The sequence below is a fragment of the Lysinibacillus sp. JNUCC 51 genome (genome assembly GCF_015999525.1).
In the GTDB taxonomy this organism is placed as follows: Bacteria; Bacillota; Bacilli; order Bacillales_A; family Planococcaceae; genus Lysinibacillus; species Lysinibacillus xylanilyticus.
The window spans coordinates 3,584,494-4,045,866 of record NZ_CP065545.1 but is presented as its reverse complement, the minus strand read 5'-3'; the positions used below and the strand labels follow the sequence as shown (position 1 = coordinate 4,045,866).

The 461,373-nt window shown below is 37.0% G+C and carries 414 protein-coding genes, 1 tRNA gene, 1 other RNA gene, 5 pseudogenes, 3 riboswitches and 7 other annotated features (2 of these 431 cut by a window edge); of the genes and pseudogenes, 96 read left to right on the top strand and 325 right to left on the bottom strand.

All coding sequences use genetic code 11. The features are described 5' to 3' along the window. The 11 genes from mtaB to hemW all read right to left on the bottom strand — a co-directional run. Positions 1-678 carry the 5' portion of a tRNA (N(6)-L-threonylcarbamoyladenosine(37)-C(2))-methylthiotransferase MtaB gene (mtaB, locus tag JNUCC51_RS19445; protein ID WP_337989356.1) on the bottom strand. Its footprint begins 672 nt before the window's first position, so the window shows 678 of its 1,350 coding nt (coding positions 1-678); its start codon is at positions 676-678; the stop codon falls past the left edge of the window. A 664-nt stretch (positions 679-1,342) separates the two neighbouring features. Then, complete coding sequence (locus tag JNUCC51_RS19440; RefSeq protein ID WP_337992264.1) at positions 1,343-2,053, bottom strand: CsxC family protein; 711 nt, start codon at positions 2,051-2,053, stop codon at positions 1,343-1,345. 217 nt (positions 2,054-2,270) lie between these two features. Continuing rightward, positions 2,271-4,388 (bottom strand): BC_2427 family protein, encoded by a 2,118-nt coding sequence (locus tag JNUCC51_RS19435; protein WP_337989355.1) that lies wholly within the window; start codon positions 4,386-4,388, stop codon positions 2,271-2,273. Positions 4,389-5,607: 1,219 nt separating this feature from the next. Continuing rightward, positions 5,608-6,405, bottom strand: a complete 798-nt coding sequence (locus JNUCC51_RS19430) for a CsxC family protein (RefSeq protein WP_337989354.1) — start codon at positions 6,403-6,405, stop codon at positions 5,608-5,610. An 878-nt stretch (positions 6,406-7,283) separates the two neighbouring features. Next, entirely contained in the window at positions 7,284-8,021 is a 738-nt protein-coding gene (locus JNUCC51_RS19425; protein ID WP_337989353.1) for a 16S rRNA (uracil(1498)-N(3))-methyltransferase, read from the bottom strand. A gap of 83 nt (positions 8,022-8,104) precedes the next feature. Next, positions 8,105-9,046, bottom strand: a complete 942-nt coding sequence (gene prmA, locus JNUCC51_RS19420; protein ID WP_337989352.1) for a 50S ribosomal protein L11 methyltransferase — start codon at positions 9,044-9,046, stop codon at positions 8,105-8,107. Positions 9,047-9,067: 21 nt separating this feature from the next. Continuing rightward, on the bottom strand, positions 9,068-10,186 hold the full coding sequence (gene dnaJ, locus JNUCC51_RS19415; protein WP_337989351.1) for a molecular chaperone DnaJ: 1,119 nt from the start codon (positions 10,184-10,186) through the stop codon (positions 9,068-9,070). A gap of 235 nt (positions 10,187-10,421) precedes the next feature. Then, positions 10,422-12,260, bottom strand: a complete 1,839-nt coding sequence (gene dnaK / locus JNUCC51_RS19410) for a molecular chaperone DnaK (RefSeq protein WP_337989350.1) — start codon at positions 12,258-12,260, stop codon at positions 10,422-10,424. Positions 12,261-12,333: 73 nt separating this feature from the next. Further along, positions 12,334-12,909 (bottom strand): nucleotide exchange factor GrpE, encoded by a 576-nt coding sequence (gene grpE, locus JNUCC51_RS19405; protein ID WP_337989349.1) that lies wholly within the window; start codon positions 12,907-12,909, stop codon positions 12,334-12,336. A gap of 17 nt (positions 12,910-12,926) precedes the next feature. Continuing rightward, the gene (gene hrcA, locus JNUCC51_RS19400) at positions 12,927-13,955 is read right to left on the bottom strand and encodes a heat-inducible transcriptional repressor HrcA (RefSeq protein WP_337989348.1); all 1,029 of its coding nucleotides are present in this window, start codon (positions 13,953-13,955) and stop codon (positions 12,927-12,929) included. An 89-nt stretch (positions 13,956-14,044) separates the two neighbouring features. Next, entirely contained in the window at positions 14,045-15,190 is a 1,146-nt protein-coding gene (hemW, locus tag JNUCC51_RS19395; protein ID WP_337989347.1) for a radical SAM family heme chaperone HemW, read from the bottom strand. Between the two features lie 322 nt (positions 15,191-15,512). Between hemW and JNUCC51_RS24850 the strand changes: the two genes are divergently transcribed. Further along, entirely contained in the window at positions 15,513-15,623 is a 111-nt protein-coding gene (locus JNUCC51_RS24850; protein WP_443137011.1) for a helix-turn-helix domain-containing protein, read from the top strand. Positions 15,624-15,690: 67 nt separating this feature from the next. Here JNUCC51_RS24850 and chrA read toward each other — a convergent pair whose 3' ends face one another. The 3 genes from chrA to JNUCC51_RS19380 all read right to left on the bottom strand — a co-directional run bounded on the left by chrA (position 15,691) and on the right by JNUCC51_RS19380 (position 19,389). Continuing rightward, entirely contained in the window at positions 15,691-16,851 is a 1,161-nt protein-coding gene (gene chrA, locus JNUCC51_RS19390; protein WP_337989346.1) for a chromate efflux transporter, read from the bottom strand. A 109-nt stretch (positions 16,852-16,960) separates the two neighbouring features. Continuing rightward, the gene (locus JNUCC51_RS19385) at positions 16,961-17,803 is read right to left on the bottom strand and encodes a DUF4179 domain-containing protein (protein ID WP_337989345.1); all 843 of its coding nucleotides are present in this window, start codon (positions 17,801-17,803) and stop codon (positions 16,961-16,963) included. Between the two features lie 395 nt (positions 17,804-18,198). After that, entirely contained in the window at positions 18,199-19,389 is a 1,191-nt protein-coding gene (locus JNUCC51_RS19380; RefSeq protein WP_337989344.1) for a DHH family phosphoesterase, read from the bottom strand. 715 nt (positions 19,390-20,104) lie between these two features. Between JNUCC51_RS19380 and JNUCC51_RS19375 the strand changes: the two genes are divergently transcribed. Then, positions 20,105-21,754 (top strand): pyridoxal phosphate-dependent decarboxylase family protein, encoded by a 1,650-nt coding sequence (locus tag JNUCC51_RS19375; RefSeq protein WP_337989343.1) that lies wholly within the window; start codon positions 20,105-20,107, stop codon positions 21,752-21,754. Beyond that, positions 21,732-23,429 carry a methyl-accepting chemotaxis protein gene (locus tag JNUCC51_RS19370; protein WP_337989342.1) on the top strand — a complete coding sequence of 566 codons (1,698 nt, stop codon included), beginning with the start codon at positions 21,732-21,734 and terminating at the stop codon, positions 23,427-23,429. The genes JNUCC51_RS19375 and JNUCC51_RS19370 overlap by 23 nt, the downstream gene beginning before the upstream one ends. Before the next feature lie 82 nt (positions 23,430-23,511). On the opposite strand, the gene JNUCC51_RS19365 is transcribed toward JNUCC51_RS19370, so the two are convergent. The 5 genes from JNUCC51_RS19365 to JNUCC51_RS19345 all read right to left on the bottom strand — a co-directional run bounded on the left by JNUCC51_RS19365 (position 23,512) and on the right by JNUCC51_RS19345 (position 27,460). Then, positions 23,512-24,459 carry an SDR family NAD(P)-dependent oxidoreductase gene (locus JNUCC51_RS19365; RefSeq protein ID WP_337989341.1) on the bottom strand — a complete coding sequence of 316 codons (948 nt, stop codon included), beginning with the start codon at positions 24,457-24,459 and terminating at the stop codon, positions 23,512-23,514. Between the two features lie 74 nt (positions 24,460-24,533). After that, complete coding sequence (locus JNUCC51_RS19360) at positions 24,534-25,112, bottom strand: TetR/AcrR family transcriptional regulator (protein ID WP_337989340.1); 579 nt, start codon at positions 25,110-25,112, stop codon at positions 24,534-24,536. 444 nt (positions 25,113-25,556) lie between these two features. Further along, the gene (locus JNUCC51_RS19355; protein WP_337989339.1) at positions 25,557-25,982 is read right to left on the bottom strand and encodes a GatB/YqeY domain-containing protein; all 426 of its coding nucleotides are present in this window, start codon (positions 25,980-25,982) and stop codon (positions 25,557-25,559) included. A 67-nt stretch (positions 25,983-26,049) separates the two neighbouring features. After that, complete coding sequence (locus tag JNUCC51_RS19350) at positions 26,050-26,418, bottom strand: hypothetical protein (RefSeq protein WP_337989338.1); 369 nt, start codon at positions 26,416-26,418, stop codon at positions 26,050-26,052. A gap of 283 nt (positions 26,419-26,701) precedes the next feature. After that, positions 26,702-27,460, bottom strand: coding sequence for a formate/nitrite transporter family protein (locus JNUCC51_RS19345; protein WP_337989337.1), 759 nt, complete (start codon positions 27,458-27,460; stop codon positions 26,702-26,704). 450 nt (positions 27,461-27,910) lie between these two features. Between JNUCC51_RS19345 and JNUCC51_RS19340 the strand changes: the two genes are divergently transcribed. Further along, positions 27,911-28,906, top strand: a complete 996-nt coding sequence (locus tag JNUCC51_RS19340; protein ID WP_337989336.1) for a PLP-dependent cysteine synthase family protein — start codon at positions 27,911-27,913, stop codon at positions 28,904-28,906. 56 nt (positions 28,907-28,962) lie between these two features. Here the strand turns inward: JNUCC51_RS19340 and JNUCC51_RS19335 are convergent, their stop codons facing one another. Then, complete coding sequence (locus JNUCC51_RS19335; RefSeq protein WP_337992263.1) at positions 28,963-29,955, bottom strand: zinc-dependent alcohol dehydrogenase family protein; 993 nt, start codon at positions 29,953-29,955, stop codon at positions 28,963-28,965. A 351-nt stretch (positions 29,956-30,306) separates the two neighbouring features. Continuing rightward, entirely contained in the window at positions 30,307-30,435 is a 129-nt protein-coding gene (locus tag JNUCC51_RS19330) for a YoaP domain-containing protein (protein ID WP_337992262.1), read from the bottom strand. Between the two features lie 891 nt (positions 30,436-31,326). Between JNUCC51_RS19330 and JNUCC51_RS19325 the strand changes: the two genes are divergently transcribed. The 3 genes and pseudogenes from JNUCC51_RS19325 (at position 31,327) to JNUCC51_RS19315 (ending at position 33,273) form a co-directional block, all read left to right on the top strand. Next, positions 31,327-32,196 carry a cation diffusion facilitator family transporter gene (locus JNUCC51_RS19325; protein ID WP_337989335.1) on the top strand — a complete coding sequence of 290 codons (870 nt, stop codon included), beginning with the start codon at positions 31,327-31,329 and terminating at the stop codon, positions 32,194-32,196. A 122-nt stretch (positions 32,197-32,318) separates the two neighbouring features. Further along, positions 32,319-32,830, top strand: a pseudogene (locus JNUCC51_RS19320) (GNAT family N-acetyltransferase). A gap of 17 nt (positions 32,831-32,847) precedes the next feature. Further along, positions 32,848-33,273 (top strand): GNAT family N-acetyltransferase, encoded by a 426-nt coding sequence (locus tag JNUCC51_RS19315; protein ID WP_337989334.1) that lies wholly within the window; start codon positions 32,848-32,850, stop codon positions 33,271-33,273. A gap of 155 nt (positions 33,274-33,428) precedes the next feature. Here the strand turns inward: JNUCC51_RS19315 and JNUCC51_RS19310 are convergent, their stop codons facing one another. Beyond that, the gene (locus JNUCC51_RS19310; RefSeq protein ID WP_337989333.1) at positions 33,429-33,938 is read right to left on the bottom strand and encodes a GNAT family N-acetyltransferase; all 510 of its coding nucleotides are present in this window, start codon (positions 33,936-33,938) and stop codon (positions 33,429-33,431) included. A 280-nt stretch (positions 33,939-34,218) separates the two neighbouring features. Here JNUCC51_RS19310 and JNUCC51_RS19305 point away from each other — a divergent pair, with 280 nt between their 5' ends. The 3 genes from JNUCC51_RS19305 (at position 34,219) to JNUCC51_RS19295 (ending at position 36,811) form a co-directional block, all read left to right on the top strand. After that, a complete protein-coding gene (locus JNUCC51_RS19305; RefSeq protein ID WP_337989332.1) occupies positions 34,219-35,253 on the top strand; it encodes a YdcF family protein in 1,035 nt (344 codons plus the stop codon). Between the two features lie 485 nt (positions 35,254-35,738). Continuing rightward, positions 35,739-36,266 carry a SpoIIIAH-like family protein gene (locus JNUCC51_RS19300; protein ID WP_337989331.1) on the top strand — a complete coding sequence of 176 codons (528 nt, stop codon included), beginning with the start codon at positions 35,739-35,741 and terminating at the stop codon, positions 36,264-36,266. Positions 36,267-36,499: 233 nt separating this feature from the next. Next, on the top strand, positions 36,500-36,811 hold the full coding sequence (locus JNUCC51_RS19295; protein WP_337989330.1) for a hypothetical protein: 312 nt from the start codon (positions 36,500-36,502) through the stop codon (positions 36,809-36,811). An 838-nt stretch (positions 36,812-37,649) separates the two neighbouring features. Here JNUCC51_RS19295 and JNUCC51_RS19290 read toward each other — a convergent pair. The 16 genes from JNUCC51_RS19290 to hpaI form a co-directional block, all read right to left on the bottom strand. Continuing rightward, the gene (locus JNUCC51_RS19290) at positions 37,650-39,029 is read right to left on the bottom strand and encodes an aminotransferase family protein (RefSeq protein WP_068983654.1); all 1,380 of its coding nucleotides are present in this window, start codon (positions 39,027-39,029) and stop codon (positions 37,650-37,652) included. A gap of 50 nt (positions 39,030-39,079) precedes the next feature. Next, positions 39,080-40,384, bottom strand: a complete 1,305-nt coding sequence (locus tag JNUCC51_RS19285) for an APC family permease (protein ID WP_337989329.1) — start codon at positions 40,382-40,384, stop codon at positions 39,080-39,082. Positions 40,385-40,891: 507 nt separating this feature from the next. Continuing rightward, positions 40,892-41,704, bottom strand: coding sequence for a response regulator transcription factor (locus tag JNUCC51_RS19280; protein ID WP_337989328.1), 813 nt, complete (start codon positions 41,702-41,704; stop codon positions 40,892-40,894). Positions 41,705-41,934: 230 nt separating this feature from the next. After that, the gene (locus tag JNUCC51_RS19275) at positions 41,935-43,428 is read right to left on the bottom strand and encodes an aldehyde dehydrogenase family protein (protein ID WP_337989327.1); all 1,494 of its coding nucleotides are present in this window, start codon (positions 43,426-43,428) and stop codon (positions 41,935-41,937) included. Positions 43,429-43,676: 248 nt separating this feature from the next. Further along, positions 43,677-44,063, bottom strand: coding sequence for a 5-carboxymethyl-2-hydroxymuconate Delta-isomerase (locus tag JNUCC51_RS19270; RefSeq protein ID WP_337989326.1), 387 nt, complete (start codon positions 44,061-44,063; stop codon positions 43,677-43,679). Positions 44,064-44,076: 13 nt separating this feature from the next. Beyond that, entirely contained in the window at positions 44,077-44,865 is a 789-nt protein-coding gene (locus JNUCC51_RS19265) for a fumarylacetoacetate hydrolase family protein (protein WP_337989325.1), read from the bottom strand. Positions 44,866-44,899: 34 nt separating this feature from the next. After that, the gene (locus tag JNUCC51_RS19260; protein ID WP_337989324.1) at positions 44,900-45,658 is read right to left on the bottom strand and encodes a fumarylacetoacetate hydrolase family protein; all 759 of its coding nucleotides are present in this window, start codon (positions 45,656-45,658) and stop codon (positions 44,900-44,902) included. A gap of 53 nt (positions 45,659-45,711) precedes the next feature. Beyond that, complete coding sequence (locus tag JNUCC51_RS19255; protein WP_337989323.1) at positions 45,712-47,268, bottom strand: solute symporter family protein; 1,557 nt, start codon at positions 47,266-47,268, stop codon at positions 45,712-45,714. Between the two features lie 4 nt (positions 47,269-47,272). Then, entirely contained in the window at positions 47,273-47,626 is a 354-nt protein-coding gene (locus JNUCC51_RS19250) for a DUF485 domain-containing protein (protein WP_337989322.1), read from the bottom strand. A gap of 63 nt (positions 47,627-47,689) precedes the next feature. After that, positions 47,690-49,132, bottom strand: coding sequence for an aldehyde dehydrogenase family protein (locus JNUCC51_RS19245; RefSeq protein ID WP_337989321.1), 1,443 nt, complete (start codon positions 49,130-49,132; stop codon positions 47,690-47,692). Between the two features lie 33 nt (positions 49,133-49,165). Then, positions 49,166-50,062 (bottom strand): cytidyltransferase, encoded by an 897-nt coding sequence (locus tag JNUCC51_RS19240; RefSeq protein WP_337989320.1) that lies wholly within the window; start codon positions 50,060-50,062, stop codon positions 49,166-49,168. A 21-nt stretch (positions 50,063-50,083) separates the two neighbouring features. Next, the gene (locus JNUCC51_RS19235; RefSeq protein ID WP_337989319.1) at positions 50,084-50,557 is read right to left on the bottom strand and encodes a flavin reductase family protein; all 474 of its coding nucleotides are present in this window, start codon (positions 50,555-50,557) and stop codon (positions 50,084-50,086) included. Between the two features lie 23 nt (positions 50,558-50,580). After that, positions 50,581-51,564, bottom strand: coding sequence for a 3,4-dihydroxyphenylacetate 2,3-dioxygenase (gene hpaD, locus JNUCC51_RS19230; RefSeq protein ID WP_337989318.1), 984 nt, complete (start codon positions 51,562-51,564; stop codon positions 50,581-50,583). A 26-nt stretch (positions 51,565-51,590) separates the two neighbouring features. Beyond that, positions 51,591-53,063, bottom strand: coding sequence for a 4-hydroxyphenylacetate 3-monooxygenase, oxygenase component (hpaB, locus tag JNUCC51_RS19225; protein ID WP_337989317.1), 1,473 nt, complete (start codon positions 53,061-53,063; stop codon positions 51,591-51,593). A gap of 27 nt (positions 53,064-53,090) precedes the next feature. After that, on the bottom strand, positions 53,091-54,608 hold the full coding sequence (hpaE, locus tag JNUCC51_RS19220; protein ID WP_337989316.1) for a 5-carboxymethyl-2-hydroxymuconate semialdehyde dehydrogenase: 1,518 nt from the start codon (positions 54,606-54,608) through the stop codon (positions 53,091-53,093). 70 nt (positions 54,609-54,678) lie between these two features. Then, entirely contained in the window at positions 54,679-55,605 is a 927-nt protein-coding gene (hpaI, locus tag JNUCC51_RS19215) for a 2,4-dihydroxyhept-2-ene-1,7-dioic acid aldolase (RefSeq protein ID WP_337989315.1), read from the bottom strand. A gap of 132 nt (positions 55,606-55,737) precedes the next feature. Here hpaI and JNUCC51_RS19210 point away from each other — a divergent pair, with 132 nt between their 5' ends. From JNUCC51_RS19210 to JNUCC51_RS19195, 4 genes are all read left to right on the top strand, one after another. Beyond that, entirely contained in the window at positions 55,738-56,634 is an 897-nt protein-coding gene (locus JNUCC51_RS19210) for a LysR family transcriptional regulator (protein WP_337989314.1), read from the top strand. 541 nt (positions 56,635-57,175) lie between these two features. Beyond that, positions 57,176-57,367, top strand: coding sequence for a hypothetical protein (locus JNUCC51_RS19205; RefSeq protein WP_337989313.1), 192 nt, complete (start codon positions 57,176-57,178; stop codon positions 57,365-57,367). Between the two features lie 176 nt (positions 57,368-57,543). Next, complete coding sequence (locus JNUCC51_RS19200) at positions 57,544-58,149, top strand: stalk domain-containing protein (protein WP_337989312.1); 606 nt, start codon at positions 57,544-57,546, stop codon at positions 58,147-58,149. 102 nt (positions 58,150-58,251) lie between these two features. Beyond that, positions 58,252-58,971, top strand: a complete 720-nt coding sequence (locus JNUCC51_RS19195) for a cell envelope integrity TolA family protein (RefSeq protein ID WP_337989311.1) — start codon at positions 58,252-58,254, stop codon at positions 58,969-58,971. Positions 58,972-59,423: 452 nt separating this feature from the next. On the opposite strand, the gene lepA is transcribed toward JNUCC51_RS19195, so the two are convergent. Then, positions 59,424-61,250 (bottom strand): translation elongation factor 4, encoded by a 1,827-nt coding sequence (lepA, locus tag JNUCC51_RS19190; RefSeq protein ID WP_337989310.1) that lies wholly within the window; start codon positions 61,248-61,250, stop codon positions 59,424-59,426. Between the two features lie 205 nt (positions 61,251-61,455). Here lepA and JNUCC51_RS19185 point away from each other — a divergent pair. Then, positions 61,456-61,603 (top strand): annotated as a pseudogene (locus JNUCC51_RS19185) (GNAT family N-acetyltransferase); the annotation flags it as partial. A gap of 348 nt (positions 61,604-61,951) precedes the next feature. Here JNUCC51_RS19185 and JNUCC51_RS19180 read toward each other — a convergent pair. From JNUCC51_RS19180 to gpr, 5 genes are all read right to left on the bottom strand, one after another. Further along, entirely contained in the window at positions 61,952-62,221 is a 270-nt protein-coding gene (locus JNUCC51_RS19180) for an FmdB family zinc ribbon protein (RefSeq protein ID WP_337989309.1), read from the bottom strand. A gap of 20 nt (positions 62,222-62,241) precedes the next feature. Continuing rightward, on the bottom strand, positions 62,242-63,420 hold the full coding sequence (gene fmdA / locus JNUCC51_RS19175; protein WP_337989308.1) for a formamidase: 1,179 nt from the start codon (positions 63,418-63,420) through the stop codon (positions 62,242-62,244). A 330-nt stretch (positions 63,421-63,750) separates the two neighbouring features. Further along, positions 63,751-65,655: an acyltransferase family protein gene (locus JNUCC51_RS19170; protein WP_337989307.1), complete on the bottom strand. Its 1,905-nt coding sequence runs from the start codon at positions 65,653-65,655 to the stop codon at positions 63,751-63,753. Positions 65,656-66,214: 559 nt separating this feature from the next. Beyond that, positions 66,215-67,111 (bottom strand): stage II sporulation protein P, encoded by an 897-nt coding sequence (spoIIP, locus tag JNUCC51_RS19165; RefSeq protein WP_337989306.1) that lies wholly within the window; start codon positions 67,109-67,111, stop codon positions 66,215-66,217. Positions 67,112-67,163: 52 nt separating this feature from the next. Beyond that, complete coding sequence (gene gpr, locus JNUCC51_RS19160) at positions 67,164-68,180, bottom strand: GPR endopeptidase (RefSeq protein WP_134018543.1); 1,017 nt, start codon at positions 68,178-68,180, stop codon at positions 67,164-67,166. 162 nt (positions 68,181-68,342) lie between these two features. Here gpr and rpsT point away from each other — a divergent pair, with 162 nt between their 5' ends. Then, positions 68,343-68,591 (top strand): 30S ribosomal protein S20, encoded by a 249-nt coding sequence (gene rpsT, locus JNUCC51_RS19155; RefSeq protein ID WP_079562884.1) that lies wholly within the window; start codon positions 68,343-68,345, stop codon positions 68,589-68,591. Positions 68,592-68,762: 171 nt separating this feature from the next. On the opposite strand, the gene holA is transcribed toward rpsT, so the two are convergent. Further along, positions 68,763-69,773, bottom strand: a complete 1,011-nt coding sequence (gene holA, locus JNUCC51_RS19150; RefSeq protein WP_268637652.1) for a DNA polymerase III subunit delta — start codon at positions 69,771-69,773, stop codon at positions 68,763-68,765. A 164-nt stretch (positions 69,774-69,937) separates the two neighbouring features. Here holA and JNUCC51_RS19145 point away from each other — a divergent pair, with 164 nt between their 5' ends. After that, positions 69,938-70,075 (top strand): YqzM family protein, encoded by a 138-nt coding sequence (locus tag JNUCC51_RS19145; RefSeq protein ID WP_337989305.1) that lies wholly within the window; start codon positions 69,938-69,940, stop codon positions 70,073-70,075. Between the two features lie 32 nt (positions 70,076-70,107). Here JNUCC51_RS19145 and JNUCC51_RS19140 read toward each other — a convergent pair whose 3' ends face one another. The 12 genes from JNUCC51_RS19140 to JNUCC51_RS19085 form a co-directional block, all read right to left on the bottom strand. Then, positions 70,108-72,288: a DNA internalization-related competence protein ComEC/Rec2 gene (locus JNUCC51_RS19140; protein ID WP_337989304.1), complete on the bottom strand. Its 2,181-nt coding sequence runs from the start codon at positions 72,286-72,288 to the stop codon at positions 70,108-70,110. Between the two features lie 107 nt (positions 72,289-72,395). Further along, on the bottom strand, positions 72,396-72,965 hold the full coding sequence (locus JNUCC51_RS19135) for a ComE operon protein 2 (protein ID WP_337989303.1): 570 nt from the start codon (positions 72,963-72,965) through the stop codon (positions 72,396-72,398). A 402-nt stretch (positions 72,966-73,367) separates the two neighbouring features. Next, a complete protein-coding gene (locus tag JNUCC51_RS19130) occupies positions 73,368-73,859 on the bottom strand; it encodes a helix-hairpin-helix domain-containing protein (protein ID WP_337989302.1) in 492 nt (163 codons plus the stop codon). A gap of 580 nt (positions 73,860-74,439) precedes the next feature. Next, positions 74,440-75,180: a class I SAM-dependent DNA methyltransferase gene (locus JNUCC51_RS19125; RefSeq protein WP_337989301.1), complete on the bottom strand. Its 741-nt coding sequence runs from the start codon at positions 75,178-75,180 to the stop codon at positions 74,440-74,442. Between the two features lie 2 nt (positions 75,181-75,182). Further along, entirely contained in the window at positions 75,183-75,527 is a 345-nt protein-coding gene (rsfS, locus tag JNUCC51_RS19120) for a ribosome silencing factor (RefSeq protein WP_049667753.1), read from the bottom strand. Then, positions 75,524-76,096: a bis(5'-nucleosyl)-tetraphosphatase (symmetrical) YqeK gene (gene yqeK, locus JNUCC51_RS19115; RefSeq protein WP_337989300.1), complete on the bottom strand. Its 573-nt coding sequence runs from the start codon at positions 76,094-76,096 to the stop codon at positions 75,524-75,526. Before yqeK ends, rsfS begins: the two co-directional genes overlap by 4 nt. After that, complete coding sequence (locus JNUCC51_RS19110; protein ID WP_337989299.1) at positions 76,065-76,655, bottom strand: nicotinate-nucleotide adenylyltransferase; 591 nt, start codon at positions 76,653-76,655, stop codon at positions 76,065-76,067. The genes yqeK and JNUCC51_RS19110 overlap by 32 nt, the downstream gene beginning before the upstream one ends. 9 nt (positions 76,656-76,664) lie before the next feature. After that, the gene (gene yhbY / locus JNUCC51_RS19105; protein ID WP_100546039.1) at positions 76,665-76,967 is read right to left on the bottom strand and encodes a ribosome assembly RNA-binding protein YhbY; all 303 of its coding nucleotides are present in this window, start codon (positions 76,965-76,967) and stop codon (positions 76,665-76,667) included. A 5-nt stretch (positions 76,968-76,972) separates the two neighbouring features. Beyond that, positions 76,973-77,803 carry a shikimate dehydrogenase gene (aroE, locus tag JNUCC51_RS19100; RefSeq protein WP_337989298.1) on the bottom strand — a complete coding sequence of 277 codons (831 nt, stop codon included), beginning with the start codon at positions 77,801-77,803 and terminating at the stop codon, positions 76,973-76,975. Positions 77,804-77,833: 30 nt separating this feature from the next. Then, positions 77,834-78,937 (bottom strand): ribosome biogenesis GTPase YqeH, encoded by a 1,104-nt coding sequence (gene yqeH / locus JNUCC51_RS19095; protein ID WP_337989297.1) that lies wholly within the window; start codon positions 78,935-78,937, stop codon positions 77,834-77,836. Beyond that, positions 78,934-79,455: a YqeG family HAD IIIA-type phosphatase gene (locus JNUCC51_RS19090; protein ID WP_049667747.1), complete on the bottom strand. Its 522-nt coding sequence runs from the start codon at positions 79,453-79,455 to the stop codon at positions 78,934-78,936. The genes yqeH and JNUCC51_RS19090 overlap by 4 nt, the downstream gene beginning before the upstream one ends. 36 nt (positions 79,456-79,491) lie before the next feature. Continuing rightward, on the bottom strand, positions 79,492-80,274 hold the full coding sequence (locus tag JNUCC51_RS19085) for a phosphatidylserine decarboxylase (RefSeq protein WP_337989296.1): 783 nt from the start codon (positions 80,272-80,274) through the stop codon (positions 79,492-79,494). 136 nt (positions 80,275-80,410) lie between these two features. Between JNUCC51_RS19085 and pssA the strand changes: the two genes are divergently transcribed. After that, a complete protein-coding gene (gene pssA, locus JNUCC51_RS19080; protein WP_100546109.1) occupies positions 80,411-80,911 on the top strand; it encodes a CDP-diacylglycerol--serine O-phosphatidyltransferase in 501 nt (166 codons plus the stop codon). A gap of 87 nt (positions 80,912-80,998) precedes the next feature. Then, positions 80,999-81,706: an RNA polymerase sporulation sigma factor SigK gene (gene sigK, locus JNUCC51_RS19075; protein ID WP_049667745.1), complete on the top strand. Its 708-nt coding sequence runs from the start codon at positions 80,999-81,001 to the stop codon at positions 81,704-81,706. Between the two features lie 583 nt (positions 81,707-82,289). On the opposite strand, the gene mtnN is transcribed toward sigK, so the two are convergent. From mtnN to hpaB (JNUCC51_RS18965), 22 genes are all read right to left on the bottom strand, one after another. Continuing rightward, positions 82,290-82,982 (bottom strand): 5'-methylthioadenosine/S-adenosylhomocysteine nucleosidase, encoded by a 693-nt coding sequence (gene mtnN, locus JNUCC51_RS19070; RefSeq protein ID WP_337989295.1) that lies wholly within the window; start codon positions 82,980-82,982, stop codon positions 82,290-82,292. Between the two features lie 61 nt (positions 82,983-83,043). Next, positions 83,044-83,697 (bottom strand): YrrS family protein, encoded by a 654-nt coding sequence (locus tag JNUCC51_RS19065; RefSeq protein ID WP_337989294.1) that lies wholly within the window; start codon positions 83,695-83,697, stop codon positions 83,044-83,046. 556 nt (positions 83,698-84,253) lie between these two features. Continuing rightward, positions 84,254-84,742 (bottom strand): transcription elongation factor GreA, encoded by a 489-nt coding sequence (greA, locus tag JNUCC51_RS19060; RefSeq protein WP_049667741.1) that lies wholly within the window; start codon positions 84,740-84,742, stop codon positions 84,254-84,256. Positions 84,743-84,929: 187 nt separating this feature from the next. Beyond that, positions 84,930-85,568, bottom strand: a complete 639-nt coding sequence (gene udk / locus JNUCC51_RS19055) for a uridine kinase (protein WP_049667740.1) — start codon at positions 85,566-85,568, stop codon at positions 84,930-84,932. After that, positions 85,568-86,848, bottom strand: a complete 1,281-nt coding sequence (locus JNUCC51_RS19050) for a peptidase U32 family protein (protein WP_337989293.1) — start codon at positions 86,846-86,848, stop codon at positions 85,568-85,570. Before JNUCC51_RS19050 ends, udk begins: the two co-directional genes overlap by 1 nt. A gap of 14 nt (positions 86,849-86,862) precedes the next feature. Then, the gene (locus tag JNUCC51_RS19045; RefSeq protein ID WP_337989292.1) at positions 86,863-87,795 is read right to left on the bottom strand and encodes a peptidase U32 family protein; all 933 of its coding nucleotides are present in this window, start codon (positions 87,793-87,795) and stop codon (positions 86,863-86,865) included. Positions 87,796-87,800: 5 nt separating this feature from the next. Continuing rightward, a complete protein-coding gene (locus JNUCC51_RS19040) occupies positions 87,801-88,433 on the bottom strand; it encodes an O-methyltransferase (protein ID WP_337989291.1) in 633 nt (210 codons plus the stop codon). Positions 88,434-89,099: 666 nt separating this feature from the next. Continuing rightward, positions 89,100-90,227 carry an endolytic transglycosylase MltG gene (gene mltG / locus JNUCC51_RS19035; RefSeq protein WP_100546050.1) on the bottom strand — a complete coding sequence of 376 codons (1,128 nt, stop codon included), beginning with the start codon at positions 90,225-90,227 and terminating at the stop codon, positions 89,100-89,102. A 462-nt stretch (positions 90,228-90,689) separates the two neighbouring features. Then, the gene (locus JNUCC51_RS19030; RefSeq protein WP_337989290.1) at positions 90,690-91,136 is read right to left on the bottom strand and encodes an acyl-CoA dehydrogenase family protein; all 447 of its coding nucleotides are present in this window, start codon (positions 91,134-91,136) and stop codon (positions 90,690-90,692) included. Continuing rightward, positions 91,120-91,743, bottom strand: a complete 624-nt coding sequence (locus JNUCC51_RS19025) for an acyl-CoA dehydrogenase family protein (protein ID WP_337989289.1) — start codon at positions 91,741-91,743, stop codon at positions 91,120-91,122. The genes JNUCC51_RS19030 and JNUCC51_RS19025 overlap by 17 nt, the downstream gene beginning before the upstream one ends. Next, complete coding sequence (locus JNUCC51_RS19020; RefSeq protein ID WP_337989288.1) at positions 91,743-93,086, bottom strand: LLM class flavin-dependent oxidoreductase; 1,344 nt, start codon at positions 93,084-93,086, stop codon at positions 91,743-91,745. Before JNUCC51_RS19020 ends, JNUCC51_RS19025 begins: the two co-directional genes overlap by 1 nt. Before the next feature lie 91 nt (positions 93,087-93,177). Beyond that, positions 93,178-94,014 carry a MetQ/NlpA family ABC transporter substrate-binding protein gene (locus tag JNUCC51_RS19015; protein WP_337989287.1) on the bottom strand — a complete coding sequence of 279 codons (837 nt, stop codon included), beginning with the start codon at positions 94,012-94,014 and terminating at the stop codon, positions 93,178-93,180. Between the two features lie 14 nt (positions 94,015-94,028). Beyond that, on the bottom strand, positions 94,029-94,682 hold the full coding sequence (locus tag JNUCC51_RS19010; protein ID WP_337989286.1) for a methionine ABC transporter permease: 654 nt from the start codon (positions 94,680-94,682) through the stop codon (positions 94,029-94,031). After that, entirely contained in the window at positions 94,624-95,703 is a 1,080-nt protein-coding gene (locus JNUCC51_RS19005) for a methionine ABC transporter ATP-binding protein (RefSeq protein ID WP_337989285.1), read from the bottom strand. The genes JNUCC51_RS19010 and JNUCC51_RS19005 overlap by 59 nt, the downstream gene beginning before the upstream one ends. Positions 95,704-96,149: 446 nt before the next feature. Next, the gene (locus JNUCC51_RS19000; RefSeq protein ID WP_337989284.1) at positions 96,150-96,959 is read right to left on the bottom strand and encodes a MetQ/NlpA family ABC transporter substrate-binding protein; all 810 of its coding nucleotides are present in this window, start codon (positions 96,957-96,959) and stop codon (positions 96,150-96,152) included. A 300-nt stretch (positions 96,960-97,259) separates the two neighbouring features. Further along, a complete protein-coding gene (locus JNUCC51_RS18995) occupies positions 97,260-97,787 on the bottom strand; it encodes a DUF1292 domain-containing protein (RefSeq protein ID WP_100546054.1) in 528 nt (175 codons plus the stop codon). 182 nt (positions 97,788-97,969) lie between these two features. Further along, positions 97,970-98,278, bottom strand: coding sequence for a DUF1292 domain-containing protein (locus JNUCC51_RS18990; protein ID WP_132356923.1), 309 nt, complete (start codon positions 98,276-98,278; stop codon positions 97,970-97,972). A gap of 18 nt (positions 98,279-98,296) precedes the next feature. Continuing rightward, positions 98,297-98,713, bottom strand: coding sequence for a Holliday junction resolvase RuvX (ruvX, locus tag JNUCC51_RS18985; RefSeq protein WP_337989283.1), 417 nt, complete (start codon positions 98,711-98,713; stop codon positions 98,297-98,299). A gap of 2 nt (positions 98,714-98,715) precedes the next feature. Continuing rightward, on the bottom strand, positions 98,716-98,982 hold the full coding sequence (locus JNUCC51_RS18980; RefSeq protein WP_024363117.1) for an IreB family regulatory phosphoprotein: 267 nt from the start codon (positions 98,980-98,982) through the stop codon (positions 98,716-98,718). A 263-nt stretch (positions 98,983-99,245) separates the two neighbouring features. Next, the gene (alaS, locus tag JNUCC51_RS18975) at positions 99,246-101,906 is read right to left on the bottom strand and encodes an alanine--tRNA ligase (protein ID WP_337989282.1); all 2,661 of its coding nucleotides are present in this window, start codon (positions 101,904-101,906) and stop codon (positions 99,246-99,248) included. Between the two features lie 110 nt (positions 101,907-102,016). Continuing rightward, positions 102,017-102,231 (bottom strand) — a binding site (T-box leader). 70 nt (positions 102,232-102,301) lie between these two features. Continuing rightward, positions 102,302-103,267 (bottom strand): magnesium transporter CorA family protein, encoded by a 966-nt coding sequence (locus tag JNUCC51_RS18970; protein WP_337989281.1) that lies wholly within the window; start codon positions 103,265-103,267, stop codon positions 102,302-102,304. Positions 103,268-103,553: 286 nt separating this feature from the next. Continuing rightward, positions 103,554-103,719, bottom strand: a riboswitch (M-box (ykoK) riboswitch). 99 nt (positions 103,720-103,818) lie between these two features. Continuing rightward, positions 103,819-105,255: a 4-hydroxyphenylacetate 3-monooxygenase, oxygenase component gene (gene hpaB / locus JNUCC51_RS18965; protein ID WP_337989280.1), complete on the bottom strand. Its 1,437-nt coding sequence runs from the start codon at positions 105,253-105,255 to the stop codon at positions 103,819-103,821. Positions 105,256-105,599: 344 nt separating this feature from the next. Between hpaB (JNUCC51_RS18965) and JNUCC51_RS18960 the strand changes: the two genes are divergently transcribed. After that, a complete protein-coding gene (locus JNUCC51_RS18960; protein WP_337989279.1) occupies positions 105,600-105,788 on the top strand; it encodes a hypothetical protein in 189 nt (62 codons plus the stop codon). A 342-nt stretch (positions 105,789-106,130) separates the two neighbouring features. Here the strand turns inward: JNUCC51_RS18960 and recD2 are convergent, their stop codons facing one another. Continuing rightward, the gene (gene recD2 / locus JNUCC51_RS18955) at positions 106,131-108,569 is read right to left on the bottom strand and encodes an SF1B family DNA helicase RecD2 (protein ID WP_337989278.1); all 2,439 of its coding nucleotides are present in this window, start codon (positions 108,567-108,569) and stop codon (positions 106,131-106,133) included. A gap of 244 nt (positions 108,570-108,813) precedes the next feature. Here recD2 and hisA point away from each other — a divergent pair, with 244 nt between their 5' ends. Then, positions 108,814-109,581 carry a phosphoribosylformimino-5-aminoimidazole carboxamide ribotide isomerase gene (hisA, locus tag JNUCC51_RS18950; RefSeq protein ID WP_337989277.1) on the top strand — a complete coding sequence of 256 codons (768 nt, stop codon included), beginning with the start codon at positions 108,814-108,816 and terminating at the stop codon, positions 109,579-109,581. Positions 109,582-109,997: 416 nt separating this feature from the next. After that, complete coding sequence (locus tag JNUCC51_RS18945) at positions 109,998-110,738, top strand: GTP pyrophosphokinase (RefSeq protein WP_337989276.1); 741 nt, start codon at positions 109,998-110,000, stop codon at positions 110,736-110,738. A gap of 60 nt (positions 110,739-110,798) precedes the next feature. Here JNUCC51_RS18945 and JNUCC51_RS18940 read toward each other — a convergent pair whose 3' ends face one another. The 4 genes from JNUCC51_RS18940 to cymR form a co-directional block, all read right to left on the bottom strand. After that, positions 110,799-111,458 carry a tetratricopeptide repeat protein gene (locus tag JNUCC51_RS18940; RefSeq protein ID WP_337989275.1) on the bottom strand — a complete coding sequence of 220 codons (660 nt, stop codon included), beginning with the start codon at positions 111,456-111,458 and terminating at the stop codon, positions 110,799-110,801. Between the two features lie 82 nt (positions 111,459-111,540). Beyond that, positions 111,541-112,665 carry a tRNA 2-thiouridine(34) synthase MnmA gene (gene mnmA / locus JNUCC51_RS18935; RefSeq protein ID WP_049667718.1) on the bottom strand — a complete coding sequence of 375 codons (1,125 nt, stop codon included), beginning with the start codon at positions 112,663-112,665 and terminating at the stop codon, positions 111,541-111,543. A 54-nt stretch (positions 112,666-112,719) separates the two neighbouring features. Continuing rightward, entirely contained in the window at positions 112,720-113,868 is a 1,149-nt protein-coding gene (locus JNUCC51_RS18930) for a cysteine desulfurase family protein (protein WP_337989274.1), read from the bottom strand. 78 nt (positions 113,869-113,946) lie between these two features. Further along, positions 113,947-114,366 (bottom strand): cysteine metabolism transcriptional regulator CymR, encoded by a 420-nt coding sequence (gene cymR / locus JNUCC51_RS18925; protein ID WP_132356936.1) that lies wholly within the window; start codon positions 114,364-114,366, stop codon positions 113,947-113,949. 306 nt (positions 114,367-114,672) lie between these two features. Between cymR and JNUCC51_RS18920 the strand changes: the two genes are divergently transcribed. Then, on the top strand, positions 114,673-115,962 hold the full coding sequence (locus JNUCC51_RS18920; protein WP_337989273.1) for a replication-associated recombination protein A: 1,290 nt from the start codon (positions 114,673-114,675) through the stop codon (positions 115,960-115,962). Between the two features lie 114 nt (positions 115,963-116,076). Here the strand turns inward: JNUCC51_RS18920 and JNUCC51_RS18915 are convergent, their stop codons facing one another. The 18 genes from JNUCC51_RS18915 to hisS all read right to left on the bottom strand — a co-directional run bounded on the left by JNUCC51_RS18915 (position 116,077) and on the right by hisS (position 134,469). After that, on the bottom strand, positions 116,077-116,784 hold the full coding sequence (locus JNUCC51_RS18915) for a hypothetical protein (RefSeq protein ID WP_337989272.1): 708 nt from the start codon (positions 116,782-116,784) through the stop codon (positions 116,077-116,079). 415 nt (positions 116,785-117,199) lie between these two features. Then, a complete protein-coding gene (locus JNUCC51_RS18910) occupies positions 117,200-117,718 on the bottom strand; it encodes a hypothetical protein (protein ID WP_337989271.1) in 519 nt (172 codons plus the stop codon). Positions 117,719-117,930: 212 nt separating this feature from the next. Next, positions 117,931-118,314, bottom strand: a complete 384-nt coding sequence (locus JNUCC51_RS18905) for a hypothetical protein (protein ID WP_337989270.1) — start codon at positions 118,312-118,314, stop codon at positions 117,931-117,933. Between the two features lie 273 nt (positions 118,315-118,587). Next, the gene (locus JNUCC51_RS18900) at positions 118,588-119,349 is read right to left on the bottom strand and encodes a tRNA threonylcarbamoyladenosine dehydratase (RefSeq protein WP_049667712.1); all 762 of its coding nucleotides are present in this window, start codon (positions 119,347-119,349) and stop codon (positions 118,588-118,590) included. Positions 119,350-119,748: 399 nt separating this feature from the next. Then, positions 119,749-120,723, bottom strand: coding sequence for an N-acetylglucosamine kinase (locus JNUCC51_RS18895; RefSeq protein ID WP_337989269.1), 975 nt, complete (start codon positions 120,721-120,723; stop codon positions 119,749-119,751). Positions 120,724-121,065: 342 nt separating this feature from the next. Continuing rightward, positions 121,066-122,148: a DUF871 domain-containing protein gene (locus JNUCC51_RS18890; protein WP_337989268.1), complete on the bottom strand. Its 1,083-nt coding sequence runs from the start codon at positions 122,146-122,148 to the stop codon at positions 121,066-121,068. A 25-nt stretch (positions 122,149-122,173) separates the two neighbouring features. Next, entirely contained in the window at positions 122,174-123,502 is a 1,329-nt protein-coding gene (locus tag JNUCC51_RS18885; RefSeq protein ID WP_337989267.1) for a PTS sugar transporter subunit IIC, read from the bottom strand. A 45-nt stretch (positions 123,503-123,547) separates the two neighbouring features. Continuing rightward, positions 123,548-123,868: a PTS lactose/cellobiose transporter subunit IIA gene (locus JNUCC51_RS18880; RefSeq protein WP_337989266.1), complete on the bottom strand. Its 321-nt coding sequence runs from the start codon at positions 123,866-123,868 to the stop codon at positions 123,548-123,550. Between the two features lie 12 nt (positions 123,869-123,880). After that, complete coding sequence (locus JNUCC51_RS18875) at positions 123,881-124,192, bottom strand: PTS sugar transporter subunit IIB (RefSeq protein WP_337989265.1); 312 nt, start codon at positions 124,190-124,192, stop codon at positions 123,881-123,883. Positions 124,193-124,552: 360 nt separating this feature from the next. Beyond that, positions 124,553-125,728: a GNAT family N-acetyltransferase gene (locus JNUCC51_RS18870; RefSeq protein ID WP_337989264.1), complete on the bottom strand. Its 1,176-nt coding sequence runs from the start codon at positions 125,726-125,728 to the stop codon at positions 124,553-124,555. A gap of 41 nt (positions 125,729-125,769) precedes the next feature. Beyond that, positions 125,770-127,488: a phosphoenolpyruvate--protein phosphotransferase gene (gene ptsP, locus JNUCC51_RS18865; protein WP_337989263.1), complete on the bottom strand. Its 1,719-nt coding sequence runs from the start codon at positions 127,486-127,488 to the stop codon at positions 125,770-125,772. Continuing rightward, positions 127,482-127,751: an HPr family phosphocarrier protein gene (locus tag JNUCC51_RS18860; protein ID WP_049667704.1), complete on the bottom strand. Its 270-nt coding sequence runs from the start codon at positions 127,749-127,751 to the stop codon at positions 127,482-127,484. The genes ptsP and JNUCC51_RS18860 overlap by 7 nt, the downstream gene beginning before the upstream one ends. A 17-nt stretch (positions 127,752-127,768) precedes the next feature. Then, positions 127,769-128,488, bottom strand: coding sequence for a sugar isomerase domain-containing protein (locus tag JNUCC51_RS18855; protein ID WP_337989262.1), 720 nt, complete (start codon positions 128,486-128,488; stop codon positions 127,769-127,771). 4 nt (positions 128,489-128,492) lie between these two features. Then, a complete protein-coding gene (locus JNUCC51_RS18850) occupies positions 128,493-129,215 on the bottom strand; it encodes a GntR family transcriptional regulator (RefSeq protein ID WP_443137010.1) in 723 nt (240 codons plus the stop codon). Positions 129,216-129,248: 33 nt separating this feature from the next. Then, positions 129,249-130,406 carry an N-acetylglucosamine-6-phosphate deacetylase gene (gene nagA / locus JNUCC51_RS18845; RefSeq protein ID WP_337989260.1) on the bottom strand — a complete coding sequence of 386 codons (1,158 nt, stop codon included), beginning with the start codon at positions 130,404-130,406 and terminating at the stop codon, positions 129,249-129,251. Positions 130,407-130,832: 426 nt separating this feature from the next. Continuing rightward, a non-coding RNA gene (ssrS, locus tag JNUCC51_RS18840) (6S RNA) lies at positions 130,833-131,032 on the bottom strand. Between the two features lie 139 nt (positions 131,033-131,171). Then, positions 131,172-132,941 carry an aspartate--tRNA ligase gene (gene aspS, locus JNUCC51_RS18835; protein WP_337989259.1) on the bottom strand — a complete coding sequence of 590 codons (1,770 nt, stop codon included), beginning with the start codon at positions 132,939-132,941 and terminating at the stop codon, positions 131,172-131,174. Between the two features lie 262 nt (positions 132,942-133,203). After that, complete coding sequence (hisS, locus tag JNUCC51_RS18830) at positions 133,204-134,469, bottom strand: histidine--tRNA ligase (RefSeq protein WP_337989258.1); 1,266 nt, start codon at positions 134,467-134,469, stop codon at positions 133,204-133,206. A gap of 96 nt (positions 134,470-134,565) precedes the next feature. Beyond that, positions 134,566-134,807, bottom strand: a binding site (T-box leader). 162 nt (positions 134,808-134,969) lie between these two features. On the opposite strand from hisS, the gene JNUCC51_RS18825 reads away from it, so the two are divergent. Beyond that, on the top strand, positions 134,970-136,556 hold the full coding sequence (locus tag JNUCC51_RS18825; protein ID WP_337989257.1) for an N-acetylmuramoyl-L-alanine amidase family protein: 1,587 nt from the start codon (positions 134,970-134,972) through the stop codon (positions 136,554-136,556). Positions 136,557-136,867: 311 nt separating this feature from the next. Here JNUCC51_RS18825 and JNUCC51_RS18820 read toward each other — a convergent pair whose 3' ends face one another. From JNUCC51_RS18820 to JNUCC51_RS18795, 6 genes are all read right to left on the bottom strand, one after another. Then, the gene (locus JNUCC51_RS18820; RefSeq protein ID WP_337989256.1) at positions 136,868-137,083 is read right to left on the bottom strand and encodes a DUF2642 domain-containing protein; all 216 of its coding nucleotides are present in this window, start codon (positions 137,081-137,083) and stop codon (positions 136,868-136,870) included. A gap of 72 nt (positions 137,084-137,155) precedes the next feature. Continuing rightward, the gene (dtd, locus tag JNUCC51_RS18815; RefSeq protein ID WP_337989255.1) at positions 137,156-137,596 is read right to left on the bottom strand and encodes a D-aminoacyl-tRNA deacylase; all 441 of its coding nucleotides are present in this window, start codon (positions 137,594-137,596) and stop codon (positions 137,156-137,158) included. A gap of 85 nt (positions 137,597-137,681) precedes the next feature. Beyond that, positions 137,682-139,877, bottom strand: coding sequence for a RelA/SpoT family protein (locus tag JNUCC51_RS18810; RefSeq protein ID WP_337989254.1), 2,196 nt, complete (start codon positions 139,875-139,877; stop codon positions 137,682-137,684). 210 nt (positions 139,878-140,087) lie between these two features. Further along, entirely contained in the window at positions 140,088-141,002 is a 915-nt protein-coding gene (locus tag JNUCC51_RS18805; RefSeq protein WP_337989253.1) for a pseudouridine-5'-phosphate glycosidase, read from the bottom strand. Positions 141,003-141,006: 4 nt separating this feature from the next. Further along, the gene (locus JNUCC51_RS18800) at positions 141,007-142,098 is read right to left on the bottom strand and encodes a carbohydrate kinase (RefSeq protein ID WP_100546084.1); all 1,092 of its coding nucleotides are present in this window, start codon (positions 142,096-142,098) and stop codon (positions 141,007-141,009) included. Positions 142,099-142,418: 320 nt separating this feature from the next. Continuing rightward, entirely contained in the window at positions 142,419-143,675 is a 1,257-nt protein-coding gene (locus JNUCC51_RS18795) for an MFS transporter (RefSeq protein ID WP_337989252.1), read from the bottom strand. Positions 143,676-143,908: 233 nt separating this feature from the next. Between JNUCC51_RS18795 and JNUCC51_RS18790 the strand changes: the two genes are divergently transcribed. After that, positions 143,909-144,355 (top strand): MarR family winged helix-turn-helix transcriptional regulator, encoded by a 447-nt coding sequence (locus tag JNUCC51_RS18790; protein WP_337989251.1) that lies wholly within the window; start codon positions 143,909-143,911, stop codon positions 144,353-144,355. Positions 144,356-144,567: 212 nt separating this feature from the next. On the opposite strand, the gene JNUCC51_RS18785 is transcribed toward JNUCC51_RS18790, so the two are convergent. The 11 genes from JNUCC51_RS18785 to JNUCC51_RS18740 all read right to left on the bottom strand — a co-directional run bounded on the left by JNUCC51_RS18785 (position 144,568) and on the right by JNUCC51_RS18740 (position 156,407). Next, entirely contained in the window at positions 144,568-145,080 is a 513-nt protein-coding gene (locus JNUCC51_RS18785; protein WP_100546089.1) for an adenine phosphoribosyltransferase, read from the bottom strand. A gap of 33 nt (positions 145,081-145,113) precedes the next feature. After that, on the bottom strand, positions 145,114-147,135 hold the full coding sequence (gene recJ / locus JNUCC51_RS18780; protein WP_337992261.1) for a single-stranded-DNA-specific exonuclease RecJ: 2,022 nt from the start codon (positions 147,133-147,135) through the stop codon (positions 145,114-145,116). Between the two features lie 185 nt (positions 147,136-147,320). After that, on the bottom strand, positions 147,321-148,469 hold the full coding sequence (locus tag JNUCC51_RS24845; RefSeq protein ID WP_443137009.1) for a group II intron reverse transcriptase: 1,149 nt from the start codon (positions 148,467-148,469) through the stop codon (positions 147,321-147,323). Positions 148,470-148,515: 46 nt separating this feature from the next. Next, positions 148,516-148,815 (bottom strand): reverse transcriptase domain-containing protein, encoded by a 300-nt coding sequence (locus tag JNUCC51_RS24840; protein ID WP_443137008.1) that lies wholly within the window; start codon positions 148,813-148,815, stop codon positions 148,516-148,518. A gap of 1,091 nt (positions 148,816-149,906) precedes the next feature. Beyond that, on the bottom strand, positions 149,907-150,197 hold the full coding sequence (locus tag JNUCC51_RS18770; RefSeq protein WP_337989250.1) for a single-stranded DNA-binding protein: 291 nt from the start codon (positions 150,195-150,197) through the stop codon (positions 149,907-149,909). Positions 150,198-150,604: 407 nt separating this feature from the next. Continuing rightward, a complete protein-coding gene (gene trpA, locus JNUCC51_RS18765; RefSeq protein ID WP_337989249.1) occupies positions 150,605-151,396 on the bottom strand; it encodes a tryptophan synthase subunit alpha in 792 nt (263 codons plus the stop codon). Further along, positions 151,393-152,604 (bottom strand): tryptophan synthase subunit beta, encoded by a 1,212-nt coding sequence (gene trpB, locus JNUCC51_RS18760; protein ID WP_337989248.1) that lies wholly within the window; start codon positions 152,602-152,604, stop codon positions 151,393-151,395. The genes trpA and trpB overlap by 4 nt, the downstream gene beginning before the upstream one ends. Beyond that, complete coding sequence (locus JNUCC51_RS18755; RefSeq protein WP_337989247.1) at positions 152,604-153,218, bottom strand: phosphoribosylanthranilate isomerase; 615 nt, start codon at positions 153,216-153,218, stop codon at positions 152,604-152,606. The genes trpB and JNUCC51_RS18755 overlap by 1 nt, the downstream gene beginning before the upstream one ends. Next, positions 153,215-154,006: an indole-3-glycerol phosphate synthase TrpC gene (gene trpC, locus JNUCC51_RS18750; RefSeq protein ID WP_337989246.1), complete on the bottom strand. Its 792-nt coding sequence runs from the start codon at positions 154,004-154,006 to the stop codon at positions 153,215-153,217. The genes JNUCC51_RS18755 and trpC overlap by 4 nt, the downstream gene beginning before the upstream one ends. Next, positions 154,003-155,034 carry an anthranilate phosphoribosyltransferase gene (trpD, locus tag JNUCC51_RS18745; protein ID WP_337989245.1) on the bottom strand — a complete coding sequence of 344 codons (1,032 nt, stop codon included), beginning with the start codon at positions 155,032-155,034 and terminating at the stop codon, positions 154,003-154,005. The genes trpC and trpD overlap by 4 nt, the downstream gene beginning before the upstream one ends. Next, a complete protein-coding gene (locus JNUCC51_RS18740; RefSeq protein ID WP_337989244.1) occupies positions 155,034-156,407 on the bottom strand; it encodes a chorismate-binding protein in 1,374 nt (457 codons plus the stop codon). The genes trpD and JNUCC51_RS18740 overlap by 1 nt, the downstream gene beginning before the upstream one ends. 396 nt (positions 156,408-156,803) lie before the next feature. Then, positions 156,804-157,163: a binding site (T-box leader), on the bottom strand. Between the two features lie 316 nt (positions 157,164-157,479). Here JNUCC51_RS18740 and JNUCC51_RS18735 point away from each other — a divergent pair. Continuing rightward, positions 157,480-159,168 carry a methyl-accepting chemotaxis protein gene (locus JNUCC51_RS18735; protein ID WP_337989243.1) on the top strand — a complete coding sequence of 563 codons (1,689 nt, stop codon included), beginning with the start codon at positions 157,480-157,482 and terminating at the stop codon, positions 159,166-159,168. A 106-nt stretch (positions 159,169-159,274) separates the two neighbouring features. Here JNUCC51_RS18735 and secDF read toward each other — a convergent pair whose 3' ends face one another. Beyond that, positions 159,275-161,542 carry a protein translocase subunit SecDF gene (gene secDF, locus JNUCC51_RS18730; protein ID WP_337989242.1) on the bottom strand — a complete coding sequence of 756 codons (2,268 nt, stop codon included), beginning with the start codon at positions 161,540-161,542 and terminating at the stop codon, positions 159,275-159,277. 346 nt (positions 161,543-161,888) lie between these two features. Further along, a complete protein-coding gene (locus JNUCC51_RS18725) occupies positions 161,889-162,197 on the bottom strand; it encodes a post-transcriptional regulator (protein WP_337989241.1) in 309 nt (102 codons plus the stop codon). Between the two features lie 93 nt (positions 162,198-162,290). On the opposite strand from JNUCC51_RS18725, the gene JNUCC51_RS18720 reads away from it, so the two are divergent. Then, positions 162,291-163,808 (top strand): putative polysaccharide biosynthesis protein, encoded by a 1,518-nt coding sequence (locus JNUCC51_RS18720; RefSeq protein WP_337989240.1) that lies wholly within the window; start codon positions 162,291-162,293, stop codon positions 163,806-163,808. Here the strand turns inward: JNUCC51_RS18720 and JNUCC51_RS18715 are convergent. Beyond that, on the bottom strand, positions 163,805-164,440 hold the full coding sequence (locus JNUCC51_RS18715) for a DUF421 domain-containing protein (protein ID WP_049667678.1): 636 nt from the start codon (positions 164,438-164,440) through the stop codon (positions 163,805-163,807). The genes JNUCC51_RS18720 and JNUCC51_RS18715 overlap by 4 nt on opposite strands. A 756-nt stretch (positions 164,441-165,196) precedes the next feature. Here JNUCC51_RS18715 and JNUCC51_RS18710 point away from each other — a divergent pair. Next, positions 165,197-166,039, top strand: a complete 843-nt coding sequence (locus JNUCC51_RS18710) for a polysaccharide deacetylase family protein (protein WP_337989239.1) — start codon at positions 165,197-165,199, stop codon at positions 166,037-166,039. Between the two features lie 171 nt (positions 166,040-166,210). Here the strand turns inward: JNUCC51_RS18710 and yajC are convergent, their stop codons facing one another. The 7 genes from yajC to JNUCC51_RS18675 all read right to left on the bottom strand — a co-directional run bounded on the left by yajC (position 166,211) and on the right by JNUCC51_RS18675 (position 172,485). After that, positions 166,211-166,483, bottom strand: coding sequence for a preprotein translocase subunit YajC (yajC, locus tag JNUCC51_RS18705; protein ID WP_337989238.1), 273 nt, complete (start codon positions 166,481-166,483; stop codon positions 166,211-166,213). A 168-nt stretch (positions 166,484-166,651) separates the two neighbouring features. Continuing rightward, the gene (gene tgt, locus JNUCC51_RS18700; RefSeq protein WP_337989237.1) at positions 166,652-167,797 is read right to left on the bottom strand and encodes a tRNA guanosine(34) transglycosylase Tgt; all 1,146 of its coding nucleotides are present in this window, start codon (positions 167,795-167,797) and stop codon (positions 166,652-166,654) included. 53 nt (positions 167,798-167,850) lie between these two features. Beyond that, the gene (queA, locus tag JNUCC51_RS18695; protein ID WP_337989236.1) at positions 167,851-168,894 is read right to left on the bottom strand and encodes a tRNA preQ1(34) S-adenosylmethionine ribosyltransferase-isomerase QueA; all 1,044 of its coding nucleotides are present in this window, start codon (positions 168,892-168,894) and stop codon (positions 167,851-167,853) included. Positions 168,895-168,911: 17 nt separating this feature from the next. Then, on the bottom strand, positions 168,912-169,916 hold the full coding sequence (ruvB, locus tag JNUCC51_RS18690; RefSeq protein ID WP_100546104.1) for a Holliday junction branch migration DNA helicase RuvB: 1,005 nt from the start codon (positions 169,914-169,916) through the stop codon (positions 168,912-168,914). Between the two features lie 18 nt (positions 169,917-169,934). Beyond that, positions 169,935-170,555, bottom strand: a complete 621-nt coding sequence (gene ruvA / locus JNUCC51_RS18685; RefSeq protein WP_134018684.1) for a Holliday junction branch migration protein RuvA — start codon at positions 170,553-170,555, stop codon at positions 169,935-169,937. Positions 170,556-170,669: 114 nt separating this feature from the next. Further along, a complete protein-coding gene (locus tag JNUCC51_RS18680; RefSeq protein ID WP_337989235.1) occupies positions 170,670-171,467 on the bottom strand; it encodes a phosphotransferase in 798 nt (265 codons plus the stop codon). A 70-nt stretch (positions 171,468-171,537) separates the two neighbouring features. Next, a complete protein-coding gene (locus tag JNUCC51_RS18675) occupies positions 171,538-172,485 on the bottom strand; it encodes a LysM peptidoglycan-binding domain-containing protein (RefSeq protein WP_337989234.1) in 948 nt (315 codons plus the stop codon). Positions 172,486-172,626: 141 nt separating this feature from the next. On the opposite strand from JNUCC51_RS18675, the gene JNUCC51_RS18670 reads away from it, so the two are divergent. Continuing rightward, positions 172,627-173,160, top strand: coding sequence for a transcription repressor NadR (locus tag JNUCC51_RS18670; RefSeq protein WP_337989233.1), 534 nt, complete (start codon positions 172,627-172,629; stop codon positions 173,158-173,160). A gap of 354 nt (positions 173,161-173,514) precedes the next feature. On the opposite strand, the gene JNUCC51_RS18665 is transcribed toward JNUCC51_RS18670, so the two are convergent. The 18 genes from JNUCC51_RS18665 to JNUCC51_RS18580 form a co-directional block, all read right to left on the bottom strand. Further along, on the bottom strand, positions 173,515-173,904 hold the full coding sequence (locus JNUCC51_RS18665; RefSeq protein WP_337989232.1) for a thiol-disulfide oxidoreductase DCC family protein: 390 nt from the start codon (positions 173,902-173,904) through the stop codon (positions 173,515-173,517). Between the two features lie 24 nt (positions 173,905-173,928). Beyond that, positions 173,929-174,804, bottom strand: coding sequence for a prephenate dehydratase (gene pheA, locus JNUCC51_RS18660; protein ID WP_337989231.1), 876 nt, complete (start codon positions 174,802-174,804; stop codon positions 173,929-173,931). A 571-nt stretch (positions 174,805-175,375) separates the two neighbouring features. Then, complete coding sequence (locus tag JNUCC51_RS18655) at positions 175,376-175,831, bottom strand: ACT domain-containing protein (protein ID WP_049667666.1); 456 nt, start codon at positions 175,829-175,831, stop codon at positions 175,376-175,378. A 24-nt stretch (positions 175,832-175,855) separates the two neighbouring features. After that, positions 175,856-177,145: a GTPase ObgE gene (gene obgE, locus JNUCC51_RS18650; RefSeq protein WP_337989230.1), complete on the bottom strand. Its 1,290-nt coding sequence runs from the start codon at positions 177,143-177,145 to the stop codon at positions 175,856-175,858. A 5-nt stretch (positions 177,146-177,150) separates the two neighbouring features. Then, complete coding sequence (locus JNUCC51_RS18645) at positions 177,151-177,678, bottom strand: Spo0B domain-containing protein (RefSeq protein ID WP_337989229.1); 528 nt, start codon at positions 177,676-177,678, stop codon at positions 177,151-177,153. A gap of 510 nt (positions 177,679-178,188) precedes the next feature. Beyond that, entirely contained in the window at positions 178,189-178,488 is a 300-nt protein-coding gene (gene rpmA / locus JNUCC51_RS18640) for a 50S ribosomal protein L27 (protein WP_024363181.1), read from the bottom strand. Then, positions 178,485-178,841: a ribosomal-processing cysteine protease Prp gene (locus JNUCC51_RS18635; RefSeq protein WP_068983764.1), complete on the bottom strand. Its 357-nt coding sequence runs from the start codon at positions 178,839-178,841 to the stop codon at positions 178,485-178,487. The genes rpmA and JNUCC51_RS18635 overlap by 4 nt, the downstream gene beginning before the upstream one ends. A gap of 16 nt (positions 178,842-178,857) precedes the next feature. Continuing rightward, the gene (gene rplU / locus JNUCC51_RS18630; protein ID WP_036124117.1) at positions 178,858-179,166 is read right to left on the bottom strand and encodes a 50S ribosomal protein L21; all 309 of its coding nucleotides are present in this window, start codon (positions 179,164-179,166) and stop codon (positions 178,858-178,860) included. Positions 179,167-179,180: 14 nt separating this feature from the next. Then, positions 179,181-179,256, bottom strand: a sequence feature (ribosomal protein L21 leader region). A gap of 45 nt (positions 179,257-179,301) precedes the next feature. Beyond that, positions 179,302-179,913 (bottom strand): zinc metalloprotease, encoded by a 612-nt coding sequence (locus tag JNUCC51_RS18625; protein WP_337989228.1) that lies wholly within the window; start codon positions 179,911-179,913, stop codon positions 179,302-179,304. Further along, positions 179,903-180,457 (bottom strand): M23 family metallopeptidase, encoded by a 555-nt coding sequence (locus JNUCC51_RS18620; RefSeq protein WP_337989227.1) that lies wholly within the window; start codon positions 180,455-180,457, stop codon positions 179,903-179,905. Before JNUCC51_RS18620 ends, JNUCC51_RS18625 begins: the two co-directional genes overlap by 11 nt. A 93-nt stretch (positions 180,458-180,550) precedes the next feature. Beyond that, positions 180,551-181,348 carry a septum site-determining protein MinD gene (minD, locus tag JNUCC51_RS18615; protein WP_337989226.1) on the bottom strand — a complete coding sequence of 266 codons (798 nt, stop codon included), beginning with the start codon at positions 181,346-181,348 and terminating at the stop codon, positions 180,551-180,553. 1 nt (position 181,349) lies between these two features. Next, positions 181,350-182,018, bottom strand: a complete 669-nt coding sequence (minC, locus tag JNUCC51_RS18610; protein ID WP_337989225.1) for a septum site-determining protein MinC — start codon at positions 182,016-182,018, stop codon at positions 181,350-181,352. Between the two features lie 27 nt (positions 182,019-182,045). After that, the gene (gene mreD, locus JNUCC51_RS18605) at positions 182,046-182,570 is read right to left on the bottom strand and encodes a rod shape-determining protein MreD (protein ID WP_337989224.1); all 525 of its coding nucleotides are present in this window, start codon (positions 182,568-182,570) and stop codon (positions 182,046-182,048) included. Further along, entirely contained in the window at positions 182,570-183,481 is a 912-nt protein-coding gene (gene mreC / locus JNUCC51_RS18600) for a rod shape-determining protein MreC (protein WP_337989223.1), read from the bottom strand. Before mreC ends, mreD begins: the two co-directional genes overlap by 1 nt. A gap of 13 nt (positions 183,482-183,494) precedes the next feature. After that, positions 183,495-184,514 carry a rod shape-determining protein gene (locus tag JNUCC51_RS18595; RefSeq protein ID WP_337989222.1) on the bottom strand — a complete coding sequence of 340 codons (1,020 nt, stop codon included), beginning with the start codon at positions 184,512-184,514 and terminating at the stop codon, positions 183,495-183,497. Positions 184,515-185,217: 703 nt separating this feature from the next. Beyond that, the gene (gene radC / locus JNUCC51_RS18590) at positions 185,218-185,889 is read right to left on the bottom strand and encodes a RadC family protein (RefSeq protein ID WP_337992260.1); all 672 of its coding nucleotides are present in this window, start codon (positions 185,887-185,889) and stop codon (positions 185,218-185,220) included. 34 nt (positions 185,890-185,923) lie between these two features. Further along, positions 185,924-186,517, bottom strand: a complete 594-nt coding sequence (locus tag JNUCC51_RS18585; RefSeq protein WP_337989221.1) for a Maf family protein — start codon at positions 186,515-186,517, stop codon at positions 185,924-185,926. 99 nt (positions 186,518-186,616) lie between these two features. Further along, entirely contained in the window at positions 186,617-187,264 is a 648-nt protein-coding gene (locus tag JNUCC51_RS18580) for a hypothetical protein (protein WP_337989220.1), read from the bottom strand. 507 nt (positions 187,265-187,771) lie between these two features. Between JNUCC51_RS18580 and JNUCC51_RS18575 the strand changes: the two genes are divergently transcribed. Further along, positions 187,772-188,191: an SRPBCC domain-containing protein gene (locus tag JNUCC51_RS18575; RefSeq protein ID WP_337989219.1), complete on the top strand. Its 420-nt coding sequence runs from the start codon at positions 187,772-187,774 to the stop codon at positions 188,189-188,191. A 201-nt stretch (positions 188,192-188,392) separates the two neighbouring features. Here JNUCC51_RS18575 and JNUCC51_RS18570 read toward each other — a convergent pair whose 3' ends face one another. The 3 genes from JNUCC51_RS18570 to JNUCC51_RS18560 all read right to left on the bottom strand — a co-directional run bounded on the left by JNUCC51_RS18570 (position 188,393) and on the right by JNUCC51_RS18560 (position 193,877). After that, on the bottom strand, positions 188,393-189,646 hold the full coding sequence (locus tag JNUCC51_RS18570) for a bifunctional folylpolyglutamate synthase/dihydrofolate synthase (RefSeq protein WP_337989218.1): 1,254 nt from the start codon (positions 189,644-189,646) through the stop codon (positions 188,393-188,395). Continuing rightward, positions 189,643-190,935 (bottom strand): bifunctional folylpolyglutamate synthase/dihydrofolate synthase, encoded by a 1,293-nt coding sequence (locus JNUCC51_RS18565; RefSeq protein ID WP_443136957.1) that lies wholly within the window; start codon positions 190,933-190,935, stop codon positions 189,643-189,645. The genes JNUCC51_RS18570 and JNUCC51_RS18565 overlap by 4 nt, the downstream gene beginning before the upstream one ends. Positions 190,936-191,231: 296 nt before the next feature. Further along, positions 191,232-193,877, bottom strand: coding sequence for a valine--tRNA ligase (locus JNUCC51_RS18560; protein WP_337989216.1), 2,646 nt, complete (start codon positions 193,875-193,877; stop codon positions 191,232-191,234). A 126-nt stretch (positions 193,878-194,003) separates the two neighbouring features. Beyond that, positions 194,004-194,281: a binding site (T-box leader), on the bottom strand. A 98-nt stretch (positions 194,282-194,379) separates the two neighbouring features. Between JNUCC51_RS18560 and JNUCC51_RS18555 the strand changes: the two genes are divergently transcribed. After that, the gene (locus tag JNUCC51_RS18555; protein ID WP_337989215.1) at positions 194,380-194,574 is read left to right on the top strand and encodes a YszA family small membrane protein; all 195 of its coding nucleotides are present in this window, start codon (positions 194,380-194,382) and stop codon (positions 194,572-194,574) included. Here the strand turns inward: JNUCC51_RS18555 and JNUCC51_RS18550 are convergent. Together JNUCC51_RS18550 and JNUCC51_RS18545 are read right to left on the bottom strand one after the other, a co-directional pair. Further along, a complete protein-coding gene (locus JNUCC51_RS18550) occupies positions 194,551-195,369 on the bottom strand; it encodes a valyl-tRNA synthetase (RefSeq protein ID WP_337989214.1) in 819 nt (272 codons plus the stop codon). The genes JNUCC51_RS18555 and JNUCC51_RS18550 overlap by 24 nt on opposite strands. Before the next feature lie 363 nt (positions 195,370-195,732). After that, entirely contained in the window at positions 195,733-196,179 is a 447-nt protein-coding gene (locus JNUCC51_RS18545) for an SRPBCC family protein (protein ID WP_100544236.1), read from the bottom strand. A gap of 703 nt (positions 196,180-196,882) precedes the next feature. On the opposite strand from JNUCC51_RS18545, the gene JNUCC51_RS18540 reads away from it, so the two are divergent. Beyond that, positions 196,883-197,188 carry a hypothetical protein gene (locus JNUCC51_RS18540; RefSeq protein WP_337989213.1) on the top strand — a complete coding sequence of 102 codons (306 nt, stop codon included), beginning with the start codon at positions 196,883-196,885 and terminating at the stop codon, positions 197,186-197,188. 127 nt (positions 197,189-197,315) lie between these two features. Here JNUCC51_RS18540 and JNUCC51_RS18535 read toward each other — a convergent pair whose 3' ends face one another. From JNUCC51_RS18535 to JNUCC51_RS18450, 18 genes are all read right to left on the bottom strand, one after another. After that, on the bottom strand, positions 197,316-197,501 hold the full coding sequence (locus JNUCC51_RS18535) for a hypothetical protein (RefSeq protein WP_337989212.1): 186 nt from the start codon (positions 197,499-197,501) through the stop codon (positions 197,316-197,318). A 115-nt stretch (positions 197,502-197,616) separates the two neighbouring features. Next, positions 197,617-198,909 (bottom strand): glutamate-1-semialdehyde 2,1-aminomutase, encoded by a 1,293-nt coding sequence (gene hemL, locus JNUCC51_RS18530; RefSeq protein ID WP_337989211.1) that lies wholly within the window; start codon positions 198,907-198,909, stop codon positions 197,617-197,619. Beyond that, complete coding sequence (gene hemB, locus JNUCC51_RS18525; protein ID WP_068983782.1) at positions 198,910-199,890, bottom strand: porphobilinogen synthase; 981 nt, start codon at positions 199,888-199,890, stop codon at positions 198,910-198,912. It abuts the gene before it with no gap. Continuing rightward, the gene (locus JNUCC51_RS18520; protein WP_337989210.1) at positions 199,887-200,648 is read right to left on the bottom strand and encodes a uroporphyrinogen-III synthase; all 762 of its coding nucleotides are present in this window, start codon (positions 200,646-200,648) and stop codon (positions 199,887-199,889) included. The genes hemB and JNUCC51_RS18520 overlap by 4 nt, the downstream gene beginning before the upstream one ends. Beyond that, positions 200,638-201,570: a hydroxymethylbilane synthase gene (gene hemC, locus JNUCC51_RS18515; protein ID WP_049667642.1), complete on the bottom strand. Its 933-nt coding sequence runs from the start codon at positions 201,568-201,570 to the stop codon at positions 200,638-200,640. The genes JNUCC51_RS18520 and hemC overlap by 11 nt, the downstream gene beginning before the upstream one ends. An 18-nt stretch (positions 201,571-201,588) precedes the next feature. Then, complete coding sequence (gene ccsA, locus JNUCC51_RS18510) at positions 201,589-202,416, bottom strand: cytochrome c biogenesis protein CcsA (RefSeq protein ID WP_337989209.1); 828 nt, start codon at positions 202,414-202,416, stop codon at positions 201,589-201,591. A 588-nt stretch (positions 202,417-203,004) separates the two neighbouring features. Then, positions 203,005-204,369 (bottom strand): glutamyl-tRNA reductase, encoded by a 1,365-nt coding sequence (gene hemA / locus JNUCC51_RS18505; protein WP_337989208.1) that lies wholly within the window; start codon positions 204,367-204,369, stop codon positions 203,005-203,007. Positions 204,370-205,173: 804 nt separating this feature from the next. Then, on the bottom strand, positions 205,174-205,707 hold the full coding sequence (locus JNUCC51_RS18500) for a hypothetical protein (protein ID WP_337989207.1): 534 nt from the start codon (positions 205,705-205,707) through the stop codon (positions 205,174-205,176). Positions 205,708-205,846: 139 nt separating this feature from the next. Further along, entirely contained in the window at positions 205,847-206,629 is a 783-nt protein-coding gene (locus JNUCC51_RS18495) for an MBL fold metallo-hydrolase (protein ID WP_337989206.1), read from the bottom strand. A 243-nt stretch (positions 206,630-206,872) separates the two neighbouring features. Then, on the bottom strand, positions 206,873-209,776 hold the full coding sequence (locus tag JNUCC51_RS18490; protein WP_337989205.1) for a VWA domain-containing protein: 2,904 nt from the start codon (positions 209,774-209,776) through the stop codon (positions 206,873-206,875). A gap of 19 nt (positions 209,777-209,795) precedes the next feature. Continuing rightward, a complete protein-coding gene (locus JNUCC51_RS18485) occupies positions 209,796-211,250 on the bottom strand; it encodes an S-layer homology domain-containing protein (RefSeq protein ID WP_337989204.1) in 1,455 nt (484 codons plus the stop codon). A gap of 542 nt (positions 211,251-211,792) precedes the next feature. Then, the gene (locus JNUCC51_RS18480; protein WP_337989203.1) at positions 211,793-213,451 is read right to left on the bottom strand and encodes a hypothetical protein; all 1,659 of its coding nucleotides are present in this window, start codon (positions 213,449-213,451) and stop codon (positions 211,793-211,795) included. 211 nt (positions 213,452-213,662) lie between these two features. Then, positions 213,663-213,836 carry a YjfB family protein gene (locus JNUCC51_RS18475; RefSeq protein WP_337989202.1) on the bottom strand — a complete coding sequence of 58 codons (174 nt, stop codon included), beginning with the start codon at positions 213,834-213,836 and terminating at the stop codon, positions 213,663-213,665. Positions 213,837-213,954: 118 nt separating this feature from the next. Further along, positions 213,955-214,536 (bottom strand): ribosome biogenesis GTP-binding protein YihA/YsxC, encoded by a 582-nt coding sequence (gene yihA, locus JNUCC51_RS18470; protein WP_337989201.1) that lies wholly within the window; start codon positions 214,534-214,536, stop codon positions 213,955-213,957. 4 nt (positions 214,537-214,540) lie between these two features. Further along, positions 214,541-216,865, bottom strand: a complete 2,325-nt coding sequence (gene lon, locus JNUCC51_RS18465; protein WP_337989200.1) for an endopeptidase La — start codon at positions 216,863-216,865, stop codon at positions 214,541-214,543. A 230-nt stretch (positions 216,866-217,095) separates the two neighbouring features. After that, on the bottom strand, positions 217,096-218,367 hold the full coding sequence (clpX, locus tag JNUCC51_RS18460; RefSeq protein ID WP_337989199.1) for an ATP-dependent protease ATP-binding subunit ClpX: 1,272 nt from the start codon (positions 218,365-218,367) through the stop codon (positions 217,096-217,098). 1,111 nt (positions 218,368-219,478) lie between these two features. After that, positions 219,479-220,768 (bottom strand): trigger factor, encoded by a 1,290-nt coding sequence (tig, locus tag JNUCC51_RS18455; RefSeq protein WP_337989198.1) that lies wholly within the window; start codon positions 220,766-220,768, stop codon positions 219,479-219,481. Between the two features lie 111 nt (positions 220,769-220,879). Beyond that, on the bottom strand, positions 220,880-221,869 hold the full coding sequence (locus JNUCC51_RS18450; protein WP_337989197.1) for a DUF3196 family protein: 990 nt from the start codon (positions 221,867-221,869) through the stop codon (positions 220,880-220,882). Between the two features lie 279 nt (positions 221,870-222,148). Here JNUCC51_RS18450 and JNUCC51_RS18445 point away from each other — a divergent pair, with 279 nt between their 5' ends. The 7 genes from JNUCC51_RS18445 to JNUCC51_RS18415 all read left to right on the top strand — a co-directional run bounded on the left by JNUCC51_RS18445 (position 222,149) and on the right by JNUCC51_RS18415 (position 230,397). Further along, positions 222,149-222,616, top strand: a complete 468-nt coding sequence (locus JNUCC51_RS18445; protein WP_100545011.1) for a hypothetical protein — start codon at positions 222,149-222,151, stop codon at positions 222,614-222,616. A gap of 665 nt (positions 222,617-223,281) precedes the next feature. Further along, positions 223,282-224,124: a DUF2785 domain-containing protein gene (locus JNUCC51_RS18440; protein ID WP_337989196.1), complete on the top strand. Its 843-nt coding sequence runs from the start codon at positions 223,282-223,284 to the stop codon at positions 224,122-224,124. 840 nt (positions 224,125-224,964) lie between these two features. Next, positions 224,965-225,888 carry a cytochrome aa3 quinol oxidase subunit II gene (gene qoxA / locus JNUCC51_RS18435; RefSeq protein ID WP_337989195.1) on the top strand — a complete coding sequence of 308 codons (924 nt, stop codon included), beginning with the start codon at positions 224,965-224,967 and terminating at the stop codon, positions 225,886-225,888. Between the two features lie 27 nt (positions 225,889-225,915). Further along, positions 225,916-227,859 carry a cytochrome aa3 quinol oxidase subunit I gene (qoxB, locus tag JNUCC51_RS18430; RefSeq protein WP_337989194.1) on the top strand — a complete coding sequence of 648 codons (1,944 nt, stop codon included), beginning with the start codon at positions 225,916-225,918 and terminating at the stop codon, positions 227,857-227,859. Position 227,860: 1 nt separating this feature from the next. Further along, a complete protein-coding gene (gene qoxC, locus JNUCC51_RS18425; protein ID WP_337989193.1) occupies positions 227,861-228,460 on the top strand; it encodes a cytochrome aa3 quinol oxidase subunit III in 600 nt (199 codons plus the stop codon). Continuing rightward, positions 228,460-228,744 carry a cytochrome aa3 quinol oxidase subunit IV gene (gene qoxD, locus JNUCC51_RS18420; protein ID WP_100545016.1) on the top strand — a complete coding sequence of 95 codons (285 nt, stop codon included), beginning with the start codon at positions 228,460-228,462 and terminating at the stop codon, positions 228,742-228,744. The genes qoxC and qoxD overlap by 1 nt, the downstream gene beginning before the upstream one ends. A 792-nt stretch (positions 228,745-229,536) precedes the next feature. Next, complete coding sequence (locus tag JNUCC51_RS18415) at positions 229,537-230,397, top strand: DUF6612 family protein (protein ID WP_337989192.1); 861 nt, start codon at positions 229,537-229,539, stop codon at positions 230,395-230,397. 75 nt (positions 230,398-230,472) lie between these two features. Here JNUCC51_RS18415 and JNUCC51_RS18410 read toward each other — a convergent pair. Then, positions 230,473-231,360: pseudogene (locus tag JNUCC51_RS18410) on the bottom strand (alpha/beta hydrolase). On the opposite strand from JNUCC51_RS18410, the gene JNUCC51_RS18405 reads away from it, so the two are divergent. Continuing rightward, positions 231,356-231,505, top strand: a complete 150-nt coding sequence (locus JNUCC51_RS18405; RefSeq protein ID WP_337989191.1) for a helix-turn-helix transcriptional regulator — start codon at positions 231,356-231,358, stop codon at positions 231,503-231,505. The pseudogene JNUCC51_RS18410 and the gene JNUCC51_RS18405 overlap by 5 nt on opposite strands. Before the next feature lie 54 nt (positions 231,506-231,559). Here the strand turns inward: JNUCC51_RS18405 and JNUCC51_RS18400 are convergent, their stop codons facing one another. The 3 genes from JNUCC51_RS18400 to tsaA all read right to left on the bottom strand — a co-directional run bounded on the left by JNUCC51_RS18400 (position 231,560) and on the right by tsaA (position 234,251). After that, complete coding sequence (locus tag JNUCC51_RS18400; RefSeq protein ID WP_337989190.1) at positions 231,560-232,708, bottom strand: DUF418 domain-containing protein; 1,149 nt, start codon at positions 232,706-232,708, stop codon at positions 231,560-231,562. A gap of 488 nt (positions 232,709-233,196) precedes the next feature. Continuing rightward, positions 233,197-233,751: a GNAT family N-acetyltransferase gene (locus tag JNUCC51_RS18395; protein WP_337989189.1), complete on the bottom strand. Its 555-nt coding sequence runs from the start codon at positions 233,749-233,751 to the stop codon at positions 233,197-233,199. A 38-nt stretch (positions 233,752-233,789) separates the two neighbouring features. After that, complete coding sequence (gene tsaA / locus JNUCC51_RS18390) at positions 233,790-234,251, bottom strand: tRNA (N6-threonylcarbamoyladenosine(37)-N6)-methyltransferase TrmO (RefSeq protein WP_337989188.1); 462 nt, start codon at positions 234,249-234,251, stop codon at positions 233,790-233,792. A gap of 298 nt (positions 234,252-234,549) precedes the next feature. On the opposite strand from tsaA, the gene JNUCC51_RS18385 reads away from it, so the two are divergent. Continuing rightward, positions 234,550-235,554 (top strand): nucleoid-associated protein, encoded by a 1,005-nt coding sequence (locus JNUCC51_RS18385; RefSeq protein ID WP_337989187.1) that lies wholly within the window; start codon positions 234,550-234,552, stop codon positions 235,552-235,554. A gap of 139 nt (positions 235,555-235,693) precedes the next feature. On the opposite strand, the gene JNUCC51_RS18380 is transcribed toward JNUCC51_RS18385, so the two are convergent. After that, entirely contained in the window at positions 235,694-237,724 is a 2,031-nt protein-coding gene (locus JNUCC51_RS18380; protein ID WP_337989186.1) for a helix-turn-helix domain-containing protein, read from the bottom strand. Between the two features lie 136 nt (positions 237,725-237,860). Between JNUCC51_RS18380 and JNUCC51_RS18375 the strand changes: the two genes are divergently transcribed. The 3 genes from JNUCC51_RS18375 to JNUCC51_RS18365 all read left to right on the top strand — a co-directional run bounded on the left by JNUCC51_RS18375 (position 237,861) and on the right by JNUCC51_RS18365 (position 241,116). Then, on the top strand, positions 237,861-239,102 hold the full coding sequence (locus tag JNUCC51_RS18375; protein ID WP_337989185.1) for an MFS transporter: 1,242 nt from the start codon (positions 237,861-237,863) through the stop codon (positions 239,100-239,102). Between the two features lie 12 nt (positions 239,103-239,114). After that, positions 239,115-240,557, top strand: coding sequence for a M20 family metallopeptidase (locus tag JNUCC51_RS18370; protein ID WP_337989184.1), 1,443 nt, complete (start codon positions 239,115-239,117; stop codon positions 240,555-240,557). Positions 240,558-240,813: 256 nt separating this feature from the next. Next, complete coding sequence (locus JNUCC51_RS18365) at positions 240,814-241,116, top strand: hypothetical protein (RefSeq protein WP_337989183.1); 303 nt, start codon at positions 240,814-240,816, stop codon at positions 241,114-241,116. Positions 241,117-241,191: 75 nt separating this feature from the next. Here JNUCC51_RS18365 and JNUCC51_RS18360 read toward each other — a convergent pair whose 3' ends face one another. The 3 genes from JNUCC51_RS18360 to JNUCC51_RS18350 form a co-directional block, all read right to left on the bottom strand. Continuing rightward, positions 241,192-241,917 (bottom strand): metallophosphoesterase family protein, encoded by a 726-nt coding sequence (locus tag JNUCC51_RS18360; RefSeq protein ID WP_337989182.1) that lies wholly within the window; start codon positions 241,915-241,917, stop codon positions 241,192-241,194. Between the two features lie 22 nt (positions 241,918-241,939). After that, positions 241,940-242,443 (bottom strand): DinB family protein, encoded by a 504-nt coding sequence (locus tag JNUCC51_RS18355; protein WP_337989181.1) that lies wholly within the window; start codon positions 242,441-242,443, stop codon positions 241,940-241,942. A gap of 79 nt (positions 242,444-242,522) precedes the next feature. After that, entirely contained in the window at positions 242,523-243,065 is a 543-nt protein-coding gene (locus JNUCC51_RS18350) for a TlpA family protein disulfide reductase (protein WP_337989180.1), read from the bottom strand. Positions 243,066-243,573: 508 nt separating this feature from the next. Between JNUCC51_RS18350 and JNUCC51_RS18345 the strand changes: the two genes are divergently transcribed. Further along, positions 243,574-244,053 (top strand): DUF6530 family protein, encoded by a 480-nt coding sequence (locus JNUCC51_RS18345; protein WP_337989179.1) that lies wholly within the window; start codon positions 243,574-243,576, stop codon positions 244,051-244,053. A gap of 20 nt (positions 244,054-244,073) precedes the next feature. After that, the gene (locus tag JNUCC51_RS18340) at positions 244,074-245,450 is read left to right on the top strand and encodes an MATE family efflux transporter (RefSeq protein ID WP_337989178.1); all 1,377 of its coding nucleotides are present in this window, start codon (positions 244,074-244,076) and stop codon (positions 245,448-245,450) included. Positions 245,451-245,547: 97 nt separating this feature from the next. Here JNUCC51_RS18340 and JNUCC51_RS18335 read toward each other — a convergent pair whose 3' ends face one another. Then, complete coding sequence (locus tag JNUCC51_RS18335; RefSeq protein WP_337989177.1) at positions 245,548-245,886, bottom strand: hypothetical protein; 339 nt, start codon at positions 245,884-245,886, stop codon at positions 245,548-245,550. A gap of 656 nt (positions 245,887-246,542) precedes the next feature. On the opposite strand from JNUCC51_RS18335, the gene JNUCC51_RS18330 reads away from it, so the two are divergent. Further along, positions 246,543-246,959 (top strand): YjdF family protein, encoded by a 417-nt coding sequence (locus JNUCC51_RS18330; protein ID WP_337989176.1) that lies wholly within the window; start codon positions 246,543-246,545, stop codon positions 246,957-246,959. Positions 246,960-247,233: 274 nt separating this feature from the next. On the opposite strand, the gene JNUCC51_RS18325 is transcribed toward JNUCC51_RS18330, so the two are convergent. Together JNUCC51_RS18325 and JNUCC51_RS18320 are read right to left on the bottom strand one after the other, a co-directional pair. Then, positions 247,234-248,796, bottom strand: a complete 1,563-nt coding sequence (locus JNUCC51_RS18325) for a glycoside hydrolase family 10-like protein (protein WP_337989175.1) — start codon at positions 248,794-248,796, stop codon at positions 247,234-247,236. Between the two features lie 1,219 nt (positions 248,797-250,015). Continuing rightward, positions 250,016-250,516 carry a GbsR/MarR family transcriptional regulator gene (locus tag JNUCC51_RS18320; protein WP_337989174.1) on the bottom strand — a complete coding sequence of 167 codons (501 nt, stop codon included), beginning with the start codon at positions 250,514-250,516 and terminating at the stop codon, positions 250,016-250,018. Between the two features lie 206 nt (positions 250,517-250,722). On the opposite strand from JNUCC51_RS18320, the gene JNUCC51_RS18315 reads away from it, so the two are divergent. Beyond that, a complete protein-coding gene (locus tag JNUCC51_RS18315; RefSeq protein ID WP_337989173.1) occupies positions 250,723-253,032 on the top strand; it encodes a S9 family peptidase in 2,310 nt (769 codons plus the stop codon). 621 nt (positions 253,033-253,653) lie between these two features. On the opposite strand, the gene JNUCC51_RS18310 is transcribed toward JNUCC51_RS18315, so the two are convergent. Further along, the gene (locus JNUCC51_RS18310) at positions 253,654-254,673 is read right to left on the bottom strand and encodes a Gfo/Idh/MocA family protein (protein ID WP_337989172.1); all 1,020 of its coding nucleotides are present in this window, start codon (positions 254,671-254,673) and stop codon (positions 253,654-253,656) included. A 1,178-nt stretch (positions 254,674-255,851) separates the two neighbouring features. Between JNUCC51_RS18310 and JNUCC51_RS18305 the strand changes: the two genes are divergently transcribed. Continuing rightward, the gene (locus JNUCC51_RS18305) at positions 255,852-257,183 is read left to right on the top strand and encodes a radical SAM/SPASM domain-containing protein (RefSeq protein WP_337989171.1); all 1,332 of its coding nucleotides are present in this window, start codon (positions 255,852-255,854) and stop codon (positions 257,181-257,183) included. Beyond that, positions 257,176-257,733 (top strand): flavoprotein, encoded by a 558-nt coding sequence (locus JNUCC51_RS18300; RefSeq protein ID WP_337989170.1) that lies wholly within the window; start codon positions 257,176-257,178, stop codon positions 257,731-257,733. Before JNUCC51_RS18305 ends, JNUCC51_RS18300 begins: the two co-directional genes overlap by 8 nt. Before the next feature lie 97 nt (positions 257,734-257,830). On the opposite strand, the gene JNUCC51_RS18295 is transcribed toward JNUCC51_RS18300, so the two are convergent. Next, the gene (locus tag JNUCC51_RS18295; RefSeq protein ID WP_337989169.1) at positions 257,831-258,364 is read right to left on the bottom strand and encodes a winged helix-turn-helix domain-containing protein; all 534 of its coding nucleotides are present in this window, start codon (positions 258,362-258,364) and stop codon (positions 257,831-257,833) included. A gap of 122 nt (positions 258,365-258,486) precedes the next feature. Between JNUCC51_RS18295 and JNUCC51_RS18290 the strand changes: the two genes are divergently transcribed. Continuing rightward, positions 258,487-259,758, top strand: a complete 1,272-nt coding sequence (locus tag JNUCC51_RS18290; protein WP_337989168.1) for an MFS transporter — start codon at positions 258,487-258,489, stop codon at positions 259,756-259,758. 229 nt (positions 259,759-259,987) lie between these two features. Continuing rightward, positions 259,988-260,242: an ArsR/SmtB family transcription factor gene (locus JNUCC51_RS18285; RefSeq protein ID WP_337992259.1), complete on the top strand. Its 255-nt coding sequence runs from the start codon at positions 259,988-259,990 to the stop codon at positions 260,240-260,242. A 371-nt stretch (positions 260,243-260,613) separates the two neighbouring features. On the opposite strand, the gene JNUCC51_RS18280 is transcribed toward JNUCC51_RS18285, so the two are convergent. The 4 genes from JNUCC51_RS18280 to JNUCC51_RS18265 all read right to left on the bottom strand — a co-directional run bounded on the left by JNUCC51_RS18280 (position 260,614) and on the right by JNUCC51_RS18265 (position 263,357). Next, positions 260,614-260,919 carry a hypothetical protein gene (locus JNUCC51_RS18280; RefSeq protein WP_337989167.1) on the bottom strand — a complete coding sequence of 102 codons (306 nt, stop codon included), beginning with the start codon at positions 260,917-260,919 and terminating at the stop codon, positions 260,614-260,616. A gap of 118 nt (positions 260,920-261,037) precedes the next feature. After that, complete coding sequence (locus JNUCC51_RS18275; protein WP_337989166.1) at positions 261,038-261,349, bottom strand: NUDIX domain-containing protein; 312 nt, start codon at positions 261,347-261,349, stop codon at positions 261,038-261,040. A gap of 482 nt (positions 261,350-261,831) precedes the next feature. Continuing rightward, positions 261,832-262,032 (bottom strand): cold-shock protein, encoded by a 201-nt coding sequence (locus JNUCC51_RS18270; protein ID WP_248716720.1) that lies wholly within the window; start codon positions 262,030-262,032, stop codon positions 261,832-261,834. A 401-nt stretch (positions 262,033-262,433) separates the two neighbouring features. Continuing rightward, the gene (locus JNUCC51_RS18265) at positions 262,434-263,357 is read right to left on the bottom strand and encodes a substrate-binding domain-containing protein (protein WP_337989165.1); all 924 of its coding nucleotides are present in this window, start codon (positions 263,355-263,357) and stop codon (positions 262,434-262,436) included. Between the two features lie 579 nt (positions 263,358-263,936). On the opposite strand from JNUCC51_RS18265, the gene modA reads away from it, so the two are divergent. Continuing rightward, positions 263,937-264,722, top strand: coding sequence for a molybdate ABC transporter substrate-binding protein (modA, locus tag JNUCC51_RS18260; RefSeq protein WP_337989164.1), 786 nt, complete (start codon positions 263,937-263,939; stop codon positions 264,720-264,722). 3 nt (positions 264,723-264,725) lie between these two features. Then, a complete protein-coding gene (modB, locus tag JNUCC51_RS18255) occupies positions 264,726-265,382 on the top strand; it encodes a molybdate ABC transporter permease subunit (protein WP_337989163.1) in 657 nt (218 codons plus the stop codon). 123 nt (positions 265,383-265,505) lie between these two features. Here the strand turns inward: modB and moaD are convergent, their stop codons facing one another. Genes moaD through JNUCC51_RS18230 form a run of 5 tightly spaced genes read right to left on the bottom strand, consistent with a single transcriptional unit; the run spans position 265,506 to position 269,016 of the window. Next, complete coding sequence (moaD, locus tag JNUCC51_RS18250; RefSeq protein ID WP_100542984.1) at positions 265,506-265,739, bottom strand: molybdopterin converting factor subunit 1; 234 nt, start codon at positions 265,737-265,739, stop codon at positions 265,506-265,508. Beyond that, complete coding sequence (locus tag JNUCC51_RS18245; RefSeq protein ID WP_337989162.1) at positions 265,732-266,211, bottom strand: molybdenum cofactor biosynthesis protein MoaE; 480 nt, start codon at positions 266,209-266,211, stop codon at positions 265,732-265,734. Before JNUCC51_RS18245 ends, moaD begins: the two co-directional genes overlap by 8 nt. Next, positions 266,208-266,732 carry a molybdopterin-guanine dinucleotide biosynthesis protein B gene (gene mobB, locus JNUCC51_RS18240; protein WP_337989161.1) on the bottom strand — a complete coding sequence of 175 codons (525 nt, stop codon included), beginning with the start codon at positions 266,730-266,732 and terminating at the stop codon, positions 266,208-266,210. Before mobB ends, JNUCC51_RS18245 begins: the two co-directional genes overlap by 4 nt. Further along, positions 266,693-267,985: a molybdopterin molybdotransferase MoeA gene (locus tag JNUCC51_RS18235; RefSeq protein ID WP_337989160.1), complete on the bottom strand. Its 1,293-nt coding sequence runs from the start codon at positions 267,983-267,985 to the stop codon at positions 266,693-266,695. The genes mobB and JNUCC51_RS18235 overlap by 40 nt, the downstream gene beginning before the upstream one ends. Before the next feature lie 14 nt (positions 267,986-267,999). Continuing rightward, positions 268,000-269,016, bottom strand: coding sequence for a thiazole biosynthesis adenylyltransferase ThiF (locus tag JNUCC51_RS18230; RefSeq protein ID WP_337989159.1), 1,017 nt, complete (start codon positions 269,014-269,016; stop codon positions 268,000-268,002). A gap of 120 nt (positions 269,017-269,136) precedes the next feature. On the opposite strand from JNUCC51_RS18230, the gene JNUCC51_RS18225 reads away from it, so the two are divergent. Genes JNUCC51_RS18225 through moaC form a run of 3 tightly spaced genes read left to right on the top strand, consistent with a single transcriptional unit; the run spans position 269,137 to position 270,693 of the window. Continuing rightward, complete coding sequence (locus JNUCC51_RS18225; protein WP_337989158.1) at positions 269,137-269,631, top strand: MogA/MoaB family molybdenum cofactor biosynthesis protein; 495 nt, start codon at positions 269,137-269,139, stop codon at positions 269,629-269,631. After that, positions 269,628-270,218 carry a molybdenum cofactor guanylyltransferase gene (gene mobA, locus JNUCC51_RS18220; RefSeq protein WP_337989157.1) on the top strand — a complete coding sequence of 197 codons (591 nt, stop codon included), beginning with the start codon at positions 269,628-269,630 and terminating at the stop codon, positions 270,216-270,218. The genes JNUCC51_RS18225 and mobA overlap by 4 nt, the downstream gene beginning before the upstream one ends. Continuing rightward, positions 270,211-270,693, top strand: coding sequence for a cyclic pyranopterin monophosphate synthase MoaC (moaC, locus tag JNUCC51_RS18215; protein WP_049667593.1), 483 nt, complete (start codon positions 270,211-270,213; stop codon positions 270,691-270,693). The genes mobA and moaC overlap by 8 nt, the downstream gene beginning before the upstream one ends. 101 nt (positions 270,694-270,794) lie before the next feature. Here moaC and moaA read toward each other — a convergent pair whose 3' ends face one another. From moaA to JNUCC51_RS18200, 3 genes are read right to left on the bottom strand one after another with little or no spacing between them, the layout of a single operon-like run. Further along, positions 270,795-271,811 carry a GTP 3',8-cyclase MoaA gene (moaA, locus tag JNUCC51_RS18210; RefSeq protein WP_337992258.1) on the bottom strand — a complete coding sequence of 339 codons (1,017 nt, stop codon included), beginning with the start codon at positions 271,809-271,811 and terminating at the stop codon, positions 270,795-270,797. A gap of 1 nt (position 271,812) precedes the next feature. Beyond that, positions 271,813-272,628, bottom strand: coding sequence for a formate dehydrogenase accessory sulfurtransferase FdhD (gene fdhD / locus JNUCC51_RS18205; RefSeq protein WP_337989156.1), 816 nt, complete (start codon positions 272,626-272,628; stop codon positions 271,813-271,815). A gap of 12 nt (positions 272,629-272,640) precedes the next feature. Continuing rightward, positions 272,641-272,988: a Na-translocating system protein MpsC family protein gene (locus JNUCC51_RS18200; protein WP_049667590.1), complete on the bottom strand. Its 348-nt coding sequence runs from the start codon at positions 272,986-272,988 to the stop codon at positions 272,641-272,643. 595 nt (positions 272,989-273,583) lie between these two features. Between JNUCC51_RS18200 and fdhF the strand changes: the two genes are divergently transcribed. Genes fdhF through JNUCC51_RS18185 form a run of 3 tightly spaced genes read left to right on the top strand, consistent with a single transcriptional unit; the run spans position 273,584 to position 278,061 of the window. Continuing rightward, positions 273,584-276,517 carry a formate dehydrogenase subunit alpha gene (gene fdhF / locus JNUCC51_RS18195; protein WP_337989155.1) on the top strand — a complete coding sequence of 978 codons (2,934 nt, stop codon included), beginning with the start codon at positions 273,584-273,586 and terminating at the stop codon, positions 276,515-276,517. A gap of 4 nt (positions 276,518-276,521) precedes the next feature. Further along, a complete protein-coding gene (locus JNUCC51_RS18190) occupies positions 276,522-276,998 on the top strand; it encodes a helical membrane plugin domain-containing protein (protein WP_337989154.1) in 477 nt (158 codons plus the stop codon). Positions 276,999-277,014: 16 nt separating this feature from the next. Then, on the top strand, positions 277,015-278,061 hold the full coding sequence (locus JNUCC51_RS18185) for an Mrp/NBP35 family ATP-binding protein (protein ID WP_337989153.1): 1,047 nt from the start codon (positions 277,015-277,017) through the stop codon (positions 278,059-278,061). 141 nt (positions 278,062-278,202) lie between these two features. Here JNUCC51_RS18185 and JNUCC51_RS18180 read toward each other — a convergent pair whose 3' ends face one another. The 5 genes from JNUCC51_RS18180 to JNUCC51_RS18160 form a co-directional block, all read right to left on the bottom strand. Continuing rightward, entirely contained in the window at positions 278,203-278,490 is a 288-nt protein-coding gene (locus JNUCC51_RS18180) for a hypothetical protein (RefSeq protein WP_049667586.1), read from the bottom strand. A 391-nt stretch (positions 278,491-278,881) separates the two neighbouring features. Then, entirely contained in the window at positions 278,882-280,117 is a 1,236-nt protein-coding gene (locus JNUCC51_RS18175; protein WP_337989152.1) for a chloride channel protein, read from the bottom strand. 875 nt (positions 280,118-280,992) lie between these two features. Further along, the gene (locus JNUCC51_RS18170) at positions 280,993-281,193 is read right to left on the bottom strand and encodes a hypothetical protein (protein WP_337989151.1); all 201 of its coding nucleotides are present in this window, start codon (positions 281,191-281,193) and stop codon (positions 280,993-280,995) included. Between the two features lie 358 nt (positions 281,194-281,551). Continuing rightward, complete coding sequence (locus tag JNUCC51_RS18165) at positions 281,552-282,418, bottom strand: alpha/beta fold hydrolase (protein WP_337989150.1); 867 nt, start codon at positions 282,416-282,418, stop codon at positions 281,552-281,554. A 498-nt stretch (positions 282,419-282,916) separates the two neighbouring features. Then, positions 282,917-283,099 carry an AraC family transcriptional regulator gene (locus tag JNUCC51_RS18160; RefSeq protein ID WP_337992257.1) on the bottom strand — a complete coding sequence of 61 codons (183 nt, stop codon included), beginning with the start codon at positions 283,097-283,099 and terminating at the stop codon, positions 282,917-282,919. 167 nt (positions 283,100-283,266) lie between these two features. On the opposite strand from JNUCC51_RS18160, the gene JNUCC51_RS18155 reads away from it, so the two are divergent. Next, positions 283,267-284,427, top strand: a complete 1,161-nt coding sequence (locus JNUCC51_RS18155) for a hypothetical protein (RefSeq protein ID WP_337989149.1) — start codon at positions 283,267-283,269, stop codon at positions 284,425-284,427. Positions 284,428-284,728: 301 nt separating this feature from the next. On the opposite strand, the gene JNUCC51_RS18150 is transcribed toward JNUCC51_RS18155, so the two are convergent. Next, positions 284,729-285,556 carry a M23 family metallopeptidase gene (locus tag JNUCC51_RS18150; protein ID WP_337989148.1) on the bottom strand — a complete coding sequence of 276 codons (828 nt, stop codon included), beginning with the start codon at positions 285,554-285,556 and terminating at the stop codon, positions 284,729-284,731. A gap of 211 nt (positions 285,557-285,767) precedes the next feature. Beyond that, positions 285,768-287,162 carry a calcium-binding protein gene (locus JNUCC51_RS18145; RefSeq protein WP_337989147.1) on the bottom strand — a complete coding sequence of 465 codons (1,395 nt, stop codon included), beginning with the start codon at positions 287,160-287,162 and terminating at the stop codon, positions 285,768-285,770. A 179-nt stretch (positions 287,163-287,341) separates the two neighbouring features. On the opposite strand from JNUCC51_RS18145, the gene JNUCC51_RS18140 reads away from it, so the two are divergent. After that, positions 287,342-287,947 (top strand): site-specific integrase, encoded by a 606-nt coding sequence (locus JNUCC51_RS18140; protein WP_337989146.1) that lies wholly within the window; start codon positions 287,342-287,344, stop codon positions 287,945-287,947. 94 nt (positions 287,948-288,041) lie between these two features. On the opposite strand, the gene JNUCC51_RS18135 is transcribed toward JNUCC51_RS18140, so the two are convergent. Beyond that, positions 288,042-288,115, bottom strand: a tRNA-Arg gene (locus JNUCC51_RS18135). A 243-nt stretch (positions 288,116-288,358) separates the two neighbouring features. Here JNUCC51_RS18135 and JNUCC51_RS18130 point away from each other — a divergent pair. Beyond that, positions 288,359-288,915, top strand: a pseudogene (locus JNUCC51_RS18130) (SDR family NAD(P)-dependent oxidoreductase); the annotation flags it as partial. Positions 288,916-289,019: 104 nt separating this feature from the next. Here JNUCC51_RS18130 and JNUCC51_RS18120 read toward each other — a convergent pair. The 13 genes from JNUCC51_RS18120 to JNUCC51_RS18060 form a co-directional block, all read right to left on the bottom strand. Then, a complete protein-coding gene (locus JNUCC51_RS18120) occupies positions 289,020-289,718 on the bottom strand; it encodes a YqjF family protein (protein WP_337989144.1) in 699 nt (232 codons plus the stop codon). Between the two features lie 61 nt (positions 289,719-289,779). Beyond that, positions 289,780-289,953 (bottom strand): DUF2639 domain-containing protein, encoded by a 174-nt coding sequence (locus tag JNUCC51_RS18115; protein WP_337989143.1) that lies wholly within the window; start codon positions 289,951-289,953, stop codon positions 289,780-289,782. 681 nt (positions 289,954-290,634) lie between these two features. After that, positions 290,635-292,095, bottom strand: a complete 1,461-nt coding sequence (locus JNUCC51_RS18110; RefSeq protein ID WP_337989142.1) for a protein adenylyltransferase SelO — start codon at positions 292,093-292,095, stop codon at positions 290,635-290,637. A gap of 146 nt (positions 292,096-292,241) precedes the next feature. After that, complete coding sequence (locus JNUCC51_RS18105) at positions 292,242-292,745, bottom strand: metallophosphoesterase (protein ID WP_337989141.1); 504 nt, start codon at positions 292,743-292,745, stop codon at positions 292,242-292,244. Positions 292,746-292,757: 12 nt separating this feature from the next. Then, a complete protein-coding gene (locus JNUCC51_RS18100; protein WP_337989140.1) occupies positions 292,758-293,351 on the bottom strand; it encodes an XTP/dITP diphosphatase in 594 nt (197 codons plus the stop codon). 1 nt (position 293,352) lies between these two features. Next, entirely contained in the window at positions 293,353-294,102 is a 750-nt protein-coding gene (gene rph / locus JNUCC51_RS18095; RefSeq protein WP_337989139.1) for a ribonuclease PH, read from the bottom strand. A gap of 132 nt (positions 294,103-294,234) precedes the next feature. Further along, complete coding sequence (gene racE / locus JNUCC51_RS18090; RefSeq protein ID WP_337989138.1) at positions 294,235-295,032, bottom strand: glutamate racemase; 798 nt, start codon at positions 295,030-295,032, stop codon at positions 294,235-294,237. A gap of 10 nt (positions 295,033-295,042) precedes the next feature. Next, a complete protein-coding gene (locus tag JNUCC51_RS18085; RefSeq protein WP_337989137.1) occupies positions 295,043-295,495 on the bottom strand; it encodes a MarR family winged helix-turn-helix transcriptional regulator in 453 nt (150 codons plus the stop codon). 75 nt (positions 295,496-295,570) lie between these two features. Continuing rightward, the gene (locus JNUCC51_RS18080) at positions 295,571-295,792 is read right to left on the bottom strand and encodes a helix-turn-helix domain-containing protein (protein ID WP_004226437.1); all 222 of its coding nucleotides are present in this window, start codon (positions 295,790-295,792) and stop codon (positions 295,571-295,573) included. Positions 295,793-296,347: 555 nt separating this feature from the next. Beyond that, positions 296,348-296,806: an acyl-CoA thioesterase gene (locus JNUCC51_RS18075; RefSeq protein ID WP_337989136.1), complete on the bottom strand. Its 459-nt coding sequence runs from the start codon at positions 296,804-296,806 to the stop codon at positions 296,348-296,350. Positions 296,807-297,199: 393 nt separating this feature from the next. Next, positions 297,200-297,979 carry a succinate dehydrogenase iron-sulfur subunit gene (gene sdhB, locus JNUCC51_RS18070; RefSeq protein ID WP_337989135.1) on the bottom strand — a complete coding sequence of 260 codons (780 nt, stop codon included), beginning with the start codon at positions 297,977-297,979 and terminating at the stop codon, positions 297,200-297,202. 5 nt (positions 297,980-297,984) lie between these two features. Then, positions 297,985-299,739: a succinate dehydrogenase flavoprotein subunit gene (gene sdhA, locus JNUCC51_RS18065; protein WP_337989134.1), complete on the bottom strand. Its 1,755-nt coding sequence runs from the start codon at positions 299,737-299,739 to the stop codon at positions 297,985-297,987. A gap of 67 nt (positions 299,740-299,806) precedes the next feature. Beyond that, entirely contained in the window at positions 299,807-300,421 is a 615-nt protein-coding gene (locus tag JNUCC51_RS18060; RefSeq protein ID WP_337989133.1) for a succinate dehydrogenase cytochrome b558 subunit, read from the bottom strand. Between the two features lie 272 nt (positions 300,422-300,693). On the opposite strand from JNUCC51_RS18060, the gene JNUCC51_RS18055 reads away from it, so the two are divergent. Then, a complete protein-coding gene (locus JNUCC51_RS18055) occupies positions 300,694-301,128 on the top strand; it encodes a YslB family protein (RefSeq protein ID WP_337989132.1) in 435 nt (144 codons plus the stop codon). 269 nt (positions 301,129-301,397) lie between these two features. Here the strand turns inward: JNUCC51_RS18055 and JNUCC51_RS18050 are convergent, their stop codons facing one another. The 16 genes from JNUCC51_RS18050 to zapA form a co-directional block, all read right to left on the bottom strand. Next, complete coding sequence (locus tag JNUCC51_RS18050; protein ID WP_337989131.1) at positions 301,398-302,657, bottom strand: methyl-accepting chemotaxis protein; 1,260 nt, start codon at positions 302,655-302,657, stop codon at positions 301,398-301,400. A gap of 127 nt (positions 302,658-302,784) precedes the next feature. Beyond that, positions 302,785-304,011: an aspartate kinase gene (locus tag JNUCC51_RS18045; RefSeq protein WP_337989130.1), complete on the bottom strand. Its 1,227-nt coding sequence runs from the start codon at positions 304,009-304,011 to the stop codon at positions 302,785-302,787. Positions 304,012-304,234: 223 nt separating this feature from the next. Beyond that, positions 304,235-304,413: riboswitch (Lysine riboswitch) on the bottom strand. A gap of 308 nt (positions 304,414-304,721) precedes the next feature. Further along, positions 304,722-306,512: an excinuclease ABC subunit UvrC gene (gene uvrC / locus JNUCC51_RS18040; RefSeq protein ID WP_337989129.1), complete on the bottom strand. Its 1,791-nt coding sequence runs from the start codon at positions 306,510-306,512 to the stop codon at positions 304,722-304,724. 361 nt (positions 306,513-306,873) lie between these two features. Then, positions 306,874-307,185, bottom strand: coding sequence for a thioredoxin (gene trxA / locus JNUCC51_RS18035; protein WP_134026666.1), 312 nt, complete (start codon positions 307,183-307,185; stop codon positions 306,874-306,876). Positions 307,186-307,318: 133 nt separating this feature from the next. Next, a complete protein-coding gene (locus JNUCC51_RS18030; protein ID WP_337989128.1) occupies positions 307,319-308,668 on the bottom strand; it encodes an amino acid permease in 1,350 nt (449 codons plus the stop codon). Between the two features lie 58 nt (positions 308,669-308,726). Further along, positions 308,727-308,960, bottom strand: a binding site (T-box leader). A 627-nt stretch (positions 308,961-309,587) separates the two neighbouring features. Continuing rightward, positions 309,588-310,565: an electron transfer flavoprotein subunit alpha/FixB family protein gene (locus JNUCC51_RS18025; RefSeq protein ID WP_337989127.1), complete on the bottom strand. Its 978-nt coding sequence runs from the start codon at positions 310,563-310,565 to the stop codon at positions 309,588-309,590. A 51-nt stretch (positions 310,566-310,616) separates the two neighbouring features. After that, positions 310,617-311,390, bottom strand: a complete 774-nt coding sequence (locus JNUCC51_RS18020) for an electron transfer flavoprotein subunit beta/FixA family protein (RefSeq protein ID WP_049667561.1) — start codon at positions 311,388-311,390, stop codon at positions 310,617-310,619. A 117-nt stretch (positions 311,391-311,507) separates the two neighbouring features. Next, positions 311,508-312,281, bottom strand: coding sequence for an enoyl-CoA hydratase (locus tag JNUCC51_RS18015; protein ID WP_337989126.1), 774 nt, complete (start codon positions 312,279-312,281; stop codon positions 311,508-311,510). A 14-nt stretch (positions 312,282-312,295) separates the two neighbouring features. Further along, positions 312,296-312,877 (bottom strand): fatty acid metabolism transcriptional regulator FadR, encoded by a 582-nt coding sequence (gene fadR, locus JNUCC51_RS18010; RefSeq protein WP_049667778.1) that lies wholly within the window; start codon positions 312,875-312,877, stop codon positions 312,296-312,298. Between the two features lie 206 nt (positions 312,878-313,083). Continuing rightward, positions 313,084-314,775: an AMP-binding protein gene (locus JNUCC51_RS18005; RefSeq protein ID WP_337989125.1), complete on the bottom strand. Its 1,692-nt coding sequence runs from the start codon at positions 314,773-314,775 to the stop codon at positions 313,084-313,086. A 433-nt stretch (positions 314,776-315,208) separates the two neighbouring features. Next, entirely contained in the window at positions 315,209-316,042 is an 834-nt protein-coding gene (locus JNUCC51_RS18000; RefSeq protein WP_337989124.1) for a hypothetical protein, read from the bottom strand. Between the two features lie 118 nt (positions 316,043-316,160). After that, positions 316,161-316,574, bottom strand: coding sequence for a DUF350 domain-containing protein (locus tag JNUCC51_RS17995; protein WP_337989123.1), 414 nt, complete (start codon positions 316,572-316,574; stop codon positions 316,161-316,163). A gap of 21 nt (positions 316,575-316,595) precedes the next feature. After that, entirely contained in the window at positions 316,596-318,962 is a 2,367-nt protein-coding gene (locus JNUCC51_RS17990; protein WP_337989122.1) for an endonuclease MutS2, read from the bottom strand. An 18-nt stretch (positions 318,963-318,980) separates the two neighbouring features. Next, complete coding sequence (gene polX / locus JNUCC51_RS17985; protein WP_337989121.1) at positions 318,981-320,690, bottom strand: DNA polymerase/3'-5' exonuclease PolX; 1,710 nt, start codon at positions 320,688-320,690, stop codon at positions 318,981-318,983. Between the two features lie 59 nt (positions 320,691-320,749). After that, positions 320,750-321,289 carry a CvpA family protein gene (locus JNUCC51_RS17980; RefSeq protein WP_337989120.1) on the bottom strand — a complete coding sequence of 180 codons (540 nt, stop codon included), beginning with the start codon at positions 321,287-321,289 and terminating at the stop codon, positions 320,750-320,752. Between the two features lie 5 nt (positions 321,290-321,294). Beyond that, positions 321,295-321,555, bottom strand: coding sequence for a cell division protein ZapA (zapA, locus tag JNUCC51_RS17975; RefSeq protein WP_337989119.1), 261 nt, complete (start codon positions 321,553-321,555; stop codon positions 321,295-321,297). A gap of 133 nt (positions 321,556-321,688) precedes the next feature. On the opposite strand from zapA, the gene rnhC reads away from it, so the two are divergent. After that, a complete protein-coding gene (rnhC, locus tag JNUCC51_RS17970) occupies positions 321,689-322,615 on the top strand; it encodes a ribonuclease HIII (protein ID WP_337989118.1) in 927 nt (308 codons plus the stop codon). A gap of 129 nt (positions 322,616-322,744) precedes the next feature. On the opposite strand, the gene JNUCC51_RS17965 is transcribed toward rnhC, so the two are convergent. From JNUCC51_RS17965 to JNUCC51_RS17950, 4 genes are all read right to left on the bottom strand, one after another. Then, positions 322,745-324,712, bottom strand: coding sequence for a methyl-accepting chemotaxis protein (locus tag JNUCC51_RS17965; RefSeq protein ID WP_337989117.1), 1,968 nt, complete (start codon positions 324,710-324,712; stop codon positions 322,745-322,747). 218 nt (positions 324,713-324,930) lie between these two features. Next, the gene (gene pheT / locus JNUCC51_RS17960) at positions 324,931-327,348 is read right to left on the bottom strand and encodes a phenylalanine--tRNA ligase subunit beta (protein WP_337989116.1); all 2,418 of its coding nucleotides are present in this window, start codon (positions 327,346-327,348) and stop codon (positions 324,931-324,933) included. A 12-nt stretch (positions 327,349-327,360) separates the two neighbouring features. Beyond that, positions 327,361-328,398, bottom strand: coding sequence for a phenylalanine--tRNA ligase subunit alpha (pheS, locus tag JNUCC51_RS17955; protein WP_337989115.1), 1,038 nt, complete (start codon positions 328,396-328,398; stop codon positions 327,361-327,363). 728 nt (positions 328,399-329,126) lie between these two features. Continuing rightward, on the bottom strand, positions 329,127-329,891 hold the full coding sequence (locus tag JNUCC51_RS17950) for a TrmH family RNA methyltransferase (RefSeq protein WP_337989114.1): 765 nt from the start codon (positions 329,889-329,891) through the stop codon (positions 329,127-329,129). 259 nt (positions 329,892-330,150) lie between these two features. On the opposite strand from JNUCC51_RS17950, the gene JNUCC51_RS17945 reads away from it, so the two are divergent. Next, positions 330,151-330,549 (top strand): (deoxy)nucleoside triphosphate pyrophosphohydrolase, encoded by a 399-nt coding sequence (locus JNUCC51_RS17945; RefSeq protein WP_337989113.1) that lies wholly within the window; start codon positions 330,151-330,153, stop codon positions 330,547-330,549. A gap of 153 nt (positions 330,550-330,702) precedes the next feature. On the opposite strand, the gene JNUCC51_RS17940 is transcribed toward JNUCC51_RS17945, so the two are convergent. After that, entirely contained in the window at positions 330,703-330,789 is an 87-nt protein-coding gene (locus JNUCC51_RS17940; protein WP_337992256.1) for a BBE domain-containing protein, read from the bottom strand. Between the two features lie 48 nt (positions 330,790-330,837). Next, a pseudogene (locus JNUCC51_RS17935) lies at positions 330,838-331,073 on the bottom strand (FAD-binding oxidoreductase); the annotation flags it as partial. Between the two features lie 168 nt (positions 331,074-331,241). On the opposite strand from JNUCC51_RS17935, the gene JNUCC51_RS17930 reads away from it, so the two are divergent. The 3 genes from JNUCC51_RS17930 (at position 331,242) to JNUCC51_RS17920 (ending at position 333,259) form a co-directional block, all read left to right on the top strand. Then, on the top strand, positions 331,242-332,657 hold the full coding sequence (locus JNUCC51_RS17930) for a LysM peptidoglycan-binding domain-containing protein (RefSeq protein WP_337989112.1): 1,416 nt from the start codon (positions 331,242-331,244) through the stop codon (positions 332,655-332,657). A 224-nt stretch (positions 332,658-332,881) separates the two neighbouring features. After that, positions 332,882-333,055 carry a hypothetical protein gene (locus tag JNUCC51_RS17925; protein ID WP_166672114.1) on the top strand — a complete coding sequence of 58 codons (174 nt, stop codon included), beginning with the start codon at positions 332,882-332,884 and terminating at the stop codon, positions 333,053-333,055. Positions 333,056-333,067: 12 nt separating this feature from the next. Next, on the top strand, positions 333,068-333,259 hold the full coding sequence (locus tag JNUCC51_RS17920; RefSeq protein WP_337989111.1) for an H-type small acid-soluble spore protein: 192 nt from the start codon (positions 333,068-333,070) through the stop codon (positions 333,257-333,259). Positions 333,260-333,801: 542 nt separating this feature from the next. Here the strand turns inward: JNUCC51_RS17920 and JNUCC51_RS17915 are convergent. Both JNUCC51_RS17915 and JNUCC51_RS17910 read right to left on the bottom strand, forming a co-directional pair. Beyond that, positions 333,802-335,913: a bifunctional diguanylate cyclase/phosphodiesterase gene (locus tag JNUCC51_RS17915; RefSeq protein ID WP_443137007.1), complete on the bottom strand. Its 2,112-nt coding sequence runs from the start codon at positions 335,911-335,913 to the stop codon at positions 333,802-333,804. Between the two features lie 240 nt (positions 335,914-336,153). Then, complete coding sequence (locus JNUCC51_RS17910) at positions 336,154-336,699, bottom strand: sigma-70 family RNA polymerase sigma factor (protein ID WP_337989109.1); 546 nt, start codon at positions 336,697-336,699, stop codon at positions 336,154-336,156. A gap of 551 nt (positions 336,700-337,250) precedes the next feature. Between JNUCC51_RS17910 and sspI the strand changes: the two genes are divergently transcribed. Together sspI and JNUCC51_RS17900 are read left to right on the top strand one after the other, a co-directional pair. Further along, the gene (gene sspI / locus JNUCC51_RS17905; RefSeq protein WP_049667541.1) at positions 337,251-337,460 is read left to right on the top strand and encodes a small acid-soluble spore protein SspI; all 210 of its coding nucleotides are present in this window, start codon (positions 337,251-337,253) and stop codon (positions 337,458-337,460) included. Positions 337,461-337,538: 78 nt separating this feature from the next. Further along, the gene (locus tag JNUCC51_RS17900; RefSeq protein ID WP_337989108.1) at positions 337,539-338,918 is read left to right on the top strand and encodes an FAD-binding oxidoreductase; all 1,380 of its coding nucleotides are present in this window, start codon (positions 337,539-337,541) and stop codon (positions 338,916-338,918) included. A gap of 59 nt (positions 338,919-338,977) precedes the next feature. Here the strand turns inward: JNUCC51_RS17900 and JNUCC51_RS17895 are convergent, their stop codons facing one another. The 9 genes from JNUCC51_RS17895 to argF form a co-directional block, all read right to left on the bottom strand. Continuing rightward, positions 338,978-339,490 (bottom strand): GNAT family N-acetyltransferase, encoded by a 513-nt coding sequence (locus JNUCC51_RS17895; RefSeq protein ID WP_337989107.1) that lies wholly within the window; start codon positions 339,488-339,490, stop codon positions 338,978-338,980. A 19-nt stretch (positions 339,491-339,509) separates the two neighbouring features. Beyond that, on the bottom strand, positions 339,510-340,217 hold the full coding sequence (locus JNUCC51_RS17890) for an amino acid ABC transporter permease (RefSeq protein WP_337989106.1): 708 nt from the start codon (positions 340,215-340,217) through the stop codon (positions 339,510-339,512). A gap of 11 nt (positions 340,218-340,228) precedes the next feature. Then, the gene (locus tag JNUCC51_RS17885) at positions 340,229-340,933 is read right to left on the bottom strand and encodes an amino acid ABC transporter permease (protein WP_337989105.1); all 705 of its coding nucleotides are present in this window, start codon (positions 340,931-340,933) and stop codon (positions 340,229-340,231) included. 26 nt (positions 340,934-340,959) lie between these two features. Continuing rightward, entirely contained in the window at positions 340,960-341,784 is an 825-nt protein-coding gene (locus tag JNUCC51_RS17880; RefSeq protein WP_337989104.1) for a transporter substrate-binding domain-containing protein, read from the bottom strand. A 15-nt stretch (positions 341,785-341,799) separates the two neighbouring features. Continuing rightward, the gene (locus JNUCC51_RS17875; protein WP_100544868.1) at positions 341,800-342,072 is read right to left on the bottom strand and encodes a glutaredoxin family protein; all 273 of its coding nucleotides are present in this window, start codon (positions 342,070-342,072) and stop codon (positions 341,800-341,802) included. An 18-nt stretch (positions 342,073-342,090) separates the two neighbouring features. Next, positions 342,091-343,098: an LLM class flavin-dependent oxidoreductase gene (locus JNUCC51_RS17870; protein WP_337989103.1), complete on the bottom strand. Its 1,008-nt coding sequence runs from the start codon at positions 343,096-343,098 to the stop codon at positions 342,091-342,093. Between the two features lie 46 nt (positions 343,099-343,144). Beyond that, entirely contained in the window at positions 343,145-344,473 is a 1,329-nt protein-coding gene (locus JNUCC51_RS17865; RefSeq protein WP_337989102.1) for an LLM class flavin-dependent oxidoreductase, read from the bottom strand. Positions 344,474-344,671: 198 nt separating this feature from the next. Further along, on the bottom strand, positions 344,672-345,559 hold the full coding sequence (locus JNUCC51_RS17860; RefSeq protein ID WP_337989101.1) for a LysR family transcriptional regulator: 888 nt from the start codon (positions 345,557-345,559) through the stop codon (positions 344,672-344,674). Between the two features lie 463 nt (positions 345,560-346,022). Next, positions 346,023-346,988 (bottom strand): ornithine carbamoyltransferase, encoded by a 966-nt coding sequence (argF, locus tag JNUCC51_RS17855; RefSeq protein ID WP_100544872.1) that lies wholly within the window; start codon positions 346,986-346,988, stop codon positions 346,023-346,025. 592 nt (positions 346,989-347,580) lie between these two features. On the opposite strand from argF, the gene JNUCC51_RS17850 reads away from it, so the two are divergent. The 3 genes from JNUCC51_RS17850 to JNUCC51_RS17840 all read left to right on the top strand — a co-directional run bounded on the left by JNUCC51_RS17850 (position 347,581) and on the right by JNUCC51_RS17840 (position 349,946). Beyond that, complete coding sequence (locus tag JNUCC51_RS17850) at positions 347,581-348,585, top strand: serine hydrolase domain-containing protein (protein WP_337989100.1); 1,005 nt, start codon at positions 347,581-347,583, stop codon at positions 348,583-348,585. A gap of 323 nt (positions 348,586-348,908) precedes the next feature. Beyond that, positions 348,909-349,433 (top strand): P-loop nucleotide/nucleoside kinase family protein, encoded by a 525-nt coding sequence (locus JNUCC51_RS17845; protein ID WP_337989099.1) that lies wholly within the window; start codon positions 348,909-348,911, stop codon positions 349,431-349,433. Between the two features lie 138 nt (positions 349,434-349,571). After that, entirely contained in the window at positions 349,572-349,946 is a 375-nt protein-coding gene (locus JNUCC51_RS17840) for a peptidylprolyl isomerase (RefSeq protein ID WP_337989098.1), read from the top strand. A gap of 331 nt (positions 349,947-350,277) precedes the next feature. Here JNUCC51_RS17840 and JNUCC51_RS17835 read toward each other — a convergent pair whose 3' ends face one another. Both JNUCC51_RS17835 and JNUCC51_RS17830 read right to left on the bottom strand, forming a co-directional pair. After that, positions 350,278-351,366, bottom strand: coding sequence for a M42 family metallopeptidase (locus JNUCC51_RS17835; RefSeq protein ID WP_100544875.1), 1,089 nt, complete (start codon positions 351,364-351,366; stop codon positions 350,278-350,280). A gap of 320 nt (positions 351,367-351,686) precedes the next feature. Then, positions 351,687-352,172 carry a dUTP diphosphatase gene (locus tag JNUCC51_RS17830; RefSeq protein WP_337989097.1) on the bottom strand — a complete coding sequence of 162 codons (486 nt, stop codon included), beginning with the start codon at positions 352,170-352,172 and terminating at the stop codon, positions 351,687-351,689. A 102-nt stretch (positions 352,173-352,274) separates the two neighbouring features. On the opposite strand from JNUCC51_RS17830, the gene JNUCC51_RS17825 reads away from it, so the two are divergent. Continuing rightward, positions 352,275-352,670: a sigma-w pathway protein ysdB gene (locus JNUCC51_RS17825; RefSeq protein WP_100544877.1), complete on the top strand. Its 396-nt coding sequence runs from the start codon at positions 352,275-352,277 to the stop codon at positions 352,668-352,670. Between the two features lie 104 nt (positions 352,671-352,774). On the opposite strand, the gene JNUCC51_RS17820 is transcribed toward JNUCC51_RS17825, so the two are convergent. The 10 genes from JNUCC51_RS17820 to JNUCC51_RS17775 form a co-directional block, all read right to left on the bottom strand. Further along, positions 352,775-353,035 carry a DUF1294 domain-containing protein gene (locus JNUCC51_RS17820; RefSeq protein ID WP_049667525.1) on the bottom strand — a complete coding sequence of 87 codons (261 nt, stop codon included), beginning with the start codon at positions 353,033-353,035 and terminating at the stop codon, positions 352,775-352,777. 96 nt (positions 353,036-353,131) lie between these two features. Continuing rightward, positions 353,132-353,491 (bottom strand): 50S ribosomal protein L20, encoded by a 360-nt coding sequence (gene rplT, locus JNUCC51_RS17815; RefSeq protein ID WP_049667524.1) that lies wholly within the window; start codon positions 353,489-353,491, stop codon positions 353,132-353,134. A 61-nt stretch (positions 353,492-353,552) separates the two neighbouring features. Next, positions 353,553-353,753, bottom strand: coding sequence for a 50S ribosomal protein L35 (gene rpmI, locus JNUCC51_RS17810; protein ID WP_004226312.1), 201 nt, complete (start codon positions 353,751-353,753; stop codon positions 353,553-353,555). A 31-nt stretch (positions 353,754-353,784) separates the two neighbouring features. Next, the gene (gene infC / locus JNUCC51_RS17805) at positions 353,785-354,288 is read right to left on the bottom strand and encodes a translation initiation factor IF-3 (RefSeq protein WP_024363824.1); all 504 of its coding nucleotides are present in this window, start codon (positions 354,286-354,288) and stop codon (positions 353,785-353,787) included. A gap of 295 nt (positions 354,289-354,583) precedes the next feature. After that, the gene (locus JNUCC51_RS17800) at positions 354,584-354,826 is read right to left on the bottom strand and encodes a hypothetical protein (protein ID WP_337989096.1); all 243 of its coding nucleotides are present in this window, start codon (positions 354,824-354,826) and stop codon (positions 354,584-354,586) included. Between the two features lie 110 nt (positions 354,827-354,936). Next, entirely contained in the window at positions 354,937-356,868 is a 1,932-nt protein-coding gene (gene thrS / locus JNUCC51_RS17795; RefSeq protein ID WP_337989095.1) for a threonine--tRNA ligase, read from the bottom strand. Between the two features lie 578 nt (positions 356,869-357,446). Further along, the gene (gene dnaI / locus JNUCC51_RS17790) at positions 357,447-358,376 is read right to left on the bottom strand and encodes a primosomal protein DnaI (protein WP_232733271.1); all 930 of its coding nucleotides are present in this window, start codon (positions 358,374-358,376) and stop codon (positions 357,447-357,449) included. Positions 358,377-358,400: 24 nt separating this feature from the next. Next, on the bottom strand, positions 358,401-359,768 hold the full coding sequence (locus tag JNUCC51_RS17785) for a replication initiation and membrane attachment family protein (protein ID WP_337989094.1): 1,368 nt from the start codon (positions 359,766-359,768) through the stop codon (positions 358,401-358,403). Between the two features lie 18 nt (positions 359,769-359,786). Continuing rightward, the gene (gene nrdR, locus JNUCC51_RS17780; RefSeq protein ID WP_049667519.1) at positions 359,787-360,257 is read right to left on the bottom strand and encodes a transcriptional regulator NrdR; all 471 of its coding nucleotides are present in this window, start codon (positions 360,255-360,257) and stop codon (positions 359,787-359,789) included. Positions 360,258-360,468: 211 nt separating this feature from the next. Beyond that, a complete protein-coding gene (locus JNUCC51_RS17775) occupies positions 360,469-361,491 on the bottom strand; it encodes a glyceraldehyde-3-phosphate dehydrogenase (protein WP_049667518.1) in 1,023 nt (340 codons plus the stop codon). A gap of 620 nt (positions 361,492-362,111) precedes the next feature. Here JNUCC51_RS17775 and JNUCC51_RS17770 point away from each other — a divergent pair. Then, a complete protein-coding gene (locus JNUCC51_RS17770) occupies positions 362,112-362,309 on the top strand; it encodes a hypothetical protein (protein WP_337989093.1) in 198 nt (65 codons plus the stop codon). A 103-nt stretch (positions 362,310-362,412) separates the two neighbouring features. Here the strand turns inward: JNUCC51_RS17770 and coaE are convergent, their stop codons facing one another. The 16 genes from coaE to citZ form a co-directional block, all read right to left on the bottom strand. Next, positions 362,413-363,006, bottom strand: a complete 594-nt coding sequence (coaE, locus tag JNUCC51_RS17765) for a dephospho-CoA kinase (RefSeq protein WP_337989092.1) — start codon at positions 363,004-363,006, stop codon at positions 362,413-362,415. 13 nt (positions 363,007-363,019) lie between these two features. Next, positions 363,020-363,892, bottom strand: coding sequence for a bifunctional DNA-formamidopyrimidine glycosylase/DNA-(apurinic or apyrimidinic site) lyase (gene mutM / locus JNUCC51_RS17760; protein ID WP_337989091.1), 873 nt, complete (start codon positions 363,890-363,892; stop codon positions 363,020-363,022). Between the two features lie 12 nt (positions 363,893-363,904). Further along, the gene (gene polA / locus JNUCC51_RS17755; RefSeq protein WP_337989090.1) at positions 363,905-366,532 is read right to left on the bottom strand and encodes a DNA polymerase I; all 2,628 of its coding nucleotides are present in this window, start codon (positions 366,530-366,532) and stop codon (positions 363,905-363,907) included. Positions 366,533-366,740: 208 nt separating this feature from the next. Beyond that, positions 366,741-367,172 (bottom strand): DNA polymerase I, encoded by a 432-nt coding sequence (locus JNUCC51_RS17750; RefSeq protein WP_337989089.1) that lies wholly within the window; start codon positions 367,170-367,172, stop codon positions 366,741-366,743. Between the two features lie 684 nt (positions 367,173-367,856). Further along, positions 367,857-368,867, bottom strand: a complete 1,011-nt coding sequence (gene hflC / locus JNUCC51_RS17745; RefSeq protein WP_337989088.1) for a protease modulator HflC — start codon at positions 368,865-368,867, stop codon at positions 367,857-367,859. Next, positions 368,867-369,856, bottom strand: a complete 990-nt coding sequence (gene hflK, locus JNUCC51_RS17740) for an FtsH protease activity modulator HflK (protein ID WP_337989087.1) — start codon at positions 369,854-369,856, stop codon at positions 368,867-368,869. Before hflK ends, hflC begins: the two co-directional genes overlap by 1 nt. A 187-nt stretch (positions 369,857-370,043) precedes the next feature. Then, positions 370,044-370,757 carry an LrgB family protein gene (locus JNUCC51_RS17735; RefSeq protein WP_337989086.1) on the bottom strand — a complete coding sequence of 238 codons (714 nt, stop codon included), beginning with the start codon at positions 370,755-370,757 and terminating at the stop codon, positions 370,044-370,046. Next, positions 370,754-371,122: a CidA/LrgA family holin-like protein gene (locus JNUCC51_RS17730; RefSeq protein WP_100544892.1), complete on the bottom strand. Its 369-nt coding sequence runs from the start codon at positions 371,120-371,122 to the stop codon at positions 370,754-370,756. Before JNUCC51_RS17730 ends, JNUCC51_RS17735 begins: the two co-directional genes overlap by 4 nt. A gap of 375 nt (positions 371,123-371,497) precedes the next feature. Continuing rightward, positions 371,498-373,033, bottom strand: a complete 1,536-nt coding sequence (pnpS, locus tag JNUCC51_RS17725) for a two-component system histidine kinase PnpS (protein ID WP_337989085.1) — start codon at positions 373,031-373,033, stop codon at positions 371,498-371,500. Further along, on the bottom strand, positions 373,030-373,746 hold the full coding sequence (locus tag JNUCC51_RS17720) for a response regulator transcription factor (protein WP_100544894.1): 717 nt from the start codon (positions 373,744-373,746) through the stop codon (positions 373,030-373,032). The genes pnpS and JNUCC51_RS17720 overlap by 4 nt, the downstream gene beginning before the upstream one ends. 52 nt (positions 373,747-373,798) lie before the next feature. Further along, a complete protein-coding gene (locus JNUCC51_RS17715) occupies positions 373,799-374,239 on the bottom strand; it encodes a MaoC/PaaZ C-terminal domain-containing protein (protein ID WP_337989084.1) in 441 nt (146 codons plus the stop codon). A gap of 148 nt (positions 374,240-374,387) precedes the next feature. After that, positions 374,388-375,182 (bottom strand): phosphotransferase family protein, encoded by a 795-nt coding sequence (locus JNUCC51_RS17710; protein ID WP_337989083.1) that lies wholly within the window; start codon positions 375,180-375,182, stop codon positions 374,388-374,390. A gap of 107 nt (positions 375,183-375,289) precedes the next feature. Continuing rightward, positions 375,290-375,856 (bottom strand): hypothetical protein, encoded by a 567-nt coding sequence (locus JNUCC51_RS17705; RefSeq protein ID WP_337989082.1) that lies wholly within the window; start codon positions 375,854-375,856, stop codon positions 375,290-375,292. 98 nt (positions 375,857-375,954) lie between these two features. Beyond that, positions 375,955-376,893, bottom strand: coding sequence for a malate dehydrogenase (mdh, locus tag JNUCC51_RS17700; protein WP_337989081.1), 939 nt, complete (start codon positions 376,891-376,893; stop codon positions 375,955-375,957). 307 nt (positions 376,894-377,200) lie between these two features. Next, a complete protein-coding gene (gene icd / locus JNUCC51_RS17695; RefSeq protein ID WP_337989080.1) occupies positions 377,201-378,463 on the bottom strand; it encodes an NADP-dependent isocitrate dehydrogenase in 1,263 nt (420 codons plus the stop codon). 80 nt (positions 378,464-378,543) lie between these two features. Next, the gene (citZ, locus tag JNUCC51_RS17690; RefSeq protein WP_100544899.1) at positions 378,544-379,659 is read right to left on the bottom strand and encodes a citrate synthase; all 1,116 of its coding nucleotides are present in this window, start codon (positions 379,657-379,659) and stop codon (positions 378,544-378,546) included. A gap of 179 nt (positions 379,660-379,838) precedes the next feature. On the opposite strand from citZ, the gene JNUCC51_RS17685 reads away from it, so the two are divergent. Beyond that, the gene (locus JNUCC51_RS17685; protein ID WP_337989079.1) at positions 379,839-380,876 is read left to right on the top strand and encodes an AI-2E family transporter; all 1,038 of its coding nucleotides are present in this window, start codon (positions 379,839-379,841) and stop codon (positions 380,874-380,876) included. Here the strand turns inward: JNUCC51_RS17685 and JNUCC51_RS17680 are convergent. The 9 genes from JNUCC51_RS17680 to JNUCC51_RS17640 form a co-directional block, all read right to left on the bottom strand. Then, complete coding sequence (locus JNUCC51_RS17680) at positions 380,860-381,249, bottom strand: FxsA family protein (RefSeq protein WP_337989078.1); 390 nt, start codon at positions 381,247-381,249, stop codon at positions 380,860-380,862. The two genes, JNUCC51_RS17685 and JNUCC51_RS17680, sit on opposite strands and share 17 nt — an antisense overlap. Before the next feature lie 613 nt (positions 381,250-381,862). After that, positions 381,863-383,623: a pyruvate kinase gene (pyk, locus tag JNUCC51_RS17675; protein WP_337989077.1), complete on the bottom strand. Its 1,761-nt coding sequence runs from the start codon at positions 383,621-383,623 to the stop codon at positions 381,863-381,865. Between the two features lie 27 nt (positions 383,624-383,650). Then, on the bottom strand, positions 383,651-384,610 hold the full coding sequence (pfkA, locus tag JNUCC51_RS17670) for a 6-phosphofructokinase (protein ID WP_337989076.1): 960 nt from the start codon (positions 384,608-384,610) through the stop codon (positions 383,651-383,653). Between the two features lie 278 nt (positions 384,611-384,888). Beyond that, on the bottom strand, positions 384,889-385,845 hold the full coding sequence (locus JNUCC51_RS17665; RefSeq protein WP_337989075.1) for an acetyl-CoA carboxylase carboxyltransferase subunit alpha: 957 nt from the start codon (positions 385,843-385,845) through the stop codon (positions 384,889-384,891). Continuing rightward, a complete protein-coding gene (gene accD, locus JNUCC51_RS17660) occupies positions 385,838-386,686 on the bottom strand; it encodes an acetyl-CoA carboxylase, carboxyltransferase subunit beta (RefSeq protein ID WP_049667497.1) in 849 nt (282 codons plus the stop codon). The genes JNUCC51_RS17665 and accD overlap by 8 nt, the downstream gene beginning before the upstream one ends. A 21-nt stretch (positions 386,687-386,707) precedes the next feature. After that, the gene (locus JNUCC51_RS17655) at positions 386,708-387,349 is read right to left on the bottom strand and encodes a FadR/GntR family transcriptional regulator (RefSeq protein WP_337989074.1); all 642 of its coding nucleotides are present in this window, start codon (positions 387,347-387,349) and stop codon (positions 386,708-386,710) included. 4 nt (positions 387,350-387,353) lie between these two features. Then, the gene (locus tag JNUCC51_RS17650; protein WP_337989073.1) at positions 387,354-387,494 is read right to left on the bottom strand and encodes a hypothetical protein; all 141 of its coding nucleotides are present in this window, start codon (positions 387,492-387,494) and stop codon (positions 387,354-387,356) included. Positions 387,495-387,691: 197 nt separating this feature from the next. Further along, on the bottom strand, positions 387,692-390,775 hold the full coding sequence (dnaE, locus tag JNUCC51_RS17645; RefSeq protein WP_337989072.1) for a DNA polymerase III subunit alpha: 3,084 nt from the start codon (positions 390,773-390,775) through the stop codon (positions 387,692-387,694). A 324-nt stretch (positions 390,776-391,099) separates the two neighbouring features. After that, positions 391,100-392,044, bottom strand: coding sequence for a DHH family phosphoesterase (locus JNUCC51_RS17640; RefSeq protein ID WP_337989071.1), 945 nt, complete (start codon positions 392,042-392,044; stop codon positions 391,100-391,102). Between the two features lie 90 nt (positions 392,045-392,134). Between JNUCC51_RS17640 and JNUCC51_RS17635 the strand changes: the two genes are divergently transcribed. Further along, on the top strand, positions 392,135-392,440 hold the full coding sequence (locus tag JNUCC51_RS17635; RefSeq protein ID WP_049667492.1) for a YtpI family protein: 306 nt from the start codon (positions 392,135-392,137) through the stop codon (positions 392,438-392,440). 142 nt (positions 392,441-392,582) lie between these two features. On the opposite strand, the gene JNUCC51_RS17630 is transcribed toward JNUCC51_RS17635, so the two are convergent. Beyond that, on the bottom strand, positions 392,583-393,890 hold the full coding sequence (locus JNUCC51_RS17630; RefSeq protein WP_337989070.1) for a DRTGG domain-containing protein: 1,308 nt from the start codon (positions 393,888-393,890) through the stop codon (positions 392,583-392,585). 153 nt (positions 393,891-394,043) lie between these two features. Next, positions 394,044-394,727 (bottom strand): metal-dependent hydrolase, encoded by a 684-nt coding sequence (locus JNUCC51_RS17625; RefSeq protein WP_337989069.1) that lies wholly within the window; start codon positions 394,725-394,727, stop codon positions 394,044-394,046. A gap of 215 nt (positions 394,728-394,942) precedes the next feature. Between JNUCC51_RS17625 and JNUCC51_RS17620 the strand changes: the two genes are divergently transcribed. Continuing rightward, positions 394,943-396,031: a M24 family metallopeptidase gene (locus tag JNUCC51_RS17620; protein ID WP_337989068.1), complete on the top strand. Its 1,089-nt coding sequence runs from the start codon at positions 394,943-394,945 to the stop codon at positions 396,029-396,031. Positions 396,032-396,865: 834 nt separating this feature from the next. Here JNUCC51_RS17620 and ald read toward each other — a convergent pair. Further along, entirely contained in the window at positions 396,866-397,981 is a 1,116-nt protein-coding gene (gene ald, locus JNUCC51_RS17615) for an alanine dehydrogenase (protein WP_337989067.1), read from the bottom strand. 383 nt (positions 397,982-398,364) lie between these two features. Here ald and JNUCC51_RS17610 point away from each other — a divergent pair, with 383 nt between their 5' ends. Next, complete coding sequence (locus JNUCC51_RS17610) at positions 398,365-398,814, top strand: universal stress protein (RefSeq protein WP_049667487.1); 450 nt, start codon at positions 398,365-398,367, stop codon at positions 398,812-398,814. A gap of 575 nt (positions 398,815-399,389) precedes the next feature. Here JNUCC51_RS17610 and JNUCC51_RS17605 read toward each other — a convergent pair. The 5 genes from JNUCC51_RS17605 to mbcS form a co-directional block, all read right to left on the bottom strand. After that, positions 399,390-400,319 carry a class I SAM-dependent methyltransferase gene (locus tag JNUCC51_RS17605; RefSeq protein WP_337989066.1) on the bottom strand — a complete coding sequence of 310 codons (930 nt, stop codon included), beginning with the start codon at positions 400,317-400,319 and terminating at the stop codon, positions 399,390-399,392. Between the two features lie 88 nt (positions 400,320-400,407). Continuing rightward, entirely contained in the window at positions 400,408-400,911 is a 504-nt protein-coding gene (gene tpx / locus JNUCC51_RS17600; protein WP_337989065.1) for a thiol peroxidase, read from the bottom strand. Positions 400,912-401,229: 318 nt separating this feature from the next. Continuing rightward, the gene (locus tag JNUCC51_RS17595; protein WP_337989064.1) at positions 401,230-401,847 is read right to left on the bottom strand and encodes an RDD family protein; all 618 of its coding nucleotides are present in this window, start codon (positions 401,845-401,847) and stop codon (positions 401,230-401,232) included. 12 nt (positions 401,848-401,859) lie between these two features. Continuing rightward, positions 401,860-402,873, bottom strand: coding sequence for a signal peptide peptidase SppA (sppA, locus tag JNUCC51_RS17590; protein WP_337989063.1), 1,014 nt, complete (start codon positions 402,871-402,873; stop codon positions 401,860-401,862). 207 nt (positions 402,874-403,080) lie between these two features. Further along, positions 403,081-404,670 (bottom strand): acyl-CoA synthetase MbcS, encoded by a 1,590-nt coding sequence (gene mbcS, locus JNUCC51_RS17585; RefSeq protein ID WP_337989062.1) that lies wholly within the window; start codon positions 404,668-404,670, stop codon positions 403,081-403,083. A gap of 229 nt (positions 404,671-404,899) precedes the next feature. Next, a riboswitch (TPP riboswitch) is annotated at positions 404,900-404,998 on the top strand. Between the two features lie 89 nt (positions 404,999-405,087). Here mbcS and thiM point away from each other — a divergent pair. From thiM to thiE, 3 genes are read left to right on the top strand one after another with little or no spacing between them, the layout of a single operon-like run. Then, the gene (thiM, locus tag JNUCC51_RS17580) at positions 405,088-405,843 is read left to right on the top strand and encodes a hydroxyethylthiazole kinase (RefSeq protein ID WP_337989061.1); all 756 of its coding nucleotides are present in this window, start codon (positions 405,088-405,090) and stop codon (positions 405,841-405,843) included. Next, a complete protein-coding gene (thiD, locus tag JNUCC51_RS17575) occupies positions 405,843-406,661 on the top strand; it encodes a bifunctional hydroxymethylpyrimidine kinase/phosphomethylpyrimidine kinase (protein WP_337992255.1) in 819 nt (272 codons plus the stop codon). The genes thiM and thiD overlap by 1 nt, the downstream gene beginning before the upstream one ends. After that, the gene (thiE, locus tag JNUCC51_RS17570; protein ID WP_337989060.1) at positions 406,658-407,290 is read left to right on the top strand and encodes a thiamine phosphate synthase; all 633 of its coding nucleotides are present in this window, start codon (positions 406,658-406,660) and stop codon (positions 407,288-407,290) included. Before thiD ends, thiE begins: the two co-directional genes overlap by 4 nt. Positions 407,291-408,047: 757 nt before the next feature. On the opposite strand, the gene JNUCC51_RS17565 is transcribed toward thiE, so the two are convergent. From JNUCC51_RS17565 to ezrA, 5 genes are all read right to left on the bottom strand, one after another. Beyond that, a complete protein-coding gene (locus JNUCC51_RS17565) occupies positions 408,048-408,263 on the bottom strand; it encodes an alpha/beta-type small acid-soluble spore protein (RefSeq protein ID WP_100543208.1) in 216 nt (71 codons plus the stop codon). A 152-nt stretch (positions 408,264-408,415) separates the two neighbouring features. Further along, entirely contained in the window at positions 408,416-409,624 is a 1,209-nt protein-coding gene (thiI, locus tag JNUCC51_RS17560) for a tRNA uracil 4-sulfurtransferase ThiI (protein WP_100543209.1), read from the bottom strand. 2 nt (positions 409,625-409,626) lie between these two features. Beyond that, complete coding sequence (locus JNUCC51_RS17555; protein ID WP_337989059.1) at positions 409,627-410,781, bottom strand: cysteine desulfurase family protein; 1,155 nt, start codon at positions 410,779-410,781, stop codon at positions 409,627-409,629. A gap of 259 nt (positions 410,782-411,040) precedes the next feature. Beyond that, complete coding sequence (locus JNUCC51_RS17550; RefSeq protein ID WP_337989058.1) at positions 411,041-411,505, bottom strand: GNAT family N-acetyltransferase; 465 nt, start codon at positions 411,503-411,505, stop codon at positions 411,041-411,043. A 195-nt stretch (positions 411,506-411,700) separates the two neighbouring features. Next, the gene (ezrA, locus tag JNUCC51_RS17545) at positions 411,701-413,404 is read right to left on the bottom strand and encodes a septation ring formation regulator EzrA (RefSeq protein WP_337989057.1); all 1,704 of its coding nucleotides are present in this window, start codon (positions 413,402-413,404) and stop codon (positions 411,701-411,703) included. Between the two features lie 191 nt (positions 413,405-413,595). On the opposite strand from ezrA, the gene hisJ reads away from it, so the two are divergent. Then, on the top strand, positions 413,596-414,390 hold the full coding sequence (hisJ, locus tag JNUCC51_RS17540) for a histidinol-phosphatase HisJ (protein WP_337989056.1): 795 nt from the start codon (positions 413,596-413,598) through the stop codon (positions 414,388-414,390). Between the two features lie 24 nt (positions 414,391-414,414). Beyond that, positions 414,415-414,894, top strand: a complete 480-nt coding sequence (locus JNUCC51_RS17535; RefSeq protein WP_337989055.1) for a GAF domain-containing protein — start codon at positions 414,415-414,417, stop codon at positions 414,892-414,894. Positions 414,895-415,129: 235 nt separating this feature from the next. Here JNUCC51_RS17535 and JNUCC51_RS17530 read toward each other — a convergent pair whose 3' ends face one another. Beyond that, positions 415,130-417,037, bottom strand: coding sequence for a sensor domain-containing diguanylate cyclase (locus JNUCC51_RS17530; protein ID WP_337989054.1), 1,908 nt, complete (start codon positions 417,035-417,037; stop codon positions 415,130-415,132). 459 nt (positions 417,038-417,496) lie between these two features. On the opposite strand from JNUCC51_RS17530, the gene rpsD reads away from it, so the two are divergent. After that, positions 417,497-418,099 (top strand): 30S ribosomal protein S4, encoded by a 603-nt coding sequence (gene rpsD, locus JNUCC51_RS17525; RefSeq protein ID WP_337989053.1) that lies wholly within the window; start codon positions 417,497-417,499, stop codon positions 418,097-418,099. A gap of 51 nt (positions 418,100-418,150) precedes the next feature. Here rpsD and JNUCC51_RS17520 read toward each other — a convergent pair whose 3' ends face one another. From JNUCC51_RS17520 to JNUCC51_RS17510, 3 genes are all read right to left on the bottom strand, one after another. Then, entirely contained in the window at positions 418,151-419,044 is an 894-nt protein-coding gene (locus JNUCC51_RS17520) for an alpha/beta fold hydrolase (RefSeq protein WP_337989052.1), read from the bottom strand. Between the two features lie 180 nt (positions 419,045-419,224). Continuing rightward, positions 419,225-420,088, bottom strand: coding sequence for a CPBP family intramembrane glutamic endopeptidase (locus JNUCC51_RS17515; RefSeq protein WP_337989051.1), 864 nt, complete (start codon positions 420,086-420,088; stop codon positions 419,225-419,227). A gap of 2 nt (positions 420,089-420,090) precedes the next feature. Continuing rightward, the gene (locus JNUCC51_RS17510; protein ID WP_337989050.1) at positions 420,091-420,678 is read right to left on the bottom strand and encodes a TetR/AcrR family transcriptional regulator; all 588 of its coding nucleotides are present in this window, start codon (positions 420,676-420,678) and stop codon (positions 420,091-420,093) included. A gap of 189 nt (positions 420,679-420,867) precedes the next feature. On the opposite strand from JNUCC51_RS17510, the gene JNUCC51_RS17505 reads away from it, so the two are divergent. The 3 genes from JNUCC51_RS17505 (at position 420,868) to JNUCC51_RS17495 (ending at position 423,770) form a co-directional block, all read left to right on the top strand. Beyond that, the gene (locus tag JNUCC51_RS17505) at positions 420,868-421,257 is read left to right on the top strand and encodes a hypothetical protein (protein ID WP_337989049.1); all 390 of its coding nucleotides are present in this window, start codon (positions 420,868-420,870) and stop codon (positions 421,255-421,257) included. Between the two features lie 379 nt (positions 421,258-421,636). Beyond that, complete coding sequence (locus tag JNUCC51_RS17500) at positions 421,637-422,842, top strand: iron-containing alcohol dehydrogenase (RefSeq protein ID WP_100541811.1); 1,206 nt, start codon at positions 421,637-421,639, stop codon at positions 422,840-422,842. 118 nt (positions 422,843-422,960) lie between these two features. After that, positions 422,961-423,770 (top strand): cobalamin-binding protein, encoded by an 810-nt coding sequence (locus JNUCC51_RS17495; RefSeq protein WP_337989048.1) that lies wholly within the window; start codon positions 422,961-422,963, stop codon positions 423,768-423,770. A gap of 918 nt (positions 423,771-424,688) precedes the next feature. Here JNUCC51_RS17495 and tyrS read toward each other — a convergent pair. Next, a complete protein-coding gene (tyrS, locus tag JNUCC51_RS17490) occupies positions 424,689-425,957 on the bottom strand; it encodes a tyrosine--tRNA ligase (protein WP_337989047.1) in 1,269 nt (422 codons plus the stop codon). 84 nt (positions 425,958-426,041) lie between these two features. Further along, positions 426,042-426,245: a binding site (T-box leader), on the bottom strand. A 102-nt stretch (positions 426,246-426,347) separates the two neighbouring features. On the opposite strand from tyrS, the gene JNUCC51_RS17485 reads away from it, so the two are divergent. Both JNUCC51_RS17485 and JNUCC51_RS17480 read left to right on the top strand, forming a co-directional pair. Continuing rightward, a complete protein-coding gene (locus JNUCC51_RS17485) occupies positions 426,348-429,467 on the top strand; it encodes a transglycosylase domain-containing protein (protein ID WP_337989046.1) in 3,120 nt (1,039 codons plus the stop codon). 92 nt (positions 429,468-429,559) lie between these two features. Next, positions 429,560-430,456, top strand: a complete 897-nt coding sequence (locus tag JNUCC51_RS17480; RefSeq protein ID WP_337989045.1) for an NAD-dependent epimerase/dehydratase family protein — start codon at positions 429,560-429,562, stop codon at positions 430,454-430,456. A gap of 460 nt (positions 430,457-430,916) precedes the next feature. Here the strand turns inward: JNUCC51_RS17480 and argD are convergent, their stop codons facing one another. The 5 genes from argD to acsA all read right to left on the bottom strand — a co-directional run bounded on the left by argD (position 430,917) and on the right by acsA (position 437,591). Beyond that, positions 430,917-432,047 (bottom strand): acetylornithine transaminase, encoded by a 1,131-nt coding sequence (gene argD / locus JNUCC51_RS17475; RefSeq protein ID WP_337989044.1) that lies wholly within the window; start codon positions 432,045-432,047, stop codon positions 430,917-430,919. A 147-nt stretch (positions 432,048-432,194) separates the two neighbouring features. Further along, the gene (argB, locus tag JNUCC51_RS17470) at positions 432,195-432,965 is read right to left on the bottom strand and encodes an acetylglutamate kinase (RefSeq protein WP_337989043.1); all 771 of its coding nucleotides are present in this window, start codon (positions 432,963-432,965) and stop codon (positions 432,195-432,197) included. Then, complete coding sequence (gene argJ / locus JNUCC51_RS17465; protein ID WP_337989042.1) at positions 432,928-434,160, bottom strand: bifunctional glutamate N-acetyltransferase/amino-acid acetyltransferase ArgJ; 1,233 nt, start codon at positions 434,158-434,160, stop codon at positions 432,928-432,930. The genes argB and argJ overlap by 38 nt, the downstream gene beginning before the upstream one ends. 61 nt (positions 434,161-434,221) lie before the next feature. Further along, a complete protein-coding gene (argC, locus tag JNUCC51_RS17460; RefSeq protein ID WP_337989041.1) occupies positions 434,222-435,256 on the bottom strand; it encodes an N-acetyl-gamma-glutamyl-phosphate reductase in 1,035 nt (344 codons plus the stop codon). A 607-nt stretch (positions 435,257-435,863) separates the two neighbouring features. Continuing rightward, positions 435,864-437,591 (bottom strand): acetate--CoA ligase, encoded by a 1,728-nt coding sequence (acsA, locus tag JNUCC51_RS17455; protein WP_443136956.1) that lies wholly within the window; start codon positions 437,589-437,591, stop codon positions 435,864-435,866. A gap of 349 nt (positions 437,592-437,940) precedes the next feature. On the opposite strand from acsA, the gene JNUCC51_RS17450 reads away from it, so the two are divergent. The 3 genes from JNUCC51_RS17450 to JNUCC51_RS17440 are packed head-to-tail and all read left to right on the top strand — an operon-like array spanning position 437,941 to position 440,405. After that, positions 437,941-438,573 (top strand): GNAT family N-acetyltransferase, encoded by a 633-nt coding sequence (locus JNUCC51_RS17450; RefSeq protein ID WP_100542416.1) that lies wholly within the window; start codon positions 437,941-437,943, stop codon positions 438,571-438,573. Positions 438,574-438,597: 24 nt separating this feature from the next. After that, the gene (locus tag JNUCC51_RS17445) at positions 438,598-439,248 is read left to right on the top strand and encodes an acetoin utilization AcuB family protein (RefSeq protein ID WP_337989040.1); all 651 of its coding nucleotides are present in this window, start codon (positions 438,598-438,600) and stop codon (positions 439,246-439,248) included. Then, on the top strand, positions 439,245-440,405 hold the full coding sequence (locus JNUCC51_RS17440; protein WP_337989039.1) for an acetoin utilization protein AcuC: 1,161 nt from the start codon (positions 439,245-439,247) through the stop codon (positions 440,403-440,405). The genes JNUCC51_RS17445 and JNUCC51_RS17440 overlap by 4 nt, the downstream gene beginning before the upstream one ends. A 150-nt stretch (positions 440,406-440,555) precedes the next feature. On the opposite strand, the gene ccpA is transcribed toward JNUCC51_RS17440, so the two are convergent. Beyond that, positions 440,556-441,560: a catabolite control protein A gene (ccpA, locus tag JNUCC51_RS17435; protein WP_337989038.1), complete on the bottom strand. Its 1,005-nt coding sequence runs from the start codon at positions 441,558-441,560 to the stop codon at positions 440,556-440,558. A gap of 519 nt (positions 441,561-442,079) precedes the next feature. Then, positions 442,080-443,165 (bottom strand): bifunctional 3-deoxy-7-phosphoheptulonate synthase/chorismate mutase, encoded by a 1,086-nt coding sequence (locus JNUCC51_RS17430; protein WP_337989037.1) that lies wholly within the window; start codon positions 443,163-443,165, stop codon positions 442,080-442,082. Between the two features lie 172 nt (positions 443,166-443,337). On the opposite strand from JNUCC51_RS17430, the gene JNUCC51_RS17425 reads away from it, so the two are divergent. Then, positions 443,338-445,491, top strand: coding sequence for a cell division FtsA domain-containing protein (locus JNUCC51_RS17425; RefSeq protein WP_337989036.1), 2,154 nt, complete (start codon positions 443,338-443,340; stop codon positions 445,489-445,491). A 52-nt stretch (positions 445,492-445,543) separates the two neighbouring features. Here the strand turns inward: JNUCC51_RS17425 and JNUCC51_RS17420 are convergent, their stop codons facing one another. From JNUCC51_RS17420 to JNUCC51_RS17380, 9 genes are all read right to left on the bottom strand, one after another. Further along, complete coding sequence (locus tag JNUCC51_RS17420; RefSeq protein ID WP_100542402.1) at positions 445,544-446,044, bottom strand: YtxH domain-containing protein; 501 nt, start codon at positions 446,042-446,044, stop codon at positions 445,544-445,546. 134 nt (positions 446,045-446,178) lie between these two features. Beyond that, entirely contained in the window at positions 446,179-446,685 is a 507-nt protein-coding gene (locus JNUCC51_RS17415; protein ID WP_337989035.1) for a DUF948 domain-containing protein, read from the bottom strand. 105 nt (positions 446,686-446,790) lie between these two features. Further along, positions 446,791-448,104 carry a UDP-N-acetylmuramate--L-alanine ligase gene (gene murC / locus JNUCC51_RS17410; protein WP_100544923.1) on the bottom strand — a complete coding sequence of 438 codons (1,314 nt, stop codon included), beginning with the start codon at positions 448,102-448,104 and terminating at the stop codon, positions 446,791-446,793. A gap of 229 nt (positions 448,105-448,333) precedes the next feature. After that, complete coding sequence (locus JNUCC51_RS17405) at positions 448,334-451,573, bottom strand: DNA translocase FtsK (protein ID WP_337989034.1); 3,240 nt, start codon at positions 451,571-451,573, stop codon at positions 448,334-448,336. Between the two features lie 211 nt (positions 451,574-451,784). After that, positions 451,785-451,943 carry a hypothetical protein gene (locus JNUCC51_RS17400; protein WP_337989033.1) on the bottom strand — a complete coding sequence of 53 codons (159 nt, stop codon included), beginning with the start codon at positions 451,941-451,943 and terminating at the stop codon, positions 451,785-451,787. A 37-nt stretch (positions 451,944-451,980) separates the two neighbouring features. Further along, positions 451,981-452,595: a YtpR family tRNA-binding protein gene (gene ytpR / locus JNUCC51_RS17395; protein ID WP_337989032.1), complete on the bottom strand. Its 615-nt coding sequence runs from the start codon at positions 452,593-452,595 to the stop codon at positions 451,981-451,983. Then, the gene (locus tag JNUCC51_RS17390) at positions 452,592-453,416 is read right to left on the bottom strand and encodes a DUF1444 domain-containing protein (protein WP_337989031.1); all 825 of its coding nucleotides are present in this window, start codon (positions 453,414-453,416) and stop codon (positions 452,592-452,594) included. The genes ytpR and JNUCC51_RS17390 overlap by 4 nt, the downstream gene beginning before the upstream one ends. Positions 453,417-454,107: 691 nt before the next feature. Further along, positions 454,108-454,629 (bottom strand): DUF84 family protein, encoded by a 522-nt coding sequence (locus tag JNUCC51_RS17385; RefSeq protein WP_337989030.1) that lies wholly within the window; start codon positions 454,627-454,629, stop codon positions 454,108-454,110. A gap of 75 nt (positions 454,630-454,704) precedes the next feature. Further along, on the bottom strand, positions 454,705-455,781 hold the full coding sequence (locus JNUCC51_RS17380; RefSeq protein WP_337989029.1) for a M42 family metallopeptidase: 1,077 nt from the start codon (positions 455,779-455,781) through the stop codon (positions 454,705-454,707). Between the two features lie 280 nt (positions 455,782-456,061). Here JNUCC51_RS17380 and JNUCC51_RS17375 point away from each other — a divergent pair, with 280 nt between their 5' ends. Next, positions 456,062-456,376, top strand: coding sequence for a hypothetical protein (locus JNUCC51_RS17375; protein ID WP_132357247.1), 315 nt, complete (start codon positions 456,062-456,064; stop codon positions 456,374-456,376). Positions 456,377-456,456: 80 nt separating this feature from the next. On the opposite strand, the gene JNUCC51_RS17370 is transcribed toward JNUCC51_RS17375, so the two are convergent. The 5 genes from JNUCC51_RS17370 to JNUCC51_RS17350 form a co-directional block, all read right to left on the bottom strand. Next, on the bottom strand, positions 456,457-457,683 hold the full coding sequence (locus JNUCC51_RS17370) for a carboxylate--amine ligase (RefSeq protein WP_337989028.1): 1,227 nt from the start codon (positions 457,681-457,683) through the stop codon (positions 456,457-456,459). A gap of 308 nt (positions 457,684-457,991) precedes the next feature. Beyond that, on the bottom strand, positions 457,992-458,855 hold the full coding sequence (locus JNUCC51_RS17365; RefSeq protein WP_337989027.1) for a YtnP family quorum-quenching lactonase: 864 nt from the start codon (positions 458,853-458,855) through the stop codon (positions 457,992-457,994). A gap of 11 nt (positions 458,856-458,866) precedes the next feature. After that, positions 458,867-459,514: a tRNA (guanosine(46)-N7)-methyltransferase TrmB gene (gene trmB, locus JNUCC51_RS17360; protein WP_337989026.1), complete on the bottom strand. Its 648-nt coding sequence runs from the start codon at positions 459,512-459,514 to the stop codon at positions 458,867-458,869. 95 nt (positions 459,515-459,609) lie between these two features. After that, on the bottom strand, positions 459,610-460,542 hold the full coding sequence (locus tag JNUCC51_RS17355; protein ID WP_337989025.1) for a diacylglycerol/lipid kinase family protein: 933 nt from the start codon (positions 460,540-460,542) through the stop codon (positions 459,610-459,612). A gap of 3 nt (positions 460,543-460,545) precedes the next feature. Beyond that, a protein-coding gene (locus tag JNUCC51_RS17350) for a nuclease-related domain-containing protein (RefSeq protein WP_049667442.1) crosses the window boundary here: on the bottom strand, positions 460,546-461,373 show its 3' portion. It continues 177 nt past the right edge of the window; only the last 828 of its 1,005 coding nucleotides appear in the window; its start codon lies beyond the right edge, outside the window; the stop codon is at positions 460,546-460,548.

Sequence of the window (461,373 nt, the reverse complement as noted above, 5' to 3'; positions counted from 1 at the left end):
ATTTGCCTCTAAATCACGTAGTAGCTGAGCTAAATTGTAATCTTTTAAGTCTTGTCCATAACCACCTGTATGAATACCAGTTAAAACAATTTCAAGATACCCAGCATCCACTAGTTGTTGGGCTTGGTTCAATACTTCTTGAGGATCTCGAGAACGCATTAACCCACGTGCCCATGGAATAATACAAAACGTACAGAAGTTATTACAGCCTTCTTGTATTTTTAACGATGCGCGTGTTCGGTCTGTAAATGCAGGCACATCTAATTCCTCATAAACACGATTTTTCATAATGTTGCGTACAGCATTAATTGGTTGGCGTTCAGTAAGATATTGGTCTATGTAGCCAAGTAATTTTGTACGATCCTGTGTTCCTACAACAATGTCAACTCCAGGAATCGCCATAATTTCAGCTGGAGATGTTTGAGCGTAACATCCAGTTACACAAATAACAGCGTCTGGGTTTTGACGAATAGCTCGACGGATAACTTGACGTGATTTTTTATCTCCTGTATTTGTTACTGTACATGTATTAATGACATAAACGTCTGCTTGACGATCAAACTCCGTACGTTCATAGCCATCTTCTTTAAATAGCTGCCAAATTGCTTCTGTTTCATAATGATTTACTTTACAACCTAGAGTATGGAAACTCACGATTTTCGATCGCTCGTTACTCATAATATATATCATCCTTTCAAGAGTGCACTACAATAAATAAAATTATTAACGTGTCTTATAATAGCACAAATAAATATAATGAGCCTAGCTTTTTGGCTAAGCTAATTTTTTTTGTATAAAAATACAGGTACCATAATTGGGTACCTGCTTTACAGTCGGGTGTTCGAACCAAAAACCCATTTTTTCATTATTGTTCAAAATGAGACACCTGATATTTCCTTTTTAATACCCTAAATCACTCTCAATTATGCCTCGGTAAAATTACGTCCGGAATCGGTAGAGGCTTTAGGGCAACAAATGTTTCTTGCGCGAAAGCGTAGCGACTGCAGCAGGATGTTGGTCATTCAGTCGTGAGTTGTTTGTTGTTGCTGTTGTTGTTGCTGTCGCTTCGCTTTCGCACAGATAAAGCACAGGACGTGGCGTTCTTAGATTGAGTTCTTTTATTTAGAAATTTAAAACCTATGGGTAAATAATAAAATATTGAGAATAAGTTTTTAATTTGGTAATAGCAAAAAGGCAGTTAAAAATTAGATTCAAGCTAACTTTCAACTACCTACTTAGATTGGATTTTTTCCAGTGACCATTAGACATTAAATATTACATTTTTTCAATTTCATTTTTTTCAGTAAACTGCCTTTTTTACTTCTCTAAAAACTGGAGTTTTTTAAGGACTCACAGGAGGAGTAAGTCCTAAAAGATTAGGAGTTATTACACTAGTGCCAGCTCCAAGGCGTACTTGTTGAACTTGCAGTACTTTTACAGTAAGCTCCAGCACAATTTTTTCACGTAATGTGCTGAAAGTAGCTTCTGGTGCTGCCATAATTGGTGAGAAATCAAGTTCAAAGAAGTTTGCAGCTACTAACTCTCCAAATGGTTGTTCATTGTACTTAACGAGATTTTGGAAGAAAGCCTTATCCAAACGAGCATCCATTTGCGTTTTTTCATTAAGGAAGTTCGCTTCGGCAAACTCGGAAATTCCTAAAATCGGAGTAGTACCTCCAGCCATTTGTGGGAAAATAAGGTCTGTAAAACCTGAAAACTGAACATCGGCAATTCTATCACGAAGTGCCCCATTACAAGCTGATGAAGCATATTCTATATTTTTACGAATATGACCTGCAATAAATAATTTAGCTCTTGTTACTCTAAAAAAGTCAGTGTTGTCAATACGAGCAAAGCTAACCGGTACTAATTTAACTTGATTTAAGAATACATTTTTTTTCACTCTTTTGATTTCAGTTGCTGCAGGAGTGAGCGTAATATCCGACTCCACAACGATTTGAAGTGTTGGTTCTGCAAGTACAACTGGAACTTTAATAGTTGGAGCCGAAACCGGCGTAGCTACTAATGGAGTAATTTCATTAGTTAATGGCATTTGTTCAGTTGATGCTACTGGACAAGGTTCAGATGGACGAACTTGGCTATCTAATTGATTATCTAATTGATCACTCAAAGTATTTCCCTCTTTTCATTTTTTTGTGAGAAAGCTCTCATATCGCTAGAATATGTTGGGATTTAATCCATATATGGACGATACACCAGTTTTTTATAAAAAGAGTTTTTGAGCAGATTAGATATGTTTCAATTATCCTCTAGATTCTTGGCACTCGAATTTTCTGTACTTGTAGCATATGAATGATTAATTCTAATACTATGTTTAGACACATTTGATTTGAATGAATTAATGACTCCTTTTGTGTAGGTACTGCATTCTTAGTGCAATGCGTAATATATTCAATATTCTGATAAATATAACCTTCAATAAATAAATTCCCCTTCAAAGCTGAACATGTCCCATTACCTAATGATTGAGAAAACTGATTTGGTACGAATCTACAATTCGTTAATACTACTTCACTCGAGATATCTTTAACTCCCACAATTCCTTTTTCAAATACGATATTTTCTTCAAGGCATGTTTCTATTTTATATTCCCCTAATACAACTGGAACTCTAATATTCATAAAATCATCGGAACTGTAAGAGTGATTATTTGTTTCTCCTTTTTTAATTAATTGTGTGTTATGTAAAGGAACTACAACTGATTTAGACGGATTCCTCTTCTGATTATTTTTATCATAAGTATCATTTCTCATAAAAAATATAATTTCATTCATTTTTGAGTTAACCAAACGACAATCAGGCAGTTCAGGATAATCAGTTGTAATATTAAATAGTTTGGTTTCAAATTGAGGAGTTAGATGATTGTTTAAATCGAGAAAATCAAATGTATTTTTAACAATATCACCACAGATAGGAGCATGAAGAAAATCATCAATTTCCACGTAAGTAGAAATTGGGGTTTCTTGGGTTCTGAAATATATTTCTCCTTGAACTGATTCAGTAGATGCACTATCATGACCTGCAGGAGTGTTTTTCTCCATCTCTTCTGTATCAATAGTACTCCTAATTTTAACTTCCTTGTCGGATTCAAAAGGACTTAAAAAGTCACGATTAGAGTCTAGTTGAGATGCAAAAACTTGTTCTTCCCCATGATTGGTTTTGTCTGCCTCTTCTATATCAAGCGGATCATTCATTTCATCCTTATCATCAATTTCAGAAGGAGTAAGTAATTCACGATTGGAATCTAGGTGCGCTGCAAGTTCCTGTTCCTCTATAGGTTTGATTTTATCCGACTCTTCTATATCTAAGAGATCATTTATTTCATCCTCAACATCAATTTCTGGAGGAATGAGTAACTCATGGTCGGAATCTAAATGCTCTTCAAGTTCCTGCTCCTCTTCAGGTTTGATTTTATCTGCCTCTTCTATATCTAGAAGATCATTTATTTCATCCTCAACATCAATTTCTGGAGGAATGAGTAACTCATAGTCGGAATCTAAATGCTCTTCAAGTTCCTGTTCCTCTATAGGTTTGATTTTATCCGCCTCTTCTATATCTAGAAGATCATTTATTTCATCCTCAACATTAATTTCAGAAGGGGTGAGTAACTCAAGGTCGGAAACTAAATGCTCTTCAAGTTCCTGTTCTTCTATAGGTTTGATTTTATCCGCCGCTTCTATATCTAGGACATCATTCATTTCTTCCTCAACATCAATTTCATGAGGGATGAATAACTCAAGATCGGAATCTAAATGCTCTTCAAGTTCCTGTTCTTCTATAGGTTTGATTTTATCCGCCGCTTCTATATCTAGGACATCATTCAGTTCTTCCTCAACATCAATTTCAGGAGGGGTGAATAACTCAAGATCGGAATCTAAATGCTCTTCAAGTTCCTGTTCTTCTATAGGTTTGATTTTATCCGCCGCTTCTATATCTAGGACATCATTCATTTCTTCCTCTACATCGATATCAAGGGGAATGAGTAACTCATGATTAGAATCTAGATTTGTTGCAAGTTCATGTTCCTCTATAGGATTGGTTTTATCCGCATCTTCTATATCTAGGACATCATTCATTTCATCCTCAACTACAATTTCAGAAGGAATGAGTAACTCGTGATTAGAATCTAAATGTGTTGCAAGTTCATGTTCCTCTTCAAGGCTGTTTTTTTCATCCTCTTTTTCTATATCTAGGGGATGATTTCCCAAATCAGAATATGGAGAATTTAAAATTTCAAATGTAGAATTTTTTTGAGATTCATGATCTATTTTTTTTCTCGGTTTAGTTAGATAATTAAAATTGATGAAAACTTTTTGCTTGGCACTTATTTCCTTCATTTCACTATAGTTAATCCATGGAGTTTTCATTAGTTCACCCCCCAAATAATGTTTTAACAAATAAAGTGCAACAGTTAATCCGCAAAACTTCTACGCATTTTTCCACCCAAAACGTCATTTTGGTCGATTTATTAATATTCAAAATCTGTTTTCTTCAGGAAAAGCTCATGAAGTAACCCATTTTTCATTTATATTACTTCCACATATTTTGAAGAATAGATTGATTAAAAAAACAACGATTTTCATTTTCTAATATCTGATAACAGCTAAAATCTTTTTCTTTTATTTTTTCTCAAAGAAATGATAGATATATAACTTATAATGAATTTCCTTTTTCCAATGTGTTAAATACAATATCAATTATGCCTCGGCATAATTGCTTCCGGAATAGGCTTTGTGCTTAGGCCTGCAGATGTTTATTGCGCGAAAGCTTAGCGACAGCGACAGATGTTTATTATGCGAAAGCGCAGTGCTAACGTAGGGGCAACAACATGTTTTTTTCTGTGCGAAAGCGAAGCGTCGGCAAAAAGGTTTTATCCACGCGAAAGCGTAGCGTCAGTGGAAACAATATGATGAAGATCAGTTAGCCTTTATCGTATGGATGAGATGATTTTAGGCTAACATTCTTTGTTAACTCCTTTCCGATTCCGTGATGTCTGCCAGAGGCTTTAGGTCAACAAATGTTTTTTGCGCGAAAGCGTAGTGCTAACGTAGCGTCAGCGACACGATGCGGGTCACTCAGTCGTTGCCACAAGACGCGGTGTTCTTAGACAGAGTTCCTCTATTTGCAGCAGGTGTTTAGATACCTGTACCTGTCGCTACGCTTTCGGACAAAAAACATTTGTAGCTGAAGCTTCGCTTTCGCTACAGAAAATAATTGCTGAAAGAAGTTAAACGACATCATTACGAGCTACAGTTATATTGACCTAAGTGTTGCACTTACAATTATAATTACAATCCATTTTATGCTTGACTTTTACTTTTGTCACCGAGTACTTTCAAAAATCTCAGTAGCAATTGAGAACTATTGTGTTTGAGAGACGATTGTTTAGTAGTAAAATCTAAAGTTTTTCTTTACATTATTTTTTCAACTCGAATATTTTGATAGCACCTATTATTGCATTCAACGATCGATATTTTATAACAAGAAGGCAGTTGAAAAATCAATTTAATCGAATTTTCAACTACCAACTCAAATATTGGATTTTTTTCAGTACCCTCTAATATCCTTTTACATCAAAATTAGAGATTAACATTCAGAAGAATTAGTAGAAGGAGGTTCTATACTAACTGGTGGAGTCAATCCTGAAAGAACTGGAGTTACTACAGTAGTACCAGTTCCAAGGCGGACTTGTTGAACTTGAACTACTTTCACAGTAAGTTCCAGTACAATTTTTTCACGCAATGTTCTGAAAGCAGCTTCTGGTGCTACCATCATTGGTGAAAAATCAAGTTCAAAGAAGTTGGCTGCCACTAACTCGCCAAATGGTTGCTCATTGTATTTAACGAGATTTTGGAAGAATGCCTTATCCAATCGAGCATCCGTTTGCGTTTTTTCATTAAGGAAGTTCGCTTCGGCAAACTCGGAAATTCCTAAGATTGGAGTAGGGCCTCCTGGTGTTTGTGGGAAAGTTAAATCTGTAAAACCTGAAAACGGAATATCAGCAATTCTATCTTGAAGTGCCGCATTACATGCTGCTGAAGCATATTCGATATTTTTACGAATATGTCCTGCTACAAATAATTTTGCCCTTGTTACCCTAAAAAAGTCAGTGTTGGCAATACGTGCAAAGCTAACCGGTACTAGTTTAACTTGATTTAGGAATACATTTTTCTTCACTCTTTTGATTTCAGTTGCTGCAGGAGCAAGTGTAATATCTGACTCCACAACTATTTGAAGTGTTGGTTCTGCAACTACAACTGGAACTTTAATAGTTGGAGCCGTAACTGGTGTAGTTACTAGTGGAGTAGCTTCACTAGTAAATGGTATTTGTTCAGTTGATGTTACTGGACAAGGTATGTTTTCATTATTTGATTGATTACTCAAAAAAAATCTCCTCATTTCATTTTGTATTATTTGAGAGCTCTCCATATCAGAATATGTAGCAATTAAATCTATGAATAGACGTGTATACTAGTTTTTTACTTATTTTAAAAATGAAATTTACGAGCTGAAGAATGAACAAAAAAACTGTAAAATACCGAATCCAAACTCAATACATAAAGCTAATATTGCAATTGTAATTGGTGTTTTACCTATTTCTAGTATACGAATAATCAATTATGCCTCGGCATAAATGCGCTCGGAGGCTTTAGGCCAACAGATGTTTTTTGTACCGAAAGCGTAGCGACAGGTACAGATGTTTTTTGCGCGAAAGCGTAGCGGCAGCGGCAACAGCACGATGTTGTTCACTCAGACGTGTGTTGTTGCTGACGCTTTGCTTTCGCTACATATAAATAATTGCTGAAAGAAGTTAAATAATTCAGGAAATGAGATGGTATATAAACCTGTAACAATTAAAGTAGTAGAATAGATCATAGCAGCTATTACAAAAAAGTTAATGAGATAATTAATTTATTCACTTGCTTATCCCCCTCCGAAGTTGAGATCCCCTATAAAAAGAGGTCACTATGTAAAACATGGTATATAACAACATATTTTTGCTGTCATTTAGAATGGAAATTCATCATAAGTTATTTAGTTATGTTGATACTACACGGACGCTATTTTGAAATATAATAGAGCCGATTCAAAGTTTTTTGAATCGGCTCTTATTGTTAGGATTATTAATATAAGCAGTCATTAAGGTGTGTCTCTATCTCTTTAAACCTTGTCACGACTGCACTTATACTCAATCAAAATGCAATTTACTCATGCACAGCAAGGTGATGAAAAACTTTTTTTAACTAGGCTGAACGTCTATTTCATTCAAATTCATAAGATATTGCAGACAGTGCATAGAGAGGCGCTGTTTCTGCTCGTAAAATTCGGGGTCCTAAAGACATCGTTTGGGCACCGGCTTGTAGCAGAGCATCTGCTTCTTTTCTAGCAATACCACCTTCTGGACCAAAGATAATAAGAATTGATTTCGACTTCTTGTCATTTAAGTTTTTTAGCTTCTCTGCAAATCTTGTGCGTTTATCTGCTTTTGCATCCTCTTCATCTGCTATAAAAACGGCATCAAAATTGCCAACTTGTTCTAGTAGCTGTTTAAAAGAGATTGGTTCATAGATTTCAGGGATATGTGTACGATGGGATTGCTCAGCTGCTTCTTTTGCAATTTTTTGTAGACGCTCTTGCTTTTTAGCACCTTTCTTTTTATCCCATTTAACGATGGAACGCTCTGCTTCAAAAGGCAATAAAGCAAACATTCCAAGCTCTGTTGCTTTTTGTGTAATAAGTTCTAGTTTATCGCCCTTCGGCAAACCACATGCCACTGTTACATGAACAGGTAACTCTGGAGAAGGAATAATTTCACCTGTAGTTTGAATGTGTACCTCATCTGCTTCAAAGGCTACAATTTCACAAATATGGGCTGTATTTTGTGCAACTACAACGATTTTGTCGCCCTCTTTCATACGCATTACTCGTTCAATATGTCGTGCATCCTCTCCGCTAATACGTGCTTCCTCAATGGTCGTCTCAATAAAATAACGTTGCATGTTACCATACTCCTTTATAACAAGAAGAGAAAAACGCCAAATCGCCAGCACTCGGCTCACGATTTGGCGCTTTCTCAATCAATTTATTGTGGTCGACGGGCAATAATAGCAACCCAATCTTCCATTAGTAATACTTCTTCGATTACAAACCCTGAAGCTTCTAGTGCTGCTTTTACATCATCACGTTTCGCGCCAATGATGCCTGAAGTGACATATAATCCACCCGGTTTAACAACTGAAAATGCATCGTCAGTAAAGGACATAATAATTTCTGCTAAAATATTAGCCACAACAACATCAGCTGGTTCCTTAACTGTATCCAATAGATTTCCATGGAATACTGATACTTTATCATCTACTTTGTTTAGAGCAATATTTTCTTGTGCTGAACGTACAGCTACTTCGTCTAAATCAAGCGCATGTACGCTCTTAGCCCCTAGTAAGGCTGCACCAATTGAAAGAACGCCTGAACCCGTTCCAATATCGATAACCGTATCGCCCTCTTTTACAACCTTCTCAAGCCCTTGTAAGCACATAACAGTTGTAGGGTGCGTTCCTGTACCGAAAGCCATACCAGGATCTAATTCAATAATTAATTCATCTGTTGATACTGGTACATATTCTTCCCATGTTGGTACAATTGTAAAGCGTTCAGAAATTTTTACAGGATGATAGTATTGCTTCCATGCTGTCGCCCAATCTTCCTCGTTAACTTCCACAATCGATACAACATTCTCACCAATATCGATGTTGAAAGTCGTTAGATTTGTTATAGCCGCCTTAATTTCTTCGACTGTTTCATTTAAAAAACTAGACTCCGATAAGTAAGCCTTAACAATAACACCATCTTTCGGAAAATCCGCTTCATTTAACGCATAAATTTCACCATACTGATCTTCTCGTGGCTTAGCAAATTCTGCAGAATCCTCAATAACCACACCACTTGCCCCTGCTTCATGCAAAATATTCGAAATTGCTTCTACCGCTTCATTTTTTGTATGAATGGATAATTCTGACCACTTCACGTAGCTCTTCAGCTCCTCTAATTATTCACCTTGGAATTTTTTCTTAATTTTATCGAATAGTGAGCTTCCTTGCTCTTCAGGAATATCACCACTGATTTCTGCAAATTCACGTAGTAATTGTTTTTGTTTTTCTGTTAATTTTTCTGGCGTTACAACTTTTACTGTTACATATTGATTCCCTGTGCCATAGCCATGTACATTTTTGACACCTTTGTCTTTTAGACGGAATTGCGCACCTGACTGTGTTCCCGCTGGTATACGTAGTTTTACTTTCCCATGAACAGTCGGTACTTCGATTTCATCACCAAGAGCTGCTTGAGGGAATGTCAATTTAAGTTCGAAATAAATATCGTCGCCATCACGTTCAAACTCTTTGTGTCCTTGAACGCGGAACATAATATATAAATCCCCCGCTGGTCCTCCATTTATACCTGGCTCACCTTGACCAGACACACGAATTTGCTGACCATCATCTACGCCTGCTGGAATGTTAACTTTGATCTTCTTACGTTTTTGAACGTTTCCTTCGCCACGACAAGTTGAACATTTTTCTTTAATGATTTTACCTGTACCATGACATGTAGAACAAGTACGACGATTCATCATACGGCCGAAAGGTGTATCTACAGCTTGATTTACTTGACCTGCACCTTGACATGTTGAACATGTTTCAGGATTAGTACCTGGTTTTGCACCTGAACCGTGACAAGTATCGCATAATTCATCTTTAGGAATTTCGATTTCTGTTTCTTTCCCGAAGATCGCTTCCTCAAATGTAATATTCATACGATATTGAAGGTCATCACCTTTACGCGGTGCATTCGGGTCCTGACGGCGACCGCCACCACCAAAGAATGAGCTGAAAATATCCTCGAAGCCGCCAAAGCCGCCGCCTCCGAAGCCACCACCAAAGCCTGCATTTGGATCCTCATGGCCAAATTGATCATAGCGTGCTTTTTTCTGATCATCACTTAATACTTCATAAGCTTCAGCGATTTCTTTGAATTTTTCATCTGCACCCGGCTCTTTATTAAGGTCAGGATGGTATTGCTTTGATAATTTACGGTATGCTTTTTTAATTTCATCTTTAGAAGCCGATTTTGTTAAACCAAGCACCTCGTAGTAATCGCGTTTATCCATGATTCACACTCCGCTCTTTTTGCATAAAATCTATTGTATCACGCAGTTAAAAAAACTGCCTCTATTTTAATATTAAATATTCATTAAAAATGTTGCATATATGTTTTTTCACTTTTCACGCAGTTAACCTATGCAACTAAACGATTAAATTTGTGTTGGTTATACCTAATAATACAGAGAAAAGCCAAAGCCGCAAGCGGTCTTTGGCTTCTTCACTTAACTGTGTTACTTACTATTATTTATCGTCTTTTACTTCTTCAAAGTCAGCGTCAACGATATCGTCTTTTTTACCAGCGCCAGCATCTGCACCTGCATCGCCACCTTGAGCTGCTTGAGCAGCTGCTGCAGCTTGTTCATATACTTTCATAACTAATGGCTGTAATACGCCTTCTAGTTTTTCTTTAGCAGATTTAATGCCTTCTAATTCGCCAGCTTCAAGAGCTTTTTTCAGTTCATCACGAGCATCTTCTACAGATTTTTTCTCGTCTTCTGTAATTTGTTCGCCTAAGTCAGCAATTGTTTTATCAACTTGGAACACTAATTGGTCAGCTTCGTTGCGAAGATCTGCTTCCTCTTTACGTTTAGTATCAGCCTCAGCATTTGCCTCAGCATCTTTTACCATACGTTCAATTTCTTCCTCAGATAAACCTGAATCAGATTGGATAACAATTGTTTGTTCTTTGTTTGTACCAAGGTCTTTTGCTTTAACAGATACGATACCATTTTTATCAATATCGAATGTTACTTCGATTTGTGGTACACCACGTGGTGCTGGTGGGATATCCGATAATTGGAAGCGGCCTAATGTTTTGTTGTCTGCTGCCATTGAACGTTCACCTTGTAGTACGTGAATATCTACTGCTGGTTGGTTGTCAGCTGCAGTTGAGAACACTTGTGATTTAGATGTTGGGATCGTAGTGTTACGGTCAATTAATTTTGTGAATACGCCACCCATAGTTTCGATACCTAAAGAAAGTGGAGTTACGTCAAGTAAAACTACGTCTTTTACATCACCAGTTAATACGCCACCTTGAACAGCAGCACCCATCGCTACAACTTCGTCAGGGTTTACACCGCGGTGTGGCTCTTTATTAGTTTCTTTACGTACAGCTTCTTGTACAGCTGGAATTCGAGTAGAACCACCAACTAAGATTACTTGGTCAATTTCAGAAGTTGAAAGACCTGCATCAGATAATGCTTGACGTACTGGACCTACTGTACGATTTACTAATGGTAATGTAATTTCGTCAAATTTTGCACGAGTTAAAGAAATTTCTAAGTGTAATGGACCCGCTTCACCAGCAGTGATGAATGGTAAAGAAATTTGAGTAGATGTTACACCTGATAAGTCTTTTTTCGCTTTTTCAGCTGCATCTTTTAGACGTTGCATAGCCATTTTGTCTTTAGAAAGGTCAATGCCGTTTTCTTTTTTGAATTCTGCTACAAGGTACTCGATGATAGCGTCATCGAAATCGTCCCCACCTAGTTTGTTATCACCAGCTGTTGCTAATACTTCAAATACACCGTCACCTAATTCAAGAATTGATACGTCAAATGTACCGCCACCAAGGTCAAATACTAATACTTTTTGATCTGTATCTTGTTTATCTAAACCATAAGCAAGTGCAGCTGCTGTTGGTTCGTTGATAATACGCTCTACTTCTAATCCTGCGATTTTACCAGCATCTTTAGTAGCTTGACGTTGAGCGTCGTTGAAGTAAGCAGGTACAGTAATAACTGCTTTTGTTACTTTTTCACCTAAGTAGTCTTCAGCATAACCTTTTAAGTATTGAAGAATCATTGCAGAAACTTCTTGTGGAGTATATTCTTTATCTTCTACTTTAACTTTTTCAGATGTACCCATTTTAGATTTAATAGAAATAATTGTGTTAGGGTTTGTTACTGATTGACGTTTTGCTACTTCACCAACTTGACGTTCGCCATTTTTAAACGCAACAACAGATGGTGTTGTACGGTTTCCTTCTGGATTTGGAATTACTTTTGGTTCTCCACCTTCAAGTACAGAGACACAAGAGTTTGTTGTTCCTAAGTCAATACCGATAATTTTGCTCATAAATATTTCCTCCTATTATTTAAACGCAAATAATGCGTTTCTAACTAATGTAATTAACTAAATAGTACTAAGTCTATTCGTTCACAGATACCATTGTTGGGCGCAATACGCGATCCTTTAACATATAGCCTTTTTGAAGCTCGCGTAAGACAACACCCGTCTCTTTTTCACTATCTTGCTCTTGCATGACAGCTTGGTGAACATTCGGATCAAATTGCTCACCTTCAGCTTTAATAACCTGTAAGCCTTCCTTCTCAGTAGCTTCTATCAGTGAACGGTACACCATTTCAATACCTTTTACGATAGAAGCAGTTTCTTCTGAAGACGCTTCAACTTGTAAGGCACGCTCAAAATTATCGATTACTGGCAGTAAATCAGACAGCAAGCTCTGAGAGCGAAACTTTTCAGCAGCCTCACGATCAAGTTGATTGCGACGGCGCATATTATCGAAGTCAGCGCGTAAGCGTAGATGACGACTTTCCTCGTCGTCTAACTTAGCTTGTAACTCAGCTAACTTTGCTTCGTACTGTTCTTCGATTGTTAATTCAGTCTTTTGTTCTTCTACTACTTCTGTTTCTTCTACTACATTTTCAGCTTGTACGTCCTTTTCTTCTTGTACAAGGTCTTTGTTTTCAGTTGTTTCCGTCACTTGAATCCTCCTCATTATCAATCACTACGATTCTTCGTAAAGGCTTGTGTTAAATCCATGCGCATTACGTCTAGTAAAGCAACAACACGCTTATAATCCATTCGTGTAGGACCAATAATTGCTATAGCTCCTTGTTGATCTTCACCAATAGAATAAGTGGTCGTAATGACACTACAGTTTTCCATTTCTAGTTGTTTATTTTCCGAACCAATACGAATTTGAATGCCCGATTCATTAGGATGAAAGAGCGACTGCACTTGGCTAGTCGTTTCCATTAAGTCCAAAATCATACGGACTTTATTTAAATCATGGAATTCCGGTTGGTTGAACATATTTGTTTTACCACCATAGAAAATTTTACTTTCTGAATTATGCATCGTTGCTGTCACGAGAGCGTGAATAAAATCATCCGCTGATCGAACATGCTGTTGTAATACTGTTAGCACTTCAGCTTCGAGTTTTTTATGAATATCCTCTAATGACACACCAACTAGACGCTCATTTAAGATATTAACCATTTTCTCTAAATCAGAAGCGGTAAAATTAGGAGGTAGACTAAACATGCGATTTTCAACATGCCCGTTATTGGTTACGATTATCGCTACAGCTGAATCACTCGAGAGTGGCACAATTGAAAATCGTTTTACTCGATGTCTTTGGACATCTGGTCCTAAAAGAATCGATGTATACGATGTCAGCTCTGATAAAATATTGGCTGACTTTCGGATAATATGCTCTACTTCTACTAAGCGATCGTTAAAAATTGATTGGATTTGTCGAATATCCTGCGAATTAATGCCTTGTGGGTTCAACAAATGATCTACATAAAATCTATAACCCTTTTCCGAGGGCACTCGACCAGAGGAAGTGTGCGTTTTTTCTAAGAAGCCTAATTCCTCTAAATCTGCCATTTCATTTCGAATTGTAGCTGGACTAAATGTAATCTCTTGCTTTTTGGAGATTTGGCGAGAACCTACCGGCTGTGCAAACATAATAAAGTCGTCTACAATAGCTTGCAATATTTGTAATTGCCGATTTGTTAGCATGATCATCACCTCTGTTAGCACTCAACTAAGAGGAGTGCTAATACTATTATTAAGTTATCAAATCCTACATTTTATGTCAACGATATCGCTCAATCTTCTAGTAAAAATTGTTGAAATACTTCATTACCTACAAAGCGACCTTTTCGCGTAAGACGAATTCCTATAGGATCATGTTCCAAAAGACCTTCTGATACTAACTTTTCTATGACATGTGGATAATCCCTATGCATTGAGTCTTTAAATTTTTCTTCATATATAATGTGTGTAATTCCTTCTGTTTTACGCAAACCTAAAAACATTTGCTCTTCGCGTTTTTCATTCTCAGTTACAATATGTTCATATACAATTGGTAGTTCCCCTGCATTTACTGAATCCATATACTTTTTCAATGGGCCATGATTTGAATAACGCACACCAGCTAAATACCCATGAGCACCAGCACCAAAGCCTGCATATTCATCGTTTTCCCAGTATATTTTATTATGATTAGAACTGAAGCCAGATTGAGCAAAGTTGCTAATTTCGTATTGTTGAAGTCCATGCGCCTCCATCTGGTTCATTAGCACATCATACATATCCGCTTCAAGATCTTCAGTTGGTAAATGGAGCTTACCTTTTGTGTATTGATTGTAAAAAATAGTTTTTGGCTCCACTATTAGTGAATATGCAGAATAATGTGGTATATCAAGAGCGAACGCTTTTTCTAAGGTGTCCTTCCATTGTGCCATCGTCTGACCCGGCAAACCGTACATTAAATCCAAACTAATATTTCTGAAGCCTACCTTTTTCGCCAAAGTAACTGTTTCATAAACATGTTTGTTGCTATGAGTACGACCAATTTTCTTTAACAGCTCTTGATCAAAGGATTGAACACCCATACTTAAGCGATTTACACCACCATCAAATAATGCATGTAATTTTGCTTCTGATAGCTCGTCCGGATTTGCCTCTGATGTAAATTCTGTCACACTGTCCATTGGAATATACGTACGAATAAGCTCAAGAAGTCTTGCTAATTGTTGAGGAGATAATGCTGTTGGTGTACCACCACCAAGAAATATCGTTTCGATTTGCTTAAAACTTCCGGGATATTTTTTTGTAGCAAGCTCCATCTCCTTGCCAAGCATTTCTATATATTCATCCACTGGTTGGTTTTTAAAATAAAATTTATTGAAATCGCAATAGTTGCAAATTTGATGACAAAAAGGAATATGAATGTAAACACCTCGTGCCATAGCTATCCCTTCTTTCTCGTTAGTCTTTTTCCATTTCCTCATTATAAACAATCAAGGCAGGGAACGCCATGAATCCAACTAGTAAAATAACTAAATCAAAACAATATAGTATTAGCAATATTCCATAAATTATGTACTAGCACATTCCACTCTAAGAGGATACTTTCCGTGGGTGTGGCCCTGGACTCCTCGCCGCTCATACTTTGCTCTTGTGTAGTCACAGTTCTCACGCTATTTCAGCAGGGATCATCTTTTGCCCTTCGACGAAAGCAAAGTTACTGGGCGGGCTCTAGCCTCCTCCTACTTCATATACAAGGTTTTAATGCTGTGTGGAGGAAATATTTCAGCCGCTGCTAAACAATTAAATATTTCTCGCCAATCTCTGCAGTATCATATGAAGAAACTAGCCATTCAAAAAGAAGAGTTTATCTAAGTATTCAATTCATTTCACAAAAAAAATCAAAACCAAAGCAATAATGGTTTTGATTTTTTATTTGTCCTTAATAACATACAATTCCTACACAAACGCCAATTAGTACAAGCAAATAAGGTTGAACTTTCCAACGTATCAAGCACCATAAAAAAACTGCCCCAATTACTATGTCTAGACCATTTTGAATTGTCTGTGTAACAATCGGATGAATAAAAGCTGCAGCTAATATTCCTACAACTGCTGCATTTGCACCAGCCATCGCCCCTCTTAATCCAGCGAATCGATTAAGAGCTAGCCAAAAAGGCATTGCCCCTACTACTAGCAAAAATGCCGGTAAAAAAATGGCTATCGTAGCGATAATGGCTCCAGGTACTCCAGCAATGACCATACCTATGTAGGAAGCAAACGTAAATAATGGACCAGGGACTGCCTGCGTCATTCCGTAACCTGCTAAAAATTCTGAAGAACTCATTAATCCACTTTGGACAAACTGTGCCTCTAATAAAGGCAATACGACATGACCTCCACCAAACACTAAAGCGCCTGATAGATAAAACTTTTCAACGATCGAAAACCACTCATTTTGAATTAGCGAGCTAACAATTGGTAAGCCAACAAGAAGTATCATAAACAGCGTTAAAAAACATATACCCGTCTTTTTTGAAATAGGTACAACTGTTTCTTTCGGGTCATCTCTTTGATTAATTTTCTTTAAAAAATAATAGCCTATAAAAGAAGCAACAATAATAGTAGTTACTTGGGCAAGTGGATGAACCCATAAAAGCACTACTACAAGTGCCAACAAAGCGATTAAAAAATGGCGAATACTAGGAATTAATTTTTTCGACATTTCAAAAATTGCTTGTGCAACAATCGCAACAGCCACTAGTTTCAAGCCATGAATCCAACCCATATCAATCCCTGTATGTGCTGAAAAATACGCAAATGCCATTAGCAGCAAAACAGATGGGAATGTAAAACCAAGAAACGACACAATACTCCCGAATAGACCACCTCTTAATAAGCCAATACCCATCCCTACCTGGCTCGATGCTGGACCAGGTAAAAATTGACTGAGTGCAACAAGCTGACTGAAGTCATTATCAGATAACCATTTACGCTTCTGAACATATTCATTTTGAAAATACCCTAAATGTGCAGTGGGACCTCCAAAGGATGTACAACCTAATTTAAGCGAAACTAAAAAAATTCCCCATAACCTTCGCAATATCTTCAACTACTTTCCATGTCATCTATATTCATAGTACAAGGAGCAATGATCCTTTTGGTTTAAGATATTGTAAAGTTTAAAAAAGCTACTGTAACAGGTTTCGTTCTTAATCTCCAATTTTGATAGCAGAACCAAGCTCACTTCCATTTGCAGCTATCGGAATTAGTTCATAGCTCTTCCCCGTTAAATATAATGCATCGATGCGGACACCCCACTTCGTATACTCTTCATTTAAGGGATATGCTACTGTAAATGGCCAAGATTCCCCTGTTGCTGATTGGATTTTAAAATGTAATGCTTTATTTAATAAACTATTCTCGGAACGAAAGTATATCGTTGTTGATATCGGTGTAGAAACAACCTTCTCTATTGTTATTTCTTGCCCATCTAACAGACTTACTTTTTTCTCAACTGGGAAGACCTTTTTATCTTCTTGTAGGCGCTCTTGTGAAGCCTCAACTTGAAACTCCCACGGCTCGTCAATCTTTTTTTCCCCGTTCCAGTCGTTATAACGAATATCTAAGTTTAATATTTTATCCTCTGGAAGTTCACTTAATTTCACACTACTATAGATTGTATAGGATTTATCAGATTGCTGGATTGTCTGTCCTCCATTTCTAACCGTGAATTCTTTTCCATTCACAAAAACCTGTGGAAAGAAAAAGACTTGGTGGTCGAAATTCAAGTCTTTTACTGGCTTAAAGGTAGCATTCAATAGTATTTGATTATCGTCAATTATTATTTCATTTAACGTTAAACGTCCAAGCCCATTTTCAGTAGTTATATCGACAACTGTTTTGTAGTCTTCAAAATTCAAATCCTCCTTTAATAAAAAATAATAAACAATTACACAAGTAACTATCAATAAAAGCAATACTACAATAAACCATGTTTTCTGCCATCGATTTTCCTTAGGTTGACTCTCGTCAAAAAGCATATCATTGGACATCATGTACACCTCATTTTAAGAAAATATATCTAGACAAATGCTTTTTATTTATTGTAGTTTTTAGTTGAACATTATATAACCTCTAACGATGTCAAGGTTTGGCTGATTTCACTATGTATCTAAAGGAATAATTAATATTCCTTTATTTTATGGCTCTTCTGCAAAATGAGAGGGTTTCTGTTCTGAAAGTGCGCTTTCCTGTGGGCGTCGGGGTAGCAGGTTGTTTTTTTGAGCGAAAGCGTAACAGCAACAACTATGGTAGTGAAGAAAGCGGCTCGACATATGCCCTTAGTAAATCTGAAACTGAATTTACCCTTTATTTATAACACCACAACATTCACAAAATCCCCCAGACTGTTTAGTTTCTCTACACTCTGAGAGATAATCATATCCCCTTACTCTCGATGACGAACCTTTTTGGCCTCTTCCATTAAATAGTCTACAAATAACTCATCTTTAACTAACCATGCTTGATAATTTCTTTTTAAAAACCATTCCGCTTCATAAAAACTTGTAAAGATTTGATCTAATGGAAGTTTATTTTTTTCAATTACCCAATCAAAATCACTTTTTGAATATAGGAGGAAAATTTCTCCCTTAAGGTTTTTATACATTGTCCCAAAAGAAGAAAACCTTAAATTATAGCGATTTCGTTTCGCATCCTCTGGTAATGGGTCTATATGAAATGTTTGAACCACATACTGCTCATACGCTTCATCTGTTAAAGAGCAACCAGCTGCTTTTTGATGCCCTCCCCCTCCGAATTCTGCTGCAATTGCCGATACATCTATGTGATCATGAATCGTACGGAAGGAAATTCTTTTGCCACCCATATTTAATATAGCTATAAGATCAAGGTGAACATTTTCTTTTCCTAATTCATTACCAAGCTCTGAATGATAAGATTCTGCATAAACCACACCTGTAAAGTATTCCCCTATCGCTGTTTGCACTAGCTCCCTTTTTTTCCGGCGGATATACCGTTCTATTTTCTCTTCTTCCATAGTCAAAATTTTCTTTTCAAATTCATCAAAGTAAAAATGTTCGCTTGTTTTTAAACGTTCAAGCATTTTTTCTTCAAATTCCTCGATTGATACTAAAAAAAATAGAGCATTTAGTCGACGTGCTTGTTGATTATCATTCTTTTCCCATTCCCACGTATCGTACTGTCTCACTAACTCTACAAATTCTGTGACGGCATTCGTTTGTTCTAAAAATCCATGCGTCACAAGATACTGATAAAACAAAGACGTTGCTGATGTTAAATAGCCATTTTCATCTTCTGTTAATACTTTACCCCATTCATATTCGTTCAAATAAAAAGCCGTTTTATGATGATCAAGCAGTTGAACATTGCCAGTTGCTATATAATAATCATTTAATCTCTTTTCATTTTCTTCGTTTGGAGATAAGTCGGTAATAAATAAAAATGTGTCTCGTTCGTTATTTTCTAAAAAATACTCAATTTCGCGATCTAGCGACGAGATTGAATTGTACTTTACCTTCACCTGTTCTTGAAAAGCTAGCTTGGCTAATATCCCGCAACCTATACCATCTAAATCATTATGCGATAGCAATTTATACATTTTTTTCACCTCCCTATTAGTATGGTTTATCTTTGAAAAAATTATCGGTATCGTAGGGTGCTACAAAAAATTGTCAAACAGATCACCAAATTGGAAATCATTCTTATTTACATAAGTGAATGGTGTTTCATGGCACTTCTTTTTCAAAAAAAGAAATCAAAATAACCGATATGCTATTAGAAATATTAGCTATACAGAAACTCCACCCGTCCGACCGCAATTTGCCAAAAACAAATTGGTTTACCTTATTATTTAAGTAAAAATAAATCGAGATTCGATTACATAGGACTGGGAGCCTATTCTTATTACTTAACAGTCAATATTAAATATTATCTTATAGTGGATTAATATTTATATATTTCTCTCCTTAATAGTCATAAATATTCACTGTACTTAAAGAATTTAAAATTATTTTAGACATGGTATTTATAATAAAAAGACTTATCTCTTCATAGCACTTCCCCATCATTAGCTTTGCAACACCTTATTTAAAAAAAGTAATAAAAACCCTTTAAATTCAACATTTACAAACAAGACTCATATCCCTCATATTTCCATTTCGTTCTAATCAGATTATTTAGAAATGACTGAAATTAATTATCCTATAAAATATAAATTCATTTTTTGTTATAATATGTTATTATAATTTTAGTAAAACGACCTATTTTTACTAAATGCAAAATAGAGGAAAAATGAACTAAAAAGGATGATGAAAATGAAAAAAATCCAACAATTATTCCAAAGTGAAGATGGAAATATCGAACAAAGAGAGAATTTTTTATCCTTATTGGAGAAAATTGTTTCATCATTAGATGAGTTGAAAAATCCAAAAACAACAACTCTAGGACCAATGAAAGAGCGCTCTGATAATTTCTATAAAGAGTTAATGCAAGAAAATCAAGTACCAACTACAGGTGTCGGACTTGATCAGGTTGTGAATGATCTAACACAATTAATGCAAGGACATCCTTACCATACACGCAACTTTGTAACAAACGTTTTGCCAATGGCTAGCATTCCAGGCATATTAGGCCAATTTACTAATGCTCTGCTTAACGGTAACAATCTATGGGATGTATACGGACCTGCTGCCGCAGAATGTGAGGTAAAGGTAGTTGCAATGATGTCGAAGTTAGTTGGCTACGACTATACTCAAAGCTTTGGTTACACAACTTGGGGTGGACAAGGGGCAGTCTTCAGTGGGCTTCGTCTTGCGATTGCTAAACAATTCCCAAATGCAAAAGAAGATGGTGTACCAAATAATTTATATTGCTTCGCTTCAGAAAATGCTCATTACAGCTTATTAAAATCAATTGAAGCAGTCGGCATCGGTAGCAAGCATTTAATTCGTATTAAAGCTGGAAAAGACCATTCAATGGATATCGAAGACTTACGTATGCGTATGACTGAGGTTATCGAAAATGGTGGTATTCCAGTGTATGTAGTTGCTACAACAGGCGCAACTGATCAATTTGCCATTGATGATGTACAAGCAATCAAAAAAGTTACAACTGACCTTGAACAAAAACATTCCTTAAAGCCTATACATATTCACGCTGATTCAGCTTTAGGTGGTTTTTACGCATTCTTCAACGATTATGATTTTAAGGCAAATCCACTTCAATTAGAGGCTAATGTTTTACAAGCACTAGAACAAATTAAAGAACGTATGCAATACCTACCTATTGCAGATAGCCTTTGCTTCGACTTCCAAAAGCTTGGTCAAACACCATATTTAACAAGTTTATTCTTAATAAAAGAAGGAAAACATCTACAATTATTAGATATTGAAGACTTCGACACACCATATGTTGGCAATCGAGGCTATGGTTCTTATCATACAGGCTATACATTAGAGTGCTCTCGTATGGGTAGTTCAATTGCTATTTATGCTGCGTTACAGGCGTTTGGTAAAGAAGGCTACCAACAAATATTAGCTAATTATGTGCGTGTAAACTTAGCGTTCCGTACGCAGTTAGCAGAGAAAACTCCAATGTTACAAGTAGTCAATGAGTCTAATATTGGACCAGTCACAGCCTTTCGTTTGTATCCTGAAGGCTTTAATTGGAAATCTGAACAGTCAGGTAGCTATACACAAGATCAGATTGAATATATTAATGGCCTTAACGCTTCATTATTTGAAATTATAGGAGAAGGTCGCGACGAAGTATTTTTCGGTGATACAACACGTGTTTGCACTGTCAACACTAGCGATACAAAACAACAAATTCCAGTCGCTGCTGCAAAATTCTTTTCAATTTCTCCTTATACAGAGACAGAACATATTAGTGATATGATTCAATTCTTACAACAAAAGGTAAAAGTATTGGAGGATGTTAAAGTTGAGTATAGTCAACAAATTTAAAAGCTCTTTACTCTATAAATATATTGCTAGTTTTACTATTCCAATTGCTATTATTTCGGTAATATTTAGTGGCGTATTATTTATTTTATCTTATCAAATTATCAATAATTTCGTTATTACACAATTTGAGACATCATTAGATGTTATATCTCAAACAATTTTTGATGATCTAGACGAAAATGACATCAAAGCTGCTGATAACGGCGATAAGGATAAATATGAAGAATTATTAAGTGCATTAAATGAAACAATAAAAGAGTTCGATATTCAAAATGCTTACGTTCTTTCACGTGCAAATGGCAAAGAACATATTGTGGCATTAAGTAAAAAAGATGATTATCAAGAGGCCTATACTTTTAGTAATGATATGAAAGAAGCACTAAAAACTGGAACCGTTCAATCTAGTGATATTTATAAAGATGAGTACGGTATTCATAAATCTATTTTTATACCATTTAAAGGTACTGATATTCTTTTTGGTTTAGATATGGACGCTTCCTTCATTTCTAAACTTCAAACTAAGACTCTTTGGACTTGTATCACTATGACCGTGATGTTTTTGATTTTCGGTGTTATTGTGGCGTATTTCATTAGTAAAGGCATTATCAAACCAATTAAAAATATGACGAACTATGTTGGTAAGGTAGCACAAGGTGACTTAGCTGTTGAACCACTTCAAATAAAGGGTTCAAATGAAATTGCACAGCTTTCAGAAGGTATTGGAAATATGACAGAAGACTTACGCTCACTTATTCAGCAAATTTCTGAAAATGCTGAGCAAGTAGCTGCTATGTCTGAAGAGTTATCGGCAGGTTCTGAGCAAACTAGTGCATCTATTCAACAAATTACATCTTCAATGCAAGAAGTAGCTTCAGGGTCAGAAAAACAAACTTCATCTATTGAAGAAGTAGAAAGTCATATTACGTCAATCTCCACAAAGATGTCAGAGGTTGTATCCAGTGTGAATGATGTCACTACTAAAGCAATTAATGCATCTTCTATTTCTGAAACAGGTAATACGACTATTCAAAGCGCTACAGAAAAGATGGCTATCACATCTAATGCTATTCAAGATACTTCAGAGGTTGTAAAACGTTTAAGCACTTACTCAAATGAGATTGGCGACATTGTAACTTTAATTAATGAAATTACGGATCAAACAAATTTACTCGCTTTAAATGCATCAATTGAAGCAGCACGTGCTGGTGAGCATGGTAAAGGTTTCGCAGTTGTAGCAGAAGAAGTACGTAAACTTGCTGACCAATCATTAGCAGCAACGAATAGTATTCGAACACGTATTGAAACGATTAAGGAAGAGTCAATGCAAGCTGTAAAATCTATGGAAATTAGTAGTAATAACCTTGCAGAAAGCTCAACTACCTTTAACGAATCAGGTAAAGCCTTTAAAGAAATATATTCGAATATTACCTCACTAACTCAAGAAATGAATTATGTCAATAACATCATTTCAAATATTAATGAAGGGGTTAGCAGCATTGCAATTTCTGTTGAGGAAGTTGGTGTAGTAGCCGTACAATCATCAGGAAACATTCAAAATGTGGCTGCTGCTTCTGAGGAGCAATCCGCTAGTATTGAGGAGATTACTGCGTCTTCAAATAATTTAGCTGAGATGGCACAGCAGCTTCGTAATATCATACAAAAATTTCAGCTATAAGAAAAACTAATAACAAAAATCCGCTATACTTTCTGTAGGTAAGTTTTACCTATAGAAGTCTATGCGGATTTTTTATTAATTTTTAAAAGCTTTTTAGTGCTCTCTCGTTCATCCATGCAATTGTTTCTTCTAGCCCTACTCTATATGAAGTACTTGGTATAGCGCCTATTTCCTTTTCGTATTTTTCCCCACTTAATATGACTGGTTCTTCTGTTAAATAAAACATTTCAACTACTTCTTTCATAGAAGTATTAAATAATCCAATTAGTTGGATCATGCCTTTAGAAACTGTACGAATACTTTTTTTATAGCCTGTAATTTCACGTAAAATTTTTACTAGTTCTTCCCCTGTAATTGGATGAACAGCTGGTACGTTCCAATTCTGATTAAATGTGTCGTCTCGTAAAGCAAGCTCAACCATAGCCTTTGCGCCATCAACTGTATAAAGGAATTCCCTTTTCACCTGCATACTTCCTACAAAATTAGCTTTTTTACCTTGTGCTACATTTTTTAACGTTTCATAGAGTATTGTATTCTCTGCATTTGGTCCGTATAAATCCGGGAAATGTACAATTAACGAGGGTACATTACTGTTTTTTAATTTATTTTCCATCGTTAAACGAATTTTCCCTTTTTTCGTCTGTGGTTCCTTTCTAGCTTGCTCTATGACAGGGTTTTTCGATTGTCTCCCATATGCATAAATATTATCTACAAGTGCAATCTTCGCTCCTCGCCTTTCGGCTATACTAATCAGCATTTCTACACAACCCATATGGAGCTTTTCCCAATCCTGATACGGAAAACTAATAGCATGGAAAATTATATCCACATCTTTTGAAGCTCTCATCAAATCCTGTTCATTAAATGCATCACCCGAAATAATTTCTATATTTTCGTGATGCTGAAAAAGTGCAACTAACTTTTCTTTATTTCTAGCAAATGCCTTCACCTGTATATTGCGACTTACTAGTTCATTTACTAGTGCATATCCCATACCACCAGATGCTCCAATAACTAATGCTGTTTGCAAACTTTATTCCTCCTTTATTAATTAACCACTGGTCAAATAACTATTAAATGAAAGCTCTAGATTTTTAACTAGAGCTACTCTCTGTACGTTAAAGCCTTGATAAGAAATTTTGCATGTACATTCACTGCTTCTTTGGCTTCCTCATAATTTTTCACATAATGCCGATAATGTGCAACAAATCCATGCAGAGCAATGAATGTGGAATGTATTTCTGAAATCGATAGTTCAGTATTTGATAAGGACTGTACAGATTGTGCAAATTTCTCATAACTAAGGTTCGCTGCCTCTTGCGAAAGCCCATCAATTTCGCTATCCCTCATTATAAACATTAATTCATACTGACTTTGATGATTTAAACCAAACGCCATATATCCTACGAAAACATTCAGTAGTTTAGTGCTATGATCTTCTGGACCGTTCATATTTTCATCTAAAATATTATTTAGTTCAGAAAAATAATCACCTAATATAGCATAAAATATTTCTGCTTTATTTTTAAAATGATAGTAGATTGCCCCATGACTACAACCAAGCTCTTTAGCAATACTACGCATCGATACTTGGTGAAAATCCTTCGTGATAAATTGCTTATGAGCCTCATTTATAATCATTTCTTTCGTCAAATCTTTTGTTGACTGCTTACGTGGCGACATATTGCCCTCCTTATTGACCAGTGGTTAACAATAAGTATATAGGTGTTTTCATTTATTGGCAATAGTGACAATATCACGGAACAAAAAATATTGGAACTTAAAAACAACCTCTTACTACTTCAGTGTAGGAGGTTGTTTCTAACGACAATCAATTATGCCTCGGCATAATTGTTGCTGTCGCTTCGCTTTCGCACAGATAAACAATGCGTCCGGAATCGGCTTTGTGCTTAGGCCTGCTGGATGCAGGTCAGTTAGCCGTTATCGCATGGATGCGATGGTTTTAGGCCAACATACATCCTTTAAGCACTCCTTCCCGATTCCGTGACATCCGCCGGAGGCTTTGGGCCAACCAGATGTTGGTCACTCAGTCGTTGCCACAGGACGTGGCGTTCTTAGACTGAGTTCCTCTATTTCAGCGGATGTTTGGGCATCCGCTGAAATAAGTTAAATTAGACCCTTCACAACTTTTGAAATAACAGCGCCTTCAGCTTGACCAGTTAACAAAGGTTTTGCAATTTTCATTGCTTCCCCCATGTTCATCCCTTTTATAACACCAGCTGCCACAAGTTTTTCTGCAATTTCTTCTTCAGTTAATTGCTTAGGTAAAAATGATTTTAAAAGTGCTAATTTCGCTTCCTCTTTTTCAATTAAGTCAGCTCGCCCTGCAGTTTGAGCACCCTCTAAAGCCTGATTTGTTTGTTTGACTTCACGATTTATAATCGCCATTTCCTCTTCAGACGATAAAGCCTCTCCCTTTTCTTTTTCAGCTAAATCTAGGGCAGATTTCAAAAGCGTTAATACACCTTTTGCTAATACATCCTTTTCTTTCATTGCCTTTTTTAATTGTTCAAATACCTCTGTTTTTAACATTGTTTTCACTCCTTCGTGACAATTATTATACCATAAAAAAATACCGTATCCTTAATGGATACGGTAACTATTTCACTTGTTGGAGCATAGATACTTCAGCTTTTGTCGTTAATAAATCTCGTGATAAAATTTCAAATTTTGCATCTACAAGATCAATTTTTCGACTTAGATTTTGTTCAACCTTTTCTAATCTTGATTCCACTGTTTCAATTTTTGCTTCTAATTTTTTTTCAACAGCTTCTATTTTTACTTCTAATCTCTTTTCAACAGCTTCTATTTTCGCTTCTAATCTCTTTTCAACAGCTTCTATTTTCGCTTCTAATCTCTTTTCAACTACTTCTATTTGTTGCTGAAGATCTGATTTCATGTCTTGCATTTGCTTAGAAAGCTCTAAAATTGCTTGAAGTATCGTATGTTGGTTTACTTCTTGTTCCATTTTTAACTTCCTCCGCTCTTTTATATTCATTACATTATCTATAAATTTCACAGCGTTAATAACTTTGATATAAATAAAATAGGTAGAGTTACTTAAGCAACTCTACCTGTCATTCTATCTTTCATTTATTCCAAAGTCAAAATATTAATAGATGAAATCTGTCATGTACTCATCCGTTAATTAAATTGAATGGCTTTAATTCACCTCTTAAATTGCCATGGCACGTAGTATTTTACTTAGCCAAGCAAATGATACTAACTGAAAAACAATATCTAGTTAATTATTAATCTCTTCCACTTACCCAATAGACAAAACCAATAACGGCTCCCCCAATAATATTACCTAGTGTTACAGGTAATAAATTTGAAAAGGCTCCAGCAAACGATACAAGTTCACCATGAGGTACTAAAAGAGCAAGTGAAAACAATGTCATATTTGCTATACAGTGCTCAAATCCAATTGTAACAAAAGGAAAAATACAGCAGAAAATCATCACTAATTTCCCAGCCTCTGTTTTTAATTTATAGGTACACCATACTGCCAAGCATACAAGCAAATTACATAAAATACCTCGACATAAAAGTTCAACGAAACTACCACTCATCTTAGCTGTAGCCAGTTTTTCAATGTAAGCTGCTGTGTCTCCTGCTGCTAGCCCCGAGTAAAAAAATAATGCGGCTGCTAAAAGAGAACCAAAGAAGTTTCCTATGTAACTAAACGTCCAAATGCCCAACATCTCTAATGGTGATGATTTTTTTGTTAGTGTACTAACCGTTAACACTAGATTATCACCGGTAAATAAATTGGCCCCAGCCATCATGACCATACTAAGTGCCACACCAAATGCTAATCCTTGTAAGATCTTCATACTCGGTACTCCAGCTGGACTTAATAAGCCGCCAATAGTAGTGATAAGCAAAATTCCAAATCCGATAAAAAGTCCGCCAAAAATAGCTAACAATAAATAATTAACTGGCCTTTGCTTCATCATGTTAATTTTTGTTTCAGCTGTTATACAAACTGAAGAAATTGTCTCTTTCATACTTTCATCTCCCAAACAACATCAAGCTAAACTAATAACTCTTTTTTTAACACTGATTTCAAGTAGTCATCCAATTCCCACTTTAACCAATTTTTATACAAGGCTTACATTTTAACAGATATTATTCCAAAAAAACGTTAATTAACAAATTTAAAGTAAATTCCTCCACATAAACATATTTTCATGCACTTTAAAGATTACTTTAGTATCTCTTTTAGTTCATTAGGATTAAAAATATAAAGTTATTGAACAGGAATTTCTTTCCAAAAAAGGTGTCGATTTAGGTTTGGGGTTACACGTTTATAGATTTGATTAATTATTTTTTTCTATTGCTACATTTAATCTTTCTATTAGTGATTTTATTGCTTATATGGATTTATATTGATATGATTTCATTAATTCCTACAAAACAAGTATGCTAAGTAGGTTAAATAGAAGGGGTTGATTGGGATGGGTCGAATTGTAACGAATAAGATTAAACAATCTATTACAGAGTTAATCGGTCATACACCACTTTTAGCATTAAATCAGTACGTAAAAGAGCAACAGCTAGAAACTGAAATTATTGTAAAGCTAGAGTATTTTAATCCTGCTAATAGTGTGAAGGACCGCGTTGCTAAAGCGATGATTGAAGATGCTGAAGCTCGTGGTATATTGACAAAAGATAAAACGATAATCGAAACAACAAGTGGCAATACTGGTATTGGTCTAGCAGCAATTGCAGCTGCAAAAGGCTATAAGCTTCGAATTTACATGCAAGATGGTGTGAGTGAAGAGCGTACAAAGGTCGTTAAGGCATATGGAACAGAGGTTGTACCTTTTTCAGATGTCCCAGAAATGATAGCTGCCTTCGAGGAAACGGATGGTGACTTTGTTGAAACGATTAAAGTATTTCGAGAAACAGTCGTTGAACAAGAAGAAAATGTTGTATTTTTAAATCAACTTGATAATGATGCCAACCCAAATATTCATAAGTTAACAACAGGTCCAGAAGTATGGGAGGATACAGACGGACAAATTGATATTTTCGTAGCGGCAATTGGCACAGGTGGTACGATAAGTGGTGCTGGTGCATACTTAAAATCTAAAAATCCAAATATCCAAATCATCGGTGTAGAGCCTGCTGTGAATTCCATTGCAACAGTCGAAAATCCAGATATTATTGAAATCACAGGTGTTCACCGTTTCTCCGATGCAGACGAGGCTCGTGTGCCATCAAATGTTCATTTAGAAATAATTGATGAGGTACTCGAGGTGGAAACTGCACAAGCTTATGAGGCTGCACGCGCTGTTGCGAAATCAGATGGTCTATTAGTAGGTACATCATCAGGGGCCGCTTTATTTGCCGCCACAGCCCTTGCCAAACGCCCAGAGAACAAAGGGAAACGGATTGTCGTTATCCTACCCGATACTGGTCTACGATATTTATCAACAGATTTATTTTAGAAACAAGAAACGCTCTATAAAAAACGAAGGGTAAAATAAATTACCCTTCGTTCGAATTAATAACTTGTTAAAAAAATCTTTCCTTTAGTGGATTTAGACGATTCGACAGCCATGATCGCATTCTTAATGTCTAACAAATCATAATGTGAATGCACTGCCATCATTTTTAACTTACCACTATTAACCAGATTGATTAAGTGATGAAATGTACTTTGCCATCTTTCTACCGAGACTTGCTTGTTCCAATGACGTAAATGGAACATATTTGCCTTTACATTTGCCTCTTTAACGATTCTTTGCCAATTCACTTGCACACCTGATAAAAGACCAATAGCTAAAAAATCCCCTCCAGATTTCAGACAGAAAGCAAGTTCATTACCTGCTGTACCCCCTATAGAATCAATAGCAGCATCAGCCCCCCTGCCATTTGTTAACTCCATTATTGTCTCATAGAGCGGTGATACTGAAGTATCTATTACATAGGAAGCGCCAAGCTGAATTAAATCGTCAGTATGTCTATTATTTCTCGTAACCGCTATTAACTGAAAACCTAACAATTTTGCTAGCTGAGCAAAAATGTGTCCAATTGCGGACCCACAAGCATTCACTAGTAAAACATCATTTGGCTTCAATTGTAATATGTCAGTACAAGTAACCCAAGCTGTCATTGGGTTGATATACATTTGCGCTGCGGTAAAATCATCAATGGAATCTAGAATGGGTACTGCAAATTCTGCACTTGTTTTTACAATTTCCTGCCAAGTTCCCTCTCCCCTTAAAGGTAGTACACGCTTGCCGATAAGATTTTGAGAAACATACGGACCTACATCCTCTACAATTCCTACTCCTTCATAGCCAGGAATAGTTGGTAAAGAAATTCGATGAGCGTACTTCCCCCATATTGGTATTAAATCGGAAGGATTGATAGGTCGTGCTAGCATTCGAACAAGAATCTCTTGTTTATGGGGAGATTGAATCGTTTTATTTTCAAACTTCAAAACCTCCCGAGGGCTTCCAAATTCATATAATTTAATGCTTTTTGCTTTCAAAAATGTTACTCCTTTATGATTGATTAATAATATTTTTTCTTCACTAAATAATGTTCTACATACTGTTTGCTGATTTTCAAAATCGATGTTCACCTTCCTTTTATCTTGATTGCTATAGATATTTATCCAATATTTTCATAAAATACAAATAAGCACATTAACTATCACGCAGAAGGAGTGGGATCGTTGAAAGCACAATTGCTGGGCACTGCTCTCGGCTATATGCTGGCATTAATAATTGCATACATCTTTTTCGATTATTTTTCCTGGTCGTTTACTCTAGGTTCATTTATAGGTATTTGTATATTTGCTCTAATTTTAATGATCATAAAAGGTAGATAAATTCTCTATTCATAATGTATTTAATATTTTTTCGAACTTGTTTGCACTCGGTATTTCTTGTGTCATAAAAATACCATTGTAAAACAGTCCAAAGGTAGTCCATATGGTAGGTGCATTCTGTGCTACATCTTCCGTCATTAATTGATATGCATGAAAAGGAATGCCCCTTTTCTCTGCTATTTTTTTCAGATTTTCTATAACAACTACGGCAAACGGACGTTGGGCAGTGAAGTATATCACAATACCACTATTATTAGATAAAGGATTTTTCACCTGTATTTTAAAGGAAGGATCATCAGCACAATCGTTTAAATTTATAGACGATTAGCTGGAAGCCTAGGCATAATTGCGTCCGGAATCGGCTTTGTGCTTAGGCCTGCAAATTTTTTTGTGCGAAAGCGCAGCGGCAGCAACAAATGTTTTTTGTGCGAAAGCGCAGCGGCAGCAACAAATGTTTTTTATGTGAAAACCGTAGCGGCAGCGTCACAGGTCAGTTAGCCGTTATCGCATGGATGAGATATTTTAGGCTAACATCCTCTCAGAACTCCTTTCCATTTCCGTGACATCCGCCGTAGGCTTTAACTTCTATTAGAAAGTGTCTTTTGTACCGAAAGCGTAGCGGCAGGTACAGGTGTTTGGAGCACCACTGAAAAATAACTTAAATCCGCATTCATTTCATCACCTATAGAGGTAAGCAACATCTGTAGCTGACCTTTCACTTTCGCTACTAAAACATCTGTAGCTGACGCTACTAAAACATCTGCTGAAGGAAGTTAAATTAACCTTATCACATCTACACATAATATAGTCATTATTCTTCACTTGCTTTCTAACGGTCTTATCACAAAGGATTTAGCAAGAAACTCAACTCTTTTTTGGTATATGAGTTTTAAAATGGTTAAGTTTTTTCCTTTATACAACTTTTTTTCACACTAGTTATTTACTCGGAGTTAGGAAAAAACGTTGCTATAGACCCACTCAAAGTTTACTTGTTATCATAGGTATATATATATCAGGAGGTGATTTCAGGTGAATTCATCAAAAGTTGCATTTTTATCAGTTTTAAGTAATTCTACTGTTGTCATATTAAAACTTATCGTTGGATTCTTCACTGGATCAGTTGCAATTTTGTCTGAGGCAATCCATTCACTTCTAGACTTACTCGCCTCTTTTATTGCCTTTCTCTCTGTACGAATATCCAGTAAACCAGCTGATAAAGAACACCCTTACGGACATGGGAAGGTTGAAAATATTTCAGGAACAATTGAAACGCTTTTAATTTTTGTTGCTGGGATTTGGATTATTTATGAATGTATTCATAAAATTATCACTCCCACCCCAATCAAACTCCCAGTTCTAGGAATACTGGTCATGTTACTTGGCGCCTTGATTAACTTTGTTGTATCAAGGATTGTTTATAGAACTGCAAAGAATACCAATTCTGTTGCCATGAAATCAAATGCACTGCATCTACTTACAGATGTCTATACATCATTGGGTGTTGCCTTAAGTTTATTGATTGTCCATTTAACTGGTTGGTACATTTTAGATCCAATTATCGGAATAATATTAGCTTGTTATATAATGATTGAAGCTTTCAAACTGATGAAAGAAGCGTTTCCTCCATTATTGGATGCACGATTATCAATGGAAGAAGAAGAACAAATTATTCAAATTATTGAATCATTTAAAGATGAATACATCGAATATCACGATTTTCGAACTAGACGTTCTGGTGCGGAAGAATACATCGATTTCCATTTAGTAGTAGCATCAAATAAAAGCATTGAAACCGTTCATGATTTATGTGATCGTATTGAAGAAAAGATTAATAACCTATTTCATCAAGCCAATATTCTTATTCACTTAGAACCGGAGAATGAAAAAATAAATGAATAATTTGTAAATGACCAGGTCTTTTTTAAAAGAACCTGGTTATTTGTTTAATTGCTAAATACATTTAACTTTTTTATTTTATCATTTACAATAATATTACATTAATTCCAAAAGGAGAATGCTATTTGGAGAGAATTAACATAAGACGTCCTCATCCAACAGATACTGAAAAGTTGCATGAGTTTTTTCTCCTTGTGATTACCGATACTTTTGCAAAAGAAGGTCTTGCAGGGCTACACGATAATCAAAAAGACGAATGGGAAATAAAAAAATTATATTTACAATGGGATTTGGAGAGCCAAGGAGAGAAACGATTTTTCTGGATAGTAATCAATGAGGAGACCGAGGAAATTATTGGTACAATCGAATATGGCGCAGCGAATGAATTAATTCAAAAAACAGTAAAGGAAGATCTAACAGACTTTCCTGAGATAGGGACGGTTTTTGTGCACCCTAATTATCAAAAACGTGGGATTGGATCAATATTACTTCAAAAAATGGTCACTACGCTAGAGAGTAAAAATGTGAGAGGTTTTTGTTTAGATAGTGGCTACAAACAGGCCCAAATTTTTTACTGGAACATTATTGGAGTGAAAATAGCCATCATATGATTTGGAAACGAAATATCCTATTATAAATGAGGAGGAAAAAATTATGCAATACAAAATTTCACAAGAACAAAATGAACGTAAAAAATCTTTGATTAATAATAAACTTTACGAATACAATTTAAAACATTTTTCAAAAGATCTAAGAGGCAGATATCAAGAAATCAACCTCTTCCTTACAGATGAAAATGATCAAATTTGTGGTGGCATATTGGGGGAAATTTGTTGGAATTGGTTAGAGATACATACACTTGTGATTGATGAGGATATTCGTGGACTAGGCTATGGATCTAAATTGTTATTAGAAATTGAACAAATTGCTTTGAATAATAAATGTGATTTCATAAAGGTAGATACTTTAAGTTTTCAGGCTTTAGATTTTTATAAAAATCACGGATATCAAGTATACGGTACATTGGACAACGTTGGAAGGGACCATAAGCACTACTATTTAAAAAAGGATCTTTCATAGGATTTTCCTTGTAACTATTTGAAAAGATCCTCTCTAACTAAATTATATCAAACACGAAATATCCAATAATTCTCTATATAAAGGTATCAATAAGTTGTAATTGTAATTACTTAATTTCCTTTTTATACAATTACAACTTATTAAATATACATTAATTATATTTCTGAAAGTTGTATTGAATATATATGATGAATTTTATTAAAGATAAACGACTCCTTCTCTTTCTTAAGACCATTTTTTTCAGCTACACGAATTGATGGTCCATTTTTAGGGTCTATAATACTTATTAATCTTTCTTGTCCTAAATGTGATAATCCATACTCCATACAACCTTTAGCTGCCTCAGTTGCATATCCTTTAGACCAATATTTTTTATGAATATGGTAGCCCACTTCCATTTCAGTTTTTCCATCAACTATTTGTTTAATAAGTCCACAATCTCCTATTAATTCATTCGACTCTTTTAAACATACAGCCCATAAACTATAACCATCTTCTCGATATCTTTGTTTATTTTTCTCAATCCAGTTCTTTGTTTGTTCTAAATTGAATGGGGATGGATAATATTTCATTGTTTCTTCATCTGAAAAAATTGAATATAGGACAGAAATATCATCATCATTTATCTCTCGTAATACCAATCTTTCAGTTTCCATAATTTTCAATACAGTCTCCTCCTTAAATATGTTTAAATTATTGGCCCAATTCTAATTTTAGAAGAATAAGCACCAAATACAAAATATATACATTTATTATAATTCATGTGAACAATTAACAATATTTTTTAAGGTTTATGTAAGGATTAAGTAACAAGGATGTAATTTCAAAAAACTATGCTAACATATAGAAGCTTTAATAAAAAACAATATCCCAGTATTTCCTTTAGTGGATATTTTTTTATAAAATAGAACAATCAATAATATATAGTCGAGGTGTAGGGTTTTGATGTATTTTGGGATTATTCCGCTTATCCTATTTTTTATTTTTCTGTATTCTTACTTGAAAGATCCTAGAAAGATAGTAAATGGCTTTTTATTTAATATTTTTTTCTGTTCATTTCTTTTATTTTGTACGTTTATTTCATTAGCATCTGAAAACAATAATATAAAGCTTTTAGTTATTATTCCTTTAATGGCACTTTTCTTTATTATACCTTTTGGAATTGTAGCTTTAATGTTCGGTCTATTTCTTAATGCAAGAATTTTAATGAAAAGAGAAGGAAGACGCTTAGCAAATTCCTTAACTTTAATAGTAGCTATTATTATTTTATTATTTATTGTCATGCCTATTATTAGTCCATCCAGTTTGTTATCAAATATATTTCAACCTATGTTTGGTGGAATATCGCTTATTATTTTTTATTTCTTGATTCATTTATCAAACTTTCTATCTGCATATTTCCTCTATCAGTTTAATAGACCAAAGTATAACCAAGATTTTATCATCGTACTAGGCAGTGGTTTAATTAACGATAAAGTACCACCACTTCTTGCAAGTAGAATTAATAAAGCTATTGAGTTTTATCAGAAACAAGCAGCGGTTACCACACCTCCAACAATTATTTTCTCTGGAGGACAAGGTCCCGATGAAAATCTACCTGAAGCGGAAGCGATGCAAAAATACGCTCTTGAAAAAGGGATCCCTTTTGAGCATACTATGCAAGAAAATCGTTCCGTAAACACCTATCAAAATATGTTATTTTCTAAACAGGTTATGGATACGTTAAAGCCTGATGATAAATACAACAGTATCTTTACAACAAATAATTTCCATCTTTTCCGTGCTGGTCTATACGCTAGACAGGCTGGTCTAAATAGCCAAGGTATCGGCTCAAAAACTGCATTTTATTATTGGCCCAACGCAATGGTTCGTGAATATGTTGCAATTGTTGTAATGGGACGGAAAAGACATATGAAGGTTGTTGGGGTAGTTCTCGGAATTTCTCTTTTCCTCTCTTTAATCGGCTTATTATTCTTTTAGTTATATATTTAATCATCAAAAGGGTACTTGAATATTTACTATTCAGTGCCCTTTTGTTAATGGGTGACAATAGTATTTTTCCCTGCCGTCACAAACGGGACATGTATCAATACGTTCATGCATACACCCATTTTAAATGCGCAGGCAAAACTTAGTTTCGATAATTTAAAACGCCTTCAACAAATAGGGCAGACAAAATGAGTTGTTTTCGTGTAACAACCAGCATATTTATAAATAAAAATAAAGGCTAAGATTAAAACAAGTAGTGTTTAAATTATTTCTGGTTTCATTTTTTGGATTCCCTCTTTCTTAGGAATATAATCACTTCAAGAGGAGGCTCTTAATTACTTACTTCTTGCCATGAAAATAATAAGCCATACTGCTATATATTTTCTTTTTACTTTTTGAATTTCCTCACAAAACAAACATTGAAAAGAGCATACATAATAGTATTTCACCAAATTTATTGATGGGGGGGACAGTGAATGCACCTACAAAAAAAATCATCTTGGTTACTTGCATTATTAACTCTAATAGCGGTTATTTCAGTCTATTCTTTGATAGATTCACCAAAACAATCAAAAGAGGGGCTTATACTCACAGAAGATGCAGATCAAACAGAAGTTTTACAAAATGTAGCAAGGGAAGTATCTTCTTCTCCAAGCTCTTTATTTGAAGAAGCCCGCCTACAAGTTAGTAATGGACGAAACCATCTTCGCCAAAAATTAACTCAACAAATTACGTCAGATAATTATTTTGCTGAAGAAAAAATTAAGGCATCTATTGAAATTGATACTCTCAATAAAGAAGAATCCACAGAAACGATGCTTGAGATGAAAATTAAAGCACTAGGCTATCCCGATGCTTTAGTACAAATAGAAGGGGAAGAAATTTCTGTAACAGTGCTGGCAAAGGAACTATCAAAATATCAAGCAAACGATCTTATCTATCTGGTAAAAAAAGAATGCGAGTATGCAAATGTACAAGTTAAATTCGGTGCAAGTAATTATTAAACTCTAGAGAAAAATAGCTTTCAATATTTTAACGTTATTGATAATCGTTTTCATCGCTCAAAATAAGTGGCTTTTTTATCGTTACAAACAAAGAAATAATATTTTTCAAGTTTATAGCCCTTCTCTCTTCCCTTCTTCCACATACCCTAGCAATAAAAAGAGGGAAATTTGTGTGCAAAAATAATTTCAATAGTTCATCTTCATGAAAAGACTGTAATAACTTAGGACCATTTGTGGTCACAGATATTAATTGTATCAATTCAGAAATGGGGAATGGCGGAGAAAATCAAGGTAGTTCAATAATTCCCTTCTCCTCTGGAAGACAAACAGTCGTTGAAAATATACTTGGCAATAGACTTGCTAGTCTCATAGGTTTTGGTTCTGCTGTAGACCTTGTACCTATTGCAAATAATACGATTAATATAACCGGACTTTTAAGTGAAGCCTTCACCGTCCCACGTGACGGAAATATTACTGCTATTTCAGCCTCATATAATGCACTCGTGGGGCAAGTAGAATCAGGAGCTGTGACAATCCGTGCTTAAATTTTTCATGCACCTGTAGGAAGTAATACTTTTACTGGTACAAGTGCTAGCGTTGATTTCGTCCCATCTATCACAGAACCTATACCCGTTGGCCTTTTAGTATTTGCATCGGCTACTATCCCAGCAGTACCAGTAACTCCTGGAGATCAATTATTAATGGTATTTTATATTTCATCTGTACCAGGAGAAACTGCAGTTGACATTATTATTGGTAATGCGAGTGCAGGAATTAATATTGTTTAAAACACAATCACGTTCTCACTCATTCTTGATTCTTATAGAATTGCTTTATTCAGATCAATCTAAATTATGACTTAGCCGGTAAACCTTTTAAGGGTTTATCGGTTGTTTTTTTAGGATATTTTGATTTTATCGAGCTTCATTTTTTTATGTGGTGGAGATTTGATAAATAAATAAACATAGAAAAACCCTCCATTATTGAATGTATGGAATATTTAAATCAATTATATTGCTGCACAATTGCATGAGAATTGCTTGGCGGTCATTTTGGTAATGCAACAGCGTATCTTCTTCTTCATTGACTACTTCTTAAACACCTTTCATAATAATTTTTAATTATTCTTCAGGTTTTACTAACACACTAACAAGACTTGCAATATTATTCCTAATATTGCAAGTCCTATAAAAAAACGCCCCTTTGGATTTACCAAAAGGACGATTCATCTCGTATTACCACCTTTAATCTATAAGAAACTCACATTGCTCACCTATATAAGTATAGTAGTTTTACGATACTGCACCACAGAATTACGGGTGCTTAAACGAGAGAGCCTAATAAAGAAATCCTATTCGGTTCATATCATTTTGCTAGCGTAAATTAAATTTGTTTTTCAAACCTTTTAAAAGCCTCAGACATTCTGTTAATAATCTCTTCAACCTGTTGGCTTGTAATAATTAGCGGTGGGGCAAGAGCAACCGTATTTGTTCCCTTCCAATCGAAGTAACGTAATTGCAGCCCTAAGTCCATGCATATATCTGTATACAGAGCTGCGGCGTGTATCGACGGATCAAATGAGATGCCGTTTTCAGGATCTTTAACTAGCTCAATACCGGCAAGTAGACCAAGACCTCTTACATGCGTTATATGTTTATGACTGCTTTCGAGATACTTAAGTCCTTTTAATAATTCTTCACCGCGAAGTCTACTATTCTCAACAATTTGATCCCTTTCTAATATCTCAAGTGTCTTCAAGCCAACTGCGCAAGCCATTGGATGTCCACTATATGTGAAGCCATGGAACATCATTTCATCGGATTGAATAAATGCTTCTCTTACCTGCTCTCTCATAATTACGGCACCTAGGTGGGCGTAGCCACTTGAGATTCCTTTTGCAACACAAAGAAAATCAGGTACAATGTTCCAATTATCAACACCAAAGGTCTTTCCGGTTCTACCAAACCCACAAATCACCTCATCTGCAATAAGCAAAATGTTGTGTTCGTCGCAAAGTTCGCGAACAGCTTGAAGATATCCGTCAGGTGGAAACCTTACCCCGCCTGCGCCTTGGATTGGCTCCAGAATGACAGCAGCTATGGTGTCGGATCCTTCTGATTCAATTATCCCACGAATAGAACGCGCGTAATTTGGATCAGTTTTGTCACCAAGTTCTGCATTTAGAACATGCGCTGCAGCAGTAAGGAAGTTCGGAGCATTGGAAGTCGTAAATTTGTTGAATCCCTCAATTCCGGTAGCACTTGTTGCTCCTACTGTAACCCCATGGAATGATTGTTCAAGGGAAATAATTTTAGTTTTCTCTGGCTGACCTTTTACTTTCCAATAAAAACGGGCTAGTTTAAATGCAGTATCATTAGATTCCGATCCTCCCGATGTGAAGAAGCAAACATTCAAATCACCAGGTGCTAATGAGGCCACTTTCTGTGCTAAAAGGATAGCGGGCTCATTGGATTGTCCGCTGAATGAAGAGCTGTATGAAAGTTTTAACATCTGCTGTTTTGCTACCTCAGCAAGCTCTTCATTCCCATAGCCAAGGTTAACATTCCAAAGCATCGAAACCCCATCAATACGCTCTTTCCCCTCTATGTCTTTCAGATAAATTCCTTTGCCTTCTGTAAAGATTGTTGAAGGCCCTGATAAATAATGAGCTCTTGGTGGTGTTGTTGGATGCAAATAATGTTTTTTATCAAGTTCTGATAATTCTAATTTACTTAGGTTTTTCCTCTTTGTAACGAATTGCATATTTTATTCCTCCTTTATTAGACAAATACTATTAAGCATTGTTCGTTTATTTAACTAATATTCTGCCCTTCTATATCTGTTAAGAGTTTCTTTGATTCTTTTGAATACAAGGATCGAATCGCGAAATAACAAGCACCAATCCCCATCCAGGTAAATCCAACTATTTTTCCGGTTGTTGAAAGCCCCCATAAAATATAAAGACAAACCAACATCCCTATTAACGGAATAATCAAATATTTAACGATATTTTTTTGCTTATTTTTTAAATAGTAATGATTAATTACACAAACATTCACGAAAGCAAATCCTAATAATCCACCAAATGCAACTAAGTCGGATACAATTTGCAGATTCAAAGATACTGCACCAATAATTCCGATGATTGACATTAATAAAATATTATTAACCGGTGTTTTATACTTTGGATGGATATAGCTAAAAAATTTTCGAGGGATGACATTGTCACGCCCCATCCCCAAGAGCAGACGACTTGAAGCTGATTGGCTTGCTAAGGCACTTGCAATTCCAGATGCGATAATCGTAAGTGTAATATAAGTCTGGAGGAACCCGCCCCCTATAGTCTCTAAAACGTTGAAGAAGGCTGTGCCGGGATTATCAATAGCTAAATAGTTTCCTACAAGAATCACTGCTAAATAAGTTACGGAAACATAAAATACTGTTTGAATGACACAGGTAAACAAAATGGCCAAACCAATTTTATTCCCCCCTACGTTCGTCTCTTCGGCCAAGGTTGTTATAGCATCAAAACCTAGGTAAGCGACAATCACAATAGCTGCCCCACCAATAACCGCTCCTATTGAAAATGAATCACCATCATAAATTGCCTTATAGTTTATAAAAGCTAAATCGCCCGTTATAATAAAGTGACTTGCGCTGAAAACAAAGGCAATCACCGCGATAATCATGAGGAGCACTAAAACTAAGTTCAACTTAGCTGCTATATCAATTCCAATCATATTTACAATCGTGATTGGGATAGCGAAAATGAGCACCCAGCCCCAAACTGGAATGCTTGGTACAAGAGCGTTTGCAAAACTTGCACTGATTAAAAAAGTTAACATGGGTATCAACAGATAATCAAGGAGCATTCCCCATCCAGCTATAAAACCTATTTTAGGGTGTAGCGCTTTATGGGCGTAGGTATAGGTTGAGCCCGCAACTGGGTAAGCTTCAACCATTTTACCGAAACTGTACGCCGTAAATAACATTGCAACAAAACCAAGAACATATGAGAGGACAGAATGGCCCTGGGATACCAATGTGATAATTCCAAACATTGACATCGCTGCAACTGGTGCCATAAAGCCAAGACCAAAAATAACTAAATCACGCATCTTTAAACTTCTTTTTAGGCTTTGCCCATCTGATAAAATTTGAATGTTCGCTATTGATTTTTGTGTTTCTATAATCCCTACCCCCATTGGCGTTATTGTATTTTTTTGTATTTACACAAAGCGTTATCCTCCATATTCAAACCATTTCATTCAAGTCAACCTAGGCATGCTTAGTCTAACTGTACATTTTAGATTTTAAGTTAATAGACTCAAACGTTCTGCCTAACATAGCCTCAACCCAATCACCATTAATAAACAGATGTTATTTCGTCGTTCATCTGACTCCCCTCTTTTGTTTTGTTAATTTCTAATTTTTCCCTTTAAACTGTAGTAGGAACAATAAGCATTCTTTATATTAATTTCAGAATATCAGTTTAAGATTATTTAATATTGTAAAAATCGGAACATTCTAAATTTTATACCAAAACTATTCCAATATACTCATGCCAGGCGCACGTAAAAAGCAATTACTTAAATAAGTAATTGCTTTTGCTATACAAATATTATTTAGCTGGTTTTCAGGCAGCTTTTTTGCCCAGTTAATTGATAAGGTGTCATGTATCCGAAATTCCGAAACTCATGAATCAAATGGGCTTGGTCATAATAACCATTCTCATAAATAACATCATTTAACGTATAATGGGTTGTCCTTAGAAGCATATTTAGTGATGATTGGAACCTTACTATTTGGCTAAATAATTTTGGGGAAATTCCAATATGGTCTTCAAATAGTTTTCTTAAATATCTAGTTGAATATCCTACTTCTTCTGCAAGTTGAGCTATGGTAATATTACCTCTTTTCGCGTATATATTATATAATGCTTGTTTTATTAGCTTTGATGATTTGTCAATTTCAAAAATTTGACTTCTCAATATTTCATTGAATATATTGACTCTCTCCGTAAAACTTTCGTCGGTTACTACCTTTTCTATGATATTAGTATTTACAGGAAACATTTCATTTAAGGAAACTTCTTTATCAGTAAGGTCTTTTATACCGAATTTCTTAATATCTAGGCATGGTAGAAAACGAATCCCAAAGTATGTACTGTTTGGGAGAAGGTTAATCACTCTACTTTTAGTAACGCTTCCACAAATATTACCGTAATGCTGATCACAATTAATGAGAATATCGATACACCCATCTGGGATAACGGAAATTTGACTACTTTCCCCTCCCATTTTAAATTGGTAAAACAGAATAGATGGTTGATTTGGTATAATTCTTACTTTTTGTTCAGTATAGTAATCTGTCTGAAATTCAAAGTCAGGCTGAGACGGCAAGTAACTAATTATTTTGGAATTTAAAGAACTAATCACTTTATACCCCCTTAATTAGTAAGCGCTTACAAATCAATGCTTAATATTTGATTATTTCCTCGATTAATCAAATAACAGCTAAATCAACGGTTTACTACTTTTCTTACATTAAGGGTTGATCCTCATCTACGTCTACTCTCTGGCTCTCTGTTTACAGATTTTCCGAACGAGGAAGCCCATTCTAGATGAAACCCGTTCGGAAAATCTGTAATTTAAATTTCGCTACAATCCTAAAACGGATAATCTAATTTACTCGTCTGTACAGATACCCATTTCGCAACAGTAAACTCCTCTACAATCCACTCATATCCAAAACGCCCAATTCCACTTTGTTTCACTCCACCAAATGGAACATTTCCTTCTAGCACTGCAGGCATATCATTTATATGTGTTGTACCAGATTCAATCTCAAGGGCTAATCTTTCCCCTCTTTCTAAGTCACCAGTTATAATGGAAGAGGATAATCCATATTCTGTGTCATTAGCAAAACGAATGGCCTCTTCATCACTTTCAGCCGGAATAATTTGTGCCACAGGACCGAAGATTTCACAAGTAGCAAGACTTGAATCATTAGGTACATCAACAAATACAAACGGAGAAATAACATTCCCTGTACGGACACCTTCTACGGCAACTTTTAATCCACATTCCTTTGCTTTATTAACTAAGTCCATGATTTTATCAGCTTGTTTTTCATTTATAACAGGTCCAATAATTGTGTTAGGATCCTTAGGGTCTCCTACTGTTAACCCCTTTACTTTTTCTACGTATTTAGTAACAAATTCATCATAAATATCTCTATTAACAATAATTCGGTTTGTAATCGCACAGATTTGGCCACTATGCAAAAACTTCCCAAAGATAGCGGCTTTCACTGCTTGTTCAACGTCGGCATCTCTTAAAACTATTAAAGGATTATTGCCTCCAAGTTCCAATGCCATTTGTTTTAATGTTCCGCCTGTTACCTTATTAATATGTTTTCCTACAGCCGTTGATCCTGTAAAACTGATAAACGAAGAATTCGTATTTAACAGGAATTCATCTCCTGATTCTTGAAGGTCAGTTAAAATTGAATTAAACACTCCAGCAGGAAGTCCTGCTTCTTCGAAAGCCTTTGCAAAAACTTGTCCACCAACTATTCCAACTTGGAGATCTGGCTTATGAACAACACTGTTCCCGAGAGCAATGGCAGGGAAAATTGTTCTTGTTGCCATGTTAAATGGAAAGTTAAAAGGTGTGATGGACGTAATAACACCTAAAGGTAATCGATATACACGGCTAACCTTTCCTGGTGTAGTAGATGCATAATTTTTGGGTGTATATATTTCATCAACCATATTAATAGCATCTTTTATGTCACTAACCCCAAAGCCAAACTCAATATGAGCTTTAAGTAGTGTTCCACCTGTTTCACGTGTAATTAATTCCAAAATATGCTCTTTATTTTTCTCTAAGTAGTCTAATGCTTTCGTTAAAACCTCTTTTCTTTGTTCTGGGGTAGATTTAGCCCATTCCTTTTGTGCTACTTTGGCTTTGTGATAAGCATCTTTTATTTGCTCTACATTCGCTAACTCTACAGTTGTAATTGTTGACTGATCATATGGATCTTTTATTGCATAAGTTCTTTTACTACTACCCTCTACCCATTGACCCCCAATATAACTTTTATTTATTTTACTTGCCCATTCAATGCAGTTCACATCTAAAGCCAGATTCTTTGTCATTTAAAGTCCCCTTCCTGAAATGAACATCTATACTTAACGCGATGTAACCTAAATTGTAAAACGGTATTAATTATTTTTTATTGTAAAAAGCGGACCTACCCTTACAAAACAGATTCAATCATTGTTTCTTATTTACCCTATGCAAATGCAAAAGTTCTGATCAATAACATAAATGGCGCTTCTATAACTTCTGTTTTTTTTATTACAATCAATCTATTACCTTAAACGCAGATTGACTTTCAACCCTCTTACTTTTTAAAACGCTTATGAATATTGTTATGCTTGTAAGTACCTTCCTCACTGAATTCAATCAATTCCATAGATAATGCCAAATATCGCCTAGTAAATAGATCAGCAAAATGATCCTTGATTACTTCAAATAGTTCGTCACAAGTTTCTTTCTTATTTTTAGGCGATCTTCCCGCCCCAATTTTTAATATAGCATGAACAAATGCATCGTCTTCTGCTCCATCTGCTACTCGGTAATCTTGAAGTTCAACGGCTCTTGATCGAATTCCTCCAATCGGAAAAAGATGACTACGGCTAATCAAAACATCATTCACTTTTTTAAGCAAATTAGGAATGTCTGCTTCTTTCTTTATGTTATCGGTATACTCAACAATAAAATGCGGCATGTTTTCATCCCTTTCATTGACTAAAAATAGCGTTATCACTTTCAATTCTTAAGAAATGTTTTTCACTAATAACGGTATTTACTAGTCGTCCCACTCCTTCAATTTCAGTAATAACTTCATCTCCTTCCTTTGTATCAACTAGACCCTCAGGCGTACCAGTAAGGATAATGTCGTTTTTATTTAATGTCATAAAACTACTTAAATATTCAATTAAATGCGGAATACTAAAAATCATATCTTTCGTTGTGCCTTCCTGAGTAACTTTTCCATTTACATAAGTACGCAATGTAAGATTCATAGGATCTTCAATATCTTTTGCATCGACTAGCCATGGACCGATTGGTGTACAAGTATCTCTATTCTTTACTTTTAAGTTCGGACGATAATAGTTTTCTAAATAATCACGGATGGCATAATCATTTGCAACGGTATATCCTGCTACATAATCATAAGCATCTTCACGTTTAATGTTAGTCCCGGAACGCCCAATGACAACTGCAAGTTCACATTCATAATGCATATTGGTAGCCTCAGCCGGTCGGTAAGTCAGACCTCGATGACCAATAAAAGTATTAGGACCTTTTAGAAAAACTAAAGGTTCTGTTGGTGCTTCAAAAGCAAGTTCCTTTGCATGATCTACATAATTTAATCCTAAAGCAAAAACGGTTCTAGGTTGGACAGGTGGTAGCCAAACCACTTCCTCCTCAGAAACAATTTGTCCATTATCTAGTTTCAGGTGACCATCATTTGTTTCAATTGCATGATGAATGACGTCCTGAAATACTACACGTGCATGTTTCATAATAATCGCGCTCCTTTACAAAACAATAAGATTCTCATTTAACTGTATTTTCTAAATAACCGATTCCATCAATTTCAATTCGTACCCGATCTCCCTCTTTAACAAGCGGGGGATTTTCAGGTACCCCAACGAGTAAAACATCTCCCTCATACAGCGTCATAAATCCAGAAATTTCAGAAATTAATTTTGATACAGGACGAATTAAATTGGCCGTTGTATTCTTTTGTTTTAATTCATCGTTAACGAATACAGTAATCGCCAACTTATTAGGGTCAGAGATTGCATCACGTTCAATAATCCATGGACCTACAGGGCAAAAGTTATCTCTCGCTTTTTGTTTAATAGCTGGACGATAAAAATTCTCATGTGGAATACTCACATCATTTACAATGGTGTATCCTAATACATGATCTAAAGCTTTTTCTTCTGTTACACGCGTAGCATTTTTCCCAATGACAATGCCTAATGAGGCACCTATTTGCAGATGAGATGTATCCTCGGGTAATGGAATTGAAGAGTTAAATCCAGTAATGGTGTTCACCGGTTTTATATATAAGACAGGCGCTTTGGGAGGCTGTTTATAAGGTTCTTTCGTTAACGATGAACCTAATGCCTTAAGCTCGCCACTATAATTTAAAAAAGTCCCATATACCGTACCCGAAATTGGCGCCTCCAAAGAGGACTGCTCTACTGTTAAATTTCTATCATCAAGAATGATTGTATTGCTTTGAGGATCTACCTCCACTTCTTCTGTGTGAAGGGTTTCACTATATTTAATGATTGCCTTACTCATAACTATTCACTCCTCTTATAAACTCGTAAATTCAACTGATGATTACTTAAACACTAATGATTAACTACACCTTTAACATCATTACCCATAGTCGACTTAACGATGATTTCTGGAAAATTATCCTCTACATTTTTTGTCTTACGAGCCCCTATAAATGTACCAATATAGCAGCCTAAGAAACCTAACGGTATAGAAACAATTCCTGGTGATGCAAGAGGGAAAATAGGATTACCAGTAAATAAGGCTACACCTGGTTCCAGATTCCAAACATTTGGACTTAACATAACCAGACCAATTGTGCTAATTAATCCTATAAGCATCCCAAAGATTGCTCCAGTTTTGTTGAATTTTCTCCAAAAAATAGTTAATAAAATAACCGGTAAATTCGAACTCGCTGCTAATGTTAGAGCGATTGATGATAGAAAGGCAACATTAAAATTTTGAAGAAATAGTGATAAGGCAATGGCGATAACAGTGATGAAAATCGATGCAAGACGTACCATAAACATTTGCTGTTTTTCGGTTGCTTTCCCGTCTTTTAAAATTTCGTTATAAAAGTCATGGGAAAATGCTGTTGCTCCCGTAACCACAATTCCAGCAACAACTGCGAGAATAGTAGCAAAAGAAACCGCAGAGATGAAAGCAAACATAAAATCTCCGCCAATAAACTTTGCTAATAATGGTGCTGCCATATTGCCTGCTGGGTTAGCCTCTATAATATTCGAAGTTCCAACTAGTTTTGCTGCTCCAAACCCAAGGAAGATGACCATAATGTGGAAGAGTCCCATGATCCACATAAGCCAAACAACTGACTTTCTGGCAACCTGAGCATTAGGTACAGTTAAAAAGCGAACTAATACATGGGGTAGACCCGCTGTTCCAAGAATGAGCCCAAGTGTTACAGAAGCTGCATCCCAGCCGTTTTTATATTTTAAGCCTGGGTTTAAGAAATCGATTCCAAAAGGAGTGGCTGTTTTCATATCAGTAAAAATGCCAATAAAATTAAAATTAAATTTCCACATAACCATTACAAACATAATAAAGGTTCCACCTACTAAAAGAATGGCTTTAATAATTTGAACCCAGCTTGTTGCGGTCATTCCTCCAAACAAAACAAAAGCTAACATAGCAATACCAACAATAAGGACTGAAGTATTATACGGAATACCTAATAATAATTTGAATAAAGCTCCTGCAGCAACAAGCTGTCCAAGCATATAAAAAACGGAGATGATTATTGTATTGAAGGCAGTTACACCTCGTACTTGTTTAAACCTAAATCGAGCAGTAATCATATCACCTAACGTATATTTACCAAGATTCCTTAATGGTTCTGCTACTAAAAATAAAATGACAAGAAAAGAAACAAGAGCACCGTACATGAGGAAAAATCCGTCATACCCCGTTAAAGAAAAGGCTCCAATTAATCCCAAAAAGGTCGATGCAGACATAAAGTCTCCAGCTAAAGCAAGACCATTTTGCCTAGCAGTCAGACCACCTCCAGCTGTGTAAAAAGAACCTGCCGTTTTTGTTTTTTTGGAGGCATAGTACGTAATGAAAAGTACCCCTATTGACATGAGTACAAAAAGAAGAATAATATCCCATCCCATATGTCTACAGCCCCTCTTTTACTAAGATTTGCTTTACCTTTTCGTCAAGTTCAGCAGACTTCTTTACATAAACACTACATACCGCAAATGACATAAAGATAATTGAAATACCGTAAACCCACGCCAACGTAATGTCTCCTATTACTTGGACATTTAGTATATTTGTAAACAAGGCTAGGAATGGTAAAGATAGTGAATAAACTAAATAAAAAATTGTATATGGAATAATAAACTTTTTCTTATATAAAAGTAGTTGTTTAAAATCCTCCGAAGCGAAAATTTTGTCATAATCTATTTGTTTGTTGTCTTGTTGTTCGATGTCTTTTTTTACACTACTCTGTTCTTTTACTAGCTCCAAATTGATAGCACCTCTTTCCTAATATTTTAATAGGGTTCTTAAATGCTTCTAATTCTTCGATTTTCAATTTCTATTAAAAACCACTAGTTTTAGCTCTGTCATTTCCTCTACAGCATATTTTATTCCTTCTCTTCCAACTCCACTTTCCTTCACACCTCCATAAGGCATGTTGTCTACACGAAACGTTGGAATGTCATTAATCATTACGCCTCCAACATGAAGGTTTTCAGCTGCAGTTAACGCTGTATGAACATTATCCGTGTAAATTCCCGCTTGGAGACCATATCGTGAATCATTTACTTGCTCAATTGCTTCCTCTACAGCTTGAACTTTATTGATGATAACAATTGGAGCAAACACTTCTTGACACGAAACTTTTAAAGAAGACTCTGCATTTAATAATACCGTTGGCAGTAGAATATTCCCTTTTGCGATCCCCCCAGTTGCTACTTCTGCTCCATGTTGTTTCGCCTCATGAATCCAATCTAAAGTACGTTCCACATCTTCTTTAGAAATAAGCGCTGAAACATCCGTACGTGGATCTAACGGGTCACCAATTTTGAGTTGTTCAGTTGCTTCAACGAATTTTTGCACAAATGTTTCGTACAAACTCTCATGAATATAAATTCGTTGTACTGATATACATACTTGACCTTGGAAAGAAAAGGCTCCCTTCACACAACGATTAATAATTGAATCAATATTGATTCCTTTATCAATAATAACGGCAGCATTTGAACCCAGTTCTAATGTCACGCGCTTCAGCCCTGCTTTGTTTCGAATACCAATTCCAACAGCTGGGCTCCCCGTAAATGTAATAGCTGCAATTCTATCATCGGTCACGATTTTATCCCCTACGACTCTTCCGCTTCCAGTAATAACATTAAGAGCTCCATTAGGTATACCAGCCTCCTGTAACAACTCTGCTAAAAAGAAAGAAGATAGTGGAGTTTGACTTGCTGGTTTTAATACAATTGTATTTCCTGCGGCAATGGCAGGCCCTACTTTATGGGCTACTAAATTCATCGGGAAATTAAATGGAGTAATCGCTCCAATAACCCCAATAGGTTCACGCACCGTATATGCTAATCGTTTTTCTCCACCTGGTGCAGCATCCAATGGAAGTGTTTCTCCGTGAATTCGCTTTGCTTCTTCAGCAGCAAACTTATACGTTTGTATTGTCCGTTTCACTTCATCGATTGCAGTAGCAATTGGTTTAGCTGCTTCTAAAGCGATAATTTCTGCAGCTTCATTTAAACGCTTCTCAAACAAAGCTACCAAACGTTCCAAAATAGCTGCACGTTCGTGAGCTGGCATTTTAGCCATTACAGTTTTTGCACGAAATGCAGCTTCAATTGCCTCATTCACTTCTTTTTCATTAGCCTTAGGAATATATGCAATAACATCTCCAGAGTATGGAGATGTTAGAGATGCATGTTCAGTGGCTTCTTTCCATTTACCATCAATGTATAAGTTTTTCTTTCTTGCTTGCACTTTTAAATTCATATTCTACTCCTTTCTGTTATAGCCCACTATTAATTAGATCACTAGCTCATCTTTTTTCATGTATTCATTCATTCCGTATGACTCATTCTGCTTGCCATATTTATAATCTAGCCACTTTACCTTAATGTGCTTCTTGTATGGGTCTACAGAACAATCTTTTAGTTGTATTAATAATGAAGAGTGTTGCTCATTTATAGAGATTTGGTGGCAGGTTCCATCATAATTATGACCGTCTATTTCAACTTGAATATGGTAAATACCAAGTTTAGGCATTCGGTAGCTGTTTTTTACTATTAATTTAAGAAATTGATGATTTTTATAAAAAAGGGAACTTTGATTCACTTCTCCACTAACTTCATAAAAATCACCAAGGTACATAGGTATCTTTTGCACATGACCTTCATCAAGCAATTTTCGGATTGCTGTTGAGCTAATTTTTTCATCATCATGTTGGATCTTTGGAACAGTCGTTACTTCCAAATTTCCGGGGATATACTCCGATAACGTTTTCATATTACCGAGTCCTTTATAGCCATAATGATAATCAAAGCCTGCTACAACATGTATACATCCAAGTCCTAAAATGTATTGTTCAACAAAATCATTAGGAGAAAGACGGGCAAACTCAGGGCTAAACTCAACAACAAATAACTTCTCAACACCCAATTTTTCAAATCGATCTTCTTTCAAAGGAAGCGGAGTTAAATAAGTCATTGGCTCCATATGAGGAAAGAGTATATCTTTTGGGTGCGGATAAAAGGTCATAACACCAAAGGCGCATTGTTTTTGCACAGCAATTCGTTTTGCTGTTTCAAGAATTCTTTGATGACCGATGTGAACGCCGTCAAAAAAACCAAGAGCCAAAACACAAGCTTCCATTTCAGTGAACGTTGATTTATCAATTGAACTTTTGATAGTAATTGTCTCCATCGTTTGCCCTCTCCTTTTATGTTAAGTTAACTGCGGTGCAGCGATCTGGCCATATTTTCCTGCAAAGAATGTCAGAGGATTTCCTTCACGAAGGACAATATCTTCTACTTCTCCAAGGAACAGCGTATGGTCACCAGCTACTTGCTTTCCATATACATTACACACAATGTTAGCCAGTGCATCCTTTACTACAGAGATTTCGTTTAGCTGGTCAAATTCTGGTTCACGCTTTTCTTTGATCTGGCCAGCGAATAACATCGAAACTTCTTGCTGATCTTCCGATAAAATATTCACCGCAAATTTACCGGAGCGGTTAATTTTATCCAACATCTTTGCATTTTCTTTAATCGATATTAGTACGAGTTTCGGGTTTAGCGACACTGACATGAAGGCATTTGCTGTCATGCCATGAGGCTCTCCATCAATGTCCGTTGTAATAACTGTTACGCCGGTTGCAAATTTACCCATCGCATCTCGAAATGTACGATCATCCATTGAAATTCCTCCATTCTCTTTATTTAAATAACAAGTTCTGGTTTGCGCTGTGCAAGGTTTGGTGCCTTTGATTGAATTTGTTCATTCGTTTCAATATCTAAAAAAGGAGATGTTTCATTAAACCAACTGTCCGGTGCTTTTGCACCCCATAATGTTTGACGACGTGGGTCATTTAAATCCCATCGAATTGGTTCGAAGTCATTGTCACTTGTTAAGTAATCTCCGTTATACAGCTCAATGCGATATCCATCTGGATCTCTTAAATACAAGAAGAACGCGTTGGATAAGCCGTGGCGTGCTGGACCTCTTTCAATGTTCTCTGAATAGCCAAGAGAAGCTAAAACATCGCAGCAGTGAATTAGAGCAAGTGGATCCGGTAGCCAGTAAGCAAAGTGATGAAGACGCGGACCATCTCCGTTCATAAAGGCTTGATCATGCACGGTCTGTTTGCGGTGGAGCCACGCAGCCCAGATACTTCCATCTTCTATAGTTGTATATTCAGAACATGCAAAGCCTAGTTCGTTGATAAAAAAGTTGTAAGCTTTTTCTACATCCGGTACAGCACAGTTTACGTGGTCAATCCTCTGAATTCGTGCCCCGCTGTATAAATCGTAGCGCTGAAGTAAGCGCTCTGCTTTTTCAATCTTGCAGAAAAACTCAAGGGGCATCCCTGAAATATCATGAACATGCAGTGCACGCCCAAGAGCATGCTGTGTACCTTCCTTCAGCCACTTTGTTTTTAAACCTTTTGATTGAAATAATTCAGCCAGACGGTCAAGATCTTCTTCTTTTGCTACTTTGTATCCGAGTGCGTGTACCCCTAACGTCTCGGACTTTTTAAGAACTAAGCTATGGTGTGTGTGTTCTTCAAGCCCTCTCAAATAAACACAGTCATCCTTTGTTTCCGTTTCAATCATGCCGAGCGCTTTTACATAAAAATCTTTTGAACGGTCCAAATCCTTCACATTTATAACAGTTCTGGCAATACGAATGATATTGAAATCCATACTCCTCATCTCCCTTAGACGATTAATTAGTTATTTTTAACTAACGCTTCTGATCGATTCAAAAATTCTTTCACACGATCAACATATTCCTGTTTGTCATACCCGTTATAAAGCGTACTTGCCATTCTAACTGGATCTCCGAAGAAGAAGCGTTCATAAAGTGTTTGTCGAGTACCGAATGAACTGATACATACATCCCATGCCAAACGATAAAGTTTCACACGATCATAAGCATCTCCAGTGGCTGATTGTAAATACTTATCAAGATCCGGACGAATTTCAGAATTGAAGTCTGATTCTGATGGAATCGCCATTAAGCCACTCGCGCCCATTAATTGCATAATTTCTGTAAAGCGAGGGTAAATTTTCGGGAAGTAATGACGTGCTGCATTTAACGGTGCAAATTCAGGTGTCATAGTTCCCCATCTATCCACTTTTGCATTTGCTTCGGCAGCAACGACATATGCTTTCATTGTTTCAAGTGCAATAATTACCTCAGAGATTTTCTCCTGTATATGTTGGTATTGGCCAATATTAATTGTCTCTGCCATTAATTGAAGAATTCCAAGTACAAACTCTGTTTTCGCGATATTCTTTGATACAACTTGATGTGTCATATGGACAACTGCATTGCTTTCATTGTAGGCCTGGTTACACACATTCACATCACCAAGGGCAAATATTCGATTCCATGGAACGACAACATCATCAAACACAACAATAGTATCCATTTCTTCAAAACGAGATCCTAGTGGATGGTCGAAATGAGACTTCCCATAATCAAAAGATTCTCGACAAATAAATTTTAAGCCCGGCGTGTTATTAGGAATAGAAAATGCAAATGCATATGGATTTTCTTCAGCTGATTGTTTTAACAAAGTAGATGGGAATACCATGATTTCATCCGTAATACCACCTTGAGTAGCCAGTAATCTTGCCCCTTTAATAACGACCCCTTCAGATGTTTTCTCTTTAATCCGTGCTGCAATATACGGATCTGGAAGCTGTGCTGAATTTACTCCTCTATTGACTTGAGGCTGAATCAATGTATGTGTTAAAGATAAATCATTTTCACGGCAATACTCATAGTAGTTGGCCATGTTTTCAGCATAGATGGAGTCTTGCTTTCCAAACATTTCTGCAGCTGAACCATACGCCATCATCCCGACATTAATGTAATCAGGGGAACGTCCCATCATGCCACCATTATATTTCGCCCATTCTTGCATCATTTTGCGACGTGTCACCAATTCTTCTTTTGTTTTTGGCTGAATAAAAGATGTACCTACCCGTTCACCAGTTGTTGGAGATACATATGTCATGTAATCCTTTTTGTCTGGATCATGTTGCAAATCGTAAAGTTCTGCCTGAGTTTTCATAACTCCTTTAAAAGCTGGATGTTCAGAAATCTTTCCTTCTACTTGTTTGCCATCAATCCATATATTTGCCTGTGCATTATCAACTCTTTCAATATATTGCTCTCCTGTTTTTGCTGGCATTATTGTTTCCCCCTTAGAAAATAGTTTTTACTTCCCAAATTGCGGAATATGATGGTCACCTATAGCGACATGGACTACTTTTGGTTCTGTATAGAATTCAAAGATTGCGTAATGGCCACCCTCTCTTCCAATTCCACTATCTTTCATACCGCCAAATGGAATTCGAAGATCTCGTACGTTTTGAGCGTTTATCCAAAGCATACCTGCTTCAATAGCATCCGCCATACGATGTGCTCGCTTTAAATCTTTTGTCCATACAAAACCAGCTAGTCCGTAAGATACGTCATTTGCCATATGAAGTACTTCTTCATCTGTTTCAAATTCGATTACGGCCATAACGGGACCAAAGATTTCTTCCTGACATACTCTCATATCATTTTTCGCATTTAATAAAAGTGTCGGTGGGACAAAATTACCTGCCTTTACATTCTCCGGAACCACTCCCTGAACTACTTCACAACCTTCTTGTTTAGCAATTTCTATATATTTTTTTACTTTGTTGTAGTGACCTTTTTCAATGAGCGGACCAAGCTCAGTTGATGCATCCATCGGGTCACCGATTTTAATGTTTGCGACACGTGCTTTTAATTTTTCAACAAATTGATTTTTAATATTTTTATGCAAGAATACTCGAGAATTGGATGTGCAACGTTCCCCGTTAAAAGAGAAAATCCCCCATATTGCTGCATCTAGAGCACGTTCAAGATCTGCATCATCAAATACAATTAAAGGTGATTTCCCACCAAGCTCCATCGATGTTTTCTTTAAAGTATCCGCAGAGTTTTTAATAATAGTGGAACCTGTAGTCGTTTCACCTGTAAATGAAATCGCTTTCACATTTGGGTGAGCAACAAGAGTAGCACCTGCTGTTTCTCCAAAGCCATGAACGACATTAAAGACTCCATCCGGAACTTTAGCTTTATGAATAATTTCAGCTAATTTATTTGCAGTCAATGGTGAAAGTTCAGCTGGTTTTAGAACAACAGTATTTCCAGTTGCTAATGCAGGCGCTACTTTCCAAGTCTCTAACATGAATGGGGCATTCCATGGAGTAATTAACCCTATAACGCCTAATGGTTTATAAACTGTATAATTAATGAATTCATCATCCATTGGGTAAGATTCGCCATGCAATTTTGTCTCAACCATTCGTGCGTAGAAACGGAAATTTTCTGCAGCACGTGCGGTTTGATTTCTTGTTTGGCTAATTGGCAGACCTGTATCTAGTGATTCTAAGAACGCAATTTCTTCAATCTCCTCATCGATGAGATCTGCAATTCTATTAATATATTTCATTCTTTCTTTCAATTTCATCTTGCCCCAAGGACCATTCTCAAACGCTTCTTTTGCTGAAAGAACTGCTTGATTTATATCCGCTTCACGCCCCTCAGCGATATAGTTGTTTATTTCATTGGTAAATGGATTTTTATTTGCAAAAGAAGCACCTGATTTACTGTCGACAAACTGTCCATTAATATAGAGTTTTACATTTGCTACTTGCTTGTGTACGTGATTTTTTTGAGTCTCAGTTACTTGAACCTGCATGTTATTACACTCCTCATCCTTCTCTTACTCCTGTAACAAGGAGTAAGAGAATTTTTTAGATTTTGAATGATTATTTAGTTACAATCTCATTTGATAAAATTCCATATTGATTTAAAACTTCACGAATCTCGTTTTGAAGTGCCTCAGATGGTAAATCCATTGGCTTGCGTAAAACTGGCGTAATTTTACCCATCATGCCCAGCGCTGCTTTTACTGGTCCAGGGTTAGTTTCTTTGAATAACACATCATTTAATGTCATTAATTCATAATGAAGATTTAAAGCTTTTTCAGCGTCGCCTTCCTCCCAAGCATTGTGCATTTCCGCTACTTTCGCTGGTGCAACGTTTGCTGTGGCGCTAATAGAACCTTTTCCACCGATTGTTAACATTGGGTAGCAAAGAAGTTCAATTCCTGAGAATAGACTAAAATCTCTCCCACAATTTAATAGCACACGATTGACATGTTCAAAATCTTTATTTGACTCTTTGGCACCAATAATGTTCGGGCAATCTTCAACAAGTCGAGCCATTGTTGTTACTTCCATATTCACACCTGTTCTTCCAGGTATGTTATATACAAGAATTGGAATATCCACGGCATCTGCAATAGCTTTATAGTGTTTATATAATGCTTGCTGGGAAGGCTTGTTATAGTATGGAACAATGACCATCGCGGCATCTGCTCCCATTTCTTGAGCAGCCTTTGTTAACCTTAGCGCTTCATTATGATTAACTGATCCCGTTGCTGGTATAAATGGAACTCGTCCGTTAATCGTTTTACTTGCTGTTTCCATCACAAGCTCTCTCTCTTCAATCGTTAGAGAACTAGGTTCTCCAGAAGTCCCGGTTACCGAAATGCCATGGCTCCCACTCTCTATTTGCCAGTTAATTAAATTTTCAAATGTCTGTAAATCTAAACTTTCATCTTCCTTGAAGGGTGTAATAACTGGTGCAATCGAACCTTTTATACTTTCTTTAGCTTTTCGAATTCTAGACATTTTATCGTCTCCTTTTTTACCTTTTCATGGAATCATTTTCAAGATTAATGTATCATTAAGTTTGTAATATTTAAAATATTTAAAATGTTTGTAACGTATATAAAATAAATATGCTTTCTAAGGAGGATTTTCATGGATATAAGACAATTGCGATACTTTACCACTATTGTTGAAGAAGGCCAAATTACTAGAGCAGCAAAAAAGTTACATATGGCCCAACCCCCCCTTAGTCAACAGCTAAAAGCGCTGGAAGAAGAGCTTAGTACTCTTTTGATAGTACGAAATGGAAAAAATATAGAACTTACAGCAGCAGGAAAAGTGTTGTATAAGAGAGCTATCAATCTTTTAAGTCAGATTGATGAAACAATTATGGAAGTGAAAGAAGTAGGGGAAGGTCTTAAGGGTACATTATCAATTGGATCTGTAAAAACATGCTTTTCTCACTTACCTGAACGCATTCGTTTTTTCCGAGAAAAGTATTCAAACGTAACATTTCGTTTATACGAAGGGGATACCTATCGATTATTACAAGATTTAAGAAATAGGCATATTGAGGTTGCTATAGTCCGGTTACCTTTAGAGGCAGAATCAGATGACTTGTCCTCACTGCCATTACCTCCGGACCATTTTGTAGCCGTTATCCCTGAGACTTGGAATTATGAAAATACATTAAGACTAGATGAACTTTCAAGTATGCCACTAATGTTGCTACAACGTTTTAAGGGTGTTGGTCAATACGAACTCGTTATAGAAGCTTGTAGAAAATATCACTATGAACCAAATATTGTCTGTCAATGTTCAGACGCTGCTATGATTATGTCCCTAGTTAGAGAAGGTGTCGGTGCTTCCTTACTTCCAAGGTCTGTCTTACGTTCATTTTCTATGAATGGCCTGAAAATATTGGAGCTTGAAGAACTTAGTATTCAATCAGATTCCGCCGTGATCTGGTTGAAGGACCGTTACCTTTCAAAAAGTGCTATTAAATTTATTGAAACTTTTGAGAGGGAATACAGTTTGAATACAGTCTAAATATCTATCTCACCAGTAGAATGACTCGAATAATTTCATGATTGTATAAATCATAAGTGTTGAATCAGTTTTTCGGACATTGACGGTGAGATATTGTGCTGCCATATAATTCTCAACAGCTGTGAAAAATATGAACAAAGTAAGCTATCCAATTGCCACAGATGTGATACCACGATACTTGGATCACCAAGATTCTGAGAGGTTTACTTTGAAGACATCCTGTAAGACTAGTAAGTAAAAAAGCTTTGTATGAGGCTACAGAGCTACTGAGACAAACCTATAAAAAAATATTTAAACAGATTACTAATTAGTTGTCTGTTTTCATCACTGACATTATTCGGACGATTCGGTATAGTTTTTCAAAGACATATATTTCAAGGAAGGAAGTTTGATTACGACTTATAGTAACGGTCGATTACAATGTAAAAATTAAGCCAAAAGGTTTTTCAAACTTCATTAATACAGGTGGTTGAGATTCGAAGAACAGTAAATATTCTACATTTATAATTTTGGAATCCTTTGAAGAGAGGTGTATTTAAAAATGGTTTCTATGGAAGATTTGAGTATAATGTTAACGATCCTTCAAGGTGCTTATGGATATAAAGGTTTTACTGAACAAGTTGGCGAGAATATGTATAAGGTTGATTTGAAAGCTTTTCAAAAAACAATAGAAAATGCAAAAGAACCAATTGACGCTAGTAAAGTTTCAGAGTTATCATCTAATCAAAACTAAAAGTTACACAAAACACGTAATTGATGAACTAGTGAACGCATTTGGAATAACAGATATGAACGAATTAGTGATGATAGTAAATGATGAGGAAACAGATAACTAAATTGTTTTTTTGTTTTTATGCTGTACAAATCTTATTAAATTTCCTATTATAGTTAAAATAGGAGGGATTTAATTTGAAAAAATCAACAGTTATATTTAGTGTATTTATTTTACTTTTAACTTTTAGTATGGGCGCTTACGCTGCAACTAAATACAATTTTACTTTTGACGGAAAAAAACAATCTATTGATGTACAGTTAATTAATAATAAGGCATATGTACCTTTAAATGATGTTACTGAGCTATTTGGAGGTAAAGTAACTTACGATAGCAAATCTAAAACGTATGCTGTCACATCCAATACTAAGGGAACTTCTATTACCCAATCTGAATTATCACAAACTATTAAAAATGTAACAGTTAAAATTGACAAAGTAATTCAGGATTCAGATTCTTTAAAAATTTATGTTACATATGTAAATAACTCTAAGGATGCAATAAATACTAGTGATTCTTTGACTAGGGTTGTTGCAAATGGAAAACAATACAGTTACAACACTGACTTCAATTTTAAAAGATGGTATAAAAAAGATGTTCCTCATACTGATTCATATATTGAACCAGGTGTAACTGCCGAAAATGTGATTTTCTTTGAACCTGTTAATGCTGATTCAATTAACATTGCATTTACTGCTAACTGGGAAGACTACAGATTTAATAATGTAAAAATTACAAAATAAACTTTCTCTTATAAAACAGATAACTAAATAAAGTTGTCTGTTTTTTTTATGTACATTTATAACTAAGTTTCCTAAATTGGAAATTGAGAGGAGAGTTTATTTATGGGAACTACGTTAGCATTTTTAGGTATTCTTGGATTTTTTGTAGGTCTTGTTTTATTAGTAATCGGACTTATAAGAAAGAAGAAAATGAAAGGTGGTCTTGTTCTAGGTATTTCAATAGTTGTTTTTATTATTGGATTTATAATGGTACCTACAAATGGTATTGAATCATCTAAAGACTCTAAAGACAAAGAAAAAGTAGAAACAGCAGCAAAATCTAAGGAAGAAACACGTGAGGAAAAAGCTGCACGTGAAGCTAAAGAAGCTGAGGATAAAGAACAAAAAGCAAATGAAGAGGCTGAAGCAAAAGAAAAAAGTATAGAAGATGAAATAGCCACTGATGTTGTAATAACAAATTGGCAAACAGAAATAGCAAATATAGTAGGAAACTCCGATAGAGCATCTGATAAATTTTATGCACTTGAAAAGTTTTTGATGGAATATAAAGCAACACCAGAAGAAGTTGATCAATTTAGTAAAGAAATCGTTAATGATTATAAATCAGGTACTTATTTAAGCGAAATTGAAAATCACGAACGTATGTTAACTAACATTTTAAAATCTTACTACGTTGAAAAAAACAGTTCAGGAGCTCTAAAGGATTTTGCATTCGACTATTTCCAAAACATGAAATACGTATATCGCGGAGCTGATACTGTAGATAGTGAAGCTGTAAAATCAAATGAAAGACAGATGAATAAATCTTTAAGTAAGATGTAGGAAGTCAAAAAATAACTAAGAGCTTCTATCAAAATATGGACCATATGAGGAATAAACAAAATAAATACCAGGTACTCACATGAGCGCCTGGTATTTTATTTTTTTCACCAACTTTGACTAGATAAAGAAATACTATACGCTTCTATACCTGAAGATGGATCATGGACCCTATTTAATATATTTCAGAAGCTCTCCATTTCCTACTTTCGGTAAAGATATAGAAATAGTAAAAGAATACTTACAGGAAAAACACGGAATAAGAGATTTTCTATATTATGACTCAGACAGTGATGAAGCTAGTTATGTAAGTTTTTAATCTAAAATTAGAAAATGACCAAGACGGCAAATAAGCTATCTTGGTCTTTACATTTTAATTACTACGTTGTGCAATGATAAGTTTCAAGCCTTCATAACACACAATTCAAACCCTTATAAACGTTGTTATATCAACGTTACTTCGAATCATCCATCTTCAGAACAGCCATGAACGCCTCTTGTGGTACTTCGACTGAACCTACTTGTTTCATACGTTTTTTACCTTCTTTTTGTTTATCAAGAAGTTTTCGTTTACGGGAAATATCCCCACCGTAACATTTCGCTAATACGTTTTTACGCATGGCTTTAATTGTTGAACGTGCCACAATTTTTTGACCAACTGCTGCTTGAATTGGCACCTCAAATTGTTGACGTGGGATTAATTCTTTCAACTTTTCAACGATGACTTTACCACGCTCGTACGCAAAGTCACGGTGTACGATAAAGCTTAGTGCATCGACTTGCTCACCATTTAATAAGATATCCATCTTCACTAGTTTTGATGTCTGGTAACCAATAAGTTCGTAGTCGAATGATGCATAGCCCTTCGTATTTGATTTTAAATAATCAAAGAAATCATAAACGATTTCTGATAACGGCATTTCATAAACAATGCTGACACGTGTCGTATCAATATAATCCATCGTCATAAAATTACCGCGCTTTAATTGACAAAGCTCCATTACAGCTCCTACATAATCGTTTGGTACCATAATTGTAGCTTTTACATATGGTTCTTCCACTCGATCAATTTTTTGAGGATCTGGCATAAATGATGGGTTGTCAACCTTAACTGTAGATCCATCTGTCATTTGGACATTGTAAATTACAGAAGGTGCAGTTGTAATTAAATCAATGTTAAATTCGCGCTCGATACGCTCTTGAATAATTTCCATATGTAGAAGCCCTAAGAAGCCACAACGGAAACCGAAACCAAGAGCCTGTGATGTCTCTGGTTCATATTGTAGTGCAGAGTCATTAAGCTCTAGCTTTTCTAACGCTTCACGTAAGTCATTATATTTTGCTGTATCGATTGGGTATAGTCCACAATAAACCATTGGATTTAAACGGCGATAACCTGCTAATGGCTCAGCCGCAGGGCGATTAGCAAATGTAACTGTATCCCCCACACGAGTATCACCTACATTTTTAATAGATGCTGTTAAATAGCCTACGTCACCTACTGTTAGTTCAGTCTGTGGTACAACTTTTGGTGTGTGTACCCCTACTTCAATAACTTCAAATTCTGCTCCAGTAGCCATCATACGAATTTTATCGCCCGGTTTTACTGTACCATTGACAACTCGGATGGAAATAATAACACCTTTATAAGCATCATAAATAGAGTCAAAAATAAGGGCTTGTAGCGGCGCTTCTGGATCACCAGTTGGTGCAGGTACCTTCTCTACAATTTGCTCTAAAATATCTTCAATTCCGATGCCAGCCTTGGCAGAAGCTAGTACCGCTTCAGAAGCATCTAACCCGATTACATCTTCTACTTCTTGACGTACGCGTTCTGGGTCTGCAGCTGGTAGATCGATTTTATTGATAACTGGTAAAATTTCTAGATCATTATCAAGGGCTAAATAAACATTTGCTAATGTTTGAGCTTCAATACCTTGTGCTGCGTCCACAACTAAAATTGCGCCCTCACATGCAGCTAAACTACGTGATACTTCGTATGTGAAATCGACGTGTCCTGGTGTGTCGATTAAATGGAATGTATACACTTCGCCATCTTTCGCTTCATATTTTAATTGGACTGCATTTAATTTAATCGTAATGCCTCGCTCACGCTCTAAATCCATTGAGTCAAGGAGCTGTGCTTTCATTTCACGAGATGTTAATGATTTCGTTTGCTCTAAAATACGGTCAGCAAGCGTTGATTTCCCGTGGTCAATATGTGCAATAATAGAGAAATTTCGGATATTCTCTTGTCTTTTTAAACGTGCTTCTCGGTTCATCTTTTCCACTCCTAATTAAACTATAATGAATTATACTATGAACCTTATACAAACCACAACAATAGAACGGCATAAATGCTGTTAAATCAATGATTATTCTAAATAGTGTGCTGTTCCTCTGCAAAACAATGCATATAAAAGAAATAGTGTGGGGCTGATTGGGGCTAATGAAAACGGAGAGAAGAAAGATTGCTGCTAATTGCTTAATCAAATCCACGGCGGCATATTAGGAGAAATTTGTTGGAATTGGTTAAAGATCTATACACTGATGATTGATGAAGATATTCGCAGATTATGTTACGGTTCTAACTTATTTATTAGAAATCGAACAAATTACTTTAAGTAACAAATGTTAATCCTCTCCGTTTGTCAGAATTGTGTCTAAGTTATGTCCAGACCAACTGTTAAAACGTTTGGCGCTTTAATAATGCACTTCAAGACTCCACAAAAAGCTGATTGGCCATTTTACAACGGGCAATCAGCTATTTTGTCGTTTAGAGATGATTAATATACATTGAACTACTCGTCACTTAGCTAACGCTTGAAGTGGGAGTCTTCTGTCAGGATCTGATAAAAAATCCTATCGACAACGCTCGGCGAAAACTACTGTCAGTCTTATTATTTTCTCCTATCACAGTAGACGCCTTCGCTGAATGATAGAATAGCATCTTTATCCAATATATTCAGTAAAGCAACAGGTGCTACCCGAATTGCCACGGACGATTAGCGCCCGCCTTTTTCCTTGGCTTATTGGGCCCTAATTCTTCTCGACTCATAATTTGCGGTTCCATTCCCTTTTCGATTTGCGAACTAAGTGCTCTCGAAAGGGAATACACATTCGGTGCAAAATAGACCCGATTTGACTCTAATTGGCAAATAGGACAAGTTGATTTTTCTTTATTCCCTGCCATTGATTTAAAAAATAACGTAAAATCTCCACAATCATTGCAACGAAATGTGTAACTAGGCAAGAATAAACCTCCTTATCCTATCATTTTGGCATAATATTTTTATCGAATATTTTTGTAGGGATTGCAATGGTACAACAAGCATTTGGAACGTCGACTATGCCATTGATTCGACTTTCAACTGGTGCTGTACTCAGCAGCATATAGGCTTGTTCACCTGTATAACCCAGCGTTTTTAAATACTCAATGGCATTCAAGCATGCCCGACGAAACGCAAGAGTAGCATCTAAATAATGTTGTTTCCCATCCCTATTATCTACTGAAATCCCTTGGAAAACGAGAAAATCATTATAGTTTGGATCTACTGGGCCCGGTTGGAATACAGGATTTTCGTAAATTTTATAGGTTTCCATGCCACCTTTAATGACATCTACCTTTAGATCAATCCATCCTGCCATCTCGATACCACCACAAAATGTGATTTCTCCATCCCCTTGTGAAAAATGAAGATCTCCTACCGATAACTTCGCTCCCTCCACAAATACCGGGAAGAAGATTTTCGTCCCTTTAGATAGATTTTTAATATCACAATTCCCGCCATTTTCCCTTGGTGGTACTGTTCGAGCTCCTTCCTTAGCTACTCGATCAAACTCAGCCCCTTTTAATGTGCCGAGCACTGCCCTCTCTGGGGTCGGTGCATTGGCCAACGTTGGAACTCGGTCCGGGTTAGTCATGATGAGTTCTTTTTCTCGTTCATTCCATTTTTGCAAAAGTTCCATAGAGGGAGCAACGCCTATTAAGCCAGGATGGATAATCCCAGCAAACTTCACACCAGGTACATGTCTCGAAGTGGTATAAATGCCTTCAAAATCCCAGATTGATTTAGCTGCTTCTGGAAATTCGTCAACTAAGAAACTTCCCCCATTTTCTCTTGCGAAAATGCCGTTAAACCCCCACGCCGAATCTTGAAAAGTACCAATATCTAAAATATCTACGACAAGTAAATCTCCTGGTTCAACGCCGTTCACATAGACCGGTCCACTCAACACATGAACACGTGCAAGATTCACATCCCGAATATCATTCGGACTATCATCATTTTTAATTTGTCCATCTGTCCAGTCTTTACATTCCATTCTAAAAGAAGTGCCTGGATCTACTGAAAATGCTGCTGGTATGTCTGGGTGCCACCGATTATGACCAGGATGTGCCTGTTCTTCCATTGATTTACTTAAATCTAATTTGTACAGAGTTTTCACCATTTGATTTACTCCCCCCAGTTTATATGTAAGAGACGTATGCGATTTCATATTATCAAAGATAAATAGTGTTGTCAAATTATTTCGAATATTCTTTCTTTATTTTAAGGAACAAACTAGAATGAATCGAGTGCAGTCAAATGGATTATTTCATATTTAAAAACCTCACACATTCAGTAGCCCTTTTAACTCATTGGAATTACCAAAACATTGTGATTATTCAAAATCACTACCTCTGCAATCAATAAAAAAATGATAAAGAATGCTTAAGATTTTCCTACAAAAAAAATATCCAGCTACACTTACGTGCACTCTGGATATTTTATTACTAAATTATATATTTATTGTTTGTTGAATAAGGTTTGTTAACGTATTAATACCTTTTTGTTCTAAATGTACGCCATCTGGAGCAAAGAATTCTGGATGGTTGATAGCAGCAGAATGCCAATCAATCAATGTAATATTATTATGCTCTTGAGCTTTTTGTTGTAATGAATAATTCACTTTGCCTTCCCAAGAACGCGGTACCCGAGTATTCACTAAGTAAATATCTGCTTTGGAGAAAGCTTCAAGTAGTGTATCGATCTGATCATTCGTAAAGAAACCATTTGTGCCAAGTTGAATAATAACTGCTTTATTTGGCTGATTAAAACTAGCATAATTTGGTGCAAGTTCGACAGCTTGTGAAACTTGACGACCAATTTTTGCATCAATTGTAATGTTAGGATAGATATTATGTAAGCTTGTAGCAATATCTATCATTAAAGAATCTCCAATAGCTAATATCCCATTATAGGATTCATTAGGGTTAGCAGTTGTATCATTTTCTCCTTGCTTAGGTTCTTCTTTGTCCGATTGAGAGTTAGTTTCAATTTTTTCATTCTCAACATTCGATGAATCGCTTTCTGTAGTTTCTTTTTCTGCTACAGAGTCATTATGCTTCGAAGGTTGTTCTCCACCATTTATTTTAATTTCTGTTGGCTTAGATTCTTTTGATTGTGTTTGTTCTTCTCCTACAACGCCTGTCATTCCAGTAAAAAACACTAGAAGGAATAGTGGAACAAGCACCGTAGAAATTTTTCTAGTAAACGAAAAGCTGCCCCATTTATTTTTATTAAATACAAGATACTGTCGATAATAGGAGCGGAATCCTTCCTTCCGTATTGGCATTTCGATAAAACGATATGACATTTCAGCAATAATTAAAATAAGAACTAGCTGTAAAGCAACTCGCCAGTATACAGGATTACCTATTTCATGGACTGGAGTGCCCAACACCATAATTGGATAATGCCATAGATAAATCCCATACGATCTTGAACCAATCCAACGTAGAGGCTTCAAAGAAAGTAATTTTCCTAAAATGCTAATCGGATGGCATACACATGCTATTAATATTGCTGCATTCAGACAGAAAAGGAACATGCCTCCTCTATATAAGAAAGTTTGATATTCATCTACAAAAATAATACTTAAAATAAAAATACCAAAAGCTACCAAACTTATGACGTTTAGTTTATTGACATGGTCAGTAGATAGCTTTTGAGAAGATAGTCTTTTCATCGGCCAAACGAGAGCTAGCCAGCAACCAATAAGTAATTCAAAGGATCGTGTATCTGTCCCGTAATAAATACGGCTAGGATCAGCTCCTGGCTCATACAGTACGCCCATTAAAACAGCTGAGCATATTGCACCGATAAAGATAAAAATGGCTAATTTACTCTGTTTTTTAACAAGATAAAGCCCTAGCATTAACAGAATTGGCCAAATAAGATAAAATTGTTCTTCAATCGCTAAAGACCATAGATTTTTTATAGGTGAAGGGGATCCAAAGCTATCAAAATAAGAAAGCTTATGAAAAATGAACCACCAATTACTTGAATAAAAAATAGAGGAAATTGCGTCTCCGCGCAATGTATTTAGAAGTTCCTTATGAAATAAGGTAGCCCAAACGAATGAAGTAATGATCATTACATAAGCAGCAGGTAATAAGCGTCGAAATCGACCAACCCAAAATTTACCTAGACCTACTGTTAACTGATTTCCTTTTAAAGGTAACATAGTAGATGTTATTAAGTAACCTGATAAAACAAAAAAGATATCAACTCCTAGGAACCCACCACTGGCCCATTTGAAGTTAAAATGATAAGCTATCACAGCTAGTACTGCTAAAGCTCGAATCCCATCTAACCCGGGGATATAACGATGATTGACTGACTTGACTGACTTGCCTGACATAATATTCCTTCCTCTTCTTCCGATAATCTATAAGCCTTTTTATAGTGTGAATTTTTTATAGTCGAATATCGTCCCCTTTTAACTAATGATTCGGTGCATTCACTTATATAAATGACGGATGAGTATTAATAAAAGTTTAAGATATCTTTAAATATTCTTTTGATCACTAAACAACTCGAAAATAAACTTTTCATATGTATGTTTTCCTTCATCTTTTTAAAAATAAAGGTTAATCTTTTTCATATTTTATCCATCAAAAAAGCATCTCCAAAATGGTAGATGCTTTAAAAGCGTATTTCGCCTATTGCATATGCCGATACAAAACTTTTACAACTCATCGTCAAGTCTTTATGTGCTGACTCGAAAATTATAAGGCAAGAAATGAATAATTAAAAGGCTTTACAACTATTTTTTCTAAAAAAAAATTCCTGGTATTTTTGTTAACAATCATTCAATTTTCATACTTTGTCCAAAAAATTATTAAGTGCAACGTTTCAACAGAAAATTGGCAAAAAGAAGGCTATAAAAAATCCCTGCTTTCGCCAATTCAAAATTAAAATTATTGTTGTTTTCCTGTAATGAAGGATTTTGATATAGCTTTTCCTATTACAGCAATTGTACGATTCAATTCTTCTCCCGTATTGTCAATTCCACCCAGTTCAATTAATATCATTTCTTTTGTCAAATCTTGATTATAACGTCCATCTACATTGTCACCACTTTTTGATATAACACCTCTAGAAATCTTTGGCACAATTTCATTCATGGCAGCAGATAGACTTTCTGCATAAGCAGTATTCCATCTATAATTCTTATGCTCTGCACCAATAACAATTGCAATCCGTGCATAGGATTCATTGTTATATGTTAAAGTTGTCGCATTTCTCTTAGCAGAATCTCGATGCAAATCGATAACTAAATCGTAGGATTGCTCTTGTAAACGTTTTTCTAAATAAGGACGTACAAAGTTGTAAGAATCCGGAAAACTTTTCCCTTTAAGTTTTAGTTCCTTCATAACATCAACATCTAAAACGTCCGTTTGTATACCATTCATGCTAAAATGCTTAGAAATAGTATCTTTTAAATTTAAAATATTTGTTTTTTCATCATAAACGGCTGCTTTCCCGCTAGCAGCCTTTACCACTGGTTGATATGATTCCTGTGAATGTGTAAATAACAACAATACTTTAAATGGATCTTTTGATGAATCTTGTGTTTGATCTTGTGTTTCCACTTTTGTTTGACCTTGTGTTTCCTCTTTAGTTTCCTCTTTTGTCTGCTCCAGTGCACTTTGTTCAGGTAAATTAGTAGCGGCAAACACGACTTGTTTATCCTCTGGTTCTTTTATCGGAGTCGATGCTTGCTTGTTGAACGGAAGTTGCCCAGCAATGACAGGTAATACGAAGAAGAACAATAATAAACCAAATGACCACTGTAGTTTTTTTAGCAAAGTCACACCCTCCTCCACATATCGTATGGAGGGGATGTGACATTTAGAACGAAAAAAATTATAGATTATTGGCCCATTTCATAAGCATAGATGACACGAGTTTTGCATATTTATCTACCCAATAATCTGCTTCCTTTGGCGTAACCATCAGCTGCTTATGCGAGGCTGCGAAGGTCTCTGTAAACAACTCCTGACGCTCTTCTTTAGACCACGTAGCCCATTCACCAAAAATCGGCTCAACTAAAGACATATCTAGTTCTTTATTTATATCTGGTTGCCAAGACGACAATGACAATTTTGATGAAGGTTTACTCCGCTCTGCAACCCGTGCAGCTATAGAACGTAACATTACCTCTACAGCATCCGCAATTAATACAGGTGCATCAACTACTGTTGGGACACCAATTGCGGTAACAGGAATACCAAGCATCTCATATGAAATTTCCTTACGCTGATTTCCTACACCTGAACCAGGGTGTATTCCTGTATCCGTTAATTGAATTGTTTTACATAAGCGATCACTAGCTCTCGTTGCAAGTGCGTCCACGACAATAATTAATTTAGGTTTAAGTCGCTCTGCCAACGCCGCTACAAATTCACCAGTTTCATATCCTGTTTGCCCCGTTACACCAGGCGCATACATGACGAATTTTTCATCAATTACATCTAAACTATGCAAATGATCAATAAGATACGGTCCTATAGCATCTGGTGTAATTGTACGATTCCCTAAACCGATAATTAAAATTTTGTCATCTTCTTTCCACGACATAGATTCATGCATATTTTTAAAATTCACAAGTAATTCTTTTTCAAGCTGCTCAAATCCATCCTGATCTTCTAGCGTCAAAGTAGGCACAGAAAGAGTAATGTACTGCCCTTTCTTCTTTCCAATTTGCTTCTCACCTTCTGCATTAACGAGCACATCAGTAATTTTTACCCGACCAGTATTGCGATCTTCAATTTGAATACCACTCGACTCTTTAAGCGTATCCTTTTGCTCTTTCGTTTGATGTAAAACTACCTCTTCAGACTCATCAATCAAATCCGTACGTTGCCAATTAAAATTTTGCATACAGTTCACCTCAACTGTAGTTTGTTCAAACTGTCAAGTAAATATTCTTTGCATTTATCTATTGCAATTTGTCCAAGCGTTTGTTAAAATGATTTTTGTTGTATTGACACAAGAAATCAATGAGAAGATATCATCTCGTACCTATTTTAGGAGGTGAAACATATGCCAAACATTAAATCTGCGATTAAACGCGTAAAAGTTAACGAAAAAGCTAACGCTGCTAACACTAAAGCTAAATCTGCAATGCGTACTACAGTGAAAAAAGCTGAAAACGCTGTTGCTGCTAAAGCTGAAAACACACAAGAACTTTTACAAGCAGCTTACAAATCTTTAGATAAAGCAGCTTCAAAAGGACTTATCCACAAAAACGCGGCGGCTCGTAAAAAGTCTCGCCTTGCTAAAAAAGCGTAATTGTTAAAAAAGATCAGTTTACTCTATTAGGAGTAGCTGATCTTTTTAATTTATAAGAAAATTAATTACGCCTTGTCGTAACTTCATTATCCCACTATTGTACTTACTTTAAAGAGCTGCCCATATTGCTTCGGACAGCTCATCAATTGACGTTATCTTACCGCTATACCCTTAAAGTTGACGTAATAAAAAGAGTTCTAAATAACGCTCACGATTGCCTCCTGTTGATTTCAGTTGTAAATCGACCTCTGCTAACTGATATAACGCCTTCAATAAGCTTTCCTCTGATGGACGATTTCGCTGCTCAACCATCAACTTGACACGATAAGGATGTATTTTTAAATTTTTTGCGATTTGCTGTGGATGATAGCCCTTTTTTAATAAATAAAAAACATTGGACATTGTACGTACATTTGATGCAAGCAAACCAACAAGCATGATAGGCTCTTGCTTTTGACGTAGTAAATCGTGATAAATAGACAGTGCCCCTACAGAATCGTTCGCAAAATAAGCATTTAACATTTTAAAGGCATCCTGCTCTAACGTTTTTGCCACTAAATCCTCGACTAGGGTAGTAGTTATTTCACCGCCATCTCCTATATAAAGAGTTAGCTTCTCAATTTCCATTTGCAACTGTAGCATATTCGATCCAACCATTGCGACAAGCTGTTCAATCGCATTTTGTGTAATGCTGTTGCCCTCCGCTTTTACTATACTCTGTATCCACACAGCTAAGTCCTGCTCCTTTGGTGTTTCAGCTTGGACTAAAAACGCATGCTCCTTCATCATCTTTGTCACTTTTTTACGCTCATCCAATTTTTCATAGGGTGCTATAAAAACTGTTACTGAAAAATCAGAAGGATTAGCAAGCCATGCTTCTAAGCGTTTAATATCATGGTCAATTTTTTCTTTTCCTTTTTCGGTTGCCTTTAAAAAGGAAGCGTTTTTAGCAATGATAAGCTTTCGCTCAGAGAAAAAAGGAATTGTATCTGCTTCATCCATAACGGCATCCACTGGCACTTCTTCCAAATCAAATGTTGACATCTCTATCTCTTCTTCGGGTCCAATTGCTTCTTTTAACCGTTTAACTGTTTCATCTATAAAATAGCCCTCCTCACCCACGAGTAAATAAACTGGTGAGAGTTCTCCTTTTTTAATATTATTCCAAACCGTTGAAATCATAATTTTCCCTCCATCTAGCAATACTACTAGTATACATGATTTGAATTCCTTTGTGACTTTGACCGAATTGTGTCGATTCTTTGCCACATGGTAAATTCTCCTTTTCGATATAGCTTTTATGAAAACGATGTCTTATAATAAATAACAGAATTGGAGGGATAACAATGAATCCATTTGAAGGAAAAAACATACAATGTAGCCGTAACGATGCAACTGATTCAGGAGTTGGTTTCGGTGTATCATTCGGAATGTTTACACTTATGTTTCTCATCGCAATAGTAGTAGAAGTAGCATCTAGATAATTAAATGTAATGTACGAGGAAAAAGACCTTGCTCATTGGACAAGGTCTTTTTCCTTTTGCACAGACCAACTATTTCCACGAATTCTTACTTCAATCGTCCCAACTATTCCTGTTGTTAATATAGATAAATTTCGACTTGTAAAACGCTTCACAACCTCATCATGCGGATGACTATAGCGATTATTAAGCCCGGCGCTGAAAATGGTTAATTCAGGTCGTAACAGCTCTACAAAAGGCTCAATACTTGATGTTTTACTGCCATGGTGTCCAGCCTTCAATAATGTCATATTCGCTAAGAGCTTGTTGTAAAGATGAATAAGCTCCTGCTCACCATGTTCCTCTAAGTCACCAGTTAACAATGCTCTAAATGACCCCTGTTGCATATATAAAACAATTGAATCATCATTACCCTCATAAAGGGTGTCACGGGGCCAGAGATAATAAAAACTAGTTTCTCCTACGCGCCACGCTGTCCCCTGCATTTTTTCTTTCACAGGAACTTTTCGCTTTTTGGCTTCCATCAGTAAATCCCGCATTACAGGTTTATCCATTGAACCAGGAGTGAGGTGAATTTCACGCATGTTAATCTCTTGCAAAATCTCTTCCGCTCCCTCCACGTGATCGGCATCCGCATGAGTGGTGATAAAAATATCAATGTCCCGTATCCCTTTCCCTTTCAAAAATGGTACAACAACTTGTCTCCCAACCTCATATGGGCTTTCTGAAGTCTTCCATACTTCTTGCTCAAATCGAAGTAAGCCGCCTGAATCAATAACATATACAGCCCTTCTAAACGGTAATTCAATAACAGTACAATCACCCTGACCAACGTTTAAAAATGTAAGCTTAGTTTCGTTAAACAACATTGGCGATAAATGAATACATAACGCAGGAATGAACATGACAACTGCAAATTTACCATAATGTTTTATTTCGATAAAATAGAAACCTGTTAATACACTTATCAAAGCCACGCAAATAAGCCATATAGCAGGTTTCCCTGGCGACCACAGCTGAAACGGCAATTCCTGAAGATATAATATAAACTTTGTAAGCCAACCTCGGAGCGGCTCGTATCCAACAAACAAAGCTTTTGCTACTGGCATCGATATAAACGTTATTACAAACATAGCAATATTTAATGGCAAAATAACAAAGGAAAACAGAGGTACGAAAATAATATTTGCTAAAAATGAAGAAATTGAAATTTCATAAAAATGATGAAGTAATAATGGATAAACAAGAAGCTGGCACACAAATGTAATGGAAAATGAACGGATTAACCAGTTCGAGGATCTTCTTAAAATGACGCCAGAATAGACAAGACTAACCGTTGCTAAATATGACAATTGAAAGCCAATCTGATAAATGACACCTGGTTCAAGTAGGACAAAGCAAATAAAGCTAATTGCTAAGGCATCATCAATCGATATTTGCCACCTAGCGTAACGCATCAGCATGATTAATTCTACGACAGATACCGCACGCCATACAGAAGGAGCACCACCAGCTAGCACCCCATAGATAGGTAAGATGATGAGCAAAACTATAGTCGCCATTTCCTTCCGTATGCCTATACGTAGAAGACCTTCAAAAAACAACCATGAGACAAGCGCCACATGCAGACCAGAGATAGCAAATAGATGTGTAATACCAAGCTTTTCATAGGCTCTCCGAAGCTCATGATCGACTTGATCCTGTGATCCTATTAGAAGTGCTTGTGCCTCTGCAACTAGTGACTCTGGGAATGTTGTTTCAATATGTTTTTTCATAAAGTGTCTCTGTTTAGCAAGAAACGAACGAATGGATTTTTTCTCTTCTTTAAAGATCCAGCTTGAAATTTCAAATATTCCCCTGGCACCTTTACTTATCAAATATTTTTCCATAGAAAACGCATATGCATGTGCAGGTGGAAGAGGTACTATAAGTTCTCCTTGAACTTGATAGGTCCTACCTGTCAATGAAGTAGTTTCATAAAAGCTTTTCTCTTCTTCTGATGAAAATGTAAATACGACATACAGCTTTTCACCTGTTTCAGTTTTGACAAAGCCTCTAAGCTTATGACCAGTTATTTTATATTCACTCGACCAAGTTATTTGGAATGTTGACGGTAGAGGGGGAGATTCCGTCAATTGAAATGTAATAATGAAGAAATAGGAAAGAAATCCACTGACGATAACAAACGCTGAAATTAAACGTGTTTCACCTTTCAATTTAAGCCATAACGTGAAAAGCAGAAGAATAGAGAGTAGCCAAGCTGACTTGTATGCCGCTATTGAAGCAACAAGTACAGCTAGTGCTACGTAAATCCATTTATTCTTTAAAGCTCTTTGCCAAATAATGCACTCACCTTCTGTTCATAAGGGAGCAATTTTTCTGCAGGCATACCACTCTCACGCAGCTCGTTTAACATGTCTATATACAAGGCTAATTTTTCGTCGCTTAAAAAGTCGATTTTGCGTTCATCAAACGGAACGTGTACAACCTCTACACCTGCTTTTTCAAATAATTCTTGTGCATAAGGGTTATTTTTATAATCGGTAGCGTAATACACACGTTCAATACCTGCTTGAATAATAGATTTCGTACACGGCAGACACGGGAAATGTGTAACATATAAGTCTGCACCTTTTGTAGGCGTACCATATTTAGCACATTGTAGCAGTGCATTCATCTCAGCATGCACTGTACGTACACAATGGTTATCAACAACGTAGCAGCCTTTTTCAATACAATGTTCATCACCTGTAATTGAACCATTATAGCCTCCTGCAATAATTCGCTTATCCCTAACGACAGTTGCTCCTACCGCAAGTCTTGTACATGTACTACGTAATGCGAGTAAATGGCTTTGCGCCATGAAAAATTGATCCCAAGTAATTCGCTCCATATGACTACCTCCGAAATTTTACATACATTGAATTAACAAGGCTCATCACCATGACGTGTGGTTGATTTCCGTTCCGACTGGACGCTTTGTTGCTGACGCTTCGCTTTCGCACAGATAAAACATTTGCCGCTGACCTTCGCTTTCGCGCAGAGCAGAGCTTCCTGGGGGCGTCCGATGAGCAGCTTGGCTTCGCTGCAGGGTCTCATCTGTGACGCTGATCCCCAAGGAGTCGCTCAGCCTCCACTCCAATCAACTTATTTACAAGGAATATGTCTTATCAAATTTCATCCACAACTTTTTGTGATGAGCCATTAACAAACTGTGCCTTTACTGCAACAGTCACTATGCTTTATAGTGTAGCCCTTTTTGAAAAGAAACGTCAATATCTCAAAATTCCTGCCATTACTTAACTGTAATAAAATCCTTTAGCTTCTCAAATGTTTTGTCGCCAATACCACTCACTTTTTTTAAATCCTCAATTGTTTTAAAGCCACCATTCTCCTCACGGTACGAAATAATACTTTGCGCCTTTGATGGACCAATGCCTGATAATGTCGTAAGCATTGCTTCATCTGCTTTATTTAAATTGACCTTTTGATCTTTCATACCGTTGTCACCTTGTGATGTTACACTAGTAGGCATCTTCAAGATATTAGAAGTAATTTCGTCTAGCTTTTCACCCTTTTGAGGAATGTAAATAACCATCTCATCCTCAACTTTTTGCGCATGATTAATGAGTTGCGTATCAGCATCCTGAGTGTAACCACCTGCAAGCTTTACTGCATCTATAATTCGCTGGTCAGTCTGTAGCTCATAGACACCTGGATACATAACAGCACCCTTTATATCAACAAATACCTGCTGTATGACCGCTTCCTCAACAGGTTCTTTCATATCAGTTGTTCAATAGGTTGGATTGTTTCGATGAGCTCTTCTTGGGGAGGTGAAGAGTCAGAACTCGAAAAAAAGAAGTAACAAAGTCCACTGATTATAAGTATGCCGGGGAGCAACATACTTTTTTTATACTTTTGCCAAAAAGATTGGATCATCAAATAACATCCTTTCCTTTACAAAAGGTAATCATATGGAGTCAATTTCATCTTACATTATCATTCATGCGTTGAAAAGATAAATTATTAATAGAAAGTGCTAAGACTAATATTGAAAGAGTAGTGCAATGTAGCGACAGCACCGATGTTGGTTACGAAGGCATTATTATAGGACTTGATGATTTTAGCCTTCGTTCCACTGTCGCTGATCCCTAAGAGTCGTCCAGTCTCCACTCCAATCAACGTAATCACTTTTATTTCTTCCGTTACAATAGGAAAAGAACCACATTGCATATTTGTGCAATGTGGCTCTTTTTAAGCAATTCTTTATAAAGGTTTTCGTCTTCTAGAAGATCTTTAAATTTCGCTTGAAACAATGAAAAGTAAAAACAGCTCACTGGTTAGTTAACCAGCAAGCTGTTTTACTATTTCATCGCACGGATAAAAATGCGTTCACTTTCATATTCAGGGCCTTCATCTGTAAAATCTGCTGTTATTTCTACATTTTTAAAGCCAATTTCCTGAAGCCATGCCATATATTGTTCAATCGAGAATGTGCGTTGGTTATGTTCCTCGTCAAAGCGTTCATACAGACCACTCTCAGCATCACGCACATAAAACGTCATCTGGTGGACAACTGAATGTTCAAAATCGCCAGGTTCCGTATGCCATACATAGCTAATATCGCCATCGTCATACGTAAACGGTCCATCTAAAAATATATCATTCATTTTAAATAATGAATGTACGTCAAAAAACAGCTGGCCTCCATCTCGTAATGCACTATAAATACGTTCTAATGTTGAATAAACTGCTTTTTCTTCAACTACATAATTCAGCGAATCAATAGCAATCGTTACAACGTCAAGCGCCTCAAAGCCCTCTAATTCATCCATCGACAGACAATAGAGAGGTACATGTAATCCTGCATCAGCAAAGCGCTCTGCGGCAATTGAGAGCATATTTTCAGATAAGTCAATCCCACTCACCTTGTAACCCGCCTTCGCAAACAGCAGGCCAAGCACACCTGTTCCACAGCCGATATCTAACAGATTTGGGAATTGACTGCTCGGTGCATGCTGCAAAACCCATTCCACATAAAGATTGTAAGGGATATCGGTTTGCAGCTCATCATACACGTGAGCAAATCGTTCGTAACTACTCACACTTATGCCTCTGGCATGTCTAGTTGCGGTGCATCGCCCCATAGACGCTCTAAGTTATAATAAGCGCGTTCATCTTTATGGAATACATGCGCTACTACATCTCCAAGATCAACAAGAACCCAGCGTGCTGCATCAAAGCCTTCAACACGGCGAATTTCATAGCCCTCTTTTTCTGCTATCTCTTGTAACTCACGTGCGATTGCTTGCACTTGGCGATCAGAATTACCATGAGCAATAATAAAGTAATCTGCTAAAAGTGAAATGCCTTGCATATTTAAAACGACAATATCCTCACCATGTTTGTCGTCAATTGCTTTGTAAGCTGATTGTAATAAAGTTGAAGTCATCCTTCACTGTCCTCTCTTTTTATCATATCGTTGTAACATTCTATTGATAATGGATAAATTGGTTGTTTTGTGTCAATTAAAAATGCCAATGTATGGCGCACACAAGCACTCATCGCTTTATCCAAATTTTTCATTGCTTTTTTTCGCAGACGATCAACACCATCAAATTTACGATTAGGTTCAATCATATCTGCAACAAAAATTATTTTTTCTAGACGGCTCATGCCCACGCGTCCTGTAGTATGAAAACGAATAGCATTTAATATATCCTCATCTGTAATGCCAAATTCGCTTTCTGCAATATATGCACCAACTGGACCATGCAGTAATTCACTACCCCAGCCAATAAGGCGAGCATCTAATTCTTCGTCATGGACGATTTTCTCCATCCATTCGATATCTGCATATTTTGCAATATCGTGAAGGATGGCAGCTATCTCAGCCTTTTTTTCATCCTCACCATATAATGTTGCTAGCTCAATGGCTGTTTCCATTACACCAATGGTATGAATATAGCGCTTCTCAGGCATGCGTGGCTTAATCGCTGCCAAGTACTGTTCGCGTTCCATATAGACCTTCCTCTCGTATGAACGTCTCTACCGCTTCAGGTAGTAAAAAAGTAACCGTTCCTCCATTGGCAAGTCGTTCACGAATCAGTGTGGACGATAAATCGATTTGGGGAGCCTCCACCATTACTATAGGATAATCTGTAGTGGCCTCTGTTCCTGGACGCTTTACTCCTACAAATTGCACAAGCTTCACTAATTCCTCAATACAGTACCATGTATGAAGCGAATCAATCATGTCGCCTCCAATGATGAAGTAAAACTTCACATTAGGCTCTCTTATACACATCGCAGAAAGTGTCTTGTATGAATAGGATACGCCACCCTTCTCCACCTCATACGACTCCACAGAAAAATACGGATATGGACTTATTGCACGCTTTACCATTTCAAGGCGTTCCTCATCGCTAGCATCATGACGTGCGAACTTATGTGGTGGCAACGCATTGGGCATAAAGCGAACTTCATCGAGATCTAATGCATGCAGTACTTCATTAGCCATCATTAAATGTCCATTATGTGGTGGATTAAATGTACCTCCCAGTAAACCGACCTTTTTCATCGTCTCACCTTATTTCGTTGCTTTTGGTAATACAATCTTTTTATGATTGCGTGACTCTTTATATAAAACAACTGTCAGTCCAATTAATTGTACAAGCTCTGCATGAGCACCTTTAGCAAGTGCTTCTGCAACTTCATGCTTGTCCTCCTCACAGTTATCTAAAATACGTACCTTAATCAACTCTCGTACTTCTAATGCTTCACGGATTTGCTTTGTCATTTCGTCATTAACGCCGCCTTTTCCTACTTGGAAAATCGGTGATAAATGATGTGCTTCTGCACGTAAAAAACGTTTTTGTTTACCTGTTAACATAAAAATTAATTTCCTCCTAATTGCGCCTTTAATTGCGCAATCATTGAATTTGTATTTGGGTATTCACCAAGCCAATGCTCAAAAGCAATTGCCCCTTGGTGAACGAACATTCCAAGACCCGTAACGACGGTTGCTCCTTTTTCCTCAGCCGCTTTTAAAAAAGGCGTCATTAATGGATTATACACAATATCGGCCACAATTGCGCCTTTTGCAAGTCGTTCAAGTGAAAATGGCATTGAAAAATTGCCCGTAGCAAGTCCAGCCGATGTCATTTGCACTAAAATGCCGAAATCAGCTAATATTTCCTCAGCCTCTGCTAAAGAAATAGCATTACCTATACCCATTTCATCGACAATTGCTTGGGCATTTGCCACTGTGCGGTTTGCAATTGTTAAATTCGTATAACCTTGCTGCTGCATTGCAAAAGCAATACCACGAGCAGCACCGCCCGCACCAATAAGAAGAACTGGCTTATCTTTATGAGATTTACCAATCGCCTCTTCTAACGAGCGTACAAAACCAACACCGTCTGTATTGTATCCCTTTAATCTTCCTTCTTTTGTTCGGACAACCGTATTGACAGCTCCCATTTTTTGGGCCAACTCATCTAGCTCGTCTAAATAAGGAATGATCGCTGTTTTATGTGGGATTGTAATATTCCAGCCACTAGCACCTAGTGTTTTCAAGCCAGCAACCGCTGACTCCAAATTTTCAGAAGATACATGTACTGGAATATACGTCGCATCTAGCGACAATTCCTCGAACCAAGCATTATGCATCGCTGGGGATTTTGAATGCTCAATCGGATCACCTATAACCGCAAACCATTTCTTCATTTCCTAATCCCTCTTCTCTACTTGTACATCCTAAATAAGTGATGGGCGAATTGAAACTTGTACACCCTTTGGCGCATAAGCCGCTACAACTACATTGGCATGCTGTACAGTAATCCATCCAAGACCAGAGAATACAACATCTGTTTTCGCTTCTTTGATAGAGAACTCATGACGCACTAATGGCGGTAGCTGTTCTATAAATTCAGCAGTTGGAGGCGCCAACAATTCTCCCTTATGCTCTGCATACAATGCATCTGCCTTCTCCAGCTTTGTTCGGTGTATTGGTAAGTCATTTGCCACGTGAACCGTAAATGCTGAACGATCTCCTTGAATAAAGTCAAAACGTGCAAGGGCGCCGATAAATAATGTTTGTCCAGCATTTTGTTGATACACTTTTGGCTTTATTTCTTTTTTAGGCATAATATATTTTAATTCGCTAGAGTCAATATGATGTGCCATCTGATGGTGATTAATAATTCCCGGTGTATCATATAATGCACTACCATCATCTAATGGAATTTCAATCATATCTAAAGTGGTACCTGGGAAATGAGAAGTTGTAATAATCTCACCTTCACCAGTAGCCTGTTTGATAATGCGATTAATGAACGTGGATTTCCCAACATTTGTACAACCTACAACGTACACATTTTGTCCATTACGGTACTCATCAATGGCTTCCATAGCTTCGGCCATCCCTTTACCTTTATGGGCACTCACTAAAAGTACATCGACAGGTTGTAGACCAAGAGCCTTTGCTTCACGTTTTAGCCAATTAATCACTTTTTTCGGTTTCACAGATTTCGGTAATAAATCTGCTTTATTCGCGATTAATAACACTGGATTATTACCTACGAAGCGGTGAAGTCCTGGTAGCCAGCTCCCATTGAAGTCAAATATATCAACAATTTTTACGATTAAGCCTTGCTGTGTTCCAAGACCGTTTAATATGCGTAAAAAGTCGTCATCTGTTAATGACACTGGTTGAATTTCATTATAATTTTTCAAACGGAAGCAACGTTGGCAAATGACCACGTCTTTTTCTAATGATGATGGGGGTGCATACCCAACTGCTGTTTTATCTTCTGTTTGAATTGTTGTACCACAGCCAATACAATTTGGCATTTCGTTCATTCTTTTTCCTCCCAAGTACTGATTCCTTTTCGTTTTAAATTATTGAACACACGACGTTCAATAAATCGGTTGAATTTTGTTACGAGACCATCTGATTGTGCAACTGGTTTTACTAGTACCGTATGCAAGCCTAAGCGATTAGCGCCCATTACATCTGTTAGTAGTTGGTCTCCTACCATTACTACTTCCTGTGGTCGTAGCCCTAATTGAACAATTGCACTATAAAAGGCATTACGAAGTGGCTTTCTCGCCTTATGAATATAAGGAATACCTAATGGCTCAGCAAATTGCTTAACACGTGCTTCTTTATTATTCGACGCAATAATAACACGAATGCCTGATTCTTTCATAATGCGTAGCCAAATAATAAGCTCTTCCGTTGCATCTGCACGATCCCATTCCACAAGCGTATTATCTAAATCCGTAATAATCCCTTTAATGCCTAAGTCTTGAAGCTTTTCCGGTGTAATTTCATAAATACTCGTGACAAATTCATCTGGTAATAAAAAATTATACAAAATAGCGACCCCTAATCTAAATGTATTATTCGACCATTATAGCATATTTGCGAAGGCTTCACCCATTCGAATTGGGCTTCCTTGTACAACATTTTCCGTAAATTCTATTGCACCCTTTTCAAACAGCATAACTACTGTTGAGCCGAATGAAAAATATCCGACTTCTTCACCCTTATGCCACTGTGTTGTCGTATTAGTGAGCATGATAGAGTTTACAAAGGTAGCACCCACTTTAATAAACGCTATCTGCTGATTATTCGCCACTTTCAGCTCCGTTACTGAACGATAATTGTGTGAAATAGGTTTTTTACCGTATGTAAGACCGAGCTGGTTAACTGGATAAGATTTTTGACCAAGTGTATATTGTCTAAGCACTTCCCCATCAATCGGGCTGTGAATACGGTGATAATCTGCAGGACTTAAGTAAAACACGATAAAATGTCCATCTGCATATTGTGTAGCACGTTCTGCATTGCCAAGTAAATCATGTAAAGCATAAGGCTTACCCTTTACATGAAATGTCATATCCCATTCGATACGTCCAAATGATTCCACTTTTGCATCCACTGGACTTACATAAGTAGTGGGATTTTGTTCAATTGGACGCGCATCTTCTAAAAGCTCTCTTGTAAAAAAGTCATGTAAACTTGAAAATTGTTGTTGTTTTTTTGAAACCTCTTCAAGATTAATGTCGTATACCTTCATATAACTAGGAATAATACGTTTACTCCACTTTGCTTTTGCAATAGATTGCAAAAGATGAGAGGATTGCTTACCATTTGTTAATTCAATCAAGCGTTGATATAGTTTTTCTTTCATAAAACAAAACCCCTATCGATTAATTTAGACTGTCAATTTTTTCGCATTCGAAGTATAATGGTACAATATCTTAAGTGCAAAGGAGTGATCCCCCTTGTTTTTTTATCACAAGTTGGTGGATACCACGGTTAAGAAAATGAAATCGCAAGCAGCAAACTTTATCACAATCAGTAATATGTCCTTCGGCGGCGCAGCCATAATGGCTACACTACACGAATACTATAGCTATAGTGTCTTGTTTATCTTTATTGCAGCCCTTCTTGATCGTTATGATGGAAAGGTAGCTAGAGCACTCGGACAAGTGTCTGATCTAGGTAAACAATTAGATTCTATGAGTGATATTATATCATTTGGTGTAGCGCCTGCATTATTAATGTATAAAGTTGTCTTAGTCGACTTTGGTTTCGTCGGAATGACAATGACAGTACTATACATCATTTGCGGTGCGATGAGATTAGCTCGCTTTAATATTTCTGAAGCAAACGGTTATTTTACAGGGTTACCAATTACAGCTGCAGGTACGATCTTAACTTTAACGTATTTTGCATCTAATACGTTCCACCCGGCATTTTACCTTTTCCTATTCCCAATACTAGCATTACTCATGATTAGTACAATCACGTTAAAAAAAGTGTAACAGCGCATTTGCTGTTGCACTTTTTTTCATTTAACACAGTTTTATAACATATACTGTCGAAAAATGGGGAAAGGATGAAATCATTCAATGAGCGGAATTTTTACATCTATGTTGCAGTTATGGCTTGAGATCCCAGCGTTACTTGGCTATTTAAAGGGGCAAACATTCCATAAACCCTTTTCAAAAGAAGAGGAAGCTGCTTGTATTGAACGATTTTTAGGCGGTGATGAGCAAGCGCGTCTTGATCTAATTGAACGCAATATGAGACTCGTTGCACACGTTGTAAAAAAATTCCACCCAAAGCATGAACAACTTGATGATTATATTTCCATCGGTACTATTGGTCTTATGAAAGCCGTAGAAAGTTATACTCCTGACAAAAAAACACGCCTTGCCACTTATGCTGCCCGTTGTATCGAAAATGAAATTTTAATGCATCTGCGTACACAGAAAAAAGTGCAAAAAGATGTTTCCTTATTTGAGCCAATCGGTACAGATAAAGATGGTAATGCCCTACAAATCCGAGATCTCTTACAATGCGATGAAGAAAGTGCAACAGAAAAAATTGAACATAAAGAGCATGTTGCACAACTATATCATTATTTGCATATGCTTGACGAACGAGAACTCGAAATCGTTACACTCCGCTATGGTTTAAACCAGCAAGATGCACTTACACAAAAGGAAATCGCTGCACGTTTAAATATTTCTCGTAGCTATGTATCTCGCATTGAAAAGCGAGCACTTATTAAACTCTATCAATTATATAAACGAGATCAAAAAATAATTGAGTAATATATTGTAAATTGATAATTATATAATTTCAATATTTCTATTACATTATTCTGCGATTAATCTTGTATTTTTTGTTACAAAAGTACCCCTTATTCTCGTCATAACGTAGGGTTGATTTATGTCTTTTCTGTGATGCTAATCTCCAAGGAGTCGTAACACCTCACTCCTATCACTTATATACTAAGCATACGCTTTACCAAACATCATTCCTAACTTTTAGTAATGAGCCAATCCTTAGTAAGTTCGCGTAACTATGAAGCAATAAAAAGCTCTCTTGCGATTGAATGTCGCAAGAGAGCTTTTTCTCTTAATGAAATTCTGCAGATTCTGATAGTTCTACCGAAATAAGTGTACCGAGTAACATTGTTATAATGACTACACCCACTGTTAAAAATAGCATTATGAATGCCTCCCATCTAAATATGAAGAGATTTATTTAACAACAGTTTAGCATTAGCGAGACTTTCAAACTGTGATTTTTCTCACACTAAAAGCCACTCATTTTGACTATTTTGTGTAGTTTATCCCGTAGATTTGTGAATACAAAAAAACAGTGGGGATGAAGAAAACCCCACTGGAATATTTATAACGATTCTATAGCTTTAAGTACGATTTGTGTGGAATGCTTTGCAGCTACTGGTAAAAACTCATCGAAGCTAATATTCGATTCTTTTCCAGCGATATCTGATAAAGCACGAATAACAACAAACGGCGTACCAAATTGATAACACACTTGTGCAACAGCTGCTGCTTCCATCTCCACTGCCTTCATTTGTGGGAAATGTTGACGGACAGCTTCTACACGAACAGGATCACTCATAAAGGCATCACCTGAGCAAATTAAACCAATGCCATATTGGTGCTCTCCAACAGCCTCTACAGCCTCTTCAGCCACTTTCATAAGTTTTGCATCTGATTTATAAGCTGCTGGCATACCTGCCATCTGACCCATTTCATAACCGAAAATCGTAACATCTACATCATGATGACGAACTTCATCCGAAATAACGACTGCACCTACTTCAAGAGTTTCATCATAGCCGCCGGCAGACCCCGTATTAATGACTACATCAGGCTTAAATTCATGTAATAGAATAGTAGTTGACATTGCAGCATTTACTTTACCAATACCGCTCTTTAATAAAACTACCTCTTTCCCTTTATAAGTTCCTGTTGTATACTCACTGCCTGCGATTGTTGAGCTTTCTGCATTATCTAATGATGCTCGTAAAAGCTCTACTTCCTCTTCCATTGCGCCGATTACTGCAATTTTCATCTCTTTGTTACTTCCCTTCTTTAATCAACTCTATTAAAAATAAACAAACGTTTTATTTTCGTCAATAGGCGCCATCTAATGTATTTAGTTGCTCAAGTTTTACTGGTGTCCAGCCTTCGTTGTCGACCCATTCCATACTAACGCGATACATTTTTGTCTTATCATTTGTTGAAACTGTTGCAATAGCTGAATTAGGGCCACCGTTATTCCCCATACGCCAAATAATCATATTGTCCTTTTCGATGCCTGTAACGGCCGAAACTGTTGCTACCTTTTCAGCCCAGTCTACTGATTTATCATCGTAAGAAGACACATGCTGACCTGTTTGTGTTGTAGGTGTAGGTTGCCAGTTTTCATTTGTTATGACCTTGTCAACAATTGGGTTATCTGAAGTAGTTTCAGTAGTAGTGTCCTGTTCAGATTTTTGTGATTCTTCTGTAGGCTCTTCTTTTGCTGGTTTTTCCTCTTTAGCTGATACATCATTATTTTGCTCTTTAGAAGGCTCTTCCTTCACATCTTCTTTATCGTTCTTCTGCTCCTGTTTTGGCTCGTCTTTCTCAGCCTTTCCTGCATCATCCTGCCATTTAAACACAAATGTTGCTGTTATAATAATTAATATCACGACAATACCAATTAAAACATTCAATAGTTTATCTAGCTTTTTATTACGAGATGGCTGCAAATGACGACTGCTTCGAGTTTTTCGTTCACTCATGAAGTCTCCCCCTCTCTAGCCAATATTCTATCAAGTTCAACAGTACTTGCAAAATAATTGTGCTCATATATTTTTTTCGCAGAGAAAAATATATACATCTCGACGTATTTTCCAAAGATTTTTGGATCATCACCAAAACGTGTGGTTGATTTCCGTTCCGACTGGGCGCTTTGGCGCTGTCGCACAGTTAAAACATTTGTTGCTGTCGCTTCGCTTTCGCACAGTTAAAACATTTGTTGCTGTCGCTTCGCTTTCGCGCAGAGCAAAGCTTCCTGGTTGCGTCCAGCCTCCATCCAATCAACCTATTTACATAGTATACGTTTTAGCGAATGTCATCTACAACTTTCGGCAACTTACCACATTTTCATCATTCATGTAAAAATTTACATAGAGTGTAGATTTAAGAATCAATTTCTCCTTGGCGTAGTTGCTGTTAATCGCTTCGCTTTGGCACAGATAAACCCTTTTGTTTCTGTCGCTGCAAAAAACTATTTGCGGATGAAGAAAAAGCAGCTAGCTCTCCTTTAAAAGGATAAGCTAACTGCTTGTACTAAAATTATTTTATTGAAATAATTTTAACTTTCATTTCACCACCAGGTGTTTGTACAACAACCTCTTCGCCTTCAGCACGACCAAGCAAGCCTTTAGCAATTGGTGATTCATTCGAAATACGGAACTCCATTGGATCTGCCTCAGCCGAACCAACAATTGTATACGATTCCTCATCTGTTGATGGTTTCCCATTAATAACTTCTACAAATGTAACCGTTTTCCCTAGTGATACTACACTGTTGTCGGTTTCATCCTCAGAAATAATAACTGCATTACGAATCATTGATTTTAATGTAGAAATTCGACCTTCTAAAAAGGCTTGTTCTTCTTTTGCAGAATCATACTCAGCATTTTCAGAAAGATCCCCGAAATCACGAGCGATTTTAATACGTTCTACGATTTCCTTACGTGTTTCTGTTTCTAATTTCACTAATTCTTCTTCTAATTTTCTTTTACCTTCAGCTGTCATTGGGTACTGTTTTTCGTTTGCCAAAGTTCTTCACTCCTTGTTTTCGTCAATATAAAAACATAAAACTCGATTAAGTGCCTAGTAGGATCCACTTAATCGAATTTTATTATTTTTAAACGGTTTCAAATTACTCTTTGACCTAATAGTATGCATGCCTTTCTGAAATATGTACAGATATGCATGTAAATATTGTCAATACCACTCTATCTTATTACAATACGTTGTCGGTTTCAAGGATAGTTTTAATCTTAGTTACCATTAAATCAATCGCAACCTCATTATCCCCGCCTTCAGGAATAATAATATCAGCATAACGTTTCGTTGGTTCAATAAATAAATTATGCATTGGACGCACTGCCGATAAATATTGGTCAATTACAGAATCTGTTGTACGTCCACGCTCTTTTATATCACGCATTATACGACGAATAATACGTAAATCTGAGTCCGTATCTACAAATAATTTAATGTCCATTAAATCACGTAAATCTGCATCTTCTAACACTAAAATACCTTCTAGTATAATAACATCTACAGGCTCTACATGAATAACTTCTTGAGCTCTTGTATGCTGCACATAATCATATACTGGCTTTTCAATTGGTTGACGGACCAATAATTTTTTTAGGTGTTCAATTAACAAATCATTATCAAAGGCTAACGGATGGTCATAGTTTGTACCTAAACGCTCCTCAAACGTTAAATGACTTTGATCTTTATAATAAAAATCTTGTTCAATTACAACTACTGAATGATCGCGGAAAACATCATAAATAGCACGGGTCACACTCGTCTTTCCCGAGCATGAGCCACCAGCGATTCCGATGACGACTGGACGCTTTGCTGCCATTAATTATTCTCCTTTCTCATCATATTATGTGGTTTTAATGGTGTATCACATTTAAATTTAACAATTTGTAGTGGATGACGTGCAGCATCTAAGCTATTGCCATCCTCATCCCAAATCTCACCCATTGTAAAACGGAAATTTTCTATTTCTGGTCCAAAGAACTCTACCTCATCACCAGGTTTAAAATAGTTACGTTGTTGCATTGTAACAATTTTCGTTTCAGGGTCATGCTCTAAAATTAAACCGGCAAACTCATAAGTTGTTTTACGACCATGAACACCAAACATTTGCTCCTCGTGGCCTGGGGCATCATGGAAGAATGCTTCAGCAGTATCACGGTTAGCACATTTGTCTAGTTCTTCAAGCCATTCACGTTTAATTTTGAAATTTTCAGGGTCAGCACAATAAGTATCAATCACTTTGCGGTAAACTGAAATAACTGTAGCAACATAGTGAATTGATTTCATACGACCTTCTACTTTTAATGAATCAATACCAAGCTCAATCATGTGTGGAATTGCTTCAATCAGCTTTAAGTCTTTAGGACTCATCGCAAAAGGTGCGTGGTTATCATCGAAAAGTGCCTTTTCTTCGCCATCTTCTAGCTCATATAAATCATAGTCCCAACGACAAGATTGACAGCAACCACCACGGTTAGAGTCACGAGCAGTCATATGATTTGAAAGTACACAGCGACCAGAATAGGCGATACACATTGCTCCATGAACGAAAGCCTCAATTTCAATATCGACTTTTTCTTTCATCAGCTTCATTTCTTCGCCGCCAACTTCACGTGCTAATACTACACGATGTAAGCCTTCTTCTTTCCAATACTGTACTGCCTTCCAGTTCGATAAAGATTGCTGTGTAGAAAGGTGAATTTCAAGCTTTGGTGCAACTGTACGGCATGTTTCAATGATTAATGGGTCCGCTACAATAATGCCTGTAACACCTGCAGATTCAATATCTTGTAAATATTGCTCTAAGCCGTCCATATTTTCATTGTGTGCGAAAATATTTGTCGTAACATATATTTTTGCACCGTATTTATTGGCGAATTCAACACCTTCGCGCATTTCTTCAATTGAGAAGTTATCTGCGTTTGAACGTAGACCGAACTCTCGTCCACCGATAAATACAGCATCCGCTCCATAATGAACTGCTACTTTTAATTTTTCTAAACTACCTGCAGGGGCAAGTAGCTCTGGTTTTTTTGTAATGACACGTTTACCGTCTACAATCTCACGGATTTTGTCATTTTGCTCTAATACTAATGCCATGTTCTTGCCACCTCCTAGTAAACTGTTTCCTTGAAGATAAAGCCAGTATCAAGAGGTCTGATGGCAGGCTGAATTTCTTCAATTTTTACTAATAAATCATCTTTAATATCTTCGTAAGCATCTTCTGATTCGTCAAAATATGTGTCAATTGCTTGACGATAAGCTTCTGTTACTGTGATCACATATTCTGGCGTTTGAAGAACACCCTCAATTTTCAATGCATCAATGCCACCTTCGAATAATTCGCCAAGCTCATCAATAATGCACATATCGTTTGGACTGAAAATATGAGTACCGTTAGCGTCCTCATAAATCGGATATTTATTATTACGTTCATCATCATGAAGGAACATATTGCGGTTTTCCTTACGATTTTCAATTTCCATTACTTTATCTTGATATAAGAAATAATGGCCTAGTAATGGACGTTTTGATTGGAACATACATGTCATTCCATGTACTTGAACCTCAATCTCTACTTCTGTATTTTCTTTAATTTCTAGCACTTCATCTAAAGAAAGTTCACGTGAAAGCACTGCTCGAGTTGCTCCACGTTTCCCCCAATAATTTGCAGTAAACCAGTTCGTTGCAGTCGTTTCTGGATTCCAGTGTAGCGGTATTGTAACACCTTGCTCACGACGGATGATTAATACTGCTGGATCACCATAAATTAAACGGTCAACCCCAATACGTTGCATTTCTTTTAAATATTGGGCAAGCGCATCCAATTTTTCATTATGGAATAACGCATTTACCGCAACATAAACCTTTTTACCCGCCGCATGAATTAGCTTTGTAGCTTCTTCCACTTCACTAACAGAAAATTCTCCAGCTAGGCGTAGACCAAATTGTTGTTCACCAATGACAAAAGCATCTGCTCCAGCCTGTAAAAGTGCTTTTACATGGTCCACTGATTGCGGTGTAACAAGCAATTCAGGTTTTTTCATAATAGTCACCTCTTCAAACATAATAATAAACCATCACCAACTGGTAAAAATGCACTTGTGTAATCAGGGTGCTGCATAATCCATTCGGTGAAGTTTTTTAAATTGCGAATCATTGTACGCTTACGACGCGGTACATCTTTTAAATCCAAATCTGATAAGCCATGCATATACATATTATCGATATACAGAACTCCGCCAGATTTTACAAGAGGCGCGTACTTTTCAAAAAAGCGTTGATATTGTCCCTTTGCAGCATCGATAAAAACCGCATCGAAGGTCGTTTGAATTGCTTCATCGCTCACCTCTAAGGCGTCACCTTCAATGACCGTAATACGATCTGATACCGTGGAACGTTCAATATAAGCTTTTGCTCGAGTAACACGCTCTATATCACGCTCGATTGTAACAATCTGCACATTTGGTAAAGCCTCTGCCATCCTTATTGCAGAATAACCAATTGCTGTACCAATCTCTAAAATTTTCGACGGATTTTGAATACGTAGCAGTTGATTTAGTGCATCAATGCCTGAAAGCTGCATAATTGGTACATGATTCTCCTCCGCAAATGCTTCCATTTCTAAAAGCAATTCATTACGTGGTTGAATAAATGATTGTATATATGCATCTGATAATTCCATTTTTTAGTTCACCCTCATATCAATTATGCCTCGGCATAATTGTGTCTGGAATCGGCTTTGTGCTTAGGCCTGCTGATGCAGGTCAGTTAGCCGTTTTCGTATGGATGCGATGGTTCTAGGCTAACACCCTTAAAAAACTCCTTACCGATTTCCGTGACATCCGCCGGAGGCTTTAACTTCTTTCAGCGGATGTATGTACACAGCTGAAAAGTGACTTAAAACCGCATTCATCTCACCACCTCTAGAGAGGGAGACTACTGTAGCTGACGCTTTACTTTCGCTACGAAAGAGATCTGTAGCTGACGCTTTGCTTTCGCTACAAAAGAGATTTGTACCTGTCGCTTCGCTTTCGGTACCAAAAACATTTGCTGAAAGAAGTTTAAAGGCAACGAGCAATACTCGTTGTCTATACTTCATCATTTTGCAACAAAAAGAAAAAGACCAAACGTGATGTCTTGGTACTTCGTCATACAAAAATGAGCAATTGTTTTATAAGCTCAAAACAATTGCCACCACGTATATTATTCCGCATTAACGGACAGATTGAATTTTTTCCATGCGGATCGATTAAAAATCACAATTTATAATAGCACGAAAATAGAAGGAAAGCTATTTTTCTTTCCTTCTACCCACATTATGCTATTTAATTTTTTCTATTTAACGTACTTACTCTGCTTTTTTTATATATTTATCTACTTTCTGTAAATGTTCATCGTATGTTTTCGAGAAGTGGTTGACACCTTTTTTATCCGCTAAGAAGTAGAGGTAGTCCGTTTTACTTGGATTAAGCACTGCTTCAATTGAAGTTTTTCCAGCACCCGCGATAGGACCTGGTGGTAAGCCTTTATTTTTGTAAGTATTATAGGCATTATCTACTTCTAAATCTTCATATAATACACGATCTTTATGGGAACCAAGTGCATATAAAACAGTTGGGTCTGTTTGTAGTGGCATCCCTTGATCGATACGATTATAGAATACGCTCGCAATTGTTTCTCGATCTGTTTGAGCCGTAGCCTCTCTTTCCAGTAATGAAGCAAATGTTAATAATTGATGTACTGACATTTTCTTTTCAGTTAAAACATCGTTGTAATTTTTCACAACCTTGTCCATTGCTCCTACCATTTCGTCTACGATCGATTCTAATGATGGCTTCTCTTCAAAATAAGAATAAGTTGCAGGGAATAAATAGCCCTCTAAATCATGTCGAATATTATCAGCTAAAACTGCATCCGTTACAAGCTCAGGATATTTAGCCTTCATTTGTTGTACAAACGCATCACTTGTTACTAAATCCATAAATTCTTTTTGAGTGTACGGCGTTTTCTTTTCCACAATGTTACCAATTTGTTCAAGTGTTAAACCTTCAGGAATTGTCATTGTAAAGACAGGCTTACGATAGACCTTCCCTGTTTTTAAACTTTCGATTAGCTCATCGAATGTCATTGCTTGTGTTAAATCATAGTTTCCTGCTTGGAACTGGGATTCATTTTTAAATTTAGCATAGTATTTAAAAACACGAGCATCTTTAATAACTCCTTTTTTCTCTAGTAGAGTTGAAATAGAGCTTAAATTTGAGCCTATTGGCACTTCAACTGCTATTGTTTTAGTCGCATCTGGATCCATTGGTTTTAAGGCACTCTTCACATAATTATAACCAAGTAAACCGACAATCCCTGATATTAGAACAAAAGCAATTGCTACAATAGCAACGATTTTTCTCACAATTTTTACCTCGGATTTTCTTTCTTGCATTTTTGAAAACATTTCTTGTTTTTTCGAACCGTTATTCACGGGTTTCCCCCCTATCACTTCATTATCATACTAGAAATCAACTTTCACGACAAACAGAAATAGATAATTCAGTAAAAATAGATCATATCAATTATGGCTTGGACAAAAGAAAGAATATAAAAAATCAAAGTTGATTTTCAGTTCAATAAACTGTCATCAAAACTGTTCTTTGTCTTCCATATAATACTAGAGAAATCCAGTTAGATTATACCGGGATAGGTTTAATTATTAATCAGGGGAACTCCTTCCATATGAAAAACAAAAATCTGCCAACTAGTTTGTTAGCAGATTTAATAATATTCTCTAAATTTCTCAAAATAAAGTGATGTCTATAATTGAAAAGCTTCTTGTTTTACATCGACAAGTAAACCCTTTGCAAGCTGTGCAATAACTACATCATCAGCTGGAGGATTAAAACGGCTACATTGAACGTCTCGAAATAGTCGTTGTAATTTACTAGTTTTAGACAGACTTCGTCCCCCAACAACTTGGGATTGCTTTTGTTACAATGTCAATCGCATTGTTACAAATAACATACTTTGCAATACTAACATCTTCAGAAAGTTGGTCCTTAATCGCAGGATTTTGTTCAACTTGCGCTGCGATACTATACAATGTTCGACGTGCCGTTTGATAAAGCACTTCTATTTCACCAATTTTTTGTTGTACATGACTTGCGTGTGCAATAGTATTTTCTAAGCTATATGAATAAGTATTTTTAGCAAAATCTATTGCATAATCCCTAGCTGCACCAGCAACCCCTAAGTAAACAGCTGGAATTTCTAATGAATAGACGCGACCATCCGCTAAAAAACGATTTACTTCCTTTGGACGGTGTTTGTATAGCAATGCCTCCTCTGGAACAAATGTGTCATGGAAAATAATATCATGACTACCTGTTGCACGCATTCCCATCATCCCATGTATGAATAACCTCTACCTGATCATTTTTGGTTATTAAAAATTCAGCTGTTATATTTTCTTCTTCTATAAAAGCGATAATCGTAAATTGTTTTAATATCGGGGCTAAGGAAGCAAAAGCCTTTTCACCTGTAATGATATAGCCTCCAGGCACTTTTTTCGCAATTGTTCCCGGTAAACTTCCACGAGAGATATTCCCCTTCCCTCGCTCGCTATTTATAATATTTAAGAGAGAACCTTCTTTAACTGCTTTATGGCACAATTCCGCAAAAATAGGCTCAGGCCATGTACCCGCCTCACGAACGTTCAAAAAAGTTAATAAGTGCCACCCAACAGACAATGCAGTAGAAGCATCACCTTTAGCTAATTGTTCCTGTACTAATAACATTTCATAAAGAGAAATTTCCTCGCCACCGTATTTTTTCGGCACCGTTAATTTAAAATAGCCAGCATCCTCTAAGATTTTATAATGCTCAAACGGAAATTCTCCACTTTCATCATATTTACCAGCTGTCTTGTCAATTTGTTGTGCCAATTCAAGAGCATACTGAACTAGCTGTTGCTCACGTTCGTTCCGAATAATAACATCACCCATCAATGAGTCACCTTGCTTTTGGTAAATCTATTTTGTGGTTTTTTTAGCCCTAAATGTTCTCTTAGTGTTGAGCCTGTATACTCTTTACGATAAATACCACGCTCTTGTAAAATTGGCACAACTTTGTTCACAAAATCCTCTAAATCGCGTGGCAATAACGGAAACTGTAACATAAAGCCATCTGCCGCTTCTTCTGTAATCCAACGCTCCATCTCATCAGCAATTTGTGTTGCTGTGCCAACAAAGGCATCGCGCTTGGCAGGACCAAAAAGGCGTGCATATAAATCTCCGACTTTTAAATTTTCTTTTTTAATAATCTCTAAATGCTCGTAGAAATGACTTTGAATACTATTGACCTCTGGAAAATCCACTTCAATTGCAGGTGTATCTAACGAGTACTTTGAAAAATCAACATTTCCCATATAACCCGAAACAAATTTCAAACTCTCATATGGATCAACCAACGCCTGTAGTTCATTATACTTACGGATGGCCTCTTCCTCCGTATCACCCACAATTGGCGATATCCCCTGAAACACAAGTAACTCCTCATCGGTGCGTCCAAATGGAGCAAGCTGTGCCTTTAAGTGGCGATAATGCTCCTTGGAATTTTCAATATCATCCCAATGAACAAAAACGACCTCCGCTGTTCGCGCTGCTAATTTTTGACCTGGTTTTGAAGCACCAGCCTGCACAATAACAGGCTGACCCTGAACGGAACGTGCAATATTCAACGGACCTTTCACTGATAAATATTTTCCTTTAAAAGCGGTCTCATGTACTTTATTGCGATCATAAAAAATATTATTATCACGGTCGTAGACAAATGCATCGTCCTCCCATGAATCCCATAATGACTGAACTACATCAATAAATTCTTCCGCCCGTTCATAGCGATGGTCATGCTGCCAATGTCTGTCACGGCTGAAGTTTAAAGCCGTCTGCCCTGTTGCATCTGCTGTTGTCACTAGATTCCATCCGACTCTACCATTACTAATATGATCTATGGACATTAGCTGCCTTGCTAAAACATATGGCTCACTATACGTGGTTGATGCAGTTGCCCCAAGCCCAATTTTTGTTGTCGCAGCTGCCAAAGCTGTAATCTGTATAAGAGGATCAAAGCGATTTAAAATATGTGGATGTGATTCATGATTGATCGCTAAACTATCCGCAACAAAAGCAATATCGAACTTGCCCTTTTCAGCAATTTGGGCCGCCTTTTGCAATTCATTAATATCGATGCTTGCATTTACTTTTGCAGACGAATGTTTCCAGGCTGCAACATGCATTCCTGCCCCAATTAAATATAATGCAAGCTTTAACTCCTTTTTCTTAGTCATTTTCTCGTCATCTCCTTTTCATATGAATCAATTTCGCTATCGCTTTGCTCTCACACAGATTTCAGGAAGCTTTAGGCCGATATATTGTAGGTTAATGAAGATAAAACTCTTTCCATGTAGCTAATTCATCTAATGGCATTTTTACAGGAATATAATTGCCATTAGAAACATCTTTAATGAAATTAGCAGTTTCTTCACGCTGATAGATGGCAACAATTTTTTTCAATGTCTCATTGTCCTTATCTTCAGATCTTGCCACGATGACATTGATAAATGGCTTAGCCGTTTCATTCTCATGAATAATGGCATCTTTCAATAGTAGTCCAGCTTCGACAGCAACCCCATTATTAATGACCGCAAAATCTGCATCCTCCATAACCCTAGGTGTCGTCGCACCATCAACTGGTAAAATGTTTAATTTCTTTGGATTATCTTTAATTCGATCCTCTCCACCATTCCCATCAAAATCATCCGTAACCGTCAACAAGCCATATTCTTGTAGCAGCATTAAAGCTCTACCCCAGTTAGAAGGATCGTTTGGTACAGCAATTTTCGCTCCCTCTTTAATATCATCCAAAGATTTAAATTTATTAGAATATAAGCCTATCGGAGCCATAATCGTTGTGCCAATTGCCTGTAAATCTGTTTTATTATTCGTATTAAATAAATTTAAGTAAGCGACATGTTGAAACGCATTGATATCAACCTCCTCCTCCGACAATGCTTGGTTCGGGTCATATTGCGCTGAGAATGTCACTAAGTCGAGGCGAATATCTTCCTTAGCAGCCTGTTCTTTTATATACTCCCATGTTTTCAATTCTGAGCTACGGATACCAACCTTCACAGTATCTTTTTCATCTGCTTTTGCACAAGCAACTAGTAGGAACAATAATGCAATTAATCCTAATATATTATTTAGTTTCCTCATATTAAAATTCTCCTTTATGACACTCTGCGTAATTTCCGTTCTAGACTATTTCCAATACTTTGAATGATTTGTACTAGTACTACTAAAATCACCACCGTTACTAAAATCGTTACATTGTCAAAGCGTTGATAACCATAAGTAATGGCTACATCACCAAGGCCACCGCCTCCAACTGCCCCTGCCATTGCAGTCGCTCCAATAAGCCCTATTGTTGCAGTCGTGACACTTAATATTAAAGAGGGGAAGGCTTCAGGTAGCAAAAACTTTTGGATAATTTGAAATGGAGAGGCACCCATTGCCTTCGCCGCTTCAATAATGCCTTCATCCACTTCCAATAATGAATTTTCTATTAATCTCGATATATACGGCCCTATATGCAAGACAAGGGGTACAATAGCAGCTGTTGTACCTATTGCAGTTCCAACGAGCAAGCGTGTAAATGGAATGATAGCAACAAGCAAAATAATGAACGGAATAGAGCGCAGGGTGTTAACGATGGGATTGATGATTGAGAAGATTATTTTATTTTCAAGAATATGCCCTTTCCTCGTAACAACTAAAGTTATACCTAAAATAAAGCCCAAAATAGCTCCAAAAAATAGCGAAATACTAACCATGTACAGCGTATCTAGCACTGCGTCGATAATTATTTGCGAGCTCACCTTCATCTGCAATAACCTCCTCTATTTGAATATCTTTCGTTTGAATAAATTGATGTGCCTTGTCTATTTCTTTGTCTGTGCCAACTAGCTCAACGATTAAATTACCAAAGGGAATCCCTTGTAGCTCTGTAATATTGCCAAACAGTACATTGACATCAACATCAAATTTTTTCGCTACTTGAGAGACGACTGGTTGCCCAACATCTACACCTATAAATTTAAGGTTGTAAATCTTTTTAGATTGATCTTTCGTTTTTAATTGCTCGTAGACAGATTGTGGAATGTCATCTCGAACTACCGATTGTACAAAGTTTTTAGTCGTCTCCTCTTGCGGTGCAGAAAAAATTTCAAGTACATTGCCCGTTTCAATAACTCTTCCGTTTTCCATAACAGCTACACGATTGCAAATATCCCTTATGACTTCCATTTCATGCGTAATCATTAAAATGGTAATGCCATACTCGATATTGACTCGCTTTAGTAGCTCCAATATAGATTTAGTCGTTTGCGGGTCAAGAGCCGAGGTTGCCTCATCACATAATAAAATTGTTGGCTTTGTAACAAGTGCACGAGCAATGCCCACTCTCTGCTTTTGTCCACCTGACAGCTCATCAATATAACGCTCGGCTTTGTCCTGTAAACCAACAAACGACAAAACCTCCCTTACTTGACCTTCAATGTTTGATTTTTTAACGCCACTTAATACTAAAGGCATCGCAACATTTTCGAAGACAGTTTTTGAACGGAGAAGATTGAAATGTTGAAAAATCATACCAATGTTTTTCTTTTCCTCGCGAAGCTGCTTTTTACTTAATGTTGTCAGCTCTTTACCATTCACAAGAATGCGACCAGACGTTGGTTCCTCCAATAAATTCACTGTCCGTATTAATGTACTTTTACCAGCACCGCTAAAGCCTATAACGCCAAAAATATCACCCTTTTGAATCGTTAAATTAATGTTATTTAATGCCGTTACAACGGTTGTTCCTACCTGAAATTCCTTTGTCATTTCGATAAATTCAATCATTTCACGTTTACCTCCTTAGCATTTCATTTTGACTACTCTCGACTAAAAAGAAAATAAGATCAATTATGCCTCGGCATAATTGCGTCCGGAATCGGCTTTGTGCTTAGGCCTGCTGGATGCAGGTCAGTTAACCGTTATCGCATGGATGCGATGATTTTAGGTTAACATCCTTAAAGAACTCCTTTCCGATTCTGTGACATCCGCCGGAGGCTTTGAGCCAACAGATGTTTTTTGCGCGAAAGCGTAGCGTCAGCAGCACGATGTTGGTCACTCAGTCGTTGCCACAGGATGTGGCGTTCTTAGGCTGAGTTCCTCTATTTCAGTGGTTGTAACTGCCGTTTCACTTATGTTACATAAAACATTTGTAGCTGACGCTTTGCTTTCGCTACTTAAGACATTTGTAGCTGACGCTTTGCTTTCGCTACAGAAATAATTGCTGAAAGAAGTTAAAATGCTGGAACGACAGCACCTTTATACTGATCTTCAAAAAAGTTTCGCGCCTTTTCACTTGTCAGCCATTTAACGACTTTTTGAATCGCTGGATCATTCTGTTTTTCTTTCGTCGTCGCAATAATATTGACATATGGCGATTCAGGACCTTCTATAATAAGAGCATCCTTCATAGGGTTGTAGCCCCCTTCTAAGGCGTAGTTCGTATTAATAGCTGATGCGTCTACATCATCTAATGAACGAGTCAATAACTGCGAATCAACACCGATAAATTGAATATTTTTTTCGTTTTTTGTAATATCCTCAACTGTATAGTCATTTTCCTTCGCTTTATTCAATTCAATTAGTCCATTATTTTTAAATAGTAGTAAAGCTCGAGAAAAATTGACGACATCATTCGGGACGGAAACCTTTGCGTTTTGCGGTAAATCATTAATATTTTTAATTTTTTTAGAGTACACACCAAATGGTTCAATATGAATTCCTTTTACACTCACTAAATCTAAATGACTTTCTTTATTCGTTTGTTCTAAAAAGGGAATGTGTTGAAAATAGTTAAAATCTAGTTCACCATCTGCCGTTTGCTGATTTGTTTGAACAGCATCTTTTAAAATAGTAATGTCTAATTTCACACCATCTTTTTCAAGATCCTTTGCTAAATACTCTAGTACTTCCGCATGTGGCACATTGGCTGCCCCCACCTTTAACGTTACTGTTTCATCTTCGCTCGCTTCTCCTCTGTTTGTGCAACCTGCCAACAAACCTATTATTAACACACTAAATAGTAGGCCCCATATTGTCCTCATTCAATTCCCTCCTTTTCAAATTAACTTACTTGGTTTAATTTAAAACAAATCTTATCTGTTTACTTTTGATCGGTCAATGCTCGGTATCTCATTTCACCTTTAAATATTTAAAAATTCAGATAAAATAATAAGCAGAAAATTCAGTTTTATCTAGATAATTAACTAAATTAGCTCGAAAATGCGTAAATTCCATTTTTATATAGAATATTTTTACATATGAGATAGGAATATTCTATTAATACTCTACAAGCTACTTAATAAAAAAAACTCTGAGTAGCATTTTACCACTCAGAGTTCTAATTATAATTCATTTAATACATCTTCAACAAATGCCCATTCTTCATCTGTTTCAATCGGTAATAATTCATCAATCGTTCCGTCATTTCCAGATACGTATTGTGAAGCAAAAATATCTCGTTCTTCAATAGGCTCGTCCGTTGCTAGAACATAAAGTACATAGGATTTGCCAAATTGTTCTGATGAAAATGTATGAATAACCTCACATACCTGATCTGCCCCATCTTCATCTGTTATTGTAAATAGTTGCGGCTCTTCTTCAAATTCGTCTAGAAGTGTCAGGACTACCTCATTAATCATTTCCCATTCTGCATCTGTTTCAACAGGTTGTAGATTTGTCATTTCTCCATTGTTATCATCATAATCAAATGTCATAGCAGAAATGTCTCCAGGAATTTCATTACCCTCTTCGTCGATTAACGAAAACAATACATATGATTTTTCATCCGCATCGAAGGTGAAGACAACACGACACTTTTGCTCCTTGCCATTTTCCCCAACTATAAGAAATTCTTGTGTTTCCTCGTTCATTCAATGTCCTCCTTTTAACTATAGTTCAAATTTTGAAGCGAGTCCTCAATACCTTCTTTTTACACAGAAACTATCTCAACATAGACTCGTCTTACAACCTCATAGCTTCATTCTTCCAAAAGTAAAAAAGGAACAAGGAGTGCTTGTTGCCATCCTTGTTCCACACTTTTAAAGATTACGAATTACTCTTCGTCTTCATCCTCTAAAGCGTTTAATACGTCTTCTACCATATCCCACTCTGCTTCAGTTTCGATTGGTGTTAATTCACCATCTTCACCATTTTCAGATGGAACGAATGAAGATACGAAGATTTCTACAGAACCATCTTCATCTTCTTCTGCGCCTACCATAGAGTAAAATACGTATGATTTGCCAAATTCAGCTGATTCATGTACGTGAATTACTTCACAAAGCTGTTCGTTTCCGTTCTCGTCAATCACTGTAATGTGTTGTACATGTAATTCTTCTTCATGGTTATGCTCGTGTGCCATGTGGTGTCACCTCATCAATTAATTTTTGCTATCCAAGTAGCCTTGTAAAATCATCACAGCAGCCATTTTATCAATGACTTGCTTACGCTTTTTACGACTCACGTCCGCTTCGATTAGCATACGCTCAGCAGCCATCGTTGTTAAACGCTCATCCCAAAGCTTGACCGGAAGTGAAAATGTTTCTTCTAATAGCTTTTTATAGTTTTCAGAAGCCTCACCACGCGGTCCAACCGTATTATTCATGTTTTTCGGGAATCCTACAACAAATTCTGTTATAGCATACTCCTTTACTAGCTCGGCTATACGTTCAATGCCGAACTCGCCGTTAGCTTCATCAATTTTTACGGTTTCAATACCTTGGGCCGTCCACCCTAAAGCATCACTAACAGCAACGCCAACGGTTTTTGACCCAACGTCTAATCCCATAATTCTCATTTCTAGCCCTCGTTGTTCTTTTTAATATAAAACTTAACAAGCTCTTCTAGAATTTCGTCACGCTCAAGCTTGCGAATTAAATTACGAGCATCCTGATGGCGAGGAATATACGCCGGATCACCAGAAAGTAAATAACCGACAATCTGATTGATAGGATTATATCCCTTTTCCTCTAATGAAGAATGTACTTTCAACATTACCTGCTTGACTTCCTGTTCCATTGATTCTTCTGGAAAATTAAATTTCATAGTTTGATCAAATGAACTCATGACCAGCACCTCGCTTTCAGAAATAAGGAGATGTGCAAAAGCTCATCTCCAATTTCTCTTTATTATAACATGTTTTGGCGTATTATCAATTATGCCTCGGCATAATTGCGTCCGGAATCGGCTTTGTGTTTAGGCCTGCACGATGCAGGTCAGTTAGCCGTTATCGCATGGATGCGATGATCTTAGGCTAACATCCCCTAAGAACTCCTTTTCCGATTCCGTGACATCCGCCGGAGGCTTTAACTTCTTTTCGCTGAAAGAAGTTAAATGGATTTAACATAATCATACACAGAAAGTAGTGCTTCATCAAGTTTTGATGCATCTTTTGCACCTGCCATCGCCATATCTGGACGACCGCCACCTTTACCACCACATGCTTCTGCTACCATTTTCACAATATTTCCTGCGTGGTAATTGCCTCCAACTAATTCTTTTGTTACACCAGCACATAGCATAACCTTTTCACCATCGACAGCACCAAGAACGATGACAGCTTTAGGCATTTTTGCTTTCAAGTCATCCATCATTTGACGCAGTTGGTTATTGTCCTTCGCCTCAACTTTAGTAGATAAAACAGTTACCTCGCCAAATGTTTGCGCTGCGTCCACAATTGCACCTGCTTGTGCATTCGCGATTTTTTGTGATAGCGCCTCATTTTCACGTTGTAACTCTTTGTAGTCAGCTTGTAATGCATGTACTTTTGTCACAATATCTTTTGGATTTGCTTTTAATAATGCTGCAGCTTCGTTTAATAAAGCTTCTTCCTCTTTTACTGCTTCATAAGCAACTTTACCTGTCACAGCCTCGATACGACGTGTACCTGCACCGATACCACCTTCTGAAACAATTTTGAAGAAGCCGATTTCAGAAGAACGTTTTACGTGAATACCACCGCATAGCTCAATAGAGTAGTCACCAATTGAAACAACGCGAACGATATCGCCATATTTCTCACCGAATAGCGCCATTGCTCCCATAGCTTTCGCTTCATCAATGCCTTTTTCTTCAATAACGACCTCTATATCATCCCACACTTTTTCATTTACAATACGTTCAATTTGTTGTAATTCCTCTTTTGTCACTTGTCCAAAGTGAGAGAAGTCAAAGCGTAAGCGATCAGGTCCTACATATGATCCAGCTTGGCTAACATGGTCGCCAAGTACATCTTTTAATGCACGTTGCATAATATGTGTTGCTGTATGGTTTTTAATAATTAAATTACGTTCTTCACGGTTAACTACTGCTTTCACTGCATCTTCAACTTGCATTTCACCAGATTCAACAAGTACAGTATGAAGCGGCTGACCATTTGGAGCTTTTTGTACATCTTTTACAATGGCAGTAAAGCTATCATTAGAAATAACACCGCTATCCGCAATTTGACCACCCATTTCAGCATAGAATGGTGTTTTAGCTAAAATAACTAGTGCTTCTTGCCCTTCAGCCGCCACTTTTGACACTTGCCCGTTGACAATTATCGCTGCAATTTCTGTTTCTGTAGTTAAAGTATCATAGCCTACAAATTCACTTGCAACCGTCAAGTTTGCTAGCACTTCGTTTTGTACTTGCATAGAATCCACATCTTGACGAGCTGCACGTGCGCGTTCACGTTGTTCTTCCATCGCTGCTTCAAAGCCTTCATGATCTACTTTCATGCCTACTTCTTCCGCATACTCTTCTGTTAATTCGATTGGGAAACCGTAAGTATCATATAAACGGAATGCATCTGCACCTGGAATATAGTCATGACCAGCTGCTTTTTGAGCTTCTACTACTTCGTTAAAGATAGCAAGACCACCGTCTAATGTTTCATGGAAGCGAATTTCTTCATTTTTAATAACACGTTGGATAAACTCGCATTTTTCCGTTACTTCTGGGTAGAAATCATTCATAATTTCACCCACAGTTGGAACTAATTCAAACATAAATGGCTTTTCAATGCCGATTTGTTTTGCATAGCGTACTGCACGACGTAGTAAACGACGCAATACATAACCACGACCTTCATTTGAAGGAAGAGCACCGTCACCAATGGCAAACGCCACTGTACGGATATGGTCAGCGATAACTTTAAATGGTGTGTTGATATCTTCTTCTGAACCGAAGATTTCACTTAGAGCTACTTCACCTGGACGTTTGTATTTGCGATTTGCTAACTGCTCGATTTTTTCAATAATAGGCATGAATAAATCAGTATCAAAGTTCGTAGGAACATTTTGAACAACTGATACAATACGCTCTAGACCCATACCAGTATCAATATTTTGCTTTGGAAGTGGTGTATACGTACCATCAGGATTATGGTTGAATTGAGAGAACACTAAGTTCCAAATTTCAAGATAGCGTTCATTTTCACCACCTGGATACATTTCCGGATCATTTTCATCTGAACCGTATTCTTCCCCACGGTCATAGAAAATTTCTGAGTTAGGACCAGATGGACCTTCACCGATATCCCAGAAGTTCCCCTCAAGTCGGATTAAACGCTCTTCAGGAATACCAATTTCGTTATGCCAAACGTCATACGCTTCTTGATCTTCAGGATGGATTGTAATAGATAAAAGCTCTGGATCAAAGCCCATCCATTTTTTATCTGTTAAGAATTCCCAAGCATAATGAATAGCTTCTTTTTTAAAGTAATCTCCAATTGAGAAGTTACCTAGCATTTCAAAAAATGTATGGTGTCGAGCCGTTTTACCTACATTTTCAATATCATTTGTACGAATTGATTTTTGAGCATTTGTAATACGTGGATTTTCAGGAATAATACGACCATCGAAATATGGTTTAAGTGTTGCTACACCTGAGTTAATCCAAAGTAATGATGGGTCATTGATTGGCACTAGTGGTGCTGATGGCTCATGATGATGACCTTTTTCTTTAAAGAATTCTAAATACATGCGGCGAATTTCTACTGCTTTCATATGAAAAGTTCCTCCCAATATGTTTTGTAAAATACGAAATGAGTCCGCAAATCAATATTTCTTCGGCGTTAACTTTCGCGCAGATAGACATAAAAAAGCCCTCATCCCCAAAAAGGGACGAGGACTTGTGATTTGTCTCGCGGTACCACCCTAGTTGTAAGTAAAAGTATACTTACCTCTTTAGCACTTGTAACGTAAGTGAACGGCAGGGATTAACTGCACTCTGGAGTAGCTTTCGGTATTTGCTATTGTGAGGATTTTTTCAGCCAAGAAATCCCTTTCTTTTACACGCACAAATACGTACTTTTTCCATCATCGTTTTTTACAATTTTCTAACGAGAATTATAAAAAAAATATTTTCTTCTGTCAATTGGCACTATAATTGCTAATCATAACTAAGCAATCATTTTTTTAAAATATGCCCACATTCCCCAAGTAAAAACGACTAGGAAAACACTAATTGTTATTGTCGCTATTGGAGAATCTTGATATGGCAACGGAACATTCATGCCGAAAAAGCTTGTGATTACTGATAAAGGTAACATAATAGTTGAAATGACTGTTAATAAATTGAGCTTTTCTATCGATTTACCACTTATAATAGAAAAATACGTATCTAAGGTACTGTTTACTAAATCTCTATAAGTTTCTGTAGATTCTACAATTCGTTCTAAATGATCATTTAAATCTTTATAGAAAGGTATATTTTCCTCACGAATTTCAAATTTCCATTGACCATTACTATTTGAAAAAATTCTTTTTTGCGGCATAATTGTTTGTCGAATCAAAATAATAGTTCGTTTTAGTGCAAGGAATTCTTCCGTAACTTCTTTTGGTTCATAAACATATATTTCTTCTTCAAGTTCATCAATTCGTGCTCTAATTCGCTCTAAAACCGGGAAGTATTCATCTGTTATTCCATCGATAATAGTATGCAATAGAAAATCGGTACCCTTATCTAAATATTTTGTACTGTTTAAGCACACATTCTCGATGTGACCTAGCCATTTAAGTTTTTGTTTATGAACCGTTACAACATAGTTAGGACCCATAAAAATGTTTAATTCTACTGTTGTTATTTCATTGCTACTTTTTTCGTTATAAATTGGTGCATGGAAAACGAAAAATTTGTACTCGCCGTAATTATCCATTTTAGGACGTGAGCCTTCATGAAGACAATCCTCAACTGCTAATGGATGGAAACCAAATATTTCAGCTATATCATTCAATTCATTGTAGTTGTAAGCATATAAATCAACCCATAACAAGTCCTCATTATGAAGGTCATGATTAAATTTTTTAATATCGAAATCATGTTGTACTGCGCTATTTCCTTTTTTAAAATAATGGATTTTAATCATTGTTCCTCACCTCATGTTTTATTATTTAAGGAAAACAAACAGGTGACGTTATTGATTTTAATTTAGCTTGTTTTAAAAGCATTTCTCATCAATACCCATTTGTCTTTGGCGATAAGAAATCGACATTCCTTAATTCTTCACTACTACTTAACTTTTTCGTACTCGGTTCAGGGCTACTATCCATTTCTCATCACCTTCCTTAAATAACAAAAACACGCCTCCGACGAATGAAGGCGTGTTGAATACACATATCAAAGAAAAGCATAGTTTCAAAAACTACTCTGCTTTCTTCCTTCAAACGTTGAGTTTTAGCACTATACGGCATAGGATTTATACCAGCTACGTTAAAAAACACCTTATTTCGATGATTTCTGTTGACCCATTGGCGTCTCTCGACATTTTTGGGCAGTAGCGTATCTCCAGCATAGGAGCCTCACCTAACGAAGGGACTGTTATTTTGTTAATTTCATTGTTCTTGTAAATCATAATGTAAAGTAAAATAACTGTCAAACAAAAATTAAAAATATAGAAAATAGATATTCTCTAAAAAATTAATTATTATCTTTCAAAAAGTTTTCTACACGATTAACTAATTCTTCCCTATCATAACTACTATAAAGCGCACTGGCTAAACGAACTGAGTCTCCAAAGAAAAAGCGCTCATACAGTGTTTGTCTTGTACCAAAGGTGCTCATCGTTAAATCCCAAGCAAGGCGGAATTTTTTGACGCGCTCCTTTCCACCATCTTGAAAAGACTGTAAATAATGCTCAAGGTCGCCCTCATCCGCAGTAAATGCTTTTTCACTTGGAATGGACATTAATCCGCTTGCGCCAAGTAGCTGGATAATTTCTGTAAAGGTCGGATACACTTTAGGGAACATCTGAATAGCTACTTGTACCGTTGGAAGGTCAGGTCTTATAAAACCAAAATCATCTCTTTTTGCTTCTACTTCGGATTTTATCAGTAAGGCCTTCATCGTTTCTAATGTCACGATAATATCCACAACCTTTTGCTGCACATGTTGATATTCGCCGATATTGATCGTATTTACAATTGACTGTACTATACCTAAGACAAATTCTGATTTGACAATTTGACGTGTAAGGACTTGATGTAGACCATATGTTTGAAAACCACTTACGTTCAAAAAGCTATTGGCAACTTCCACATTCTCATAATAAAAGACGCGTTCCCACGGTACTACAACATTATCAAACACAACGATTGCATCCATTTCCTCGTAACGACTACTTAATGGATAATCGAAAACCGATTCCCCTCCGACAAATGATTGTCTACATAAAAACTTTAAACCTTTTGTATTACTTGGTATTGAGAAAGCAAAGCCTTTCCCTTCATCAAAACCATTTGTTGATATAACAAGGAGTTCGTCTGTAATTCCTCCCTGTGTCGCTAGTAATCTTGCACCTTTAATTACTAACCCCTCGCTCGTTTTATCTACAATTTTAGCAGCAATTGTAACTTCTTCATCTTCAAAATAAAATTTTTTACGGTTTACTTGTGGCTCGATAAATGTATGTGTCATAGTTAAATCGTTCTCACGAGCATACTCGTAATATTTTAACAAATGCTGTGGGAAACAATTTGGTTTATCTTTCAAATATTCTGCTACCGATGCTAGAGCCATTAATGTCGTATTCATGTAATCTGGACTTCTTCCCATAAGGCCATTATTGGATAATGCCCACTCTCGTATTGCATTACGTCTTTTCACGAGATCTTCGATTGTCACCGCTTGAAGGAAAGACATGCCTACACGATCATTACTCGTTGGCGAAACATATGTCATCTTTTCAAGTAATGCCTCTTCATTTTGTAAATCAAAAAGTTTTGCCTGACTCTGCATTACTCCCTTAAATGCTGGATGCTCCGACACCTTCCCTGTGACGACTTTCCCATCAATCGAAATATAAGTTTTTAGAGCGTCAATACGGTCTATATATTGCTGTCCTGTAATTACTGGCATGCAGTCACCCCTAAACGTTACAAATGTTTTTATACTTTTTCAGTATATGAAATTTCCTAATATTAGGTTCCACCTCAGCAAACTGTATTATATCAAAACCTCAAAAGCTCCGAACTGTACTAATTTATAAACACAGTTAAAAATCCACTTTATCGTATGACTTTTCAGTTATTTTAGATAAAAACGGTTTCAATTAGCACTATTATAACGAGTTCAATTTTGTGACACATTCACAAAAAAGTCCTCATCGACTAGTACAGAATTGCTAGATTTTATAGATATCCAGGTGTAAGATAGCTTCGTAACTAAATCAAATACATCTTTTTTATTAAAGGAGAATATATATGAACAAACAAATCATTTCGTACGTGGCGGAAATGGAAGCTGCTTTAATGAATAAAATGGAGGATCATAATGAAGAGAATCTTTTATTTACGATTGCTTCAAAAATGATAGCCAGAGAAAAAGATCAATTCAAAAATGTATGCCAAGCATATGAAGTAGTTAAACATCATCTAGTTGGAATTCACTAAATCAATTTTGCCTTTGTCGCTTTGCTTTCGATAGAGATAAACAATGCGGCCGGAATCCACCGGAGGCTTTAGGCCAACTGATGTTTTTTGCGCGAAAGCGTAGTGCTAACGCAGCGGCAGCAGCACGAAGTTGGTCACTCAGTTACGTGTTGTTGTTGTCGCTTTCGAACAGATAAATTGCCATAGGACGTGGCGTTTTTAGACTGAGGTCTCTATTTCAGCGGATGTGATGTTTGGACACTCGCTGAAATAAAGTTAAAAAAATAGGATAACAAAACCCGATCAATTCGAATTGATCGGGTTTTGTATTTTATATGGCACTTCATAAAATTTTATCAACTATTACTCATCTAAATAATCATAAGGCGATACTCCGTCCATTCCAATCAAAGGATGGATATATGGTTCTGTTTCTACCGTAAGCTTAAAATCAATCTCAATGGATTGTTTTTCATTTTGTAAATCTTCTTTTAATGGAACAGTTTCTGCCTCTACAACTTCCTCCGCAACATTCATTGGATTCAGTCTTGCACGTAGAGACGTAAAGCGCTGTAAATCATCCGTACGCTGTAAGCCATCTGCTAGCACATCAGGCTCACCGCATAAAATCAAGAAATTTTTTGCACGCGTTATACCTGTATATAACAAATTACGTCGCAGCATTTTAGAATATCCTCTTACAACCGGCATTATAACTGTTTGGAACTCAGAGCCTTGCGATTTATGAATTGAACAACAGTAGGCCAGTGTCAATTGATTGAGGTCACTACGTTGATAAGTTACTTCAATACCGTCGAATGACACAACAAGCAAATCTTGTTTCTCAATTGTTTCCTTTGCCTTAATAATACTGATTACCTCACCCATATCACCATTAAAAACATTACTCTCTGGTTGATTAACAAGCTGTAAGACCTTATCCTTTATACGGTAAGTGACATCACCAAAGACGAGCTCTTTTCTAGTACCAGTATCGTTAGGATTAATAAGGTTCTGAATCATTTTATTTAAATTGTCTATTCCTGCGGGACCTTTGTACATTGGTGCTAACACTTGGATATTACGAATTTCTTGACCTTTGGCAACCGCACTTTTCACCACTTGAGTGACAACGTTTGCTACCTGATCTGAGGAGGCTTTAATAAATGAACGGTCAGACGTTTTTAACGTTAGGTCATTTGTGATATTACCACGTTTAATTTGATGAGCAAGTTCAATAATTGTTGAGCCCTCTGCTTGTCGATATACATCTGTTAATTCAACAGTTGGTATTTGCCCGGAAGCCAACAAATCCTTTAACACCTGTCCTGGTCCTACTGGTGGAAGCTGATCTTGATCGCCAACAAATACAACTTGAACATCCTCATGCAAGGATTTTAATAATTGATGCGCGAGCCAAGTATCGACCATCGACATTTCATCTACAATAATGAGTTTCCCTGTAACTTCACGTTCAGTTTCTTCCTCTTTCTCCTGACCGGTAAAGCCTAGCAGTCGATGAATTGTCATTGCTGGAAGTTCTGTTGATTCCGATAAACGCTTGGCAGCACGTCCTGTTGGAGCACATAAAATAATCGGAAATGGCTCTTCTTTTTGTGCGTATTCCTTCGGGTTTAATGATAGTCCGTGTAACTTTGCATACACTTCTACTACACCCCGAACAACAGTTGTTTTACCAGTACCAGGGCCACCAGTTAAAATCATAACAGCTGAGTTTAAAGCTTGCTCAATAGCATTCGCTTGTGTTTCAGCATATGTGACATTGAGCATCTCTTCTGTTTCACCAATCGCTTTGCGTATTTCGTCTTTGCTAAAATGTTCAGCCTTATTGTTACGTTCGATTAAAGCTAATATTTTTGATGCAATTCCCACTTCTGAGAAATATAGAGATGGTAAATATAATCTCGTTTCTTCCCCACAAATTTTACTTTCCTCACGCAATTCGATACAAGCTTTAGAAATGGTCTCAAAAGGAATATCTTCTCGTTGGCTTTGCTCAAGCATATCTTTTACTAGCGGTAAAACATGTTCTGCATCTAAATACACATGCCCGTCCGATAAAGCTGCAGTATTTAGAGTATGTAAAATCGCCGCCTTAATACGGTCTGGATGATTGCCCGTAATCCCTAATTTTGCACCTAGCTCATCGGCACGAAAGAAACCCACACCCTCTACATCCTCAATAAGGCGGTATGGATTTTCAGTTAATATTTCAACTGCCTCTGTTCGGTATGTTTGGTAAATTTTCATGCCAAGCTGTGGTCCGAAACCCCATTCATTAAGTTGAATCATCACTCGTTCTAAGCCTAGATTTTGTTCAATCGTACGATGGATAACCTCTTTTTTTTCAGCAGATAGTCGAGGTACAGCATCAAGCGCATTTGGATCCTCTAAAATAAGACGTAACGCATTCGCCCCGAGCTTTTCTACGATTGTTTCAGCAGTTTTTCTTCCGATTCCAACAAACAAATCACTCGATAAGTAATGAATAATCCCTTGCTCTGTTGCCGGCACTTCTTTTGTAAATGTCTCAATTTGAAATTGCACACCATATTTTGGATGTTGTTTCATCATACCTGTAAAACGATATTGTTCATCCATTTGTAACGGCGGAAAATATCCAACAACTATTATTTCCTTATCCTCATACTGTAAGTTGGTCTCTTGAATTTTCACACGAACTATCGAATACATATTTTGCGCATTATGGAAGATAGAGACGATTGGACGTCCGAGTATAAAAAATTTATTTAGTTCAAATAAATCATGAATCTCTGCCATTTGCGGTTCGCCCTTTCGTATTCATTTCAATCATTATATTTTACCACAGCATACGGTGAAAAATCGTTTAAAAAGAGAATTCACTAAATTTTTATCAACATTATAGCTGACGCTTTGCTTTCGCTACACTAAACATGCTGAAAGAAGTTAAATTTGTATTGATAAATAATATTTCGCGGGTTTTTATCAACCTTTCCATGCTATGATATAGGTGAATTTGTAGCACGGAAGGATTGTGAAACTATTGGAATTTAGACCTTGCATCGATTTACACGATGGCAAAGTAAAACAAATTGTTGGTAGCACACTAGGTCATAAAGATCAAGAAGTTATCGAGAACTTTATTTCAAATCATGACTCTAGTTATTATGCAAAAATGTTTGCCAAGGATCAATTAACAGGCGGTCACGTCATTATGCTAGGTGATGGAAACGAAGAAGCAGCATTAGCAGCATTAGCAACATATCCTCAAGGGTTGCAGGTTGGTGGCGGGATCACCACGGAAAATGCAAAAAAGTATATTGATGCGGGAGCTTCCCACGTAATAGTCACATCATTTATATTCTATGATGGTAAACTCAATTTAGATCGACTAAAACAATTAGTACAGATTATCGGTAAACAGCATCTTGTCATTGATTTAAGCTGCCGTATGCGAGATGGAAAGTGGTTTGTTGTTACTGATAAATGGACAAAGTTTAGTGATTTTGAAGTAAATGCTGAGTCTATTGCATTTATCGAAAATTTCTGTGATGAACTGCTTATTCACGCTGTTGATGTGGAAGGAAAAAAAGGCGGTATGCAGGAAAGCTTAGTGCATGATTTAGCCACTTGGACAACAATTCCAACAACATATGCTGGTGGGGTTCGTTCTTTAGACGACTTAAAGAAATTTGAAAATATCGCCAATGGGAGACTTCATGTTACAATCGGTAGCGCTCTTTCAATTTTTGGTGGAGATTTACCTTATTCAGACGTGGTAAATTATTGCAAAAAAGGCAAGGTATTGTGAAGTTAATATAAAAGGATCATGTTTTTCCTTTTCAAAAAACAAGTTTAAAACGCATTAGAATACGAAGGACAATTCTCTTTCGTTGCATACACAGCTAGATGAAATGCTACTTGAGTTTTCGAAATCTTTAAAATTAACATGTGCTTCTTACGTGAGTAAAAAAAGAGGCCATGTATCGGCATTTGTATTGATTTACAAATATTCGTTGATGAATTTAATAAACAATGCAACTTAAATGCTAAAATTATCGTTTGATGACTAAGGGGACTAAACATCCCCTTTTTTATTGAAACAAGAATACTACATAATTTAGAGCACATATTTCTGTTTAGTAGCTATTTTTGTTAAGCTATTATTTACTGGGATCAGTAATATTTCATTAATGTTATTTGCTAAAAGAAAGGATTTTATAAAGAATGAAAAATGAACTCGAAGCAATCACTTTAAAAAATCTACAGTCAGAAATAACACGTTTCTTTTTAGCCTATAGATTTGCCTTACAAGAAATTGAAACGAAAATAAATATTTTACAAGAAGAGTTTAAGTTAATTCATGAATATAACCCGATAGAGCATATATCAACTCGAGTAAAATCACCAAAAAGTATATTATCGAAGATCCAGAAAAAGAATATTGAGACATCAATTGAAGCGGTTCGTGAAAACATTCGTGATATCGCGGGTGTGCGAATTACATGCTCCTTTGTTGAGGATATTTATAAAGTAAGTGCCATGCTACAGGCGCAAAATGATATTGAAGTTGTGGATGTAAAGGATTATATTAAATCCCCAAAGGAGAATGGCTATCAAAGCTTGCATCTTATTATAAAAATTCCAATTTTCATGTCTGATCATATGGAAAGCGTTTATACAGAAATTCAAATCCGTACAATTGCAATGGACTTCTGGGCTAGCCTTGAACATAAAATCTATTACAAATACAACAAGGAAGTACCCGAACATATACGATTAGAATTGAAGGAAGCTGCCATTCAAGCTGCTGAGCTGGATCGAAAAATGGAACGACTTAATGAAGAAATAAATATTCTAAAAGCGAATGAAGAAGAGACGTCATTAGATGCAATGCCTATTGCTTATTTAGCACAATATCTATCTAAACTACCACTTGATTATTCTTCAGAGGATGATCAAGACTAAACTCAAAATTTAAAAGGATGCCGAAATAATTCTGGCATCCTTTCTCTACTATAAGTTATTTTAGTTAAATCGTTGTGCAATCATATCATAAATATAACGTGCTTGATCGTAATCTGGCTGTAATGTCAAGGCTTGTTTTAGGTGGTACATAGCATCTTCTGTTTGCTCAGTAGATACCGCATATAGTACACCTAAATTATAATGTGCATCTGCGTTATTCCAGTCCTGTTCGATCAAATAGTCTAATTCCTTTTTACCTTCATCGAACATTTCTAGCGCACATAGCACGATGGCATATGCTAGACGAATCTGTGTGTCTTCTGGTGCAAGCTCTGAAGCTCGTTGTAAATATGGCAGTGCAAGCTTTGGATTTTCCATTCGCTCAAAACATTTGCCCATCATATAATACACATCTGCGCCTTCAATTTTATGTTTTAATGCTTGCTCATAAAGCTTTACTGCTTCCGAATATCGTTCCGCATTATAATATAAATTTGCTAAACCATAATAAGCAGTTGCTGCCGTTTCATCAACAGTGATTGCTTTTTGAAAAAAACGCTCTGCTCGCTCAGTATCCTCTAAGACCGCTAAGAGATTTCCGAAGTTCACATATCCAATTGGGTTTTCAGGCTCTGCTTCAATTGCTTGTGTAAAAAGTTGTGCAGCTTCCTCGTAGCGCTTTTCTTGAAACGCTTGAATGCCCTGCTCGTTAAAATCCATTGTTTTCCCTCACCTCTATGTAGCAAAAGACTACCTAAACTCTATACGTTTTAGGAAAGAATATAAGCAGTCTTTACACAAATTAACCTACATATGTTAGTTTTTCATTATTTTTAAAGACTTCGTCGATTGTACCGCCACCTATACATTCTTCACCGTCATATAGTACAACAGCTTGTCCAGGTGTAATCGCACGTACTGGCTCAGCAAACGTAATATGTGTACGTCCATCCTCTAAAATTTCCACTTCTACTGGTGTATCTGTTTGACGATAACGGAATTTTGCAGTGCATGAAAATTTCCCGGGCAATTTTTTTGTCGAAGTATAGTTCATTTTCACAGCAGTCAGTGAAGTAGAAAATAATGAATCATTATTGAAACCTTGTCCAACTAGTAGCACATTGCGCTCCAAATCTTTCCCTAACACGAACCAAGGTTCACCGTCGCCACCAATTCCAAGACCATGACGCTGACCAAGTGTATAGTACATTAATCCATCATGTTGGCCCATTACGACTCCATCCATCGTCTCCATCTTACCAGGTTGAGCTGGTAAAAATTGACTTAAGAATTCTTTGAAATTACGCTCTCCAATAAAGCAAATTCCTGTTGAATCTTTTTTCTTTGCCGTAGCTAACCCAGCTTCCTCAGCAATTTTACGGACTTCTTTTTTCTCAATATGTCCAATTGGGAACATTACATGTGACAATTGTTCCTGTGATAATTGGTTTAAGAAATACGTTTGATCTTTATTATTGTCAATGCCTCGAAGCATTTTAACTTCGCCATCGCCACTACGATCAACTCGAGCATAGTGACCTGTTGCTAAATAATCAGCTCCAAGATCCATCGCATGCTCTAAAAACGCTTTAAATTTAATTTCCTTATTACACATAACATCAGGATTTGGCGTGCGTCCTGCTTTATACTCTTCTAAAAAGTATGTGAAAACCTTATCCCAATATTGTTTTTCAAAATTAACTGCATAGTACGGAATCCCAATTTGATTACATACTTTAATAACATCATCATAGTCTTCTGTAGCTGTACAAACGCCATTTTCGTCTGTATCATCCCAGTTTTTCATAAATATCCCGATTACTTCATATCCTTGTTGTTTTAGCAAATATGCAGCAACCGAAGAATCTACCCCACCCGACATGCCGACTACAACACGAATTTGTGATGGGTCACGTGTTTCTTTCATTTTGGTCACCTTTTCTTTTATTCAAATTCCATTAAATTTACAATTATTAGCAAACTATTTTTTTGCTAGTCTTTTCACAATCGCTGCTGTTTTTTCAGCAGCATGTTGTACATCAGCTTCTGTTAAACCTTGACCGAAGCTAAAGCGGATCGAGTTACGTAATTCCTCTGCCTCTTGTCCAAACATCGCTACTAAAACATGTGATGGATCAATGGAGCCAGCAGTACACGCAGAACCACTCGATACGCAAATACCTGCCATATCAAGATTTACTAGAAATGATTCTACTTCCATACCAGAAAAACTTACATTTATAACGTGTGGGAGCGTATTTTCTAAATCTCCATTCATATGAAATGCTAGATTTTCTTTCGTGAAAACATCCAGCATAATTTGCTTAAAGCGATTGTATAACGCGCGCTTTTCTTCTCGCAACTCATTTGCAATTTGCACTGCAGTCGCAAAACCAATCACTGCAGGCACATTTTCAGTACCCGCACGACGTTTTTTCTCGTGTGCTCCTCCTAATGCATAACTAGTGAATGGTGTCCCTGCTTTTTGGTATAGGAAACCAATACCTTTAGGACCATTAATTTTATGTGCAGAAACACTTAGTAAATCAACATGTAAATCAGCAACATTAATTGACTCTAAACCATATGCCTGAACAGCATCTGTATGGAAAATAGCCTTTTGTTCACGTAACAAATCACCAATTTCAGCAATCGGTTGAATCGTACCAACTTCGTTATTGCCGTACATAATCGTTACTAAAATTGTATCCTCTCTTAATGCATTTCGCACATCTTCTACAGAAACACGTCCATTTTCATCTACCGGCAAATATGTCACATCAAAGCCATCTCGCTCAAGCTTTTCACAAGTATGCAACACCGCGTGATGTTCAATTTGTGTAGTAATGATATGCTTTCCTTCAGCAGCACGGGCATAAACAGTACCAAAAATAGCCGTATTATCGGCCTCTGTTCCACCACTTGTGATAATAATTTCTCCAGGTTGAGCACCAATTGATTGGGCAAGTATATCACGTGCATTATCTAAATATTTGCGTGCCTCTCGACCTATCCCATGAATACTTGATGCATTCCCATAAACCTGTTGCATTGCTGTAGTCATAGCGTCTATTACTTTGTCATTCATTGGTGATGACGCTGCATGATCGAGATAAATATATGAATTCATGATGAAATCTCCTTTTACGAAAAGCGCTAAAGACTCATCTCCCTTTCTCAAGGTAGGGAGATGTGCTTTAGCCTAATTTTAAATATAGAACATATAGCCTTCCGCTACATTTTCCTCGGTATATTGTGCTAAATCTTCAATTGTCGTTGTATCTAATACATTTTTCACAGCATCGCGAATGCGAAGCCATAACTCTCGCTGAGGTGCTTCTTCATTTTCAATACCCTCTACAGGTTGAATTGGACCCTCTAACACGCTAATAACATTAGCCGCTGAAATTTCACTTGGTGGGTTTGCTAGCATATACCCACCATATGCACCGCGTACACTTTTTACTAAGCCTGAATTACGTAATGGTGAAACTAACTGCTCTAAGTATGCCTCAGAAAGATCCTTTTCAGCAGCAATTTTACGTAGTGGAATAGGCCCCTCTCCATAATGCTTTGCTAATTCAATCATAATCGTTAGACCATAACGGCCCTTTGTAGAAATTTTCATTTTATCACCCTCAAATAGTCTAGTCAAAAATACTACCAACAGTATATCATAATCTCCTCTCGAAGAACTCGGAAATACTCTCGGGAGGTTATGATATACTATTAATTGCGCCTTAGTATAATTAGGCAAAATACTATGTAACATTTCATTATAAGCACAAAAAAACATTTAGCAATCAATAATGCCTCGGCATTATTGCGTCGGGGATCGGCTTTGTGCTCTTGTTCAAAGAACTCCTTTCCAATTCCGTGACACCCGCTGAAAAAAGTTAAAAATTATTGAAACTGTTAAAAGGGGGAATTTTTAATGCATAATGAACCACTCGCTTATCGCATGCGTCCTTTAACCCTCGATGAAATTGTAGGACACCAAGATTTTATCGGTCCTAACACCGCTCTTTATAAAATGATCCAAAATGAACATGTTCCATCCATGCTGCTATATGGTGAGCCAGGTATCGGCAAAACGTCAATAGCGAATGCCATAGCAGGAAGCTCGAAGCTCCCCTTTTTTGCGCTTAATGCTACTCGTGCTGGTAAAAAGGACGTCGAGGATATTGTACAGGAAGCTAGAATCTCAGGGAAAGTCCTTCTTTTTTTGGATGAGATTCATCGTTTTAATAAATTACAGCAGGATGCTTTGTTGCCACATGTTGAAAACGGCTCAATCGTATTAATTGGGGCTACGACGGAAAATCCGTACCATGATGTAAATCCCGCTATCCGCTCACGTTGCGGAGAAATATATCAACTTAAACGTTTAACAAAAGACAATATAATTGAGCTTATAAAAAATGCACTTTCTGATGAAAAGCGAGGGCTAGGTAAATATCACTTTGTATTAACAGATCTTCAAATTAATCAAATTTCAGAAGCAGCTAATGGTGACGCACGGAAGGCATTAACTTTGCTTGAATCAATTTATTATGCAAGTGATGAAGTAGATGGTCAAACAATCGCTGCGGATCATATCATTGAGCATCTTGTAGGCAGAATTGGCGTTTATGGTGATAAAAAAGGATCCCATTTTTATAATTTGCTTTCTGCATTACAAAAATCAGTTCGAGGAAGTGATACGAATGCAGCATTGTATTATTTAGCTCATTTATTGGAAACAGGTGATTTAGTAGCTGTTAGTCGACGCTTACTTGTCATGGCTTATGAAGATATAGGCCTTGCCAACCCTGAAGTAGGTCCTCATATGCTGGCTGCTGTACAAGCTGCAGAGCGTTTAGGGCTACCAGAGGCCCGTATTCCGCTTGCAAGTGCTGTTATTGAAATGTGCCTTGCATCAAAATCCAATTCTGCAATTGGTGCTATTGATGCAGCCATTGCCAGCATTCATGCAGGAAAAACAGGCGATATTCCACATCATCTACGCGATGCTCACTATGAAGGGGCAAAAGATTTAGGACATGTAGGCTATCAATATCCCCACAACAGCCCTATCGGAACATTTGGAGGATGGGTAGACCAGCAATATTTACCGGATGAGCTTGTTGGCACAGAATTTTATAAACCTGTTATCGCGGGTGACGAAAAACGGATGGCAGGAATCTACGAAAAGCTTAAATCTTTTCATAAGGATGAAAAGTAATAAGGTTACTGAAAAATATATAATAAAGTTTTTTCACAAAAATAAGGCACTTCAAAGAAGCGCCTTATTTTTTATCTTATTACTTTCAAAAAAACAGGACTGACTACTAAGCAATCATCCTGTAATAGCCGACTTATTTGTTGTATAGCGCTTTTTATAAAATCGGTTCAATGTATCATCTACATTTTTTATCGATGGTAATTTATTCGTTTCTTTCTCCTCTTCGATATCATGTAAATAATGAAGAAAATTGTAGGTTTGATAAAGTAGACTAGCAAATTCCTGAGAGTTCTCCCGTACTTCAGAGCGAATTGCCTTTACAGCAATTGCTTGACCTATAGATTGCTCTCTTGATGGAGAGGTTTGATCATCTACATGATCATCTGAATTTCTATATAATAATATTAATGCCTCATAAACTTCCTGGTTATCACTAAACCGTTCCTTTATCCACTGTAAAATAAATTGTAATAAGACAACAGCATAAATAAGTGACAACCACTCATCTCCAAAGGATTTTTTCGACAAACGTTTAAAGTAATCGTCTTGTGTCACAAGTTCGAATATGATTAAACGAATTGGATACAGGAGCGCATGTTCACAGTTGATATATAATTTTTCTCGATCTTTATACATAGCCAACCAAAAATCCCTTACTAATGAAATAGTTTTTCTAGTCGACAGAGCTAATTGGCATTGGATAAGCTCATGTTCAAGTGTTGACTGTATAAGCTGTCGAAATAGAAGTTCTTCATCCTCTTTTACTAATAAGAGTGGTTTTTCTAATTTCGCCAAATCGATTTCGATACCGTTTATTAACATTGAACGGCCCCCTTCCTATAAATTCTTACAGCATGGAATAAACCTTAGCCATCACTATAACGTAGTATGATTACCGTTACGATTGATACTCAAATCCATTGCGTACGTTTTAACAAACGATGATGAGGCATAAACCTTACACATAGATTTTCAATTTTTTAACTATATTTCGACAAAAATTTATAAATACCTTTTAAGAAAAAAGTCCTTTTTTTAATTTCATACAACAAAATTTTAACACTACCTCTACAGTCTCCTCTCAATAATTTATTAACATAAAAAAATCTGCAAAACTTTAAGAACTGGAAATCCAATACCCCCTCACAATGCAGAGTGCTGTAAGGATTCGTGGATCAACTTCAAAAAGTAAGCAGATTCTAGACTATTATTCTATTTTATAAAAGTGATGATAAAATCATTCCGTAAATTCTTTATCAACAAACACTTTAAATTGTTGCAGACATTGTTTGACTGCACCTTTTTGTTCAAGCACCGCATTTCGTAAAGATGCTGTTTGCTCTTCATTACCTACGACTTCACGATAAAGTTCAAAAATTGCTGATAATAATTGTTCATTCTCTTCCTGGTCAATGCTAGGTAAAGAATAGGCAGCAACCGTTAATAATTGCTCAACTTTTTCAGGTGTTTTTTGTAACTCATTGGATGAATAGTAGGTTGATGCCGCTATAAAGTAGCAAAGCTTTGCACAACAATCTATAAACAAATGCCAATATGTATTGGCACTTGGTAATTCACCCGCTCTATTGTCTAAATACTCTTTATAAAATGTTATAGCTTGTGTATATAAAGGATTTAATTCTCTCATAGCCTTTGGATAATTATTAGATGTATCCAAATAGTCAAATACAATATCATTCATTTTCTCTTGAAGTTTTACAATGTCTAAATGATCACGAATTACTTGAATTTCCATTTTCCCACTCTCCCATGTTGTCATTTGCTTACTGAATGTTTTTCCTACTCCCCTAAGTAGTTCCGCACATCCGTACAAACTTTTTTATTATCAATTGGAATTATTAAAATTATAGCAATAAACCAAATAAAGAAGTGGGCACATGAAAAAAATAAGACAATTTAGTGAATTATTAGCATTTTAAGCACCTAAGACGAACAATTTTGGTAAAATTATATTCTTTGTATATAAACATCAAATAAAGACTGCTCTTTCGTTCGATCAACAATTTCTATAATACTTCCTTGAGTATATTTTTTTATTCTTTTTTGTGGTATATAAAAATAGGCAGTATTTGTAATTAACCACTCGCTAAGTGTTTGTTCATTACCTGTTTGATTTGTCAAAATACGTTTATGTCGAAGTATATCCGCCATTTTGTAAAAACCATCTGATAGCTCGTATGCCGAAACATCAAAATTAAAAATAGGGCTAACAACCTGTCCAACATCAAAAATGTGAATTGTTTGCCCTTCTTCATCGATAGCTAATTCAACTGTGCTAATTTCATCGAATAGATTTAAGCCCCTATATTCCATTTGATAGATTTGCTCCATAATAAAACGCCTCCTTTTAAAGGTTCTACAGCAAATGTTGAAGGAGCCATAATGTGTCTCTTCACCATAAATTGTATAAATAACCCAATAAGTATCGTAGACCCCTTTTTTTCAACGTTCCTATTGTAACATAGAAAAAGTAGCTGTCTTAATTCTAGACAGCTACTTCCATAAAATGGCCCATCAATATAAATGAGGGTGTTTTCTTTCCTCTTTTATTTTTACCGATGAAATTTTTGAATTTCTTTTTAAATTTATCGACATAAAGTTGTATTAGCCCTGTACACGTGTAATTTTTACATCTTTTAAGATTGTATTCACTACCCAGCTGGCAGCAATTAAGCCTGCCACTGAAGGCACAAAGGCATTGGAAGATGGAGGCATTTTCGCTTTACGGATAGCTGCATCCGGTTTTCCGACATGCTCCACGACATCAGGACGAACAACAATAGGACTTTCATCAGAGAACACAACCGTTACTCCTTTATGAATACCATCCTTACGTAATTTTGTACGGATTACTTTAGCCAATGGGTCTGTGTGTGTTTTAGAGATGTCTGCAATTTTGAAACGAGTTGGATCCATTTTATTGGCTGCACCCATGCTAGATATAATTGGAATATTACGCTTTAGACATTCCTTCATAATATGAATTTTATACATCACTGTGTCACTCGCATCAATGACATAATCTATGCCCTGTGCGAAAAATTCCTCATATGTTTCCTCCGTGTAAAACATATGCATATCAATTACTTCACATTCTGGATTAATATCAGCTATACGTTCTTTCATGACACCTGACTTAGATTGTCCTACCGTTGAAAGATAGGCAACTAATTGACGATTAACATTCGTAATATCAACATTATCCTTATCTACTAAAATAATGCGACCAATACCACTTCGTGCACATGCCTCAGCAGCAAATGAACCTACACCACCTACACCAAGAATGGCTACCGTTGTATTTTTTAATTTTTCGAGACCCTCTGTTCCTATTGCGAGCTCGTTACGTGAAAATTGATGTAACATCCTTACACTCTCCGTCTATTGAATTTTTATCACGCTTTAACTGGCAGTCATTTATCTGTACTGAAGACTCCCACCTTAACACTTTAGATAGGTGGGAGATTCACTGCCCGTAAAAGCCCAATTGTTGAAAACTAATAATCCGCGCTAGAAAAAAACCCATCACTGATTACTTTATTAGTAAACCTAGTTAAATACTAAGATAAAATCAAACCTATCTTACATTTTATCACGTTATTCATCAAGTGAAAATTATAACTAAAAAAATTAAGTATTCCTAATCAAAAGTACGTTTTATGTATGTAAAGGGTACTACAATTGATATGTCCACATTGTTCTTGAAGTAGAAAATGTAGGGCAATTGAATAAAGGGTCATTCAATTGCCTTTAGTCTCATCACTTTCATTCCTGTTCATAATTTTTGGAGAATGTTTTCGCAAAATCTGAACCGATCTGAGCATTTATATGCTTAAAAGCTGCAATTACTGCCCCGCCGATTGGTTGTAAGACTGGTGCCATAAATTGCAATGGTATCTCGTCCACTTGTGCGAATTGCTGTAATTTCGGTAAAAAATATGCTTCATTATTAAAAACGCCACCCATCAATACGACAGGGACGTCCCCTTTCTCCCAAGTCATTTGAGAGTAACATGCTTTAATCGCCACATAATGTTTCTTGCAGGCGTCTTCAATGATCTGGATAGCAATCCTATCTCCTTGTTCCGCCACGTCAAAAACATATTTACTTAACGGTGCAATCACTGTCCGAGGATGCTCTTCTCCATAAATACACTCTATTAATTGTGGTACATTTTTTACAGAAAAATAACGTAATACTACATCTGTCAATGCTGTTGGGGCACCTCGCCCATCATAGCTTTGAAAAATAGCCTTCAGCCCTTGAACACCTAAATCATAGCCACTGCCCTCATCATCAAAAAGATAACCCCAGCCACCTACTCTATGAAAATGTTGCTCACGATCGTAGCCCATTGTAATAGCTCCTGTCCCTGCAATTTGCACAATACCTGCCTGTCCAAGTGTGCCTGCATAAAGTGCAATTAGAGCATCATTATCAACAATCACATGTGCTGTATTAGGAACATATTGACGTACTATCGATGCTACAACTTCTTCTGCATGTAGCTCTTTAACTCCAGCCATTCCAGCAAAACAACTATCTATGGCTGCAAATACTTGTGGATTTCGCTGTTGCAAATTTTGTAGTATATCATGAATCGTTGACTTAAAATATTGAATACCCATAGCTGTTGGGTTACTCCGGGTCGTTACTACTTTAGCATAAACATTGCCCAGTTCATCACAAATCACTGCTGACGTTTTCGTTCCACCACCGTCAATCGCTAATACATACATATCTCTTTGCTCCTTTCTTTTCAGTCAATTTCGCCCTGGCTTAATTGTAGTTGTCGCTACCGAAAACATTTTGGTAAATCAAGGTAAAAAAGGATCATCACCAAAACGTGTGGTTGATTTCCGTTCCGACTGGGCGCTTTCCTGGGGGCGTCCGATGAGCCGCTTCGCTTCGCTGCAGGGTCTCATCTGTGACGCTAATCCCCAAGGAGTCGCCCAGTCTCCACTCCAATCAACTTATTTGCATAGTATATGTTTTAACAAATGTCATCCACGACTTTTGGTGATGAACCATAAAAAAGGGATTAAGCACTATCTACTAATGGCTTAATCCCTTCTCTGTAATCATTTCGTAAAGCCAAATGATGCCCAAGGCTGAATATGTGCTAATAAAAATCGCTCTTCTTCTACAACTCTTGCCACAACATTTGTTGATCCGGCATTCGGCATTTCCTTTAAAACAATTTGGAGCTCACCTTTATAACGTACATCTAAATTATTATCGATTGTCACATCGCCCAATTTTAATGGGTGGCTATCATGTGCAGGGAAGTCACCATTTTTATATTTAACACGAGATTGCGTACTACGGATCACATAATCCGAAACATCGCCACGATTAAAATGTGGCTCCTTAAAAAGGATGGCTTCTTCTAAAACAGACGTTTCAATAGACTGCTCAACTTTCAGCTCTAGCTTATGGCGATTTAATTGACCTAACGCACGTATTTCTTCCTCAGAAGCATACATATTGCCGATAATACAATCATCTATTATACCAGTGTGCCATAAATCCTTTGCTTGCACAGTAATTGGCAGATGACGATGCTCTTCTAATGTAGGTAATCCATGCTCTGTTTCTTCCCAAGGTCCGAACATAGCATGTTGTGATGAAATCATGGCTGCTGTACGAATATGATTTGCTTTAAATTGTTGAGATGTTTGTAAAAAATGTTGACGTGATAAACCTGTGAAACGTCTCGGATAAAAATTATGACAGCCAATAATATTATCTTTATTTGGTTGATAGGATAATATATTTTCTACATATTTAGTACCGTTACTAATATTTAATTCTATTTTTAAATTACTTGCATCGAGAGACATAAATGCTTCTTCCTGGCCTGAGAAACCCATATCTAGGCGCAATGCGGCTAAATGATAATGCTCCTTAAAGTAACCAATATCTTTATACGTTAAGCCTAAATCTTCAAAAACAGTTGGTGCAATATCAGCAGAAATTTCAAAACCAAGCTGCTGCGCAAATTTATTTATTTGCTGTAATTTTTGTCGTTCCTGATCGTTATTTAACGACATAAGACATGTAAATATTCGATCAAAACCATTATCATGAGCGAGCTGAACATACCGCTTCATATCTTCTAGTGTACTATGCTGAGGATATAGTGAAATCCCTAATCTTCTCAATTCAAAGACCTCCGTTAGCTCACAATTATACTTCTACTTTTTGATTTTCTAATTTTGTAACTTGCTGTTCTTTTTGAGACTCTGCTTCAGCAGCTCGTAGTTCATTCTGCTTTGCCATTCGGTTTGCCATTGAAATGAACGGTAAATAAATACATACCGCGACTACAATTAAGACAATACTAAGGGCAGCTCCTTGCCAAGATTGAGTTGCTAAGAATCCATTAATAATCGGTGGCGTTGTCCATGGCGGTGAAACCGTAGCTGCTGGCACAAAGCCCCACTTCGTTGCAAAGAAAGCAATAGTTACGTTAACCATTGGTGTCAAAATAAACGGTACAAATAACACTGGATTTAATACGATTGGAAGACCGAAAAGTAATGGTTCATTAATATTGAAAAGCCCTGGTGCCGCCGACAATTTCCCGACGGTATTATATTGCTTATTCTTTCTAGCGAAAATGAAAATGGCAATAATAAGTGCTATTGTCGTACCGGAACCACCCATATTGATGAAAGCATCAAAGAATGGTTTATTTACGATGTATGGCGCTATTTCTCCAGATGAAATTGCTTTTACATTCGCTTCTATAGCTGGTAAATTTATCGTTTGCATAAATGGTTCAATAATGTTGGCACCGTGAACACCTAATGTCCATAAAAACGTAGGAATGAATGCTAAAAGTAAAGCCGCAATCCATGAATTTGTTAAGCCCATAAACGGCTCTTGAACAGCTGAGTAGAATGAACCGACAATATCAGGAATATCAAAGCCTGCAGAAATAATTGTACGAACTAGAGCAAATAAACCAATTGTAATAATAGCCGGTAATAATGCGGCGAAAGATTTTGAAACAGCCGGTGGTACTCCATTCGGCATTTTAATTAGCAGCTTAGGATTGCCAGTTAACTTACAAAATAATTCAGTTGACAGCAACGCAATAATAATGGCAATAAATATACCACCTGTACCTGTCGTTAACCCTGTTAATCCACCTTCACCAAATGTACCAAAAGTCAGATAAGTTGAAAGACTGATTACACCGGCAGAAAGCCCATCCTTGTCGTAACTTTTTGCGAGATTATAAGCAATTGTGAAAGCTAATAACAGAGAGATGATTCCAAATGTTGCTCCCCAAATATTGCCGCCCCACTGTGTCCAAGTTTCATGCTTCCAGATGGCATCGAGCGCATTTTGGTAGAATTTGATAGGCAAATTATTAATAAGAACCGCAAGTGACCCGACAATTGTCAATGGCATGATTGTAATAAATCCATCTCGAATGGCAACTAAATGACGCTGATTCCCTACTCTAGCTGCGACTGGTACAAATTTTTCTTCTAAAAAACGGAACATTTCACACACTCCCTTTACTTTTTATTGTGACATCAAGGTTTGATGCTATTCCCCTTTGATTCGTTCATACAACTCAATCATTTCAGTTGCTAAATCACGAAACGTAATGGCATTCATTAAATGATCCTGCGCGTGAATTAACAGCATTGATACTTCTACTTTTTCTCCCCTTGCCTCTTGTGATAATAGAGCCGTCTGAGAATGATGCGCTTCAATCAATGCATCATTAGCTAACTGTATTTTTTCCTTTGCTTCTTGAATCTGTCCACTTTTTGCTAGCTGGATAGCCTCCATACATTCACTTCTCGTATTACCACTGTGCACAATCAGTCCCATAATGGATTCCATTAAAACTGCTTCTTCCATTTCGTCGCCCCCTTAACCAATCAACTGTAACGCCTGCTTTAAAACATTTTCACCATTCATCATGCCGTAATCCGCCATATTGATGACATCAATCGGAAAATTCATTGCCTCATATTTTTTTTCAAATGTCCCTTTTAAGTAACGGACTTGTGGACCTAGTAACAGCACATCCGCCGTTTTAGCAGCTAATACTTTGTCAACCTCACCTTCAGCAATCGCATAAATATCTGCCTCAATGTTTTGTTCTTGTGCCGCTTTTTGCATCTTTGACACTAGTAAACTAGTACTCATACCCGCCACGCACACTAGCATAATGTTTTTCATAAAAACACTCCTTTTTGATTAAGTTCGTCTTTCTAACTACCTTTATTTTTATGATCTTTTAACTATGAAATCGCTTTCTTAAGATGAGAATAGCATTAATTGGTATATACCACAATATACTTTTTAATCCATTTCCTTCCTCATAAAAAGACTTTTAAAATTGGGCTATAGCTCTGCTACAGTCTACTGAATGGATTCGAACAACTGGTATAGTCCAGAAAAAAGTTCAAAAAAATTTAAATTTTTAGAATAAATTGCGTTCATATTCACTTTTCAATACATCAATTTTGCCTCGACATTTTCGTAGCTGTCGCTTTGCTTTCGCCACAGATAAACAATGCGTCCAGAAATGGAAAAAAGTTAAAAGTATTCATAGAATGCTGGTTTATTAGTGGGTAACGCTTGTTGCCATCGATCAATTACGTCTTCAGTCAATTGTTTATTTGCATACAAGACCGTATCCTTTACAGAAAGATAGCCAACCATCATCGCTGAAAAAAGATTAATTGGTAATGTTAACATATGCATTTTTGGGATAGAATTTGTCTCAATTACCGAGACGTCTCCACTTTTATTTATTTTATATGCGTGCTCATTCCAACTACAAAATGCATCTTCAATTTGAATATATAACGGCTCCAGAATATCGCCCCACGGATAATGTTGCATAAACCTTAAAGCATCTACTATTCTTACCATCACATCCTGAACAACTTCCTTTTTAAACTGTGGTTCTTTAAAATAGAAGCCAAATTGATGGTTGTTAGAAGTAACTCCTTTAATGCTACCTACACTCGCCGCATGAGACGTTATAAAACGCCAAATCGCTTGTTCAGCAAGTAAATCCTCTGCTATAAAATCATGAATCTCAAATGTTCCATCCTGAATGATATAGCGAATATAACCTGCAATTTTATCATCCTTAAAATATGCCGCAAAATGACTATCAGGCATCCTTCTCTCTATTCTTTTCCACCAAGCATCATCTCGAAGCATACTTCCATTATTAAAGATCGACTGGACATTATGATAATCCTTAATCGCCTGAAAAAGATCACGATCTGGCCATTCGAAGCTCATACGTCTCACTTCGTCCAGCTGCTTTCCGAAAGAAGGAAACATCGATTGCGGAATAGTGTAACATAGCTTTTCAAAAAATAATTCCCAGCCAAAGTAACGATAAAAGGACACGGAAAATGGTGCTAATACAGAAATGCTCTGCCCATTCTCTCGCATTTTCTTTAGTGCATCTGTCATAAGATTTTTGATAATACCTTGTTGCCGATATTCAGGATATGTTGCAACAAAACCAATTCCGCCCATCTTATAATTTTCACCATGAATGGTCATATTAAGTGGCAATATTAATAGCTGTCCAACTACTTTATGTTCATCGTAAGCACCCAATGTTGTGCTATGCTCAACCCAATAATGAAAATCATCGCGCCGCGCACCTGTATACTTATTAGGAAAACAATAATCTCTTAATTGATGTACCTGTAAATAATCTTTTGGTGGGATTATTTTTATTTCCATATGCAGGATCACCCCTTTTCGGTACTGAATATTCGTGCAATTTAAGATAAACTTAAAAGATTATTTTTCACATATTCCTCGACCTCCGAGGCTGTGGATAGCTGTAAAATGCGTTCATTATGTGGCATTAGCTGCTGTTTAGAAAGCTTAGCGATATGTGCACGAGTCTTTAAAATAGAGGAGGCACTCATGGAAAACTCATTTAATCCAAATCCTAGTAATATCGGTAACGCTATTTCATCCGCTGCCATTTCACCACACATACCTACCCATTTCCCATGATGCTGTGCCGCATCGATGACATTTTTTATTAGTCTTAAAACAGCGGGATGGTATGGTTGATATAAATAAGAAACATTTTCGTTCATGCGATCCGCTGCTAACGTGTATTGGATTAAATCATTTGTACCAATTGAGAAAAAATCTACTTCCTTTGCAAATAAATCTGCAATGATGGCTGCCGACGGAATTTCAATCATCATTCCTACTTCTAGCGTTTCAGATATAGGATACCCATCACTTGTCAAACTTTGTTTTTCTTCAAGCAATATAGCCTTCGCCATCTTAAATTCATCCAATGTAGCAATCATCGGAAACATAATTTTCAAATTGCCGTAAGCGCTTGCTTTTAATAATGCGCGAATCTGTACACGAAACATTTCTTGTTGCGTTAAACTAATTCGAATTGCTCGATAGCCAAGAAAAGGGTTCATCTCATCAGCAAGTTTTAAATACGGTAGATTTTTATCGCCGCCAATATCTAATGTTCGAACAATCGTTGGCTTGCCTTGCATTTTTTCAAGTACGCTTTTATATGCTTGAAACTGCTCCTCCTCAGTAGGTAACTCCTGTCGTTCCATATATAAAAACTCCGTACGAAACAGGCCTATACCATCTCCACCAGCATTAATGACCATATCCGCATCTTCAGGGTTACCTATATTCCCTGCAATTTCTACTGAAAATCCATCCGCACTCAAACTTGGTAATGAACGATACTGAAGAAGTTCTTCATTCTCTTTATTGTGTAAATGTTGTTGCTGCATATAAAAGCTAGATACTTCCGGTGTAGCGTTGACAATAATCTTGCCATTTGTCCCATCTAAAATAATCGGTGCTCCATGTTGAATATTTTCCGTGGCATTTTTCGTCCCGACTACCGCTGGAATCTCTATTGTCCGTGCGAGAATAGCAGAATGAGATGTTTTGCCACCAATATCCGTTACAAATCCCTTTACATACGTTGTGTCTAACATCGCAGTCATGGACGGTGTTAAATCTTTAGCAACAATAATAACATCAGAGGTTAAACGATTCATATCCACCATTTCAACCCCTAACAAATGGGCTAACACTCGTTTAGACACATCTCGAATATCTGCAACTCGCTCCTGCATATAGACGTTATCTAACCCTTCAAACAAATCAATGAACATATTTGATACTTCGTCTAATGCAAATTCAGCATTCACCCCTGATTGAATTTTCGCTTCAATAGACGCTAACATTTCCGGATCCTCTAGTACTAATAGATGTGCAGCAAAAATGGCCGCCTTTTCAGCACCAAATTTCTGCAAAGCGATATCATGGATTTCTTGCAGTTCCGCTTTCGTTTTTACAATAGCTGCCTTGAATCTTTCTAGTTCAGCATGTACATCAGTAATCTTAACTTCTTCAATAGTTAAATCCGGTTCCTTTAAACAATACGCATTTGCAAAGGCAATACCTCGGGAAACAGCGATTCCTTGAATTTCTAACATTCCTCACCAATTCCTTTTGAAACCATAACTTCTGTTATTGTTTGAAAAAGCTTCTCGGCATCAGGTCCCTCTGCGGAAATTTCTACAATACTTCCTGGCGCTACTCCTTGTGCCATAACGCCCATAATTGATTTTAAATTAACCGATTTCTCTTTATACGTTAACTGAACGTCACACTCAAACGGTGTTACAGCCGTTACCAGTAATGCTGCTGGTCTAGCATGTAGTCCCTCTGGCGCTGTAATTTTAAACATTTTCTTCATCGATATCCCTCCGCATGTTATTTAAACTTTATACGATGTTGATAATTGGTAATCATAGCCTCATTATGAGACAAATCAGAGTCAACATTATTACTTTTAAAAACTGGTAATATTTCGTCAGATAAAGCCATGATCTCAATGATTTCACTGATTAATGCATTTAAAATAAATGAACCGATAACTGTAGAGGATGGTGCATACTGTATTTCATTGTGATGCAGCAAACCATCTCCTATTGGTATATGCGTATCGATAACTATATCTACTACATCCTCTAAGCGCTGTCCACTTTGATGGCGTGTCGGTTGTTCACAATAAGCAAGAGATTGCAGAGACAAAACAAGTACCCCCGCTTCTTTCGCTAAAAAAGCCACATCTATCGGTGCTTGATTTCTTCCGGATGTCGAAATGACTATACAAACATCATTTTCATGAAAATCAAAATGATCATTGTACCGTTCAATTATAGTCGGGTCCTTCTCGTTTTTAGATGATGTCATTGCTCCTGCATGTAAAGTTAAAGCTTCAATAATTATAGGACGTACAGGTACAAGCCCTCCCGCACGATAAAATGCGTCCTGTGCTAAAAGATGAGAATGGCCACTACCAAATAATTGGACAATTCCTCCGCTTTTAAGCCTTTGGACAATTAATTGTGCGGCTTCTTTTATTTGGGCATACTCTTGCTCCTTTACTACCTGCATTAGCTTTTGAATTTCTAGAAAATATGCATCCATAGGATCACCTTTTAATTTCACTAATGAATTTGTATCGATCAGCTCGATAAGTACTTCGCACAAGCTCAAACGGAACTCCGTCAGATAAATAACTTGTACGTTTAATAATTAACACAGGTGCAGTATGATTAATTTGTAAAAATTTACTATCTTCTTTTGGAACAATAGCTGCCTCCATTTGCTGAATAGCATTTCCAATTTTTTGATGAAATTTCGCTTCAATTAACGCATACAATGACCCCATTATTTTCTTTTCATCTAATTCTGGATATACTTTCACAGGAATATAAGTTCTTTCTATTGCCATTGGCTTGGAATCTGCACTACGAATTCGTACAACGAAGAAAACCTCTTCGCCCACCTCTAGCATTAAATCTCTAGCAACATCAACTGGTGCTACGATTTTTTCAAAGCGTAAAACTTTACTGCTTGGTTCCATCCCTCTAGCCCGCATATCCTCTGTGAAACTTGTTAATCCTTTTAGCGGTTGTTCTAATTTTGGATTAGCAACATATGTACCTCTCCCTTTTTCACGATACAATAATCCGCTATTAACTAAATTTGTGATTGATTGACGAACAGTCATTCTACTAACATCAAACTGCATAGAAAGCTCTCGCTCAGAAGGTATATTTTCACCGATTTTGTATTCTTCTAAATAAATACGTTGTTTAATGATTTCTTCTATTTGTATATAGATAGGTATATGAGAATTTTTATCTAACAAGTGCTGCACCATCCTTATCGCCTCTTTACTATTTCATTTCTCAAATACAACTTTACCCCGACAAATAGTTTTTTGTACATTTAAATTTTCATCTAGTAATACAAAATCTGCATCATAACCTTCTGCAATACGACCTTTAGTTGGAAGCTGTAATTGTTTAGCAGCATTCGTAGAAGACATTGCAACAATTTCCTGCAATGAGCAATTGGTGATTGCTTTCATATTTTTTACTGCTTGCTCCATCGTTAATACACTACCCGCTAAAGCCCCATTAGATAAATGAGCTCCATCCTTTGAAACGTGAACGGTTTGACCACCTAAATCATAATCACCATATTGTAAGCCTTTTGCCCGCATCGCATCGGTGATTAAGATAATACCATTCGCTCCTTTAATTCGATACGCTAGCTTTACAGCTTGAGGATGACAATGCACGAAATCAGCTATAATTTCAGTCTTCACCTGATCCTCTAAAAGCACTGCACCAACGACACCAGGATGACGATGATGGAAAGGGCGCATTTGGTTATATAAATGTGTAGCCTGTCTTACGCCCAATGTTACTGCCCTATCCACCTCTTCAATTGATGCATCAGAATGGCCAATGGAAGGAATAACATTTAAATCTTTTAACGATTCAATAAACGTAAAGCCTCCCTCTACCTCAGGTGCAATTGTGACTTGTTTAATACGTTGTTTACTTATGTTCTGCCAAGATGTAAATTGCTCAGTAGACGGTAAAATAATGTATTCTATTGGCTGAGCTCCTGCCCGTTCTTTCGATACATATGGCCCCTCTACATGTATACCTAATAAACTTGCCTCATCATCATTATTTTCGAATTGAGCAACATTTGATAAAGCGCTTTCAATCGCTTCTATAGATTGCGTCATCGTAGTAGCAAGAAAGCCCGTAACGCCCTCTTGTACTAAAGAACGTGCCATTTGATGTAATGCTAATTGCGTTGCATCCATCACATCATGCCCAGCAGAGCCATGTATGTGCATATCGATATAGCCAGGTAGCAGTAACCAATTTCTCTCTTTACCATCTATATAATGCTCAGCCTGAACAGATAAGTTATTACTCATCTTGATAATTCTACCATTTTCAATGAGTAAGTCGCCCATAAATGGCGCTTCATCATGATTGACTATCGTTACATTGGAAATTAAAAGTGTATTCTTCAATAGATCACCCCCTAACCATTTTTTTGAGGAGCTTTGCTGAAGTAAACAAGCTATCATTTTATTTGGTATAGTTGTCTATACCAATTATATGACACTTTTACAAAAATAAAAAGTATTTTTTATATTTTCTAATTTTTTTAGATTCTTCACCCTAACTTTGGGGTAATTTCCGTTCAGACTAGTCGCATTCCTTGAGGCATTCAGGCAACAACCGATTTTGTCTGTGCGAAAGTGCAGCGATAACGTGGCCGCAGCAACAAATGATTCACTTCATTCTTTTTTTAGCCAAGGATCATTGTCATTTGTCCTCTGCAATTTGTTCTATTATAAGTCTTGCTTGTGCGGTTGTCTTATTGAATAGCCATTTACTCGCACTAAAAAAGGAGCTAATTTTACGCTCCTCTTTGTGCTTATTTACTATGTATGACGAATCCCGATTGTGCCGTTATGCCAAGAAACATTCGTTTTGAACCCGCAATTCGCAGGGGGGTGCCCGCTTTGCAGCTTTAAACGTCCCGCTCCGCGTGGGGCTTGTTTGCGACTACAAAATGAAGGCTCCCGATTCTAAAATGTTCGGTCAAAACTGTTAAGTAGAGCTAGCAATTAGACAAACACTTCAGGATTCGTATTACAGTTATAATAACATTAACTATCTGATAATTCAAACTATTTTCTTCTAAAAAATCTTAATTCTTGTGAAAACGCAAAAAATACCTAGATTCTCAACAGTTTTTGCTAGAGAATCCAGGTATTTAGGAGTATTAATTATCTTTTAAATGTTTTAATTGCTAAATTTAGCTCATCCAATTGTTCTAGAGAAACTTCACTTGGTGCATTTGTTAATAAGCAGCTTGCACTTGCAGTTTTCGGGAATGCAATTGTGTCACGTAAGTTAGTGCGGCCAGCAAGTAACATTACGAAGCGGTCAAGACCAAATGCTAGACCTCCATGTGGCGGTACACCATATTCAAATGCTTCTAATAAGTAGCCAAATTGAGCTCTTGCTTCTTCTTCTGTGAAACCAAGTAAATTAAACATTTTTTCTTGTAATTCACGTTCATAAATACGTAGTGAACCTCCACCAAGCTCATAACCATTTAATACAATATCGTATGCTTGTGCACGGACAGCAGAAGGATTAGTTTCCATTAACGGGATATCTTCGTCAAATGGGCGAGTAAATGGATGGTGTGCTGCATAGTAGCGACCATCTTCTTCTGAGTACTCTAATAATGGCCAATCTGTAACCCAAAGGAATGCAAATTCTGATTCATCGATTAAGCCTAAGTCTTGGCCTAATTTCGTACGAAGAGCGCCTAGAGATGCTGCTACTACAGATGCTTTATCAGCAACGAATACTAAAATATCGCCAACTTCAGCTTTCATACTTTCGATTAATGATGCTGTTAATGCTTCGTCAAAGAATTTTGCAATTGGTCCGTTTAAGCCTTCTTCTGTTACTTTTAACCAAGCCAGACCTTTTGCTCCATAAATACCAACGAACTTTGTTAGCTCGTCCATGTCTTTACGAGAGTATTTGTCTGCTGCACCTTTAATGTTGATACTCTTTACTTGCTTGCCTTCTGCTACTGTATCAGCAAACACTTTGAAATTACAGCCATCAAAAATATCATTTAAAGCAACTAGCTCTAAGCCGAAACGTACGTCAGGTTTATCTGAACCGTAACGATCCATAGCTTCTTGATATTTCATACGTTGGAATGGAGCAGGAATATCAATACCTTTTACATCTTTCATAACTGCTTGGATTAAGCGTTCGTTCATTTCAATAATTTCATCTTGCGTTAAAAAGCTTGTTTCAATATCAACTTGTGTAAACTCCGGTTGACGGTCAGCACGTAAGTCTTCATCACGGAAACAACGTGCGATTTGGAAGTATTTTTCGAAACCAGACACCATTAATAATTGCTTAAATAGCTGAGGTGATTGTGGTAATGCATAAAATTCACCTTCATGAACACGTGATGGTACTAAATAGTCACGAGCACCTTCTGGAGATGATTTTGTTAAAATTGGCGTTTCTACTTCTAAGAAGCCTTCGTTTTGTAAGAAGTTACGAATTGTACGAGTAACGTCTGAACGCATTTTGAATGTATCAAACATTGCAGGACGACGCAGGTCAAGATAACGATATTTTAAACGTAAATCTTCTGATACGTCAGTACGATCTTCGATTTGGAATGGTGTTGTTTTTGCCGTATTAATAACGACTAATTTTGTTGCTTCTACTTCAATTTTACCGTTTGGTACATTTGGGTTGATTTGATCTTCTGAACGAAGAATTACTGTCCCTTCCACTTCGATTACGTACTCACTACGCACTTTATCGGCTAAAGCATGTGCTTCTGCTACATCAGGGCTAAACACTACCTGTGTGATCCCAGTACGGTCACGTAAATCAATGAAAATTAAACCACCTAGGTCGCGACGACGTTGTACCCAACCTTTTAATACGACTTTTTCGCCTTTTAATGCTTCTGAAAGTTCATTACTAGCATGTGTTCTTGTTGCCATTTATTTAATTCCTCCAAAATTTATTTGGTTCATCACCATTTACTTAGGGTTGATTTCCGTTTTCACAAATCTCATCCCAACTTTCGGTGATGAACTATTTATTTTACTTATGTAGCATACAGTTCCTACTAAGTAGTGAATTGATGCCAAGGAAAATTAGCAGTTCATTGTTAGATAAATTATCTGTCCAAAATAACGTAAATATTTTAGACAGATAATCCTGTATTGATATATAAACGATCTCTGTTTAGCTTGTATTCGCTTATTGTTTTAATAGGTAGTTCACTAATTCTGAGAACGCTACTTTTTGTTGTTCACCTGATTCCATATGTTTAACAGTAGCTACTTGTTCTTCAAGCTCTGTTTCACCTAAAACAATCGTATATTTTGCACCTAAACGGTCTGCTGATTTCATTTGAGCTTTCATTTTGCGATCTAAATAATCCATCTCTGCAGAAATGCCCTTAGCACGGAAAGTACTTGTTAATTCTACCGTTTTTAGCTTCGCTTCTTCGCCCATAGCAATCATATAGACATCGAGCCCTGATGCTGTGTCTAATTCAACACCTTCAGCTTCAAGAGCAAGCAACAAACGCTCAATACTTAATGCGAAACCGATACCTGGTACATCTGGTCCACCAATTTCTTGCACAAGGCCATTATAGCGACCTCCACCACAAAGTGTAGTAATTGCTCCAAAGCCAGAAGCCGTTGACATAATTTCAAAAGTCGTATGATTGTAATAATCAAGACCTCTTACAAGATTTGCATCAACCTCATACGAAATTCCCAGTGTATCTAAATACGTTTTAACTTGAGCGAAATATGCCGCTGACTCCTCTGTTAGGAAATCAGTTAATGCAGGTGCAGATTTCATTAATGGGTGCTCGCGGTCTACCTTACAATCTAAAATGCGCAGTGGATTTTTTTGCAAACGGTTTTGGCAATCCGAACAAAACTCATGAATATGTGGTTCGAAGTGTTGTAACAATGCCGTACGGTGTGTATCACGTGTTTCTTTATCGCCAAGTGAATTAATGACTAATTTTAAATCCTGTAAACCTGCTGATTCATAGACATCCATTGCTAGTGCAATAACTTCTGCATCAATAGCTGGATCAGCTGAACCAATAGCTTCTACTCCAAATTGGACAAATTGACGGTAGCGCCCTGCTTGCTGACGTTCATAACGGAACATTGGTCCTAAATATGAAAGCTTTACTGGTTGGTCAGGTGCACCAAACATTTTATGTTCAACATATGCACGAACTACTCCAGCTGTATTCTCCGGACGCAATGTTAACGAACGGCCACCGCGATCTTCAAATGTATACATTTCCTTTTGAACAACATCCGTTGTTTCACCGACACCACGTGCAAATAAATCTGTTTGCTCAAAAATTGGTGTGCGAATTTCATTGTAGCGATAGACACGACAGATATCACGGATAACCGCTTCTACCTTCTGCCAATTTTCTGATTGACCAGGCAAAATATCTTGTGTCCCTCGTGGCACTTTAAAACTCATAGAAAAACCTCCTTTATAAATTGCTTATGAGCAAGCTGTCTTCTGGACTTTTCTCATTTTTTGTCCACAAAAAAAGCCCTCGCCTCCTTGCGTATTGCAAGGGACGAGAGCTGTACAAGCTTCCGCGGTTCCACCCTAGTTGACGCATCAAATTCATGCGTCCTCCTCCTAATCGGATAACGGCCGATTCCGTTTTTTCCTACTAAGCATTACTTTTCAGAAAAAAGCCTCTCAAGTGTTGTTCACAATATACATTTTTGTAGGAAAGATTTCAGCCTAGGTCTTTCCCTCTCTTCTCCAATAGAGGTATATGCTACTTGCTTGGTCATAAGCGATTAATCATTTTTTGATTACCCTTTATGTTAGTCACAACAAAAGGTAATGTCAACTATTTTTGTTTTTTTTACAATACATTTGTGAAAATAACAAATTCCATTACCTTTTTCCCACGAATTCTATTATTAAAGCATGGTAAAATAGGACAAGATAGGAGGAATCTGATGAGGACAAAACTTTTAAATATTAGTATCATCTACATACTAGTGCTAATGATTGCAATTCCAAATATGAATAATGTTCAAACAGCACTAGCCGACACCAGTGATTTAAAAGTAACTGGAATGATTCTTCATTTACGTGAGGGACCTGGACTGTCTTATCCAATTATTACGACATTAGATGAGGGTGATCAGCTAACTTCTATTAGTCGTGAGGGCGATTGGATTCAAGTTAAAGCAGGCGATAATGAAGGTTGGGTAGCGTCTTGGCTAACAGCCTCAATTAACGATAAACAAACGATTGATAAAACGTTGATTTCACAAGTCGATCGTCTAAATATTCGAACTGAGCCTGACATATCTTCAGCAGTTCTTGGACAATTATCAATAGGCAATCAAGCAAAACTTATTGAAAAAAATGGCGAATGGGCAAAAATAGATTGGAACGGACTAGTAGGATGGGTTTCTACTGACTATGTTACAATCAATGACCTACCTGAAAAAAAGGTAAAGGCTGAGGCTGATGAACCTAAAGTTGAAGTATCTACAAAAAAAATCAACAAAGATACTACATTTACAGTTTTAGTGGATGCACTTAATGTGCGCCAAACGCCCGACTTAAATGCTAAAAAAATAGGAACAATTTCAAATGGACAAGCCTTTAAAGTGCTGGCTCAAGAACATAACTGGGTACAAATTCAATATAACGATAATAAAGCAGGTTGGGTTTATAGCTTTTATGGTACTTTTTCAAATATAGAAAAAAAGACATCAAAATCTACTTCTTCTTCCTCAGAGCTTGAATCTGTCACAATCATTTATAACGGGACAAACCTACGGACAGATGCAACAACAGTTGCTGATGTTGTTGCACGTGTTGATGCTGGTGAAACCTACCCTATTGTAGGCGCAAAAAATGATTTTTATGAAATTCAAGTAGATGACAAAACTGCATTTGTGGCGAACTGGGTCGTTACTACTACTTCTTCGTCGAACAAAGCCACTACTGCTATAAAAAAAGATAAATCTAAACCACGTAAGAAAGGCACTTTAAATGGGCTAACTATTGTCGTAGATGCTGGACATGGTGGAAATGATCACGGCACTACCGGACAACGTGGAACAGAGGAGAAGGAAATTACATTGAAAACAGCATCTCTTCTTGCTTCAAAGTTGAGTGCTGCTGGAGCAAATGTTGTCATGACAAGAGAATCAGATGAATATGTTGCACTCCGCAAACGCGTATCAATTGCGCACCAGTATGAAGCAGATGCTTTTATTAGTATTCATTATGATGCAACAGAGGATAGCTCCGTTAATGGCTTTACCTCCTATTATATGAACAGTAATCAACAAGGTCTTGCAGATGCAATAAATAATGGACTTTCAAATAAAATCGATCTTAAGAATCGTGGTACTCAACAAGGAAATTATTTAGTGCTACGAGAAAATCGCCAACAAGCTGCCCTCATTGAGCTAGGCTACTTAAGTAATGGTAGTGAGGAACGTGTGATTACAACCGCTAAATTCCGTGAACAAGCCACTCTCGGCATCTACCAAGGCATTTTAAATTACTTTAACGAAAATTAATAAAGAAGCTTGGACTTTCTTCATCCCACTTCTTAATAATCTTTTCCAATCGAGATAAATAAATAAGCTGCAAAGGAAGCATTATACTTCCCTTGCAGCTTTTTTATTATTATCAATCAATTATAGGACTGTTTTAAATGACTCTTTTGTTATAGTAGTCATAAGTTGATAGAAAGTTACGATGTTTGCTGTCTGTGTTGCAAACGGTGCATGTTCATACAAACAGATCTTAGATTTCAATAATCTCTGTTTTACACACACTAAAACGTAAAAGATCTTCAATTATACGAGAGTATAGGTCCTTTATGCATTTATTTTTTCATTGTTGCTAAAGTAACCCATACAATTTCCTTCATACTAATGAAAAATGGCGTACGGCTAACCTCTAAAACAATATCATCAGGTAATACAGAGATTAATTTTCCTTGCTGAATATTTTTCTTAGTTTGCACTACAATTGCCTGACCAATCATCATGTTAAGAGTTTCGTATAAATATGGATTTGATATACTTCCTACCTGCGTCATATTAATACACTTCCTTCCTACAAAACTAACCATACTATTTAATGTATGAAGAAATCATAGGAAATGTACCATTTATTTAGACTCAAGAAGGATTGTAATAGGGCCATCATTTGTAAGTGCAACATCCATCATCGCACCAAATATTCCTGTTTCCACATGTAAACCGTGTTCACGCAAGGAATTATTAAAAGCCTCCCATAACGGTTCCGCAACCTCAGGTCTTGCTGCACTTGTAAAACTTGGACGATTTCCTTTTTTAGCATCCCCATACAATGTAAATTGTGAGACAGATAGAATAGCCCCTCCATTTTCTAAAATAGAATGATTCATTTTTCCTTCAGCATCTTCCCAAAGGCGGAGATTCGCTACTTTTTTCGCTAAATATTCTACATCCTCTTGTGTGTCCCCATGTGTAATACCAACAAGAAGAACATAACCGCTATCAATAGCTCCCGTTACTTTTCCGTCAACAGTAACAGAGGCTGCTTTACTACGTTGTAAAACTACTTTCATTCTTTAAAACCTCAATTCTCACTTTGAATGCACCAGAAGATCCACTTTCAATACAAATAAAGTTCCTACTGTCCAACCATTCGAATTAGTTAATAACACGTTGCACTGAATATATATCAGGTGTTTGCTTAATACGTTCCACTACTTTATGCAAATGCGAAATATTTGAAATCGAAATCGTTAAATGAATCGTTGCCATTTTATCACGATCTGCACGACCACTCACTGCTAAAATATTCGTTTTTGTTTCGCTAACAATTTGCATGATTTCATTTAAAATTCCTGGTCTATCGAAGGCTGAAACTTCAATATCAACAGGGTATTCTTTTTTCTCTGGAGTAAGTCCGTGTTCCCATTCAACTTCTATTAAACGCTCCTGCTCATCATCAACTTGAATATTTGGACAGTCTGCACGGTGCACTGAAACACCTCTTCCTTTCGTAATGAAGCCTACAATTTCATCTCCAGGAACTGGCGTACAACAACGTGAAAGTCGAATAAGCATATTGTCGATATCTTTTACGATAACACCCGATTCTGTACGTTTTTGTGGAATAGGGTTTTTCATTTTTTGTTCAATTTTCTCAAGAGCTTCTTCCTGTTCACGCTCTTTGCGACGTTTTTCCGCTAAACGATTAACAACTTGTTGAGCTGTAATTCCATTCACGCCTACAGCTGCATATAAATCGTCTTCATTTGTATAATTAAATTTTTCACATACACGCTTCAAATTTTCCGCTGACATTGTTTCTTTTATCTCAAAACCTTGTGCACGGATTTCCTTTTCTATCATCTCTTTACCTTTGATGATATTTTCTTCACGAAGATGACGTTTGAAAAATTGCTTTATTTTATTTTTCGCCTGTGAGGATTGGGCTATTTTCAACCAATCACGACTCGGACCAAATGATTGCTTAGAAGTTAAAATTTCAATAATATCTCCCGTTTTCAACGGTGTATCAAGCGGTACCATTTTACCATTGATTTTCGCGCCAATTGTACGATTCCCAACTTCTGAATGCACACGGTATGCGAAGTCGATAGGTACAGAGCCTGCTGGTAATTCAATGACATCTCCTTCAGGTGTAAATACATAAACCATATCAGAAAACAAATCAAATTTTAACGATTCCATAAATTCTTCAGCATTAGAAGATTCGTTTTGGAATTCTAATATTTCTCGGAACCACGTTAATTTTTGGTCGACATTTTGTTTTTCATTATCAACTTTTTTACCTTCCTTATACGCCCAATGCGCAGCAATCCCGTACTCGGCAATTTTATGCATTTCCTTCGTACGAATTTGAACTTCTAATGGGTCACCATAAGGACCAATTACTGTTGTATGCAGTGATTGATATAAGTTTTGTTTTGGCATCGCAATATAATCTTTAAAGCGACCAGGCATTGGCTTCCATAATGTATGCACAATCCCAAGTACGGCATAGCAATCTTTAATACTATCGACAAGTACACGAATGGCTAATAAATCATAAATCTCGTTGAACTGTTTCTTTTGTAACACCATTTTACGATAAATACTGTAAATATGTTTTGGACGACCATAAACATCCGCTTCAATTTCAACATCTGTAAGCTGTGACTTCATCTCAGCCATTACATTGTCTAAATATGCCTCACGTTCATCACGTTTTTTCTTCATAAGACTGACAATGCGATAATATTGCTGTGGATTTAAATAACGAAGTGCTGTATCCTCAAGCTCCCATTTAACAGTCGAAATCCCAAGACGATGCGCAAGTGGTGCAAAAATTTCAAGCGTTTCTTTAGAAATACGGCGTTGTTTTTCTGCTGGTAAATGCTTTAACGTGCGCATATTATGCAGGCGGTCTGCCAGTTTAATTAAAATGACACGAATATCCTGCGCCATAGCTACAAACATTTTTCGATGGTTTTCTGCTTGTTGCGCTTCTTTAGATAAATATTTAATTTTCCCTAGCTTTGTTACACCGTCTACAAGTATCGCAACTTCTTCGCCGAATTCACGAACCAAATCGTCACGCGTAAAATCCGTATCCTCGACAACATCATGTAAAAAACCAGCCGCAACTGTTTCAGGATCCATTTGTAATTCAGCTAAAATACCAGCTACTTGCACAGGGTGAATAATATACGGTTCACCCGAGCTTCGGAATTGCTCAATATGGGCATCCCTTGCTAATTCATATGCTTTTTTCACGAATGCGACATTTTCATCATTCATGTAGGATTTGACTAACTCAAAAACGTCCTCGGGAGTCAAAATTTGCTCTTTCGCCATAACATGTCCACCTTGCTCGTCAAATTTTTCAGATTAGATATAAACTTAATTGTATAAAATTTAATGGGCTATTGTAAAGTAACTGTGTCATTTTGTTTAGTTATTCTCGTGAACAATGTGAAAAATGGAAAAAATATTCATGGTAATGAATAAAAAGACCCTTTGCGAATGAAATATTCGCAAAGAGTCTCTATCTATATTTATAGTTGTTTAGCTTAATTTATTATACGCTACAGCAATTTTCGACCCAACTACTGCATTATTTTTCACTAATGCAATATTGGCATCAAGGCTTTTACCTTCTGTTAATTCTTTAACTTTTCCAAGTAAGAATGGTGTCACGTTTTTACCTTGAATACCGTTTTCTTCTGCTTCTACTAAAGCTTTTTCAATGATTCCAGTAATGAATGAATTCTCAAGCGCTTCAGACTCTGGGATTGGGTTAGCGATGACAGCTCCACCTTTTAAGCCCAATTGCCATTTTGCACGTAGCATTTCTGCCACTTCCTCTGGAGTATCAATCTTGAAGTTAACATCAAAACCGCTTTGACGTGTATAGAATGCTGGTAGCTCATCTGTACCGTATCCAACAACTGGTACACCTTTTGTTTCAAGATATTCTAAAGTTAAACCAATATCTAAAATTGACTTAGCACCCGCACAAATTACAGCAACATTTGTTTGAGCTAATTCTTCTAAATCTGCTGAAATATCCATTGTTGTTTCAGCACCACGGTGTACGCCACCGATACCGCCAGTTACAAAAATTTCAATATCAGCTAGCTCCGCACAAATCATTGTTGCAGCTACAGTTGTCGCTCCTAATTTTTTTGTTGCTAAAAGATAGCCTAAGTCACGACGAGACGCTTTTGCTACACCTTGTGCATTACCGAACATTTCAAGTTCTTCATCTGATAAACCAATTTTAATTTTACCATCGATTAATGCAATAGTTGCTGGTACTGCACCATTATCACGAATAATTTGTTCTACTTCACGTGCTGTTTGTACATTTTGTGGATATGGCATTCCGTGAGAAATAATTGTTGATTCTAATGCTACGATTGGTAAGCCTTTCGCTTGTCCTGCTTTTACTTCTTCTGATAATACGATGAATTCTTTCATGTTGTTATTCCTCCATTTCACTGTTTAACAAATCAACTGATAGCTCAGGTCTTACTGTATATGGGGATGCAAGTGTATTTTTGGCATTCGTTAAGCCTGCATCAATACATGTTGCAAAGGATTGCCCAGTAAGCCAGCTATGTATTACAGCACTGACAAAGGCGTCTCCTGCACCTGTTACATCTTCAATTTTTTCTATAGCTTTAGCTGCGTAATGACTTGGCTTCGTTGTAGTGGAAGCTGCATACACACCTTTGCTACCCGCAGTAATAATTACCTGTTCAGCACCTAATTTAAGAAGTTGCTGTAAAGCCTTTTCATAATGCGCAGAGTTTTCGATTTTGTGACCAACAATCGTCTCTGCTTCATCTGTGTTACAAATAAACCATGTTACACCTTGCAACGTATCGGGTAATCGATTCATTTTTGGTGAAGATACCGGTACAATGACAAAAGGAATGTCACGGGCAATTGCAACCTGCTGTATGTAAGCCACTGTTTCCTTTGGACAGTTTAAATCCATAATAAAGCAGCCCGCATTCATCAGCATTGCCTCATGTTTTTTTAGCAAACTTGGCAATAAAAGATCATATACTTCCATATTTGCTACCGCTAATGCTAGCTCGCCCTGCTCATCCATAACCGCAGTATAGGAACCAGTTGAAGCGTCAGGTAGCTGCTCTACATAACGTAAATTCATAAATGGCTCTGAAGCTTCTTGGATAACTTGCCAATCAGCATCTTTGCCGGCAGTAGTCAGCAATGTTACTTGATGATTTAATCTGCCTAAGTTTTCAGCAATGTTTCGTCCAACACCACCTACACTAAATGAAGAGCTTGCAGGATTGGATGTACCGAACTGGACATTCCCCTTCACATGAAATTTTCGGTCAAGATTAGCTCCACCGATACAAATAATTTCATTTTCCTCAGGCAAAATATATGCACGACCTACAATTTTCCCCTGTTTCGTTAAGCTCGACACTAAATTAGCAAGGACTGGTCGAGACAGATTCATTTTATCGGCCATCTCTTGTTGAGACATAAACGGATTCTGGCGAATTAATGCAAGGACCGCCTGTTCTCTTTCATTCATAGCATCACCTTTTATTATATTTGTTTACATTATAAACTTTTGTTTGAATGATGTCAAAAAATTTTTAAAGAAAAAGTTGAAGCCGATATAATATTGGCTTCAACTACATGTTGTTATAACTATTGCTTCAATGAAATTTGATGTTTATTAAATAAAGTATGGCTTTTCGGTAAAATGCGGGGTGATGTGCGAAGGCGAAGCGACAACGGAAACAAATTGGAGGAACGGCGGCTCGATACTGCTAAATACCTATTGCTAATAAAATTTCGAGAACCGACGAAAGCTAGAATTGCGCCCAAAGAAAATCGAGTAGTCTATTATCAAGTATTGGCATGATGAGGTGTTTGTTTTTTCACGATGATAACAAATAAACTTGCCAATGCACAGAACATCCCTGCAAGGAAAAAGGCCCAAGTATATGAATTGAAAAACTTATAGATAAGGCCTCCACTATAAGCTGCAACTGCTGCCCCTGCTTGATGTGATGCGAAAATCCACCCATAAATAATGCCACTTTTATTTGTTCCAAAAATTTGTCTAGAAATACTTATCGTTGGAGGCACTGTTGCAATCCAATCTAATCCATAAAAAATTGTAAAGATTGTCAGTAAAGTGAGCGACCCTTGTATTAATGCATACGGGAGTAAAAGCAGAGACATTCCTCTTAAAAGGTAATACCAAAACAATAACCATCGATTATCAAAACGGTCAGACAGCCACCCTGATAAAGTAGTGCCTACGAGATTGAATACTCCCATAAAAGAAAGAAAGGATGCAGCGGTTACTAAAGGGATACCAAAGCTAATACAATAAGAAACAAAATGAGTACCAACTAACCCACTAGTTGAAAGTCCACAAATGAAAAAACTTCCCGCTAATAACCAAAACTCTTTCTTTTTTATAGCTTCAAATAAACCATTAAACGCAATACTAATCGGATTTTTCTTATGATTCTCCTGTCGCATTGCTAGATTTTCTTCCATTCCATAAGGAAGAATTCCAATATCCTGTGGTTTATTTTTAATAAATATAGAAATAGTGATGAACATAACCATACTTAAAATGAGAATTAATCCAATCGCCCATCGCCAAGAATAATGCTCAATAATAATTGCCAATATAGGAAGGAGAATTAACTGCCCTGTTGCAGTACTTGCCGTTAAAATCCCTACTGCCAACCCTCTACTTTTCACAAACCAATGATTGGCTACATAAGGACTTAACACCGTTAAAAAGAGACTTGCTCCTAAGCCAATAATACAGCCCCATATAATGATTAATTGCCATGATTGTGTCATAAAAAGCGTAAGCATCATGCCTATGAATAATGTAGCCATCGCTCCCAGCATCATTTTCTTTAAACCAACTACTTCTAGTAATGCCGCCATAAATGGACCTGAAAAACCATATAAAAATAGACTCACTGCAAAAGCTAAAGCTATTAAAGATCGATCCCAATTAAATTCTTTTTCAAAGGAGTCTATAAATACCCCTGATGATGACATTGTAATCCCTGCAACAATAATCGAGAAAAAGGTTACAACTAAAATAAACCAGCTATAATGAATACGCTTCATCTGAACACCTTCATTTCTTAATTGATTTTTTAAACACTCTTTAATGAAAAAGATTATAGCTCAATATATGTATATGCATATATTACTGGAATGAACCCCTTCCGAAAACATGTATATACATATATAATCTTAGTAATCACTTTTATTACTGTCAAGGAACATTTTCCATCTTAACAAAATAAATCAATAAGGCTACTATAATATTGAACCAACTCGAAAAGGAGCACGGAGCAATGAAGAATATAGATTACACACAAATATGTGTATGTGCAAACCTTCGTAAAAAAACACGAGTCGTGACACAATTGTATGATAAATTACTACAGCCCACTGGCTTAAAAGTTACACAATACTCAATGCTAGCACATATCGATCATCAACAATCAGTTTCCATAAGTCGATTAGGAGAAATTTTGCTGCTCGATCAAACAACCATTACACGAAATATTAACTTGTTAAAGCAAAATGGCTATGTAGATTTAAATAGAGATCCGCAAGATGCTCGAACAAAGGTCATTACACTAACTGAAAAAGGGGCTGAAAAATTAATTGAGGCTGCTCCAATTTGGCAAGATATTCAAGAAAGAATAATCAATGATATTGGCTTAGAAAAATACAATGAATTTTATGAAACATTGAAAACTATGCAAAAAATAATTCAATCTTATGGTGAGGAATAAATAAATAGACCTAAACAAAAGAATCCATTTTGAAAATGATTGATCAAAATGGATTCTTAATGTTGTTGTAGAGTTTTTATGCCAATGAAATTAAGTAAGTATGGCTCTTCGGCAAAACGAGCGTTGATCTTTGTACTGACTGAGCACTTTCCTGAGAGGTGTTCAATCTCCACTACAATCAACTAATTCGTTTAGCAAGTATCCAATAGTTATTAATATTCAATAAGTGTTTTTATGTTAATGTCGCCAAGTTTTGCACGCCCGTTTAGCTCTGTTAACTCGATAAGGAATGCACAGCCAACAACTTGACCACCTAATTCTTCAATTAAACGTACAGTCGCTTCAACTGTACCACCTGTCGCAAGTAAATCATCACAGATTAATACTTTTTGACCTGGTTTAATCGCATCTTTGTGCATTGTAAGCGTATCTTTACCGTACTCAAGACCGTAGTCAGCACTTATCACTTCACGTGGTAATTTTCCTGGCTTACGAACAGGCGCAAAACCAATTTCAAGTGCATAAGCAACTGGACATCCGATAATGAAGCCACGAGCCTCAGGACCTACCACAATTTCTGCACCTAATTCTTTTGCGTAACTTACGATTTGATCTGTTGCATATTTGTATGCAGGACCGTTATCCATAATTGTTGTAATATCTTTGAAGCTAATGCCCTCTTTCGGCCAGTTTTCAACCGTTGTTACGTATTGCTTTAAATCCATGTTATTGTTCCTCCTACGAAACTTATTCGTATATTAATTTAATCGTTCATCAAACCATTGTTTTAATTCTATATAAGGGGCATATACTAGCTTCTGCTCCATTTCAATCTGTTCTGAACGCTGTTTGTAAGACGGTGCCTCTGTAAGTGCCTGTTTTGGTGCATTCACGTTGACAGTCGTCAGTCCACTCTCCATTTTAACAAAATCAAGCTCAAAAAACACCTGTGTCATAAATTTTAATGCGTCTAATGGCCAACCTGTATGCTTAGCTAATTCAGCCAAATGCATATTTAATGGAAAAGCAGGACGATTTTTTAAGAACTTATAATACCAAGAGAATTGCTCACGTGTAGGCAATCCATTGAAGTACTGAGAATCAGGCATGTAAAAATGTGCATATATACGGGAAGGCGCTGTTTTTCGCAAGACATTTTCTAACATTTGAACATTTTGTGGCAAATCCAGAAGCACGATATAATTGCTTTGTTCTACATTTGAAAGTGTAGGATCCACTGCTAGGATTGGTACACCAATTAGTGACTGGTAATAGGTAATCGTCTCTGAACGGAAGGCTACAAATGTTGCCTCTTCTTTTGGAACAGTATTTAACCAGCGGGATGTTTGGCGAATACCACGAATATCAAATAATTGCCATTCAGTCGTTTGGACATCCTCTATCATAAATTGTGCTTTTTTACGTCCTTGCCATTCGTTAATTTGTAAATCCCCTGTAAATGATACTTTTATTCCAAATGTTAGCTCGTCGTGTAAATGTCCTTTATTGAATCCGACACTATCCAATTTTTCATAGCCATCCGTCAATTCCATTTTTATATGATTTTCTGCTGCTCCAATTTTCCGCATGGATGCAATCTCTACATCTTCGAGCACATAAACCGGCTTCGGAAAATCTGTACCATACGGACCAAGCGTAGAAATTTCCTCAATGGCATCTGCTGAAATTTCATCCATTTTTAGTGGTATATCAATATTGAGTACAGGTGTCAATTGTTCTTCTGATAAACATGCTTTTGCTTGAGCATCTAAGCGTGATCTTAATTCATCCACATGCTCAATGGGTAATGTCATCCCCGCTGCCATAGGATGCCCACCAAAATGGGGTAATATATCTCGATTCTTCGCTAATTCATTATACAAATGGAAGCCTTCAATACTACGAGCTGAGCCTTTAGCTGTTCCTTTTTCATGGTCTAATGAAAGTACAATTGTTGGACGATAATAAAGCTCTACAAGACGAGATGCAACAATTCCTACTACTCCAGCATTCCAGCCTTCTCCTGCAATAACTAAAACGAGTGACTCTCCGACCTTTTTATCCGATTCAATGAGAGCAATCGCCTCATCTGTAATACTCTTAACAATATCTTTGCGTTCGCTATTACACGTATTAAGCTGTTTCGCTAATGCTATTGCCTTAGCATTGTCTTCAGCCATTAATAGCTCTACACCTGGCGCCGCTTCTCCTAGACGGCCAACTGCATTTAAGCGCGGCCCAAAGTAAAAACCGATTGTTTCTTCGTTAATTTTAGCTTGCTCTGCACTGGCAACTTCACACATTGCTTGTACCCAAGGGCTGAGTGAACGGCGCATTTCTTCTATTCCTCGTTTTACTAGGTAGCGGTTTTCATCAACTAAAGGTACTAAATCCGCTACTGTTCCAACAGCGACATATTCAATTAAATGCGTTGGTAGTTCTCCATATAGAGCATGTGCTAACTTAAAGGCTACACCCACGCCTGCAAGCTCTCCAAATGGATAATGTCCTTCTGGTATACGAGGATGTAAAATAATATCTGCAGGTGGTAATTCATCGCCTGGTTCATGGTGATCTGTAACGATAACATCCATACCTAGTTCCTTTGCGACACGAATCGGTTCCATGCCTGAAATACCATTATCAACTGTTATAATTAGCTGAACACCCTCTTCATGTGCTTCACGAAATAGCTCTTCATTCGGTCCATAGCCGTGAATAAAACGATTCGGTATTTTAAACGATACATCGGCACCTAGATCAAGCAACACATTCAGCATTACTGTCGTGCTTGAGACACCATATAGTGATAGGTAAGCCTTTGAAGTTATCTCTAGCTTTTCCCCCACTTCACACCGTGCGTGAGACTTTCACCTCACACGGCGTTCCATCGAATAGATTCAAAACTTTGGTAATCTACATAACTTAACAGAATTCACTTTTCTTATATGTCTAATCGTCCAAATTAGATTGTTAATTGTTCTACTTCTAATTTCTCTCTTAGCGTATTTAACTTGTTTAAACTTTTCATGTTCGTAATTAGATGTTTATACTTTGAGATTGTTTCTTCATCTTTAGCATGTATTAAGATATGAATGTCTTTATCAACGAGGCAGAGGTTTTTGTATTCGTCAGTACCACCTTGCAATCGTGGTACTTTATGATGACAGTGAAGCGTCATCGGGTTTAGTTCTTGCCCTGTTACATGGCATTTACCTCTTTGTGCACAGTATAATGCAATTCGATTGTCGTTGTATTCGACACTTCGTTGTGAAATCGGATGTTCCATTAAGAAACGAAGTACACCAACATCAATAGTAGAGAGGTTTTTATGAATTTCTTCTCTACCTTCTTTTGTATATGCATTTACTACATTTCGTTTCATCATTGGACTTTTGTGTTTAATGTAGCCAATAGGTAGAAACGGTTCTCGTGATATAAATCTAAGTTGCTTGCTTTTTCCGTATTCTTTCTTGATGAAATCAGAAGTGATAACACCCGTTTTCTTTATTCGCCGTTTCATTCGATGGTCTTTCAAACACGCATTTACTTCATATGCGATGTTTCCCATATCCTCGGCTATCATTGTTGCTATACGGAAATATTGATGAAGTCCTATTACAGTTGAGTTATATAGTGCTATTTTTCTTGCTTGGTCATTTGAGCCACTATCATATCGAATACCATTAATAATTTCTTTAAGGTTATTCTTCGTGCGCTGTACTGCTTTATCACACATATGACTTTTAACTACCCATTTCTGACCTTTTGGAATTAACTTCATTTTGATTCCTAGAAATTCAGAATAGTCCTTTTTAAGATTCACGATTTTTGATTTTTCTTCGCTAATTTCTAAGCCCAGTCTATCTTTTAGCCATTTTTGGACTGCGATAAATAACTTCTTCGCATGATTAGGATTACTACAGAATATTTTAAAATCATCTGCATATCGAACAATGTAACATTCCTTTAATCGGGTTTTCTTTAGATGGTAATATTGATTTCCTTTATCTGTTGAATTCCCTCTATCTTTTCGAATAATTATTTTATCCTTACAAATCGGAGTGTTTTCCCACTGGCTTTCAATCCATCTATCCAATTCATTAAGAACAATATTAGATAGTAAAGTAGAGAGAATTCCTCCTTGTGGTGTACCTTTCTCATTCTACATCTGGCATTTTAATTTTGGCTTTAAGCATTTTAGAAATAATCGTGAGTAAGTTTTTATCTTGTATACCTAATGTCCACATTTGTTTTAATAATTTTGCATGTGATACGTTATCAAAGAATCCTTTAATATCTATGTCAACTACATAAGACATTTTAGAATTTTGCATTAACCGATAACTTTGTGCAATTGCATTTTCTACTGAACGGTTTGGTCTAAATCCATGACTTCTACCTGAGAATTTTGCCTCTGCTATAGGTTCAAGAACTTGTAAAATACATTGTTGGACTATTCTATCCCAAATTGCAGGAATTCCTAGTGGTCTTGTTTTACCATTAGGCTTGGGTATTTCAACTCGTCTTACTGCTTTCGGTTTGTAATCTCTTAATTTGTTTCTGACATAGAGGATGAATTGTTCCTCCGTAAGCTTCGATATATGTTCGATTGTTCGACCATCTACCCCTGCTGTTTTACTGCCAGTGTTTTTCTTAATATTACGATACGCTAACTTAATGTTTTCAGACTGAACTGATAATCCCCATTAAGTTTTTGAAGTTACTATTGTTTTTACTCTGGTCATATAGCATGTCAAATGTTGATTGCATACTATAATATTCAGCATTTCTTAACTTGGACTTTTTAACATGTTGTGCGATTCGTGAATTTGCCACAGACATCAGCCCCTTTCTCAAGTGGTGATTCTATTAGTCATACTCGAATCTGTGTCTGTTATGCATTTATAAGTCTTTGAAACTTCCGACTAGAGCCTATCCCTCCACCATTTATTATCATGGTTTCAAAGGTACTATGACTCCACTCTCACGAAGATAAATCAGTTTTAGTAGGTCAATGCCCTTTATTTACTGAACTGCTTCATAGGTCGGTTAATACCTCCACATCCTTCGCTTTCCACGTTCCGATTCCTCTATCCTTGCATATATCCTTAGGTTTCTCCTATAGTCCTGTATGCTTGAATTCGCCTTTAACGAATTATGGGGTTTCATAACTGCAGATTTTTACTCACCCACACATACGATGGCACTGCCACCTATTACATTTCTGTAATATCTACGTCTAGACCCGTACATTCAGAGATTCGTCAGTGCTTGTGCAGCACATTCTAACCATAGATACTTTATGGACTCCCGGCATATAGGATACACCATCCACCGCTGAACAGCTTTCGTGTAAGTTACAAATGTAACTTACTTACGGTATCTCTCTGCCGACTTCACCGAGCTTCATACTTCACTAGTCAACCTTAGCTAAAGCATGTCGGAGTATCAGAGTAGGCGTTTCAAGGCGTTACCCTATCATTCCACCTATCAAGAAATCAGTTCTCCTAGGGAAATTAAGCGACTCCCTAGTGTCTAAGCTTTTCACTTAGAAACGTGTCGCACCCGCGTCGTAATCGCCATATACTAGGATTTTCTCTCCATTTTCAAGCGCTTGCTCAATACGCGCTACAGCTTCTGCCATTCCATGCATTAAAAACGGGTCATGAATACTTGCTTCTGTCATATTTAATAAGCTCTCTGCGTCAGCTGTTGTTTCGCAGCCTCGTGCTGCTAAAATTTTCGCTGCAATCGCAGAAAGTTGTAGGTCATTTTGTAATGTTTGGACAAGCTTAGCGTCTGGGCGCTCTACCTGCCATCTCTTTTTCGATAGGATCATCTTTTCACTTCCTTACGTAGGCTATTATACAGAAAATCTAGCCTATCCGCACTATTTGTCAGAATGATAGTTTTATCCATCAAATCGTCAATTCAATCCTTATGTTTTTCTAACTACCCGAAGGATAGAACCAGCCAAGTGAAGGAAAGAGATCAGCGTAACGGATAGAAGAGCCGAAGTCGAGGTTAGAACCGTCAAATTCATGAATAGAAGAGACTTTCATCGGGGATAGAACCGTCAAGATCATGGATAGAAGAGACGCAATCGAGGATTGAACCGTCAGAGTCGTGGATAGAAGAGGCGCAATCGCGGATTGAACCGTCAAAGTCGTGGATAGAAGAGACGCAATCGCGGATAGAACCGTCAAAGCCTCGGATACCAGTCTCAAAAGAAAAAAGCCTACTCCATTAAAGAGTAGACTCCTCAAGCACACCTTTTGAAGCAGACACTAATGCCTCAATCTTCTCCAAATTACCTTCATGCAATGCTGTCACGATCGCACTGCCAACGATTACACCATCACTAAGTGCCCCCATGCTTACTACTTGCTCAGGCGTTGAAATTCCAAAGCCTGCTAGTACTGGTATATTGCTTGCTTCACGTAAGCGAGCAAAATGATCATTTAAATCATTAGCAAAGCTTGTGCGAGCACCTGTGATTCCATTGACTGTTACAGCATAGACAAAGCCTTGACTAGCAGCCGCGATACGTGCAATTCGCGCTGGAGGACTTGTTAACGATACTAGCTGGACGATGTCAATACCATGGGGATTTAATGTGTCACGTAAGATTTCACTTTCCTCAAGTGGTACATCAGGAACGATTAACCCTTTAACACCCCCTGCCACGCAAGCCTTCGCAAAAGCTTCTAACCCAAAAGCTAACACAGGATTAAAATAAGTCATGACAACTAATGGAACTCTGATTTCTTCTTTAAATGAAGCTAATGCTTCTAGCACTTTTCGTAATGTCACACCTTCTGCTAAAGCCCGTTCACCTGCTTGCTCAATCGTCGGCCCATCCGCTACAGGATCTGTGAATGGTATACCAACTTCAATTGCCGTTACACCCATTTGCTGTAGCTTCAGGATCGTTGGCTTCAAAGTTTCCAGACCTCCATCGCCTGCCATAATATATGGTACAAATGCTTTATTACCAGCGATCTTCGTTTCTTCAATTGCCTGCTGTAGAGTTGTCATGACATATCTCCTCCTAATGCTTTACGAACAGTATGAACATCTTTATCCCCACGGCCAGATAAGCACACTACAATGATGTCATCTGTAGACATTGTCTTCGCAAGTTTTGCTGTATAGGCAATGGCATGAGAGCTTTCTAGTGCGGGTAGTATACCTTCTGTTCTACACAATAACTGCAGCCCCTCAAGTGCTTCACTATCTGTAATCGAATCGAATTTAACACGCCCAATATCATGTAAGTAACAATGCTCCGGACCCTTCCCTGGATAATCTAGACCGGCTGAAATAGAATGCGCCTCTTGAACAAAGCCATTTTCATCTTGTAATAAATACATGTAGGCACCGTGTAAAACGCCTAGCTGTCCACCGGCAATTGCTGCTGCATGCTTTCCTGTCTCAATACCACTTCCTGCAGCCTCTACTCCGTAAAGCGCTACTGTTTCATCGTCAACAAAAGGATGGAACATACCGATTGCATTACTACCACCACCTATACAAGCTACGACTGCATCTGGTAAACATCCTTCCTTAGCTAAAATCTGCTCTCTAGTTTCAACACCAATTACACGCTGGAAGTCCCTTACTATTTTCGGAAATGGATGTGGTCCTAAAGCTGAGCCTAAAATATAATGAGTATCGTCAACATTTGTCACCCAGTAGCGCAACGCTGCATTGACAGCATCCTTCAATGTTTTTGAGCCTGTTTCTACAGACTCTACTTTGGTACCGAGTAACTCCATGCGAAACACATTCAACTGTTGGCGTTTTATATCTTCTGCGCCCATAAATACAACACACTCAAGATTCAATAATGCGCATGCAGTTGCCGTTGCGACTCCATGCTGCCCTGCGCCTGTTTCTGCCACTACTTTCTTTTTACCCATTCGCTTTGCAAGAAGCGCTTGGCCAATCGCATTATTAATCTTATGGGCTCCAGTATGGTTTAAATCTTCACGCTTTAAATAAACCTTCGCGCCCCCTAGCTCTTTTGTTAAATTTTCTGCGTAGTACAATGGCGTCTCGCGACCTACATATTGTTGTAAATAATATTCCAGTTCCTCAGTAAATGTTTGATCATTCATTGCCTCATCATAGGCCGTCTCTAATTCCAACAAAGCTGTCATTAATGTTTCCGGAACAAATTGTCCACCAAATTTTCCGTAACGCCCTTCCTTTGTCGGTACACTATTTGCAATTGAATTCGCCATTATGCTCTCCCCTTCTTCAATGCCTGTATAAATGCGTTTATTTTCACTATGTCTTTTACCTCATCTGTCTCCACACCGCTCGATACATCTACCATAAATGGCGACACAAGTGACACTGCTTCTTCAATATTTTCAGCTTGCAATCCGCCTGCTAAAATCAATTTTTCTCGCGGAATCCCTACCATTTCTAGTAGGGTCCAATCAAACGTGTGACCACTGCCACCTTTAAAATCTGTGCCTGGTGCATCAAATAAGTAGTAGTCTACATCATAGTTAGCAGCCATCTGAACATCATCAGCACCTCTTACGGACAAAGCTTTAATGGCCGGATAACCTTGCTGACGAATAAACTCAGGAGATTCTTCCCCGTGGTATTGCACATAATCTAATGGTACTTCTTCCACTGCTGTTCGTAATTCCTCTGCACTTGGATTAACAAAAACGCCGATTTTTAAAACGCCAGCTGGCACATGTTTGGCTAATTGCTGTGCCTGTTCAACCGTCACTCGTCGTTTACTTGGTGCAAAGACAAAACCAATTGCATCCGCTCCTGCCTCTACTGCTGCTTGCACATGCTGTTGTTCCTTCAGTCCACAAATTTTCACCTTCGTCATACAGATGCTTCCACCTTATTGACCTGTAAACTTTTTAGAGCAGAACCTGCATCACCACTGCGCATTAATGACTCACCTACTAGAACGCCACTAGCTCCCATGGCCGCCACCGCTTTAGCGTCTTCTTGTGTCCAAATCCCACTTTCACTTATTAATACTTTCTCTTCATCAAACGGAAAAGCTTCTGCAATTTCACGTGTACGTTCTAAGCTCACCTCAAAGGTACGTAAGTCGCGGTTATTTACGCCAATTAGCTTGGCACCAACCGTAATAGCACGCTCAAGCTCCTTAAGATCATGCACCTCAACTAATACCTCTAAATTTAAGCCAGTTGCATAACTAAACAGATCACGCAATGCCTCATCTGTTAATGCGGCCACAATTAGTAAAATAATTGATGCACCTGATGCCTTTGCAAATCGAATTTGTACACGATCAATCATAAAATCCTTACAAAGAAGTGGCATCTGAACAGCATTTGCAACTGCTGCTAAATCATCAAAGGAGCCTTTAAAAAACTTTTTATCTGTTAAAATGGAGATGGCTGCTGCTCCAGCATCTGCATAAGTTATTGCTTGTGCCACTGGATCTGCCCCTTCTGCGATTAACCCCTTTGAAGGGGATGCACGTTTCATTTCTGAGATAATCTGTAATGTCTCAGCTTTACGCAGTTGCTCAAATAATGATGGACGAGGTTTTTCTGTAAAATTAGCTAATGGGTCAGGCTGCTCAAGTAAAGCACTAACTTCTATCTTTTTTTGTTCGAGAATTTTGTTTAAGATATTCATTGTCGGACCTCCACTCCTTTAATATGCTCACTATAAGCAACGACTGCCTCTAATTTTTGAAGGGCACGCCCGCTAAAAATGCTATCCTTGGCCATTTCCACACCCTCTTTAACGGTTTCAGCAATTCCATAGCTGAATAATCCAATACCAGCATTCAATATTACTGTGTCAAAGTAAGCACTTTGTTTACCAGCTAATAATTTACGCATAATAGCGGCATTTTCATCTGCATTGCCTCCACGAATAGCCTCTATTGGTGCATAGCTGAGACCCGCTTCCTCAGGAGTTAAAGAAAAAGGAACCAAGTCTCCCTTATCTACTAAAACAAAAGTATTTTGACCAGCTAACGATGCCTCATCTAAACCAAGTGGACCAGAAACGACCATTGCTCGTTCACGCCCTAGCATTTGTAATACGGAAGCATACTCCATGACAAAATTAGGACGATTAATACCTGTAAATTGTGTCGATAAAGGCACTGGATTCGTAAGAGGACCGACAAGATTAAATATAGTTGGCTTACCTAATGCCCGTCGCACCTCACCGATTCGCTTTAATTTCGGATGGACATTCGGAGCATATAAAAAGGCTATTCCTTCTTTCTCTAACAGCTCGACAGTTTGCTCAATGGAAATATTTGTATGAATACCGAGTGCTTCCAACACATCAGAGCTCCCTGATGCCGAAGAAATTTTGCGATTGCCGTGCTTCGCCATTTTGACACCTGCCCCCGCTAATACAAAGGCGCAAGCCGTACTTATATTAAATGTATTAAGACCATCGCCACCAGTACCGCAATTATCCATATAGATCCCTTCTTTTGCTGGTACGTCTAATGCAAACGAACGCATAATGGTAGCTAATGCTGCAACTTCATGTGCTGTTTCACCTTTGACAGATAATGCCGTTAAAAAGCTTGCGATTTCTTCTTTCGGTGAATCATCTTGGAACATCCATGATGCTGCCTGTAGCATTTCCTCATACATTAAATGCTCTCGTTGTTGTACTTTTTGACGAATATCCTCCATTAGTATGAACCCCCTTCTTTTTCAAGTAGCTGTATAAATTCCTGTTTGTCCTCTTCTACTTGTTTTATCATTGCTTTAACATTTGTGTATTTTGTCATCGTTAAAGTTGATTGCATATGCATCGTTTCATTTTCAATGACAATGGATTTTCCTGTTAAAGCAAAATCAAGATGACCGTTAAACCCAATAAATCCAAGGGCTCCTCCAAATATCCCAGCAGTTTGACTAGATTTTTCTAAATAGTCCTTTGCCCGATCCTTTGGAATACCTGTTGATGCAAAAGGTGGTAACATCGCTGCTAATACATCCAATGCATGAAGCATCGGTAATATTTGACCCTCGACTCTCGATGTCATGTGTAATGCATGCTTTGAACGCTCAATTCTCATTGCCTCAATGACTTGAATAGAATCTCGGAAACATACAGACTGTAGCTCTTGTTGCACGGCAGAAACAAGTACAGCATGTGACTTCCTAATATTTGTTTTTTCATACAGCTTTCGTTCACGTTCTAAATCTTCACCTTTTGTGGAACCTCTAGGAACTGTCCCCTCAGTTGGTGTCGCAATCACTCGTTCACCTTTTACTCTAATTAGGCTTTCAGGAGATGTTCCTAAAACAGCATGATCCTCAAACTCTACATAATACATATAAGGAGCAGGATGTTTTTTACGCAATTGACGATATAAAGCGAAAGCATCTCCTTGTAAATTTGCTAAAAAACACATTGATAAAACGACTCTTGTAATATCATCATCTAAAGTAGCTTTGATAGATGTAAGAGAATCTGCAAATTGCTCGTTCGTAGTAGATTCAAAATGTTCATAGTTACAAGTTGTATCCTCATTCTCTCTACCTTTTAGAAGTTGCTCTGCTAACTCTTCTAAATTTGGTTCTTTTTTTTCTGCATCAATATTTGTATGAATTAAAGTAACCTCATCTGTTACATGATCAAACACAATGACTGTCTCATACACATGGAAATGCACATCTGGAAGCTGCACTTTATCCTGAGCAGTTGATAATATCGTTGTGGCACCATGACCAACATAGCCAACAGCTCCACCTGAAAACGGGAATTGTGTCGTATTGGATATGCGCGGCATTAATCTTTTCAATAAAACAAACATATCGCCCTTATGTGTATATGTGTTTCCAGTCATATATGAATATTCATGAATCTCATCTCTAAAGCCTTTATACGTTTTTCTTGGATTAGCACCGATAAAAGAAAAACGTCCCGCTCCCTCATGCTGTGCTGAACTCTCAAGTAAAAATTTATGATTTCCTTGTAGGCGTCTAAAAATTAAAATCGGTGTTAAAGAATCAGCATTAATGGTTTTCATTTTTGTTCTTGGACTCGTTGATTGCATAATTACCAAGCTCCTTTTCTTAAAAATCCATTACCATTGGACTTAATAATGTTTAGCAGCTGAATCGTTTTTTTGTTGAATAAAAAAGATCGTCATAGCGTGGGGTTGATTTTCGTTCTGGCTGAGCGCTTTCCTAGGGCGACCAACCTTCTCTCCAATCAACTTATTTACATGGCAAACGTTTCAACAAATGTTGTTCCTAATTCTTAGTAGTAAGCCAAGCAATTAAAAGAACAGTACTTCAAATGTTCATCATGTTATGCCCCCTAGAACGTTCCAATGAAAGTCCCTCATTTTGACACAGTCAAGTATTTTTGGCATTCAGATTGAAGCATTCATCCCCATGCAAATGGAAGCAATAAAAAAAGTCCCCTGCAAAAAGGATTTTTCCTAATTGCAGAGGACGATCATGACCGCGTTGCCACCTCATATTAGAGCATATTTGCTCTCCCTTATGTGCTCAGTCTTAGTTCGTCAGTAAAATTGACATATCTTTTTAGTTATTGGCAAAAAGATTTTTGTCTAAGTCAAAGCACCCCCTATAACGTGGGGAATCCGTTCGCTATTATCAATTGCGCCTTAGCGTAATTGCATCCAGAGGAATTAATTTCGTTCAGCAGGTGTTTGGACACCCATTGGATGAAGATAATTAGCGACTCTCATAAGTCCATTCACATAAGCTACAAATCAGTTCGCACCATCCACTGACTCTCTAAATTGCACACTTATGCTACTACTCTTATTCAACAATTTCTCAGCTATTCTCAACTAAACTCAGCTCATCTGTTCTAAGGCTGACCTCGCTCCCAAGATCAACTACCTTGTACCGAACAAAAAAGTTAGCCTTATTCTATGCCAAGAAACAAGAATTGTCAATCAATTCAGAGAAAAAGGGAAATCTTGAAAGAAGTTTTGACATTATATAAAAGGGAAAATTATCCTTCATATATGCTAGAAAAAGCAAATAAAACCACCAACTTTTGAGTATTTATCAAGTATTGACCATGTAAAAATATCAAGTTATAGTAAATTCAGAACATTTATTAATACATAAAAGAAGGTAGGAACGAAAATGTCCGTTCGAAAAAAACTAAATATAGGTTTTATTTCACTCACTTGTTTACTCTTATTATCAAGTATTATTGCATTTTTTCAATTTAAGTCGGTTGAAGGAGATATAGTAGAGGTACTTGATCACAGAATCGTGCAAATTCAATTAACAGAGAAAATACAGCAGCAGATTGCCTCTCAAGGTCTATTTTTACGTTCCTATATTCTAAATAGTAAGGACGAGACTACAAAATCAAATTTAGAGAGTTATGAAAAACAATTACCAGAAACGATTCAAGAGCTTTCAGGCATTGTTCGTTCCGATTACACAAAAAATATTATGAAGCAAGTAACCGAATTACAGCATGATTTACTAACAAGTTCTGACAAAGCCGTGCAAGCATTTAATAGTGGAAATACAGATTTAGCTTTATCATACATAAATGGAGAAGTTACAAAAAGCAACAAAGAAATTTATACACTGACAAATGATTTATTAAATTATCATGATGAACATCTTGAAAAGGTTAAAAGCAGTGTTGTCCAAACAGTAGCACGAGCTATTATTATTTCTATTGTCTTACTTGTTTTAAGTGCAATTGTCGGTTTTTATTTTATGTATTTTGTAAAACGCTCTATCACTCAACCTCTTCTTAAAGTGATTGACGCTGCCGATACATTAGCACACGGCGATTTAACGATTGCTGAGCTTAAATATAGCTCTAAAGATGAGATTGGTACACTTGCCACAGCAGTAAATGCGTTGAAACAGAATTTATCTGTACTACTTAAAAATGTTCAGGACAACGCTACACAATTATCTGCTGCTTCTGAAGAGCTTTCTGCAAGCACTATAGAAGTGACGACAACTTCAAGCGACATCTCGCATCGAGTACAAGACACGTCAAACCATCTAGCCTTATCTGCTAGTGCCTCTCAACAAAGTGCTCTAGCTATGGACGAAACAGCTGCTGGTGTACAACGAATTGCTGAGGCAACTCAAAATTTGCATCACAATGCTATAAATATGACACAGCTTGCTGATACGGGAGGAAAAACTATTACTACTGCCAAAGTGCAGATGGATACAATTTCCGAGGCAACTACACGAATTGCCGATTTAACGCAAAAGCTAAGTAATCAATCTGAAGAAATCGGGCAAATTACCAAAGTAATTACCGCTATTACAGAACAAACAAATTTACTGGCACTCAATGCTGCCATAGAAGCAGCACGAGCTGGTGAACACGGCAAAGGCTTCGCGGTTGTTGCAGATGAAGTACGAAAGCTTGCTGAAGAATCCAATCAATCTGCTGGCCAAATTGTTGCCCTTACAAATGAAATTCAAACGGATACAAGAAATGTTGCCGCAGCTGTGCATGAGGGATTAGCATCTGTCCAGGATGGTGTAGCAAAAATTCATGAGGCCGGTGATGCATTTGATTCCATTACAGAGTCTGTGCAAGCCTTTTCTGATCAAATTGAAGATATTTCGGCCACTTCGGAACAAATTTCTGCAAGCGCTGAAGAAGTTGCTGCCTCTGTAACAGAAATTGCAAATGGTGCGAGTATTTCAGCGAGCAACTCACAAATCATTGCTGAAGCAGTAGAAGAGCAAGCTGCAACAATGCAGCAGGTGAGTGAGGTAGCTGATGAATTAAGTAACAACGCTCAGCAACTGCAATCATTACTTCTGCAATTTAAACTTTAATAAACGGAATAAAAAGAATCTGCTGCTTTCCAAAGAAAGCAAGCAGATTCTTTTTTTCATCAAAAAAACAGGGAAAGAAATATTTCCTTCCCTGTTTTATTTGAAGTTAAACAGTAGGCTCGTCAGTACCCCATTGTTTTTTCTCTTTTTTGTGTATTTGACCATCTGATTTTTTCATTTCACGAACTTTAAGTGAATACCAGATTTGTGCAGCAATACAAATTGAAGAATACATACCTGTAATTAAACCAACTAATAACGCGATTGAGAAGTTTTGAATCGACGGTGCACCTAAAATAAGAAGTGACACTGTAACGATAATAACTGTTAACACTGTATTAACAGATCGACCCATTGTTTGACGGAGTGATTTGTTAACGATATCCGCTAACACTTCACGGTCTTTAATCGTATCATATCGATTTAAGTTTTCTCGCATTCTGTCAAACGTAACGATTGTATCATTAATTGAATAACCGACAATCGTCAGTACAGCTGCTATAAACGTAATATCGACTTCTAAGCGCATAAAGCTAAATACAGCAACAATTAAGAATACGTCATGTAGTAACGAGACAACTGCCCCAACACCCATGCGCCACTCGAAACGAACAGCTACATAGATAATGATACCGATAGCCGCAATAGATAATGCTTTAATAGCATTTTTCACAAGCTCTTTACCTACTGTTGGTGACACTGTACTTACGCCAGGTTCATGACCATACTTTTTGCCTACTTCTTTTTTGAATTTTGCAATTTCGGATTGTGATAGATCATGTTTATAACGAATAACTGCAGAGTTACTCTTTTCACCTGCCAAAAGGATATCTTCAGATGAGAAGTCGATACTATCTAAGTATTTAGATACTTCTTCTTTAGTTAAAGTATGATCCGCTTCAATTTGAACACGAGTACCACTTGAGAAATCAATACCAAGGTTTAGACGGAATATACCAAGAACCACTAAACCAGCTACTAGAATAGCTAACGAGAATGTATAGAATTTCTTACGGTTGTGTACAAAGTCAAAACGATCAAATTTCGTTGATAAATCTAAAGTTCCGATATTTTCATCTAAGCTATGCTGTTTAGATTTTGCAATACCAAACCAGGCTGGATTGTTGAAATAGCCACTGTTGACAAGTATACCTAATAGTACACGAGAACCCCAAACAGCAGTTAAGAAGCTTAGTAAAATACTAATTATTAAAGTTGTTGCAAATCCTTTAACAGAGCTTGTCCCCCATATGAATAATACAGCAGCTGCTAATAATGTAGTTAGCTGTGCATCGACAATTGCTGATAAAGACTGCTTCGAGCCAATTTGGAAAGCTTGTTTAACAGAGTAGCCAACGCGAAGTTCCTCGCGAATACGCTCTGCTGCTAAAATATTCGCATCAACGGCCATCCCTATACCGAGCACGATAGCTGCGATACCTGGAAGTGTTAGCACTGCATTAATCCAGTCGAAGACAACTAGTACTAGGAAAGTGAATATAGCAAGTGTAATGATGGAAATAAAGCCAGGTAAACGATAGTAGAATAGCATAAATAAGAATATTATTACTACGCCCACAATACCAGCGAAAATTGTACTTTTCAGTGCTTGGTCACCAAATTGTGCACCAACTGAAGTAGAATAAATTTCATTAAGTTTAACCGGAAGTGCCCCAGCATCTAAAATACCTGCTAAATTTTTTGTTTCTTCAACTGTGAAGTTCCCGCTAATCATTACATCTGTTGTATCTAATCTTTGGTTAACTGTTGCTGCCGATGCATAGCGAGGCTTAGCCTTTTTTGATTCAGCTTTATATGAATCGACACCTTCTTCAAAGTCTAACCATACAACAAGTAAGTTTTGACCTGCTGGTTTAGCAGCAATTTTACTTGTTACATCAGCAAATTTTTTCGCATCTTTTAATGTTAGCGAAACAATCGGACGATTTTGCTGGTCAAAGGAACCTTTAGCACCACCTGGCTTTAAGTCATTCCCATCCAACAATAAATTGTCATCGACATCACGGAATGTTAAATTTGCAGAAGTAGACAATAATTCACGTGCTGATTCTTGGTCTTCGACACCCGCTAATTGCACACGAATACGGTTTTTGTCTTCAACCTGAATACTCGGTTCACTTACCCCGATAGCATTTACACGTTCACCAAGAGCTGTTGCTGTTGCCGACACAACTTCTGGTGTAATTTTTTGTCCCTTTTGTAATTCTGTCACCTCATAAAGAACCTCAAACCCGCCCTGTAAATCAAGGCCTAGCTTAATGTCCTTTAAGACGCCGCTTACAGTCGTACCTATGGTTGCTACAAAAATAACCATTAGTAGTACGAATGCAACTATACGACTTTTTAGTTTCATTTATAAATCCTCCTCGAATTGGTGTAAGGCAATTCCTTACACTACAAACAAGTATATAGCAAGTCCTTTTGAAACGTTTATTCCTCCTTTTCCTTTAGAATAATGTTGCCTGTGCTTCAAAAAGGTTGCTCTACTTATTTCAATCGTTCATAACGCGCAAATTTATCCTTTTATTTGAACAGGTGTATTCCTCCAAAATTAGAAAAGAATTATTAGGAGGTTTTTGAATAAATATACTCATACAAATAAAAAAAGCGCAACACACTCATTATGAAACACGTTGCGCTTGGTGTCAATTCAACACTTTTGTATTCTTTTATTATTTGACAAATTTCACACATTCTTCTTAAATTTTAACCGGGCCAAGTAGCATTTTTAACTCTTCCGCATTCAAATCTGTAAACCAATCATTACTTTGTAAAAATTCTACTTGATTAAATGATACGATATCGGACGGTGATACTGAAAAAATAGTGGAGATAATTTCATGTAAGCGTAATTGTTCAATATTTTTTCTGCGCCATTTTTTTTCTATACAGAAGCGCCATAGTTCTTCTGCTGTAATCGCATCGTATTGATAATGTTTAAATTCTTCCATCTTACTATCAATTGCAGGACGAATTTTTTCAAATAGTTGCTCATACTGCATACTCATTTTGAATCATCTCCAATCAAAGTTGTATCGTAAGACTTGTCTGCATACAAATAGTGTAAATGAATTTTTGTGGCTTGAGAAGGGACGGATGGCATGAGTTCTTTTGTACGGGGTACACTATTTTTAATGTTCGTGATTTTTTTATCAAAACTCTTTGGCTTCTTTTATAGAATGCAATTTATGCGTATCGCTGGTGAAGAGGCAGTCGGCATTTACATGACCGTCTATCCGGCGTTCATTTTCTTCATCTCACTCATTCAACTTGGACTACCTATCGCTGTGGCAAAAATTGTAGCAGAATTACTAGCAAAAAACAAACGCGAAGGCATCTATGGTGTTATGCGTACGGCTATTCTTTGGTCATTTATTGGAATGATCATCTTTATGCCGATTGTTGCACTTACAATACCATATATATCGACTACTCTTTTACATAATGAACAAACAACAATTACTCTTTGGATTGCACTCTTTGCTGTACCAGTATCAGTTGGTTCTGGATTATTGCGCGCTTATTTACAGGGTATTGCGAAAATTACACCAACAGCTTGGGCTCAAATGATTGAACAAATTATCCGCATTGGCTTCATTACATTTATGCTACCTTTTGTGGCTGCCTATGATAATGCTGCCGTAACAGCAGCATCTGCTATGGGTATTACGCTTCTAGCTGAAGTCGTTGCTTTCTTGTATTTGTGGATGCATTATATTGTTTCAAAGAAAAAATTATTGACACAAAAAAACAAAATCGAGGCATATCCTTCCTCCCCGATGTTACGGATTGCCCTTCCTTCTGCAGGAAGCAAGCTGTTTGGATCCTTTACTTGGTTTTTAGAGCCTATCATTTTTTTAAAGGCTTTAACTATGGCCGGATTGACAGCCTCAGCCGCAACAATTTTATATGGGGTTATTTCGGGTGTATTAGTCCCTCTTTTATTATTCCCAGCTTTTGTGTCTGCAGCACTTTCAATTGTTCTAATACCGGCTGTAAGTGATGCTGTTGCTCGTCAGCATATACCGCTCCTGCAAGAACGTATTTCTGTATCATTGCGACTATCATCCTTAGTGGGCTGTGTTGCTGCTACGTACTTTTTCGTTCATGGAGATGATTTAGCCGTAAAGCTCTTTCACTTACAAGAAAATCGTGGTTATGTGAAAATATTAGCGCCTATTTTTTATTTTTATTATATACAAAGTCCATTGCACTCTATATTACAAGCTATCGGTGAAGCCCGCGCAGCAATGATGAACTCCATTTACGGTGGTCTTGGTAAGCTCTTTGTTATGTTCGTACTTGCTTCTCAGCCTGGAATACAAGAAAAAGGTGCCGTTGTAGCAATTGGCTTTGGCGTTTTATTAACTTCATTCTTGCATATTGCAACAGTAAGACAACGCAAAAATTTACGTGCTGGATTTAGAATGTTTGTAGTTCCATATAGCTGCTTTATTGCCGTTTGTGTTTCTCAATATTTCTTGATGCAGATTATGCCACTACCTTTTATTTTAAGTAGCTGTGTAACCTTGTTTTTACTATTTACTTTCTTACTATTTTCCAATCAGTTGCGCATTACTGATTTACGCTACCTTCGTAAGCTGGCCAAGAAAGTTTAAGACTCTTTCAGCTGGATATGAAGCCGATCTTCCTCCCAAACACAAAAAAATACAGTGTTACTATCCGTAATATTATTTTTAGCAAGCTCTGCCATTAACCAATCAGCATCTTTATGCAAAACCTTTAAATGCCTATCCTGAATATCACCATCGATAATAAGTGGGTACACAAATGCCTTTTCATCTTTCTGGTATACGGAAAGATTGCCAGATGGCTCTAAATAGGCATATGCAATATCTGTAACGGAAGCATTTCCATTTTCGCGTAATTGTTGACACAAGTCATCTAAATTATAGCGTTGCTTACGCATTTCACTTTCTAAAATAACACCATCTCTTATAAGTAATACTGGATCACCATCAACTAGGTCACGAAATTTTTTATTTTTGAGTGACAAATAAGCAGTTGTTATTTGAATGAAAAACAGCACGATGATTGGTAAAATGACCTTAAATATAGGACTTTCGAAATCATCAAGTGCAAATGCTGCAACCTCAGCCATTAAAATGGATACGACTAAATCAATTACAGACAATTCGCCGACCTCACGTTTACCCATTAAACGAAAAATTATTAGGATAAACACATATAAAAAACATGTTCTTAAAATAATCGTTAAATATTCTTCCATGCAGTCACCCCCATACTAATCAAGGTGACCTTACTCATCACTTTTTATACAGGATAATAATATATCATAACTTTGCCTTTTTTTACTTCTTTAAACAATTATTTTTAGTAGCGAAAGCGAATTGGCAGCTAGAAATGTCTTCTGTATCCAAAGTGTAGCGACAGGTAAAGATGTTTTTTGTAACGTAAGTGAAAGGCAGTTATGGAAGTCTCCGCCACAATGGGTGTTGAGATGAATGCGGGTATAAGTTACTTTTCAGCGGGTGTACAAACATCCGCTGAAAGACTAAGTACAAAGCCAATTCCGGTCGCAATTATGTCGAGGCATAATTGCTCTCCCTAAATTTTTCTTATGTTTTTTTGCATACTAAATTTTAAGGAAACCTAGTTTTGAATTAAGAAGAACGCACGAAAATCATTTACAAAATAACACCTACTTGTATATAAAAGGAAATATCACTATGAACTTTCGTAAATCAAAAGAATAAACCTTAGTTGTTTGTGTACAATAAAAGGAGCAATAATTCTTGCTTTTCAAATGGTAAAAAGTAAAATTTCCCCTGACAATTTATAATGTTCCCCCCAACAATAATGTAGTTATTTAAGCACAAAGCCGATTCCAGACGCAATGTATTTCTCTAGCGAAAGTAAAGCGACTGCAGCAAATGTTTTCTGTAGCGATTGCAAAGCGACAGCTACAATTATGCATCGGCATAATTAATCATCATAATTTCAAACATAAAAACAAGGTGAGAAAATGAAAAGGATAGTAATTTTTCTAGTTGTTGCTTATAGTATATTGCTCATTAAACCCTACCCTATTTATGGATATAACAATGCGAAGATTCCAGTTCTTATGTACCACCATTTAGAAAACAATGTGAATAATAATACAGTCATTTCCCCAGAGAATTTCGAAAATCAAATTAAAACGCTTAAAGAAAATGGGTACAATTCGATTACAACCCAAGATTTATATGATTACTTAAACGGTAAAACAGAGTTGCCTAAAAATCCGGTGTTAATAACTTTTGACGATGGTTACTTAAGCAACTTTGAAAAAGCTTATCCAATTTTGAAAAAATACAAAATGCATGCAGAAATCTTTGTTATCACCAGTCACATCCTAGAAACAAACGAAAAAAATGTATATACAAACGAAATTCCCAAAATGAATTGGGATCAATTAAAAGAAATGAAAGATTATATAACCATCCAAAGCCATACTTGGAATTCACATTATAAATTACAGTCATTCAGCGGAGGAATGAAAGGTGCCATATATGGTCGTAGTTACATTAATGGAAAACTAGAAACACAAGTAGAGTACGAAGAAAGGGTTAAAAAAGATTTTAATCTTTCCAGGAAAATTATTAAAGAAAAATTAGGATATGAACCAATTGCTCTTAGCTACCCCTTCGGAACTAATTCTGAAGATGCAATGAAATTAGCGAAGGATGTTGGATTTAAAATGGCTTTTGTTATTAAAAATAAAGGTGTTACTATGGGCGATAATGTATATGCTTTAAGCAGAATAACGGTAAATGGCAATGAAACTGGAGCAGAATTAATTAAGAAATTACAAAACGATGGCATTTGAATAAAATAAAAGAGAAAAAATCAAGTAACGATATATGCCTTGGCATAATTACGTCCGGAGGCTATAGGCCAAATAATTTCATATGTACCTGTCGTTTCGCTTTCGCTTCAAAATAATTGCTGAAAGAAGGTAAAAAAAGACTTACAATTAATGTAAGTCTTTTTCTCATTATTATTTTGATTGGTCGCCATTCACTACTCGTCCAATTGCTTGGCGGTCAAATTTAACGCGCACATTGTCTGAAATCTTTAATGTCACAGCTGTGTCCTCAATTGAGTCAATTTCACCATGTAAGCCACCGATTGTAATAACTTTATCTCCACGTTGCAAACTACCCTGCATATTTTGTGTTTCCTGCTGTCTCTTTTTAGCAGGGCGGATTAAAATAAACCACATTGCAACGAACATTAATAATATTGGTGCGAATCCTAATAGTTGATCCATCATTCTTGCCCCCTTTCCAGTTCTTTTTTAGTATAGACTATTCCACCATAAAAAAGCGATGGACAAGCCCAAAATTTTTCTATATTACTAATATTTTTTCTAATATAGACATTTTTTTGCTTAAAATATTCACAGTTCGCACAAATTTACATAATTTTTTACCAAATTTTAGAAGTTCTTTGCATTTGGTCCATTAAAGCCGTACTTCTCGAAAAATTCCTCTCGGAAATCGCCAAGACGGTCTTCGCGTATTGCCTCACGTACTTGTTCCATTAGCTTCAATAGGAAGTGTAAGTTATGGTAAGTCGTTAAACGGATACCAAACGTTTCTTCTGTACGGATTAGGTGACGAATATATGCGCGTGAATAATTTTTACATGTGTAGCAATCACAGTTCGGATCAATTGGTCCGAAATCACGTGCATATTTTGCATTTTTAACAACTAAACGGCCTTCAGATGTCATTAATGTGCCATTACGAGCAATACGTGTCGGTAATACACAGTCAAACATATCAATGCCTCGAATAGCACCATCGATTAATGAGTCAGGTGACCCTACCCCCATTAAATAACGTGGTTTATTAGTTGGCATTAAAGGTGTTGTAAACTCTAACACTCGGTTCATAATATCCTTAGGCTCACCAACAGATAGCCCTCCGATAGCATAACCTGGGAAATCTAGCTCAACTAATGCTTCTGCAGAACGGCGGCGTAAATCCTCGTATTCTCCCCCTTGAATGATACCAAATAGACCTTGGTCTTCTGGACGTTTATGTGCCTCTTTACAACGTTTAGCCCAACGTGTTGTACGATCTACTGATTTCAACATATAGTCATATGTCGCAGGGTAAGGTGGACATTCATCAAAAGCCATCATAATATCCGAGCCTAAATCATTTTGAATTTCCATCGCCTTTTCCGGACTTAAAAACAATTTATCCCCATTCAAATGATTGCGGAAATGAACGCCTTCTTCTTCGATTTTACGGAATTGACTAAGTGAGAACACTTGGAAACCACCTGAATCTGTTAAAATCGGGCGATCCCAGTTCATAAATTTATGCAAGCCACCTGCTTCCTTAACAATATCATTACCAGGTCGTAGCCATAAATGATACGTATTTGACAGAATAATACCTGCATTCATGTCCTTTAATTCCTCAGGTGACATTGTTTTAACAGTTGCTTGTGTACCAACAGGCATAAATGCTGGCGTTTCAAAAGAGCCATGCGGTGTATGCACGATTCCAAGGCGTGCTCCTGTTTGCTTACAAGTATGAAGTAACTCATAACGAATTGCTGGTTGTGTCATATTATAAAAATTCCTCTCTTATCTAAAGTAAAAACAGTACTCCGATTTTTTCTTTATTCTCCTTTTGGACGAATAAACATAGCATCACCAAAGCTAAAGAAACGATATTTTTCTTCTACAGCTTGATGGTATGCACTTAAAATTGTTTCTCTTGTTGCAAGCGTACTAACAAGCATTACAAGGGTAGACTTTGGTAAATGGAAGTTTGTGATTAAACCATCCACAATTGAAAATTCATATCCCGGATAAATGAAAATAGACGTCCAACCTTGTTCTGCTCGCACTTCGCCTCCATATTTAGAACCGATAGTTTCTAATGTACGTGTAGAGGTTGTACCAACTGCAATCACTTTTCCACCATTACTCTTTACTCGGTTTATGATAGATGCTGTTTCTTCCGTTACACTATAAAATTCGGAATGCATTTCGTGATTTTCAATTGAATCTACACTTACAGGACGGAAAGTTCCAAGTCCCACATGTAAAGTGATAAATACAACTTCGACCCCTTTTGCTTTTACTTGATCAAGTAATTCTTCTGTAAAATGCAGGCCTGCAGTCGGCGCTGCAGCTGAGCCACGCTCTTTTGCATAAACGGTTTGGTAACGATCCTTGTCCTCTAATTTTTCACGAATATATGGAGGTAGTGGCATCTCACCAAGTTGCTCTAAAATTTCATAAAAAATCCCATTATATTTAAACTCAAATGTACGCCCACCATGATCAAGCTCTCCTGTACAAGTAGCTGTCAGTAAGCCATCTCCAAATGTTACAACTGTGCCGACTTTTACACGTTTAGCTGGTTTAACAAGTGTTTCCCATTCATCTGTACCTGCCATTTGCTTTAATAGCAATACTTCTATATGAGCACCAGTTTCCTCTTTAACGCCCATTAAACGTGCTGGTAAGACTCTTGTATCATTTAACACAAGGCAGTCTCCCGCTTGTAGCTCATCTAAAATATGAGCAAAATGATGATGCTCTACATTTTTTGAGCCTGGCGTCACAACCATTAAACGACTAGCTGTTCGGTCCAAAAGTGGTGTTTGTGCAATAAGCTCTTCTGGCAATTCAAAATCAAAATCTTCTACACGCATGAAAATACTTCCTTCTTCTAGGTTTGTTGGGGATATTCATATCCAAAATGTTCGTAGGCTGAATGTGTTGCCACACGTCCACGTGGCGTACGCTGTATAAAGCCAATTTGCATCAAATATGGCTCGTACACATCTTCAATCGTTACGCGCTCCTCACCAATAGATGCTGCCAGCGTATCTAAGCCTACAGGGCCACCACGGAAGCGCTCAATCATATTGGTCACAAGTTTATGGTCAATATGGTCAAGCCCTCTAGGATCGACTTGTAATAGCTCAAGCGCTTGCTTAGCAAGACCCTCCGTTATCATACCATCTCCGAGCACCTGTGCATAATCTCGCACTCGTTTTAGCAAACGGTTGGCAATACGAGGTGTTCCACGCGAGCGTGTCGCCATTTCAAGTGCTGCTACTTGCTCAATCTCAACATCAAATAAATGCGAACTACGTACAACAATTTCTGCAAGTGACGTATTATCATAATACTCCAATCTCAATAATACGCCAAAGCGATCCCTTAAAGGTGCTGATAATGCGCCCGCTCTTGTTGTTGCACCAACGAGTGTAAATGGCGGTAAATCAAGTCGTACAGAACGTGCCTCAGGGCCTTTACCAACGACAATATCTAGACAAAAATCCTCCATGGCAGGGTAAAGCACCTCTTCTATTGCACGAGGCAGGCGATGGATTTCATCGATAAAGAGCACATCCCCTGGCTCCAGTGAGCTTAAAATAGCTGCTAAATCTCCAGGACGTTCGATCGCAGGCCCACTAGTCATGCGCACATTGACATTCATTTCATTAGCAATAACAGCAGCTAATGTAGTTTTCCCAAGTCCAGGCGGTCCATATAACAGCACATGATCTAAACTTTCCTGACGAAGCTTTGCCGCTTCAATGAAAATTTGTAAATTCTCCTTTACCTTATGTTGACCAATATATTGTGCTAATCTTTGTGGCCGTAAAGATAATTCAAACTGTTCATCATAGCTACCTGCCTCACTAGCCATCATACGTTCAGACATGTACTTCCCCCCCTTTCACTATTTTAGCTTTAATAGCAATTGTAAAGCTTGTTTCATAAATGCATCTGTTGTTTCAAGCTTGTCGTTCTCTTCGAGTTGTGGACGTATTTTTTCTAATTCTTTTTCAGAATAACCAAGTGCCATTAAGGCAAGAGTAGCTTCTTCAAGCTCATGTTTATATGGATTTACACCAAATAACGGTAATTCATCTTCTGTACTTGGCAACTCAATAGTATCCAGCAATCCGCCGAGTTTACCTTTTAAATCCAAAATCATTTGACGTGCAGTTTTCTTACCCACACCAGGAAACTTTACTAAAAACGATTCATCTTCTCGTTCAATGGCACTGATAACCTGTTGCGGATTCCCAGTAGCTAAAATAGCAAGTGCACCCTTCGGTCCAATTCCTGACACTAAAATAAGCTTACGGAACAGCTCTCGTTGGTCTAAATTTGGAAAACCATATAACACTTGTGCATCCTCACGTACATGCAAGTGAACAAAAATTTGTTGCTCAAGCGCAGATGTCCGGAACGCAAATGGATTTGGTGTATTTAGCTGCCAGCCAATCCCTTGCTGCTCAAGGACGATATACTCTGGAGTTATACGCATTACTTGTCCTTTTAAATAATCATACATTCTATAATCCCTCACAATCATCGTCTTCGATTATAGCATATTACGAACGAATGCTCGACAATAAGAAATAACACAAGTAGTCTTGCACATACAAAAATGACCGCCAAAAGACGGTCATTTCTTTATCATTTTATCAATATCGTACCACAGTTTTGGCCAATATGTGAGAGCTCGTTTTGTAAATGGCACTAAATAATCTAAAAATACCAACTGTTGATCTAATGGTAAATCTACTGCAAAAAGCCATTCACGTAATAGCTCATTTGGATATTTTAAACGATGTAGCTTTCTTTTATCTAATCGTTTCAACTCTGGTAGCTCAGCAAATATTTTACCAAGGTCATAATCTACTGCTGGCAATACACGATGCAACCATAAAATATATTCATCATCCGCTTCACCAAGGTGAGCCAAATCAAAATCAATTAAACGTAATTCCCCATCTGAGCACCATAAAAAATTATGATGGACGACATCTCCATGTAGAAGCGTTATTTCTTTTTCATGTACATCTTCCTGAGCGATTAGCTGTAACGATTTCTCGCTATAATGTGAAATTTGATTGATTTCTTCTTTTGTTAAAAATGCACGAAATTCATTCCTTCTGCTCTTAAAACGCATATGACGCATTTGCCATTTTAAAAGCTGTGAATAGGTATGCAAACCTGGCACCCGCTGCCAAGCAATTTTTTTATGTGTATCATGTAACGTATTTAATAGCTTTAGTGATTCCTTCCGATCCTTTTTATGTGCAAAATTAGCACTATGACTTCCTTCTTGCCAATCTTGCACGATTAAATATTCATCATCACTTTTCATTAAAGGTAAGATCAATGAGGGCTCTAGATGTCCAAGCTGTCGATGGATAACCCTTACCTTTTCTGCTATTTCTATTTGCTTTGCTCGTTTCACAAAATAAATTTTGGATTGATATTTATACTTCCAAATATTCGGCTTTACTTCTTCAATGATATACGCTTTTTCACCATCGATAAGGCGTCATCCCGCCTGGGAAATAGTGCGGTGACATCCATTGTCCTACTGACGAATACGGCATATGGCAGTGTGATGGACATGGCATTGGGCATGGTGGCGGACATGGTGGTGGACAGCAACATGGGTCCATTTGCCAATTTGGCATCATGACTGGTTGTGCATGACAACCACAGGGCTGTTCCATTTCCGGCATTTGCTGATATTCAGGGCTCATAGGGAAGAATGGAGATGTACTAGATTCTAAGAAATCCCCAGCAACTTTTTCGCATCCCATATCACATGATGGTTGCTCTGGCATTGTATAAGCCTCAACTTGCGGTTGCATTGGCATCGGCCAATACATATGATGATGCACGGGCTGATGGCAGCTTGCACAATGTGGTACTGCTGGCATTTGTGGCATGATAAAAATCGGTTGCGGCATCGGTGCTGGTGGTGGCGCCTCTGGTTGGGCTACAGGCTGTGGTTGAATTTGAATTGGTGATACAGTTTGCTCTACACTTGGCATGACAACTTGTTGATTCCAGCTAAGCTCAACTGGAGCTGGCTGAGGCATCGGCATTGGCATTGGATATGGAATTGGAATCATCTGTGGTTCTGGCATTGGTGGTGGTGGTACAATGATTGGTGGTGGCGTTGGTCTTTGAACTTCTTTTTCTTTAACGTGCCTTGTAGGTGACTCCTTGTGCATATGTTCTTTGTGCATGTGTTCCTTATGCCCCTCTTTATTTGATTCCCTATGTCCTTCTCTATGTCCCCCCTCTCTATGTCCTTCTCTATGCATTTTTTCAGGTAGGATAATTTCCATGCCCGGTACAATATAATCTGGATTAGCAAGATGCGCATTAAGTCGCTTTAAATCTTCAAACGAAACTCCGTACTCTTTCGCAATCTTCCACAACGTGTCTCCCTTTTGGACAATATGAATACGCAATTTTTTCCTCCCTTCCTCTCTTCGTATCATATGTTCAATGTTTCATTTGGATACAAAAATTTCACGCATGTGGAAATGCTTCATGGTACACTAGTTTTTAAGGAAAACTGCTTCCTTTATTACAGGCAGAGGTGATCTCTTATGAAAAAAATGTTAGGCGAAGAACGCCGACTGCAACTCCTAGCACAACTAAAAAAAAGCACAGCACCTATAACAGGGACGGACCTAGCTAAATTCGCTAATGTTTCTAGACAAGTCATTGTCAATGATATGACATTATTAAAGGCTAGAAATGAACCTATTATTGCAACTAGCCAAGGATATCTTTATATGCATCAGGAACAATTACATCAAACTGTTGAACGTGCAATTCCTTGCTTCCACACTGCAGAGGATGCGGAAGACGAACTTACAACAATAGTTGATTGCGGTGGTACAGTAAAAAATGTTATTGTTGAACACCCAATTTATGGGGAAATTACCGCATCCATTATGGTTTCTAACCGTCATGAAGTAAAAAGATTTATTCAGCGTGTCAACGAAACACAGGCTAGTTATTTATCCGAACTAACAGGTGGTACACATCTTCATGTTATTTCTGCTCCTTCTGTGGAAATTTTAGATTTAATTGAACTAACTTTACAAAAAAAGGGCTATTTAATTGTAGATCAATAATTGAACGAACTTTGCTTCAATAAGGTGGAAAATCAAATAAATGATTAAAAGCTGCTAGCCTCCACGGAGACTTGCAGTTTTTTTATAGAAAACATACGTAAATGTTTAGGGTTTTTAGTGATATTTTTACCACAAAAAATATGATTTATAGTTATTTCATTTGTTTCTTATTTATGGCCCCTCTTCAAGAATTGGTAGTGAAATTTATTATAAAGTATAAACCGGATATATTAGTTGATTGGAATGGCGACTGGGCGATTAGTGTCACAAATTAGGCCCTGGACCAAAGCAGCTAAATTACTGTTTCATTTTCCGTTAAAAAAAGCTATCCACATTATTTGGATAGCTTCAAAGTTAGAGAAATCTTTTTCGTTGCGATTGTGTTGGCAATAAACATACTTCTTTTCGTCCAAAAAGACGATATCTATTTTTAGCAAATATTCGATATATTTTATTTCGTATGAATGACGGAATCATGACGAAAATATAAAAAACAGGCCAAAAACTATCTAATCTCCTACAGATTTTAAGTGCTGCTGCGGATTCAAAATATACCTTTCCATGCTCAATTAATATGACACTATCAATATTTTCTGGTACTTCGAATTGTGCAAGTAATGCCTGCCCAGCATCGCTTTGGATGGATGCAAATTGAAAATACTCTGCTTGATCATATTTGATAATAAATTGCACACTACTATCACAAAAATTGCACACTCCATCAAACAAAATAATGCCACCCACAACGATTCCTCCTAGCCACTTTTATTACTCATCCGACGTTAGATAAGTAAAGTATGTACCAAGTGACTTCACCTTGCAACCAAGTGCAGCTAGTTCTTCCATCGCCCCGCGCATCATAGGTTCCTTTTCATCAGCTAATACATCAATCATAAAGAAATAATCACCCAAGCCAGTTTTTAATGGTCGTGACTCGATTTTACTTAAATTTAGCTGTCGCCATGCAAATACTGATAATACTTGATGTAATGCCCCTGAACGGTCCGTTGGCAATGTAATCATGAAAGTTGTCTTCGCCTGTCCATCAGATAATTCTTGTGGCAGTCGTCTATTTTGCTTTGATAATACAAAGAAGCGTGTATGGTTAAAATGGAAATCATGAATATCAGGTTGAACAATTTCTAAGCCATATTTAACTGCTGCCGCTGCATTTCCAACCGCCGCAATGCACTCGTTTGGATTTTCGGATACAAATTTTGCAGCAGCTGCTGTTGATGTCGTTTGATGTAACGGAACATGGCTGAAACGATAAAATAAGTATTTATGACATTGGGCTAGAGCATGTGGATGTGAATAAACACCGGTAATCGATTCCCAATTGTCCTTTTGCGCTTTATTGACCATTAAATGTTGTTGTATTTTTAATAGAAGCTCACCTGTAACGTATAGGGTTGCCTCATGGAATAGATAATCGAGCGTTAGCGATACAGATCCTTCTAAAGCATTTTCTAGTGGTACAACTGCTAAATCTACCTTCCCCTCAGCTACTGCCTCAATACATTCTGGAATTGTAGAACAAGGGATAAGCCACTCATTCGGAAAGGTTGCCTTTGTTGCTAAGTATGTAAATGATGCCTCAGGTCCTAAATATCCAATTCGTTGTTCCCATTGTTGCTCTGTCATTACATCTACCTCCTTCACTACAACTTGTAGCTTTTGATTTTATATTAAATTGGCTCATCACCATAACGTGGTGTTGATTTCCGTTCCGACTGTGCGCTTTATAGCTGACGCTTCGCTTTCGCGCAGAGCAAAGCTTCCTGGGGGCGTCGTGTTGGATGTTGGTCACGAAGGCGTTATCAAAGGAAGTGATGGCTTTAACCTTCGTTCCTCTATTGCTGATCCCCAAGGAGTCGCGCAGTCTCCTCTCCAATCAACTTATATACATGACAACGTTCTAATAAATTTTATCCTCAACTTCTTTTTAAATTTCACTAATGTAAAAATTTAGAATTTTTAGTTTCTGAGAACTCCTTTTATTCTACATCAAATGTCGGTAAGGCATAATATGAAGCTTCCCAAACATTATGGAATCTCTCTTTATGACTTTCTATCCATTTTTTTCTTTCTATGAATTTTCTCTTTTGTTATAGAATAAGGAGCTGTCCCATGAGGCGATGTATTTACATCACATGGGACTGCTCCTTTTGAACTTATTTACATTCTGTCAAAAATTCAAGCTTGCTTTTAGTCATTACAATGCACCAGAACTAATTACTTCCGCTGACTCTACAAAATCTAGACGTTTGAGTTGCTGTATTAAATCATCAAGGTCACATGTCATACTAGTTACATCTAATGACAATGTAACATTAGCTCGTCCTTGAATCGGTATTGTTTGATGGATAGTCAGTACATTGCAATGCGTAATTGTCACTGTTTCTAAAAGCTTTGCAAGTGTTCCTTTACGGTCCTGAAGCTGTACAAAGACTGTTAAAATGCGTTCCTGCACAATTGAGTGAAAAGGAAATACAGCATCACGATATTTGTAAAACGCACTACGCGATAAATCCACCTGCTTTACCGCATCCCAAATGGAAGATACCGAACCACTTGAAAGTAAGTGTTTCGCTTCCAAAGTTTTTTGCATAGCATCCGTTAAAACATCTTCACGAACTAAATAATATCGCTGATTCGCAACATTCTTCATACGCTTCCCCCTAAAACTCTTGTCTTAATCGATAAATTCAAATTCAAACTCTTGCAGACGAACTGTATCGCCATCTTGCGCTCCGCGTTCGCGTAGAGCTTCATCCACGCCCATCGCACGCAATTGACGAGCAAAACGGCGAATACCATCTTCACGGCTAAAGTCAGTCATTTTAAATAGGCGTTCAATTGCATATCCGCTAATAATAAATGTGCCATCATCATCACGTGTAATTTCGAAATCTTCACCTTTTGCTTCATGTTTATACATTACCGTTGCGTCTGATTGCTCTTCTAAATCATCATATAGAGGGAATTCAGGCGTTACTTCAAGTAAATCGGCAATAGCAAATAGCAACTCTTTTAAACCTTGACGTGAAACAGCTGATATTGGGAAAATTTGAACGTCTTCTCCCACTTTTTTGCGGAATTCCTCTAAGTTTTCTTCTGCATCTGGCATATCCATTTTATTAGCAACAATAATTTGTGGACGCTCAGTTAAACGAAGATTATATTGCTTTAGCTCTTCATTAATCGTTAAATAATCCTCGTACGGATCACGGCCTTCCATTCCAGACATATCAATTACATGGACAATAACACGTGTACGTTCAATATGTCGTAAAAACTGATGACCTAAGCCTACCCCTTGGTGTGCTCCTTCAATAAGACCAGGTAAATCAGCCATCGCGAAGCTTCGATGATCGTCTGTTTCAATCATCCCTAAATTCGGGACAATTGTTGTAAAATGATATGCACCAATTTTTGGTTTCGCAGCAGAAACAACAGATAAAAGCGTTGATTTACCAACACTTGGGAAACCTACTAGTCCAACATCTGCTAAAACTTTTAACTCTAATATAACATTTAATTCTTGTCCTGGCTCACCTTTTTCAGAAAGTTCTGGTGCTGGATTTGCCGGTGTTGCGAAGCGTGAATTTCCTCGGCCACCTCGGCCAGCTTTTGCGATAATCGCTTGTTGACCGTGCTCGACTAAATCGGCAATAACAGCGCCTGTTTCTTCATTCATTACGACTGTGCCTGGTGGTACTTTAACGATTAAATCGTCTGCACGTTTACCGTGCATTCCTTTACTCATACCATGCTCACCACGGTCAGCCTTAAAATGGCGTTTATAGCGGAAATCCATTAATGTTCGTAAGCCTTCTTCAACTTCAAATACTACGTTACCGCCATGTCCGCCGTCACCACCAGCTGGACCACCATTCGGTACATATTTTTCTCGGCGGAAGGCAACCATTCCGTCCCCGCCGTCGCCACCTTTTACATAAATCTTAACGTGATCGACAAACATTTAGTTCACTCCCTATTTGCTTTCAATACATATTGCCAGCACGAATTCGTCTGTTCAATTGTTTGAATGTCTAATTGTTTCAAACCTTTTTCGGTGAATGCATCAGCACTCCATAGCCCATTTAGCGTGAATGTCACGGCAAATGTATGATCGTCAACACGTACATCGAGCGCTAAGCTCTGCTCTGTAAATGGATCTAATGTATCATAAACATGCATAACTGTTTTGTTTAAATAGTCTACAACATCCGAATCAATAGTATTTGTGACAGGCTTTTTTATCTCACCGCTTAGCTTCATTGGTAATGAAGGGTAGCGCCAGCCTCCTGTTTGAAGCCATTCTATTGTCCGTGGTAATTGTAGACGATTAAGGATAGAAAGCACTTGTAATTGCTCTGAATACTCTTGAATTAGTTTTTTTGATTCATCAATTCTACCTAAATCTAGATTCATGCGAATAAGCTGAAGTTGATTCACATAATCATGATTTGCAAAACGTAATACTTCACTAATGGTTAGTGATTGATTGTTCATCCCATTCACTCCAATAAAGTTATCCTTACTAGTATAACAAGTTTTGCTGTATTTTTCCCTTAATAATTATGCCTCGGCATAAATTGCGTCTGGAATCGGCTTTGTGCTTAGGCCTGCAAATGTTTTTTGTGCGAAAGCGCAGCAGCAACGGCAACACGGCACGATGTTGGTCACTCAGTCGTGTGTTGTTGTTGCTGTCGCTGCGCTTTCGCACAGATAAAACCGTGTTGCTGTCGCTGCGCTTTCGCACAGATAAATTGCCACTGGACGGCGTTCTTAGACTGAGTTCTTCTATTTCAGCGGATGTTTGGACAAGCGCTGAAAAGTAAAAGTGACTTTAAACGGCATTCATAGAATTCTGTACATGTCGCTACGCTTTCGGTACAAAAGACACTTGTAGCTGCCGCTTCGCTTTCGCTACAGAAAACACTTGCTGAAAGAAGTTATAATTTAGCCAAAAAAAGGACTGCAATAAATGCAGTCCTCCGCTTTATGTTATCTTATAAAAGATTAAGCTTCTTGTGTTGCTGGGTATACAGATACTTGTTTGCGATCGCGACCTAAACGTTCGAATTTTACAACGCCGTCAACTTTAGCAAATAGTGTATCGTCACCACCACGACCTACGTTTGTACCTGGGTAAATTTTTGTACCGCGTTGACGGTAAAGAATTGAACCACCAGTTACGAATTGGCCATCAGCACGTTTAGCACCAAGTCGTTTTGACTCAGAGTCACGTCCGTTTTTAGTAGAACCTACACCTTTTTTAGATGCGAAAAGTTGAAGGTCTAATGCTAATAATAATTTCATCGTGTTCCACCTCCTACTTGGTTGTAGTTGATTTGGATGTATTGTCCGTAATTTTGCACCATAGAATACACTTGGGCAGTCATTACTTGGACAATTAACTGTAGTTTTGCATCAATCTCAGGCTCTAAATCTGATGGTAAATCTACCTTAAGATAGCCTCCACCTTCAGCAGCTTGTTCGACTTCTGGCTGTAATTGTAATAGTGCATAAATAGCATTCACCGTACCTATGGCAATGGTAGATGCTCCTGCACATACTAAATCCTTACCAGATTCATCGTATTCAGCATGTCCTGAAAATTCAAATGCTGACACATGTCTATTTTCATCGTGATGAATCGTAACTTGTATCATTCGTTACACCTCACAATTAAGCGTTGATAGCTTCAACAACTAATTTTGTGTAAGGTTGACGGTGACCTTGTTTACGACGGTAGTTCTTTTTAGCTTTCAATTTGAAAACAACGATTTTTTTCGCACGGCCTTCTTTCACAACTTTAGCTGTTACAGTAGCGCCTTCTACGAATGGAGCTCCAACTTTAACGTTTTCGCCACCAACGAATAAAACTTTATCGAAAGTTACAACCTCGTCAGCTTCTACACCTAATTTTTCAACATAGATTTCTTGACCAGCTTCTACTTTGATTTGTTTACCACCAGTTTCAATAATTGCGTACATTTTACTGCACCTCCTCATAGACTCAGACTCGCCTGTTTATAAAGGTGATCATACGATACTTAAACCTTTCCAGTGCGGTTGTAGTAGCACAGGTGCTACAAACAATAACATTAAAATATTACCACACGATTTATTTTAAGTCAATCTATTCATTACATATTTCTCAAATGCTAAACGATATTTTCGATAATTCCATTCCTTGAACACTTGAAGCCATATAAATAAACATAAAATTGCTAAAAAAATAGATTGTGGGAGATAACATAAAGTTATCAAGAATAGTATAAAGGCAATTATAAGAGAAAGCCAGTAGTAATATTCCAATGCACGAACACTTGGATAGAATAAAAATAAGCACGCTAAAAATATTCTGCCACCGTCCAACGGGATAATCGGTAAAACATTGATTGCTAATAGCACAAGTTGCACATTAATAAGTTTAGTAGCAAGCAGTTCTGGCATAAAAAAAGCGAGGCCAATCCCTAATATTGTAGCGATTGGTCCCCCTAAGGCAATCCAAAGGAGTGACGTTGCAGGCACAACCGCTGGATTTTCAAATTCTATTTCCCCTCCGTAAGGTGTAATAACACATGATTTCACCTTAACACCACACAGCATTGCCGTTAACAAATGACCCGCCTCGTGCCATAATAACGAAGATAAAATAATAGCGTAATAAGCAATTTGACCAGTAAAAATCATTAGAAATACGAGAGGGATACATAGAAGATGCAGTTTAATTTTCATTGGACGCCGCTGTTTCAAGCCACTGTACAATCTGTTCTAAATTATATTGTGTCTTATCTTTTTCAATCGAGATATAAAGTTGTCCCGCCTCTTTCATGCCGATTAAATCGTTTGCCTGCACCGTTGTATATGGGAGTTGTGCTAAACTATCCAGCATGCCATAGGATACTGTTGTTCCATCATCATAGCTTATTGTCATTGTTTTACCAGTATATTTTGTATGACCGGTAAAAACGACAAGACCATTCTTTCCTGCATAAACCGGTAGGCCCATGTCATATTGCAATAAAAAACCTTCCTTAAAAACTTGCGCATTGGCAAATGATAATAGTTCAGTTTGCCCAACATCACTCGATACCAAAATTGTTGTATCCTCTTTATTTAGCCAGCTTTGTCCGAGCTCACTTAAATAGGTTAAATCTGCTGATGTTGTAACAAGTTTTCGCACCGGTGTTTCCAATACACCTTGATCCTCTAAACGAATTACGAGCATAATTGCAGCCACAAGTAGTATCGTGACCAACCATTTCCATTTTTTAAACAAGCCCTCATCCTTTTTTCACACTATATGAGGTTGCATGTCCATTCATGCACAAGAAAAAAACCTTCTCGTACAAATGCACGAAAAGGCTGATGGTTATCTTGAAAATAACGCTTTTAGTTTTGAAAATACACCTCTATGTTCATCTTCAATTGCCATAAGTGGCACAGACTCGCCAAGTATTCGACGAGCAATATTACGATAGCCTAGAGATGCTTTATTAGTCGGATCCATTACTACTGGTTCGCCTTTATTGGATGATGAAATAACCCCTTCATTATCTACGATGATCCCTAATAAATCGATAGATAAATGCGTTGTAATTTCATTAACATCCAACGTATCACCGCTTTTCATCATATGCTGGCGAATGCGGTTAATAATTAGTTTAGGAGCAGAAATTTCTTCCTGTTCGAGCAAGCCAATAATTCGATCTGCATCACGCACAGCAGAGATTTCTGGTGTTGTTACAACAATTGCATGATCTGCACCAGCAACAGCATTGCGATAGCCTTGCTCAATGCCCGCTGGACAGTCTATTAAAACATAATCATAGTCTCTTTTTAATTCTTCTACTAAGCTCTTCATCTGCTCTGGTTTAACAGCATTTTTATCTGTCGTTTGAGCAGCGGGTAATAAAAATAGTTTCTCATCTACACGCTTATCTTTTATTAACGCTTGATGAATCTTACAGCGCCCTTCAACAACGTCTACTAAATCATAAATAATCCGATTTTCAAGACCTAAAATTACGTCTAAATTACGTAGTCCAATATCAGTATCTACTAAACATACTTTTTTACCTTGTAGAGCCAATGCAGTCCCCAGGTTAGCCGTTGTCGTTGTTTTTCCGACACCGCCTTTACCTGAAGTTATGACGATCGCTTCTCCCACACTAGCTACCTCCCTTAGACACATTTAATAATGGTCGAATATTTTTTAACGCGTGAATTTGATCGTACGTAATGCGCCCATCATAGCCAATAAATGCACAAGTCATCTCTTCATGTTTAATTGCTTTTACATGTTCGTCCGACATTGCCTGAACCTGATCAGCAATCATGATATGTGTAGCTTCAAAAAGAGATGCTGCAATGATTGCCTCCTTATTACCATGAACACCAGCATGCGCAATGCCCTTGAGTTTACCTAGGACATAAACATTGCCACCCGCTTCTACACGTCCGTTCGGATTGACATTCCCTACTATAATAATATCTCCCTGCGAACGCAGAACTTGACCCGATCTGACCACACCAATATATGTATCTTGTTGACTTTCAAGCCTTTTCTGGTTGCTCTCATGGACAGTCAGTACTTCACTTTGCACTTTTGAAACGATTAGTTGCTCTGTTTCTTGAACAATTTTAATTAGCTCTTTGATTTGTTCATCAGAACAGTATCGATAGCCCAAGTATAATTGTACATCTACTTTACTATCGATACCGCTTTCTGACACTTTCTTTTTAAGCTCTTCTACTAAATCGACATACGCACATTGATCATCTAAATGAAGAACAAATCCATCCTTTGTTCCCTTCATATTAACTAACTGTTTTTTCATGAATGCCTCACCCCACGTTGCTCTTTGTTAAGAAACTTCACGTGCTCTCTGTAAGACACGCGCATTAATTAGATACTTGAAGGCCCAACCAAGAATCATTAAAAATAGTGCATTAGCAATGATCGTTGGCAGCAGTCGTGAACGTAAGAAATCCGATAATGGGATCGTTGTAAAGTCGATAAGATAGAAGAATTGATAGAGTATAAATTCTAAAATTGCTACTAAAACAACTGAAATCGTCGTTGTCACAACTAAGTGCTGATGAATAACTTTCACAATAGACCCTGCTATAAAACAAATAAGCGGAAACAGTACTGAATATAATCCAATAATATCAATGTAAAACACATCATACAAGACACCAAAAAAAAGTCCATACATTACCGCTCGTTGACGGCTGTAATAGATGGATATAAATATTAAATATAAGATTAAAAATCTCGGCACTAAATAAAAGATTTGACCTTTCACTTCAATCGGTGAAAGCATAGCAAACTCTGGTTCTACTAAAAATAATAAAACTGCCACAGAGGGGATGAGAAACCGAACCATTATTCCGCCTCCTCTTTACCCTTTTGTGGATGTGTTAAATCCTCGTTCGAAGAATTACCATCAGATCCATCTATCACAGTAGCGGAACGTTTAGCAATAACAACATAGTCTAATATTGAAAAATCAGCAGATGGTTTTACATAGGCCATCTTTGTTAAACCATAATCATCTGTACTTACTTCAGTAATTTCTCCGATTGGCACATTTTTTGGGAATATACCACCAAGTCCTGATGAAACTACTTGCTGGCCCTTTTTAACAGTTAAACTTGAATCGATTCGCTTCATAATGAGTTGATTATGCTCTTTATCATAGCCCTCGATTAAACCGTATGCTTGTTTATCTCCTTGAACCATCGCAGAAACACGATAGTTTGGATTACTTGTATTTAAAAGCTCTACCTCAGAGGTGAAAGGTGTTACTACTGTAATTTTACCGACTAACCCTTTCGCTGTCATAACTGCCATATTTTTTTCTACACCATGTGAAGACCCTTTATCTAAAATAATTTTTTCTTCCCACTGGTCAGGATTTCTAGCAATAACCGTGGCATGAATCGGATCATAAGCTTTTAAGCTTTCCGATTTGTCCATAAGCTCTTGAAACTTTTTAATATCAGATTTCAAGTCCGATGCCTCAGCTTGTACAGCTGCATATTCATCTAAGCGTGCTTTTAAACGTTTATTTTCTTCGTACGTGTTTAAGAGGGAATCAATATTATTAATAACACCAGTAATATAATTCGCCGGCTTCGCAACAATAGATTGTGCGACGCCGACAGTGTCTTTAATAATTTGCTCTGGTAAAGTTGCATTCGTCCGTTCACGTAATGAGAAGCTAATCAATGCCACAAGAAAAACCATGCCTATGAGCAGCAAAATTAATTTCTTATTGAAAAAAAAATGTGGCATTGCCTAAACCTCCTTAACCTTTAACTTGTTGTGCACGAATTAAATCAATATGTTCTAGAGCCTTACCTGTACCAATAGCAACGCAGTCCAGTGGATCTTCTGCGATAAATACTGGCATATTAGTTTCTTGGCTAATAACTTTGTCTAAATTCGTTAATAGCGCACCACCACCTGTTAGTACAATTCCGCGTTCCATTACGTCTGCAGATAATTCCGGAGGTGTTTGTTCAAGCGTTTTTCGAACACCATCAATAATAGATGCTACCGCTTCACGTAAAGATTCAGAAATCTCTTGTGAAGAAATTTCGATTGTTTTTGGTAAACCTGTTAAAAGGTCACGTCCTCTAATTTCCATTCTATCTTCTGGACCCTCAGCCAACGCTGTACCAATTTCCATTTTTACTGCTTCCGCAGTACGTTCACCAATTGTTAAGTTATATGTTTTACGAATATACGAAATGATTGATTGGTCCATTGCATCACCGCCAACACGCACGGATTCACTTGTTACAATACCACCTAATGAAATAACCGCTACCTCTGTTGTACCACCACCGATATCAACGACCATTGACCCTGTTGGATCCCATACTGGTAAGCTCGAACCGATCGCTGCTGCAAATGGTTCTTCAATTGTAAATGCTTCTTTAGCACCTGCTTGGCGAGCAGCATCAATAACCGCACGTTGTTCAACCGATGTAATACCATAAGGCACACAAATCATAACATTCGGCTTTTTCCAATTACCACCAGAATTTTTACAAGCTTCTTTTAAATAGTATTCTATCATTGCTGTAGTAATATCAAAATCAGCGATAACGCCATCTTTCATAGGACGGATTGCTACGATTGAGCCAGGTGTACGACCAATCATATTTTTAGCATCATTACCAACTGCAACAATATCTCCAGTTTTTGTATTTTTCGCTACGACTGAAGGTTCGCGTAAAACGATTCCCTTCCCTTTAATAAACACTAATGTATTCGCTGTGCCAAGGTCAATCCCGACATCTTTACTTCCTAATCCAAACAAATTGTGAACTCCCTTTCTATTTAAGCCATACTTTCGTTGACATCAACTTATACCCCGGCGCGTTTAACCCCGAGGCTTTATCTTCATTCACTCGGTGTTAGACACCTACTGAAAAAAAACTACACACTCATTTATCTCACACCTGATGGAGTGAGAGTCTTTTTCTGAACAAAAATAAAATCATACCGTTCATTATAACGGAAAAACGCAAGAATTTGTAGTGTCACATACCTCTTCTCGCGGAAAAGATACTATTTTAATTCCCTCCTAAACAAAAATAGTACGTATAGATTAGCATATAATTTTTATTCTTGTAAGACAACGTGTAATCGCCTACCAATTTTTGTGAATATAATAGACATTTCTACGAATACAATAACGTTTTCTATAAAAAAAGGTTCACATTTATTTTTAGCTTTTCGCAAAAAAATACAAAAATATTTATTTTTAAAATAATACCCGGAACACTGTGAAGCTTCCCGAAATGATGCGGCAACTGCTTTACAATTCTAAATCGTGTAAATCTCGCAGAAACTCCTGAAAATTTTCATCAAAAAACTCTGCAATATATATTGCAGAGATCAATTATGCCTCGGCATAATTACGTCCGGAATCGGCTTTGTGCTCGCACAAAGCCGATTCCGTGACATCCGCCGGAGGCTTTAATTTCATTCAGCGGATGTTTGGCACCCGCTGAATGAAATTAAAAGTATCCTTTTTCTTTCAAGCTAATGAACTGATGATCACCGATGATAAGATGATCTATTAAATCTATGCCTATAATATAACCAGCCTCTAAAATTCTTCTCGTCACTTCAATATCCTCTTCACTTGGTGTTGGAACGCCACTAGGATGATTATGTGCACAAATAATAGATGCAGCAGATCTTTTTACAGCCTCGCGGAAAATTTCCCTAGGATGGACGATTGAAGCATTTAAACTGCCTATAAAAATCGTCTGTCTGTGAATAATTTGATTTTTGACATTCAGAAAAAGAACTACAAAATGCTCCTGCTTCAGTGAGGTCATATCAGGCATTAAATAGGCAGCGGCATCATGAGGTGAACGAATTGTATATTTTTCATCGCTATGTTTCTGTGCGAGACGTCTCCCGAGTTCAATAGCCGCTAATAATTGAATGGCTTTAACCTCACCAATCCCTCTAATAGCAACCATTTCTTCTATAGTTGCATCTTTCAAATGATGTAAACGTTCAAAAACGCTTAGTACGCGATTTGCAAGTATAAGAACAGATTCTTCTTTAGTGCCTGTCCTTAGTAAAATAGCCAGCAGCTCCTGATTAGATAAACTCATAGCTCCTTGTCTACGTAGTCTTTCGCGTGGTCGATCCTCTATATTAACGTCACGTATCATCATCCTTGGTAAAACCTTATTTGTCAAAAAAGCCTCACTCCTTGGCAAATTGGATAATATTAAGTGCTACCAATTGCGTAAACAACGCTGCAAGTGGTAAGCCGACAACATTGTTATAATCTCCCTCAATTCGTTTTACTAGAAGAGTTCCAGCAGTTTGAATGCCATAACCGCCTGCTTTATCAAATGGATCTCCCGAATCTACATATGCCTCGATGAGGTCCTGAGATAAATGATGAAAGACAACATTTGTCTCTTCGACGAATGTAGTTTCATTACCGTTCGGCTCAATAATTGCAACAGCTGTCATGACCGCATGACATTTACCTGATAAGCGCAATAAGTGAGAAATTGCCTCCTCACGATTTTTAGGTTTATGGAGTAGCTCATCATCATAAACAACAATAGTATCTGCTCCAATAACTATGGCATTTGGAGCTTTTTTCGCCACATCACGTGTTTTTAATAGAGCTACACCTTTTACATACTCCTGCATTATAGTTGCCTGAACGCTTGTCTCTTCCACTTCACTAGTTATTATGTCGAATGGGAGTGTTAGCATAGCAAGCAATTCTTTTCGTCGTGGTGAAGCTGAAGCAAGCACTAGCTTGTGATTTGTTTTAAACATTATCTGACCATTCCTCCTTATTAGTTATCATAACGGAGAAATTGGGATTTGAAAATTTTCTAAAAATCAAGATAATGCTAATTCCGCTATCTTTTGTGCTTAAAACTTCACTTGAAGACAAGCATTTTTCGATTTGTAATGGGCAAGAACTTGTAAGCGAACGATGCTGATATCAGTTGAAATAGAAGAGGCTGCCGCTCCAATAGATTGCCAATCAGCAGGCAAAGTAGAATCCTTCGATTTATCCTTAAAATTTAATTTTGTTGCATTTTTGTCAGCTAGCACAGATGGAAGTTCTGCAATCGTTGCCTCCTTGCAACTGTCACCGCTTAAAGTAAATGCTTTTTTAAATGTTGCCGGATCTTTTAAAAAGACAAGCTGACTTTCATCTGTTACCACGCTTGTCCAAATGTAAAATTTTCCATCAACCTCAACAATAGCACTTTCTTTTAATGAAGGATGTTCAGATACAAACGAGCTTGCACTTTCATAATTCGAATAGACCCCTGCTTGACTTGCAAAAAGCATTGGTCCGTTCGTTGCCTCTCCAGCTGTCGGAATTGTTTCTCCGGTTGAATTACCATTATTACTTTTAGTGGCTACCTCAGTACTATCATTTTTTAAAGAAAATTTAGTACTTGCTTGAAGAATACCTAAAAAAAGAGCTACACCAAAAAGTCCTACTATACCTCCAATAACCATCGCTCGAAATATTTGTTTTTTCATCACATGACTGACAATTTTCATTCGACCATCACCTCTTTCTTTAACGTATAAAAGTAAATTTAAACAAGACGATATTGTTACAATTTGATATATAAGTATATGTAAAAAAGGATGTGTAAATGCGAATTTACTACAATTTGATTTAATAGTTATTTTCGAAGTTTTACTTCAATATTAAATATTTTTGCATCGAAAGATTTTTCAATAAACAAAAAAAGAGGTGGATTCATTACTCTACTATGAAGAACATTTTTGCTGAATGAAAAAAGGAGTTAATAGAAAGGAAATAGAAATAATATTTTTACTGGCAAATAATCGGCTCATCACTATGGGTGACATTTGTTAAAACGTATGCCTAGAAGAAAACGCCCATGTCTGAGGGTCGTGAGATGAATGCAGATGTAGTTCCTTTAGCCTGCAGCGAAACCTAGTAGTTCATCGAATGCCCCCAGAAAAGCGCTTAGTCGGAACGAAAATCAACCACTCGTATGGTCATGAGCTAAATAAATCGTTATTGGAGGAACTGACATGGAAAATTCAAAAATTATAGGGCAAACAAAAACGGTTGGATTTCAAGTTGGTGTTAGAAGGACATTCCCAATTTCCCAAGAAGAAGCCTGGAAACTTGTTACTTCACAAGACGGATTAAACTTATGGTTAGGGGAGAGTAAAAATATTATCCTTGAACCAGGGCAAAAATATATCACGAAATCAGGGTATGGTGAAATACGAGTTGTTAAACCTTTACAGCAACTTCGCCTGACTTGGCAAAAGATAGAATGGGAAAAGGCAGCAACAGTTCAAGTTCGTATTATTTCGAGTTCAAACAATAAAACAACTATTAGTTTTCATCATGAAAAACTTTCCGATCAGAATGTAAGAGAAGAAATGAAGATATATTCGGAAAAAGTGCTTGAGGAAATCAAAGAGAGAATACCCAAAAATTAATTTATATCCCTTAACTGATTTATTTAAGAGTTTGACAGAAAAATTGTAGTTCCTCTTTCGAAATACGCTTTTGGTACAAAAAATATTTGTAACTGCCGTTTCACTTACGTTACATAAAACACTTAGCTGAAAAAATCAGGACTCATTTTATAATGAGTACCTGATTCTTTACTGTAAAAATATTGTTCGCTCAACTAGATATTATATATTTTTTAATCTACTACGTACTTCCGTTAATAAATACAACGAACCCGATACAATCGTTCTCGATTTGTTTTCTAACTGTAGTTTTAAAAATTGCACATAATCTTCTAAAACTACTTTATGAGAGGCGTTCGACAGCTCAAGCATGTTGTGAGCAGCCATCGCACGGGGATTTTTGAAATCAACAAAATAAAAATAATCACTTACCTGCTCGAATTGCTGCAAAATCTCTGTCACAGCCTTATCAGCAAGAATACCAATTACAAAAGTAATCTGCTCACCAGGAAACTCCTGCTTAATAGTTTCTATTAATTTTTCAGCACTCGCTGGATTATGCGCACCGTCTAAAAAAATATAAGGCATAATTTCTTCAAAACGTCCTAAAATAGTTGCGTTTTTCACAGCTTTTTGTATAGCTTCTTTACTAAGTTGTAACTCTAATGCTGTTGCCACTTCAAAAAAGGCTGTAATAGCTAATGCCATATTATTCCCCTGATGTGCTCCCTTCATTGTGCGAGTAAGCTTTGTTATATGGAAGCTATTGTCTTTATGCATATAGCTCTCTCCATCTTTCTCTTGTTCTATATAAAAATGATGATTTAATTCAAGAACTGATGAATGTTTTTTTTGAGCTTCCTGATAGACAATATTCTTCGCTTCCAATGGTAGATCCCCGATTATAACTGGACGATACGGCTTAATAATTCCTGCTTTATGATGGGCAATACTTTCAATCGTATTTCCTAAAAAATTCGTATGCTCTAATGCGATACTCGGTATGATTGACACAATTGGTGTAACCACATTTGTACTATCAAGTAGGCCCCCCATACCTGCTTCAATAAGGGCAATATCTACATCACTAGCAACAAAATGTAAAAATACTGCAACCGTTAAAAGTTCGAAATCTGTTAGTTTCCCACTTAGCCCGGCCGCCTGCATTTGTTGGAATACATGATTCATTTCCGCTTCTGTAATAGCTTGACCCTCTACTTGAATTTGGTCATGCACATCCAAAATACAAGGAGACATAAATTTACCAACACGTAAACCATGTTCATTTGCGATTGATTCTAGAAATGTAAGTGTCGAGCCTTTACCGTTAGTCCCTGCTAAATGCACGACTTGCAATTTGTTTTCTGGATTACCTACTCGTGCCAATGCCTCTTCAATCGCAGTTAGACCAGGTTTAATAACATCATCACTTTGAACATTCCACTTTTCTTTGTAGCTATTCAATTTAGGAATCATCGTTGTTCCCCCTGTAGCCATTGTTGTATTTCAGCAATAAAATACAATGAACCTGTTATGACGATAACATCCTTATCATTTCTTTTATGTAGCATCGTTTGAACCATTTCACGCCAATTCGCATTATGCTCTTTATTTGTATTTGTAGATAATGCAGCTAATTGATCAGCGGGCATTGCATTCGGTAGCTCAATTTGTGTAAATGCAATTGATGTAGCAATACTATCCATTAAAGCAATACTTTTCGCATGATCTTTATCGGATAATGCCGCATATATAAATCGATAGTTTTGGTGTGGGTAGACCGTTTTTAGTGTTTGAATTAAAGCAGCAGTTCCTTCCGAATTATGTGCTCCATCTAATATAATATTATTAGGTAATTGTTCAAATCGGCCTGCCCACTGAGCTTTTGCCAAAGCTTGACGGATTGATTCATCTGAAATATCAATGGCTCCATTCTCTCTTAACGTAAGAATCGCCGTGATCGCAAGGCTTGCATTATTTATTTGATGTGGCCCGGCCATCTTTAACGGGACAGTTATCATCTCCGCTTTTGCTTTTCGGTAATTAAAGTATTGCGTATTAGTGCCTTGTTCAACGTTTCCAACCGTAAACTCTTTCCCTAAAATAAGACATGGGGCATGACGCTCATTTGCTATCTCCTCGATAACAGTAAGTGCCTCTTCACTTTTAACACCCACTACAACAGGTACATTTTCTTTAATAATTCCCGCCTTCTCAAACGCTACCTTTGCTAATGTATCTCCTAAAAACGCAGTATGTTCTAATGAAATCGTTGTAATAATTGAAATTAGGGGCGTAATGACATTCGTAGCGTCTAAACGTCCACCAAGTCCCGTTTCTATCAGTGCAACATCCACTTCTTCATCCGCAAAATATTGGAACATAATAAGTGTCACAACTTCAAAGAAGCTTGGAAAGTCACCTTCATAATGTGTCTCAATAATCTCAGCAACTTTGTTCATATAGTATAAAAATTGTGCATCAGAAATCTGATTTCCATTAATAGTCATACGTTCATTAACACGCTCTAAGTGAGGCGAAGTAAAGGCGCCTACTTTATAGCCAGCATGTTGTAACATTTCTCTTAGCGCATTAACTGTTGATCCTTTTCCATTTGAGCCTGCTAAATGGATAGCGCGCAGCCTATCCTGCGGGTTATTAAGAAGTGCCAGTACCTCTCGCATCAATACGAGTGGTGCACGTTTATGATCAACTGCCTTTAACGTAAAAATAAATTCTGTACATTCTTTCATCGTTTTAAACAAAAGAAACACTCCCTCTTAACTACAATATCTCTATTTTAGTACAAGTAGCGCCCAATACACATACATTTCGAAAAAAACTCTTGTACTTTGAATGAAAGCTAAAAAAACACACAGAGAAACACATATAAAGTGAGAATCCGTGTATTGAATATTAATTTCATACTAATGGAGTTGTTGTGCACCTGATAGCGCTTATCTGATTACCGTATTTCACCAAATGTAACACATATTTTTTGTTGCATATACAATCATTAAAAAACAGCGGATGACTATATCGCCATCCGCTGTCTGTAATCTTACATATTTTTTAGTTCTTCTAAACGTTTTAATACAACCGCATGTTTACTTTCGTAATCGGCTAATTTTTCACGCTCCGCATTAACTAATGCTTCCGGCGCTTTAGACACGAATTTCTCATTCGATAATTTACCAGTTACAAGCTTCACTTCTTTTGCCCATTTTTCTAATTCTTTTTCAAGACGAACAATTTCTTCTTCTAGATTAATAAGTCCAACAAGCGGTAAGAATAGCTCAGCTCCAGTTACTACTGCTGTCATTGACTGACCAGGAGCCTCTAAGCCTTCTCCAATTGTTAGTGATTCTGGATTACAGAATTTTTCTAAGTACGCTTTATTGGCTTCAAGTACTGTAACCGTTGTAGCATCCTTAGCTGAAATATATAACGGCACTTTTTTGCTCATTGGTGTATTAACTTCCGCACGAATATTACGTACTGAACGTATAATATCCATTAGGAGCTTCATATTGTCTGCTTCCTCTGCAAAATGAAGATCCGCACGTACAGTTGGCCATGCTGCCACTGTGATTGATTCACCTTCATGAGGTAAGTGCTGCCAGATTTCTTCCGTAATGAATGGCATGAATGGATGTAATAGACGCATAGTTTGATCTAAAACATAAGCTAAAATAGAACGAGTTGTTTTCTTAGCTGCTTCGTCATCACCGTATAACGGTAATTTCGCCATTTCAATATACCAAGAACAGAAATCATCCCAAATGAAGTTATAAAGCTCGCGGCCAACTTCACCAAATTCGTAGCGCTCAGCAAGAGATGTTACACGTTCAATTGTTTCATTTAAGCGAGTAAGGATCCATTTATCGGCAACTGATTTTTCACCAGTTAAGTCGATTTCATCATATGTCATACCTTCCATGTTCATTAAAGCAAAACGAGAGGCATTCCAAATTTTATTAGAAAAGTTCCAAACTGCTTCTACTTTTTCAGTTGTATAGCGTAAATCTTGACCAGGTGATGATCCAGTAGCTAAGAAGTAACGTAATGAATCGGCACCATATTGATCAATAACGTCCATAGGGTCTACACCATTGCCAAGTGATTTACTCATCTTACGTCCTTCACCATCACGTACTAAACCGTGAATTAACACATCTTTGAATGGGCGCTGACCTGTAAATTCAAGACCTTGGAAAATCATTCGAGAAACCCAGAAGAAAATAATATCATAACCAGTTACAAGTGTGCTTGTTGGATAGTAACGTTTATATTCTTCATTTGTCTCATCTGGCCAACCCATTGTAGAAAATGGCCATAGTGCTGATGAGAACCATGTATCTAATACGTCTTCATCTTGTGTCCAGTTTTCTACATCTGCTGGTGCTTCTTTTCCTACGTAAATTTCACCTGTTTCATTGTGATACCAAGCTGGGATTTGATGACCCCACCATAACTGACGTGAGATACACCAGTCACGAATGTTTTCCATCCAGCGAGAATATGTGTTTTCAAAACGAGATGGTACGAAGTTTACTTGGCCTTCTTCATCTTTTTGAAGAGCAAGTGAAGCATCAGCAAGTGGTTGCATTTTTACGAACCATTGTGCTGAAAGATATGGCTCTACAACAGCACCCGAACGTTCAGAGTGACCTACTGAATGTGTATGCTCTTCAATACGGATAAGCACGCCCGCTTCCTGTAAATCTGCTACGATTTGCTTACGGCATTCAAAGCGATCCATACCGTTATACTTGCCAGCAAGCTCGTTCATTGTACCATCTTCATGCATTACAAGAATGCGTTCTAGATTATGGCGGTTACCAACCTCAAAGTCATTAGGATCGTGTGCTGGTGTCATTTTAACAACCCCAGTACCAAATTCCATATCTACGTAGTCATCTGCTACGATTGGAATTTCACGACCTACGATTGGTAAAATAACTGTTTTACCAATTAAGTCTTGATAACGCTCATCTTTCGGGTGCACGGCTACCCCAGAGTCACCTAGCATTGTTTCAGGACGTGTAGTTGCTACTTCTACATATCCTGAGCCATCAGCCAATGGGTATTTCATATGATAGAATGCACCTTGAACATCTTTATAGATAACTTCAATATCTGATAATGCTGTTTTTGCAGCAGGGTCCCAGTTAATAATGCGTTCGCCACGATAGATTAAGCCTTTTTCATATAATTGAACGAAAACAGTTTTAACTGCATCGGAAAGACCTTCATCAAGTGTGAAACGCTCACGAGAATAATCCAATGCAAGACCAAGTTTCGCCCATTGATCGCGAATATGCCCAGCATACTCTTCTTTCCATTCCCATGTTTTTTCGAGGAATTTTTCACGACCTAAATCATAACGTGTAATATTATCTTCTCGTAGTTTGGCCTCTACTTTTGCCTGTGTTGCAATACCTGCATGGTCCATTCCTGGTAACCAAAGTGCATCATAACCTTGCATGCGCTTCATACGAATTAAAATATCTTGTAATGTTGTATCCCATGCATGACCAAGATGCAATTTACCTGTTACATTCGGTGGTGGAATAACGATAGAATAAGGCTCCTTTTCACTTGTAGGCTGCGCCTCAAAAAATTTCCCTTGTAACCACCATTCATAACGACCCGCTTCAATGGACTGCGGATCATATTTTGTAGGCATTGAAATGTTTTCTGTCATTTTGACTCCTCCTGTTGACTTAATAATTTTACCGGTGTGAGATAGTACCAATCATTCTGTTTTTATGTCTCAGGTAGAGGCACATGTAGCAGAAGATTAATGAAAATAAAAAAAACTCCAAACGTCTAAAAGGACGAAGGAGTTTAAGTTCGCGGTACCACCTTTAATTCCAGCAGAGGCGAGTTAAGCTGTCACACATTTCATCAGAAAAAATGTACATCTTGCTTAAGCCTTTTACTACTGGCTCTCAATTCGGTAACGGTGTTTAACCGGCTTTAACTACTGTTAGTTCACTAAAGCTGCTCGAGGGCTACATTCAATTAGGTACATATAGAAACTTCTCAGCTACCGTTTCCTCTCTTAAAATGTACTTATAATTTACTCTTCCCTGTCATAGCATCTATATTCGACTTTTTCACATTGTACCGCAAAATCGTGGAATTTTTCAAGTGATTTAGTCATTTTTTAGGAAGCACTACTAGAAAAGGAAGTGAAAATTCAAATGCGTCGACGCAAGTATAATCCTTGGCATTTACCACCATGGCTACGACAATTTCGTTTTTATTGCAAAACGATAATTGTACCAATTTGTGTTTTTCAGTTTGTACGTGTCATCATCATTCCAACATCTGGAGATTTCATTATTTTATTGCTCCTGCTACTTCTATGCTATTTACTTTTGAAAGAAGTCATTTGAAACACGAACCTTTAGCGGTGTATAGTCTTCCGTTAAATCCCAGATCATAGATGGAGCTTCCCCCCAAGAGCTGGATTCACGGACTACAATATGACTCGAGGATTCCCTCAACATTGTTTTTTGCTCAGCTTGTGCAAGCTTTTCTTTTTTGTCTGAAGCTACTATTGCTTCAGACTTTTCCTTTTGTGCTGCAAATGTTACATTCTTTGATTTTTCCTCTTGTATTGATGTTGTTACAACTGCGGATTTTTCTTCTCGTATTGAATCCATTACTTCTGTAGACTTTTCATATTGTGCCGAAGCTGCAGTTACTGCAGGTTGTTTTACCTGTGACGTATCTTTAAAAGCCGCTTTCTCTATCTGAGCTGAAGCATTGACAGTGACTGGCTGCTTTTCTAAAATATGCGCTTTTTCGAATGCTGGCTCTGGCTCATTAAAAATACTTGTAACTGTCCATTCTAGCTGACACATCTGATTAGTCAATATAGGTCGAATATCCTTTACCATTAAATCTTCAATAGCTGCATCCTTTGGTAAATCCACATTTAAAGGAACTGCATACTCAAAATAACCAGTATCCCCTTGAATATCTAACGCATTAATTCGTACTAATTCTTCATCATCCATGAAAGCTTGCATGTCTTGAAAATCAAAGCGAACATGTGCTGTGATATGATAAATACCATTTAATCGTAAAGAATCTTCTAACTGCATCGTCTGCCACCGTGGCTTGATTTGTACAGCTGCTATTTCTGTAGGGCAGCCATAACCAGGAAAACAAAAAGTTTCACTCATATTCCAAGTTTTCTGTTCGATAATAATCCCTCCCCTTGCATCATATGAATCTCCAAAGGTGAGTATGCTATAAGATGAATAATCAATTTCGTCTTGGCGTAATAATGTAGCTGTCGCTTTGCTTTCACTCAGAAAAACAATACGTTTGGATTTTGAGTTGCACTTTGGAAGGCGACTTATGGAAGGCTCAAGAATAGAGCCAGACCGGTACAGATAATTACTGATGATGAGCCTAAAAAAGACATACTAGAAAACATCTAGCATGCCTTATTACTGTTTGTATCAATTATGCCACGGCATAATTGCGTCTGGAGTCGGCTTTTTTGCACAAAGCCGATTCCGTGACATCCGCTGGAGGCGTTATTATACATTCACCAATTTAATTTTATTTGCTACACGGTCTGTTAACATTTGTGTTGCTTTTGGTATGATCGGTTTAAAGATTGGATTTAAAACAGGACCAGCTAATCCTCCTGCTACTACTTCCAAGAAGCCTGTCATTTTTGTATTTTCTGCATCAATGCTTTCTGCTAGGAAATAACCGTTTCCTGAAAAATTATCAGAAAGTCCTTTTAATTCGAATGTTACTTTTGTTGGCGCTACCCATTCTAAAATAGTGATTTCTACTTGTACTGTTTTTTTCAGAACACCAACATTGCCTTTAAACGTCCAATTTGAATGTTTTTCATCAATCATTTCATGTGCATTATAACCTGGGACAAGCTTTGCCCATTTTTCCATATCACTGACGAAATCCCATACATTTTCAATTCCTACGGGTACTTCGACCATATGTGTGCCTGTTGCCATATCAATTCACTACTTTCTTTTACGAATAGCTATATTATATACGATTTCGCCCACAATTTGGCTATGCTGAAAGTTATAATTTTAATAATTTTTTTAGTAGTATCGATTATTTTCATTCATTGACAATCCAACGTTAAAGTAAAGCTGTAGTTTAGTGGGATAAATTATCATAAAACTCGAAACGAAAACCACGAAATTCAGTCTAATTTATAAAAGGGAGTGATGATATTGAAAAAATTAGCTTAATTTTATCTTCAATATTTTTTTCAATAGGGTTATTAGGCTGTCTACAAAGTGGTAATGAGGAGAAACTCAACAAAGACATTTCAAAGTCAACTGATGAAATAACAGATAAACCTACAATCATAGGCGAAATTGTTCAAATAGAAGGTGGAAGATTTTTAGTAGAAAGCAAAACTGAAAAATTAGCATATAGAAGGCCAGATGCGATATGTTTTCAACAGATGAAATTGAATCCTTAAAAGTAGGACAAAATGTTTCTGTTTGAACAAACGCACTAGAGAATAGTTATCTTCAAAAAACAAATGCCGAAAAAATTGAGATAAATGAATAATATTTTAGTAGGGAGAGATTTGTTATTAAAAAAAATAATTTGCTATTACTATCCCTGTTGGTTTTATTCTTAGGAGGATGTTCAAACAGTATTTTTGAAAATGATACTACAATTACAAGTATTGAGATTTTGAAATTTGCAAGTGCTTCACCAAGTTCTGAAGAATACAGAGTGCAAGAAGGTGAAGTTATTTCAGTCATTAAATCGAAAGAAGAAATAAAGCGAATTATTAATTCGCTTAAAAAAGCAGAACGAGAAAATACCGAAAGCATGAATATTGCCTTGCCTGATCATATAATTATATTTAAAGAAAACGAAAATGTAATATTAACACTTGGCTATTATCCCAATATTAGTTGTGAGAAGGATGAATTCCTTGACTTAGACAAAGATAAAATTTATATAACCAACGTACTGAATTTAATTCAAAAATGATAAATATAAATACCATCTTGTTCAACAAATAAGGACTTTACCTTCAATAAAAATAAGACTTGCGTTTAAGATTAATCTTCATTTATGTAGGTCCTTTTGTTATGCTTCCCTTAACCACCCTTTTAGCTCACACATGGCTAATAATCAAGCGAATCTCATGAGTTACGTCCTCACCATCCTTAATAACACCCTTTTCAAGGTAATATCCAATAAATAGATATAGTGAACACCTATAATTTTGCACGTTTACCTTAGATGTGTTATTGATTCGTCTAGCTACAATAAAGTCCTCATATGTAAATTTTAAAAGCATACAAAAAACCACCTCCTATCAAATTTTTAGAACTGATAAGAAGTGGTTATTTTAATTAGTTACTTTGATTGAGAATTACACTACTTCATAAAAGAACATATACACGCTCAACCTATTATCTTGCTAATTGTGCAAATACTTTATGGAAGGCATCAACTGTTTTTGCGATATGCTCCTCCGTATGTGCTGTAGAAATAAATAAACCTTCAAATTGAGATGGCGGTAAGAAGATACCTTCCTCTGCCATTAGACGGAAGTATTCAGCGAATAATTGTAAATCAGATGTTTTTGCTGAAGCAAAATCAATAACATCTGCATTCGTAAAGAAGAAACCTATCATTGAACCAGCACGATTTACAGTATGTGGAATATTGTATTTAGTTGCTGCTTCACGGAAGCCGGCCTCTAATTGATCTCCTAGCTTTTTGAAGTATTCATAAGAGCTATTATCAAGGCGAGATAATGTTTCATAGCCTGCTGTCATTGCTAATGGATTCCCTGACAATGTTCCAGCTTGATAGATTGGACCAGCTGGTGCTACTTGCTCCATAATTTCTTTTTTCCCTGCAAATGCACCGACAGGAAGTCCTCCGCCAATTACTTTTCCTAATGTTGTCATATCTGGTGTTACATCAAAATAACCTTGTGCACAGCCATAGTCAACACGGAAGCCTGTCATAACTTCATCAAAAATCAATAATGTTCCATGTTCCTTTGTTAATTCACGTAAGCCTTCTAGGAAGCCTGGTAGTGGAGGTACAACGCCCATATTTCCTGCGACTGGTTCAACAATTACTGCTGCAAGCTCTGAACCAAACTTTTCGAAAACTAGTTTTGCCCCTTCTAAATCATTATACGCTACTGTTAAAGTATTACGTGCAATATCTGCTGGGACACCAGGACTGTCAGGTAAGCCTAATGTAGCTACCCCTGAGCCTGCTTTAATAAGTAAGGAATCTCCGTGACCATGATAAGAACCCTCAAATTTTAAAATTTTATCACGTCCTGTAACGCCACGAGCTACGCGTAAAGCAGACATTGTAGCTTCTGTCCCAGAAGACACGAAGCGAATCATTTCCATACCAGGTAGTCGATCTAACACTAATTTAGCTAATCGATTTTCTGTATAGCTCGGTGCTCCAAACGAAGAGCCTTTCGCTGCTGTTTCTGCAATCGCTTGTACAACTTCAGGATGTGTATGTCCTAAAATAAGAGGTCCCCATGATAATACATAATCAATATATTCATTGCCATCAATGTCTTTAATAATAGCACCGTGACCAGATTCCATGAAGATTGGATCCATATTTACGGATTTGAATGCACGTACTGGGCTACTAACACCACCTGGCATTAAGTTAATTGCTTCAGCATAAGCTTGTTTTGATTTTTCGTAAGAACGCGTCATTTATTTCTCCTCCAACCAACGTACAACATCTTTAGCATGATACGTAATGATTAAATCTGAGCCTGCACGTTTCATGCTAAGTAACGTTTCAAGCACTACTTTTTTCTCTTCAATCCAGCCATTAATTGCCGCTGCTTTAATCATTGCATATTCACCAGAAACGTTGTATGCAACAATCGGTAATGTATAGTTATTTTTCACATCACGAATAATATCTAAATAACTTAGAGCTGGCTTAACGATTAAGAAATCTGCACCTTCTGCAATATCCGACTCTGCTTCTCGGAATGCCTCCATACGATTCGATGGATCCATTTGGTATGATTTACGATCACCAAATTGAGGCGCACCATCAGCTGCTTCTCGGAATGGGCCATAGTAGCTAGATGCATATTTTACGGCATATGACATAATCGGAACATTTTCAAAGCCAGCTTCATCTAGACCTGCACGAATCGCTGCCACAAAACCGTCCATCATATTGGAAGGAGCGATGATATCCGCACCAGCTTTTGCTTGTGATACTGCTGTACGTGCTAAAACATCTAATGAAGAATCATTTAGAATTTGATCACCTTCAATTAAGCCACAATGACCATGATCTGTAAATTCACATAAGCATGTATCTGCAATAACTAAAAGCTCTGGGTAACGAGCTTTAATAAGTCGTGTTGCTTCTTGCACAATACCATGATCATGGAATGCACCAGTTCCGACTGCATCTTTTTCTGCAGGTAAGCCAAATAAAATAACCGCAGGAATACCTAAAGCAACAACTTCATCAATCTCAGCTTCAAGTTTATCTAATGAAAATTGAAAAACTCCCGGCATAGAAGATACTTCGTTTTTAATATTTTCGCCTTCAATAACGAAAATTGGATAAATTAAGTCTTCTTTGTGTAAGTATGTTTCTTTTACCATAGATCGTATTGCAGCATTTGCACGCAAACGACGATGTCTTTGAAATTGTAATTTTGTCATTTTCTTTCTCCTACTTTCGTTATTTCCTCGATGACTGCTTGCATTGTATATACGCTCGGCATAACATCCACAATAGCACCGTGATTCAAAATAGCTGCTTCTGTAATATGACCGATTACTGCTACACGTACTGCCTCCCAACCAATTACCGAAGCTACCTCCTTGGCGTAGACATCAACAGCGGAAGGGCTAGCAAAAATCACTGTGACATCACTATTCGCACGGATACATTCTAATATTAATTGTTTTTGGTCGTGTCGCTCAATCGTTTCATAAACTGTCCATTCCTTCAATTTAAAGGGCAGCCCTTCCTTTAATGTCTTTTTCGCTTTTTCTCCACGAATAAATAGACACGTAGGATTGCTACCTGCTACACTAGGAAATTCTTGAACAAATACATCTGCACTAAATATAGAAGGCATAAAGCTCACATGGAATCCTAGCTGTTCAAGAGCTGTAGTAGTTTTAGTACCAATAGAAGCAATTTTTCCTGGAAAATACGCTGCATTTACATTAATTCGGCGCATCTTGCTAGCAAAAGCTTCTACAGCATTTTGACTCGTAAAAATGAGCCATTCAAATTGACGCGCAGACTCTAATTGCACATCGTCGTTTCTATTGATCAGCTCGCAAGTTTCAATCAATGGGGCAATTACTGCTTGACCACCTAAAGCTGTAATGTCATCTATTATTGTTGTCGTCTTAGATGTACCTGTCAAAATAATAGTTTTACCTTCTAAAGGTAAATTACTTTGCATCTTGCTCTGCCTTTACTCGTTGAATTAATTCAAAGGCACCTTGCTTCGTTAAAATCTCAGCAAGCTCTTTTCCAACTGCTTCTGCATCAGTACCTACAACAGTTTCCTTATAAACAACTGAAGCGTCTGGTGCAGCAACAAGGCCAGTTAATGTAATTTCTTCCCCATTAGACTTTGCGTATCCTGCGATAGGCACTTGACAGCCACCATCCATAGCCGCTAGGAAAGCACGCTCTGCATGTGCTTCTTGCCAAGTAATGTTATCTGTTAACTTGCCTAATTCCGTTAATAGCTCCGTATCGTCTCCACGGCATTCAATACCTAGAGAGCCCTGTGCTACTGCTGGTAGACAATCCTCAACAGGTAAAAACTCAGTAACTACTTCATCGCTCCAGCCTAGGCGTTTAAGTCCAGCTGCCGCTAAAATAATAGCATCGTATTCATCAGTTTCAAGTTTAGCTAAGCGTGTATCTACATTTCCTCGAATCCATTTAATTTCTATATCTGGACGGACTGTTAAAAGTTGAGCACTGCGACGAAGAGAACTTGTCCCAACAACTGCTCCTGCTGGAAGATCGGCAAATTTCACATGTCCTTTTGAAATAAATGCATCACGTGCATCTTCACGTGGTGGGATACAGCCAATTACTAATCCTTCTGGCAATACTGCAGGCATATCCTTCATAGAATGAACTGCAAAGTCAATTTCTTTGTCGTAAAGTGCTTGTTCAATCTCTTTTACGAAAAGCCCTTTACCACCGACCTTAGATAGCTGCACATCTAAAATTTGATCACCTTTCGTGACAATTTCTTTCACTTCAAATTCAAATGGTACACCAGCAGCTTTTAACTCATTGATAAACCAATTTGTTTGTGTTAAAGCTAGCTTACTTCTTCTAGAACCTACAATAATTTTTCTCAACAGTCTTCAACCTCTCTTCTAATACCATAAATGGAATCGTGATAAACTGCTTCCTAAAAAGAAGTTAACAACAACTAATAGATAAGCATATATATGTACCCACGCATAAGTTGTCCCTGTCAGTTTACCTTTACGATTCACATACAATATAAAGCAATACAAAATTAAAATAATAAAGGACCCAATAATCTTCGCATCAAAAAATGAAAAACTCTCTAGCGTTAGTAGTGCCCATTCAAACCCTAAAACTAAACTTACAAATAGCACTGGAATAGCAATGAAAAATGAAACATTCATCCAATTACTCGTCTGCTGTAGTGATGGCAACCTTGTCCATAAATGTGACCATTTTTTCTTTTTAAGCAAACGATATAACACTAAATACAATATCGCAAAAACAAATGTTAACGAAAACACTGCGTACGATAAAATTGCAAATGATATATGAATAAACAGCAATTCCGAAATTAAAGTATCGCTAACTACTCCTGTTGAGCGTTTGGGCATAAAAGTAAAAATACTGGCAAATAAAAATCCTAGTATATTAATAATAAATACCGGTAGATCAACTCGTGCAATACAGTGCAAAATAATAGATAGTGTCACGAGCAGCCAGGAATAAAAGAGAATCCCTTCTGATAAGGATAAAATCGGAAAACGCTTCGTTTCCACAAAAGTTAATAATATTATGGCACTTTGAATTACCCATACGAATGAAACAAGCCAAAAAGCAATTCGCCTTGCACGTATTTGCTTATAAAAGTAATCAGTAAAGTAAAATACTAGACTGATCGCATACAAGACGATCATTACTTCATAGAGCCTTGTCATTGTCAAATCAGCCAATAGACATCCCTTCTTTATTTTGAAAGTGCTAAAGCAGTGTACTTTAGCCTAGAAAAAAAACGTTTTCGCATCCTTAGTTTACCATACAGATACGAAAACGCCTCATTTAATATCAGTAGAAAATCTCGTTCGCAGGAAAAAGCTCGAAGGACAACTTTTCTAAAGTTGCACCGCGAACACATAGACATCTATCAATTATACCTTGGCATAATTGCGTCCTGAATCGGCTTTGTGCAAGCACAAAGAACTCCTTTCCGATTCTGTGACATCCGCCGGAGGCTTTGGGCCAACAAATATTTTTTGCGCAAAAGCGTAGTGCTAACGTAACGTCAGCAGCAAGATGTTGGTAACTCAGTCGTGTGTTGTTGCTCTCGCACAGAAAGAAAACCTATTGCTGTCGCTGCGCTTTCGCACAGATAAATTGCCACAGGACGTGGCGTTTTTAGACTGAGTTCCTCTATGTCAGCGGATGTTTGTACACCCGCTAAAAAGTAACTTTAACCTGCATACACCTTACCACCTATAGAGGTGGGAGACTTCTGTAGCTGACGCTTTGCTTTCGCTACAAAAGAGATCTGCTGAAAGAAGTTAGAAAGAATACTTTGGTTCAGTGGAAGATTGCGACGACTGTAAGCGCTCTTTGCGTTCAAGCTCTTGTTCTGTCATCGCAGTAACTTCAGCTTCCACAGCATCCTCAATACCGAAAATTTGTTGGAATAAACGTAACTGTTCATTTGCTTTTGGTGAATTTGCCATTTCCTTAGCTTGTAAAATTGGTTCTTTTAACAATTGATTAATAATAGACTTTGTATGCTTACTTAAAATTTTACGTTCTCGATCCGTTAAATCCGGCATTTTATTTTCTATACTAATCATTGTCTCTTCTTGAATATGATTCGCTTTTTTACGTAAAGCCGAAATGACAGGGACAACGCCAAGAGTCGCAACCCAATCTTTAAATTGCACAACCTCTTTGCCAATCATTGTAGAAATATCAGCTGCAGCACGTTCACGTTCAGCTAAGTTTGCTTCGACGATGCCTTGTAAATCATCTATATCATATAAGAAAACATTTGGTAAATCTCCAACCCTCGGATCAATATCACGTGGTACTGCAATATCTACCATAAATAATGGTTTGCCTTTACGCAAACGTTCAACAAATTGCATCAATTCATAGTCAATAACATAATCTGTTGCACCTGTAGACGTAATTAAAATATCCGCTTCTAATAACGAACATTGAAGTTCCTTCATAGATTTTGCTTCACCGTCAAATTTAACTGCTAAACTTTCTGCTTTTTCGAACGTACGATTAATTACGGTTACTTTTCCTACACCGCTACCGTAAAGGTTCTCAATGGCAAGTTCTCCCATTTTTCCTGCACCTAATATTGCTACATGTTTACGTTGTAAAGATCCGAATATTTTCTTCGCTAATTCAACTGCTGCATAAGAGACGGATACTGCGTTCTCACCGATAGCCGTTTCATTATGTGCACGCTTCGCAAATGTCACCGCTTGTTTAAATAGCTGATTGTATACCGTTCCTGTTGTTCCAATCTCTTGTCCATTTAAAAAGCTTTTTCGTACTTGTCCTAAAATTTGAGTTTCGCCAAGTACCATCGAATCAATTCCTGCTGTTACTTTGAATAAATGTTCGATTGCCTCATCTTCTTCACGAATTGTTAAATACGAAGAAAATGTCTCCACAGGCAGGTCGAACCAATTTGCTAAAAATTGTTTCACAAAATGACGTCCAGTATGCAATTGATCAACTACTGCATATATTTCTGTACGGTTACATGTTGAAACAATAACATTTTCTAATATACTTTTTTGCTGTTGTAGCGCTTCCATTGCCTGTGGTAGTTCACTCTCTATGAATGATAACTTTTCACGAATTTCAACAGGCGCTGTTTTATAATTCAAGCCTACTACAATGGTATGCATGAATAACACCTCTCACGTTCTAATTGACAAATCTCATTATAGCACAGTTCGACAAGAGTTCATCAAAAATTTGTGAACATGTCATGAAGAACTGAAATTCGTCATCCAGATTAGAATTATTATAAACTAAGTGTAACAAATTATACGTTCTGTTTCAAATTTAATGTTTGTCCAGAACACTGTTTTAAAAGGACAGAACTAATTATTTTAATTACTCTTAACCAAAACGTATGGTTGATTTCCGTTACGGCATGACGCTTCGCTTTCGCACAGATAAAACATTTGTTGCTGTCGCTTCGCTTTCGCACAGTTAAAACATTTGTTGCTGTCGCTTCGCTTTCGCACAGTTAAAACATTTGTTGCTGTCGCTTCGCTTTCGCACAGATAAAACATTTGTTGCTGTCGCTTCGCTTTCGCACAGATAAAACATTTGCTGCCGCTACGTTAGCACTTCGCTTTCGCACAGAAAACATCCGCTTCGCTGCAGGGTATCGGGCCAACACGATGTTGGTCAAGAAGGCGTTATCACAGGACGTGATGGTTTTAGCCTTCGTTCCTCTATCGCTGATCCCCAAGAAGTCGCCAAGCCTCCACTACAATCAACTTATCCATATGACATTCGTTTTAAAAAGATGATACTAATAGAGTCGAACTAAATTTGAACGTCTCTATTATTAATTTGAACAGTTTAAATGAAATTTATTTTAAGATATAAAAAAATAGCCTTTGTTTAATTATCTTTTACAGGCTATTTTTACTTTTATATACTATTGTTCTCGAGTCACATCAAAATTTTTGTTCCATTTAATAATCAATAGAATTTGCTATGTCCACTAAAGTTTCAGGGGTTACTTTATTTGAAACTCGTTTATCTATACTTAGCATATACTGCAAATTGTCTCTCTCGAAAACAAGCACATTAAAACCTGAAATGGTCATATATGTGGCCACAATCCCATTTTTTAATTCATAAGTTTTTACTACATATTTCTCTCTAAGAGGCAATTTATACTTAAGTGGACGAATATCAATTTTATAGTGATTTTCGGATAATTGGTCATTGATAAGTGTCACTTCAAATGTGTCATTGCCTTCATACTTCGAATCGTAGAATCGTCCAAAATGATGTGTAAAGCTTATAGAGGGTACTCTAAGAGGTAGCTTTAGTTTTTGATTAAAATGTTGTTCAAAATCACTCACTGCTTTTTCTACCGATTTATATCCTATTTCGGGATATATTTTCTCATAAGGACTTGGCTTATCCTTTGCGGATACATGTAATGTTAATAAAAAAAGTGTACAAAATGAAACTAAGCAAAGATAAACAGTTCTACTCATTTGTCTCCACCTCGAAATATCTTTAGGTATAATATCCCCGACTTCATTAAAATTATTAAATGAATAAGGGTATCACCATAATGAAAAAACACCGCCTTCTATGAAAGGCGGCGAGCTTATATCTCCGTTCAAGAAAAAATTAAAACTGTACACTAAACCCTTTAAATTTATGAATCCCTGTTCCAAACCTTACTAGATCCTTTTCTTTAAGTTCCTTAACAGCGTTTACGAGTTCTTGTAGGATACTTGGTTCAAGACCTAAAGTATTATGTGAACCATAAATTTTTGTGACATACGGGATCTTTGATATCTTTTCCCAGGAATCGACTAAATCAATAGGGTTAGTAGAAGGATAAAAAGCATAAATAGGTGTTTCATCATAAAGTAAATCACCAGTAAACAAATATCCGTTAGTTTTGTCAAAAACACATATATGACCTGGAGAATGCCCAGGAGTATGATGAATAATTAATTGTCTATTCCCTATATCAATCATATCACCATCCTGTAATAAGCCAGTTGGTGTTCCTTGATATGGTTTATATGTTTCCGGATTAAATGTTTTTGGAGTAGGAATTGTTATATCTCTACTAATATCTCTTCTTATTTGTTCTATGGTCAATCCTTTAATACCATCCGTTAACCAATCAGAGTCAGCTTCATGAACATAAATATTTTCAAATTCTCCATGGTTTCCAATATGATCAGCATGGACATGAGTTGTTAAAACAACAATCGGCAAATCAGTCAATTGATCCGTTATGCGTTTAATATTATCTATTCCAAGACCAGTATCAATAAGAACTGCTTTTTCATTGCCGACTAAAAGAAATGAATGCACCTTTTCCCAATGTCCATATTCACTAATTGCGAACGTTTTATTATCGATTTCCTGAATCGTAAACCACGAGTCCTTAACCATAATAATCCCCCCAAAAGTACGAGTATGACTTTCAATATTATCCGTAAACAGGCAAGAAGTAATCACCATATTTTTCTTATTCGATATAGTATTATCATATTCCTTGCTATTTAAGTAACGAAACCAAACTAATTTTATTCACAGCAATCACTCCCACGTAGGTACTATATGAATATGTCATCTAGAGTAAAAAAGCTGAACTAATTGTTAGAATTAGTTCAGCTTAAAAATAACTTTTATCTATTAGTCTGTTATTGTCACGGTTTTTATAGCTATGATTTTACCGTCTTTATCATATGCTACAAATTCAATTTCATTATTAACTTTGAAATCCTGCATTGTTTGAACTGTTTTTGTTAGCATATAGACACTATCACTACGCTTATTCAATTCAAATTGCACATCTCCACTTAAAGAAGGGAATCTCACATTAACCTTTGCAACATTTGAGCAATTACCATCAATTCTTGCATTCATTGTAATATTGCCCTTACGTAGAGTGACTGTCGCTTCTTCGAATAAATTTTCAGGATTCACGCAACTTGAAGACGAAGTTTTACATAAAATTGAATCGATAATTTTTTGGAATACTTGATGTAATTGTAAGTTATCAATTGCGTGGTAATAAGTACCACCAGTTTCAGCAGCCAGTTGCATTAAAATTGCATCATTGACTTGTGATTTTTTGCCCATACTTACAGTGAAAACCTTAACCCCTTTATTTTTCGCATCGTTCAGCACTTTTGTCATTTTAGATTTACTTGTTTTACCGTCTGATACGACAATTATAGCTTTTGAAGTTTTCGAGTCATTTGAGAATTTTGACAGAGCGAGATCTATACCTGCAAAAATATCTGTAGCACCTTTCTCTTTTGATGCTTTATATAGATCTTTTTTCAAGACATTGTCTGTACTGCCTTCTCCAAGAATAGTAGCTTTTGTATTAGTTTCAATAACAATATTATTTTTAGCCTTGATCTGATCGATTACTTCCATCATTTTCTTACCGCGATAATTTGTTTGGTCAGAAGCTTTCATGGAAGCAGAGTAATCAACTACGTAAGCGACTTCTGTTGCTAAAGAACAAGAATTTTTACTAAAGTAAGGATTTGTGAAAATTTCCTTTGTAATTGTTTTATCTTTTAAATCCTTCAATATCGTTGCATAACGAGGATCTACTTTGTTTACTAATGTTGCTTCAGCTTTTGATTTCCCATAAATAACCGAGTCAAAGTACGCTACAGCTGTACCTGGGCTTCCAGTATTATTTAAATAATCCGAAGTGTTTGTAACAAATGAAGCTGTTTTCTCAACACCATCAAATTTAATTTTCACTGTTCCTTGATAGTCAGTAATAATTTCTCCACCTGGTCTTACTAATGTAACCATTACCTTAGTATAACGATCTTTACCAGATGGTCTTGATGCCGCTTCCGCACTTTCCTTTAATGCTTCCACTCGTTTTTTATAGGCTTCTACTTGCCCGAGCAATTTACCACCTTGGTATTTTAATAATACCGTTCGATCATAGCTACTCAAGCTTGTAAAAATAGCATAAATTTTCATAACACTATCATAATGTTCAAGCGTCAGCTTTTTCTCATCTGGTAAATAACCCATAAGTTGAATAATAGCTCCGACTGGGTTAATGTTCTCAACCTGTGAGGCAATTGCATCATCAATTCCTTGAATACGATAAATTGGACGCCCATCATCTGAAATCATATACATAATTTCAATCGTATCATTAACCGAATCCTTCAAGCGTTTTTCAACAATCTCTTCGAACAGCCAAACGGAAATATTATAGTTTTCAAACTGTAAAATGGCATTCTCATAACCTAACGCAGGGTATTTTGTATCACTGCCACCATATTGTAAATATTTATTTTCAACATTTCCTAGAGCATTTGTTACATTTGTTTGCTGCCCAATACTAAATAGTTTTTTATCTCTATCAATCCAATGGACGTTGACAATATTTTCCGTAAAGAACTCCGGTAATTTTTCATACGGTACATATGGAGGTGTGACATTTCCATTTTCATCATCAGTGTTTTTCGGATCATACACTTGATAATCGATGCGCATTTCCGGCTGAGGTGAGTAACGGACATGTGCATTAAGTTTTTCACCTACAAGACATTTCATATTAGGATCTGTGTTGTTAATAAGCTCAAATGAGATTGTATCACGTACAGATTTTGTTAATTTTGGCGCTATCACAATCGCAGAGACAGTGGAACCATCTGATTGTACATTTCGAACAGCTTCACCAGATGTGTCAACAATTTTTGCACCATTTGATGAAGTTACACGGAATGTATAAGATTTATCATCAGGTAATGGATCACCATTACAAGCTTTCAAAGATACAGTAATGAGTGTTGAATCTTGGCCATTTGCGATTAAATCTGTTTTTTCAACATCAATACTTTGTAGCGCATTATTCACATACTTCGGTCCAGTAAAATCATTGTTATTATCCTTTGGCTCTTCAAATTCTGTATTGCTTGAGCCCATAAAGCCCGGAGGTAATGTAACTTTATCGTTATCACGGCCTGCTGCAGTACGTTTTAATCCTAGTACAGCAAAGCTGCTGTTTTGTACACTGCGGTATAAAAATTCAGCACTATCTCCTCGAGTTAATTTTGTAGAAGGATTGAAATTGGCAAATGTCTTTTGACCAGTGCTTCCTGTTGAAATATCATTTGTATATAAATATTGAACAGCCTGAGGCTCATCTAAATCTAAGCCTTTAAAAGCAGCATATATACGCGCAAATTGTCCACGTGTAACAGCTTTTGTACGATTGGCTGTTGTATAGGTACCGTTAAACGGTAAATAAAAATCACTATAGAAGTTATAAGCTACACTGTCGTTATATGTTAATGCATAGTTTCGATCAAGCTTTGCAAACATGACAACTAGCTCTTGCTCAGTTAACTGCTCATTAGGTAAAAAGTTATTAGCGCTATTCAATGAGAGTAAATCATTATCGACTGCCCATGAAATAGCTTTGAATTTACTATTACTAGTTGGTACATCATTAATTTTCGTAGCCGCCTGTGTTACAGCCGGGGCTGATGTCATCAGGACTAGTACGAAACATAGCAGGGATAAAAATGCTTTTTTAGCATACGTCATTTATTGTCCAGTCCTTTCTTTAATTAAAGAACAATATGTCATCTCGATAGTTTTGTTTTAAATCATTTTCTAAATAATTCAAAAAACGTTCTAGTACTACTGATGCTTCTGCTCGCGTTAATGGCTGATTTGGATTAAATCGACCTGCAGGGTCACCAGTCATTAAGCCTAACTCATTTACAATGTAAATACCGTCTCTTGCGTAGGCTGGAATTTGCGCATCATCCTTAAACTTTGTTACATAGCCTGGATCTGGTGCCTTATTCTCAAGCCCTAAGGCACGCACATAAATAGTAGCGGCTTGTGCTCGAGTAATTGGACGATCAGGCATGAAATACTCAGGTGATACACCTTTAATAACACCTTTATTAACCGCAGACTCAATATAGGCGTAATCTTTTACTGAACGGTTGATATCTTTAAAAATACTTGTAGTAGTTGTCGATTTTTTTTTCGTTTTCGGTTCTGCCATAACACGTAAGTCAACTGCCTTACCAATCGCCGTTGTAAAGTCTATACGCTTCATAGGGGTATTTGGTGAGAAGAAGTTACTTGCATCAGTGTAAATACCTAAAGAGTATAATTTTTCAATAGCTTGTTTCGCATAATGACTTGATAAATCACGGAACTTAGGAATGATTAGACGTTCAATTGTCGGCATGTATTCTGTATCTAAGTCCATATTACCTTTTTGTCCAGAGGCTAAATCATACGTATATTCAGAAATAACATCCTTATCACTTACTACCGCATATCCACCATCAAAGCTCCCTAAACTCCCTAGGTTTTCTTCATAGTTTAGTACACGTGATTTACTTGTAGATAAACGATTTTTCACATGGCTTGTCTTACCATCGCTATAACTATAAACAGCTTCTGTAATTTGTGTTTCTGTTGCTCCCCAGAAGTTTTCATAGCCAGCATGACGACTATCAGTATCAATTGTTACAGTATTTTGGACTGCATTTTTCCCGGTCCCTGTTTGATAGGCATATGTTTTTCTCGAAATCACATTTCCTGAGAAATAATCAGAGGCTACTCGATTGTCCGTTACAGTACCTTGTGAAAATTGATAATCAACCAATGAATATGTTGTTTTCCCAACAACAATTTTCTCTGTATATTTTTTCACAACACCATTCGATGTTTTTTGACCAATCGTAGCATAATCTACAACATCTGATTCATATGCAATATTTCGTGTCAATGTAGCACCGTTACTTGCTTTTAACTTTAAATTATATGTTTCAGTTAACTTTCCTTTAGATTCTTTTTGTGTAATATTAATGTCTTTACTAGTGCCTTTAAATATAATGGGTGTTCCTGTTATGAAAACAGCTTCCTCATATGTATATTCATTTTTTACAGCACCTGTTGTTTCTAATGAAGCAGCTGATGCATTTTCTGGGATAGTAGCTCCAATAGTAAATACAGCAAGGACCACTAACATTATTTTAGATAAATATTTCCGCATTCTTTTTTTTCCCTCTCTTTCAATCCATACATATCCGCATCTGGTGCTGTCAATTTTTTTCTTTAAGATTACAAAATAAGCAGGTGTGTTGATGTAAGCAAAGTGATAGAACACTCATAACAAATAGCGCTAATTTTTCCTAATCAACCGATCATCACCAAAACGCGTGTTGATTTCCGTTCCGGCTGGGCGCTTTGTTGCTGCCGCTTCGCTTTCGCGCAGAGCAGAGCTTCCTGGGGGCGTCCGATGAGCCGCTTCACTCGCGAGGCTCGCTCCAGGGTCTCATCTGTGGCGCTAATCCCCAAGGAGTCGCCCAGCCTCCACTCCAATCAACTTATTTACATAGTAGTCGTTTTAACAAAAGTCATCCACAACTTTTGGTGATGAACCTAATCAACACACCTAAAAATTCAAGGTTAAATTTGCTATCTTTCTACTCCTAGCGCTACAAAGTCTTTCATCATAAGCATGTGCTAAAAAATTCGCTTAAGGTTGAATACCTTCGTCGTAAATATACTTAAAGAAAACTCACAGATTTCTTATTAATCAACTAATATTAGATGAGCTTTAACAAAACGATCTGATAATACTACTAAACGATCAGCAGGTTTTAAATCAGATGCTTGAATAACTTTACCAGCTTTAATAATTGTTGCTTGGTCAATATTCATATCAACCATTTCACCAGCTTCATACCAACGACCATTTTGCCATTGACTAACGCTCTTCACATTGATTACAGCTGGGTATTTCGATTTAACTGACTGTAGTTTACCAGTTAACATTAATGGTGCAACTGGTTTAGCTTTATTAAGAATATGAAGGGCCTGTACATGACCATCCTTCACATAGAAGTATCCATATTCCCCTTCGTATAAATGAAGCTCAATATCAGGAATGACATTGAATGTTTTGTTACCATCATCTACTTTTGCTTTTGTTGAATTACTAACAGATAGTACAGTACGCTCTGTTTTCTTGAAGACATTTGACTCGATCTTCATCGCATCATCAATTTCGATTAGGTAGCCATCTGCTTGTGATAAGCGTCCATAATATAATTCATGATCTGCTAAGTTTGGTGACATAAAGCTATCACTTGTTACTTGGACAACTTGAGCATAATGATCACGTGCAGCACCGTCCGAAATAACAAAGGCTGTACCATAAGCTAATAAACCAGTAGGTTCAATTAAACGACCATTTCTAATTAAAATCGTTCCATCGTGGAAATATAATGTGCCAGCATATTTAAGTTTTAATAATTGATATTTACTATCTACAGAAAGCATAGGCTCATAGTAAGTACGCTCGTTGTTTTTTAATACAACAATCTTTTCAATTACTTCTTTGCCAAATTGTTTAACTGTTGCATAATACGCTTCACTGCCAATGTAATTTTTCAATTGATCTTTATTAATTTTTGTGTTCCCAACATATACCGGAACCTTCGATGAAAAGTTCATCGTTGATAAAGATGTTGTTGTATCGGAACCAAATTGCCAATTTATAAAAGCATGTTGGTTTTTGACAGTTAATTTATTTGCATTGGCATTAACCGTTTGAATCTCACCTTTATATAGGTTTTCAACTAATGTACCCGTCTCACTAATTTCGATCTTCGTGACAATGGATGTGTTTCGATTTTTAAGGCTAAGCTTAACACGATCCCCTACATATAATGCGCTAATATCTACTGCAGAGGAGTTTTTTTGGTAGCTTGTATCTTTATTTATATAATAGGTTGTTTCTACTCCAAAATCTGACTTTAGCATAATGAATAGTCCATTTGGATCAATACTTGTCACTACCCCAGCAAGTGTTTTAGTATTTTGTTCAACTGTTGGAGATTCTGTTTCTTTTGTAGAATCAGAAGTACCTCGAAGCTCAACAACACTTCGAAGGGAAATTTCCGCTTCTACTTTCATTCCCATCTTAAAGCCTTCAATTGTTGTCTCTGTATTATTAATATACAGGCGGGCACTATTATTTATATTGTATGTAACCTGACGACCGCTATCATTTTGCAAAGTAATTTTACTAAGCTTTTTTTCTATTACTCCATTGGAATTTTCAAATTCTGAAAATGTTACATCGACAAAAGTTCCAGTCACCATTTGGGCAGCTTGTGCTGTTTGATTTGATGAAAACCCGAGAATTGCTAGTAACAAAATCGTTAATATGTATGGAATCTTCTTCAACAAATCCCGCCTCCTTAAAATGTTATTTATAAATAGTATATCGTAATATTGGTAGTTTTTACTATTGAAAAAAGTTGCATTTTAGTACTTTTACTTACTTTATCAATTATGCCTCAGTATATTTCCGTGACATCCGCTGAAAGAAGTTAAATCTACCATCACTAGACACAAAGATAGAGGTAGCTTCTAATTTCAAGCTACCTTTGCTGCATCATACTTGAACGTCTATTGTATGTCCGGCTGTAGGATGTGGAGCATCTAACATTTCAACTAATTGTTGTGAATTTTGCTGTTGCATCTCCATTGCTTGTTTCGTTACAGCAAGAGATACATTTTGCATTAAAGTTGCTTGATTCATTGCCATTGATAAACCTGCGATATCCATTTAGTCCACCTCCTATTTAATTTATCGGTCATTTGTTTCATTCATCAAGCGATTCCGTCAATTTTCAATAAAAAAACATCTACTGTCCTAAATAATAGACTCAATAGATGTTTTCTTATTACATTCTATTTTCGATTGTACGCCAAGCTTCTTCAAAGCCAATTCCTTTTTCTGAAGAAAAAACAATAAGTGGATCATTTTTTTCCATATCTAGCGTTTCTTTTACGACTTTTTTATGCTTATCCCATTTACCTTTTGGAATTTTATCTGCTTTTGTTGCAATGACAATACAAGGAATATTGTAATGCTTTAAAAAATCATACATCATGCGATCATCAGCTGTAGGAGGATGACGTAAATCAACAATTTGTACGACTGCCTTTAATTCATTGCGCCCTGTGAAGTAACGCTCAATCATTTTTCCCCATGCTTCACGCTCAGTCTTTGAAACCTTTGCATAACCATAACCCGGAACATCTACAAAAAATAACTGCTCTTCAATTTTGTAAAAATTAAGCGTTTGTGTTTTTCCGGGTTTAGAAGAAATACGTGCTAAAGCTTTACGACCGATCATTCGGTTAATAAATGAGGATTTCCCCACATTTGAGCGACCGGCTAGTGCAAATTCTGGCAGTCCATCTTCTGGATATTGGTCTGGTCTTACAGCACTAATGACCATTTCTACGTTATGGACTTTCATTTTCTTAAAAACCTCCGTCCAGTGCATGAGCTAATACTTCATCAGCCGATGACACTAGTTTAAATGTTAGTTGTTCGCGTACGCTTTCAGGAATATCCTCAATATCTCGCTCATTATCTTTCGGACAAATAATTGTCGTTAAGCCAGCTCGATGCGCACTGAGTGTTTTTTCCTTTAAGCCACCAATTGGCAGTACACGTCCACGTAATGTAATTTCACCTGTCATGCCAACTTCACGGCGTATTGGACGGTGTAAAATTGCGGAAACAATTGCAGTTGCCATTGTAATACCTGCCGAAGGTCCATCTTTTGGCACAGCCCCTTCAGGAACGTGAATATGAATATCATGTGTTTCAAAATATTCCGAATCCACTTTTAGATCTTCCATTTTTGTACGGACATACGAGAGAGCTGTTTGAGCAGATTCCTTCATGACATCGCCTAACTTCCCAGTTAACTGCAATTTTCCTTTACCAGGTGTTAATGATACCTCAATTTGTAATGTATCACCACCCACAGTTGTATAAGCAAGCCCAGTAGCTACACCGATTTGATTTTCCTCTTCTGCTTGCCCATATCGGAAACGGTGTTTACCGATTAATTCCTCTAAGGTTTTCGAGCTCACTGTTACTCGTTTTTTCTCACCAGAAACGATGATTTTAGCGATTTTACGACATAGGGTTGCAATTTGACGCTCTAGTCCGCGAACACCTGCTTCACGAGTATAATAACGAATGATATCCACTACGGCTTCGTCTTTAATAGTAACTTGTGTTTTTTTCAAGCCATGCTCTTTTAACTGTTTTGGTATTAAATGATTTTTCGTAATTTGTTCTTTTTCAATTTCTGTATAACCAGCAATTGAGATTACTTCCATACGGTCTAGTAACGGCCCAGGAATTGTACTTAAATCATTGGCTGTTGCTATAAATAATACATTTGATAAATCATAAGGTTCTTCGATGTAATGATCACTAAATGTATTATTTTGAGCAGGATCTAAAACTTCAAGCATTGCTGCTGCCGGATCTCCCTTGAAGTCATTAGACATTTTATCAATTTCATCAAGAAGGAACACAGGATTGATTGTCCCTGCCTTTTTCATTCCTTGGATAATACGACCTGGCATTGCCCCAACATACGTACGACGATGACCACGAATTTCCGATTCATCTCTTACCCCACCTAATGAAATACGGATAAATTTGCGATCCAAGCTTTCTGCTATAGATCGAGCTAATGACGTTTTACCTACACCTGGAGGGCCAGCTAAACATAATATTGGTCCACGTAACGATTTTTTTAATTGACGTACAGCTAAATATTCCAATATACGTTCTTTTACTTTTTCTAATCCGTCATGATCACGATTTAAAATGTTCTCTGCAAGTTCGATATTCATGCGATCTTCAGTCGCATTTGTCCATGGTAGAGAAACAATCCAATCAATATAGTTTCGGATTACGCCACTCTCTGCACTAGCTGCCGGTATCTTCTCATACCGATCCAACTCTTTAAGCACTACTTCTTTCGTTGATTCAGGCATTCCTGTTTCGTCAATACGTTTACGTAATTCAGCTACTTCGCCAGTTTTCCCTTCACGGTCTCCTAGTTCAGTTTGAATAGCTTTCATTTGTTCACGTAAGTAATATTCCTTTTGCGTACGCTCCATGGATTGCTTAACTTTTGAATTAATTTTCTTCTCAAGATCAAGTACTTCTTGCTCGTCATGTAAACGAATAATTAAATGATCTAAACGCTTCTTTACACTGAGCATCTCCAATACTTCTTGTTTATCTGCAATCTTAAAGGGTAAATGCGATGCGATGATGTCTGCTAAACGACCGGGCTCTTCAATGTCTGCCACAGTACTAATGGTTTCAGATGTAATTTTATTAGAGCCTTTAGCGTATCTTTCGAAATACGTTAACAAAGTACGCATTAAAGCCTGCGTTTCAACATCCTTACCGTTTGTTTCTTCCTTAACATCGATGTCAACAATCGTATATTTGTCTAACGCGCGATAGTTAGACCATGTTGCACGCGCCACACCTTCCACTAAAATACGCAGTGTTCCATTTGGTAGTTTTAGCATCTGTTTGACATATGCCATCGTACCAACTGTATATAAATCTTGCTCATCAGGCTGTTCATCATGCACTTCTTTTTGTGTTACCAATAATATCAATTGGTCCTCTAACATCGCTTGTTCTAGCGCTGCTACAGAACGATTTCTACCCACATCAATATGTAACACCATCGACGGGTATACTAAAAGTCCACGTAAAGGCAATAATGGTACATTTGTTGTTTTTTGTATTGTCACCATGCGGGTATTCACCTCCGTCAAAATTTTCTTATTCACTCCCACGCTACTAGTATGTGTCTAAAAAACTGATTCACACTAGTTAATCAATTGAGCCAAAAATTTCATTTAATTACAGTTGGCTTTATGTATGAATGAATAAAAAGCTGACTGTCGATATGTGCGGATATTGCACAATCGAAGTCAGCTAAATTACTCTTTATCTCATAACAATAGACACCCAAGCCTGTTCGTTATGCTGAAGTTTTTGTGTCGCTACCTTCATCGAGTTCAGTGCCATCTTCAAGAAGCAATTTCGGTTTTTCTTTATCCGTAATTGTTTTTGCCGTAATGATACATTTTTTCACATCTTCGCGTGAAGGTAGTTCGTACATTACATCAAGCATAGTTGACTCAATAATTGAACGAAGACCACGTGCACCTGTTTTTCGTTCTATTGCTTCTTTTGCAATTTCAGAAAGCGCACCTTCATCAAACTCAAGCTCAACACCATCTAGTTCAAGCATTTTTTGATATTGCTTAGCTAGTGCATTTTTAGGCTCCGTTAAAATTTGTACAAGCGCAGCCTCGTTTAATTGTTCTAGACTCGCAAGTACTGGTAATCGACCGATGAATTCTGGAATTAGACCAAATTTTAATAAATCCTCCGGAATAAGCTTCGCCATAATTGAGCCTTCATCCGCATCAATTTTGTTTGGATCTGAACCAAAGCCAATTACTTTTTCACCCTGACGACGTTTAATAATGGATTCTATTCCATCAAATGCTCCACCAACAATAAATAAGATGTTTGTAGTATCGATTTGTAAAAACTCTTGATGAGGATGCTTACGACCACCTTGTGGTGGGACACTTGCAACCGTACCTTCTAAAATTTTCAGAAGTGCTTGTTGTACACCTTCACCAGAAACATCGCGTGTAATGGATGGATTTTCTGACTTACGTGCAACTTTATCGATTTCATCAATATAGATGATTCCTTTTTCAGCACGCTCGATATCGTAATCTGCGGATTGAATTAATTTTAATAAGATATTTTCAACGTCTTCACCAACATAGCCAGCTTCTGTTAGAGAAGTAGCATCTGCAATAGCAAAAGGAACGTTTAATATACGCGCCAATGTTTGGGCCAATAAAGTTTTACCGCTACCAGTTGGGCCGATTAACACAATGTTCGATTTTGCTAATTCTACATCATCAATTTTACTGTTTGTATTAATGCGTTTGTAGTGATTGTAAACCGCAACTGCCAAAGCTTTTTTAGCACGTTCTTGTCCTATTACATACTCATCTAAAATCGTTAAGATCTCTTTCGGTTTTGGAATATCTTGAAATTCAATTTCTTCTTCAACGCCCAGTTCCTCTACAACGATTTCTGAACAAAGTTCGATACATTCATCACAAATATAAACACCAGGACCTGCAACTAGTTTACGTACCTGTTCTTGTGGCTTTCCACAGAATGAGCATTTTAAATTGCCTTTTTCATCATTAAATTTGAACAATATGTTTCACCCCTATTCAAGCAACAATCTTACAAGATTATTGAATCTTTATCAAATAAATTGTCTGCATCTATTTAAAGCACGGCGATAATGTTTCAAGATTTTTAAAATAATTCGACATCCATTGTACAAAAACATTAACATTTATCATAAAGAATGCCAATTTATCGGCTTCATTCCAGCTCATCATCATAAAGTATAGTCGATTTCCGTTCCGACTAACGCTTTCCTTACGGCGTCCGATGAGTCGCTTTGCTGCAGAGTCTCATCTGTGACGCTAATTAAACATTTTATTTTCACGTAAGTGTAACTGACTGATTCTTCAGAAACCTCTAGCGACCAGAGACCTTTCATTTCGATAAGATCTCTGTCCGTCAATATTTGACTTGTGACTTCACTGATGTACCCGATAGTACAAGTTAAAGATACTCATATATGAATATCTTAATTTCTTTAAAATTTATTACATTCGCCAGAGGCTTAACTTCATTCAGAAGAGGATGTATTTCATTGTTCCTCATTTGGAAGAATTGAGACATCAATCAATTATGCCTCGGCATAATTGTGTCCGGGATCAACCGGAGGCTTTGACTTCTTTTAGCAGATGTCTTATGAGCCGAAAGCGTAGCGACTGGATACCCGCTGAAAAGTGACTTAAAACTGCATTCATTTCACCACCTATAGAGGTGGAGACTTTTGTAGCTGACGCTTTGCTTTCGCTACATAAAACATTTGTAACTGCCGTTTCACTTACGTTACATAAAACATTTGTAGCTGACAATTGGCATTCGCTACAAAAAATAATTGCCGCAAGAAGTTAAACTAAAGCCTTTTCTCTGCTGTATAAAGTTAAATTTTTAGCATCGTGTGAAAAGTCAAACAATACTATGTATTAGAGAAGTGTAAAGGCCTTTCCTGCCCCTTTTCAAAAAAGTATTTCCTAATGGAGGATGCTTTTTGCGGTGAAAATAGTCGTATATTAATAATATAATTAACCGAACTAAATCTAAAGGGGAATCTAGCTTAATCTAAATAAAAAATATGTTATAAAACAAGGCACGGTTTAATGCCGTACCTTGTTTTCATTTTTCTATCCAGTTACAAAAAAATCTTATTCAGTAATTTTAGCGTTTTCTACTAAAAATTCAACTGTTTTTTGAATTTTAATGTCGTTTTCAAGAACTGCTGTGCCGCCTAAAGCTCCAGTAATTTGCTCTTTAGTCATGTTAAATTGAGCAGCCATTTTTTCTAATTCAGCTTCGATATCAGCTTCAGTTGCTTCAATTTTTTCAGCTTCAGCAATTGCTTCAAGTGTTAAAGATACACGTACACGGCCTTCTGCTTCTTCTTTCATTTGTCCACGTAAATCTTCTTCTGATTGACCTGAGAATTGGTAGTAAAGGTCTAAGTTCATTCCTTGCATTTGTAAACGTTGACCAAATTCTTGTAACATACGATCAGTTTCAGAGTTAATCATACCAGCAGGTACTTCGAACTCTGCATTTTCAGCAGCTTTTTCAACTAATTGATCACGAAGTGCTGCATCAGATTCAGCTTGTTTTTGTTCAGCAGTTTGCTCTTTGATTTTAGTACGTAAAGCTTCAACGCCTTCAACTTCTGGGTCTAATTCTTTAGCGAACTCGTCGTTTAATTCAGGAAGAACTTTCGTTTTAACTTCTTTTACAGTTACTTTGAAAGTAGCTTCTTTACCAGCTAATTCAGCTGCATGGTATTCTTCTGGGAAAGTTACAACTACGTCTTTTGATTCGCCAGCTTTCGTACCTACAAGTTGCTCTTCAAAGCCTGGGATGAATGAGCCTGAACCGATTTCTAGTGGATAGTCTTCACCTTTACCACCTTCAAATGCTTCTTCACCTACGAAACCTTCAAAGTCAATTGTAGCTGTATCGCCTTCTACGATTGCTTCATCTTCTTTAATTTCAAGCTCTGCTTTACGAGCTAATTGGTCTTGAATTTGTGCTTCTACTTCTTCGTCAGTAACTTCAACTGGAAGTTTCGCAACTTCTAAACCTTTGTACTCACCAAGTTTTGGTTCTGGTTTTACAGTTACTTGAGCAGTAAATGTGAAATCTTTACCGTGTACGAAGTTTTCTGTACCAGAAATTTCTGGGTAATCAACTGGCATAATTCCAGCTTCATCGATCGCTTTTGAATAAGATTCAGGAACGATGATTTCTAATGCATCTTGGTATAAAGATTCGATACCAAAACGTTGTTCAAACATTTTACGAGGCATTTTCCCTTTACGGAAACCTGGTACGTTAATTTGTTTTACAACTTTTTTGAACGCTTGGTCCATTGCTGCGTCTATTTCTGCAGCTGGTACTTCGATTGTTAAAGTACCGATATTACCTTCTTGTTTTTCCCATTTTGCTGACATGTATAAATACCTCCAAATAAATGATCAAGTTTAATGTTAGACAATTCATTCGTAACTACGATTTTGACAACCATTTTAGTATAACATAGATGCGTATAGTTTCAACTTATTTCATACTTCATGGAGTTCTGTTAATTTTTCTAACATTTGTAAAAAATCGATGATTTCATAGTCCATTTCCTGTACTTTTCCTAACATAGACTGTACAAAGTCAATATAACTATAAGCAATATCATCAGCTTCGAATGGGTGCCATTCAAACGGATACGTTACAATGGCATGCTTCGCCATTAAGTATTGTACCATTTCCAACGTCGATGGGTCTTGCTCTAATTTATTTTCAATTATTTTTTTTACTTCCCTATACTGAGGCAACTGATTTGGTAGTACTAAATTATTAGGATTAACAGTTATAGTTTGATCAAATTTTGAAACTGAAATGTCAATTGACACTTCTTGTTCCACTAATAAAATTAATGCAAGGCTCCGAACAAATGGATGGATTGTTGGACATTCTATAATTTCTTTCAGTGCTGTTTTTAATTGTCGTACATTCGTATCCATTAAGCGATGTAATCGAATAGATTGTTCGTTTGGGGTTAAAGCACTAAATTTCGAAAGTTCATATTCTTGCTCTTCTAACAATCGTTTTGCATCCTCTTTTTTTTGAAGATTCCTAGCAACCTCTTGATTCAAGCTTCTTAAGCGTTCAAATTTCTCAAGCTGATCTTCGGGAAGTACGTTTTCTTCAATTAATGTCGTAATTAACGACTCTACTTGATGGTATTCCTTTAGCTGCATACAAACTGTAACATACAGTTCCATTACTTCCACATACAATGTCGTCCCTATAGCAAACAATTGCTCACAAACATTTTTAACTTTATCGTATTCTTTTAATTCATATAAAGCATACGCGTAGGTACTTAATGCATTTTCGTCTCCAGCTTCATATAAAAATGCTTTTTCAAAGCTTGCCACAGCCTCTTCATATTGATAATTTTCCGCATACATATGCCCTTCACGTATTAATGTCTGAACAGCACCAGGAAAAACAACAATATTGTCATGTTTGATAACATGCCGTTTTCGCTTTGTCATTTTTCTCACCTCTTTACCTCTATTTTACTTATTAGTTTTAGTTCTTATTGAATTATCATCATAACATGGGTTGATTCCCGTATTCGACTGACCGCTTTACCAGTAAGCTACTTTTGCATCATTTATATATTTATAAATTTATCCACTACTTATTTTTAACAAAAAATTTTCATATTTTGTAATAAATTGTATTATAATTAATATTATCTTTTCTTTATTTCTGTTTACAGGCATCCAGCCTTCTTTGTAATTTAAAGTTCTTCACAAGGAGTGGAATACATGCAATTAATAGATACAGTTAGTGAATTTGGTAGTAGCATCTCTCCTATGTTTGAGGCACTATCAATTAAAGTTGTTTCGTTTTCTACAGCGGACGGTCCCTATCAGAAGGATTATCCGATTGAATTTGAAATACTCACAAGGACTAAGATTGATTTATACACACAAGAAGCGATTACACATATTATAAGTATCCAAGGAAACATTCCTGGCTCAATTTCACTTGGACACCAGCATGAGTCACTTTTTATTATTCCCCAAAGTGTACACATTGAATGCAACTATAAACTTCTAAGTATCGACAAAAAAGATATGCAACGAATCTTAATGCATTCTCAACCGAATCTTCATTATAGTGAATGGCTAATCGATGCCATTAAAAACGCAAATATTCTCGTAGAATTAAAAACTAATCAAAATACCTTTACTGAATGGCCGCTCGGTATCAAGTCAGCCGTTATATCATAACTAGGATGAGACATACTTTAATAGGTATGTCTTTTTTTATTGAAAACTATTGTGTCAATGAAATTAAGGTATCATTTTAAATATGATTCTTCGCCGGCAAACCGAGGCGATTGATTTGATTTCCGTTCCGACTTGATCGCTTTCCTTAGGGGCGTCCGATGAGCCGCTTGGGGCAACAAATCTTTTCTGTGCGAAAGCGAAGCGACAGCAACAAATCTTTTCCGTGCGAAAGCGAAGCGACAGCAACAAATCTTTTCTGTGCGAAAGCGGCGTCGATGCATGACTACAGTAAAGTGAGTAATTCGAAAAAGAAACAATCCTCATATTAAATTCACAAAGATTCACCCGACCATTTTGTTTTCCATCAATATAAGACATTTATAAATAAGTATGTATTTAATAGTACACTCGTTTAGTCTACCCCTTTTTGTTGCTTGTCTATCATATCAACTTTCTCTTGATTCTGGAATTCTTATTGTGAATACACTCGTTGAAAACTTCACCAATCAACAAATTATCTGTGTAGCGTTATAATAAAACAAAACCTAGTTCCATATAAGCATTTTTATTCTGTCTACGCATATGTTAGAGGACAAATAATCATCAAGGAATACTTTAAAAAAGTTCTCATATAGAGAATAAACTTAACTTCGGAGGAATTACATATGGATATCAAAAATACATTACAATCATTTTCAACAATGACACTTCCAGCGCGACAAGAATTCATGTTGCACAATGGCGATTGGTTGTTACAAGAAATGTTAACGCACATTGGCTCACCAGATGCCGAATTACGAGACAAATTAATTTACCGTACTTTTATTGATCTACTTAGCGATAATCTACTGAGCCCCGAGCAGCTAGGATATTTATTTGATACTGTAATAGGCGACGATTTTTTATATTTAAACATAGGTGAAGAATCGACAGATAGTGTCTTTACACGTTCGTTTTCCGCTTTACTTGCAGCAAGTATTCTTGCAAAAGATGCCGAACTACTAGTTTTAAATGATGAATGTCTACAGGTTTTCTTTCAAAAGATTGGCCGTTATTTATTATTGGAAAAAGATACGCGAGGTCATGTTCATGATAAAGGCTGGGCGCATAGCATTGCACATGGTGCAGATTTAGCAGCAGTGACGATTAAACACCCTAAATTTGATTTACAGCATGCGCCTTTAATTTTACATGCATTGAAACTTGTTACTTGGAAAGATACTGTCTATGTTAACGATGAGGAGGAACGCTTAATTAATATAATTGAAGCGTTACTAGCTCGTGACTACTCCGAGGAAGCATTAATAGAATTTATCGAGCAGGTATTTGATAAGTTTGAAATGCACTTAGTGACGCAAGGCTATAACGAAGCCTTTTTTAGTGGACGCACGTGCACATTAAATTTAATGAAAACATTGTACTTCGCCTTAAAGATGAATAACCTAGCCCCAAAACTTCAAAATACTATCTATGGACAAGTAGCAAAATGGCTAAAGCTTGGAGCTTAAAACTAATTAATTCCGCTTTTAATTGAGCTAAAAAAAGTAAAACTTCACCTTCTCTCTGCTTAGAACATTTATCTTCGCCTTTATAACCAAATTTAGCAAACCAAGGATATCCTTAGTTTGCTATTTTTACTTTTCGAATAAAATATCTTCAATACAAAATACGGAAGTGCATAATTATATTAACATAATTAAAAGCTGTTTCCGAAATATCCTTTTCCAATCATACCTTACATTGATAGTTTATCCTTATATATCCATTATTTCACTTTCCATGTACTCCCCTTTTTAAAAAACGCAACAAAAAAGCATTCGAAACCTTAATATAGCGGTGATTTTATTACAAAATGAAGTCTAAAATGTGAAATGATATTTTCACAAAAAAAACTATTTACATAGTTAAACATGAGAAACTCAGTGTTTTCAACGTTTCAACAGTGTTTATTTAATTAAACACAAAAATACTAATATTGAAATAACGATTTTTGTTCAAAAAATGTTCATATTCATCCCTAGTTTATTATTAAAAATATAAAAAAATAATTTTTTTTCTTTGAAACGGAGCGTATAATCCAATGTGCAAACAATGACTTTTTGTGTCGATCGATTATGACACATTGTCTAAAAATCGATTACACAGATTAATGATTTTGCGAACGCTTGCACTAGACCAATCAAATACTAGATTCAATGTTTCATAATGAACCATGCCATTGTAAGTATTTCTTATTATTTGATTGGTACAAAAACTAAAAGAGGTGACCTTATTACCCACTATTTATAAATTCGAATCTATACACAAAAAAAATTTATGAATAGCCGTTTTATAGAAAGGAGTCAAACATGAAGAAAAAGTTAAGCTTAATGTTTGTTGCATTTGGTGCGCTTGCAGTTCTTTCTGGCTGCGAACCCCTAACAATCTTTGATCCAAAAGGGCCAAATGCCAAAACATTATCAGACACAATTATTTTATCCATTATAACAATGGCCTTTATATTACTAGTCGTGTACGTGCTTTTAGCATTTATGCTAACAAAATACCGTGCTTCAAAAGCATCTGCCGATTATGAGCCTCCTCACGAAGAGGGTAGTCATCTACTTGAAATTACATGGACAGTTATCCCTATTATTATAGTGGCATTCTTAGCAATTGTTACTGTAAGAACAACAAGTACAGTAGAGTCTCAGCCAGATGGTTATGACAATAAAGAGCCACTTGTTATTTACGCATCATCTTCTAACTGGAAATGGCATTTTAGCTATCCAGAGCAAGGTATTGAAACTGTAAACTATGTAAATATTCCAACTGACCGTCCAATTGAGTTTAAACTTTACTCATTCGGACCAATCACAAGTTTCTGGATCCCTCAATTAGCTGGTCAAAAATATGCGATGAGTGACATGTTAACAACTATTCACCTTGCCGCTGATGAGGTTGGTTCATTCATGGGCCGTAACTCTAACTTTAACGGTCGTGGATTTGCTGAAATGGAATTCGAAGCTCAAACTATGACACAAAAAGACTTCGACAAATGGGCTTCTGATGTAAAAACAAAAGAAAAACCATTAACAAAAGAAAAATTTGATGAATTATTAAAAGCAGAACACGTTGGTCGTTCAAGCTATTCATCTACACACTTAGAATTTAGTCCAGCTCCAATGGAACACAGTGAACACATGAAAATGGGAAACATGGATCATAGTGAGATGAACCATGGGGAACATTCTGATTCACAAGAAAATTCTGAAGCAACACATTCACATTAATTTTTAAATCTGAAAGGAGCGCGTCCAATGAGTATGGAAGAAGTTTTCCATCCAATGAAAGAACCGATGATTTTAGCGGCAGCTATTAGTATCGTAGTTGGAGCAGTGGTTATCTTTGCGGGCCTTACGTATTTCAAAAAGTGGGGCTACTTCTATAAAAACTGGCTATCAACTGTTGACCATAAAAAAATCGGTATTATGTATATCGCTGTAGCGCTTTTAATGTTATTCCGCGGTGGTATCGATGCACTATTAATGCGTGCACAAACGGCAGTTCCTGATAATGGACTTCTTGATGCACAACACTATAATGAGATTTTCACAACACATGGTTTAATCATGATTTTATTCATGGCCATGCCATTCGTAATTGGTTTAATGAACGTTGTTATCCCACTACAAATTGGTGCACGTGACGTTGCATTCCCACGTCTAAATGCAGTCAGCTTCTGGTTATTTGCAGCTGGTTGTGGTTTATTAAACCTATCATTTATCATTGGTGGTTCACCTGATGCTGGTTGGACTGCTTACTTCCCACTATCTGGGACAGAATTTAGTCCAACTGTTGGGAACAACTACTATTCTTTAGCTTTACAATTATCAGGTATTGGTACGTTAATGACTGGTGTTAACTTCATCGCAACAATCATTAAAATGCGTGCACCTGGTATGACATTAATGAAAATGCCAATGTTCACTTGGTCAATTTTAATTACTAACGTTATTATCGTATTTGCATTCCCAGTATTAACTGTAGCACTTGCATTAATGATGTTAGACCGTCAATTCGGTACACAATTCTTTGCAATGCAAAATGGCGGTATGGATATGCTTTGGGCCAACCTATTCTGGGTTTGGGGACATCCTGAGGTTTATATCGTTATCTTACCTGCTTTCGGTATTTTCTCTGAAATCATTGCGACATTTGCACGTAAAAACTTATACGGCTATAGATCAATGGTTGCGAGTATGGTTGTAATTTCGTTACTATCATTCATCGTATGGGCCCACCACTTCTATACTATGGGTCACGGTGTAATGGTTAACAGCGTATTCTCTATTACAACAATGGCAATCGCTGTTCCGACAGGGGTTAAAATATTTAACTGGTTGCTCACGATGAAAAACGGTAAAATTCAATTTACAACTCCAATGCTTTATGCTCTTGGCTTTATTCCTATCTTCACAATTGGTGGGGTTACAGGGGTAATGCTAGCAATGGCAAGTGCTGACTATCAATATCATAATACGATGTTCTTAGTTGCCCACTTCCACTATGTATTAATCCCAGGTACAGTATTCGGTGTACTTGCAGGTTACCACTACTGGTGGCCAAAAATGTTCGGTTTCCGATTAAATGAAAAACTAGGTAAAACTGCTTTCTGGTTTATCGCAATTAGCTTCAACGTAGCTTTCTTCCCTCTATTCATTTTAGGTTTAGATGGTTACGCTCGTCGTATGTACACTTACTCTGAGTCAACTGGCTATGGTCCATTGAGCATGGTATCGTTCATCGGTGCACTTGGTCTTGCTGTCGGCTTTGCGTTAATCGTATATAACATTTACTACAGCTGGAAACATATGCCACGTAATGAAAAAGCAGATGTTTGGGATGGTCGTTCACTAGAATGGGCTACTCATTCTCCAGTACCAGAATATAACTTTGCAGTAGTTCCAACTGTTTCACGTTTAGATGAATTCTGGTTCGCGAAAAAAGAAGGTCGCGATATTACAGCAGGTAAAATTGAAAAAATTCACATGCCTAACAACACTGGCGCACCATTCTGGATGAGTGGATTCTTCTTCCTTGCAGCATTCTTCGCTGTATTTAATCTATGGATTCCAGCCATCGTTAGTATGCTTTGTGTGTTTGGCTTTATGATTCATCGTTCATTTGAAAAAGATCATGGTCGTTACATTTCAGTTGAAGAAGTTATGGCAACTGAGAAAAGTTTGAGAGGTGATAAATAATATGAAAATCGATTCTTCACTTCCATTAGAATATAGTACAGAGGAAAACCGTCTGAAAATTTTCGGTTTCTGGATTTTCCTTGGCGCCGAAATCGTATTATTCGCCACACTATTTACAGTGTATTTCACACTTCATACACGTACAGGTAGTGGCCCGAATGGCGCTGAAATTTTTGAACTAACACCAGTATTATGGGAAACATTCTTATTATTAACAAGTAGTTTCACAATTGGTCTTGGTGTTCATGCAATGCGTATTGGCAACAAAAAAGCGATGATGGCATTTTTCATCATCACACTTATTTTAGGTCTTGGCTTCTTAGGCATTGAGATCGATGAGTTTGTAACATATGTTGATGAAGGTGCAACAATTCAAACAAGTGCATTCTTATCTGCATTAATGACTTTACTTGGTACGCACGGTGCCCACGTAACATTCGGTTTCTTCTGGGGCGTTGCAATTTTAATCCAAGTAGCTAGTCGTGGTTTAAACCCACAAACGGCTAACAAAGCGTTCATCTTCTCACTGTACTGGCACTTCCTAGACGTTGTTTGGATTTTCATCTTCAGCTTCGTCTACTTGAAAGGACTGATTAGCTGATGAAGGATTTATTCCCAAAACAACACGTGATGGGCTTCGGCTTCTCACTATTACTAACAGTTGTAGCTTTAGCTGTTGTTAAATTTGATATGTCTCTTAACATGGCATTTGCTGTTTTACTAGTGACTGCTCTTGCACAAGCGACTGTACAATTATTATTATTCATGCACATCGGTGAATCTGAAGATAAGAAAACGTTATATACAACGATTTTATATTCTGTATTCGTAGGTGTTGTCACAATCATTGGTACATTATTCACAATGATCTGGGGCTATAATTGATAAAAAAAGCCGAGAAAATGATATCATTTTCTCGGCTTTTTCTTTTTGTAAATATATTCTTCCACTCTCGAACTCAAAACAGAACAACTACCCCCACTCTCCCTGGTGTGCAAACATAGCAATCACTAACCTTATTAATGATGCCTCGGCTAAATTGCGCCCATATTAGGCTTGGTGCTTAGGCCTGCATCGATAAAAATGCCACGTCCCGTGATAAAGCCTTCGTGACCAAGATCTGTTGTTGCCGCTGTCGCTTCGCTTTCGCGCAGTTAAAACCCCTTTGCCGCTGCCGCTTCGCTTTCGCGCAGTTAAAACCCCTTTGCTGCTGCCGCTTCGCTTTCGCGCAGTTAAAACCCCTTTACCGCTGTCGCTTCGCTTTCGCGCAGTTAAAACCCCTTTGCTGCTGCCGCTTCGCTTTCGCGCAGTTAAAACACCTTTGCCGCTGTCGCTTCGCTTTCCGCGCTAAAAACATTGGCGGCCCTAAGCGGCTCATCAAACACCTCTGATCCCGGCCTGAGGGGAAATCAACCCTACGTTCTGGTGATAATCCATACCATTGCAATATTTCACAATAACTAGCAATGGTTTTATTGATTATTGATTAATATTCACGAACCAATTTTCTTGCAACTTTTCATGAGAAAGAAGACTTATTAATAAAGACATGCATTTGGGCATTTACTATTATTTTTATTTTGAATTAGTACTGTTTTTTAAATAACGAAACTTTTACTATTATAGTAATGTATACTAATAGGTGATGTTTTTACCAATGAATAGGAGATGAAAGTAATGAACAAATTTTTTAAAGTTTTAAGTGTTGGAGCACTAGCACTAACGCTAGCAGCTTGTAACAGTAGCGCTAGCCCTAAGAAAGACACAACTAATACAAGCAAACTCACTTTAGAGCAAGTGTATGAAAAAGCGGTAGACCGCCAATCAGACATTAAAAGTGCAACTGCGAAAATGGAGATGACTCAAGATTCCAAAGTTGGATCAGGCGAACAATCTATGGAGTTTTCCATCAAATCAAAAATGGATATGGATGTAGTTGTCGATCCAATGGCTATGCACTTATCAGGTTCAATGACAATGCCAGATATGGCTAGTGCAGAGCAAAAAAGTACGGAAATGCCGATGGAAATGTACATGAAGAAAGACCAAGGCTTTTTCATGAAAGATGAGTCAACTAATAGTTGGTTAAAATTACCGGACGAACAATTGGATTCAGTGTTGAAACAAACTGCATCATCTGCAGACGCTAAGGCACAATTAGAGCAGCTTAAAAACTTTATCGAAGATTTCAAATTCGAACAAACAGATAATGCATATATCTTAACTTTAGACGCTAAGGGCGATAAATTTAAAGAACTTATCGATTCTGAAATTAACAAATCAATGAAAGACATGGGTCTTGAAAAAAATCCGCTTGATAACTTAACAATCGATAAAATACACTACATTCTAGAAATCGATAAAAAGACTTTCGATACAAATAAACTGGATATGAATTTCGACTTAAAAATGAAAGTTGAAGATCAAGAACTATCAATGAAAACAAAATCAGTTGTGACATACACTGATTTCAATCACCTAAAAACAATCGATATCCCACAAGAAATTATCGATAATGCAAAATCTATTGCACAATAATCAACAATGACTGTAAAAAAAGGAATCTGCATACCGCAGATTCCTTTTATTTTCGTATCACTTCAATGAAACCGATCAGTACCCTAGGATTTTACTTGCAGATATCGTTGGGACGAAGCTTTTAAAGGCATGATAACAACCATGACACAAATGGAATTCAACATAGCCTCGTTACATATTGTAATGTTTCATCACGGAATGAATCTAATTGACCAACACAAGTATAAGTAAATGGTAAACCTGATAAATCTTCCGCACTTGCAGCTGCAGCATATTGTGATACATCATTACCACCATTATCCCAATTTAAATACATTTCCCAGCCCTTTTGATTTAAATCATGATTCCAAACCATATGTCCTGTAATCTCCAATGCAGAAGGTGTATTATTACGATCATCTATCATCGGATAGAGAGTGGCATTTGAAAACTAAGGTTAGGATAATTTCTATCACGAGCAAGTAATGCTAATGCTGCTGTTAACCCATCTCCCGCACTTGCCCCAGCTACACCAATACGTGTATTATCAATACCTAAATCTTTCGCATTATCAGCTACCCATTTTAATACCGTGTAACAATCTTCAAGTGGTGTAGGATAAGGATATTCAGGTGCAAGTCGATAGTCAACCGACACTACAATACAATTTGCTTCATTCACAAAACGTTTGCATAGTAAATCATCACCCTCTTAAGCACCTAGTACATATCCTCCTCCATGAATCTATAAAAGCGCTGGTAACTACCCTACTTTTTCCTTTGACTTATAAAGTCTAATACGTAGTGAATCATTATCATCCGGTCCTTGAATCATTTTGTTTTCAATTTCAACAGAAATATAGTCTACTATCGGAGAAGGTTGTGCAGTTGCAGCTAATCCTTCTCTAGTAGCCTCCAAATTGTCTAATTCTAAAGGGAAAAGCAAAGAATTTCTCTTAGTAAAACGGGAGTTAGAGGTTATGATGCAGGTTGATAACGGAGACAGTACGAAGGAAATTGCTAATATTATGTATTTAAGTGAATTAACGATCAATCAATATGTAAAATCTGAAATTAAAAAGCTAACGGCTAAAAACCGTTCCCATGCTATTAATCTACTTTACCGATAAGGCATTATTTTAATAAAAACAAAGGGGATTTCTCTCATCCCCTTTGTTGTAAAGTTATTCAATCACTCTATTAATACTCTGTTCTTTTCGTTTTAATCGACCATCAATGGACCAGTTCGTCCACATCCGTAAAGCCTGCTCAAATGGGCCACGCTTGAATTTTTTTAGATATACAACACTGCCAATACACTGCACACAATAAATGCCTAATCCAAATAACATCCCATTCAAGATGCCTAATTTTCCGAACATCCCAAAACCATAGCCAAAAAATACAGTTGTACAAATTATAGATTGTATTAAATAATTAGTTAGAGACAGCTTACCAACACATTCAAAGGCATGAATAATAGACGACGCACGCCATTTCTTATAGAGTAAGGCGGTTACACTTACATAGCCTAATGCTAAAACTTGTGCTCCACTCATCTGAAGCATAGTCGACAAATCTCCTTCTTTTAAACTCAAATATTTACATAGTATCCCAATAGGTACAAGTATCATACCTAACTTATACCAGTTTTGTTCCCGCTCTATATTTACAAATGCTCGCATTTTCGCAAGCGCCATACCAAGTAAAAACAACGGTGCATAGAATAATGGCGCTACAAATAATAGGATAGATGTTTCCTGTTCAGGCATCAGCCTATTTAGACGAAAATTAACGACATCTAAATAACTACCATGTGCATAAATGGTATCTGCTTTTTCAATATACGCATTTATATCCTGCTGATTTGCTGAGAAATCTAAGTTAATATTCATCATAATTGCAACTGAAAATACAAAGAAAATACTAGCCCATATGATAATTGTTTTTGCTCTTCGATTAATGAATGGTAACAAAAACAAAATCATACAACCGTAATATAAGAGTATGTCACCTTCCCATAAAAATGTAGTATGCAGCCAGCCTAATAGAATGAGCCCCATGCTCCGTCGAAGGATAATCCATCGACTTTTCATCCCTTTTTCGCGTACAGATTCAATTAGCTTAATAAAAGAAAATCCAAATAACAGCGTAAAAATAGGCATAAAAGATCCGCCGATAAACACCCTCACAAAATCCCCTGCACTTTGTGAGGATAAATTTTTTAAAGCTCCATGCATGCCATATTGAAAAGTTACTAAATTAGCAAGTAAAATCCCAAGCAAACTAAATCCACGAAGACTATCAACGAACGAAACCCGTTTCAATCCCATCATGTTTCCCCTTTCCATTCATTTAAAGAAAGGATAACGAAATAACCTTATAGCTATTTAATCGTTATCTTAAGATGGTCTTAAAACAGAAGAATAGGACTATTCAGTTTTTAAATGCATAAAGGCACAATAAGAATTTTGTTCGATAACAAAAAAGGCTTCTACTCATTAAGTAGAGGTCCCTTGTTATTGAAAATCTATTTTCTTAATGAATTTAACGTGAACATTCTTCAAAAAACAAAGGGTTGATTTCCGTTCCGATTGAGTGCCTTCCATAGTGCGTCGTTTGTGCGAAAGCACGGCGACGGCAAATGGGTTTATCTGCGCGAAAGCGAAGCGGCAGCGGCAACAAAAGGATTGTTGGTCACGAAGGCATTATCATAGTACGTAATGCCTTCCCATAACCCGCTTACCCGCCTCCAGGATCTCATCTGAGACTTTTCCTCGAGGAAGAATTTAAGCTTTACATATTCCCATATTTATTTACTTCATTGATATGCTTTAGCATCTATAGAATAATGAAGCAATCCTTCAAAATCCTTCAGTTCCGAATTAAGGTTGTTATACATATATTCATAGTTCATCCCTAGTTTATCTAAAATTCGTAAAGATGCACCGTTTTCAGGATGCACAACAGCAATAATTTTAGGTAAACCAATCTTATAAAATGCATAATCCATCAAAGCTTTTGTTGCTTCAGATGTTATTCCTTGCCCTCTATAAGCTTCCGAAATACCGTAGTAAATTTCGATTTCTGTTTCCTTTACATCATCGGGTCCAAGCCCGCAATAGCCAATTAGTTTTTGATTCTGTTTCTCTACAATAGCTAGATTAAGCTTATGTATTCTAGTAGGCGTGTTTTTTTGGTTACATTGAATGGACCACTCTATTATTCGTTGAACATCATCACGGCTTGGCACGTCCTCTGGAATAAATTGATAAAAACCAGGCTCAGACACGACTGCATATAACTCATCTAGATCAGTTAAAGCATATGGACGAATTACTAGTCTTTCGGTTTCAATATGTAGATTTAAAAACATTATGATTACTCCTTAACAATTAAAATTAAAAAATAATACTAGGTCCAATAATTCTTCATTAAATCAGTTGCCCAACGTGGCTGTTTTATTTCCCCGTTTGGTAAAAACTCTTTCATTACAGGTTTTATATCAATGATTGGTGTTCCGTCAATAGCATCTAAACCTTTAACGATTAATGTTCTATCCTGTAATTCTAGTAATTCTACAACCGTTACACCTAGTTTATTAGGTCTATTTTTACCTCTCTGTGCAAAAATACCGACTTCCGGATAGTCCGTATTATTTCTTGGATGTCTCGCTTCATGTTGGATTTTTTCATCTGCAACTTTGTCAAAATAAAAAATTATTTCTAAATGAGAAAAATCATCGATCCCCTTCAAAGATGATTCATGCAAATCGTTTGTCAATTCAATAGTAGAAATGGCGCCACCCCAATTGTCATCTTCAATCATTTTTCGACTATTGCTCACTACAGCTATTGGTTTAACATTATAAAGCATATCAAGACCTCTTCTCTTCGTTGACTTCTCCATGCACATTCCGTTTAATTCCAGTATACTTTAGCTATCGACAATGTCAATTTACGGTAATGACCCTACAATTTCAAAGGAATCCACCAATTAATTGAAATTCCTATATAATTGTCTCTCCTATTGCAAGCGACCCAAAGAATCTCTTAAATGCATGTATTCACTGTTCTTTTTTATTTTATTATTCGTAAAAATTAAATACATGAAAATGTGGCGAGGGTTATGATATGGTATATTATCTACAATGAAATTTTAGAAGGTGGAAAACATGCTAGAAGTAAGTGAAAGTAAGTTAGCACAATATATTTTACATTTTATTGACGATACACTCATGTTAGGTGAGGAGCCATTTTCACAGCCAGAGGTCATGCTGGAGGCAGCTTTTACACAGCTTGCGTTTAGCAAAATCGATTTGGAGCAGCAATTCGAATTTTTTCACGAAACAGATATTGGATTAAATGAGGTGTACACATATGTAAGGGCAATTTTTGATCAAGAGACTAGTTTCCTTGAACAATCAATCAACATTGCTAAACACTTACACAGTGTTTCTCAACACCCAAATATTAAAAGTGGCGAATTGTTTATTGGATTATTTGACAATTGTTTTCTAGCTACAGAAGTAAAAAAAATAATTGCCATTGTTAAAATTGATGAAAAAGAAATGTTTTTAGATGTAAAGAACGACCACAACAAAATGGTTGTCAACGGCATCGATGGAATTAATGTGAAGAAAATTAATAACATGGCCATTATCGTTGATATGGGAACGGATAAGGCACCTGCTGTATTTATGAAAACGAAAAGGAAAGAAGATATTGTTTACTGGCAAGAACGATTTTTAAAGATAAAAGCAGCCGATGAACATTATTACAAAACGAATTTAGCATTAACAGAATGCAAAAAATATATTTTAAAAGAAGAGAGCTTTAGCAATACTGAGAAACTGGGGCTTTTAAATAAAACGCTTGATTACTTTAGAAATGAAGATGAATTTCAAGTGAATAATTATATTGAAACGGTATTTGGAAATGCAGAGCCAACACAAAAAGACATTATTATAAATTCGGTAAAACCTTATGAAACCATAATTTCTGAGAGTGCGCTTGAAAAGGCTGAAAAAAAATATAAACGTAAAATTAAACTCGATTCCAATATTGAAATTCAGGTGAATGTACAGGATATCGAGCAAGTGGATGAACTAATTGAAGTAGGCTACGATGAATCTACAAATCGAAAGTTCTACAAAATATATTTCCAAGAAGAACTATAATTAAATCGCAAGAGACTTTCCTATTTTTCAGAGGAAGTCTCTTTTTTAGCTCATACCATAACTTAACAAATATCATCCACAACTTAACTTTTGGTAATGAGCCCTTTTTCGTAATCTATATCTTTATTCAATCGACTTATTAATAGACCATTCCCCTTAAATATCTAGCAAGTTGCAACTTTAAAACATCTTCTGGATTATTAAAAGAAATATTAAGTTTTTCTTCAATTTTCTTTAGCCGTTGGTACAATGTATTAACATGAATGTGTAATTGTTTTGCAGTCTCGCTGACCGTACCATTTTGTTCTAAATATATTAATAAAGTTTCTTCCAATAGTTGATTTTTAGTATTTTTTAATGGCTGAAATATTTCATTAATAAAACTTAATAGCTCATCTTGTGTTTGATGTATAAACAGCCGATTTACACCAATCTCTTGATAGTGTACAATTCCCCAACGTTGTCGCGTTACTAAAAACGATAAAGCTTTATCCGCTTCATTGTAGCTCTTTGAAATATTTTCAAGCCCTTGATACATTGAACCAATGCCGATTTTAATTAAATTATTTTTTGTTATCTGCCAGTTGGTCTGCAATTGCTGTACAAGATTCAGTATCTCATTTCCCTGTCGCTTAAATTGACATAAAACTGTTATTTTGTTACCAAGGCCAAAAACGATGGGCACATGTTGTTGAAAATGCTTTTTGATTTCTCCAATAAATAAATGTACCTGCATGTCCATCACCTGAATGTCAGAGCCATTTGATAATTGGATTAATATTACAGCATTATAAGAATGCACATGGATGCCGAGTTCTTCTGCTTTCTTCGTTAGCAATACTTGATCTCTACATATTAGAAAATCATGAAAAAGATCATGAATTTTCTTATAAAAAGAATCCACAATTGTTTGTTTGCGTATCATTTCTAACGCTATAATAGAGCTTGCTTGTTCAATAATTAATTTGTCTATGGGCAAAAGCTCGCTTTCATTTGCCCCAATCAGCAGTACGCCAAGTATTTGGCCAACTCCTACGATAGGTTGTACATAGCCTTCAATCATTTCTCCATCTATTTCAAAAGTGTAAAACGTAGGTGAGTTCTCTATTTTAATTACGCGCATTAAATCGGCATAAGTGATCCATTGCCTTGGGCTTGCGAAGATTGAATCATCCGTTAAATCTACAATAACAAGTCGATGTTTTATCATATACCGTATTTCATTTGCAATTACTTGCATGCCTGTGTTTTGAAGAGAAAGCTTCATAAAGGTATGATGAATTTGATCACGTTGAAGTAGTAATTCATTTTGTAGCTTTAAATTTTGAAAAAGCTTTGAATTCATAAGTGCAATAGATACTTGGTCAGAAAAGCTTTCTAAAAGTTGTTTATCTTCTCTTGTTAATAGTGGTTTTTCCCCATTTTGATAAATAATTAGAACACATAATATTTGTTCCTCCACAGAAATTGGAACAGAGATGACTGATTGTAAATCTTCAAACTTATAAGCGTTCAACAAATGACGTAGATTATCCTCTGTTATAGTGGAAGATGCTTTAAGGACATCCGTATAAGAAGTCAATATCATGGATTGATTTTCTTTAAAAGTCTCCCCTATAATTCCCTCCCCCATTTTCATTCTCATATTCTTAATCTCTTCACCTGGTCCCCCTGCCCATGCTTTTGGTATCAGTGCACTTTCTTCTTCCTCGTACATCCAAAGCACGCCTAAATCTGCTGTGGGAATAACCGACAAAGCATTCTCTAATATTTTCGTCAATAATGTATTTATATCATTTAAAATAGAAATTTCCCGTATACTCTCCATCATTTTTTTTCTAATAAATCGCTCTTTTTTTAACATTAATTCCAAATTATATGAATGTAGAAGTGTATCTAAAGCGTGTTCTTCTGCAAATGAAAGGGAACAATCTACCTTTAATCGAATCACAAATATACACTTTTCCTGAAGGTAATAATAATCGGTATAACCAGAAGTTCGTCTCTCCTTTTCCACTTTTGTATAGGCAGAAGGAGATGGCAAATGTGCTTCAAACCCTTGAGAAATTACAAGAGAGAAATGATTGCTATCTATGTTCTCCCATAACTGAAAATGCGAAAGGGTACATGTTTCTACGAAAAACTGTTTTAATCTTTCCTTGTCTATCATTATGTTTCTCCTCATTTTAATGTGTAAGTATCTATATTTAATAGCTTTATTATAAAAAAATACACATTGTTAGAAAAGTCTAAATTTTTTATACTTTTCGATATAAACAATCTTAGATAGAACAGGAGGCGGAAAAATGGTGAAAGCAACAAGATCAAATAATATGAAGTATGTCATTATTACAATGTTGTTTTTAGGTTGGTCACTAGGGAACTTCGATCGTTTTATCATAAATTTTGCTATTCTTGATATTTCAAAAGAGCTGAACCTCACTGATTCATTAACAGGAATAGTGTTAAGTAGCTTTTTTGCTGGGTATGCATTAATGCAAATTCCTGGAGGCTGGCTGGCGGATCGCTTTGGTTATAGAAAAGTACTTATCATTACCATTTTAGTGTGGTCGATTTTTACAGTATTAACTGGAGTAGCATGGTCATTTATTTCTTTAATTATCATTCGATTTCTTTTCGGGGTTGGTGAAGGAAGTTATTTCCCCGCTGCATCAAAAGGAATTGCCAATTGGTTTCCTAAGAACGAACGCAGTAAAGCTATGTCGATTATGTTAATATCAGGCTCACTTATGGGGGTTGTTGCACCTATTGTAGGCACATATTTGATGAAGCTAATGGGCTGGCGACCAATTTTTTACATTGTAGGTGCAATCGGTGTGCTCGTTGCACTCTGTTTCGTTTACTTCGTGAAAGAGCGAAAAACCAATTCAGTACAAAATGAACAAATTTCTCAAACAAAAACGCCATTAAAAGATGTTTTAAGGACACCGATGATATGGCAATTATTTATTTCTTATTTTAGTATTTACGCAGTAAACTGGGGTTTAATGTCTTGGATGCCTATGTATTTATCAAAGGTTAAAGGTTTAGAATTAACTGCGGTTGGACTCTATTCTGCGATTCCTCCTTTTGTAGGCATATTCGCCATGCTATGTAGTGGTTATATTTTAGATAAAATGTCACAAGGGAAAGATAAGATCGTTGCCGGCATACTTGCACTAGTGGCAGGAGTCTTTCTTTTATTAATGGCAACTGCACCGAATATTATACTATTTATTATTTACCAGAGTGTTGTAACAGTTATGCTATCTTTTAATATTATTTTAATTACAACTGTTCCATTGAAAATCCTTCCTGAAGGGATTGTTGGGACAGCGAATGGCTTTATTAATACAGGAGCACAGTTTGCAGGTGTATTAACACCCATGTTAATTGGATTTTTAGTTGAGGCTTTCGGTGGGGCCTATAATGCAGCGTTTACGATGCTCATTTGTTTTACAATTGTGTGTGCTGTGTCACTATTTACGATTCGACCGAAAAAACAAACTATTGTCATCGATTCACCTACCAATGAATTAATAGATTAAGGAGCTAAAAAAATGAATCTTACTGATAAAATTGCAAATTTAATTGATCAAAAGAGTGAGCTTTACAAACGAGTAAGTGATAAAATTTGGGAGTTTGCAGAGATAAGATTTGAAGAAATGAACTCCGCAAATTTATTATGTGATACTCTAACCAATGAAGGATTTCGCGTGGAGAGAGGGATAGCAAACCTGGATACCGGGTTCATCGGAGCATTTGGTAGCGGGAAGCCTGTGATTGCTATACTTGGAGAGTATGATGCGTTAGCTGGGTTAAGTCAGCAGGCTGGTAGTAGTGAATATGACCCTATCATATCAAATGGTAATGGACATGGCTGTGGACATAACTTATTAGGTGTCGGTGCTTTGGCAGGCGCAATTGCTGTGAAAGATTACTTGAAAGAAAATAACCTATCTGGAACGGTGAAATATTTTGGATGTCCCGCAGAAGAAAGCGGATATGGAAAAACATTCCTAGCAAGAGACGGTTATTTTATGGATGTGGATATTGCACTTTCTTGGCACCCTGGAACTATTAATACGGTATTACATGCAAGAGCAAATGCAGTTATTAACGCTACCTTTAAATTTAAAGGTCGTAGTTCACATGCAGCTGCTTCCCCACACCTCGGAAGAAGTGCGCTAGATGCTGTAGAATTAATGAATGTTGGCGTAAATTATTTAAGAGAACATATTGCGGATGAAGCTAGAGTTCATTATGCTGTAACTAACACAGGTGGAATTGCACCAAATGTTGTACAAGCAGAAGCAGAAGTAACATACCTTATTCGAGCGCCAAAGCCAAATCAAGTAAAAGATTTATATAAGCGTGTCCTCAATTGTGCCAAAGGCGCAGCAATAATGACGGAGACTACTGTAGAAGAGCAAATTGTCGGCTCTTGTCATAACTTAATTCCAAACAAAACATTAGAAGAAGTCATGTATCAACATATGCAGAATCTAGAAAGGGTTAAACTGTCCGAGGAAGATATTCATTTTGCACAGAAGATTTACGATACACTTTCAGAAGAAGAAAAACATGTAGCTGCGTTACAGGTGGGAAAAGAAGTTGAGCGGAAATTGGGTGAAAACCCAATTATTGATTTTATTTTACCGCTTCAAGAGGAACCATTTTTCATGGGAGGCTCAACCGATGTTGCAGATGTCAGCTGGAATGTACCAACTGCACAATGCTCGACAGCAACTTGGGCATTTGGTACGCCATTCCATACATGGCAAGCTGTTGCACAAGGTAAATCAGCATATGCACATCAAGCGACACTTCTTGCAGGTAAAGCAATTGCTTGCACGGCGATCACTGCGCTGGAAAATCCGACCGTAATCGAAAATGCAAAAGCAGAGCTGATACAACGTCTCGACGGTGAAACATATGAAGCCTTGATCCCTAAGGATTTAGTACCTCCTAAACTCACAAAAGCAATACCTGTAAAGGTGTAAATTTAAGAAGTATTTTGTAAGACTTTCCATAAGAGAAAGTCTTGCTTTTTATATATGCATGTTAAAAAATATAGCGTGTAGGCAATTATAGTTCTTACATTACGTTTAAATATTTTTATTTATCCAATAGGCGCTTCAAATAGCTCAATAGCTCTTCCATCACCCTAATATCCCCTATTATTACCTATACACCAAATCTGTTAATATGTTACAATTAAGTTAAGTATTTTTATCGAAATAGGGGGATCTTTTTAATATGTCCTATGTAAACGATTTACAGTATTATATTGATAGTGCTTCAATTGGAAATTTACTCGAACTACTTTTGGTGACAACTTGTATTTCAACTATTATTTATTTAGTGGCTAAAAACCAATATATTTCGTACCTTTCGTCTGCACCAATATTCTATTTTCTTTCAAAAATTTTGTACCACAATTCACACTTCATTCTGCTTGTCTTAGCAATGACAGTACAAGCCTTAGTTATTTTATTTATCCAGAAGAAGAATCTACTAAAGGTAATGACAATGAAAGACAAAGCTCACGACAGTATTTAATATGATAAAAAAAGGACTTGTTTTTATGATTTATCAACAAGTCCTTTTACTTTTTTAAACTAAAAAAATATCACCTTAAACTCTCCCATATTTTAATGCTCTGGCCCAATCAGATCTATTTTGACCTTCGCTTTGTTTAATAACCTCCGTAGTATCATAAGGAATGCTTAACTGTTCAATAATCCATTCACCATTCCTTTTTTCTACAACTGTATAATTCGCAAACGGTGTGCCTGATTCAATCTTATAATAGAACGGTTCAACTTCTTCATAAGCAGGCAAACCGACACTGCCTGGATTAATAATGATTTTGTTATTTGGTAAATAAACAGTCGTTGGTAAATGGGAGTGACCACAAAAAATAATATTTTGTGGGATGTCTTTTATTAATTTCATTATTTCCTCTGTTTGTTTTAGAGTAACACCATTTGGCATAATTTCATTCAACATATAAAGCTCATCATTTTCAGGTGAAGCATGACAAAAGTAAAAATCATCTGTTTGAATTGAAAATGGCAGATTCATTAACCAGTCTTTATGTTCCTCTAAGAGCACGTCTATTACAAATTGAACGGTTGAATTTTCCGATGAAGACTGTAATAATATCCGATCACAATTTCCACTTACACTTTTAATATCTGTACTCTTTATCATTTCATATGTTTCTATTGGGAATAACGGTCCGTAAAGAGTGTCACCTAAATTATATATCTTATCGATACTTCTATATTTTATATCCTCTAACACTGCTTTTAATGCATCTTTATTTCCATGAATATCTGATATAACTGCTATTTTCACAATATCCTCACCTTAATTAGTTTTACATTTCTGGAGCTTCCATACCGAAATTTACCCATTCCTCTTTAGCTGGACCATAAATGCCTGGTACAGTTAATCCAGCCTGTCGCATAAGAACCGTCATTTGTCCTCGATGATGATTTTGATGTTGAACCAAAAACATTAATAGTGTTCCAATTTGCATTTCTTGTCCGAAAAAGTTGATGTGCTCTTGAAGGGTTTGATCAGTCCAATTGGTTTTCACAGCTTGCACAAATGCATTATTAACTTGTGAATAGCTATCTGCAATAAATTGTGCTGAAGTAGGAACAGGATAATCTTTAGTTGGACCTTCAAAAGTTAAATTCGAATTTGAAGTTATGATGCGAATTGCAGTAACTGTATGCCAAGCAATACGTCCTAAAGTCCAATTATCAGATGTTATTTCCTGTTTAAGAGATTCATCTGTTAGATTATTCAATAACCTCTGTGTTCCATCGGCTTCGAACTCCCAAGACTTAAAAAACCCATTTAATGTCTGATACATAATGCTCCCTCTTTTCTTGCAAAATTTTTAGTAAAGCTACAGAAAAGCGCTCTCATCTTAAAGGAAATGGATTTCGAGATTAGTAGAGTTTATCAATATAGTTATTTAATTCTTTTTGATTAACCTGTCCTTCTATCGAATATTTCAATATACCTTTAGAATCAAATATAAAAGTTGTTGGATAAGCCAATATTCCAAATGATTTTTGAAGTTTACCATCTAAATCAAGAAATATTGGGAAATTCAGATTGTATGTTTCTTGAAATTTCATAGCATTTTCACCACTATCTTTAGAAGTTGCATTGATTGCTAACAGCTCAACATTTTCAGATTTATTGTTATAAAAATCCCTTAATTCAGAAGCCTCTTCTTGACAAGGTCCACACCAAGATGCCCAAAAGTTAATGATTAGGACCTTTCCATTGTATTCTTTAAATGTTGTTAATGATTCATCTAATCGTGTTAATTTTGCATCAAAAACAAGCTGTTTTGTTCCATCTTCATTTTCTACTATCGGATTAACTGTTGTTACATTTATTAATACATTTTTCAAAACAATTCCAACAAGTAATACTACTACCAAAGCTGAGAAGTATAAGCCTAAACGTTTTTTATGCTGCATAAATAATCACCTAAATTACTCCTTTGTAAAAATCATTTTCTTAAAACATATCTAGATTGAATTTTGATAAGCTAAAATTAATTTTTCTTTGACCACTTAATCTTGTTTATAATAATTTATTAGGTGTTTATAAATTGATTTAATGGGCTGTCCAACAAAACATTGGGTATTAATTCATATTTCATTTTTACATCTTAAATAAATCTGGAGAATAACACTTTATTAATTTACTATTATACACATTAATTACCATTTTAACCAATTTGATAAATTCATGTCTACTCTCTGTAGACCTCCTATTAATCCAACACAATCTGGCAAGGTTACATTTTTTAGTTATAAATAATCCATTCTAATAAATCAGTAGTAACTACCATAATTACCTAGTCCATATAATTAAAAATATTCAGATTACTAATTGACTCCCAAATTTGTCCAATGTTATATTTACTAATGCAGTAATTTACTAAATTACTAAATTCTGAATTAACAAAGGGGGATGAAATCGATGAAAATACCTACACATTTAAAGCATAAACCAGTTATTGTCGCTGAAAATTATGCCAATATTGATGGGCGTACTGCTTATCATACAGATGCACAGGGGCTCTCACTAGGCTTAGCGCAATGGAATGACAGAGGCAAGGTTGATATTTCTGCTAAAGTGTGGCGTCATACAGGTGGTAAATGGTCACGTCAATCGGAAGAATTACCACTTCATCGCGTGCTTGACCTCGCTATTTTAGTTTGCGAATCTCAGCTTCATTTTAAGGAAGCTTATCGCTACGATCATTTATATGATAAAGAAAACCCTGTTATTAAACGTATTGGCTTACAAGGTGATGCAATGACAGTGGAAGTATGTACTGAAAATGAACAAATTGAAGAGGATATTAAGCTCTTTAATCAAGCTTTAAGTGCGGATGATGAACTAATTGGCGAACGCCTGCGCACGCTATCACAAATTTTAAAGGAAATGGGCTATTAAAACCCAGGAGGGCATAAAAAATGGACCTACAAATTTTACATGATGATAAAAAACTGCAAAAAGCTTTTTTTAACTTTTTAATCCCTGTTATGCTAGCGAATGTGCTGCAGTCACTAGGGCAAGTCTTTGGCATGTTTATAGTAGGGCGAAATTTAGGTGTTGATGCGTTAGCGGCAATTTCAGCATTCTTTCCATTCTTCTTCTTTTTAATGGCGTTTGCTATTGGGATTGGCTCAGGTAGCTCAATTTTAGTAGGGCAAACGTATGGGGCTGGCAACCATGAGAAGATGAAGGAGGTTGTAGGGGTAACTTTAGCCTTCACAACGATTTTATCGATTGTCGTCGCGATTTTTGGTGGCTTTTTCATTGAGTGGATTTTACGCTTTATGCAAACACCTGCAAATATTTTAGATATGAGTATTAGCTATGCTCAAATCCTATTTTTCACACTACCAATCATGTTCTGGTATTTGGTGTACACAACCTTTATGCGTGGTGTAGGTGACTCTAAAACGCCTTTTTTATTTTTAGTCATAAGTGTTATTTTAAATATCGCATTCCTACCACCATTAGTTTTTGGCTGGCTTGGTCTGCCTAAGTTTGGCTTAAACGGCGCTGCATATGCTTCCGTTTTATCGAATCTTGTGACGATGATATTGTTACTTGCCTACTTGCATAAAACAAATCATATTTTGCGCTTAGACAAATCGATTTTACAGCATTTTAAATTAAAGAAGGATGTTTTATCTTCATTATTAAAGTTAGCCATTCCTGCAAGCATTAGTATGGTTGCGATCTCTGTAGCAGAAATTGCTGTAATAGGCTTCGTTAATGTTTACGGCTCCGATGCTACTGCCGCTTACGGTGTTGTTAATCAGGTCGCTAGTTATGCACAGGTACCAGCGATGAGTATTGCAATTGCGACATCTGTATTTGTAGCGCAAGCTTTAGGGGCAAACTCTACAGAAATGATTAAAAAAATTCGTCAATTCGGTGTGCTCGTTAACTATATTTTAGGTGGCGCAATTATTTTAATAATGTATTTATTTGCGGAGCCTATTTTATCTTTCTTTATTGATAAACATGATACGGTACTTATCGCCAAGGATTATTTATATATAGCGTTTTGGAGCTATTTAATTTTTGGCCATACACAAACCGTTTCAGCTACAATGCGGGCTACAGGTGTTGTCTTATGGCCTACAATTTTCCTAGTCATCGCAATATGGGTAGTCGAGGTACCATTGGCGTTTATTTTATCGCACTACACGTCATTCGAGCTAAATGGCGTCTGGTTAGCTTATCCTACTGCCTTCTGTGTGCATTTTGTATTACAATACGCATACTTCAAGCTAGGCTGGCAAAAACGAACATTAAAAGCAATGCTCAGCGATTAATTTTATGATAGTGTCTGTAGACAAAGTTAGTTGTAACTTTGTCTACAGCAATTTTATATAGGTATTTGGAGTAAAGCGTTTGTTGATCCACCGTTATTTAAACTTGTTTAGGTGGAATTATTCCCCATACAAGTAGGAGAAAGAATACTAATCCAATTAAACAGAAAATAAGTGAAGTAATAAATATCGGACCAATTTGATAAGTAAACTGTTCTCTTTTCTGAATTATGCCTGTTTGCCCACTAGCTTGAGATGCAAATAACCTACTCATGGCTCCACCACTACTTGAAAAGTAAAAAGCACCCCCAGCAAAAGCTATACCAGTGAAGAACATTACCTCGATAAATCTTACGGAGAAAAATGAAGCAATAAAATACGTAATTAAAACTTCTACAATACATGCTATTATCATAATAATTAAATTTTTACTACGCATGCAAACCCCTCCTCTCTACATTTTATGTCCCTTACTCTGTATACGGTCAAATCGAGATAAAGTTCCAATTTCAACCATATTATTTTCACATTTAAGAAGAAAGTGATTAATGTAGAGAATTTAAATTAATGTTTGGTGATGTTTTTTTGATGAGTTGGATTAGATGTAACATTCACAGTTCCACCTTTAAGTCGCCCAACATTGAAATGGGGGGCTTTTTTAGTTTATCAAAGGCTGTTTTCTTAAAGGTTGTTGCTTCTGGTTTATCTATCAAGTAAGCACCCCGTTAGTCATCCATGTAGCGCAAAAACCAGCACTACATCACAGAAAATGAAAGATGATTAAGTTCTTTCATGGGAGTTTAAGTGCGATTCATCACAAATTCTTAGATATCAGCAATTAAAAGTGGATCCCAACCATATTAATTTCCTCATATTGTTCATTAATAAGATATTCTGTTTTGTATCAATTTCAAGTCAATTTATAATTAATATCCAAATTTTTCATTACAAAAATTGCTATATCGTTTATAATATATACTTGAATGAAAAAATACGATTCGGTTGGTAGTCCGGATGCATCTAATTTTGATGTCAATAACCTTCCCCTCCTTGGGATGTCCATCATTCGAGTTTAATTTTAAGGAGGGACCTACTATGAAACTAACCATTTGCTATGATGGACAATTTTATATAGGGCTAATAGAAAACATTTCCGAAAATAAATACAAAGCATACCGGTATATTTTTGGAAAAGAACCTAAAGATCAAGAAGTCTATGATTTTGTAAATACGAATTTGTTGGATTTTATCAAAAATAATGATAAACATAGCGGAATACCTATCCAACAAAAAAAAGTAAAAAAAATCAACCCTAAAAGACTTCAAAGAAAAGTAGCGAAAGAACTGAAAAAACCTAGTATTTCAACTAAGGCTGAAGAAGCGATTAAAGCTGAATTGGATCTAAGAAAAAAAGAAAAATCTGTTACCTGCAAACGACTAAAAGAAGAACGTAAAGAATATATTAGGAATATCAAAGTTCAAAAGTCTAAAAATAAACATAAAGGTAGGTAATTCATTCTTTTTACTGACAACATTAGTTGTCAGTTTTTTTATTATTTGATTACTGCTGTTGCTTTAAAATAAATTTTGATCAAAAATTCTTTACAAGCCAGCATTTTACGATAAATAAAAAGAATCCATTTTGAAAAAAGATTGATCAAAATGGATTCTTATCCCTTAAATTTAAGATTGGTTTTTATAAAAAAGATCGATTATTTTTTACCAATAGGCTTTGGATCTACAGGTTTTTCTGGTTGCTCTGGCCCTTCAGGTGTTGGCTCTATTGCTACTGGTAAGGATTTCCGTCTTTTAGAACAAAAGCAGTTTTACTTTCCACACCTGTAGCAGATATAGACTTTATACCATATGTGTATACTTTACTATTATTTGCAATAGTATCTACATAAACAGTATTACCTTGTGTGTTATAAACCACGTCTACTATATTTTTAACGTCTTTATATGATCCTTCTTTTGTTCCATCAAATCGGTATATTACATATTTCCTTGGTTGAGTAATATTTTCATCTGTAATAGTAAGCTTCATGCCGAAAGACTCTTTACTCAATTTAACATCAGTTGGACATAAAGGTATTGCAGGGTCTTTCCAATAAATTGTAGGTGTTAAAGCTTTATAATTGTATAGTTGCTGATTTAGATAAAAAGCATATCCAAGAGCGTTATTATTAATACTTCTTAAAGAAAAATGCATTTGTCCTTGAGCATTTTTATTTGCTCTGTTGGCGATTACTTGGCTGATAAGTTCCGTCTTATTATTCCATGCAGTATCAGAATCATTTCCAACTTTATGATTGGCCATGCCAATATATAAATTAACAGGATGGACTTTTGCGTACGTTTGAACTTCTCTTCCCCACCAATCTAATAAAACAGAGTAATTTGCTGCTTTATGATTTCTGGACCAATAGATTTGAGGAGCAATATAATCGATACTTCCATCTTTAATCCACTGTCTTGTATCTGCATAAAGATCATCGTAGTTACTCATTCCATTCGTGTTACTACCAGTAGAATCTTGCCCTTTGTTTCGCCAAATTCCAAACGGAGATATTCCATATTGAACATGAGGTTTAATTGCCTTAATGCTTGCATAAACCTTTTTTACTAATTGATTAACATTATTTCTGCGCCAGTCTTCAATATTATTGAATGAGCCACCATACTTTTTAAAAGTTTGTTGATCTTGAAAAGTCTCTCCTTTTATTTTATAAGGATAGAAGTAATCATCCATATGTACAGCGTCGATATCATAGTTGCTTACTAATTCTTCTATGGTTGATATTAAGTAATTTTGAACTTCCGGCAAACCAGGATCTAAATAGTATTGTTTACCGTATTTCACTACCCAATTAGAATTTTTACGGGCTACATTATCGGCAGCAAGATTAGTCAAAGATTGCGAAGGCATAGTGACCCTATATGGGTTTACCCAAGCATGAAGTTCTAATCCTCGCTTATGTGCTTCATCCAGCATTATTTGCAATGGATCAAAACCCGGATTGGTCCCTTGTGTATTGCCTGTTATATACGATGACCATGGAGCAAGCTTAGATGGGTACAGTGCATCATTTAATGGCTTAACTTGAAATATAACTGTATTAAAGTTATCAGCTTTTAATTTGTCTAAGGTACTTTGAACCCATTGAGTATATTGGGTTTTACTCATACCTGCCTTCATATCAATATTAGATACTGTTGCAATCCAGGCTGCACGCATTTCATTTTGAGGTAGTGAATTAGCTGTAGCCTTTTGATTTGTAAAAGCAGGGATAAGTAAAAGTAAAACCAAAAAAGTTACTAGGCACTTTCCAAAAGAATTTTTAAACATAAATAATGAAATCTCTCCTTTTAATTCTCAGCTATTAAAATCTAGCTGTTATTATAACCTAAGAAAATACCATATCAGCCTATTCTATAAAAAGTAGGAACTGATTTATCCTTCCAAAAAGTGTCTTACAGTAATTAGGTCTGTAGCATTTTGTCGGCAGGACCCTCTATTGGTAATTTCAATTGTTTGCGAAGCTCGTTGGAAAATTTTATTCTGTTTCTTCGCTCACTATATAATACCACAAATCCCCAATTATTCTCCCTCCACTGGTAATTTCCATTTGTTTAATATTCTTGACGCCAATTTTATGAGAGCGTTGAATAGCAATCATTTGGTCAATTGTTAAGTTCGTTTGATAAAGTGGACCATACGGTGGAAGGATTGGAAGAGATTCTTCACAAGATAAACATCAGTTTTAACATAAATGTCCAATAAAAAAATCATCTCAAAGGATAACTAAAGAGATGATTTTTATCAAACTTTATTACAAATTATCAATCTTTATTATAAGTTCGATCTTTTTTACAAAGCTACAACTGCACATTTTCTTTCAGATATTCATTCAATGTAGTGATAGAATTTAAAATTTCGCATTGGTATATCTGTTTAAAGTAACCTTCTTATTCAACTTAACTGCACCGTTAGCCATCCATGTAACGCAAAAACCAGCACTACACACAGAAAATGAAAGATGGTTAAGTTCTTTCATGGGAGTAGAATAACAAAATTCATTTGCATTTTATAGTACCGTCCTGACAACCTTCCAAGGGATCACCTATATAACACCAATCCTTATTGTTAACTCCAAGCTCTTTGCAATATTCTTCTGCTTCTGATAAAGATTTATAACTTAAGATTGTAGTAGGGTGAGCCGCTTTACTTGTGCTTAAGGGTCTCATCTTGACGCAATTCCCCAAGTAGTCAAGTAGTCAAGTAGTCAAGTAGCCTTCACTCCAATCAATTTATACACATAGTATATTAAAAGGATTTTATAGTTGATATTTTTAGCTACTTGTAACTAATATCTACTCGACTCTTCCTCACCAGGAAAGCGAGTAGCCCGTAGCGTTAATCCTCGATCATGGGTAAATGTTAGTTATACTGCCTCACAGGGTTCTTACCCTGAGTGAAGTTTTAGATTGTTATGTAGATATACACATATACACATATAAAAATTTTATAGGGAAAATAATCTTTCATTCCGATTTTGATCTCAATTTTATTTATCAGTAATGTTTCTTTTTAATTTCCATTCATCCTCAATTCCCTCTAATCGTTGGAAAATAAGCTGATATATCAATTGGAAGTCCATCATTCTCTTTTTAGCTGTATGATAGTTTTCAATTTGGTCTTCCGAGATTTTTGACTCTTCTGGCCATTTTTCCAATATGCTGTCGGTGCTTGATAGAAAAAGCTTCATTTTTGATAAAAATAACTCGGCCATTACAAGGCTAAAATCTTCTGCTATGTAATAATAATCTCGTCGATCACTTATTTTTGACTTTTTAACAGATAATCCACCTGCCTCTAATTCACGAATTCGAATACTTACTGCAGCTTTTGTTACTTCCAATTGATCAGCCATTTCTTGTAAACTTAATGGTTTAGACGAAAATAATAAAAGGGAGAATAAGCGTTCAGCTAATAAATTACCTCTGCCATCACTTAATTTTTCTAATTCTTGACTAAATTGTTCTTGTAAACTTTGAAGATTAGACATTTTAGATCTCCTTATTAACGTTATTATTAATGTTATTAATGATAAATAATCGATAGGAAATTGTCAAATTGAGTTATCGTCTAACTAGTTCACATTAATTATATTTGTAATATTCAAGTTTTATTATTGACTAAATATTACATTTGTTTTATTGTTAATATCGTTAAAAACGTTTTTAATGATATTAACACAAAGAGGTGTTTCTAATGAAATTAACAATTGGTGATAAACATTACGAGCGTGCGGAGAGTTTACTGGTTTGGAATACGCTAAAAGATGTGCTTAACGGAAAAGTGATTCCGAATTGGTTCGGTAAATCAGAATGCTTTTGGTATCAAAGAGATATAAATACAGATAGCAAGCAATTTATAGTGGTTGATCCAATAAGGGGAAAAATAAAAGAAGCATTCAATCATGAAAAGCTGGCAAAGGCTCTCTCTCGTTCAACAGGGAAGCTTTATGCTCCTTATGACCTTCCATTTGATTCATTTAGCTTTATTGATAACGAACAATCAATTCAATTTAATATAGGGGAAACCTCCTGGGATTGTAATTTACATCAATATGAATGTAAAAGGATAAATACAAATAAGAAGGTTTTGATACATGAAAGTTGTTCACCTGATGGAGATTGGACTGTTTTTACTAAGGATAATAACTTGTATTTGCGTAGTTTAAAAACTGAAGAGATTAAATCACTTACGGTCGATGGAGAACCATATTACGATTATGGAAGTCAGCCCGAGGCAAGCACAAGTGCAGTTTTTGAACGTTTGTACCAACCACAGCTACCACCTGTAGCATTGTGGTCGCCAAATTCTAAAAAAATTGTGTCGCATAGATTGGATCAAAGAAAAGTTAGAACACTGCACCTGATGCAGTCTGTTTCACAAGATCAAGCATGTGAACCTAAGGCTCATGCATACCGATATCCTTTGGTTGGTGATGAAAATGTTCCGTTAATTGAATTTTTTATTTTTGATGTAGAAAAGGGATCTACAATAAAGGTTGATTTCAATCCTATAATTTCTGGAATGGTGTCACCTTTAACACAAGATTTACAAACTGCATTTTGGACAGATGATAGTAATAATTTCTATTTTTTGAATTTCTCTAGAGATTATCGAATGGTTCAACTTATTTTAGTAGATTCTGAAACAGGTAAAGCTAGAATGTTACTTGAAGAAAAAAGCGATAGTTTTATATTCATAGATTTATATAATCTAGGATCTGGAGGAGTAAACATAAGATGGATAAATAAAAGTAATGACTTTATTTGGCATTCTGAACGAGATGGTTGGTCACACATATACTTATATGATGGAAATACTGGACAATTAAAGAATCGTATAACGTCAGGACAATGGGGAGTTCGCCAAATTCTAAGTGTGGATGAAGAGAGTGAATGGATATATTTTACAGCCGGAGGGAGAGAATCTGAGCGGGATCCGTATCTTCAACATCTCTATAGAGTTCGATTTGATGGAACTGAACTCATGCTTTTAACCCCTGAAGATGCAGAACATGGTGTATTTATCTCTCCTAATTATAACTATTTTGTAGACACATACTCCCGTGTGGATTTACCACCTCAAACTGTATTACGTAAAACTGATGGAAGCTTAGTCTGTAATTTGGAAAAAGCAGACGTGGAAGGACTCTTAGAAAAGGGATACAGCATTCCTGAACGTTTTAAGGTTAAGGCCGCTGATGGAACTACTGATCTATATGGAATTTTGATTCGGCCAGCAAATTTTACTAAAAATAAAAAGTATCCAGTTCTAGATAGTTTTTATGGTGGTCCCCAACTCATTCACACTCCTAAAAAATTTACTTGGGGTGGTGAATTTATAGTAGGACCTTTAGATTTTACAGGTGGAGCACAAGCATTTGCTCAGCTTGGATTTGCAGTTATTATAATGGATGGAAGAGGCACTCCTTATCGATCAAAATCGTTTCATGATTATTCTAATGGAAGCTTAGAAAAAGCTGCCGGTTTGGAAGATCATGTAGCAGCACTTAAACAATTAACACAGCGGTTCCCCTTTTTAGATAAAAAAAGTGTCGGTATATACGGAGAATCTGGTGGTGGCTACGGAGCTGCTAGAGCCATCCTTTCATATCCTGAAACGTTTAAGGTAGCAGTTGCTGGCTGTGGCAATCACGATCAACGTTATTATTTAGCGTTTTGGGGAGAACGATTTCAAGGAATGTATGATCCTGAACTATATAAAGAACAAGATAATACGCTCCTAGTAAGTCGTCTGAATGGAAAATTACTTTTAGTAACAGGAGATATGGATGACAATGTGCATCCTTCATTGACAATCCGAATGGTACATGCATTAACAAAGGCAAATAAAGATTTTGATTTAATGATCCTTCCTAATCGGCATCATGGTATTGGTGCAGATGTTTATTATATTCGACGACGGTGGGACTATTTTGTTCAGCATTTAATAAAGGTTGAACCGCCAAAAGAATATACCATTAAGGATCCGATGTATCCAGGATAACAATTGTTGTAATTAATAGATTATTCCGAAAAATGGTTCTATAGTTTTCAAGCAGTCTTTTTCTTCTGTTTTTTTCGTGGATTATGATGCCACACTCAACTCATTTGAGGCTTACTTTGCTAAAATTGCGGCTAGATATGAAGAGTTTATCATGAACCACCTAGATGATTTAGAGGAAATATCTGAGTATCCGCTTAAATTCGGTGAGTTGCGGGCTAATTACAACGATCTCGTTAGGCACGTGGTTAATCACGTGTACATATCACCGTGGTAATATTACCGCGATGCTCCGGTAAATGGGTTATTCCGGTGTTTCCACAGATTATGGATTTTACCTTTTTGAACTAAAGCGGTGAGCATTCCTTTGAACTGCCCCGTAAAAGTTAGACAACAATCTAACTTTTACAGGGTGTTTTTTTGTAAAGGTCGTTTTCGATTTGTTGCCGACAGATCTCCTGAATTGTCTTCCCGTTTCCAATCGTCAAATGTAAATTAGGATGAAGTGATGCCCATCTAAGCTATTCGTTTTAACCCTTAACTTACCTGTCTTAAGCAAATCTGTGCCGTTAGTGAAAAAGCGATTGCTCAAATTAAACAATCGTACCAGTTGAAGAAGATTTTTTACACTTCAAATATTTTATCAATTACTACTTGGTTTTCGTGACCATCGAATATAGTCGGTAAATCCTTATCAATTCTGTTGTAAACAATATAATCATAGACTCTTTCTAAAAATGGGTAAAATGCTGGATAATAAGCATTTGCCTCGTCTGTTAGATGGACAGGACCTATTCTTTGTTCAACATTTATTACTTCTAGTTGTTCATTTGCTTTTCCAAACAACAAAGTTTTATCATTGTTTAAGCTTATTGTACCTTTACTCCCAAATATCTTTAAGTTAGAGCCGAATCCGTGATTAATCCCTGATAAGAGTTGAAGAGAAAAAGTAGTATTATATTTCATCTTTCCGTGAATAAAAAACGCATCATCTGCATCTCTATATTCTCCTGCTCCCTTAGGAACGTGAGTATATACTAAGCCGTTTACATTTTCTATTTCATCCGCTGTTAGCCATCTCAAACAATCTATCATATGTGCACCTAATGCACCTAGCATTCCTCCAAATTTTCGCTTTTCCCCCATCCAACCTCTTTTATTTGAAATAAGATGTTGGTATTGCGGGCTTGAAATATGGTATTCGAGATGAATTAGCTTCCCAATAGAATTGTTAACGATTAATTCTTTGATTTTTTGACGTATCGGAAAATACCGCCATTCAAAATCAATAATAACCTTTGAATTATTCTGTTTTGAAAGCTGCAATAACTCTTTAGATTCTTTACTATTCCTTGTAAAAGGTTTTTCGCATACAACATTTATTCCTCTTTGTAATGCGTATTTCACCATTTCAAAGTGATAGATTGGTATTGAACTCACAAATAATAACTCAAGTTCCTCTTTCTCTAACATATCCGTCCAATTTTGATAATGAGCAGGAGGATTTTCACCACTTAACAATTCTTCAGGTAATTGATGACGCTTCATAGTGCTAACTGCAGTAATTTTCATCATAGGATGTATTTTAATGATAGGGGCTTGAACTTTTAAACCAAAACCGCCTCCGATTATTCCAACTCTCATTTATAAACCTCCCTTATAATACTGCTGAAATCACTTCTCTTTTTCACTATAAAATTCCTCTAAGATTTTAAGAAGTTTATTGTAACCTACAATTCCTTGTTAAACTAAACTCCTTCGTTACTAATAAAAAACAAGGGCTGTCTTCACAGCTCAATACTCTTTAAAGCACCCGTTACTTTAAGTGGAAATCTTTACAATCTTCAATGAAAGTTGAATAAAGTTTCAAATCTTCAAAGCTTTTTAAATATAAACATAGATACCTATTTCCCTTAAAGGTGTTATTCCGCAATATGGCCCTTTCCATGAATAAAGAAGCTTTCCCTATTACGGAAAAGCGCCCGATTGTTGAAAATCGAATCCCCAATTTAATTTATTTTCCTGTAGATAATAATCAATTGTTTTCTAAGCCTTTAACTTTCTGATTTTAATATTTGAGCAATGGATAATTATTTTGGTCTGTGAAAATAAAAAGATTTCATGTTGTAATTTCTTTTTACTTAACAGAATAATCTCATCGTATCCCCACTGATCAAGTCTTTGTCTGTCACCAAAGACAATTTCATTTGGTTTATTACCATAAACATTTCTAGTAATACCATAATCTACGAAAAACTTACGAACATTCAACCATTGTATTTCGTATGTACCACCTAAGACAACAATAAAGCGTGTAACCATATAAATTGTTGTAGAATTTTTAATTTTCCACTTTCTTCATTTTTAGCGAAACTGCTTTGCTATCTATGCTGAAGATTATCTCTTCTTGCGCTTTTAGTTCTATTCTTTTTTTTAAAAATAAGATTATAGAACTATCAAATAACAGTATAAATGAACGATTTTAATATAAAATTAAATTTTTTTGTTTTTAAAGTTTTACATTTTACAAAAATTAAAATCGAAAATAATAGAATATTGCCAAAATTATAATTATGTGAAAATTGAATAATTTCAGAAATGCGTTTATTATAAAATAAATTTAACGCTAAATAAAACAAAACAAGAAAATTTTTTTAACGTTAAATTTATTTATGTATAAATAGGAGGCGGTATTTATGGCATCAACACGTCCAGTAGTAGTTAATGTATTTTGCTAATTAGCACAGAAAAAGAAGTCCTTAATTGGACTTCTTTTTTCAAGGAGGAAAATTACATGTTTAATCGAGATATAAATCAAAAAGGTGATACGCAATCTAAACAATTTAACACCATCACGTTTTAACGTAATAGTTAAAAATGTTGATAGTTTAAAGTTATACAACTCTTATACTGGGAAAATTGCTAAATTTGATAATGAAAATCAAAAAAAGGTTCTAAGTATACTTAAAAGTAAGAATATCGAAATTGAAAAAGAAGACTTAGATGGTGAGGTTATAGAGTTTCTTAACGAAAATGGTTACTTAGTTAATAAAAATACAGATGAATTTCGTCTTTCCACTGCATTAAAACATAAAAGTCTATCCTCTAATCGTACTTTAAGGTTAATAATTTTAATAAATGAAGATTGCAACTTTAGATGTACTTACTGTTATGAGGATTTTTTAAAGAAAGAAATAAAAACGGAGGTTCAAACAGGTTTAATTAATTTCTTGGAAGAAAATATAAACAACTATAACCATTTACACATATCTTGGTTCGGAGGCGAACCATTAAAATCATATGAAACCCTAAAAAAATTATCAAAATCTTTTTTAGATATATGTGAAAAGAATAATGTATTTTACAGTTCTGATATAACGACAAATGGCTACCTTTTAACTCCAGAAGTTTTCGACACACTTATTGATTTAAATGTTACTAGTTATCAAGTTACTCTTGACGGAACAGCTGAAACACATAATAAGTATAGGGTTGGTAGAAATGGCGAAACAACGTTCGATGAAATTTTCTCGAATTTGGAAAAGATAAGAGAAACTGAACACGAGTTTCATATGATACTACGTTCCAATATCAACCAGGAAGTTTCAACAGTAATGATGCAATATCTTGATTTAGTAGAGAAGAATTTTAAAGAGGATTCTAGATTCTACTTGCATTTTATTGCAGTTTTGAATTTAAAAGGAGCGCAAGATAGCAGTATTCATTTATGTGATTCTAAAGAGTTATTCCCGATTTATGAAGAAGCTAAAGAAAGAGGATTTAACTTCGACTTTTATAAAATGAATCTACAGCCGAATGGATCGGAATGCTACGCTGCCAATCCTAATTCATACGTAATTGGTTCGGACGGTATGATTTATAAATGTACTGTAGCATTTAACAATCCTTATAACCATGTAGGGTGGTTAAAAGAGGATGGAGAAATGGAGATATTTGAAGAACGTTTATCTCTTTGGCTTTCTGGAGGGGCAAATGAAGATTCAAATTGTACAAGTTGTTATTTCAGACCTTCCTGTCATGGTAATGCATGCCCATTGGAAAGAATAGAATCAGGAACTACACCATGCCCTCCGGTTAAGAAGAATATTAAAAAATATATTAATTTAGTAGGGGAGGATCTTGTATATGCATAAAAAAAAATTATTACTAGGTGTTTGTGGTGCCATAGGAGCTATAAATGTTCCTCAGTATTTACATGCTTTAAATCATCAATATGAAATTGACGTAATATTAACTCAAAATGCTCAAAGATTTATAACTGTACAAGCTATAAAACCATTCGTTAATAATGTTTTTACAGATGTACTAGATGAATCGGTTATTAAGACTCCACATGTGAATTTAGCAAAAGAAGCTGATGTTTTTTTAATTCTCCCAACAACAGCCAATTTTTTGTTTAAACTTGCAAATGGTGTAGCAGATGATTTATTAAGTCTTTGTGCTGTTAATTATGAAGATCCCATATTCCTTGCTCCAAACATGAATACACGTATGTGGAATAATCATGGTGTGCAAAATAATATTACTAAATTACAAAGTTATGGATATATCTTTTTAAATCGCACTAGCAATGGGGTAGAAGCTTCTAGTGGCAATGTTGTGAATTCTGAAGCAGCTTTGCCAGACCCGCATATTTTAATGAATCTACTCTCTCGAAATTCAGAAAAAGTAGGTGCCTATTAATTGAAAAAATTTTAATGGATGAGGTAATAAGACCCTTCATTCATTAAAATTTTTTTGTTGTAATTCCCTATAAAATTATTATTTAAAAGTTTTATCCTCACTCTTCCTTATAACTCATAAGTATATATTTATATAATTGTTCTTCTCCTAAATCTCCGTTTTCTTCTCCAAAAGTCGTTATAATATCTCTTATTTTGTTATTTAGTTTTCTCCACGCTTCTTTCGTGAGTCTTAAAGAAACCACGCTTATTTCTGAATCTTTTTCTAATTTTTCACTTTCTAAATCTATCTCTACCCTTCGTATCGCTTCATTTGTATATGCACACAGGTTACCTATGATTAAATCCTTATTTTGATTTGCTAATTGTCCGTCGAATGTAAATTCTCTTTCAAATACTTCACTTGTTATATAGTATTTTTGGGAAATATTCCCTACCATTTCTTCTTTGGCAACATTTAATAATCCTGCATCTTCTAGTTGTTTTATGTGATAGTACAATCGTGATGGGCTTTCCCCCAAACTATGTGCGATTTCCTTTACTGTCTTCGGTTGTTTATTCACAATATTCAGTATTGAAGATTTTTTTGGATTAAATAGTATTTTACCAATATTACTTTTATTTGAATTCATAAAGCCCCTCCATTTTTTAAACTTAATAAATAAAATATAACACAAAAAAAGTATTGATAAAAATAAAATTTATCGTTAAAATTATTTTAACGATAAATTTTATTTAACGGGAGGCGTGTTATTTGTTTAATCGTAATTTTTCTATCTTGTTATTCGGAAGAATACTCACCAATTTAGCAGATAGTCTTTACTTCATAGCTGGAATGTGGTTAGTTTATGAGCTTACAGAAAATCCTTTTTATACTGGTTTAGCTGGATTTTTGATTAGTATTCCGATTGCATTGCAATTTTTGTTAGGTCCATTTATAGATAAGTGGAATCTAAAAAAAATTCTTATTTTTACACAATTGTTGCAGGCTATCTTGTTACTAGTTATTCCGCTATTAGATTATTATAATAATTTGCATGTTGTAACACTTTTAATCCTAATGCCGATCATTTCTTTAATTCAACAATTTACTTACCCTACCCAAAATGTAATTCTTCCTAAAATTTTAGATGAGGAACATTTTGTTAAAGCAAATTCAATAATGATGTTTGCTTATCAAGGAATCGATATTTTATTTACTATTGCCAGTGGTATAGTAATATTAAAGTTTGGTGCTATTAATATGTTGATTTGTTCTTCAATTTTATTCTTTATTTCTACTTTTATTTATTTGATTATTAAGATACCTGAAGAAAAAGATAGCTATGAAGTGATGAGTTTTAAATTATTTTTAAATGAATATAAAATGGAACTATTTGAAGGTTATGTTTTTATTAAAAAATCATTTATCCCTAAATTTCTCATCGGCTCTTTGGTGGCAAATTTCCTTTTAGGGGCAGTCACTGCTAATTTACCTTCTTATGCAGCTTTTAAAGGAAGCGAAGCTTACTACGCATATTATTTAGCAGCTTTATCTACGGGACTACTATTAGGAACATTGATTTCATTTTATTTAAGTAAAATAGGATTAGGTAAACTAACAGTAGTGGGTTTCTTTATATCTGGCGCTTTAGGATTAATCGCAGCTTTTTCGTCAAATTTATATGTCTCAATTGTAACATTTGGATTAAGTCAAATAATGCCAGGAGCAACAGGTGTATTATTCTTGTCTGTTTTACAAAAGAATCTTCCCGAAAATTATTTGGGCAGGGTATTTAGTTTTATTAATAGTTTTACAATGTTAGCCGCTCCTTTAGGGGCGTTATTTGGTGGGATATTTATATCTATAGTAGGTACTGAGTACTTATTGCATTTAGTAATGGTATCTATGTTCTTCGTAAGTATGTATTGGTTAGTATCTCCATTATTAAGAAACCTTCCAGGGATAGATCATTTTGAAGCAGAAAGATACGGACTAAATATTAATGAGGATACTAAGGTTGAATATAGTGGTTCAACTAGTTGAATTTAGAGGCAAAATCGGATTTAATTTTGCCCACAATCTTATGTAAAGTGACAATAAAGCTATTTAATTATAAAAACTCAAACGAGCATAACCCCGTTCTAAGTAAGGACGGGGTTAATAGTATAACTGTTAAATTTTTGATTTAAGATAATTCGCTACACTAAAAAATTTAGTCGATTGAAAATCTAGTCTTCTTCACCAATCGCGCCCGATTGTTGTATAGCCCCTTATTCAGATAATACACTCTGAAAAATCTCGAAAAAAATATGATAGTCAATTAGCAAGAGAGTTTAGTATTAGCAGACCTTTACTTTATTTACATTTACAAAAGTTGGAGGAGGCAAATATTGTTTCAAGTGATATGGAACTATTAGAAAGTGTTAAAGCTGCGAAATACTATACGCTTAATCCTTTTAATGTACTACTGAATGAACTGTTAATATCTGATTTAATTTCTACATTAACAGTAAAAAACAAACAATGAGAAGAGGTATAAAAATGACAAATTTAACGACGATTTAAATTCAAAGCCTTATTTTTCAATTTACAATACAATTAGTACTATTGTTATAGTTGCATTAATTGCTTGGTTTATGATTTCAAAAGTCCTCAAAAAAGTTGAAAAACAACATCTTGAAAGACTAGCATTTGAAAAAGAAAATGCTAAACAAGTATCCGAATTAAATGTGAGATTAAGTGTAATAGAAAAGATGTTGAAAGAAGTAGATTAGTTAGTTGAAGAAGAACTAAAGGCCTCTACTCTTGATTAAAATACAATAATTTATCTAATGCCATATCTGATTCTTTAAAACCATATTTGGTTAACATCATTTGTTCTATAGCTTTTTCAGGGTTCTATTGATAAATCTTTATAATTACTTCACAATGTGCCAAAGCTAAGTGATCTGTAAGCATTAGTGCAAATTCACGCAGTATTTCTTTATGTTCATCTTTAACAGCTTCATCAGAGAAATATGTAGCAGAGACATAGTTTGCACGCTGGTCATCTTCTTCATAAATTAAATCTGGAATTTCAAAATCATCAAATGTGGCAGGTCGAAATTCATCTAAAATGGCTAAAGCATAATTCTGGTTGCCAATTCGAACATCCCACACTTCAAAGTCCCTTAATCTAATTTTACGTTTAAAATAATCAATCAAACTAAAGCGTCCCCTTTCAATTTATTTTACTGCTGGTAATCAATCAAAATTACATCTTCTTATTCAACTATTCTTCATCGTTAGTTGAATAACAACATTCTTTTCGAAAACTGCCTTATTAAAAGACAAATCTAAAATAATCAAGCGTTGGTACTATATTTCTAGAATCATACATATTTGCAAGCTCAAATTTGGTTACCCATTTAATATCGCTCACTTCATCTTCTTGTAGCACTGTTTCCGTAATTTCAAAGCTTTGGTCAAAAAGCCATACATCGTAAAAATCATTGTACGCGTCTCTACGGTCACTCTTTATCATTTTTCCATTAAACTTAAGTAATTTAATTCCGATCTCTTCTTTTACTTCTCTTATAGCACCATCAAGACTACTTTCCCCTGCTAAAATAGAGCCACCCGGACATTCCCACAAATTAGGATAAGTTTTATCCGGATGTCTTTTCGTTAAGAGAATTTCACCCTTATAATTCTATACATGTACAACTACATGATAATCACCATCTGCTAACTTTTCTCCACGCACGTGGCGCTTATTTGTTTTATTTTTATTCTTATCGTAAACATCCCAAATTTCCATAACGCCCTCCTACATTCAATTTTAAAATCATAATAAACATACTAACTCGAAGCTTATAAGAAGTATATAGTTGTCTCCTTCATTACCAGTTTACAACTAAAACCACTAATAAAAACTGCAGCTACAATTGTTAATGTCTAAAATTGGAGCTGCAGTTCAGTTATGTAAAACAAAATTAGGCATAATAATGTCCGCATACATATATCTTTATTAAATTTGTTGCGTCAATCCATTTTTCCATTACAACGCTTCTTTTTTCGCATAAAAAAGAGGCATCCTAATGAAAGGATGCCTCTTTTATGGTTACATCATTAAAATTAAAGTTTTACGATGTTTGTAGCTTGAGGTCCGCGTTGGCCTTCTTCTACTGAGAATTCAACTTTTTGACCTTCTTCAAGTGTTTTGAAACCTTCGCCTTGGATAGCTGAGAAGTGAGCGAAAACGTCATTTCCGCCTTCTACTTCGATGAATCCAAAACCTTTTTCTGAGTTAAACCATTTTACTGTACCTTGTGCCATTTTGCATGACCTCCATTAATTGTATTTAAGTAAAATCATTTTCTTCAAAAGAAAAAAATTCACATATTACAAAAAGCATCAAACAAAACACGATTACTCTTTGTAATATGTGAATTTATTGTTCTCTTGAAAACGATTTTATTATACTCACTATATAAGAAAAAATCATATTTGTCTAGTGTAAAAGCAAATTTCCTAAAATTTATTCTCTCACTTACCCACTTTGTTACAAAAAAAAGTCTTTTTCAGTTAAAAAACTATTATTTAATAAAGTTAAATGGAAGGTGTTACCGCTCTTAGACTGAGTTCCTCTATTTCAGTAGATGTTTGGATAATCGCTGAACACCTATAGAGTTGAAGACTTCTGCCCTGTCGCTACAAAAAATAATTGCTGAAAGAAGTTAAAGTGTTTCATAAATAATTTGTCCCATTTGAGTGACGTCATAATCTCCTAGTGCGACTACTTCTGATTGGAAATCTGGTGAATTTAAAATCTCTTTTACTGATTCAACCAGCAGTTGATTTTCAGGTGTTTTTAATAGGACAATATCATAACGTTCTGTAATAAGTGGTATAAAGTCGACCTCTACGAGTTTTGATATTTTTTCAATGCCTATTCCAATGTCTGCATTCCCATTTGCGATAGCTGAAGCTACATCTATATGGCTCATTTCTTCTTCGTTATATCCTTCAATTGAGGACGGAGAGATATGATGAATGCGTAATTGTTCATCTAAGAAAGTACGAGCACCTGAACCTTTTTCACGGTTCATCAATTTTAGTGATTTAGTCTTAAAATCTTCAATTGATTGAATTTGCAATGGATTTCCTTTCTGAACATAAAAGCCTGCTCGGCGTGAAATCAGATTGAGAAGAATATAAGAGTGACTTACAAAAATCTTTTTCAAATAAGGAGTATTATATTCCCCTGTATCACCATCGTACAAATGTAAACTAGCAATATCACATTCCCCATTATATAGTGCCATGACACCATTAAAGCTTCCTTCATGTGAGCGCAATACTTTATTTGATTGTTTTTTCTCTATATATTTTCCTAATAAGTCTAAGGCTAAATCTTGTCCGCTAATAATAATTTTTTTATTTTTTGTGGAAGGAGTAGTCGAGGCAGTAGATGCAGCAGGAGTTGCTCCTGTCTTGCTTTTTTGTATATATAACTGTAAATCGTTTCTATCCACACGCATTTGTCGACCTACACGAAAAACAGGTAAATCTCCCTTTTTCACTAAATCGTAGATCGTCAATTTTGAAACCTTTAATAATTGAGCCACCTCTTCTATCGTATAGGAATGTTCCTGTGACATGTAAAAAATCTCCCCTTCTGCTTCTATTGATACTATAGTAACTTAATTATAATATTTTTGGACCATCACCAAAACGTGTGGTTGATTTCCGTTCCGACTGGGCGCTTTCCTGCTGTCGCTTCGCTTTCGCACAGATAAAAAATTTGCCGCTGACGCTTCGCTGTCGCGCAGAGCAGAGCTTCCTGGTGGCGTCCGATGAGCCGCTTGGGCCAACAGATGTTTTTTGCGCGAAAGCGTAGTGCTAACGAAGCGTCAGCAAAAGGGTTTCATTCTGTGCGAAAGCGTAGTGCAACGTAGCGACAGCAACAGCAGGAAGTTGGTCACGAAGGCGTTATCACAGGATGTGATGGTTTTAGCCTTCGTTCCTCTATTGCTAATCCCAAAGGAGTCGCCCAGCCTCCACTCCAATCAACTTATTTACATAGTATACGTTTAACAAAACTCCTCTACAACTTTTGGTGTGAACCATATTTTTTACATCTTGAACGTTTCTAGCGATTAGGTATTTCTTTTTTGGACATAACTAATTATAATTAGTTATGTCTTGTTATAACGAGTTATAAAAGGAGTATAATCAAAGTGAAAAAGTATTATAGTTTAATAGCTTCATTGTTACTACTGATCGGCATATTAACAGGTTGTGGTAGTCAAGAGAGTAACAACAAAACAAACGAACCTGTTGAATTAACGATTTCCGCAGCCGCTAGTTTACAAGATTCATTAGAAGAACTTCAAAAAAACTATGAAAATGAACACGATAATATTAAAATCACATTTAATTTTGGTGGCTCTGGTGCTTTACAGCAACAAATTTTAGAAGGTGCTCCTGTTGATCTTTTCTTTTCAGCAGCAGAGGATAAGTTTGATGAGCTAGTTCAAAAAGATTTAATCGACAAAAAACAAGGAACGGATCTTTTAGCTAACGAATTAGTGTTAATCGTTCCTAAGAAAAATGAAAAACATATTCAATCATTTGAAGACTTAACGAAAGTTGATAAGATTGCCGTTGGTACACCTGAAACGGTTCCTGCTGGCAAGTACGGTATAGAAACATTGAAAAACATGAGCCTTTTGGAAAATGTAGAATCAAAAGTAGTCTATACAAAAGACGTACGACAAGTTCTTACTTATACAGAATCTGAAAATGTTGATGCAGGTTTGGTTTATAAAACAGATGCCCTTGTATCAGAAAAAGTCAATGTCGTTGCTACAGCCAAAGAAGATACACATACGCCCATTATTTATCCTGTAGGTGTTATCAAAGATAGTAAGCATGCGAAAGAAGCGGAAGATTTTTATCACTATTTACAAAGTGATCAAGCGATGAAAGTATTTAAAAAATATGGCTTTCAAGGAACTCATTAATAGATGAGTACTGATTTCTGGTCACCTCTTAAGCTTTCTATTGAGATAGCGCTTGTGTCAGGAATAATTGTGATAGTAGCAGGTATTCTATTTGGTAAATGGATGGCAAAACGCAATTTCAAAGGAAAATTATTTCTAGAAACAGTGTTACTTTTACCATTAGTATTACCTCCTACTGTAGTAGGATTTCTTCTAATTATTATCTTTGGCAAAAACAGTGTGCTAGGTAACTTGATTACATGGCTTTTTAATCAACCCGTTATGTTCACATGGTGGGCGGCAGTCATTGCCTCTACAGTTGTTGCATTTCCATTAATGTATCAATCAGCAAAAACTGGCTTTGAATCTGTTGATGTGGACATCGAGAACGCTGCACGTGTTGATGGTGCTAACAAATGGCAAGTCTTTTTCTTTATTTCTATCCCTCTTGCATTAAAATCAATTGTCTCAGGTGGAATTTTAAGTTTTACACGCGCTTTAGGTGAATTTGGTGCAACCCTGATGTTTGCTGGAAACCTTCCAGGCAAAACGCAAACTACACCACTTGCTATTTACATGGCGATTGGTTCAGGTAACATGTCACTCGCTTGGTCATGGGTGATTTGTATGATAGGTATTTCCTTCCTTATGCTTCTGAGCGTTCATCTCTTGAAGGCATAAATGAACCAGTGGGAGTTTCTAATCCTACTGATTATTTGTCATCATCAATAGGGCTTTACAGAATAAATAAAGTAAAAGATGTAGTCGGTTCAAACTAAACTGTACCAACTACATCTTTTCTTTTTACCCTCCACTAATAGGTGGAATAAAGGCGATTGTATCTCCTTTTTTTACAACCGTTGCATCTGTTGCAAATTCCTCATTTACAGCAGTCATGACATGTTGTAAATTAACTTGTGAATATTGCGTTTCCATCCATTCTTTAATTTGGCCCACTGTAAGATCTGACAGGTCTACACATAATTTTGACTCACCGATTATTTCTTGTAAGTGAGCAAATAGTAATATGTTAATCACAAGATTCCTCCTCACTGATTGATGGATTTCCTTTTGGATAAGGGACATTTTCTAATTGATCACCAATCCATTCAGTCCCGTCTTCCCAATACTCTTTTTTCCAAATAGGTACAATTTGTTTAATACGATCAATAGCATATTCATTGGCTTTATAGGCTATTTTACGATGCGGTGACGAAACCGCAATTACTACGGCAATATCCGAAATTTCTAAATGACCCACACGATGTGTAATGGCTACTTTTGCTTCTGGCCATCGCTCTTGTATTTCGTTAGATATTTGTTCAAACATTTTAATAGCCATAGATGGATAAGCTTGATATTCCAAATGTAGTGTTTTCTTGCCTTTCGTCATTTCACGTACTGTTCCGATGAAAACAGTGATTGCACCAGCATTTCGATCTGTTACTTTTTGTCTAACCTCTTCAACATCAATTGGTTTATCAATGATTTCAAACAACGATGTAGTCATGATTTATTCCTCATTTCCTGCATTAGAAATTCTATATATTGTGCTTTTTCTTGAATTGAAAAAGTGGGATAATCTAACGGTTTATTTAGTGGATATGTTGGCCAATAAAGAACACAGACGATATTGGTTACTTTTTGTAGCAAAGATTGATCTTCTGCCTGTCGCAAAAGAACAACCTTTGGATAGTCTTCATTTTTATAACCTTCAATGAAAATGATATCCATATTAAATGTTTCATAAATAACTAATATATCAGCAAGCTGCCAGTTACTTTGGTGAATGCTCATGCGCAAAGTACCTTCTCCCTCAACTGCTGTCACACTTGCGCCAGCTTTCTCATGACGAACACTATCTTTTGAACTTTCTATCATAGGAATACCACCATGTCCATGATGCTTGATTGATCCTACACGAAAACCTTCTGTAGTGGCTTGTGTAATGAGTTGTTCCATTAACGTTGTCTTTCCACTATTTTGATAGCCTACGATTTGTAAGATTTTTCGATGTTGCCCCATGGCCACTCACTTCCTTGCAAATCTTCTAACAATAAGACAACTACTTGCATTCCTTTTTCGTATCCTCGTGATCCTCCAGGTAATACAATAAAAGAATTGGCTTCTGCTAAGGAGGAAACGGCACTAGATTTATCGAACCCAGAAGGAACTGCAACTAATTGACCGTTTTCGTAAGAAGTATTCGCACGCACAAAACGGGTAAATGGATTCGGTTTTTTAAAGTCCGCATTTAAAACAGCCTGCTCTCTCCGTAGATGTGGTTGCTTATTACCAAATGCCGTTCGAATAATAGGTCGTGTAAATAATTCAAAACCAACATAACAAGCTGATGGATTACCGGAAAGTCCAAATAATAATTGACCATTTCGAGCCGCAACAGTAGTTACACTACCTGGTCGCATTGCTACTTTATTAAAAAGTACTTGTGCGTCAATGGCTTCATAAATAGCTGGTAAGTAATCGTAATCACCTACTGATACTCCTCCTGTTGTAATCAAGATGTCTACTTCCTGAAGTGCTTTTTCAACAGCTTGAATACATAAATTCAGATCATCGCTAAACTTACCAAAATATTTAACCGTTGCCCCAGCGCGTTCAATTTGAGCCATTATCATATATGCATTGCTATTACGAATTTTTCCTGGTTGTAAAGAATCACTCGGTTCTAGTAATTCACTTCCTGTTGCTATAACGCCAACGATTGATTTACGAAAAACAGGTACTTGATCATAACCAAAAGTAGCAAGTAATGCAACAACACCTGGATTGATGTATTGTCCTTTTTCAATAAGGATTGCGCCTTTTTGAACGTCCTCTCCCTTATAGGAAATATTTGTTCCCGCTTCAAAAGAACGTTTAATCGACATATACCGTTGATTATCTTCTTCAAATGTATGCGTTAATTCTAGCATGACGACAGCATCACATCCGTTTGGGATAGGAGCTCCTGTCATAATGCGCACCGCTTCTCGAACACCGATTTCTCCCTCAAAAACATAGCCCGCACCAATTTCCCCCACTACTTTAAAGGTTACTGGATTTTCTGAAGATGCCTCTTGACTATCGACCGAGCGAAAAGCATAACCATCATAAGGTGAACGATCAAAAGCTGGTACATCTTGGTCTGCAGCAACATCTTCTGCTAAAAAACGCCCATGTGCTTGCTGTAGTGAAACGACCTCTATTTTTTCTTGGAATGCAAACTCCATTACACGTTGAACAGCTTCCCCAACAGCAATTGGTTTTCTTTTTTCTAACATTTTAGAACACTCCTTTATCCGAATAAACGATAATAAATGGTTTTAGCTTTTTGTATATCTTGTACACCGTGAATGACAACTCGTCCATCTTGGAAAATTACTAGTCGATAATCTTCAGCTTGGCAAGATAGTAAATAAGAATTTTGTTGAATATCACCATAGGGACTAAGTTGAGCAGCTAGTTGATCAAAATTATAGTAAATCGGTTTTGCTGGACGTATTTGAATAGCATCCCGACCACATAATACATTTAACTTTGTTTGATTTTCATATGATAAATACGGATAGGTCGGATTTTTGCCACACGATGGGCAATTATCATTGCGAATTTTTTCTACGTTTATTTCATAGTGTTGATTTTGCCAAACATCAAAAGTTAAATAACTTTTTCGTAATGCTTTTTCATCGGCTACTAAATACTTTAATACCTCAGCTACTTGATAAGCTGCTACGATTTGAACAGTCGGACTTATAATTCCTACTGTATCGCATGTCATCCCTGTATTAGGCATCGCTGCTAGCAAACAATGTAAACAAGGTGTTTTACCTGGCACAATCGTATAAGTAGCGCCATAACTTCCAACACAAGAACCATAAACCCAAGGAATTTGATATTTTTGTGCAAGATCGTTCATCATAAAGCGAATATCAAAGTTATCCGTTGCATCCAACATAATATCTACATCTGCAAGTAGTGGGATTATTTGCTCTGTACACGCATCAAGAATGTATTCCTTAATTTCTACCTCTGAGTTAATGCTTTGTAGTCGTTTTTTTGCAGCAATTACTTTAGGTACTTTTTCTTGCGCATCTTGTTCGGTATATAGTTGTTGTCTTTGTAAATTACTCCACTCTACATAATCACGATCAATAATCGTCAATTTTCCGACGCCTGCCCTTACAAGAGCCTCTGTGCTAGCACTGCCCAAAGCACCTACTCCTATCATCAGGACATGCTTTTGTTTTAGTAGTAGCTGCCCGTTTTCTCCGATTGGGCTGAATAATTGTTGTCTAGAATATCTATTATGCATAAACGCTTTTGCCTTTCTTTCTATGAATTTTAGTTTGACCTTTTAATTTATAGCTTTATAATAAAAGCAATGTTTTTCAGCAAAAACAAATATCTACTCTATAAAAGGAGGTCTTTTACCTTGCATCCTACACATAGTCAACTTCCTATACGAGCTGCCATTTTAACTGTGAGCGACACACGCACGAAGGCGGATGATCGTGGTGGTCAGCGTATTCAATCATTACTTCAAGAAGCGTCATTTGAATTAGTAGACTATCAAATGTCAAGAGATGAACCGCTTGAAATCTCTAACCACGTACAAAAATGGTGTGATGATCCAGCCATTAATACCATTATCGTAACAGGAGGAACAGGATTTACACCGAGAGACCAAACTTATGACACGATTCTCCCTCTTTTCGAAAAAGAAATGATGGGCTTTGGTGAATTATTTCGAACACTAAGCTATGAAGAAATCGGACCAAGAGCCATGTTTAGTCGTGCAACAGCGGGTAGTCGCAATAAAACGGCTATCTATGTGCTACCAGGTTCCACTAATGCCGTGACACTCGCCATGACAAAACTGATTCTTCCTACTGTGCAACATTTTGTCGGTGAGTTGAATCGCATATGAAAATGGCTGGTGTTGTCCTAGCTGGCGGTCAATCTTCACGGTATGGTCAGCCGAAAATGTTTGAATTATTTGCTGGTCTACCTTTATATAAGCACAGTCTCATAGCCTTACAAAAAAATCAATTACAGCCTTTAATTATTGCTACAAATGCTAGCTTGCAATCAAAGTTTGTAGAAGAAAATGTCCAATGGATCATTGAAAAACAGCCTCATCAAGGACCTCTGTTTGCCTTGCATAACATAATGACAAATTTCCCGGAAGTAGAGTGGTTTTTCGTAATAGCAAGTGACATGCCTTTTATTAATGCAGATTTTGTGCAAACTATGCTAACATTTATCGATGATCGTTATGATGCGATTGTTCCTAAACAAGTTTCAAGATTACAACCGCTCGCTGCTTTATATCGACGCAGCGCTTTACCTAAAACACAGCAATTAGTCCTACAAAATAAGCGAAGTATGAAAGTCTTGTTAGAACAACTTCAAGTATGTTATGTACCATTTGAAGAAGACAACTCCACATTTATCAATATCAATTCCCAACAAGATTGGCCACAAACATTTGAAAGGAAGTCTAATAATGAGTAATTTTACACACTGGAATGAAGAAGGTCGTCCCAAAATGGTCGACATTTCAGATAAAACAATCACAAACCGTACAGCGATTGCTCGTAGTACAATCACGTTATCCGATGAAGTCTATCAAGCTATCCAACAGGGAGGCATAAAAAAAGGCGACCCTACGCAAGTGGCACAAATTGCTGGGATTATAGGTGCTAAAAAAACTGCTGATATTATCCCAATGTGCCATCCGATTATGTTACAAGGAACAGATCTTCAGTTTGAATATACAAAAGCAGAAGTTGGTTACGAACTACACATTCAAGCTACAGTAAAATGTAGTGGCAAAACAGGTGTCGAAATGGAAGCACTAACTGCTGTATCCATTGCTGCACTAACTTTTTATGATATGTGTAAAGCCGTAGACAAATCTATGGTGATTAAAGAAACATACCTCGTTCAAAAAACGGGCGGAAAAAGTGGTGACTTTGTGCATAAATAAACAGAAAAAATCCGGCATTATTGTGCCGTTTTTTTTCTGCTCTTTAACTCTAAGTCACCAATACTAACAAGCCAGCACCAACTAATATCATTCTATTTCGTCTACCCACCGATATGTGACATTTCGATTTTTGAGTTTTTCCTTTTTTCCATCGTTTGTTCATTTCGTTCATCGGAATAGCGATCTGTTCTATTTTCCCAAACATTCGAAATGTGTTGGGTGATAGTTTCATCATCTTCCCCAGACCTTAACAAATCTCGTAGATTCGTTCCCTCTGTTGCAAATAAACACGTATATAATGTTCCTTCTGCCGAAATACGGGCACGCGAACAAGTGGAGCAGAAAGAATCTGTTACAGATGATATCACGCCAATTTCGCCTCGAGCATCCTCATATTGATAACGTGTAGCCACTTCCCCTTTATAATTAGGATCAACAGGATGCAAAGGAGAAAAGTGGTGGACCTGGTCAATGATTTCATTCTTCGACACAACTTCATCCAGCTGCCAACCATTCGAATTACCGACATCCATATATTCAATAAAGCGAAGAATATGCTGTTTCTCTTTAAAATATTCTGCCATCGAAACGATATCTTGCTCATTTTTCCCTTTTTGAACGACCATATTGATTTTCACTTGTAAACCCGCTTCTGCCGCTTTTTCTATACCTTCTAATACCGTTTTCACTTTTCCTCGATGGCCATTCATCTCGAAAAATCGTTCCTCATTTAGAGAATCTAGACTAACAGCTACTCGTGATAAACCTGCTCTCGCTAATTCATTGGCATATTTTTTCAACAAAGTGCCATTAGTCGTTAAAGCAATATCTTCGACTCCATCTATGCGATGTATACGTTCAATTAATGTCGGTAGATCACGACGTAGTAAAGGCTCACCACCAGTAATACGTACTTTTTTCACCCCTAATGAAACGAAAATCTTTACTAATCGTTCGATTTCTTCAAAGCTCAATATTTTATCGGACGGTAAAAAAGCATAATCTGGACCAAATACTTCTGCAGGCATGCAATATTGACAACGAAAATTACAACGGTCTGTTACTGATATCCTTAAATCTCTTAATGGTCTGTGTAGTTGGTCTTGTAGATTAGTAATTTTAATCTCTTCCTTTCATTTTATTGGTAGGTAAGTGAATACGATCTTTGTGTGTATAAATATTAAGTGTATTTTGGCGAATAAAACCTACCGTCGTAATACCAAGTTGCTCTGCCAATTGCAATGCTAATTCTGTTGGCGCTGATTTAGACAGAACAATTTCACAGCCAATTTTCGATACTTTAAGTAAAATTTCAGATGAAATCCTTCCGCTAAATACGATAATTTTGTCCTGAATACTAATTTTATTTTTTAGGCAATAGCCATAAATTTTATCTAACGCATTATGCCGCCCAATATCCATTCTGCTTAATAAAACACCATTCGCATCACATAGTGCTGCGTTATGAACACCACCGGTCTGTTTGAATGTTTCAGCCAAATCTTGCATATCGCGCATTAAACGAAAACAATCATCTGTTGTAATACGCACATGAATGCCTTCCATTTTTTTAGCTACTAATGCATCATTAGCAAAAACAAAACCTTGGCGGCTCATGCCACAACAAGAAGTAATGTAACGTTTATTTTGAATTTGTTGAAAGTAAGGATTCACACGCTTTGTTTTAACATGCACAAAACCTTCTTTTTCTTGGTGCCAAATTTTTTCAATATCTTCGTAATTGCGTATAATTCGTTCAGAAGCCAAATATCCAATAACCATATCTTCTACATACTCTGGTGTGCAAACCATTGTCACAAATTCTTGCTCATTAATCTTCACAGTGACAGCATATTCTGTGACAACAGTATCTTCTATTTCCTTGATTTGATTACCTTCAACACGTATTATCTCTCTTGCTACTGCGCGTTCCATATGGCATCCCCTTTATTCACTAATATTATCTTCAAAAACAAAGACAGAAATAGCAAAATCTTCTTCAATTTTGATATCTGAAAATAAATGGAGTAACTTAGTGCCCATCAGTTCTTCCATGCCTTCCGGTGGTGATTTAGTATACAAATCTTGAATCATTCTTGTACGTGCAGCATGAACCATTTTTAACCCTTCAGGCGTACTCGCAATAAATTTTTCTGTCGGTGTGATATTACCATATAAAGTTGAGACAGCCATGTTCTCTACGAAAACAGTATGAATACGCTCTGGTCCTTTTCCAAATATATCTTTGCGTAGTTTTCGAATAATGTCGTTGAACTCATGCACTTTTTTTGACATTTTAACGATTCTCCCAACGTAATTAATCTTTTTATCCTATGTTCATGGGGGTCACCCTTACAGTTTGTTAATAATATAGCAACTTAAATAAAAATTAAAGAGAAAATATCCAATGATAATTATTCTCAATCAATAATTTTTATTATTATTATTGTCCATTTTAGCTGAAAAGGCTATAATAATTGGTATTAGATATGGAATAAAAGTATTTTGATTCCTATGTCATGGTTTCATACAAATAAGTTTGAACTATAGGCATGGTGGTTTTAATGTTTAAATTCTATAGTTATATTGAATAAAAAATAAAAGTCGATTGAATTTTTAGCAAGGCCTGTTAAGAATTTTATCCACCATGAATAAATAGCATGTTTTAACGTGCCTTTTCATGGTGGATTTTTTTATTTTTGAGCAATATCAACATCGACAACTCGTAATAAATGTTTCTTCATCTATATTGGTGTAGAAGTTGGACAAATTGGGAAATTGAATTATAACAAGACAATCAAAATAAAAAACTCGTAACTCTTTTCTCGATTTATCCTAAGTATTAACTTGTTGTCATATAAGTCTCAAAGAGCAAAAGGAGGAAAATACCTTGACTACAATTAAAATTAATGGCCAACCGTATGATGTAGCAGAGGGAGCTACAATACTTGATACCATTAATCAAAATGGCATCGCACATCCACAAATTTGTCATGTACCATCTGTTGATCCTATTGAAACTTGTGATACATGTATCGTCGAAGTGAATGGACAATTAGTTCGCTCTTGTTCAACAAAAGCAGTAAACGGCATGGATATCCAACTTACTTCTGATAAAGCGAAAGCTGCACAAACAGAAGCGATGGATCGTTTACTAGAAAATCATTTGCTGTACTGTACAGTTTGTGATAATAACAACGGAAATTGTACATTACACAACACAGCAGAATTAATGGAAATTGAACATCAAAAATATCCTTATCAACCAAAAGTTGAACCACACGAAGTAGACATGTCTCACCCGTTTTATCGATATGATCCAAACCAATGTATCGCATGTGGACAATGTGTAGAGGTTTGTCAAAACCTTCAAGTTAATGAAACATTATCTCTTGATTGGGAAGCTGAAAGACCAAAAGTAATTTGGGATGAAGGCGTTGCCATTAACGATTCTTCATGTGTAGGCTGTGGACAATGTGTAACTGTTTGTCCATGTAATGCCTTAATGGAAAAATCAATGCTTGGCGAAGCTGGTTTTATGACTGGGCTTAAACAAGATACATTAGATCCGATGATTAACTTAATTAAGGAAGTTGAACCTGGGTATAGCGGTATTTTTGCTGTTTCCGAAGTCGAAGCTGCTATGCGTAGTAAACGTACGAAGAAAACAAAAACAGTTTGTACATTCTGTGGTGTAGGTTGTTCGTTTGAAGTTTGGACAAAAGGTCGCAAAATTTTAAAAGTGCAACCTTCTGACGGTCCTGTAAATGCTATTTCTACTTGTGTAAAAGGAAAATTCGGCTGGGACTTCATCAACTCTGAAGAACGAATTACAAAACCATTAATTCGTAAAAATGATGCATTTGTTGAATCTTCATGGGATGAAGCTCTTGACTTAATTGCTACTAAACTAGGTGGTATTCAAAAAGAATATGGCTCTGGTTCTGTTGGCTTTATTTCTTCTTCAAAAATTACAAACGAAGAAAACTACTTAATTCAAAAAATGGCGCGTCAATTATTCGAAACAAACGATGTCGATAACTGTTCACGCTATTGTCAATCTCCAGCTACAGATGGCCTACTACGCACAGTTGGTATAGGTGGCGACGCTGGAACGATCAAAGATATCGCAAAAGCTGGCCTTGTCATTATTGTTGGGGCAAACCCTGCAGAAGGTCATCCTGTTTTAGCTACTCGTGTAAAACGTGCCCATAAGTTACACGGTCAAAAATTAATTGTTGCCGACGTTCGTAAACATGAAATGGCTGAGCGTTCTGATATCTTCATGCGTCCAAAGCAAGGTACAGACCAAGTATGGTTAATGGCTGTTACAAAATACATGATCGATCAAGGCTGGCATGATGAAGCCTTCATTAAAGAGAACGTGCACTTCTTTGATGATTTTAAAGAAGTACTTGAAACATACACACTAGAATATGCAGAAAAAGAAACGGGCATTTCAAAAGAAACGTTGATAAATGTTGCTGAAATGATTCGTGATGCTGACGGTACATGTGTACTTTGGGGTATGGGTGTTACACAAAATACAGGTGGCTCATATACATCAGCTGCAATTTCTAACCTACTTCTAGCTACTGGTAACTACCGTCGTCCAGGTGCAGGTGCCTACCCTCTTCGTGGTCACAACAATGTTCAAGGTGCTTGTGATATGGGTACACTACCAAATCTATTACCAGGTAATCAAAAAGTAATAGACGACGAGGCACGTAAGAAATTTGAAGAAGCATATGGCGTGAAAATTAAACCTGAACCAGGTCGTACAAATATGGCAATGTTAGATGCGATCATGGAAGGTAAAATGAAAGCAATGTATTTAGTTGGGGAAGATATGGCACTTGTAGATTGCGATGCTAACCATGTAGATAAAGTGCTTTCACAATTAGACTTCTTTGTTGTACAAGATTGCTTCCTTTCACGTACAGCACAATATGCTGATGTTATTTTACCAGCAGCACCTTCTCTTGAAAAAGAAGGTACTTTCACGAATACAGAGCGTCGTGTGCAACGACTATATCAAGTATTACCAACACTTGGTGAATCAAAAGCCGATTGGGAAATCCTTCAATTAGTAGCACGTCGCCTAGGTGCTGACTGGAATTACAGTCACCCAAGTGAAATCTTTGCTGAAATGGCTAGTCTTGCTCCATTCTTCTCGCAAGCGAACTATGATGTATTAGAAAATTGGGGTAGCTTCTGTTGGGGTAGCCATGATGGTAAAGACACACCTTTACTATATGAGGATGGCTTTAACTTCCCTGACAAAAAAGCTCGTTTTGCTTTAAATGATTGGATCAGACCGGTTGAATATGAGGCGCAATATGATTGCCATATTAACAACGGTCGTATGCTTGAACATTTCCATGAAGGAAATATGACAAATAAATCAAAAGGTATTCAATCGAAAGTACCTGAAATTTTTGTTGAAGTATCACCAGAACTAGCAAAAGAACGCGGTATTGAAGATGGAGCTCTTCTTCGTTTAGTGTCTCCTCAAGGCGCATTAAAATTAAACGCCTTAGTAACAGATCGCGTACAAGGAAATGAACTTTTCTTACCTATGAACTCTGTTAGCAAAGATTCAGCGATTAATTTCTTAACGGGCCCTGCTGGAGATATCAATACATCGACACCAGCGTACAAACAAACAAAAGTACGCGTAGAAGTATTGAAGCAAAAAGGAAAATCGCCACTTCCTAGAACAAACCCGCGTTATAAAAAACGTCATCCACAAAATGGTGTTGAGGTACAGCGTAAATGGAATCGTCCTGGCTACGTTCACTTAACAACTAACGAAAGGGAGTGAGTTCATGGCAGCACCAATTACGACAATAAAAAAAGCGCAAGTAACAGAAGAACAACTAAAAGAAGAAAAGTTAGAGAATTTAAAGCAACTTCTTTCTGAGAATGAAGAAATGGTTAACCAGGTCTTTACGATCATGGCAGAACTAAATGATATTGGAGCACTAGAAGCAGCTACGAAACTACTTGAAGCAAAAGAAGAAGTTACCCATATTGCTCTTGGTCAATTAACTCGTAAGCCTGTTACAAATATCATCAACAACTTAATGGGTGTTGCGGGAGCATTAACCGAACTGAACCCAGAAACAACAACAAAGCTAATTGAAGGCTTAAATTCAGGCTTAGATGAGGCGAACAAAGCTGTTGAATCTGATGAAAAAGTTAGTGCCTTTAAGCTGTTCAAAATGCTAAACGATCCCGATGTTAATCGTGCTGTAAATTTTGGCGCTCACTTCTTAAAAGGGCTTGGCAAAGGCCTAAAATAGGAAGGTGAATTCTGATATGCTAACGAACGAACACATTTTAAAAACTTTGCAGAAAATCGATGACCCAGAACTTCATAAAAGCATCGTTGACTTGAATATGGTACGCAATATTCAAGTCAACGGTACGGATATCTCACTTGATATTATCTTGACTATTCAAGGATGTCCTTTGAAAGCCAAAATCCAACAAGATATTGAAGAAGCGTTGAAAGCGATCGGCGCATCAAAAGTCTCCATTAAATTTGGTTCTATGACGGATGAAGAACGCCGTAGTTTAACAGCTTCTTTAAAATCTGAAAAAGTTACGGATAAAGGAATGCCTAAAATGCTTCTACCCGATTCTGGTGTCAAATTTATAGCAGTTACCAGTGGTAAAGGTGGCGTCGGTAAATCTACCGTGACGATTAACTTAGCAGTAGCTCTTGCCCGTCTTGGTAAACGAGTAGGTATTTTAGACGCCGACATATACGGATTCAGTATTCCTGCCATGATGAAGGTTCAACAAAAGCCAACAATGATTGACCAAACAGCTATTCCAGTAATAAGTCATGGTGTAAAAATCATGTCGATGGGTTTTTTCACAAACGAAAACCAACCTGTCATGTGGCGTGGCCCAATGCTCAACAAATGGATTCGTAATTTCCTTGTTAATACACATTGGGATGAATTAGATTATCTCCTTATTGACTTACCTCCGGGTACAGGAGATGTAGCCATTGATATGGCAGCAATGATCCCACAAGCGCAGGAAATTATTGTAACAACACCGCACCTGGCAGCTTCTCATGTTGCTTCTCGTGCAGGTCTGATGGCTCAACATACGAAACACACGATTCTTGGTGTAGTTGAAAACATGGCTTACTTCGAAAACTCAAATGGTGAAAAGAACTATTTATTCGGTCAAGGTGGCGCAGAGAAATTAGCAGATGAGCTTCAGTCAAGTATCCTCGCTCAAATTCCATTTGCCCAACCTGAGGAAAATACAGGTTCTTCCGTTTATGACGAAGACTCAATCATTGGTGAGGTGTTTACCCACCTTGCAGAAGATATGATATATCAATAAAATTTACCTTTCATCAGTAGGCGGTTTTCTTCACCCCTACTGGTGATTAGAAGCTTTTACAGGCAGTTAATCTCCCAAAGAGCACAAAAATCCTTGTCTCGTTTTTACACGAGACAAGGATTTTTTAATGATATATTTAATTCAATAGCCAGCCTTTTTCAAAACCTGCATAAAATAAAAGCGGTATGTATTTTTAACAAAAGAATCTAAAGGCAGTCCAACATTCAATTGATACTTTGTAAAAATAAAATAAAAACGCTTATCCCATTTTAACCGTAATAATTCCCCTGCATCTTCACCGTATTTCTCCGTAAATTCCTCAATTAAAGGTTCAATCATATAGTAGCAATAGTCTTTTAAGTTTGCGAGAGCCTCTATATCTTTCTCCTTCTGAAAACGTGTAATCCAATCTACTAATTGTTCATTCATTTTAAAATCCATCTCTCTTTATTGAGTTTCTTCCTATTATATTATAACTCTTTTTATAGGTTTTCGCTTCTTTCGTTTCTTAGATATATTGTTTTGGGTTGATAAAATAATAAACTTCAAATCTATTCAACATGTAAGATGCTCACCTAATGAATAATAACTTGTTGATTAGATTGTATCCCCTTTTTAATCGATCAAATACGTTCTTATAGTAGGACTACGATGAACACTTTTGATCATTTATTGGAAGAAACTAAAAGAGCGAGTACTTATTTTTTGAAAAATAGTGATTTCGGACAAATTTTTACGCTATCGACAAATTTGTATGCATGCAAAAGCCTTACAACCTTTGAGCATTTCAGTTGGTTTCAACCAGCGTTCCCAACTAAAATCAAGCAGTTATTTTTTGTGGATTTTTTTTACCCATTTTACTTAACCAAATAAATAAAAACACAATGATTAATATAACCGGGGCTAACTCTTTAGGGAAAAATAGCATTAGAGCAATCCCTACTAGTAAAGGTGTCTTTAAAATAGCGATTGAAGCACTACCACCTATAACAGCTACGATAAAGAGCATATCTAGTTGTGGAAAAAAAGTCGCGATCGCGTAACCCTGTAATATAGAAGCGAATATAACTGGTAAAACATTTCCACCAACCCAACCTGACTTAAAACAAAACTCCATAAAAATCAGTTTTAAAACAGAAGCTAAAATTAAAGTAGCCATCGAAAGTGTCGGTACTAAACTAGGTAAAGCTCGCATAGAAAGTTGGCCGGAAAAAAGTAAATTAGGAGCGATTATTGACATCAAACCAATACCAATACCACCGATAACAGCACTTAAAATAATTTTATTGTTAATTTTAGAAAAGAATTTTTTCATTGCTCTTTCCATTAGTTCATAAAGTTTACTAAACAAAATACCAAACAACACAAAAGGAATAAATAGAAACAATTCATCTAATCCCCAATTAGTTTCCCCTAACTTTGTCACAAAAGGAGGTTGATCTGATATTTTAATAAAGAACATAAAGGTCACTATTCCATTAACGATAAATAATATATATAAGGATTTCTTCAATAAAAGCAGTTTTTTCTCTTTAGGAGCCCGATCAGGATTATATGGAATAAGGTAGTTATGAGGTAAAGTTAATTTTTTTAGTTTAATTATCCAAGAATCCTGTTTCCATTCGTTGTAGGAAAAATAAAAGTAACGCATTTTATCTCCCTGCCATACCGATAACGCAATAACAGAACTTAGTATGGCTGCTGCGGGACCAACACTTGCACCAAAAACTAAAATTAAAAAAGCAATTAAAAAATTGAGACCTACATTCGAATAGTCAATTTTTTGAGTTGTTTTTAATTCAACAATAGCTTCATTAGCCGTTTTAGGGAGGCCGCCCCACTTGTACTTGCTAACACCTACTAAAATGCCACCAAAAATACATAAAATTAATGTATAAATAGCGGGTACTTTTAAATCATTGGATACGTCATTCCACAAAAAATCTGCCAAGCCATTAACTAAAATTAAAAAAACAGAAGAAATAAAACCGATTATCCAACTTAAAATTAAGCCATAAACAAGTAATCCGCTTATTTTAAAATACTTCTCAGTCAAAATAAAATTCACCAACTTTTTATACGTATATTAAGATTATTCTCTTGTTGCATTAAATATAATACCCATATAACTATACTCGACTTTATTCTGAAAGGGCTAGTAATTTCCTTTCTAAATCCAATCTAAACATACTAATAAATAGATTGCCTAGTTCATTTTTTTAATGATTATCATCCTTCCCGTTTCTTACTACTCATATTCCATAATTAAAATAAACACCTTCTATGCACTTTTACTATTTCACTACCAATCAATAATCAGTAGTGTTACAATTTCTGTTTAAAAAATTTTCAATAGTTAAGCAAATAAAACGAGGGAATAAATTTTTTTAGGTTTATTAATCCTATTTATTATTAATTTTGGCTATATTCAATTTAAATTTAATTACGAATAAGACAGTAATTGATTATTTAATAGGTAGCGAGGGAATTTCAAAGGATTCTCTTAAACATTCATAGCAAATTTAAGAGGTTCAAAAAATTGGATGGTTTCCGTTAAAATCGAAGGTGATTCAAAAACGTATTACTATTACTTAAATCGTGAAAATAAAGTTGTTTTAGAATCTTATGTTGAAAATGGTGTAGAAAAATAATGGATCAATATTTTTGAGGACTATTCCAACAATAAAACAATAGCCATTATACATCAATCTAAAGGCTTGTGCGTAAAATTCACACAAGTCCTTTTGTTATGCTTCCTCAATCAATCCTGTTGCTCCAGAAGTGGTTAACTTGCTAGTTTTGTTCCAGGTAACTTTTCAATAATGCCTAATTCAACCAATTTTGAAACTAAAGGGATTAAATTTATGAAACAGCTCAATCATTAATATAATAAATTCTTTTAACTAGTGGATGTTAAAAATGGACATTCAGTTAATTTATGAGCCTTTGGTTATATTCAATCCACTTTTCCATTTCTCTCTCCACGGCTCGATTTTGCCATTCAAACCAAATACCTGAACATTCACTACAATGACTATCTACCCCACTTTTATTATGCATATCCTTACGTGTAAATACAGTTTTTTTACGACAGCTGTAGCAGTAAATTTTTAACTCTTTATCAAATTCCATAACGATCAACTCCTACATTTTTACACATATTTCTTTCCGTTTTTTAAATAAATTATTCTAATTTACAAAAGAATCTTTACGGGGGAGAATGATATATAGTTTAGTGAGAGCATCATTAAATGGCATGTGAATAACCCAACAGAGACTAAGTGATGCAACAAAATACAATTTTCAAAGCAGTTGATCTGACCACATTAAGAATGAACAATATAAAAAAAGAAAAGTGCCTTAAACCCTTAATAACAAAGGATTCAAAGCACTTTTCAGTTGGTTCTAACTTGGTTCTTGTTGATCCTCACAAAGTTGTCTTTTTATGATTTATTAAAGCTAATCATTAACTTACTTCTGCTTTCAGTAGTCAGTCACGACCTGCCTTGTAAAACTTCTGTGCCACCATAGCCGGCCTTGTACGCGTGTCCGTAAAGTGGTCACCGTCACCTACAATTAGGCGAAACTGCCCGAGCCGACTGGACATATTCGGATGCCAGCCATAATTCTCTCCTCGTGGCAATGCGTTGTCTTGGTAGAAGTAGACATAGCTTTTGGGGGTAGGTAGCGAGTAGAACGTTTTAAGATCCAGTTTCTCAAAAAGTGGCTTAGCCGGTTCCGGAGTAACGCTTTCATATATCCGTTTAGCTACCTCCAAAGAGGCCGTATTGACGAATGAATCCCTAAACAGGGAAAACGGTATAAAAATCGTATCATCCTTCGAGCTGGCTCTGAGCTGTTCAAAACCTTGTAACATTTGGGGCGAGAATTCGTCAGCAACTGATTCTCCGTCTTTCAGTACGAACGCGTCCCAGAAGACAAGTCGCTTAATGCGATCCGGAACCTGCTCTGCAACCTTTTGAATGACTGATCCTCCAAAACTGTGTCCAACAAGAACAAAGTTACGTAGATTCCACTTTATTATAAAATCAACGACAGACTTCGTAATCATCGCGTGCGTGACATTTTTATTCGGATCTTCACCGTGACCTGCGTATTCAGGTGTATAAACGTCATGCCCTCGACTGCGCAATTCTGCCGCTACTCCATCCCAGAAATGAGCATCAGCCCAAGCACCATGCACAAGCACAAAGGTAAGTCGTTGCTGTGAGGGCAAACGATGTCTTTCATCTAATTCAAGGGCACCATTGCTCCATGGCGACCAATAAGGGGCGTAATAATAACTGTTGGACATAGATCTATAATCGCGATAAGGAAATTGAGGATAAGGATACATGAACAAGACACCCTTTCAATTCGACATATATTATCAGCTTATGCCCACTGTATTTGAGAGGTTCCACACTCAAACCACCTAAATGTTGTACGGCACGTTCAAGGCAATAATCGTGATTGCTGAAAGTCTCACTCTGGATTCGTGTTTTCACCTTAAAATATTCAATCGAATCTAATCGAAAAAACCCACAAACAAAAAAACGCTTAAAAACCTTGTATATCAAGCTTTTAAGCGTTTTTCTTACTTCATAAAATCCACTATACTACTGTATTTCATAAAAAAAGCGATAACAAGCATAACCCCGTTCTAAAATTAGTACGGGGTTTTAAAGTTTAAATTTTTTCTGTAAGATACTTCACTTTACTTAATAAAATAACAATAAAGTAGTTTAAATCTAAGTGTTATTTAATAATTGTACCCAATTCTTGATTAAATAAGAAACTCTTTTTTGACTATTGCTGTTATATAAAGGCATACAGCAGGACGCCTAATATATTTTTAAATTTTCCTCATTAGATGCCGATATTCCGTGGGGCTGGATTTCATATATTTTTTAAACAATCTGCTAAAATAATTGGAATCATGGATACCCACTTGATTAGCAATTTCATGTACGGGAAATTCAGTTTTTTCTAAATAATATAAGGATTTATCAATTCTAAGTTTATTAAAAAAATCCATAACACTGATTCCAACTTCTTTTTTAAAAGGAAGAAAATAAGACTTCCCTTCACGGAGTGGTTTTTTCATCCATTCTCTATTTTATTTTTTAAAACAACGAACTTTTATATATGGTAAATCGTCCAATTATTAGTAAATACTATTTTAAAATAAAAGGAGAAATACATATGAAAAAACCGTTTAAAAAAACTTGGATGCTTGCATCTGCCTTAACAATAGGAATGGCTGTTCTGACACCACTTCAAGCAGGGGCTGCATCAGTAGAAACAAAAGATAATAGTAGTATTACTGTTCAACTTGAACAAAAAATTACAGGAACTATTAAAGACATCTACTCCGATGGGATAAACCTTAAAGGGAAAGATGATAAAAATTACTTTATCAGTTTCCATAAATTTTCAGATGAGCAAATAGAAAAAATGAAATTAGTAGAAGGACAGGTAATCTATGTAGAAGGTAACATTGTAGAGAGTTATTCAGACTTCTTCACGTTTGAAGTATTTAAAAAAGACTTCCCTAAGGAGATGTCAAAAGAAGATTTAACAATATTAGAAAAATTGTTCAATGAAATGAAGCAGTTGCAAAAAGGACTTTCAAAAGAGAGAAAATTAACAGATGAAGAGATAGAAAAGAAACATGAGGAACTAGAAAAAATTTTCGAAGAAATAAATAAAATCAATACACCGTATACATTAGCTAATAGGCAGCCTCAATCATTTGAAGAGTATATGAAAGATTACGGATTTAATTCAAGAAATATAGTTATTAAAGAAAACGATAACATACAACTTAAAGCAATTTATGAAGAATGGGTAAAGCTTCAAAAAAGTGGTGATAAAGAAAAGGCAAACAAAAAATATGAAGAGTTTGATAAAATCCTCCAACCATATTTAGATGAACTATATGCACCGGAAACATTCGAAGAGTATATGGAAGGCATGAAATTAAATATCCCAGCTGGAGCTTTAGCCAAACTAAAAACTATTTACGAGGAAGCTCAAAAAGCCTCAAAAGATGAAAATGAAGAGTTGTATGGGAAGCTATGGGAGGAATTCACTGAATTACTTAACCAGTCCATAAAGCCTCAAACATTTGATGAATACATCGCTGAATTTGATTTCAAAGTTAGTGAAGCAGATAGCAAGCAATTAAAACAGCTTTATGAAGAAATCTTATCCCTTGATGAAAAAGAAGAAAAAGAAAAAACCAAAGAAAAATGGGAAGCATTTTACAATATTTTAGATCCATATTTTGAAGCAAATAAAGAAATTCTTATTTCAGCTTCTAAAGTAACAATAAACGTCCAAGACTATCTTCCACAACATTAACCACCGACCGACGGCTTAGAAGGCTGTGGTTATATTATTCCTTACTTTTATACACTTTTATAAAAGCTTGCTATACCGCACATTTATCTACAGTTAAAGAATAATTTAATAGAATGCTTTTACCTTTTTATCTAATTTTATATTTATTTGGGCACCTCGTGGGCACCCTTTAGTTATTCTACTTAAATGATATTTTCATTTATCCTTAATTAAAACACAAAAAAGACTAGCATGGCATAATTGCTTTGCTAGTCTTTTACCTTATTAAACATACAAAGTATATTTAAAATATCTTTTAATTCTAATTTTTAGTTACTAATACTTGGTCAGCTTTTACCCATTCTGTGCCCAAATTGTACCAACCGTCTTTAGCTGCATGAACTTTATAAGATCCTGGTGCTAATTGACGTTTAATTGCTCCATTAGGAGTGCTATACGTATTGATAGTAGTTGTAACAGTTGCATGGTGATTAGCAATAGTTCCGTAAGCATGGTGAACATAACCAGACCCTACATTATAGAATAGAGTTCCATCAGCTGCATATTCTCTTTGACCATACACTTTGTATTTTCCACCGGCTTCAAGTTGACCGATAATTTCATATCCAACATTTTTGAACACATTTGCTTTCTGAGTAATTGTAATCGTTGCCCAAGTTCCATCATAAGTATGGTAGTTAGCTGTTGGCTTATCCCCTTTTAAATAAGGCATAGGGTCTACCGCTTCCGATTGAGACACTCGTGCTTTTTCATAGATTTCAAAATGCACGTGTTGACCAGTTGAACTCCCACTGTTCCCCATAACACCAATTTTATCACCTTGATTTACAGTTTGACCTACAGTGACACTAATAGCTTGTAAATGAGCATAAAGAGTATCATATGTTTTCCCATCAATACTGTGTCGAACTATTACATAGTTTCCATAACCACCATTACATGTATTACCGATAGAACCGTTATTAGAACAACCACCAACGGCTTTGTTAACCACACCCGCAACAGAAGCGTGTACCGGTACATTGGAGCTACTATTTGCAATGTCAACTCCATAATGCATTGAACCACTTCTCATGCCATAAAGGCTTGTATAAACTCCTTCAGCTGGTTTTATAAATACCTGTGTCATCAAACATTCTCCTCATTTAAATTTATTTTTGAACTTTCTTATTTAAGTAGTATTAGGTTAAATAATATATTTGATATTTTTTAAGCAATAACTAGAGAAGTATACTAAAAATGATACTAAGTTATAGAAAGAGCCCATTACCAATTAAGCTAATGGGCTTAAATTTTTAATTTCTTTCCTCTATAACATAGTGATTCTTTCTAAATATGTTTTAATTTAGTGTTGTTACTCCATTATTCATGGCACCAGCTAAGCCTTGAAGTACTCGAGATGCTCCAGCGTTTGCTTTGAAGCCAACATGAGCTGACGCAATATAATATGGGCTCGATAAAGATGTTCCTGATTTCGCTTTAATTGCATTCCCAATAGTGGTATTAACCAAAGTATGATCTCCATTCCAAGTCATTGAATAGAGGTAAGATGTGACAGAAATTGGATCGTTAGCATCTTGATAGGCTAGATTTAAGAAGCCACTTCCTTCTTTAGAAAATGTACCTGCATTATAATTCGATGGTCCTTGTTTTCCATTTTTTTGATAATCATACCAATTTTTCGCTACATCTAGCCAACCATTATCTTTACTTGCCCCTAATGCAACAAAATTGGGTCCACCTATTTCAAAAGCTTGATTAGAATAAGCAGTGAACGATTTATAATAATTGGCTAATTCCGTAGCCACTGTTGAACATACATAAGTAGGTAAAGCAACCACATGCCTTAGCTGTGGAGCCTTGGCAGATAACTCTAGCTCTGCACAACGATAGGCTCTCGCTGCAAAATTAAGACCCATCACAATAAGCGCATTATAGCCCGCAGATGGGAAGTACCCCCTAACCTGGTTAACCGTAGTATTGTTATCGTCATTGTAAATACCACCACCCATAGGTAAACATAATTCACTCAGGCCATTATTCATTCGGGTATTACCAAATTTAGTACGTAAGTTATTCGCTAATTTATTAAAGAAATTATTATAAGCAGTGTAAGTAGTATTCCCGGCCCCTTTAATAGCAGTATGAATAAAGAACTTAGCTCCTAACTTAATAATTGCTCCGTTTAACGCAAAACAAGCATGCTTTGTACCATTGAAATAAGAATGAGTTGAAACAACAGTCCGATAATCCTTATTAAGTATTCCTTCCTCTAAACGACTACGCAGTGAATCATCTGGAATATTTAAATATGTGTTCAAATAAGATAGTAATTGTGTTCTTGTTACTGCTGTACCAGCTAGAGTGTAGTCGAATTTACCCTCATTCGCTAAAGCGTAAGCTGAATAAAGACCCATAGGACCCAATCCACCTGCTGGTCCACCCTGATTATAATTCGCAATAGTTTTCGCATACATATTTAAGATGCGATGAATACGAGCCAATATGTTTGTTCTCACCGTAGAAGTAGAAGCATTTGGGTAAAGAGCAGTTAAAAAAAGTAATTGGCTTCCTGCTCGTTGAATTGACAATTCAACTGTTGGATCCATCGAAAAGATCCCATGAAAGTCAGCACGATTATCAGAGCCAACAGGGTCTGATGGTAATCGACTAGCTCCTGTTCCCATTAAATTTGTAAAGATTTTTTCTGCTTCTGTTTTGACTGTAAATGCCAAAGAAATCAACCCCTTTTTATTTTTTAAAATCAATATAGAACACGTGTTCTTTTTTATTATAGAACAAACGTTCTCTTTTTTCAAGGGATATATTCCTTTTTAAGGGAAACAAAAGAAATAAACTACCAAAACTTAAATATGAAGAAGGTAAAGCATATAACGCTGAGCAAGTTAAATTGTTGTTTGAACGATTAAACAATCGTGAAACTGCTGAAAAAAGATTATTGGTCGAACTGGCTGTTGTAAGTGCTGCACGCCAAGGTGAATTAGTAGCAATAGAAGAAAAACACTTAAACACCGAAAACAATACACTTTTAATAGAACAAGCTTTAGTTAATTTAAGTGGAGAAGGAATCATTGTAAAAGAGACAAAGGGGAAAAGGAAACGTGTTGTAACTATTCCATCGAATATAATGAATGATTTAGTTACACTTGCTGCAGTTAAAAAATATCAATTAGATGAGGCTGGAGATGATCAGGAATGGAAGGAACATTTTTTTCTTTTCTCAAATGAATTTGGTAAACCATATCGCCCTGATTCAATAAGTCAATGGTGGGACCGTTTTATGAAAAGGAATCCTGATTTACCTAGAATTCGTTTTCACGATTTAAGACATACATCAGCTACCCTATTAATTCATGCTGGAGAACACCCAAAAGTTATTCAGTCGAGATTATGCCATTCGAATATTACGACAACAATGAATACTTATGGACATCTTTTACAAGAAACTGATCAACGAGCAAGTTCTCATTTTGATAAACTTTTTGATGATAAAGAGTGATTTGGGCACCTCTTGGGCACCAATATGTAAAATATACACTTATGCATAAAAATAAAAAGCCTTACAACCGTTGTGGCTGTAAGGCTTACATTGACGTCCCAGGAGGGATTCGAACCCCCGACCGACGGCTTAGAAGGCCGTTGCTCTATCCTGCTGAGCTACTGAGACATGATGTTATTTTTTATGTAGTCCACATCAAGGACAATATTTATTATATGTTCTTTATATCAAAATGTCAACATTAATTTTACTATGAAGGCAAGGTTTGCCTCATTAATAATATTATATGATTTCCTGCACCCCATTATGCCCCCTCATAACTACTTTTGTTAAAATAATGAAAGGTTAACAAACTGGAGGAAGCAATATGTTTAAGATTAAGTCGTAGTTGTAACTGGTGGTGCGCAAGGTATTGGCAAAGGCAATGTGCAAGAGTATGCACGAAATGGTGCCAATGTAGTTACTACCGATGTAAATAAAGGATTAGGACAGCAATTAGAAAAAGATTTACTTGTGCAAGGTTATTCTGTTTGTTTTGTTCAAACAGATGTTACGAAAGAACCGGACATCGTTTCTTTAATGCAAAAAGTAGTTGATCATTTTGGTACTATCCATATTTTAATTAATTATGCGGGTAAATTTCAACATAAATCTTTTTATGATGTGACATTGGATGAATGGAATGATATGATTCAAACAAAATTTAACTACTTTCAGCGGGTGTCACGGAATCGGAAAGGAGTTCTTTGTGCAAGCACAAAGCCGATTCCGGACGCAATTATGCCAAGGCATATTGATTGAGTGTCTTTTTATGTTCAAGGGAGGCTGCAAAAATTACGAGCAAATGCCAATGGCGGCTCAATTGTTTCTATAGCCTCTACACGCGCGGAGATGTCTGAGCCCCATACTGAAGTCTATGCAGCAACAAAAGGCGTATCGTCGTATTAACACATGCTTTAGCGCGTTCCAAGAGAATATTCAAGTTTTTGATGACATTGAAGCAGAGGCACTTGCTATGTCGGATATGATTGCAAGCACCATTGTAATGCAATTTTTATCTTTTTAATTAACGTTAACGAATTTTTTTATTTTCCAAAATTGGTGAAAAAATTTTAGCCTCTTTACTCTTTGAATAATGAGCAATCGGTTGAATGCCTTGTATAGATTCCTTCACAAATGGAGCTAATGTATTGCTTTCAATATTAATATGAACTCGTTGTAGTTGCCATGGCATATGATCTATATCTATACGAAATAGTGAACTCTTCCACTTTGACCATGAATGATAACGTTCCACTAACCATTTTTCAAAGGTAGAACTAGTTATTTCACTATCAGTCGGTTGATATGAAATTTTCAACCTTTCATCCTGTGCACCGTGATATAAACTTGTAAAAGAAAAATTGTTCTCTTTTTGTTTTAAAGCTATTTTTGAATGACGATATGATAAACTGCCCATTGTAGCTATTTGTACAATAAAACGATTCGTAACATCTGAATTAAAGAAGTAGACTCCTTTCATGCCGTTATATGTAACATATGTCCGAACATTAAGCTGCAAATGGGAACCTACTCCTGGGAATGGTGGTAGAAATCTTAATCGTTGTCCTTTTACTTTAAAAAGGACAGCACTAAGCCAAGCGTTATTTTCATAGAGATCCAGTTGCAACTCTTGTGGAATGTAGTGCTCTAAATCCTTCTGTGATACCGGCCAATGTAGAAACAATACATCTTGCCATATTTGCGTCATAATCCATGGTTTACTCCTCATAAAATAACTCCTTTCTGTAGTTAAGTTCTTTCCTACAAAGGAGTTATTCAAACGAAAATGTCTATTTTTGTTCTGAATCTAACGTTTCTTTTTCAACATATCGATAATATAAATTGCGCAGTTCGGATTCTTTATAATTTCCTAAATGACTTTTATATTGTGGATGTACCAAAATACCATGATCTCGAAGTTGCTTCACAAACCAACCTTTTGAATACTTATGCACTTTACACATTCTCCTTCTCTAATATTCATACATAGCGTATGCTCAGGAATTTATGTAGTGACATTTTTTCAAAATAAAAAAACGAAGAATTTATCCTTCGTTTTCGTGTTATTAAAAACTATTACGTCAATGAAATTAAAATTTCATATTCAGGTATGACTTTTCTGCAAAACGAGGGGTTGATTTCCGTTCCGACTGGGCGCTTTGTAGCTGTCGCTTTGCTTTCGCTACATGAAAACATTTGTTGCTGCCGCTTCGCTTTCGCACAGATAAAACATTTGCCGCTGACGCTTCGCTTTCGCACAGATAAAACATTTGCCGCTGACGCTTCGCTTTCGCGCAGAGCAGAGCTTCCTGGGGGCGTCCGATGAGCCGCTTCACTCGTGTTGCTCGCTCCAAGGTCTCGGGTCAACACGATGTTGGTCACGAAGGCGTTATCACAGGACAGTGATGGTTTTAGCCTTCGTTCCTCTATTCGCTGATCCCCAATGGGTCGCCCAGTCTCCACTCCAATCAACCGCTTTACTAAGCATGTACTCAAATTCACCGTAATAAAATGAAGCTTCAGTAAGATGCATTTTTGTGCGAAAGCAAACCGTTCAGCGACATTGTTTATCCATGCCCGGAAATCACCTTCGATAAAAGTACGTCAAAACCCACAAAGATTTCCTTCACAATTGTACTCTCAACTCATGTGCCACAAAACGTTCGATATGGTTGATTAGATGGTGTTGGTAATGTTGTATACTCCTGCTGCTCCTTACAATGCGCAAAAGGTTGAGCAAGAGCATCCAGTAATCGCTCCATTACGCTATAATCTCCTTGTTCAACGGCAGCCTCTAATGCTTCTTCTACACGGTGATTTCGTGGAATAACCGCTGGATTATGATCACGCATTAATTGTTGAGACATGTCTTTTGTTTCCTGCTGTCTTTCTAATCTTGCGAGCCAATTCTTATGCCATTCTTTATATTCATTTGTACTAAATAACGTTGATTCATCAAATTTATCGAAGGTTAGTGCGATAAATGTGTTCGTATAGTCTGCTTGATGCTGATGCATTAACTTTAGAAGCTCTTCAATGAGTGCCCCATCCTGATCTTCAGCGTTAAATATCCCAATCTTTGCTCGCATACCTGTTAGCCAGTTTGCATAATACAGCTCAGGATATTGCTTTAGAGTCTCTTGAGCTAAATGTATAGCTTCTTCCTGATCTTCATGGATTAACGGTATTAATGATTCAGCAAATCGTGTTAAATTCCATCCTCCGATATTAGGTTGGTTACCATACGCATAACGGCCTTGTCGATCAATAGAGCTAAATACTGTTGCTGGATCATACGTATCCATGAAAGCGCAAGGTCCATAATCGATCGTCTCACCACTAATGGTCATATTATCTGTATTCATGACTCCATGAATAAAACCAACTAACTGCCACTTTGCAATGAGAGATGCTTGTTTCTTGATAACTTCCTGTAGTAGGGTTAAATAACGATTTTGAGCTTCATCAGCATTAGGAAAGTGACGTTCCAAAGCGTAATCCGCCAAAGCTTTTAGCTCATCCTCATTGCCAAAGTTGGCTGCATATTGGAAAGTTCCCACTCGCAAATGACTACTTGCAATACGCGTTAAAACTGCCCCTGGAAGCTCTGTTTCACGAAGGATCATTTCACCTGTCGTCACGATAGCTAAACTTCGAGTAGTCGGAATGCCAAGTGCATACATGGCTTCACTAATAATATATTCACGTAGCATAGGACCAAGTGCTGCTCTGCCATCTCCTCCACGGGAATAAGGTGTTCTTCCCGAGCCTTTAAGCGCTATATCAAAGCGTTCATGAGCTGGTGTTAGTTGTTCACCTAATAACAGCGCTCTTCCGTCTCCAAGCATATTAAAGTGACCAAATTGATGACCTGCGTAAGCTTGTGCAATGGGTGTGCCACCTGTCGGATTGTTGTTACCTGCAAAAACCGCTACTGCTTCTTCGCTTCGCAATGCTTTAACGTCTAATCCAAGTGAATTGGCAACTGATTCATTTAACACTATTAACTCTGGTGAACGAACTGGATTTAAATTAATTAATGAATAAAAAATGCTTGGTAAGCGGGCATAGCTATTATCAAAATTCCATCCTATTGTATTTTCCATGTTATCTCCTTTGTTACGTTTATCTTTATTTTTTCTACTTCATCATAAACAATTCATAGCCATTTTTACCAATTCATCTTCACCGATCGGTCCTGGATAAAACAAAAAACGCTTAAAGTTTCTAAAACTTAAGCGCTTTTGTTACATCATTTTCGCATAAACTTGTGGCTGGAAATACAGCTATTATCATCCGTAAAGAACTTTACTTCAAAATACGTGTCCTCAGCCTCAACAATGGCGAAGCTTTTTTCTTTACGACCACGAGGTTTTAATAAGCTCCCCGGATTTAAAAATAACACATCATCAATCATTTCCGCCCCAAGTATATGAGAGTGACCAAAGCACGCAATTTGTGCGTTTACCTCTTTGGCACGATATGATAATGACAAGATTGAAGTTTTAACATTGAATAAATGGCCATGTGTTACAAAGAGTGTGACGTCCTCTAAATCGAATATTACCTCATCAGGGAAGGCTTTATCGATGTCACAATTTCCGCGTACTTTATTCATGCCATCCAATGCTTCATGCGAGAAAGGAAGCTCACTATCTCCACAATGAATGAAAGCATCAATCTCTGGGTAAAAGCCACGAACTTTTTCAATCACATTACTATCGCCATGTGTATCACTCATGACCAGTATTTGCATGGATATCACCTCTTATTTTATAAGATTAGGTAATTGTTCCTTCAACTTACGAATAGCATTCCCGCGGTGGGAAATTGCCCCTTTTTCATCGGCTGTTAGCTCTGCCATCATACGGTTTAAGCTTGGTACAAAGAAGATTGGATCATAACCAAAACCATTTGTACCACGTTTTTCGTGTGCAATAACACCTTCACATGTACCAAAAACTGTTGTCGTTTCAAAACCAGGCCCTGCAATAGCAATGCAACAGCAGAAACGTGCTGTACGGTTTTCATCTTCGACATTTTTTAGGTTTTCTAATAGTTTAACCATGTTTGCTTCATCATCATGATCACCAGCATAACGTGCGGAATAAACACCTGGTTCACCATTTAATGCATCAACAGCTAAGCCACTATCATCAGCAATAACAATTGTGTTTAGTTCTTTTGCCAATGCTTCTGCCTTTAAGATTGCATTTTCCTCAAAGGTAGTGCCTGTTTCTTCTATTTCCATCTCTGGGGCAACATCAAACATCGTTACTACTTCATAGCCAAGTGGACCAAATAACGCTTCGAAATCTTTTGCTTTTCCTTTATTTTTAGTTGCAATGACTACTTGTTTCATGTTATTCATTTCCTCCCACTTTGTTAGCCAATTCACCTAGTGTCTCTTTTTGAAGTGCAATCAATTGTTGAATGCCCGCTTCACCTAACGCCAGTAGTTCATTTAACTCTTCACGAGAGAAGGTTGCTTCTTCACCTGTCCCTTGTAGCTCAACAAATCGTCCTGCTCCTGTCATTACGATATTCATATCTACAGCAGCAGCAACATCTTCAACGTAGTTTAAGTCTAAAATTGCTCCGTGATCCTCTACAATACCAACACTTGTTGCAGCTAAATAGTCTGTCACCGGGAATTTAGTTAATTGTTTTTCTTCTGCAAGCTTAGCAATTGCTTGCGTCATCGCTACAAATGCTCCCGTTATTGAGGCTGTACGTGTCCCTCCGTCTGCTTGAATCACGTCGCAGTCAATCCACACAGTGCGCTCACCAAGTGCTTCTAAATCAACGACAGCACGTAATGCACGACCGATTAATCGTTGGATTTCCATTGTACGGCCATTTACTTTGCCTCGAGATGATTCACGTGCTGTACGCTGTGCTGTTGCACGAGGTAGCATTGAGTATTCTGCAGTGATCCATCCTTTGCCTTGTCCACGTAAAAATCCAGGAACTTTCTCCTCAATCGTTGCTGTGCAAATTACTTTTGTATTGCCTACTTGAATTAACACTGAGCCTTCTGGGTGCAATAAATACTCACTATCTATTTTCACAGGACGCAGCGCATCTACATTTCTTCCATCAAATCTTGTCATAATTTTCGTTCCTCCTAAAAACTTTCGCGCACTCATCTTAACATAATTTTCACCTTCAAAAAAGTGCCCTGTCCCTTATGTATAATGCTAAAAACGGCAAAAATCAGCCTAGCACCTAGCTAAGCTGATCTTTTATTTTAATGTCATACGTTTTATATGGAGAGTACCTTGCTCAAGCCAACTTTCAGCAATTGAACGGAAAATCGGTACTGAACCAGTTGCATAAAATTTATGGGCAGGCACAGCGTCTGGATCAGCCAAAGTGCCATTATATTCAAGCATTTCTTGAACATCCTTCGCTGTTTCCTCTGCAGAAGAAAGGACAAAAACTTCTTCTCCTACAACAGCTTCAATTTGTTTTTGCAAAATTGGATAGTGCGTACATCCTAATATGACCGTATCAAATTGTTCATTTATCAACGGTTTTAAGCCTTCTGCTATTAATTTATTTGCAAATTCACCTTTATATTCGCCACTTTCTACAAGTGGTACGAATGTTGGACAAGCCAGCGGAATTATATGAGTTGACGTATTCAATGATAGTAAGGCTTCCTCATACGCCCCACTTTTAATTGTTCCTTCTGTTGCAAGCACAACGACTTCATGTCGCTTCGTTTTCTTTACAGCTGCACGTGCGCCAGCATTAATAACGCCTAGTACCGGAAAAGGCATATTTCTTTGTAAACTTTCGAGTGCTACTGCAGTCGCTGTATTACAAGCAATGACGAGCATTTTGATATTCATTTTTTCTAGTGCTTTTGCCATTTGCCAAGTGAAATTTCGTACTTCTTGACGACTTCTTGGACCATACGGACATCTTGCTGTATCACCAATATAATAGATCGTTTCATTTGGTAATAGTTTCATTATTTCTTTTGCTACGGTTAAACCGCCTACTCCTGAGTCAATAACGCCTATCGGGGCATTCATACTTTCCGCCTCAATCCTGTTTCATGTGTACATGTAGTTTTTCTAAATAGCTTGATAATTGCGCGACTTCTTGTTCGTTAAAACCAACAAGCTTCTCTTGCAAATATTGCTGTCTTTTTTCAATAACCTCTTGAATAATACGTTCGCCCTTCTCGAGAAGATGAACAACAACTACACGACGATCATTTTCGTCACGTACTCGCTTGACTAATTCATTTTTCTCCATTCGGTCCACTAAATCTGTTGTTGTACTAAAAGCTAAGTATAATCGATTTGACAGGTCGCCAATTGTTATATCTCCAAGCTCTTCTAACCACTGTAATGCAACAAATTGTGGCGGCGTAATCGCATATTGTGAAACAATCTCTCTTCCTTTTTGCTTCACAATCGCCGCTATATAGCGTAATTCCTTTTCAACCGTTGTAACGGTTTCAGGTGAGTGTTTTGTTACTTCATCCGACATATAACTATTTCACTCCTAAAAATACGTTGAATAGTTCTATTTTGTCGTTTTTTTTCTGAAATAGCAAGTGTCCATTTAGTCTAATTTGAATTCTTCTAAGCGTAACAGCTCAATTAACGCCTGAGATCGATTTGTTACACCTAACTTTTGAATTGTATTGGAAATGTGATTTCGCACTGTTTTTTCACTAATACCAAGTTGCTCTGCAATATCCCTCGTTGTTTTTTCAGCTAATAAAAGCGCAAATATTTCACGTTCTCGGTTCGTTAAAAGAGAACGATGATGAGAGCCATTCATTTTCAGTTACACCCTCCTCCCCCGCACGTATTGTAACTTATGTTAATGAATGGGGAGCGGTGACGGCTATTTTCATGAATATCCCGTGTTTCCTAAAAAAATTCGGAAATTAATTCCACCAATTAATGAATTTTATGTAAAAGTGGATCATCACCATTACGAGTGGTTGATATCAGTTCCGACTGGGCACTTTGTTGCTGACGCTTCGCTTTCGCGCAGAGCAGAGCTTCCTGGGGGCATCTGATAAGCCGCTTGGGCAAGCAGATGTTTTTTGCGCGAAAGCGTAGTGGTAACGTAGCGACAGCAACTACACAATGTTATCACGAAGGCATTATCACAGGACGTGATGGTTTTAGCCTTCGTTCCTCTATTGCTGATCCCCTAGGAGTCGCCCATTCTTCACTCTAATCAACTTATATATTACATACGTTTTAACAGTGTCATCCTCAACTTTTTGTGATGAGCTGAGCCGTAAAAAGTTCAATTTCAACCGTCGAGATCATTGTTTAAACTTCATTTCTCGGATAGGAATTTTTCGCAATCCTTTTCCAATACTTATATGAAAACCAAGCTTGCTAATTGAGTTTTTACTTCTTCAGATAGTGGCACACTCTTGCCAGTTCGAGGATTCATTTGCACTACCGTACCACGACCCGTAAAGCAAACTTCATCATGCTGGTTTTTCGCTAAGTAATGAATATCCAATGATGAGTTCCCTACTGTTGCTACCTTCGTATAAATTCTTAGCACATCATCAAAGAAAACTTGCTTCACGTAATCACACTGTAAATCGGCGACAATCGGAATCCCCTCTACATGTTCATCAATTGCAGAAGGCATTAGAATACCTAGATGATGAAAATAATCGATTCGTGCCTGTTCAAAATATGTAAAACTAACTGTATTGTTCATATGACCGTACATATCCGTTTCTGAAAAACGTACACGGACTTCAATAAAAAATGAAAAATCCTTTGCCCATTCCTGAAAATCTCCGATATAATTTGCTTTCATCTTAACCATCCCCCTAATTTTCATTCGCTTCTTCCAGAACAACAAATAGAATTAGCAGTCATAAATGAATATACATTCATTATAAAGGAAAACACAATATTATCATAGAAAATTCACATTTTCACTCGTTAAAACTCGTTTTCCATTAATCTCTTTTCTATTTTCGGGAAAATCGATTTTTTAATGCTGTATTGAAAACATCATATTTAGTTTATTACTCTTTCTTGAAAATGCCCCTATCTGAACTCCCTGTAGTACGAAACTTTTATGGTGAGTAGGATCAATCAATCATTTACGAGTAGTTATTCTATAAAATTATTTAATATTTTTCATAGAAAAAAACTCCCTTACACATTTAGTGTAAAGGAGTTTGGGAGTAAAGCTTGTACTATATTAGTCAACGTAGTGGTCAGAACCGAAGAAGTTACGGAACATTTGCACTGTAGTTGCACGGTTTAATGATGCGATAGATGTTGTTAAAGGAATACCTTTTGGACAAGCAGCCACACAGTTTTGTGAGTTACCGCAGTTTGCAAGGCCTCCATCACCCATGATTGCATTTAAACGTTCGTCTTTAATCATTGCACCAGTTGGGTGAGTGTTGAATAGACGCACTTGTGATAATGGTGCTGGTCCGATGAATGAAGCTTTTTCAGACACGTTTGGACATGCTTCCATACATACACCACAAGTCATACATTTAGATAATTCATAAGCCCATTGACGTTTACCTTCTGGCATACGTGGACCTTCACCTAAATCATAAGTACCATCGATTGGAACCCATGCTTTAACTTTTTTAAGTGCATTGAACATACGTTCACGGTCAACTTGTAAGTCACGAATAACTGGGAAAGTTTTCATAGGCTCAAGTTTAATTGGCTCAGTCAGTTGGTCAACAAGTGTTGAACAAGATTGACGTGGACGGCCATTAATAACCATTGAACATGCACCGCAAACTTCTTCAAGACAGTTCATATCCCAAGTTACTGGAGTAGTTTTTTCGCCATTTTCAGTAACAGGATTTTTTTGGATTTCCATTAAAATAGAAATTACGTTCATACCGTGACGGTAAGGCACTTGGAATTTTTGCCAGTAGCCATTGCCGCCTTTTGCGTCTTGACGTAAAACTTCCACTTTAACCATTCTTCCAGTATTAGCTGCGATATTCATAATTCTTAGTCTCCTTTCGCAGAGTAATCACGTTTACGTGGTGGAATTAATGAAACGTCAACTTCTTGGTACGTGATAATTGGATTACCAGTAGTTGGATCAAACTTCGCCATTGTTGTTTTTAAGAAGTTCTCATCATCACGGTTAGGGAAATCTGGTTTATAGTGTGCACCGCGAGATTCGTTACGTAATAATGCACCTTTTGTCATTACTTTCGCAAGGTAAATCATATTTTTCAACTGACGCGTAAAGTGAGCACCTTGGTTGCTCCATTTTTGTGTATCGTTGATGTTAATGTTTTCCCAACGTTTTTGGAATTCATCAAGTTTGTTTAATGTATCTTCAAGTTGGTCGTTATAACGTACTACTGTCATAGTAGCTGTCATCATTTCACCAAGCTCTTTATGAAGTAAGTAAGCGTTTTCTGTGCCATCCATTTTCATGATAGCTTCCCACTTAGCTTGTTCTTCTTGAACGCGTGCATCATAGATTTCTTGTGGAAGATCTTCAGCATGCTTTTTAAGATGTTTAACATAGTCTACTGCGTTTGGACCAGCAACCATACCACCATAGATAGCAGATAATAATGAGTTCGCACCAAGACGGTTTGCACCATGTTGAGAGTAATCACATTCACCTGCTGCAAATAATCCAGGAATTTCAGTCATTTGGTTGTAGTCAACCCATAATCCACCCATTGAGTAGTGAACCGCTGGGAAAATTTTCATTGGTAATTTACGTGGATCATCACCTACGAATTTTTCGTAGATTTCAATAATACCACCAAGTTTTACATCTAATTCATGTGGATCTTTATGAGAAAGATCTAGGTATACCATGTTTTCACCGTTGATACCTAATTTTTGGTTCACACAAACGTCGAAAATTTCACGTGTTGCAATATCACGTGGTACTAAGTTACCATATGCTGGGTATTTCTCTTCTAAGAAGTACCAAGGCTTACCGTCTTTATAAGTCCAAATACGGCCACCTTCACCACGAGCTGATTCTGACATTAGACGGTTTTTGTCATCTCCAGGAATAGCTGTTGGGTGAATTTGAATGAACTCACCATTCGCGTAAGAAGCACCTTGTTGGTAAACGATAGAAGCAGCAGAACCTGTATTGATTACAGAGTTTGTTGTTTTACCGAAGATAATACCAGGGCCACCAGTCGCCATAATTACAGCGTCTGCACGGAATGATTTAATTTCTTCTGTACGCATATCTTGCGCTACGATACCACGACAAACGCCATCAGGATCGACTACTGCACCAAGGAATTCCCAGTGCTCATATTTGTTAACTAAACCAGCTACTTCGTGAGAACGAACTTGCTCGTCTAGTGCGTATAGTAATTGTTGACCAGTTGTCGCACCAGAAAATGCTGTACGGTGGTGTAATGTACCACCAAAACGACGGAAATCAAGAAGACCTTCTGGTGTACGGTTGAACATTACACCCATACGGTCCATTAAATGAATAATACCAGGGGCTGCATCACACATACCCTTAACTGGTGGTTGGTTCGCTAAGAAGTCCCCACCATATACTGTATCATCGAAGTGAATCCAAGGAGAATCCCCTTCACCTTTTGTATTTACCGCACCATTAATTCCGCCCTGCGCACATACAGAGTGTGAGCGTTTTACAGGAACTAATGAGAATAAATCAACTTCAGTACCAACTTCAGCTGCTTTAATCGTTGCCATCAGACCAGCTAGACCGCCGCCGACAACAATTATTTTGCTTTTCGCCATGATTATTTCTCACTCCTCTTAAAAAATTGCAATGATTGCCATGTACTCTATAGTAGCTTCTATTAAATTAAGCAAAAGCTAAAATAGCAGCCACACCAACTACACTTAGAATTACGAAAATAATGTTTGTTACATAAGTAGCAACCTTTTGAGACTGAGGAGATTGTGTAATACCCCAGCTTACTAGGAATGCCCATAAACCGTTAGATAAGTGGAAAGTTGCTGATATAATACCAACAATGTAGAATCCAAGCATGAATGGATTCGATACGATATCTGCGATCATATTGAATTCAACATCTGCACCTAACGCTTTTTGGATACGCGTTTCGAAAATATGCCATGCAATGAAAATCACTAAGAATACACCAGTGAAACGTTGTAATGAGAACATCCAGTTACGGTATGTGCTGAAACGCCCTGTGTTTGGTGAAGCAGTGAATGCAATGAAGACACCATAGAATGCGTGGAACAGTAATGGGATATAAATAACTACCCACTCAATTACTAACAGAAGATTGTGTGGAATCAAATCCATCTTACCTACTGCATTATTGTAAGCTTGTTCACCACCAACAGCAGTGAAGTTCATTGACAAGTGGAACATCAGAAACAGACCTACTGGAATCACACCAAGTAGAGAATGTAAACGACGCCATAAAAACTCTCGATCTTTCGACAAGACTGTTACCCCCCTTAGTACTTAAAATAGCACAACAAAAGAAGTCATCATTTTGTAACTGATACTTCATTGACTGTGTATTTCATCATGGTACAATATTATGACATGTTTATTGTACTCTCAAGAGCTACGAGCGTCAAGGCAACCAAGAGTTTTTCACAATCCTTATTAAAGAAAGAATCTAGTACATGATGCATCGTTTTTTCTCGAAAAATCTATCTTTACTTTATCAGTGTCAAATTTTAAGAAAATTCTAAGAAAGAAGGATTTAAATGTTAAACACTTCATCCCCTACAATCTCACCATTTGGATATGAGATAATTCGCGATTATATTTTATCTTCCATCCTTGGTAAACATGAAGGTGATGTCCTTTATTGGGCAGGAAAAGACCTAGCACGGAAGTTCCCATGTAAAAGTCAAGATGAACTTATCGCATTTTTCGCAGATGCCTGTTGGGGTAATTTAGAGCTTATCAAAGAATCAAAAGATGGACGTATATTCCAGTTGACAAATGATCCAGAACTGATACAAATCGGTCTTCGTAGCTTTAGACTTGAAGCAGGATTTATAGCTGAGCAAATCCAGCAAGCAAAAGGTTATTTAACAGAATGCTATGATGAAAAACGTGAAAAGCAACAGCACGTTATATTTACAGTAAAATGGGACGTCAAAGAACGAATCATGAACACCGTTCCTACAGAATAAAACAAAAAGGATTGCCACCCTGAATTTATGGATGGCAATCCTTTTTTTGTATATTGTATATTAATAGAAGTTAATCGTAGCGTTTACTGGGCAACTCCTTAGAGATCAGCAATAGAGGAACGAAAGCTAAAACCATTACGTCCTGTGATAACCCCTTTGCGACCAACATCGGTACCGCTACCGCTTCGCTTTCGCGGAAAAAACATCTGTTGGCGAGACCCCACAGCGGAAATCAACCTCTCGTTATGCCCACGAATCCTTTTTTCTATTTATAGTTGAGCATGTCTTTCTTTTAATAGCACATCTATTAACGTAATAAATGCCTCCAAAATATTAAGTGAGTGTTGAATCATTTCTTCTATGTTATTAATTGACAGTTCATTCACTAATTTTTGTGCGGACATATGTACTAATTCATGTGGCTGTTCAATCTTACGATATTCTGGTAAATTCTGATATTCCTCAAAGTGTCCATAATACCATTTCCCAAACATACATTGATGATGCGTTTTTATCATTTCTTTATGACCAGCCTTTTGAATAGCATTTCGTAAAAAGCTAGCATGATCCATTAACCTTGCTGCCAACTGGCTAACTACGGTTTGCTCTGATGGTTTTCTAATTGTCGGCGCAATAGCTTTTAACATTTCAGATACTTGATTTTGGATTATATCCGAGAAGTCACTAGAATGTGATAATTCCATCGTTGTTTCCGCTAAACGACCTACAGCTATTACATTTTCTTCTGATGCAACTGTTATTTGATGAATGCCATGTGCTGCTTCTTCAATATTTCTACTTGATACAGTCAGATTAGCAATATTGTCCTTCATGATACTTAAAAAGTCAGTTAAATAATGTTCGACTTGTTTAATATTTGTTATTGTATTATGTAATTTCGTATCAATGACTGATCGAATCTTTGTCATTTCTTGCAATGAACCTTTCGAGCTACTGGCTAATTTCCCTACCTCCATCGCGACAACATTAAAGCCCTTTCCATGCTCACCAGCACGCGCGGCTTCAATTGAGGCATTTAAGGATAGTAGTTGTGTCTGATCGGCAATCCCGGTTACACTTTTACCGATATCATCCATTTTAATAATTTCTTCATACAACTGCTCTGTTGACTGAGCTCCTTTGGCCAGCAACTCGTGAACCATTTCACCTTTTGTAATGGAAGATTCCATTTCTTCAACAAGGAGTAACGAATGCTGTTTTATTTCTTGAATGTTTGCATTAACATTTTGCTCAACCGCAAGCATCTCTTCTGTATTTGACGACATTTCTTCACTCATCGCTGAAATATCCCCTACATTCGTTGAGACATTTTGAACCTTTAAAGCCGTTTGAAAATTAATTAACTCCATATGCGCTAGTACAAAGTCTAAAATCGCATTTTTCACATCAATGCTTTCCTGCTGAAGTTCCAATTCCAAAATTCGCTTTTTTAATATTTGTATTTCTAGATCGTTATCTCTCTCAACGATTTCATTCATTGGCTTTTGAAATAAACCGAATAATACCATACAAACTTCCACCTTCCCATTGGTAAAACATGTCACATTTTATTATATAACAATAGAATTGAATAAAATATTAAAATTGATGTGAACAAAAAAAGATGTGCCTCTTACTGACACATCCTCTTCAAAATTATATGTAAAGCGCTTGTTCTAAATTAAATTCATCATGTAATACATTTGCTGCATGGATCATTTCGTCCTGAGGTACAACGACAGACACTTTTATTTCAGACGTACTTACCATTTTTACAGGGATATCTTCACGACGTAGACGATCAAACATTCGAGCAGCTACCCCTGGATGTGATACCATTCCTGATCCAATGATGGAAACCTTTGCTAAACCAATTTCAAAATCAGCAAAACTAAACCCTAGTGATAATTTGCTATCTTCTAAAACACGTAATGCTTCAGCGAACTCTTCTTTTAAAATGGTAAATGATACAGTCGGCTTTAAACCATCAATTATTGCTTGTACGATTATATCGACGTTTATGCGATTTTCTGCAAGTATTGTGAAGATATCCGCTAACGAAGCATTAGAATAAGCATCATAACCAACCGTTAAGCGAATAACGTCTGACTCATAGGCAACACCACGTACAATTAAATTTTTTTCCATTTCAACTTCCTCCTTCAATAAAGTACCTACTGTATCTATTTCGCTCGACCTAATAACAACTGGGATTTGAAACTTTTTTGCTAACTCTACAGCTCTCGGGTGTAAAACTTGAGACCCTAAGTTTGATAGCTCTAGCATCTCATCATAGGAAATCTCTTTTAGCTTCTGTGCTCCAGCAACATGGCTTGGATCAGCTGTGTAGACTCCATCCACATTCGTGTAAATATCTACGCGCTCCGCCTTTAACTTTGCTGCAATTGCTATAGCCGAGGTTTCTGCCCCACCTTTACCAAGCGTCGTAATATTCCGTGAATTATCGATACCCTGTTCCCCCGCAACGATTACAATTTTCCCCTGTTTAAAATGCTTTTCTATTTGACTAGCATCAAGCTCATCAATGCGGGCATTGCTGTACATATCATCTGTTTGAATACCTGCTTGCCAGCCCGTTAATGACACTGCATCATATCCTTCTTCCTGCAAAGCAATTGACACTAACGTACTTGATAAGTGTGATGTTGTTGAAAATAGTGCGTCTAGTTCACGCTTAGATGCATTGTCTGATAAATCACGAGCCATCTTTGCTAATTCTTTAGCCATCCCCCTCATAGATGTAGTGACAACAACAACCTCAAAACCTCTTTCCTTTTCTGCAATCGCCTTTTTCGCAACATTTCGAATGTGTTCTGTTGATGCTAATGCAGCACTACCAAATTTCATCACAATTCTCGCCATCTTTATCATTCTCCTTCGCATTCAATCATTCCACTGATTATGAAGTAGCTATACTTTTGCAGCAAAATCAAAGTGACACTCACTTTCCTTTACTCCATTTTTTAACATCTCCTTTCAGGAAGGGGTAACTGCCCTGAAAAAGTTTGTTTCTAGAAAGCAAAAAAGGCAGCTCTCACATAACGTGAAAGCTGCCTATAACATGTACAATAAAAGTAACTTGCGCATGTGTGATAGCTCTCCGAAACGTTTAGATTCGACAGTCTTACATCTCTTAAATGTAAAACCAGCACAGCATCGGAAACAACGACGCTCCACTTCGGCAAGCTCCCCTTTCATACATTTTCACTGGACTTGTTCGCCCTCGAATATACTACTCTTGAACCTTGCACCTCTATCATCACTTAATAGTGATTGTATATAATTGAACCTTAGTGAAGAAATTTCCATTTTAATATGTAGAAACTACTAAAAAACTAAGGTGCCTATATAACATTGCTATATTGCAGAGCAATGTTATATACACCTTAGCATACGTCTAATTCTTTGACAATGTGTCTTGTTGAAAATCAATTTCGCCTTGGCTTAATTTTTGTTGCTGTCGCTTCGCTTTCGCACAGATAAATTGCCGCGTTCTTAGACTGAGTTCCTCTATTTCAGTAGGTGTTTGTACATCCACCGAAAAGGAATTCCATGTGCATTTCTCACCATCTTTAGAGATGGGAGTCTTCTACGGAATGAAAATAATCATAGATATTGCTAGCTAGATTAGCTGGCATTCCGGCTTCCTGTAATGCCTGCATACTTGCCTCACGAATTTTTTTGACAGAGCCAAAATGTTTGAGTAATTGTTGTTTTCGCTTCGGACCAATGCCTTCTATATTATCGAGGACAGATTGTATAGCATGCTTCTCGTGCTGCTGTCGTAAGAAGGTAATAGCAAAGCGGTGTACTTCATCCTGAATTCGTTGTAGTAAGTAGAATCCATCACTTGTTCGCTTTAACGCAATTACTTCAGGTGGATCACCAAATAGAAGCTGTGACGTATTATGCTTTTCATCTTTTGCTAATCCGGCAATTGGAATGACAAGACCGAGCTCATCCTCTAATACTTCTCGCGCGACTTCCATTTGCCCCTTTCCACCATCAATCAGTACTAAATCTGGTAAAGGTAGACCATCTTTTAAAACGCGTGTGTATCGACGACGTATTACTTCCTGCATTGCCCCGTAATCATCGTGCTTGGCGGCGGTACGTGTTTTGTATTTTCGATACTCCTTCTTTGCAGGTTTTCCATCGATAAATACAACCATTGCAGATACAGCATCTGTCCCATGCATATGACTATTATCGAAAGCCTCAATCCGTAAAGGCGTAGAAATGTTCATAGCTTCACCGAGCGCCTCACATGCTCCTATTGTGCGTTCTTCTTGACGCTCAATAAGCTGGAACTTCGCTGCTACAGCAATTTCAGCATTTTTTGTCGCTAATTCAACTAATTCTTTTTTTTGCCCACGTTTTGGAGTCAGTACCTTAACTTCCAGTAATTCCGTTAAAATTTCTGAATCAATGGTTTGTGGGATAAAAATCTCCTTAGGCTTAATGTGCTCTAGCTTATCGTAAAATCGTCCAACGAACGTTAAAAATTCCTCTTCTGCCTCTTGATAAATCGGGAAAATCGAGACATCTCGCTCAATGAGCTTTCCTTGACGAACAAAGAAAACTTGAACACACATCCAGCCCTTCTCGATGGCATAGCCAAATACATCGCGGTTAGTTGTATCACTTGAGACGATTTTTTGCTTTTGCATGACTGTATCGATATGTGCAATTTGATCACGAAATTCCTTTGCACGCTCAAACTCTAAATTTTCTGCGGCCGCTAGCATTTTTACTTCTAGCTCCTTTTTGACTTCCTCAACCCCACCATTTAAAAACTTTGTCATATCCTCAATCATATCGTGGTAAATTTCAGCATCTATATCCTTGACACAAGGAGCTAGACATTGCCCCATATGATAATACAAACAAACCTTGGTAGGGAGTTGTACACATTTTCGAAGAGGATATAAACGATCTAGCAGCTTTTTCGTCTCACTTGCTGCATATGCATTCGGATATGGACCAAAATATTTTGCCTTATCCTTTTTCACTTTTCGTGTTGTAATAAGGCGCGGGTGTTTTTCATTTGTAATTTTTAAATACGGATAGGTTTTATCATCCGTCAGCATAACATTGTACTTCGGATCATGTAGTTTTATAAGATTAAGCTCTAAAATTAAAGCTTCAATATTGGAAGATGTCACAATGTACTCAAAATCTTCTATTTCACCTACAAGCCTCTGTGTTTTCCCTTCATGCGAACCAGTAAAATACGAGCGCACTCGATTTTTCAGCACTTTTGCTTTCCCGACATAAATAATAGTTCCTTGTCGATCTTTCATCAAATAGCAGCCAGGCTGATCTGGTAAAATTTCAAGCTTTCGTTTTATTAAATCATTCATCGCCTACCTGCCCCCATTTTCTAAAAATAGCGTTCGCTTTTTCTCTATATTATATAACGAAAAAAAAGCCAAGCACATCTTATTGATGGCTTGACTCTTTTTTTCTTACAGGATCAATTATGCCTCGGCATAATTGCGTCCGGAATCGGCTTTGTGCTTGCACAAAGAACTCCTTTCCGATTCCGTGACATCCGCCGGAGGCTTTAGGCCAACACGAAGTTGGTCACTCAGTCGTTGCCACAGGACGTGGCGTTCTTAGACTGAGTTCCTCAATTTCAGCGGTGTTTGGACACCCCTGAAAAGAGCTTAAATTCGCATTCATCTCCCATCTGTAGAGGTGGGAGACTTGTGCTGAAATAAGTTAAGCATGTTTTGCGATAAACGCTTCTAACGCTTCTTTTGGTTGGAAACCAACTGTTTTATCTACTAATTCACCGTCTTTGAATAATAGTAATGATGGGATAGACATAATTTGGTATTCTGCTGCAGTACCTTGGTTGTTATCTACATCTACTTTTACAATTTTAGCCGCACTACCTGCAGCATCCATTTCTTCAAGAACTGGTCCAATCATTTTACAAGGTCCGCACCAAGCAGCCCAAAAGTCTACTAGTACTAACCCTTCTTTAATATCGTCTTGGAAAGTTGCATCTGTTGCATGTACAATTGCCATTTGAAATCCTCCTTAAACTTACTATGCTTGTAGTATATCATGGATAAATTCTCTAGAGCGAACAATCTGCCTACTATGCAAAATTTATGAAAAATAAGGTCGAAGAAGACATTATGTTGATTTGCAATTTACCTTAATTTTCATGATAACGACCTTTGAAGACATACGTTAACGTAATAAAAAGATAAATAGCTAATGTAATACCTGTTACGATAATCGATGTTGTAAAAATAATTCCAATTAGGATTGCACTTAACGCAATAATAGCGATCCAAGTTGTATAAGGGAACCATTTCACTGCATAGGCACTTGTTTTTTCTGGCTGTATTTTACGCGATTTTAGATGCGCAATCGCAATAATTAGCCAAATAAATAACACGGTATATCCAAGTGAACCCATTAGGAAATCAAATGTTTTGCTTCCCGCAAATAAAGAGAATATTACAGCTATATTTAAAGCTAAAGTACACATTAATATGGCATATACCGGAACTTTCCTTTTTGATAAATGTGCAAAGATTTTTGGAACACGCCCATCTACAGCTTGTGTATACAGAACTCGTGATGAACCATAAAGCCCCGAGTTCATTGATGAAATGATTGCCAGTAAAACAACAGCGTTCATAATATGGTCAGCACCAGGAATCCCAACCATTTTAAAGACCATCACAAACGGGCTTTCTGGCACCCCGTTTACTTCATTCCAAGGAATCAAGCTAACGATAATAAAGAATGGAACTAAATAAAAAGTCACAATACGTACTAGTGTACTGCGCACAGCTTTTGGCACTACTTTCTCAGGATTTTTCGTTTCAGCTAATGTAATACCAATAATTTCAGTGCCACCATAAGAGTAAATAACTACAAGCATTGCAGCAATCAATCCCATAGGTCCGTTCGGGAAGAAACCGCCATGCTCCGTTAAATTAGAAAAACCAACAGCTGCATGATTACCAAAAGTAACAAGCAATAAAATTAATCCGGCTATGATGAACACTACAATTACGGTAATTTTAATTAACGCAAGCCAATATTCTGTCTCAGCAAAAACTTTCACCGATAATAAATTAATAGCTGTAACTAACGCCGAAACAGATAATGCAAGTATCCAAATCGGGTAATCTGGCAACCAATATTGAATAAAAATGGCCGCAACTATAGATTCTGCAGCAATATTTAACACCCACATTTTCCAATAGATCCAATCTAGGAAATAAGCTGGATACTTTCCTAAAACAGCTTGCACTAAATCTCTAAATGTTCTGGCCTCGCTATTACGGACAGCCATCTCTGCTAAACCTTGCATAACAAATAGCAGGATGATCCCACCAATTAAGTACGCAATAAGTACTGACGGCCCTGCCATATCAATAGCTGCACTACTTCCTTTAAATAACCCTGCACCAATGGCACCACCTAAAGCCATCATCGTAATATGCCGTGAGGTCATCGTTCTTTTTAATCTCTGATTGTCTTTTTCCATTTCCTTACCTCCTAAAATCAAAAAAGGCATATCGTCTGTTCCTTCATTATCAAATGAAAGAAGAGACGATATGCCATAAGCAAACCGCGGTACCACTCTAATTGGTTCTTTAAGAACCCTGCTTAAAAACCTAATAACGAAGGTTAACCGTCCAACAAATAGAATATTCTGTAAATTCCATTTATCTTACCGCTCATAGGCAAGTTCAAAGTCTTATTGGACTGCGTCGCACCAACCCGCAGCTCTCTTTACCAAATAATGAGCTTTTACTACTCCTAATCTTTGCGTTTCTTTATAAAAATCAATTATGCCTCGGCATAATTGCGTCTGGAATCGGCTTTGCTTAGGCCTGCAAATGTTTTTTGTGCGAAAGCGTAGCGGCAGCAAAGTGTTTTTGTCTGTGCGAAAGCGAAGCGACAGCAACAACATGATGCAGGTCAGTTAGCCGTTATCGCATGGATGCGATGATTTTAGGCTAACATCCTTTATTGAACCCCTTTCCGATTCCGTGACATCCGCCGGAGGCTTTGGGCCAACGTGATGTTGGTCACTCAGTCGTTGCCACAGGACGTGGCGTTCTTAGACTGAGTTCCTCTATTTCAGCGGATGTCTTTTGTACCGAAAGCGTAGCGACAGGTACAGATGTTTGATCCGCTGAAAGAAGTTAAATTAATATTCATCACTATACGTTCTATAATTAATTATGTCAACATTTTATTTTGCGATAACTTTAAAAAATCAAAAAATTAGAACATAAAAAGGCGGGAAAGACACATCCTCCCCGCGATAAATCAAATATTAATTTCGCCTTGGCGTAATTGTGTCCGGAATTTGAATTGTGCCCGCACAATTCAAATTCCGGACATCTGCCAGAGGCTTTATCTTCATTCAGCAAATTTGCTGAATGAAGATAATTTAATTAGGCATTCACTTTTAATGCTTTAAATTCTTCGATTAAAAGAGGAACTACCTCAAATAAATCACCTACGATACCGTAGTCAGCAACTTTGAAAATATTTGCTTCTGGATCTTTATTAATCGCAACGATTACTTTTGAGTTTGACATACCAGCTAAGTGCTGAATTGCTCCAGAAATACCTGCTGCGATGTAAAGGTCTGGTGTTACTACCTTACCTGTTTGACCAATTTGAAGTGAGTAGTCACAATATTCAGCATCACATGCACCACGAGAAGCACCAACTGCACCACCAAGTAAATCCGCTAGCTCTTTTAATGGTTCAAAGCCTTCCTCAGATTTTACGCCACGGCCACCCGCTACAACTACTTTCGCCTCAGAAAGATCGACACCCTCTGAAGATTTACGTACTACCTCTTTAATGATTGTACGAAGGTTTGTAATATCTACAGAAATAGAAGTGATGTCACCTGATTTACCAGCTACTTTTTCTAATGGAGCAATATTATTTGGACGAACTGAAGCTAAAACTAAACCGTCTTTTACTTTAACTTTTTCAAAAGCTTTACCAGAGTAAATTGGACGGATGAATACAACATCATCGCCAGCACCTTCAATTGACGTTACATCAGATACAAGACCTGCTTGTAATTTACTTGCAATTTTTGGTGATAAATCTTTACCGTTTGCAGTATGACCAAATACGATACCAGTTGGCTTTTCTTCCTCAATTACTGCTAATAAAGCTTGACCATAGCCATCAGATGTATATTGTTTTAAATGTGGATGCTCTACCGTTACAACACGGTCTGCACCATATTCAAATAATGGACTTGTTAAGTCTGCTACAGCATCCCCTAAAAGAACACCTACAACCTCACCACCATCTGCGATTTGCTTTGCAGCTGCAATTGCTTCGAAAGAAACATTACGTAAGCTTCCTTCGCGAACTTCACCTAATACTAATACTTTTTTTGACATAGTATATTCCCTCCGTTACCCTTTAAGATTCGATTTGTGTCATCAGATGACTTAAACTACTTTCGCCTCTGTATGAAGTAGGTTTACTAACTCTTTTACTTGAGCAGAAAGTTCGCCTTCAAGAATACGACCTGCTGCCTTTTGAGCTGGTAAGAAAATATCGACTGTTTCTACCTTAACCTCTACATCATCTTCATCGATATCTAAATCATCTAATTCAAGTTCTGCAAGCGGTTTCTTCTTCGCTTTCATGATCCCTGGTAAAGATGGGTAACGTGGCTCGTTTAAACCTTGCTGAGCTGTTATTAAAAGTGGTAAAGATGTCTCGATAACTTCTGAGTCACCTTCAATATCGCGTACAATTTTCGCAGATGTTCCGTCAATCTCAAGTTTTGTAATTGTTGTTACATAGTTAATACCTAGTAAATCTGCAACACGAGGTCCTACTTGACCAGAGCCTCCGTCAATTGCAACGTTTCCTGTTAAAATTAAATCAGCATCTTTATCTTTTAAATATTCAGCCAAAATATATGCTGCTGCATTTTGATCTAGTTCATCTAGATCGTCTTCTGTATTAATAAGAACTGCTTCATCTGCTCCCATTGCAAGAGCTGTGCGCAATTGCTTCTCTGTATCTTCTCCACCAATTGACACAACTGTCACTTTACCGCCAGCAGCGTCACGTACTTGGATTGCCTCTTCAATTGCATATTCATCGTAAGGATTTATGATGAACTCAGCGCCATCCTCTTGGATTTTACCACCCGACACAACAATTTTTTCTTCTGTATCAAACGTACGTTTAATTAATGCAAAAATATTCATATATCCATACCTCCTGCAACGTTTTTTATTTCTAAGTAAACTTATAAATATTATATATTTTCAGTGTCGATAACGTCGATAACACTCTTTCAAGTCGCTATCGACACTGATGGAATATTATTTGCCAGTAAACACAGGCTCACGTTTTTCGATAAATGCTTGAATTCCTTCTTTTGCATCTTCCGAAACGAATACTGTGCCAAAGGATTGTGCTTCTGCCTCGATACCTTCATAAAATGAAGCATGCTTAGCATATTGCAATGTTTGAATAGCTGCTTTTAAAGCAACTGGGCTCTTCTTCGCAATTTTCTTCGCTACCTTTAGCGTTTCTTCCAATAATGCTTCATCTGTAAATGCACGATTCGCTAAACCCCATTGTACAGCTTCTGTACCAGAAATCGGCTCACTTGTAAACATCATTTCTGCAGCTTTTGCAACCCCTACATATCGTGGTAGACGTTGTGTACCTCCGAAACCTGGAATAAGACCTAATTGTAATTCAGGTAGTCCTAATTTCGCAGATTCTGTCACAAAGCGCAGATGACAGCTCATCGCTAATTCAAGGCCCCCTCCTAGTGCAGCACCATGAATTGCAGCAATAATAGGTTTAGAGAACGATTCAACTCGCTCAAAAACTTGTTGACCATTGCTCGCTAGCTTTGAAAATTCATCACCAGATGTAACTTCTGTAAATTCTTTAATGTCTGCACCAGCTGAGAAGAAACGACCTTCGCCATGAAGTACAAGGACACGTACAGTGTCATCATTTTCTACTTCATCTAGCACAGCATTTACTTCAGCAATAATTCCGCGAGATAATGCATTTGCTGGCGGGCGTGCAATTGTAATAATCGCTACTCCATCCTCTGCTTTCCAACTTAGAAATTCCATTTCTCCACATCCTTTTAAGCTTTAATTCCGTTCAAGATTAATGCCTGAACTTTTGGAACCTGTTCTATCAAATCATATCGATATTCATTCATGACCCACGATGTAATGGTTTCATCAATTGTTCCAAATACCATTTGACGCGCCAAGCGTACATCCATCGTTTGATTGAACTCACCTGACAGCATACCCTCGATTAAAATTTGATCAAGTAATTGTAAATACTCTCTTAACACCGAATTGATCTTTAGTCGTAAATCTTTATTCGATTGTCGTAGTTCCAATTGTGTGACGGTTGCTAGGTATCGATCTGTCGCTAGAACATTAAAATGATTTTCAATCATTCGTGAAAGTTTGTCCTTAGACGTACTTCCATTTTCTATTATATCTTGTAATGACTCTACAAAAACAGCCATTTTTTCATTAAAGACAGAAATTAATATATCTTCTTTATTTTTAAAATATAAATAGATTGTTCCGTCGGCCACCCCTGCCTGTTTAGCAATCTTCGATACCTGTGCTTGGTGATACCCATTTTCTGCAATAACTATGACAGCTGCATCAATAATCTGCTTATATTTTGGCTTATCACGTTTCACTTCTATATCACCACCTAAAAAAACTTGCACACGTCTTAATTCATGCTTAATACATGATGTCATCCTTCAATGACCAGCCATTTCAAACTTAAATATTGTAAGGATATGACGTGGTAAACTAAAAAAATATGAAAATATGAATGGTCATTCATTCATATTTTCATATTATAATTTACATCTTTGCTTGTCAATACTTTATCACGTATTTATTTCGCTTCTTTATTCACCAATTTTGTTTTTTCTTCATCAACTAATGCTCGACGCAAAATTTTTCCAACAGCAGTTTTCGGTAACTCATCTCTAAACTCATAATAACGAGGAACTTTGAAAGCAGCTAAGTTTTGACGGCAATATTTATTTAATTCGTCTTCTGTAATCGAATATCCTTCTTTTAAAACAATATAAGCTTTTACTGTTTCTCCACGATAGGGGTCAGGTATACCCGCAACTACACATTCTTGAATTTCCTCGCGCTCGTATAGTACTTCCTCTACCTCACGAGGGTAAATATTAAAACCACCTGCGATAATAATATCTTTTTTACGGTCAACTACATAGAAATAGCCTTCCTCGTCCATATAGCCAAGATCACCTGTTAAAAACCAGCCATCTACAAATGTTGCTGCTGTATCCTCAGGGCGATTCCAATAGCCTTTCATAACCTGTGGACCCTTTACAGCTATTTCTCCAACCTCACCGACTGGAAGCTCCTCAGCATCTCCTGTACGCAAAATTATTGAATCCGTATTTGGCCAAGGTAATCCAATCGATCCCATGACACGCTTACCCCAAATAGGTGTTGCATGTGTCACAGGAGAAGTCTCTGTCAATCCAAATCCTTCTACAAGTTTCCCCCCTGTTACCGCTTCAAATCTCTCCTGCACTTCTACTGGCAATGAAGCGGATCCACTTATGCATGCTTTGATGGACGATAAGTCGTACTTTGCAATATCAGGGTGATTTAATAAACCAATATATAAAGTCGGTGCACCTGGGAATAGTGTTGGTTTTTGCTTATCAATCGTTTTCAACGCTGTCTCCGCATCAAATTTTGGTAATAACACCATTTTATTTTCCGTGAATACGGATAATAAAATAACAGCCGTCATTCCATAAACATGGAAGAATGGCAGTATGCCCATAATGGTTTCCTCACCATGTACACATTTATACATCCACGCATCACACATTGTTGTATTAGCAATTAAGTTTTTATGGGTCAACATTACACCCTTAGGGAAGCCAGTCGTTCCACCGGTATACTGAAGCAGTGCTACGTCCTCTTCAAAATCAAATGGAATATCAATCATTTTGATAGGCGAAGAGCGCATAATTTCTGTAAATAAATGATTTTGACCACTATGTTCAACCTTTACACTAAAACCGTACTGCTTTTTTTGAATATAGGGATAAACTAAATTTTTAGGGAATGGTAAATAATCTTTAATAGCCGTGACAATTACATTTTCAAGTGCCGTTTCTTTTATGATTTTCATAACACGTGGATACAAAATATCCATCAATAAAATAACTTTCGCACCTGAATCAGCCATTTGATATTGAAGTTCACGCTCAGTATAAAGTGGATTTGTTTGTACGACAATCGCTCCAGCATACATTGCCCCGTAGTAAGCGATTACACTTTGCGGAGAGTTTGGCAGCATAATAGCTACTCGATCTCCCTTCTCTACTCCTAGGGCTTGTAAATAGTTTGCGAACCTTAGCGCTGACTCATATAGCTCAGTGTACGTCAAATCCTTTCCCATAAAATGGATCGCAACTTTAGATGGATTCTTTTTATAGGCACGTGTCAAAAACTCTTGCACAGGAATTTCCTCAAACGTTAAAGACGATGGTACTTCTTCAGGATAATTTTTTAGCCATGGTTTTACTGTCATACGTCCTCTCCCCTTTGTCCCAAACTTTGTAAACTCTTATTTTAATTATAATGAAAAAGAATTACTCTTTCAAACACTAAAATAGAAAATAAATGTATTTTCGATTAATTATTATGCATTTAACAACATTTATATAACTATATTCCTCAAGGTTTTGGATCGATACACCTTATGAATACTCATTCATTCTTTCTTTTTTTATGGACAAGTCTGAGCCCATATTTCTATATTCCAAAAATAATCTTTAAATGATAGCTTTTCAGATAGATGAAGGAATATTAATAGGTTTTAGTAGTATTTTATGTTGGTTTGAGGTGAGGGGGATGCGACTTATGATTTTTTTCGAGGGTATTGAAGTTTTTTTTGGAGCGATTATACACCCAGCCTGAGTAGTATCTTTACGGACTGGAGCAGTTCTTCACTTTTTGCGTCGTTATGGCTCTTCCTTCCGTCGCTTTTGCTCTCCTATCCGTCGCTCTGGCTTCTTTCCTTCTCTTCGCTTCCTTGCGTCGCTCTGGCTTCCTTCCGTCGCTCTGGCTCTTCTTTCCGTCGCTTCGGCTCTTCTTTCCGTCGCTTCGGCTCTTCCTTCCGTCGCTCTGACTCTTCTTTCCGTCGCTTCGGCTCTTCTTTCCGTCGCTCTGACTCTTCTTTCCGTCGCTCTGGCTCTTCTTTCCGTCGCTTCGGCTCTTCCTTCCGTCGCTTCGGCTCTTCCTTCCGTCGCTCTGACTCTTCCTTCCGTCGCTCTGGCTTCCTTCCGTCGCTTCGGCTCTTCCTTCCGTCGCTCTGATTCTTCTTTCCGTCGCTTCGGCTCTTCCTTCCGTCGCTTCGGCTCTTCCTTCCGTCGCTTCGGCTCTTCCTTCCGTCGCTTCGGCTCTTCCTTCCGTCGCTTCGGCTCTTCCTTCCGTCGCTTCGGCTCTTCCTTCCGTCGCTTCGGCTCTTCCTTCCGTCGCTTTTGCTCCCCTATCCGTCGCTCTGGCTTCTTTCCTTCTCTTCGCTTCCTTCCGTCGCTCTGACTCTTCTTTCCGTCGCTTCGGCTCTTCTTTCCGTCGCTCTGGCTCTTCTTTCCGTCGCTCTGGCTCTTCTTTCCGTCGCTCTGACTCTTCCTTCCGTCGCTCTGGCTTCCTTCCGTCTCTGCGGCTCTTCCTTCCGTCGCTTCGGCTCTTCCTTCCGTCGCTTCGGCTCTTCCTTCCGTCGCCCGGACTCTTCTTTCCGTCTCTAGCTTCCCGAGCTTTTCTTCTCCGTATCCATTATTATGAAAAAAACGCATCCTCATAAAAGGATGCGTTTTTTGCTTAAACGGTCATCATATAATAGACACCGACTGCCAAAAATGCGATGCAAACAATGATTAGTATTTTTGCTAATTTTTCCATGTCATTACACTCCTATGCAATACTTGCCCCAATAACAAACGATAGACCGAGTGAGATTGTAAAGGAAATGAAACCGACTGAGCGATTATCATTTGCGATTTCTTGATCGACATTAAAACGTGGGGTCATAAATTCAAATAAGAAATACGCCACAATAAGTAATGTAAAACCAAAGAGTCCCCAGGCAATCATTTCACTTAGAGTGCTATGGCGCGCAATGGAAAAGCGAAAAATATTACAGATCCCCAATATTTTCCCACCTGTTGCGAGTGCCACAGCGATATTACCTTTTTTTATTTCTTCCCAATTTTTGTATTTCGTAACGACTTCGAACAATGCCATCGAGACGACTAAACATAACACAACAACACTAAAATATCCTGCCGTTTCGATAATTGGATATCGCCAAAAGCTAGAATTCAGCATTTTCTCCGTCCCCTTTACTGCTTATTTCAATTCCACAACTGTGACGCCTAAGCCTCCCTCGCCGGCCTCACCAAAACGGAACGATTTTACACGCTTATGCTTTTTCAAATAGCTTTGAATTCCCTGACGTAATGCACCTGTACCGACACCATGAATAATTGATACACGCCCATAGTTAGCAAGTAAGGCATCATCAATATATTTTTCCGTACGTATGATAGCATCTTCATATCGTTCACCGCGTAAATCTAATTCTAATTTTACATGGCTATTACGATTTTTCACACCCGCAATACGTTGCACAGGTTCTTTTTCTGGTTTAATGTACTCTAGATCACTATCCGAGATTTTCATTTTCAAAATACCCATTTGGACAACCCATTCAGAATTCGATACTTTTTCGAGCAGAGTACCTCGTTGTCCATAGCTTAACACCTTTACCTCGTCTCCGACAACTAAGTTTTGTGCACGTGCTTTAACTTGTGCCGCTTTTTTCAGCACTTTATTGTTTTCAAGCGGTGTAGCTTCTTCTAGTCGTTTACGAGCTTCGATGAGCTCATGCTCCTTGACAACTTGGTCTGCATTTTTGCGCATTTCACGAAGCTCCGCAATAATTGATTCTGCTTCACTTTTTGCTTCATCAACAATTTTACGTGCCTTTTCTTTTGCTTTTTTATCGAGTGCTTCTTTACGTTCCTCGTAAGCTTGTAGTTTTCCTTGCAGCTCTTTACGAAGTTCTTCAGACTCCATTAGTAATTCATGAGAGCGTTCAGCATCATCTTCTGATTGGCGACGAGTCTCTTCTAATGATGCAATCATTGACTCTACCTCATGGCGATCTGTACCTGTAAAGCTTTTCGCACGGTCAATAATTGATTCTGGTAAGCCAAGGCGACTTGAAATTTCAAATGCATTGGAGCGGCCTGGTACACCGATAAGTAGACGATATGTTGGACTTAATGTCTCAATATCAAACTCTACACTTGCATTTGCCACTCCTGGGCGATTATAGCCGTATGCTTTTAGTTCAGGATAGTGCGTCGTTGCCATAACGCGGGCGCCACGACCATGTACTTCATCTAAAATTGAGATGGCCAGAGCTGCCCCTTCTTGAGGATCTGTACCAGCACCTAATTCATCAAATAGAACTAGTGACTCGTAATCAAACTTTTGTAAAATATCTACTATGTTGACCATATGAGAAGAGAACGTCGACAGTGATTGCTCAATTGACTGTTCATCTCCAATATCCGCAAAAAGTTGCTTGAAAACAGCAAGCTCTGATCCATCAAGTGCAGGCACTGGTAACCCTGCTTGTGCCATTAAAGTACACAGTCCAACTGTTTTTAAAGTTACAGTTTTACCACCAGTGTTTGGTCCTGTAATGACAATTGCCGTAATGTCTTTCCCAAATTCAATATCGTTAGGAACTGCTGTTTCAATTGGTAAAAGTGGATGACGTGCACGCACAAGTCGAATATAGCCGTCGTTATTCATTTTAGGCATTGTGCATTTGTTCGCTTGACCGTATTTGCCTTTAGCTAAAATGACGTCAATCTCACCTAATACCTTTACTAAGTTAAATAAATCCGGAGCTACTTCCTCTACCATTGCACTTAAGGCAAGTAAGATACGTTCAATTTCAGCGTGCTCTTTCATTTTTAATCGATGAATTTCATTATTCGCTTGTACAATCGAATCTGGCTCGATAAATAACGTTTGGCCAGAAGATGATTGGTCATGCACAATTCCACCATAATGATGACGATACTCTTGCTTAACGGGAATAACAAAACGGTCATTACGTATCGTTACAAGAGTATCTGAGAGCATTTTTGAAGCATTGCTCCCGCGTATAAGGCTTTCCAGCTTAGAGCGTACTTTAGCCTCCTCTGCGCGCAAAGATTGGCGAATTGAACGCAAAGTTTGGCTTGCAGAATCTAGTACAGAACCATTGTCATCAATACAGTTATTAATTTCATGCTGCAAGCCTGTCAATACAGGCATTGCCTCCTTTTTGGCGATGAAATGAGGAATTTCAATTACATCTTCTGATTCTATATCTTCAATGAAATTGCGAAGAATTCTACTAGCTCGAATCGTACTTGAAATTTCCATTAATTCCATCGCTGCAAGCATGCCGCCGATTTGTGCACGCCTTGCAGCCGGTCGCACATCAAAAATTCCACCCATCGGCACATTGCCTTTAACACGTAAAATGGATAGTCCTTCATCCATTTCTTCTAATAATTGCACAACTTTTTCATAGTCTGTCTGTGGTACAAGCTCATCAACCGCTGATTTACCGATTGAAGAAGTACAGTATGTAGCCACTTGCTGACGTACTTTATCATATTCTAGTGTTTTCAATGCGCGTTCTGCGATCACTGAGAACACCTCCTCAACCTATTTATTTCGTCGAATAAACGCTTCAAATTGTTCTCGCGTCCATGTATTCACAATCATATCTCTTTTCAACCATGCTCTATTTGCGTAGCGCACCCCGATATCCATAAAGCGTAAATGAGCGATATCATGTGCATCGGTATTGATTGCTACGGGCACACCTGCTGCTAAAGCCATTTCTAAATGCTCAACACATAAATCAAGACGATATGGATTCGCATTTAACTCTAAAATTTTACCATATTCCTTTGCCCACGTAATTAATTGCCCCATATCAGGATTATAGCCATTACGATCTTCAATAATGCGACCAGTTGGATGTGCAATCATATGAACATATGGATTTTGCATAGCCGTAAGTAAACGCGCCATAATTTTGTCCTGCGATTGTGTAAAGCTAGAGTGAATAGAAGCAATGACAAAATCTAATTCTTTTAGTACATCATCTTCGAAATCAAGGGAACCATCCGGCAAAATATCCATTTCTGTTCCTGTGTATAAATGGAAATCTGGGTGTGCTTCATTAAATGCCTCAATTTCAGCACGTTGCTTTGTTAAGCGCTCTGGCGTTAGACCATTCGCTACTTTTAAAAATTGTGAATGATCAGTAATAACGCTATACTGATAGCCACGTGCAATCAATGCCTCGCCCATTTCAGCTACAGAGTATGCACCATCAGACCATGTCGTATGCATATGCAAATCTGCTTTAATATCTTCTAATTTCACTAGACTAGTTATGTCATCCGTTTTGTCAAATTCCGCAGTTCCTGTACGCAAGCTAGGCGGGATAAATGGTAAATCAAAATGGGCAAAAAATTCCTCTTCATCCTTAAACGTTACTACGGTGCCATCAGTCTGCTCTACACCATATTCACTGATCTTTTCACCACGGGCCTTAGCAATTTGACGCATGCGGACATTGTGATCTTTCGAGCCTGTGAAATGATGCAAGGCCGTAGCATATTCAGCATCTCTTACTAATCGGAAATCTACACTTACAGGCTCATCTAGATCTAAAATAACTGAAATCTTTGTATCACCAGCTGCTACGACTTCTTGTACAGAAAGCTCATTTAATAACTTTTCACGTACAGTTTCAACTACTTCAGTGACAACGATAAAATCAATATCTTTACTTGTTTCAGCTGCACGACGGAAGCTTCCAGCAACAGAAAAACGTTCCACTTCTTCCATACTACCTAGAAGAGCTTCAATTTGTAAAACAACTGGCTCTAACTGCCAAATCGGCAAACGTTCTGAACGATTTGCTAAATTTGCAAGTTCCTTCAAAATCTTTTCTTCAGTTTTTGCCGCAAAGCCTGCCAGCTCACGAACTTTACCTTCCTCACAAGCAGCCTTTAAACTTTCCGCAGAATCAACCCCTAACTCTTGATGTAGCTTAGCTATTTTTTTACCACCTAAGCCTGGAAGTTTTAATAACGGGAGCAATCCTTTTGGTACAATTTCTTCTAATTCTTTTAATAAGCTTGATTCACCATTTGTCATTAAATCCTCAATAACAGCAGCTGTACCTTTACCTATACCTTTTAGCTTTGTTACATCCTCCATCTCACTTAATGAGCGCTCGTCCCCCTCAAGTGCTGCAGCAGCTTTTCGAAAGGCAGACACTTTGAATGGATTTTCCCCTTGTAATTCCATATACAATGCAATTTTTTCAAATGTGCGAATAATTGTCTTTTTGTTCATCGGGAATTCCTCCTATCGTAAAAACACTTCCCTCAAAACCGAGAGAAGTGCACAGTTTGCTATTGCATATAAATATACCACCAGTTTTGGAACATACTTGTTATAATCGGGGTATGCTCCAAAATGAGACCACTTAACAACGACTTCGACATTAAACTTTGAATAAAATCAACTGGCAATAGAGCAAGAATGTACAGCAAAATAAACATAATTAAATAGTTTTCAATCATGCCAAACAATGCTCCAAGCCAACGATTCACTGTACCTAATACAGGTAAATACGCTATAAAATCAAAGATCGATGCCACAATTTGCAATGTAATTTTCACCGCAAAGAAAATGACTGCAAAGGCAATGACACGGTAAAAAGTGCGGTCTAAATCCAGGCTATCGATAACTACTCCAAGACTACCTGAATCCGTTACACCTGGATACGGAACCCAAAACACAAATTTTTGTGCTAATGGTTTATAATAGATATACGCAACAATTAGGGCAACTATAAAGCTAACGATATGCATCATCTGTACAATGAAACCACGTTTTGCTCCAACTATGAGCCCGGCTAATAGCACCGCTAATATGATTAAATCTAACATTCACTTCAACCCTTTAATTTTTTCAATTCTTCTTCTAATTGCTCCATTTGTTCTTTTAACTGTAAATAATCGTGAACGGTATTAACTGCTGTAAGAACGGCAAGCTTTGTGCTATCAAGAGAGGGATTATGTACATTCATTTCGCGCATACGGTCATCAACAATCGAAGCGACAAGTCGCATATGTCCAATGGATTCAGAGCCGACCATTTTATATGTATGACCGTAGATTTCCACAGAAATTTTATTCTTTTCTTGATTTTCCATAGTCGCACCCCCTTTTAAATTTTTGTGCTCACGAATTTTTTTATTTGTGAGCAGCATACACAAAAAAGCTATTTATTATCATACCATGAAAGGTATAAAATTGTGAACAACGAGGACAGAAAGGAACGAGTAAATGTCAAATATTGTACTTTCCATATCAACAAACAAACAAAAAGAGGTGATGTCTTACTATGCAAAGAACTTTGTAGAACGTAAAGCTCCTGGTGTAATCTTTGCCGCAAAGCTTCCAGATACAGCAATCACAATGTATAAATCAGGTAAATTAATGTTCCAAGGGGGTGGAGCTGAGCGAGAAGCTGCACGTTGGGGAAACATAGAAGTTACAAATACCCAAAAATCATCGTCGATTGGAGCAAAGGGCGACGTTCTGCCAGAAGGTTTTGCTGCGATGTCAGTACTAGGCTCAGATGAAACGGGTACTGGCGATTATTTCGGTCCCATAACAGTTGCCGCGGTATACGTCCCTTCATCAAAAATAGAGCTTATAAACGAACTTGGTGTCAAGGATTCGAAAATGCTAACGGATGATTACATGCGTAAAATAGCGCCAGATTTACGTGCAGCTTGCGTCCATAGTGTGCTTGTACTACGTAATGAAAAATATAACGAATTACAATCACGAGGCTACTCTCAAGGAAAGATGAAAGCTATGATGCACAATAGGGCACTTAAAAACACATTGTCAAAAATGGCACCCGAAAAACCAGAGCATATATTAATAGATCAGTTTGCGGAACGTGGCGTTTATTACAATTACTTAAAAAATGAACGAGAAATTATTCGAGAAGATGTACTATTTTCTACGAAGGCCGAGCAACTACACGTTTCAGTAGCTACTGCATCGATATTAGCTCGTGCTGCATTTTTAAAAGAAATGGACAGACTAAGTGAGATTGCTGGGATAGAGTTGTTAAAGGGAGCTTCAGCAAAAGTAGATGCATTAGCAGCGCGTATTTGGCGAAAACAAGGTGAGGAATTTTTACGTGCCATTACGAAATGGCATTTTGCGAATACTGAGAAAGCTAAAAAGATGAAGTAAAAATGGCCTTATAGACAAAAAATTTCGCTATACTCCCGTAGATTACAAGTTACGCAACTTGCTCTCTACTGGAGTTAGCGAAATCCTTTATATCAAAAACTTAATATGATGATTAGATTTTTGTTTAGCTTAATATTTAAACTGTCTAATGGTTTGTTGTAGATTTTCAGACATTTTAGCAAGGGCTTCAGCCGATGCAGCAATTTCTTCCATAGAAGCAAGCTGTTCCTCTGTAGCAGCGGATATATTTTGTGCACTTGCTGTATTTTCATTAGTTTGCTCAAGCACACTTTCAATCCCCCTAGCCACTTGATTGGCGTGTTCAGAAATAACTTTTGATGTCTCCGAAATTTGTCCTATTTCATAGGTTACACTTTGTACATTCGTACGAATCTCTTCAAATGACTTTCCAGCCGTATTTGTTATATCAATTCCCTTTACGACTTCAGCTGAACCAGCAGCCATTGATTCAACCGCTAGTTTTGTATCGGCTTGGATATAATCAATGATATCTTTTATTTGCATTGTTGACTGTGCAGATTGCTCAGCAAGTTTTCGCACCTCATCAGCAACAACTGCAAAACCTTTCCCATGCTCTCCAGCACGAGCAGCTTCAATTGCAGCATTTAAAGCTAAAAGATTTGTTTGATCAGCAATTTGCGTAATTGCCTCTACAATACGCCCGATTTCATTTGAACGATCACTTAATGTTTGTACCGTGTTCTCAAGTGCCTGAACGGTATTTTGAATCATTTTCATTTGTCCAATAGCTGTTTGAATAGTTTCATCCCCTATTCTAACAGCATCCATCGCTTTATTTGACATCCCATTAACGGTATCTGCCTTAGCTGAAATTTGCTGAATAGATGAAGACATTTCAAATACAGCGTTAGTGCTATCATTAATTGTTACTGCTTGCACATCAACCGTTTCTGCAAACATTTGAACAGAATCCACTATTTGTGTAGTTGCTCGTTTATTTTCTGACGTGCTCGCTGTCAATTCCTCCGATGATGCAGCTAACTGATTTGATTCCTCACCAATGTTACCAACTACACCACGTAAAGATAGAATCATTTTATTAAATATATCCGCCAATTTACCTATCTCATCATGTCTTTTAATTTCAATTAAATTACGTAAATCACCGTCTCCTACCTGCTCAGCTACTGTTGACAACTTATTTAATGGCTGAATGATTGTTCTTATAATGAAAACACCAATGATTCCAAATACGATTAGAGCAATGACAATAACCGTCATAGTGTTTATTAATATTGGTTTTGTGACAGCTGCTACGTCTGCTAAATCCATTGTACCAATAATTTTCCATCCCGTTAGTTTATTGGTAGTAAAAAACACTTGATACTCTTTTCCATCTTCCTTAATGGTAAAACTACCATCTTCTTTTCCTTGCATCTTCTCTATATATGACTTTTTGAGTTCCGATCCTACCTCTAACTGTGGATCAGCAATAATAAGATTATTTGCATTTACTAATGTAGCATAACCATTATCACCAATTTCCACTGATTTCACTAGCTCGGAAATTCCGTCTAAATTTAGACCAATAGAAATAACCCCTGAACGATCCTGTAAACCAGCTGATACTGCTAATATTAATTCACCTGTAATCGTTGATTTATAAGGATCAATCATAACGTTTTTACCAGGTGATTCAATAGCCGTTAAGTACCATGGTCGCGTAAACGGATCATAATCAATTGAAGATTCAGCTTGTGGTTCACGCATAAATTTATGCCCCTCAATTGCCAAATTGACAACAGAGACATTGCTATGTAAAGCATTATATTTTTCTAATTCCTTTAAAGCATCTGCATCTTGCACATTCTTATTAAAAGCTGCAGATAAATATTCCACATCACTTTGAATAGGTGATATCTCATTTGAAATGAGTGTATTTAATAAATCTACATTTTCGCGTGAGCTTTCACTTAATTCCTTATGATATTGATCAGAAGACTTCAAATACGAAAACGAACCAATAGCAATGCTTGGGATTAAAAGTATCAAAGCAAACGCCCATATTAATCGGGCTCGCACGGAAAAGCCTCTTCTTTTTCGATGATTTTTCATAATAACTATCACCCCTTAGTAAAATTTTCTATCCAAATTCTACTATACACATAAATAGATCAAAAATTTATTTTTTTGTTATTTCTAAATATTAACGAAAGACCGAAATATAAGATTTATCCTTAAGTCTTCTCTCCAGCGCTTTATTTCTCTCAAACTTCCTACAAAAACAAAAAAGCTGCCTCATTAAGAGACAGCTCACAAAAAAAATATTAAATTTAGCGTACTTCTGTACCTTCAATTGTTGCAATAGCTTTTAACACTTTGTTATGTGCTGCAACAACCTCTTCATCTGTTAAAGTACGTTCTGGATCGAAGTATGTTAGTGAGAATGCCACTGATTTTTTACCAGCCTCCATTTTTTCACCTTCATATACGTCGAATACACGAACGTCTTTTAATAATTTCACACCTGCTGAGCGAATCATAGCAGTAACCTCTCCAGCTGTTGTTGTACGGTCCATGATAAGTGCAATATCACGAGACATTGCTGGGAAACGTGGCACTGGTGTATAGCCAAGTGGTGCTTCTTTCGCAGTAGCATTTAATAATGTTACTAGATTCATTTCCATTACATATGTGTCTTTTACACCCCATGCTTTTTGCTCTGCTGGATGTAATCCACCGATAATGCCCACTTGTTCACCGTCTAAAAGAATGCTAGCAGTACGTCCAGGGTGTAATCCATCTACTTCCGTTTTCACAAATGAAATACGGTCCTCTAAACCAAGCTTACCGATAACACCTTCTACAATGCCTTTTAAGACGAAGAAATCTACCTCTTTTTTCTCACCCTGCCAAGCATGGTCAAGCCATTTTCCTGTTACTACTGCCGCCACATGTTCTTCCTCATATGGTAGCCCCTCTTCTGATTGACCAAGGAATACTGAACCGATTTCATACAATGCAACATTGTCAGCTTTACGAGCAACATTGTATGCAGCAGCTTCAATTAGATGTGGGATTAGACTTTGACGTAGTGTTGAACGGTCCTCACTCATCGGCATTAGTAAACGTGTTACTGGCTCAGCTTTCAATGCAAAGCGTTGTGATAATGCATCTGAAGTTAATGAGTAAGTGACAGCTTGGTAAAGGCCTGCCCCTTCCATGTAAGTACGAACTACACGACGATTTGCTTGATATGGCGTTAGACGACCTACTTGGTTTGCGCCCTCTGGTAAGGTCATCGGAATTTCATCATAGCCGTATAAACGTGCAATTTCCTCTACAATATCTTCTTCAATTTTAATATCTTGACGACGTGTTGGTGCATCAACAATTAGTAAACCATTTGCTGCTTCTACGCCGAATTTAAGACGCTCTAAAATAGAAAGCATCTCTTCTAATGAAATTTTCATACCTAAACGTTCATTAATAAAATCTGGAGAAACAACAACACGTGCCGGCGATTTATCTAGTTCATCCACGATACATGTTCCCTCTAACACTTCACCACCAGCTAATTCAGCTAGTAGTGCTGCAGCACGTTCTGCAGCAGGTAACACACGGTTAGGGTCTACACCCTTTTCAAAACGAGCTGAAGCATCTGAACGAAGTCCAAGATGTCGCGATGTTTGACGAACTGTTAAACCGTCGAAGTATGCAGATTCGATTACGACCGTTGTTGTAGAATCACTTACTTCAGAGTTTGCACCACCCATTACACCTGCGATAGCTACTGGCTCCTTGCCATTTGTAATGACTAAATCTGTTGCTTTTAATGTACGCTCTTGATCATCTAAAGTTGTAATTTTTTCGCCTTCTGTTGCTTTACGCACTACGATTTCACCTGTTGCTAGGCTATCGTAGTCAAAGGCATGAAGCGGTTGACCGTATTCCATTAAAATGTAGTTCGTAACATCGACAACATTGTTATGTGGGCGTACTCCTGCTGCCATTAAGCGATTTTGTAGCCACATCGGTGATTCCGCGATTTTTACGTTTTTCACAACTTTTGCAACATACATTGGGTTTGCTTGTAAATCTTCCACTCGAAGCTTTAACATGTCTTCTGCTTTTTCAGAAGATGTGCTGTAGGCGATTTCTGGATACTTCACTTCTTCAGTTAGAATTGCACCAACTTCGTATGCTACTCCTAGCATTGACAACGCGTCTGAGCGGTTTGGTGTTAAACCAAGCTCTAATACTGTGTCACGTAGACCTAAAATAGCAAGGGCATCCGAGCCAACCTCAACATCCTCAGGAAGTACATAAATACCTTCAGAATATACTTTAGGTACAAGCTTCCCTTCGATTCCTAACTCTTGTAATGAACAAATCATACCGTTTGATTCATGTCCACGAAGTTTTGCTTTTTTTATTTTGATACCGCCTGGTAAATGTGCACCTGGACGAGCAACAATAACTTTTTGACCAGCATCAACGTTTGGAGCACCACAAATAATTTGTTGTGGCTCAGCTTCACCGACATCCACTTGGCAAATATTTAATTTATCCGCTTCAGGATGTTTCTCTTTTGATACTACATAGCCTACAACAACTTTATCCATTGCGTTAGCACGGTCAATTACTGCATCTACTTCAATTCCAGAGCGCGTAATTTTTTCTGCTAACTCCTCAGGCGTTAAATCCTGTGTACTTACATAATCTTTTAACCATTCTAATGATACTAACATTTTTTATCCCCCTTACGCCTCTGTTCGCTCGAATTGTGATAAGAAACGTGTGTCACTCGTATAGAAATGACGAATATCGTCGACACCATATTTCAACATTGCGATACGTTCAGCACCAATACCGAATGCAAAGCCTGACACTTTCTTCGGATCATAGCCAGCCATTTCAAGTACATTTGGATGCACCATACCAGCTCCTAATATTTCAATCCAGCCTGTACCTTTACATACGTTACAGCCTGAACCACCACATTTGAAGCAAGAAATATCCATTTCAACAGATGGCTCTGTGAATGGGAAGAAACTTGGTCGAAGTCGAATTTCGCGGTCTCCACCGAACATTTTTTTCGCTAATGTATCAAGCGTACCTTTAAGGTCACTCATGCGAATATTTTCACCAATCACTAATCCTTCAATTTGCATGAATTGGTGTGAGTGTGTGGCATCATCATTGTCACGTCGGAATACTTTCCCTGGACAAATAATGCGAATTGATTCGCCTTTCTTCTCTTCCATCGTGCGAGCTTGCACAGGAGAAGTATGCGTACGTAATAATATTTCCTCGGAAATATAGAACGAATCTTGCATATCACGAGCAGGGTGTCCCTTCGGTAAATTCAGTGCCTCAAAGTTATAATAATCCTTTTCCACTTCCGGACCTTCTGCAACTTCATAGCCCATACCGATAAATAAATCTTCAATTTCTTCAATAACACGTGTTAAAGGATGACGATTGCCAACTTTAATTTCACGGCCAGGTAAAGTGACATCAATCGACTCACTTGCTAATTTTTCAGCAATTGCAGCTTCCTCTAGCACAGCTACCTTTTCCTCTAATACAGCAGTTACATTTTCACGAACCGTATTGACTAAGGCACCCATTTTCGGGCGTTCCTCTGCTGATAATTTCCCCATACCTTTTAATAAATCAGTGATAGGTCCTTTTTTTCCTAGATATGCTACTCGCACATCATTTAATTCCTTTAAATTTGCTGCCGCTTCAATTTTAGCAAGTGCTTCTTGCTCTAATTGTTTTAATTGCTCTTCCATGTATAAACCCTCCTTGATTAAATCATTTTCGCCTTGGCGTAATCGCGTTCGGATTTTAAATTGTGCCAGCACAATTCATTCCTTTGAAAATCCGTGACATCCTTTGATGGCATAAAAAAACTCGCCCCTAAAAAAGGGACGAGGACATATTCGCGGTACCACCCTAGTTATTGCATAGAAAACTCCTAGCAATCACTTCATTGACATAACGACTAGATTAAAGCCGGCGTACCTTTACAGCATTTAGCTGGTCCCGGTAGCTGCTCGCGGGGTGAATTCAAAACTGCATTGGTACGGCACTGGCTCTCAATCTTCGTCCTGCGCTCCCTGTCGTCCATTCACAATCTTTACTACTTCCCGGTCAAAGCATTTTAGTTTACATTTTAACAGTGATTATACAATACTATACCAATTCAAATCAAGAGCCATGTGCCTATTACCATCGATATTGATGGCTTTATCGGCAATTTTATGCCCATCATCATAACGTGTGGTTGATTTCCGTTCCGACTGGGCGCTTTCCTGGGGGCGTCCGATGAGCCGCTTCACTCGCGTTGCTCGCTCCAGGGTCTCATCTGTGACGCTAATCCCCAAGGAGTCGCCCAGTCTCCACTCCAATCAACTAATATACAAGGCATATATAAATGTCATCCACAACTTTTGGTAATGATCCCAATTTTAGAAATTTCACCATATACTTATAACTCGGTTGTGATTGCTTTTATTAATTACTTTACAAATCCATATAATACTATTCCTGTTGCAACTGCTACATTTAGAGACTCTGCTTGTCCCAATATCGGAATAATAATATTTTGATCTGTCATCGAAAGTAATTGTTGATGAATGCCACTACCTTCATTCCCCATCATTATCGCAAAAGCACCAGTATGCTCAATATCACTATAAACAACTGCATCTTCATCTAAAGCCGTTCCAAATACTGGTACATTATTATCCTGTAGCTGCTCAATCCATTCCTCTAAATCGCCACGCAGGACAGGAATATGGAAATGCGAGCCTTGCGCAGAGCGAAGTGTTTTAGGATTATATAAATCCGCACAGCCCTTGCCGAGTATTACTGCGTCCAAACCTGCTGCATCAGCAGTACGAATCATCGTTCCAATATTCCCTGGATCTTGGACGGCATCAATTAGTAGCACCTTGCGCCACGAAGCCATTACATCTTCGTCTAACAAAGGTTGCTTACAAACTGCGAATACACCTTGAGAAGTCTCCGTTTCAGCAAACTCCTTAGCAACAGCCGCTGTTACCTCTACGATGGCTACATTATCAATCGGCCAAAGCATCGGTAATTCTACACCTTCACGCACAATTAGTTGCAGCACTTGCTCGTTATTTTTTAATGCTTCCTCTACCAAATGGAATCCCTCTACTAAGAATTCTCCAGATCTTTCACGCTCTTTACGTGTTGTCGCAAGCTTCTTCCAATATTTCACTAACGCATTTTGCGTAGATTCAATTCTTTTCATCGTACCTCGTACCGCCTTTTTCCTATTTACTGTTCATTATTATACAGTAGAAAACGACAAATTACATAGTCATGCAAAAAACAGTTTAATTGTTAAATCTTTTTCTTTTATAATCCACTTTTCTTTAAGGAATGAAATGTAATAATACCTCCAAATAATTACAAAAGTACAGAATTGCATGTTATAATTTTCGATATTCCAGAAATACAAACGATTCCCATTTCAGGTGATGGAGAAATAAATTTGAGGGTGAAAATGAATGAAAAAAAATGTACATGTAGTAGGTGCCATAATTGAAAATGATAAGCATGAAATTTTCTGTGCATTAAGAAACCTTAATATGGTACTAGCAAATTATTGGGAATTTCCTGGTGGTAAAATTGAAGAGGGCGAATCGCCGGAGCAAGCTTTATCTCGTGAAATATTAGAGGAATTTAATTGCTCTATAAAAGTCGGGGACAAGGTTGAGGACACCATTTATGAATACGAAAAATTTATAGTACGCTTAGAAACATTTAAAGCTTCGATTACAAAGGGAGAGCCGGTCATGCTAGAACATGCTGAAATTAGATGGGTTCCTCGGAAAGAACTACTAAATCTTAATTTTGCTCCCGCTGATATTCCAGCAATCAATAAAATACTTGCCGAAAAATTGTAGGGATAGAGTTAAACTTTAACCAGTGGGGGTTCATCATTCCCCACTGATTATTAGTCTTCACCAATCGCTCCTTTAAGGGCAGTTAATGAGTGTGAAAAGAACAACATGTTTTTACCCCTCTGCATTCCCCTTTTTCTTTTTATAGACTCTCATCTAAAGCCATTTTCTATATAGCGGAATACTTTGTGGAAAATGAAATACATTAAAAGGATCATATTTCCCGTTTACTTCTCTAAGCATTCGAAGATTACGACCATAATAAGCAGTTGGCCAATCTTTTATATAACTAACAAGCCCTTCGTTCAATAATGAATAATTTTCATTGTTATGTCTTCCACTCCTGATTAGAAATGATTCATTATTTTCTCTCGCCCATCTTAGTGCGTTGATAACATCTTTCGTATGTCGACAAAATGCAATGATACTCGGAAATTTGGGATCATTTAAGTTATTATTTGTTCTTGCTTGCTCATAGTCCGGATCTTCAGGGTAACAATTCTTCCTGTGAGCTTTACTTTTTTCAAAATACAACTCCTCTCTCAAATGATGCCATGCATATGTTTTATCCTATGCACATCACTTAGAAAGAATATGGAAATTGAAATTTTTATCGTTTAAAAATGAAAGATAAATGCTCATTCTCTTTATTCATACATATGATGCTATATTGAAACCACTAAGGAGGTGTCCTATTGATTATTCATGTGGTGAGCGCTGGTGAAACAATTTGGCAAATTGCAAACAGCTATTCTGTACCTATCAATTCCATTATCCAATTAAACGCTTTATCAAATCCAGATCAATTAGTAATCGGACAATCACTCGTTATCCCCTCTCCTTACACAACTCATATTGTAAAAAGGGGTGATACCTTATGGTCGATCTCCCAACAATATGGAGTGACTATGCAATCGATTATCACAGAAAATCATTTAACGAATCCGGATGTTTTAACACCTGGAACTAAACTAATTATTCCACCTACTACACATATTGTGCTACCAGGGGAGACTCTATCGCAAATTGCCACGCAATATGGAACGACTGTGCAAGCAATTGTTTTAGAAAATGAAATTCCAAATCCAAACATGATTTATGCTGGTACACATTTAATTATTCCGAGAGCAAAACCTACCATTGAAGTAGTTGCTTATTCGTATCAAGAATCTAAAGAAGCTGTACAGTCGATTAATGCAATTGGTCATCTACTAACTTATTTTAGCCCCTTTGCTTATATGGTAAAGGAGGATGGTACACTGCAGCCATTAAATGACCAAGAAATGATTGATGCAGCTGTTGCCAAAAACATTACACCAATGCTTACACTTACGAATTTCTCTTCCACAGAAACCGGTTCCAACTTATCACATGTTATTTTATCTAGTGCAGAATTACGGGAGAAGGTTATCAACAATACTTTGCAAGTGATGCAGGAAAAGGGCTATAAAGTTCTAAACGTTGATTTTGAAAACGTTCTTCCAGCAGATCGAGAGAATTACAATACTTTCCTCCAATTAGCTGTTGATCGTCTTCACCCAAAAGGATACCTAGTATCAACGGCACTTGCGCCAAAAACAAGTGCAACGCAGACAGGAACTTTATATGAGGCACATGATTATGAAGCACACGGAAGAATTGCAGACTTTGTAATTTTAATGACATATGAATGGGGATACCGACTTGGTCCACCACAAGCAATTTCACCTATTAACGAGATGAGAAAAGTTGTGGAATATGCTTTATCAGTTATACCGGCTAATAAAATATTTTTAGGCTTTGAAATTTATGCTCGCGATTGGCTTCTACCGCATGTTAAAGGTCAAGAGGCAGAAACATTCAGCTCTCAAGAAGCCATTAACAGAGCTATAAAACATGGAGCAACCATTCAATATGATAGGACCGCGCAGTCACCGTATTTCCGTTATGTTGACGAACAAGGTAAAAATCATGAGGTATGGTTTGAAGATGCTAGAAGTGCACAAGCTAAGTTTGACATGACGAAGGAATATAATCTTCGAGGTATTAGCTATTGGGCGTTAGGTTTTCCTTTCCCACAAAACTGGGCATTATTAAATAATGATTTTTCCATTAAAAAGGTTTCATTATAAACATGGATGATTTCTGGTAGACTAGGCACTTTACTTTGATCAAAAAGTTGTTGATTACGAAGGCGATATCATAGCATAGTATGCACTTTTAAGGCTGATCTATTAACCCAAAAAGTTCTATATACAGTTCTACAATATATTCTTTCCTTTCCCTAGTTTTTCCCATGATAAAAAATCAATTCAAAGCCATATTAAGAAATATCAAAACGAAAGGAGAACTGAACATGGGAAGAGATAATAAGCAAGGACAAAGCGCTAACAAAGGATCATTGCCTCAAACGCCAAAAAACCAAAAAATAGCTCCAGACAAAGCTAGTGAAAAAGCTGTTGAAGAATTTTCTCAAGAGTTTATGAACATGATTAATTCAGTCACTAAAGAAGGCAAGACAAAAAAATAAGGAGGCCTTCAAGTGGATTATACTCGTGCACAAGAAATTGTCGCCTCACCAAAAGAATATGAAGTAAGTTATAATGGCGTATCTGTCTGGATTGACAAGCTTCATGATGATGGTAAAACAGCAACTGTCCATTTACGTCGTTCTTTAGAGGAACGATCCGAAGTGGACATAGGAGAATTAAAGGAAGAGTACCTCGTACATTAGACTTTATCATCAAATAAAAAAACTGCTTACTCACTGAGGTAAGCAGTTTTTTTACTTTTGAAAAGGACTTTTAATAACCCCAGAATATTGCCAAAGCGAAGATCCATGAAATAACAGTAGACAATAAAAACAAATTTTTATAATCACTAGCAAACTTTCTTAAAAACAAACCTAACGTCACAGTAATGGTTATTATTAAAAGCAAGCTTAAAATAAATTGAGCATTCGGAAAAGATTCACTCATTGTAGAAAGAATTAATATTTTTATTAAAAATCAATTTCGCCTTGGCGAAATTGCGACCGGGTTTTGAATTGTGCCCGCACAATTCATTCCTTTAAAAATCCGTGACATCCGCCGGAGGCTTATCTTCATTCAGCAAGTATTGGACATTCTCTGTAAAGAAACCACTTCTGTATCCTATCGTACGATATTCAAAGGTGAGATCTTCTGCTGAATGAAGATAAAAAAAGGAAGTTAAAAATAATATATATTCTATTACCATTATTATTTTTTCAATTTTCACACCTCTGATAAGCCCAACTTAAATTATGAAATCCTCTTCATATTTAAACTCGGTTAAAATATCTTTTGCTCGATTGTGTAACTCGTTAAAATTATTGAAAATCTGTTCAGCAGAGACTGGCTTACTAAATAAATACCCCTGGATATAATCACAATCGCCGTTAATAAGGAAAGCAAGCTGCTCTACTTCTTCGATTCCTTCGGCAACAACCTTTAACCTCAAATGCTTCGCCATTGATAAAATCATAGAAACGAGCGCTTCATCATTTGAATTATGTTGTATATTTCTAACGAAAGCCCGGTCAATTTTTAAACAATCTATTGGAAAATCTTTCAAATATGAAAGTGACGAGTATCCTGTTCCAAAGTCATCAACAGCAATTTGGATACCAATTGCCTTTAACTCATGAAGTAACTGTGTTATATGATCAATGTTCATCGTCATACTTTCCGTAATTTCTAATTGTAAATATTGTGGATCTAAATTTGTACGTTGTAAGATTTCTTGCACCATATACACTAAATCTTGCTGGAATAATTGCCCAATGGATAAATTGACAGCAACCTTCATTGGTGGCAAACCTTGCTCCTTCCAAGTATTTGCTTGAGAGCAAGCCGTCTCTAAGATCCATTTCCCTAAAGGAATTATAAGACCAGATTCTTCAGCAATTGGGATAAACAACTCAGGTGAAACAAATCCACGGGTTGGATGACGCCAACGTACTAGCGCTTCTACCGATTCAACTTTGCCCGTTTTTAAATTTACTTGAGGCTGAAAATCCAAGTAAAATTCTTCATTGGCTAATGCTTTATGGAGTTCTTGCTCAATCAATATACGATCAGCACTACCATTTGACATAAATGGCTTATAAAAAAGAACTCTTTGAGGTATTTGACTTGCTTCTCTCATCGCTAACTGAGCATGCATTAAAAGCTCTTCACCTGAGCAATCTTCTTCATGCAGGGCGATACCGATATTAAGATTTCCGTTGAGTGAAAATAGTTGTACTTGTAATGGTTTTTTCATAGCACTCTTCAAGTTTAAGCAAAATTGTAACAACTCTTCTCTTGTTTTCACATGGTTAATATAAATAATGAACTGCCCCTCACGAAGCTTTGTAGCAAAATAATGAGGGGGTAATATAGATTGAATTCTCTCAGCTACAAGCTTCATCATTGTATTAGAATAACTAATACCTATAGATGAACTAATTGCAGCCAGGCGATCAATTTCAATTGCAATGATTGCTTTTTCACGATTATTGTCATGTAAATCCTCTTTTAAGGTTTTCAATAATAAATGTTCATTTGGAAGCTTAGTAATATCATCATGATAGGCTTGAAAAAGAAGCTCCTGCTGCGAATGCTCAAGATCTAATTTTATTTTTAAAAGTTGCTGATATGGTTTTTCAACAGTTGTATAATAAATTGCTTTTAAGAAAAAGTAGAATGCTAAAAATTGATAAATTAATGCTGAAAAGCCCCAGATTGATTTCAAATCTTTAATGAACGCAAAGAAAATATCACTAATAATCAAACAAATTGCTGCGGTAATAAGCCACATAACTCGTTTAGGCATTTTTTTTATGTACTTACTTAAAATCACTATCGTTACACCTTGTAAGACAGCAGACAATAAATGAACAATAGAGCTTGCTTCCAGCAACAATTGTTCTTCAAGTAAAAAATATTTCGAAGAGAGATACAATAGAAAAAGGCTAAGAAGTACAAATAATAAGGAACTGCTATATGTATAATAACGATCATTCATCGTTAAGCGTTTTTTTGGCTTTAAAATAATAAAGAGAAAACCGATTGCTAAGCATAAATGCATTATTAAATCCAACCATACTTCCAAATATAGTGTATCAGCCATTGAATATTGAACGATAACCAAGTTCACTAATTCAAATAAAGCGATGATAAAAAATAAATTACCTATGTATAATGTTTGATTTGATAATAAGTGTGAAAAAACGAGCCAAGATTGAATAGCGATTGCCATTGTAAAAACAATAATTAGTATTTGTATAATCAAATTCAAACAAACATAAATTTCTTCCTTAAAAGAACCAAGCATCTGATTACTTAAAACTAATAGAGGCAACACGAGCAATAGTGGCAATACTATACACCAAATCTCTTTCTTTTCTATCTCTAATTGTTTCAACCTATTCTCCAACAATAACCCTCCATACTAATAAAAATATCAAATTAGATAGGTAATATGATCTATCCAAAGGGAATATACAATTAAAAATTGTATTTTTCTTTGACTTCTTACAAATCATAGCATTTTTATTGGAATTTGTATGCAAAAAGTATGCTAATATTCGTTTTGATATTAGCATACCTTTGATGCTTTTTCGTACTATTCGACTGTAGAATATAACAACTTGCGAAGCTTTATCATTATTCTTGTACGTCTTTTTTTAACAGCGTCCACAGATAAACCTAGTTCTTTAGCTATTTCCAAGTAGCTATAACCTTCTACATAGAAAAGTAGTAATATTTTTCTTTCTTCAAATTTCAAATGAGACATAATACATTCTAAAAGAACTGGACTACTTTCACTCATTTCATAATCTCGAATATAATTTATCGTGTCATTATCCATAGGTGTATGAGTATTTTCAAAACCTTTTTCTTTCGAAAGCTCTTTTAAAATTTCTCCTTTTACATTTGTATAAATATAAGCAGAAAACTTCCCTTTTGATTGATCCGCTTTACGCCAAGCCTCCCACACGGCTATGGATGCTATATGACGATAATACTCAAAATCCTTATAAATGTGGCACCTTAACAAAATCGACGTTATCATTGGCTGGACTAATTCTAATACTTCATTAAATGGTTGTTCAGGCGATAACTGATTATTATGCTGTGTTGGCATCTTATTGTCCTGTCGACTATGCACAGTCCATTATTCCTAGGTACCTTTATCTTAGTTACTATACTAGGAGGATGTCGAACAGCTCTTTTTTCAATACGATTAGAAAGTCTTTATAAATCATTTTTAATATTTATACATTATAACAGTACGATATTTCAAAAATCATATGTTTTAACTTCTTTCAGCATTCATCTCCTACCTCTATAGGTGGTGAGATGAATGTGGTTAATTTACTTTTCAACGTGTGTCCAAATATCCGCTGAAATAAAGGAACTCAGGCTAAAAACTTCACATCCTGTGAAAACGCCTGAGTGACCAACATCGTGTTGCTGACGCTACGTTGCACTGCGCTTTCGCACAAAAAACATCTGTTGCTGACGCTACGTTGCACTGCGCTTTCGCACAAAAAACATCTGTTGCTGACGCTACGTTGTACTGCGCTTTCGCACAAAAAACAACTGTTGGCCTAAAGCTCCAGCGGATGTCACGCAATTATGCCGAGGCATAATTGATTTGTCACACAATACATATTTCTTAAAAGGTTGGACAAAATTACTCCTAAGGAGGCGAAATAGATGAATTTTCAAATAAGAGATGCGATTACGACAAACGTGCATGGCCAATCAGCGGCTGAATTTAAGGATATTGTCGAAGATGCAATTAGTCGTGGTGAAGAGCATTTACTTCCAGGGCTTGGTGTATTTTTTGAAAAGTGGTGGCAGCAATCTAGTCCTGATGAGCAGGATGCATTTGTTCAAAAACTTGAAAAAGTCTTTGCTCACTAATTTTTTATAGACAGTTCATTCCATTTCCAATAAATGCGTGATAAAGTTTAATTTATCAGAAAATTAGGAGGGATTGGAATGACTGTTGCTGTAGAATTAATAGTAAATCAACTAAAAATGGTTTTATCTGAAGAACAGGTGTCAACAAACGAAACGGTGCGACAGCTACATGGAAGGGACGAATCTCATCATAAAATGAGCTTACCAGATATAGTTGTCTTCCCTCGTTCCACGGGCGATGTCAGTGCCATCTTGAAAATTGCGCATGCGGAACGTGTACCAGTCGTACCTTTTGGTGTTGGCTCAAGCTTGGAAGGAAATGCAATTCCCATTGCAAATGGCATTTCTATCGATTTCTCTGAAATGAATGCTATTTTAGAAATTCGACCAGATGACCTGCTTGTGAAAGTACAACCGGGTGTAACACGTGCCCAATTGAATAAAGAATTAAAAAAACATGGACTTCAATTCACAGTTGACCCTGGTGCTGATGCTACGCTTGGTGGTATGGCAGCAACTAATGCCAGCGGGACAACAGCAGTGCGCTATGGTGTTATGCGCGATCAAGTACGAGATTTAGAGGTTGTACTCGCAGACGGTTCAGTCATTCATACCGGTAGCTTAGCAGCGAAATCTTCTTCTGGTTATCACTTGAATGGCCTTTTCATTGGCTCTGAGGGTACGCTAGGTTGCTTTACAGAATTAACTTTACAAGTCTATGGTATACCCGAATTTGTAACGGCGGGACGTGCAGTTTTTACGACAGTTGGCGATGCTGTCAGTGCAGTAACCGCATTGTTGCAAGCGGGCATTTCAATTGGCCGTGTTGAACTGGTCGATGAAGCCTCTATCAAACAAGCAAATATTTATAATGAAACATCCTATGACGAAAAACCAACACTGTTTTTAGAATTTCACGGAAATGAAGCAGGTATGCATGCCGATATAGAATTTGCTAAAGAAATTTTTGATGACTTCGGCTGTCTTTCTGTTGAATTTGAACATGACAATGCTGCACGTAATAAGCTCTGGGAGTCACGCCATTCATTGGCCTATGCATATATCCATGCTTATCCAGGGAAAAAGCTTATGTCGACTGATGTTTGTGTGCCTATTTCTATGCTTGCTGAATCCGTTTTATATGCTCGTGAACAGCTTGAGGATGTTGGTCTAGCAGGTGGAATAGTAGGTCATGTTGGAGACGGTAACTTTCATGCCTTGTTAATGTTAGATCCAAACGATGCAGAGGAGCAAGCAAAAGCCAACCGCTTCAATGAACATATTGTGCACTTTGCTTTACTGCGTGGTGGCACTTGTACTGGTGAACATGGTGTTGGTATTGGAAAAATGAAATATCAGTCCACAGAGCACGGTACATCTCTGGCAGTGATGAAGAGCATAAAGGCAGCACTTGATCCACATAATATTATGAATCCCGGGAAAATCTTCAGCATGTAATTCATTATTTTTGTCAAACATATAAAACCCGTTGATGTCAAAATCAACGGGTTCATTTTTTACAATTCATAGCGGAAGCTTTTTACTAACTTCTGTCCTTTATAAAATTCCTTTGATTCATCTCGTACGAAGCCTAGTGATAAGTAAAGGTTAATAGCAGCCTGCATTATATCACCTGAGTGCAAATATAATGCTTGATCCTGACGATTACGAGCAAAGGCAAAGCTTTCATGCAATAATTTTTTAGCAACACCTAGCCCTCTTCCTTTAGGATGCACGCCAAGTAAGCGCACAATGGTAGACTGTATGTTAAGCTCTGGTAAACCATATGCTTTTTCAGAATCTGTAAATAATTGCAGTCCTCCTAAAATCTCATCACCACGCTTTGCCACTAAAATTGTCTCTGCATTAGGATTACCAACAGATGCCCGAATATCACTTAAGTATGAAGCCCAGTCCTCTGGATTTTCATATTCTTTTTCATACTGTGCATAACTTTCTACTAGAACCTCTAAATAACTTGCATATTCTTCCTCTTTCAAATGTTCAATCACTATTTCAGCTACTGTCATCGTTTGATCCCCTTTCTATTTAAATGCCGCCCCTACTGTAGGCAGTTACTCTTTTTTCAATACGATGTGCCAGCCATTCGACAATAGCTGAAACACTCCAATAAATTAACCCGACAGCGATAAATGCCTCCAGAAACTTTAAATTAATAGAAGCAACGATATTCGCAACTCCTGTTAACTCCTTAACTGAAAGAAAAAAAGCTAGTGACGTAGCATGTAAGAACCCAATAAAAACATTTGTGAAGTTAGGTATAGATTTACTAAATGCTTGGGGTAATATATAGCGTCGCATCGCCTGTGAAAATGTTAAACCGACTGCATAAGCTGCCTCTAGCTGGCCCTTAGGTACACTTAAAATACCGGACCGAATTATTTCAGAGGCGTATGCTCCTGCACTTAGCGTCAAAGCCAAAATAACAAAAAATAAAATAGGGATAGAGCTTGATTGATACTCTATCTTTAAAGCTTTCGCAATGACATCAACCACAATTGGTATTCCAAAATAAACAAGCATAATGTGCATAATGATTGGTGTGCCTCTAAAAAAAGATACGTAAAAATTCAACAATGGTGCGAGAATTTTTGTTTGTTGTATCCGAACAAAAGCAACTATTATACCGATTACAATGCCCAATAAGACAGGCGTAACTGTCATGAACAAAGTTAACGGCAATACTTTACTAATTTCTATTAAAGCTTCAAAGATAAAAGCATAATCTATTGTCATAGTATTTCCCCCTAGCTAGATGCCGCTTCCTTTGGCATATATCGATTAAGATACCGTTCATTTCGCTTTAATATCTTTTCTAACAGCATAACAATGACATAATAAACGATAGATAGCGCCAAATATATTTCCAGCGCCCTAGTCGTTGAAGCAATAAGTGTTTCTCCACGACCCACCATATCCATGACACCAATTGAAAATGCTAAAGAAGTATCCTTTAATGAACTAATCAACGTATTTGCCATATTGGGAAAGGCAACACGAATCGCCTGAGGGAGCACAATACGTAAAAAGGCCTGTGTTCCACTTAATCCAACTGAATAAGCTGCCTCCATTTGTCCACGATCAACTGTTAAAATAGCTGCTCTAAAAATCTCAGCAAACGATGCAGCATTGCTCAACGTATAAGTAATAATCACAAAATACATAGCATCCATTCTTGTTACATCAATATTCACAAGCTTTAATAACGCTGGTATACCATAAAACACTAAAAACAATTGTACTAAAATCGGCGTACCTCGAATAAACGAAATATAAATCGTAATAATTTGCTTCAGAACTGGTATGTGTAGCAGCTTTGGTATAGCGATCACTATACCAAGCAGCATGCCAAAAAAAGTAGCAAATACTAAAATTTCAAGTGTTACTGGTAAATACTGAAGCAATATTGGAAGTACTTTTGCAATTAGTGTGAAGTCAAAGTCATTAGCCATACTTCCTTCTCCCTCTCCTATTTCGTTTAGAAGTCTACCGAATAATCGTCACCTAGCCATTTCTTACTTAACTTACTAATGACGCCTTCTGTCTTTAATTCTCGAATAGCATCATCAAGGCGCTCTTGTAAGACAACCTCATCTTTATTTAATAAGAAGTAAACTTTTGAATTTAATAAAGCATCTCCTACTACCTTTTCCTGTGCTTCATTGCTTTCGTTATAGTACTTTACTGCAAATGGTGTTGTAATGATTGCATCGATTCGACCAGTCGCTAGCTGATTGTGAACATCAACCGAACCCGACGAATAGACAATATTAGCACCTAAATTATGTTCCTTATTGTATTTCTCTATAAAAACAGCAGAGTTACTAGTTGGTGAAACGCTAACGTTTTTCCCTTTCAAATCATCAATGGATTGAATTGAATTATTTTTTGCATTGACTGTTACTTTTAATGGGAATACATTATAAGGCTCTTTATTAAATAGGAATTTTTCCTCTCGTTCACTATTGACTTCCATTTGATGGGCAATAAAGTCAATCTTCCTTGTCTCTAGACTTAGTAATAAATTAGAAAATTCCATTGTTTTAAATTCAAACTCATATTCTGGTAGTTTCTCATCAATAGCGCGCACAAGCTCCACATCATAACCTGTTAATTTCCCCTTGTCATCAATGAAGCAGATATTTGGAAATTGAGTGCCGGTACCAACAATAATTTTTTGAACATCCTTTCCACCTTGTGCTGCATTATTTTCACTAGTATCCCCTTCGGACTTTTCAGAACTTGTACATGCTGTTAAAAGTAAAGCTAGCAACAGTAGTAAATAAAATGATAATTTTTTCATAGAATCCCTCTCTTCTTATGCATGCGACGGTATATCGGCAGCAAGTGCGGCTTTTAAATGCTCCAGCCCAATTTCTGTTACTGCTTTAAAGACACCATTTGATCCAATTTCGACAACCGGAACATAACGGACACCATACTTTGTTTCAAGGATGTCACGGAATGCGTCATTATGTGTTACATCTACTGTTTTGTAAGAAATGCCTTGTTGTTGTAAATATGTTTTCACTTCATCACAATAACTACAGCCTTGCTTTGACCAAACAATTACATCAATATTTTTTGCCATGTTCATTTCATTTCCTCCTTAGCTTACCGCTTCCTTTTGCTGTAAATAGACTGGACTTAATAGCTCAAATGACCGCTCCCGCTCAAATTCTTTCAACACAGGTGTATGCAAGATAAACTCATCAATTTGATAGCGCACATGGTAGTCATCTAATATCGTTTTAATATCATCCGGAGTACCATATAAAATATCTGCATCATATTGCTTCACCGTAAATGACTCTCCAGATTCCTGACCAAATTTCTCTGCTAGCTCTACCGATTGTAAAGTTAGGCTTTTGCCACTAGCTAAATGCACCTTCGTAATTTTTTGATCACCAATAAGTTCTTTCGCCTCCTCTTTTGTAGGGGCTGCAATGGCTGCGATGGAAACGGCAAAATGACCGTTTGGATGATGCTTGCGATAAGCTGTAGCTGCCTGAGCTAATACATCATTATCACTATTTATAAATCGCGCAAAGACAAACGCAATGCCTAGTGTGCCTGCAAGAGCGGCACTTTGTGGACTAGCCCCAAGTAAAAATAACGCTGGCTTTACCTTTGGAATAGGTGTTGCCTGTACTCCAAATAACTCGTGCTCTACTGGTACTGTTTGCTCAATTAATTGCTGTAAAAATGTTAATCTTTCCTCAAAATCTTCGCCTTTATTAAGTGTGCCAAATTGCAATGCCTTCGTAGAGAGAGGTAAACCGCCCGGTGCCTTCCCTATGCCTAAATCAACTCGCCCTGGCTCCAACGATGCGAGAACATGAAAATTTTCTGCTACTTTGTATGGGCTATAGTGCTGTAGCATCACTCCACCCGACCCAATATTGATAGACTTTGTTTTAGCAAGGAGATAAGATACTAATACCTCTGGAGATGACCCCGCTAATGTATCTGTATTGTGGTGCTCTGACACCCAAAAACGCGAGTAGCCCAATTGCTCTGCTTTTTGTGCTAGAGCCACTGTTTTTTGTAAGGTCTGCTCGTTTGTAGCATCCTCAATAATAGGGCTTTGATCTAATATTCCTAATGAATAGCTCATATTTTGCCTCCTTAATTACATTTATTCATATACATTTACTAGGTTTTTAGACAGACTGTTTGACATAACGGCTTTCTTTAAATGGTAAACCTAAGTTACCACGTAATGTGTCTGCCTCATATTCTTCACGGTATAGCCCTCTTGCTTGTAAAATCGGCACAACCTTATCTACAAAATCCTCAAGTGCTCCAGGTACAGTAACGCCTATAATAAAGCCATCAGCCGCCTCTTGCTCAAACCATTCCTGCACGAGATCAGCAACATGCTCTGCTGTACCAAAGAATGCTGTTTTTGGGGTTGCTTCACGTAAAGCAACTTGTCGCAATGTTAGCCCTTCTTGTTTGGCATATTTTTTAATATAATCAGTTGTACTTCTAAAGCTGTTCGCTCCAATATCACCAAGCTCTGGGAACGATGCATCTACATCATATTGTGTAAAATCATGATGATCAAAATATCGACCAAGATAAGCAAGTGCACGCTCTATCGAAACAAGCTCAACGATCTCCTGGTACTTTGCTTCCGCTTCTTCAAGCGTATCACCAATAATTGGAGAGATTCCTGGAAAAATTTTAACTTCTTCCGGATTGCGTCCAAATGCTGCAACCTCAGTCTTTACCCTTTTATAAAATTTCTGTGATTCTTCTAACGACGCACCATGTGTAAAAATTGCATCCGCATCCTTTGCCGCCAACCGAATACCCGCATCTGAAGAACCCGCTTGGAAAATAACAGGCTGCCCCTGCTTAGAACGTGCAATATTTAACGGACCTTGAACTGAAAAATAGTCCCCCTTATGATTTAATGTGTGCAACTTATCAGGATCGAAAAAAACATCATGTTCTATATCTGCAATGAAAGCATCATCTTCCCATGAATCCCACAAGCCCTTTGCCACTTCCAAATATTCCTCAGCAATTTGATAGCGCTCTGCGTGGCTAGGATGCTGCTCGATTGTTTTATTGTAGTTCAAGGCAGTGCTTTCTAATGGTGTCGTAACAACATTCCACCCTGCACGGCCCCCGCTAATATGATCCAAAGAGGCAAATTGGCGTGCAACTGTAAATGGTTCGCTATAGGAGGTTGATACAGTACCCACTAACCCGATGTTTTTAGTTGCTACCGCTAACGCCGAAAGAATTGTTATTGGCTCGAAACGATTTAAAAAATGAGGAATAGATTTTTCATTGATGAACAAACCATCTGCAATAAAAGCAACATCAAATTTCCCCTGCTCCGCCTTTTGTGCCTGCTGAATATAAAACGGCAAGCTTACACTTTGATTACTAGCCACCTTAGGATGACGCCAGCCTGAAATATTACCACCTACACCATGAATAATAGCCCCGAATCGAATTTTGTCCTGTCTCACCATATTTGTTCCTCCTCAATCTTTATTTTTACTAAACATAGTGGTTAAGTATGTTTTATGATTAAAAAAATATTTTATCGATGGTTGCTCATAAATAAAATAGGATTGAGGAAGATAATACAGTTCATTTATTCCATTTGCAATAGGCTACATAATAGAAAAAAATTTACTGTCTTATAAAATATTTTATCAATTCGGATTTTATTGAATGGTTTCATATTGCATTGCAGTTTCTAATATTGTGTTCCAAAAGGCTGGCGCCAGTGCCTCTTTATTTTTATACGTTAAAAAAATGTGTTGATTCATATCAAGTAAATGCTTAACAGCAACCTCAACAAACTCCCCACTTTCAAGTTCCTTTTTTACACAGAGATGTGGTAAGAAGCTCATATACTCTTTCGTACGAATAAATTCTTTCGCTACTTCTAAATGATCGGTTCGCACCTCAATATTTGCTGATACACCCTCTACTTCAAACATTTTATGCACATAGTTCCAATCAAAAGCCCCACATTCAAAAAATACGATTTTCTGTTTTGCCAGTTCCTTTGCTTTCATTAGATTTTGTTGTATAAAGGAATGCTCGCGATGCATTACAAGTTTAACAGCATTACTTAGCAATAGCTCATTGCAAATTCCTTCTCTATGCACGTATTGAATAAGACCAAGATGGATTTGATGACTTTCTAATTTCTCTAAAATTACTGATGTTGAACCTGTGATAATCTGAAAACGTAAATGTGGAAAGTCTTTCTTCCATTTGGGCAATGCGTAAGCTAAAAAATATTGCGCTGTTACTCCATTTGTACCAATGCACACCTCATCAGACTCTTGCGTCTCCTCTAATTGTTTCTTCCCTTGTTGAAAGGTTTGCACAATCTGTGTTGCAAACGGTACAAAGTCCTTGCCTTTATCAGATAGTATTACACTTCGCCCATCGCGATAAAATAACTCTACATTTAACTCTCGCTCCAATGATTTAATACGCGCCGTCACAGTCGGTTGAGATAAAAATAAAGCATTTGCGGCCTTATGAATACTTTTATAATGCACTACATATAAAAATGCTTCAATATGGTCAATGTTCATCTGAAGCCCTCCTCAAATTACTTATTTATCTATTATATAGATAATCGTTTTAATTCTCTATAAAAGATTGGAAAACTAGGAATTATATTTTCAACAAGAAAAAAAGTAACCTAGCGTCTCCCAGGTTACTTTATTATGTAGCGATGTGGTCATCCATCTTGATAACAAACATCACGCGTGGCTTACATCCCTCTGTCTGCAACCACTGTTATGTTATTCACATTGACACCCCCTGTTGCCAATATGAACTCTATCTATATAGTACTTCTCTAATTGAGAAGCATAATGCTTGTTGTCTGTCCTTGCTCGAAAAGTTCATTTATTGCAATCAATTATGCCTCGGCATAATTGCGTCCGGAATCGGCTTTGTGCTTGCACAAAGAACTCCTTTCCGATTCTGTAACATCCGCCGGAGGCATTAACTTCTTTCAGCGATGTTTGTTTGGACATCCGCTGAAAGAAGTTAAGCTAGAATTGATGCTAGCACTGCTTTTTGTGCATGAAGTCTATTTTCTGCTTGCTCAAAGATGTAGGAATTTGGTCCATCTATAACAGATGACGCTACTTCTTCTTCACGATGAGCTGGTAAACAGTGTAGGAACATATAATTCGGTTTTGCATATGCGACAAGCTCATCATTAATTTGATAACCTGCAAAGTCTTCTAGACGTTTTGCAGTCTCCTCTTCTTGCCCCATTGACGTCCATACATCAGCGTACACTACATCCGCGTTTATAACCGCATCTATAGGATCGTTTGTAATAATAATTGTGCTACCGTTTGCTTCTGCGATAGCCTGAGCTTTTGCAATAACCTCTGCATCACATTCATAGCCAACTGGTGTTGCCACTGCCACGTTCATTCCTACATGAGCAGAAGCGACTACTAATGAGTGCGCCACGTTGTTACCGTCTCCAACATATGCAATTTTTAATCCTTTTAGATGACCTTTATTTTCAGCGATCGTTTCTAAATCCGCTAAAGCTTGACATGGGTGATAAATATCCGTTAAGCCATTGATTACCGGTATAGATGCATGTTCTGCAAGCTCCTTTACCATTGCATGAGAGTTCGCGCGAATCATAATACCATCTAAATAGCCTTCTAACACATGTGCTGTATCATAAATCGATTCACCGCGACCAATCTGTAAATCACGCGCATGCATAAACATACCTTTTCCGCCTAATTGATTCATACCTACTTCAAATGAAATACGAGTACGAGTTGAATGTTTCTCAAAAATCATGCCGAGTGTTTTTCCTTCTAGTAACTTCGGACATTTCCCTTCTTTAGTAATCATTTTCAGCTGTGTCGCTAATTCAACTAACTGCTGAACCTCTTCACTTGTATAGTCTAGCAAGGTTAATAGATCCTTACCTTTTAAGCTAGACACTAACTTTAACTGTACTTCTTCGAGTAATTTCATAGCCTTCACTCCTTGTTTCGTTGCTGTTGGGTTTAGTATAACAAATGCATAAATATAAAATCAACTGAATTTTTATGTTTATTTTAAAAAGTTAGACTTTTATCTTCGGATGTGTCAAAAATGCGAATGTTTGAATATTTATGCATATTCCATCTTCGATCGCATAGTTAAGGGAATTGCATTATTGGTAATAACTAATATATATTAGTTATTTAGATGGTAAAATACATGGATAAGGAATTGGTGCTCCTTATCAAAGTAATCAAGTTGAATAAGAACCAATTTAATGTTTATGAAATTATTTTTGCTCGTTATGAGTACATCCGCAGGCTAGTTAGCCAATTAGTAAATTGGCTGAAGCAAAAAAAAGAACAATGAGTAAAAAGGATCGTAGAAAGGTTATTATAGAACTAGATGAACGGGGACATCTTTATTTTCAAAAACAGAGGAAATTGAGCTTGCTATTATTTATAAATATTATACAAAGCTCAATCAGAGGACTTGTTACAATTAAAAGACATACTTTTGAAATTACATTTTATTATTTCAGAGGAGCAGGAAAAAAATAAGCATTCTTAATGGAGGTATTATTGTGGATTTACATAATTTAAAAAAGGACATATTTAAAATTGCTTATCCCTATATAAAAACCCGTCCAAATGTTGCTTTATCCATCGGTATCATTTCTCAAGACCAAGAAGCTACTTTTACTTTCGGTGGCTCGAATTTTATGATGGAAGAAAAGCCTTATATATATGAAGTTGGATCGATTTCTAAAGTTTTTACTACATCCATATTAGGGGAAATGATTCAGGAAGGACAAGTCCATGTAGAAGATTCTATCGGCAAATACTTTTCTGCAATTCCCGATAATCACCCTGTCACACTCAAGCGTTTAGCAAATCACACTTCTGGACTACCAGGAATTGGTGTGCTAAAGAACATTTCCAATCTTTTTGACGCAGAAACCCCTCGTGATCCTTTTTGTCAATATTCATTGAACGAGACTATACATTATTTTAAAACACACACAGACGAGCCAAAAGTTAAATTCAGATATTCTAATGTAGGAATGGGGCTTTTAGGATATATTTTAGCCAATACACTTCATACTGATTATGAAACAGCTATTAAACAAAGATTAGCAGATCCTTTAGATATGCCAAATACATTTATCTCTATCCCTTCTGATAAAGCAGAGGCAGTATTGCAAGGATACACGATCCTTGGACATAAAAAGCCACCGCTCCAAATGAATGAATTTATGGCAGCAGGGGCAGTCCGTTCAACTGTTAATGATCTTTTAAAATTTGCGAAAGTGCATTTAAGTGATGAAAATTTAGGTTATACATTAACACATCAAGCGACTGAAACCTTTTCGGAACATATGGGTATTGGTTTAGGATGGCAACTCGATCACAATATCATTTGGCATAACGGTTCGACGAAAGGTTTCTCTTGTTATCTTGGGTTTGACAAAACACAACAAACTGGCGTTGTTGTTCTTTCAAATTATCGATCGCCTATATTGGCAACGAACCCTAGTCAAATTGGCAAAGATATTTTACAGCTTTTAAATAGATACGTTTTGAAATAATCCGCTTTTTATCGAGAGATATTATGAATTTATTGATATAAACTAACAAAAAGCCCTCAAGCACTTAAGTTTGAGGGCTGTTTTAATAATTTAATTATTGTATAGGATTTTTTTGTATAGAGCTGCGCTTTTTTTTGCTGAATAGACTTCTAAGGCATTAGGGCTATCTCTGTAACAATTAATCTTTCTAGTTATCCATACACATTCATCTCGCACCAATAATTGCAAGTATGTTACACTTTATCAAATGCTGATATTCAGTTATTCAACTAACAAAGCAAGTTATTTTTTATAAAATTATTATTGAAGAGGCGGGATGAAGCTTGTTTTTTGTTCAAATGTCAGGTTTTCCTGGTTCCGGCAAATCTACTCTTTCACGTGAGATTGCCAAAAGAACAGGGAGTATTATCATTGACCACGATATAGTTAAATCGGCTCTATTAAATTCTATTGATGAAGGTTCAATCGATGGAAAGCTCGCAGGTAAGATTTCATATAATATTGATTGGAGCTTAGTTGACTTTCATTTATCACAAGAACAAAACGTAATACTTGATAGTCCATGTCTATATGAAGAATTGGTTGACAAAGGAACAAAACTGTCAGTTAAATATAATGTTAAGTATAAGTATATTGAGTGTTATCTTGATGACTTCGAGAAGATAAATTATAGATTGAAAAATCGTGAAAGAATGGTTAGTCAAATAGCAGAAATAAAATCAGAAGCCGTTTTTATACATACGCTTCAAAGTAGCAAAAAGCCCTCAAACTATAAGTGTATTACTGTGAATACAGGGCAACCATTGGAAAACTATATACAAGAAGTAATGGATTATATAAATAACTGATTACTCTTATGTACACATGTAATTTATACGGCCTATATATTGAATCTAATGATTATCCTTACTCCCTTCGCCTTTCCGTGTTATAATTTCTTTTATACAAGATTTCCAATTAGTTGGAAGGAGGCAGATGAAAAGGTATTGAAAAAGTCATTATTTTTAGTGTTTTTGACAGTATTTATTTTAACAGCATGTAACACATCAACGCTAAGTATTAGTGAAATTGAGATTGTTCCAGAAAAAGTGCAAAAGGTAATTGATGAAAAAAATACACTTCAATTAATCAACGAAGTAGATAAGGATGTCTCTTATATCGTTTTTCGGTCAAAAGGAACAGTTACAACCGACCTTGAAACACAGGGTGATACATTAATAATAAAGTTAGATGTTACGAATCAACAAGATAATGCAATAAAACAACATGTCTATAAATTAACGTTAGACTCTAACCTTGATACGATTAATATTCATATTAATGGAAAAGCTACAACTATTGATAGTGTAACAGGTATATGAGGAGGAATTATCCTCTTTTATACAATCGACACAATGCCCCATCACACATCAATTTAGCACTTACAAGTCCTATTGTTATGCTTCCACAACAATAGCTCCCGTTAATAATTTCTTTACTTCATTCTCTCCTGGTATCTTGCTAGGGGGTTTCTCATGTAAGCTAACAAAATTAAAACGACCAATAAAGCTTATCTACAAGGCTTTGTTCTTTTGTTTGTTTTTGAACGGCTAATATTTTCGTATCAACATTGATGTATTTCATGGGTCTAACCAACGTAAAAAGCCTCCTAACATTTTTGTTAGAAGGCTTTGTTTAGTTCACTTAGCAGTATTAGTCAAAAATAATTTTATTGACTGCATCGCGGTCTAATTTTTTAATAACTTCCACCATTAATTTTACAGCGTTGTCATAATCATCACGATGTAAAATGCCTGCATGTGAGTGGATGTAGCGTGTGGCAATACCGATTGATAGAGCAGGTATACCATTTGCAGTTACGTGGATAGAACCAGCGTCTGTACCGCCACCAGCCATTGCCTCGAATTGATATGGAATATTGTGCTCATCCGCCACATCTAATACAAATTCACGTAAGCCACGGTGTGACACCATTGATGCATCGTAAACAACAATTTGTGGACCAGCGCCCATTTTACTAGTTGATTCTTTTGCAGTTACTCCTGGTGTGTCTCCTGCTACACCTACATCGACAGCAAAGCCGATATCTGGTTGGATTTTATGCGTAGCAGTTTTTGCGCCACGAAGCCCTACTTCCTCTTGAACATTCCCTACAGAATAAAGGATGTTAGGATGCTTTTCATTTTGCAATGCTTTCATAACATCAATTGCAATTGCACAACCAATGCGGTTATCCCATGCTTTTGCTAATAAGTATTTTTCATTTTTCATCACATTAAATTCGAAATATGGTGTTACCATATCGCCAGGACGTACGCCCCATTCAAGTACTTCATCTTTTGAAGCTGCACCAACATCGATAAACATATCTTTAATGTCTACTACTTTGTTACGCACATCTGCAGGTAAAATATGAGGTGGCTTTGAACCAATAACCCCAATAATTTCTTCGCCTTTACGGGTTGTAATTGTTACACGCTGTGCAAGCATAACCTGGCTCCACCAGCCGCCTACAGTTTGGAATTTGATGAACCCTTTGTCATCGATTTGAGTAACCATGAAGCCTACTTCATCTAAGTGGCCTGCAACCATGATTTTTGGGCCATTTTCATCCCCAACTTTTTTTGCAATGACGCTACCTAAATTATCTGTTTCAACTAAGTCTGCATATGGCCCGATGTATTTCTTCATGACCTCGCGAGGTGCACGCTCATTACCTGCAATACCATTCGCATCTGTTAAATCTTTAAACATTTGTAGTGTTGGATCTAGCTGTGTCATCTTTTTGCCTCCTGACTCTTGTATCCCCTCTATTATACTTCGTTTACCGAAATATTCCTAGCTTAATCGTCAGAAAATTGGTGTATTTCTCACTATCAATTATGCCTTGGCATAATTGCGTCTGGAATCGGCTTTGTGCTTGCACAAAGAACTCCATTCCGATTCCATGACATCCGCCGGAGGCTTTAACTTCTTTCAGCGGGCTTTTGGACAACCTCTGAAAAAAGCTTGCATTCACTTTCATCTCACCACCTATTGAGGTCGGAGACTTCTGTACCTGCCGCTACGCTTTCGGTACAAAAGTGATTTGCTGAAAGAAGTTAATACCCTGAACGCTGACGATTATAATTTTCTTCATTTTTTTCTATATATGCGGCAACTACATCTTCAAACGAAAAGCCTAGATTAAACGCAAGTAAACCATAGCATTGCCAGATCGCTAAATATCTATCCTCTGTTGGTTGACTAATAAAAGTTAAAATATAGTCTTGTGTCATTAAAAAGGTCTCTGTTAAATTTCTCTTTTCTTTTATCACGGGCCATTTTTCTATCGCTGTATAACCTTTTAGTAAGCCAAGTGATAGTATAAAATGGATTGAATCCACATATTCTTCTAAAATCACATCACGTTCTGATGCTCCCTTTGTGCTCCAAAACTTAAAGCAACGTGTCTCATTTGCTAGTTCAGCTAGCTCTACCATTAAAGCTAAACCTTTTTCTTTAAATACATCATGTTCTATATTTTGTGTTTTCTCGATGAAATCATCAAGCTCTTTTTGCATTTTAAACAATTGTTGTAAATTCATTTTTTTCTCCTAAATTTCATAAAAATTTTTATTAAAAGTGAAACTAATTGCCCTCTACAATCGTATAGGAAGGAATAACCTTTCTTCAAGGGGGAAATAAATATGTTGCCGTTACTTATTCGTCTTGCTGTTATTGCGCTTATTATCTATGTATTTTATAAAGCGATTCGTTATATAACCGATCCTAAGCGAAAACTTGATGAAGCCTATGAAAAAGGCCAGTATTATTTTTATGATGACGTCAAAAATGTACGAAAAAATTTCTTTATCTCTTATAAGGGTGCTCTTTTCGAAGGTGAAAAATACCTCGGCACTACTGAAGATGCCTTCGAGGTTGTTACGATTTTTGTTGGCGCCCGTGACGCCGCTACACTGCAAGGTTTTACGAAAAGAGACTTTGAATACTTACAGCAAGAAATTCTCTTAAACTATCCGAGCGCAAAAATAAATTGGAAGCAGCCCATTGAAAAGCTTATGCGTAACACATCCTCGGAATGAGGATGTGTTTTTATTTTTTATCAGAATGTTTTCGTGATTTATCGGAACATTTTCTGATTTTATCGGAACATTCTCGAGTTTTATCGGAATGTTTTTGCGATTTATCACCATATTTGTACTAAGATAAAAATTTGAATAGCTGCTAGCAGTGGGAAGCCAAATGCGAAGCTGTTATGACGTGTTTTATGACGGAATAAATACATTCCTAGTACCCCACCTACTGCACCTCCAGCGATTGCTAATGTAAATAATGTGCGTTCTGCAATACGCCATTCATGTTTTTTGGCTTTTGATTTATCCATTCCCATCATAACGAGCAGGACTATAGAAACAATCGCCATATACGCTAATAATGCTTGTCCCATTGAATACTCCTTTTTATTTTCTATTTACTACTACTCTAACACAAAAAAGACTGACGGATAAATCCATCAGTCTTTTGAAAGCATTAATTTGCTTTATTATTTAGCAACAGCTTTTTTAGCAGATTCAGCTAATTGAGTGAATGCTGCTGCATCAGTTACAGCTAGGTCAGCTAACATTTTACGGTTAACTTCGATACCAGCAACTTTTAAACCGTGCATTAAACGGCTGTATGAAAGACCGTTCATGCGAGCAGCTGCGTTGATACGAGTGATCCATAATTTACGGAAATCACGTTTTTTCTGACGACGGTCACGGTATGCATATTGACCTGACTTCATTACCGCTTGGTTTGCAACTTTGTATAATGTATGTTTTGAACCATAGTAACCTTTAGCTAATTTTAAAACCTTTTTACGACGTTTGCGCGTCACTGTTCCGCCTTTTACGCGTGGCATATGAATTACCTCCTGCTTTTCATTTAAAAATGAATGTTAGTATTTTGTTTGTGTAGTCAAATTATTTCATGTAAACAAGTAATGATTTGATGCGTTTGAAGTCACCAGATGAAACGATGTTTGCTTTACGTAGGTGACGTTTTTGTTTTGTAGATTTGTTTGCGAATAAGTGGCTTCCATAAGCACGGTCATATTTTAATTTACCTGAACCCGTTTTTTTGAAACGTTTCGCAGCTCCACGGTGAGTTTTCATTTTTGGCATGTCGAATTCCTCCTAAACTGTTCGTCTAATATTATTTCTCGTTCTTTGGTTGAAGAACTAAGAACATGCTTCGGCCTTCCATCTTCGGTTTTTGTTCAACCGTCGATACTTCAGCACAAGCTTCAGCAAAGCGATCTAATACACGTTGACCAATGTCTTTGTGTGTAATCGCACGACCTTTGAAACGTAGGCTACATTTTACTTTATCGCCTTTTTCAAGGAATTTAATCGCATTACGTAGCTTCGTTTGGAAATCATGCTCATCGATTGTTGGGCTCAGACGAACCTCTTTCATTACGATGACCTTTTGATTTTTACGAATTTCACGGTCTTTCTTTTGCTGTTCAAACTTAAATTTACCATAGTCCATGATACGAGCGACTGGCGGCTTGGCTTGAGGGGCCACAAGGACAAGATCCAAGTTTACACGAGTGGCGATTTCTAGCGCTTCATTACGTGTCTTTACACCAAGCTGGTCACCATTGTGATCGATTAATCGAAGTTCACGTGCGCGAATGCCTTCGTTTACATACATGTCTTTGCTAATAGTAATCCACCTCCAAGTAATTGTCGCGAATACATGGTTTGGGCAAAGCCTTGCCCGGTTGAACGGTACATCCTCTTGTCATGTCCATAAAAAAAGGACGGACACTTTGAAGATGTCCGCCCGCTATATGTGCATGCGCAAGTCTGCGCAAAACAATTCAACGTGTAATACCTGTTCACAGCCCAAGAGCGTTGTATCAGGTGAGAAGCGGGCAGCCTCTACTTCAACCACAAACTTTGTATTCATTAACCTTAACTATATTAACATGTACTTTTATAAGCTGTCAAATATTTTTTTGCTTATTATTAATAAAGTAACCTAAAAATTTATAATCTAAACTATTATAATTGTTCATCTTCATAACGTGAGGTTGATTTCCGTTTCGGCTGGGCGCTTTGTTGTTGCTGTCGCTTCGCTTTCGCACAGATAAAACATTTGTTGCTGTCGCTTCGCTTTCGCACAGAGCTTCCTGGATCGCCCAGACCCCACTCCAATCAACTTTTATAAATAGCATTTGTTTTAACAAGTGTCATCCCAACATTTGGTGATAAAATCAAAAATATTGAAATTAAGATTACCCTTCAAAAATTGCCGGCGAATTCTTATTAATCGAATTCACCGGCAAAATCATTAAAATTATTTTGTAATTTCTGCTTTGATGTTAGCTAAGAAGTCTTGGAAGCTAATTGTTTCTGAGTCTTTTGAGCCGTAACGACGTACATTTACGCCACCAGCCTCTACTTCTTTGTCTCCGATAACAAGCATATACGGGATTTTTTTCATTTGTGCTTCACGGATTTTGTAGCCTAGTTTTTCTTCACGGTCATCCATCTCAACACGTAAGCCCGCTGCAGTTAATTGCTCTTCAATTTGTTTTGCATAATCAAAGTGTGCTTCGTTTGAAACTGGAATAACTTCAACTTGTACTGGTGCTAACCATGTTGGGAATGCACCTTTATATTCTTCGATTAAGAAGGCAACAAATCGTTCCATTGTTGATACAACACCACGGTGAATAACAACTGGACGATGTGGTTTACCATCTTCTCCAACGTAAGTTAAGTCAAAGCGCTCTGGTAATAAGAAGTCAAGTTGAACTGTTGATAAAGTTTCTTCTTTACCAATTGCAGTTTTCACTTGTACGTCAAGTTTAGGACCGTAGAATGCAGCTTCACCTTCAGCTTCGAAGTAATCTAAGCCAAGCTCATCCATTGCCTCTTTTAACATACTTTGTGCTTTTTCCCACATTGCATCGTCGTCGAAGTATTTCTCAGTATCTGCTGGGTCACGGTAAGATAAACGGAATGAGTAATCATTTAAATCGAAGTCTTTGTATACTTCTAAAATTAGCTGTACTACTTTTTGGAATTCCACTTTAATTTGGTCTGGACGAACGAAGATATGTGCATCGTTTAAAGTCATCCCACGTACACGTTGTAATCCAGAAACTGCGCCTGACATTTCGTAACGGTGCATTGTACCAAGCTCTGCAATACGTAATGGTAGGTTACGATAAGAATGCATGCTGTTTTTGTACACCATCATATGGTGAGGACAGTTCATCGGACGCATAATTAATGTTTCATTGTCCATTTCCATTGGTGGAAAAATAGAATCTTGGTAGTGATCCCAGTGGCCAGAAGTTTGGTACAGCTCTTTAGAACCAAGTACTGGTGTATAAACATGTTTATAACCTAGAGATAATTCTTTATCCACGATATAGCGCTCAATAACACGACGGATTGTTGCGCCGTTTGGTAGCCATAGTGGTAAACCTTGACCAACTTTTTGAGAAGTTGTAAATAATTCTAATTCTTTACCGATTTTACGATGATCACGTTCTTTTGCTTCTTCAAGCATTTGTAGGTGATGTTTTAATTCTTCCTTCTTAAAGAATGCTGTACCATAAATACGTTGTAGCATTTTGTTATCTGAGTTACCTCTCCAGTAAGCACCTGCTAATGAAAGAAGTTTGAACTCACGAAGCTTGCCAGTCGATGGTGCGTGGATACCACGGCAAAGGTCGAAAAATTCACCTTGATAGTAAATAGAAACTTGCTCATCAGCTGGAATTGCTTCAAGTAATTCTAATTTGTATTCATCGCCAATTTCTTGATAGATCGCTTGTGCATCTGCACGGCTAACATTTTTGCGCTCGATTTCTAGGTTTTCAGCGATAATTTTTTTCATTTCTTTTTCAATTGCTGGTAGGTCTTCAGCAGTGATTGGAGTTGGTGCATCAATATCGTAGTAGAAACCACCTTCAATAACTGGACCAATACCAAGTTTAACACCTGGGAATAAACGTTTAATCGCTTGTGCTGTTAAGTGTGCAGTAGAGTGACGTAAAATTTCTAATGCTTCCTCATCATCCTGAGTAATAATTGAGATAGCAGCATCCTCTTCAATTGGTGTTTTTAAATCGACTAAGACACCATTTACTTTACCAGCATATGCTTTTTTACGAAGTCCTGGGCTAATTGATAATGCTACGTCATCAGTAGATGTACCTTTTGCAAATTCCTTTACAGCGCCATCTGGGAAAGTTAATTTAATCATATCTGACATTTTTTCGCACTCCTTATAGTTGTTTTGTTGTGATGCATGATTGAAGTCCAAGAATCCCCGGAATAAATCCTTATACAGGTGTTTTAACACCTACTGAAAAGAAACTATATCCGCATTCATCCCACCACTATATTCCATTTAACGGAAATAAAAAAAGCCCCGTCCCTACGAAAGGGACGAAGCGTATGCTCGTGGTTCCACCCTTCTTCCTTCCGACTTTTATAGTCAGACGAAGCTCAAGGCTAGCTAACGGGCTAGGGACCGGCGAAAGATTATCCCTTTCGCTGCTCAGCAGGTAGTAAATAGTGTGCTCGAACTAGGAAGCTTACAGCCAATGACTTCCCTCTCTAAAAGCCGTTACACAAAATTCATGTCCTCATCAATGCATTTGATCAATTATGCCTCGGCATAATTGTGTCCTGAATCGGCTTTGTGCTTGCACAAAGAACTCCTTTCCGATTCCGTGACATCCGCCGGAGGCTTTTACATCTTTAGTGGGTGTTTGGACAACCGCTAAAAGATGTAATTAGTATATGTGACAGTATACGCTCGAATGTCGCAAAATGCAACAGTCAATCTTACATACGGCGATTTTTGCCACGCATTTCAATTGGCTCCGTCAAGGCTTTGACACGTTCCATAATACGTCCAGCCTTCACGACTTCAATGTCACCTTTTTGCGACTGTGCTAAGTGATGCTCCAATTCATCATAATTAAAATTAGATGTAATGAATGTTGGCAATTGCTCCGCCATACGGTAATGGAAAATAGTTCCCAGAATTTCATCTCGAGTCCAAGCTGTCATTGTTTCGGCTCCTAAATCATCGAGCATTAGCACTGGGGCCTTTTTCACATAATCTATTTTTTCATTCAACGTATTATCGCCAATTGCATTTTTCATTTCTCGTAAAAATTCAGGCACGAAAACGACTACAGAACGAATTTTGATAGCGGCTAATTCATTCGCAAGAGCTCCTAATACAAAGGATTTCCCTACACCGAATTTACCGTATAAATAATAACCTTTTGCCGGAAGCTTTCCTGTCTCAACTGTGGCTTTCACAAATTGTGCCGCTTTTTGAGCAATCATGACACGAGATTCATCGTCAATGAGTAAATCTTGAATGGTTGCTTGTAGCACATCCTTCGGCATATGCATACTCGCAATCATATTGGCTACATCACGACGTTCCTCCTCACGCATCTTTTGTTCACATCGGACATAATCAATTTCAACGGTACCCCGGACTACTCTTAAAGATGGTAAAAAACCTTTTAAGTAGTTTGTACAACTTTCTGTATTGTCACAGCCGCAGCATACTGTAGATTGACTAATAAACTCATGGAGCTTCGGTAAATTACGTTCAATTGATTCATAGCTTAACTCATCTGCATGCTCTGCTAAAAATTCTTGCACACGAGGGTTTTCTAAAATTTCTCGACGCATCGCTTCGTATCGTTCTTGAAATGATGGTACATTAACTGCTCTTTTTAATGGTCCATTAATTGGTTCGATTGTCGTTCACCCTCCTTACTTATCACTTTTCCCTAACATCTCCAATATCTTTTGACGCTCTTGCTCAAAATCAATCGTGCTTGAAGTGTTTTCTTCTTGTTGCTCATTACGTTTGTAAAACCATTCAGGTACCTTCTCTTCACGCTGATTTCCTGAACGCCCTCTCGCACTTTGATTACTTTTTCTCGGTGTTTGCGGCTTATTTTTCCACGTAGTGTACTTATCATGCTCTTGACGTGCTAGTTCCATTGCTTCTTTTGCTGTTTGAATATTTTTACGTACCCAATGATCCGCAATCGTTTCCACATATTTCTTAGGCAGCTTCATATCAGTTGTTAGCATTACATATTCCAAAAGAGCATTAACAACGCCTACTGGCATTCCATGCTGGACAATTAAACTCTCAGCCAGTTGTACAGAGGTCTGTAGAGGTTCTTTACCATTATTGATATCTCGCAGTACTTGCACAGGGGGAGTCGTTTCTAAATATTGCTGAAGCTCCTGATCCTTTGTTTTTTGACCTGATTCCTCTAAAGATGATGGCTCACTTACTCTAACAAGCTTTGGTGGTTCTTTTGATACCGTTAACTTATAAAAATCTGCAGCAGCCTTACGTAAACGTTCCAATGAAATACCTAGGTCATCATCTAATGCAAGAATCACTACTTTTTGCATATCAAGTGCAGTTAAGCGATATAAAAATGCTAATTTCGCTATTGATTCACGTACCTCAAATGTTAGTAGGCTTGCCGGCACTAGTTGCTCCGATAAGCCCGCTTGCAGTAGATCAAAGTCAAACTGGTCAAAATAAAACGGATATACTTTTTGCTGTGTATCCTTACGATTAGCATTAACTTGTAATTCATCTGGAATCTTTGTACTTACAGGCTTAAAAACATCTATGAAAGCACGCGATACATCTTTAAATTCTGCATCTCTTGCAGATGGAATAAAACGCTGACGTAACTTCCGATATGCTTGCTCTCCAATTTTACTAAATAAAAACATCGAGAGCAGTGGATCTTTCATAAAGCTATCTGCATCAAGTGGACGTGTCAGCTCATATAAAAAGCTTCGCTGGTCAGCATCTTCTTTTTTCCATGTGCGTAACAGACCAATTGCTTCAAGCGCAATACGCGCCTCAAATACTTTACCAATAGGAAGTCCTAGTACGTTCATTAAATAATAATGTGTCATTTGTTGCTTAGGCATTTCCTCAGCCTCAGCCCATAGTGTTAAATAAAGGCTGATTGGTTCCGCTCCAATTAAAGGCTGATAAAAAAGCGTTACTAATTGACGTTCCTGCGTAGAAAGTGCATGAGGTAGACGGATATCAAAAGGATCAGCGGGCTGCAATTCCTTATACAAATGGATCAACGCCATTCACCCTCTCTGTTTTCCCTATAATTTCTGTTCTGTCTGACGTTGGATAATTTCTTTAATTTCTTCAATAAAGACATTGATATCCTTAAATTGACGATAAACCGATGCAAAGCGCACATAAGCAACCTCATCGATTTTCGCTAAGCGATCCATTACCATTTCCCCTACATCCTCAGATCGGACTTCAGAATTCCCAATACGGCGAAGATCTTTTTCAATAGACATTACAAGTCCCTCAAGTACTTCAAGAGAAACAGGACGTTTTTCGCAAGCACGAATAAGTCCACGAAGTACCTTTTCACGGCTAAATTCTTCTCGTGAACCTTCTTTTTTCACTACAACTAAAGGTGTCTCTTCAATTTTTTCAAACGTTGTGAAACGGAAGCCACATGACTCACATTCACGACGTCTACGAATTTCTTTATTATCATCAACTGGCCTCGAATCCACAACACGCGTTCCGTTAAACTGGCAAGATGGACATCTCATATAATTACTCTCCTGATTTCACAACAATTTAATATCTCTATTATAACAAATTTCCTATGTGTAAGAAAAGTGCATTGACGTAGTGAGCTCATGATAAACCTTGAAAGGATAAAGTACAAGCATAGATTCTACATTTAAACTGCTTTCTAAATAAAAAAAGCACATTGAAATCACCAGGATTTCAATGTGCTCATTCTAATTATTATTATTATTATGCATTAACTGTTTCTAAAGCTTTTGCCACTTTTTTCACAAGATCAACTACACGTGCAGAATAGCCCCACTCATTGTCGTACCAAGCAAGTACTTTTACTTTACGGTTACCCATTACCATTGTAGAAAGTCCATCAACTGTAGAAGAGTAAGTTGTTGTATTGTAATCAGAAGATACAAGAGGCTCAACTGAGAAGTTTAAGATACCTTTCATTGGACCTTCAGTAGCAGCCTTCACAAATGCAGCGTTGATAGCATCTACTGTTACGTCTGTATTTAAATCAACTACTAGGTCAACTAATGATACGTTTGGTGTTGGAACACGAAGTGCCATACCATGGATTTTGCCTTCTAATTCTGGTAACACTAATTTTAATGCTTTTGCAGCACCTGTAGAAGTTGGAATGATTGATTGTGCGCAACCACGTGCACGACGTAAATCTTTATGTGGATTGTCTAAGTTCTTTTGGTCATTTGTATAAGCGTGAACTGTTGTCATTAATCCGCTTTCGATACCAAATGTGTCATTTAATACTTTGGCAACTGGTGCTAAGCAGTTTGTTGTACAAGAAGCATTTGAAATAACATCATGTTTTGCGATATCAAGTTTCTCATCATTTACACCTAAAACAATTGTTACGTCCTCGTTTTTACCAGGTGCTGTTAAGATAACTTTCTTTGCTCCTGCTTCTAAGTGCATTGCTGCTTTTTCACGATCATTAAATTTACCAGTTGCTTCAATAACGATATCCACACCCATTGTTGCCCAAGGTAATTTTAATGGGTCACGTTCGCTAATAATTTGAACACGTTTACCGTTTACAATTAAAGCATCGCCTGCTGGCTCAACTGAACCCTCGAATGTCCCGTGATTTGTGTCATACTTAATCAAATGTGCTAACGTTTCAGCTGGATAGCTAGCGTTAATTGCAACGATATTTAAATCTTCTTGCACGATCGCTTGGCGGAAAACCATACGTCCGATACGTCCGAAACCATTAATAGCAACTGATACTGTCATATTATAAAATCCTCCTGTGAGTACGTACTCAGATTAATTATATACTTTATGGTGATTAGTATAACACAATTTTAAAAAAGATGAACATTATATATTCATAATATTAAAGTTCTTATTTTCTGAAAAATAAAATCGCCTAAATTAGTCCTTATTATGGTATAAATCCACCAAAAAAAGCATAGCAAAATATTCTTGCTACGCTTCTCATAGTGAATGTTACGGCACTTTAAATCGGGTGATTTCCGTTCCAGGCTACTCGCTTTCCTGTGGGAGTCGAGTAGCCTTCCACTCCAATCAGCAATAGCGTAGAATTTTTATAAATTTTATTCATTTCAAAAGTGAACAATGTTGATAATAAATGTGATGCTATTGTACACCTGCTTTTGCTAACGTTTCGCTTTCACACATATAAAACATACAGGAGTTTCTTTTTATATCAAGAAATTAAAGTGCTATGCCTGAAGATACACACTATGCGAAAAGGTTGAATGGAGCGGAGGCTGGGCGACTCCTTGGGGATTAGCGATATAGAGGAACGAAGGCTAAAAGCATCACGTCCTGTGATAACGCCTTCGTGACCAACATCCTGTTAGCCCGAGACCCTGGAGCGAGCAACTCGAGTGAAGCAGCTCATCGGACGCCCCCAGGAAGCTTTGCTCTGTGCGAAAGCGAAGCGACAGCTACAAATGTTTTCTGTAGCGAAAGCGAAGCGACAGCTACAAATGTTTTCTGTAGCGAAAGCGAAGCGACAGCTACAAAGCTCCCAGCCGGAACGGAAGTCAACCCTCGTTTTATTGAAAGAGCCATACTTTATTTAATATGACACCTTAATTTCATTGAAACAATAGTTTTTCAACAACAAGAATGCGTAGCAATATGTCATTGCTACGCATTGAATGATGTTACAGATTCTTAAATTAATTATATAACGTCCCAATATGTCAGGATTTTTTTTAATTGGTGCTCTGTTTGTTCTAGATTTTCATTATTGTAAATAACCGCATGTGCACCTTTTTCTTTGACTGACATAGGTAACTGAGAACGCATTCGAGCTAATGCATCTTCCTTCGATAAGTTGTTTCGCTCCATTAATCGACGGAGTTGTACATCTTCACTAACCGATACAACGATAATACGCTCGACAAAATGTTGTAACTTACTTTCAAATAAAAGCGGAATATCCATCACAACATGTTTTTCTCCAGCCTCTAAATAAGCATCACGCTGGCGTAGCATTTCCTGACGAATAGCAGGATGCATAATATCATTTAACATTTTACGCTTGGCAGGTTCGTGAAAAATAATATCGCCAAGCTTGGCACGATTTAAATTGCCGTCTTCTAGCAATATATCTTGTCCAAAATTTTCAGCTATTAACTTTAAAGTCTCAGTTCTTGGTTCTACAACATCACGTGCAACAATATCTGCATCGACAATCGGTAAACCAAGTGCTGTCATCATTTTTACTACTGTACTTTTTCCGCTCGCAATACTTCCTGTTAGTCCGATAATCATAGTTAAATCCCCTTTAATGTTGACAATTTGGGCAAAAGACTGATGTGCGCCCACCTATCGTCATTTGGCTCGTTGCGGTACCACACGTTGGACACATCTTCTTACCATACATTTGCAGTCGGTTCTGCATACTTCCAGCCTCACCATTAATATTACGATAATCTGAAATTGTTGAACCTCCTGCTTCAATGCTTTGGCGTAAAATAACGACAATTGTCTCGAACAATGCACGCTTACGCTTTTCACTGATGCGGTTCATTGTGCGGGCCGGATGAATTTTTTGAGCAAATAATGCTTCAGTAGCATAAATATTGCCACAGCCCGAAATAACCTGCCCATCCATAATTACATCTTTAACGGCCTTTTTCTCATATTTCGGTAACTTTGATTTCGCAATAAAATAATCACACGCTATTTCATCAAAAGGTTCTGGTGCCATTTTTGTTAATGGTATATGATCTTCAATTTTTGTTAAAAAACGTAGTTCACCAAAGCGGCGTATATCCGAATAAATTAAATAGCCACCATCTGCCATTTGAAATGTAGCATGAATATGCTTTTTAAATTTCGCCTCATTGATTTCCTCAGGCGAATTCACCACAAACCATGCACCCGTCATTCCTAAATGACTAACAAGCACGTAAGGGACATCCTCTTTTAGCAAATGAAAAAAGATGTATTTCGCACGTCGTTCGACTTTTGTAATCGTCATTTGAGACAAGGATATTTCAAATGCATCAGGCTCAGCTTGCTTCACGATACATTGCTTCCCCTCTCCAAAGGAAAAACGAATAATTTCAGAAAGTTGAACCTGTTGAATTGTACGCCCTTCAATTTCAGGTTTTAATGCCTGGACGACACCTTCAACCTCTGGTAATTCAGGCATTTTAACCCCTCCTTATTTTGCTTCGTACCAAGTAGCACCATAGTTAAAATCTACTTTTAATGGTACTGAAAGCTCGATTGCGTTCTCCATAACCTCTGGTACTATTTTTTCAAGCAATGCAATCTCCTCTTTAGGTGCTTCAAAAATTAATTCATCATGCACTTGTAATAGGATCTTTGCCTGCATATTTTCTTTTTTCAAGCGAGCGTCCATATCAATCATTGCTTTTTTAATAATATCAGCTGCACTTCCCTGAATTGGTGTATTCATCGCAGTACGCTCTGCAAAGCTTCGTATATTGAAATTTGAGCTCGTAATGTCAGGTAAATATCGACGTCTATTTAAAATCGTTGTCACATATCCATTAAATTTCGCATCTTGAACGATATCATCCATATATTGTTTTACACCAGGGAAACTCGCAAAATACTTCTCGATAAATGTAGCAGCTTCCTTACGGGTAATATCCAAGTTTTGCGATAAGCCGTAATCACTAATACCATAGACAATACCAAAGTTTACTGCTTTTGCAGCACGACGCATATTACTGTCGACCTCATCTTCTGAGACATGGAATACATCCATAGCAGTACGTGTATGAACATCCATACCTTCACGGAAAGCATCGACTAAGTTTTTATCTTTTGACATATGGGCTAACACACGCAATTCGATTTGAGAATAATCGGCAGAAAATAATATCCAATCTTCGTTCGATGGCACAAACGCTTGACGAATTTTTCGCCCTTCCTCTAAACGAATCGGGATGTTTTGCAAATTCGGATCAGTTGAGCTTAAACGTCCTGTAGCTGTTAGTGCTTGTTGGAATCGAGTATGCACCTTTCCATCCTCTTTATGGATTTCCTTTAGTAGACCTTCGATATAAGTTGACTGTAATTTCCCAAGCTGACGATATAATAGAATATGCTCAATAATGGCATGCTCTGGTTTTAATTTTTCCAATACATCCGCTGCAGTGGAATAGCCCGTCTTTGTCTTTTTAATAACAGGAAGACCTAGTTTATCAAAAAGGATGACACCAAGTTGCTTTGGTGAATTAATATTGAAGGCTTCTCCTGCCTCCGTATAAATCTCCTGTTCAATCACAACTAGTTTGTCATTTAGTTCCTGCCCCATTTTCTCTAATGTAGCACGATTGACAGTGATTCCTTCACTTTCCATTTCACCTAAAATAGAAGCAAGAGGAAGCTCTAAGTTTTTATAGAGTTCGAACTGTTCGTTTTCCTTTAACAATGCCTCGAACTTCGGCTGTAAAGACCACACAGCAAAGGCTTTGCGGCTGGCATGCTCAGCAAGTGCATCAATGGCAGGTATAGCTCGTTTCGCCCCTTTACCATAAACAGTCTCATTTGCCTGCACATTACGATAGCCTAGTTCTTTCGCAAGTGTTGCCACATCATCTCCACTTAGCGCAGGATTATTAATATAAGAAGCAAGTAATAAGTCAAATTCCACACCAGCCAAACGAATTCCCGCACGTTTTAACGCAGCCTGAGATGCTTTTGAATCAGACATATACTTTATTTTAGTAACATCTTCTAACCAAAGACGAAGGACCTCTGATTTAGCTGCAATATCAAACGGCACGTACATTGTTTTCGCTCCATCTGTTAGTGCAATGCCTAGTTGCTGACATGTATGATAATGCTCGTTCTCTAGCTCCAAATGCACTGCCATTACATCTTTTAAAAGCTCTTGTTTTACTTCCTGCACAATTTCAAAGTCAAAAGGTGCTTGTTCCTCTTCTTCTACAGTAAAATCACTTTTATCTAGCAATGATTTAAAGCCAAGCTCTCTCCACACGTTAATTAATTCTTCTTCGTTCGGACCATTATAAACAAGATCCGAAAGGGTTATATCAATCGGTGCCTCTGTAAAAATGGTAGCCAGCTTTTTACTCATTAGTGCCTGTTCTTCATTGGCAACTAATTTTTCTTTCATTTTAGAAGCCTTCACCGTATCCATTGCCGCATAAAGAGACTCCACTGAACCATGCTCTTTTAGCAATTTAACAGCAGTTTTTTCACCGACACCTGGTACACCTGGAATATTATCTGAAGAATCCCCCATTAAACCTTTCATATCAATAATTTGTTGAGGGGTTAAGCCGTATTTTTCTGCTATAAAGGCTGGCGTATTTTTTTCAATTTCAGTAATACCTTTTTTAGTAATGTATACCGTTACTTGCTCAGTAGCGAGCTGTGTTAAGTCACGATCTCCCGATACAACGATGACATCCATTTCCTGTGATGAAGCTTCTTTAGCAAGTGTTCCTATAATATCGTCCGCTTCGTACATTTCAAGCTCATATCGCTTAATACCATAAGCATCAATAAGCTTACGTATATAAGGAAACTGCTCAGATAATTCTGGTGGAGTCTTTTGGCGTCCACCTTTATATTCCGTAAATGTCTCATGACGGAAGGTTGTCTTACCCGCATCAAAAGCAACCAAAATTTTCGTAGGTTGCTCTTCCTCTAAAATTCTTTGTAACATTGTTGTAAAGCCGTATGCTGCATTCGTATGAATTCCACTATCATTCGTTAATAGAGGTAACGCAAAAAACGCGCGATATGCTAAACTATTGCCGTCCAATAATAGCAATTTTTCCTTTGTCATGATTTTATCCTCCTGCGTTGTCGTCTTCTTAATTGTAAAACGAAAACGTATGTTTGAAAATGCCTCTTCCTTTTACTTTATCGAGAAAACAGGTATTTTACCAATCATAACGTTGAAAATCATCAAATTTTCTACATCAATAACTTAACTCAAGATTGTCTACACAAAAAAAAAGCCAATCACTCATTGTAATTGACCTTTTCCGATATTATTCACTAGCTTTACTTGTTTTTTCTTTACGATAGAAAATCTCTTCATATATAACTGTCATAATAAAAGCATTCATAAAAGCAAATACTAAAAATAATGGCATACCACCAAGCTGTGGATGTGTAAGCTCTGTATTAAACACCATTACAGTACCGATTTGTGCTAAGAAGAAAATAAAGCCAATCCCTACTTGCCATAAAGGACGTTTAACCTTACGTTTCTCGTACAAAAATATTCTTTTAAATATCTTGCGTACATCCTCAGCAATGATTAAACCTAATAAAAACAAAATGACAAAAAACACTGGTATATGATAAACACTTTTTGTGATCCATGTAAAATCTGATAGACGGAAGAAAAGTGTAAATAATGAAGCAACAATACAGGCTATCCCTAAATTTTGGAGCCCCTTGCTAATTTGCAATTTCACAACTATTACCCCCATTTTTTATTTCTGAACATTATCATTCTATCAGATAATAGTAATTTAAGAAACACAAAATTATAAATTTCTATCATTTTCATAGTATACCATCGATAATTGAAAGATATTTACGAAAATAATAATTGATATTACCTAAAACAAGTATTTTCTGTAGCGAAAGCATAGCGACAGGTACACAGAAGACTTCTACTTCTAAAGATGATGAGATGAATGCGGATGTGGTTTATTTGCAGTAGATGTCCGAGCAACAAAAGCATAGTCTAAGAACGCCACGTTCTGTGGCAATTTATCTGTGCTAAAGCGAAGCGTTAGCGACAAATGTTTTCTATAGCGAAAGCACTACAATTACGCCAAGACGAAATTGAAATTAGGTGATTGGAGTGGAGACTGGGCGACTCCTCGGGGATTAGCGATATAGAGGAACGAAGGCTAAAAGCATCACGTCCTGTGATAACGCCTTCGTGACCAACATCCTGTTAGCCCGAGACCCTGGAGCGCAGCGAAGCGGCTCATCGGACGCCCCCAGGAAAGCGCCCAGTCGGAACGGAAATCAACTCCACGTTATGGCGAGGAGCCTTCGTATTCTTGTCAGTTTCATGGATAGCGTAAAAAAGCCGTCTCAAAAATTTGAGACGACTTCATATACTTTTCCCTGCAAGAATAATAGTATCACTTTACATATCCAGATAATATTTTTGCATATGGTGAAGTGGATGGCAAAATAATGACCGTATCTTCCCCTACAGTTTTCTTATATGACTCTAATGTACGGTACAATGAATAGAATTCAGGGTCTTGAGAGAACGATTTATTGTAAATCTTCGCTGCTTCTGCTTCACCTTCCGCTTGAATCATTGCTGCATCCTTTTTCGCTGTTGCCAGCATTTCTTGAACTTTCCTATCTGTTTGAGCTTCGATACGGCGTTTCTGAGCATCACCTTCTGATAGGTATTTTTGAGACATTGATTCACGATCCGAAATCATATTTGTAAACACGGATTGCTCATTCTCAGTAGGCAAGTCGATACGGCGAATACGAACATCTATTACTTCTATTCCATACTTATCATTTGAGAGTAACTCATTGACACGTGCCGTTACCTGATCATTGATACTCCCACGTGAAGAATTTTCATCATTAATAATTTGCTTATATTCTATTCGACCAAGCTCCGAACGAATAACCGAATAAATAAATTCTTCCATACGTGATTCAACTTTTTCAATTGTTCCTGCATTTGATATTAATTGCTTTGGATCTGTTATATGCCAAACTGCATAATTATCAATAATAATTCGTTTTTTATCCTTTGTATTAATTTCTTCTTCAGAAACTTCATACGTCATTTGGTTTTTTGGTAGTTTCGTGACGCTTTGAATAAATGGAACTTTAATTTTCAAGCCGGGCTCACTCTGATATTTCACTACTTCTCCAAACTGCCTAACAACTGCATATTCGGACTCTTTAACTATATAAACATTAGTAAATAATATAATGGCAATAGCAAAAATGGCTGTTAATGTTACAGCAAGAGAAATATATTTTTTCGGATTCATCGGCCCTTTTTTCGACATTTTGACCACATTATCCACTGTATCTCCTTCTTTTGGAGCAGTATTTTTGGATTTACCCGATAAAAAATTGAGAAATTTTTCAAGATCCTTATTTTTTTGATCCATTAGTTACCGCCCCCTTCTTTTTTCTCCTCTTTTGGTGTCTCCTGTGTCACAGTTGTCTCCTTTGGCGCAGGTTGCAATGCTTGAAGAGGCAAGTATTTCATTGTATTACCATCATCATTCATAATATAAATTTGCGCTTTAGGTAATACATTTTCAAGTGTTTCCAAAATTAAACGTTCGCGTGTAATTTGTTGATTACCCTTATATTGCTCATACATTTTATTAAAGACAGCTACATCCCCTTGAGCTTGTTCAATTCGTGCTGTTTTTTCACCTTGAGCCTTTGAGATAATTGCGTCCTTTTCACCTTCAGCTTCATTAATTCGCTGATTCTTATATTTTTCTGCTTGATTTATTTTTGTATTTTTCATTTCACGTGCATCCGTAACAGCTGTAAAGGCCGCTCGCACATCTGCGTTCGGTAATTCAACATCCTGTAGTTTTACTCCTAAAACACTTATACCAATATCGTATTTTTCAATAAGAGAAACGAGTAAATCTCGTGATTTTGCTTCTATGTCCGCTTTTCCTTCAGTTAACGCAGCGTCGATTTTGGAACTTCCGATAATTGATCGAATCGCACTCGACGTAGCGCTATGTAATATTTTTTCTGGATCTTGTGAGCTGAATAGATACTTATTCGGTTCTGTAATTTTCCATTGAACGACAAGGTCTGTTAAAACAATATGCTCATCCCCTGTAATCATTTTCGTTTCAGCATCATAATCTTCCAATTCCCCATCTTTATTTTGCTTATAACCGAACTGCAAACTAAATGTTTCCTTCGATAAAACCTCAACCGATTGTACAGGCCAAGGTAATTTAAAATGTAAACCCGATTCTGTTACTGTATTATCAGCACGACCGAACGTAATAACAACTGCTTGTTCCGATTCATCTACCGTGTACCACGATGTAAATACCGCAATAAGTGCAACAATGCCGAAAATACCAAGTCCCACCATCATTAGTGACCTTTTCACACTCATGTCTAATCCTCCCTTAAGCTTAGTACTATTGTATACGGGACACTTTATAAAAAGTTTCAAAATATTTTAATAAACTAGTTTTTTATTTTAGGCAGTTTGACATAAAAACTTACCCGACGTTCCTGCACTTACCTTCCATCTAAAACCATCCGCACCAAAATAGAACTAAAAAAAATCCTGCTACCATTTAAGGTAACAGGATATTGACAACTAGATGTTCAAATGCTGGGAAAAATGTTGTTGATAAAACAATGCTAATTAATGCAGCTACAATCATAGCAAGACTTGCAAAGGTGCCTTCTAACTCACCAAATTCAAATGCTTTAGAGGTACCTGCACCATGTGCACCCATTCCTAACATTAGACCTCTAGAGGATGGTCGTTGGAAACGACATACTTTAATTACTAACGGTGCTATTAGACTCCCTAAAATACCAGTCACCATAACGAAAACAGCAGTAAGGGTAGGAGAGCCACCAATCATATTGGAGATGTCCATCGCTATTGGTGTAGTAACTGAGCGCGGAACTAAGCTATGCACTAGCTCATTATTCAATCCAATTACAACGGCAATGGTAAATGATGATGTAATAGCAACTGCCGAACCTACTGCAATACTTAGAAAAATTTCAAAAGCATGTTTCTTTAACAGATTAAAATTTCTATAAATTGGAACCGCGAATGCAACTGTTGCTGGCCCAAGTAAATTTGATAAAATACCGGTTCCTGCAACATAGGATTTATAAGATGTACCCGTTAGTAACAAGATTATAATTATTACTAATGGTGTGATTAGTATAGGTGTTAACCATTCGTTCTGATACTTTTTATAAAACATTTTACTAGTATAAAAAATTGCAATAGTACCTAGTAAACTTACTATAGCTATTAAAAAGCTCATGCAGTATCACCTTTCTTTCGTTGCCCTAGCAATTGTGCTGTGAAACCTGTTGCAAACATTACAACTATGGCACTCAATACAATTACAAGCACAGCTTTCACACCTTGCTCACCGAATAATGCAGTATAATCGATTACTCCGATAGCAGATGGAATGAAAAATAGTAATAATTCACTAAGTAATAAACCTGCACCTAGCTCAATCCATTCAAGCTTAATAATATGAAACTGCAAAAGTAAAAACAATAAGACTAGTCCAATTATGCTCCCTGGAATCGGCAAGTGAAGTAGACGTGCAATACTATTCCCAACAAATAAAATTACATATAGATAGCCAATTTGCACGATACTTTTGACGATTTTCATGGTCATCCTTCTTTCAATTTTTTATCCCGCTTTTACGATCAGTAATAGAAATCACTTCTAGATAAAGTGGGCTTATTAGCTGACCCGTCTAAGCCTGATTGGTTCAACTAACAAGTACATTGGTTGTTAGTTGAATATTATGCTACTATACTTTACACCTATTTGCGTTATGTGTAAAACAGAAAAAGAATCTATCACCAAAAAATTTGGCAATAGATTCTTCCTATTGGCGATAACTAAGCAACACATTCAAAAAATCTTTATCTAAAGATTTTTTTGGCTATTTTAAAGTCTTAATAATATATAGGGGGGGTTTCTACTAACAAGTATAAGTCCCTATTGTGAATCTAAAATTGTGCTTTTGTAAAGAATTCGTTAATTTTTTGGAATCATGACTATCATTTTTGTCCCGACACCAACTTCACTTTCTACCTGAATGCGACCATGATGAGCCTCTACTAAGTGCTTCACAATAGCAAGCCCTAAACCTGTCCCTCCAGAATTCCGGCTTCGCGCACGATCCACACGATAAAACCGTTCAAAGACACGGGCAATTTCATGCTTTTCAATTCCTATACCTTGGTCTTCTATTTCAAGAATACCGTACGTTTCATTTTCCTTTAATCGAATCGTAACGATTGTATTTTCTGGAGAATACGTAATGGCATTGGTAATTAAATTAGTGACAATTTGAATGATACGATTCGCATCACCCATAACCTGAACATCACGTTCAATATCAACATTAAAGCTCATATTCTTCTCATCCAGACGAGGTCCTGTCAGCTCTGCTCCTCGTATAAGTACATCTTGCAAGCCCATCGGCATAATATTAACGGTAAAACCATGCTGCTCAATTTTCGATAACTCTAGTAAATCCTGGATAAGCATCTGCAGACGGTTACTTTCCTTATAAATGATCTCCAAAAAAGAAAGGAGCATTTTTTCATCCTTATATGCACCATCTAGTAAAGTTTCAGAAAAGCCTTTAATAGATGTAATAGGTGTACGCAATTCATGGGATACATTTGCTACAAAGTCCTTACGAATCTGCTCTAAACGAACAAGCTCTGTAATATCATGCATAACTATAACGACACCTAGCCATCGACCATGATCCCCTATAACAGGTGCTCCATATACTTCCTTATTGTATAGCTCCTGTTGGACCTCCATTTTAATTTGTTGTCGATAAGGCATTTCTGTTAGAAACACATGGTCGATAAATTGCTCCAGTGATTGAGGTAAGCCAATTGTACGGAAAACTTTTCCTTGTACATCCTCAATTAGCATACCGAAACGCTCTAAAAATACACGGTTCACGATAGATATATTCCCCTCACGTCCAATCATCATGAGGGAGCTTCCCATGTTTTCAATTAACGTTTTAAGCCTTTCCTCTTCTACCTCGCGAATCGTAGTAATATCCTGTAAGTTACGTGCTAAAATATTGATGGAGTGACTAAGTGGCATCATGCGTTCATGCTCATTTTCATGAGCACGAGCACGGTAATTTCCCTTCGCCAGTTCAAGTGCTGTATCTGTCACGTTATCAATAGGAGCAGTGAAATTTCGAATCATATAGCGACTTACAATAGCCATTAAAATAAGTGCTATTATAAAAAGAATCGCTAGCACAACATAAAGTCGCGCATGAACAAACGATATTAGAGAATCTGTTGCCTCAATGTTTTGAGCAGTATACAGTGCCTCTTTATCTTCTTTTGATAGTTCAATCTTTCGTTCGTCTAATACTTGGTTAATGGATTCTTGCATCTGTAAACTAGCCTGCTCATTGTACTGTTCTATATAAACAGGAAAAAGCTGACCTATAACAATCATTAGGACAGCTAATATAGATCCAAGCAATAGCATAAATGTCAAGAATAAGCGGTTGCTCATTGATTTCATGTCGTCTTCGGCTCCTCGAATTTATAGCCAAGGCCGCGAATTGTCTTAATGAACATCGGCTTACGGCTATTTTCTTCGATTTTATCGCGAAGGTGGCTTATGTGCACATCTACAATTCGAGTATCACCGGCAAAGTCATACTTCCATACAGCACTTAATAGCTGATCACGTGTTAAAACACGGTTTTTATTTTCAAGTAGATAAATGAGTAGCTCAAATTCCTTTGGTGTAAATTCCAGTGCCTCATCTTGTAAAAATACTTCAAAACGCTCTGGAAAGACACGCAATTGTCCAAACTCATACATTTTCTCTTGAGGCCCATTCTTCTCTTCAGGCACTACATTTTGTGTAAAGCGTCTCAAAACAGCCTTTACCCGTGCCAACACTTCGCGCGGACTAAAAGGCTTCGTCATATAATCATCTGCCCCTAGCTCTAGACCAAGTACTTTATCGAACTCGTCATCCTTTGCTGTTAGCATAATAATAGGTGTATTCATACGTTGTTGACGAATTTGTTTACAGACTTCCATACCATCTAGCCTTGGAAGCATTAAATCTAATAAAATTAAATCTGGCTGTATGTCAATTGCCTTATCAAGACCCTCTTGACCATCTGCAGCTGTTTCTACAACATATCCAGCCTGCTCTAAATTATATTTCAATAATGTCGCAATAGAAAATTCATCTTCTACAACTAAAATTGTTTTTGTCATGTGTAAAGCCTCCGTTAGTGATTTGAAACCCCCATTTCAAATCTCAAGACGTCTATAAAACAAGTGGTGGTGTCACCAGCAAAATACCCTCAATCATAAGCTGTTTCTTCTCATTATATGAGTGTACCGATACAGTAATCGTATTTTCTATTTTATTTACTTCTGTTACCTCTAAAAGAGTATCAAATAATTCATAATGATAGAGCGGTTCTAAATATTTTATATGTTGCTCAATAATTCGTGCGCCTGGTCCAGGAATATACTTTGACACAGCTGAAGTAATAATGCCATTTAACATGATCGTTGGTACGATTGGCTTTTGAAAAGGTGTCATCGCTGCATAATCATGTTGAATATAAAGCGGATTATTATCATTCGTGAGTCCTAAGTAAAGCAATAAATCCTTATCTTCTATCTTCTCGGTAATATGAATCTTCTCGCCAACTGTAATTTCATCAATAGTGAGACCAAGCTTACTGTTTTTTTGAAGCAAAAATACGCCAACCCCTTTTCTATCATATACCTTCATAGTATCAATTTTATTCCAAAAGTACAACGAAAAGCAGAATAACCATTTGATCTTCATACAGAACCGAGAGATGATTCCTCCTGAAAGCAACTCTTTAGTGCAGAACAAAACATTAAAAGAATTCATATAAGCCATTTACAAAATAATCATATTCGTTATCATCAATAATCTTTTCCCCGTACCCTTCAAAAAAAATTTCTTTATCTATTTCATTTTCAAAGGCATTGGGTTTTGAGCGTATTGCCAATGATACGTCATATCTTGGGTCTCCATAAGCTCCACTTCCCCAATCAATTACTCCTGTAATTACCCCGTTGTCGACTAAAACATTATCAATTGTAAAATCTCCGTGAATCAAAGTTTGTTTATAGAAGTTGGGTTTATTAGTTTTAATTTTTTCTAATAATTTCTCATCTCCATCCACTTCATAATTTTTCAAATTATATTCAGCTTGATTTAATATTTGGTCAATCCATTTTCCTTCATAAATTAACTCTTTTGGACAAGGGGTAGTATGGATTTGAAATAAGAATGCACCAAAATTAAATATCAATTCTTGCCGTTTCTCTTCATTTTTCTCGGTGAATAAAGCAGTCCTTAGTGTTTCCCCCTTTAAAAACTCAAGGAGAGCCCAGGAATCCCTTTGGTTTTCTTGTTCAACAAATTTCTTCACTTTTGGAACAGGTAGTTTTGTTTGATTAGTCAAACAGTTTAATACAGATATTTCTCTATTTAACCAGGAACAAAATAATTCTCCCTTTGTCCTTTTTAGTGCATAAAACCCTTGGTTATTCTCAATTAACCCAACATCAGAGGTGTAACCTTGCCTTGGAAACCTTATAGAAATAATATTTTTAAGATATTCTTTTATTTCAATTGGAATTTCATCGATATGTATTGGTTGCATTGAGTACACCTCGTCTAATAAGCATTTTTACTATTTTAATTCTTTTTCTATTATCATTTTTCCTTCTTCAACTATAAATCAGAACTTCTATTACTGTTCATTACCTATTACCGTATCAACAAGCCGTTTTCTTCTATAATCTCTTTACACTTATTAAAACCTATTATCGTATTAGAATAAATAGGAAACGACAAATCATAATTCCCTATTATCACTGTATCCAGTGAAGGAAAGAAAAAATCAGCGAAATATAGTTCAGTTACTGAGAGTTTCGTTAAAAAGACAAGGGCTTCCACGTCTCCTATTTTATAAATTCCCTTACTGTGGGAAAACAATTTTCGAAAGATGTTCGCCTCGGACCGATTTAAGCAACTTAATTTATATTTGAATGCTATTTTACTCAAACCTTTTTTATAAATGTGTACATACACTCCATTCTCTTCTATATGAAAAAGTTGCGTAAAAGTATCCAAGAAATTTGCACTGTACTTTAAATTATATTTCTCTCCCAATAACTCAAATGCCTCTTCTTCAGTAAGAACGCGATTGAATACGCCCATAATACCGGTATGATTGTATAACTCACTTGGATTTTCAAGGAGGTGAGTGTTAAATCTTTTATATTTTGAATGGAGGATATTGATTTCTTCGTTTGTTGCTAATGTTAATTTCATAATTTCACCTCGATGTTTACTTGTACTAATAATATTTTGTCTCAATACTTAAAAAAAATCGAGTAGGAATGAATCCTACTCGATTTCATAAACTTTTATTAAGCTAAAATTTCCATAACGTTGCGGACAGCCTCTGCCGATTTATCTAAAGCTGCTTTTTCATTGTCTGTTAATTCAAGTTCAAAGATTTTTTCTATACCATTTGCACCTAATAATGTCGGAACACCTAGATATAAATCATTGTAGCCATATTCGCCTTCTAAGTATGCAATAGATGGAAGTATACGCTTTTGGTCTTTAATGATAGCTTCCGCCATTTCAATAAGCGCCGCTGAAGGAGCATAATATGCAGAACCATTACCAAGAAGGTTAACGATTTCAGCGCCACCTTTACGTGTACGGTCAACAATCTCTTCAAGACGATCTGCTGGGATTAACGATTCTAATGGAATACCACCAGCGAACGAGTAACGAGTAAGTGGCACCATTGTATCACCATGACCACCTAACACAAAACCTGTGATGTCTTTTACCGAGATATTTAGTTCTTCAGCTACAAACGCACAGAAACGAGCCGTATCGAGTACACCTGATTGACCTATTACACGATTTTTAGGGAAACCAGTTTCTTTGAATACTGTGTAAGTCATTGCATCAACTGGGTTTGTAAGAACGAGGATTGTTGAATTTGGTGAGTACTTTGCAATTTCCTTAGAAACAGCTTTCATTACTTCTTGGTTAATTTGAACAAGATCGTCACGGCTCATACCTGGTTTACGAGCAACACCAGCAGTGATGATTACTACATCAGAATCTGCAGTATCTGCATAATTAGAAGTACCTTTAACATAAGAATCATAGCCTTGCACTGGTGCAGCTTCCCACATATCTAAAGCTTTACCTTTTGTTGGGTTTTCAGCTTGAGGGATATCCACTAACACTACATCACCAAGTTCTTTTTGAGCTGCTAAAAATGCTGCAGTAGCGCCAGTAAAACCGCTACCGATTACTGAGATTTTTTTTCGTTTCAGAGACATTCGAATACGCTCCTTTAAAATTAGGTTATTTAATCAATTATGTCTCGGCATAATTGCGTCAGGAATCGGCGTTGTGCAAGCACTTTCCGATTCCGTGACATCCGCCGGAGGCTTCTTTCAGCGGGTGTTTAAACACCCGCTGAAAAAAAATTAAAAGAGGGAGGAGAATAAATTCTCCTCCCTCGATTAAACAAGTTCATCGTAAATATTTTATTAAGCTAAGGTCAATAGAAATTTACATTTCACCCTAATTATATCGGCAGAAATACTTCCGCTTTAACTATAATTTCTATTTTAGAATAGAAAATTATAGGTTTTTGATTAACTCATTAGCGAATTCTGAACATTTCACTTCTGTAGCGCCGTCCATTAAACGAGCGAAGTCGTAAGTTACAACTTTAGAAGAAATTGTTTTCTCTACAGATTTAGTAACCATGTCAGCTGCTTCTTGCCATCCTAAGTGTTCAAGCATTAATACACCTGAAAGTAATACTGAAGATGGGTTTACTTTATCTTGACCAGCATATTTTGGAGCTGTACCGTGAGTAGCTTCGAAGATCGCGTGACCAGTTACATAGTTAATGTTTGCGCCTGGAGCGATACCGATACCACCAACTTGAGCAGCTAATGCGTCAGAGATATAGTCACCGTTTAAGTTCATTGTAGCAACTACATCGAACTCATTTGGACGAGTTAAGATTTGTTGTAAGAAGATATCAGCGATAGAATCTTTAACTAAGATTTTACCAGCTGCTAAAGCGTCAGCTTGTGCTTTGTTTGCTGCTTCTTCACCTTGTTCAGCTTTAATAGCATCATATTGGTTCCAAGTGAATGTTTGATCAGCAAATTCTTTTTCAGCTAATTCATAACCCCATTTTTTGAATCCACCTTCAGTGAATTTCATGATGTTACCTTTGTGTACTAAAGTAACAGATGGGCGTTTATGAGTAATAGCATATTCGATAGCAGAACGTACTAAACGCTCAGTACCTTCTTTAGATACAGGTTTTACACCGATACCAGAAGTTTCTGGGAAGCGGATTTTGTTTACACCAAATTCAGATTGTAGGAAGTTGATGATTTTTTGTGCTTGTTCAGAGCCAGATTCGAATTCGATACCAGCATAGATGTCTTCTGTGTTTTCGCGGAAGATAACCATATCAACGTCTTCTGGACGTTTAACTGGAGAAGGTACTCCATCAAAGTGACGTACTGGACGTAAGCATACATATAGGTCAAGCTGTTGACGTAATGCTACGTTTAGAGAGCGGATACCACCACCGATTGGAGTAGTAAGAGGACCTTTAATTGCGATTAGGTATTCGTTAATTTTGTCTAAAGTTTCTTGTGGTAACCATTCACCAGTTTGGTTGAATGCTTTTTCACCAGCTAAAACTTCTAACCATTCGATTTTCTTTTCGCCGTTGTAAGCTTTTTCTACTGCTGCGTCGATTACGCGTGATGCTGCAGCCCAAATATCTGGACCGATTCCGTCACCTTCGATGAAAGGAATCACTGGATTGTTTGGTACATTAAGTACGCCATTTTCAACTACAATTTTGTTTGACATTGATGTTGCCTCCTAAATTCATAATCATAGGACTGTGTTATCAGTAACACAGTCCCAAATATTCTAGCATATTTTCCGAATTAGCGCTCGCTGATTGGAACATATTTTTGCATGCCTGGTCCAACATACTCTGCACGTGGACGGATTAGGCGGTTGTTAGCATATTGCTCAAGAATATGAGCTACCCAACCAGAAGTACGTGATACTGCGAAAATTGGTGTGAATAGGTCATGATCAATACCTAAAGAATCATACACTGACGCAGAGAAGAAGTCTACGTTTGCAGGTAATTTCTTTTGTTCTACGATCATGTCATGGATTTTAACTGACATTTCATAAAGCTCTGGTTTACCAGTTAGCTCAGTTAATTTTTGTGACATTACACGTAAGTGTGGTGCACGTGGGTCGCCTTTGCGGTATACGCGGTGACCGAAGCCCATGATTTTTTCTTTGTTATCTAATTTATTTTGAATATAAGATTCAACGTTTTCAAGTGAGCCGATTTCAGTTAACATTTTCATAACTTGCTCATTTGCACCACCATGAAGTGGTCCTTTTAATGCACCGATAGCTGCAGTTACACCAGAATAAACATCAGATAATGTAGCTACACATACACGTGCTGTGAATGTAGATGCATTTAATTCGTGATCAGCATGTAATACTAATGCTTTGTCGAATGCTTCAACTTCGATTGCTGCTGGTTCTTCACCTTTAAGCATGTATAAGAAGTTTGCTGCATATCCTAATTCTGGTTTTGGCGCAACTGGCTCTAAACCTTTACGAACACGTGCAAATGCAGTAACTACTGTAGCAATTTTAGCTTGTAAACGGATTGCTTTACGGTAGTTAGCTTCTGTATCCATAACATCCGCTTCTTCATCGAATACACCAAGTAAAGATACTGCAGTACGTAGTGCAGCCATTGGATGTACAGTTGAAAGTGGGTATGATTTGAATTGGTCTACAATTGCTTGTGGAATAGACATGTTGTCTGCCAATTGTTGTTTTAATTCAGCTAGCTCGTCCGCTTTTGGTAAACGAGTATGCCATAATAAATAAATTACCTCTTCGAATGACGCGTTCTCTGCTAAATCATCAATGTTGTAACCAACATATGTAAGTGTGTCATCGATAATTGAACTGATTTTAGATTCCGCTGCTACGATACCTTCTAAACCTTTAGTTGCTGACATAAATTATCGCTCCCTCATAATATATTTTTCAGTTGTAAATGCAGTTATTAGCTCACATTTACGTTTTTTGCTCATATGAACCATTAAGTTAATCGCTTACATTGCTATTATAATCATTTTTGACAGCTTTGTGAATGAAAAACCTCCGAATAAAGAAAAAGGCGCACGAGCGATTATAAATGAGCTTTAAAGAGATTCTTTTGTACATTACAATATTAATTTATTATTTGAAACGGGGTGAATTTGTAAAAATGAGGAATATTAAATATTTTTCATACGAAAGAACTACAAATGTTTTGCTTTTCATATTTTATTTGGTTATATTGTGGTTCGTTCTACCTGTATCACTTGCGATTTTTTTGTCTTTTTCTACGTACCCTATCATAAAATTCCTTCACTCGTATTGTAGAATGACCTATTGGCTTGCAGCAATTATTGTTGAAGCACTTATACTAGCTTGCATTTTTCTTCTTGTTATCATATCTATAAACAGTATTATTCTTGTCTTCCCTGAAATCAGAGATACACTACAAAATTTTCCACTTTTCAATGAATATGAATCAATGTTCATCCAAGTTTTAAAGGAAAAATCGCTTTCTATCTTCGATTCAATCTTTTTATACACAGCTAATATTTTCCAACTATTAATGAAGCATGTAATTGAAGTATTTATATTCCTTGTTGCTTACTATTTCGCCCTATTGGAAACCCGCAAATCCCGATATTGGTTTTTTCAATATGTGCCAAAAAAATTCCGCAATGAATGGCAGAAGCACTTTTCTAAAATTATGCAGCTATTTCATTACTTTTTGTACGTGGAGTTTCAGCTATTTACGATTACACTGCTCATTCTTTGTGCGGGATTTATGATTCTCCAATTTGAACAAGCCATCATTAAAGCTTTTATAGTTGCATTTGCAGATGTACTTCCGTTCTTCGGGATTGGAGTATTTCTTGTACCCATGAGCATTTATTTTTACTTAAAAGGCAATACCTTTTTATGTGTTTCAATTTTACTTTTGTATCTCTTCGTTCAATTAACAAGGCAGCTAGCTGAATCCATGCTTTGGTCGAATACATTACAGTTACGTACTTTCCACACCTTTTTCATCAGTGCTGCCTCTATTTTATTATTTGGTTTTTACGGCATTTTACTGAGCCCTATATTTTTATTTTTGGCAGTTAAACTAAAGGACAATGCTATTTTTGAACGATGATAAATTGACCTTTTTTCATTTTTTTCCGCATCCAATAATAAAAGATTGGCTGGAACATTTTACAAGAAAAAGGCATAAGCAGTAATAATCCAACAAGATCTGTTATAAAACCTGGTAATGCTAGAAGTACACCACCACTGAAATTTAATACTGTATCAACTAATGCTGGCCCGGGAGCTTCTCCGCGTGCTATCGTATTTTTTACCTTTTGTATAGAATTCATACCTTTATTTTTCACTATATAAATACCTATAATACTCGTAGCGACTATAAGCAATAATGTATTTAGAACACCAATACTTTGACCAATTACTATTAATAACGCCAACTCGGCTAATGCATAGACAATGAAACCAAGAAAAACTTTTCTCATATTTTTCTCCTTTCTATCTGAAAAAGCTATATCTTTTATACGTTATTATAGCCCATTAAGTTTCATTAAAAAATAATGGGTCCTATTTAAGAGATGACGACGCTATTATTTTTATAGTAAATCTCATTCCAAGAGAGAAAAGGATCGATTTCAATTTGGTTAAATATTGATTAAACGCTCATAACCATAACGTGGGGGTTGGTTTCCGTTCCGGCAGGGCGCTTTGTAGCTGTCGCTTTGCTTTCGCTACATGAAAACATTTGCCGCTGACGCTTCGCTTTCGCGCAGAGCAGAGCTTCCTGGGGGCGTCCGCTGAGCCGCTTCACTCGCGTTGCTCGCTCCAGGGTCTCGGGGCAACAGGATGTTGGTCACGAAGGCTTATCACAGGACGTGATGCTTTTAGCATTCGTTCCTCTATATCGCTAATCCCCAAGGTGTCGCCCAGCCTCCACTCCAATCAACTTATACACACGACATACTTTTTAACAAAATATCATTCCCAGATTTAGGTGAAACACCGCAAAATGCTATTTACTTCTATTTTATAAGAAAAGCTCTAGTACAATTTTTTGCACTAGAGCTTTTTTATAGACAAAACATTTGCTAAAAGAAATTAAAGTACACTTGCATGCCCTTTGTAAATAACTCCTGTTTCAGCATCCATTGTAATTTCTTGACCGTGGCGAATCAATGTAGTGGCTTCTTTTACTCCGACGATAACAGGGATACCAAGGCTTAGTCCTACAACCGCTGCATGACTTGTTAGCCCGCCCTCCTCTGTAATCAGACCAATACAATTTTCAAGTGCTGGCATCATATCACGATCTGAGCCAAGCGTTACTAAAATGCATCCTTCTGTATCATAAGCTAGTGCCTCTGCTGCATTTTTCGCAACAACTGTTTTACCTACTACTGAAGCTTTGCCGATTCCTTGACCACGAGCTAATAAATCTCCGATGATGTGTACCTTCATTAAGTTAGTTGTACCTGCTTCACCTACTGGTACACCTGCTGTGATGACAACTGCATCACCGTGCGTTACAAAACCATGCTTCAAACTTTCATCAACAGCTAGCTCTAAAATTTCATCTGTTGTCGAAACTCGTTGACAAACAACTGGGTTTACACCCCAAACTAGTGTTAATGCATGAGCTGTATTGGAAGAACCTGTTACAGCGACAATCGGTACACCTGGGCGATATTTTGCAATCATTCTAGCTGTGTTACCACTTTCTGTTGGTGCTAATACTGCCTTTACACCTAAGTTAATCGAAGTATATGCTACAGCCTGAGAAATCGCCTCAGTCATATTTGCCTCTTTTTCACGACTACGTGTAGAGACGATTGCCTTATAGTCTAATGAATTTTCTGTACGCTGTGCGATTTTATTCATTGTTTGTACGGACTCTACTGGATAAAGCCCTGCTGCCGTTTCACCAGATAGCATAATTGCATCTGTACCATCGATAATTGCGTTTGCTACGTCACTAGCCTCTGCTCGTGTTGGACGTGGATTACGCTGCATCGAATCTAACATTTGTGTAGCTGTAATAACTGGTTTACCTACTTGATTACATTTTAAAATTAATTTCTTTTGTACAAGTGGTACTTCTTCTGCTGGGATTTCTACACCTAGGTCACCACGTGCTACCATTAATCCATCTGAAACTAAGATGATTTCATCGATATTATCGACACCCTCTTGGTTTTCGATTTTCGGAATAATTTGAATGTGGTTACCGCCATTTTGTTCAAGTAATTCTCGAATTTCTAGTACATCCTTTGCTCGACGAACGAACGAGGCTGCAATAAAATCAACACCTTGTTTAATACCGAAAAGAATGTCTTGTGCATCTTTTTCTGTAATTCCAGGAAGCTGTACAGAAACACCCGGCACGTTAACACCCTTTTTATTTTTTAAGACACCTGCATTTTCAACAATCGTATGAATAAGGCCTTTTTCCATATCTTTTGCTAATACACGTAATTGAATAAGTCCATCATCTAATAAAATTATAGAGTTTTGCTCAACGTCCTCGATTAAACGATCATACGTTACAGAGAAGCTTGACTCAGTTCCTTCAACTTCAGTCATTGAAATATCAATTACTTGCCCCGCTGCTAAATGCAATTCTCCGTTTTTCATATTATGTGTACGAATTTCAGGACCTTTTGTGTCGAGTAAAATTCCAACTGGTTTCCCTAATTTTTGTGCTACTTCGCGAATTAAATTAATACGTACTTCGTGCTCCTCATGAGAACCATGGGAAAAGTTTAAGCGGGCTACATTCATACCTGCTTCAATTAGTTTCTCTAAAACTTCTGGTGATTCACTTGCTGGACCAATTGTACATACGATTTTTGTTTTTCTCATTTTCTTCCCACTCCGTTTTATAACAAATTATATTGATAGTTCTTTCATTAAAGTATATAAGCTTACATCTGCCTCATGATTTTTTTCGAAAGCCTCAGGCATATCATAGTCAATAACTTGATGATTGCGGATACCTACCGCCCTGCCAGACTTCCCTTCCATTAGTAATTCAACTGCATGTGCTCCGAATTGACTCGCTAGAACACGATCACGCGCAGTTGGTGAACCGCCACGTTGGATATGTCCAAGAACAGAAACACGCGTTTCTTTTCCTGTTTTTTCAAATAATAGTTTTGCCAGTTCATTACCAGACATGACACCCTCAGCAACTATAATTATGCTATGCTTTTTCTCACGAGCAGCCCCACGATCTAAGCGTGCCACAATTTCATCCAAATTATAATCTTCTTCTGGAATTAAAACCGTTTCAGCTCCAGCTGCAAGACCTGCCCATAAAGCAATGTCCCCTGCATCTCGTCCCATTACCTCAACAATAAAGGAATTTTCATGGGAAGTTGCTGTATCACGAATTTTATCAATTGATTCCACAACTGTATTTAGTGCAGTATCAAATCCTATAGTATACTCGGTTCCTGGTACGTCGTTATCAATTGTTCCTGGTACGCCAACAACAGGAAAGCCTTTTTTCACTAAATCCATGGCACCACGGTAGGAACCATCACCGCCAATAACGACTAGTCCTTCAATGCCAGCTTCACGCATATTATCAATGCCTCGCTGCTGAACAGCGTCTTCTTTAAATTCAGGACATCTTGCTGAGTTTAAATTTGTACCACCACGTTGAATTATCCCACCTACTGAACCTAAATCAAGATTTTCCATGTTGCCTTTTATTAAGCCATCATAGCCATGCTTAATTCCGACAACATCAATTCCATGATATGCTGCTTTACGAACGACTGCACGAATGGCTGCATTCATTCCTGGCGCATCTCCACCACTTGTTAATACGGCAATTTTTTTCATTGTCGAACCTCCTGCAGATACTATTATTATTCACATTAACATGAAAAAACAAACTATGTAAGTGTTCTGAGGCTAGAAAAACATAACTTTTACATAAAAAATAAAAAGAATGCGCTTTCACACACTCTTTCTATTTGAAAACATCCGAAATTTAACATTTATTCAATATATTTTCACGACTTTTTACGGTGTTCACTCTAGGTATTCCATTTAATACAAATCACAATTTTTAACTATTTTCGAGCAAATCAACATATTCAAAAACCTAAAACTGTAATTTACGCTTCTGTATATTGGCCAATTTTTTTAAATTTCTCATAACGGTCTTCAATTAATTGTTCGCCATTTAAAGAATTTAATGCTTTAAGTGTATCGCTTATACATTCTTTTATATTATGTGCTTGCTTCGCTACATTGCGATGTGCTCCACCTGTAATCTCAGGGATAATTCCATCAATAACACCAAGCTCTTTTAAGTCAGGTGCTGTTATTCGCATCGCTTCAGCCGCTTGCTTCGCTAAGCTACCATCACGCCATAAAATCGACGCAGCTCCTTCTGGTGAGATAACCGAATATGTTGAGTTTTCTAGCATAAAGACACGATTTGCTACACCTAATGCAAGTGCACCACCGCTTCCGCCTTCCCCAATAACGATTGAAATAACTGGTACTTTTAAGCCCGCCATTTCGACTAGATTTCTAGCAATCGCTTCACTTTGACCGCGTTCTTCAGCTGCCTTACCCGGATAAGCACCTTTCGTATCAATAAAACAAATAATTGGACGGTTAAACTTCTCAGCCTGTTTCATTAAACGTAATGCTTTACGATATCCTTCAGGGTGTGGCATCCCGAAATTTCGACGTATGTTTTCCTTTGTGGATTTTCCGCGTTGGTGTCCAATAATTGTTATCGGCTGGCCCTCAAAAAATGCAATTCCTCCAAGAATAGCTGCATCATCACCAAACGTACGATCACCATGTAACTCAATAAAGTTTTCACACATAGCTTCTATATATTGTAAAGTTGTTGGTCGTTCTGGATGTCTAGCAACCTGTACACGATCCCATGGCTTCATATTGGCATAAATTGATTGTTCAAGCTGTGTCAGACGTGTTTCAAGCTTTTCGATTTCGCCTGTCATATCTACATCTGCTTCGGTAGCAATCGTTTTTAATTCATCAATTTTTTCACGTAATTGTACTACTGGTTCTTCAAAAGCTAAATTTTTAGACATGTTGCACGCCGCCTTTCGTATGCATTTTTACAAGTACAGCTACTTGGTTTCGTAAATCTTTTCGATGGAAAATGGCATCAAGCTGACCATGCGCCAGTAAAAATTCAGCCGTTTGGAAATCACTTGGTAGTTTTTCTCTTACTGTTTCTTCGATTACACGACGACCAGCAAAGCCAATCAATGCTTGTGGCTCCGCGATATTAATATCTCCAACAGAGGCAAAACTAGCAGAAACGCCACCTGTTGTAGGATGCGTGAGTATTGAAATAAACAATAGACCTTCATCACTATGACGTTTTAATGCCACACTCGTTTTTGCCATTTGCATTAAAGATAGGACGCCTTCTTGCATGCGCGCTCCGCCACTTGCTGTAAAGATAATAAACGGTACACGTAATTCCGTAGCTTTTTCAACAGCACGTGTAATTTTTTCTCCAACAACTGAGCCCATTGAACCCATACGGAAATGAGAATCCATAATTGCTACAACAATTTCTTCTCCATCAAGGGTACCTTTTCCTGTCAGTACAGCTTCGTTTAATCCTGTTTTTTGTTGATCCGCTGAAATTTTTTCAACATAAGCAGGGAAATTAAGAGGATTGCTTGTTTGTAAATGATCATCCATTGAAACAAATGAACCTTCATCTAAAAAACAGGCTACGCGCTCCTGGGCTGTCATTTTGAAGTGATGGTCACATTTTGAACATACTTTATTATTTTTTTCTAATTCCTTCGTTAATTGAATGTGACGGCATTCTGGACATTTTGTCATAAGTCCTTCTGGAAATCCCTTTTCTTGTCCGTCCTCTTTCTTTTTAGTAAATAGGCTACGAATTGCCATGTTTGACTCCCCCTTTGTTGTCTAATTACTTTGTACAGTCTTCATCCACTGCTCATAAGCTTTTAATGCTTCTTTTTCATAGCCTAGCTGCATCGATTTCAACATAGTTTGAATGATTATTTTTTCTTCTTCTGTTGAGTTTCGATTTAAACGGTCACCGTCATAAACTGCTAATTGAAACCATACTTTTAGTGAAAGACGATTTCCTGACGTGATTATTATTTCCCGTAAAACATCCAGACAATTAATCGTACCTTCTATCTCTAGCTTTACAAAAAAACTGTCCCACACAGGTAGTGTTCGCAGAGTTTCTATACAACTTATTACGCGAATAGCTTCCTTTTCATGAATTTGTCGCGTTAATTCGACATCCTTTTTTGATTTTTCATCTTCTAATATAAACATCGACAGTATTTCTACGAGCTGATGCTTTTGTGTGGAAGCTAGGAATGTACCTCCCCCATGTTTCGTTTCAATAAGACCTAACAATTCTAAGCTTCGCAATGCCTCTCTCACAGAGGATCGCCCGACACCTAGACGTTCTGAAAGAACTCGTTCAGAAGGGAGTTTTTCACCAGCCTGTATTTTTTCCGTTTTAATAAGTTGTCGTAGTTGCTGGACGATATCTAAAAACACTTTCTTTTGTTCGGTTTTTTTATCCATACGATCAACTCCTCGTTCTATCATTTTCGCCTTGGCCTAATTGTTGCTTTCGCACAGAAAACATTTGTTGCTGTCGCTTCGCTTTCGCTACAGAAAACATTTGTTGCTGTCGCTTCGCTTTTACGCAGATAAACAATGCGTCCAATGGCTTTATCTTCATTCAGAAAGTATTTGGAAACCTAACTAAATCCACCACCTTCGGAAGATGGAGTCTTCTACTGATTGAAAACAAAAGTGGTCTGGCCACTTTTCAACATTGACTATAGCTTACAAAAAAATTATTAAAAAGTAAAGAAAAAAACTGCATAAAAATTTATGCAGTTTCTAGAATTTTCTTCAATTTCATATTCTTTTCGTCGTTTGTGCATGTTTTACTTTCACTTGAGGTCTACCAAAGCGCCTTTCCAGCGTTCCCTCAATGTAAAGCAATTCATCTTCTAGTAACAGCTCTTGAACAAGATGAAAAACTTGCGGGAATAAAGTTACAGACACCGTTCCAAACTCATCCTGAAGCTGCACAAAGGCCATTTGTTCACCTTTTTTAGTGCGTATTTTTTTCACTTCTTCTATCATGCCTATCATTTTTACATACGTTCCCTCACGAATATGTTTTAACTCTCGGCACGTATTATTTACTTCATTCCAAAAAGCTCTTTCCTCTGAGACCGGATGTGCTGAGATATAAAAACCAAGACTTTCCTTTTCATGGAGTAATTTTTCTTTTTGTTGCATCGCTTCCGCTTCCATATACTTCGGTTTACCAAAACTAAAGGCAGTAGCCGATTCTATATCAATGTCCTCAGTTGGTCTTAACAATTCAGCATGCTTTAAGGCTGCCTCCAATGTTGCTATTAGTACAGCACGATCTTTACCTATATAATCTAGAGCACCCGCGAAAATTAAAGATTCCATAACTTTTGGTTTAAAATGCTGTGCACTTAAAGCAACCGCCAAGTCAAATAGATTATCAAATGCTTCTGCGTTCGTTTTGCGTAAGGTATTCACCGTCTCTATAAATGTATGAGGTACTCCCTTTATTCCGGATAAACTATAGCGAATTCCATCCTTTTCAACAGTAAAAAATTTTGTACTCTGTTTTAATGAAGGTGGATAAAATGGAATCCCCTTCTCTTTCGCTTCACTCACAACCTGTAGGATTTTCTCCACATTTCCTGTTGCATTTGATAAAAGTGCTGTATAAAAGCTTTGTGGGAAATGTGCCTTTAAATAAGCCATTTGGTAGGAAATAACGCTATATGCGACAGCATGGCTTTTTGGGAAACCATAGTCTGCAAAGCGCACAATTAATGCATACACTTCTTCTGCCACATGAACGTCAAAGCCTTGCTTCATTGCTCCCTTTACAAACGCAGCACGTTGCTCCTCTAATACTTGACGATTTTTCTTACTTACCGCCCGACGCAATAAATCCGCTTGTCCCATCGTAAAACCTGCCATTACCGAAGCAATTTGCATGATCTGTTCTTGATAAACTATGACACCAAACGTCTCTCTTAAAATAGGTTCTAAAGCTGGATGTGGCATAGTAACTGATTCCTTACCTGCTTTTCGTCTTGCATATACAGGAATAAAATCCATCGGCCCAGGGCGATACAAAGCGTTGATTGCTACTATATCTAAAAAATGATTTGGATGAATATCACGTAAAGCTTGCTTCATACCTTCCGATTCTAATTGGAAAATCCCTAATGTATCTCCCGTTTGAAGAAGTTTAAATGTCTTTTCATCATGCATTGGAATAAGGTCAAACTCTATCCAAGGACCACCCGCTTTATAAATTGACCAACGTATCTGCTCTAAAATTGTCAGATTGCGCAATCCTAAAAAGTCCATTTTGACAAGTCCACTAGCTTCTACATCTCCCATCGGCCATTGCGTACAATATATTCCATCATGCCCTTCTTCAATCGGTATCGTATTGACTAACGGTGAAGGTGACAGCACAATCCCAGCCGCATGAGTAGAAGAATTTCTTGGCAACCCTTCAAGTTTTAACGCCACTTCAAACCAGCGACGATGTTTTTCATCCTCGGCTAGCCAGCCTTGTAAGCCTTGTGATTCAGCCAGTGCTTTTTGCAATGTTATCCCAGGTTTATTTGGAATCATTTTTGAGATTTTCTCCAATGTTTCAGTGTCAAAACCAAAAACACGTGCAACATCTCTAGCTACTGCCTTAGCAGATAAAGTGCCAAACGTAATAATTTGCGCTACATTTGCCTTTCCATATTTCTGAGCAACATAATTGATAACTTTTTGTCTTTTACTGTCGACAAAATCGATATCAATATCTGGCAATGTTACACGTTCAGGGTTTAAAAATCGTTCAAATAATAAGCCGTAAACTAATGGATCTACTTGCGTAATTGATAAGCTATAGGCCACAAGAGAACTCGCTGAAGAACCACGACCAGGACCAGTTAAAATACGATTTTCTTTAGCAAAATGCATAAAATCTGCAACAATTAAAAAATAATCTGCAAAGCCCATCGAACAAATAATTTCAAGTTCATATTGAAGTCGCTCCCTATAAACTTGAGGAATTTCAGTTTGCTTTAAACGTTCTGCTAATCCTGCAAAAGCCTCTTCGACAAGCAAGCTTTCGGCCGTTTCCCCAGTTGGCACAGGAAATTTAGGCATTTGAACGTGCATTTCAGGAATTTCCGCCGTACAGCTAGCTAGCATTGTTACACTAGACTCAAGCCATTCTGGATGATCTGCAAACCAACTTTGCCATTCCTCTTTCGTTGGAGCAAAATGACCTTGTAAATGGGTTGATAACATTGTACCGGTAAGCTTGTCACCGGAATCTATCGCTCTTGCAACCTCAAAGGCAAAATGATCTTCTGGACGTAAAAAATAGCAGCTCTGAGAGGCAACCATCGTTATGTTCATAGTTTCACACCATGCTACAAACATATTTTCTTTTTCAGCTCTTATTCCTGCAGGTCTTGCTATACCCATAAATAAAAGCTTACCAAATACCTTGTTTAGAGCACTTGCTATATCAGTCCAATCCTCAATTTCTATTAAGTCATCCGAAGAAAGTAAAGCCACACAGCCCGCTGCATATCCTTCAAGCCATTTCCAAGGAAGCGCATCATCCTCTCGAATTGAAACTGCGCTACTAATCTTTAAAAGATGCTGGTAGCCTTCTTCCGTCTGAGCATATAGCACCAGTGGAACTTTTCTTTCTTGCCACTGTACATTTATTGTGAGCCCTAATACAGCATGAATATTCGCTTGCTGCAATGCTTTACTAAAAGGCAAAAGCCCGTACAATTTTGAATTGACGATTGCACAGGCTTGAGTATTTTGCTCTTGTAAAAAAGGGATCAATTGTTCAAGCCGAATCGTACTTTTCAATAAATCCGCACTCGTATGCATTTTCGTATATACATGTGTCAAATGAATCCCTTCCTTTCTAGGTATTAAAAAATGTTAATTTCAAAACTTTATTATTATGGCAGAAGTACATTCTAATTCTATTGAGTTTTCAAATCATCACTAAATATTGGATAATCGTCATGATGAGTGGTTGATTTCCGTTCCGGCTGGGCGCTTTGTTGCTGCCGCTACGTTAGCACTACGCTTTCGCACAGAGCAAAGCTTCCTAGGGGCGTCCGATGAGCCGCAAGGAGTCGCCCAGCCTCCACTCCAATCAACTTATATATGGCATACATTTAACAAATGTCATCCACAAAATTTAGCGATTGAGCCCAATATTCATGTTTATTGATATGCCTTACAAATTTCCTGTAATCTCGTTATAACACGCTCTGCCTCTTCCCATGAATAAGCTGTAGCCCCAGAAGCAAGCGGATGCCCCCCACCATTAAATTCCTTAGCCAAAGTATTAATAATAGGGCCTTTTGAGCGTAGACGCACACGAATCTGATCGGCCTCTTCAATGAAGACTACCCATGCACAAATACCTTTTACACTTCCAAGACAGCCTACTAACAAGGACGCCTCTGACGGTACAACATTGAATTCTGCCAACAATTCTTTTGTCAGCTTGATATGTGCCGCTCCATACTCATCCATTTTGAAGTTTTGATAAATATAGCCTTGTAAATTTAAAAGCTTTTGTTCCATTTCATACATTCCATCGAAAATTTGATTTCGATCAAAATTATATGTAATAAGTTCTCCTGCAATTTTAAACGTTTTTACGGTCGTACTAGGGAATTGGAAACGTCCTGTATCCCCTACAATACCAGCAAATAATAATCTTGCGGAAGCATCAGATAAAATCCAGTTTGCTACTTGTTTTCCTTCTTCAAAAAGCTCATAAATCATTTCACTACAAGAGCTCGCATTGGTATCCACCCACAGTAAATCACCATACTGATCATCATTTGGATGGTGATCTATTTTAATGATCATTTTACCCTTTGTATAGCGTTGATCGTCCACACGTTCAGTATTTGCAGTGTCTGTCACTATAACTAAAGCATCGTCGTATATATCATCTGTAATGTTATCTGGATTAGCTAAAAATGATAATGATTCATCATGCTCACCAACTGCAAAAACCTTCTTTTCTGGATAATTTGCTAAAATAAGCTCTTTTAACCCTTGCTGAGATCCATAAGCATCTGGATCCGGACGCACGTGGCGATGAATAATGATTGTTTCATATGAAGCAATTGTGTCGATGATTTGTCTTTTCAAATTAATTTCCCCCAAAATGATAGTAATAACCGTTAGCATTTTTCTTTAATTATCGTTACAATAATGACTAGTTATGCTAGGAGGTTTACTATGCTCAATTTAATATTTGTGTTTGCAATAATCATATCATTTGTTTTTTATTTTTATTTTAAAACAAAACAGTTCCGTTCTTCATTACCGATCGCTAAAAATTGGTACAAAAGCAAAGCGAATGTAAGCTTCGGTGGATTTATTCTTTTATTCGGCTTAAACCAAGCCTATTTATTCCCTGGGTTATTTACATTTATTATTGTAGCAATTCTTGTCGTTTTAGGCATCTTTGTTGTAATCGAAAATATTAAAAGGGTTCGTCACTACGGTCAATTTGTTGACGAGGAGTACCGAATTAACCAATAAATAATCAATTATGCCTCGGCATAATTTCGAATCGGCTTTGATCTTAGGCTAACAAACCCCCTCCCGATTCCGTGACATCCAATGAAAGAAGTGAAAGGGATGGTCTAGCATTTACCCTAGACCATCCCTTTGTTGTGTTTTATTAACGTTCCAGTAGCTGGAACATCATCATTGCCTTCCCAACAAGCATTTGTTGATTAAACACTTCGAAGTCCATTTTCACAAACTTACGACTCATGTCTAATATTCGAGGCTTTACAGTAAGTGTACTTTCCATTTGTACAGGCTTGATAAAATAAATCGTCATGTTTTCAGCAACTGCATCTCCACGTTTACGACGCTTTAAAGCGAATGAGCCAACTTCTGCTAACAAAGTTGTAAATGCTCCATAAGAAATTGCCCCATATTGGTTTGTCATTTGAGGTGTTACTTTAAATTCTACGATTAATTCTTCATCGCCAAGTACCTTCATCTCATTTTTCACTAAATCATCAATCGTTTCACCATGCTGTGGCTGTCTTTGAGCAAGCTGAAGCGCTTTAAGTACATCTTGTCGACTGATCACACCTTGCAAAATATTGTCATCATCGACAATTGGTAATAGGTCAATCCCTTCCCAAATCATACGATGTCCTGCAGAAGCAACGCTCATTTTCATCGATCCAGCAATCGGATTTTTTGTCATAACTTTTTCAATAAGCTCGTTTTCTTCTCGACCAATAACGTCTTTTACGGTAATCATCCCAACAAGCTTATTGTTTGCTGTAACAACAGGAAATGCACCATGAGTTGTTCGTTCATTTAGCTTTTGGAAATTATGAATTGTTTCATCATTTCGAAGAACAGAAGTATCAGTCATCGGCACATAAATATCTTCAATAAATAAAATATCTTTTTTGATTAACTGGTCATAAATTGCACGATTAATCATTGTTGCCACGGTAAAGGTATCATAGCTTGTTGAAATGATCGGTAAGTCCAAGGAATCTGCTAGCAACTTGTTTTCCTCAGTTGTATCAAAGCCCCCTGTAATTAAAACAGCAGCACCAGCTCGTAGTGCATTTTCATGTGCTTTAATACGGTTACCAACGATAAGCAAGCTTCCTGCATCTGTATAACGCATCATATCTTCTAACTGCATGGCACCAATAACAAATTTCGTTAACGTTTTATGTAGACCTGTTTTGCCGCCTAAAACTTGGCCGTCTATAATGTTAACGATTTCAGCGAAAGTTAATCGCTCAATATTTTCTTTCTTTTTCTTCTCAATACGAATTGTTCCAACACGTTCAATAGAGCTTACTAAACGACGATTTTCCGCTTCTTTAATAGCACGGTATGCCGTTCCTTCACTCACTTGCATTTCCTTTGCAATTTGACGTACTGAAATTTTATCACCCACAGGTAATGATTCGATGTATTGTAAAATTCTCTCATGTTTTGTAGACAAAATATCACCTATTTCTCAAGCATCAAATTCTGCTCTTAGTGTACCATATTTTTTATAAAAATATTTAATATAAAGTGATGAATTTGTTTTACTTTTCCCATCGTTTCAACTACGCACGTGGTGTCAACTCATATAGTACAGCAGTGTTACTGGTTAGGAACAGTTTACTTTTTCACCCGCTTTTAAAATTTGAACTTCTGCATTTTGTACTAAATCTGCAAAAATTTGTGGATCCTGCTCGATTGGAGGAAATGTATTATAATGAACTGGTACGACAATTTTCGGCTTCAAAAATGAAACTGCACAAGCCGCATCCTCTGGACCCATCGTGAAATTGTCACCAATCGGTAAAAACGCAATATCAATAGGATGGCGTTCTCCAATTAATTTCATATCACTAAACAAAGCTGTATCCCCTGCATGATAAATCGTTAATCCCTCAATAAATAATAAAATTCCAGCAGGCATTCCCATATAAATAATTTCATTATTTTCTGTTACATATGACGAACCATGGAACGCTTGAGTAAACTTCACTTTACCAAAATCAAATTCCTTAGCTCCCCCTATATGCATTGGATGCGCTTTTACTCCTTGCCAGGAAATCCAATTGGCTAGCTCATTTGGTGCAATGACAAGCGCATCTTTTTTCTTTGCAAGCTCCACTGTATCACCGACATGATCATTATGGCCATGTGTAAGTAAAATAATATCCGGAGCTTCATCAGCAACGTTTAAATCTGTTAGGCCGTTCCCATTAATGAATGGATCTATCAATATTGTTTTCCCATTTGATTGAATTTTGACAACAGAATGTCCATGATAACTAATTTCCATATTAGTTTCCTCCCTGCGGTACATATTGTTCTACATCATTTTTTATTCGCTATCCATGCGATTTTTCCCTTTTTTTGATATGCTAGTACAGAGAATAATAGATTCTTTCCCAACAAAGATTTAATTTCGACTTAGCGAAATTGCATGCTGGGTAGGCTATAAGTATAGCCAATCATGAAAAAATTTTTTCAATGCAATAAGAGGAGGAACTGTGTATGTCAAAAGTTGAAGAAATTCAAAACTATTTACAACAAAACCAAATTGATGCCGCTTTTGTAACGACACCAGACAATGTTTTTTACGTATCAGGCTTTAAAAGTAATCCGCATGAGAGATTACTTGGCGTGATGATTTTTAAAGAGGCAGAACCTTTTTTAATTTGCCCCAAAATGGAAATCCCAGATGCGAAAGCAGCAGGCTGGTCTTATGAGGTCATCGGTCACCAAGATACTGAAAATTCAATGGAAGTTCTTGCTCAAGCAATAAAAGCTCGTAATGTTAACCCACAAACGTTTGCTATTGAAAAAGCTCAGCTCATCGTAGAGCGTTTAGAAGCCCTACAACAATCATTCCCGCAGGCAAATTTTGTTCGTCTCGACGAAAAAATCAATGCTATGCGAGTAATTAAAGATGAAAATGAATTAGAAAAATTACGTAAAGCTGCAGAACTAGCTGACTATGCTATTGAAATCGGCTGTAAAGAAATCGCTGAAGGCAAAACAGAAATGGAAATCTTAACAGCGATAGAAAGTGCTATTCAGGATAAAGGCTGCAAGATGTCTTTTGAAACAATGGTATTGAGCGGTCCAAAAACAGCCTCTCCACACGGTAAACCAGGTGCACGAAAAATAGAAAAAGGCGATATGATATTATTCGACCTTGGCGTAATTTACGACGGTTATTGTTCTGACATAACACGTACGGTAGCCTTTGGTGAACCTAGTGAGGCACAAAAGGAAATCTACAATACAGTACTATCTGCTAACATAAATGCAATTGCAGCAGTAAAACCAGGTGTTCGCGCAATGGATTTAGATAAAATCGCTCGTGACACTATTACTGACGCAGGCTATGGCGAATACTTCACGCATCGACTTGGTCATGGACTTGGCATTTCTGTACATGAATTCCCTTCTGTTACAGGCGCAAATGAAATGACTATGGAAGAAGGCATGGTCTTCACAATTGAACCAGGTATCTATAAATCCGATGTGACAGGTGTCCGTATTGAAGATGATGTAGTAGTAACAAAAGACGGAGTAGAAGTACTAACAAAATTCCCTAAAGAATTGATTGTACTGTAAGTTTATTTAAGAAAAAGGAAGCAACCAACATGGTGCTTCCTTTTTTTAGTTGCGAGTATGCTCTTCGGCAAAACGTGGGCGCTTCCCTGGGGCGTCTGATGAGCCGCTTCGCTTCGCTGCAGGGTCTCGTGCCAACAGATGTTTTTTGCGCGAAAGCGTAGTGCTAACGTAGCGGCAGCAAAAGGGGTCCATCTGCGCGAAAGCGAAGCGGCAGCGGCAACGCACCGAAGTTGGTCACGAAGGCCTTATCACAGGATGTGATGGTTTTAGCCTTCGTTCCTCTATTTGCTGATCTCTAAGGAGAATACCAGTTTCTATCAATCAACTTATCAACATGACAAACGTTTTATCAAAATGTCATCGGCATTGGCTGATGGATGTCGATAAAATTCAGAAGTTGGGTGATAAAATGTTAAAGTTAGTCGATAAAATTCAAAAGTTGGGCGATAAAACGTAATAGTTAGTCGATAAAATTCAAAAGTTAGGCGATAAAACGTAATAGTTAGTCGATAAAATTCAAAAGTTAGGCGATAAAACGTAATAGTGTTCAGATGAAACTCAAAATTTAATGTATCTTCTGACACGTCGTTTTATAGCAAAGGGTTTGTCTGTGCGAAAGCGGAGCGACAGCAACAATAAGGGTTTTGTCTGTGCGAAAGCAAAGTGTCAACGAAGCGGCAGCGGAGGAAGCAGCTCAAAGCTCGCTCACAGCAAAACGAGTAGCCTGGAACGAAAATCAACCCTTTTTTTGCTAGGAGCCATACTTAATAGTTTTTCAACAACATAAAAGGAAGCAACCATAATGAAACATGGTGCTTCCTTTTGTTATTTTACTTATTGAATTAATTCATCAACATTTACATATGGCAAACCTTGAGAATCTGCAACAGCCTTGTAAACAAGATGTCCGTCTATAGTATTAACACCTTTTTTCAGTGCAGCATTTTCAACACATGCTTGTCTGTAACCCTTATTCGCAATTTGAAGTGCATAAGGAATTGTATTATTTGTTAAAGCAATTGTTGATGTACGTGGTACAGCTCCTGGCATATTTGCTACTGCATAATGCACAACTCCGTGTTTTACATAAGTTGGATCATCGTGTGTCGTCACTCGATCAGATGACTCAAAAATACCGCCTTGGTCAATAGCAATATCGACTACTACTGAACCTGGTTGCATTGACTGAATCATTTCCTCAGAAACAAGCTTCGGTGCTTTAGCTCCAGGAATTAAAACTGCCCCAACTACTAAATCTGAGTTTTTCACTGATTCTGCAATATTATAAGGGTTGGACATTAATGTTTGAACATCACGGCCAAATAAATCTTCTAATTGACGTAAACGCTCTGGGCTTAAGTCGATAACCGTTACATCAGCACCCATCCCGACAGCTATTTTTGCCGCATTAGTTCCAGCTATACCGCCACCGATTACTGTAACTTTACCGCGTGGTACACCTGAAACGCCGCCTAGTAAAATACCTTTACCTTTATGGTTTTTCTCTAAGAATTGCGCACCAATTTGCGTTGCCATTTTACCAGCAACTTCACTCATTGGTGTTAAAAGTGGTAGGGAACCATTTGCTAATTGCACTGTTTCATATGCAATGCCTACAACTTTTTTATTTAAAAGTGCCTGCGTTAATTCAAGCTCTGGCGCTAAATGTAAATAAGTAAATAAGATTTGACCTTCATAGAAGTAATCGTATTCTGATGCTACGGGTTCCTTTACTTTCATAATCATTTCCTGTGCCCATGCTTCTTTTGCAGTCTCAACAATATGAGCACCTGCAGCAACGTAGTCGGCATCTGTAAAGCTTGAGCCTAAACCTGCTCCAGATTCAATGTACACTTCATGACCTGCATTTGTTAATGTAACAACCCCTGCTGGTGTCATGGCTACACGATTTTCATTGTTTTTAATCTCTTTTGGAATACCAATCTTCATCTTCCCTATCCCCTTCCATTACCAAAAAATAAGCACATTTTGTTACATACTCTTCGATGTATTGATGCACCCCTTGCATCTCCATATTACCAAACATAAACAAAAAATGCTTTAATTAAAATAATAATAGATAAAATTCACAATATTCTAATAACGATTTTTTTCCCATTAACAAGTTTGTAATTTTCCAACATGCAAAAATATAAGCTTATTATCGATCGATAATATTCTAGAGAATGCCACGAATATGCATGTGATTGTAATATTTATATTGTTTGTGACTGTAAATGCCTTCACTTATTCACATTTTTTCTTTCGGAAAGTATTTCCTTTAGAAAATCATTTGGTATAATCAACATATACAAATCTGGGAGGTAATTCAAATGGCTAATAAATATAAAAGCATTGTAGTTGCAGTAGATGGTTCTAAGGAAGCTGAGTACGCTTTCCGTAAATCAATTGACGTAGCAAAACGTAACGAAGGTGCTGTATTAAATTTAGTAAATGTTATTGACACGCGTTCATTCGCTGCTATCGAAGCATATGACCGTTCAATTGCTGAGCGCGCACAAGCATTCTCTGAAGAGCTATTAAATGGTTACAAAAAACAAGCTGAAGAAGAAGGCTTAACAAATGTTAACCTTGTAATTGAATACGGCTCACCAAAAAACATTATCACAAAAGAGCTTTCTAAAATTGTAGACGCAGATTTAATCATCTGTGGTGCAACTGGTCTAAATGCAGTAGAACGCTTCCTTATCGGTTCAGTATCTGAAGCAATTGTACGCTCAGCTAAATGTGACGTACTTGTAATCCGTACACCTGAAAATTAATTTTGTCTTACAAAAAAGGTATCCAAAACTGGATACCTTTTTCTTATTGTTGAAATACTATTATGACTTTGAAAATAATTTGTCTTATTAAATAAGGCTAAAATCAATGGCTCTACACCATACAGTGATTCGACAATCGGAAGCTATAGTATTAAAGATTTGATTATTTACTAGGCAAGACTCACCATAGAGAAAAACAGGAAAGTTTTGACACTCCTCTCAAAGTGCTAAGTAGGGTTTCATCTAGCGTTTTCTACACATCCCTTTTGCACATAAACATTATCGCTGAAGCTTCGTTTTATCATTAAGTGGCACACTAGAAGATTCACGCTTAGTGCATTGGTTGATTGGAGTGGAGACTGAGCGACTCCTTGGGGATCAGCGAATAGAGGAACGAAGGCTAAAACCATAACATCCTGTGATAACGCCTTCGTGACCAACTTCGAAGCGCCCAGTTGGAACGGAAATCCACCCCCTCGTTTTTGCAGGGACTCGAAGAAAATCAACAGTAGTTTATTGGTACGCATTATTTATAGACAAACTAAAAGGTATCCTATTTCGGATACCTTTTATACTTATTTCCCTTCTTGCCACATCTTCACTTTTTCAAAGAACATAGCAAGAGCTTGTTTATTTTGCATGTTTGGTACTTTTGCTAACAGTACCTCTTTTGGAGCTTTGAATTCCTTACCTTGCTTTTGCAAAATGACAATGCTCTTTTCAAGTGCTTTATTGGCGAACATTGTATCAGGTAATTGAATAATTGCTTGAATCCAAGCATGCTTTTGAATGTATTTATGCAGTTGTTTCGACTGCTCAGACTCAAAAAGATGGGTTGGGGCTAAGAAAAATAAGTAGCCTCCATCCTTCGTGTAATTAATGGACTGCTCAATAAATAAGTGATGAGCATAACTCATTCCTTCAGAAGCGCATAGTTCATAATCTAATGCGACATCTTCATTCGGATAATACCCGACCGGTAAATCACAAACAATAGCATCTGCAGGATTTACTAATAAATCTTGTAAAGCATCTTGACGGAATAAGGAGACTGGTTGCTCTGTCAAATCAGCTGTAGCAGCAGCTATACGAATAAGTAGCTCATCAACCTCAACACCTGTTGCTTCTATTTTTTCGTCTAATAAATTCATAACTGTTAATAGTAAATTTCCTGTACCTACTGCTGGATCTAATATAGAAATTTTTTCTGCTTCTAGACGATCTGCAAATAGTTGCTCCACAAAATAACCCACTAATAAACCAAGAGTATCAGGTGTCATTTGGTGATTCGGTTGAGATCCTTTTCGCATCCCCTTTAAAACAGCAATTTGAATCGCTTTGCGCACATCTTCCTTTGTAGCACCATCTTGTGAAAAATAAACTTCCCCATCTAGCCATGCCTCTAAGCCATCTAAAATACCCTCTAGCAATGTAACATTATGTTCTTTTTCTATCTTTTCAGCATGTTCATTTAGCATACCAAATAACTTTTCGATATTTTCCATACACAACTTCCTTTCACGCAGAAAGAAGCCGTGACAAAACTTGTCACAGCTCCTTTGTCTAGTAATATCTTAGCCTAAAATCAATAAATTATGCTAGTGCTTTGACAGCTGCAATTGCCGCTTCATAGTTTGGATGGTCTGTTGCTTCAGGAACATATTCCACATATGTTACTTTGTCATTTGCATCTACAACAAACACCGCACGCGTTAGAAGGCGTAATTCTTGGATGTAGACACCGTATGCTTCACCAAATGAAAGATCACGGTGATCTGATACTGTTTGAACAGCATCAATGCCCGCTGCGCCACACCAACGTTTTTGAGCAAATGGAAGGTCAACAGATACAGTATAGATAACTACATTGTCACCTAAGTTTGCTGCTTCTTCATTAAAACGACGTGTTTGTGCATCGCAAACACCAGTATCTAATGATGGTACAACGCTAAATAAGCGAATTTTACCCTCTGAATCTTTTAATGTAACAGGTGATAAATCATTCGCTAATACAGTAAAGTCTGGTGCTTTGTCTCCAACTTTTACTTCGTTACCTACAAGTGTTACTGGACCATTTTTAAATGTTACTTGTGCCATATAAAACGCCTCCTAATCTTCATATGTACATAATATTACTAAATGGAGGGAATTAATTGCAACTAAGACAGCTTGTCAAATTAGTTTTGAAAAAATAATCTTTCTAACCAGTTCAGCCATGTTTGCTTAAGGTTGCACCATTTTCCATGCTCTTCACCATAATGTAGAGTTAATTTCCGTTCTGACTGGGTGCTTTCCTTAGGGTGTCCTGATGAGCAGCTTCACTTGCGCTCTGTGACACTAACCACCCTAACTCCATTAATCACAACTATCACAAAAATAAAGAGCTGTCTCTAAGTAATGAGACAGCTCTAGCCATTATTCTTCGTTTTTTCCCTCTAGATTTTCAGGTTCTGGGTTTTCCTCTAGAGGTACAGATTCAGTCTTTTCTTCTTTAATTGGCAAAGATGGTTGCACAATATCTTTTTCAATATAAACTTTTTCATGAACGACTGTTGTATCCGCGAAATAATCATGTAGACCTTGATTGTTTGGTAAAATGCCTACAAGAATATAAAGTGGCATAAAAATGCTGTTGATGATACGCCCTATCCAATCACGGAATAACACATCTGACCAAGTCAGTTTCTCATGCTTTAATGAAATAACACGTAATCCAAATATCATTTTCCCTAATGTTTGCCCGAAAAATTTCGTCATTAATACGAAATAACTGTAATAAAGTATAGCGGAAATAATCGAAATTGGTGCGTACCATACTGTTTCAGATAATGACCAATCCATTAAATAAAAAATTGGGTTGACGAGAATTCCACCTACAGCTGCAATAACGAATCCGTCTAATAAAAATGCCCAAAACCGTATCCAAAAGCCTGCCGTTTTTAACGCATAATTTTTATTAGTAATTGGCCTATCTATTAGGAAGGCATTATCCATAGAGGGTGAACCTTGCATAACAATTTCATTGTTTGTCATTGTACTCCCTCCTTAGTTTTCGCCATATAAGTACATCATTTTTGGTGCTTTATAATCTGCCATAATTTTCATCAGCATTTTTTCTTCTGCAGAAGGACCAAACATTGATCCAATCTTCATCCCAACATATGATTGCCAGCCACCCACATCATATGAATACTCAAATAATTCTGCGTCCTCTAAACCAAAGTCTTTACGCAATGCAGCAATTGTTGCTTCCTCATCGCCAATCTCATCTACTAAGCCCGCTTCAAGAGCCTTCTTACCACTAAGAATTCGACCATCGGCAACTTTTTTCACATCGGCTTCAGACATATTACGCCCTTTTGCTACAATATTAACGAATTCCTGATAAGTTTCATTAATCATGTCTTGCATCATAGCACGCTCTTCTGGTGTCACTTCACGCATTGGGCTAAGCATATCTTTATGTTCACCTGATTTAAACGTTTCATATTTAATACCGACTTTTTCCGCTAACGCCTGATAATTAATAGATTGCATAATGACACCAATCGAACCTGTAATTGTATCACGTTGCGCAAATATTTTATCTGCAGGTGCTGATATGTAATAACCACCTGAAGCTGCCATCGAATCCATAGAAACATAGATTGGAATTTGTCGCTCTTCTTTAATTTTCATAAGCTTTTTATAAATTTCTGCTGATTCCTTTACACCGCCACCTGGTGAATTAACACTTAAGACGATACCTTCCACAGTATCATCATATAAAATATTATCTAATTGATTTAAGAAAAATTGATGATCATAAGAAACTGCTTGCCATACTGTACTTGAGCCAACATCTTGAATCGTACCATCGACCTTTAAGTATGCAATACGTTTATCCATTTCGCCACTTTCCTTAACTTCTTCCATTACCGTCAATTCGTTTCCAGCTACCAAGCTATCAAAATTGCTAAAGAAATCCGATTTAAATATTGCAAAAATAGTATTGATTCCTAATGAAAATACTAATAGTACACCTGCAATTATTAAAGCGGCCCACCTTTTACCATTCATACCATTCCGCCTCCTCATAACGTAATACGATTGATACCCTAATTTGTTTCATACTTATCGCAATAATAATGTGGTCTTATCACGGTGATGAGCCAATACTATTGCTTTAAACTATTCAACCTATAATACATTACCTAATTTCATAAAAAAAATCAAAGTTCATAAAAGAAGCAGGAACTTTGATTTTCGACATTATTTCCTAGGAAATTAATGATGATTGATATAATGGATTTTTTCTTGTTCACGTAATTCGACACGGCGAATTTTGCCTGATGTAGTCTTTGGTAGCTTAGTTACAAACTCGATTGCACGAGGATATTTATAAGGGGCTGTTAAAGTTTTTACATGGCTTTGTAGTTTTTTTATAAGTGCTTCATCTCCAACTACTCCATCAGAGAGCACAACAAATGCTTTTACTAGATTTCCACGAATTCCATCTGGACTCGCCACAACAGCAGTTTCTTTTACTGCTGGATGCTTAATTAATGCATCTTCTACCTCAAATGGGCCAATCGTATACCCAGACGAAATGATGACATCATCGCCACGTCCTTCAAACCAAAAATACCCATCCTTATCTTTATATGCACGATCTCCAGTAATATACCAATCTCCTCTAAACTGTAAATTTGTACGTTCTGGATCGTTTAAATATTTCTTAAATAAAGCGGGTGTTTCACAGTGTACAGCAATATCTCCAACTTCTCCAATTGCAGTAGGATTTCCAAAATCATTGATAATTTCAACAGTATTACCCGGAGTAGGTTTGCCCATTGAGCCCATTCTAGCCTCCATCCCTACCATTGTACCAACAAGTAATGTATTCTCTGTTTGTCCATAACCATCTCGTACTTGTAGATTAAAGACCTCGGAAAATACTTTTATCACTTCACTATTTAAAGGTTCACCCGCTGACACAGCCTGACGTATTGTACTTAAATTGAAGTCTTGCAAATTTTCAAGACCTGCCATAAATCTGTATTCGGTCGGTGTGCAACACAGAATATTAATATTGAATTTTTCAAGCAATGCAAGATATTTCGCCGCATCAAAGTGACCTTTGTAAACAAATGCTGTTGCACCACTTCCTAAAGTAGCAAGGAACGGGCTCCAAATCCATTTTTGCCATCCTGGAGCTGCTGTAGCCCAAACAATGTCGCCTTCTTGTACACCTAACCAATTTGGAGCAGTAGTTCGTAAGTGCGCATAACCCCAGCTATGTGTATGAACAGCTGCCTTTGGATTGCCTGTTGTACCACTCGTATAAGCTAAAAATGCAATGTCTGTACTCTTAGTCGGTGTAGAACTTATGTAAGTCGTAGGTTGATTTTGCATTTTTTCTAGCAACGGCTGCCAAGGTTCGTGTGCATGACCAATGACAAATTGCTGTAGTTCTTGTAAATTCCCCACACTATCGAATTGTTCAATATAAGGCTCAAATGCAACAACGCCTTTTGCATTGGCATGATTAATTCGATATTCAATATCCTTTGTTCTTAGCATTTCCGAACTAGGGATAATAGTTAAACCTGCCTTTAAGGCGGCAATATAGACGATATACGCTTCAACTGATCTTGGTACCATAACTAATATAACATCACCTTTTTTTAAACCTTGGGATGTAAATACATGCGCTGCCTGATTCGCCTTTTCAAGTAATGCTTGATATGTTAAGTACTGAATTTCCTCATCTTCGTTATAAACTAATAATGCATTTTTTGTAGCATCCTGTGCATATTTTTCAATTTCCTCTGAAATGTTATACCATTCTGGTGCGATTAAATCTTCTCTGTTCATGGCAAATGCCCCCTTTTGATACGCTCATTATAAAACTCAATTTTTATCATTTTCAATGGAATTCACTCCAATTCATTAAAGTCGTGACAACTATCATGCTCTGCTATATGGCATCAGTCACGTATTGATGCTATCCATTCGAATTTAACTTTAGTGCCGTTTTCGACATGAAGAAAAAACTCCCTATTGAACACGAATGAATAATATGGTACATTTTGGTCAACTAAAAGCATGATTGCAGGGGGACTCATTTAGAGTTGAGAAGGTAAAACCTGACCCTTTGAACCTGTTAGTTAATACTGACGTAGGGAGCAATTCACATCTATTTACTGATGAAAGGCTCTTTTGCGTGGTTTTTTCTACACGAAAAAGAGCCTTTTTTGCACGCTTACGTCCATCCAACAAGGAGGACTTAAAATGGTATTTCAAACGATCCGTAAACAAAATCCACTTATTCATTGCATTACTAATTATGTTGTGGCTAATTTTCAAGCAAATGGCTTATTAGCAATAGGTGCTTCTCCAGTCATGGCTGATGACAGTCATGAGGTTGAAGAAATGGTCGCAATTGCCTCAGGCTTACTGATAAATATCGGTACCCTTAACGAACGAATGAAAGAATCAATGTTACTCGCAGGAAAAAAAGCAAATGCTCTTGGTATTCCCGTTTTTTTAGATCCTGTCGCTGCTGGTGCAACAACTTACCGCAAACAAACGGTACAGCAATTACTGGAGAACATAAAATTTGCGGCTATTCGTTGTAATATTGGAGAGCTTGCTGCTATAGCCAATGTAGAATGGCAACAAAAAGGCGTAGATAGTGGTAGTGGTTCAATTTCTTTAGAAGTTGAGGCACAAAAAGTAGCTCAACTCTACAATTGTATTGTTATTGTGACCGGCGAAGAGGATTTTATTACTGATGGCAAACATCAGCAATGGGTTACAGGTGGAACTTCTCAAATGACAGAAGTTACTGGAACAGGTTGCTTATTGAGTGCAATTTGCTGTGCTTCCTACGCTGCAGGAAATAAACCATTTGACCAATTAATAGAAACATTATCGCTTTATAAAAAAGTAGCAGAGCAAGCCGCTTCTTTAACACAATATATTGGCGATTTTCAAATTGCAGTATTGAATGAACTACATCGCCTTTCCAAGGAAGGTGAAGAATGATGCATATTGTAACGACAATTGCTGGTTCAGATAGTGGTGGCGGTGCAGGTATTCAGGCTGATTTAAAAACATTTCAGGAATTAAAGGTATTTGGTACGTCTGTTATTACAGCTTTAACCGCCCAGAATACTCTTGGTGTATCGGATGTCTTACCAATTGAAGTTAGTTTTGTTGAAAAACAACTCCAAGCACTAGTTGAAGATTTTTCAATAAGCGCCGTTAAAACTGGAATGCTGTTTTCTTCTGAAATAATCCAATCAATTTCACAGATTTTAGCTGAAATAAATATTCCGCTTATTGTAGATCCTGTCATGATTGCAAAAGGTGGCGAAAGCTTATTACAGCAAGAAGCAATTGAAGCATTACGCAATTATTTGCTACCTTTAGCAACAATCGTAACACCGAACATTCCTGAAGCCGAAACCCTTTCTGGAAGGAAGATCAATTCTTTAGCAGATATTAAAGAAGTAGCTAAGGTCTTATTACAAATGGGCGTTCAATGCGTCATTATTAAAGGCGGTCATTTAGTGAATGAATGTTATGCTACAGATTATGTATTTTTCCAAGATGGTCATTCATTTTCCATGAAGTCCACTCGTATTGCAACAAAAAATACGCACGGTACAGGCTGTACGTTTTCCGCTGCACTAACTGCTTTTCTTGGTCGTGGACTACTTTTAGAAGAAGCGATTAAGGAAGCTAAAAAATTTATTCAATTAGCAATAACTCATGATTTATCTATTGGTAATGGCCATGGTCCTACAAATCATTTCGCTTATCAAAACTTTAAGGATTCTTGCGAGGTGATCATTTCATGAAACGTGACGATTTACAGCTATATTTTATAATGGGTACAGGTAATGTTTTAAATCAAGAACCATTAAACGTTTTAGAGAAAGCTCTGCAATCTGGAATTACTATGTTTCAATATCGGGAAAAAGGACTAAATGCACTCACTGGGCAAGCCTATGAAGATTTTGCTCGCAAATGTCAAAAGCTCTGTCAACAGTATCATATCCCGTTTATCGTCAACGATAATGTAGAGCTAGCAATAAAACTTAGAGCGGATGGCGTTCATATTGGACAAGAGGATTTTCCCGTGTCGATGGTACGTAAAAAAATCGGTAATATGATTCTAGGTGTTTCTGTCCATTCACAAGCTGAATTACAAACGGCTCTACAATATGGTGCTGATTATGTAGGAATTGGTCCAATTTTTCCAACCACTTCTAAAAGCGATGCCAAACCACCTCGTGGAACTGATTTTTTACAGCAAGTTCGGATACAATATCCTGAGCTCCCTATCGTTGCAATTGGAGGTATTAATCGCTCTAATGCTCATACGGTATTTAAAGCAGGTGCGGATGGAATAGCAGTTATTTCTGCAATTTGCCAAAGTGAGGATATTTCAAATACAGTCTCTACACTTAAATCATTTGTAGGATAAAGTGAAACTTTAATCAGGGGTCTTTTTACCCCACTGAGTTTACGGGTAGTTAACTCCACCTATTTCTTTGCTCTCATTGAATTGAAATGGGAGGAACTGACGCTTCTCTTTTGATATAGATAAATTAATTACTGCCCGTTAAAACGGGATAAAGTGAAACTTTAATCAGTGGGAGGTCTTTCCCCACTGATTATTAGTCTTCACCAATCGGGTTTTTACGGGCAGTTAGCACCACCTATTTCTTTGCTCTCATTGAATTGAAATGGGAGGAACTGACGCTTTTCTTTTGATATAGATAAATTAATTACTGCCCGTTAAAACGGGATAAAGTGAAACTTTAATCAGTGGGTCTTTCCCCACTGATTATTAGTCTTCACCAATCGGGTTTTTACGGGCAGTTAGCACCACCTATTTCTTTGCTCTCATTGAATTGAAATGGGAGGAACTGACGCTTCTCTTTTGATATAGATAAATTAATTACTGCCCGTTAAAACGGGATAAAGTGAAACTTTAATCAGTGGGAGGTCTTTCCCCACTGATTATTAGTCTTCACCAATCGGGTTTTTACGGGCAGTTAGCACCATCTATTTCTTTGCTCTCATTGAATTGAAATGGGAGGAACTGACGCTTCTCTTTTCATATAGATAAATTAATTACTGCCCGTTAAAACGGGATAAAAAATTAAAAATTTAAACAAACTAAAACCAGTGCCTTTTACGGTCACTGGTTTTAATTTTAATAATTGCTAATTAAGCAATTATTGGTTGTTCGGCATACCTTTTAATTGAGATTCTGCCATTTGTACAAGACGTTTAGTGATTTCACCGCCAACGGAACCGTTAGCACGAGCTGAAGCGTCAGCTCCTAATTGAACACCAAATTCTTGTGCAATTTCGTATTTCATTTGATCTAGAGCGAACTCTACACCAGGTACAGCAAGTTTGTTTGAACTGCGGTTGTTGTTGTTTGTCATGTGTCTCACCTCCTTGTGAATATAGAATGTGCGATATTAGATTTTTAATACGAAAATTTTATAGGTAAATTGTGCCTCTAAAGGGAATGAACGAAAAAAAGCCGACTCAAGACTTTGAGTCGGCCCATTAGCTTAGAAATTGCAAGTTTCTTCTATAAAAGATCTGCAAATTTATCGGCTTCTTGCTCTTTTTTCGGGAAAATATAGACTTCACGGTTTTTCACTGCTCGTTCGATTAGTTCATCAAAATCCGAGAAGCTTTCGTAATGCTCAACCTTTTCAAGCTTTGGCTTTGTTTTTGGACTTGCTGGAGTAAAGATTGTGCAGCAGTCTTCAAATGGTTGGATGGACGTTTCGTATGTGCCTATTTTCTCTGCAATATCAATAATTTCTAATTTATCTGATGAGATTAATGGACGTAAAATTGGTGTGTTAGTAACGGCATTAATAGCTGTTAGACTTTCAAGAGTTTGACTCGCTACTTGTCCAAGACTTTCACCTGTAACAATTGCTAGTGCACCGATTTCTTCACGTACTTTGTCAGCAACTTTTAGCATCATACGACGAGTTGTTGTCATCGATACATTAGAAGGTACTTTTTCTTTAATAAGAACTTGGATTTCAGTGAAAGGAATTACATGTAAACGTATACTAGCGCCAAATTTCGTTAATTCATTAGCAAGTACCTTTACTTTTTCCAATGAATTTTGGCTTGTGTAAGGTGGACTAAAGAAGTGAATCGCCTCTAAGCGTACTCCTCGTTTCATCATTAAATAACCAGCAACAGGACTATCTATTCCACCAGAAAGCATTAATAAAGATTTACCATTCGAACCAACAGGCATTCCACCTGCACCCGGAATAACTTGTGCCATCATATACGTTGCGTCATGACGCACCTCTACACGAAGTTCGATATCAGGCTTTTTCACCTTTACTGATAAATTTTGATATTGCGGTAATACATATCCACCAATTTCGCGTTGAATGGCATGTGATTCTAACGGAAATGTTTTATCAGTGCGCTTTACTTCTACTTTAAAAGTAAGCTGCTCATTTTTAAATGTATCCATAATTGTTATGGCAAGTTTTTTCATGGCCTCGAGGTCTTTTTCACATGCTGCCACTGGACTAAATGATTGGATACCAAAAATCTTAGGTAATCCTTTTAATAAAGCGTCCATTTGTGTTTCATCTTGAATAGCGATAAACATACGATCGCGCTCTGTGCGAATGTGTAAATGTCCTAAATCCGCAAAAGCATGACGAATGTTCTCGCGTAAACGACGAATAAAATCCATCTTGTTACGACCTTTTGTAGAAAGCTCTCCATATCTAATTAAAATTTCTTTCCAAATCATTTTTAAAATTCTCCTTTAAGTTCCATCAATACTTCATCTAATACTTGTTTAAACTTTACTATATCTTCATTTGTTACATGTGCACCAAAACTTATACGAATAACACCCTTTTTAAAGTGCTCATCAATATTTAGAGCTTCAACAACATGGCTTGTTTTTGTCTGTTTCGATGAGCAAGCACTCGATGTCGATACAATTACATTACGTTTTTGCAATGCATTAATAATGACTTCACCTTTTAAGTCGCGAATACTAAAAGATAAAATATGTGCCGCACCTTGCGGGGTTGATAAAATATGCACTACATCTCCATATCCACGTAATTGCATGCATATTTCTTCATTCCATTGGCGATATTTTTTTGCACGATCATTCATCGTCTCAACTGCTATTCGTGCTGCTTTGGATAAGGCTACTGCTTGCGGTACAGCTACTGTTCCACTACGTAAACCAAACTCTTGCCCTCCGCCAAGTGCATACGGTTGCCATTTCATTTTTTTACGGAATGCTAGTACACCTGAACCTTTAAAACCATGAATTTTATGGCCAGAAATTGAAATACAGTCTGGTCCCTCGTCATCGTTAAATAATATTGGTAACTTGCCAAAGCTTTGTACAGCATCAACATGAAAAGCTGCACGACTTGATTCATGAATAATTTTTGCAGCTTCAAAAATTGGTTGGATAGCACCCATTTCATTATTTACATGCATCATACTTACTAAAATGGTATCCTTGCGCACTTTTGTACGAAGCTCCTCTAAAGAAATAACTCCATTTTTATCTGCTTGCAAGTATTCTACATCAAAACCCTCTTGCTCAAGTTGCTTAACAGATTCTAGAACAGATGGATGCTCAATTTCAGTTGTTAAAATATGATTTCCTTTATGTGTATTGCTACGTGCTAAACCAAATATAGCCGTGTTATTGGATTCAGTACCACCTGAAGTAAATAGCACATTTTTTGCTTCTGTCTGCAAAATATCTGCTACTTGCTCACGTGCACGCATTAACAATTCGTTTGATTCAACACCCATTGCATGAATGGAAGCAGGATTGGCATAATACTGCTCATTCACTGCCATAAATGCTTGCATAACCTCTTTTAAAGGTTTTGTTGTTGCACTATTGTCTAAATAGATTGTATTAACTTCCATTAATATTCACACACTTTCAAAACGTTGATTTAACGGTATTTATCATAACCCAATCTTCGGCAATTGACTACTAACTTTAACAATTATCCTAATTTAATCACTTATTTGTTTGCTTTTAATGTTAAAAACCACCCTTTATAGAGTGGCATCTAAAGACTTGCTATGAACGTTTCTAACTAAAAATTAAGCAACATAAAAAATTTGATTTTTGCATTGTTAGGCTCATCATCATAACGTGTAGTTGATTTCCGTTCCGTCATTAACCTTTCTTCATTGTTATAAATTCAGTGGATGCTGTGAATTCCATGACTTTTTTAAAGCCTAATTTTTCGTAAAGGTGAATTGCTCTTGTATTAAATGTAGCTACTGTTAAACGAAGTGGACTATGATTTTCTTGAAGTAGCTGATTTAAAATAAATGAAAAAAATTCTGAACCATAACCTTTTCCTGTTAGCTCAGGCTTCATCCCTATCCCAACATCAAGGCATTCATCTAAATACGCACCAAAATCACGTCCTTTAGGCACTTGTGCAGATGTTCCTGTACAGTAAAAACCGACTAGCTCTTCTTTATCATTGAAAATTGAATAATATGGACTTTCTAGAAATTCTTTCAGAGATTCATCGCATAAATCATTATTATAAAAATCATATGTTTCCTCATATTTCCAATTCAAAATGTCAGTCGCATAAACTCCATTCATTTCTCGAATATAAAATTGCATTATGAACACCTCTATTTCCAACCGTTTTTAATCAAAAATTGAGATAAGGTACAATGTGAAGCTTCCCGTTATTTTATATCCAAGAGCACACGCAAAAGTACGAAAAGCTGTATAAATACCCCAATATATTGGCTTTTTAATAAAAAACTGTCTAAAAAGTAATAACTATACCTTTTAGACAGCTGATGTAATTCTTTATTTACTTACTACTGTTTCTTCTGCTACAAGTTCTTGAATTCGCTTTAAAGCACCTGGCTCCATTTCCTCAACTGCCGTCCCGGCCTCTTCTAATGCCTTGGAATAACGGAATTGATTAAAGGATTTTTCTGCTTCTTTTAAACGAGTATGTAATTTTGGATTTGTTGCACGATGACGATTACCATACTGAATAATACGTTCAATCAGCATTACATTTTCAATCAATTCATGCGCCTTCGCTTTTACATCCTCTACACAAAGTGTTGCAGCATTTAAATTGTTATGAACTGTTCCCATATTGAGTGGTACCTCTTGAAGGCTTTGCATAACTACATAAATATGCTCTGCTGCCTCATCTAGACGGGCATCCATCTCTTCTGGAATACCTGGAATATTAGCCTTATTCAATAGACGATCTGTCTCTTGTAATGTTTTCTTTAAGCTCTCTACTTGTGTACGAGCCTTGTTTTCATCAATTCGGAGCTTCTTCATCGTATTTGATAAATGACCTTGCTCCTCATGAATATGCTCAAGCTCCTCGTTAATTTCAATCAATTCTTCCTGTAAACTTGAGTATGCAGATTTTTCTTCTCTAACACGCATCGCTAATAAGTCATAGCGACGTTGTAAAGCCTCTAATTGCTTTAAAGCAGCTTTTGGAATTTCTGCATCTTTTTCATTTAAACGATAGCTTTGTTGCACAAAGGTTGCTTCATCACTTACTAATCTTGTTGAACTAATAACATTAGTAATTGAGCTTAATAAACGATCACAATTTTGGTCAACATAATTTTTAGCAATAACTTCTTTTTCAAGCAGATCGTAAAAATGATCAATCTCTTCATTTATATCAGCTACACGTGGTTTAACAACCGTTAAATTAAGCTCTGCTAATTCATTTTTTAATTTCGCGAATTCTTCTTCAAATTTATCGAGTGCCTTAGTTAGCTCTAAATGCTGTAAATAATAGGATTGCTCCTCCATTTCACGCTGGCCACTACGTAATTCCTGTACCGCTCCTGGTAGCTTTACTTGTAATTCAGTCAAAATTGTTGGGACATCATTAATAAATTCAAATGTCTGTTGTGATTCTTGGTTCAAGGCAATAACAATTTCTCGAGCCTGTAAATAATTCCCTTCACTTGTAAGAACATCGAATTCCTCAAACTTTTGGACAAACGCCTCTAGCTTTTTCTCAAGTGCTGGTAATGCTACACCAAATGAATGTTGGTGAGCTAACAATGTTTTACGTGCAGAGCGATAGTATTCTTTTAATTGTTCAATTTCAATACGATTTTTTTCTTCGCTGCCAATTAATTCATTTAGTTCTTCTAAGATTTTATCTTTATCTTTTTCACACTTTTGAATGTAATCTTCTATCTCACGTTCAATTAACGTTGCTTTCTTAAAACGAAGTCTATTGATTTGATCCTCTGCATCAAATAAAAGTGAATCAATTTTTGTCATATGTACATCGATGACTTCATCCCAACTATTACGCCATCGTTCAAACATCTCTTCCGTTTCACCGTTCATGTTTAAAGATTTAACTTTTGAAATTTCCTCATTTATGGGATTGTTTTGTATTTGTGATTTTTCATTTTCAAGTTTAGCAATGATTGTTGTATGTTTTCGTCGCATCATAAATCCTACAATCGCTAAAATTAATAGTAGGATAACCGGAATGATGATATACTCCATCGTAAGCCTCCTTATTCTACAATAAACGAATTGGCTAGTTGTTTTTATTATATACTATGTTATCGCCTTTTGTACTAAAATTTGAGTGTTTTTTATGTATTTACGCCTTTCAAGAATAACACTTACCTAAGTTTTGAACAATTTGCGCAAATAAAAGTGTTTTATCCAAAAGCTAAAGGAGTGGTAATTTTATGAAATTTGATGGCCATGTTCATAGTCCATATTGTCCACATGGTACTTCTGATTCATTTAAGCAATACATTGAAAAAGCAATCTCTCATGACTTTACAGATATTACCTTTACAGAACATGCACCATTACCATTGAATTTTACTGACCCTACACCACAGCAAGATAGTGGTATGAATCCAGAATTTTTAATGCCCTATTTCGAAGATTTACAGTGCCTTCAAAAGGAGTACGCAAAAGACATTCACATTCATATCGGACTTGAGGTTGATTATATTCAAGGCTTTGAACAAGACACCCGTAAATTTCTTGATACATATGGACACTTTTTAGATGACTCTATTTTATCAGTCCATTTTTTACAATGGCAAAATATCTTTGAATGTATCGACTTTTCACCAGAAAGTTTTATGGCTTTTTCAAAAAAAGTGGGCTCTATAGAACAAGTGTATAATCTATATTATGATACCGTCCTACAATCCATTAAAGCAGATTTAGGGCAATACAAGCCTAAACGCATTGGACATCCTTCACTTATTCACAAATTTCAATTAGCACATACGGTGAAAATTGATGATTCTGCGCGGATTCGAGAAGTTTTAGATTTAATGAAGGAAGAAGGTTATGAGCTAGATTTAAATAGTGCTGGTTTAAGTAAAACACATTGTCAGGAACCTTATCCACCTTTTTCCTTTATCGATTATAGTAAATCTATTGGGCTACCAATTGTTTTTGGTTCAGATGCTCATAGTGTTGCGGATTTACATCAACACTATAATGTTATATACCCAAAATAAATAACTTTCAAACGAGGTGCAATTATGTTTACACAAATTAATTATGAAGGGCCAATTGCCGAGCAATATAATACATTAGCAAAACAGTTAGATGCCTTACTTACTGGAGAAAGCGACCGCATTGCTAATTTAAGCAACGCCTCAGCTTTACTAAATCTTTTTCTACCAAACATTAACTGGGTTGGTTTTTATGTATTACAGGGGGAGGAACTTGTATTAGGGCCATTCCAAGGCTTACCTGCCTGCGTCAGAATACCAATTGGACGAGGTGTTTGTGGAACAGCTGTAAAAAAAGAAGAAACAATAGTGGTCAAAGACGTACATGACTTCCCAGGGCATATTGCCTGTGATGCTGCGTCTCAATCCGAAATTGTTATTCCCTTAATCAAAGAAGGACAGGTCATCGGTGTTCTTGATATCGACAGTCCAACCGTAAATCGCTTTTCTATGGAAGATCAAAAGGGGTTAGAGCTATTCGTAAAAACCTTACTTCTCCATTTATAAAGTGAAACTTTAATCAGTGAGGTTCTTTACCTCACTGATTATTAGTCTTCACCAATCGGGTTTTTACGGGCAGTAGTCTCCCCTTTCTCTTTACTCTCATTGAATTTGAAGCGGGAGAACTCCGCTTCTCTTTTGATATAGAAAAATTACTGCCCGTTAAACGGGATAAAAAAATGCCTTGAAATGATTTATTTTCATTTCAGGGCATTTCAGCGCATAAGCTGCCGTTTTATGTTCATAAACAACTATTTTCTATTATTACATTATAATTTTTTTGATCGGATCGATTATGAATACAAAATCGATTTTTGCCACTGTTTTTCGCTTCATAAAGCGCTGTATCTGCATGAAGGAAAACAGATTGAAATGCTGGACGGTACTGTTCGCCCCATGTTATGAGACCTGCTGAAATAGTCACCTGAGGATCTGTTGCATTTGGAATTATTGCAACGATTGTTGCTGCTAATTCGATTGCTTCTTTCTCATCAATATTTGGGATATACACAGACATTTCTTCTCCACCCCAACGTGCACAAATGCCGCGACCTCCAATAGTTTCTTTTAACTGTACTGCAATTTGCATAAGAATCTTATCACCAACTTGGTGACCATACGTATCATTAATGTATTTGAAATTATCAATATCAATGAGTAAGAACATCCCAGATTGATCATTTTTAAGCGACTTTTCTACATACTGGTCTAAGTAACTTCTTGCATACAATTTCGTTAAATGGTCCAAATCCACCATTTCCTGAAGTTGATTACGTAATATTGAGTTTGCAATTGCTAAAGAAGAGTGATGGATTAATGATTGCATTAATTTAAAGCTATCAAATGAAAAGAAATATGGCTCCTTGTGTAAAACAATACTAAAGCCATTAATTTTTTCTTCCATTAAAATCGGGATTGCCATAATTGAACGATATTCAATTTGATTAGGAGTTAATCGACTGAAATCGGCAATAAATAGTGGATCGTCGGTATGTTCAAAATGTTGTTCAACATGTTTTATATATGTTTGACACTTTTCTGAATTGAATAAGGCTGTACTAGCATCCGTCACTTTAAAGGTGTCATTATGTTTAAAAGCAAAACAAACTTCCATTGGTTGAAAGGATTTCATTAACTGTTTTTGAAGGAAAAGTAGCATTTCATTAATGTCAATCTTCATATTTAAACGATGAGATGTTTCATTGATGAGTTGTAAATCACTTACAAGGCGATGTGATTGATGATATAATTTTGCATTTTCTAGCGCATTTCCTGATGTTTGCGCTAGCATTCGTACAAAATCTTTTTCAGTCGTTGAAAAAAGATATGTTGTAGGTGCACTTACTTGTAAAATACCATAAATAGCTTGTCTTCCTTTTATAGGTGCGTTTAATAATCGACAATTCAAATCACTTGCAAGCTCCGTTGTTAGCTCTCCTGAGACAAAAGCCTCAATAGTCGCTGGTCTTTCAGATAAGTAATCAAAAAGCTTAATATCGATAGTCGTATGGCGGTCTTGATCATTCGATAGTATAAGATCCACATTAAACTCTGGGAAATTATCCTTTATATTTTTCAAGACATTTTCTAAAATTAAATCAATATCCATAGTGGAATGAAATAAATCTGTCATATTGTACAATTTTCTATATTGATCTTCATTCATTTTTACTTCAAAATTTTCTCTAATTATCTGAAGAACGTTCGTAAGCGTTTCGACAAACCTATCCCCGTAATCCGAAGTCATAAAGTCCGTCCAAGCATCGGTTGCCTCGACAAGTAGCACACTAATTGGATTTTTCCCTTCTGCTTGGAAAAGCACCATATCTGTCATCATCGTATATGCTTCTTTTTCTTTTAATATATAAGGGACTTTTACCAGCTTCTGTTGATAGAAGCTAGCTTCAATCATTAACCATGACACAGCATTTAGTTTTGTTTCAATTGTTAAAGTAGCCATCTCTTCAACAGGTATTAAAGAATTACCTTCGAAACCGAGAAATGTCACATTTACAATTCCAAAGCGCTTCTTTAGACACTGTTTCAATGAGTAAAAATACTCATTAAAACCGGCTTGTTCCTTAGAACTCACCCAAATGCTCAAAACATCTGATTTTATATATTTTAGCGTTTGTAAATGGTCTGTCATGAAATCACCTTTTCTATATAACGTCCAAATCAATTACTATTAACTTACAGTATAGTATACATAATTTGTGTCATTTTGACTATGTTATTCTATTCTACTTTTACGTTTTACATTTCACACTGTATCATTAACTATTACTAAAAATCTCAATATGTACAGTGAGGAAATTTTTACTATTATACCTTTTTCAAAAATAGTTAGTCTAATAATTGACGTCTATGTAATAAGCAGTTACAATGAAATTTGTGTAAAATAAACGCAGCAGTGGTATGAGCTTATTACTGTATTTTATTCCTCTATTTCATTTAGTATAACTAAACAGATTCTAATAGATGGTGTATTGCGTAACCTAACGGCTGCATAGGCGAAAATACATGAAAATAAAATGCGTATAAGAATGGGTACTACTGGTTTTTGTTTTACAACAAAAAAACCAAATTTAAAGGAGGAGACAACAATATGTCTCGTTATACAGGTCCATCTTGGAAATTATCACGTCGTCTTGGTATCTCACTAAGCGGTACAGGTAAAGAAATCGAAAAACGCCCTTACGCACCAGGTCAACACGGTCCAAACCAACGTAAAAAATTATCAGAATACGGTTTACAACTTCAAGAAAAACAAAAACTTCGTCACATGTACGGCATGAACGAACGTCAATTCCGTACTCTATTCGACCGCGCTGGTAAAATGAAAGGTGTACACGGTGAAAACTTCATGGTTCTTCTTGAAACTCGCCTTGACAACCTAGTTTACCGTTTAGGTTTAGCTCGTACTCGTCGTGGATCTCGTCAATTAGTAAACCACGGCCACATCTTAGTAGATGGCAAACGCGTTGATATTCCTTCATACAGCGTAAAACCAGGTCAAACGATTTCTCTTCGTGAAAAATCTCAAAACCTTGCTGTAGTAGCAGAAGCAATCGAAGTAAACAACTTCGTACCTGACTACTTAACATTTGATGCTGACAAAAAAGAAGGTACATTCACTCGCCTTCCAGAGCGTTCTGAATTATCAGCTGAAATCAACGAAGCATTCATCGTAGAGTTCTACTCTCGTTAATTAAATTACTCTGCAAAGAGTAGTTTAGAAAACCCTAGAAATCCTTTTATATCAAGGTTTTCTAGGGTTTTTGCTTTTTGTCGACGATGCTAAATATGATTGTTGCTCCTTTATAAATAACTTATATTCATCCACAAATCGCTCTGATTCTTCCAAGAATGGATAATGGTTACTTCTTTCAAAAATAACTAATTTTGAGTTCGGTATTTTATCATTCATTTCAATAGAATATATTACTGGACACTGTACATCATATCTACCACACATTATTAAAGTTGGTGTTATTATAAATCCTAACTTTTTCGACACATCATATACTTGCAATTCTCTACTAAAAAAGTTCAAACGAATTGCGGATATTTCCTTACTTTTATTTAGAGAAAAAAGTTCATCATATTTATCAGGCTCAAATAAAGATAGCTTTGTCCTTTCAGTTTTTAGTTTATTTCTTTTTTCGGTTGGTAAATCTGGGCTTTTTAAGATTTCAATCAGTTCTTGCATTCTGTTGAATTTAGGGTGTTCAGGATTATAAATACAATCTTTTGAAAATGTCATATATTCTCTTGCAGCTGCTCCGACAATTACATTGAAATCTAGGCTATTTGAAAAATATATTCCGTAAATTATTCCTAACATACCTCCAGTTGAATGCCCTGCAAATCCCCATTTAAAAAATCCTAATTTTTCACGTATAGCTTCTAAATCGAATATCGATTCCAACATACTCAGTTGATAAGGCTCTATTGCTTTTTCTGAATGTCCTGTCTCTCTTAAATTTACTAAAAATACTTTGTTTGTTTTTGTAAATGTCTCCGCAAAATAATCTCCTGTCTGATTAAATACAGAGTAATGGTGGGTCATACAAAGTGGTTTCCCTTCTCCCTTAATAAATATTTCAAAGGTCCCACGTGATGTATTAAGTAATTCTCTCTCCCAATATCTCACTGTAATCTCCCTTTCTTATTAAACTGTTCTACATCGCTAGTTTAATAATACTCAAATTAAACCCAATTGGAAATATTTCTCTATTTAACATTACAACAGCTACTGAGCGAAAAAGTTTGTTCTAACGTAGCGGCAGCAATAATAATTGTGCAAGGCGATTTTGATTCATCGCCATAACGTTCAAATCTTAACAATAACGGTTGTAGTTGATTTCGATACAATTTCTCTCTCCAACTTCTTTCGTTTAGTTCGCAATAAACACCCTACCATTAGGTAAAGCATTGTAGTAATAATGCCTGCCGTTGGAGAAACAAGAAATTCTTTTCCCTGAGCAATTTTAATATATCCATCAAGAATAAGTGGGTTCACAAGCGCATCTTCTGTCATATGCATAAGGACAAGTGGCCAAATACTTTTCGTCATTAAATAAATTTCTGTATACATTACTGTCCAGCAAATCATTGTCACAATACCTATTAACGCAAATAGCCACCTATTTACAGGAAGTACACTGAAGATATCACTTTCTGATAGGAACACTAAAAAATACGGAATATGCCATGCTCCCCAAACGCCACCAACAATAAAATACAACCAAAATTCATTTACTTTTAACGATGAAAGTTTACTTGTCAAATAACCTCTCCAAACAGATTCTTCAAAAAAGTTTTTAACAAATTGGATTAATAAACCGCCTACGAAAACCGAAACTAGTACATCTAAATTAAAATTCGAAAAATCCATCCATCCAAATATATAGCTTAATAACAAAACTATAGACGTGATGACTGGATAGACTAGGAGCGAGACAATATACCATTTTATGTTGCCTTTCAAATTAGGTAATAAGCCTATATCTCGCCACCCATCTCCTGCAAAGACACGTAGCAGTATAGTTGTCAGCAGCGGAAATACTAGCCAAATGCCCATTCCAAGCGTGTCACCTTTAGGCTGTTCAGGGATGAAACGATCTACAAAAACACCAAGCCAACCACTTAGCAAAATAACAACTATAAAGATTAGTAAGTTGCGTTTAGTTTTCATTTTCAATCCGCCTCCCTGTTTTCAAGAATTGAAATAACCCACTTTGTATTAGGACAAGGAGTTTCAGGATGCAGTGCAATGTATTGGGCGATTCCTTGAATAGAACACCAAAATGCTACCGCAAGCGCTTCAGCATTTCCCTGTTTAATCTCACCTAGCAATTGCCCCTTCTCTATTAATGGAACACTCTTTTTTATTAATTTATCTGCTTCCATAAGCATTTCTTTTAAATCTTCCGACAAGGAATCAAGATGTTGTGCAGTCTCCATTAGCACGAACATTTTTGCAGCAGACGGGTTTGTACGGATCATGTTAAACAAATCCTCAGCAGTCGCTGTAAAAATTGCCAATGGCGATTCATTTATAAAATTAAAATCCATCTTAAGTCTTTCACACCCTATGCGAATTAACTCTTCACAAAGCTTTTCCTTAGAGTCAAAATAATGAAAAAGCAACCCCATGCTCATATCAGCAGCTTTAGCTATATCAGCAACTTTCGTTTCACCATACCCCTTCCGAATAAACAAATCTAATGCAGATTGTAAAATTAAAGCCTTTCGTTGTTCTTTTTGTTTATGTCTAATCGACATTCTCTCCATCCTTTTATTAAAAGTATTTTCATTGAAATATTATTCAATAAAATTGCAAATATCCCTGAAAAGTGCCCAAAAAATAAAAACTTTAATAAGTTTTCATTCCAGTTTGTAAATATCTATTAAAAAGGAACCTTTTATCTTTATAACAGTCTAAATAGAAAATTACGGAATTAAGAGGAAATAATGGGGGTTTCTGAATTTACTGTGATGGTTTTAATTTATAGTGGCATCATGATTTTTTTCTTAGTACCCTTTAAAAAGAATCAAAGCGAGGAAATTAAGCGTCCATTTACTTTTAAAGAAAGTCTACTGCATATCACTTTTCATAAAAAGGCTTTACTAGCTCTCCTTTTATTAGTCTTCTTGTTAGTAGTTATTTGGTCCGGTTATGAACAGGACGTATATCATTTTAATGCTCATAGTGGTTTTCCTCCTATAAATTCAGATTCAAAAGCAATTTTATATATATGCGCAACACTTGGATATACAGTCATTCTTTATTTTCTTCTCGCATTTATGCTTTTCCTTAGACATTTCAAAAAGAAAGAGAGTTTGATTTTAAATTTTCTGTAAATTGCGACTATTATTTGTACTTTAAAATAGTAATTACACAATTAAAAAACAATTTAACCACTACTACTATATTAAAAACAAATTATCAGTTATTTACTATTCAACACTTCTTTAAAATAGAACACATTTCCAAAAAATATATTTTATTTTCATAGGAAAACAATTTTAAAACCTTTTTAAAATCAATACTCCTAGTTAATTCAACCTTCCTTCAAACAAAAAACAAAGCTAACTTTTTTGTAAAATAATAACACAATTAAAATTAACAATTTTAATAAAAATACGAGTTGAACTTTTACAAATAATAGAATAATATGAATTTCGAAAGGTGGTTCGCCATCATTCAAGCAATAACAATTTTTTTAAAGGGGTTGGAAATATGTCAGACGTTCTAAAGCAATTTGTTATGCCGAAAACAAACTTATTTGGACCAGGAGCAATTCAAGAAGTTGGTAAACGCTTAAATGATTTAGAAGTGAAAAAGACATTAATCGTAACAGATGAGGGCTTACACAAATTAGGTCTCTCTGAACAAATTGCTAACATCATTATAGCTGCTGGAATTGATGTAGCAATTTTCCCGAAAGCAGAACCAAATCCAACAGATCAAAACATTGAAGATGGAATTACAGTGTATCATGCTGAAAACTGTGATTCGATTGTTTCTCTTGGAGGAGGTAGCGCACACGATGCAGCGAAAGGTATCGGACTTATTGCTTCGAATGGTGGACGCATTCATGATTACGAAGGCGTTGACAAATCACAAAACCCTTTGGTGCCATTAATCGCTATTAACACAACTGCTGGTACAGCAAGTGAAATGACTCGCTTCACGATTATCACTGATACAGCTCGTAAAGTGAAGATGGCCATTGTGGACAAACATGTTACTCCACTACTATCAATTAATGACCCAGAGCTAATGATTGGCTTACCTCCTGCTCTAACAGCGGCAACTGGTTTAGATGCATTAACACATGCAATCGAATCATTTGTATCGACAAACGCAACACCAATTACTGACGCTTGCGCTGAAAAGGTACTTCAGCTAGTTCCTGAATATTTACCGCGTGCCTATGCAAACGGTGCAGATTTAGAAGCACGTGAGCAAATGGTATACGCACAATTCTTAGCAGGTATGGCGTTTAATAATGCTTCACTTGGCTATGTTCATGCAATTGCTCACCAACTTGGTGGCTTCTATAATTTACCACATGGTGTATGTAATGCTATTTTATTACCTCATGTTTGCCGCTTTAACTTAACAGCACGTACTGAGCGTTTTGCAAAAATCGCTGAATTGTTAGGTGAAAACGTTGAAGCATTAAGTAAACGTGATGCTGCTGAGAAAGCAATTGTAGCAATTGAAAATCTTTCTAAAGATTTAAACATTCCAAGTGGCTTCCGCGAATTAGGTGCGAAGGATGAGGATATTGAAATCTTAGCGAAAAATGCAATGTTAGATGTATGTGCTGCAACAAACCCACGTAAAGCAACGTTAGAAGACATTAAACAAATTATTACAAATGCGATGGGCCCTGTAGTGAAAGAAGAAGAATCACTCGAAGCTATCGCACTTTCTTAATAAGTAATCAGAAGGCATGTCTCTTGGCATGCCTTTTTTTATTGAGGAAAACATTCTGTCATTGTATGTGATTCCAACACTCGCTATACTTTTCTTAAAAAGAATTGGAGTTAAGAAGATGCGTTTAATCTCAATATGTCCTAGTAATACCGAGCTTGTTGCTTATTTAGGCCTGACTGATCAGCTTGTTGGTGTCGATGATTTTTCGGATTGGCCATTAACAGTAAAAGACTTACCTCAGCTTGGCCCAGATTTATCAATTGATATGGATGCATTAGAGGCGTTGCAGCCTGATCTTGTACTCGCATCCTTAAGTGTCCCTGGCATGGAAAAAAATATTGAAGCTTTGCAGGCTAGAAATATTCCCCATATTGTTTTTAATGCTAATTCTTTAGAGGAAATCGCACAAGATCTCCATACTTTAGGTAAAGCCTGTGGTGTTGAAGGGCGTGCAAAAGAAATTTCCGAGGAATATTTACTTTGTATTGATCGTCTTCGCACAGTTGCTCAGACAATTCCTAAAAAGCCTACCCTCTATTGGGAGTGGTGGCCAAACCCTATCTTTACGCCAGGTAAAATAAATTGGCTAACCGAAATTAGTACCATTGCTGGTGGGCAAAATCTGTTTCAAGATGTAGAACTAGCAAGCGTGCAAACTGATTGGGCTGATGTAGTGAGGCGCAACCCAGACTATATTATGATGGCTTGGGTAGGAGTGGCCTTTGAGCGTATTCAACCAGCAAATTTATTAAAACGTGCACATGCGCAGGAGCTACAAGCCGTTAAAATGAAACAGCTTCACGTAATGGAGGAATGGCTTTATTGTCGCCCATCACCACGCCTCATAGAGGGTGCATTAAAGCTTGCGAATATGCTTCACCCAGAAGAATATAAGAACGTAAAGCTTCCTAGTTTTTTAGATTGCTAAAAGATATGGTCAACGAAGTCCTTTAATATTGTTGCGCTTTTAAATGAGAGTGATTTTCGTTCCATCTACTCGCTTTCGCACAGGTAAAACATTGCTGGAGTTTCGTCTTATAACTATGACATGCCAGAAGATACATGCTATGTGAATTGGTTGATTGTAGTGGAGACTGGGCGACTCCTTGGGGATCAGCGATATAGAGGAACGAAGGCTAAAACCATCACGTCCTGTGATAACGCCTTCGTGACCAACATCGTGTTGGCCCGAGACCCTGCAGCGAAGCGAAGCGGCTCATCGGACGCCCCCAGGAAGCTTTGCTCTGTGCGAAAGCGAAGCGACAGCAACAAATGTTTTCTGCGCGAAAGCGAAGCGGCAGCGATAAAAGCGCCCAGTCGGAACGGAAATCAACCCCTCGTTTTTCAGAAGAGCCCTACTTTATTTGCACCTTAATTTCATTGATAGTCGTTTATCAACACAAAGAAACATCCCCTCAAATTTCGAGGGGATGTTTCTTTGTGTAAGTCTGGAATCAATTGTGCCTCGGCATAATTGCGTCCGGAATCGGCTTTGTGCTTAGGCCTGCTGGATGCAGGTCAGTTAGCCGTTATCGCAAGGATGCGATGGTTTTAGGCTAACATCCTTTAAGAACTCCATTCCGATTCCGTGACATCCGCCGGAGGCTTTAGGCCAACAGATGTTTTTTGTGCGAAAGCGCAGTGCAACGTAGCGTCAGCAACACGAAGTTGGTCACTCAGTCGTGTGTTGCTGTCGCTTCGCTTTCGCACAGATAAATTGCCACAGGACGTGGCGTTCTTAGACTGAGTTCCTCTATTTTAGCAGATGTTTGGACACCCGCTGAAAAGTGACTTAAAACTGCATTCATTTCCCCCTATTGAGGTGGGGGATGCATGCTGAAAGAAATTAAACAAACTTCACCATATGGTATTTTTTCTTGCCGCGACGAACAATACTGAATGCATCTTCTAAACGATCTTTGCCGCCGATTACATACTCTAATTCAGTGACCTTTTCACCGTTCACGCTAATCGCACCATTTGTTACGTCTTCACGAGCTTGACGTTTTGAAGGTGAAATACCCGCTTCTACTAATAAATCCACGATGTTTTTATCTTCTTTCGTCAATTCAATAGAAGGAACATCTTTAAACGCATCTTTCATTTCATCAGCAGAAAGTGCTTTTAAGTCTCCAGAGAATAAAGCAGCAGTAATACGGATTGCTTGGTCTAATGCTTCTTGACCATGAATTAAGCGAGTCATTTCTTCAGCTAACGTTTTTTGTGCCTTACGTAAATGTGGTTCCTCTTCTACAGATACTGCTAAAGCTTCAATTTCTTCACGAGAAAGGAATGTGAAGATTTTTAAGTATTTTACAACGTCAGCATCCGCTGCATTAATCCAGAATTGGTAGAACTCGTAAGGAGATGTTTTCTTACTATCTAACCATACTGCACCACCAGCTGTTTTACCAAATTTCGTACCGTCTGCTTTCGTTACTAAAGGAATTGTTATACCAAAAGCTTTCGTTTCTTGCTCATGTGTTTTACGAATCACTTCTAAACCTGTTGTAATATTCCCCCATTGGTCAGAGCCACCTACTTGAATACGACAGTTGTAATGGTTGTATAAATGATTGTAATCAATACCTTGAATTAAAGTGTACGCAAACTCAGTAAATGAAATCCCTGTATCAAGGCGTGATGCAATCGTATCTTTTGCTAACATGTAATTAACGTTAATTAATTTCCCATAATCACGTAAAAACTCAATCGTATTTATATTACCGATCCAGTCACGGTTATTCACTAATTGTGCACCATTACCATTTTCCGCAAAGTCAAAAATACGCTCTAATTGACTACGGATACCTTGAACATTTTTATCAATTTGCTCAACTGTTTGTAATTGGCGTTCTTCAGAGCGACCAGATGGATCACCAATCATACCAGTCGCACCCCCAACTAACAAAATTGGACGGTGGCCCGCTTTTTGGAATCGACGTAGCGTTAAAAGAGGCACAATATGCCCAATATGCATAGAATCCGCAGTTGGATCAACACCACAGTATAAAGATACAGACTGTTCATCTAATAATTTTGTCATACCCTCAGCATCAGTTTGTTGGTATAACAATCCGCGCCATTCTAAGTCTTGTAATAATTCGTTCGTCATTTTTATTCCTCCTAAGTGTTTATTATTTCGTGTAGGGAGAATTATTTTAAAAACAAAAAAGTCCCTACACGCAAAAACATTGCATGCAGGGACGTTAATAACTAACGCGGTACCACCCGGCTTGAAGATGTCATCCATCTTCCTCTTCATTCAACCGCCTTTATCGCAGGCGCGCACGTCTAAGCTCCAAGCACGTAATTCGTCTCTACATTATGACCAGCTTTCACCAACCGCTGACTCTCTAAACAGGGAATATAGACACTACTGCAAGCTCTTCATCACTAGAAAACTATAAGCATTATTCTATACGATTCTTTTTCATTGTCAATAACTATGTTCGACCTAAAACAATATGTGCTATAATAGACAAGATTTTAGGGGGTCGATACATTGAAAGATTGGATTGAGAAAATCAATGCAAAGATCGATGAGTTAATTCAACAAAAATGGATGAAGAAATTACGCATTTCAGGGAGTGTTACCTGGAACTTATTTTTACTATTTTTAGTCTTTGCATTGGTAGGCACTGTATTTGCCGGTTCAGTTGGCGCTGGCTATTTTGCTTCACTTGTAAAAGAAGAGCCACTACGCTCAAAGGAAGAATTACGAAAAGAAATTTTCAACTACGATTCAACAAGTGAAATTTATTTTGCCAACGATATTTATATCGGAAAATTACGTACAGATTTAGACCGCCGAGTAACAACATTAAACGATGTCTCACCTGATGTTGTTAATGCAGTATTAGCGACAGAGGACGAATATTTCCGTGAACATAACGGAATAGTTCCGAAGGCCGTCATCCGTGGGCTACTTCAAGACGTAACAAACTCTTCCACTCAAACTGGTGGTTCTACACTAACACAGCAACTTATAAAAAACCAAGTATTAACTAACGAAGTATCTTATGAGCGAAAAGCAAAAGAAATTTTACTTGCTATGCGTTTAGAGCACTTTATGAAAAAGGAAGAAATTTTAGAGGCCTATTTAAACATAATTCCTTATGGTCGTAACTCTTCCGGTCGAAACATTGCAGGAGTTGAAACAGCTGCTGAAGGTATTTTCAATGTAAAAGCAAAAGATTTATCGCTTCCTCAAGCAGCGTATATAGCCGGTATTCCTCAATCACCTTTTGCTTACACACCTTTCACAAATACAGGTGTACTCAAAAGTAAAGAAGCTCTTCAACCGGGTATTGATCGTATGAAAACTGTACTTTATCGTATGAAAGATGCAGGTTATATTAACGAAGCTCAATATAAAGAAGCACTCGCATACGATATCACTGCTGACTTCCGTTCACCAGAGATGCGCGCAGAAGATCGCTACCCATGGCTCACGTATGAGCTTGAAAGTCGAGCAAAAGACATTATTGCAGAAAAACTAGCAGAAGAAGATGGTATTGATCCAGAACGCTTAAAAAATGAGAAAAAATTAAAAGATAAGTATACGATCCTAGCAGATCGTGACGTCCGCTCAAAAGGTTACCGTATCTATTCAACTATTAATAAGGATATGTACGATTCGATGCAAAAAGCAGCGAAAAACTTCCAAAATTACGGTCATACTTACACCGTTAAAGACAAAGATCCTGTAACAGGAGAAGAAATTGATGTTGAAATGCCTGTTCAGGTTGGTAGTATTTTAATTGAAAATAATACTGGACGTATTTTAAGCTTTGTCGGTGGTCGTGATTTTGAATTGAAAAGTTATAACTATGCTACACAGGCAAAACGCTCAAATGGCTCAACAATGAAGCCTTTACTCGTATATGCACCTGCAATAGAATACGGTGTAATCGGTGCAGGTAGCCCATTAGTCGACGTAAAATTCTCTATCGGCAGTTGGAGTCCAAGCAACTATATTTCTAATGATGAACGAGGACTTATACCTGCACGTGAGGCATTAGCTGATTCACAAAACTTATCTGCTTTACGTCTTTATTATGATATCCTTAACAGACGTCCTGCCGATTATTTAGTAAAAATGGGAATCTCAACTTTACAGCCTGATGACTTTACAAACATTGCAGCTGGGATTGGTGGAGTAAAAGATGGTATTACTGTTGAAGAGAACACTAATGCCTATGCAACCTTCGCAAACGGCGGACAATTTATTGACTCTTATATGATTGATAGAATTGAAGACCAACATGGAAATATCATATATAAACACGAAGTTAAACCTGAACAAGTGTTTAGTCCTGAAACTTCTTATATCGTTACAGATATGTTACGCGATGTGTTAACTAAAGGAACAGGTACAGTTGCAAAAAATTCACTGAAATTCTCAGCTGACTTTGCAGCTAAAACAGGTACTTCACAAAATTATAAAGACGTATGGCTAGTTGGCTATAACCCGAATGTTTCTCTTGGTGTATGGATGGGTTATGATAACAACCAATCTCTGTATACATTTAATAATACGTATCAGCAGCCTAGTGTGCGAATTAACAAGCTTTGGGGAACATTAATGAATTCTGTGTATGATGTCGATCCACAATTAATCGCCCCTAAAACTAGATTTACGCAACCGAAAAACGTTGTCACTGCATCATTCTGTGGTATTTCTGGTTTAGCGCCTTCAGCAGCATGTACTAATGCTGGTCTAGTACGCTCTGATTTGTTTAACGCGAAAGTATTTTTACCTTCTCGACCTGATGATAGCCTAGCTTCTTCAAGGGTTGTTACGATTAAAGGTAAAACGTATAATGCACTCTCTAACACACCGCCAGAATTTGTAAAACCAGGTGGTGCAGGTATTAATCAAGCATTTATTAATCGAATGTTAGGCAGACTTGGCGGTAACCCAGCCAGCCTATTACCAAAAAATTCGTCATTATCGAATTCATCGGTAGCAGCTGTTGATTTCCCAGCCGATAGCAATGCGCCAGCAGCAGTAACTGCTTCAATTAATGGTAATACATTATCTTGGACAGGATCTTCAAATGACGTAGTCGGTTATCGAATATATAATGTAACAAACGGTGGTAAAACTCTTGTCGGATCTGTGCTTGAATCATCGCAAAGTATGACTGTAGCAAGTGGTCAAGCCTATGTTGTTGTCGCTGTAGATATTACAGGTTTAGCTTCGTCGCAATCCAATGTCGTTTCATCTGGTGGTAGTGCGAGTGAAAAACAACCCGAAAAAGACGATCAAGAAAAAGTTCCACCAACTACTCCACCTACTAATGGCAATGACTCGAACAATAATGGAAACGGTTCGGAAAACGGCAATGGATCTAGTGGTAGTAACGGGAACGGCTCGAATAACGGGAATGGTTCCGATAATGGCTCAAATAACGGAAACGGTTCTGGTAATAACGGAAACGGTTCGAATAACGGAAGTGGTTCCGGTAATAACGGAAACGGCTCAAATAACGGCAGTGGTTCCGGTAATAACGAAAATGGCTCGAATAACGGAAACGGTTCCGGAAACACCGGGAATGGCTCTAATGGAGGAGACAACGGAAATACAACTCCACCGACGACTGATCCACCTTCACAATAATAGACAGGCATACTACAATTATTTTTGAATTGTAGTATGCCTGTTTTTTTGTCATTATAAAGAAGACTACTAATTTGAAGGGGTGGAAATAATTGAACATTTTAGTTTTAGGAGGCACTCGTTTTTTTGGTAAAAAGCTTGTTGAACTTTGTCTTCAAAATGGTCATAGTGTAACTATTTTAACACGCGGAAAAAGCGGAAATCCTTTTGGTACAAAGGTAAAGCAGCTAATTGCTAATCGAGATGATGCCGATTCGTTGTCACAGGTACTATCAGGTACAACATGGGATATTGTCTATGATAATATTTGCTATTCTCCTAACGAAGCTCATAATATATGTAACATTTTAGAAGGTAAAACGAAAAAGCTCGTTTTTACATCTACTTTATCCACATACGAAATAGACGGCGTTGTCAAAACTGAAGGAGATTTTAATCCATTTGATTATGAAGTTCGGAAGGGGAACCGTGAAGATTTTTCATATGGTGAGGGTAAGCGACAAGCAGAGGCGGTACTTTTCAAAGAGGCCACATTCCCTGTCGTCGCTGTACGTTTCCCGATTGTTATGGGTGAGAACGACTATACACGCCGTTTACATTTTCATATTGAACGAATTTTACAGGAACAGCCTATTTCTTTACCAAATATTGAAGCAAAGATGAGCTATATTACGGATGACGAAGCAGCTGCATTTTTATATTTTGCTGGCATTACACCAATTGAAGGACCTTATAATGCAACAGCTACAGGCGCAATTTCGTTAAAGGATTTACTAGGAATTATTGAAGAAACAACCGGAAAGCATGCAAAAATTTCTCTGGTAGGTGGCGATGAAATGTCGCAGTCACCATACGGGGTTCCAGCAGATTGGTATATGACAACTACAAAAGCAGAAGCTGCAGGCTTTACATTTAGTCAACTCCACGAATGGCTCCCTACTCTTGTGAAAACATTAGTAAAAGAGCTACAATCGGATTTCACTAAATAAAAAACTTATCACCATAACGTAGAGTTGATTTCCGTTCCGGCTCGCTGTCGCACAGAGCAAAGCTTCCTGGGGGCGTCCGATGAGCCGCTTGGGCCAACAGATGTTTTTTGCGCGAAAGCGTAGTGCTAACGTAGCGGCAGCAGCAGGATGTTGGTTACGAAGGCGTTATCACAGGATGTGATGTTCTTAGCCTTCGTTCCCCTAGTGCTCGCTCCAGGGTCTCGGGCCAACACGTTGTTGGTCACGAAGGCGTTATCACAGGACGTGATGGTTTTAGCCTTCGTTCCTCTATTGCTAATCCCGAGTCGCCGAGCCTCCACTCCAATCAACCTTTCATATGGCATATGTTTTAACAAAATGTCAGCCCAAACTTCCGATGATAAGTATAAAAATCTGCTAGACTTCTCACAAAAGAAAGTCTAGCAGATTCATTTTTTATCGTATTTAATTTGACCTGATACTACAACAGTATCGTTTTTAAAATCGCAACTGCTTCATCGATTTCTGCTTTTGATACGGTTAATGGAGGTAGTAGACGAATAACGTTTGGTCCTGCTCCAACTAATAATAAGCCGTTTTCCTCTGCCGCCGCTATATACGAAGCTACCTCAGTATCACCACAGTCAATGCCAAGAAGTAAACCCTGACCCTGTACCGTATACTTAGAAGGTAGATTTTCTTTCAACTGCTTAACAAAATAGGAGGATAGCTCTTGTACATTTTGTAAAAAAGTAGGTTCAAAAACATGATCAAGTACGGTTTCAGCAACACTCATCGCAAGTGGATTCCCACCGAATGTTGTACCATGTGTGCCAGGACTAAATGTATCATATAGCTCAGCTGTTCCAAGCATCCCACCAACTGGGAATCCACCACCTAGCCCCTTTGCCAATGTCACGATATTTGGCTTTAAAATCGTTTGCTCATAAGCATATCTTGTTCCTGTCCGTCCAATACCTGTTTGAACTTCATCGATAATTAGTAATATTCCTTTGTCATCACAGGCTTTAGCGATTGCTGCTGCGAATTCTGGTGATACACTGTTAACACCGCCCTCACCTTGAATCATTTCCAGCATAATTGCTGCGACAGAATCATCAATCGTTGCTTCAAGTGCTGCCACATCATTAAAAGGAAGAATCGTAAATTTTTCAACAAGCGGTCCGAAGCCATTATGTACCTTGCCCTGACCTGTTGCGGACATCGCTCCGAAAGTTCGCCCATGAAAGGATTTTTCAAAAGTAATAATATGATTTTTCCCTGTATGCTTACGTGCAAGTTTGATGGCCGCTTCATTTGCTTCCGCCCCACTATTACAGAAAAATGCATGAGAAAAATGTGTATTTGCTATTAATTTTTGCGCAACCTTCTCCTGACCGGGAATATCAAATAAATTAGAAATATGCCAAAGCTTTTGACTTTGATCTTGAATTGCCTTCACGACTGCCAGATGTGCATGACCAAGACTCACTACAGCGATTCCACTTGTAAAATCTAAATATTTTTTCCCAGTCGAATCTTCTACAACAGTTCCTTGCCCTTTGACAATTTGGGCGCGGCGTTTGCCATAGTTGCCAAATAAAGCACTCATTTTATCAACTCCTCAATGTCAACCTTAAATCTTCTTCTAAACAACTATATTGCTACTTCTATGCCATTAGAACGGTCACTCTTATCTATAAAGCAGAATGACTTTTACTGAGGGAGAATGAAGTGAACCTTTATCATTTTGGTTTCTTCATCCCTCAGATAAAATCGTCGTGCCTACTAAGGATTCCCCAACGATTTGTACTGATGGAATACCTGCACTTAAGCATTCGAGAGCTCCTTGAACTTTTGGTATCATCCCACCATAAATATGCCCCTCCTCAATCCATTGATTGATAAAGGAAGGTGTTGCTTTCAATTGATATTCTTCGTTAATTCGAATACCACTTACATCCGTTACAAGTATTAAGCTATCCGCATCTATAGCTAGTGCAATTTCACTCGCTACCGTATCTCCATTAATATTTAATGCCTGACCATGTTCATCCGATCCAACACAAGCAATAACCGGTACAACCCCCGCACTAATTATTGCTTCTAGCAAAGATGTATTGACGGTTTTCACTTCACCAACAAAACCGTATACATCTTTATCTAGATAATCCGCTATAATTAACTGACCATCGAAGCCGTTTAATCCAATTGCAGCAATACCAGCTGTTGTTAATTCATGAACAAGCGCAGGATTGACCTTTCCTATTAGCGTTGATTGTACGATATCAATTGCTGCTTCGCTTGTGACACGAATACCGTTTAAAGCATGTGATTCTATCCCGCGCACCGCAAGTTCACGGTTAATAGCTGGGCCACCACCATGGGTAATGATTAGCTCTATACCGCTTTCTTGGAGTTTTTTAAAATTCTCAAAAAACGAATCATTTAAGCCCTCTAGCGTACTTCCACCAAGCTTAATTACCATTCGTTTACGAGCGGTATGAGGCATTGATTTGAACGTAGTCATAAGTTAGATCACATCCCCAAGCATGCCCCTTGCCTTCTCCAACACCAAGTGACACATAGATTTTCACTTCATGCATTTTTAAAATTTGAATTAACCCATCCTCCGAAAATGGAACTGGCTCACCGTTCTCAACCATAGTTACACCGCCAATTTGGATCGTAATTTTTTCTGGATCTACTGTTGCGCCACTATAGCCCACAGCGGCAATAATACGTCCCCAGTTTGCATCACAGCCAAATACTGCCGTTTTCACAAGCGGTGAACCAACTACTGTTTTAGCAATTTTGCGTCCTTCTTCATCCGATAATGCCCCTTCAACTTCAACCTCAATCAGCTTCGTTGCACCCTCACCATCTTTGGCAATCATTTTCGCTAAGTCTTCAGCCACTGTTTTTAAAGTATAGTAGAAGTTTTGCCAATTTGGATGGTCAGGAGTTAAAGCTACATTTCCAGCTAAGCCGTTTGCCATAACAACTACTGTGTCATTCGTAGAAGTATCTCCATCCACTGTAATTGCATTAAAAGTCATATTTGTTATATCAGATAATGTAGCTTGTAGGACATCTGATTCAACATTTGCATCCGTTGTAATAAAACCAAGCATCGTTGCCATATTTGGTTCAATCATACCTGAACCTTTTGCAACACCAGCGATAATAACCTCTTTGCCATCCACAGTAGTACTGTAACTTGTGTTTTTCATAACCGTATCTGTTGTCATAATAGCTTGAGCAAAATCAATAGCACTTTCTAAATTATCCTTTGGCTCTAACTGATTAATCCCATTTTCTACCGGCTCCATATTCATAATTTCACCGATAACACCCGTTGAGCAAACACCTACTAAATTTGCCTCAATACCAAGCTTTTCTGCCATAAGGACCTGCATTGTTTGTGCATCCTTCGCCCCTTGCTTCCCTGTACATGCATTAGCATTTCCGGAGTTGACAATCATCGCCTGCATTTTCTTCGTAGTGTACACAACTTCTTTCGTTACTTTTAATGGTGCTGCCTGCACAGCGTTCGTTGTAAAGACACCTGCTACACTTGCGGGTACTTCACTGACTAACACAGCTAAATCTTTTTTCTTATGCTTTAAACCACAATGTAAGCCTGCAGCTTTAAAGCCCTTTGGTGAAACAATATTTTTACTTGATAATTTTTTCATAATACTTGCGGATGCTATTAATGTCATAAAATCTTTCCTCCTTAGTTATTCAATTTTCCTTGGCATATAAGATTAGCTGACTCTCTGCTTAAATAAAGAACGGAACGATATCTAATCCTGTCGTTTGTGGTAAATCAAATTGAACGTTCATATTTTGAATGGCTTGCCCTGCAGCCCCTTTAACTAAATTATCGATGACGCCAACAATTGTGGCACGATTCGTACGGCTATCAACTTTCACTAAAATGTCGCAATAGTTCGAACCTTTAACGCGGTTTGTTCCTAGGCTATTTACATCTGTAACAATCCGTACAAATGGATGCTTTTCATAGGCATTCTGTAAACAAGCTACTAGCTGCTGCTCTGTAACACCAGACATAACAGACGCATATGTGGTAGATAAAATCCCTCTAGTCATTGGTACTAAATGGGTATTAAAAGAAATGGTTGTATCAACCCCCGCGAACAATGAAATGGCCTGCTCGATTTCTGGTATATGCTGATGTGTATTCGTTTTATAGATTGAAAAGCTTTCATTAGACTCACTAAAATGCGTATTTTGCGATGGTTTATTTCCAGCCCCTGAAATCCCACTTTTCGCATCAATCACTAAAAAGCTCGCATCAATTAATCGTTCTTTTAGTAATGGTAACAACGAAAGTAAAACAGCTGTTGGATAGCACCCTGGATTTGCGATAAGAGGAGCATGTAGAATATTTTCTGCATTCCATTCAGTTAAACCATATACACTTTGTTGAATAAATTCTAACGGTGCCGCTTTTTTACCGTACCATTCTTCATAACTCGAAGGATCTTGTAAACGGAAGTCACCAGATAAATCTATTAATTTAGGCCCTTTCCCTACCAATGGAGGTAATAGTTCACTTGTCACTCCTGAAGGCGTACTTGTAAAAACAACATCAAATTTTTCTAAAGCCCCATAATCAATTTTTTGTAATGGTATATCGGCAATATTAACGAGATGACCAAACTTAGAAGAAAAAATTATACCTTCTTCTGAGGATGTGAATAAATCAATCCGCTCCACCGCTTTATGATTATGTAAAAATCGAATAAGCTCTAATCCACCATATCCGGTTGCACCAACAATTCCTACTTTCAATGCACTCACCTCTGAAATAAGTTAAAATTAGTATACGTCTGCATATTTATTAAGTCAACTGAATTTTTATTTATATTTAAACTTTTCTAAATCTTTGCTGAAGATCACCATACGTGGGGTTGATTTCCGTTCCGACCGACAAAAAAAGCTGCTGGATTGAATGAAAAAATGGCAAGAGGCTATATTTACGAGGTACCGCAAAGACTCTATTTGCAACGCTGGATTCACGTATATGAAGAGGTACTTTGAATTCGCGGAAGTTGAGTTTCCAGCGTATTCGAAAGAAACGGTGTAGTAGATATAGGTTTCTTCTAAAAAAAAATCACCTAATAATAGATGATTAAACAAGACTGACTTTAAGTTCTCTTAGAATTAGAAGAACACCAATTCCATACACAATAGAAATTGCTAAAGGTTCAAGAGTGAAAGCTTGATCAACAAGGATGCCTCCTAAGATTAGAGCAGAAAGACAGGTTCCTAAAGTAACAAATAAATATTTTGTAGCTTTAATCTGTCTTTATGTTTTAATAGTTTAGAAAACGGCCTTTAATAAAGAAAGCAGGAATTTTTCGTCGACCGAATAAATTCCTGCTTCTTATGCTATAAATCAATCTTCCATCGTTGATAAATCCCCAGTTGGTAAATTTAACTCCCACGCCTTTAACACACGACGCATAATCTTTCCACTACGTGTTTTTGGTAGCTTATCCTTAAATTCGATTTCACGTGGTGCTGCGTGTGCAGACAAGCCCTTCTTAACAAAATTACGAATATCCTCAACCAATGCATCTGACGGTTCAACACCCTCACGTAATGATACAAAGGCTTTAATAATTTCACCTCGTACAGGATCCGGCTTTCCGATCACCCCTGCCTCGACTATATCAGGATGCTCGAGTAGCTTACTTTCTACCTCGAAAGGACCTACCCGCTCACCAGCCGTCATAATAACATCATCTACACGCCCTTGGAACCAAAAGTAACCATCATCATCCATATAGGCAGAGTCCCCAGACACATACCATTCACCTTTTAAGAAATAAGATTCATAACGCTCTGGATTTCCCCAAATTTGACTCATCATTGCAGGCCAACCACGTCGAACTGCTAAATTTCCCATTGTAAAAGGTGGTACTTCATTGCCTGCATCATCAACAATCGTTGCATGAATACCTGGTAATGGTTTTCCCATTGATCCTGGCTTAATATCCATAGAAGGATAGTTACAAATCATATGGGCACCTGTTTCTGTCATCCACCATGTATCATGAATACGGTGTCCAAGCTCATCAATCCCCCAACGAATTACCTCAGGATTTAACGGTTCACCGACAGATAAAATGTGACGTAACGAAGATAGATCATAATTCTCAAGCATACCACTACCAGCACCCATTAACATTCTGAAAGCAGTTGGTGCACTATACCATACTGTTACACTATAGTCCTCAATTGCTTGGTACCAAGCTTGTGGTGAAAATCTCCCGCCAACAATTAGCATTGTGACACCATTTAACCATGGACCAAAAATTCCATATGCTGTGCCTGTTATCCATCCTGGATCGGCCGTACACCAGTAAATATCGTCTTCACTCAAATCTAATACCCATTTTGTTGATTGATATTGTTGAAGCATTGCATTATGAACATGCAATACGCCCTTTGGTGCTCCAGTTGACCCAGAAGTATAATGAAGAATCATACCATCCTCTCTGTCCACCCATTCAATATCAAATTGAGAAGATGCTTCTTTCAAGCATCTATTAAAATCTAAAATTTGTGGTGTTTCCTCTATATCTGATCCCACTAAAAAGACGTGCTGCAAATGCGGTAGCTTTGCTAAAGGTACACGTTCAAGCAACTCAGGTGTTGTCACTAATACTTTAGCTTCACTATCTGCAAGTCTGTCATAAACAGCACCTTCCATAAATGCCTCAAATAACGGGCCTACAATAACACCCATTTTCAATGCACCCAATAAAGAAAAATAAAGCTCAGGTGAACGCGGCATGAAAATAAATAATCGATCACCTTTTTCTAAATTTGTTGCTGCCTTAAAAACATTTGCGGCTTTATTCGTCAGCTTTTTCATTTCATTGAAAGAATAAGCCTCTTTACGCTTTCCATCATTAAAATAAAGTGCAACTTTGTTTTTTCGATGCGTTTCTGTATGACGATCAATTACCTCATATGCCATATTCACAAGCCCTGTTTCATACCAACTAAATTCCTTTTCCGTCTCTGCCCAATCATGTGTTGCCGCAGCTTTCTCATAATCAGGCAAATTATATTGCCCCGGTAAAGCATTCAACTTCTCCAACATTTTCATCCCCATGAAACTACCCCTCTCTTTGCTATCGCCTTAGTACATTAGTAAGCAAATTTCAAATCGTCGTCGTAATTTCATTAGTTTCCCCTTCAAAATCCGCTACCTTCTCCAAAGACAACTACGTTATGTAGCACTTGTTATATAACAGTTCAGATAGTGTAAAATTATTGAATTCTTATTCACTCTACATTCATCTGTTAAATAACAGGTGCAGTATAAATATATTTTACACGAATTCACCATAAATGTCTCAATATTTTTACTTTTCCAAAAACGCAGGTATATTTTGCAAAAGATAGCGTTTTTCCGCAGGAAATCAGCTATAATGGAATTATTAAACTCAGGTGGTGTAATTATGGAACATAAAAAAACTTTTTTTTCTGTTACAAAGGAAACTAAGCATGGTACTGTGTATGTGGAAGGACCTGTTCCTCCAGAAAAATTAGCTACATATTCATTCCACGAAGGCTTGGTTGCTTTTAGACCTCCAAAGCAACAACAGCAAGCCATTATAGAAATTGCAGGACTTCCTGAAGGACGAATTATTATTATTCGAAATGAAAACATTATTGTAGGCTACGTCACTTATCTTTATCCCGATCCACTCGAACGATGGGCGGAAGATCGAATTGATAACATGATTGAGCTAGGTGCTATTGAAGTCATTCCAGACTATCGGGGTACAGGTGCTGGTAAGGCACTACTAGCTGTGTCTTTTATGGGAGATGAAATGGAAGACTATCTTGTTATCACTACCGAATATTATTGGCATTGGGATTTGAAAGGGACTGGTTTAAATGTTTGGGATTATCGCAAAATGATGGAGAAAATGATGGGGTCTGCCAACTTCGAATATTTTGCTACAGATGATCCTGAAATTACATCACATCCTGCTAACTGCCTGATGGCACGTGAAGGAAAACGCGTGCCTCCTGAGACTATGGAAAGATTTGATAGACTTCGCTTTAGAAATCGCTTCATGTATTAAAACCAACACAAAGGGGATGAGTATATGATCGTAGAAGAAATTATGAATGATGAGCCCTACACGCTGGCTCCGACAAATACAGTGGTTGAAGCGCTGAAGTTAATGCGTGAGAAAAAAGTACGTCATTTACCAGTTGTAGATGAGGAGTATCATGTTCTTGGGGTAATCACTGAAAGAGATATAAAAGAGGCTTTGCCTTCCTCGTTACGGGATGAGCCTAATTCTCCAGTTTTTAATGCAAAAGTAGAAGAGATTATGGTTAAAAATCCACTTGTCGGTCATCCACTTGATTTCGTGGAAGAAGTAGCTCTTACTTTTTATGAATCTAGAGTAGGCTGTTTACCGATTGTCTCTGGAGGGAAATTAGTTGGGATTGTAACTACCACAGATTTACTCTATACGTACATAGAGTTAACTGGTGCCACTGAACCTGGCTCAAAAATCGAAATTCGTGTATCCTATACGCCAGGAATATTATTCGAGATTACTAAAATTTTCCACGAACATCATGCAAATGTCCAAAGCGTCTTAGTTTATCCTGACTCTGAAAATACGCAAAACAAAATTTTAAGTATCCGAGTAAAAACTCTGAATCCACTAGCAATGATTGAAGAACTTCGTAAAGAGGGCTTTGATGTATTATGGCCTAATTTACCCGGTGTTTCATTACAATGAAAAAAGCAGTATTTGTGTACTCGCCAGAGCAACTCGGATATAAATTTTCAGATACCCATCCTTTCAATCATAAACGCTTGACGCTTACAATGGATTTATTAAAGAATATTGATGCTCTTGATGATTTGGATATTGTTCCGGCTCGTGTCGCAACAGAGGAGGAGCTTTTACTTGCACATGACCCAAAATATATTGATATCGTTAAAAAAGCAGGGCATGGTGAGCTTTCAGAGGCACAATGTGAAAGCTACGGCATAGGCACCGAAGATACACCCATTTTTGAAAATATGCACGAAGCAAGTGCACAGCTTGTTGGTGGAACGTTAACAGCTGTCGATTATGTTATGGAAGGAAAAGCCGAGCACGCCCTCAATTTAGGAGGTGGGCTACATCACGGCTTCCGTGGCCGTGCATCAGGTTTTTGTATTTATAACGATAGTACAGTAGCTATTCGCTATTTGCAGGAAAAATACAATGCTCGTGTACTTTATGTAGATACCGATGCCCATCATGGAGATGGAGTGCAATGGAGTTTTTATGAAGATCCAGATGTTTGTACATTGTCTATTCATGAAACAGGACGCTATCTTTTCCCCGGAACTGGTAATATTACGGAACGCGGAAATGGACAGGGCTACGGCACTTCTTTTAATTTCCCAATTGATGCTTTTACAGAAGATGAGAGTTTCCTAGAAATATATGAACAGGCTATGCGAGAAGTCTTTGAATTTTTCAAGCCGGATGTTGTACTAACGCAAAACGGCGCAGATGCACATTACTTTGATCCATTAACACATTTATATGGAACAATGAACATTTATAGAGAAATCCCAAAGCTTGCGCATAAATTAGCACATGAATATTGTGGGGGGAAATGGATTGCCGTTGGCGGTGGTGGCTACGATATTTGGCGTGTTGTGCCTCGTGCATGGTCTATGCTATGGCTTGAAATGACAAATCAGCAATTACCGACAGGGCCTCTACCTCAAGCATGGTTAGATCGTTGGCAACCTGAAGCACCAGTACCTTTTATCCCAACTTGGGAAGATCCAAATCCATTGTATGAGCCCATCCCTCGAAAGGCTGAGATTGAAGAAAAAAACGCGCAAATGTTAACCAAAGCGCTTCATATTATTCGCAATGAAAAACACGTTTAACACTATGCCTCATGACAATCGTGAGGCTTTTTATTTTTTACCTTAGTCCTCTATCAGTCATTCTTGGCGTTATATCCATCGCTTTCACCTTTCTATTACTTCTATAAAAAAACACGCAAATCCATTTTCAGATTTACGTGTTAAATACTGTTATTTACTTTTGACAGATTGTCGATGTTCAATACGATGCGGTAAAATAACCGCTTCGTCCTCAACAGGCTCTTTGTTCATCAATTTTGTCAGCAGGCGCATTGCGACAGCTCCGATATCGTACAGTGGTAATGCGACACTTGTAAGCTGTGGGCGAACCATGCGGGCTAATTTTGAATTTTCAAAGCTGATCACTTCGATATCCTCGGGTACATCTTTGCCTGCATCCTGCGCACCATGAATTAATCCAATTGCTAATTCATCACTACCTGCAAAATAAGCAGTTGGAGGATTTTCAAGTGAGGATAATGTTTCCCACGCCTCTAAGCCCATATCATAGCTCGATTCTTCTGCAGCGATTAGTGATTCATCTATAGGTATACCTGCGTCTTGTAAGGCTTTTTTATAAGCTTCAAGTTTGAATTTTCCATTAATAGTATACGTAAGCGGACCTGTTACGAAAGCGATTCGCTTATGGCCATTTTGAATGAGTAATGTAATCGCCTCATAAGCCGCTTGGTAATAATCAATGTTAACAGTCGCAATTGTTTGCGATTCATCTACTGAACCTGCAAGCACAATTGGTACAGGTGAATGATCCATAGTTTGTTGCATTTTTTCAGTTACTTCATCACTCATCATAACAATACCGTCAACCTGTTTTCCTAGCATTGTATCCAGTAGCTGAAGCTCTTTATCTTCATGTTGATCTGAGTTGGCTAAAATAATATTGTAACGATACATTGTTGCAATATCCTCTACACCACGTGCCAGCTCCGCATAAACATTGTTTGCAATATCCGGGATAATCACGCCAACTGTTGTTGTTTTCTTACTTGCTAATCCACGCGCTACTGCGTTTGGACGGTACTCTAATCGTTCAATTACTTCTAATACTTTTTTTCGTGTTGCCGGTTTTACGTTTTGATTACCATTGACTACACGAGAGACCGTTGCCATAGAAACATTTGCTTCTCTTGCAACATCATAAATTGTAACAGTCATCGTACGTGCCTCCCTTTTTCCTTTTATAGCCTTATCATACGATAATTTTCATATTCTTTTCAAGAAGCAGTATGTACATGAAAAGAAAAACCAAGTACAAATAGTACTTTTCTAGTCATTATTTTGTCAATATATATAAACACCGCCTGCCGATTAAAGCAAGCGGTGTTTATCAACATATCCAATTATACCCCGGCATAATTCCGTGACATCCGCCGCAGGCTTTGGGCCAACAGATGTTTTTTGCGCGAAAGCGTAGTGCTAACGCAGCGTCAGCAAAAGGGTTTCATTCTGTGCGAAAGCGTAGTGCAACGTAGCGACAGCAACAGCACCGATGTTGGTCACTCAGTCGTTACCACAGGACTTGGCGTTCTTAGACTGAGTTCCTCTATTTCTTCGGGTGTTTGGACACCCACTGAAAAGTAACTGAAATCTGCATTCATCTCACCACCTATAGAGGCGGGAGACTTCTGTACCTGCCTCTACGATTTCGCTACAGAAAATAATTACTGAAAGAAGTTATGCATTAATTTCATGGCTCTTCATGAAATTTTGTAGTGTTTGGTAGAAAGCATCAAATGTTGGAATATCCATTTGTTGTTGTGAATCAGAAAGTGCTACAGATGGATCCGGATGCACCTCTGCCATGACGCCATCAGCACCAATAGCAATTGCTGCCTTAGCACATGGTAATAGTAAATCACGACGACCTGTTGAATGCGTTACGTCTACAAATACTGGTAAATGCGTTTCTTGTTTTAAAATTGGTACAGCCGAAATATCTAATGTGTTACGAGTTGCTTTTTCGTAAGTACGAATACCACGCTCACAAAGAATGATGTTCTCATTTCCTTTAGACATAATGTATTCTGCTGCGTGAATGAATTCATCAATTGTCGCTGCTAAGCCTCGTTTTAAAAGTACAGGTTTATTTGTTGCACCCGCTGCTTTTAATAATTCAAAGTTTTGCATATTACGCGCACCAATTTGGATAACATCGATGTAATCTAAAGCTTCCTCTAAATGACCTGGTGTAACGATTTCTGTAATAACTCCTAAACCGTATTCCTCGGACACACGTTTTAAAATTTTAAGTCCTTCTAATCCAAGTCCTTGGAAGTCATATGGAGAGGTACGTGGTTTATATGCACCACCACGAATTAACTTTTCGCCTTTTGCTTTAATAGATGCTGCTACTGCTGCTACTTGCTCGTATGATTCTACTGCACAAGGTCCAAATACGAAAGATGGTTTTCCTTGGCCAATTAGCTCACCATTCACATTAATGACAGTATCTTCTGATTTTTTCTTGCGAGAAACAAGTAATTCTTTTTTCTTATCCGCTTCAAGTTGTTTTAAAGCTGTTTTAAAGATTTGCTTAAATATATAATCAACCGTCATTTGGTTTAATGGACCTTGATTGTGTTCTTTAATAAGATCAAGCATGTGTCGTTCACGTAATGGATCATAGCGAATCACACCTTGTTTTTCTTTAATCTTACCGATTTCATCAACTACTGCTGCACGTTCGTTAATTAGACGAAGAATTTCTAAGTTTAAATCGTCTATTTGACTACGTAAGCTTTCTAAATCTTTTTGGCTCATGTTTCTTGCTCCTCTCCTCATGACAGACACTTTCAGAACTCTGAAATGTATGTTACATTTTTAGATATTAGCAACATTATAATCAATGTTGCACAGAATGTCACGCATTTTTAATTTAGCGCTTCAACTCGCTAAATTATATTAACATATAACGAGAAAGGAAGCGAGTATATTGAGTTCAAAATTATTTGCACTTGATATTGGTACACGTTCTGTAGTTGGCATTATTTTAGCTGAAGATAATGACCGCTTTCACGTGGAAGACATATTAGTAAAAGAACATAAAGAACGCGCCATGGTTGATGGTCAAATACATAATGTCATGTATGTAGCAGATTTAATCAATGAAATTAAACATGAACTTGAAGAGAAGCATGGTCCCTTAACAAAAGTGAGCGTCGCTGCAGCTGGTCGCTCATTGAAAACAGAACAAGCAAGCGTGACGATCAATATACGTAATAGACCAATCTTTACAGAAGAAGATATAAGTCGTTTAGAACTGCAAGCTGTTCAACAGGCTCAGCAACAGCTTCTTCAACACAAAGAAGACGCTAAAATAAGCCACTATTATTGTGTTGGTTATTCAGTTTTATACTACCGTTTAGATGGAGAAGAAATTGGTAGCCTACTCGATCAGCAAGGTGATGAAGCACAAATTGAAGTTATTGCTACGTTCTTGCCACGAGTTGTAGTAGAATCACTTATCGCGGCTCTTAAACGTGCGAATTTGGAAATGGAGGCACTAACATTAGAACCTATTGCGGCTATTAATGTACTTATCCCTCCAACAATGCGTCGTTTAAATGTGGCGCTTGTTGATATTGGTGCTGGTACATCTGATATTGCCATTACCGATAAAAGCACTGTTGTCGCATATGGCATGGTACCAACAGCTGGTGATGAAATAACAGAGGCTTTAAGTGACCACTACTTACTCGACTTCCCTGTTGCCGAAGAGGCCAAGCGTCAACTGCAAAAAGAAGAAGACGTTTTAATTCAGGATATTTTAGGCTTCGATCAATATTATCCGAAACAAGAGGTTCTTCAAGCAATCGAGCCTGCTGTTAAGCAACTTGCAAAAGCCATTGGGGAAGAAATTTTACGCCTCAATAATCAGACAGCTCCTAAGGCGGTAATGCTTGTCGGTGGGGGTAGCTTAACACCAAATCTTACAACTGAGCTTGGACTAATACTAGAATTACCTGCCAATCGCATTGCCGTTCGAGGGATCGATGCCATTCAGAACTTAACGAGGGAAGATCATATTAAAGCATCTCCTGAATTGGTAACACCAATCGGTATCGCCATCGCAGCAAAAAAAATGCCTATTCAATATATGAGCTTAACTGTCAATGAACAAGTAGTTCGCCTTTTTGAATTAAAGGAAATGACCGTTGCAGATGCATTTTTAGCAGCCAATATTCGAGCAAAGCAGTTATATGGAAAACCGGGACATGGATTATCAGTAAATGTTAATGGACAAGATATTTTCATCCCTGGTGGCCACGGTCAACCTGCAGAAATTTTAGTAAATGGCCATCAGGCTTCCACAAAAACGATGATTAAAACAGGCGATGCCATCCAGCTAATTGAAGGCCAAGACGGTCAGCCAGCTAACGCTACTTTAAGAGATATTGTAGATGATGCCGCCATTAAAACAGTTACGATTCAACATACAAAATATGTAATTGAACCACAAATAACTGTTAATGGTTCTCCTGCATCACTCGATAGTGCACTAAATGATCGAGATGTTGTGATGTTTGAAATAGCTGTAACAGTCGAGGACGTATTTAATCTCACAAATAATTGGGAGTTAATAAAACAATTTGAGTCATTTTATATTCAAGTGGATGGAAAACCACTTTATTTACCAGAGTTTTCAGCTCATTTAATGATTAATGGTAAACCATCTAAAATGTCATATGCTGTCCAAAATGGTGATGATATTACATTTCAACAACAAACATTCCCTACAGTTCAACGGATAGCTGACCAAATGAATGTTTTACTTGAGGATAAAATCATCATACACTTTCAAAACGAAGTGTTAGAGCTGAAGAAAATGGCCAACGAAGTCCTCGTTAATCATGAAGTGGTATCACCTCGTTCAACTGTTCCAAATGGAGCAATAGTTTCATTTAAAGAAAAAGACCGAAGTCGTTGGATATACCAGGATGTGTTCCGTTTCTCTAATTGGCAACTACCTACTACATTTAAAGGTAATTTTACAATTTTACGAAATGGTCAACCAGCAAGCTTCGATATGGAGATATTTGGCGGGGATAAATTAGAGATTTTACTAGAAAAAGCACCCATATCTTAAAAAAAGGGATACGTTACATCTTTGATAAGATGTAACGTATCCCTTTTACCTATTATGCGCGAACTTCTTCGCTTTTTTCTTCAGCTTGTCCCTTTTCTTCACTAGCATCCTCTGCTTTAGGTTCTTCACTAGGGATGAAATCCTCCAGTGGTTCTTCACCCTCAAAAGAAACAGTACCATCGTCAAAAACAGTTGGTGCTTTTGCTGATTTTAATGTTTTTACTTTCTCTACTAATTGTGTAGATTGTTCTTGAATTTGTTTAGATAATTGAACTGTTTTATCTTTAGCAGTTGTCGAGAAATCTGCACTCTTATCTTTTAAGCTAACAGCTTGTACTGCTACATCGCTACGTAAATCTTTTCCTGATTTTGGAGCTAGTAATAAGCCTGCAGCTGCACCTACTATACCCCCAACTAATGCGCCAATAACAAAATCCTTCATGTTCACTCGCTCCTCTTCATAGATCGACTCTTGCGGATGATAAAGCTGTGGTAATGAACTTTCGAGTTGTTGTTCCTTCACTTCATTATAATTTGGCTTTTGAGTTGTCATGCAACAATTCCTCCCCATCTTATTATCTAATTTGCTTAGACTGGTTGTCCATCAGCTTTCGCGGATGCATTCTTCAACATATGCTTAAGACTTTATTTTTATTCCGTTGACATTTAATGCCTACCGAATAATAATTATTTTTTACGGCCCCATTTTCTATTCGGTTTTTCCGACTGCTCTGATTCAGAAAAATAAATATCTTCTTGAATCACCTCATTGGCCTGATCGATAATTTTACGTTTCTTCCACTTATCTGCAATGCCCATTGCGACATTACTCCATTGAACAACTTGTGCAATTTTTTCTTCATTTTGTTCTACAGTTTTAGAAATTGAAGAAGTAATTTGCTGTACAGATGTATTTAAACCATTCACAGAGTCGCCAATTCCTTTGACTGCATGAACAACGGAATTTAACTGTTCAGATTTTTCTTGAATATCCTCTGCCAAGCTATTTGTTTTGGATAGTAAGGAAGTCGTTTCACGAGTAATACCTTCCATTTGTCCTTCAATACCTGATAATGTTCCAGCTAAGCTGTTAAGAATTGGTTTGAGAGAAAATAATGTCATTCCAACGCTCACACAAAAAATTAAAAAACCGATTGCTGCGATAATTGCTGCAATATACAAAATAACTTCCATAACTAGACCTCCTGCATGTTCTCTTTACTATTCCTTACCTTATTTTCGACAAAAAAAACTGAATTCCTCCTCATTTTTGAGAAAAAACAGCTTATTCCTTGCGGACTAAGCTGTTTCGTTGTTCTTTAGCACGTCTTCAAAAGCATCTTGGAATTTGTGAACATCGCCTGCGCCCATAAATAAAAATACTGCGCCCTTATGCTTTGTTAACACTTCAATTCCTTCAGTGGTAATCACTGCACTGCCTTCAATTAAAGACGCTAAATCTTGGATTGAAAGTGCGCCTTGTGTTTCCCTTGCAGAGCCAAAAATATCACATAAGTATGCTGTATCTGCAAGACTCAGACTATCTGCAAAATCCTGTAAAAAAGCTTGTGTACGTGTAAATGTATGTGGTTGGAAAATAGCTACTAGCTCACGATCTGGAAACTTTTGTCGTGCTGATTGAATCGTTGCACGGATTTCAGTTGGATGGTGTGCATAGTCATCTATTAATACATTATTCCCAATATCCGTTTCTGTAAAACGTCTTTTTACACCTTTGTATGTGTTTAAACGTTCTTGAACGATTTCTGGCGAAATACCTTCATATTGGCAAAGTGTAATAACAGCTAAAGTGTTTAATACCGCATGATCCCCAAACAATGGGATAAAGAATGTACTATAAAATTCATTGCGGACAAATACATCAAATTTTGTACCCTTAGTTGTTTTTTCAACATTTCGAGCCTCAAAATCATTTTCAGCACCAAAACCGTAATAAACAACAGGTACCTTCGCTTGAATGCGTTGTAGATGTTCATCATCACCGCAAGCAATAATTGCTTTTTTAACCTGTAATGCTAAAGATTGAAATGCTGAATAAACATCTTCTATGTTTGCAAAATAGTCTGGATGGTCAAAATCAATATTAGTCATTACAGCGTAATCTGGATTGTAAGCTAAAAAGTGTCGACGGTATTCACATGCTTCCATCACAAAGAAGTCAGCATTTTCATGCCCAGCTCCTGTTCCATCACCAATTAAATAAGAAGTTGGTTTATACCCACCTACAACATGAGACATTAAGCCTGTCGTAGATGTTTTACCATGTGCACCAGTAATAGCAATCGACGTATAATTACCGATATATTCACCTAAAAATTTATGGTAGCGAATAACTTCTACACCGATTTCACGAGCACGCTCTAATTCAGGATGGTCATCAGGAAATGCGTTCCCTGCAATAACTGTCATACCTTCTTTAATGTTATCTGCATTAAATGTAAAAATTGGAATATTACGATCACGTAACGGCTGTTCCGTGAAGAAATATTTATCAACATCTGAGCCCTGTACTTGTTCACCAGCATCAAATAAGATTTGTGCAAGTGAACTCATGCCAGAACCTTTAATGCCTGTGAAATGAAAAACTGTCATTAATTAAACCCCCCGGGAATTCAATATCCCTTCTATCATCTATTAGGTGTATCGTATTTTTTCAACTAATTATTAGGTATTAATACCTTTGTAAGTACTAAAAAATACGTACTAATCATCACATCTCGTCTATTATAGCACTATTTATGCATAAGGATAAATGTGTAACTTTTCTAAATATACTAATTATGACGTAAATAAGATAATCTATACGAAAACAATGTAATTATTATTCAAACATAGCAATTAAATCTTCTTCTGTAATGTAACTTTCTCGTGGTTTACTGCCACGTGCCTCAGACACAAAGCCATGTGATTCCAACATATCGATTAAACGAGCAGCACGATTATAGCCAATATGATATTTGCGCTGAATTAAGGAAGTAGAAGCTCCTCCTTGCTCATAGACAAATCGACATACATCCTCGAACAGTTCATCTTGTTCAGCAGAAACCTCAGTCTTTTTTAAAAGTTCCTCTTGATCGAATATATAATCAGGCTCTCCTTGCTCACGGACATGCTCAATGATCGCTTCAATTTCATCATCTGTCACAAACGTCCCCTGCAAACGCACAGGAGCAGACATACCATTACCTAAATATAACATATCGCCTCGTCCAAGCAATCTTTCTGCACCTTGCGCATCTAAAATTGTACGTGAGTCAATTTGTGAAGATACCGCAAAAGCAATACGAGTAGGAATATTTGATTTAATAAGCCCTGTAATAACGTCAACAGACGGTCTTTGAGTTGCCACAATTAAATGGATACCACAAGCACGTGCCTTTTGAGCAATACGACAGATCGCCTCCTCTACATCTGCAGGAGACATCATCATTAAATCTGCCAATTCATCAATGACAATTAGAATATACGGTAATTTTAAGCTATGTTCATTGTTTTTATCCGCAATTGCATTATAACGTGTAATATCACGTGCACCTGCATGTGCAAATAACTGATAACGACGCTCCATTTCCTCCACTGCCCATTTCAGTGCAGCTGTAGCAGCCTTAACATCTGTGATGACTGGGCTAACTAAATGTGGGATATGATTGAACGGTGCTAATTCTACCATTTTAGGATCGATAAGCATCAACTTTAATTCATGTGGTGCAGCTTTATATAATAAACTAACCAAAATTGAATTGATACAAACCGATTTACCAGAACCTGTAGCTCCGGCAATTAAGCCATGTGGCATTTTTCTTAAATCAATGGTTACTGGCTTCCCTGTTAAATCCAAACCCAACGCTGCTTCTAACGGTGAATCTGACTCGAGGAAAGAAGCACTATTTGTCACTTCTGATAATCGAACAGCGCGAGATACACGGTTCGGTATCTCAATGCCTATTGAGCTCTTCCCAGGAATCGGCGCTTGGATGCGGATGTCTTTCGCTGCCAATGCAAGCTTCAAATCATCTGATAGATTACGGATTTTGCTAACCTTAGTACCATGACTCACGGTTATTTCAAATTGTGTCACGGCAGGTCCTTGCATAATGGATTCTATTTGAGCTGAGACTTGGAAATAAGACAAAGCTTCAACCAATGTATCCCCCTGTTGCTCCATCCACTCAGTATCTTGTGTTTTTTCCTCAGGTGGCTCTAAAAACTCATCATCTGGCTTTTGATACACATGAACAGGTTTTCGAGGTGTTTCTTTTACTTGATCCTCCACTAATGTTTCATCTAATTTAGATGGTTGCTCCGGATAGTCCTCAGTATCAATAGAATTCTCCTCAGGAATATATATATGAGTATCTATATACTCGGTAGTAAGCTCCTGTTCAGTTGTTGTTTCTACTTCCATTTCGGTAGTTGCCGAAATTTCGTCGATGCTCTCGACATCAATCACTGTCTTTTCTAATGTCAAAACGTTAGACATTGAGGTTACTGGTGCCATTGAAATGACTGAGACACTTTCTGTTGCATCTTTGAATGGAGCAGTATTTTGATTAAGAACCTCGTTTTCCTCCGTCGTCTGTGTAGCTATTTTATTGTCCAGCTCTAACTCGCCAATCTCTATATCTATAGATTGTGAAACTTGTTCTTTATCGAATGGAGTAGTATTTTCAATAGCAACCTCGTTTTCCTCCGTCGATTGTGGTGCTACATTATTGTCCAGTTCTAACTCACTAATCTCTAAATCTATAGATTGTGGCAGTTCGTTATTGAGTGGAACTAATTGAGGTTCTGCATCCAAAATAATAAGCTCAGAAGAAGTCTCCTGTTCCTCTCGGCCTTTTTCAACAATTGTTGATGTCGGGGTCGTTACTTTTAATTGTTGTTGAATTCTCCATTTCTCTTTATCCGTTTTTAGCATTAAAACATTAAATGGAATGCCACTTTTTTCTTTCTTTTCTACTGATTGCACTTCTAAAGATTTTTCTTGCAACACATCTTGCTTATCATCTTCATTCATTGGTGGCTGGACTACCGTAACTTCACCAATGTGGATGGTAGAATTTTCGAATTGTACTTGTTCTACAACTACTTCTTTTACGTGGATTTCTGATTGATCAGCTGAAAGTTGTTCAACATTCAGCTCATGCTGAACGGCTTCTTTCACTTGATTTTCAAATTCTACGGCAAAAGAAGTTGTTTGCGGTACAGGTAATTCCGTTGTCGTTTTATCACTATGCTGATTTGTTTCGTCTGTTAATTTATCTTCAAAAGTTATCGGTTGCTTTGCAGGTGCTTCAATTGTTTCAGTAATTTCAAGCTGTTCAGATTCATCTTTCCGAACCTCGCTAATAGGCCTTTTTTCTTCTAGTATATTTTCAATAGCCTCATTTGTTGTCGCTTCTTTTATAGGCTTAGAAGCTGTAGGTATTTCTAACTCTTTCTTGTCGTGCTCTTCCTTCCGTTTTTCTAATAAATGCTCAATTGGGCTAGGCTTAGAAAAACCATAGACTGGTGACGGAACATCACTTGGTACAAAACGCTTGCGATTTTCAGGTAAAAAACTTTCATCTGCTTTTACTAATTGATAGTTCGTTTCTTTAGGTGATTTAGGTAACTCATTTTGTGCATCTCGAAAAACAAGACTTGCTTTTGAACGATTCTCTTGTTCAGGCTGACTTCGTGTAATCGTAGTTCTACCAGTTCTCTTCGTCCGATTTGCTAATAGATCTCGAATACCTGAAACCTCAATATCATAAACACTCGAATCCACAATATGATTATTTAAATGCCTAGGTAACGATAAATCTTCAATTTGTCCGGAGTAAGCATCGTCCATTTGATTAAATGCTTCTTTTGATGGTGGTGTTGATGGTGAAGCTGAAAACTCCTCATCCTCAATTAGCGGAAAACGAAAAGTTTTTTGCTTTGCTACAGTTGTTTCTTTATATGAATGCAACTGCTCAGATTGTTCTTCCTCATAGTCTTCATAAAACTCTTCATATTCGTAATCATTGTCATCTTTATTTAAAAATTTATCCATTTGTTTTTTAAACCAATTCACATTGTTCACTCATTTCTCTTACACTTCATTTATAGCATCAACTAAATCAATTATGCCTCGGCATAATTGTAGCTTTCGCTTTACTTTCTCTACAGAAAATATTTGCGAAAGAAGTTAAATGTCTATAACAAAAAGCATACCATAAAAATGTAATAGAAACTTGCATTAAGAGGCTTATTCTACACAAAAAAATCGTTATGTTACTAGCAAATTAGTAGCATAACGATTTTAAGTACATATAATCAATTTTGTCTCGACAAATTGTAGCTGCCGCTACAGAAAACACTTGTAGCTGTCGCTTTGCTTTCGCTACAGAAAACACTTGTAGCTGTCGCTTTGCTTTCGCAACAAAAACAATTGCCGTTGTCACTGCACTTTCAAGCAGTTAAACAGTGCTCCCGAAGGCTTTATCTAGTTGGTACTTCAAACGCACTACCAGTTATCGCATCCTCCGGTAATACTAAAATTCCTTTTTCAGATGGTGCATTTGGTATTGCTAATTCACGTGCTGAACATAACATACCGTAAGATTCAACACCACGCAAATTACCTTCTTTAATAAGCATTCCAGAAGGCATTACCGCACCAATTTTTGCTACAACAACTTTTTGACCTGCTTCCACATTTGGCGCACCACATACAATTTGTAATGTCTCTTCACCTACGTTTACAGAACAAATGCTTAATTTATCAGCATTTGGATGCTTGTCCTTAGTTTCTACATAACCCACGACAAATTTTGGAGAAAAATCTACATTAAGGCTGATTACAGCTCCATTTTTCGCAATAGCTGCCTCTAGCTGTGCTACTAATTCTGGAGTAACTTCAACTAGACCTTTTGCATCAGTTTGTATATAGTTGCTGGCATTAAATAAATTAAATGCTTTAATTTCTCCAGTTTGTGCTTCCTTTAAAATAGCGATATCACCCGCACGTTCTACCTCTGTCTTCACGATTGATTCTGTTGCTAATTGTACTAGCAATACATCTCCTACATGCTCTTTGTTGTAAAATACATTCATTGTTTCTCTTGCTCCTTTTTAACTCTGTTTTTTGCTAATATAAAGATTGGTTCTAGCTCCCCATCTTCATAAATAAAAGATAATGACGTGATCGGTACAGTACCGACAGCGAAGAAATGCATCGTCATCTGTGCTAATACATCATACCCTGTTTCATTACGAATATCACCTACTATTAATACATCCTGATGCGGCACAGATAACGTCATGTCACCTTCAATGTTAGTCTGCATTTCTTTCAAAAAGCTTTCATTTAAAATACGACTTGCATCGTAGCCATCATTAGCATTAACGAAATAGAAAATATTCCCTGCAACTTCATCTTTCTTATAAACTGTTGGTAGTTGCTTTACGGAAAATCGTGCCATTTCACGAATTTGCTCTACTGTTAATTGTAGTACCTCTAACATGGATTCATCAATAAAACGATATGTTTTTCCTAAATCAAGCGCATAAAAAATACGTGTTTCAGCTGTATGTTCAGTAGTGATGAATGCATGCCCCTCCTTCGAGGCTTGAGGGTAGGATGTTGCGCGAATAACTGGATATATTTTTGTAGTAGCTCGGAATCCTTGTTCCATCTCTTGCTCCATAGCATTAAAGGTTTGCTCGATTGTATAAACAACTTCATCGATTGCAGCCCCTTGCTTATCATTATATTTTGCTAAAATGCCTGGTAGAGAAAGCTCCATCCCTTTACCAATTTTTTTATGGTTTAGGCGTAATTTATCGTGCTTTTTATCAAATTCAAAATCAAACTTTTCCTCATTCAATTGTTGTTTTAATAGGGTCACAAGTTGTTCTGACTTAATTTGTTTCACCTAGCTCACATCCTTCCGTCTAAATTAATGTATTTTTGGCTTAATTACCTTCGAAAATGAATTTTACCCTTATTCAAATCATCAACAATAGAGGTAGAATTCTATTGTAGCTTAATATGCTCAATTATGCCTCGGCATAATTGAGTCAGGAATCGACTTTGTGCTTAGGCCTGCAAATGTTTTATGTGCGAAAGCGCAGCGGCAGCAACAGATGTTTTTTGTGCGAAAGCGTAGCGGCAGCAAAGTGTTTTTGTCTGTGCGAAAGCTAAGCGGCAACAACAACAGGATGCAGGTCAGTTAGCCGTTATCGCATGGATGCGATGATTTTAGGTTAACATCTTTTATTAACTCATTTCCGATTCCTTGACATCCGCCGGAGGCTTTAACAGCAGAAGTCTTTTGTACCGAAAGCGCAGCAACAAGCACAGGTGTTTGGACACCCGCAGAAAAGTAACTTGAAACCTCATCTAATCTCACCACCTATAGAGGTGGGAGACTTCTGTAGCTGACGCTTCGTTTCGCTACAGAAAATAATTGCTGAAAGAAGTTAAATGATGAGAAAACGGCTCACATATTTGTGAACCGTTCTGTTCAAAACTATCCAATTATCTGTCTTTCTATTTTAAAAAAATTATTTTAAAGTTGCAACTTTACTACCCTTTACTATTCCAGTATCACTAATCAAAAGACACTAGTCATGTGCCAATGTGAATAAATATTGTCCAATAAGAAGCGAGACTATATGCTCGAACATCATCTGACGACTTACTAACCCCTGTGTGAAAACACCTACAGCTCCCGCACCTTGTCGGATATCACGGCGTTGTGTATAATGCTCCATTACAGGCCCAAGTTCCTTCCCAGCTCTTATTTCCTGGGCAATTTCTTCTGGTAATATAATTTGTGCGCCAGCAGCTGTATAAGTTTTTCCATCTGGTACTGTAAGTGCTCCCCAGTTACAAACGTACATAACGCCATCAATTTCAGTCACTCCACCCTCTAATCCAAACGATAATTGCGCGCCCGTCTCTTTGATTGCGTTTTTTGAACGGTTAATTGCTCCCAATCGTGTTTCTTCTTGAGTCATCGGTTGATCAGATACTTGTGAAGCAGCCTTAACGTAGGTGAAATTTGGATTATCAAAATATTTTTTAGCTATAACTTCAACTGCCTCTGTTTTTGCTTTGTTTGTTGTTCCAATAGTTATGTTCATTTTCTAATCCCTCTTTCTTCGCATAGAAAAAGATGCCCCTAAAGGCATCTTTTAACTTCTTCCGGTAGAATCGCTTTACACATTAGCGCGAATCGTTGCTAATGTCGAACGATCTGCTTTTTTCACTAGTTCCACAATTAACGCTTTTGCAGCTGCATAGTCATCAATATGAATAATTGACGCAGCTGTATGAATATAACGTGAGCAAACACCAATTACTGCACTTGGAACACCGTCATTTGCCGTGTGCACACGACCTGCATCCGTACCACCTTGTGATACAAAATATTGATAAGGGATATTATTCGTTTCCGCAGTATCTAGGATGAATTCACGCATACCTCTATGTGTAACCATCGTACGGTCAAGAATACGTAATAATGTCCCTTTTCCAAGCTGACCAAATTGATTTTTTTCTCCTGACATATCATTTGCAGGTGAAGCATCTAGAGCAAAGAATAAATCCGGTTTAATCATATTTGCAGATACTTGAGCACCTCGCAGACCAACTTCTTCCATTACGTTGGCACCTGAATATAAATGCGAGGCTAGCTTTTCACCTTTTACCTCTTTCATCAATTCAATTGCCAATCCACAGCCATAGCGGTTATCCCAAGCCTTGGCCATAATTTTTTTCGGATTGGCCATCGGTGTAAATGGGCAGACAGGGATAATTGATTGACCTGGACGAACGCCAAGTGCAATAGCATCTTCTTTATTGTCTGCACCAACATCTATTAGCATATTTTTAATATCCATCGGTTTAGAACGTTCAGCATCTGTTAATAAATGTGGTGGTATTGATGAAATTACGCCAGGAATTGCACCGTTTTTGGTAAATACTTCAACTCGTTGTGCTAGCATAACCTGGTTCCACCAGCCACCTAATGTTTGAAAGCGGATCATACCGTTATCAGTAATAGAAGTAACCATGAATGCCACTTCATCCATATGACCAGCAACTAACACTTTTGGTGCATCAGCAACTTCACTATGCTTCACACCGAAAATACCCCCTAAATTATCCTGAACGATCTCATCCGAGTACTTTTCCAACTCAGAACGCATGAACGCACGTACAGCATGCTCATTACCCGGTGCGCCTGGTAATTCTGTTAGTGTTTTAAATAATTGTAATGTTTCCTCATTCATGTTGACTCTCTCCCCACGAAGTAGAATATTCTTCCTAGTCATTGTAACATATTTATCTATATTCATCAGAAAACTCTCATTTTTCAATGAGTAGAAGATAACTGCGAGTGTAGCCCATCTTCAAAAGTTATCCAAAATTTGCTCTGCGCTAAAGCGATGCATCAGTGCAATTTCCAAATTCGAAATATTGATACATTTCCTGAAAAGTGCTAATGTGTGAACGTGCATTCACTCTGTATGCTATGTTAAAATGGAGCTATAGAAAAAGGAGGAAAAAAGCATGAAATTACGTGATTTTTTAATTGGTGTTGCTACTGGCCTAGCTGCCGCAGTCATTGTTAAAGAAGCAAGTGAAAAGGTTTCTCCGTATGTACCTGCAGGACAAGTACTTGAAAACATAAAAAAAGAATTTAAAAAGGATTCACCGATTGACGGTTCTTGGATTTTTATGAAAACAGACAATTTCTCAAACGGCATTATGACTATTCCTGTATACCGTGGAGGTATCTCTCGTATGCATGAGGGCGAAATGCAAACATTTGAATTTGCTGCTGACGCTCGCTCAGGCGTTGTAGTAGAGCTAACAGAAGTATAACTTTTCTCAGTAATACATGATCAAATATTATAGAACCTACAAAAGAAGCCATCTCAGTTATTTGAGATGGCTTCTTTGTTTTACTCAGACAATCCTTTATTGTTGAAGTATTTTTTATATTTTCGATAATAATTTAAATTATTTAACGTTAGCTTCACCCAACGTTTCGCATTCATATCTTGATTAAAGTAAAGAGAGTTTGTATATTTCCCTTCACGAATTAATTTTTTTGCTTCTAGCTTAAGCTTTTCATTGGATGCATATTTGAATAGAACACCCTTAGGAATGATCATCCATAAATGCTTGTCTTGAACATAAGTTACTTCCTGTTCAATATTTAACATATGGTCATCTGCTACATATTTCATTAAATTATGACCACTTGCTGTTACATAATAACTAGAGCGACCATTACGTAAGTTAATTTCAAACAACTTATACTGTTTGTCACGCATATCGTATTTCATATCGAAGTTAGCAAATCCTGTATAACCGATATCCTCTAAGAAGAAACGTACTTGATCCATTAATTCTTTATCGTATGTTGTAACAATTGCTGCATAGCTACCGATTCCTTCAGGTGAATGCTCTTCTAAGATTGGGTTTCCTAGACACATTAGCTTCACTTTGCCATCTTTCCCTACATACGCATTTAATACACGCATATACGAATCATCACCTGGAATGAATTCTTGAATAATCATTGTATCCTGGTAAGTTGAGCTATAGATTGCTTTTAAAATAGCTGTTTTTTCTGCTTCATCATGTGCAACGAAAACTTTTTTCTTACCTGGGAATTTACATGCCCAGTATTCCACAGAGTTAGAAGCCTTTAAAATAATTGGGTAATCAAATGGTGGTGTAAAGTTTTCGTAATTGTCTGCTGTTACAGTCGTTGTACCTGGATATTTAAAATCGTACTTATCACACATTTTATAGAAATTTTCTTTTAATAAAATTTCATCCATAAGTGATTCATCGATGTATGGTACTGTAAAATGCTCCTGTAATGCTGGCTTATTTTTGATAATAAGCTTTGCATAATCATCTCCACAAGCTAACAACAGTAGTTTTTTATCAGAATATTTTTTTGCGACCTTTGCAAGTGCAGGTGCAAATACATCCTGTTCATTTAAGCGATCAATCTCTTCGAAATTTATGATATGACTATCTTGCGTTGCCGTTAAATGTGAACGTCCTAATACAAGTGGTTTAATACCATATGCCTCATAAAATGCACGTGCCATACCATATGCATTCATATCTGATCCTAGTAATACTGGTAAAAATGGTTGCTCAGTTGCCATGTATATTTCAACTCTCTTTTATGTTTTAGTATAGCTTTTAGTGTATCATATTTTCCAAGATGTTCACGAAAAAAGTGTCAAAAAAATGGGGTGTTGACAAATAAGCTCTTCACCATAACGTGTGGTTGATTTCCGTTCCGACTGGGCGCTTTTATCGCTGACGCTTCGCTTTCGCACAGAGCAAAGCTTCCTGGTGTTTGTCACTCTAATTTATAATAATAATATAAAATTTCTGCAAGATGTTTTTTGTGCGAAAATAAACATATTGAAAAAACGTGCGAACACATAAGGTTCACACGTTCTATTAATTAGAATGTAATAACAGCTTGTCTACTACGTTCAAGCTTATCTACAATTTCTTTCCCTGTTTCATCCCATTTAATCATGCGGTAATACGCATCATGGTAGAAGATAAAGCCGTAGCCATTTGCAAGCGCTTCTTTCATTATACGTTCCTTTGCAAAAACACTTGCCATTGGATAATCATCATACGCTAAAACCCATAATGGATTTTGATGTGCATGTGTAGGCATAATATCTGCCATATGCAATAATACCTCGCCATTTTGAGTCAATTTTATAATGGCATGACCATTACTATGACCACCCGTATGGATCATTTCAATACCCGGAGCTACCTCTAACGTACCTTCATAAGTTTCTACTAAGTGCTGAACTGGCTCCCAGTTTTCTTTCCAATACGTATTTTTTGAGCGAATATTTGGCTCACGCATTTCGTCCCATTCGATTTTCGTTACAAAGATTTTGGCATTCGGGAATGTTGGTACAAGTACATCATCTTCCCATTGCGTTAAACCTCCAGCGTGGTCAAAATGTAAATGGGTCATTAATACTGCATCAATATCAGCTGTTGTTAATCCTAGCTCCTGTAAGCTAGCCGCTAATGTTGATTCCTCAGTTACCCCAAAGTTTCGTAGCTGTTTTTCATTTAATTTGTTAAAGCCAACACCAGTATCAATAATATAGTTTTTGCCACCATATTGAATTAAAATCGGCTCAGTTGGTAGCTCGATTTGATTTTTTTCGTTGACTGGATATTTACGTGACCATAGTGGTTTTGGTACAACGCCAAACATAGCACCGCCATCAAGGCAAGTGACACCCCCGTTTAGCCATGATAATGACATACTGTGAAACTTTAAATGATCCATCCATACTCCCCCTATTTAGTTAAGAATTGCGATTCTAGACGATAAATTGGCTGTCCTTTAGCAGAAAACTTCTGCTCATATTCAGTCATAACATTATCCTCAGGCATATTCGCATGTAGGTCGAGTGATACATACTTTAGTAACATACCATATTCAGAAATACTAGTTAATGAATACTCAAACAAACCACGGTTGTCCGTTTTAAAATGGATTTCCCCCTCATCCACTAAAATCGACTCATATAATTTCAAAAAATCCCCGTGCGTTAAACGTCGCTTAGCATGGCGCGTTTTTGGCCAAGGATCTGAGAAATTCAGATACACACGATCTACATCATTTTTTTCAAAGAATTTATTTAAATCTGCGCCATTTACTTTTAATAGTCGTAAATTCGCTGGAGATTTAGCCTCTATAATTTTTTCCAATGCACAAACAATTACACTGTCATAAAGTTCAATGCCAATATAATTTATATCCGGATTTTGTAAGGCCATACCTGTGACAAATTGTCCTTTCCCAGTACCTACTTCAATATGTAGTGGGTTGTCATTTCCAAAAACAGCCTGCCAATTTCCTTTAAAGTCTTCAGGATTTGGAACAATCACCTCTGGATGATTCGTAATCATTTCCTCAGCCCAAGGCTTATTTCTTAATCTCAATTTTTTTCCTCATTTCTTTCTCGTGAAATTATGTTTTTTATAGTATAACGTATTACCATAAAATTCGCATGATATTATTGCGAAATGGTATTTTTTTACTGACCTTTTGATATAACCTGCCATGCCTTACGTTGCACAGTACAATGAATCCTCGTGCCATCTGTAATTTCTCCGATATAATTACCATCCGTATGACAATCAATGTTATTTGCGTGCACGAAAATGTTAAATTGATTGCCTTGTAAAAAAGTAATCTCATTAAATTTTGTATGCTTTTCAAAAAAAACCGTGACAAAAACTAGTAGCAATTTAAGTCGTGAAATACCGTGAACGATTGTTATTTCAACTTGTCCATCATCAGGCTTAGAAGATGGGGAAATTTTCATACCCCCTCCGAAATAAGGTTGATTGCTCATCGCAACAAACCATGCCTGCTTAAATTTCCATTCTTGATCGTCTGTACGTATAGTTACATCAAAGCATCTAAAGCTAAATAGCCCTCTTACAACAGCTGCAGCATAGGATAGCTTGCCAAGACCTATTTTATTGAGATAAAACTTCAAACGGGATATATTAATCCGCTTTGTGACAAATGCATCAAAGCCCACACCAGAATTGTTAACAAATATCTCATGCTGCTGATCCCCAAATTGAACGGTACCAACATCCATTGGAAGGTTAGTCATTTCTTTTTGTATATAGCTTTCAATTTGAAAAGCATTATTAAATGTAGTAAAGTATCTTGCAAAATCATTGCCAGAGCCAGCACGGACTACACCAATAACTATAAATTTATTATGTACAATGCCACTAACAACCTCATGGATTGTGCCGTCACCGCCAACAATAACAATTAATTTTTTAGTTTGAGCATCTTGCGCCCAATTTTTTGCAAGTTCCTGTCCATGTCCCTCATATTCTGTATAGGCGACTTCATAGTCCATTGTTAAATGCTGTTGAAGGTGATGCCAAACTTTCTTACCTTTGCCGTGCCCTGCTGCTTCATTCACAATAAATAATACTTGCATTTACTACTCTCCTGCCGGTTGAGAAGATTGTTTCCAAATATCTCGATTAAAGGATGTTGTTTGTACGTTATTTAAAATTGTTTGAGAAGCACGAATTTGCATATGCTTCATAGGAGAAGACACTTTCTTTAAATGCTCCATCCACTCCCCATAATTTCGACGATCAACAAATTGAATTCCGTAAGATGACCCTGGATAATCGAAATAGCCATTCTGTGTTAAAATAACCTTGCGAATCGGCATACTTATATTGTCCTGCATAAATAATTGAGTTAATACAGACTCCATGCGATTTAAACTTATCATCGGATTAAGAACTTTTGAATCCTTCGTCCCTACTTTTTTTATCCAGAATCGCTCACTGCCTCCTACATAAACGGCTTGATTTTCTGCTTCTAGTACAGTTATACAAATACATTCTGTCGGTGACATTAGTACGACATCAAGCTCTATGGGTGCTTTTCTAATTTGCAAAATTGGATAGTAAAAAAGTAAATAATTATCCGGTAATTTTTGCAATAAATTTCGTAACAAGGGGTCACGCATAAAACGAGGATCTACATACGATTTTTCTCGTAATGTTGAACTTGCCCATTTCATTTGGAAATGGAAAAATTGATCGATAAACATTCGTTTTAATTCATGAATAGATTGTGGCGCATAGACAATTTTCGGTTCAAATGTTAAAGTCGTTTCTTCTTCAGGAATAATATCTTCATCACTCACTAGTTCATTCGATATTTCTATCTGTTCAACGTCCTCATTTTCTTCCTTCTGACGACCTGCAAATATTTTTTTAAATAAAGAGAATCTCTCTTTTTCTGCGAAGGA

What these genes read in the sequence shown, in the direction of transcription:
- JNUCC51_RS19440 (WP_337992264.1), bottom strand. Translation starts at nt 2,053, where the DNA reads ATGCCATTAACTAATGAAATTACTCCATTAGTAGCTACGCCGGTTTCG.
- JNUCC51_RS19435 (WP_337989355.1), bottom strand. Translation starts at nt 4,388, where the DNA reads ATGAAAACTCCATGGATTAACTATAGTGAAATGAAGGAAATAAGTGCC.
- JNUCC51_RS19425 (WP_337989353.1), bottom strand. Translation starts at nt 8,021, where the DNA reads ATGCAACGTTATTTTATTGAGACGACCATTGAGGAAGCACGTATTAGC.
- dnaJ (WP_337989351.1), bottom strand. Translation starts at nt 10,186, where the DNA reads ATGGATAAACGCGATTACTACGAGGTGCTTGGTTTAACAAAATCGGCT.
- dnaK (WP_337989350.1), bottom strand. Translation starts at nt 12,260, where the DNA reads ATGAGCAAAATTATCGGTATTGACTTAGGAACAACAAACTCTTGTGTC.
- hrcA (WP_337989348.1), bottom strand. Translation starts at nt 13,955, where the DNA reads ATGCTAACAAATCGGCAATTACAAATATTGCAAGCTATTGTAGACGAC.
- hemW (WP_337989347.1), bottom strand. Translation starts at nt 15,190, where the DNA reads ATGGCACGAGGTGTTTACATTCATATTCCTTTTTGTCATCAAATTTGC.
- JNUCC51_RS24850 (WP_443137011.1), top strand. Translation starts at nt 15,513, where the DNA reads ATGCTGTGTGGAGGAAATATTTCAGCCGCTGCTAAACAATTAAATATT.
- JNUCC51_RS19385 (WP_337989345.1), bottom strand. Translation starts at nt 17,803, where the DNA reads ATGTCCAATGATATGCTTTTTGACGAGAGTCAACCTAAGGAAAATCGA.
- JNUCC51_RS19380 (WP_337989344.1), bottom strand. Translation starts at nt 19,389, where the DNA reads ATGTATAAATTGCTATCGCATAATGATTTAGATGGTATAGGTTGCGGG.
- JNUCC51_RS19375 (WP_337989343.1), top strand. Translation starts at nt 20,105, where the DNA reads ATGAAAAAAATCCAACAATTATTCCAAAGTGAAGATGGAAATATCGAA.
- JNUCC51_RS19360 (WP_337989340.1), bottom strand. Translation starts at nt 25,112, where the DNA reads ATGTCGCCACGTAAGCAGTCAACAAAAGATTTGACGAAAGAAATGATT.
- JNUCC51_RS19355 (WP_337989339.1), bottom strand. Translation starts at nt 25,982, where the DNA reads ATGTTAAAAACAGAGGTATTTGAACAATTAAAAAAGGCAATGAAAGAA.
- JNUCC51_RS19350 (WP_337989338.1), bottom strand. Translation starts at nt 26,418, where the DNA reads ATGGAACAAGAAGTAAACCAACATACGATACTTCAAGCAATTTTAGAG.
- JNUCC51_RS19345 (WP_337989337.1), bottom strand. Translation starts at nt 27,460, where the DNA reads ATGAAAGAGACAATTTCTTCAGTTTGTATAACAGCTGAAACAAAAATT.
- JNUCC51_RS19340 (WP_337989336.1), top strand. Translation starts at nt 27,911, where the DNA reads ATGGGTCGAATTGTAACGAATAAGATTAAACAATCTATTACAGAGTTA.
- JNUCC51_RS19330 (WP_337992262.1), bottom strand. Translation starts at nt 30,435, where the DNA reads ATGACGGAAGATGTAGCACAGAATGCACCTACCATATGGACTACCTTT.
- JNUCC51_RS19315 (WP_337989334.1), top strand. Translation starts at nt 32,848, where the DNA reads ATGCAATACAAAATTTCACAAGAACAAAATGAACGTAAAAAATCTTTG.
- JNUCC51_RS19305 (WP_337989332.1), top strand. Translation starts at nt 34,219, where the DNA reads ATGTATTTTGGGATTATTCCGCTTATCCTATTTTTTATTTTTCTGTAT.
- JNUCC51_RS19300 (WP_337989331.1), top strand. Translation starts at nt 35,739, where the DNA reads ATGCACCTACAAAAAAAATCATCTTGGTTACTTGCATTATTAACTCTA.
- JNUCC51_RS19290 (WP_068983654.1), bottom strand. Translation starts at nt 39,029, where the DNA reads ATGCAATTCGTTACAAAGAGGAAAAACCTAAGTAAATTAGAATTATCA.
- JNUCC51_RS19285 (WP_337989329.1), bottom strand. Translation starts at nt 40,384, where the DNA reads ATGCGTGATTTAGTTATTTTTGGTCTTGGCTTTATGGCACCAGTTGCA.
- JNUCC51_RS19275 (WP_337989327.1), bottom strand. Translation starts at nt 43,428, where the DNA reads ATGACAAAGAATCTGGCTTTAGATGTGAACTGCATTGAATGGGCAAGT.
- JNUCC51_RS19270 (WP_337989326.1), bottom strand. Translation starts at nt 44,063, where the DNA reads ATGCCGCATTTTATTGTTGAGTATACCGATAACATAAAGAAAGAAGCA.
- JNUCC51_RS19265 (WP_337989325.1), bottom strand. Translation starts at nt 44,865, where the DNA reads ATGAAACATGCACGTGTAGTATTTCAGGACGTCATTCATCATGCAATT.
- JNUCC51_RS19260 (WP_337989324.1), bottom strand. Translation starts at nt 45,658, where the DNA reads ATGAGTAAGGCAATCATTAAATATAGTGAAACCCTTCACACAGAAGAA.
- JNUCC51_RS19255 (WP_337989323.1), bottom strand. Translation starts at nt 47,268, where the DNA reads ATGGGATGGGATATTATTCTTCTTTTTGTACTCATGTCAATAGGGGTA.
- JNUCC51_RS19245 (WP_337989321.1), bottom strand. Translation starts at nt 49,132, where the DNA reads ATGAATTTAAAAGTGCAAGCAAGAAAGAAAAACTTATACATTGATGGT.
- JNUCC51_RS19240 (WP_337989320.1), bottom strand. Translation starts at nt 50,062, where the DNA reads ATGGAGACAATTACTATCAAAAGTTCAATTGATAAATCAACGTTCACT.
- JNUCC51_RS19235 (WP_337989319.1), bottom strand. Translation starts at nt 50,557, where the DNA reads ATGGATGATCGTACATTTCGAGATGCGATGGGTAAATTTGCAACCGGC.
- hpaD (WP_337989318.1), bottom strand. Translation starts at nt 51,564, where the DNA reads ATGGATTTCAATATCATTCGTATTGCCAGAACTGTTATAAATGTGAAG.
- hpaB (WP_337989317.1), bottom strand. Translation starts at nt 53,063, where the DNA reads ATGCCAGCAAAAACAGGAGAGCAATATATTGAAAGAGTTGATAATGCA.
- hpaE (WP_337989316.1), bottom strand. Translation starts at nt 54,608, where the DNA reads ATGCAGGTTCAAGTAACTGAGACTCAAAAAAATCACGTACACAAGCAA.
- hpaI (WP_337989315.1), bottom strand. Translation starts at nt 55,605, where the DNA reads ATGTCTAGAATTCGAAAAGCTAAAGAAAGTATAAAAGGTTCGATTGCA.
- JNUCC51_RS19210 (WP_337989314.1), top strand. Translation starts at nt 55,738, where the DNA reads ATGGATATAAGACAATTGCGATACTTTACCACTATTGTTGAAGAAGGC.
- JNUCC51_RS19205 (WP_337989313.1), top strand. Translation starts at nt 57,176, where the DNA reads ATGGTTTCTATGGAAGATTTGAGTATAATGTTAACGATCCTTCAAGGT.
- JNUCC51_RS19195 (WP_337989311.1), top strand. Translation starts at nt 58,252, where the DNA reads ATGGGAACTACGTTAGCATTTTTAGGTATTCTTGGATTTTTTGTAGGT.
- lepA (WP_337989310.1), bottom strand. Translation starts at nt 61,250, where the DNA reads ATGAACCGAGAAGCACGTTTAAAAAGACAAGAGAATATCCGAAATTTC.
- fmdA (WP_337989308.1), bottom strand. Translation starts at nt 63,420, where the DNA reads ATGGTGAAAACTCTGTACAAATTAGATTTAAGTAAATCAATGGAAGAA.
- JNUCC51_RS19170 (WP_337989307.1), bottom strand. Translation starts at nt 65,655, where the DNA reads ATGTCAGGCAAGTCAGTCAAGTCAGTCAATCATCGTTATATCCCCGGG.
- gpr (WP_134018543.1), bottom strand. Translation starts at nt 68,180, where the DNA reads ATGCAAAATTTTAATTGGCAACGTACGGATTTGATTGATGAGTCTGAA.
- rpsT (WP_079562884.1), top strand. Translation starts at nt 68,343, where the DNA reads ATGCCAAACATTAAATCTGCGATTAAACGCGTAAAAGTTAACGAAAAA.
- holA (WP_268637652.1), bottom strand. Translation starts at nt 69,773, where the DNA reads ATGATTTCAACGGTTTGGAATAATATTAAAAAAGGAGAACTCTCACCA.
- JNUCC51_RS19145 (WP_337989305.1), top strand. Translation starts at nt 69,938, where the DNA reads ATGAATCCATTTGAAGGAAAAAACATACAATGTAGCCGTAACGATGCA.
- JNUCC51_RS19135 (WP_337989303.1), bottom strand. Translation starts at nt 72,965, where the DNA reads ATGGAGCGAATTACTTGGGATCAATTTTTCATGGCGCAAAGCCATTTA.
- JNUCC51_RS19130 (WP_337989302.1), bottom strand. Translation starts at nt 73,859, where the DNA reads ATGAAAGAACCTGTTGAGGAAGCGGTCATACAGCAGGTATTTGTTGAT.
- rsfS (WP_049667753.1), bottom strand. Translation starts at nt 75,527, where the DNA reads ATGACTTCAACTTTATTACAATCAGCTTACAAAGCAATTGACGACAAA.
- yqeK (WP_337989300.1), bottom strand. Translation starts at nt 76,096, where the DNA reads ATGGAACGCGAACAGTACTTGGCAGCGATTAAGCCACGCATGCCTGAG.
- JNUCC51_RS19110 (WP_337989299.1), bottom strand. Translation starts at nt 76,655, where the DNA reads ATGAAAAAGGTCGGTTTACTGGGAGGTACATTTAATCCACCACATAAT.
- yhbY (WP_100546039.1), bottom strand. Translation starts at nt 76,967, where the DNA reads ATGTTAACAGGTAAACAAAAACGTTTTTTACGTGCAGAAGCACATCAT.
- aroE (WP_337989298.1), bottom strand. Translation starts at nt 77,803, where the DNA reads ATGAAGAAATGGTTTGCGGTTATAGGTGATCCGATTGAGCATTCAAAA.
- yqeH (WP_337989297.1), bottom strand. Translation starts at nt 78,937, where the DNA reads ATGAACGAAATGCCAAATTGTATTGGCTGTGGTACAACAATTCAAACA.
- JNUCC51_RS19085 (WP_337989296.1), bottom strand. Translation starts at nt 80,274, where the DNA reads ATGAAAGAAAAACTATATCAACGCTTGATTGAATTAACAAATGGTAAG.
- pssA (WP_100546109.1), top strand. Translation starts at nt 80,411, where the DNA reads ATGAAATCGCAAGCAGCAAACTTTATCACAATCAGTAATATGTCCTTC.
- sigK (WP_049667745.1), top strand. Translation starts at nt 80,999, where the DNA reads ATGAGCGGAATTTTTACATCTATGTTGCAGTTATGGCTTGAGATCCCA.
- mtnN (WP_337989295.1), bottom strand. Translation starts at nt 82,982, where the DNA reads ATGAAAATTGCAGTAATCGGCGCAATGGAAGAGGAAGTAGAGCTTTTA.
- JNUCC51_RS19065 (WP_337989294.1), bottom strand. Translation starts at nt 83,697, where the DNA reads ATGAGTGAACGAAAAACTCGAAGCAGTCGTCATTTGCAGCCATCTCGT.
- udk (WP_049667740.1), bottom strand. Translation starts at nt 85,568, where the DNA reads ATGGCAGCAAAGCGTCCAGTCGTCATCGGAATCGCTGGTGGCTCATGC.
- JNUCC51_RS19050 (WP_337989293.1), bottom strand. Translation starts at nt 86,848, where the DNA reads ATGGCATTAGTATTAGAGCAAAATGACAAAATCCGTGAGATTGTAGAC.
- JNUCC51_RS19045 (WP_337989292.1), bottom strand. Translation starts at nt 87,795, where the DNA reads ATGAAAAAACCTGAATTGCTTGTTACACCGCAATCAGTGGACCATGTA.
- JNUCC51_RS19040 (WP_337989291.1), bottom strand. Translation starts at nt 88,433, where the DNA reads ATGGAATTATCAGATGCATATATACAATCATTTATTCAACCACGTAAT.
- JNUCC51_RS19030 (WP_337989290.1), bottom strand. Translation starts at nt 91,136, where the DNA reads ATGCGTGCAACAGGTAGTCATGATATTATTTTCCATGACACATTTGTT.
- JNUCC51_RS19025 (WP_337989289.1), bottom strand. Translation starts at nt 91,743, where the DNA reads ATGGGTGATGTTATTATTCGGAACGAACGTGAGCAACAGCTAGTTCAG.
- JNUCC51_RS19020 (WP_337989288.1), bottom strand. Translation starts at nt 93,086, where the DNA reads ATGACTAAGAAAAAGGAGTTAAAGCTTGCATTATATTTAATTGGGGCA.
- JNUCC51_RS19015 (WP_337989287.1), bottom strand. Translation starts at nt 94,014, where the DNA reads ATGAGGAAACTAAATAATATATTAGGATTAATTGCATTATTGTTCCTA.
- JNUCC51_RS19010 (WP_337989286.1), bottom strand. Translation starts at nt 94,682, where the DNA reads ATGAAGGTGAGCTCGCAAATAATTATCGACGCAGTGCTAGATACGCTG.
- JNUCC51_RS19005 (WP_337989285.1), bottom strand. Translation starts at nt 95,703, where the DNA reads ATGATTGAATTTATCGAAATGACAAAGGAATTTCAGGTAGGAACAACC.
- JNUCC51_RS19000 (WP_337989284.1), bottom strand. Translation starts at nt 96,959, where the DNA reads ATGAGGACAATATGGGGCCTACTATTTAGTGTGTTAATAATAGGTTTG.
- JNUCC51_RS18995 (WP_100546054.1), bottom strand. Translation starts at nt 97,787, where the DNA reads ATGAACGAGGAAACACAAGAATTTCTTATAGTTGGGGAAAATGGCAAG.
- JNUCC51_RS18990 (WP_132356923.1), bottom strand. Translation starts at nt 98,278, where the DNA reads ATGGCACACGAGCATAACCATGAAGAAGAATTACATGTACAACACATT.
- ruvX (WP_337989283.1), bottom strand. Translation starts at nt 98,713, where the DNA reads ATGAGAATTATGGGATTAGACGTTGGGTCAAAAACCGTTGGCGTTGCT.
- JNUCC51_RS18980 (WP_024363117.1), bottom strand. Translation starts at nt 98,982, where the DNA reads ATGAGTTCATTTGATCAAACTATGAAATTTAATTTTCCAGAAGAATCA.
- alaS (WP_337989282.1), bottom strand. Translation starts at nt 101,906, where the DNA reads ATGAAAGCAGTAGAAATTCGCCGCATGTATTTAGAATTCTTTAAAGAA.
- JNUCC51_RS18970 (WP_337989281.1), bottom strand. Translation starts at nt 103,267, where the DNA reads ATGATTAAAATCCATTATTTTAAAAAAGGAAATAGCGCAGTACAACAT.
- hpaB (WP_337989280.1), bottom strand. Translation starts at nt 105,255, where the DNA reads ATGCCAGTAATTACAGGACAGCAATATATAGACCGTATTGACGCTCTA.
- JNUCC51_RS18960 (WP_337989279.1), top strand. Translation starts at nt 105,600, where the DNA reads ATGAACAAACAAATCATTTCGTACGTGGCGGAAATGGAAGCTGCTTTA.
- recD2 (WP_337989278.1), bottom strand. Translation starts at nt 108,569, where the DNA reads ATGGCAGAGATTCATGATTTATTTGAACTAAATAAATTTTTTATACTC.
- JNUCC51_RS18945 (WP_337989276.1), top strand. Translation starts at nt 109,998, where the DNA reads ATGAAAAATGAACTCGAAGCAATCACTTTAAAAAATCTACAGTCAGAA.
- JNUCC51_RS18940 (WP_337989275.1), bottom strand. Translation starts at nt 111,458, where the DNA reads ATGGATTTTAACGAGCAGGGCATTCAAGCGTTTCAAGAAAAGCGCTAC.
- mnmA (WP_049667718.1), bottom strand. Translation starts at nt 112,665, where the DNA reads ATGAAAGAAACACGTGACCCATCACAAATTCGTGTTGTAGTCGGCATG.
- JNUCC51_RS18930 (WP_337989274.1), bottom strand. Translation starts at nt 113,868, where the DNA reads ATGAATTCATATATTTATCTCGATCATGCAGCGTCATCACCAATGAAT.
- cymR (WP_132356936.1), bottom strand. Translation starts at nt 114,366, where the DNA reads ATGAAAATTTCTACAAAGGGCCGTTATGGTCTAACGATTATGATTGAA.
- JNUCC51_RS18920 (WP_337989273.1), top strand. Translation starts at nt 114,673, where the DNA reads ATGCATAATGAACCACTCGCTTATCGCATGCGTCCTTTAACCCTCGAT.
- JNUCC51_RS18915 (WP_337989272.1), bottom strand. Translation starts at nt 116,784, where the DNA reads ATGTTAATAAACGGTATCGAAATCGATTTGGCGAAATTAGAAAAACCA.
- JNUCC51_RS18910 (WP_337989271.1), bottom strand. Translation starts at nt 117,718, where the DNA reads ATGGAAATTCAAGTAATTCGTGATCATTTAGACATTGTAAAACTTCAA.
- JNUCC51_RS18905 (WP_337989270.1), bottom strand. Translation starts at nt 118,314, where the DNA reads ATGGAGCAAATCTATCAAATGGAATATAGGGGCTTAAATCTATTCGAT.
- JNUCC51_RS18900 (WP_049667712.1), bottom strand. Translation starts at nt 119,349, where the DNA reads ATGTTACATCAATTTTCACGTAACGAGCTCGCAATAGGAACAGAGGGT.
- JNUCC51_RS18895 (WP_337989269.1), bottom strand. Translation starts at nt 120,723, where the DNA reads ATGTATGTATTAGCGATTGACGGTGGTGGAACGAAAACGTCAGCAGTG.
- JNUCC51_RS18885 (WP_337989267.1), bottom strand. Translation starts at nt 123,502, where the DNA reads ATGTTCCGTTTTTTAGAAGAAAAATTTGTACCAGTCGCAGCTAGAGTA.
- JNUCC51_RS18880 (WP_337989266.1), bottom strand. Translation starts at nt 123,868, where the DNA reads ATGGAAGAAGCAGTTTTAATGGAATCCATTATGGGACTGATTGTGCAC.
- JNUCC51_RS18875 (WP_337989265.1), bottom strand. Translation starts at nt 124,192, where the DNA reads ATGAAAAACATTATGCTAGTGTGCGTGGCGGGTATGAGTACTAGTTTA.
- JNUCC51_RS18870 (WP_337989264.1), bottom strand. Translation starts at nt 125,728, where the DNA reads ATGGAAATAAAAATAATCCCACCAAAAGATTATTTACAGGTACATCAA.
- ptsP (WP_337989263.1), bottom strand. Translation starts at nt 127,488, where the DNA reads ATGTTAGAAATTCAAGGAATCGCTGTTTCCCGAGGTATTGCCTTTGCA.
- JNUCC51_RS18860 (WP_049667704.1), bottom strand. Translation starts at nt 127,751, where the DNA reads ATGAAGAAAATGTTTAAAATTACAGCGCCAGAGGGACTACATGCTAGA.
- JNUCC51_RS18855 (WP_337989262.1), bottom strand. Translation starts at nt 128,488, where the DNA reads ATGGATGCATATTTTCTAGAAATTCAAAAGCTAATGCAGGTAGTAAAG.
- aspS (WP_337989259.1), bottom strand. Translation starts at nt 132,941, where the DNA reads ATGGCAACAAGAACACATGCTAGTAATGAACTTTCAGAAGCATTAAAA.
- hisS (WP_337989258.1), bottom strand. Translation starts at nt 134,469, where the DNA reads ATGAGTTTTAAAGTGCCACGAGGGACACAAGATATTTTGCCTGGTCAA.
- JNUCC51_RS18825 (WP_337989257.1), top strand. Translation starts at nt 134,970, where the DNA reads ATGAGGACAAAACTTTTAAATATTAGTATCATCTACATACTAGTGCTA.
- JNUCC51_RS18820 (WP_337989256.1), bottom strand. Translation starts at nt 137,083, where the DNA reads ATGACGCAGGTAGGAAGTATATCAAATCCATATTTATACGAAACTCTT.
- dtd (WP_337989255.1), bottom strand. Translation starts at nt 137,596, where the DNA reads ATGAAAGTAGTTTTACAACGTAGTAAAGCAGCCTCTGTTACTGTTGAC.
- JNUCC51_RS18810 (WP_337989254.1), bottom strand. Translation starts at nt 139,877, where the DNA reads ATGGCGAAAGAGCAAATTTTGACTCCCGAGGACGTTTTTGAGTTAGTC.
- JNUCC51_RS18805 (WP_337989253.1), bottom strand. Translation starts at nt 141,002, where the DNA reads ATGAAAGAATTCATCGTATTATCAGAAGAAGTAAAAGCAGGACAAGCG.
- JNUCC51_RS18800 (WP_100546084.1), bottom strand. Translation starts at nt 142,098, where the DNA reads ATGAATGAAAGAGAACAGGCGGTCCTTGCATTAATTCGCCAGAATCCG.
- JNUCC51_RS18795 (WP_337989252.1), bottom strand. Translation starts at nt 143,675, where the DNA reads ATGAAGCGTATTCATTATAGCTGGTTTATTTTAGTTGTAACCTTTTTC.
- JNUCC51_RS18790 (WP_337989251.1), top strand. Translation starts at nt 143,909, where the DNA reads ATGAAGAATATAGATTACACACAAATATGTGTATGTGCAAACCTTCGT.
- JNUCC51_RS18785 (WP_100546089.1), bottom strand. Translation starts at nt 145,080, where the DNA reads ATGGATTTAAAGCAATACGTAACAACGGTTGAAAACTGGCCGAAAGAG.
- recJ (WP_337992261.1), bottom strand. Translation starts at nt 147,135, where the DNA reads ATGCTGAATGTGTTGCTTGATCTAGGTGCCGATGTATCGTTTAAAATA.
- JNUCC51_RS18770 (WP_337989250.1), bottom strand. Translation starts at nt 150,197, where the DNA reads ATGATCCTATCGAAAAAGAGATGGCAGGTAGAGCGCCCAGACGCTAAG.
- trpA (WP_337989249.1), bottom strand. Translation starts at nt 151,396, where the DNA reads ATGACAACTCTACAGCAGGCAATTGAAGAAACGAAGATCGCTGGTAAT.
- trpB (WP_337989248.1), bottom strand. Translation starts at nt 152,604, where the DNA reads ATGGCGAATTCAATTGCAAATAGTGTACCGACAAAGGAAGGGCGTTAC.
- JNUCC51_RS18755 (WP_337989247.1), bottom strand. Translation starts at nt 153,218, where the DNA reads ATGACGAAGGTGAAAATTTGTGGACTGAAGGAACAACAGCATGTGCAA.
- trpC (WP_337989246.1), bottom strand. Translation starts at nt 154,006, where the DNA reads ATGAATATCTTAAACAAAATTCTCGAACAAAAAAAGATAGAAGTTAGT.
- trpD (WP_337989245.1), bottom strand. Translation starts at nt 155,034, where the DNA reads ATGGAGGATATTCGTCAAAAAGTACAACAACGAGAGCATTTAATGTAT.
- JNUCC51_RS18740 (WP_337989244.1), bottom strand. Translation starts at nt 156,407, where the DNA reads ATGCAATCAACGAGTCCAAGAACAAAAATGAAAACCATTAATGCTGAT.
- JNUCC51_RS18735 (WP_337989243.1), top strand. Translation starts at nt 157,480, where the DNA reads ATGTCCGTTCGAAAAAAACTAAATATAGGTTTTATTTCACTCACTTGT.
- secDF (WP_337989242.1), bottom strand. Translation starts at nt 161,542, where the DNA reads ATGAAACTAAAAAGTCGTATAGTTGCATTCGTACTACTAATGGTTATT.
- JNUCC51_RS18725 (WP_337989241.1), bottom strand. Translation starts at nt 162,197, where the DNA reads ATGAGTATGCAGTATGAGCAACTATTTGAAAAAATTCGTCCTGCAATT.
- JNUCC51_RS18720 (WP_337989240.1), top strand. Translation starts at nt 162,291, where the DNA reads ATGAGTTCTTTTGTACGGGGTACACTATTTTTAATGTTCGTGATTTTT.
- JNUCC51_RS18715 (WP_049667678.1), bottom strand. Translation starts at nt 164,440, where the DNA reads ATGGAAGAATATTTAACGATTATTTTAAGAACATGTTTTTTATATGTG.
- JNUCC51_RS18710 (WP_337989239.1), top strand. Translation starts at nt 165,197, where the DNA reads ATGAAAAGGATAGTAATTTTTCTAGTTGTTGCTTATAGTATATTGCTC.
- yajC (WP_337989238.1), bottom strand. Translation starts at nt 166,483, where the DNA reads ATGGATCAACTATTAGGATTCGCACCAATATTATTAATGTTCGTTGCA.
- tgt (WP_337989237.1), bottom strand. Translation starts at nt 167,797, where the DNA reads ATGACACAACCAGCAATTCGTTATGAGTTACTTCATACTTGTAAGCAA.
- queA (WP_337989236.1), bottom strand. Translation starts at nt 168,894, where the DNA reads ATGCGTGTAGAAGATTTTGATTTTGAATTGCCAGAAGAGCTTATTGCA.
- ruvB (WP_100546104.1), bottom strand. Translation starts at nt 169,916, where the DNA reads ATGTCTGAACGTATGATGGCTAGTGAGGCAGGTAGCTATGATGAACAG.
- ruvA (WP_134018684.1), bottom strand. Translation starts at nt 170,555, where the DNA reads ATGTATGATTATTTAAAAGGACAAGTAATGCGTATAACTCCAGAGTAT.
- JNUCC51_RS18670 (WP_337989233.1), top strand. Translation starts at nt 172,627, where the DNA reads ATGAAAAAAATGTTAGGCGAAGAACGCCGACTGCAACTCCTAGCACAA.
- pheA (WP_337989231.1), bottom strand. Translation starts at nt 174,804, where the DNA reads ATGACAGAGCAACAATGGGAACAACGAATTGGATATTTAGGACCTGAG.
- JNUCC51_RS18655 (WP_049667666.1), bottom strand. Translation starts at nt 175,831, where the DNA reads ATGAAGAATGTTGCGAATCAGCGATATTATTTAGTTCGTGAAGATGTT.
- obgE (WP_337989230.1), bottom strand. Translation starts at nt 177,145, where the DNA reads ATGTTTGTCGATCACGTTAAGATTTATGTAAAAGGTGGCGACGGCGGG.
- JNUCC51_RS18645 (WP_337989229.1), bottom strand. Translation starts at nt 177,678, where the DNA reads ATGAACAATCAATCACTAACCATTAGTGAAGTATTACGTTTTGCAAAT.
- rpmA (WP_024363181.1), bottom strand. Translation starts at nt 178,488, where the DNA reads ATGAAATTATTATTAGCATTAGACCTTCAACTTTTCGCATCTAAAAAA.
- JNUCC51_RS18635 (WP_068983764.1), bottom strand. Translation starts at nt 178,841, where the DNA reads ATGATACAAGTTACGATTCATCACGATGAAAATAGACATGTGTCAGCA.
- rplU (WP_036124117.1), bottom strand. Translation starts at nt 179,166, where the DNA reads ATGTACGCAATTATTGAAACTGGTGGTAAACAAATCAAAGTAGAAGCT.
- JNUCC51_RS18625 (WP_337989228.1), bottom strand. Translation starts at nt 179,913, where the DNA reads ATGAAAATTAAACTGCATCTTCTATGTATCCCTCTCGTATTTCTAATG.
- minC (WP_337989225.1), bottom strand. Translation starts at nt 182,018, where the DNA reads ATGAAAAAACAGTTAGTTAATATGAAGGGAACAAAGGATGGATTTGTT.
- mreD (WP_337989224.1), bottom strand. Translation starts at nt 182,570, where the DNA reads ATGGTTCGGTTTCTCATCCCCTCTGTGGCAGTTTTATTATTTTTAGTA.
- mreC (WP_337989223.1), bottom strand. Translation starts at nt 183,481, where the DNA reads ATGCCACATTTTTTTTTCAATAAGAAATTAATTTTGCTGCTCATAGGC.
- radC (WP_337992260.1), bottom strand. Translation starts at nt 185,889, where the DNA reads ATGATACGTGACGTTAATATAGAGGATCGACCACGCGAAAGACTACGT.
- JNUCC51_RS18585 (WP_337989221.1), bottom strand. Translation starts at nt 186,517, where the DNA reads ATGTTTAAAACAAATCACAAGCTAGTGCTTGCTTCAGCTTCACCACGA.
- JNUCC51_RS18580 (WP_337989220.1), bottom strand. Translation starts at nt 187,264, where the DNA reads ATGAAAATTGTCAGTCATGTGATGAAAAAACAAATATTTCGAGCGATG.
- JNUCC51_RS18575 (WP_337989219.1), top strand. Translation starts at nt 187,772, where the DNA reads ATGGAAAATTCAAAAATTATAGGGCAAACAAAAACGGTTGGATTTCAA.
- JNUCC51_RS18570 (WP_337989218.1), bottom strand. Translation starts at nt 189,646, where the DNA reads ATGATTCCTAAATTGAATAGCTACAAAGAAAAGTGGAATGTTCAAAGT.
- JNUCC51_RS18560 (WP_337989216.1), bottom strand. Translation starts at nt 193,877, where the DNA reads ATGACAGAAAACATTTCAATGCCTACAAAATATGATCCGCAGTCCATT.
- JNUCC51_RS18555 (WP_337989215.1), top strand. Translation starts at nt 194,380, where the DNA reads ATGCGTCGACGCAAGTATAATCCTTGGCATTTACCACCATGGCTACGA.
- JNUCC51_RS18550 (WP_337989214.1), bottom strand. Translation starts at nt 195,369, where the DNA reads ATGAGTGAAACTTTTTGTTTTCCTGGTTATGGCTGCCCTACAGAAATA.
- JNUCC51_RS18545 (WP_100544236.1), bottom strand. Translation starts at nt 196,179, where the DNA reads ATGGCAACAGGCACACATATGGTCGAAGTACCCGTAGGAATTGAAAAT.
- JNUCC51_RS18535 (WP_337989212.1), bottom strand. Translation starts at nt 197,501, where the DNA reads ATGCTTTTAAAATTTACATATGAGGACTTTATTGTAGCTAGACGAATC.
- hemL (WP_337989211.1), bottom strand. Translation starts at nt 198,909, where the DNA reads ATGACGCGTTCTTACGAAAAATCAAAACAAGCTTATGCTGAAGCAATT.
- hemB (WP_068983782.1), bottom strand. Translation starts at nt 199,890, where the DNA reads ATGACAAAATTACAATTTCAAAGACATCGTCGTTTGCGTGCAAATGCT.
- JNUCC51_RS18520 (WP_337989210.1), bottom strand. Translation starts at nt 200,648, where the DNA reads ATGCAAAGTAATTTACCTTTAGAAGGTAAAACTATTATTTTGACAGGT.
- hemA (WP_337989208.1), bottom strand. Translation starts at nt 204,369, where the DNA reads ATGCATACCATTGTAGTAGGCTTGAATTATAAAACAGCGCCTGTTGAA.
- JNUCC51_RS18500 (WP_337989207.1), bottom strand. Translation starts at nt 205,707, where the DNA reads ATGAGTAGAACTGTTTATCTTTGCTTAGTTTCATTTTGTACACTTTTT.
- JNUCC51_RS18495 (WP_337989206.1), bottom strand. Translation starts at nt 206,629, where the DNA reads ATGGTTAAGGACTCGTGGTTTACGATTCAGGAAATCGATAATAAAACG.
- JNUCC51_RS18490 (WP_337989205.1), bottom strand. Translation starts at nt 209,776, where the DNA reads ATGACGTATGCTAAAAAAGCATTTTTATCCCTGCTATGTTTCGTACTA.
- JNUCC51_RS18485 (WP_337989204.1), bottom strand. Translation starts at nt 211,250, where the DNA reads ATGCGGAAATATTTATCTAAAATAATGTTAGTGGTCCTTGCTGTATTT.
- JNUCC51_RS18475 (WP_337989202.1), bottom strand. Translation starts at nt 213,836, where the DNA reads ATGGATATCGCAGGTTTATCAATGGCAATGAATCAAGCAACTTTAATG.
- yihA (WP_337989201.1), bottom strand. Translation starts at nt 214,536, where the DNA reads ATGAAAGTCCATAACGTAGAAATGGTCATTAGTGCTGTAAGACCAGAC.
- lon (WP_337989200.1), bottom strand. Translation starts at nt 216,865, where the DNA reads ATGGTGACAATACAAAAAACAACAAATGTACCATTATTGCCTTTACGT.
- tig (WP_337989198.1), bottom strand. Translation starts at nt 220,768, where the DNA reads ATGTCAGCAAAATGGGAAAAACAAGAAGGTAATATCGGTACTTTAACA.
- JNUCC51_RS18450 (WP_337989197.1), bottom strand. Translation starts at nt 221,869, where the DNA reads ATGACAAAGCGAAAACGGCATGTTATCAAACATGACAATATTGTTGTT.
- JNUCC51_RS18445 (WP_100545011.1), top strand. Translation starts at nt 222,149, where the DNA reads ATGCAATTAATAGATACAGTTAGTGAATTTGGTAGTAGCATCTCTCCT.
- JNUCC51_RS18440 (WP_337989196.1), top strand. Translation starts at nt 223,282, where the DNA reads ATGGATATCAAAAATACATTACAATCATTTTCAACAATGACACTTCCA.
- qoxA (WP_337989195.1), top strand. Translation starts at nt 224,965, where the DNA reads ATGAAGAAAAAGTTAAGCTTAATGTTTGTTGCATTTGGTGCGCTTGCA.
- qoxB (WP_337989194.1), top strand. Translation starts at nt 225,916, where the DNA reads ATGAGTATGGAAGAAGTTTTCCATCCAATGAAAGAACCGATGATTTTA.
- qoxC (WP_337989193.1), top strand. Translation starts at nt 227,861, where the DNA reads ATGAAAATCGATTCTTCACTTCCATTAGAATATAGTACAGAGGAAAAC.
- qoxD (WP_100545016.1), top strand. Translation starts at nt 228,460, where the DNA reads ATGAAGGATTTATTCCCAAAACAACACGTGATGGGCTTCGGCTTCTCA.
- JNUCC51_RS18415 (WP_337989192.1), top strand. Translation starts at nt 229,537, where the DNA reads ATGAACAAATTTTTTAAAGTTTTAAGTGTTGGAGCACTAGCACTAACG.
- JNUCC51_RS18405 (WP_337989191.1), top strand. Translation starts at nt 231,356, where the DNA reads ATGATGCAGGTTGATAACGGAGACAGTACGAAGGAAATTGCTAATATT.
- JNUCC51_RS18400 (WP_337989190.1), bottom strand. Translation starts at nt 232,708, where the DNA reads ATGGGATTGAAACGGGTTTCGTTCGTTGATAGTCTTCGTGGATTTAGT.
- JNUCC51_RS18395 (WP_337989189.1), bottom strand. Translation starts at nt 233,751, where the DNA reads ATGTTTTTAAATCTACATATTGAAACCGAAAGACTAGTAATTCGTCCA.
- tsaA (WP_337989188.1), bottom strand. Translation starts at nt 234,251, where the DNA reads ATGCTTTATAATGTTAAACCAATAGCTGTAGTGAGCAATAGTCGAAAA.
- JNUCC51_RS18385 (WP_337989187.1), top strand. Translation starts at nt 234,550, where the DNA reads ATGCTAGAAGTAAGTGAAAGTAAGTTAGCACAATATATTTTACATTTT.
- JNUCC51_RS18380 (WP_337989186.1), bottom strand. Translation starts at nt 237,724, where the DNA reads ATGATAGACAAGGAAAGATTAAAACAGTTTTTCGTAGAAACATGTACC.
- JNUCC51_RS18375 (WP_337989185.1), top strand. Translation starts at nt 237,861, where the DNA reads ATGGTGAAAGCAACAAGATCAAATAATATGAAGTATGTCATTATTACA.
- JNUCC51_RS18370 (WP_337989184.1), top strand. Translation starts at nt 239,115, where the DNA reads ATGAATCTTACTGATAAAATTGCAAATTTAATTGATCAAAAGAGTGAG.
- JNUCC51_RS18365 (WP_337989183.1), top strand. Translation starts at nt 240,814, where the DNA reads ATGTCCTATGTAAACGATTTACAGTATTATATTGATAGTGCTTCAATT.
- JNUCC51_RS18355 (WP_337989181.1), bottom strand. Translation starts at nt 242,443, where the DNA reads ATGTATCAGACATTAAATGGGTTTTTTAAGTCTTGGGAGTTCGAAGCC.
- JNUCC51_RS18350 (WP_337989180.1), bottom strand. Translation starts at nt 243,065, where the DNA reads ATGCAGCATAAAAAACGTTTAGGCTTATACTTCTCAGCTTTGGTAGTA.
- JNUCC51_RS18345 (WP_337989179.1), top strand. Translation starts at nt 243,574, where the DNA reads ATGAAAATACCTACACATTTAAAGCATAAACCAGTTATTGTCGCTGAA.
- JNUCC51_RS18340 (WP_337989178.1), top strand. Translation starts at nt 244,074, where the DNA reads ATGGACCTACAAATTTTACATGATGATAAAAAACTGCAAAAAGCTTTT.
- JNUCC51_RS18335 (WP_337989177.1), bottom strand. Translation starts at nt 245,886, where the DNA reads ATGCGTAGTAAAAATTTAATTATTATGATAATAGCATGTATTGTAGAA.
- JNUCC51_RS18330 (WP_337989176.1), top strand. Translation starts at nt 246,543, where the DNA reads ATGAAACTAACCATTTGCTATGATGGACAATTTTATATAGGGCTAATA.
- JNUCC51_RS18325 (WP_337989175.1), bottom strand. Translation starts at nt 248,796, where the DNA reads ATGTTTAAAAATTCTTTTGGAAAGTGCCTAGTAACTTTTTTGGTTTTA.
- JNUCC51_RS18320 (WP_337989174.1), bottom strand. Translation starts at nt 250,516, where the DNA reads ATGTCTAATCTTCAAAGTTTACAAGAACAATTTAGTCAAGAATTAGAA.
- JNUCC51_RS18315 (WP_337989173.1), top strand. Translation starts at nt 250,723, where the DNA reads ATGAAATTAACAATTGGTGATAAACATTACGAGCGTGCGGAGAGTTTA.
- JNUCC51_RS18310 (WP_337989172.1), bottom strand. Translation starts at nt 254,673, where the DNA reads ATGAGAGTTGGAATAATCGGAGGCGGTTTTGGTTTAAAAGTTCAAGCC.
- JNUCC51_RS18300 (WP_337989170.1), top strand. Translation starts at nt 257,176, where the DNA reads ATGCATAAAAAAAAATTATTACTAGGTGTTTGTGGTGCCATAGGAGCT.
- JNUCC51_RS18295 (WP_337989169.1), bottom strand. Translation starts at nt 258,364, where the DNA reads ATGAATTCAAATAAAAGTAATATTGGTAAAATACTATTTAATCCAAAA.
- JNUCC51_RS18270 (WP_248716720.1), bottom strand. Translation starts at nt 262,032, where the DNA reads ATGGCACAAGGTACAGTAAAATGGTTTAACTCAGAAAAAGGTTTTGGA.
- JNUCC51_RS18265 (WP_337989165.1), bottom strand. Translation starts at nt 263,357, where the DNA reads ATGTCACAGGAACATTCCTATACGATAGAAGAGGTGGCTCAATTATTA.
- modB (WP_337989163.1), top strand. Translation starts at nt 264,726, where the DNA reads ATGAGTACTGATTTCTGGTCACCTCTTAAGCTTTCTATTGAGATAGCG.
- JNUCC51_RS18245 (WP_337989162.1), bottom strand. Translation starts at nt 266,211, where the DNA reads ATGACTACATCGTTGTTTGAAATCATTGATAAACCAATTGATGTTGAA.
- JNUCC51_RS18235 (WP_337989160.1), bottom strand. Translation starts at nt 267,985, where the DNA reads ATGTTAGAAAAAAGAAAACCAATTGCTGTTGGGGAAGCTGTTCAACGT.
- JNUCC51_RS18230 (WP_337989159.1), bottom strand. Translation starts at nt 269,016, where the DNA reads ATGCATAATAGATATTCTAGACAACAATTATTCAGCCCAATCGGAGAA.
- mobA (WP_337989157.1), top strand. Translation starts at nt 269,628, where the DNA reads ATGAAAATGGCTGGTGTTGTCCTAGCTGGCGGTCAATCTTCACGGTAT.
- moaC (WP_049667593.1), top strand. Translation starts at nt 270,211, where the DNA reads ATGAGTAATTTTACACACTGGAATGAAGAAGGTCGTCCCAAAATGGTC.
- fdhD (WP_337989156.1), bottom strand. Translation starts at nt 272,628, where the DNA reads ATGGAACGCGCAGTAGCAAGAGAGATAATACGTGTTGAAGGTAATCAA.
- JNUCC51_RS18200 (WP_049667590.1), bottom strand. Translation starts at nt 272,988, where the DNA reads ATGTCAAAAAAAGTGCATGAGTTCAACGACATTATTCGAAAACTACGC.
- JNUCC51_RS18190 (WP_337989154.1), top strand. Translation starts at nt 276,522, where the DNA reads ATGGCAGCACCAATTACGACAATAAAAAAAGCGCAAGTAACAGAAGAA.
- JNUCC51_RS18185 (WP_337989153.1), top strand. Translation starts at nt 277,015, where the DNA reads ATGCTAACGAACGAACACATTTTAAAAACTTTGCAGAAAATCGATGAC.
- JNUCC51_RS18180 (WP_049667586.1), bottom strand. Translation starts at nt 278,490, where the DNA reads ATGAATGAACAATTAGTAGATTGGATTACACGTTTTCAGAAGGAGAAA.
- JNUCC51_RS18170 (WP_337989151.1), bottom strand. Translation starts at nt 281,193, where the DNA reads ATGGAATTTGATAAAGAGTTAAAAATTTACTGCTACAGCTGTCGTAAA.
- JNUCC51_RS18165 (WP_337989150.1), bottom strand. Translation starts at nt 282,418, where the DNA reads ATGTATCCTTATCCTCAATTTCCTTATCGCGATTATAGATCTATGTCC.
- JNUCC51_RS18160 (WP_337992257.1), bottom strand. Translation starts at nt 283,099, where the DNA reads ATGGATTTTTTTAATAAACTTAGAATTGATAAATCCTTATATTATTTA.
- JNUCC51_RS18155 (WP_337989149.1), top strand. Translation starts at nt 283,267, where the DNA reads ATGAAAAAACCGTTTAAAAAAACTTGGATGCTTGCATCTGCCTTAACA.
- JNUCC51_RS18150 (WP_337989148.1), bottom strand. Translation starts at nt 285,556, where the DNA reads ATGACACAGGTATTTATAAAACCAGCTGAAGGAGTTTATACAAGCCTT.
- JNUCC51_RS18120 (WP_337989144.1), bottom strand. Translation starts at nt 289,718, where the DNA reads ATGAGGAGTAAACCATGGATTATGACGCAAATATGGCAAGATGTATTG.
- JNUCC51_RS18115 (WP_337989143.1), bottom strand. Translation starts at nt 289,953, where the DNA reads ATGTGTAAAGTGCATAAGTATTCAAAAGGTTGGTTTGTGAAGCAACTT.
- JNUCC51_RS18110 (WP_337989142.1), bottom strand. Translation starts at nt 292,095, where the DNA reads ATGGAAAATACAATAGGATGGAATTTTGATAATAGCTATGCCCGCTTA.
- JNUCC51_RS18105 (WP_337989141.1), bottom strand. Translation starts at nt 292,745, where the DNA reads ATGCAAATACTGGTCATGAGTGATACACATGGCGATAGTAATGTGATT.
- JNUCC51_RS18100 (WP_337989140.1), bottom strand. Translation starts at nt 293,351, where the DNA reads ATGAAACAAGTAGTCATTGCAACTAAAAATAAAGGAAAAGCAAAAGAT.
- rph (WP_337989139.1), bottom strand. Translation starts at nt 294,102, where the DNA reads ATGACAAGATTTGATGGAAGAAATGTAGATGCGCTGCGTCCTGTGAAA.
- racE (WP_337989138.1), bottom strand. Translation starts at nt 295,032, where the DNA reads ATGAATGCCCCGATAGGCGTTATTGACTCAGGAGTAGGCGGTTTAACC.
- JNUCC51_RS18085 (WP_337989137.1), bottom strand. Translation starts at nt 295,495, where the DNA reads ATGTCGGATGAAGTAACAAAACACTCACCTGAAACCGTTACAACGGTT.
- JNUCC51_RS18080 (WP_004226437.1), bottom strand. Translation starts at nt 295,792, where the DNA reads ATGAATGGCTCTCATCATCGTTCTCTTTTAACGAACCGAGAACGTGAA.
- JNUCC51_RS18075 (WP_337989136.1), bottom strand. Translation starts at nt 296,806, where the DNA reads ATGAAAGCAAATTATATCGGAGATTTTCAGGAATGGGCAAAGGATTTT.
- sdhB (WP_337989135.1), bottom strand. Translation starts at nt 297,979, where the DNA reads ATGAATATCGCAGCTAATACTGGAAGAATGGTTAAAGTGGAAGTTTTA.
- sdhA (WP_337989134.1), bottom strand. Translation starts at nt 299,739, where the DNA reads ATGGCGAAAAGCAAAATAATTGTTGTCGGCGGCGGTCTAGCTGGTCTG.
- JNUCC51_RS18055 (WP_337989132.1), top strand. Translation starts at nt 300,694, where the DNA reads ATGTTAAACACTTCATCCCCTACAATCTCACCATTTGGATATGAGATA.
- JNUCC51_RS18050 (WP_337989131.1), bottom strand. Translation starts at nt 302,657, where the DNA reads ATGGTATTATTCGGTTTATTTCAAAAGCCAATGAATGAAATCGTTGAG.
- JNUCC51_RS18045 (WP_337989130.1), bottom strand. Translation starts at nt 304,011, where the DNA reads ATGGCGAGAATTGTGATGAAATTTGGTAGTGCTGCATTAGCATCAACA.
- uvrC (WP_337989129.1), bottom strand. Translation starts at nt 306,512, where the DNA reads ATGAATGATTTAATAAAACGAAAGCTTGAAATTTTACCAGATCAGCCT.
- trxA (WP_134026666.1), bottom strand. Translation starts at nt 307,185, where the DNA reads ATGGCAATTGTACATGCAACAGATGCAACTTTCCAAGACGATATTAAA.
- JNUCC51_RS18030 (WP_337989128.1), bottom strand. Translation starts at nt 308,668, where the DNA reads ATGGAAAAAGACAATCAGAGATTAAAAAGAACGATGACCTCACGGCAT.
- JNUCC51_RS18025 (WP_337989127.1), bottom strand. Translation starts at nt 310,565, where the DNA reads ATGTCAAAAAAAGTATTAGTATTAGGTGAAGTTCGCGAAGGAAGCTTA.
- JNUCC51_RS18020 (WP_049667561.1), bottom strand. Translation starts at nt 311,390, where the DNA reads ATGAATATTTTTGCATTAATTAAACGTACGTTTGATACAGAAGAAAAA.
- JNUCC51_RS18015 (WP_337989126.1), bottom strand. Translation starts at nt 312,281, where the DNA reads ATGGAATTTCTAAGTTGGAAAGCAGAGGATGGAGTAGCGATTATTACA.
- JNUCC51_RS18005 (WP_337989125.1), bottom strand. Translation starts at nt 314,775, where the DNA reads ATGACAGTAAAACCATGGCTAAAAAATTATCCTGAAGAAGTACCATCG.
- JNUCC51_RS18000 (WP_337989124.1), bottom strand. Translation starts at nt 316,042, where the DNA reads ATGCGTTTTTTTCATAATAATGGATACGGAGAAGAAAAGCTCGGGAAG.
- JNUCC51_RS17995 (WP_337989123.1), bottom strand. Translation starts at nt 316,574, where the DNA reads ATGCTGAATTCTAGCTTTTGGCGATATCCAATTATCGAAACGGCAGGA.
- polX (WP_337989121.1), bottom strand. Translation starts at nt 320,690, where the DNA reads ATGAACAAAAAGACAATTATTCGCACATTTGAAAAAATTGCATTGTAT.
- JNUCC51_RS17980 (WP_337989120.1), bottom strand. Translation starts at nt 321,289, where the DNA reads ATGTTAGATTTAATCATATTAGCGGTGCTATTAGCCGGGCTCATAGTT.
- zapA (WP_337989119.1), bottom strand. Translation starts at nt 321,555, where the DNA reads ATGGAAAATCAAGAAAAGAATAAAATTTCTGTGGAAATCTACGGTCAT.
- rnhC (WP_337989118.1), top strand. Translation starts at nt 321,689, where the DNA reads ATGTCAAATATTGTACTTTCCATATCAACAAACAAACAAAAAGAGGTG.
- JNUCC51_RS17965 (WP_337989117.1), bottom strand. Translation starts at nt 324,712, where the DNA reads ATGAAAAATCATCGAAAAAGAAGAGGCTTTTCCGTGCGAGCCCGATTA.
- pheT (WP_337989116.1), bottom strand. Translation starts at nt 327,348, where the DNA reads ATGTTAGTATCATTAGAATGGTTAAAAGATTATGTAAGTACACAGGAT.
- pheS (WP_337989115.1), bottom strand. Translation starts at nt 328,398, where the DNA reads ATGGAAGAGCAATTAAAACAATTAGAGCAAGAAGCACTTGCTAAAATT.
- JNUCC51_RS17950 (WP_337989114.1), bottom strand. Translation starts at nt 329,891, where the DNA reads ATGAAAAGAATTGAATCTACGCAAAATGCGTTAGTGAAATATTGGAAG.
- JNUCC51_RS17945 (WP_337989113.1), top strand. Translation starts at nt 330,151, where the DNA reads ATGAAAAAAAATGTACATGTAGTAGGTGCCATAATTGAAAATGATAAG.
- JNUCC51_RS17940 (WP_337992256.1), bottom strand. Translation starts at nt 330,789, where the DNA reads ATGCTTAGAGAAGTAAACGGGAAATATGATCCTTTTAATGTATTTCAT.
- JNUCC51_RS17925 (WP_166672114.1), top strand. Translation starts at nt 332,882, where the DNA reads ATGGGAAGAGATAATAAGCAAGGACAAAGCGCTAACAAAGGATCATTG.
- sspI (WP_049667541.1), top strand. Translation starts at nt 337,251, where the DNA reads ATGAATTTTCAAATAAGAGATGCGATTACGACAAACGTGCATGGCCAA.
- JNUCC51_RS17900 (WP_337989108.1), top strand. Translation starts at nt 337,539, where the DNA reads ATGACTGTTGCTGTAGAATTAATAGTAAATCAACTAAAAATGGTTTTA.
- JNUCC51_RS17895 (WP_337989107.1), bottom strand. Translation starts at nt 339,490, where the DNA reads ATGACAGTAGCTGAAATAGTGATTGAACATTTGAAAGAGGAAGAATAT.
- JNUCC51_RS17890 (WP_337989106.1), bottom strand. Translation starts at nt 340,217, where the DNA reads ATGACAATAGATTATGCTTTTATCTTTGAAGCTTTAATAGAAATTAGT.
- JNUCC51_RS17885 (WP_337989105.1), bottom strand. Translation starts at nt 340,933, where the DNA reads ATGGCTAATGACTTTGACTTCACACTAATTGCAAAAGTACTTCCAATA.
- JNUCC51_RS17880 (WP_337989104.1), bottom strand. Translation starts at nt 341,784, where the DNA reads ATGAAAAAATTATCATTTTATTTACTACTGTTGCTAGCTTTACTTTTA.
- JNUCC51_RS17875 (WP_100544868.1), bottom strand. Translation starts at nt 342,072, where the DNA reads ATGGCAAAAAATATTGATGTAATTGTTTGGTCAAAGCAAGGCTGTAGT.
- JNUCC51_RS17870 (WP_337989103.1), bottom strand. Translation starts at nt 343,098, where the DNA reads ATGAGCTATTCATTAGGAATATTAGATCAAAGCCCTATTATTGAGGAT.
- JNUCC51_RS17865 (WP_337989102.1), bottom strand. Translation starts at nt 344,473, where the DNA reads ATGGTGAGACAGGACAAAATTCGATTCGGGGCTATTATTCATGGTGTA.
- JNUCC51_RS17860 (WP_337989101.1), bottom strand. Translation starts at nt 345,559, where the DNA reads ATGAACATTGACCATATTGAAGCATTTTTATATGTAGTGCATTATAAA.
- argF (WP_100544872.1), bottom strand. Translation starts at nt 346,988, where the DNA reads ATGAAATTACTCGAAGAAGTACAGTTAAAGTTAGTGTCTAGCTTAAAA.
- JNUCC51_RS17835 (WP_100544875.1), bottom strand. Translation starts at nt 351,366, where the DNA reads ATGACACAGCTAGATCCAACACTACAAATGTTTAAAGATTTAACAGAT.
- JNUCC51_RS17830 (WP_337989097.1), bottom strand. Translation starts at nt 352,172, where the DNA reads ATGAATTTACAACAATTGTTTAAAATGCAAAAAGAGCTTGATGATTTC.
- JNUCC51_RS17825 (WP_100544877.1), top strand. Translation starts at nt 352,275, where the DNA reads ATGTTGCCGTTACTTATTCGTCTTGCTGTTATTGCGCTTATTATCTAT.
- JNUCC51_RS17820 (WP_049667525.1), bottom strand. Translation starts at nt 353,035, where the DNA reads ATGGGACAAGCATTATTAGCGTATATGGCGATTGTTTCTATAGTCCTG.
- rplT (WP_049667524.1), bottom strand. Translation starts at nt 353,491, where the DNA reads ATGCCACGCGTAAAAGGCGGAACAGTGACGCGCAAACGTCGTAAAAAG.
- rpmI (WP_004226312.1), bottom strand. Translation starts at nt 353,753, where the DNA reads ATGCCAAAAATGAAAACTCACCGTGGAGCTGCGAAACGTTTCAAAAAA.
- infC (WP_024363824.1), bottom strand. Translation starts at nt 354,288, where the DNA reads ATGTATGTAAACGAAGGCATTCGCGCACGTGAACTTCGATTAATCGAT.
- thrS (WP_337989095.1), bottom strand. Translation starts at nt 356,868, where the DNA reads ATGTCAGATATGATTAAATTAACTTTCCCAGATGGCGCTGTAAAGGAA.
- JNUCC51_RS17785 (WP_337989094.1), bottom strand. Translation starts at nt 359,768, where the DNA reads ATGGCGTTGATCCATTTGTATAAGGAATTGCAGCCCGCTGATCCTTTT.
- nrdR (WP_049667519.1), bottom strand. Translation starts at nt 360,257, where the DNA reads ATGAGATGTCCATCTTGCCAGTTTAACGGAACGCGTGTTGTGGATTCG.
- JNUCC51_RS17775 (WP_049667518.1), bottom strand. Translation starts at nt 361,491, where the DNA reads ATGACAGTATCAGTTGCTATTAATGGTTTCGGACGTATCGGACGTATG.
- coaE (WP_337989092.1), bottom strand. Translation starts at nt 363,006, where the DNA reads ATGATTATCGGACTAACAGGAAGTATTGCGAGCGGAAAAAGTACAGTA.
- mutM (WP_337989091.1), bottom strand. Translation starts at nt 363,892, where the DNA reads ATGCCTGAATTACCAGAGGTTGAAGGTGTCGTCCAGGCATTAAAACCT.
- polA (WP_337989090.1), bottom strand. Translation starts at nt 366,532, where the DNA reads ATGACAAAGGAAAAATTGCTATTATTGGACGGCAATAGTTTAGCATAT.
- hflC (WP_337989088.1), bottom strand. Translation starts at nt 368,867, where the DNA reads ATGGATCAAAAAAATAAGGATCTTGAAAAATTTCTCAATTTTTTATCG.
- hflK (WP_337989087.1), bottom strand. Translation starts at nt 369,856, where the DNA reads ATGAGTGTGAAAAGGTCACTAATGATGGTGGGACTTGGTATTTTCGGC.
- JNUCC51_RS17735 (WP_337989086.1), bottom strand. Translation starts at nt 370,757, where the DNA reads ATGAGCTTTTTAATAGCTATAGTAAGTTTACTAGGTACTATTGCAATT.
- JNUCC51_RS17730 (WP_100544892.1), bottom strand. Translation starts at nt 371,122, where the DNA reads ATGAAAATCGTCAAAAGTATCGTGCAAATTGGCTATCTATATGTAATT.
- pnpS (WP_337989085.1), bottom strand. Translation starts at nt 373,033, where the DNA reads ATGAAATCAATGAGCAACCGCTTATTCTTGACATTTATGCTATTGCTT.
- JNUCC51_RS17720 (WP_100544894.1), bottom strand. Translation starts at nt 373,746, where the DNA reads ATGACAAAAACAATTTTAGTTGTAGAAGATGAATTTTCTATTGCGACA.
- JNUCC51_RS17710 (WP_337989083.1), bottom strand. Translation starts at nt 375,182, where the DNA reads ATGCAACCAATACATATCGATGAAATTCCAATTGAAATAAAAGAATAT.
- JNUCC51_RS17705 (WP_337989082.1), bottom strand. Translation starts at nt 375,856, where the DNA reads ATGAAATTAACATTAGCAACAAACGAAGAAATCAATATCCTCCATTCA.
- mdh (WP_337989081.1), bottom strand. Translation starts at nt 376,893, where the DNA reads ATGTCTCTGAAACGAAAAAAAATCTCAGTAATCGGTAGCGGTTTTACT.
- icd (WP_337989080.1), bottom strand. Translation starts at nt 378,463, where the DNA reads ATGTCAAACAAAATTGTAGTTGAAAATGGCGTACTTAATGTACCAAAC.
- citZ (WP_100544899.1), bottom strand. Translation starts at nt 379,659, where the DNA reads ATGTCAGCAACTAAAGGTTTAGAAGGTATCGTAGCAGCGGAATCTAAA.
- JNUCC51_RS17685 (WP_337989079.1), top strand. Translation starts at nt 379,839, where the DNA reads ATGAGCTTTAAAGAGATTCTTTTGTACATTACAATATTAATTTATTAT.
- JNUCC51_RS17680 (WP_337989078.1), bottom strand. Translation starts at nt 381,249, where the DNA reads ATGAGAAAAGTTTTTCTTGGTTTCATTGTCTATGCATTAGCCGAGTTG.
- pyk (WP_337989077.1), bottom strand. Translation starts at nt 383,623, where the DNA reads ATGAGAAAAACAAAAATCGTATGTACAATTGGTCCAGCAAGTGAATCA.
- pfkA (WP_337989076.1), bottom strand. Translation starts at nt 384,610, where the DNA reads ATGAAAAAAATTGCCGTATTAACAAGTGGTGGAGATGCGCCAGGAATG.
- JNUCC51_RS17665 (WP_337989075.1), bottom strand. Translation starts at nt 385,845, where the DNA reads ATGTCTAAAAATTTAGCTTTTGAAGAACCAGTAGTACAATTACGTGAA.
- accD (WP_049667497.1), bottom strand. Translation starts at nt 386,686, where the DNA reads ATGGCAATTCGTAGCCTATTTACTAAAAAGAAAGAGGACGGACAAGAA.
- JNUCC51_RS17655 (WP_337989074.1), bottom strand. Translation starts at nt 387,349, where the DNA reads ATGGATAAAAAAACCGAACAAAAGAAAGTGTTTTTAGATATCGTCCAG.
- JNUCC51_RS17635 (WP_049667492.1), top strand. Translation starts at nt 392,135, where the DNA reads ATGCTCAATTTAATATTTGTGTTTGCAATAATCATATCATTTGTTTTT.
- JNUCC51_RS17625 (WP_337989069.1), bottom strand. Translation starts at nt 394,727, where the DNA reads ATGGAAATTAGTTATCATGGACATTCTGTTGTCAAAATTCAATCAAAT.
- JNUCC51_RS17620 (WP_337989068.1), top strand. Translation starts at nt 394,943, where the DNA reads ATGTCAAAAGTTGAAGAAATTCAAAACTATTTACAACAAAACCAAATT.
- ald (WP_337989067.1), bottom strand. Translation starts at nt 397,981, where the DNA reads ATGAAGATTGGTATTCCAAAAGAGATTAAAAACAATGAAAATCGTGTA.
- JNUCC51_RS17610 (WP_049667487.1), top strand. Translation starts at nt 398,365, where the DNA reads ATGGCTAATAAATATAAAAGCATTGTAGTTGCAGTAGATGGTTCTAAG.
- JNUCC51_RS17605 (WP_337989066.1), bottom strand. Translation starts at nt 400,319, where the DNA reads ATGGAAAATATCGAAAAGTTATTTGGTATGCTAAATGAACATGCTGAA.
- tpx (WP_337989065.1), bottom strand. Translation starts at nt 400,911, where the DNA reads ATGGCACAAGTAACATTTAAAAATGGTCCAGTAACACTTGTAGGTAAC.
- JNUCC51_RS17595 (WP_337989064.1), bottom strand. Translation starts at nt 401,847, where the DNA reads ATGACAAACAATGAAATTGTTATGCAAGGTTCACCCTCTATGGATAAT.
- sppA (WP_337989063.1), bottom strand. Translation starts at nt 402,873, where the DNA reads ATGAATGGTAAAAGGTGGGCCGCTTTAATAATTGCAGGTGTACTATTA.
- mbcS (WP_337989062.1), bottom strand. Translation starts at nt 404,670, where the DNA reads ATGAACAGAGAAGATTTAATCGCACCAGAATGGTATAACATTTCAGAG.
- thiM (WP_337989061.1), top strand. Translation starts at nt 405,088, where the DNA reads ATGGTATTTCAAACGATCCGTAAACAAAATCCACTTATTCATTGCATT.
- thiD (WP_337992255.1), top strand. Translation starts at nt 405,843, where the DNA reads ATGCATATTGTAACGACAATTGCTGGTTCAGATAGTGGTGGCGGTGCA.
- thiE (WP_337989060.1), top strand. Translation starts at nt 406,658, where the DNA reads ATGAAACGTGACGATTTACAGCTATATTTTATAATGGGTACAGGTAAT.
- JNUCC51_RS17565 (WP_100543208.1), bottom strand. Translation starts at nt 408,263, where the DNA reads ATGACAAACAACAACAACCGCAGTTCAAACAAACTTGCTGTACCTGGT.
- thiI (WP_100543209.1), bottom strand. Translation starts at nt 409,624, where the DNA reads ATGATTTGGAAAGAAATTTTAATTAGATATGGAGAGCTTTCTACAAAA.
- JNUCC51_RS17555 (WP_337989059.1), bottom strand. Translation starts at nt 410,781, where the DNA reads ATGGAAGTTAATACAATCTATTTAGACAATAGTGCAACAACAAAACCT.
- JNUCC51_RS17550 (WP_337989058.1), bottom strand. Translation starts at nt 411,505, where the DNA reads ATGCAATTTTATATTCGAGAAATGAATGGAGTTTATGCGACTGACATT.
- ezrA (WP_337989057.1), bottom strand. Translation starts at nt 413,404, where the DNA reads ATGGAGTATATCATCATTCCGGTTATCCTACTATTAATTTTAGCGATT.
- hisJ (WP_337989056.1), top strand. Translation starts at nt 413,596, where the DNA reads ATGAAATTTGATGGCCATGTTCATAGTCCATATTGTCCACATGGTACT.
- JNUCC51_RS17535 (WP_337989055.1), top strand. Translation starts at nt 414,415, where the DNA reads ATGTTTACACAAATTAATTATGAAGGGCCAATTGCCGAGCAATATAAT.
- JNUCC51_RS17530 (WP_337989054.1), bottom strand. Translation starts at nt 417,037, where the DNA reads ATGACAGACCATTTACAAACGCTAAAATATATAAAATCAGATGTTTTG.
- rpsD (WP_337989053.1), top strand. Translation starts at nt 417,497, where the DNA reads ATGTCTCGTTATACAGGTCCATCTTGGAAATTATCACGTCGTCTTGGT.
- JNUCC51_RS17515 (WP_337989051.1), bottom strand. Translation starts at nt 420,088, where the DNA reads ATGAAAACTAAACGCAACTTACTAATCTTTATAGTTGTTATTTTGCTA.
- JNUCC51_RS17510 (WP_337989050.1), bottom strand. Translation starts at nt 420,678, where the DNA reads ATGTCGATTAGACATAAACAAAAAGAACAACGAAAGGCTTTAATTTTA.
- JNUCC51_RS17505 (WP_337989049.1), top strand. Translation starts at nt 420,868, where the DNA reads ATGGGGGTTTCTGAATTTACTGTGATGGTTTTAATTTATAGTGGCATC.
- JNUCC51_RS17500 (WP_100541811.1), top strand. Translation starts at nt 421,637, where the DNA reads ATGTCAGACGTTCTAAAGCAATTTGTTATGCCGAAAACAAACTTATTT.
- JNUCC51_RS17495 (WP_337989048.1), top strand. Translation starts at nt 422,961, where the DNA reads ATGCGTTTAATCTCAATATGTCCTAGTAATACCGAGCTTGTTGCTTAT.
- tyrS (WP_337989047.1), bottom strand. Translation starts at nt 425,957, where the DNA reads ATGACGAACGAATTATTACAAGACTTAGAATGGCGCGGATTGTTATAC.
- argD (WP_337989044.1), bottom strand. Translation starts at nt 432,047, where the DNA reads ATGAGTGCTTTATTTGGCAACTATGGCAAACGCCGCGCCCAAATTGTC.
- argB (WP_337989043.1), bottom strand. Translation starts at nt 432,965, where the DNA reads ATGACTACGTTCAAATCAATGCCTCATACCGCTCGTAAACGAATGGTA.
- argJ (WP_337989042.1), bottom strand. Translation starts at nt 434,160, where the DNA reads ATGACATTAATAGCATCCGCAAGTATTATGAAAAAATTATCAAGTAAA.
- acsA (WP_443136956.1), bottom strand. Translation starts at nt 437,591, where the DNA reads ATGGGGATGAAAATGTTGGAGAAGTTGAATGCTTTACCGGGGCAATAT.
- JNUCC51_RS17450 (WP_100542416.1), top strand. Translation starts at nt 437,941, where the DNA reads ATGGAACATAAAAAAACTTTTTTTTCTGTTACAAAGGAAACTAAGCAT.
- JNUCC51_RS17445 (WP_337989040.1), top strand. Translation starts at nt 438,598, where the DNA reads ATGATCGTAGAAGAAATTATGAATGATGAGCCCTACACGCTGGCTCCG.
- JNUCC51_RS17440 (WP_337989039.1), top strand. Translation starts at nt 439,245, where the DNA reads ATGAAAAAAGCAGTATTTGTGTACTCGCCAGAGCAACTCGGATATAAA.
- ccpA (WP_337989038.1), bottom strand. Translation starts at nt 441,560, where the DNA reads ATGACTGTTACAATTTATGATGTTGCAAGAGAAGCAAATGTTTCTATG.
- JNUCC51_RS17430 (WP_337989037.1), bottom strand. Translation starts at nt 443,165, where the DNA reads ATGAGCCAAAAAGATTTAGAAAGCTTACGTAGTCAAATAGACGATTTA.
- JNUCC51_RS17420 (WP_100542402.1), bottom strand. Translation starts at nt 446,044, where the DNA reads ATGACAACTCAAAAGCCAAATTATAATGAAGTGAAGGAACAACAACTC.
- JNUCC51_RS17415 (WP_337989035.1), bottom strand. Translation starts at nt 446,685, where the DNA reads ATGGAAGTTATTTTGTATATTGCAGCAATTATCGCAGCAATCGGTTTT.
- murC (WP_100544923.1), bottom strand. Translation starts at nt 448,104, where the DNA reads ATGACAGTTTTTCATTTCACAGGCATTAAAGGTTCTGGCATGAGTTCA.
- ytpR (WP_337989032.1), bottom strand. Translation starts at nt 452,595, where the DNA reads ATGAATGTATTTTACAACAAAGAGCATGTAGGAGATGTATTGCTAGTA.
- JNUCC51_RS17385 (WP_337989030.1), bottom strand. Translation starts at nt 454,629, where the DNA reads ATGAACATAACTATTGGAACAACAAACAAAGCAAAAACAGAGGCAGTT.
- JNUCC51_RS17380 (WP_337989029.1), bottom strand. Translation starts at nt 455,781, where the DNA reads ATGAATGAGGAAACATTACAATTATTTAAAACACTAACAGAATTACCA.
- JNUCC51_RS17375 (WP_132357247.1), top strand. Translation starts at nt 456,062, where the DNA reads ATGAAATTACGTGATTTTTTAATTGGTGTTGCTACTGGCCTAGCTGCC.
- JNUCC51_RS17370 (WP_337989028.1), bottom strand. Translation starts at nt 457,683, where the DNA reads ATGGCAACTGAGCAACCATTTTTACCAGTATTACTAGGATCAGATATG.
- JNUCC51_RS17365 (WP_337989027.1), bottom strand. Translation starts at nt 458,855, where the DNA reads ATGGATCATTTAAAGTTTCACAGTATGTCATTATCATGGCTAAACGGG.
- JNUCC51_RS17355 (WP_337989025.1), bottom strand. Translation starts at nt 460,542, where the DNA reads ATGCAAGTATTATTTATTGTGAATGAAGCAGCAGGGCACGGCAAAGGT.